At 67.7% G+C, this 447872-nt stretch carries 432 protein-coding genes, 5 tRNA genes, 1 other RNA gene, 2 pseudogenes and 1 riboswitch (2 of these 441 running past the window's edge); of the genes and pseudogenes, 224 read left to right on the top strand and 216 right to left on the bottom strand.

The annotated features are described in order from the left end of the window. The 12 genes from QTI51_RS08685 to QTI51_RS08740 form a co-directional block, all read left to right on the top strand. Positions 1–2038: the 3' portion of a bifunctional acetate--CoA ligase family protein/GNAT family N-acetyltransferase gene (locus QTI51_RS08685; RefSeq protein ID WP_116907686.1), read on the top strand. The gene continues 689 nt to the left of window position 1, outside the view; the window shows 2038 of its 2727 coding nt (coding positions 690–2727); the start codon falls outside the window, past its left edge; it ends in the stop codon at positions 2036–2038. A gap of 72 nt (positions 2039–2110) precedes the next feature. Then, a complete protein-coding gene (locus QTI51_RS08690; protein ID WP_116907685.1) occupies positions 2111–3148 on the top strand; it encodes an Lnb N-terminal periplasmic domain-containing protein in 1038 nt (345 codons plus the stop codon). Continuing rightward, complete coding sequence (locus tag QTI51_RS08695; RefSeq protein ID WP_286515956.1) at positions 3145–5202, top strand: esterase/lipase family protein; 2058 nt, start codon at positions 3145–3147, stop codon at positions 5200–5202. Before QTI51_RS08690 ends, QTI51_RS08695 begins: the two co-directional genes overlap by 4 nt. A gap of 274 nt (positions 5203–5476) precedes the next feature. Continuing rightward, positions 5477–6742, top strand: coding sequence for an MFS transporter (locus QTI51_RS08700; RefSeq protein WP_503011489.1), 1266 nt, complete (start codon positions 5477–5479; stop codon positions 6740–6742). Next, on the top strand, positions 6739–7611 hold the full coding sequence (locus tag QTI51_RS08705) for a dihydroorotate dehydrogenase electron transfer subunit (RefSeq protein WP_116907684.1): 873 nt from the start codon (positions 6739–6741) through the stop codon (positions 7609–7611). Before QTI51_RS08700 ends, QTI51_RS08705 begins: the two co-directional genes overlap by 4 nt. Then, positions 7604–8554: a dihydroorotate dehydrogenase gene (locus tag QTI51_RS08710; RefSeq protein WP_116907683.1), complete on the top strand. Its 951-nt coding sequence runs from the start codon at positions 7604–7606 to the stop codon at positions 8552–8554. Before QTI51_RS08705 ends, QTI51_RS08710 begins: the two co-directional genes overlap by 8 nt. 10 nt (positions 8555–8564) lie before the next feature. After that, the gene (locus tag QTI51_RS08715) at positions 8565–9839 is read left to right on the top strand and encodes a hydantoinase/carbamoylase family amidase (RefSeq protein WP_116907682.1); all 1275 of its coding nucleotides are present in this window, start codon (positions 8565–8567) and stop codon (positions 9837–9839) included. A 1-nt stretch (position 9840) separates the two neighbouring features. Beyond that, entirely contained in the window at positions 9841–10908 is a 1068-nt protein-coding gene (gene pyrC, locus QTI51_RS08720; RefSeq protein WP_286515955.1) for a dihydroorotase, read from the top strand. A 32-nt stretch (positions 10909–10940) separates the two neighbouring features. Next, complete coding sequence (locus QTI51_RS08725; protein ID WP_116907680.1) at positions 10941–11846, top strand: helix-turn-helix domain-containing protein; 906 nt, start codon at positions 10941–10943, stop codon at positions 11844–11846. Then, positions 11843–12562, top strand: coding sequence for an orotate phosphoribosyltransferase (locus tag QTI51_RS08730; protein ID WP_286515954.1), 720 nt, complete (start codon positions 11843–11845; stop codon positions 12560–12562). Before QTI51_RS08725 ends, QTI51_RS08730 begins: the two co-directional genes overlap by 4 nt. A gap of 15 nt (positions 12563–12577) precedes the next feature. After that, complete coding sequence (locus QTI51_RS08735) at positions 12578–12904, top strand: hypothetical protein (protein ID WP_116907678.1); 327 nt, start codon at positions 12578–12580, stop codon at positions 12902–12904. A gap of 163 nt (positions 12905–13067) precedes the next feature. Continuing rightward, positions 13068–14741: an ankyrin repeat domain-containing protein gene (locus QTI51_RS08740; RefSeq protein ID WP_116907677.1), complete on the top strand. Its 1674-nt coding sequence runs from the start codon at positions 13068–13070 to the stop codon at positions 14739–14741. A gap of 136 nt (positions 14742–14877) precedes the next feature. On the opposite strand, the gene QTI51_RS08745 is transcribed toward QTI51_RS08740, so the two are convergent. The 12 genes from QTI51_RS08745 to QTI51_RS08800 form a co-directional block, all read right to left on the bottom strand. Then, entirely contained in the window at positions 14878–15885 is a 1008-nt protein-coding gene (locus QTI51_RS08745) for an LLM class flavin-dependent oxidoreductase (protein ID WP_116907676.1), read from the bottom strand. Next, positions 15882–16850, bottom strand: a complete 969-nt coding sequence (locus QTI51_RS08750) for an ABC transporter substrate-binding protein (RefSeq protein WP_116907675.1) — start codon at positions 16848–16850, stop codon at positions 15882–15884. The genes QTI51_RS08745 and QTI51_RS08750 overlap by 4 nt, the downstream gene beginning before the upstream one ends. 5 nt (positions 16851–16855) lie before the next feature. Continuing rightward, entirely contained in the window at positions 16856–17797 is a 942-nt protein-coding gene (locus tag QTI51_RS08755; RefSeq protein ID WP_116907873.1) for an ABC transporter substrate-binding protein, read from the bottom strand. A gap of 46 nt (positions 17798–17843) precedes the next feature. Further along, entirely contained in the window at positions 17844–19664 is a 1821-nt protein-coding gene (locus QTI51_RS08760; RefSeq protein ID WP_116907674.1) for an amino acid ABC transporter permease/ATP-binding protein, read from the bottom strand. After that, the gene (locus QTI51_RS08765) at positions 19661–20197 is read right to left on the bottom strand and encodes a GNAT family N-acetyltransferase (protein ID WP_116907673.1); all 537 of its coding nucleotides are present in this window, start codon (positions 20195–20197) and stop codon (positions 19661–19663) included. The genes QTI51_RS08760 and QTI51_RS08765 overlap by 4 nt, the downstream gene beginning before the upstream one ends. After that, complete coding sequence (locus QTI51_RS08770; RefSeq protein ID WP_116907672.1) at positions 20197–21558, bottom strand: LLM class flavin-dependent oxidoreductase; 1362 nt, start codon at positions 21556–21558, stop codon at positions 20197–20199. The genes QTI51_RS08765 and QTI51_RS08770 overlap by 1 nt, the downstream gene beginning before the upstream one ends. A gap of 49 nt (positions 21559–21607) precedes the next feature. Then, positions 21608–22615 (bottom strand): LLM class flavin-dependent oxidoreductase, encoded by a 1008-nt coding sequence (locus tag QTI51_RS08775; RefSeq protein ID WP_116907671.1) that lies wholly within the window; start codon positions 22613–22615, stop codon positions 21608–21610. Positions 22616–22959: 344 nt separating this feature from the next. Next, positions 22960–23157 (bottom strand): hypothetical protein, encoded by a 198-nt coding sequence (locus tag QTI51_RS08780; protein ID WP_116907670.1) that lies wholly within the window; start codon positions 23155–23157, stop codon positions 22960–22962. A gap of 137 nt (positions 23158–23294) precedes the next feature. Beyond that, positions 23295–24335 (bottom strand): L-glyceraldehyde 3-phosphate reductase, encoded by a 1041-nt coding sequence (gene mgrA / locus QTI51_RS08785; RefSeq protein WP_116907669.1) that lies wholly within the window; start codon positions 24333–24335, stop codon positions 23295–23297. A gap of 174 nt (positions 24336–24509) precedes the next feature. Next, entirely contained in the window at positions 24510–25505 is a 996-nt protein-coding gene (locus QTI51_RS08790; RefSeq protein ID WP_286515953.1) for an ABC transporter substrate-binding protein, read from the bottom strand. Positions 25506–25548: 43 nt separating this feature from the next. Beyond that, positions 25549–25878, bottom strand: a complete 330-nt coding sequence (locus tag QTI51_RS08795; protein WP_116907667.1) for a 4Fe-4S dicluster domain-containing protein — start codon at positions 25876–25878, stop codon at positions 25549–25551. Then, the gene (locus QTI51_RS08800) at positions 25875–27500 is read right to left on the bottom strand and encodes an FAD-dependent oxidoreductase (RefSeq protein ID WP_116907666.1); all 1626 of its coding nucleotides are present in this window, start codon (positions 27498–27500) and stop codon (positions 25875–25877) included. Before QTI51_RS08800 ends, QTI51_RS08795 begins: the two co-directional genes overlap by 4 nt. A gap of 139 nt (positions 27501–27639) precedes the next feature. Between QTI51_RS08800 and QTI51_RS08805 the strand changes: the two genes are divergently transcribed. After that, positions 27640–28065 carry a GNAT family N-acetyltransferase gene (locus QTI51_RS08805; protein ID WP_286515952.1) on the top strand — a complete coding sequence of 142 codons (426 nt, stop codon included), beginning with the start codon at positions 27640–27642 and terminating at the stop codon, positions 28063–28065. A gap of 30 nt (positions 28066–28095) precedes the next feature. Here the strand turns inward: QTI51_RS08805 and QTI51_RS08810 are convergent, their stop codons facing one another. The 4 genes from QTI51_RS08810 to QTI51_RS08825 all read right to left on the bottom strand — a co-directional run bounded on the left by QTI51_RS08810 (position 28096) and on the right by QTI51_RS08825 (position 33265). Beyond that, positions 28096–29532, bottom strand: a complete 1437-nt coding sequence (locus QTI51_RS08810; protein ID WP_353506508.1) for an MFS transporter — start codon at positions 29530–29532, stop codon at positions 28096–28098. A gap of 211 nt (positions 29533–29743) precedes the next feature. Continuing rightward, positions 29744–31030: a class I SAM-dependent methyltransferase gene (locus QTI51_RS08815; RefSeq protein ID WP_116907663.1), complete on the bottom strand. Its 1287-nt coding sequence runs from the start codon at positions 31028–31030 to the stop codon at positions 29744–29746. 148 nt (positions 31031–31178) lie between these two features. Continuing rightward, on the bottom strand, positions 31179–32141 hold the full coding sequence (locus QTI51_RS08820) for a cation diffusion facilitator family transporter (RefSeq protein WP_116907662.1): 963 nt from the start codon (positions 32139–32141) through the stop codon (positions 31179–31181). Positions 32142–32272: 131 nt separating this feature from the next. Then, complete coding sequence (locus QTI51_RS08825) at positions 32273–33265, bottom strand: AraC family transcriptional regulator (protein WP_116907872.1); 993 nt, start codon at positions 33263–33265, stop codon at positions 32273–32275. A gap of 239 nt (positions 33266–33504) precedes the next feature. Between QTI51_RS08825 and QTI51_RS08830 the strand changes: the two genes are divergently transcribed. Continuing rightward, complete coding sequence (locus QTI51_RS08830; RefSeq protein ID WP_286515951.1) at positions 33505–34557, top strand: aldo/keto reductase; 1053 nt, start codon at positions 33505–33507, stop codon at positions 34555–34557. On the opposite strand, the gene bioD is transcribed toward QTI51_RS08830, so the two are convergent. From bioD to QTI51_RS08860, 6 genes are all read right to left on the bottom strand, one after another. Further along, positions 34540–35322 (bottom strand): dethiobiotin synthase, encoded by a 783-nt coding sequence (gene bioD / locus QTI51_RS08835; protein WP_116907660.1) that lies wholly within the window; start codon positions 35320–35322, stop codon positions 34540–34542. The genes QTI51_RS08830 and bioD overlap by 18 nt on opposite strands. Continuing rightward, positions 35319–36584, bottom strand: a complete 1266-nt coding sequence (gene bioF / locus QTI51_RS08840; protein ID WP_116907659.1) for an 8-amino-7-oxononanoate synthase — start codon at positions 36582–36584, stop codon at positions 35319–35321. Before bioF ends, bioD begins: the two co-directional genes overlap by 4 nt. Next, positions 36568–37983, bottom strand: coding sequence for an adenosylmethionine--8-amino-7-oxononanoate transaminase (bioA, locus tag QTI51_RS08845; protein WP_116907658.1), 1416 nt, complete (start codon positions 37981–37983; stop codon positions 36568–36570). The genes bioF and bioA overlap by 17 nt, the downstream gene beginning before the upstream one ends. A gap of 319 nt (positions 37984–38302) precedes the next feature. Then, positions 38303–39175: an NmrA family NAD(P)-binding protein gene (locus tag QTI51_RS08850; protein ID WP_116907657.1), complete on the bottom strand. Its 873-nt coding sequence runs from the start codon at positions 39173–39175 to the stop codon at positions 38303–38305. A gap of 47 nt (positions 39176–39222) precedes the next feature. Next, entirely contained in the window at positions 39223–39534 is a 312-nt protein-coding gene (locus tag QTI51_RS08855) for a plasmid stabilization protein (protein WP_116907656.1), read from the bottom strand. A 165-nt stretch (positions 39535–39699) separates the two neighbouring features. Further along, complete coding sequence (locus tag QTI51_RS08860) at positions 39700–40593, bottom strand: LysR substrate-binding domain-containing protein (protein ID WP_116907655.1); 894 nt, start codon at positions 40591–40593, stop codon at positions 39700–39702. A gap of 186 nt (positions 40594–40779) precedes the next feature. On the opposite strand from QTI51_RS08860, the gene QTI51_RS08865 reads away from it, so the two are divergent. Genes QTI51_RS08865 through QTI51_RS08890 form a run of 6 tightly spaced genes read left to right on the top strand, consistent with a single transcriptional unit; the run spans position 40780 to position 47980 of the window. Further along, entirely contained in the window at positions 40780–41931 is a 1152-nt protein-coding gene (locus QTI51_RS08865) for a C45 family autoproteolytic acyltransferase/hydrolase (protein ID WP_116907654.1), read from the top strand. An 11-nt stretch (positions 41932–41942) separates the two neighbouring features. Further along, positions 41943–42875 carry an alpha/beta hydrolase family protein gene (locus tag QTI51_RS08870; RefSeq protein WP_286515950.1) on the top strand — a complete coding sequence of 311 codons (933 nt, stop codon included), beginning with the start codon at positions 41943–41945 and terminating at the stop codon, positions 42873–42875. A gap of 51 nt (positions 42876–42926) precedes the next feature. Next, complete coding sequence (locus QTI51_RS08875; protein ID WP_116907653.1) at positions 42927–43871, top strand: ABC transporter permease; 945 nt, start codon at positions 42927–42929, stop codon at positions 43869–43871. Positions 43872–43876: 5 nt separating this feature from the next. After that, on the top strand, positions 43877–44704 hold the full coding sequence (locus tag QTI51_RS08880) for an ABC transporter permease (protein ID WP_116907870.1): 828 nt from the start codon (positions 43877–43879) through the stop codon (positions 44702–44704). Beyond that, positions 44701–46374, top strand: a complete 1674-nt coding sequence (locus tag QTI51_RS08885; RefSeq protein ID WP_116907652.1) for an ABC transporter ATP-binding protein — start codon at positions 44701–44703, stop codon at positions 46372–46374. Before QTI51_RS08880 ends, QTI51_RS08885 begins: the two co-directional genes overlap by 4 nt. 31 nt (positions 46375–46405) lie before the next feature. Next, positions 46406–47980, top strand: coding sequence for an ABC transporter substrate-binding protein (locus QTI51_RS08890; protein ID WP_116907651.1), 1575 nt, complete (start codon positions 46406–46408; stop codon positions 47978–47980). Here QTI51_RS08890 and QTI51_RS08895 read toward each other — a convergent pair. The 7 genes from QTI51_RS08895 to QTI51_RS08925 all read right to left on the bottom strand — a co-directional run bounded on the left by QTI51_RS08895 (position 47961) and on the right by QTI51_RS08925 (position 54977). After that, entirely contained in the window at positions 47961–48710 is a 750-nt protein-coding gene (locus QTI51_RS08895) for a glycosyltransferase family 2 protein (protein ID WP_116907869.1), read from the bottom strand. The genes QTI51_RS08890 and QTI51_RS08895 overlap by 20 nt on opposite strands. Then, on the bottom strand, positions 48707–49360 hold the full coding sequence (locus QTI51_RS08900; RefSeq protein ID WP_116907650.1) for a class I SAM-dependent DNA methyltransferase: 654 nt from the start codon (positions 49358–49360) through the stop codon (positions 48707–48709). Before QTI51_RS08900 ends, QTI51_RS08895 begins: the two co-directional genes overlap by 4 nt. Further along, positions 49357–50115, bottom strand: coding sequence for a PIG-L deacetylase family protein (locus QTI51_RS08905; protein WP_116907649.1), 759 nt, complete (start codon positions 50113–50115; stop codon positions 49357–49359). The genes QTI51_RS08900 and QTI51_RS08905 overlap by 4 nt, the downstream gene beginning before the upstream one ends. Next, positions 50103–51146, bottom strand: coding sequence for an acyl-CoA dehydrogenase family protein (locus QTI51_RS08910; protein ID WP_116907648.1), 1044 nt, complete (start codon positions 51144–51146; stop codon positions 50103–50105). Before QTI51_RS08910 ends, QTI51_RS08905 begins: the two co-directional genes overlap by 13 nt. Positions 51147–51323: 177 nt before the next feature. Beyond that, positions 51324–51926, bottom strand: a complete 603-nt coding sequence (locus QTI51_RS08915; protein ID WP_116907647.1) for a DUF4304 domain-containing protein — start codon at positions 51924–51926, stop codon at positions 51324–51326. After that, positions 51923–52540, bottom strand: a complete 618-nt coding sequence (locus QTI51_RS08920) for an alpha-ketoglutarate-dependent dioxygenase AlkB (protein ID WP_116907646.1) — start codon at positions 52538–52540, stop codon at positions 51923–51925. Before QTI51_RS08920 ends, QTI51_RS08915 begins: the two co-directional genes overlap by 4 nt. Further along, positions 52527–54977 carry an ATP-dependent DNA helicase gene (locus tag QTI51_RS08925; protein WP_286515949.1) on the bottom strand — a complete coding sequence of 817 codons (2451 nt, stop codon included), beginning with the start codon at positions 54975–54977 and terminating at the stop codon, positions 52527–52529. The genes QTI51_RS08920 and QTI51_RS08925 overlap by 14 nt, the downstream gene beginning before the upstream one ends. A gap of 156 nt (positions 54978–55133) precedes the next feature. On the opposite strand from QTI51_RS08925, the gene QTI51_RS08930 reads away from it, so the two are divergent. From QTI51_RS08930 to QTI51_RS08985, 12 genes are all read left to right on the top strand, one after another. After that, positions 55134–58646, top strand: coding sequence for a response regulator (locus QTI51_RS08930; protein ID WP_116907645.1), 3513 nt, complete (start codon positions 55134–55136; stop codon positions 58644–58646). After that, entirely contained in the window at positions 58643–59548 is a 906-nt protein-coding gene (locus QTI51_RS08935) for a CheR family methyltransferase (RefSeq protein WP_286515948.1), read from the top strand. Before QTI51_RS08930 ends, QTI51_RS08935 begins: the two co-directional genes overlap by 4 nt. Then, positions 59545–60144 (top strand): chemotaxis protein CheB, encoded by a 600-nt coding sequence (locus tag QTI51_RS08940; RefSeq protein WP_116907644.1) that lies wholly within the window; start codon positions 59545–59547, stop codon positions 60142–60144. The genes QTI51_RS08935 and QTI51_RS08940 overlap by 4 nt, the downstream gene beginning before the upstream one ends. After that, on the top strand, positions 60141–61412 hold the full coding sequence (locus QTI51_RS08945) for a hybrid sensor histidine kinase/response regulator (protein WP_116907643.1): 1272 nt from the start codon (positions 60141–60143) through the stop codon (positions 61410–61412). Before QTI51_RS08940 ends, QTI51_RS08945 begins: the two co-directional genes overlap by 4 nt. 73 nt (positions 61413–61485) lie before the next feature. Beyond that, the gene (locus QTI51_RS08950; RefSeq protein WP_116907642.1) at positions 61486–61845 is read left to right on the top strand and encodes a response regulator; all 360 of its coding nucleotides are present in this window, start codon (positions 61486–61488) and stop codon (positions 61843–61845) included. A gap of 193 nt (positions 61846–62038) precedes the next feature. Beyond that, a complete protein-coding gene (locus QTI51_RS08955) occupies positions 62039–62773 on the top strand; it encodes a FadR/GntR family transcriptional regulator (protein ID WP_116907641.1) in 735 nt (244 codons plus the stop codon). A 125-nt stretch (positions 62774–62898) separates the two neighbouring features. Beyond that, a complete protein-coding gene (locus tag QTI51_RS08960; RefSeq protein WP_116907640.1) occupies positions 62899–63729 on the top strand; it encodes a substrate-binding periplasmic protein in 831 nt (276 codons plus the stop codon). A 31-nt stretch (positions 63730–63760) separates the two neighbouring features. Then, entirely contained in the window at positions 63761–64426 is a 666-nt protein-coding gene (locus tag QTI51_RS08965; RefSeq protein WP_116907639.1) for an amino acid ABC transporter permease, read from the top strand. Next, positions 64426–65085 carry an amino acid ABC transporter permease gene (locus tag QTI51_RS08970; RefSeq protein WP_116907638.1) on the top strand — a complete coding sequence of 220 codons (660 nt, stop codon included), beginning with the start codon at positions 64426–64428 and terminating at the stop codon, positions 65083–65085. The genes QTI51_RS08965 and QTI51_RS08970 overlap by 1 nt, the downstream gene beginning before the upstream one ends. After that, positions 65085–65852, top strand: a complete 768-nt coding sequence (locus QTI51_RS08975; RefSeq protein WP_116907637.1) for an amino acid ABC transporter ATP-binding protein — start codon at positions 65085–65087, stop codon at positions 65850–65852. The genes QTI51_RS08970 and QTI51_RS08975 overlap by 1 nt, the downstream gene beginning before the upstream one ends. 46 nt (positions 65853–65898) lie before the next feature. Next, positions 65899–67110 (top strand): D-mannonate dehydratase ManD, encoded by a 1212-nt coding sequence (manD, locus tag QTI51_RS08980; protein ID WP_116907636.1) that lies wholly within the window; start codon positions 65899–65901, stop codon positions 67108–67110. 11 nt (positions 67111–67121) lie between these two features. Continuing rightward, on the top strand, positions 67122–68624 hold the full coding sequence (locus tag QTI51_RS08985; RefSeq protein ID WP_116907867.1) for a mannitol dehydrogenase family protein: 1503 nt from the start codon (positions 67122–67124) through the stop codon (positions 68622–68624). A 29-nt stretch (positions 68625–68653) separates the two neighbouring features. Here QTI51_RS08985 and QTI51_RS08990 read toward each other — a convergent pair whose 3' ends face one another. The 5 genes from QTI51_RS08990 to QTI51_RS09010 form a co-directional block, all read right to left on the bottom strand. After that, entirely contained in the window at positions 68654–69004 is a 351-nt protein-coding gene (locus tag QTI51_RS08990) for a hypothetical protein (RefSeq protein WP_286515947.1), read from the bottom strand. Between the two features lie 5 nt (positions 69005–69009). Then, the gene (locus QTI51_RS08995; protein ID WP_116907634.1) at positions 69010–70470 is read right to left on the bottom strand and encodes a DUF1501 domain-containing protein; all 1461 of its coding nucleotides are present in this window, start codon (positions 70468–70470) and stop codon (positions 69010–69012) included. 22 nt (positions 70471–70492) lie between these two features. Beyond that, positions 70493–72310: a DUF1800 domain-containing protein gene (locus tag QTI51_RS09000; protein ID WP_286515946.1), complete on the bottom strand. Its 1818-nt coding sequence runs from the start codon at positions 72308–72310 to the stop codon at positions 70493–70495. Positions 72311–72547: 237 nt separating this feature from the next. Next, entirely contained in the window at positions 72548–72895 is a 348-nt protein-coding gene (locus QTI51_RS09005; RefSeq protein WP_116907632.1) for a hypothetical protein, read from the bottom strand. A 158-nt stretch (positions 72896–73053) separates the two neighbouring features. Next, positions 73054–74001: an adenylate/guanylate cyclase domain-containing protein gene (locus QTI51_RS09010; RefSeq protein ID WP_116907631.1), complete on the bottom strand. Its 948-nt coding sequence runs from the start codon at positions 73999–74001 to the stop codon at positions 73054–73056. A 345-nt stretch (positions 74002–74346) separates the two neighbouring features. Between QTI51_RS09010 and QTI51_RS09015 the strand changes: the two genes are divergently transcribed. Further along, positions 74347–74685: a hypothetical protein gene (locus QTI51_RS09015; RefSeq protein WP_116907630.1), complete on the top strand. Its 339-nt coding sequence runs from the start codon at positions 74347–74349 to the stop codon at positions 74683–74685. A 68-nt stretch (positions 74686–74753) separates the two neighbouring features. Here the strand turns inward: QTI51_RS09015 and QTI51_RS09020 are convergent, their stop codons facing one another. The 8 genes from QTI51_RS09020 to QTI51_RS09055 form a co-directional block, all read right to left on the bottom strand. Continuing rightward, entirely contained in the window at positions 74754–75746 is a 993-nt protein-coding gene (locus QTI51_RS09020) for an LD-carboxypeptidase (protein WP_116907629.1), read from the bottom strand. After that, complete coding sequence (gene tadA, locus QTI51_RS09025) at positions 75743–76870, bottom strand: tRNA adenosine(34) deaminase TadA (RefSeq protein WP_503011490.1); 1128 nt, start codon at positions 76868–76870, stop codon at positions 75743–75745. The genes QTI51_RS09020 and tadA overlap by 4 nt, the downstream gene beginning before the upstream one ends. Next, positions 76860–77099: a hypothetical protein gene (locus tag QTI51_RS09030; RefSeq protein ID WP_116907627.1), complete on the bottom strand. Its 240-nt coding sequence runs from the start codon at positions 77097–77099 to the stop codon at positions 76860–76862. The genes tadA and QTI51_RS09030 overlap by 11 nt, the downstream gene beginning before the upstream one ends. A 1-nt stretch (position 77100) precedes the next feature. After that, entirely contained in the window at positions 77101–77733 is a 633-nt protein-coding gene (locus QTI51_RS09035; RefSeq protein ID WP_116907626.1) for an FMN-binding negative transcriptional regulator, read from the bottom strand. A gap of 47 nt (positions 77734–77780) precedes the next feature. Next, entirely contained in the window at positions 77781–78491 is a 711-nt protein-coding gene (locus QTI51_RS09040) for an ankyrin repeat domain-containing protein (RefSeq protein ID WP_116907625.1), read from the bottom strand. Then, positions 78491–79018 (bottom strand): GlcG/HbpS family heme-binding protein, encoded by a 528-nt coding sequence (locus QTI51_RS09045; RefSeq protein WP_116907624.1) that lies wholly within the window; start codon positions 79016–79018, stop codon positions 78491–78493. Before QTI51_RS09045 ends, QTI51_RS09040 begins: the two co-directional genes overlap by 1 nt. A gap of 154 nt (positions 79019–79172) precedes the next feature. After that, positions 79173–79811 (bottom strand): response regulator transcription factor, encoded by a 639-nt coding sequence (locus QTI51_RS09050; RefSeq protein WP_116907623.1) that lies wholly within the window; start codon positions 79809–79811, stop codon positions 79173–79175. Next, positions 79808–81298 carry a sensor histidine kinase gene (locus tag QTI51_RS09055; RefSeq protein WP_116907622.1) on the bottom strand — a complete coding sequence of 497 codons (1491 nt, stop codon included), beginning with the start codon at positions 81296–81298 and terminating at the stop codon, positions 79808–79810. The genes QTI51_RS09050 and QTI51_RS09055 overlap by 4 nt, the downstream gene beginning before the upstream one ends. A gap of 62 nt (positions 81299–81360) precedes the next feature. On the opposite strand from QTI51_RS09055, the gene QTI51_RS09060 reads away from it, so the two are divergent. After that, positions 81361–82449 carry a DUF72 domain-containing protein gene (locus QTI51_RS09060; protein WP_116907621.1) on the top strand — a complete coding sequence of 363 codons (1089 nt, stop codon included), beginning with the start codon at positions 81361–81363 and terminating at the stop codon, positions 82447–82449. 16 nt (positions 82450–82465) lie between these two features. Here the strand turns inward: QTI51_RS09060 and QTI51_RS09065 are convergent, their stop codons facing one another. The 7 genes from QTI51_RS09065 to QTI51_RS09095 form a co-directional block, all read right to left on the bottom strand. After that, positions 82466–82957: a RidA family protein gene (locus QTI51_RS09065; protein WP_116907620.1), complete on the bottom strand. Its 492-nt coding sequence runs from the start codon at positions 82955–82957 to the stop codon at positions 82466–82468. A gap of 86 nt (positions 82958–83043) precedes the next feature. Beyond that, positions 83044–83364, bottom strand: coding sequence for a non-heme iron oxygenase ferredoxin subunit (locus tag QTI51_RS09070; protein ID WP_093122176.1), 321 nt, complete (start codon positions 83362–83364; stop codon positions 83044–83046). A gap of 35 nt (positions 83365–83399) precedes the next feature. Further along, entirely contained in the window at positions 83400–84383 is a 984-nt protein-coding gene (locus QTI51_RS09075) for a Bug family tripartite tricarboxylate transporter substrate binding protein (protein ID WP_286515945.1), read from the bottom strand. Then, positions 84380–84748: a chorismate mutase gene (locus tag QTI51_RS09080; protein WP_116907618.1), complete on the bottom strand. Its 369-nt coding sequence runs from the start codon at positions 84746–84748 to the stop codon at positions 84380–84382. The genes QTI51_RS09075 and QTI51_RS09080 overlap by 4 nt, the downstream gene beginning before the upstream one ends. Before the next feature lie 11 nt (positions 84749–84759). Further along, complete coding sequence (locus QTI51_RS09085) at positions 84760–85242, bottom strand: aromatic-ring-hydroxylating dioxygenase subunit beta (RefSeq protein WP_116907617.1); 483 nt, start codon at positions 85240–85242, stop codon at positions 84760–84762. Continuing rightward, positions 85239–86501, bottom strand: coding sequence for an aromatic ring-hydroxylating dioxygenase subunit alpha (locus QTI51_RS09090; RefSeq protein ID WP_116907616.1), 1263 nt, complete (start codon positions 86499–86501; stop codon positions 85239–85241). Before QTI51_RS09090 ends, QTI51_RS09085 begins: the two co-directional genes overlap by 4 nt. Positions 86502–86551: 50 nt before the next feature. Further along, entirely contained in the window at positions 86552–87550 is a 999-nt protein-coding gene (locus QTI51_RS09095) for a 2Fe-2S iron-sulfur cluster-binding protein (protein ID WP_116907866.1), read from the bottom strand. Positions 87551–87679: 129 nt separating this feature from the next. Between QTI51_RS09095 and QTI51_RS09100 the strand changes: the two genes are divergently transcribed. Then, on the top strand, positions 87680–88594 hold the full coding sequence (locus tag QTI51_RS09100; RefSeq protein ID WP_116907615.1) for a LysR family transcriptional regulator: 915 nt from the start codon (positions 87680–87682) through the stop codon (positions 88592–88594). A gap of 36 nt (positions 88595–88630) precedes the next feature. On the opposite strand, the gene QTI51_RS09105 is transcribed toward QTI51_RS09100, so the two are convergent. After that, positions 88631–89779: a PepSY-associated TM helix domain-containing protein gene (locus tag QTI51_RS09105; protein ID WP_116907614.1), complete on the bottom strand. Its 1149-nt coding sequence runs from the start codon at positions 89777–89779 to the stop codon at positions 88631–88633. Continuing rightward, positions 89766–91772: a TonB-dependent receptor gene (locus tag QTI51_RS09110; protein ID WP_207786614.1), complete on the bottom strand. Its 2007-nt coding sequence runs from the start codon at positions 91770–91772 to the stop codon at positions 89766–89768. The genes QTI51_RS09105 and QTI51_RS09110 overlap by 14 nt, the downstream gene beginning before the upstream one ends. Positions 91773–91984: 212 nt before the next feature. Between QTI51_RS09110 and QTI51_RS09115 the strand changes: the two genes are divergently transcribed. Then, positions 91985–92884, top strand: coding sequence for a helix-turn-helix transcriptional regulator (locus QTI51_RS09115; protein ID WP_165933346.1), 900 nt, complete (start codon positions 91985–91987; stop codon positions 92882–92884). 39 nt (positions 92885–92923) lie between these two features. Here the strand turns inward: QTI51_RS09115 and QTI51_RS09120 are convergent, their stop codons facing one another. Then, positions 92924–93385 carry a 2'-5' RNA ligase family protein gene (locus QTI51_RS09120; RefSeq protein WP_353506514.1) on the bottom strand — a complete coding sequence of 154 codons (462 nt, stop codon included), beginning with the start codon at positions 93383–93385 and terminating at the stop codon, positions 92924–92926. A gap of 345 nt (positions 93386–93730) precedes the next feature. Here QTI51_RS09120 and QTI51_RS09125 point away from each other — a divergent pair, with 345 nt between their 5' ends. Next, the gene (locus QTI51_RS09125) at positions 93731–94348 is read left to right on the top strand and encodes an outer membrane beta-barrel protein (RefSeq protein WP_286515944.1); all 618 of its coding nucleotides are present in this window, start codon (positions 93731–93733) and stop codon (positions 94346–94348) included. 50 nt (positions 94349–94398) lie between these two features. Here QTI51_RS09125 and QTI51_RS09130 read toward each other — a convergent pair whose 3' ends face one another. Next, positions 94399–94989: a nitroreductase family protein gene (locus QTI51_RS09130; protein WP_286515943.1), complete on the bottom strand. Its 591-nt coding sequence runs from the start codon at positions 94987–94989 to the stop codon at positions 94399–94401. Positions 94990–95348: 359 nt separating this feature from the next. Further along, positions 95349–96224, bottom strand: coding sequence for a LysR family transcriptional regulator (locus QTI51_RS09135; RefSeq protein WP_353506515.1), 876 nt, complete (start codon positions 96222–96224; stop codon positions 95349–95351). A gap of 124 nt (positions 96225–96348) precedes the next feature. Between QTI51_RS09135 and gstA the strand changes: the two genes are divergently transcribed. Next, entirely contained in the window at positions 96349–96954 is a 606-nt protein-coding gene (gene gstA, locus QTI51_RS09140; RefSeq protein ID WP_116907608.1) for a glutathione transferase GstA, read from the top strand. A 165-nt stretch (positions 96955–97119) separates the two neighbouring features. Here gstA and QTI51_RS09145 read toward each other — a convergent pair whose 3' ends face one another. From QTI51_RS09145 to guaB, 5 genes are all read right to left on the bottom strand, one after another. After that, entirely contained in the window at positions 97120–97596 is a 477-nt protein-coding gene (locus QTI51_RS09145; RefSeq protein WP_132748726.1) for a 2'-5' RNA ligase family protein, read from the bottom strand. A gap of 111 nt (positions 97597–97707) precedes the next feature. Further along, complete coding sequence (gene guaA / locus QTI51_RS09150; protein ID WP_286515941.1) at positions 97708–99354, bottom strand: glutamine-hydrolyzing GMP synthase; 1647 nt, start codon at positions 99352–99354, stop codon at positions 97708–97710. A 10-nt stretch (positions 99355–99364) separates the two neighbouring features. Then, a complete protein-coding gene (locus QTI51_RS09155; RefSeq protein WP_165840264.1) occupies positions 99365–99799 on the bottom strand; it encodes a type II toxin-antitoxin system VapC family toxin in 435 nt (144 codons plus the stop codon). Then, the gene (locus tag QTI51_RS09160) at positions 99796–100044 is read right to left on the bottom strand and encodes a type II toxin-antitoxin system Phd/YefM family antitoxin (RefSeq protein ID WP_116907605.1); all 249 of its coding nucleotides are present in this window, start codon (positions 100042–100044) and stop codon (positions 99796–99798) included. Before QTI51_RS09160 ends, QTI51_RS09155 begins: the two co-directional genes overlap by 4 nt. 87 nt (positions 100045–100131) lie before the next feature. Further along, on the bottom strand, positions 100132–101601 hold the full coding sequence (gene guaB, locus QTI51_RS09165; RefSeq protein WP_116907604.1) for an IMP dehydrogenase: 1470 nt from the start codon (positions 101599–101601) through the stop codon (positions 100132–100134). Between the two features lie 138 nt (positions 101602–101739). Here guaB and QTI51_RS09170 point away from each other — a divergent pair, with 138 nt between their 5' ends. Next, complete coding sequence (locus QTI51_RS09170; RefSeq protein WP_116907603.1) at positions 101740–102258, top strand: DUF4124 domain-containing protein; 519 nt, start codon at positions 101740–101742, stop codon at positions 102256–102258. A 15-nt stretch (positions 102259–102273) separates the two neighbouring features. On the opposite strand, the gene QTI51_RS09175 is transcribed toward QTI51_RS09170, so the two are convergent. Together QTI51_RS09175 and QTI51_RS09180 are read right to left on the bottom strand one after the other, a co-directional pair. Then, a complete protein-coding gene (locus QTI51_RS09175; RefSeq protein ID WP_116907602.1) occupies positions 102274–102618 on the bottom strand; it encodes an RnfH family protein in 345 nt (114 codons plus the stop codon). 16 nt (positions 102619–102634) lie between these two features. Continuing rightward, complete coding sequence (locus QTI51_RS09180) at positions 102635–103081, bottom strand: type II toxin-antitoxin system RatA family toxin (RefSeq protein ID WP_116907601.1); 447 nt, start codon at positions 103079–103081, stop codon at positions 102635–102637. Positions 103082–103144: 63 nt separating this feature from the next. Between QTI51_RS09180 and smpB the strand changes: the two genes are divergently transcribed. The 6 genes from smpB (at position 103145) to QTI51_RS09210 (ending at position 107480) form a co-directional block, all read left to right on the top strand. Further along, a complete protein-coding gene (smpB, locus tag QTI51_RS09185; RefSeq protein ID WP_116907600.1) occupies positions 103145–103621 on the top strand; it encodes an SsrA-binding protein SmpB in 477 nt (158 codons plus the stop codon). Between the two features lie 97 nt (positions 103622–103718). Beyond that, complete coding sequence (locus tag QTI51_RS09190; protein ID WP_116907599.1) at positions 103719–104096, top strand: COG4315 family predicted lipoprotein; 378 nt, start codon at positions 103719–103721, stop codon at positions 104094–104096. 32 nt (positions 104097–104128) lie between these two features. Further along, a complete protein-coding gene (locus tag QTI51_RS09195) occupies positions 104129–104644 on the top strand; it encodes an RNA polymerase sigma factor (protein WP_116907598.1) in 516 nt (171 codons plus the stop codon). Positions 104645–104654: 10 nt separating this feature from the next. Next, positions 104655–105473 carry an anti-sigma factor family protein gene (locus QTI51_RS09200; RefSeq protein ID WP_116907597.1) on the top strand — a complete coding sequence of 273 codons (819 nt, stop codon included), beginning with the start codon at positions 104655–104657 and terminating at the stop codon, positions 105471–105473. Positions 105474–105563: 90 nt separating this feature from the next. Further along, positions 105564–105956, top strand: coding sequence for a COG4315 family predicted lipoprotein (locus QTI51_RS09205; RefSeq protein WP_116907596.1), 393 nt, complete (start codon positions 105564–105566; stop codon positions 105954–105956). A 102-nt stretch (positions 105957–106058) separates the two neighbouring features. Beyond that, the gene (locus QTI51_RS09210; protein ID WP_286515940.1) at positions 106059–107480 is read left to right on the top strand and encodes a hypothetical protein; all 1422 of its coding nucleotides are present in this window, start codon (positions 106059–106061) and stop codon (positions 107478–107480) included. A gap of 123 nt (positions 107481–107603) precedes the next feature. Here the strand turns inward: QTI51_RS09210 and typA are convergent, their stop codons facing one another. The 11 genes from typA to QTI51_RS09265 form a co-directional block, all read right to left on the bottom strand. Then, positions 107604–109442 (bottom strand): translational GTPase TypA, encoded by a 1839-nt coding sequence (typA, locus tag QTI51_RS09215; RefSeq protein WP_116907595.1) that lies wholly within the window; start codon positions 109440–109442, stop codon positions 107604–107606. Then, on the bottom strand, positions 109439–110407 hold the full coding sequence (truB, locus tag QTI51_RS09220; protein ID WP_116907594.1) for a tRNA pseudouridine(55) synthase TruB: 969 nt from the start codon (positions 110405–110407) through the stop codon (positions 109439–109441). The genes typA and truB overlap by 4 nt, the downstream gene beginning before the upstream one ends. Before the next feature lie 2 nt (positions 110408–110409). Further along, positions 110410–110781: a 30S ribosome-binding factor RbfA gene (rbfA, locus tag QTI51_RS09225; protein WP_093122236.1), complete on the bottom strand. Its 372-nt coding sequence runs from the start codon at positions 110779–110781 to the stop codon at positions 110410–110412. 21 nt (positions 110782–110802) lie between these two features. Beyond that, a complete protein-coding gene (gene infB / locus QTI51_RS09230; protein WP_116907593.1) occupies positions 110803–113811 on the bottom strand; it encodes a translation initiation factor IF-2 in 3009 nt (1002 codons plus the stop codon). Between the two features lie 24 nt (positions 113812–113835). Beyond that, positions 113836–115329, bottom strand: a complete 1494-nt coding sequence (nusA, locus tag QTI51_RS09235; RefSeq protein ID WP_116907592.1) for a transcription termination factor NusA — start codon at positions 115327–115329, stop codon at positions 113836–113838. Positions 115330–115345: 16 nt separating this feature from the next. Further along, positions 115346–115993 (bottom strand): ribosome maturation factor RimP, encoded by a 648-nt coding sequence (gene rimP, locus QTI51_RS09240; protein WP_116907591.1) that lies wholly within the window; start codon positions 115991–115993, stop codon positions 115346–115348. A 176-nt stretch (positions 115994–116169) separates the two neighbouring features. After that, on the bottom strand, positions 116170–117369 hold the full coding sequence (locus QTI51_RS09245; protein ID WP_116907590.1) for a YbfB/YjiJ family MFS transporter: 1200 nt from the start codon (positions 117367–117369) through the stop codon (positions 116170–116172). A 16-nt stretch (positions 117370–117385) separates the two neighbouring features. Next, positions 117386–119017, bottom strand: coding sequence for an ABC transporter ATP-binding protein (locus QTI51_RS09250; protein WP_116907589.1), 1632 nt, complete (start codon positions 119015–119017; stop codon positions 117386–117388). Continuing rightward, positions 119017–120036: an ABC transporter permease gene (locus QTI51_RS09255; protein ID WP_503011497.1), complete on the bottom strand. Its 1020-nt coding sequence runs from the start codon at positions 120034–120036 to the stop codon at positions 119017–119019. Before QTI51_RS09255 ends, QTI51_RS09250 begins: the two co-directional genes overlap by 1 nt. Before the next feature lie 70 nt (positions 120037–120106). Next, positions 120107–121147: a microcin C ABC transporter permease YejB gene (locus QTI51_RS09260; RefSeq protein ID WP_116907588.1), complete on the bottom strand. Its 1041-nt coding sequence runs from the start codon at positions 121145–121147 to the stop codon at positions 120107–120109. A 39-nt stretch (positions 121148–121186) separates the two neighbouring features. Beyond that, complete coding sequence (locus QTI51_RS09265; RefSeq protein WP_116907587.1) at positions 121187–123007, bottom strand: extracellular solute-binding protein; 1821 nt, start codon at positions 123005–123007, stop codon at positions 121187–121189. 37 nt (positions 123008–123044) lie between these two features. On the opposite strand from QTI51_RS09265, the gene fabI reads away from it, so the two are divergent. Then, positions 123045–123827, top strand: coding sequence for an enoyl-ACP reductase FabI (gene fabI / locus QTI51_RS09270; protein WP_116907586.1), 783 nt, complete (start codon positions 123045–123047; stop codon positions 123825–123827). Positions 123828–123891: 64 nt separating this feature from the next. Continuing rightward, positions 123892–124734, top strand: coding sequence for a DNA ligase (locus tag QTI51_RS09275; RefSeq protein ID WP_116907585.1), 843 nt, complete (start codon positions 123892–123894; stop codon positions 124732–124734). Positions 124735–124759: 25 nt separating this feature from the next. Here QTI51_RS09275 and QTI51_RS09280 read toward each other — a convergent pair whose 3' ends face one another. Continuing rightward, entirely contained in the window at positions 124760–127057 is a 2298-nt protein-coding gene (locus QTI51_RS09280) for an arginine/lysine/ornithine decarboxylase (RefSeq protein ID WP_116907584.1), read from the bottom strand. A 214-nt stretch (positions 127058–127271) separates the two neighbouring features. Between QTI51_RS09280 and QTI51_RS09285 the strand changes: the two genes are divergently transcribed. The 5 genes from QTI51_RS09285 to QTI51_RS09305 all read left to right on the top strand — a co-directional run bounded on the left by QTI51_RS09285 (position 127272) and on the right by QTI51_RS09305 (position 129843). After that, positions 127272–127697 carry an NfeD family protein gene (locus tag QTI51_RS09285; protein WP_116907583.1) on the top strand — a complete coding sequence of 142 codons (426 nt, stop codon included), beginning with the start codon at positions 127272–127274 and terminating at the stop codon, positions 127695–127697. A 33-nt stretch (positions 127698–127730) separates the two neighbouring features. Continuing rightward, positions 127731–128660 (top strand): SPFH domain-containing protein, encoded by a 930-nt coding sequence (locus QTI51_RS09290; protein WP_116907582.1) that lies wholly within the window; start codon positions 127731–127733, stop codon positions 128658–128660. A gap of 25 nt (positions 128661–128685) precedes the next feature. After that, positions 128686–128776 (top strand) — tRNA-Ser (locus QTI51_RS09295). A 221-nt stretch (positions 128777–128997) separates the two neighbouring features. Continuing rightward, positions 128998–129354: a hypothetical protein gene (locus QTI51_RS09300; protein WP_116907581.1), complete on the top strand. Its 357-nt coding sequence runs from the start codon at positions 128998–129000 to the stop codon at positions 129352–129354. A 99-nt stretch (positions 129355–129453) separates the two neighbouring features. Continuing rightward, positions 129454–129843, top strand: a complete 390-nt coding sequence (locus tag QTI51_RS09305) for a response regulator (protein ID WP_116907580.1) — start codon at positions 129454–129456, stop codon at positions 129841–129843. Between the two features lie 94 nt (positions 129844–129937). Here QTI51_RS09305 and QTI51_RS09310 read toward each other — a convergent pair whose 3' ends face one another. The 4 genes from QTI51_RS09310 to QTI51_RS09325 all read right to left on the bottom strand — a co-directional run bounded on the left by QTI51_RS09310 (position 129938) and on the right by QTI51_RS09325 (position 133698). Then, entirely contained in the window at positions 129938–131152 is a 1215-nt protein-coding gene (locus QTI51_RS09310; protein WP_116907579.1) for a branched-chain amino acid ABC transporter substrate-binding protein, read from the bottom strand. A 134-nt stretch (positions 131153–131286) separates the two neighbouring features. Beyond that, positions 131287–131691, bottom strand: a complete 405-nt coding sequence (locus QTI51_RS09315) for a hypothetical protein (protein WP_116907578.1) — start codon at positions 131689–131691, stop codon at positions 131287–131289. A gap of 1 nt (position 131692) precedes the next feature. Continuing rightward, entirely contained in the window at positions 131693–132133 is a 441-nt protein-coding gene (locus QTI51_RS09320) for a DNA polymerase III subunit chi (RefSeq protein ID WP_116907577.1), read from the bottom strand. Further along, positions 132130–133698 (bottom strand): leucyl aminopeptidase, encoded by a 1569-nt coding sequence (locus QTI51_RS09325; protein ID WP_286515939.1) that lies wholly within the window; start codon positions 133696–133698, stop codon positions 132130–132132. The genes QTI51_RS09320 and QTI51_RS09325 overlap by 4 nt, the downstream gene beginning before the upstream one ends. Before the next feature lie 21 nt (positions 133699–133719). Between QTI51_RS09325 and lptF the strand changes: the two genes are divergently transcribed. From lptF to QTI51_RS09355, 6 genes are all read left to right on the top strand, one after another. Then, positions 133720–134841 carry an LPS export ABC transporter permease LptF gene (gene lptF, locus QTI51_RS09330; protein WP_116907576.1) on the top strand — a complete coding sequence of 374 codons (1122 nt, stop codon included), beginning with the start codon at positions 133720–133722 and terminating at the stop codon, positions 134839–134841. After that, entirely contained in the window at positions 134838–135950 is a 1113-nt protein-coding gene (gene lptG / locus QTI51_RS09335) for an LPS export ABC transporter permease LptG (protein ID WP_116907575.1), read from the top strand. Before lptF ends, lptG begins: the two co-directional genes overlap by 4 nt. Beyond that, positions 135947–136330: a sirohydrochlorin chelatase gene (locus QTI51_RS09340; protein WP_116907574.1), complete on the top strand. Its 384-nt coding sequence runs from the start codon at positions 135947–135949 to the stop codon at positions 136328–136330. The genes lptG and QTI51_RS09340 overlap by 4 nt, the downstream gene beginning before the upstream one ends. Before the next feature lie 62 nt (positions 136331–136392). Continuing rightward, positions 136393–137334: a CysB family HTH-type transcriptional regulator gene (locus QTI51_RS09345; protein ID WP_013541245.1), complete on the top strand. Its 942-nt coding sequence runs from the start codon at positions 136393–136395 to the stop codon at positions 137332–137334. Between the two features lie 156 nt (positions 137335–137490). Continuing rightward, on the top strand, positions 137491–138657 hold the full coding sequence (locus QTI51_RS09350; RefSeq protein WP_116907573.1) for a pyridoxal phosphate-dependent aminotransferase: 1167 nt from the start codon (positions 137491–137493) through the stop codon (positions 138655–138657). Positions 138658–138810: 153 nt separating this feature from the next. Then, entirely contained in the window at positions 138811–138969 is a 159-nt protein-coding gene (locus QTI51_RS09355; RefSeq protein WP_093122295.1) for a DUF3309 family protein, read from the top strand. Positions 138970–139049: 80 nt separating this feature from the next. Here QTI51_RS09355 and hrpA read toward each other — a convergent pair whose 3' ends face one another. Beyond that, positions 139050–142832, bottom strand: a complete 3783-nt coding sequence (gene hrpA, locus QTI51_RS09360) for an ATP-dependent RNA helicase HrpA (protein ID WP_286515985.1) — start codon at positions 142830–142832, stop codon at positions 139050–139052. A 364-nt stretch (positions 142833–143196) separates the two neighbouring features. Here hrpA and argA point away from each other — a divergent pair, with 364 nt between their 5' ends. Both argA and QTI51_RS09370 read left to right on the top strand, forming a co-directional pair. Then, positions 143197–144543, top strand: a complete 1347-nt coding sequence (gene argA / locus QTI51_RS09365; protein ID WP_116907571.1) for an amino-acid N-acetyltransferase — start codon at positions 143197–143199, stop codon at positions 144541–144543. Between the two features lie 67 nt (positions 144544–144610). Continuing rightward, positions 144611–145249, top strand: a complete 639-nt coding sequence (locus tag QTI51_RS09370) for a LysE family translocator (RefSeq protein WP_116907570.1) — start codon at positions 144611–144613, stop codon at positions 145247–145249. A 42-nt stretch (positions 145250–145291) separates the two neighbouring features. On the opposite strand, the gene QTI51_RS09375 is transcribed toward QTI51_RS09370, so the two are convergent. After that, the gene (locus QTI51_RS09375) at positions 145292–146299 is read right to left on the bottom strand and encodes a zinc-dependent alcohol dehydrogenase family protein (protein WP_116907569.1); all 1008 of its coding nucleotides are present in this window, start codon (positions 146297–146299) and stop codon (positions 145292–145294) included. Between the two features lie 95 nt (positions 146300–146394). Here QTI51_RS09375 and QTI51_RS09380 point away from each other — a divergent pair, with 95 nt between their 5' ends. The 8 genes from QTI51_RS09380 (at position 146395) to QTI51_RS09415 (ending at position 155470) form a co-directional block, all read left to right on the top strand. Continuing rightward, positions 146395–147285 carry a LysR family transcriptional regulator gene (locus QTI51_RS09380; protein ID WP_286515938.1) on the top strand — a complete coding sequence of 297 codons (891 nt, stop codon included), beginning with the start codon at positions 146395–146397 and terminating at the stop codon, positions 147283–147285. 31 nt (positions 147286–147316) lie between these two features. Continuing rightward, positions 147317–148525, top strand: a complete 1209-nt coding sequence (gene dapC, locus QTI51_RS09385; RefSeq protein WP_116907568.1) for a succinyldiaminopimelate transaminase — start codon at positions 147317–147319, stop codon at positions 148523–148525. A gap of 67 nt (positions 148526–148592) precedes the next feature. Continuing rightward, a complete protein-coding gene (gene dapD, locus QTI51_RS09390; protein ID WP_116907567.1) occupies positions 148593–149426 on the top strand; it encodes a 2,3,4,5-tetrahydropyridine-2,6-dicarboxylate N-succinyltransferase in 834 nt (277 codons plus the stop codon). 64 nt (positions 149427–149490) lie between these two features. Next, the gene (locus tag QTI51_RS09395) at positions 149491–150639 is read left to right on the top strand and encodes a PilT/PilU family type 4a pilus ATPase (RefSeq protein ID WP_116907566.1); all 1149 of its coding nucleotides are present in this window, start codon (positions 149491–149493) and stop codon (positions 150637–150639) included. A 25-nt stretch (positions 150640–150664) separates the two neighbouring features. Continuing rightward, positions 150665–151843, top strand: a complete 1179-nt coding sequence (gene dapE / locus QTI51_RS09400) for a succinyl-diaminopimelate desuccinylase (RefSeq protein WP_116907565.1) — start codon at positions 150665–150667, stop codon at positions 151841–151843. After that, on the top strand, positions 151840–152775 hold the full coding sequence (prmB, locus tag QTI51_RS09405) for a 50S ribosomal protein L3 N(5)-glutamine methyltransferase (protein WP_116907564.1): 936 nt from the start codon (positions 151840–151842) through the stop codon (positions 152773–152775). The genes dapE and prmB overlap by 4 nt, the downstream gene beginning before the upstream one ends. A gap of 148 nt (positions 152776–152923) precedes the next feature. Further along, positions 152924–154948 (top strand): ABC-F family ATP-binding cassette domain-containing protein, encoded by a 2025-nt coding sequence (locus tag QTI51_RS09410; protein WP_116907563.1) that lies wholly within the window; start codon positions 152924–152926, stop codon positions 154946–154948. Positions 154949–154966: 18 nt separating this feature from the next. Further along, positions 154967–155470 carry a hypothetical protein gene (locus tag QTI51_RS09415; protein WP_116907562.1) on the top strand — a complete coding sequence of 168 codons (504 nt, stop codon included), beginning with the start codon at positions 154967–154969 and terminating at the stop codon, positions 155468–155470. 187 nt (positions 155471–155657) lie between these two features. Here QTI51_RS09415 and QTI51_RS09420 read toward each other — a convergent pair whose 3' ends face one another. After that, positions 155658–155897 (bottom strand): helix-turn-helix domain-containing protein, encoded by a 240-nt coding sequence (locus tag QTI51_RS09420; protein ID WP_116907561.1) that lies wholly within the window; start codon positions 155895–155897, stop codon positions 155658–155660. A gap of 92 nt (positions 155898–155989) precedes the next feature. Here QTI51_RS09420 and QTI51_RS09425 point away from each other — a divergent pair, with 92 nt between their 5' ends. Further along, a complete protein-coding gene (locus QTI51_RS09425; RefSeq protein WP_286515937.1) occupies positions 155990–156682 on the top strand; it encodes a helix-turn-helix domain-containing protein in 693 nt (230 codons plus the stop codon). Positions 156683–156880: 198 nt separating this feature from the next. Here QTI51_RS09425 and QTI51_RS09430 read toward each other — a convergent pair whose 3' ends face one another. Further along, positions 156881–157441 carry a fasciclin domain-containing protein gene (locus QTI51_RS09430; RefSeq protein WP_116907559.1) on the bottom strand — a complete coding sequence of 187 codons (561 nt, stop codon included), beginning with the start codon at positions 157439–157441 and terminating at the stop codon, positions 156881–156883. A 353-nt stretch (positions 157442–157794) separates the two neighbouring features. Between QTI51_RS09430 and QTI51_RS09435 the strand changes: the two genes are divergently transcribed. From QTI51_RS09435 to QTI51_RS09445, 3 genes are read left to right on the top strand one after another with little or no spacing between them, the layout of a single operon-like run. Beyond that, entirely contained in the window at positions 157795–159324 is a 1530-nt protein-coding gene (locus QTI51_RS09435; RefSeq protein ID WP_116907558.1) for an efflux transporter outer membrane subunit, read from the top strand. Positions 159325–159378: 54 nt separating this feature from the next. Then, on the top strand, positions 159379–160548 hold the full coding sequence (locus QTI51_RS09440) for an efflux RND transporter periplasmic adaptor subunit (RefSeq protein WP_503011491.1): 1170 nt from the start codon (positions 159379–159381) through the stop codon (positions 160546–160548). Positions 160549–160558: 10 nt separating this feature from the next. Beyond that, on the top strand, positions 160559–163666 hold the full coding sequence (locus QTI51_RS09445) for an efflux RND transporter permease subunit (RefSeq protein ID WP_286515935.1): 3108 nt from the start codon (positions 160559–160561) through the stop codon (positions 163664–163666). Between the two features lie 92 nt (positions 163667–163758). Here the strand turns inward: QTI51_RS09445 and QTI51_RS09450 are convergent, their stop codons facing one another. Continuing rightward, positions 163759–165900 carry a putative bifunctional diguanylate cyclase/phosphodiesterase gene (locus QTI51_RS09450; RefSeq protein WP_353506516.1) on the bottom strand — a complete coding sequence of 714 codons (2142 nt, stop codon included), beginning with the start codon at positions 165898–165900 and terminating at the stop codon, positions 163759–163761. 246 nt (positions 165901–166146) lie between these two features. On the opposite strand from QTI51_RS09450, the gene QTI51_RS09455 reads away from it, so the two are divergent. From QTI51_RS09455 to QTI51_RS09610, 32 genes are all read left to right on the top strand, one after another. Then, entirely contained in the window at positions 166147–167079 is a 933-nt protein-coding gene (locus tag QTI51_RS09455; RefSeq protein ID WP_286515933.1) for a hypothetical protein, read from the top strand. 128 nt (positions 167080–167207) lie between these two features. Further along, complete coding sequence (locus QTI51_RS09460) at positions 167208–168956, top strand: DNA-directed RNA polymerase (RefSeq protein ID WP_286515932.1); 1749 nt, start codon at positions 167208–167210, stop codon at positions 168954–168956. Between the two features lie 575 nt (positions 168957–169531). Beyond that, positions 169532–170152 carry a hypothetical protein gene (locus QTI51_RS09465; protein ID WP_286515931.1) on the top strand — a complete coding sequence of 207 codons (621 nt, stop codon included), beginning with the start codon at positions 169532–169534 and terminating at the stop codon, positions 170150–170152. A gap of 53 nt (positions 170153–170205) precedes the next feature. Beyond that, a complete protein-coding gene (locus tag QTI51_RS09470; protein WP_286515930.1) occupies positions 170206–170454 on the top strand; it encodes a hypothetical protein in 249 nt (82 codons plus the stop codon). Further along, positions 170455–171057 carry an ssDNA-binding protein gene (locus QTI51_RS09475; RefSeq protein WP_286515929.1) on the top strand — a complete coding sequence of 201 codons (603 nt, stop codon included), beginning with the start codon at positions 170455–170457 and terminating at the stop codon, positions 171055–171057. Continuing rightward, the gene (locus QTI51_RS09480) at positions 171038–171430 is read left to right on the top strand and encodes a RusA family crossover junction endodeoxyribonuclease (RefSeq protein ID WP_286515928.1); all 393 of its coding nucleotides are present in this window, start codon (positions 171038–171040) and stop codon (positions 171428–171430) included. The genes QTI51_RS09475 and QTI51_RS09480 overlap by 20 nt, the downstream gene beginning before the upstream one ends. Continuing rightward, positions 171427–171639 carry a hypothetical protein gene (locus tag QTI51_RS09485; protein WP_286515927.1) on the top strand — a complete coding sequence of 71 codons (213 nt, stop codon included), beginning with the start codon at positions 171427–171429 and terminating at the stop codon, positions 171637–171639. Before QTI51_RS09480 ends, QTI51_RS09485 begins: the two co-directional genes overlap by 4 nt. Before the next feature lie 153 nt (positions 171640–171792). Continuing rightward, the gene (locus QTI51_RS09490; RefSeq protein ID WP_286515926.1) at positions 171793–172050 is read left to right on the top strand and encodes a helix-turn-helix domain-containing protein; all 258 of its coding nucleotides are present in this window, start codon (positions 171793–171795) and stop codon (positions 172048–172050) included. A 46-nt stretch (positions 172051–172096) separates the two neighbouring features. After that, positions 172097–172480, top strand: coding sequence for a hypothetical protein (locus QTI51_RS09495; RefSeq protein WP_286515925.1), 384 nt, complete (start codon positions 172097–172099; stop codon positions 172478–172480). A gap of 157 nt (positions 172481–172637) precedes the next feature. Continuing rightward, positions 172638–172799 carry a hypothetical protein gene (locus tag QTI51_RS09500; RefSeq protein WP_286515924.1) on the top strand — a complete coding sequence of 54 codons (162 nt, stop codon included), beginning with the start codon at positions 172638–172640 and terminating at the stop codon, positions 172797–172799. Beyond that, a complete protein-coding gene (locus tag QTI51_RS09505; protein WP_286515923.1) occupies positions 172796–174436 on the top strand; it encodes a DnaB-like helicase C-terminal domain-containing protein in 1641 nt (546 codons plus the stop codon). The genes QTI51_RS09500 and QTI51_RS09505 overlap by 4 nt, the downstream gene beginning before the upstream one ends. Further along, a complete protein-coding gene (locus QTI51_RS09510; protein WP_286515922.1) occupies positions 174414–174740 on the top strand; it encodes a hypothetical protein in 327 nt (108 codons plus the stop codon). The genes QTI51_RS09505 and QTI51_RS09510 overlap by 23 nt, the downstream gene beginning before the upstream one ends. 7 nt (positions 174741–174747) lie before the next feature. Then, positions 174748–175017, top strand: coding sequence for a hypothetical protein (locus QTI51_RS09515; protein ID WP_286515921.1), 270 nt, complete (start codon positions 174748–174750; stop codon positions 175015–175017). Then, entirely contained in the window at positions 175014–176945 is a 1932-nt protein-coding gene (locus QTI51_RS09520; RefSeq protein WP_286515920.1) for a DNA polymerase, read from the top strand. The genes QTI51_RS09515 and QTI51_RS09520 overlap by 4 nt, the downstream gene beginning before the upstream one ends. Continuing rightward, positions 176932–177483 carry a tRNA nucleotidyltransferase/poly(A) polymerase family protein gene (locus QTI51_RS09525; RefSeq protein ID WP_286515919.1) on the top strand — a complete coding sequence of 184 codons (552 nt, stop codon included), beginning with the start codon at positions 176932–176934 and terminating at the stop codon, positions 177481–177483. Before QTI51_RS09520 ends, QTI51_RS09525 begins: the two co-directional genes overlap by 14 nt. A gap of 103 nt (positions 177484–177586) precedes the next feature. Then, positions 177587–178375, top strand: coding sequence for a hypothetical protein (locus tag QTI51_RS09530; RefSeq protein WP_286515918.1), 789 nt, complete (start codon positions 177587–177589; stop codon positions 178373–178375). Further along, positions 178365–178937, top strand: coding sequence for a deoxynucleotide monophosphate kinase family protein (locus QTI51_RS09535; RefSeq protein WP_286515917.1), 573 nt, complete (start codon positions 178365–178367; stop codon positions 178935–178937). Before QTI51_RS09530 ends, QTI51_RS09535 begins: the two co-directional genes overlap by 11 nt. Then, entirely contained in the window at positions 178931–179491 is a 561-nt protein-coding gene (locus tag QTI51_RS09540; protein ID WP_286515916.1) for a hypothetical protein, read from the top strand. Before QTI51_RS09535 ends, QTI51_RS09540 begins: the two co-directional genes overlap by 7 nt. A gap of 109 nt (positions 179492–179600) precedes the next feature. Next, positions 179601–179786 (top strand): hypothetical protein, encoded by a 186-nt coding sequence (locus QTI51_RS09545; RefSeq protein ID WP_286515915.1) that lies wholly within the window; start codon positions 179601–179603, stop codon positions 179784–179786. 335 nt (positions 179787–180121) lie between these two features. Then, entirely contained in the window at positions 180122–180304 is a 183-nt protein-coding gene (locus QTI51_RS09550; RefSeq protein WP_286515914.1) for a hypothetical protein, read from the top strand. Continuing rightward, on the top strand, positions 180301–181827 hold the full coding sequence (locus QTI51_RS09555; RefSeq protein WP_286515913.1) for a portal protein: 1527 nt from the start codon (positions 180301–180303) through the stop codon (positions 181825–181827). Before QTI51_RS09550 ends, QTI51_RS09555 begins: the two co-directional genes overlap by 4 nt. A 110-nt stretch (positions 181828–181937) precedes the next feature. Beyond that, entirely contained in the window at positions 181938–182627 is a 690-nt protein-coding gene (locus QTI51_RS09560; RefSeq protein ID WP_286515912.1) for a capsid assembly protein, read from the top strand. Between the two features lie 100 nt (positions 182628–182727). Then, positions 182728–183717, top strand: coding sequence for a major capsid protein (locus QTI51_RS09565; RefSeq protein ID WP_286515911.1), 990 nt, complete (start codon positions 182728–182730; stop codon positions 183715–183717). Positions 183718–183782: 65 nt separating this feature from the next. Further along, positions 183783–184355, top strand: coding sequence for a phage tail tubular protein A (locus tag QTI51_RS09570; protein ID WP_286515910.1), 573 nt, complete (start codon positions 183783–183785; stop codon positions 184353–184355). Next, the gene (locus tag QTI51_RS09575; protein WP_286515909.1) at positions 184355–186676 is read left to right on the top strand and encodes a phage nozzle protein; all 2322 of its coding nucleotides are present in this window, start codon (positions 184355–184357) and stop codon (positions 186674–186676) included. The genes QTI51_RS09570 and QTI51_RS09575 overlap by 1 nt, the downstream gene beginning before the upstream one ends. Positions 186677–187081: 405 nt before the next feature. Continuing rightward, positions 187082–187675, top strand: a complete 594-nt coding sequence (locus QTI51_RS09580; protein WP_503011492.1) for a virion core protein, T7 gp14 family — start codon at positions 187082–187084, stop codon at positions 187673–187675. Then, the gene (locus tag QTI51_RS09585) at positions 187675–190323 is read left to right on the top strand and encodes a hypothetical protein (RefSeq protein WP_286515907.1); all 2649 of its coding nucleotides are present in this window, start codon (positions 187675–187677) and stop codon (positions 190321–190323) included. The genes QTI51_RS09580 and QTI51_RS09585 overlap by 1 nt, the downstream gene beginning before the upstream one ends. Beyond that, complete coding sequence (locus tag QTI51_RS09590) at positions 190320–191141, top strand: glycoside hydrolase family protein (protein ID WP_286515906.1); 822 nt, start codon at positions 190320–190322, stop codon at positions 191139–191141. Before QTI51_RS09585 ends, QTI51_RS09590 begins: the two co-directional genes overlap by 4 nt. 15 nt (positions 191142–191156) lie before the next feature. Further along, a complete protein-coding gene (locus QTI51_RS09595; RefSeq protein WP_286515905.1) occupies positions 191157–195476 on the top strand; it encodes a hypothetical protein in 4320 nt (1439 codons plus the stop codon). 23 nt (positions 195477–195499) lie between these two features. After that, positions 195500–197590 carry a phage tail fiber domain-containing protein gene (locus tag QTI51_RS09600; RefSeq protein ID WP_286515904.1) on the top strand — a complete coding sequence of 697 codons (2091 nt, stop codon included), beginning with the start codon at positions 195500–195502 and terminating at the stop codon, positions 197588–197590. After that, the gene (locus QTI51_RS09605) at positions 197590–197907 is read left to right on the top strand and encodes a hypothetical protein (protein WP_286547601.1); all 318 of its coding nucleotides are present in this window, start codon (positions 197590–197592) and stop codon (positions 197905–197907) included. Before QTI51_RS09600 ends, QTI51_RS09605 begins: the two co-directional genes overlap by 1 nt. Then, positions 197907–198608, top strand: coding sequence for a hypothetical protein (locus QTI51_RS09610; protein ID WP_286515902.1), 702 nt, complete (start codon positions 197907–197909; stop codon positions 198606–198608). Before QTI51_RS09605 ends, QTI51_RS09610 begins: the two co-directional genes overlap by 1 nt. A 284-nt stretch (positions 198609–198892) precedes the next feature. On the opposite strand, the gene QTI51_RS09615 is transcribed toward QTI51_RS09610, so the two are convergent. After that, a complete protein-coding gene (locus tag QTI51_RS09615; protein WP_286515901.1) occupies positions 198893–199588 on the bottom strand; it encodes a hypothetical protein in 696 nt (231 codons plus the stop codon). Here QTI51_RS09615 and QTI51_RS09620 point away from each other — a divergent pair. From QTI51_RS09620 to terL, 11 genes are all read left to right on the top strand, one after another. After that, positions 199581–200051, top strand: a complete 471-nt coding sequence (locus tag QTI51_RS09620; protein ID WP_286515900.1) for a hypothetical protein — start codon at positions 199581–199583, stop codon at positions 200049–200051. The two genes, QTI51_RS09615 and QTI51_RS09620, sit on opposite strands and share 8 nt — an antisense overlap. An 80-nt stretch (positions 200052–200131) precedes the next feature. Next, positions 200132–200434 (top strand): gp53-like domain-containing protein, encoded by a 303-nt coding sequence (locus tag QTI51_RS09625; protein WP_286515899.1) that lies wholly within the window; start codon positions 200132–200134, stop codon positions 200432–200434. A 1-nt stretch (position 200435) separates the two neighbouring features. After that, entirely contained in the window at positions 200436–200930 is a 495-nt protein-coding gene (locus tag QTI51_RS09630) for a hypothetical protein (RefSeq protein ID WP_286515898.1), read from the top strand. Next, complete coding sequence (locus tag QTI51_RS09635; protein WP_286515897.1) at positions 200927–201388, top strand: gp53-like domain-containing protein; 462 nt, start codon at positions 200927–200929, stop codon at positions 201386–201388. The genes QTI51_RS09630 and QTI51_RS09635 overlap by 4 nt, the downstream gene beginning before the upstream one ends. Position 201389: 1 nt before the next feature. Further along, positions 201390–201839: a hypothetical protein gene (locus QTI51_RS09640; RefSeq protein WP_286547603.1), complete on the top strand. Its 450-nt coding sequence runs from the start codon at positions 201390–201392 to the stop codon at positions 201837–201839. Further along, on the top strand, positions 201832–202104 hold the full coding sequence (locus QTI51_RS09645; RefSeq protein WP_286515895.1) for a hypothetical protein: 273 nt from the start codon (positions 201832–201834) through the stop codon (positions 202102–202104). The genes QTI51_RS09640 and QTI51_RS09645 overlap by 8 nt, the downstream gene beginning before the upstream one ends. Positions 202105–202201: 97 nt before the next feature. Further along, positions 202202–202459: a hypothetical protein gene (locus QTI51_RS09650; RefSeq protein ID WP_286515894.1), complete on the top strand. Its 258-nt coding sequence runs from the start codon at positions 202202–202204 to the stop codon at positions 202457–202459. Continuing rightward, positions 202456–202740 (top strand): phage holin family protein, encoded by a 285-nt coding sequence (locus QTI51_RS09655; RefSeq protein WP_286515893.1) that lies wholly within the window; start codon positions 202456–202458, stop codon positions 202738–202740. Before QTI51_RS09650 ends, QTI51_RS09655 begins: the two co-directional genes overlap by 4 nt. 71 nt (positions 202741–202811) lie before the next feature. Next, entirely contained in the window at positions 202812–203156 is a 345-nt protein-coding gene (locus tag QTI51_RS09660; RefSeq protein WP_286515892.1) for a GNAT family N-acetyltransferase, read from the top strand. Further along, entirely contained in the window at positions 203153–203455 is a 303-nt protein-coding gene (locus QTI51_RS09665; protein WP_286515891.1) for a hypothetical protein, read from the top strand. The genes QTI51_RS09660 and QTI51_RS09665 overlap by 4 nt, the downstream gene beginning before the upstream one ends. 53 nt (positions 203456–203508) lie before the next feature. Next, positions 203509–205350: a phage terminase large subunit gene (gene terL, locus QTI51_RS09670; RefSeq protein WP_286515890.1), complete on the top strand. Its 1842-nt coding sequence runs from the start codon at positions 203509–203511 to the stop codon at positions 205348–205350. 33 nt (positions 205351–205383) lie between these two features. On the opposite strand, the gene QTI51_RS09675 is transcribed toward terL, so the two are convergent. Beyond that, positions 205384–205566 (bottom strand): hypothetical protein, encoded by a 183-nt coding sequence (locus tag QTI51_RS09675; protein ID WP_286515889.1) that lies wholly within the window; start codon positions 205564–205566, stop codon positions 205384–205386. Between the two features lie 1466 nt (positions 205567–207032). Between QTI51_RS09675 and QTI51_RS09680 the strand changes: the two genes are divergently transcribed. The 10 genes and pseudogenes from QTI51_RS09680 to QTI51_RS38930 all read left to right on the top strand — a co-directional run. Next, the gene (locus QTI51_RS09680; RefSeq protein WP_286515888.1) at positions 207033–207782 is read left to right on the top strand and encodes a hypothetical protein; all 750 of its coding nucleotides are present in this window, start codon (positions 207033–207035) and stop codon (positions 207780–207782) included. A 95-nt stretch (positions 207783–207877) separates the two neighbouring features. Next, positions 207878–208087 (top strand): hypothetical protein, encoded by a 210-nt coding sequence (locus QTI51_RS09685; protein ID WP_286515887.1) that lies wholly within the window; start codon positions 207878–207880, stop codon positions 208085–208087. Between the two features lie 307 nt (positions 208088–208394). Then, a complete protein-coding gene (locus QTI51_RS09690; RefSeq protein WP_286515886.1) occupies positions 208395–208577 on the top strand; it encodes a hypothetical protein in 183 nt (60 codons plus the stop codon). 7 nt (positions 208578–208584) lie between these two features. Next, positions 208585–208773: a hypothetical protein gene (locus tag QTI51_RS09695; RefSeq protein WP_286515885.1), complete on the top strand. Its 189-nt coding sequence runs from the start codon at positions 208585–208587 to the stop codon at positions 208771–208773. Between the two features lie 63 nt (positions 208774–208836). Then, on the top strand, positions 208837–209127 hold the full coding sequence (locus tag QTI51_RS09700; protein ID WP_286515884.1) for a hypothetical protein: 291 nt from the start codon (positions 208837–208839) through the stop codon (positions 209125–209127). 375 nt (positions 209128–209502) lie between these two features. After that, the gene (locus QTI51_RS09705) at positions 209503–209901 is read left to right on the top strand and encodes a hypothetical protein (RefSeq protein ID WP_286515883.1); all 399 of its coding nucleotides are present in this window, start codon (positions 209503–209505) and stop codon (positions 209899–209901) included. A 69-nt stretch (positions 209902–209970) separates the two neighbouring features. After that, the gene (locus QTI51_RS09710; RefSeq protein ID WP_286515882.1) at positions 209971–210228 is read left to right on the top strand and encodes a hypothetical protein; all 258 of its coding nucleotides are present in this window, start codon (positions 209971–209973) and stop codon (positions 210226–210228) included. A 67-nt stretch (positions 210229–210295) separates the two neighbouring features. Further along, the gene (locus QTI51_RS09715) at positions 210296–210460 is read left to right on the top strand and encodes a hypothetical protein (protein ID WP_286515881.1); all 165 of its coding nucleotides are present in this window, start codon (positions 210296–210298) and stop codon (positions 210458–210460) included. Between the two features lie 531 nt (positions 210461–210991). Next, positions 210992–211357 (top strand): helix-turn-helix domain-containing protein, encoded by a 366-nt coding sequence (locus QTI51_RS09720; RefSeq protein WP_286547605.1) that lies wholly within the window; start codon positions 210992–210994, stop codon positions 211355–211357. Positions 211358–212164: 807 nt separating this feature from the next. Next, a pseudogene (locus QTI51_RS38930) lies at positions 212165–212686 on the top strand (tyrosine-type recombinase/integrase); the annotation flags it as partial. Positions 212687–212945: 259 nt separating this feature from the next. On the opposite strand, the gene QTI51_RS09730 reads toward QTI51_RS38930, so the two are convergent. The 5 genes from QTI51_RS09730 to tolB form a co-directional block, all read right to left on the bottom strand. Further along, positions 212946–213021, bottom strand: a tRNA-Lys gene (locus QTI51_RS09730). A 51-nt stretch (positions 213022–213072) separates the two neighbouring features. After that, positions 213073–213915: a tRNA threonylcarbamoyladenosine dehydratase gene (locus QTI51_RS09735; RefSeq protein ID WP_116907555.1), complete on the bottom strand. Its 843-nt coding sequence runs from the start codon at positions 213913–213915 to the stop codon at positions 213073–213075. Positions 213916–213934: 19 nt separating this feature from the next. After that, on the bottom strand, positions 213935–214684 hold the full coding sequence (gene ybgF, locus QTI51_RS09740; RefSeq protein ID WP_116907554.1) for a tol-pal system protein YbgF: 750 nt from the start codon (positions 214682–214684) through the stop codon (positions 213935–213937). Further along, a complete protein-coding gene (pal, locus tag QTI51_RS09745; protein WP_116907553.1) occupies positions 214684–215199 on the bottom strand; it encodes a peptidoglycan-associated lipoprotein Pal in 516 nt (171 codons plus the stop codon). The genes ybgF and pal overlap by 1 nt, the downstream gene beginning before the upstream one ends. A 25-nt stretch (positions 215200–215224) precedes the next feature. After that, positions 215225–216541: a Tol-Pal system beta propeller repeat protein TolB gene (tolB, locus tag QTI51_RS09750; protein ID WP_116907552.1), complete on the bottom strand. Its 1317-nt coding sequence runs from the start codon at positions 216539–216541 to the stop codon at positions 215225–215227. A gap of 174 nt (positions 216542–216715) precedes the next feature. On the opposite strand from tolB, the gene msbA reads away from it, so the two are divergent. Next, entirely contained in the window at positions 216716–218500 is a 1785-nt protein-coding gene (msbA, locus tag QTI51_RS09755; RefSeq protein WP_116907551.1) for a lipid A export permease/ATP-binding protein MsbA, read from the top strand. A 2-nt stretch (positions 218501–218502) separates the two neighbouring features. Here the strand turns inward: msbA and rng are convergent, their stop codons facing one another. The 9 genes from rng to QTI51_RS09800 are packed head-to-tail and all read right to left on the bottom strand — an operon-like array spanning position 218503 to position 226190. Next, positions 218503–220029 carry a ribonuclease G gene (gene rng, locus QTI51_RS09760; RefSeq protein ID WP_116907550.1) on the bottom strand — a complete coding sequence of 509 codons (1527 nt, stop codon included), beginning with the start codon at positions 220027–220029 and terminating at the stop codon, positions 218503–218505. 7 nt (positions 220030–220036) lie between these two features. Continuing rightward, positions 220037–220639, bottom strand: a complete 603-nt coding sequence (locus tag QTI51_RS09765; protein ID WP_116907549.1) for a Maf family protein — start codon at positions 220637–220639, stop codon at positions 220037–220039. 3 nt (positions 220640–220642) lie between these two features. Beyond that, positions 220643–221359 carry a phytanoyl-CoA dioxygenase family protein gene (locus QTI51_RS09770; RefSeq protein ID WP_116907548.1) on the bottom strand — a complete coding sequence of 239 codons (717 nt, stop codon included), beginning with the start codon at positions 221357–221359 and terminating at the stop codon, positions 220643–220645. Further along, positions 221356–221823, bottom strand: coding sequence for a 23S rRNA (pseudouridine(1915)-N(3))-methyltransferase RlmH (rlmH, locus tag QTI51_RS09775; RefSeq protein WP_116907547.1), 468 nt, complete (start codon positions 221821–221823; stop codon positions 221356–221358). Before rlmH ends, QTI51_RS09770 begins: the two co-directional genes overlap by 4 nt. After that, on the bottom strand, positions 221820–222569 hold the full coding sequence (gene rsfS, locus QTI51_RS09780; protein WP_116907546.1) for a ribosome silencing factor: 750 nt from the start codon (positions 222567–222569) through the stop codon (positions 221820–221822). The genes rlmH and rsfS overlap by 4 nt, the downstream gene beginning before the upstream one ends. Next, positions 222569–223198: a nicotinate (nicotinamide) nucleotide adenylyltransferase gene (nadD, locus tag QTI51_RS09785; RefSeq protein ID WP_116907545.1), complete on the bottom strand. Its 630-nt coding sequence runs from the start codon at positions 223196–223198 to the stop codon at positions 222569–222571. The genes rsfS and nadD overlap by 1 nt, the downstream gene beginning before the upstream one ends. Next, the gene (hemF, locus tag QTI51_RS09790) at positions 223195–224112 is read right to left on the bottom strand and encodes an oxygen-dependent coproporphyrinogen oxidase (RefSeq protein WP_116907544.1); all 918 of its coding nucleotides are present in this window, start codon (positions 224110–224112) and stop codon (positions 223195–223197) included. Before hemF ends, nadD begins: the two co-directional genes overlap by 4 nt. Then, the gene (gene purD / locus QTI51_RS09795) at positions 224112–225410 is read right to left on the bottom strand and encodes a phosphoribosylamine--glycine ligase (RefSeq protein ID WP_116907543.1); all 1299 of its coding nucleotides are present in this window, start codon (positions 225408–225410) and stop codon (positions 224112–224114) included. Before purD ends, hemF begins: the two co-directional genes overlap by 1 nt. 54 nt (positions 225411–225464) lie before the next feature. Next, complete coding sequence (locus QTI51_RS09800; protein ID WP_116907542.1) at positions 225465–226190, bottom strand: YebC/PmpR family DNA-binding transcriptional regulator; 726 nt, start codon at positions 226188–226190, stop codon at positions 225465–225467. Positions 226191–226307: 117 nt separating this feature from the next. Between QTI51_RS09800 and QTI51_RS09805 the strand changes: the two genes are divergently transcribed. The 4 genes from QTI51_RS09805 to QTI51_RS09820 all read left to right on the top strand — a co-directional run bounded on the left by QTI51_RS09805 (position 226308) and on the right by QTI51_RS09820 (position 229737). Continuing rightward, a complete protein-coding gene (locus QTI51_RS09805; RefSeq protein ID WP_116907541.1) occupies positions 226308–227096 on the top strand; it encodes a class I SAM-dependent methyltransferase in 789 nt (262 codons plus the stop codon). Between the two features lie 65 nt (positions 227097–227161). Beyond that, positions 227162–228142, top strand: a complete 981-nt coding sequence (locus QTI51_RS09810; RefSeq protein ID WP_286515877.1) for a chorismate transformation FkbO/Hyg5 family protein — start codon at positions 227162–227164, stop codon at positions 228140–228142. Between the two features lie 42 nt (positions 228143–228184). Then, positions 228185–228994 (top strand): lysophospholipid acyltransferase family protein, encoded by an 810-nt coding sequence (locus tag QTI51_RS09815; RefSeq protein WP_116907540.1) that lies wholly within the window; start codon positions 228185–228187, stop codon positions 228992–228994. Continuing rightward, positions 228961–229737 (top strand): glycosyltransferase family 2 protein, encoded by a 777-nt coding sequence (locus tag QTI51_RS09820; protein WP_116907539.1) that lies wholly within the window; start codon positions 228961–228963, stop codon positions 229735–229737. The genes QTI51_RS09815 and QTI51_RS09820 overlap by 34 nt, the downstream gene beginning before the upstream one ends. Before the next feature lie 197 nt (positions 229738–229934). Here QTI51_RS09820 and QTI51_RS09825 read toward each other — a convergent pair whose 3' ends face one another. From QTI51_RS09825 to QTI51_RS09875, 11 genes are all read right to left on the bottom strand, one after another. Next, the gene (locus QTI51_RS09825) at positions 229935–231332 is read right to left on the bottom strand and encodes an efflux transporter outer membrane subunit (RefSeq protein WP_116907859.1); all 1398 of its coding nucleotides are present in this window, start codon (positions 231330–231332) and stop codon (positions 229935–229937) included. A 28-nt stretch (positions 231333–231360) separates the two neighbouring features. Next, positions 231361–233361 carry a macrolide ABC transporter ATP-binding protein/permease MacB gene (macB, locus tag QTI51_RS09830; RefSeq protein WP_116907858.1) on the bottom strand — a complete coding sequence of 667 codons (2001 nt, stop codon included), beginning with the start codon at positions 233359–233361 and terminating at the stop codon, positions 231361–231363. Positions 233362–233378: 17 nt separating this feature from the next. After that, a complete protein-coding gene (macA, locus tag QTI51_RS09835; RefSeq protein ID WP_116907538.1) occupies positions 233379–234575 on the bottom strand; it encodes a macrolide transporter subunit MacA in 1197 nt (398 codons plus the stop codon). Between the two features lie 162 nt (positions 234576–234737). Further along, positions 234738–235241, bottom strand: coding sequence for a disulfide bond formation protein B (locus tag QTI51_RS09840; protein ID WP_116907537.1), 504 nt, complete (start codon positions 235239–235241; stop codon positions 234738–234740). After that, positions 235238–236335, bottom strand: coding sequence for a sulfate/molybdate ABC transporter ATP-binding protein (locus tag QTI51_RS09845; protein WP_116907536.1), 1098 nt, complete (start codon positions 236333–236335; stop codon positions 235238–235240). Before QTI51_RS09845 ends, QTI51_RS09840 begins: the two co-directional genes overlap by 4 nt. Before the next feature lie 88 nt (positions 236336–236423). Then, positions 236424–237317 carry a sulfate ABC transporter permease subunit CysW gene (gene cysW, locus QTI51_RS09850; RefSeq protein WP_116907535.1) on the bottom strand — a complete coding sequence of 298 codons (894 nt, stop codon included), beginning with the start codon at positions 237315–237317 and terminating at the stop codon, positions 236424–236426. 1 nt (position 237318) lies between these two features. Then, positions 237319–238206, bottom strand: a complete 888-nt coding sequence (cysT, locus tag QTI51_RS09855) for a sulfate ABC transporter permease subunit CysT (RefSeq protein WP_116907534.1) — start codon at positions 238204–238206, stop codon at positions 237319–237321. After that, complete coding sequence (locus QTI51_RS09860) at positions 238207–239232, bottom strand: sulfate ABC transporter substrate-binding protein (protein ID WP_116907533.1); 1026 nt, start codon at positions 239230–239232, stop codon at positions 238207–238209. Further along, on the bottom strand, positions 239229–239804 hold the full coding sequence (locus tag QTI51_RS09865) for an RBBP9/YdeN family alpha/beta hydrolase (protein ID WP_116907532.1): 576 nt from the start codon (positions 239802–239804) through the stop codon (positions 239229–239231). Before QTI51_RS09865 ends, QTI51_RS09860 begins: the two co-directional genes overlap by 4 nt. A 20-nt stretch (positions 239805–239824) precedes the next feature. Then, the gene (locus QTI51_RS09870; protein ID WP_116907531.1) at positions 239825–240466 is read right to left on the bottom strand and encodes a peroxiredoxin; all 642 of its coding nucleotides are present in this window, start codon (positions 240464–240466) and stop codon (positions 239825–239827) included. Positions 240467–240620: 154 nt separating this feature from the next. Beyond that, entirely contained in the window at positions 240621–241526 is a 906-nt protein-coding gene (locus tag QTI51_RS09875; RefSeq protein WP_116907530.1) for a LysR family transcriptional regulator, read from the bottom strand. A gap of 115 nt (positions 241527–241641) precedes the next feature. Between QTI51_RS09875 and QTI51_RS09880 the strand changes: the two genes are divergently transcribed. Then, complete coding sequence (locus QTI51_RS09880) at positions 241642–242493, top strand: SDR family oxidoreductase (protein WP_286515876.1); 852 nt, start codon at positions 241642–241644, stop codon at positions 242491–242493. Between the two features lie 6 nt (positions 242494–242499). Here the strand turns inward: QTI51_RS09880 and QTI51_RS09885 are convergent, their stop codons facing one another. Beyond that, complete coding sequence (locus QTI51_RS09885; protein ID WP_116907528.1) at positions 242500–243414, bottom strand: LysR family transcriptional regulator; 915 nt, start codon at positions 243412–243414, stop codon at positions 242500–242502. Between the two features lie 131 nt (positions 243415–243545). Here QTI51_RS09885 and QTI51_RS09890 point away from each other — a divergent pair, with 131 nt between their 5' ends. Together QTI51_RS09890 and gnd are read left to right on the top strand one after the other, a co-directional pair. After that, positions 243546–244193 carry an FMN-dependent NADH-azoreductase gene (locus QTI51_RS09890; RefSeq protein ID WP_116907527.1) on the top strand — a complete coding sequence of 216 codons (648 nt, stop codon included), beginning with the start codon at positions 243546–243548 and terminating at the stop codon, positions 244191–244193. 201 nt (positions 244194–244394) lie between these two features. Then, positions 244395–245438: a phosphogluconate dehydrogenase (NAD(+)-dependent, decarboxylating) gene (gene gnd, locus QTI51_RS09895; RefSeq protein WP_116907526.1), complete on the top strand. Its 1044-nt coding sequence runs from the start codon at positions 244395–244397 to the stop codon at positions 245436–245438. A gap of 36 nt (positions 245439–245474) precedes the next feature. Here the strand turns inward: gnd and QTI51_RS09900 are convergent, their stop codons facing one another. The 4 genes from QTI51_RS09900 to QTI51_RS09915 form a co-directional block, all read right to left on the bottom strand. Continuing rightward, on the bottom strand, positions 245475–246029 hold the full coding sequence (locus QTI51_RS09900; protein ID WP_116907525.1) for an NADPH-dependent FMN reductase: 555 nt from the start codon (positions 246027–246029) through the stop codon (positions 245475–245477). A gap of 81 nt (positions 246030–246110) precedes the next feature. Continuing rightward, complete coding sequence (locus tag QTI51_RS09905; protein WP_116907524.1) at positions 246111–246842, bottom strand: amino acid ABC transporter permease; 732 nt, start codon at positions 246840–246842, stop codon at positions 246111–246113. Next, on the bottom strand, positions 246833–247555 hold the full coding sequence (locus tag QTI51_RS09910) for an amino acid ABC transporter permease (protein WP_116907857.1): 723 nt from the start codon (positions 247553–247555) through the stop codon (positions 246833–246835). The genes QTI51_RS09905 and QTI51_RS09910 overlap by 10 nt, the downstream gene beginning before the upstream one ends. Before the next feature lie 70 nt (positions 247556–247625). Next, positions 247626–248459 (bottom strand): ABC transporter substrate-binding protein, encoded by an 834-nt coding sequence (locus QTI51_RS09915; RefSeq protein ID WP_116907523.1) that lies wholly within the window; start codon positions 248457–248459, stop codon positions 247626–247628. A 302-nt stretch (positions 248460–248761) separates the two neighbouring features. On the opposite strand from QTI51_RS09915, the gene QTI51_RS09920 reads away from it, so the two are divergent. The 4 genes from QTI51_RS09920 to yjjJ all read left to right on the top strand — a co-directional run bounded on the left by QTI51_RS09920 (position 248762) and on the right by yjjJ (position 253341). Beyond that, positions 248762–249661, top strand: coding sequence for an aliphatic sulfonate ABC transporter substrate-binding protein (locus QTI51_RS09920; protein ID WP_286515875.1), 900 nt, complete (start codon positions 248762–248764; stop codon positions 249659–249661). Positions 249662–249674: 13 nt separating this feature from the next. Continuing rightward, the gene (gene solA, locus QTI51_RS09925) at positions 249675–250889 is read left to right on the top strand and encodes an N-methyl-L-tryptophan oxidase (RefSeq protein ID WP_207786612.1); all 1215 of its coding nucleotides are present in this window, start codon (positions 249675–249677) and stop codon (positions 250887–250889) included. A 67-nt stretch (positions 250890–250956) separates the two neighbouring features. Next, positions 250957–251889, top strand: coding sequence for a 2-dehydropantoate 2-reductase (gene panE / locus QTI51_RS09930; protein ID WP_116907521.1), 933 nt, complete (start codon positions 250957–250959; stop codon positions 251887–251889). A gap of 126 nt (positions 251890–252015) precedes the next feature. Next, a complete protein-coding gene (yjjJ, locus tag QTI51_RS09935; protein ID WP_116907520.1) occupies positions 252016–253341 on the top strand; it encodes a type II toxin-antitoxin system HipA family toxin YjjJ in 1326 nt (441 codons plus the stop codon). A gap of 27 nt (positions 253342–253368) precedes the next feature. On the opposite strand, the gene QTI51_RS09940 is transcribed toward yjjJ, so the two are convergent. Then, positions 253369–254727: an NAD(P)/FAD-dependent oxidoreductase gene (locus QTI51_RS09940; RefSeq protein ID WP_116907519.1), complete on the bottom strand. Its 1359-nt coding sequence runs from the start codon at positions 254725–254727 to the stop codon at positions 253369–253371. A 254-nt stretch (positions 254728–254981) separates the two neighbouring features. Here QTI51_RS09940 and QTI51_RS09945 point away from each other — a divergent pair, with 254 nt between their 5' ends. Beyond that, positions 254982–255983, top strand: a complete 1002-nt coding sequence (locus QTI51_RS09945; RefSeq protein ID WP_286547606.1) for an alpha/beta hydrolase family protein — start codon at positions 254982–254984, stop codon at positions 255981–255983. A gap of 41 nt (positions 255984–256024) precedes the next feature. Here QTI51_RS09945 and QTI51_RS09950 read toward each other — a convergent pair whose 3' ends face one another. The 16 genes from QTI51_RS09950 to QTI51_RS10025 form a co-directional block, all read right to left on the bottom strand. Beyond that, positions 256025–257956 carry a family 2A encapsulin nanocompartment cargo protein cysteine desulfurase gene (locus QTI51_RS09950; protein ID WP_503011498.1) on the bottom strand — a complete coding sequence of 644 codons (1932 nt, stop codon included), beginning with the start codon at positions 257954–257956 and terminating at the stop codon, positions 256025–256027. A gap of 66 nt (positions 257957–258022) precedes the next feature. Beyond that, the gene (locus QTI51_RS09955) at positions 258023–258955 is read right to left on the bottom strand and encodes a family 2A encapsulin nanocompartment shell protein (RefSeq protein WP_116907517.1); all 933 of its coding nucleotides are present in this window, start codon (positions 258953–258955) and stop codon (positions 258023–258025) included. 61 nt (positions 258956–259016) lie between these two features. Then, positions 259017–259286 carry a helix-turn-helix domain-containing protein gene (locus QTI51_RS09960; RefSeq protein ID WP_093240461.1) on the bottom strand — a complete coding sequence of 90 codons (270 nt, stop codon included), beginning with the start codon at positions 259284–259286 and terminating at the stop codon, positions 259017–259019. Beyond that, positions 259283–260200 (bottom strand): serine O-acetyltransferase EpsC, encoded by a 918-nt coding sequence (epsC, locus tag QTI51_RS09965; RefSeq protein WP_116907516.1) that lies wholly within the window; start codon positions 260198–260200, stop codon positions 259283–259285. The genes QTI51_RS09960 and epsC overlap by 4 nt, the downstream gene beginning before the upstream one ends. Positions 260201–260237: 37 nt before the next feature. Beyond that, positions 260238–260720 carry a rhodanese-like domain-containing protein gene (locus QTI51_RS09970; RefSeq protein ID WP_116907515.1) on the bottom strand — a complete coding sequence of 161 codons (483 nt, stop codon included), beginning with the start codon at positions 260718–260720 and terminating at the stop codon, positions 260238–260240. Between the two features lie 224 nt (positions 260721–260944). Continuing rightward, positions 260945–261160 carry a TOBE domain-containing protein gene (locus QTI51_RS09975; protein WP_007829250.1) on the bottom strand — a complete coding sequence of 72 codons (216 nt, stop codon included), beginning with the start codon at positions 261158–261160 and terminating at the stop codon, positions 260945–260947. Between the two features lie 72 nt (positions 261161–261232). Continuing rightward, positions 261233–261829, bottom strand: coding sequence for a malonic semialdehyde reductase (locus QTI51_RS09980; RefSeq protein ID WP_116907514.1), 597 nt, complete (start codon positions 261827–261829; stop codon positions 261233–261235). 19 nt (positions 261830–261848) lie between these two features. Continuing rightward, positions 261849–263138 (bottom strand): O-acetylhomoserine aminocarboxypropyltransferase/cysteine synthase family protein, encoded by a 1290-nt coding sequence (locus QTI51_RS09985; RefSeq protein WP_116907513.1) that lies wholly within the window; start codon positions 263136–263138, stop codon positions 261849–261851. Positions 263139–263184: 46 nt separating this feature from the next. Then, positions 263185–264039, bottom strand: coding sequence for an ATP-binding cassette domain-containing protein (locus QTI51_RS09990; RefSeq protein WP_116907512.1), 855 nt, complete (start codon positions 264037–264039; stop codon positions 263185–263187). A gap of 4 nt (positions 264040–264043) precedes the next feature. Then, the gene (locus tag QTI51_RS09995) at positions 264044–265036 is read right to left on the bottom strand and encodes an aliphatic sulfonate ABC transporter substrate-binding protein (RefSeq protein ID WP_116907511.1); all 993 of its coding nucleotides are present in this window, start codon (positions 265034–265036) and stop codon (positions 264044–264046) included. Positions 265037–265046: 10 nt separating this feature from the next. Further along, positions 265047–265919, bottom strand: a complete 873-nt coding sequence (ssuC, locus tag QTI51_RS10000; protein ID WP_116907510.1) for an aliphatic sulfonate ABC transporter permease SsuC — start codon at positions 265917–265919, stop codon at positions 265047–265049. 9 nt (positions 265920–265928) lie between these two features. Next, the gene (gene ssuD / locus QTI51_RS10005; protein ID WP_116907509.1) at positions 265929–267098 is read right to left on the bottom strand and encodes an FMNH2-dependent alkanesulfonate monooxygenase; all 1170 of its coding nucleotides are present in this window, start codon (positions 267096–267098) and stop codon (positions 265929–265931) included. Continuing rightward, positions 267098–268054, bottom strand: coding sequence for a sulfonate ABC transporter substrate-binding protein (locus QTI51_RS10010; protein ID WP_116907508.1), 957 nt, complete (start codon positions 268052–268054; stop codon positions 267098–267100). The genes ssuD and QTI51_RS10010 overlap by 1 nt, the downstream gene beginning before the upstream one ends. Positions 268055–268114: 60 nt before the next feature. Next, positions 268115–269194, bottom strand: coding sequence for a sulfonate ABC transporter substrate-binding protein (locus tag QTI51_RS10015; RefSeq protein WP_116907507.1), 1080 nt, complete (start codon positions 269192–269194; stop codon positions 268115–268117). A 129-nt stretch (positions 269195–269323) separates the two neighbouring features. Beyond that, positions 269324–269908, bottom strand: coding sequence for an NADPH-dependent FMN reductase (gene ssuE, locus QTI51_RS10020; RefSeq protein ID WP_116907506.1), 585 nt, complete (start codon positions 269906–269908; stop codon positions 269324–269326). 7 nt (positions 269909–269915) lie between these two features. Continuing rightward, on the bottom strand, positions 269916–270968 hold the full coding sequence (locus tag QTI51_RS10025; protein ID WP_116907505.1) for a sulfate ABC transporter substrate-binding protein: 1053 nt from the start codon (positions 270966–270968) through the stop codon (positions 269916–269918). Positions 270969–271116: 148 nt separating this feature from the next. Between QTI51_RS10025 and QTI51_RS10030 the strand changes: the two genes are divergently transcribed. Together QTI51_RS10030 and mnmC are read left to right on the top strand one after the other, a co-directional pair. Further along, a complete protein-coding gene (locus QTI51_RS10030) occupies positions 271117–271392 on the top strand; it encodes an oxidative damage protection protein (RefSeq protein WP_013541095.1) in 276 nt (91 codons plus the stop codon). Between the two features lie 18 nt (positions 271393–271410). Beyond that, positions 271411–273264, top strand: a complete 1854-nt coding sequence (gene mnmC, locus QTI51_RS10035) for a bifunctional tRNA (5-methylaminomethyl-2-thiouridine)(34)-methyltransferase MnmC2/FAD-dependent 5-carboxymethylaminomethyl-2-thiouridine(34) oxidoreductase MnmC1 (RefSeq protein ID WP_286515981.1) — start codon at positions 271411–271413, stop codon at positions 273262–273264. Positions 273265–273439: 175 nt separating this feature from the next. On the opposite strand, the gene QTI51_RS10040 is transcribed toward mnmC, so the two are convergent. Beyond that, a complete protein-coding gene (locus QTI51_RS10040) occupies positions 273440–273757 on the bottom strand; it encodes an antibiotic biosynthesis monooxygenase family protein (RefSeq protein WP_116907503.1) in 318 nt (105 codons plus the stop codon). 126 nt (positions 273758–273883) lie between these two features. Between QTI51_RS10040 and QTI51_RS10045 the strand changes: the two genes are divergently transcribed. Together QTI51_RS10045 and QTI51_RS10050 are read left to right on the top strand one after the other, a co-directional pair. Next, on the top strand, positions 273884–274792 hold the full coding sequence (locus tag QTI51_RS10045) for a transglutaminase family protein (protein WP_286515874.1): 909 nt from the start codon (positions 273884–273886) through the stop codon (positions 274790–274792). Between the two features lie 250 nt (positions 274793–275042). Then, a complete protein-coding gene (locus QTI51_RS10050; protein ID WP_116907501.1) occupies positions 275043–276590 on the top strand; it encodes an alpha/beta hydrolase family protein in 1548 nt (515 codons plus the stop codon). A 33-nt stretch (positions 276591–276623) separates the two neighbouring features. Here QTI51_RS10050 and QTI51_RS10055 read toward each other — a convergent pair whose 3' ends face one another. Together QTI51_RS10055 and QTI51_RS10060 are read right to left on the bottom strand one after the other, a co-directional pair. Next, a complete protein-coding gene (locus tag QTI51_RS10055) occupies positions 276624–278111 on the bottom strand; it encodes a sensor histidine kinase (protein ID WP_116907500.1) in 1488 nt (495 codons plus the stop codon). Then, complete coding sequence (locus QTI51_RS10060) at positions 278111–278836, bottom strand: response regulator transcription factor (RefSeq protein ID WP_286515873.1); 726 nt, start codon at positions 278834–278836, stop codon at positions 278111–278113. Before QTI51_RS10060 ends, QTI51_RS10055 begins: the two co-directional genes overlap by 1 nt. A 97-nt stretch (positions 278837–278933) precedes the next feature. Here QTI51_RS10060 and QTI51_RS10065 point away from each other — a divergent pair, with 97 nt between their 5' ends. From QTI51_RS10065 to msrA, 4 genes are all read left to right on the top strand, one after another. Then, entirely contained in the window at positions 278934–279620 is a 687-nt protein-coding gene (locus QTI51_RS10065) for a cytochrome b/b6 domain-containing protein (protein ID WP_503011493.1), read from the top strand. Between the two features lie 8 nt (positions 279621–279628). Further along, entirely contained in the window at positions 279629–280420 is a 792-nt protein-coding gene (locus QTI51_RS10070) for a molybdopterin-dependent oxidoreductase (protein ID WP_116907497.1), read from the top strand. A gap of 109 nt (positions 280421–280529) precedes the next feature. Next, entirely contained in the window at positions 280530–280811 is a 282-nt protein-coding gene (locus tag QTI51_RS10075) for a pentapeptide MXKDX repeat protein (RefSeq protein ID WP_116907496.1), read from the top strand. A gap of 95 nt (positions 280812–280906) precedes the next feature. Further along, the gene (gene msrA / locus QTI51_RS10080; protein WP_116907495.1) at positions 280907–281608 is read left to right on the top strand and encodes a peptide-methionine (S)-S-oxide reductase MsrA; all 702 of its coding nucleotides are present in this window, start codon (positions 280907–280909) and stop codon (positions 281606–281608) included. 34 nt (positions 281609–281642) lie between these two features. Here the strand turns inward: msrA and QTI51_RS10085 are convergent, their stop codons facing one another. From QTI51_RS10085 to QTI51_RS10095, 3 genes are read right to left on the bottom strand one after another with little or no spacing between them, the layout of a single operon-like run. Then, on the bottom strand, positions 281643–282941 hold the full coding sequence (locus QTI51_RS10085; RefSeq protein ID WP_116907494.1) for an acetyl-CoA hydrolase/transferase family protein: 1299 nt from the start codon (positions 282939–282941) through the stop codon (positions 281643–281645). A 25-nt stretch (positions 282942–282966) separates the two neighbouring features. Continuing rightward, on the bottom strand, positions 282967–284016 hold the full coding sequence (locus tag QTI51_RS10090) for a class I fructose-bisphosphate aldolase (protein ID WP_116907493.1): 1050 nt from the start codon (positions 284014–284016) through the stop codon (positions 282967–282969). Between the two features lie 54 nt (positions 284017–284070). After that, positions 284071–285243, bottom strand: coding sequence for an NAD(P)/FAD-dependent oxidoreductase (locus QTI51_RS10095; RefSeq protein ID WP_116907492.1), 1173 nt, complete (start codon positions 285241–285243; stop codon positions 284071–284073). 86 nt (positions 285244–285329) lie between these two features. On the opposite strand from QTI51_RS10095, the gene QTI51_RS10100 reads away from it, so the two are divergent. Further along, positions 285330–286223, top strand: coding sequence for a LysR substrate-binding domain-containing protein (locus tag QTI51_RS10100; protein WP_116907491.1), 894 nt, complete (start codon positions 285330–285332; stop codon positions 286221–286223). A 30-nt stretch (positions 286224–286253) separates the two neighbouring features. On the opposite strand, the gene QTI51_RS10105 is transcribed toward QTI51_RS10100, so the two are convergent. Then, positions 286254–287282, bottom strand: coding sequence for an aldo/keto reductase (locus QTI51_RS10105; RefSeq protein ID WP_116907490.1), 1029 nt, complete (start codon positions 287280–287282; stop codon positions 286254–286256). A gap of 135 nt (positions 287283–287417) precedes the next feature. Between QTI51_RS10105 and QTI51_RS10110 the strand changes: the two genes are divergently transcribed. Beyond that, the gene (locus QTI51_RS10110; protein WP_116907489.1) at positions 287418–287873 is read left to right on the top strand and encodes a GNAT family N-acetyltransferase; all 456 of its coding nucleotides are present in this window, start codon (positions 287418–287420) and stop codon (positions 287871–287873) included. Positions 287874–287931: 58 nt separating this feature from the next. Here the strand turns inward: QTI51_RS10110 and QTI51_RS10115 are convergent, their stop codons facing one another. Next, positions 287932–288384 carry a helix-turn-helix domain-containing protein gene (locus QTI51_RS10115; protein WP_116907488.1) on the bottom strand — a complete coding sequence of 151 codons (453 nt, stop codon included), beginning with the start codon at positions 288382–288384 and terminating at the stop codon, positions 287932–287934. 78 nt (positions 288385–288462) lie between these two features. Here QTI51_RS10115 and QTI51_RS10120 point away from each other — a divergent pair, with 78 nt between their 5' ends. Next, entirely contained in the window at positions 288463–289341 is an 879-nt protein-coding gene (locus tag QTI51_RS10120) for a class I SAM-dependent methyltransferase (protein WP_116907854.1), read from the top strand. A 61-nt stretch (positions 289342–289402) separates the two neighbouring features. Here the strand turns inward: QTI51_RS10120 and QTI51_RS10125 are convergent, their stop codons facing one another. Continuing rightward, on the bottom strand, positions 289403–289711 hold the full coding sequence (locus tag QTI51_RS10125; RefSeq protein ID WP_116907853.1) for a hypothetical protein: 309 nt from the start codon (positions 289709–289711) through the stop codon (positions 289403–289405). 377 nt (positions 289712–290088) lie between these two features. On the opposite strand from QTI51_RS10125, the gene QTI51_RS10130 reads away from it, so the two are divergent. The 8 genes from QTI51_RS10130 (at position 290089) to QTI51_RS10165 (ending at position 299654) form a co-directional block, all read left to right on the top strand. Further along, complete coding sequence (locus QTI51_RS10130; protein WP_116907487.1) at positions 290089–291105, top strand: MurR/RpiR family transcriptional regulator; 1017 nt, start codon at positions 290089–290091, stop codon at positions 291103–291105. Further along, positions 291102–292100 (top strand): isoaspartyl peptidase/L-asparaginase family protein, encoded by a 999-nt coding sequence (locus tag QTI51_RS10135; protein ID WP_116907486.1) that lies wholly within the window; start codon positions 291102–291104, stop codon positions 292098–292100. The genes QTI51_RS10130 and QTI51_RS10135 overlap by 4 nt, the downstream gene beginning before the upstream one ends. Positions 292101–292132: 32 nt before the next feature. Beyond that, the gene (locus QTI51_RS10140) at positions 292133–294010 is read left to right on the top strand and encodes a dipeptide ABC transporter ATP-binding protein (RefSeq protein ID WP_116907485.1); all 1878 of its coding nucleotides are present in this window, start codon (positions 292133–292135) and stop codon (positions 294008–294010) included. A gap of 96 nt (positions 294011–294106) precedes the next feature. Beyond that, positions 294107–295660, top strand: coding sequence for a glutathione ABC transporter substrate-binding protein GsiB (gsiB, locus tag QTI51_RS10145; protein ID WP_116907484.1), 1554 nt, complete (start codon positions 294107–294109; stop codon positions 295658–295660). A 92-nt stretch (positions 295661–295752) separates the two neighbouring features. Then, positions 295753–296673, top strand: coding sequence for a glutathione ABC transporter permease GsiC (gene gsiC, locus QTI51_RS10150; RefSeq protein ID WP_093122534.1), 921 nt, complete (start codon positions 295753–295755; stop codon positions 296671–296673). Between the two features lie 10 nt (positions 296674–296683). Further along, positions 296684–297610, top strand: coding sequence for a glutathione ABC transporter permease GsiD (gene gsiD / locus QTI51_RS10155; RefSeq protein ID WP_116907483.1), 927 nt, complete (start codon positions 296684–296686; stop codon positions 297608–297610). A 13-nt stretch (positions 297611–297623) separates the two neighbouring features. Beyond that, positions 297624–298772, top strand: a complete 1149-nt coding sequence (locus QTI51_RS10160; protein ID WP_116907482.1) for a P1 family peptidase — start codon at positions 297624–297626, stop codon at positions 298770–298772. Positions 298773–298829: 57 nt separating this feature from the next. Further along, complete coding sequence (locus QTI51_RS10165; RefSeq protein WP_116907481.1) at positions 298830–299654, top strand: M55 family metallopeptidase; 825 nt, start codon at positions 298830–298832, stop codon at positions 299652–299654. Positions 299655–299703: 49 nt separating this feature from the next. Here the strand turns inward: QTI51_RS10165 and QTI51_RS10170 are convergent, their stop codons facing one another. Continuing rightward, on the bottom strand, positions 299704–301347 hold the full coding sequence (locus QTI51_RS10170; protein ID WP_116907480.1) for a methyl-accepting chemotaxis protein: 1644 nt from the start codon (positions 301345–301347) through the stop codon (positions 299704–299706). A 455-nt stretch (positions 301348–301802) separates the two neighbouring features. Between QTI51_RS10170 and QTI51_RS10175 the strand changes: the two genes are divergently transcribed. From QTI51_RS10175 to QTI51_RS10205, 7 genes are read left to right on the top strand one after another with little or no spacing between them, the layout of a single operon-like run. Then, positions 301803–303581 carry a nitrite/sulfite reductase gene (locus QTI51_RS10175; protein WP_116907479.1) on the top strand — a complete coding sequence of 593 codons (1779 nt, stop codon included), beginning with the start codon at positions 301803–301805 and terminating at the stop codon, positions 303579–303581. Then, complete coding sequence (locus QTI51_RS10180) at positions 303578–303973, top strand: DUF934 domain-containing protein (protein WP_116907478.1); 396 nt, start codon at positions 303578–303580, stop codon at positions 303971–303973. The genes QTI51_RS10175 and QTI51_RS10180 overlap by 4 nt, the downstream gene beginning before the upstream one ends. 21 nt (positions 303974–303994) lie before the next feature. Then, a complete protein-coding gene (locus QTI51_RS10185; RefSeq protein WP_207786610.1) occupies positions 303995–304615 on the top strand; it encodes a phosphoadenosine phosphosulfate reductase domain-containing protein in 621 nt (206 codons plus the stop codon). Between the two features lie 60 nt (positions 304616–304675). Continuing rightward, on the top strand, positions 304676–305629 hold the full coding sequence (gene cysD, locus QTI51_RS10190; protein ID WP_286515871.1) for a sulfate adenylyltransferase subunit CysD: 954 nt from the start codon (positions 304676–304678) through the stop codon (positions 305627–305629). Next, a complete protein-coding gene (locus tag QTI51_RS10195) occupies positions 305629–306984 on the top strand; it encodes a sulfate adenylyltransferase subunit 1 (protein WP_116907475.1) in 1356 nt (451 codons plus the stop codon). The genes cysD and QTI51_RS10195 overlap by 1 nt, the downstream gene beginning before the upstream one ends. Before the next feature lie 43 nt (positions 306985–307027). Beyond that, positions 307028–307357, top strand: a complete 330-nt coding sequence (gene fdxA / locus QTI51_RS10200) for a ferredoxin FdxA (protein WP_116907474.1) — start codon at positions 307028–307030, stop codon at positions 307355–307357. Then, positions 307315–308385, top strand: a complete 1071-nt coding sequence (locus QTI51_RS10205) for an NAD(P)/FAD-dependent oxidoreductase (RefSeq protein WP_116907473.1) — start codon at positions 307315–307317, stop codon at positions 308383–308385. The genes fdxA and QTI51_RS10205 overlap by 43 nt, the downstream gene beginning before the upstream one ends. A 6-nt stretch (positions 308386–308391) precedes the next feature. Here the strand turns inward: QTI51_RS10205 and QTI51_RS10210 are convergent, their stop codons facing one another. After that, positions 308392–309693, bottom strand: a complete 1302-nt coding sequence (locus QTI51_RS10210; RefSeq protein WP_116907472.1) for an aspartate aminotransferase family protein — start codon at positions 309691–309693, stop codon at positions 308392–308394. Positions 309694–309833: 140 nt separating this feature from the next. On the opposite strand from QTI51_RS10210, the gene QTI51_RS10215 reads away from it, so the two are divergent. Continuing rightward, on the top strand, positions 309834–310574 hold the full coding sequence (locus tag QTI51_RS10215; RefSeq protein WP_116907852.1) for a TetR/AcrR family transcriptional regulator: 741 nt from the start codon (positions 309834–309836) through the stop codon (positions 310572–310574). Here QTI51_RS10215 and QTI51_RS10220 read toward each other — a convergent pair. After that, complete coding sequence (locus QTI51_RS10220; protein WP_116907471.1) at positions 310561–311535, bottom strand: LysR family transcriptional regulator; 975 nt, start codon at positions 311533–311535, stop codon at positions 310561–310563. The genes QTI51_RS10215 and QTI51_RS10220 overlap by 14 nt on opposite strands. 84 nt (positions 311536–311619) lie before the next feature. Here QTI51_RS10220 and QTI51_RS10225 point away from each other — a divergent pair, with 84 nt between their 5' ends. From QTI51_RS10225 to QTI51_RS10235, 3 genes are read left to right on the top strand one after another with little or no spacing between them, the layout of a single operon-like run. Continuing rightward, positions 311620–312690, top strand: coding sequence for a Bug family tripartite tricarboxylate transporter substrate binding protein (locus QTI51_RS10225; protein ID WP_116907470.1), 1071 nt, complete (start codon positions 311620–311622; stop codon positions 312688–312690). Further along, positions 312687–313919 (top strand): aromatic ring-hydroxylating dioxygenase subunit alpha, encoded by a 1233-nt coding sequence (locus QTI51_RS10230; protein WP_116907469.1) that lies wholly within the window; start codon positions 312687–312689, stop codon positions 313917–313919. Before QTI51_RS10225 ends, QTI51_RS10230 begins: the two co-directional genes overlap by 4 nt. Then, positions 313916–314908, top strand: coding sequence for a PDR/VanB family oxidoreductase (locus QTI51_RS10235; protein WP_116907468.1), 993 nt, complete (start codon positions 313916–313918; stop codon positions 314906–314908). The genes QTI51_RS10230 and QTI51_RS10235 overlap by 4 nt, the downstream gene beginning before the upstream one ends. Here QTI51_RS10235 and QTI51_RS10240 read toward each other — a convergent pair. Further along, entirely contained in the window at positions 314882–316768 is a 1887-nt protein-coding gene (locus tag QTI51_RS10240; RefSeq protein WP_286515870.1) for an adenylate/guanylate cyclase domain-containing protein, read from the bottom strand. The two genes, QTI51_RS10235 and QTI51_RS10240, sit on opposite strands and share 27 nt — an antisense overlap. A 233-nt stretch (positions 316769–317001) precedes the next feature. Further along, a riboswitch (TPP riboswitch) is annotated at positions 317002–317102 on the top strand. Positions 317103–317190: 88 nt separating this feature from the next. Here QTI51_RS10240 and QTI51_RS10245 point away from each other — a divergent pair. After that, positions 317191–318546 (top strand): purine-cytosine permease family protein, encoded by a 1356-nt coding sequence (locus tag QTI51_RS10245; protein WP_116907466.1) that lies wholly within the window; start codon positions 317191–317193, stop codon positions 318544–318546. On the opposite strand, the gene thiD is transcribed toward QTI51_RS10245, so the two are convergent. Next, positions 318500–319339: a bifunctional hydroxymethylpyrimidine kinase/phosphomethylpyrimidine kinase gene (gene thiD / locus QTI51_RS10250; RefSeq protein ID WP_116907465.1), complete on the bottom strand. Its 840-nt coding sequence runs from the start codon at positions 319337–319339 to the stop codon at positions 318500–318502. The genes QTI51_RS10245 and thiD overlap by 47 nt on opposite strands. Positions 319340–319482: 143 nt before the next feature. Here thiD and QTI51_RS10255 point away from each other — a divergent pair, with 143 nt between their 5' ends. The 7 genes from QTI51_RS10255 (at position 319483) to QTI51_RS10285 (ending at position 325084) form a co-directional block, all read left to right on the top strand. Then, positions 319483–320574 carry an FAD-dependent oxidoreductase gene (locus QTI51_RS10255; protein ID WP_116907464.1) on the top strand — a complete coding sequence of 364 codons (1092 nt, stop codon included), beginning with the start codon at positions 319483–319485 and terminating at the stop codon, positions 320572–320574. Then, on the top strand, positions 320571–320774 hold the full coding sequence (thiS, locus tag QTI51_RS10260) for a sulfur carrier protein ThiS (protein ID WP_116907463.1): 204 nt from the start codon (positions 320571–320573) through the stop codon (positions 320772–320774). The genes QTI51_RS10255 and thiS overlap by 4 nt, the downstream gene beginning before the upstream one ends. A gap of 18 nt (positions 320775–320792) precedes the next feature. Beyond that, complete coding sequence (locus QTI51_RS10265; protein ID WP_503011494.1) at positions 320793–321602, top strand: thiazole synthase; 810 nt, start codon at positions 320793–320795, stop codon at positions 321600–321602. Next, a complete protein-coding gene (locus tag QTI51_RS10270) occupies positions 321599–322546 on the top strand; it encodes a thiamine phosphate synthase (RefSeq protein WP_116907461.1) in 948 nt (315 codons plus the stop codon). Before QTI51_RS10265 ends, QTI51_RS10270 begins: the two co-directional genes overlap by 4 nt. A 5-nt stretch (positions 322547–322551) precedes the next feature. Further along, the gene (locus tag QTI51_RS10275; RefSeq protein ID WP_286515869.1) at positions 322552–324687 is read left to right on the top strand and encodes a TonB-dependent siderophore receptor; all 2136 of its coding nucleotides are present in this window, start codon (positions 322552–322554) and stop codon (positions 324685–324687) included. 83 nt (positions 324688–324770) lie between these two features. Continuing rightward, positions 324771–324846 (top strand) — tRNA-Asn (locus QTI51_RS10280). 162 nt (positions 324847–325008) lie between these two features. Continuing rightward, positions 325009–325084: transfer RNA gene (locus tag QTI51_RS10285), tRNA-Asn, on the top strand. An 80-nt stretch (positions 325085–325164) separates the two neighbouring features. Here the strand turns inward: QTI51_RS10285 and QTI51_RS10290 are convergent. After that, entirely contained in the window at positions 325165–325482 is a 318-nt protein-coding gene (locus tag QTI51_RS10290) for a YnfA family protein (RefSeq protein WP_116907459.1), read from the bottom strand. Positions 325483–325839: 357 nt separating this feature from the next. On the opposite strand from QTI51_RS10290, the gene QTI51_RS10295 reads away from it, so the two are divergent. From QTI51_RS10295 to QTI51_RS10310, 4 genes are all read left to right on the top strand, one after another. Beyond that, a complete protein-coding gene (locus QTI51_RS10295) occupies positions 325840–326241 on the top strand; it encodes a GreA/GreB family elongation factor (protein WP_116907851.1) in 402 nt (133 codons plus the stop codon). Between the two features lie 404 nt (positions 326242–326645). After that, the gene (locus tag QTI51_RS10300; RefSeq protein WP_116907458.1) at positions 326646–327536 is read left to right on the top strand and encodes a CsgG/HfaB family protein; all 891 of its coding nucleotides are present in this window, start codon (positions 326646–326648) and stop codon (positions 327534–327536) included. A 327-nt stretch (positions 327537–327863) separates the two neighbouring features. After that, positions 327864–328592 (top strand): response regulator transcription factor, encoded by a 729-nt coding sequence (locus tag QTI51_RS10305; protein WP_116907850.1) that lies wholly within the window; start codon positions 327864–327866, stop codon positions 328590–328592. 1 nt (position 328593) lies between these two features. After that, entirely contained in the window at positions 328594–330516 is a 1923-nt protein-coding gene (locus tag QTI51_RS10310; protein WP_286515868.1) for a sensor histidine kinase, read from the top strand. A gap of 30 nt (positions 330517–330546) precedes the next feature. Here QTI51_RS10310 and QTI51_RS10315 read toward each other — a convergent pair whose 3' ends face one another. The 5 genes from QTI51_RS10315 to QTI51_RS10335 all read right to left on the bottom strand — a co-directional run bounded on the left by QTI51_RS10315 (position 330547) and on the right by QTI51_RS10335 (position 335447). Then, complete coding sequence (locus QTI51_RS10315; RefSeq protein ID WP_116907456.1) at positions 330547–330849, bottom strand: hypothetical protein; 303 nt, start codon at positions 330847–330849, stop codon at positions 330547–330549. Between the two features lie 31 nt (positions 330850–330880). After that, positions 330881–332365, bottom strand: a complete 1485-nt coding sequence (locus tag QTI51_RS10320; protein WP_116907455.1) for a DegQ family serine endoprotease — start codon at positions 332363–332365, stop codon at positions 330881–330883. Positions 332366–332454: 89 nt separating this feature from the next. Next, positions 332455–333846, bottom strand: a complete 1392-nt coding sequence (locus QTI51_RS10325) for an ATP-binding protein (protein ID WP_116907454.1) — start codon at positions 333844–333846, stop codon at positions 332455–332457. A gap of 109 nt (positions 333847–333955) precedes the next feature. Continuing rightward, on the bottom strand, positions 333956–334615 hold the full coding sequence (locus QTI51_RS10330) for a response regulator (RefSeq protein WP_108134257.1): 660 nt from the start codon (positions 334613–334615) through the stop codon (positions 333956–333958). Positions 334616–334676: 61 nt separating this feature from the next. After that, the gene (locus QTI51_RS10335; protein WP_116907453.1) at positions 334677–335447 is read right to left on the bottom strand and encodes an IclR family transcriptional regulator domain-containing protein; all 771 of its coding nucleotides are present in this window, start codon (positions 335445–335447) and stop codon (positions 334677–334679) included. Between the two features lie 154 nt (positions 335448–335601). On the opposite strand from QTI51_RS10335, the gene pobA reads away from it, so the two are divergent. Then, positions 335602–336783: a 4-hydroxybenzoate 3-monooxygenase gene (gene pobA / locus QTI51_RS10340; protein WP_116907452.1), complete on the top strand. Its 1182-nt coding sequence runs from the start codon at positions 335602–335604 to the stop codon at positions 336781–336783. 17 nt (positions 336784–336800) lie between these two features. Here pobA and QTI51_RS10345 read toward each other — a convergent pair whose 3' ends face one another. From QTI51_RS10345 to QTI51_RS10355, 3 genes are read right to left on the bottom strand one after another with little or no spacing between them, the layout of a single operon-like run. Beyond that, complete coding sequence (locus QTI51_RS10345) at positions 336801–337223, bottom strand: SRPBCC family protein (RefSeq protein ID WP_116907451.1); 423 nt, start codon at positions 337221–337223, stop codon at positions 336801–336803. Between the two features lie 2 nt (positions 337224–337225). Next, positions 337226–338146: an AraC family transcriptional regulator gene (locus QTI51_RS10350; RefSeq protein WP_116907450.1), complete on the bottom strand. Its 921-nt coding sequence runs from the start codon at positions 338144–338146 to the stop codon at positions 337226–337228. A gap of 48 nt (positions 338147–338194) precedes the next feature. After that, positions 338195–340525 carry a xanthine dehydrogenase family protein molybdopterin-binding subunit gene (locus tag QTI51_RS10355; protein WP_116907449.1) on the bottom strand — a complete coding sequence of 777 codons (2331 nt, stop codon included), beginning with the start codon at positions 340523–340525 and terminating at the stop codon, positions 338195–338197. A gap of 247 nt (positions 340526–340772) precedes the next feature. Between QTI51_RS10355 and aat the strand changes: the two genes are divergently transcribed. Genes aat through QTI51_RS10370 form a run of 3 tightly spaced genes read left to right on the top strand, consistent with a single transcriptional unit; the run spans position 340773 to position 343144 of the window. Beyond that, positions 340773–341540 carry a leucyl/phenylalanyl-tRNA--protein transferase gene (aat, locus tag QTI51_RS10360; protein WP_116907448.1) on the top strand — a complete coding sequence of 256 codons (768 nt, stop codon included), beginning with the start codon at positions 340773–340775 and terminating at the stop codon, positions 341538–341540. Continuing rightward, a complete protein-coding gene (locus QTI51_RS10365; protein ID WP_116907447.1) occupies positions 341537–342286 on the top strand; it encodes an arginyltransferase in 750 nt (249 codons plus the stop codon). The genes aat and QTI51_RS10365 overlap by 4 nt, the downstream gene beginning before the upstream one ends. Before the next feature lie 30 nt (positions 342287–342316). Next, positions 342317–343144, top strand: a complete 828-nt coding sequence (locus QTI51_RS10370) for an IclR family transcriptional regulator (RefSeq protein ID WP_116907446.1) — start codon at positions 342317–342319, stop codon at positions 343142–343144. 95 nt (positions 343145–343239) lie between these two features. On the opposite strand, the gene QTI51_RS10375 is transcribed toward QTI51_RS10370, so the two are convergent. Next, positions 343240–344247, bottom strand: a complete 1008-nt coding sequence (locus tag QTI51_RS10375) for a serine hydrolase (RefSeq protein ID WP_286515867.1) — start codon at positions 344245–344247, stop codon at positions 343240–343242. A gap of 28 nt (positions 344248–344275) precedes the next feature. On the opposite strand from QTI51_RS10375, the gene QTI51_RS10380 reads away from it, so the two are divergent. Beyond that, positions 344276–344551, top strand: a complete 276-nt coding sequence (locus QTI51_RS10380; RefSeq protein ID WP_286515866.1) for a hypothetical protein — start codon at positions 344276–344278, stop codon at positions 344549–344551. On the opposite strand, the gene QTI51_RS10385 is transcribed toward QTI51_RS10380, so the two are convergent. The 7 genes from QTI51_RS10385 to QTI51_RS10415 all read right to left on the bottom strand — a co-directional run bounded on the left by QTI51_RS10385 (position 344548) and on the right by QTI51_RS10415 (position 352836). Further along, a complete protein-coding gene (locus QTI51_RS10385; RefSeq protein ID WP_116907444.1) occupies positions 344548–346086 on the bottom strand; it encodes a 2-isopropylmalate synthase in 1539 nt (512 codons plus the stop codon). The genes QTI51_RS10380 and QTI51_RS10385 overlap by 4 nt on opposite strands. A gap of 56 nt (positions 346087–346142) precedes the next feature. Continuing rightward, a complete protein-coding gene (leuA, locus tag QTI51_RS10390) occupies positions 346143–347846 on the bottom strand; it encodes a 2-isopropylmalate synthase (RefSeq protein ID WP_116907443.1) in 1704 nt (567 codons plus the stop codon). 206 nt (positions 347847–348052) lie between these two features. After that, entirely contained in the window at positions 348053–348877 is an 825-nt protein-coding gene (gene pssA / locus QTI51_RS10395; protein WP_116907442.1) for a CDP-diacylglycerol--serine O-phosphatidyltransferase, read from the bottom strand. A 191-nt stretch (positions 348878–349068) separates the two neighbouring features. Beyond that, complete coding sequence (gene ilvC / locus QTI51_RS10400) at positions 349069–350085, bottom strand: ketol-acid reductoisomerase (protein WP_116907441.1); 1017 nt, start codon at positions 350083–350085, stop codon at positions 349069–349071. Positions 350086–350138: 53 nt separating this feature from the next. Further along, on the bottom strand, positions 350139–350402 hold the full coding sequence (locus tag QTI51_RS10405) for a DUF4282 domain-containing protein (RefSeq protein ID WP_116907440.1): 264 nt from the start codon (positions 350400–350402) through the stop codon (positions 350139–350141). 53 nt (positions 350403–350455) lie between these two features. Beyond that, positions 350456–350947 (bottom strand): acetolactate synthase small subunit, encoded by a 492-nt coding sequence (ilvN, locus tag QTI51_RS10410; protein ID WP_116907439.1) that lies wholly within the window; start codon positions 350945–350947, stop codon positions 350456–350458. A 104-nt stretch (positions 350948–351051) separates the two neighbouring features. Next, a complete protein-coding gene (locus QTI51_RS10415) occupies positions 351052–352836 on the bottom strand; it encodes an acetolactate synthase 3 catalytic subunit (protein ID WP_116907438.1) in 1785 nt (594 codons plus the stop codon). A gap of 280 nt (positions 352837–353116) precedes the next feature. On the opposite strand from QTI51_RS10415, the gene QTI51_RS10420 reads away from it, so the two are divergent. The 6 genes from QTI51_RS10420 to QTI51_RS10445 are packed head-to-tail and all read left to right on the top strand — an operon-like array spanning position 353117 to position 356604. Further along, the gene (locus QTI51_RS10420) at positions 353117–353683 is read left to right on the top strand and encodes an RNA polymerase sigma factor (protein WP_116907437.1); all 567 of its coding nucleotides are present in this window, start codon (positions 353117–353119) and stop codon (positions 353681–353683) included. Further along, positions 353680–354105, top strand: a complete 426-nt coding sequence (locus QTI51_RS10425) for a DUF3619 family protein (RefSeq protein WP_116907436.1) — start codon at positions 353680–353682, stop codon at positions 354103–354105. Before QTI51_RS10420 ends, QTI51_RS10425 begins: the two co-directional genes overlap by 4 nt. A 32-nt stretch (positions 354106–354137) precedes the next feature. Then, positions 354138–354986, top strand: coding sequence for a DUF3106 domain-containing protein (locus QTI51_RS10430; protein ID WP_116907435.1), 849 nt, complete (start codon positions 354138–354140; stop codon positions 354984–354986). Positions 354987–354999: 13 nt separating this feature from the next. Continuing rightward, positions 355000–355575 (top strand): RDD family protein, encoded by a 576-nt coding sequence (locus tag QTI51_RS10435; RefSeq protein ID WP_116907434.1) that lies wholly within the window; start codon positions 355000–355002, stop codon positions 355573–355575. After that, positions 355572–355982 (top strand): diacylglycerol kinase, encoded by a 411-nt coding sequence (locus QTI51_RS10440; RefSeq protein ID WP_116907433.1) that lies wholly within the window; start codon positions 355572–355574, stop codon positions 355980–355982. The genes QTI51_RS10435 and QTI51_RS10440 overlap by 4 nt, the downstream gene beginning before the upstream one ends. A gap of 31 nt (positions 355983–356013) precedes the next feature. Further along, positions 356014–356604 carry an LOG family protein gene (locus QTI51_RS10445; protein WP_116907432.1) on the top strand — a complete coding sequence of 197 codons (591 nt, stop codon included), beginning with the start codon at positions 356014–356016 and terminating at the stop codon, positions 356602–356604. Positions 356605–356649: 45 nt separating this feature from the next. Here the strand turns inward: QTI51_RS10445 and QTI51_RS10450 are convergent, their stop codons facing one another. Together QTI51_RS10450 and QTI51_RS10455 are read right to left on the bottom strand one after the other, a co-directional pair. Next, complete coding sequence (locus QTI51_RS10450) at positions 356650–356988, bottom strand: P-II family nitrogen regulator (protein WP_116907431.1); 339 nt, start codon at positions 356986–356988, stop codon at positions 356650–356652. Next, positions 356985–358682: an NAD+ synthase gene (locus QTI51_RS10455; protein WP_286515865.1), complete on the bottom strand. Its 1698-nt coding sequence runs from the start codon at positions 358680–358682 to the stop codon at positions 356985–356987. The genes QTI51_RS10450 and QTI51_RS10455 overlap by 4 nt, the downstream gene beginning before the upstream one ends. A gap of 19 nt (positions 358683–358701) precedes the next feature. Between QTI51_RS10455 and QTI51_RS10460 the strand changes: the two genes are divergently transcribed. Both QTI51_RS10460 and QTI51_RS10465 read left to right on the top strand, forming a co-directional pair. Then, positions 358702–359865 carry a GNAT family N-acetyltransferase gene (locus QTI51_RS10460; RefSeq protein WP_116907429.1) on the top strand — a complete coding sequence of 388 codons (1164 nt, stop codon included), beginning with the start codon at positions 358702–358704 and terminating at the stop codon, positions 359863–359865. A gap of 90 nt (positions 359866–359955) precedes the next feature. After that, positions 359956–360708: a hypothetical protein gene (locus QTI51_RS10465; protein ID WP_116907428.1), complete on the top strand. Its 753-nt coding sequence runs from the start codon at positions 359956–359958 to the stop codon at positions 360706–360708. Between the two features lie 74 nt (positions 360709–360782). On the opposite strand, the gene ppa is transcribed toward QTI51_RS10465, so the two are convergent. Next, positions 360783–361310 (bottom strand): inorganic diphosphatase, encoded by a 528-nt coding sequence (gene ppa, locus QTI51_RS10470; RefSeq protein ID WP_116907427.1) that lies wholly within the window; start codon positions 361308–361310, stop codon positions 360783–360785. Positions 361311–361564: 254 nt separating this feature from the next. On the opposite strand from ppa, the gene QTI51_RS10475 reads away from it, so the two are divergent. The 7 genes from QTI51_RS10475 to QTI51_RS10505 all read left to right on the top strand — a co-directional run bounded on the left by QTI51_RS10475 (position 361565) and on the right by QTI51_RS10505 (position 371724). Continuing rightward, the gene (locus QTI51_RS10475; RefSeq protein WP_116907849.1) at positions 361565–364123 is read left to right on the top strand and encodes a sodium-translocating pyrophosphatase; all 2559 of its coding nucleotides are present in this window, start codon (positions 361565–361567) and stop codon (positions 364121–364123) included. A gap of 61 nt (positions 364124–364184) precedes the next feature. Beyond that, positions 364185–366086: a YhgE/Pip domain-containing protein gene (locus QTI51_RS10480; protein ID WP_286515864.1), complete on the top strand. Its 1902-nt coding sequence runs from the start codon at positions 364185–364187 to the stop codon at positions 366084–366086. Positions 366087–366138: 52 nt separating this feature from the next. Beyond that, positions 366139–366900 carry a MerR family transcriptional regulator gene (locus QTI51_RS10485; protein WP_116907425.1) on the top strand — a complete coding sequence of 254 codons (762 nt, stop codon included), beginning with the start codon at positions 366139–366141 and terminating at the stop codon, positions 366898–366900. Between the two features lie 4 nt (positions 366901–366904). Further along, positions 366905–368362, top strand: a complete 1458-nt coding sequence (locus QTI51_RS10490) for a TolC family protein (RefSeq protein ID WP_286515863.1) — start codon at positions 366905–366907, stop codon at positions 368360–368362. Continuing rightward, entirely contained in the window at positions 368362–369366 is a 1005-nt protein-coding gene (locus QTI51_RS10495; protein WP_116907424.1) for an HlyD family secretion protein, read from the top strand. The genes QTI51_RS10490 and QTI51_RS10495 overlap by 1 nt, the downstream gene beginning before the upstream one ends. 22 nt (positions 369367–369388) lie before the next feature. After that, positions 369389–370573, top strand: a complete 1185-nt coding sequence (locus QTI51_RS10500; RefSeq protein ID WP_116907423.1) for an ABC transporter permease — start codon at positions 369389–369391, stop codon at positions 370571–370573. Continuing rightward, entirely contained in the window at positions 370573–371724 is a 1152-nt protein-coding gene (locus tag QTI51_RS10505) for an ABC transporter permease (protein ID WP_116907847.1), read from the top strand. Before QTI51_RS10500 ends, QTI51_RS10505 begins: the two co-directional genes overlap by 1 nt. On the opposite strand, the gene QTI51_RS10510 is transcribed toward QTI51_RS10505, so the two are convergent. After that, entirely contained in the window at positions 371721–372353 is a 633-nt protein-coding gene (locus QTI51_RS10510) for a TetR/AcrR family transcriptional regulator (protein WP_116907422.1), read from the bottom strand. The two genes, QTI51_RS10505 and QTI51_RS10510, sit on opposite strands and share 4 nt — an antisense overlap. 143 nt (positions 372354–372496) lie before the next feature. Here QTI51_RS10510 and QTI51_RS10515 point away from each other — a divergent pair, with 143 nt between their 5' ends. Then, a complete protein-coding gene (locus tag QTI51_RS10515; protein WP_116907421.1) occupies positions 372497–373348 on the top strand; it encodes a metal-dependent hydrolase in 852 nt (283 codons plus the stop codon). Positions 373349–373358: 10 nt separating this feature from the next. Here QTI51_RS10515 and QTI51_RS10520 read toward each other — a convergent pair whose 3' ends face one another. The 8 genes from QTI51_RS10520 to QTI51_RS10555 all read right to left on the bottom strand — a co-directional run bounded on the left by QTI51_RS10520 (position 373359) and on the right by QTI51_RS10555 (position 381064). After that, positions 373359–373946 carry a hypothetical protein gene (locus QTI51_RS10520; protein ID WP_116907420.1) on the bottom strand — a complete coding sequence of 196 codons (588 nt, stop codon included), beginning with the start codon at positions 373944–373946 and terminating at the stop codon, positions 373359–373361. A 270-nt stretch (positions 373947–374216) separates the two neighbouring features. Continuing rightward, on the bottom strand, positions 374217–374447 hold the full coding sequence (locus QTI51_RS10525; protein WP_116907419.1) for a hypothetical protein: 231 nt from the start codon (positions 374445–374447) through the stop codon (positions 374217–374219). Further along, positions 374434–374805 (bottom strand): hypothetical protein, encoded by a 372-nt coding sequence (locus tag QTI51_RS10530; RefSeq protein ID WP_116907418.1) that lies wholly within the window; start codon positions 374803–374805, stop codon positions 374434–374436. Before QTI51_RS10530 ends, QTI51_RS10525 begins: the two co-directional genes overlap by 14 nt. 17 nt (positions 374806–374822) lie before the next feature. Further along, a complete protein-coding gene (locus tag QTI51_RS10535) occupies positions 374823–375743 on the bottom strand; it encodes a DUF6999 family protein (RefSeq protein WP_116907417.1) in 921 nt (306 codons plus the stop codon). Between the two features lie 51 nt (positions 375744–375794). After that, the gene (locus tag QTI51_RS10540) at positions 375795–377720 is read right to left on the bottom strand and encodes a StlD/DarB family beta-ketosynthase (protein ID WP_116907416.1); all 1926 of its coding nucleotides are present in this window, start codon (positions 377718–377720) and stop codon (positions 375795–375797) included. Positions 377721–377724: 4 nt separating this feature from the next. Further along, entirely contained in the window at positions 377725–378678 is a 954-nt protein-coding gene (locus QTI51_RS10545) for a fatty acid desaturase family protein (RefSeq protein WP_116907415.1), read from the bottom strand. Continuing rightward, positions 378656–379480 (bottom strand): sterol desaturase family protein, encoded by an 825-nt coding sequence (locus QTI51_RS10550; protein WP_116907414.1) that lies wholly within the window; start codon positions 379478–379480, stop codon positions 378656–378658. The genes QTI51_RS10545 and QTI51_RS10550 overlap by 23 nt, the downstream gene beginning before the upstream one ends. Positions 379481–379489: 9 nt before the next feature. Beyond that, positions 379490–381064 (bottom strand): phospholipase D family protein, encoded by a 1575-nt coding sequence (locus tag QTI51_RS10555; RefSeq protein ID WP_116907413.1) that lies wholly within the window; start codon positions 381062–381064, stop codon positions 379490–379492. Between the two features lie 145 nt (positions 381065–381209). Between QTI51_RS10555 and QTI51_RS10560 the strand changes: the two genes are divergently transcribed. Both QTI51_RS10560 and QTI51_RS10565 read left to right on the top strand, forming a co-directional pair. Further along, positions 381210–381782, top strand: coding sequence for a peroxiredoxin (locus QTI51_RS10560; RefSeq protein ID WP_116907412.1), 573 nt, complete (start codon positions 381210–381212; stop codon positions 381780–381782). Between the two features lie 110 nt (positions 381783–381892). Next, entirely contained in the window at positions 381893–383326 is a 1434-nt protein-coding gene (locus QTI51_RS10565) for an aldehyde dehydrogenase family protein (protein WP_116907411.1), read from the top strand. Between the two features lie 114 nt (positions 383327–383440). On the opposite strand, the gene QTI51_RS10570 is transcribed toward QTI51_RS10565, so the two are convergent. Then, positions 383441–384370 carry a ZIP family metal transporter gene (locus QTI51_RS10570; RefSeq protein ID WP_116907410.1) on the bottom strand — a complete coding sequence of 310 codons (930 nt, stop codon included), beginning with the start codon at positions 384368–384370 and terminating at the stop codon, positions 383441–383443. Positions 384371–384381: 11 nt separating this feature from the next. Continuing rightward, positions 384382–385017, bottom strand: coding sequence for a superoxide dismutase (locus tag QTI51_RS10575; RefSeq protein ID WP_116907409.1), 636 nt, complete (start codon positions 385015–385017; stop codon positions 384382–384384). Between the two features lie 194 nt (positions 385018–385211). On the opposite strand from QTI51_RS10575, the gene QTI51_RS10580 reads away from it, so the two are divergent. The 4 genes from QTI51_RS10580 to moeA all read left to right on the top strand — a co-directional run bounded on the left by QTI51_RS10580 (position 385212) and on the right by moeA (position 389227). Beyond that, positions 385212–385937 (top strand): hypothetical protein, encoded by a 726-nt coding sequence (locus QTI51_RS10580; RefSeq protein ID WP_286515862.1) that lies wholly within the window; start codon positions 385212–385214, stop codon positions 385935–385937. A gap of 133 nt (positions 385938–386070) precedes the next feature. Next, positions 386071–387243, top strand: a complete 1173-nt coding sequence (moaA, locus tag QTI51_RS10585) for a GTP 3',8-cyclase MoaA (protein ID WP_116907408.1) — start codon at positions 386071–386073, stop codon at positions 387241–387243. Positions 387244–387257: 14 nt separating this feature from the next. Then, a complete protein-coding gene (gene mobA / locus QTI51_RS10590; protein ID WP_286515861.1) occupies positions 387258–387908 on the top strand; it encodes a molybdenum cofactor guanylyltransferase MobA in 651 nt (216 codons plus the stop codon). Beyond that, positions 387905–389227, top strand: coding sequence for a molybdopterin molybdotransferase MoeA (gene moeA, locus QTI51_RS10595; protein ID WP_116907406.1), 1323 nt, complete (start codon positions 387905–387907; stop codon positions 389225–389227). The genes mobA and moeA overlap by 4 nt, the downstream gene beginning before the upstream one ends. A 10-nt stretch (positions 389228–389237) precedes the next feature. Here moeA and QTI51_RS10600 read toward each other — a convergent pair whose 3' ends face one another. The 13 genes from QTI51_RS10600 to QTI51_RS10660 form a co-directional block, all read right to left on the bottom strand. Then, the gene (locus QTI51_RS10600; protein WP_116907405.1) at positions 389238–389744 is read right to left on the bottom strand and encodes a GAF domain-containing protein; all 507 of its coding nucleotides are present in this window, start codon (positions 389742–389744) and stop codon (positions 389238–389240) included. A gap of 28 nt (positions 389745–389772) precedes the next feature. Then, on the bottom strand, positions 389773–390768 hold the full coding sequence (locus QTI51_RS10605; RefSeq protein WP_116907404.1) for an acetamidase/formamidase family protein: 996 nt from the start codon (positions 390766–390768) through the stop codon (positions 389773–389775). A 20-nt stretch (positions 390769–390788) separates the two neighbouring features. Next, positions 390789–391499: an ABC transporter ATP-binding protein gene (locus tag QTI51_RS10610; RefSeq protein WP_116907403.1), complete on the bottom strand. Its 711-nt coding sequence runs from the start codon at positions 391497–391499 to the stop codon at positions 390789–390791. Further along, a complete protein-coding gene (locus QTI51_RS10615) occupies positions 391489–392214 on the bottom strand; it encodes an ABC transporter ATP-binding protein (RefSeq protein WP_116907402.1) in 726 nt (241 codons plus the stop codon). Before QTI51_RS10615 ends, QTI51_RS10610 begins: the two co-directional genes overlap by 11 nt. Further along, the gene (locus QTI51_RS10620) at positions 392211–393305 is read right to left on the bottom strand and encodes a branched-chain amino acid ABC transporter permease (protein ID WP_116907401.1); all 1095 of its coding nucleotides are present in this window, start codon (positions 393303–393305) and stop codon (positions 392211–392213) included. The genes QTI51_RS10615 and QTI51_RS10620 overlap by 4 nt, the downstream gene beginning before the upstream one ends. Before the next feature lie 19 nt (positions 393306–393324). After that, positions 393325–394191: an ABC transporter permease subunit gene (locus tag QTI51_RS10625; protein WP_116907400.1), complete on the bottom strand. Its 867-nt coding sequence runs from the start codon at positions 394189–394191 to the stop codon at positions 393325–393327. Between the two features lie 47 nt (positions 394192–394238). After that, a complete protein-coding gene (locus QTI51_RS10630) occupies positions 394239–395462 on the bottom strand; it encodes an urea ABC transporter substrate-binding protein (protein ID WP_116907399.1) in 1224 nt (407 codons plus the stop codon). Between the two features lie 59 nt (positions 395463–395521). Beyond that, positions 395522–396922: an amidase gene (locus tag QTI51_RS10635; RefSeq protein WP_116907398.1), complete on the bottom strand. Its 1401-nt coding sequence runs from the start codon at positions 396920–396922 to the stop codon at positions 395522–395524. 200 nt (positions 396923–397122) lie between these two features. Beyond that, the gene (locus QTI51_RS10640; RefSeq protein WP_286515860.1) at positions 397123–398535 is read right to left on the bottom strand and encodes an amidase; all 1413 of its coding nucleotides are present in this window, start codon (positions 398533–398535) and stop codon (positions 397123–397125) included. Then, a complete protein-coding gene (locus tag QTI51_RS10645; protein WP_207786608.1) occupies positions 398532–398756 on the bottom strand; it encodes a hypothetical protein in 225 nt (74 codons plus the stop codon). The genes QTI51_RS10640 and QTI51_RS10645 overlap by 4 nt, the downstream gene beginning before the upstream one ends. A gap of 117 nt (positions 398757–398873) precedes the next feature. Further along, positions 398874–399809: a helix-turn-helix domain-containing protein gene (locus QTI51_RS10650; protein WP_116907395.1), complete on the bottom strand. Its 936-nt coding sequence runs from the start codon at positions 399807–399809 to the stop codon at positions 398874–398876. Between the two features lie 158 nt (positions 399810–399967). Then, the gene (gene rnhA, locus QTI51_RS10655; RefSeq protein WP_116907394.1) at positions 399968–400417 is read right to left on the bottom strand and encodes a ribonuclease HI; all 450 of its coding nucleotides are present in this window, start codon (positions 400415–400417) and stop codon (positions 399968–399970) included. A 34-nt stretch (positions 400418–400451) separates the two neighbouring features. Next, on the bottom strand, positions 400452–401222 hold the full coding sequence (locus QTI51_RS10660; protein WP_286515859.1) for a class I SAM-dependent methyltransferase: 771 nt from the start codon (positions 401220–401222) through the stop codon (positions 400452–400454). Between QTI51_RS10660 and gloB the strand changes: the two genes are divergently transcribed. Next, entirely contained in the window at positions 401221–402057 is an 837-nt protein-coding gene (gene gloB, locus QTI51_RS10665; protein WP_116907392.1) for a hydroxyacylglutathione hydrolase, read from the top strand. The two genes, QTI51_RS10660 and gloB, sit on opposite strands and share 2 nt — an antisense overlap. After that, positions 402054–403652, top strand: coding sequence for a transglycosylase SLT domain-containing protein (locus QTI51_RS10670; RefSeq protein ID WP_116907391.1), 1599 nt, complete (start codon positions 402054–402056; stop codon positions 403650–403652). The genes gloB and QTI51_RS10670 overlap by 4 nt, the downstream gene beginning before the upstream one ends. A 42-nt stretch (positions 403653–403694) precedes the next feature. Here the strand turns inward: QTI51_RS10670 and QTI51_RS10675 are convergent, their stop codons facing one another. From QTI51_RS10675 to dnaX, 8 genes are all read right to left on the bottom strand, one after another. Next, positions 403695–404885 carry a low temperature requirement protein A gene (locus tag QTI51_RS10675; RefSeq protein WP_116907390.1) on the bottom strand — a complete coding sequence of 397 codons (1191 nt, stop codon included), beginning with the start codon at positions 404883–404885 and terminating at the stop codon, positions 403695–403697. Between the two features lie 86 nt (positions 404886–404971). Further along, positions 404972–405817 (bottom strand): ABC transporter permease, encoded by an 846-nt coding sequence (locus QTI51_RS10680; protein WP_116907389.1) that lies wholly within the window; start codon positions 405815–405817, stop codon positions 404972–404974. Beyond that, the gene (locus QTI51_RS10685) at positions 405817–406713 is read right to left on the bottom strand and encodes an ABC transporter ATP-binding protein (RefSeq protein ID WP_116907388.1); all 897 of its coding nucleotides are present in this window, start codon (positions 406711–406713) and stop codon (positions 405817–405819) included. The genes QTI51_RS10680 and QTI51_RS10685 overlap by 1 nt, the downstream gene beginning before the upstream one ends. A 55-nt stretch (positions 406714–406768) precedes the next feature. After that, complete coding sequence (locus QTI51_RS10690) at positions 406769–407806, bottom strand: ABC transporter substrate-binding protein (protein ID WP_116907387.1); 1038 nt, start codon at positions 407804–407806, stop codon at positions 406769–406771. Between the two features lie 185 nt (positions 407807–407991). After that, on the bottom strand, positions 407992–408384 hold the full coding sequence (locus QTI51_RS10695; RefSeq protein WP_116907386.1) for an MAPEG family protein: 393 nt from the start codon (positions 408382–408384) through the stop codon (positions 407992–407994). Positions 408385–408420: 36 nt separating this feature from the next. Continuing rightward, positions 408421–409011 (bottom strand): recombination mediator RecR, encoded by a 591-nt coding sequence (gene recR, locus QTI51_RS10700; RefSeq protein WP_116907385.1) that lies wholly within the window; start codon positions 409009–409011, stop codon positions 408421–408423. Positions 409012–409018: 7 nt separating this feature from the next. Continuing rightward, entirely contained in the window at positions 409019–409351 is a 333-nt protein-coding gene (locus tag QTI51_RS10705) for a YbaB/EbfC family nucleoid-associated protein (protein WP_007836669.1), read from the bottom strand. Positions 409352–409422: 71 nt separating this feature from the next. Further along, a complete protein-coding gene (gene dnaX, locus QTI51_RS10710; RefSeq protein ID WP_116907384.1) occupies positions 409423–411327 on the bottom strand; it encodes a DNA polymerase III subunit gamma/tau in 1905 nt (634 codons plus the stop codon). A 190-nt stretch (positions 411328–411517) separates the two neighbouring features. Here dnaX and ffs point away from each other — a divergent pair. Together ffs and QTI51_RS10720 are read left to right on the top strand one after the other, a co-directional pair. Continuing rightward, positions 411518–411614: signal recognition particle sRNA small type (ffs, locus tag QTI51_RS10715), an RNA gene on the top strand. A gap of 140 nt (positions 411615–411754) precedes the next feature. Then, positions 411755–413119, top strand: coding sequence for a chloride channel protein (locus tag QTI51_RS10720; protein WP_116907383.1), 1365 nt, complete (start codon positions 411755–411757; stop codon positions 413117–413119). 46 nt (positions 413120–413165) lie between these two features. Here the strand turns inward: QTI51_RS10720 and QTI51_RS10725 are convergent, their stop codons facing one another. Genes QTI51_RS10725 through QTI51_RS10735 form a run of 3 tightly spaced genes read right to left on the bottom strand, consistent with a single transcriptional unit; the run spans position 413166 to position 420219 of the window. Beyond that, on the bottom strand, positions 413166–414404 hold the full coding sequence (locus QTI51_RS10725) for a TIGR03862 family flavoprotein (protein WP_116907382.1): 1239 nt from the start codon (positions 414402–414404) through the stop codon (positions 413166–413168). Next, entirely contained in the window at positions 414401–417667 is a 3267-nt protein-coding gene (locus QTI51_RS10730; protein ID WP_116907381.1) for a UvrD-helicase domain-containing protein, read from the bottom strand. Before QTI51_RS10730 ends, QTI51_RS10725 begins: the two co-directional genes overlap by 4 nt. Beyond that, positions 417664–420219: a PD-(D/E)XK nuclease family protein gene (locus QTI51_RS10735; RefSeq protein ID WP_116907380.1), complete on the bottom strand. Its 2556-nt coding sequence runs from the start codon at positions 420217–420219 to the stop codon at positions 417664–417666. Before QTI51_RS10735 ends, QTI51_RS10730 begins: the two co-directional genes overlap by 4 nt. Before the next feature lie 158 nt (positions 420220–420377). Between QTI51_RS10735 and trxA the strand changes: the two genes are divergently transcribed. Both trxA and rho read left to right on the top strand, forming a co-directional pair. Then, the gene (gene trxA, locus QTI51_RS10740; protein ID WP_042578306.1) at positions 420378–420710 is read left to right on the top strand and encodes a thioredoxin TrxA; all 333 of its coding nucleotides are present in this window, start codon (positions 420378–420380) and stop codon (positions 420708–420710) included. A gap of 179 nt (positions 420711–420889) precedes the next feature. After that, positions 420890–422155, top strand: coding sequence for a transcription termination factor Rho (rho, locus tag QTI51_RS10745; RefSeq protein ID WP_013540932.1), 1266 nt, complete (start codon positions 420890–420892; stop codon positions 422153–422155). Positions 422156–422209: 54 nt separating this feature from the next. Here the strand turns inward: rho and QTI51_RS10750 are convergent, their stop codons facing one another. Beyond that, positions 422210–423277 (bottom strand): oxidoreductase, encoded by a 1068-nt coding sequence (locus tag QTI51_RS10750; RefSeq protein ID WP_116907379.1) that lies wholly within the window; start codon positions 423275–423277, stop codon positions 422210–422212. 180 nt (positions 423278–423457) lie between these two features. Here QTI51_RS10750 and QTI51_RS10755 point away from each other — a divergent pair, with 180 nt between their 5' ends. The 3 genes from QTI51_RS10755 to QTI51_RS10765 all read left to right on the top strand — a co-directional run bounded on the left by QTI51_RS10755 (position 423458) and on the right by QTI51_RS10765 (position 426891). Further along, a complete protein-coding gene (locus tag QTI51_RS10755; RefSeq protein ID WP_116907378.1) occupies positions 423458–423727 on the top strand; it encodes a type B 50S ribosomal protein L31 in 270 nt (89 codons plus the stop codon). A gap of 87 nt (positions 423728–423814) precedes the next feature. Further along, entirely contained in the window at positions 423815–425551 is a 1737-nt protein-coding gene (locus tag QTI51_RS10760) for a hypothetical protein (RefSeq protein ID WP_116907377.1), read from the top strand. Beyond that, positions 425548–426891 carry an MATE family efflux transporter gene (locus QTI51_RS10765; protein WP_116907376.1) on the top strand — a complete coding sequence of 448 codons (1344 nt, stop codon included), beginning with the start codon at positions 425548–425550 and terminating at the stop codon, positions 426889–426891. The genes QTI51_RS10760 and QTI51_RS10765 overlap by 4 nt, the downstream gene beginning before the upstream one ends. Positions 426892–426926: 35 nt before the next feature. Here QTI51_RS10765 and phoR read toward each other — a convergent pair whose 3' ends face one another. The 7 genes from phoR to pstS are packed head-to-tail and all read right to left on the bottom strand — an operon-like array spanning position 426927 to position 433582. Further along, positions 426927–428267 (bottom strand): phosphate regulon sensor histidine kinase PhoR, encoded by a 1341-nt coding sequence (phoR, locus tag QTI51_RS10770; RefSeq protein WP_116907375.1) that lies wholly within the window; start codon positions 428265–428267, stop codon positions 426927–426929. Between the two features lie 50 nt (positions 428268–428317). Continuing rightward, positions 428318–429010: a phosphate regulon transcriptional regulator PhoB gene (gene phoB, locus QTI51_RS10775; protein WP_007836652.1), complete on the bottom strand. Its 693-nt coding sequence runs from the start codon at positions 429008–429010 to the stop codon at positions 428318–428320. 28 nt (positions 429011–429038) lie between these two features. Further along, positions 429039–429740 carry a phosphate signaling complex protein PhoU gene (gene phoU, locus QTI51_RS10780; RefSeq protein ID WP_093122816.1) on the bottom strand — a complete coding sequence of 234 codons (702 nt, stop codon included), beginning with the start codon at positions 429738–429740 and terminating at the stop codon, positions 429039–429041. A gap of 10 nt (positions 429741–429750) precedes the next feature. After that, entirely contained in the window at positions 429751–430533 is a 783-nt protein-coding gene (gene pstB / locus QTI51_RS10785; protein ID WP_116907374.1) for a phosphate ABC transporter ATP-binding protein PstB, read from the bottom strand. 20 nt (positions 430534–430553) lie between these two features. After that, entirely contained in the window at positions 430554–431438 is an 885-nt protein-coding gene (pstA, locus tag QTI51_RS10790) for a phosphate ABC transporter permease PstA (protein ID WP_116907373.1), read from the bottom strand. After that, positions 431435–432517 carry a phosphate ABC transporter permease subunit PstC gene (gene pstC / locus QTI51_RS10795; RefSeq protein ID WP_116907372.1) on the bottom strand — a complete coding sequence of 361 codons (1083 nt, stop codon included), beginning with the start codon at positions 432515–432517 and terminating at the stop codon, positions 431435–431437. The genes pstA and pstC overlap by 4 nt, the downstream gene beginning before the upstream one ends. 30 nt (positions 432518–432547) lie before the next feature. Then, entirely contained in the window at positions 432548–433582 is a 1035-nt protein-coding gene (gene pstS / locus QTI51_RS10800) for a phosphate ABC transporter substrate-binding protein PstS (RefSeq protein WP_116907371.1), read from the bottom strand. Positions 433583–433857: 275 nt separating this feature from the next. Between pstS and QTI51_RS10805 the strand changes: the two genes are divergently transcribed. Then, positions 433858–435378, top strand: coding sequence for a Ppx/GppA phosphatase family protein (locus QTI51_RS10805; RefSeq protein WP_116907370.1), 1521 nt, complete (start codon positions 433858–433860; stop codon positions 435376–435378). 28 nt (positions 435379–435406) lie between these two features. On the opposite strand, the gene QTI51_RS10810 is transcribed toward QTI51_RS10805, so the two are convergent. The 3 genes from QTI51_RS10810 to QTI51_RS10820 all read right to left on the bottom strand — a co-directional run bounded on the left by QTI51_RS10810 (position 435407) and on the right by QTI51_RS10820 (position 439168). Next, positions 435407–435868 carry a SixA phosphatase family protein gene (locus tag QTI51_RS10810; protein ID WP_207786607.1) on the bottom strand — a complete coding sequence of 154 codons (462 nt, stop codon included), beginning with the start codon at positions 435866–435868 and terminating at the stop codon, positions 435407–435409. A 19-nt stretch (positions 435869–435887) separates the two neighbouring features. Further along, complete coding sequence (ppk1, locus tag QTI51_RS10815) at positions 435888–438026, bottom strand: polyphosphate kinase 1 (RefSeq protein ID WP_116907368.1); 2139 nt, start codon at positions 438024–438026, stop codon at positions 435888–435890. 191 nt (positions 438027–438217) lie between these two features. Beyond that, positions 438218–439168 (bottom strand): GNAT family N-acetyltransferase, encoded by a 951-nt coding sequence (locus QTI51_RS10820; RefSeq protein ID WP_116907367.1) that lies wholly within the window; start codon positions 439166–439168, stop codon positions 438218–438220. 178 nt (positions 439169–439346) lie between these two features. On the opposite strand from QTI51_RS10820, the gene QTI51_RS10825 reads away from it, so the two are divergent. The 6 genes and pseudogenes from QTI51_RS10825 (at position 439347) to QTI51_RS38940 (ending at position 443417) form a co-directional block, all read left to right on the top strand. After that, positions 439347–441026 (top strand): FAD-dependent oxidoreductase, encoded by a 1680-nt coding sequence (locus tag QTI51_RS10825; protein WP_165840260.1) that lies wholly within the window; start codon positions 439347–439349, stop codon positions 441024–441026. Positions 441027–441132: 106 nt separating this feature from the next. Next, a complete protein-coding gene (locus QTI51_RS10830) occupies positions 441133–441837 on the top strand; it encodes a glutathione binding-like protein (protein WP_116907366.1) in 705 nt (234 codons plus the stop codon). Between the two features lie 35 nt (positions 441838–441872). Continuing rightward, positions 441873–441949 (top strand) — tRNA-Pro (locus QTI51_RS10835). A gap of 229 nt (positions 441950–442178) precedes the next feature. Beyond that, positions 442179–442565 (top strand): Arm DNA-binding domain-containing protein, encoded by a 387-nt coding sequence (locus QTI51_RS38935; protein WP_353506517.1) that lies wholly within the window; start codon positions 442179–442181, stop codon positions 442563–442565. Positions 442566–442577: 12 nt separating this feature from the next. Beyond that, positions 442578–442754, top strand: a pseudogene (locus QTI51_RS39070) (phage integrase central domain-containing protein); the annotation flags it as partial. A 57-nt stretch (positions 442755–442811) separates the two neighbouring features. Then, on the top strand, positions 442812–443417 hold the full coding sequence (locus tag QTI51_RS38940) for a tyrosine-type recombinase/integrase (RefSeq protein WP_503011499.1): 606 nt from the start codon (positions 442812–442814) through the stop codon (positions 443415–443417). A 16-nt stretch (positions 443418–443433) separates the two neighbouring features. Here the strand turns inward: QTI51_RS38940 and QTI51_RS10845 are convergent, their stop codons facing one another. After that, a complete protein-coding gene (locus QTI51_RS10845; RefSeq protein ID WP_132748724.1) occupies positions 443434–443874 on the bottom strand; it encodes a hypothetical protein in 441 nt (146 codons plus the stop codon). Positions 443875–444028: 154 nt separating this feature from the next. Next, on the bottom strand, positions 444029–444499 hold the full coding sequence (locus tag QTI51_RS10850) for a hypothetical protein (protein ID WP_132748721.1): 471 nt from the start codon (positions 444497–444499) through the stop codon (positions 444029–444031). A gap of 190 nt (positions 444500–444689) precedes the next feature. Between QTI51_RS10850 and QTI51_RS10855 the strand changes: the two genes are divergently transcribed. Further along, complete coding sequence (locus tag QTI51_RS10855; RefSeq protein WP_116907363.1) at positions 444690–445370, top strand: Abi-alpha family protein; 681 nt, start codon at positions 444690–444692, stop codon at positions 445368–445370. A 279-nt stretch (positions 445371–445649) separates the two neighbouring features. Here QTI51_RS10855 and QTI51_RS10860 read toward each other — a convergent pair whose 3' ends face one another. From QTI51_RS10860 to QTI51_RS10870, 3 genes are all read right to left on the bottom strand, one after another. After that, entirely contained in the window at positions 445650–446048 is a 399-nt protein-coding gene (locus QTI51_RS10860) for a DUF6258 family protein (protein WP_286515858.1), read from the bottom strand. 8 nt (positions 446049–446056) lie between these two features. After that, entirely contained in the window at positions 446057–447106 is a 1050-nt protein-coding gene (locus tag QTI51_RS10865; RefSeq protein WP_116907361.1) for an RHS repeat-associated core domain-containing protein, read from the bottom strand. A 115-nt stretch (positions 447107–447221) separates the two neighbouring features. Then, on the bottom strand, positions 447222–447872 hold the 3' portion of the coding sequence (locus tag QTI51_RS10870) for a GAF domain-containing protein (RefSeq protein WP_116907360.1). Its footprint extends 81 nt past the window's final position; 651 of the gene's 732 nt are visible here — the last part of the coding sequence; the start codon falls outside the window, past its right edge — the gene reads right to left on this strand; it ends in the stop codon at positions 447222–447224.

The raw sequence follows: 447872 nt of genomic DNA on the forward strand, positions 1-447872 counted from the left end.
GGTGCTCAAGGCCGGGCGCAAGCCCGCGGGCAACGAGGCCGCGCAAACGCACAGCGCGGCCATCGTGGGCAGCGACGACGTGTTCGACTCGGCCCTGCGCCGCGCCGGCGCGGTGCGCGTGCGCTCCTTCGTCGAACTGTTTTCCGCGGCCAAGTGCCTGGCCTCGCGCTACCGCCCGGTCGGCAAGCGGCTGGCCGTGGTCACCAACGGCGGCGGCCCCGGCGTGCTGGCCGCCGACTGGATCAACGAGATCGGGCTCGACCTGGGCAAGCTCTCCGCGCCCGCGCAGAAACTGCTGCTGCCCACCCTGCCCCCGCTGGCCTCGCTCACCGACCTGATGGACCTGTCGGAAGACGCGCTGCCCGCGCACTACCGCGCGGCCATCGACGCGGCCTCGGCCGACAGCCAGGTCGACGGCGTGCTCGCCATCTTCTCGCCCAAGCCCGGCGCCGACGCGGCCGCCACCGCCAAGGCGCTGGCCGACATTCCGCGCCCCATGAACAAGCCGCTGCTGGCCTGCTGGATGGGTGATTCGTCGGTAGGAAAGGCGCGCACGGTGCTGGCCGACGCGACCATTCCGAGCTTTCGCACGCCCGAGGCCGCCGTGGGCGCCTTCGGCAACATCGCGGCCTTCTACCAGAACCAGCAGCTGCTGCAGCAGACGCCGCCGCCGCTGTCGGCGCTGGCCAAGCCCGACATCGAAGGCGCGCGCCTGCTCATCGAAAGCGTGCTGGCCGAGCGGCGCCGCGTGCTGACCGAGATGGAGTCGAAGACGCTGCTGTCGTCGTTCCACATTCCCATCACGCGCACGCTGCTCGCGCGCAGCGCCAACGAGGCCATGATGATCGCCACGCAGCTGGGATTCCCGGTGGCGCTGAAGATCGACTCGCCCGACATCTCGCACAAGTCCGACGTGGAGGGCGTGGCGCTCAACGTGCTCAACGGCACCGGCGCGCGCGACACCTACATCGAGATGATGGAGCGCGTGGCGCGGCTGGCGCCCGACGCGCGCATCAACGGCGTGACCGTGCAGAAGATGGTGCGCGCGCGGCGCGGCCGCGAAATCTACGTGGGCATGGTGACCGACGAGCCCTTCGGCCCGGTCATCGTGTTCGGCGCGGGCGGCACCATGATCGAGCTGCTGAACGATCGCGCCATGGAGCTGCCGCCGCTCAACCAGTTCCTGGCGCGCCGGCTCATCGAACGCTCGCGCGTGGCCGAGACCCTGGGCGAATGGCGCGGCGCCAACGCCGTGGACATGGAGGCGCTCGAAGAGGTGCTGCTGCGCGTGTCGGAAATGGTGTGCGAGCTGCCCGAGCTGCGCGAGATGGACATCAACCCCATCATCGTGGACGAAAACGGCGCCATCTCGGTCGATGCGCGCATCGTGGTGGCGAGCAGCACGCAGGCGGTGGCGGGGAACAGCGGCTACGGAGGCGGATCGGCCAGCGCAGGCAACGGCTACCAGCACCTGGCCATCATGCCGTACCCCGCGCGCTACCGGCGCGAGTGGCCGCTGCCGGGCGCGGGCGGCGGCACGTACATCGTGCGGCCGGTCCATCCGAACGACGCGCAGATGCTGCAGGCGCTGGTGCAGGGCCTGTCGCCGGAGAGCCGGTGGTTTCGCTTTGTGTCGCGCTTCCATGAGTTGCCGCCGTCGATGCTGTCGCGCTTCACCCTCATCGACTACGACCGAGAGATGGCGCTGGTGGCCGTGGTGCTGGAGCGCAGCGTGTCGCCCGACGGCACCGTGCTGGAAAGCGAACGCATCGTGGGCGTGTCGCGCTACATCACCAACCCCGACCAGACCAGCTGCGAGTTCTCGCTGGTGGTGGCCGACGAGTTCAGCGGCAAGGGCATCGGCTCGCGCCTGATGGAAAGCATCATCGACGTGGCGCGCGACAAGGGCCTGGCCGAGATGGACGGCCTGGTGCTGGCCACCAACCCCGACATGCTGAAGCTGGTGCGGCGGCTGGGGTTCACGGTGAAGTCGTTTCCGGAGGACCCGGACTTCAAGCTGGTGGTCTACATGCTGTGACACCCCGGCGCGCGAAAGGCATCGCGGCCGCGACGTAAGCTCTCGGGTCGCCAGCTTCCTGACCTTTTTTTCATGATCCGAACGCTCTTGCGTGTCATTGGCCGCCTTGCGGTGTCGCTCGCCGTGCTGCTGAGCGCCCTCTGGGCCTGCCTCGCGCTCTGGTACCAGCTGCCCGGCCCCGCCGCCGTGAAGATCGGCGCGGGCGTGCTGTGGGCTTTGTTCGCCCTGGCCGCCATCGCCCTGCTGTGGCGCGGCCGCGCCGCCCGCGCGCTTCTTTCTTACGTGGTCGGCTTCGCGCTGCTGCTCGGCTGGTGGGGCACCATCCTGCCGTCGCAGAACCGCACCTGGGCCGACGACGTGGCGCGGCAGGTGACATCACATGTCGAAGGCAGCGTCGTCACCCTGGACAACGTGCGCAACTTCGACTGGCGCAGCGACGCCGACTACACGCCGCGCTGGGAAACGCGCCGCTACGACCTCGACCGGCTGCGCACGGTCGACGTGGCGCTGTCTTACTGGAGCGGCCCGGCCATCGCGCACACGCTGGTGTCCTTCGGCTTCGACGACGGCCGCTTCCTGACGTTTTCCATCGAGATCCGCAAGGAGCGCGGCGAGAGCTTCTCGTCCATCGGCGGGTTCTTCAAGCAGTTCGAAACCAGCCTGGTGGCGGCCGACGAGCACGACATTCTTCGGGTGCGCACCAACGTGCGCGGCGAAGACCTGTACCTGTACCGCGTGCAGTTGCCGCAGGCGCAGATGCGCTCGCTGTTCCTGGCCTACCTGGACGAAGGCGCGTCGCTGGTGCGCGCGCCCAGCTTCTACAACACGCTCACGGCGAACTGCACGACCATCGTCTACGCACTGGCCAGGCACATCGTGCCCGGCCTGCCGATGGACTGGCGGCTGCTGGCCTCGGGCTACCTGCCCGACTACCTCTACGACGTGGGCGGCCTCACGCCGGGCTACAGCCTGGAAGCGTTGCGCGCGGCCGGCCGCATCACCGACCGGGCGATTACCACCGACAAGGCGCCCGCCGTCGACTTCTCGCAGGCCATCCGCCAGGGCATGCCCGGGGTCGCAAGCGTGAAGCCAGCAAAGGCGCTGCCATGACGTGCGTGCGCGGACGCGCGCTGCCCGGCTTGCTGCCCGGTTTGATGCTTGCAGCCGCGCTGCTCACCGGCTGCGCGGGCGTGAAGGTGGGCTCCATCTCCCCGGCCGACTACCTCGCGCAGCGCCGCGGCGACGTGCTCACCACCGGCAAGCTCAGCACCTCCGCGCAGGAGGTGCTGCGCGTGATCGGCTCCGACGCCGATCTGTGCGGCAAGAGCGGCCCCGCCTGCCGCACCGCGCTGGCCGACTCGCCGGGCCTGACCGACGAGCAGCGCCTGTCGGCCCTGTCGGAGGTGTGGCTGCAGGTGGCGCTGGCGGCCGACAAGGGCGGCACCACCGCCGAGCCTTCGTCGCCCGACACCGCCATCGAGGCCTGGCTGGAAACCGCCCGCCACGCCTACGCCTACCTCTTCTTCACCGCCCGCAAGCCGCGCGACCGCGCCTTCGAAGACCGCCAGACGCAGGTGCGCGACTACTACAACTACGCGGTGCAGCAGGCGATCACCGGGCTGTACCGGACGTACCAGCGCGCGGGTGCGGGCTCGGCGCCTCAGGCCCCGACCGAAGGCGCGCCACCGCAAGTTCCTCAGGTTCCCCAGGTCGGCAACTGGCGCATCGGCACCGACGTGACCGCGTTGCGCCTGCCCGCCGATTCGGCCCTGCCCGACGAGCTGATTCCCGCCGCATCGCTCACCTTCTCGGGCCTGCGCAACACCTACCGGCGCGACGGCTTCGGGGCCGAGCTGGTGGCCGCGGCCAGCAAGCGCACATACGACGAATCGCAGCAGCCCTCGGTGCCCTACCGCGAAACACCCTTCCCCGCCGTGACGGCGCTGCTGCTGTTCGACGGCAACAGCCTCGGCGAAATTTTGCGCACGCGTTCGCTGCGCATCGCGGCCTACGACCCGTACCGCACCGCGACCGTGCAGCTGGCCGGGCAAGAGGTGCCGCTGGCCGCCAACTTCACCTCCGGCTACGGCCTGTGGCTCGCGCGCTCGGACTTCGCGCTGCAGGCGCTGCGCAGCCTGTTCGGCAGCGCCGAGGGGCTGACCGAGCCGCGCATCTACCTGATGCAGCCCTACGACCCCGAGCGCCGCACCATCGTCATGCTGCACGGCCTGGCGAGCAGCCCCGAGGCCTGGATCAACGTGGCGAACGAGGTGCTCGGCGACGAAACGCTGCGTCGCCGCTACCAGGTCTGGCAGGTGTACTACCCCACCAACGCACCGCTGCCGCTGAACAACCAGGCCATTCGCCAGGCGCTGGAACAGACGCTGGCGCACTTCGACCCATCGGGCAAGGCCGTTGCGTCCAACAACCTCACGCTGATCGGCCACAGCATGGGCGGCGTGCTGTCGCGGCTGATGGTGTCGTCGTCGGAAGACACGCTGTGGGACGCCCTGCTCAGCAGCTACCCCATGCAGGGCGCGCAGCAACAGCGCATGGAGGCCAAGCTGGCGCCCTACCTGCGCTTCGAGCCGCTGCCGCAGGTGAGCGACGCCATCTTCATTGCCGCGCCGCACCGCGGCACGCCGTTCGCCAACAACCGCGTCTCGCGCTGGGTGGCCAACCTGGTGACGCTGCCGGTGACCATGCTGGGCCAGCTCAACGACATTTCGCGCGAGCTGATCCGCATCGCGCCGGCCCGGCAGGACCTGGGCGCGTTTCGAATTCCCAACAGCATCGACAACCTGAGCGACCGCGACCCGTTCGTGCGGCTGTCGTCGGGGTTGCCGATGAACCCGCGCGTGCGCTTTCATTCGATCATCGGCAACGACACGCCGGGCTTGGCGCAGGCGCTGTCGAGCGACGGCATCGTGCCCTACGAGAGCGCGCACCTCGACGGCGCTGCGTCGGAGCTGGTGATCGCGTCGCCCCACAGCGTGCAGGAGAACCCGCTGGCGATCCTGGAGATACGGCGCATCCTGCGCGAGCAGTTGGCGCCAGTGCCCGCACCTGCACCTGCACCTGCACCTGCACCTGCACCTGCACCTGCACCTGCACCTGCACCTGCATCTGCACCGGCATCTGCACCTTCGCGCGCCGCGCCCTGATCAGAACTGCCATCGTGCCCTGACCGCGCCGTTCGCAGGCGCGGCCCCCACCACCGTGTTGAACATCGCCTGGGCCGCATGGGCCAGGCTCCGCCGTTGCCCGCGCGTGCCACCGGGTTTGCCCCAGTCTCGAAAACTTTACCAGTCTTAAAAAAGATACTAATATCGAAACTTGAACGGAACCCAGGGTTGCGCGACCTCTTCGTCTTCGCGGACCTTCCCAGCCAGTGATCCCGTGCGGCACACACCCCGCGCGCAGCCAGGAGTCGACAACGTGGAAGCAAGAGTGAATTCATCGGCCACGGCCACGGCCGCGGACGCGGACGCCGCCCCCGGCCACGACAAGGTGACCGGCTACGGCTGGAAAGCCCTCGCGGGCTCGGCCGTCGGCTACGCCATGGACGGCTTCGACCTGCTGATCCTCGGCTTCATGCTCACCGCCATTTCGGCCGACCTGCACCTCACGCCGGGCCAGGCCGGCTCGCTCGTCACCTGGACGCTGGTGGGCGCCGTGGCCGGGGGCATCGTGTTCGGCTCGCTGTCCGACCACTACGGCCGCATCCGCGTGCTGACCTGGACCATCGTGATGTTCGCGGTGTTCACCGGCCTGTGCGCCTTTGCGCAGGGCTACTGGGACCTGCTGGCTTACCGCACGCTCGCGGGCATCGGCCTGGGCGGCGAGTTCGGCATCGGCATGGCGCTGGCGGCCGAGGCCTGGCCCGCAAGGCACCGGGCGCGCGTGTCGTCCTATGTGGCGCTGGGCTGGCAGACGGGCGTGCTCGGCGCCGCGCTGCTCACGCCACTGCTGCTGCCGCACATCGGCTGGCGCGGCATGTTCCTGATCGGCGTCATTCCGGCGGTGGTGGCCTGGGTCATCCGCAACAAGCTGCACGAACCCGAGGTCTTCGTGCGCCGCCCGGCGACGAAGGGGCCGAAGACCAAGGCTTTTCGCCTGCTCGTGAAAGACGGCCGTACGGCGCGCACCAGCCTGGGCATCGTGACGCTGTGCGCGGTCCAGAACTTCGGCTACTACGGCATCATGATCTGGATGCCCAGCTTTCTCTCGAACAAGCTGGGCTTCAACCTCACCAAGTCGGCCCTGTGGACCTCGGTGACCATCCTCGGGATGATGGCCGGCATCTTCGTCTTCGGCCAGCTCGCGGACCGCATCGGCCGCAAGCCCAGCTTCCTGCTGTTCCAGGCCGGTGCCGTGGCCATGGTGCTCACCTATTCGCAGCTGTCCGATCCGGTATCGATGCTGTGGGCCGGCGCGCTCATGGGCATGTTCGTCAACGGCATGCTTGGCGGCTACGGCGCGCTGATGTCGGAGGCCTACCCCACCGAGGCACGCGCCACCGCGCAAAACGTGCTGTTCAACATCGGCCGTGGCGTGGGCGGCTTCGGGCCGGTGGTGGTCGGCGCGCTGGCCACGGCGTACTCGTTCCAGGTGGCCATTGCCCTGCTGGCAGCCATCTACGTGCTCGACATGCTCGCCACGCTGTTCCTGATTCCCGAACTCAAGGGCAAGGAGCTCGAATGACCACCGCAGCCGCCCTCCCCACGGCGCACGCCGCCTGCTTCCAGCGCAATGCGCAAGGCGTGGCCTCGCACCGTTGCGAGGTGGTCGAGCACCGCTGGGTGAACGACCGCTACCGCTACCTGCGCCTGTCGGCCAGCGCCGACCTGGCCGGCACCACGCGGCCCGGCCAGTTCTACCAGCTCAAGTGCCCGCCGGCGCAAGACCTGCACCCCTTCCTGCTGCGCCCCATGAGCGTGTACGGCACGGGGCCGGAGGCCGGAACCATCGAGTTTCTCTACAACGTCACAGGCGTGGGCACGCGTGCGCTCGCAAGCCTGGAGGCCGGCAGCCACATGGAAGTCGTCGGCCCGCTGGGCAACACCTTCGCGCTCGAACCCGGTGCCCGGCGCATCCTGGTGGTGGCGCGCGGCGTGGGCCTGGCCACCATGGCGCCGCTGGTGCAGCACGCCGCGCGCCTGGGTGTGCAGGTCAGCGCCGTGATGTCCGCGCGAGCGCCGAAGGACCTGATGCGCGACGAGTTCCTGCGCGGCGTGGACGCCGACGTGCACTGCGTGTACGACAGCGACGGCTCCTCGTCGGTCGAGGCCATGGAGGCACTGGTGCGCCGGCTGCTCGAAAAGGCCCGCCACGACGCGGTCTACACCTGCGGCTCGCACCGCATCCTGATGCTGCTGCAGCGCGTGCTGCAAGACCATCCGCACACCCGCGGCGAGGTTGCCATGGAGCAGCGCATGGCCTGCGGCATGGGCGTGTGCCTCTCGTGCGTGCGGCTGTTCGACCGCGAGGGCGACAAGCAATTTCTTCGCGTGTGCCGCGAAGGCCCGGTGTTTCCCATTCGCGACGTCGTGGGGGAGGTGGAGTTTGGCTGACCTGAATGTCCGTATCGGCGAGCTCGAGCTGCGCAACCCGGTGATGCCGGCCTCGGGCTGCTTCGCCATCGAGTACAGCGAAGCACTCGACCTCGGCCGCCTGGGCGCGCTGGTGGTCAAGAGCGTGTCGCCCGTGAGCCGTGCGGGCAACCCCACGCCGCGGGTGAGCGAGGCGCATGCCGGCATGCTGAACTCGATCGGCATCCCCAGCAAGGGCCTGGCGCACTACCGGCGCGAGGTGCTGCCCGCCTACACCGGCTTCGGGACGCCCGTGGTGGTCTCCATCTCGGCCGATACGGTCGATGAGTTCGCCGACGCCGTGGCCGAGATGTCGCTGCCCGAGGTGGCCGTGATCGAGGCCAACATCTCCTGCCCCAACCTGGAAGCCGACGGCATGGCCTTCGCCATGACGCCGGAGACCACCTACAGGGTGGTGAGCGCCATTCGCCGCAAGACCCGCCACCCGTTCTGGGCCAAGCTCACACCCAATGCCTCGCACATTGCCGCCGTGGCCAAGGCCGCGGAAGAAGCCGGTGCGGACGCATTGGTGATGGGCAATACCGTGCTGGGCATGGCCATCGACGTGCGCACGCGCCAGCCCAAGCTGGGCAACGTGATGGGAGGCCTCTCGGGCCCGGCCATCAAGCCGATTGCCCTGCGCATGGTGCACCAGTGCTACCGCAGCGTGCGCATTCCCATCATTGGCTGCGGCGGCATATGCACCGCCGACGACGCGGTGGAGTTCATGCTGGCCGGCGCGAGCGCGGTGCAGGTGGGCACCGCGTCGTTCCTCGACCCCGGCGTGATGCAAAAGATCATCGACGGGCTGCAGGCCTACTGCGGCGAGATGGACGTGGCGCACGTGCGCGACCTTATCGGCCAGGTGAAGCTCGACCGGCAGCTGTCGGACCGCTGGCTGCGCTTTGCACAGCAGTCGGGCTAGGAACACGGCCATGGACCTGCTGGAACTGCGCCCGCTCGCCGAGAAGCTGTTCGACGACGTGCGCGCCCTGTCCTTCGACGGCGTGGGCGTCACGCGCGAAAGCTACGGGCGCGGCGAATCGGCAACGGCCGAGTACCTGTGCGAATTCGCGCGCGCCGAGGGCCTGGAGGCCGAGCCCGACCGGGCCGCCAATGTCGTATTTCGATTGCCTGGCACCGCGCGAGAAACGTCCGTGGCCTGGACCGGCTCGCACATCGATTCCGTGCCGCAGGGCGGCAACTTCGACGGGCTGGCGGGCGTGGTGGCAGGGCTGCTGTGCCTGGTGGCGCGCCAGCGCAAAGCCGATGCAGGGCACGCACGCGATGCAGCAGGGCTGCCCCTGGAAGTGCTGGCCTTCCGCGGCGAGGAAAGCGCCTGGTTCGGCAAGGCCTACATGGGCTCGGGCGCGCTATTGGGGAAGATCGGCGAGGCCGACCTCGCGCTCACGCAGCGCAGCACCGGCGAGACCCTGGCCGAGTGCATGCGCAAGGCCGGCGCGGATGTCGACGCCATCCGCGCGCAGCAACCGCTCTTCGACAGTTCGCGCGTGAAGGCCTACCTGGAACTGCACATCGAGCAGGGGCCGGTGATGGTTGCGCGCAAGTTGCCGCTGGCGGTGGTGTCGGGCATTCGCGGCAACGTGCGCCACAACCGCATCGTGTGCAACGGCGACGCGCAGCACTCGGGCGTGGTGCCGCGCTGGCTGCGCCACGACGCGATGTTCGCGGTGGCCGACCTGGTCATGCGCATCGACGAGCACTGGCGCGTGCTGCTGGAGCGCGGCACCGACCTGGTGGTGACCACGGGCATCGTGCAGACCGACGCCGCCGAACATTCGATTTCGCGCATTCCCGGCCACGTGAGCTTCAGCCTCGAGGCCCGCAGCAAGAGCACCGACACGCTGGAGGCTTTCTACCAATTGATGCGCGCGGAGTGCACGGCCATCGAGCGCGAGCGCGGCGTGCGCTTTGCATTCGACCGCCGCCTCGAAAGCGCGCCGGCCACGATGAACCAACGCATCTGCGGCGTGCTCTCCCAGGCTTGCGGCACGCTCGACGTGCCGTTCGACGTCATGCCGAGCGGTGCGGGCCATGACGCATCGCTCTTCGCCAACGCGGGCATTCCCAGCGGCATGCTGTTCGTGCGCAACCAGAACGGTTCGCACAACCCGCACGAGGCGATGGACATGGCCGACTTCATGCTCGGCGCGCAGGCGCTGAGCGACGCCTTCGGGCAACTGGACTGACATGCGCCCGCAGACCCTCACGATCCGACGCCCGGACGACTGGCACCTGCACCTGCGCGACGGCGACATGCTGCGCGCCGTGCTCGGCCACAGCACCGCCTCGTTCGCGCGCGCCGTCGTCATGCCCAACCTCCGGCAGCCGGTGACCACCACGGCGCAGGCGCGCGCTTACCGCGAGCGCATCGTCGCTGCCCTGCCAGCCGGCGCGCGCTTCACGCCGCTCATGACGGCGTACCTCTGCGACGGCACACCTGCCGCCGAATTGAAGCGAGGCTTCGAGCAAGGCGTGTTCACCGCCGCCAAGCTCTATCCGGCCGGCGCCACCACCCATTCGGAATTCGGTGTCACCTCCATCGCCAGCGTGGCCCCGGCGCTGGAGGCCATGCAGGCCCTGGGCATGCCGCTGCTGGTGCATGGAGAAAGCACCGATCCGGCCGTCGACATCTTCGACCGCGAGGCCGTGTTCATCGACACCACGCTGCGCCCGCTGCTCGCGGACTTTCCCGCGCTGAAGGTGGTGATGGAGCACATCACCACCGAGCAGGCGGTCGATTTCGTGCAGGCCGACCACAGCGGGCGGCTGGGCGCCACGATCACGCCGCAGCACCTTCTGTTCAACCGCAACGCCCTTTTCACCGGGGGCATCCGGCCGCACTTCCATTGTTTGCCGGTGCTGAAGCGCGAGCGTCATCGGCTGGCGCTGCGCCGCGCCGCGACCTCGGGCGATGCGCGCTTCTTCCTGGGCACCGACTCCGCGCCGCATGTGCGCGCGCTGAAAGAGGCGGCCTGCGGCTGCGCCGGCATCTTCAATGCGCCGACCGCGCTGCAGGGCTATGTCACGGTGTTCGAGGAAGAAGGCGCCCTCGCGCACTTCGAGGCCTTCGCGAGCGAGAACGGCGCGCGCTTCTACGGCCTGCCGCTCAACGAAGGCACGCTCACCCTGTACCGACAGCCGGCGCAGGTGCCCGAAGACATCGCCCTGCCCCACGGCGCGGCCCTGCACCCGTTCCTGGGCGGCAGCACGCTGGCGTGGTCGCTGGGGCAGCCCCATGGACAGGAGTCTCTATAGTGTCTTTTTCGATCTCCGAGCAGGAAAAAGAGATGACAGCAGCACCTCCGGCATTCAGGTCCTCTATCGACTATGCGGCGCTCGGCGACCGCCTGCGGGCCTACCGCATCGGCGCCTCGCTGCTGGCGGAGGACGTGGCCGAACAGCTCGGCATTTCGCGCGCCGTGGTCTATCGCATGGAAAAGGGCGAGATCGTCAAGATCGAAACGCTGGAACGCCTGGCCACCCTGCTGGACACCTCCCTCGCCTCGCTGCTGGGCGTGGAGGTGGAGTACTACGCCACCGCGCTCGGGCTGTTCGAGCGCATGCGCCAGCTCGAAGAGAACTCCGACCGCATCCTGGCGCACTTCGAGCCCATCTCGCTGCTGCTGACCTCCGACGACTACCTGCCGCATCTGCGCGAGATGTTGCTGGAGGCCTCGCCGCGCTCGCCCGGCAAGGGACCCAAGGTCTCGGACATCGACAAGATGCTGGAGATCATGGCCGAGCGCAAGGCCTTCTTCGAGAAGCGCAAGCCGCAGATCGTGAGCCTCATCGGCCTGCGCGAGCTGGAGCGCTTCGTGCACACCGGGCTGGTCGGGCGCGTCGACCTGCCGGCCAAAATCCGCGCCGAGCGCGTGCTGGCCGCGCGCCGCGAAGTGACCCGCATCGCCGACCTGATGGAGAGCGAGCCGTTCCATGTGCAGATCGGCCTGATCGACGACGCCATGCCGGCCTCGACCTTCCAGCTCTTCACGAGCGCCAGGCACGCGGTGCTGGCGGTCAGCCCGTTCCGCCTCGGCGAGCTGCCCAACGTGCGCAACGGCATCGCCACCGTCACGGCCTCGCCCGAAGCGGTGCGCATGCATGAAGAGATGATCGAGCGGCTCTGGAAGAGCGCCTACAAGGGCCGCACCGGCGCGCAGCACCTGCGCAAGCTGCTGGAGCGGATTCAATGACACACGCACACCCCACCGCGGGCACTTCCGCCAGCGCCAGCGCCGGCGCCGGCGCCGACGCCGACGCCATGGCCGTGGCGGCCGGACTGATCGATGCCGGCTGCGTTTCGGTTCGCACCGACGAGCCCTACCGCCTGCCCTCCGGCTGGGCCAGCCCGGTGTACATGGACTGCCGGCGGCTCATTTCCTTTCCGGCGTTGCGGCGCGACCTGGTGGCGCGCGGCATCGCACGGCTCGCGTCGCACGGCTGCACCGAGGGCCTTGCGGGCGTGGCGGGTGGCGAAGCCAGCGGCATCGCGCTGGCCGCGTGGATGGCCGAGGCGCTCGACCTTCCGCTGCAGTACGTGCGAAAGCGCGCGGCAGGCGCCAGCCAGGTCGAGGGCGTGGTGCCGGCCGGCGCCCGCGTGCTGCTGGTCGACGACCTGATGGCCGCGGGCCACTCCAAGCTGCGCTTCTGCCGTGCGCTGGCCGACGCCGGCGCGCAGGTTACCGACCTGTTCGTGGTGTTCGACTACGCCACCTTCCCCACCGCGCAGTTGCTGGCCCCGCTGGGCGTGCGCGTGCATTCGCTCGCCACCTGGCGCGACGTGCTTGCCGTGGCGCAGCAGCGTGGCGACTTCACCCCTGCCGCCCGCGCCGAGTGGGCCGACTTCCTGGCCGCCCCCGCGGCCTGGTCGCAGGCCCACGGCGGACTCGGGCCCACCGCCCATTCATAGAGGAGATCGAGAAAAATGGAATTCATCGACATCGCCCGGCGCTTCGACAGCGCCACCTCGGGCACGGACGCCTTCAAGTCGTTCTACAAGGACGCCTTCGCACTCATGAAGGCCGACCCCGACAACGCCAGCCTGTACTTCGTGGTCGGCATTGCCGCGCAGTCGTATGTGCGCACCTACGAAGACCAGGGCATCAGCGGCGAATTCGCCGACAGCGCCAAGGTCACGCTCGTGGGCTTCAACGCGAAGCTGGTCGAGGCCCTGGCCGCCGCGCCGCAGGAGCGGTTGCGCCTGCTGGGCGAGGTGGCCATCGACTACGAGTGGAACGTGCACAGCTTCTGAACCGGCCCCGCGGAAAAAATGCTGCGCTAACATCCAGCCCGCGGTCGCAAGCCGCGCCCGGGCCCGCGGGAAGGGTTGAACCCACTTGCCTTCACATGACGATCCACAGCCTTTTGTGCAGCCGGATTTGCGGGCCGTCGGCGCCTGATGCACGGAGGTTTTCATGAAGCGCATTCCCGCCCGGCCCGACATCGGCCATCTCAAGAAACAAGCCAAGGACCTGCTCGCGCTCTACCGCGGCAACGACCCCGCGGCCTTCGCCCGCTTTCGCGACGCGCTGCCGGCCGCCGCCGGCAAGACCGACACCACCCTCGCAGCCCTCGGCCTGCGCCTGCACGACGCGCAGTCGTGCGTGGCGCGCGAACACGGCTTTGCCTCGTGGGCCGACCTGCAGGGCTTCGTCGTCGCGCGCCGCGCGCAGGCGGACGACCCGGCCCGCGCGCTGCTGCACTGGCTGCGGCTGGTGTACGCGGGCGACATCTCGGGCGGCAACCACCGCGCGCGGCCCACGGTGGCGGCCCGGCTGCTCGAAGACGGCCCCGCCCTGCCCCTTCCGATGCCCGTGCTCGGCCAGGACCCCTACCTGGCCTGCGCCATTGGCGACGAGGCCGCGCTGCGCCGGGCCACCGCGCAAGACCCGGGCTGGCTGCACCGCGCCGGCGGCCCGCTGAACCTGCCGCCCCTCGTGGCCGTGACGCATTCGAGCCTGCTGCGCCTGCCGGCGTTTCGCGAGCGGCTGCGCGCGTGCGCCAGCTACCTGCTCGCAGCCGGTGCCGACGCCAACCAGTCGGCCGGCAACCGCTGGCCGCCGGCCTCGCTGGCCGCGCCCTCGGACACCGAGCGCCTGTCCGCGCTGTACGGCGCCGCCGGCCAGAACCACGACGTGGAACTCACCGAACTGCTGCTCGGCGCGGGCGCCGACCCGAACGATGGCGAGTCGCTCTATCACTCGCTCGACCAGCCGGCCTGCACCCGCCTGCTGCTGCAGGCCGGCGCGCGCGTCACCGGCTCCAACGCGCTGTACCGCGAGCTCGACCTGGACGACGTGGCCACGCTGCGCCTGCTGCTCGCGCATGGCGGCGACGCGAACGAACCGGCGCGCGGCGCACCCACCTCCGACTGGGGCACGCCGCTGCTGTGGGCCCTGCGCCGCCGCCGCTCGCCGGCCCACATCGAGGCCTTGCTGGCCGCGGGCGCCGACCCGGCCGCCACCACGCCCGACGGCACGCCCACCCACCTCGTGGCCTTGCGCTTCGGCTTGACCGAGGTGGCGCGGCTGCTGCAGGCGGCGGGCGCCGACAGCGCCCCGCTGCCGCCCGATGAAGCCTTCGTCGCCGCCTGCGCCCGCGCGGACGAAGCGGCGGCGCGGCAGGTGCTGTCGCAGCACCCGGGCCTGATCGCCTCGCTGGGCGACACCCGCCTGAAGCTGCTGCCCGAGCTGGCGGCGCAGGGCTGCACCGACGCGGTGAAGACGATGGTCTCGCTCGGCTGGCCGATCGAGGTGCGCGGCGGCGACATCGACGGCTCGGCGCTGAACCAGGCGGTGTTCCGCGGCGATGCGGCGCTCACGCGCTTCCTGGTCGAGCACGGCGCCGACTGGCGCACGCTGCACGGCTACGGCGACGACGCGCGCGGCTCGCTGGCGTGGGCCTCGCTGAACGAGCCCGAGCCCGGTGGCGACTGGCTGGGCTGCGCGCAGGCGCTGGTGGCGCACGGCATGCCCGCCGCGCGGCCAGACCCGCAGACGCCCGACGCCGTGCTGGTCGGCGAAAAGCGCTACTGGTTCTCCGACGAGGTCACCGACTTCCTGCTCGGCGCATCGGCAGCGCAGGGCTGAAACGGGGCAAAAAAAAGCGGGCCACAAGGGCCCGCTGAAGGTCTTCCATCGAACGGCGCCAAGGCGCCTTCCGACTCCGACTCACCTCGAACTCAACCTCCTGCACTCCTTTTTTCCTCTTCCTCTCCTCCTCGGTTCACAGCGCCCGCCAGCCCAGCTCGGGCGCAATGCGGGCGCCAAGGTCGCTCAATATCTGCTCGTAGTCTTCGCCGCTGAAGTTGTAGGGCAGCTCCACGCGCAGCTCTTCCACCTGCGGCAGCACCGGGTCTTGCCGCAGGCGCTCCAGGATCTCGTCGGACGTGCCCACCAAATCGCTCGCGAACAGCGTGCGCCGCTCGCCCTGCGGCGACAGCGTGCGTTCCACGCGGCCGGCCGCGAAGGCGCGGTAGCGCTTGCGGGTGGCGGCGTCGGCGCTGTCCAGCGGCACGATCACGCGGCCCAGCGCCACCCGGCCCTTGTGTTCGCCTCCCTCGCTCGCGCGAAAGCGCTCGACCAGGCCGAGCTGCGCCGCGAGGAAGTCGTCGGTGTTCTCGCCCGACAGCACATTGCCCTGCAGCAGGTTGAAGCCGTTGCGCCCCGCCCACTCGGCCGAGCGCAGCGAGCCGCCGCCGTACCACAGCCGGTTGGCCAGGCCCGGCGCATGCGGCTGCACCTGCGGCCGCACGCGCCCGCCGGCCGACTCGATGAAGGTCTGCGCGTCGCCCAGCAGCGTGGGCGCCAGGTTGGCCTTCAGCCGGCCCACGCGCTTGTGCGTGTAGTCGACGGTGTTCGGTGCCGTGTCGTAGAAGCGGTTGCCCAGCAGCGCGCCGTGCAGCGGCACGCCCGCGCTCAGGCCCACCTGCAGCCGTCCGCGCGCCAGGATGTCGACCGTGGCCAGGTCCTCGGCGAGGCGGAACGGGTTTTCATAGCCCATCTGGATCACGGCCGCACCCAGCTCGATGCGGCGGGTGCGCTGCGTGGCCGCGGCCAGAAAGGTCGCCGCCGACGACACGCCGCGCTCCAGGTGGCGCTGCCGCACCCAGGCGCCGTTGAAGCCCAGCTTCTCGCCGAACTCGAACAGCTTCAGCGCCGCCTCCAGTCCCGCATAAGGATCGGTCTCCGCGAAGTTGCCCGGCGTGAGAAAGGCGAGATGGCGGATGCTCACGGCGCGAACTTCGGCAGGCCGGGTGGGTTGGTCTCCGACTTCGGCAGCGCCTCTTCGGCCAGGCTCCAGCGCGCCAGCGTCTTGGCGTAGCTGCCGTTGCGAATGAGGTTGTTGGTGGCCGTGGTCAGCGCCACGGCCAGGCCGCTGCCCTTGCGCGTGGCAATGGCCACGTCGGACTTCAGCGGCCAGCCCGCGTTCACCGTGCCGACCAGGCGAATCTGCCCGTTCTTCGCGGACTCGTAGGCCTGCGGCGCGTTCGGGTTGAAGTTGGCATCGACCCGTTTGGTGACCACCGCCAGCGTGCGCGTCACATCGTCGTCGTAGTACTGGATCGTGGCGGGCTTCAGCCCGGCTGCGGCGTTCTGCCGGTTCCATTCGAGCAGGATGCGCTCCTGGTTGGTGCCCGCGCCGGTCGTCAGCTTCAGGCCCGCGATGTCTTTGGGCTCCTTGATGCTCTTGATGGGGCTGTCGGCCTTCACGTAGAAGCCGTGCAGGCCCAGCCGGTAGGTGGAAAAGTCGAACTTCTCCTTGCGTTGCTCGGTCACGCCCACGTTCGAGATCACCGCGTCGTACTTGCCCGAGCTCAGGCCCAGCGGCCAGTCGGCCCACGCGATGGGCTGCAGGTCGAGCTTCAGGCCCAGCGCATCGGCGATGAGCAGTGCGTAGTCGGCGTCGAAGCCCACCACCGTCTTCGCATCGGTCGCGTAGGTGGAGATGGGCGGCGCGAACGGCGCCACGGCCACGGTCAGCACGCCCTCCTTCACGAACTTGAAGTTGGGCGGAATCGCGTTGACGGCCTCGGCGTCCTTGCCCGTGCGCAGGCGGCCCTGCTGCTCGGGGCTGAAGTCGAACTTGTCGGCGGCATGCGCCGTGCCTCCAGCAAGGGTGAATGCGGCAAGGCTGGATGCAACAAGGCTGCGCGCGATCCACGCCACGGATGTGTTCTTGATGTTCTTCAAAGTCATGGTCTTCAGTTCTTCGGCAGGCCGGGCGGGTTGGTGCGCGACGCCTGGATGGCTTCGGACTCCAGGCTCCAGCGCGACAGGGTCTTGGCGTAGTTGCCGTTCTTGATCTGCGTGTTCAGCGCCAGCGTCACCGCGTCGGCAATGCCGGAGCCCTTGCGCGAGGTGACGGCAATCTCGGCGTTCAGCGGCCAGCCGCCCGAGAACACGCCCGCCAGCTTCGTCTTGCCGTCGCGCGCCTCGTAGGCCGCGATGGCGTTCGGCCCCACATAGGCGTCGGCCCGGCCCGACTGCAGGGCCAGGCGCTGCACCACGTCGTCGTCGTAGTACTGGATCTCGACCGGCTTCAATCCGGCGGCCAGGTTCTGCTTGTTCCAGCGCAGGATGATCTGCTCCTGGTTGGTGCTGGCCGCCACGATCACCTTCAGCCCCGCGATGTCCTTCGGCTCCTTGATGGCGCCCAGCTTGCTGTCGGACTTCACATACACGCCGATCTGGTCGTTGCGGTAGGTGGAAAAGTCGAACTTCTCCTTTCGCTCTTCCGTCACCGTCACGTTCGACACCACCACGTCGAACTTGCCCGACTGCAGGCCCAGCGGCCAGTCGGCCCAGGTGGTGGACACCAGCTCCAGCTTGCGACCCAGGCTGTCGGCCACCAGCTGCGCGATGTCGGGCGCGTTGCCCACGGGCGTCTTCGTGTCGGTGGCGTAGGCCGCGAACGGCAGGCGGCCCGTGGTCGTGCCGACGACCAGCACGCCCTCCTTCTGGAACTTGAAGTCCCTGGCGAGCGCCACGGCCTCGTCGATCTTCTGCGCGCGCGGGCGGCCGACCTGCTCGGGACTCAGGTCGGGGGCGGCCTGGGCCGATGCCGCCAGCGGGAGCAACGCAGCCACAAGAACGGACCAGAAAGCGAACCAGGAGGCGGACAGGATGTTTCGTCGGTAGGTCATGAAGTGCGATGCAGTGAAGGATGCGTTGAAGGAAAAAAACAAAGCGTCAAAGAACCTTGGCCAGGAACTCGGCCGTGCGCGCATGCACCGGCGCGTTGAACACCTGCTCGGGCGTGCCCGTTTCCAGGATGCGGCCGCGCTCCATGAAGACCACGGTGTCGGCCACCTCGCGGGCAAAGCCGATCTCGTGCGTGACGATGAGCAGCGTGGTGCCCGAGCGCGCCAGCTGCTTGATGACGGCCAGCACCTCGCCCACCAGCTCGGGGTCGAGCGCGGAGGTGGGTTCGTCGAACAGCAGCACCTTGGGCTTGAGCGCCAGCGCGCGCGCGATGGCCACGCGCTGCTGCTGGCCGCCGGAGAGCTGTCGCGGGTAGGCGTGCGTCTTGTCGGCCAGGCCCACGCGCACCAGCAGTTCGTGCGCCAGCGCCTCGGCCTCGGGCCGCGACAGGCCGCGCACCGAAATCGGCGCCTCCACGATGTTCTCCAGCACCGTCAGGTGCGGGAACAGGTTGAAGTTCTGGAACACCATGCCCACGTCGACGCGGCGCTTGAGAATTTCTTTCTCGTGCAGCTCGTAGAGCGTGTCGGCGTCGCGCCGGTAGCCGATGAGCTCGCCGTCGATGGCGATGAAGCCGTCGTCAACCCGCTCCAGGTGGTTGATGGCGCGCAGCAGCGTCGACTTGCCCGAGCCCGACTGCCCGAGCACGACCGTGACGCTGCCCTGCCCCACGGTGAGCGTCACGTCGTCGAGCACCTTCAGCGCGCCGAAGCTCTTGGACACGCCGTGGATGGTGACCTCGCCACCCTGCGTGAGCGGATCGGTCCAGCGCGGCACCTGCACGGGCGCGTCGGCGACCGGTGCGTCGACCTCGAGCGCAGCGACAGGCGCCTTGGAGCGCAGCAGCTTTCGCAAAGCACCGCCGATCCATGAACTCGGCGGATTGCGCAGCGCTCCGCGCGAAAAATGCCGCTCCACATAGTGCTGCACCACCGACAGCACCGTGAGGATGACGAGGTACCACACGGTCGCCACCATCAGCAGCGGAATCACTTCCAGGTTGCGCCGGTAGATGATCTGTATGGTGTAGAACAGCTCGGGCAGCGCCAGGATGTAGAGGTTCGACGTGCCCTTGGCCAGCCCGATGATGTCGTTGAACGCTGTCGGAAGAATGGTGCGCATCGCCTGCGGCAGCACGATGCGAAACGACTGCCGCCCGCGTGACAGGCCCAGCGCCGCGGCCGCTTCCAGCTGCCCCTGTTCCACCGACAGGATGCCCCCGCGCACGATCTCCGAGGCGAACGCCGCCTGGTTCAGCGTGAGGCCCAGCAGCGCCGCCACGAAGGGGCTGATGAGCTGCGTGGTCGGGTACGAGAAGAAGGTGACCTCGGTGCCCGGAATGCCCAGCGACACCGTCTCGTACAGGTAGCCCAGGTTGTTGATGATCAGCAGCAGCACGATCACCGGAATCGACCTGAAGATCCACGTGAACACCCATGCCAGCCTCGAGAGCAGCGGCGAGCGCGACACGCGCGCCAGCGCCAGCCCGGTGCCGAAGAAAAAGCCCAGCACCGCGCCCAGCGCCGTCAGCAGCAGCGTGCGGCCCAGCCCTTCGAGCACCGGCTCGGCGAAGAACCATTGCGCGAACACGCCCCAACCCCAGCGCGGGTTGGTGAGCGTCGAATACAGCACCAGCGCGATGACCGCCACCGCGAACACGGTGCCCACCGTGCGCGCCGGGTAGCGGGCCGGCACGATGCGGAAGTGGGAGTAGTCGCCTTTGTCAGGCGTGGCGCGTTGCGGTTGCTCCAGGCGAACCGGCACGGGGTCGCGCGGCTCGCCGCCGGCGTCGAGCACGGTGGTGTTCATCGCTGCACCGCCTCGGCATGGCGCGGAGCGGCTTCGCTCCGTGCGCGCGGCACCACCAGCTCTTTCTCGAAAGGGAGCTTGCGCGGTGTTTCCGGATCGGCCGCCGGGCCGAACAGCGCGGTGTAGCCATGCCCCAAATACAGCGCCACCGCCTCCGGCTGGCGAAAGCCCGTGGTCAGGCAGATGCGCTCGTAGCCCTGGCGCAGCACCTGCGCCTCGAGCTCCAGCAGCACCTTCTTCGCCAGGCCCTGGCGCCGCAGGGCGTGGTGCGTCCACACGCGCTTCAGCTCGGCGGTGCGCTCGTCGTGGCGCATGAACGCACCGCCGCCCACCGCCACGCCGTCGCGCAGCAGCAGCACGAAGTTGCCGTGCGGCGGCGCGAACAGGTGCGCCGGGTAGCGGTCTATTTCGCGCGGCTCGCCAGGCTCGCGCAGCACATCGCCGTAGCGGGTGGCGTATTCGTGGGCCAAGCCTTCGAGCAGCGGCGCGGCGCGCGGGTCCAGCGGGGTGGTGTAGACGAAGGCCTCGCTCATCACGCGGCCCTCCGCGTCAGGCTGGCTTCGCCTGCAATTGCGGTTGCCGTTGCGGTTCCGGTCGCATAACGGCTGGCCTTGCGCGGCAAGCCGAGGTGGTCGCGCAGCGTGTGGCCCGGCAGCTCGCGGCTGTAGCGCCCGCGGGCCTCCAGCACCGGAATGACAAACTCAATGAAATCGTCCAGCCCCTGCGATAGCACCGGAAAGCCCAGGATGAAGCCGTCGGCCGCGCCCTCGTCCACCCAACGGATGATCTCGTCGGCGATGCGCTCGCCCGTGCCCACGAACTGCGTGCGCGGCGTGGCCACTTCGAGCGCCACCTCGCGCAAGCTCAGGCCCTTGGCCTTCGCGTTGGCCTTGATGCGGTCGGTGGTCGAGCGGAAGCTGTTGCGGCCCAGCTCGCCCAGTTCGGGAAAGGCGTCGTCCAGCGGGTACTGGCCGAAGTCGTGGTGGTCGAAGAAGCGGCCCAGGTAGGCCAGCGCTTCTTCGATGGTGAGCAGTTCGCGAATCAGCTTGTACTTGGCCTCGGCCTCTTCCTCGGTGGCCGCGACCACGGGGCCGATGCCCGGAAAGATCTTCACGTCATCGGCCTGCCGGCCCTGCGCCACCGCGCTGGCCTTCACCTGGCGCAGGAAGCCGCGCGTGTCTTCCAGCGAAGGCGAATGCGTGAACACCGCGTCCGCGTACTTGCCGGCCAGGCCGATGCCCGCGTCCGACGAGCCGGCCTGGAAGATCACCGGCTGCCCCTGCGGCGAGCGCTGGATGTTCAGCGGCCCCGACACCTCGAAGAAGCGCCCCTTGTGGTCCAGCGTGTGCAGCTTGTCGCGCGCGAAGAAGCGGCCGCTGTCGCGGTCGCGCACGAAGGCGTCGTCGTCCCAGCTGTCCCACAGGCCCTGCGTCACGGCCAGGTACTCGTCGGCAATCTCGTAGCGCTGCGCGTGCTCGGGGTGCGTGCGGCTGTAGTTCCTGGCGCTGCCTTCCAGCGGCGTGGTCACCACGTTCCAGCCGGCGCGCCCGCCGCTGATGAGGTCGAGCGAAGCAAACTGCCGCGCCACCGTGAACGGGTCGCTGTACGAGCTCGACACCGTGCCCGCCAGCCCGATCTTCGACGTGACCGCGGCCAGCGCCGACAGAATGGAAATCGGCTCGAAGCGGTTCAGGAAGTGCGGTATCGACTTCTCGTTGATGTAGAGCCCGTCCGCCACGAATGCGAAGGCGATGCCCGCGGCCTCGGCCTTCTGCGCGGTGCGCACGAAAAAGTCGAGGTTCACGCTGGCATCTGCCGGGCCTGCCGGGTGCTTCCACGAATTCATGTGGCTGCCGGCGCCTTGCAGCATGACGCCGAACTTGATGTTGCTCATGGCCAACCTTTCTTCTTGTCTCGTTGTGGGTGCAGGAAAAAAACCGGGTTCAGGCCGGCGCCAGCTCGCGCGCCCTGGCCAGCAGCTCGACCGACGCATGGCGCGCCGCAAAGTCGGCCACCGGGATGTCGATGACGAACTCCTCGATGCCGTGCTGCGCGCTCAACGCATCGAGCGCCGCGCGCACTTCTTCGCCCGTGCCTGCGATGACGTGCGGGCGCCGCTCTTCGGTGCGGAAGTCGCTCACGCCGGCCTGTCGCGCGAACTCGGCCGCGGCCTCCAGGCTGGGCAGGTTCACGGTCTGGCCGGTGGGCAGGTACACGCGAAAGCTGCGCAGCGCGCCGACGCGCTCGGCCGCTTCGTCGTGCGTGTGCGCGGCAAAGGCGAAGAGCGCGAGCCATGGCGCGCGGCCCGTCTCGGCGCGGTAGGCGGCTATCGATTGCGCGAGGTTCACCGGGTCGCCGTTGAAGTGCCCGGCGTACACGAACTGCCAGCCCAGCCGCGCGGCGAGCACCGCGCTTTCAGGGCTGCCGCCCAGCAGCACGCGCTGCGGCAACTGCGGCGGTTGGGGTGTCGCGACCGCGCCCGCCAGTGCGTGGCCCGAGGCGACGCCGTCGTGCAGGAAGGCGTCGAGCTCCGCCAGCCGCACGCCGAAGTCTTCGCTGCGTTTTTTCTCGGGGTCGTGCAGCCATTGCAGCGCCTTGCTCGTGAGCGGAAAGCCGCCGGGCGCCTTGCCGATGCCCAGGTCCACGCGGCCCGGCGCCAGCGCGGCGAGCACGCGAAAGGTCTCGGCCACCTTGAACGGGCTGTAGTGCTGCAGCATGACGCCGCCCGTGCCCACGCGAATGCGCGAGGTCTTCGCGAGCACGTGGGCGGCCAGCACCTCGGGTGCGGAGCCCGCGTAGTTCCTGTTGCCGTGATGCTCCGCGAGCCAGTAGCGGCGGTAGCCGAGACGCTCCGCGCTCTGCGCGAGCGCCACGGTGTGCTGGAACGCCTGCGCGGCGTCGGCGCCTTCGGGGATCAGGCTCTTGTCGAGCAGGGACAGCGAGTAGGACACGGTGTGCGGCGGGACACGCCCTTGAAAGAATTGCTGCGAATTCTCTTGGGCAACGCGCGCACCGGTTGCGCTGAATTCCTCTATCGATATGCGACGTGGAGTGCCGTTGCGAACCTGTTGCGCGGGCCGGCGCGACGGCGCTGCTTCACACAGGCGCGAGTGGGAAAGACTCTCCGTGGTGGGTCGGGGTTGCGTCTTTTGCGCAGGGGACTTCAGGGCGAAGACCCGTTGTCGGCGAGAGGCGAAGGCGGCCGGTTGCGGCCGTTGCGGCTCCACGCTCTTGCATCGATGGCCGGCCGTTCAGCCGTTCAGCCGTTCAGCCGTTCAGCCGACCGTTATCGCGCTCACCAAGAATGCGGCAGCAGGCCGAGCACGGCGGCCGCATGCAGCCGCCGCATCGCGCGCGCAGGCACATGGCCGTGCGGCGCACGCCGTGCCAGGGCGCGTGGCGAACTCGGTGGAATGCGCCAGGCCTTGGCGGTCAGGTCGAGCACATGGCGGGCCTGGGCGGCCGGGGAAACGTAGTGGGTGCGCAGTTGCATGGCAATGAATCGAATGAATGCTTCAACCGATTCTGCTGAGCGGCACCGCCTTTGACAAAGACGGATTCCAAGTTTCCTGATGCGGTTACCGAACGCGGCACCTCACGTGGTATTTCATGAGGCACTCACGTGGTACTTCAAGCGAAATCGGTCGACGGCTTCTCCCACAGGTTCACGCCGCCCTCCACCGCGTACTTGTCGATCTCGGCCAGTTCCTCCGCGCTCAGCGGCGCGTGCGACAGCGCGGCCACGTTGTCGACGATCTGCTCGGGCCGGCTCGCGCCGATGAGCGCCGAGCTCACGCGCGGGTCGCGCAGCGTCCACGTCAGCGCAAGCTGCGCCAGTGTCTGGCCGCGGCGCTGCGCGATCTTGTTGAGCGCGCGGGCGCGCTCAACGTTGGGCTCCGACAAATGCTCCTGCTTCAGCGAGCCGCCGCCGGGCCGGTTGATGCGCGCGTCGTCGGGAATGCCGTTGAGGTACTTGTCGGTCAGCAGGCCCTGCGCCAGCGGCGTGAAGGCGATCACACCCGCGCCCAGCTCGTCGGTGGCGTTCAGCAGGTCTTTTTCGACCCAGCGGTTGAACAGGTTGTAGGCCGGTTGATGGATCAGGAGCGGCACCTTCCACTCGCGCAGCAGCGCGGCGATCTCGCGCGTCTTGCCGGCCGAGTACGACGAGATGCCGATGTACAGCGCCTTGCCCTGCTGCACGGCCTGGGCCAGCGCGGAGGCGGTTTCCTCGAGCGGAGTGTCGGGGTCGAAGCGGTGCGAATAGAAGATGTCGACATAGTCCAGCCCCAGGCGCTGCAGGCTCTGGTCGAGGCTGGCGAGCACGTATTTGCGCGAGCCGCCGCCCTTGCCGTAGGGGCCGGGCCACATGTCCCAGCCGGCCTTGCTGGAGATGATGAGCTCGTCGCGGTAGGCCTTGAAATCTTCGCGCAGCAGGCGGCCGAAGTTGGTCTCGGCGCTGCCGTACGGCGGGCCGTAGTTGTTGGCCAGGTCGAAGTGGTTGATACCCAGGTCGAAGGCCGTGCGCAGCAGCTGGCGCTGCGTGGCGACCGGCGTGGTGTCTCCGAAGTTGTGCCAGAGCCCGAGCGAGATCGCGGGCAGCACGAGCCCGCTGCGCCCGACGCGGCGGTAGGCAATGGCGTCGTAGCGCTTGGAGTCGGCGTGGTAGGTCATGGATGGGTGTGTCTTGTCTTGACGTTGAATGAATGAGAAAGGCCGCACGCCGGGGTGGGCTGAACCGAACCGTGGCGCGGCGAGTTCGAGAATGCCCGCGCCGGCGCGGCCTCGCAAGCATGCCCCCGCCGCAAGCGCGTGCATGCGCGCCGCGCGATGCGAGTTCGCAAAAGTTCAGGCTTCAGGCGCGCGCCATTGCGCCAGCGCGAAGTCGCGGCTCACGAGGTTCTCGGCCAGCAAGAACTTCTTCACCTCGTCGAGCAGCGCCAGTCCCTCGGCCGGGTACGCCGCCTCGGGAAACTGCGACAGCGGGTGCGACACCTTCACCACGTCGAGCGGAAAGCCGCTCACCTCGGCGTGGAAGGCGTAGTAGGCCTCGCTGTCGCGGTGTATTTCCTGCAGCGCGGTGCGGCGCGCGCGCGTCCATGCGGCGGGCACGCCCGGCGCGGCCGCGAGCAGCTTGTTCGACGCCACGATCACCGAGGTGCCGCGCAGCGTCGGGTGCCTGTCGGCCTCGTCGATCACCGGGTAGCCGCGCGAAGCCAGCAGCGGCCCCACGTCGATCTGCGCGGCAAAGGCGGCGATCGAGCCCTGGTCGAGCGCGGCTTCGCCGTCGCGCGGGAACATGTGGATCACCTTGACCGACTTCTGCAGCCCGTGCTCTTTCAGCAGGCCCAGCACGTAGCGGTGCATGTACGAGCCGCGCGCCACGCCGATGGTCTGGCCGTCGAGCGCCTTCACGCTGCGCGCGCCGTTGCGCGGCGTGAGCAGCCATACGTTCATGCCCACGGCATCGAAGCCGATGAGCTGGTTTTCCAGCCCGCGCGATCGCGCCACGATGGCGGGCGTGTCGCCGTAGATGCCCACGTCCAGCGCACCCGCGACAAAGGCCTCGTTCAGGTCGGGCCCGTTCGGAAAGTTGCGCGTCGTCACTTCGGTGAAGCCGAGCGTTGCCAGCTCGCGTTGCAGGTGGCCCTGGCGCAGCGCCCAGCCGGTCGCGTTCGCGGGCTTCTTGCCCGGGCCGATGTAGCCCAGGCGCAGCACCTTGCCGCCGCCTTGGCCGTTGGCCGGACTGCCGTTCTGGGCGAAGGAGAAAGCGGGAACCGCGCTGGCGGCGGCCGCGGCCATGGCGCCGCGCAACAGCCGGCGGCGGCCTGGAAGATCAGACATGGAAAGACCCGAGCAAGAAAAAGAGAAAGGAAGAGGAAAGGGCTCAGTGCGCGCGGCGCAGCAACTCGAAGCTCGCGTCGGCCGAGGCGGTCGACTCGCGCCCCCTGCCCCAGCCGATGGCGCTGCGGTAGCTGCCCATCAGCGCCTCGGCCGCGGCGTCGCGTTCTTCGGCCGTGGCGCCGCGGTCGGCAATGGGGGCGACATACAGCGCGTCTTCGGGGCAATACAGCTCGCACATGAAGCAGGTCTGGCAATCGTCCTGGCGGGCGATGCGCGGCGGCCCGCCCGCCACGGCCTCGAACACGTTGGTCGGGCAGGCGCTCACGCAGATGTTGCAGGCCGTGCAGCGCTCTGCACTGATGACTTCGATCATGCCGACACCTCCTTCACGCCCTGCTGCCGGACCCATACCTCGTCGAGCCCGCCGCTGAGCAGGCGGTGGCGCTGCGCGGGGTCGAGCACGACGTGCTCGCGGCGGCGGTGCATGCCGCGGGTTTCGGTGCGCGCCAAGGCACTGCGGTACATCCAGCGCGAGGTGGCCAGCATGGCCGCGGCCTCGCGTGCGCGCACGGCCTCGGTGGCCGTGGCGGCCGGCGCGCTGGTGCGCAGTCGCGCCCACAGCGCGTCGAGCCGGCCCAGCGAGTCGCGCAGCACGTCGCCTTCGCGGAACCAGTTGCGCTCATACGGGAACACCTCGGCCTGCACCGCGCGAATCACGTCCTGCGCGTCGAAGGGCGTGGCGCCGCGCGTCGACAGCGCCACGCCGCCCGCGCGCAGGGCCGTGCGGCTGGCACGCGCGCACGCATCGCGCCCGAAGGCGGCCGCGCCCGCGCCGGCCCAGAAGCCCGACGACAGCGCCCAGGCCGCGTTGTGGCTGCCGCCGCCGGTGAAGCCGCCGCAGATCAGCTCGCGCGTGGCCGCGTCGCCCGCCGCATAGAGGCCGGGCACCGAGGTGGCGCAGGAATCGTCGACCAGGTGCAGCCCGCCGGTGCCGCGCACCGTGCCTTCGAGCCGCAGCGTGACCGGGAAATGCTGCGTGAACGGGTCGATGCCCTGCCGGTCGAAAGAGACGAAGAAGTTGGGCTGCGCCGTGCGCATCCAGGCGCGGATCTGCGCGTCGGCGCGGTCCAGGCAGGCGAACACCGGCTGCGACTGCAGCGTCTGCGCGATCACGCCGCGCCCCTTCGACGAGCCCGCGCCCTCGATGGCCACGCCGTCGGCCGTGTAGAAGGTCGCCCAGTTGTAGAACAGCGACTTGGTCACCGACGAAAACGCCGGCCCCAGCCCGTAGGCGTTGGAAAACTCCATGCCCGACAGCGCCGCGCCCACTTCGGCGGCCATCAGCTGGCCGTCGCCGGTAAGCACGTTGCAGCCCAGCGCGCGGCTCAGGAAGGCGCAGCCGCCGGTCGCGATGACCACCGCGCCCGCGCGCACCACCCAGGTGTCGCCGCGCTGGCGGTTCACGCCAGTGGCGCCGCACACCGTGCCGTGCTCGTCCACCAGCAGCTCCAGCGCGGGGCTGTGATCGAGAATGCGCGCGCCCGACTCCTTCACCCGCTTGCGCATCAGCCGCATGTATTCGGGGCCCTGCAGCGAGGTGCAGCGCAGCGCGCCCTGGTCGTCGGCGGGAAAGGGGTAGCCCCAGTCTTTGAGCCGCTCGACGTTGTCCCAGGTCTGCGCGAGCACGCGGTCCATCCACGCATGCTCGGCCAGCTGGCCGCCCATGGCGTAGCGGCTGGCCTTGGCTTCTTCGCGCGCCTGGCCTTCGGGCGACACGTGCCACAGGCCGGTGCCCGAAGGCGCCGTGGCGCCCGAGGTGCCGCAGAAGCCCTTGTCGGCTAGCACCACGCGCGCGCCCTGCGCCGCCGCGCTCACCGCCGCCCACGCCCCGGCGGGGCCGCCGCCGATCACCAGCACATCGGCCTGGTGCTGGACCGTTCCGTCGGCGCCCGACAGAACCTGTGCTCCCTGCCCGTTGAAATCTCTCGCGCCCATGGTCGCTTGCCTCGAAATGCAAAGAGAGCGACCGTATCAACGGAGGGCGTGGGGCACAAAGAAGGAAAGTGCGCAAGGTTATGCAACATGCGGGCATGGGCAGAATGCCGCCTCCGAACACGCCCGGCCCCGGACCGCCATGACCATCACCCTCTCGACCCCGACACCCGACCAGCTGCGCTCTGGCGAACTCGGCCGCAAGCTGCGCCACTTCAACTACGCGGCGGTCGGCGAGTACCCCGAGCAGCAGTACATCCGCATCGACGCCCGCGACGAGAACGACCGGCTGCTGGGCGGCATTCGCGGGTTCGTGTTTCTGTACTGGCTGAACGTGGAAGTGCTGTTCGTCGAGGAAGACGCGCGCGGCGCGCGCCTTGGCAGCCGGCTGCTCGCCGAGGCCGAGCGCCAGGCCGTCGCGCTGGGCGCGAAGAACGCCAGGCTCGACACTTTCGAGTGGCAGGCGCGCGGCTTCTACCTGAAGCACGGCTACGAGGAGTACGCGCGCATCGACGACTACGCGCCGGGCTTCTACCTGGCGTACATGAAGAAATCGCTACCAGGCTGAGCAAACCGAACGGGCTGACCGCCTGCAGTTCTACTTCGGCGCCGGCTTCCCCGCCCCGATGGCATGGCTCTCCAGCCCTTCCTTGGGCAGCAGCAACGCCAGCACCACCACGCCCAGGCTTACCACCAGCATCGTCACGAAGGTGAGGTGCAGCGAGCCGCCCAGCGCCAGCCGGATGCCCGCGTCGGTGGCGGCGCTGCCATGCGAGCCCTGCAGCAGCAGGCGCAGCTGGTCGTCGGTGAAGGCCATGGCGCCGTCGCCGCGGGTGAGCCCGAAGTTGAAGACGGCGCCGAAGAAGGTGGCGCCCAGCGCGCTGCCGAGGTTGCGCGAGAACACGTTCGACGCGGTGGCCACGCCGCGCTGCGCCACGTCCACCGCCTCCTGGATGAGGATGAGCGAGGCCAGGCTCATCACGCCCATGCCCAGGCCCATGATGAAGGAGCCCACCGCCGCCAGCGCGGGCGTGCTGTTCGACGACAGCAGCGCGAAAGCCGCCGTGCCCACCGGAATGAGCGCCCCGCCGATCAGCACCATGCGCCACAGGCCCACCCGGTGGAAGGTGCGCGACGTCAGCGTGGCGCCGATGGGCCAGCCCAGCATCACCATGGTGAGCGTGAGCCCGGCCGTGACCGACGAGCGCTGCAGCACCACCTGCACATACATCGGCAGGAAGGTGGTGATGCCGATGAGCACCATGCCGCCCAGCATGGCCGCGCCGTTGACGGTGGCGATGATGCGCGCACCCCACAGCTTGAGCGACACCATCGGGTCGGCGGCGCGGCGCTCCTGCATCACGAACAGCACCAGCGTGACGGCGAAGGCCACGGTCCACAGCGCGGCGCTGCCGGTGTCGCCGATGCCGAAGTCGGTCAGCGCGATCATCAGCGCCGCGATGCCCACGGTGAACAGCACCGCGCCGACGATGTCGATGGACGAGCTGCGCACGGTGGGCGCCTCGTGCAGGTGGCGCCAGAAGAGCGCGGCGGCGGCCAGGCCGATGGGCACGTTCATCCAGAAGATCCAGCCCCACTCCAGCTTCTGCACGATGAGCGCGCCGATCATCGGCCCCACCACCGCCGACACGGCCCACACGCTGGCCAGGTAGCCCTGCACCTTGCCGCGCTCGCGCGCCGGGTACAGGTCGCCCACTATGGTGAGCGACACCGGCTGGATGGCGCCCGCGCCGATGCCCTGGATGAGCCGGAAGCAGATCATGGCCGGCATCGACCACGCGAAGCCCGCGAGCACCGAGCCGATCAGGAAGACCGCGATGCCCACGAACATGATGGGCTTGCGCCCGTACAGGTCGCTGAGCTTGCCGAACACCACCGTCATCGCGGTCTGCGCCAGCAGGAAGGACGCGAAGACCCAGCTGTACAGGTGCAGCCCGCCGAGCTCCGAGGCGATCTGCGGCATCACGGTGGAGACGATGGTCGCTTCGATGGCCACCATGGCCATGGAGGCCATGATCGCGGCGATGACCAGCGGGCGATTCGTTGTTCTGGGTGTCGTGGGAGTGGGTATGGGTGTGGGCGTCATGAGCGGGGGATGCTATCGGGGACACGAGCCCTTGTCCCTGGCTCAAGCTCTCGGGGGGCCAAGCCGTGATGCCGTGTTGCCGTGATGCCGTGACCTCGTCCTGTCGTCATTCCGTCATGAAGCCCCCCGGGCGACCGGCTCAGCTCGCGTTCAGCGCCGAGGTGCCGTCGTAGATGTAGCGCCGCGACCACGGCAGCGTCTTCGCCGCCCTGCCCGCCTTGCGCCCGACGATCTGGTAGATGGCCACGTCGTCGTTCTCGAACGCGTAGGCGCAGCCGGCCAGGTACACGCGCCAGATGCGGAACTTTTCTTCGTCGACCAGCGTGTGCAGCTTCTCGGCGTTGGCCTCGTAGGCGTCGCTCCAGCAGCGCAAGGTCTGCGCGTAGTGGCGGCGCAGGTTTTCCACGTCGAAGGCTTCCAGCCCGCCCTGCTGCATGGCCTGCAGGGCCAGGCTGATGTGCGGCAGCTCGCCGTTGGGGAACACGTAGCGGTCGATGAAGTCGCCGCCGCCGTAGGACACGCCGCCGCCCTCGGGGTCGGACGAGGTGATGCCGTGGTTCATGACCACGCCGTCTTCGGCCAGCAGCTGCTGCACGCGCCTGAAGTACTCGGGCAGGTTCTTGCGCCCCACGTGCTCGAACATGCCCACGCTGGTAATGCGGTCGAACTGGCCGGTCACGTCGCGGTAGTCCTGCAGCCGGATCTCGATGCGGTCCTGCAGGCCGGCGGCGCGCACGCGCTCGGTGGCCAGGTCGAATTGGTTCTGCGACAGCGTCACGCCCACGCAGCGCGCACCGAACTTCTGCGCCGCGCGGATCACCAGCGCGCCCCAGCCGCAGCCGATGTCCAGCAGCGTCTGGCCCGGCTTGAGCTCGATCTTGGTGAGGATGTGGTCGATCTTCTTGAGCTGCGCGGTGCCCAGGTCTTCGTCGCCGTTCTCGAAGTAGGCGCATGAATAGACCATGTTCGCGTCGAGAAAGAGCTGGTAGAACTCGTTCGACACGTCGTAGTGGTACTCGATGGATTTCTTGTCCGACGACTTGGTGTGCGCAAAGTAGCGCGCCATGTTCTGCAGCGCGCCCGAGGGCTTGTCGATGGAGGTCTTGGCCAGCCCGTAGGCGATGTCGATGACGTCGCTGAGCTTGCCCTCGATGTCGATCTTGCTCTTGACGTAGGCCTCGCCGAGGTTGTCGAGCGTGGGCTGCAGCATCAGCGACAGCGCCGCGGGGGTCTTCACGTGCAGCGTGACGGCCGGGGCGAATGCGCCATTGGCCCCATCTGCGCCCTTGCCCCCGTCCGCGCCGGTGGCCCCGCTGAACTCGCCGAAGTCATACGACTTTCCGTCCCACAACGTCAGCCGCGCCGGCAGGTTCGCACGAGCGCGCACACCGGCACTCCATTGCGCCAGCTTGTTTTCCCAAAGCATGCTTACTCCGTATGTTGTCCGTGTTTTCGGGTTCCGCCTCTCGCGAGGCGGGCGTGCTGCAGCGGACAAAACAATAGCGAAAATTTGTAAAACCTGCATGGTCGACTCGACGCAAGAAATCGCCGAAAGTGCTAATGCGCGCGAGCGCCTAGCGGGTCGTCGCGCTGGCAGCCTGGCTTGCCGTCGCGCCGTGCGCCGCCACTTCGGCGGCCGGCGCGTCGCTGGCCTCGATGAACAGCCGCTTGATCATCGGGAAGCGCGCGCGAACCTGCTTCTCGATGGCGGCGATGGCGTCGGCCGCCTCGCCCGTGTCGGTGTCGTCGTGGAAGTTGACGTCCACCACCACCAGCACGTTGTCGGGCCCGACGTACATCGACAGCACATGGCCCACCTCTTCGACGCTGGGTTGCGCCATCGCCATCTCGCGGATGGCGCGCGCGGTTTCGGGGCGGATGCCTTCGCCGATGAGCAGCCCGCGCGCCTGCCGAATCAGCAGCACCGCCACGCCGGCCAGCAGCAGCCCGATGACCACGGAGGCGGCCCCGTCGAGCTCGGGCATGTTCAGCCGGTGGCTGAAGTAGATGCCCAGCCCAGCCACCACCAGCCCCGCCAGCGCGGCCGAGTCTTCGGCCAGCACCGTGTAGGTGGTCGGGTCCTTGCTGCGGTCCAGCGCCTGCCAGAACGGCGTGTCGCCTGCCTGCTTCAAGAACTCGCGCAGCGCGATGACGAAGCTGGTGCCCTCGAACAGCGCGGCCGCGGCCAGCACCACGTAGTTCCACGTGGGGTCGCGCATGGGCTCGGGTTCGCGCATGTGCTGCACGCCCTCGAAGAAAGACACGCCGCCGCCCAGCCCGAAGATGAGCACCGCGACGATCAGGCTCCAGAAGTACAGCTCCTTGCCGTGCCCGAACGGGTGTTCGGCGCTCGGTGGCCGCTTGCTCAGGCGAATGCCCACCAGCAGCAGCACGCCGTTGAAGGTGTCGACCGCCGAGTGGATGCCCTCGGACAGCATGGCGGAGCTGCCCGTGACGCCGGCCACGATGAACTTGGTGATGGCGATGGCGACGTTGGCGCCAATGGCGCCGTAGATCGCGACTTTGGATTCGGCCATGGGCTGTGCGATCTTTGCAATCGTTGCGAAGGGAAACGCCCAGTGTCCCCAGCCGATGGCCGCCCGCCGCCGGACGCCCGCGCGACCCCTTGCAGGACGCGCGCGCACTTCAGAAGGGCTCAGCCTGGCTGCTAGGCCGCTTCCATCGACGCCGCGCCCAGCGCGTCGTTGCCCGCCTCGCCCAGCCAGCGCCGCTTGTCGCGCAGCGGCGGCGCGCCGAACATGCGCCCGTACTCCCGCGCGAACTGCGAGGGGCTTTCGTAGCCCACGCTGTGCGCGGCCGAGGCCACGTCGGCGCCCGTGAGCAGCATCTGGCGGCGCGCCTCCTGCAGGCGCAGCTGCTTCTGGTACTGCAGCGGGCTCATGGCCGTCACCGCCTTGAAGTGGTGGTGGAACGACGACACGCTCATGTGCACCGCGCGCGCCATGTCCTCCACCCGCAGCGACTGCGCGTAGTTCACCCGCAGCGCGCTGATGGCCTTGGTGATGCGCTGCGTGTGGCTGTCTTGCAGCGCGATCTGCCGCAGCCGCGCGCCCTCGCCGTTGACCAGCAGGCGGTACAGGATTTCGCGCTTGATGAGCGGCGCGACGATGGGCACGTCTTCCGGCGTGTCGAGCAGCCGCAGCAGGCGCAGCACCGGCTCCAGCACGGGCATGGCGATGCGGTTGACGTACATGCCGCGCGAGGCGGGCGCGTTGGCCTTGGCGGGCAGCTTCTCGTCGCCGATGAGCTCGCCGATCTCGTCCACGGCCAGCTCCAGCCGCACGCCCAGGTAGGGCTCGTTCTCGCTGGTGACGCACACCTGGCCGCACACCGGCAGGTCGACCGAGGTCACCAGGTAGTGCATGGGGTCGTACACGTAGATGTCGTCGCCCACGATGATGCGCTTGGAGCCCTGCGCGATGAGGCCCAGCGCCGGCGTGGCGAAGGCGTGCTTGGGGCCGTCGGGCTTGCTGATGCAGAACACCTGCAGGCCGGGCACGGCGGTGATGACGGTGCCGTCCTGCCCGCGCGTGATGCGCTCGATGAGCGCCACCAGCTCCTTGCGGGCTTCGTCGAGCTCGGCGTCCAGCGGCATGGGCTGGGCAATGACTGCTGCGATTTCTGGGTTTTCGTCGGACATGTTCATGGCCTTGTCACGATGGTGGGGCAGCCAGGCAGCGGCCACCCCTGGAGGAATGAGCGGTTTGCAGCTTAGCGCCGCTCCCCCGGTTTGGCACGCCGCGCGGCGGAGGTCTGGAGAATTGGGCAAAAGCTTTGCAGGAACGCGCGCGCCGCCCGGCAGCCCGCGGCGGGATACTTTTCAGGCTGCCGGGGCCCAGTTCGCGCTCCGCACGCCATCCAACGCAAAGGAACCTCTCCATGCAATACCGCAAATTCGGCCGCACCGGCCTCCTGGTCTCCGAACTGTGCCTGGGCACCATGACCTTCGGCGGCTCCTCCGGCATCTGGGGCCAGATCGGCAACCTGCAGCAGTCCGAGGCCGAGGGGCTGATCGGCAAGGCGATGGACGCCGGCATCAACTTCATCGACACGGCCGACGTGTACTCCGAGGGCCAGTCGGAGGTCATCACCGGGCAGGCGCTGAAGAACCTGAAGGCCCCGCGCGACAGCTTCGTGCTGGCCACCAAGGTGCTGGGCGAAACCGGCAGCAAGGGCCTGAACTCGGCCGGCGCCTCGCGTTTTCACATCATGGACGGCGTGAAGGCCAGCCTGAAGCGGCTGCAGCTCGACCACATCGACCTGTACCAGATCCATGGCTTCGACCCGCTCACCCCCATCGAGGAAACCGTGCACGCGCTGGACACCCTGGTGCGCCACGGGCACGTGCGCTACGTGGGCGTGTCGAACTGGGCGGCCTGGCAGATCACCAAGGCGCTGGGCATCGCCGAGCGCGACAAGCTGGCGCGCTTCGAGTCGCTGCAGGCTTACTACACCATCGCCGGGCGCGACTTGGAGCGCGAGCTGGCGCCCATGCTGCGCAGCGAGAACGTGGGCCTGATGGTGTGGAGCCCGCTGGCGGGCGGCCTGCTGAGCGGCAAGTTCGGCCGCGACATCGAGGCCGAGAAGGGCAGCCGCCGCGCCAGCTTCGACTTTCCGCCCGTGAACGTGGAGCGCGCCTACGACTGCATCGACGTGATGCGCCAGCTGGCCGACGCGCGCAAGGTGTCGGTGGCGCAGATTGCGCTGGCCTGGCTGCTGCACCAGCCGGTGGTGACCAGCGTGATCATCGGCGCCAAGCGCACCGAGCAGCTCGACGACAACATCGCCGCCACCGCCATCAAGCTGACCGGCGACGAGCTGGCCACGCTCGACAAGGTGAGCGCCCTGCCCGCCGAATACCCTGGCTGGATGCTGGAGCGCCAGGGCGGCGCGCGGGCCAAGCGGCTGGCGGAATCAGGCCAGCGCGGCTGATTGCTGCGGGACGAGGTGGCCAGCGCGCGCCACCTCGTACGCCTCGTACGTCGCGTGCATGGCGTGCGCGGCCGTCGCGCGCAACGCCCGCAGGTCGATGTGCCGGGCCGCCTGCGCGGCGTCGGCCTGCTGCAGGTGCGGCACCACGCCCAGCAGCGGCGCGCCCAGGCGCGCGCGCAGCGTCTGCAGGTTGGCCTGCGGCGCGAGCATCGCGGGATCGACCATGCTGGCCACCCAGCCCGCCAGCACCAGCCCGCGCGCGCGCACGGCCTCGGCCGTCAGCAGCGCATGGTTGAGGCAGCCCAGCCGCAGCCCGACCACCAGCACCACGGGCAGGCCCAGCGCCACGGCCAGGTCGGCGCTGTCGAGGTCGTCGCCGAAGGGCACGCAAAAGCCGCCCACGCCTTCGACCACCACCGCATCGGCGCGCGCCGCCAGTTCGGCGTAAGCCGAGAGCATCGGCTGCAGTGCGATGCGCACGCCCTCTTCCTTCGCGGCCAGGTGCGGCGACATGGGGGCGCGCAGCAGGTACGGGCAACGCAAGGCCAGCGGCGCATCGACGTTGCCGGCGGAGTCGAGCCGCTCCACGTCTTCGTTGCACGATGCCCCATCTGTCCCATCGATGTCGTCCAGCCCTGCCGCCACCGGCTTCATGCCGACCGCGCGCAGACCCGAGCCCGCCAGCAGGTGCAGCATGGCGCTGCTGACCAGCGTCTTGCCGATGCCGGTGTCGGTGCCGGTCACGAACCAGTGGCGGCGCGTCATGCGGCCTCCCGTTCGGCTTGCGACGGACGGGCCGACGGTTCGCCCAGTGACTCGCCCAACGCGTCACCCACGGCTTCGACCAGCCGCGCCACATCGGCCTCCCCGTGGCTCGCCGACAGCGCGATGCGCAGCCGCGCCGTGCCCGCCGGCACGGTCGGCGGGCGGATGGCGCCCACGCGCAGGCCGCGCGCGTCGAGCCGCGCCGCCACGCGCATCGCCCGTGCGTTGTCGCCCAGCACCAGCGGCTGGATGGCCGTCGGCGACGGTGCCAGCCACGCGCTGCCGTCCGCGGGCAGCACCGCCTGCAAGCCCTGCCGCAGCTGCGCGATGCGCGCCTGCAGCCGCGCGCGGCGACGCGCGCCCTCTTCGCCTTCGATCAATGCCAGGCTCGCCAGCAGCGCATGCGCCACCGCCGGCGGCGCGGCCGTGGTGAAGATGTAGGGCCGCGCGCGCTGCACCAGGTAGTCGATCACCGTGCGGTGCGCTGCCACGAAGGCGCCCGACACGCCCGCCGCCTTGCCCAGCGTGCCCACCAGCACCAGCCGCTCGGAGCGCAGGCCCAGCGCCTGCAGCACGCCGCGCCCCGTGGACCCGAGCACGCCGAAGCCGTGCGCGTCGTCGATGACCAGCCACGCGTCGTGCCGCTCGGCCAGCGCGAGCAGCTCGGCCACGGGCGCGAGGTGGCCGTCCATGCTGAAGACCGCGTCGCTCACGATGAGCTTCACCGGCGCATTGCAGGCGGCGAGCTGCGCGTCGAGCGCGGCCACGTCGCAGTGCGCGTAGCGCTCCACGCGCGCCTTGGCCAGCCGCGCGCCGTCGATCAGCGAGGCGTGGTTGAGCGACTCCGAGAAGATCACCGCGTCCGCCCCGCCCAGCGCCGACAGCACGGCCAGGTTGGCCATGTAGCCGGTGCAGAAGAACAGGCTGCGGGCTTCGGGAATGTGGGGCGACATCCAGTCCGCGAGCTTGTCTTCGAGCAACGCGTGCGCCCGCGAATGGCCGAGGATGAGGTGCGAGCCGCCACTGCCCGTGCCGTACAGCGCCGCGCCCTCGGCCCAGGCCTCGGCCAGCGCGGGGTGCGCGGCCAGGCCCAGGTAGTCGTTGCTGCTGAAGCACAGCATGGTGCGCGGCGCGGCGGTGCCGGCCAGCGTCAGCGTCTGCTCGGGGGCGCAGGCGGTTTCCGCGATGTGTCGGCGGCGGCGCAGCGATTGCGCGTCGAGCGCGGCGATCTCGCCCTGCAGGCGGTCAAGCAAGCGCGACATCGCGGGCTCCCTTGTTGTCGCCCGTGGCCATGGCCATGACCGACTTCAGCGTGGCCAGCGTGCCGTCGACCAGCTGGTCGATCTCGCCGTCGCCGATCACATACGGTGGCATCAGGTACACGGTCGCGCCGATGGGCCGCACCAGCAGGCCGTGCGCGCGCGCCGCCAGGTGAAAGCGCTCGGCGAAGCGCGCGCCGGGTTCGCGCACGTCGAAGGCGGTGATCATTCCGCGCTGGCGCAGGTGGTCGACCTGGAGCCCCTGCAGGCCTTCCAGCCCTTCGCGCAGCCGCTGCAGCAGGCGCTGCGCACGGCCGCGGTTGCGCCGCAAGGCGTCTTCGCGCTCGAACAGGTCCAGCGTGGCCAGCGCCGCGCGGCAGGCCAGCGCGTTGCCGGTGTACGAATGCGAATGCAGAAAGCTGCGCGCCGCGTCGTCGTCGACGAAGCCGTCGTAGATGGCGTCGCGCGTCATCACCAGCGCCAGCGGCAGGTAACCGCCGCTGATGCCCTTCGACAGGCACAGAAAGTCGGGCCAGATGCCCGCCTGCTCGCACGCGAAGAAGGTGCCGGTGCGCCCGCAGCCCACGGCGATTTCGTCGGCGATCAGGTGCACGCCGAAGCGGTCGCACAGCGCGCGCACCCGGCGCAGGTAGGCCGGGTCGTGCATGGCCATGCCGGTGGCGCACTGCACCAGCGGCTCGACGATGACGGCGGCGATGCTGTCGTGCTGCTCGGCCAGCAGCGCTTCGAGTTCGTCGGCGGCGCGGTGCGCGACGGCGGCCGCGTCTTCGCCTTCGCCTGCATGGCGCGCATCCGGCGAGGCCACGAGGTGCGCCTGCGCCAGCAGGGGCGCGTACGCGTCGCGGAACACGGGCACGTCGGTCACGTGCAGCGCGCCGAGCGTTTCGCCGTGGTAGCTCTGCTTGAGCGCGACGAAGCGCTGCTTGCCGCCGCGGCCCGCGTTGCGCCATGCGTGGAAGCTCATCTTCAGCGCGATTTCCACGGCCGATGCGCCGTCGGACGCATAGAAGCAATGGCCCAGCGCATGGCCGGTGAGCGCGGACAGCCGCTCGGCCAGTTCCACGGCCGGCGCATGCGTGCAGCCCGCGAGCATCACGTGCGAGAAACGGTCGAGCTGGTCTTTCAGCGCGGCATTGAGCGCCGGGTGCGCGTGGCCGAACAGGTTGACCCACCACGAGCTGGTGGCGTCCAGGTAGCGCCGGCCTTCGGCATCGAACAGCCACACGCCCTCGCCCCGCGCGATGGGCAGGGGCGGCACGGCCTCTAGGCGGATGCTCTGCGTGCAGGGGTGCCAGACGTGGCGCCGGCTGCGTTGCTGCCAGCCGGCGTTCGAGGCGGGCGAAGCATGGGAATCTGGGGAGAAAGCGGTCGTCGAGGGCACCCGTGCAGTCCTTTTTTCAGGGGCAAGGCGCGGGATCGTATCGGCGCATCCGGGGCGCGGCAAACGCCTAAAACCAGGGCGGAATGACGGCTGGTTCGGCGGCGTTCGCCAGTGTTGCGTGCGTGTTCGATGCAAGGTCGCTGAACAAGCCGAGTTCCTCGCTTCAGCCGGCCGTGGCGGGAAAACGCAAGTTGTCTGGCTGGCGCCAGAAACTGGTCACGAATGTCCGGTTGGCACGACTTGGTTGCGCGGTCTGCGGTTTTCAGACACGCGCGGTGGCCGGTTTCAACCCATGCGCCGCGAGCGCGCGACCGACGGTTCAGGCGCTGCTCTTCTTCACCAGCGCCGTGATGTATTCGCGCAGCGACACCACGCCGCGCTCCGGCTGGTCGGGCCGCTCGCAATGGTCCAGCGTGGCGCGCGTCATGGCCGCGTACGACCGGGCCGCCGCATCGGAAAAGCCTTGCGCCTTGAATGCCTGCTCCCACTGCTCGGGCGGCGTCACCTCGACGGCGACCGGCCGTCCCAGCGCCTCGGCGAAGGCCTGCGCCACGTCGGCGGGCATGTAGCGCTGCGGCCCTTCGACAAAGTGCGGCCCCGACGGCGCGGGCGACCCCAGCATCAGCTTCGCGGCGAACTGCCCGAGGTCGTGCGGCGCCACCATCGGCAGGACGAAGTCGGCCGGGTACAGGCTGTGCACCGTGCCGTCTTCGCGCGCGGTTTTCAGCGAGGCGTCCCAGTTGCTCATGTAGTAGGCCGCGCGAATGGCGCTGAACGGCACGGGGCCGGCTTGCAGCGCCTGCTCCATTTCGTAGAGCACGCTCGAATCGCCCACCCCCTGGCCGGAGACATCGGGTTGCGCGCCGTAGGTCGACTCGCCGACGATCTTCTCCAGCTTGCAGCCTTCCAGCGCCGCGACGATGGCATGCAGCGTCTTGCGCTCCTCGGCCACGGTGTCGGTGGACGGCGGCGCTGGCGGGTTGAGCACGAAGACGCGCGTGCCGCCCAGGAACACGCGGTGCAGCGCGGCGGTGTCGAGCACATCGACCACCGCCACGCGCGCGCCCTTGGTCTGCAGTGCCTGCGTCTTGTGCGCGTCGCGGGTGACCACGGTCACGGGCTCGTTGTGCGCGAGCAGCGCCTGCGCCAGAGCCGAGCCGACGTGGCCGGTGGCGCCTAGAACGATGTGCATGAGCTTTCCTCCGCTTCCTCGGTTCAGTTCGGTTCGGTTCGAACGCTTCAGCCGCGCTTCTCTGCGTTGCGCTTGCGCGTGGCCGCGGCCTTCTTCGCGGACGCTGACCGTTCCGCCGCCGTGCGGTTCGCGGCAGCGGCGCCGCCCAGGTGGCCGCCCTTGCGCGCTGGCGCGTGGTTCTCGGCCTTGCCCCGACCGGAGCCGCTCTTCTTGCCGCCGCCGGTCTCGGCATTCACCGTGGCCCAGGCGCGCCTTTCGGCTTCCGCCTTGCCGACGCCGCGCTGTTCGTAGCCCTTCTCGATGTGCTGGGCCTCGCGTTTCTGCTTGTCCGTGTAGGACGACTTGTCGCCTCTTGGCATGGCATGGCTCCTTCGCGTTGTCGCACTGTCACTGTGCGCGTTGAGATGGCTCCATGCTGGGCAAGACGCGTCCGCGTTGGGTAAGAAGACGCACGCGGCGCGCGTCAGCCTTGTCTGGCGTGGCCGGCGAAACCGGCCGTGGCGGCGCTCGTTGGCAAGGGCGGGTCAGCCGCTCTGCTTCATCCGCCGCAGGTGCGCCAGCATTTCCTCGCGCACCACGCCCGTGATGTGGCTGCGCCGCCCACTCTCCAGCATGCCCAGGCGCCGCGCCACCGGCCGGCCCGGCAGCTGCAGCACGCACAGCGCGGGGTCGCTTTCCCAGTCGAAGTTCTTCAGCAGCGGCGCCATGGTGAAGCCCACGTTCTTGCGCACCAGCTCGGCGATGGCCAGCAGCGAATTCAGCTCCAGGAATTCGCGCGGCACCAGCTGCATGCGGCGCAGGTGGCGGTCGATGCGCGCGCCGGTCGGCGTGCGGCGGTCGAAGCGAATGAAGGGGTGCGTGGCGAACAGGTGCGCAATGGAGGTGTCGGGTGACGCGATGCCCGAATTGGCGATGACGGTCAGCGACTCGTCGTAGCACGGCGTCCACAGCAGCCCGGGCACCTCGGGCCACTGCCGCTCGACGACCACGGCCGCGTCGAGCTCGCCGCTCACCACGTCCTGCATCAGCTGCGTCTGCTCGCGCACGCGCAGCTCCACCTCCAGGTTCGGGTGCAGCGACTTCAGCTGCGCCAGCGTGCTCGACAGCAGCCCCATGGCTGAGATGAGCGAGCCGAGCTTGATGGTGCCGGCGATCTGACGCTGGTCCTGCAGGTCGCGCCGCATCGACTCGTACTGCGCCAGCAGCTCCTCCGCGCGCGGCAGCAGCAGGTGGCCGGCGGGGCTCAGCACCATGGTGCGGCCGGTCTTGTCGAACAGGGTCTTGTTCATTTCCCCTTCGAGGGCGCGCATCTGCTGGCCCACGGCCGCCTGCGTGAGCGCGACCTGGTCGGCCGCCGCGGCGAAGGAGCCGCCGCGGGCGGCGGCCACGAAGGTGCGGAGGAAGCGGATGGTGCTCATGGCGGGCGTGCCCGAGGGGCGGCGACGGGTCGCAGACCGACGGAAGGGAAAGTTTTTCTTTATTAATTCTAAATAATTTTTAAATTTATTTTTTCCTGTGCTTCCCAAACAATGCGGGCCATGGTCACTGCCTTAGCGCCTCCAGACGGCAGGCAGATGACAAGACCTCCACCGCCCTCCACTGCCATGACCACCCCTCAGTACTTTCCCCTCGTCGATGTTTCCGGCACGCCCCACGCCCGCGGCGTGCAGCATGGCCGCGCCGTGCCCGAGCGCGTGGCCGGCGGCGTGGCGCTGTACCGCGCCCAGCTCGGCCGCCGCGGCCTGGACGACGCCACCATCCGCCGCCTGGCGCAGTCGATGGTGCCGCTCATCGAGGCGTACGACGCCAGCTACCTCGAGGAGATGCGCGGCATCGCCGAAGGCGCGGGCGTGCCGCTCGAAGACATCGTGATGATCAATTGCCGCACCGAGATGCTCTTCGGCTACGCGGACATGAAGCGCGCAGCCGAACCCGCGGCAGACTCGCCCTCGCCCTCTTCCGAAGACGGCGACTGCACCGGCCTGCTGGTGCTGCCCGCGCGCTCGGCCACCGGCCGGCTCATGCACGCCCACAACTGGGACTGGCGCCAGGAATGCGTGGACACCGGCATCGTGCTGCGCATCCGCAACGCGCTCGGGCCCGACATGCTCACCTTCACCGAGGCCGGCGCGCTGGCGCGCCACGGCTTCAACAGCCACGGCGTGTCGCTCACCGGCAATTCGCTGACCTGCCACGAAGACTTCCAGCACGGTGCCGGCGTGCCGCTGGTGCTGCTGCGCCGCCGCGTGCTGGAGGCCGCCAACCTCGCGCAGGCGATGAAGACCATCTGGGCCTCGAAGCGCTACTGCGCCAACAACATGATCCTGGCGCAGGCCACGGGCAACGACGGCTCGGGCATCAGCCTGGAAACCTCGCCGGGCGAGATCTTCTGGACGCTGCCCGAAAACGACCTGCTGGTGCACGCCAACCACTGGATGTCGCCCTCGGCCGTCATCAAGCTGCGCGACCCCGGCCTGCCGCAGCGCCCCGACAGCATCTACCGCCAGCACCGCGTGGAAAACGCGCTGGGCCGCGTCATCTCGCAACCCGAAGGCCGCATCGACTGGACCCACGTGAAGGCCGCGCTGGCCGACGAGTTCGGCAAGCCCGACGGCGTGCTGCGCACCCCGAAGCCGGCCGACTTCAGCAGCATCTCGGCCACGGTGGCCACCACCCTCATGGACGCGGCCAACCGCGTGATGTGGGTCGCCCGCAAGCCCTACGAGGCCCGCAACTTCCAGGAATACACGCTCTGAGCCGCGCCGCCATGACACAAGCAAACACCCCCGCAGCCACTTCCTCGAACGTTCCCGCAAACGCTTCCAGCGAAGCCACCACCGCGCTGGCCGACCAGCGCGCCCGCGCCATCTACGACCTGGGCCCGAGCACCGTCTACGCCTCGCGCACCGACCCGCGCTTCTCGTACTGCACCTACGTGCCGCACCACATCGGCAAGCCGGGCGCGCGCCCCATGCAGCTGGTGGTGGTCATGCACGGCACGGGCCGCGCCTTCGTCAACTACCGCGAGGCCTTCAGCGGCTTCGCCAAGTGGAACGACTGCATCGTGCTGTGCCCGCTGTTCCCGGCGGGCGTGCGCGGCGACGGCAACCGCGACGGCTTCAAGCACCTGGTGGAAGCCGACATCCACTACGACCGCATCCTGCTGGACATGGTGGCCGAGGTGGCCGAGAAGTTCGGCTGCGACTTCAGCCGCTTCGCCCTCTTCGGCTACTCGGGCGGCGGCCAGTTCGCCAACCGCTTCGCCATGCTGCACCCCGAGCGCCTGTGGGCGGTGTCCATCGGCGCGCCGGGCTCGGTGACGCAGCTCGACCCGACGCAGGGCTGGTGGGTGGGCACCAGGGACTTCGAGGCGCGCTTCGGCAAGCCCATCGACCTGGACGCGCTGCGCCACGTGCCGGTGCAGATGATTGCCGGCAAGGCCGACATCGAGACCTGGGAAATCACCCACCGCGAAGGCGGCAAGTACTACATGCCCGGCGCCAACGACGCGGGCAAGACCCGGCCCGAGCGGCTGGACACGCTGCGCCGCTCCTTCGAGGCGGCGGGCGTGGCGGTGCGCTTCGACCTGCTGGACAACGTGCCGCACAACGGCCTGGCCTGCGTGGGCCGCGTGCAAGACTTCCTGGCCGACGCGCTGTATGCGCTGCGCGAGCCGCGCGCCGTGTCGTCGTCGGCCTGAGCGTCCGGCGCTCCGTTCGCAACCCTTTCGCTTCGACAAGGAAAAAGGCCCATGTTCCGTTTCGCAGCCGCCCGCATCGCGATGGCGATTCCCACACTGCTCATCGTGGCGGTGTCGGTGTTCGTGCTGATACGGCTGATTCCCGGCGACCCGGCCCAGTTGCTGCTGGGCGACCTCGCCACGCCCGCCAGCCTGGCCGACCTGCGCACGCGCCTGGGCCTGGACCGCTCGCTGCCGGCGCAGTTCGGCATCTGGTTCGGCCATGTGCTGCAGGGCGACCTGGGCACCTCCATCAACAGCGGGCAGGACGTGCTCTCGCTGGTGACCGACCGCTTTCTCATCAGCGGTCGCATCGTGCTGCTGGCCGTGGCGCTGGCCGCCATGGTGGCGGTGCCCGCGGGCATGGTCGCCGCGTGGAAGCAGAACCGCGCGCCCGACCTGCTGCTGGTCGGCTCGGCCACGCTGCTGGTGTCCATTCCGACCTTCTGGCTCGGGCTGCTGTTGCTGCTGCTGTTCGGGCTGAAGCTGGGCTGGCTGCCGGTGGTGGGCTACGTGGGCATCGCCGAAGACTGGAAGAACGGCCTGCTGTACCTGGTGCTGCCGGTGCTCACGCTGTTCCTGCACGAGATCGGGGTGCTCATGCGCATGGCGCGCGCCAGCACGCTGGAGGTGCTGCGGCTGGACTACATCACGCATGCGCGCGCCAAGGGCCTGTCGGAGCGCGCGGTGCTCATGCGCCACGCCTTCAAGAACGCCTTCGGCCCGACCTGGACGCTCATCGGCCTGGTGCTGGGCAACCTGCTGGGCGGCATCGCGGTGGTGGAAACGGTGTTCACCATTCCGGGCTTGGGCCGGCTGCTGGTCGACGCGATCTTCGCGCGCGACTACCCGGTGATCCAGGGCTGCCTGCTGTTCGTGGCGGTGATCTACGTGGTGGTGAACCTCGTCATCGACCTTTGCTATCCCTTCTTCGACCCCCGCGTCGCCGTCGAATGAGCACGATGAAACGCAAGAAACGCATTCCCCTGAACGCCCTGGTGGGCATCGTCGTGGTCGCCCTCATCGTGGGCGCCGCGCTGCTGAGCCTGGTGTGGACGCCGCACGACCCGCTGCGCATCAACTTCGGATCGCGCCTGAAGCTGCCCGGCGGCGCCTACCTGCTGGGCACCGACGAGTTCGGCCGCGACGAGCTCTCGCGGCTCATGGCCGGCGCCGCCACCAGCGTGTGGATCGGCGTGCTGACGGTGGGCTTCTCGATCGTGGTGGGCAGCATCGTGGGCGTGCTCACGGGCTTCCTGCGCGGCTGGACCGACCGCATCGTGATGGCCTTCAACAACGCGCTGCTGGCCTTTCCCGGCCTGCTGCTGGCGCTGGGCCTGCTGGCGGTGGTGGGCGCGAACCAGTACGGCATCGTGCTGGCGCTGGGGCTGGCCTACACGCCCTCGGTGACGCGCATCGTGCGCGGCACGGTGCTGTCGCTGCGCGAAAAGGAGTTCATCGAGTCGTCCCGCGTGCTGGGCAACTCCGAGCTGTACACCATGGTGCGCCACGTGCTGCCCAACTGCACCGCGCCGCTCACGGTGCTGGCCACCTCGATGTTCGGCTGGGTGATATTGGCCGAGAGCGCGCTGTCGTTCCTGGGCCTGGGCGTGCCGCCGCCGGCGCCCACCTGGGGCAACATGCTGGCCTCGGCCCGCCCGTTCATGGCGCAGGCCAGCTACCTCTCGATTCTTCCGGGCCTGTGCATCGCGCTGACGCTGCTGGGCATCAACCTGCTGGGCGACGCGGTGCGCGACTGGCTCGACCCGCGCATGAAGGGCGTGCAATGACCACCACCACAACCCACGGCCCGCTGGTCAGCGTGGAAGGCCTGACGCTGGCTGTCGGCCACGGCGGCCGCGAGATCGTGCGCAACGTGTCCTTCGACATCGCGCCGGGCGAGATGGTCGGCATCGTCGGCGAATCGGGCAGCGGCAAGACGCAGGCCGCGCGCGCCCTCATGGGCCTCACGCCGCCGCCGCTGGTGCGCACGGCGGGCCGCATCCTGTTCGAGGGCGAAGACCTGGCGCTGGCCAAGCCGGCGCGGCTGCGCGAGCTGCGCGGCGCGCGCGTGGGCATGGTGTTCCAGGAGCCCATGACCTCGCTGAACCCGTCGATGACCATCGGCAAGCAGCTGGGCGAGGCGCTGGCGCTGCACCGGCGCGACCTGGGCGCGGCCGCGCGCGAGGCGCGCATTCTCGACATGCTGGCGCGCGTGGGCATCCGCGACCCCAAGGGCGCGCTCGCGGCCTGGCCGCACGAGTTCTCGGGCGGCATGCGGCAACGGATGATGCTGGCCTCGGTGATGCTGCTGGAGCCCGCGCTGCTGATCGCCGACGAGCCCACCACCGCGCTCGACGCCGTGGTGCAGCGCGACGTGCTGGAGCTGATGGTCGGCCTCACGCGCGAGCACCGCACGGCCGTGCTCATGATCAGCCACGACCTGCCCATGGTCGCGCGCTTCACCCAGCGCATGGTCGTCATGCGCCACGGCGAGGTGAAGGAAACCGGCCGCACCGACGAGATGCTCGAGCGCCCGAAGCACGACTACACCCGCGAGCTGCTGCAGGCCATGCCGCGCCGCATGCCCGCGCGCCAGGTGCCCGACGAGGCGCCCGTGGTCGAGGTGCGCAACCTGGTGGTCGACTACGCCGGCCACCGCCGCCTGTTCGCCAAGGCCGTGCCCAAGCGCGCGCTGCACGGCATCGACCTGGTGGTGCGCCCGCGCGAGGTGGTGGCGGTGGTGGGCGGCTCGGGCTCGGGCAAGACCACGCTGGGCCGCACCATCGCGGGCCTGATCAAGCCGAGCGAAGGCGACATCCTGTTCCGCGGCCGGCCCATCCTGCGTTCGGACGCGGGCTGGGAAGACTACCGGCTGCAGTGCCAGATGGTGTTCCAGGACCCGTACGCCTCGCTCGATCCGCGCATGACCATCGGCCAGCTGGTGGGCGAAGGCCTGCGGCTGGTGAAGGGCATGTCGTCGCCCGACAAGGCCCGGCGCGTGGCCGAGGTGCTCGACGAGGTGGGCCTGGGCACCGCCTATGCGCCGCGCTACGCGCACGAGCTGTCCGGCGGCCAGCGCCAGCGCGTGGCCATTGCGCGCGCCATCGTGCGCCGCCCCGCTTTCGTGATCGCCGACGAGCCGGTGTCCGCGCTCGATGTGACCGTGCGCGCGCAGGTGCTCGAGCTGTTCGCCGAGCTGCAGAAGCGCCACGGCTTCTCGTGCCTGTTCATCAGCCACGACCTGGGCGTGGTCGAGCAGGTGGCCGACCGCGTGATCGTGATGCAGGACGGCCGCATCGTCGAGCAAGGCCCGCGCGACGCGGTGTTCGACGCGCCGCAGCAGGACTACACGCGCAAGCTGCTGTCCGCCATTCCGGCGCTGGAGCCCACGCCCGCCGGTGGCGTGCGGCTGCGCTGGCGCTTCGGGGCCGAAACGCCGGTGCCGGCCTTCGCCTGATTTCTTTGTCTTTGAACCGCAGGAGTCCCTCATGCCCCGCTTCACCCTTCGCCGCGCCGCCCTCGCCGCCGTTCCCGCGGCCTGCCTGGCCGCATCGGCCGCCTTCGCGCAGACCACCGTCACCGTGGCGCAGCCCGCCGACATCCGCTCCACCAACCCCGGCGTGAACCGCGACAACACCACCGACGGCGTGCTGCTCAACGTGGTCGAGGGGTTGGTCGGCTACCGCGCGGACGGCAGCGTGGGCCCGCTGCTGGCGCAGTCGGTCGATGTGTCGGCCGACGGCCTCACCTACACCTTCAAGCTGCGCAAGGGCGTGAAGTTCCACAACGACGCGCCGCTCACCGCCGCCGACGTGGCCTGGAACTGGAAGCGCTACATGGACCCGAAGACCGACTGGCGCTGCACCAGCGAGTACGACGGGCGCAACGGCCTGAAGGTGGTGGACACCGCCACGCCCGACGACGCCACCTTCGTCATGAAGATCAACAAGCCCTCGGCCGTGTTCCTGGACACGCTCGCGCGCACCGACTGCGGCATGACGGCCATCCTGCACAAGAGCTCGCTGAAGGCCGACGGCAGCTGGGACAAGCCGGTGGGCACCGGCCCCTTCAAGTTCGGCGAATGGAAGCGCGGCGAGTACGTGACGCTCACGGCCTTCAAGGGCTACACCTCGTCGCCCGGCGCCACCAGGTCCGACGGCTACACCGGCCTGAAGGCGCCGCTGGTGGACACGGTCAGGTTCCTGGTGGTGCCCGATGCGGCCACGGCCGCGGCCGGCCTGAAATCGGGCGCGATCGACGCCGGGCAGATCACGTCGAGCGACGCGCAGGAGCTGAAGACCGACCGCAACCTCACGGTGCAGGCGCCGCCCGAGGCCATCAAGAACGTGCTGCTGATCCAGACGCGCGACCCGCTGCTGAAGAACCAGAAGCTGCGCCAGGCCATCGCGGCCTCGCTGGACATCGAGCAGATCGTGGCGGCCGCCTCCGAAGGGCTGGGCGCGGTGAACAACTCGGCCATCCACAAGGGCTCGGCCTTCTACAGCGCCGCGCAGAAGAAGGGCTGGCACTACGACCCGGCGCAGGCCGCCAAGCTGCTGCGCGAGGCCGGCTACAAGGGCGAGAAGATCACCATCCAGACCAACAAGCGCGCCCACGTGCCCAGCTACACGGTGGCCGTGCTGGCGCAGGCCATGATGCAGGCGGTGGGCATCAACGCGCAGATCGAGGTGCTCGAATGGGCCACGCAGCTCGACCGCTACAACAGCGGCAACTACCAGATGAGTTCGTTCAGCTATTCGTCGCGGCTGGACCCGGCGCTGAGCTACGAGCAGTTCTCCGGCCCCAAGGACAAGCAGGCGCGCAAGGTGTGGGAAGACCCGCAGGCGCTGAAGCTCATCGACGACAGCTTCACCGAGGCCGACCCGAAGAAGCGCCAGGTGCTGTTCGACCAGATCCACGCGCAGATGATCCAGCAGGTGCCCATGGTGATGCTGTTCAACGGCATCGACGCCTGGGCGGTGCGCAAGCGCGTGAGCGGCTTTGCGGTGTGGGAAGGCAAGCCCCGCCTGTGGGGCGTGTCGGTCACGGCGACGCGCGGCTGAAGCCCAGCAACGGCATCGGGACCGGCACGGGAACAGGCATCGACAACGGCACCGGCACTACCGGTGCCAGCGCGGCCACCATGGCCAGCAGCGTGTCGCCGAAGCCGCCGCGCGCGCGTGCGTCGGTGCGGGCGCTGGTGGTCACGCGGGGGCCGGCGCTCCAGGCGATGCGCGCGCCGATGGCCGTGAGCGACTCGACCAGCGCCACGTCTTCGCTGCAGGCCAGCGGCGCGAAGCCGCCGGCGCGGCGGTAGGCCTCGGCGGCCACGCCGAGGTTGGCGCCGTGCACATGCCGGTGGCCGTCGGCGTGCGTGTAGCGGCTGTCGAAATGCGCCTGCACGCGCTCGCCTTCCGTGCCGTGCACGCTCCAGTCTTCCACCGCCACGCAGCCGCACACCGCGTCGGCCTGCTCCGCGAGCTGCATCACCAGCCAGTCGGGCGAGACCACGGTGTCGGCGTCGGTGAAGGCGAGCCAGCGCGCGCCGGCCTCGATGCACAGCTCGGCCCCGCGCGCGCGGGCAATGCCCACGTTGCGCGCCGCCAATGACAAGCGCGCCACGCCGTGCGCGAGCACCACGTCTTCCGTGGCGTCGCTGCAGCTGTCGAGCACGACCACCACTTCCACCGCTTCTCCGGCCAGCGCCGGGTGCGCCGCCGCCAGCTGCACGGCGGCCAGCGCGGCGCCGATGCGTTCGCACTCGTTGTGCGCGGGAATGACGACGCCGATCACCGGATGCCCTCCCGCTGCGCCACCGAGCGCGCGTCGCGCGACCACAGCTGCAGCACGAAATCGTCTTCCTCGTGCAGCACGAGGCGTGCGAGCCCCAGCTCGGCGAGGATGCCCTGCACGTCCTTCGTGGCGAGGCTGCGCTGTTCGAAGTCGGGCCGCCAGTCGCAGGCGACCAGCGTGCCGTCGTCGTCCAGCGACAGCGCGCAGCACTCTGCCACGCGCTGCATGTCGCTGCGCGGCAGGAAGTAGCCGACCTCGCTGAGCACGATCAGGTCGAAGCCGCCGGCGTCGTGCGGCCATTCGGACGGCAGCGTGTGGCGCGCGACCTGCACGTTGGGCAGGGCTTCGGTGCGCTGGCGGGCCAGCGCGACGGCCTGCGCGTTGAAGTCACTGGCCAGCAGTTCGTCGCAGCGCTGCGCGAGCGCGAGCGTGAGCTCGCCGATGCCGCAGCCGGGTTCGTAGGCGCGGCGAAAGCGCGGCTGCGGCAAGGCGGCCAGCAGCACGGCGCGCTTGCGGGCCTCGTACCAGCGCTGGCGCGAGGCGTAGGGGTCGTCGCTGGCGGCGTAGAGGGCGTCGAAGTACGGGCGCTGGTCCCGATCCTGGTCCTGCTGGCCCTGATGGCCCTGCGCCTTTTCGGCGGGCCCGCTCACAGGAACACCACTTCGTAAGGCCGCGCCGCGCGCTCGACGGTGGTGGCCCGCAGCACCGGGCCGGAGCCGGTGGACGCATCGCGCCGCAACTGGCTGGTAAAGGCCTGCACGGCGGCGCGCTTGCGGCGCACGGCCTCGGCGCTCAGCGGCAGGCGAAAGGCGTTCTTCCACGGCATGCGGCTGTCGCCGGGGCGGGACCAGTGCCAGCCCCACACCGGCACCTCGACCAGCCGCGCGCCGGCGCTGGCCGCGGCCAGCGCGCAGGCCTCGCCGGTGACCTCGTGGTCGGGGTGGCCGTCTTGCCGCCAGGTGGTAAAGACCACGTCGCCCGGGCGCAGCAGCGACACCAGCTGCGCCGCGAGCAAGGCGCGCATGTCCTTGAGGCCGCCGTCGGGCAGGCCGAGCCGCGCCGGCGCGATGGACAGGCCCAGCCGGCGCAAGGCGCGCAGGCTTTCTCGCGGACGGGCCTGCGCCAGCCGCTCGGCCGACCATTCGGTCGAGCCGCTGTGGCTGGCGGTGCCGTCGGTCACTGCGATCACCTCGACCGGCGTGCCGCTGTCGGCCAGTTGCGCCAGCAGGCCGCCCACCGAGAGCACCTCGTCGTCGGGGTGCGGCGCGACGACCACCGCGCGCGAGCCCTCGGGCACCAGCGCGCGCAGGTCGATGTGCGGCAACTCGGCCAGGCCCGGCCAGCGGTGCCATTCGGCTTCGGTGGTGCCTTCGCCCCGGATGGCGCGGCGCTCTACAGGGTCCATGACGCGGTCTCCTCTTCAGATGTCTGGGTGGCCAGCTGGCCGAGCGCCGCGAGGTCGCGCTCGGCGTGGCTCTGGCGCAGGAACACGGGCAGGTCGGCCATGGCCTGCGCGAACTGCGGGTCGCGGCACAGCGGGCCGGCACCGACCGCGCGGCCGGCGTGCCGCATCACCTCGGTAGCGGCCTGCTCGACGGCCAGGCGCGCGCGCATCGCGACGCGCTGGGCGTTGTCTTGCGGGTGGCGGTCGATCCAGTCGGCGGTTTCGCGCAGCAACGCGGCGGCGCCGCCCAGCGCCACCTCGATGGCGCCCAGGTGCGCGAGCCGGTGCGCGTCGGCCTTCGGGCCCGTGCCCTTGCGCACCTGGCGCGCGATGCCCAGCGCGCCGCCGAACCAGCACGCTGCAATGCCCGCGCCGCCCTGCCAGAAGCCGGGCCGGCGCACGTAGTCGCCGGGCTGGCCGATCTGCATCGCGCGCGCGCCGTCGAAGCTCACGTCGACGCTCGCGCTCGCGGCCATGCCGACGGCATGCCAGCCCTCGCCGGTGACGCACACGCCGGGCTGGGTCATGGACACGGCCGCCAGGCACGGTTCGCCGGCCGTGTTCCAGCCGCTGACCACCGCGTGCGTCACGCTGGCCGCGCCGGAGCACCAGGCTTTGGTGCCGTGCATGCGAAGGGTCAGCCCTGCGCCGTTGCTGTCGTTTTTGCCGTCTGCGTCGGCCGGCCGGAACACCACTTTCGCGTCCGGCGGCTCGGCGCACCACGTGCCCCAGCGCGCGCCAGGCGGCGTCGCCGGTGCGCCACCGAGTTCGGCCAGGATGGCGAGCGCGTCCGTGTGGCCCTCGAAGAGCTTGACCAGCGACAGGTCGTGCGCGGCCACGGCCGCCAGCACCCGCCAGCGCGCGAGCGTGTGGCCCGAGCCCGGTCGCGGCAGCACGTCGATGCCCGCTTCAACGAGGTGGCCCAACGACAGGCCGCGGCCGTGCCGAAGCGCCAGGGGGGTGAGGACATCGGCGGGAACGGGATCGAACATGGCCTGACGTTAGGCAGGCTATGGGGGTGGGCTCGTCGGCAAGCAGCGTCGTGGCTTGTAGGAGCCGAGCCGCCGCGCGGGTTGCCGGAGGCGGTGTCGGCCGATCGTCGCGGCACCCGCCGTGGAACGCTCGCGAAAACGGCCGCAGAACCGGCCGCAGAGCCGGCGCGCGGAAAGCTAGGCGCTCGCCAGCACCTGCGCGAGGTCCGCCTTCAGCGAGGTCGCGCGCTCGGGCGCTCGCGCCAGCCCCGCATCGACCAGCGCCTGCGCCCGCTCGCGGTCGCCCAGGTGCGCGGCAATGCGGGCCAGGTGCAGCGCGGTGCGCGCGTGGATGCCGTTCGGGTCGGTCTCGCGAAGCAGCTGCTCGAAGCTTTGCGGGTAGCTGCCATGCCGGGCAAAGAAGGCGCGGCCCGGGCCGCTCCATTCGCTCACGATGAACTCGACGCTTTCCTCCGCCTCTTCCTTCGACGCGCCATAGGCCCAGCCGAAGGCTTCGCCCGGCGGCGGGTGCATGCGGTCGCGGAACACGCAGTGCGCTTCCTCGATGTCCCGCGGCGCGACCTGCCCGCCGCCCTCGGTCGGCAAAAAGGCCAGGTGCGCGCCGAGGTTCAGGTAGCAAGCCCCTCCTCCTCTCGCGCCGCTGGCCCCCTGCACATTGAACACATGGACCACCGGGCCGTCGATGCGGCGCAGCGTCTGGCCGGTGCCCTCGAAGCCTTCGGCCTTGAGCACGGGGAACAGCTTCTTTTCGAGGAGCCTGAGAAAGGTCGCGCGGTTCATGGGCTGGGTCGTCTCCGGGTACGCAGGGTGATCGAGTATCGCAAGCCCTCCGTCGGCGCGATGGCGTGCTGCCAAGCCCACCGCGCCGGCCCGCGCAGCACGTACACCGAGCGCGGCTCGATCAGGAACTCGAGCGTGGCCGGCCCCGATGCCGCCGCACCCGGCACGTACGGCCTGAACTGCATCACCGCATCGCCGTGCAGCGAGACGCCGACGATGTCCTCGAAGTCCGGCACGTCGCGGTGCCAGCCCAGCGGCGTGCCGGGCCGGTACTCGGCGATGAGCGCGTGCGTGAGGTCTTCGGGCGCGATGCCGGCCCACGCGGCCGCCTTGTCGCGCAGCGGGTGCAGCTCGGCGGGCATCGGCGCGCCCGGCTTGAGGCGGTTGGTGTCGAAGTCGTAGCTGCCGCCAAAGCCGATGCCGCGCCGGCGCGCCGTGTATTCCTTGTAGCGCATCTCCTTCAGCGGCCAGCCCTGCACCAGGCGCAGCAGCCCGGCCTCTTCGTCGCGCGAGAGAAAGCCGTTTTCGTAGCGCAGCCCTTCGATGGCCGCGACCGGCGCCTGGCCGAACAGGTCGGGCTGGCCGGCGTGCTCCAGGCGTCTAGCGGCGCGCATCGCTCACTCCCTTGCCCACTCCTTTGCCCACTCCCTTGCCCACTCCTTTGCCCACTCCTTTGCCCACTCCTTCGCTCGCACCGTTGCCCAGCCCTTCATTCGCGCCATGCTGCCCGGCGCCCGCCAGCTGCACATGCCACCAGCGCGGCAGCAGCTCGCGGATTTCGGCGCGCGCGAAGCGGTCGTCCAGCAGGTGCAGCACGCCGCGGTCTTCCTCGGTGCGAATCACACGGCCCGCCGCCTGCACCACCTTCTGCAAGCCCGGGTAGAGATAGGTGTACTCGTAGCCCTTGCCGAAGCGCGTCTGCATGCGCTCGCGCGTGATCTCGTTCAGCTCGTTGTACTGCGGCAGCCCCAGGCTGGCCACGAAGGCGCCGATGAGCCGGCTGCCCGGCAGGTCGATGCCCTCGCCGAACGCGCCGCCCAGCACCGCGAAGCCGATGCCCTGCCCGCCCTCCTCGAAACGCGCGATGAAGCCGTGGCGGTCGGCCTCGCGCATGCCGCGCGTCTGCGTCCACACGGGCACGCCGGGGTGCCGCAGCGAGAACGCGGCGCAGGCTTTTTCCAGGTAGTCGAAGCTGCTGAAAAAGGCCAGGTAGTTGCCCGGCATGCGCTCGAACTGCGCGCCGATGATGTCCGCCACGTTGCGCAGCGAGCCCGCGCGGTCCCTGAAGCGCGTGGACACGTGCATGGCCACCTCCACGCGCAGCTGCTGCGCGGTGAAGGGCGAGGCCACGTCCAGCAGCACGGTGTTCTCGGGCAGGCCGAGCGCGTCGCGGTAGAACGCGAACGGCGACAAGGTTCCCGAGAAGCAGGTGACCGACGCCGCATCGCCGAAGCGCGCGGCCAGGAAAGGCGCGGGCACCAGGTTGCGCAGGGCCAGCGTGCGCTCCTGCTGGGTGGCGCCCAGCGTGCGCTCGAACACAGAGTGGTCGCCGAAGGCCTCGGCCAGCCGGGCGAAGTGCAGCGCGTCGAAGAAAAACCGCTGCAGCGGGCCCTGCGAGGCATCGGGCGTGGCCGCGAAGTACTCGGCCATGGCGGTGTTGGCGGCCTGCAGGGTGCGCAGGAAGCGCTCGGGGATCTCGTCGCCGGTTTCGTAGTCGGCCTGCTGCGACTGCTGCACCGTGTCCCACTCGCGGAACAGGCGCGCCAGCGGGCCGCGCAGCACCGAAGGCGCCGCGCGGTGCGCCTCTTCGAGCGCGGCGCCTTCGAGCGACGCGGTGTACATGCCGCGCGCGCGCTCCAGCAGGTTGTGCGCCTCGTCGACCAGCACGGCCACGCGCCAGTCGGCGTCGCGCATGGTGGCGTACAGGAAGGCGCTGCTGTCGAAGTAATAGTTGTAGTCGCCCACGATGGCGTCGGCCCAGTGCGTCATTTCCTGCGCGAGGAAATAGGGGCACACCTCGTGCACCAGGGCGATGTCGCGCAGCGCCTGCCGGTCGAGCCAGGCCACCTGCGCGGCCTGCTCGCGCGCGGCGGGCAGGCGGTCGTAGAAGCCGCGCGCCAGCGGGCAGGCGTCGCCGTGGCAGGCGCGGTCGGGGTACTCGCACACCTTCTCGCGCGCCGCGAGCTCCAGCACGCGCAGGCGGCCGGCGCCCTGCCCCTTGTCGAGCACGCGCAGGGCATCGAGCGCCACCGGGCGGCCCGAGGTCTTGGCGGTGAGGAAGAAGACCTTGTCGATCTTCTGCGCCGCGCGCGCCTTCAGCAGCGGAAACAGCGTGGCCAGCGTCTTGCCGATGCCCGTGGGCGCCTGCGTCATGAGGCAGCGCCCGCCCACGCCGGCGCGGTACACGGCCTCGGCCAGTTCGCGCTGGCCGGCGCGAAAGCTGCGGTAGGGGAATTCGAGCTGCGCCAGGGTCTGGTCGAGCGCGGCGCGGTGGCCGGCCTCGCTCGCGGCCCAGGCGCTGTAGCGCGCGCACAGCGCCTCGAAGTGTTCGCGCAGGGCGTCGCGGGTGTGGTGCTCTTCGAGCACGGTTTCGTCGCCGGTGGCCAGGTCGAGGTAGACCAGCGCCACGGTCATGGCGGTGTGGCCGTCCAGCTCGCACAGCATCCAGCCGTAGCTGCGGGCCTGGGCCCAGTGCAGTGCGCGGTGGTTGCCGCGGATGGCGTCGAAGTCGCCGCGGAAGGTCTTGATTTCTTCGACGCGGGCCTCGGCCACCTCGCCCCCCCTGCCCCGGCGCAGCTCGTAGCCGTCGGCCCGGCCGCGCACCCGCAGCGTGCCGCAGGTGGTGTCCAGCGCCACCTCGCTTTCGTAGCCGTCGCCGCGCCGGTGCTGCACCAGCGCGTGGCCGGCCATGCCCTCCTGCGCGCTGGGCGCGGGCACGAAGCGCAGGTCGAGGTCGCCCGCCTTCGCGCCGAAGGCGCACAGCGCCTTGACGGAAACGACGTGCGTCACGGCAACGGGCGCCGCGGGCGGGTTGGAAAAGGCAGTACCCATTGCGGGCCATTTCTGGCGTGGACTGTATGGATTTACAGTATAGCCAGCCCTGCCGAAGGGCAGTACCCCTGTTTCTTGCCCTGTCGGGGCCTTCTCCGACAGGGCGACCGGCGTTTTTCGGCAAAACTTGACAAGTTTTGCTTACAAATGCGTCCGATGAATACACCCACTGCGATCGACCCCGAAGACTTTGAACGCCTGCTGAGCCGCAACATCAAGCTGCCCCTGATCGGCGGCGTCTTCGGCGCCGTGGTGTTCGTCGGGCTGATCCTGTTCCTGCTCAACACCATCGGCTGGGTCGAGCACACCGACCGCGTCACCCGCGCGGCCAGCGAGCTGCAGCGCCAGAGCATCGACATGGAAACCGGCATGCGCGGCTTCCTGATCACCGGCGACGAAAGCTTCCTGGAGCCCTACCAGAGCGCCCTGCCCCGCATGAAGGGCGACACCGCGGCGTTGCGCGCGCTGGTGGCCGACAACCGCCAGCAGGTGGAGCGCGTCGACCGCATCGCGGGCATCCAGGCGACCTGGCAGGAATTTGCCCGCAGCCTCATCGCCGCGCGCCGCGCCGGCGAAGACGCCCAGGCGCAGGTGCGGCTGGGCCGCGGCAAGCGGCTGACCGACGACATGCGCACCGAATTCAACGCGCTCATGGACACCGAGCAAACGCTGCGCTTCCAGCGCAACAACGACGCCAACCGCACCGCGTGGTGGACCGTGGGGCTGTTCCTGCTGTTCACGGTCGGCTTCACCGGGCTGGTGGCGTACTTCGGGCGGCGCCAGCTGATGCGGCTGTCCGACAGCTACGACGTGGTGCTGAAGGAGCAGGCCGCCCATGCCGAACGGCTGGCGCACGAAGCCTGGCTGCGCAGCGCGCAGACCGAGCTGGTGGGCGAACTGGTGGGCGAGCTGAGCGCGCCCGACATGGGCCGCAAGATACTGGCGTTCTTCTCGCGCTACCTGGGCACGGCGGTCGGCGCCATCTATGTGCGCGAGCGGCACGGCCCGCTGCGCCGGGCGGCGAGCTACGGCTTCTCCAGCGCGGCGGAAGCCACGCCGCAGGTGTTCTCCCCCACCGAGAGCCTGATCGGCCAGGCCGCGGCCGAGCGCCGCCGCATGCTGATCGACCCGGTCGACGCCGACTACCTGAAAGTCAACTCCGGCCTGGGCCAGATGTCGCCCAAGGCGGTGCTGCTGCTGCCGGTGACCGACGGCGGCATGGCCAACGGCGTGGTCGAGCTCGGCCTGCCGGGCCCGCTGGACGAACGCGGCAACCAGCTGCTGGACGTGGTGGCCGACGACATCGGCACCTCGCTGGCGGCCGCGCGCTACCGCGAGCAGCTGCAGGACGTGCTGGCCGAAACCCAGCAGCTGAACGAAGAACTGCAGGTGCAGCAGGAAGAACTGCGCACCGCCAACGAAGAGCTCGAGGAGCAGTCGCGCGCCCTGCGCGCCTCGCAGGCCATGCTGGAGAACCAGCAGGCCGAGCTGGAGCAGACCAACAGCCAACTGTCGGAGCGCACCGAGGCACTCGACCAGCGCAACACCGCCCTGCGCCGCGTGCAGCGCGACCTCGAAGACCGCGCCGACGAGCTGCAGCGCGCCAGCCGCTACAAGTCGGAGTTCCTGGCGAACATGTCGCACGAGCTGCGCACGCCGCTGAACAGCGCGCTCATCCTGGCCAAGCTGCTGGGCGACAACCCGCAGGGCAACCTCTCTCCCGAACAGGTGAAGTTCGCGGACTCCATCTACTCGTCGGGCAACGACCTGCTGGTGCTGATCAACGACATCCTGGACATTGCCAAGGTCGAGGCCGGCAAGCTGGAGGTGGTGACCGAAGACATGTCGCTCGCCAAGCTGGCGCAGAGCCTGGAGAGCACCTTCAGCCCGCTGGCGATGCAGAAGAACCTGAGCTTCCGCCTCGAGATCGGGGCCGACGCGCCGGCCACGCTGGTCACCGACCGCCAGCGCGTGGAGCAGATCCTGAAGAACCTGCTGTCGAACGCGCTGAAGTTCACCGACCGCGGCGAAGTGGCCGTGGTGGTTTCGCCGACCGCGGACGGCGGCGCGGCCTTCGCGGTGTCCGACTCGGGCATCGGCATCGACGCCAAGCAGCACGAGCTGATCTTCGAGGCCTTCCGCCAGGCCGACGGCACCACCAGCCGGCGCTACGGCGGCACCGGGCTGGGGCTGTCGATTTCGCGCGACCTCACGCAGCTGCTGGGCGGCACGCTGACGGTGCAGAGCACGCCGGGCCAGGGCAGCACCTTCATCCTGCAGCTGCCGGCGAAGGCGCCGCAGGCTTCGGGGGCGGCTTCGTCTACATCGAACTTTCCTTCGTCATCGAATTCGTTTGCACCGGCCGCGCACTCCGTCGTCTACACGCCCAAGGCCGTGCCCACCGCCCCGCTGGCACCGCAGGCGCCCTCCCCGGTGCCCGCCCCGCAGTTCGCCGACGACCGCACCATTCCGCGCGACCAGGTGCGCCGCGTGCTGGTCATCGAGGACGAACCGCAGTTCGCGCACATCCTCTACGACCTGGCGCACGAGCTGGGCTACCGCTGCCTGGTGGCGCACGGCGCGGCCGACGGCTTCGAGCTGGCCACGCAGTTCCTGCCCGACGCCATCCTGCTGGACATGCGCCTGCCCGACAGCACCGGGCTGGACGTGCTGCAGCGCCTGAAAGATTCGCCGCACACGCGACACATTCCCATCCATGTGGTGTCGGCCGCCGAGAACGCGCAGGGCGCGGCGCTGCAGATGGGCGCCATCGGCTACGCGCTGAAGCCCGCCACCCGCGACGAGCTCATGAAGGTGTTCGGCCGGCTGGAAGAAAAGCTCACGCAGAAGGTGAAGGTGGTGCTGCTGGTGGAAGACGACGAGCTGCAGCGCGAGAGCGTGATCCGCCTCATCGGCGACGACGACATCGAGATCGTGGCGGTGGGCTCCGGCGAAGAGGCGCTGGAGCTGCTGCGCACCCGCGTGTTCGACTGCATGATCACCGACCTGAAGCTGCCCGACATGCAGGGCAGCGAGCTGCTCAAGGCCATGGCGGCGGAAGAGATCGTGTCGTTCCCGCCGGTCATCGTGTACACCGGGCGCAACCTCACGCGCGACGAGGAAACCGAGCTGCAGCGCTATTCGCGCTCCATCATCATCAAGGGCGCGCGTTCGCCCGAGCGGCTGCTCGACGAGGTGACGCTGTTCCTGCACAAGGTGGAGGCCGAGCTGTCGACCGAGCGCCAGGGCATGCTGAAGACGGCGCGCGGGCGCGACCGCATCTTCGAGGGCCGCACCATCCTGCTGGTGGACGACGACGTGCGCAACATCTTCGCGCTGACCAGCGCGCTGGAAGCGCGTGGCGCCATGGTCGAGATCGGCCGCAACGGCCGCGAGGCGCTCGAAAAGCTCGACCAGGTGAGCGACATCGACCTGGTGCTGATGGACGTGATGATGCCGGAGATGGACGGCCTGGAGGCCACGCGCCGCCTGCGCGCCAACCCGCGCTTCGAGAAGATGCCGGTGATCGCCATCACCGCCAAGGCCACCAAGGACGACCGCGAGCAGTGCCTGGCCGCCGGCGCCAACGACTACCTGGCCAAGCCGGTGGACCTGGAGCGCCTGTTCTCGATGCTGCGCGTGTGGATGCCGAAGATGGAGCGCCTATGACACCACCGCCCGTCACCCGACCGCCCCTGCCCGCGCCGATCTCCCCCGTGTCCTCGTCCGGCCTGCCCCCCACGCCGCCGCACCCGCTGAGCGACACCGAGATCGAGCTGCGCCTGCTGATGGAGGCCATCTACCTCAAGTACAGCTACGACTTCCGCAACTACACCGTGGCCTCGCAGAAGCGCCGCGTGCTGCACGCGCTCGACCAGCTCGGGCTGCCCAGCATCTCGGCGCTGCAGGACAAGGTGCTGCGCGACCCCGCGCTGTTCGGGCGGCTGCTGCAGTTCCTGACGATTCCGGTGAGCGAGATGTTCCGCGACCCGTCCTACTTCCTGGCGCTGCGCCAGCACGTGGTGCCCATCCTGCACACCTACCCGTCGGTGAAGGTGTGGGTGGCCGGCTGCAGCACCGGCGAAGAGGTGTTCTCGCTGGCCATCCTGCTGCGCGAAGAAGGCCTGCTCGCGCGCACGCAGATCTACGCCACCGACATCAACCCCGCCTCGCTCGAGAAAGCTCGCCAGGGCATCTTTCCGCTGGAGGCGATTCGCGGCTACACCACCAACTACCAGCGCGCGGGCGGGCGCAGCTCGTTCTCCGACTACTACACCGCCGCCTACGACGCGGCGCGCTTCGACCCCTCGCTGTGCGCCGACGTGATCTTTGCCGACCACAGCCTGGCCACCGACAGCGTGTTCGCGGAAACGCAGCTGGTGTCGTGCCGCAACGTGCTCATCTACTTCAACCGGCAGCTGCAGGACCGCGCGCTCGGGCTGTTCCACGAGTCGCTGTCGCACCGCGGCTTTCTCGGGCTGGGCTCGAAGGAAAGCATCGACTTCTCGGGCTACTCCGACCGCTTCGACACGCATGCGCGCGCTGAGCGCATCTACCGCAAGCTGGCATGAGGAAACGCTTGCGTTCGTCCATCCAGAAGCGCGTGGACGCGGTGGTGCTGGGCGCCTCGGCCGGCGGCATCGACGCGCTGTACACGCTGCTGCACGAGTTGCCCGCCACCTGGCGGCTGCCCATGGCGGTGGTGCTGCACCTGCCCGAGGACCACGAGAGCCACCTGGCGGAGATCTTCGCGCAGCGCCTGCCCATCGCGGTGCGCGAGGCGGCCGACAAGATGCCGCTGGCCGGCGGCAGCCTGTACTTCGCGCCGCCGGGCTACCACCTGTCCATCGAGCGCGAGCGCACCTTTTCGCTCAGCTGCGAACCGCCGGTGCTGTTCTCGCGCCCGTCGATCGACGTGCTGATGGGCTCGGCCGCCGATGCCTACGGCCCCGCGCTCGCGGGCTTCCTGCTGACCGGCGCGAACTACGACGGCGCCGAAGGCCTCCACCGCATTCACCTGGCCGGCGGGCTCACCGCCGTCCAGGAACCGACAGAAGCACAGATTCCCACCATGCCCCAAGCCGCCATCGCGCGCCACGCTCCCGACTACGTGCTCCCCTTGCGCGAACTGCGCGAGCTGCTGCTCCAACTGGAGACCGCCCAATGAACATTGACATCGAAAGCAAGCTGCTGATCGTCGATGACCTGCCGGAAAACCTGCTGGCGCTGGAGGCGCTCATTCGGGCGCCGGGCCGCGTGGTGTACCGCGCGGCCTCCGCCGAGGCGGCGCTGGCGCTGCTGCTGGAGCACGAGTTCGCGCTGGCCATCGTCGACGTGCAGATGCCGGGCATGAACGGCTTCGAGCTGGCCGAGCTGATGCGCGGCACCGAGCGCACGCGCCACATTCCCATCATCTTCGTGAGCGCCGCGGGCCGCGAGCTGAACTACGCCTTCCAGGGCTACGAGAGCGGCGCGGTCGACTTCCTGCACAAGCCGCTGGACCCGCACGCGGTGGTCAGCAAGGTGAACGTGTTCGTCGACCTGTACCGCCACCGCAAGGCGCTGCGCCACGAGATGGAGTCGCTGGCCGCCGCGCACCGCAAGCAGGAAGAACTGGTGCAGCAGCTGCAGCACACGCAGGGCGAGCTGGAGCGCGCGGTGCGCATGCGCGACGACTTCATGTCGATGGTGTCGCACGAGCTGCGCACGCCGCTGAACACGCTGTACCTGGAAGCGCAGCTGCGCCAGCTGCACCTGTCCAAGGGCAACCTCGCGAGCTTTGCGCCCGAGCGGCTGCCCGCCATGATCGAGCGCGACCAGCGGCAGATTCGCAACATGGTGCGCCTCATCGACGACATGCTCGACGTGACGCGCATGCGCCGCGACGCGTTGTCGATACAGACCAAGCCGGTGGACCTGGCCGCGCTGTCGCGCGCAGTGGTCGAGAACCTGCACCAGCAGGCCGAGGCCGCGGGCTCGGTCATCACGCTGCACGCGCCGGCCGAGCTGCGCGGCGTGTGGGACGAGTTCCGCATCGAGCAGGTGCTGACCAACCTGCTGACCAACGCGCTGCGCTATGGCGGCGGCAAGCCGGTGGAGATGGTGGTGCGCCAGACCGACGGAACCGACAAGACCGGCGAAAGCGGCGGCATGGCGCAGGTGGCCGTGCGCGACCAGGGCATCGGCATCGCGCCCGAAGACCAGGGCCGCATCTTCGAGCAGTTCGAGCGCACCGCCGACAGCCACAAGCATGCGGCCGGCCTGGGGCTGGGGCTGTACATCACGCGCAAGATCGTGAGCCTGCACGGCGGGCGCATCGGCGTGCAGAGCGCGCCGGGCGAAGGCTCGCGCTTCGTGGTCGACCTGCCGCTGGACGCGACGGACGCCACCGAAGTGCCAGGCAGCGACAAAGAGAAAGAAGGCACGCAAACGTAGGCATGCTCCTACCGCGGCGCCCGCGCGGCGCCGCGATACTGCTCCATTCGACTTACTTGAAAGAGAGCTCTCCGTGAATGTGCTGATCGTCGACGACAACGAAGCGGCGGCCGACCTGTTGCAGGAACTGCTGACGCTGCAGGACCATACGGCGCGCTGCACCTACACGGCCCGCCAGGCACTGGAAGCAGCGGCCAACGAAAGCTTCGACGCCGCCCTGATCGACCTCACGCTGCCCGACCTGCCCGGCACCGAAGTCGCGCGGCAGCTGCGCGCGAGCACCTCGCCGGGCACGCCGAAATTGCTGGTGGCCATCTCGGGCTTCTCGCAGCAGGACGCCGGTGGCCAGTCGGCCGCGGGCCTGTTCGACCACCACCTGCAAAAGCCGATCGACATCGACAAGCTCGATCGCATCCTGGCCCAGACGCTGTAGCGCAGCGCAGCGCCGCAGGCCTCAGCTGCAACGCGAGGCTGGCGCTTCTTTTCTCCCCCACTTTTCCTTCTGATCGCAGCGACGCGCCAGCCGTCGCGGCGCGAGCCTGCGCGCTTGCGTGTGCTGCCTTGGCCCTACTGGTAAACCAGAAGCCACAAATTGGTGAACCACTTTTAAACTGGCTCACCAAATCATGGCAACGCTCACTGAAACCCCCACCGCTTCCCCTGTCGAGCTGGAATCCGACCGCTCGTACCAGAAGCTCGCGGCCCGCATCGCGGAGCTGATCGCCGGCGGCGAATTCAAGGTGGGCGACCGCCTGCCGTCGGAGCGCGCGCTGGCCGAGCGCTTCAACGTGAGCCGCACGCTGGTGCGCGAGGCCATCATCGTCCTGGAGATCCAGGGCGCGGTCGAGGTGCGCGGCGGCTCGGGCATCTACATCAGCGCGCCGGCCACCGGCACGGCCGCGGCACCCGCCTCCGCCTACACGCTGTCGCCCGGCCCGGGCCCGTTCGAGCTGCTGCGCGCGCGCAGCCTGATCGAGGGCGAGATCGCCTCGGTGGCCGCGGAAAACCGCAAGGACAGCGACATCGACCGCATCTACGCCGCGCTGGCCGCGATGCGCGAGCACATGCAGGACAAGGCGGCCAACGAGGCGGCCGACCGGCTCTTTCACCTGCGCATTGCCGAGTCGACCGGCAACAGCGTGCTGCTGCAGATGGTGACCGGCCTGTGGGACCACACGCGCGCGCCGATCTGGTCGCAGATGGAGGCGCACTTTCACACGCCCGAGCTGCGCCGCGCCTCGCAGGACGACCACCAGCGCGTGTTCAACGCGCTGCTCGAGCGCAACCCCGCCGAGGCCCGCGCCGCGATGCGCGCGCACATCGACCGCGTGATCGCCGAGTTCGCGCAGGCCTGGCGCTGAGCCTTGGGGCGCTGTCGCCACCCCGAGCCCTTTGCGCCCCTGCCGCACCCCGCGCTCCGCCCGCTTTTTTTCCTTGTGTTTTCCCTCCGCCCGATCCGGGTGATACCTAGAACTGGAGACTGAAGATGACGACTACGAAGACCCTGCTCGCCGCCTTGCTGGCCGCGGCGTTCGTCGGCCAGGCCGCCGCGCAGACCGTGCCCCTGCCGGCGCCCGGCACCAGCGCGCGCATCGACGCCATCAAGAAGTCGGGCGTGCTGCGCGCGGCCGTGCTGTCGAACCCGCCGTGGCTGGTCGAGAACACCACCGGTTCGGGCGACGCCTGGGCCGGCCCGGCCTGGCTGCTGGCCAACGAAGTGGCCAGGCAGCTCGGCGTGAAGCTGCAGGCCGTGCCCGTGTCGCACGAGACCAAGGTGCCGGTGCTGGCGTCGAACCAGGCCGACATGACGATCTCGCCGCTGTCGGTCACGCCCGAGCGGCTGAAGGTGGTCGACTTCGTGACGTACTCGCGCACCGCGCTGTGCGTGTTCGGCCGCGCCGACAACCCGAAGGTGGCCAACGCCAAGTCGATCGACGAGTTCAACAACCCGAACATCACGGTGGCCTACTTCACCGGCGGCGGCGAAGAGAACTGGGTGAAGAAGCGCTTCCCCAACGCCAAGCTGCGCGGCGTGTCCACCGCCGGCACCGCGGCGCCGGTGGAAGAAATCATGGCCAAGCGCGCCGACATCACGCCCATCAACCGCGTGCCATGGCAGGCGCTGAACCGCAAGGTGAAGGGCCTGAAGGCGCTGCCCGAAGGCAACAACTGCCAGGACTCCGCCGAGATGGCCACGCCCATCGGCCTGGCCATCGACAAGAACCAGCCCGAGTACCTGAACTGGCTGAAGGCCGTGAACGACCAGATGAAGCCCAAGCTGGACGCGGACGAGGCCCGCATCATCAACGCGATGTGACCTGCGGCCCCGGCCGCAGCCATTCGACTTCATGGATCTCGACTTTTCTCCCCTGCTCGACAGCTGGCAGTACCTGCTCGGCGGGCTGGGCGTCACGCTGCTGCTGTCGGTGCTCACCGCCGTCGGCGCGCTGGTGCTCGGCACCGCGCTGGGCCTGGGCCGCGTCTACGGCGCGGCCTGGCTGCGCATACCCATCGTGTTCTACATCGACACCCAGCGGGCCATTCCGGTGCTGGTGATCCTGGTGTGGTTCTATTTCGCGGTGCCCATCCTCACGGGCATCAGCTTTCATCCGTTCTGGGCCGCTCTGATGGCGCTCACGCTGCACATTGCCGCCTACGTGGCGGAGATCGTGCGCGCGGGCATCGAGTCGATCAGGCCCGGGCAGATCCGCGCGGCGCTGGCACTCGGCATGTCGCGCGTGCAGATCGTGCGCAAGGTGGTGCTGCCGCAGGCGCTGGTGCGCATGCTGCCGGCCTTTGGCTCGGTGCTGTCGATCACCATCAAGGACACGGCCATCGCCACGGTGATTGCCGTGCCCGAGCTCATGAAGCGCGCGGAGACCATCGCGGGCCAGAGCTACCGCCCCATCGAGGTGTTCACGGTGGTGATGGCCATCTACTTCATCATTTTGTTCCCCGGAACACGGCTGATCGATGCGCTGTACAAGCGCGTTGCGCACCTGGGGAGGTCGTGATGAACCTCGACTGGAACATTGTCTGGGTGCACCGCTACGACCTGCTGCACGGCGCCGGGCTGACGGTGCTGCTCACCGTGCTGACCATGCTGGTGGCGGTGCCCGCGGGCATCGTGCTGGCGCTGATGCGGCTGTCGAACAGCAAGGTGCTGGCTGGCGCGAGCCAGGTGTTCGTGGAGTTCTTTCGCAACCTGCCGCTCATTTTGGTCGTGTACTGGGCCTTCTACGTGATGCCGGTGCTGATGCACATCGAGTTCTCGGCCTTCACCACCGGGCTGGTGGCGCTGTGCCTGAACGTGGCGGCCTACAACGCGGAGACCTTTCGCGCGGGCATCAACTCCATTCGCAAGGGCCAGATGGAAGCGGCCATCGCGGTCGGCATGAGCCGCTGGCAGGCCATGCGCAAGGTGGTGATCCCGCAGGCCTGGCGGCGCGTGCTGCCGGTGCTGGCGAGCACCTGGGTGTCGCTGTTCAAGGACACCTCGCTGGTGTCGGTGATCGCGGTGGGCGAGCTGGCGCACGTGGCGCTGCAGATTCGCTCGTCGAGCTTTCGCGTGCTGGAAATGCTCACGGCCATGGCCGTCATCTACTGGCTCATGGGCTACCCGCAGGCCAAGATGGTCGACTGGATACAGAAGAAATTCGAGGTCAAGGAATGATGAACGGCGAACGCAAGTCCGCGGCCCAGGCGCCCGTGGTGGTGTACGACAACGTGCGCAAGCTGTACGGCAGCTTCGTGGCGCTCGACGGCGTGACGGTGCAGGTCAACAAGGGCGAGGTGATGTGCCTCATCGGGCCCTCGGGCTCGGGCAAGTCGACGCTGCTGCGCTGCACGAACGCGCTGGAGGCCATCGACGGCGGGCGCGTGCTGATCGACGGCGTGCCGCTGCCCACCGACGAGCGCGCCGCGCGCAAGGTGCGCCAGCGCATGGGCATGGTGTTCCAGAACTTCGAGCTGTTCCCGCACAAGAACGCGCTGGACAACGTGGCCATGGGCCCCGTCACCGTGCTGGGCATGAGCGAGGCGCAGGCGCGCGAGCGCGCGATGAAGCTGCTCGAGAAGGTGGGCCTGGCCAACAAGGCGCTGAATTTTCCGAGCGGGCTTTCGGGCGGCCAGCAGCAGCGCGTGGCCATCGCGCGCGCGCTGGCCATGGAGCCCGAGGTGATGCTGTTCGACGAGCCCACCTCGGCGCTGGACCCCGAGACCATCGGCGAAGTGCTCAACGTGATGAAGAAGCTGGCCGACGAGGGCATGACCATGGTCGTGGTCACGCACGAGATGGCCTTTGCCAAGAGCGTGGCCGACTGGGTCGTGGTGTTCGACCACGGCAAGGTGGTTGAACAAGGGCCGCCCCGGCAGATCTTCGAGGCGCCCACGGCCGAGCGCACGCGCGACTTCCTGGGCCACCTCGGCTGGCACGGCTGACACAGCCGAGCGCCACGCACCCTCCCCCCACACAACGACACACACCATGAAAATCACCAATGCCCGCGTCATCGTCTGCAGCCCGGGCCGCAACTTCGTCACCCTGAAGATCGAGACCGACGAGGGCCTCACCGGCATCGGCGACGCCACGCTCAACGGGCGCGAGCTGTCGGTGGCCGCGTACCTCACCGAGCACGTCATTCCCTGCCTGATCGGGCGCGACGCGCACCAGATCGAGGACATCTGGCAGTACCTGTACAAGGGCGCCTACTGGCGCCGCGGCCCGGTCACCATGACCGCCATCGCCGCCGTGGACACCGCGCTGTGGGACATCAAGGCCAAGGCCGCCAACATGCCGCTGTACCAGCTGCTGGGCGGCAAGAGCCGCACCGGCGTGATGGTGTACGGCCACGCCAACGGCCGCGACATCGAGCAGACCGTGGACGAGGTGCTGCGCTACAAGGAAGAGGGCTACCTGGCCATTCGCGCGCAAAGCGGCGTGCCGGGCCTGGAGAAGGTGTACGGCGTGGGCCGCGGCACCATGTTCTACGAGCCGGCCGACGCCGACCTGCCGAGCGAGCACGACTGGTCGACCGCCAAGTACCTGGCGCACACGCCCAAGCTGTTCGACGCGGTGCGCAGCGCCGTGGGCCCCGACATCCACCTGCTGCACGACGTGCACCACCGGCTGACGCCCATCGAGGCCGGGCGGCTGGGCAAGTCGCTGGAGCCCTTCAACCTGTTCTGGATGGAAGACGCCACGCCGGCCGAGAACCAGGACGCCTTCAAGCTCATTCGCCAGCACACCACCACGCCGCTGGCCGTGGGCGAGATCTTCAACAGCATCTGGGACTGCAAGGACCTGATCCAGAACCAGCTGATCGACTTCATCCGCACCACCGTCGTCCACGCGGGCGGCATCACGCAGCTGCGCCGCATTGCCGACCTGGCCTCGCTCTACCAGGTGCGCACGGGCTGCCACGGCGCCACCGACCTGTCGCCGGCGTGCATGGGCGCGGCGTTGCACTTCGACCTGTGGGTGCCCAACTTCGGCATCCAGGAGTACATGCGCCACACCGACGAGACCGACGCGGTGTTCCCGCATGCCTACAGCTTCGCCAACGGCATGCTGCACCCGGGCGAGGCGCCGGGCCATGGCGTGGACATCGACGAGAAGCTGGCCGCCAAGTACCCGTACCAGCGCGCCTACCTGCCGGTGAACCGGCTGCAGCACGACGGCACGCTCTGGAACTGGTGAGCGTGCAAGACATGGCGCGCCTTCATCCCGACACCCTCGCCCACCTGCCCGCTGGCGTCGAACGGCCGCGCTACCGGCGCGACGCGCTGCAGGCCGGCATCGTGCACCTGGGCGTGGGCGCCTTCCACCGCGCGCACATCGCGGTGGTCAACGAGGCCGCGCTGCACGCGAGCGGCGACCTGCGCTGGGGCACGGTGGGCGTGTCGCTGCGCGCGGCCGACACGCGCGATGCGCTGCGCCCGCAGGCCGGCCTCTACACCCTCGCACTGCGCGACGCGGCCGACGACGGCAGCCCGCGCGAGGCGCTGCAGGTGGTCGGCAACCTGCTCGACGTGCTGGTCGCGCCCGAAGATCCGCATGCCGTGCTGGCGCGCATCGCGCACCCCGACACGCGCATCGTGAGCCTCACGATCACCGAGAAGGGCTACCACCACGACCCGGCCACCGGCGCGCTGCGGCTGGACGCACCCGACATCCTTCACGACCTGGCCCACCCCGAAGCGCCGCGCACCATGCCCGGCTTCGTCGTGCATGCGCTGGCCCTGCGCCGCGCGCGCGGGCTGGCGCCGCTCACCGTGCTGTCGTGCGACAACCTGCCCGCCAACGGCGACACGACGCGCGGCATCGTGCTGGCGTTCGCGCAGGCGGTGGACGCCGGGTTGCGCGACTGGATCGCCGCGCACTGCACCTTCCCGAATTCGATGGTCGACCGCATCGTGCCGCGCACCACCGACGCCGACCGCACGCGCATCTCGGAGCGCCTGGGCGTGGACGACGCGTGGCCGGTGATCGGCGAACCCTTTCTCGAATGGGTGGTGGAAGACAGCTTTGCCAACGGCCGGCCCGACTGGACCGCGGGCGGCGCGCGCTTCGTCGCGCATGCGCAGCCCTATGAAAAGCTCAAGCTGCGCATGGTGAACGGCGCGCATTCGGCGCTGGCCTACCTGGGCGCGATGGCGGGCTTTCGCACGGTGGACCGCGCCATGGCCGAGCCCGCGCTGCACGCGTTCATCGATGCGCTGATGCGCGAAGAAATCGCGCCCACGCTGCCGGCCATGGAAAGCCTGGACCTGGACGCCTACCGCGCGCGGCTGCTGCAACGCTTTTCGAACCCCGCGCTGCAGCACCAGACGAAGCAGATCGCCATGGACGGTTCGCAGAAGCTGCCGCAGCGTTTGCTAGGCACGGTGCGCGACCGGCTGGCCGCGGGCCGGCCCATCGACCGGCTCGCGCTGGCGGTAGCCGGGTGGATTCACTACCTGCGCGGCGTGGACGAGACCGACGCCACGCACGAGGTACAAGACCCGCTCGCTTCGGCGCTGGCGCAACGTTTGGCGCAAGCCGGTGCGGCTTCTTCCATGCAGGACCGGGTGGCGTTCTTCACCGGCTTCGCGCCGGTGTTCGGGGAGCTGGGGAGCGAGCCGCGTTTCGTGGTGGCTGTGGCGCGCGCGCTCGGCGTGCTCGAAGCCCACGGCGTGCTTGGCGCCCTTGCCGCCAGCGAGCCGAACGCCTGAGCGTTCAGCCTTTCAATGCACAAGCCGGTTCAGCGGCTCCTGCTGCGCCGCGAATAGCTGCGCATGGCCTCGTAGCGGTACACGCGAAAGCCGTCCTTCTGCAGGAAGCTCACCGGCTCCCAGCCGCGCGCCAGCGCTGTGTCGGTGATCTGCGCCATCTGCACGCCCAGGTAGTCCTGCAGGCTGTCGGACACGGCAAGCTCGAACTTGCGCAGCTCGCGGTCCAGCGCCTCGATGGCCGCGATGGCGGCCTCCACGTTGCCGAAGGGGCGCACGTGCGTCACCGGGTTGCTGCGCACCAGGCTGCGCGGTGCCACGGGCTCCGCGCCAAAGTTGACGCTGGCGCCGCCGTCCATGCCGTTCAGGCCGCCGATGCTCATCGATGTCATTCCATGAACCCCATGTTGCGCAGGTAGGTCTGGCCGCTGGGCGCGGTCACGTTGTTGAAGTTCTTCAGGTTGGGCAGGATGCCGTCGAGCTCCGCGTCCGGCACGCCGAACCACCGCGCCAGCGTGGCGGCGTACTGGTCGACCGAGGTGGTCGGCAGCAGCCGGCCCTGGCCCACGTGCCACTGGTCGTCGTCGGCGGCGCTGTTGCCCACGCTCACCGGGGGAGCCGTGCCGTACAGCGCCTTGCCCTGCACCGCGCCGCCGACCACGAAGTGGTGGCTGCCCCAGCCGTGGTCGGACCCGTTGCCGTTGCTCGACAGCGTGCGGCCGAAGTCCGAGGCGGTGAAGGCCGTGACATTTTTCTCGATCTTGAACAGCTCCATCTGCCGCTGGAACGCGGCCATGGCGTCGGACACGCGCTTCATCAGGCCGCCCTGCTTCGTGTCCAGGTCGTCGTGCAGGTCGAAGCCGCCCATCGACACGAAGAACACCTGGCGCTTGACGCCCAGCGAGGCGCGCCCGCGAATCAGGCGCGCGACCATCTTGAGCTGGTTGGCCAGGTAGTCGTTGCCAGAAAAGGTGGCGTTCAGGTCGTCCGCCATGATGGCGCTGGTGATCTTGCCCTCGGCGCTGGTCGCGCGCGCGGTGACCTTGTTGTATTCGTTCTCCAGCGTGTGGCCGCGCGGCTGCTGCGCAAGCTGCTGCATGGCCGCCTTCACCGCCGACGAGCCGTAGACGTTGCCGCTGGCCGTGCTCACGCTGTTGATGCGCACCGCGCCGCCGGTGCCCACCTGGTATTGCTGGGCCTCGTCGCCCGACAGGAACACGGTGTTGCCCGACACCGAGATGCAGGTGAACAGCGATGCGTTCTTCTGCCCCGACAGCACCAGGTCGCCCAGGTTGCCGCCCCAGCCGATGGTGGAGCCCTCGGGCGACGACGACTGCCACACCGATTGCTGGTCGTTGTGCGAGAACAGCTTGGGCGGAACCGGGTAGTCGCGGCGGTTCGTGCCGTTGTACTGGGCGCGCGTGAGCGGCTTGACCAGCGGGCCGACGTTCATCTGCACCGCCATCTTTCCCAGGTCGAACAGCGCGGCCAGTTCGGTCATGGACGGGTTCAGCGCGTACTTGCGCCCGCCCGGCAGCGCCACCGTGGGCTTGAGCTCGGTCTTCGCCAGGTCGGCATCGAACGGCAGCGCGATGGCGCCGCGAATGTCGCGGTACTTGGCGTAGCTGTCGGCGTCGTAGTTGACGAGCGTGTTGGCGTAGTCGTTGCCGCCGTACATGAAGACGCACACCAGCGCCTTGTAGTCGTCGGCGGGCGCGCCCTGCGCGGCGGCTTCGCCCATGGCGGCGAGGTTGAGCGCGAAGGGTGTCGCGGTGCCCGCGATGGCCAGGTGGCCCGCGCGGCGAAGGAAGGCGCGGCGGCTGTGTTCCGCAGGGTTGATCAGGTACATGTGCGTCTTGCTCCCGCGTTCTTTATTTCTGCACGAGGTATTCGGGCGAGCCCATCACCAGCAGCACGCCGGCGCACACCAGGCTCAGCCGGCCGGCGTCGGTGCTCGGGTTGGCCAGCGGCGGCTGCGACAGCGCGCCGGCAATCAGCGCCACCGTGGCGGCCGAGAGCTGGTTGGCCGCCAGCAGCAGGTTCAGCCGGCGCACCAGCGCGGCCGGGTCGCCGGCCAGCGCGCGCTCGTTCACGTAGGTGGCCATCACGTCCTGGTTGTCGAAGCCGTTCGGCAAGATGCGCTGCAGAAAGTTGAGGTAGCCGCCCACGCTGGTCTCGTTGACCAGCTGGAACTCGGGCGCCACCATCTTGTTGCTGGCAATGGCGGTCGCGGGCGGCACGTAGCCGGGTCTGAAGAAGTTGAACACCGAGGGCGAGCGCAGCGGGCTCTGGCCCAGGTACCGGCTGCTGTCCGAGGTATCGCCGATGTTCCAGAGGTCGCCGGTGGAGCGCACGCCGAAAGTGCGGCCCCATTGCACCAACCGCAGCATGGGCTCGCGCAGGTGCCCGAAGTTGGCGTCGGCCAGGCCCGCGGGGCTGCGCGCCTCGTCGTCGAGCAGCACGGCCGCGAACACGCTCTTCATGTCGCCGCGCACGCCCGCGCCGTTGTTGGCGAACACGTCGGACACGCGCTTCAGGTACGCCGGGCTGGGGTTGCTCGTAACCAGCCGCTGGATCAGCTGGCGGCCGATGAAGGGGCCGACGTTCGGGTGGTTGAAGAGCGCGTCGAGCGCCGTCTTCAGTGCCTCGGGGCCGGCCGTGCCGGCGGGCACCGTGGTGCCCAGGAAGCGCGCCTCGAGCATCGAATGGTTGCGCGCGGTGAACGCCATGGGCCGCGTGGTCCACTGGTTGCTCTCGATGGTGTAGCCGGCGCCCTCGGGGCGAAAGGCGTTGAACTCCGCCGTGCGAATGTCGAGGTTGTAGCCGGTGAACACGCGCGCCAGGTTCGACACGTCGCTCTGCACGTAGGTCTCCTGCGGCTGGCCGTCGGCACCTGTCTTGAGCGAGCCGTCTGCATTCAGCTGGTACAGCCCGATGGTCATCAGCTGCATCACCTCGCGCGCATAGTTCTCGTCGGGCTGGCGGCCCGAGTTGTCTTCCTTGCGGTTGTCGCGCGTGTTCAGGTAGAAGCCCATCGCCGGGTTGAGCGTGACGTCTTCCAGCAGCTGGCGAAAGTTGCCCGTGACGCCGCTCACCAGCATGTCCCAGTACTGCGCCATCATGGCCGTGGGCCAGCTCGAGCCGATGTCGGTGGACGAGACCACGAAGATCTCGCTGAACGCCAGCGCCATGCGCTTGCGCACCGGGTCGGCCGAGGTCATGAGCTGGCGCCAGGCCATGGCGTCGACGTCGACCTTGCCGTAGGGCTTGCTGTTGACCCACTCCCACGCGGTGGGCTCGCGCGGCGCGCCGAACTGCTCGGCCAGCCACGGCATGTAGCCCTTGGCGCGCACGTCGGCGATGTCCTTGTCCGACGCGGCGAACTGGGCCTGCAGCAGGAAGCGCGCGGCCTCCTCGTCGGTCTTGGCCTGCGGGTAGTGGTACGGGCCGGTGTCGATCTGCACCGGGTCGACCGCGGCGTCGGGCGCGGCGCCTGCGCCGGGGAGGAACACGCCGCCGGCACTGCCTCCGCCCCCGCCGCCGCCGCCACCACAGGCGGCCAGCGCGGCGGCCATCGAAAAGACGGCCGCGGCCTTCACCGGCTGTGACGCATCGGCCTGCCCTCCCTGCGACGGCCAGGTTGCCTCGATGGCCAGGTCTTCGCCGGCCTCCAACTGTTCTTCCACCATGTACCTCGCTCCTGCGGCGCTCCAACGCCGGTTGGAGCACACAAGGCAAGCCGCATGCCTTCGAGGCGACCCACGGGAAACGCGGACTCCGGTATGCAAAACGGGCCGACGAGCCACACAAATGTGAATTAATGTGACTTTTTCGTCACCTCCTGAAACAAAAATGGCATGCCAGGAGGCATGCCATCGTTTCAGCAATCGCTCAGCCGACGAGGCGGCGCGCGGGTGCTACCGGGTTCAGTCGCGCTCGTCGTCCCAGGCGTTCGGCGGACGGTACGGGTAGCCGGGCCCGTAGTACACGCGGCCGGGCGGCGGCGCATAGACGGGCGCGGGCCGGTAGTACACGGGCGGCGGACGGTAATAGACCGGCGGCGGTGCCTCGTAGTAGATGGGTGCCGGGTACGGGTACACCGGCTGCGGTGTGTAGTAAGGCTGCGGGTAGGCGCCGACGGCCAGGCCGGGCGTGCCGATCTGCACCGACCAGCTTCCGCGTGCGCTGGCCGCGCCGGCGGACAACAGCGCACCGGCCGCGACCGCGCCGATCGCGAGCCATTTGAAAACAGAAGATTGATGTTGGATGTTCACTGAGGCTCCAGGGCCGGGGACGGACATCGTCCGGGTGTGTACGCAACGCCGCAGCGCGGCGCGCGGTGCACCCGAAGGTGCATTTGCTGGTAGCCAAACGTGAGAGCTGAGAGCGTTGGCACGCGCCACCGGCCGCGCCACAGCCCACGCCTTGCAGCTCAGCGCGCGATTTCTCGGCGCGACAGCATCACGTCGCCGCTGGTCGTGTTGAACGCGATGGTCGGCGCGCTGAAGTCGCTCAGCGGCGCGCCCAGGCCGATTTCGCCGCGGCCGTGCAGCACGCACTCTTCGCGGCGCAGCGCAATCTCGGTGCTGGGTCCGCCGTTGCCATGAAAGCGCACCCAGGTGCCGTAGGTGCTGACGTCGATCAGCACGCAACTGCCCTGGCGCAATTCGATGCGCGCATGCAGCCGCGACACGCGCGGGTCGTTCACCACGAACTGCGCGTCGTCGACGCGGCCCAGGTGAATCGGGAGCTGCTCGGTGCGGAACATGGAGCGCACGTCGAGCCACGCCAGCTCGATCTGCCCGAAAGACGAATCGGGCATGCGCGTGGGCGCCAGCGCGGCCGGCACGGTGAGGAACGAGGTCACGTCTTCCTGCCAGTCGATGCGGTGCACCACCGACATTTCGCTGCGCCCGCGGATGTTGATGAGCCCCAGGTCGCGGTGCTGCACCGAGCCTTCGTGGAGCTGGGAGATGACCGCATCGGTCACCCAGATCTGGCCGGGGCCCGCGAGGTCGCTGAGCCGCGAGGCCAGGTTGACGGCGTCGCCGTAGCAGTCGCCCTCGACCTCGACCACTTCGCCGCTGGCCACGCCGATCTGCAACGCCATGCGCAAGGGCACCGGCCACGCGAGCAGGCGCTTCTGGTGATAGCGCTGCAACTCGATAACCGCGTGCGTCGCGGCGGCGCCGCTCGAAAAGATGGCGAACACCCCGTCGCCCAGCGACTTGACCACACGCCCGCCGTGCGCCTGGCACACGCCGCCGATCCATTGCGTCAGCCGCGTGACTGTTTCCGTGGCCCGCGCATTGCCCATGGCCTCGAAGACCCTCGTACTTCCCGTCAAGTCCGCGAAAACGACTGTGGCGTTTACACCCATGTTGTTCTGATTCTCGATTTCTAAGATCGCTGTGTATGAATGTCTGAGGTGCTCACCTTACCCTGCAAACTATTCCCGATGTTTGTGAACATTGCCGCAAAAATGGAACGGCTTGCACCCTATGTTTGTTGACGTTACATGTATACGCGACTCGAAACACCACAGATGCATGCACGGCGCTTTTTTGTATGTAGTACTTTAGAAAACAAAAAGAAATCGCTTCTGAAAACGTGAAGTAAAGCGTGTTGTTTACAAACAAGAAACGTTGTTCCGGATCTTGTGCAATGGTTAACTGACGCTTAAGGTATGGGTCGTCACTGCTTCCAGCAATACGCTTTTTGTCCCATGCTTCTCCGTCGAATTCTTCGTCTGCTGAACGTGCCCGGGTTCGGTTCCCGCCAGGCAGCAGAGAGCCAGTTGGGGCGCATCCGCACTGCGATGCTCTCGGTGCTCCAGAGCCACGGCGGCAATTCGGTGCAGCGCGTGAGCCAGCGCGTGCGCTTTGCGGTCGATGTCGAGGCCCTGTGGTACCTGCGCCAGGACGTGTTGATGGCCATCAGCGCCATCGACGGCGAAACCGCCGCGCGCCGCCAGATGAAAGACATCAACGGCATGTTCAAGGGCGGCCTGCCCGGCTCGATGGGCCCCCGGGCCCACCAGCGCTTCACCAACAACCAGGGCTGAAAAGCCTTCGTTGCCCACAAAGCAGAGCGGCCCTTTCGGGCCGCTTTTTTTGCGCCTTTCAGGGCCGATCAATGCGAGTGATCGTGCCCATGGTGGTCGTGGTGACCGTGGCCGTGAGCATGCGCATGGTCGTCGCCCACCCCGTGCCGGTGTCCCCAGACCAGGAACACGTCGCGCCCCTCGGCCGCCATCGACACCTTGGCGCCCACCGGAAGTAGTACTTTGGTTGGCACATGCCCGAACGGCAAACCGGCCAGCACGGGTACCTTCAACGAGGTACGAAGCCGGTCGATCACGGTGTTGATGCCGAAGCCGCGGTCGTAGCCCGGCACCTTGCGCACGCCGGTGAACTGGCCGAACACGATGGCGCGCTGCCGCGCCAGCACGCCGGCCATCTTCAGCTGGTCGAGCATGCGTTCGATGCGGTACGGGTGTTCGTTGGTGTCCTCGATGAAGAGCACGCCCTTGTCGATCGCCGGAAAGTACGGCGTGCCGAGCAGGCTGGTCAGCACGCACAGGTTGCCGCCCCACAGCACGGCGTCTTGCAGCGGCTTGAACTTCAGCTCGGCATCGCGCGCCGGCATGCGCCAGCCGGTGCCCTCGCCCTGCCCCGTCACGAGGTCGTCGAAGCAGGCTTCCATGATGTCGTCGGGGCCGTCTTCGGCGCCGAAGTCTTCGCCGACCGCGGGGCCCGACCAGGTTGTGGCGCCGGTCTTGGCGAGCAGCGCGTTCTGCAGCGCGGTGAAGTCGCTGCAGCCGACGAACTCGGTGCCCTTGTCGATGGCCTTGGCAAGGGCCTTGTACGGCAGCGCGTCGAGGATGCGCGTGAGGCCGTAGCCGCCGCGTGCGATGAGCGCCACGTCGGCGCCGCTGGCGGCCGCGCGCGAGATCGCGGCGAGCCGCGTGGCGTCGTCGCCCGCGAAGCGCTGGTGCACCGACAGTGCCGCGTCGTCGACTTCGACCTCATGGCCCAGCGCCTTCAGGCGCTTCACGCCGCGCCGGAAGGCGGCCTTGTCGCGAATGGCACTGGAGGGGGAATAGATGTAGATGTGTTTGGTCACGTGGTCGAGTATCCCATTGCGTTGCGCACCTGAAGCGCGAGCGCCTGCGCCTGCAGCGGCGTCGGCCCCGAGGACGACGCAAGGGGCCCGAGCGCGCGCAACGCGGCCTCGTAGCCGCGGTCGGGGAACGGCGCGCGCCATGCGGCCTGCATGCCTTCGTCACCCTCGTCGTTTTCTGGCGCGCGCAGTGTCGCGGTGAAAAGACCGGGCATTGCGGCCTGCAACAGCGCCGCGAGTTCACTGGCCTTTGCGCTGTGCACGAGCACCATCGGCCCCACCTGCATGCTGCTCAGCCATTCGCGCAGCACTTCGCAATGCCAGGCCAGCGTGTGCGGCGTTTCGCGCTTGGGCTTGTCGCTCTTGCCGAAGCCGATCAGGTCGGGCACCAGCGTGCGCAGGCCCGGCTGGCCCACGAGGTGGCGGAAGAAGTAGCCCCACTCGCCGGGGCCGTGGAGGCACAGGCAGGTTGCGACGCCTTCTTCGTCCTTGCCTTCGTCGATGAAGTGCATGCGCCAGCCCTTAAGCGCCGCCAGGTCCTGCGTGTAGTGCGGCGCGAAGGCGTGGTCGTGCAGCCCGGCGAAGCGCTCGGCGGGCGTGCGCAGCGCGTCGTCGCGCAAGGGCTCGGCCTGCGCGCGCGCGGCGCTTCGGCGCTGCTGGAAGAAAGCCTGCAGCACCGACGCGCACTCGTCGGCCAGCACGCCGCCCTGCACCTGCGTGCGGTGGTTCAGCCGGGGCTCGGCGAACAGGTCGAGCACCGACCCGGCCGCGCCGGTCTTCGCATCGGCCGCGCCGTACACCACGCGCGCCAGGCGCGAATGCAGCATGGCACCCGCGCACATCGCGCAGGGCTCCAGCGTGACGAACAGCTCGCAGCCGTCGAGCCGGTAGTTGCCGAGCGCGGCCGCGCCGGCGCGCAAGGCATTGATCTCGGCATGCGCGCTCGGGTCGTGCTGCGCCACGGGCGTGTTGCGGCCGGTAGCGACGATCTGGCCGTTCTTCACCATCACGGCACCGACGGGCACCTCGCCGGCCTCGGCCGCCAGGCGCGCCTCGGCCAGCGCGAGCGACATCCAGTGCGCGTCGGCTTCGGGGCCGGAGCTCGACGGGACCATCTCAGTTGTCATCCGGCATCTGCCGCGTCCTGGCCGCGGCGTCGAGCGCGTCCTTGACCTGTTTTTGAACACGTTGGGCCTGGTCGTGTGCGTTGCTCGCGTTACTTGAAGGGGCCTCGCCCGTCGCCACGCCCGTCACGGCCGGCAACACCGGCGCCGCCACGCTGCCCATCTGCTTCTTCGCGACGAGCCCGACCACCAGCAGGGCCAGCACGAGGCCGATCAGTCCGAGTCCGCGCATCTCAGGCACCCTCCACTGCGGGCATGCCCAGCCGGTCCATCCACCCCGCCAGCGCCTGCTCGTCGGGCGTGCCCGCGCTGTACATCGCGTGCATCGCGGCGTGCGATTCGCGCCGGTGCTGGTTGAGCTTGACCTTGCATTGCAGCGCCGTCACGCGCAGCTCGAAGCCGACGATGCCAGCCAGCATCTTCAGCTGAAACTCCTCGCCCAGCTCGCGCCATTGCTGCGCATAGGCTGGCTCGTGGTCGCCGATGAGTTTCTTCAGCAGCGCGTCCTTGCCCGCGGCGTCTTCGATCAGCCTGACCTCGACGGTGCAGTGCACGGCCAGGTAGTTCCAGGTCGGCACGCGCGCCAGGTCCGGATACACCGAGGGCGACAGGTACGCATGCGGGCCCAGAAAGGCCACGACCGCCCGGGGCCGGGCCTGCAGGTAGCGCCAGTGCGGGTTGGGCTTGGCGCAATGGCCCCACAGCACCAGCGCGTCGCCCTCTTGCGGCTCGGCCACCAGCGGCAGGTGCGAGACATACGGCAGGCCGTCGTCGTCGGTCGAGACAAGGCTGGCGAACGGGTGCGAACGCATCAACTCCAGCGCGATGGCCGGGTCCTTGGCGTTGAACTGCGGGGGCATGTACATGGGGCGGGGTCCTCTTCGGGGAGAGGTCCGATTGTCCCCGAGCCGACCTACCTTGCGCGCGGTGTCTCCAGCAGCTTCACCATGGCGGTGTAGCCGCGCGCCTTCGCCAGTTGCAGCGGCGTGTTGCCCTGCCGGTCGGCAAGCTTCAGGCTCGCGCCCGCATCGACCAGCGCGGCCAGCGTGCGCTGGTGGCGCGGGCCGCCGTCGCCGAGCACGATGGACTCGATCACCGCCGTCCAGTGCAGGTTGTTGACGTGGTCCAGCGGCGCGCCGGCCGCGATGAGCCGGCGCACGACCTCATCGTGCCCGAGGTGCGCGGCGGCGATCAGCGCCGTGCCGTCGTAGCGGCTGGTGGTCTGCCCGGCATTGGCGCCGAGCGACAGAAGAAGAGACAGCGTGGCCGCGTCGTCGGCCACCGAGGCGATGGTGACCGCGTCGTAGCGGTCGTCTTCCAGCAGGTCGAGGTTGGCGCCGGCCTTGGCCAGCAGCTTGATGGCCTCGCGCTGGCGCGCATGCGTGGCGACGTGCAGCGGCGTGCGGCCGCGCGGGTCGCGCGCGTCGAGGTTCGCGCCCGAGGCGACCAGCGCCTTCAGTTTCGGCAGGTCGCCCTGCCATGCGGCCTGGTGCAACCCGTCGTAGGCCAGCACCTCGGCCGCGAGCGGCGGCACCTGGGCGCGCGCGCCGCTCACGGCACCCAGGCCGAGCACGGCCGCGAGCGCGATGACGGACACGCCCGACCCGATACCGCGCGAAAACATCAGAGCAGGCCCTTGACCTTGTCGATGGCCGCGTTGGCGCACTGCTCGTCGAGGTGGCCGCCGGGCGCGCCGCCCACGCCGACCGCGCCGATCACTTCGTTGCCCGACTTCACCGGCACGCCGCCGCCCAGCAGCAGCACGCCCGGCAGATACACCAGGTTGGCGCCGCCCGGGTTCTTCTGCGAGCCTTCCATCATGGCTTGCGTGGGCGCCTTGGACGAGGCCGAGGTCCAGGCCTTGCGCTCGCTCGATGCCAGCGTGTGCGGGCCGGCGTTGTCGGCGCGCTGCACGGCACGCACGGTGCCGGCGCGGTCGACCACGGTGGCCGCCACGTTGTAGCCGTTGGCGGCGCAGGCGGCCACGGCTTCGGCGGCGATCTGGTTGGCCAGCGCGAGCGACATGTTCTTTTCGGTGCGAACGGCGGAGGCGGCCGATGCCGCTGGTGCCGGCGCCTGCGCGTGGGCAACAGAAGCGATGGAAGCGGCGACCAGCACGGCGAGGCTGCCAAGGCGAAGAGTGGTTTGCATTGTTTGTTTTCTCCAGTGGATTCAGGCGGATTCAGGTAGTTGCGCCGGCTGTTTCCGGCGGCTGCGCCACTGTAGAAAACCTGGCCGCCGCGAGCCATTCGTACGGCTACGCGCGGCGCTCCGTAGAACTACGGAGCAGCGAGGCGCGAACGCGTCACGAAGCGCTGTCGACCAGCACCGCGTAGCGCCGTATCAGCTGGGCCAGCGAATCGCAGCCGAGCTTGGCGAACAGGTTGGCGCGGTGCGTTTCCACTGTGCGCGGCGACAGCGCCAGCGTGCGCGCGATCTCCTTGTTGGTGAGCCCCTGCACGATGAAGGCGAGCACCTCGCGCTCGCGCTCCGACAGCTGCGCCACCTGCTCGCGCGCGGCGTTGTCGGCCTGCGAGCGCTCGCGCGTGCGCACGTGCTGGCGCACCGCGTGCTGCAGCGCCTCGAGCAGTTGCTCGTCGTCCACCGGCTTCTCCAGGAACTCGGCCGCGCCGGCCTTGAAGGCGCGCCGGCACATCTCGACCGTGCCGTGGCCGGTCAGCATGATCACGGGCTGGTCCACGCCCTGCGCCACCAGCCGGTCGAGCACGGTGAGCCCGCTGATGCCGGGCATGCGCACGTCCAGCACGATGGCACCCACGCTCGCGCGGTCGAAGCCGTCGATGAAGGCCTGCGGGTCGGCCCAGGCCTGCACGCGCAGCCCGACCGTGCCGATGAGCAGCGACAGGCCGTCGCGCACCGCCTGGTCGTCGTCGATGAGGTGAATCAACGGCGATTGCGGTTGATGTGTGGCGTGGGTGTTCATGGGGCCGGCGCCACCAGCGGCAGCAGCAAGGTGAAGCGCGCGCCGCGCGGCAGGACGTTGGCCGCGCCCAGGCTGCCGCCCATGCCGCTGGCCAGCGTTTCGCTCAGGCTCAGGCCGAGGCCCAGGCCGCCTTCGCGCGTGCTGAAGAAGGGTTCGAACAGGCGCGGCAAGGCCTCGGGCGCAATGCCGCGCCCGTTGTCGGTCACGGTCAGCACGCCTTCCTGGCCATTGCGCCCGACCGACACCACCAGGCGGCGTTCGGCGGCCGGCACCAGGTCGAGCGCCTGCAGCGCGTTCATCAGCAGGTTGTGCACGATCTGCTCCAGCGCCACCGCCTCGGCCTGCACGCGCACCGGCGCCTGCGCGGCGGCGTCGAACTGCGCGGCGACACCGCGCTGCGTGAACTCGGGCGCCAGCAGGTGCATGGCGCTGCGCACCACCTCCTGCAGCACCAGCGGCTTGACGTCGCCGCCCGCCTCGGGCCGCTCGATGACGCGGCGCAAGCGCCCCACCACGCCCGCCGCGCGCCGCGCCTGCTCCACGGCCTGGCCCATGGCGTCGCGGGCGGTGGCCAGGTCGGGCGGCTCGTCGTCGAGCAGGCGGCGGGCCGCCTGCGCGTTGGCCAGCACAGCGGTCAGCGGCTGGTTGAGTTCGTGCGCCAGCCCGGCCGACAGCTCGCCCAGCGCATTGAGCCGCGCGACCTGCCCGAGCCGCAACAGCTCTTCGGCGCGGCGCCGCGCAATGCGTTGCCGTTGCGCCGCCCACAGCCCGGCCAGCAGCGCGGCCATGGCCACCGCCCAGCCGCCGATGCCGCGCCACGGCAATTCGCCCCAGCCCACCTGCCGCTCGGCCACCACGTCGAAGGGCTGGCTCGGCGACGCCAGGGCCTTCGTCAGGCCGAAGCGCCAGCCGTTGGCCGCCGGCACGCCCGGCTGCAGCACCAGCTCCTGCCCGTCGCGCTGCAGGCTCAGGCGCACGGGGCTGCGCTGCGGGTTCATCGGCCAGTCGCGCCAGGGCACGGAGCCGGCCAGGTCGATGTCCAGCGCGTAGCTGAACGGCGCCGCGCCCATCACGAGCACATAGCGGCCGTGGGCCAGGTCGAGCGTGGCGAGGTCGGCGCGGTGCTGCTCGCGCGAGCGTGCCTCCGCCGCGGCCAGCGCCTGGGCGGTGGTGCCCATCTGCGGGGTGTCGGGCCACGCCTCGTCGCGGTCGCGCCGCTGCACCCGCAGGATCGACGAGTACACGGACGGCAGCCGCTGCTCGGGGTGGTCGGCGCCGTTGCTGGGCTCCAGCAAGGCCAGCGTGGCCAGCACGGCGTCGTACTGCACCATCTGCTGGCTCAGCAGGCGGTGGGCGATGCGCACGTCGGTCTCGAAGTCCTGGTGCATCTGCGCGAGCTCGGCGCGCGCGATCCACACCGCGCCCACGGCGGTGAGCACCAGCCATGCCAGCCACCAACCGCCCCGCGTACGCAACCACTGTTTCATGGCGCGGATTGTGCCCGCCACGCCGTGCGTGTTCGATGTTGGCCGAGAATGCCGCCCCAGACATGGCCGAAGTACAGGACTCTCTTTTCCCCGAGCTGCCGCCGCCCGAAGAGGCGCCCGCGGTGGCAACGCTGCCTTTGCCGCCCCCCTCGAAGGCCGACGCCGAAGCGCCCGCAAGAAAGAAGTCGCGCACCGGCACCGTCGAGCCCGCGCCCACCGACCCGGCGCTGGTCGAACTGGCCTCCGCGCTGCCGCCCAACCTGCGCCTGGGCACCTCGTCGTGGAGCTATCCAGGTTGGGCGAACCTGGTGTGGGACGGCGAGTACGCCGAGAGCGTGCTGTCGAAAAACGGCCTGCACGCGCTCGCGAAGCACCCGCTGTTCCGCACCGTGAGCCTGGACCGCAACTTCTACCGCGCCCTGACCGCGAGCCAGTACGCGCGCTACGCGGCCATGGTGCCCGACGACTTCCGCTTCGTGGTGAAGGCGCCCAGCCTGGTCACCGACGCCACCGTGCGCGACGAGAGCGGCCGCGGCATGCAGGCCAACCCGGTGTTCCTGAGCCCGGAAATCGCGCGGCAGGAGTTCGTGCTGCCCGCGCTCGAAGGGCTGGGCCATCGCATCGGCGTGCTGGTGTTCCAGCTGAGCCCGATTCCGGGCCACATCCTGGCCGACCAGCCCGCGCTGCTCGCGCGCATCGCCGAGATGATCGACGCGCTGCCCGGCCTGAAGCAGACCGCGCCCGACGCCGTGATCGCGGTGGAAGTGCGCGACCCGCAGTTGCTGAACCCCGCGTTCGCCGACATGCTGCGCAGCGTGGGCGCCACCTTCTGCATGGGCCTGCACGCGAAGATGCCGCCCATCGAAGACCAGCTGCCCATGCTGCGCGCGCTGTGGCCGGGGCCGCTGGTGTGCCGCTGGAACCTGCACCGGCGCCACGGCCGCTTCGGCTACGAGGACGCCGAAAAACTCTATGGCCCGTTCGACAAGATCGTCGACCCCGATCCGCAAACGCGCGCCGCCCTCGCCAAGGTGATTTCGGGCACCACCCGCGCGGGCCAGAACGCCTTCGTCACCGTGAGCAACAACGCCGAAGGCTGCGCGCCGCTGACCATCGCGCAGCTGGCGCGCGACCTCACGGGAACACGCTGAATCCGGTCCAGCCGGTTCAGCCGATGTTCTGCTTCGCCGCGACCGTCATCTCGACCTCGACGCTCGCGTTCTTCGGCAGCTGATACACGCCGACCGCCGTGCGCACGTGCACGCCGGCTTCGCCGAACACGCGGTGCAACAGGTCGGAGGCGGCATCGGCCACTTCGCTTTGCTGCGTGAAGTCGGCCGTGCACTGCACGAACACGCCCACGCGCAGCACCTTCTCGATGGCGTCGAGCGAGCCGAGCGCGCGGCGCAGCAGCGTGAGGCTGCGCAGCGTGGAAATCTGTGCGCCCTCGCGCGCCTTGTCGAGCGACGTCGCGTCGCCGACGCGGCCGGTCACCACCACCGTGGTGCCCACGCGCGGCACCTGGCCGCTCAGGTACACGGTGCGCCCGTCGCGCACCAACGGCACGTAGTGGCCGCCGGCAATGATGTCGCCGTCGAAGCTGTGGCCCAGTTCGGCGGCAATCTGGTCGGCGATCTGGTCTCGGGTCAGTTGAGTCATGGCGGTTCCGTGAAAAGGGCTGTCATTGTCGCCAGCCCACCCTCGTCGCAACAGATACAGACAACCCCCTTCCAGACCGGAACAGATCAGCCCTCGAACGCCAGGAACACCCGGCCGCCCTCGATCTTCACCGGGTAGCTGCGCAGGTCTTCGGTCAGCGGCGCGCACATGGCCTTGCCGGTGCGCACGTCGAAGCGGCCCTGGTGCAGCGGGCACTCTATTTCGTGCCCTTCCAGGAACCCGTCGCACAGCCGCGCGTGGCCGTGCGTGCAGATGTTGTCGGTGGCGTGGATGCCATCGTCGGTGCCGTAGAGCGCGATGTCGCGCCCCTGCACCTCGATGCCCACCACGTCGTCGGAGGGAACGTCGTCGACCGCCGCGGCGTCGACCCAGGTCATCGTGCTCATCGTTGTGTTTCCTTGTCTTTCTTGTCGCGTGGGCATCAATTGTCGGGCTTGATGCCGGCGCGCTCGATCACCGGCTTCCACCGGCGCAGCTCCTCGGTCATGAACTTGTTCAGCGCCTCGGGCGTGCTGCCCACGGGGTCGAAGTACGCGGTCTGCAGGCGCTTGACGGTCTCGGGCTCTTTCAGCGCGGCGGCAATCTCGCGGCTCATGCGCTGCACGATGTCGTTCGGCGTGCCCTTGGGCGCCATGTAGGCGAACCACGGCACGGCCTGGATGTCGGGCAGGCCCGACTCGCGCAGCGTGGGCAGCTCGGGCAGCAGCGCCGAGCGCTCGGCCGACGTGACCGCCAGCGCCTTCAGCCGCCCCGCCTTGGCCTGCGGCATCACCGTGACCGGCGGCAGGCAGGCGTACTGCACGTCGCCCTGGATGATGGCCGTGACCGCCTGGCCCGACGACGCGTACGGAATGTGCACCGCGAACGAATTTGTCTTGGCCTTGACCAGCTCCACGCCCAGGTGCGAGATGGAGCCGTTGCCGGTGGAGGCGAAGTTGAACTTGCCCGGGTTGCGCTTCATGGCGTCGAGCCAGCCCTTGACCGAATCGACGTTCATCGAGTTCGACACCGCGCACACGTTGGGCGTGGTGGCCGCGAGCGACACCGGCACCAGGTCCTTGAACGGGTCGTACGGCAGGTTCTTGTAGAGGATGGTGTTGTAGACCAGCGGCGCGTTCACCGACAGCAGGAAGGTGTAGCCGTCGGGCTGCGCCTTGGAGACCTGGTCGGTGCCGGTGTTGCCGCCCGCGCCGGGCTTGTTGTCGACGATGAGCGGCTGGCCGATGCGCGCGGCGAGCTTGTCGTTGACGATGCGCGCGAGGATGTCGGGCGACGAGCCGGCCGCGAACGGCACCACGATGCGAATGGGGCGCTGGGGCCAGTCCTGCGCATGGGCCGACATGGCCGTGACGGCCATCGCGACTGCGGAGAACGCAGTGCCGAAGCAAAGGCGAGCGAGGGTCATGCCTTCGCCTCCACCGCGGCCATGCCCAGGTGGTCCTGCTGCTCGCGCGCGATGAAGCCCGCGATGAGCGCGCGGTACGCCGCCTCCACCACTTCGGGGTAGGCGCCCTTCTCTTCGGCCAGCGCCTTCACCTTGTCGATCACCTCCTGCTGGCGCTGCGGCGCCGACACCTGGAAGGCATCGCGCTTGAAGCGCGCCGCGTCTTTCACATAGCGGCCGCGCTCGGCCAACAGCGCGACGATGTCGCGGTCGAGCCGGTCGATGTTCTCGCGCACCTCGGCAAGGTTGGCGCACAGCGGCACGTAGGCCGGGTCGGTGAAACGGCGCAGCGGCGCGCCGTGTGTCTCTGGTTCTTTTTCTGGCATGGCTCTGGTTTTCAGATGGGATAGATGATGGAGTTCGGGATCATTTCGCTGTCGAATATGCACAGGCGCGACGCGAACTTCAGGCCTTCGGGCGTGGGCACGACCTTGTCGATGTAGCGCCCCACGTTGAACACCGTGGAAGGGCCGTCGAGCTTGGTGCGGAACACCGCGTAGTTGGCCTCGCTGTGGATCGCGCCGTCGTCGTCGACACGGTGAACCAGCGGCAGGCCGACCACGTGGCGCTGGTAGTACGGGTCGTGGAACAGCGTCTCCTTGATGCCGTACACGCGGTCTTCCAGCATGCCGCGGCTCTCGAAAGACAGCGTGGCCAGCGGCAGATTGCGCTCGTGGTTCTCGCGCGGCTGCAGGCGGTAGCTGCACTGCGCGATGAAGAAGGCCGGCCACAGCTCCCACTGGCCGGAGTCGACCGCATGGGCGTATTCGGCGTACAGGCGCGACAGCGCGAGGTAGGCGTTGGCGTCGAGCGTGTTCATGCTTCCATCACCTCGCGCCAGTAGCGGTACATGCCGCGAATCAGGGTCTCGGTCACCATGTGGTCGGTGTTCTCGACCTCGCGCCCGCCCAGCTCGGCAAGCGTGCGGTGGTAGGGCTTCTGCTCGAAGCCCTGCTGCGAGAACTCGATGACCTCGCCATCGTCGGCCGACACGAAACCCGCCGGGCCGAACAGGTTGGCCTGGCGCAAGCGGCGCTGCGTCATCTCTTCGGTGTCGTCCTCGAAGCCGAAGTGCGTCCACACGAAATCGAAGGCGTCGTGGCCCACCGGCTGGATGTGGCGCGTCGACACGCTGTTGACCTGCTGCTGCAGGATGAGGCTGGGAAACAGCGTCATCAGCACCGCCGTCGGGCCCTTCCACCAGTCTTCCTGCACGATGTCGAGGAAGCGCGGGTCCTTGAGCTGCATGCTCTCCTTGAAGCTGGACACCTGCGTGACCTGGGCCACCTGCGCCGCCTTGCCGCCGGTGCCGCGGGTGGAAATCATGGCGGCGTGGCGCCCGCGCGCGTCCATCTTCAGCTCCGACTTGTTGTCGGCGCGCCAGAGCCCGAAGGTCACGAACCAGGTGTGCAGCAGGCCCGGGTGGTACGGGTCCTTGATGTTCTCCTGCATCAGCTTCCAGTTGCCCGGAATACGCTGGCGGCTGTACCCCAGGATGGTGAGCTTGCGGCCGTCGAACAGCCGGTCGAAGTAGTGAAGGATGTCGGGGCCGAGAAAGTCTTCGAGCGGCTCGACCTCATGGTCGAACGACGCGAACACCACGCCGCCGCGCGAGGCCACCCTGAGCTTGTTGAGCCCGTGCTCCTCGGTCTTGAAGTCGGCGGGCATGCCGCCGTTGACCTTGCCGTCCTGCTTCACGCCGCGGCGAAACGGCACGCCCTGCAGGTCGCCCTTCAGCGTGTAGTTCCACTGGTGGTAGGGGCAGACGAACTCCTTCTTGTTGCCGTGGCGCTCGCGGCAGAACTGCATGCCGCGGTGCGCGCAGACGTTCTCGAACACGTGGATCTCGCCCTCGGCGTCGCGCGACAGGATGACCGAGCGCTCGCCGATGGCGGTGCGCTTGAAGTCGCCGGGGTTCGGAATCTCGGCCTCCAGGCCGACGTAGCACCAGTGCTTTTCGTAGAAGAAGCGCTGCAGCTCCTTCTTGTGCAGCGCCTCGTCGGTGTAGGCCATGAAGGGAATGCGGCTGCTCTTGTCGCTCTCCCATTCGAGCTCGATGGGGAACACTTGCGTGGTCATCGCGGGTCTCCTTTTCTTGTGAACTGTCGTCTGTCCAGGTGTCTTTGTTTTCAGGTGCCTTGCAGGTAGAAGGCATCGGCATGCGTCTGCTCGGGCGCCAGGCCCCTGCCCCGCACCAGCTGCGTGACGGCCTCGACCATCGGCGGCGAGCCGCACAGGTAGGCGCGCCAGCCGTCGAGCTGGGCGCGCCAGTCGGCGCGAATGGCGTCGGTGATGAGGCCCACGCGCTGCCCGTCCCGGGCCGGGCCGGTAACGACCACCACGTGCACGGCCAGGCCGGGGTGCAGTGCCTGCAGCGCGCGCAACTCCTGCAGGCCGTACACGTCGGCATCGGAGCGCACGCCGAGGTAGACATGCATCGGCTGCGTCATGCCGCCGGCGATGGCGCCGCGCACGATCGACAGGATGGGCGCGAGCCCCGTGCCGCCCGCGGCGCACAGCATCGGCCCGCGGTGCCTGGTGCGCAGATACGCCGTGCCCAGCGGCCCGCTCACGCGCACCGAATCGCCCAGCTTCAGCTGCTCGAAGATGTGCGCCGTCACGCGCCCGCCGGGCACCCTGCGCACATGGAACTCGAGCTCGGCGTCGCGGCTGAGCCCGGCCATCGAATACGGCCGCGCCAGGTCGGGCGCGAACTGCAGCTGCGCGTACTGCCCCGGAGAAAACTCCAGCGGCTTGTTCGGCTTCAGGCGCAGGCGGCGGATGTCGTGCGTGAGCGTGTCGATGCCCGTCACCGTGGCCTTCAGGATGCGCGCCGGATGCACCACGACCTCGTCGGGCTCCGGGATCTCGATGGCGCAGCTCTCGGTCAGCGTGGCCTGGCAGGCCAGCACATAGCGCTCGCCCTGGCCATCGGCGCCGTCCGGGCGGATGGCGTCCTGCCCGCCGTCGAGGACCTGGCCCGACACCACCTTGCAGCGGCAGGTGCCGCAGCGCCCCGACATGCAGCTGTACGACACCGGCACGTGGTGCTCGCGCAGCACTTCGAGCAGGTTCGCGCCGGGGCGAACCTGGAGGGTGCGGGCAAGGGGGTGAATGTGCAGGTCCATCGTGGTGTTCTCTTGCGCCGGTGCGTGGGGCCCGGCTTGTCTCTTGGCGCCGATGATGCGCGGCTGCTGCCGATTGACCAATAGAATTTGGTGAATCCTCTTCATCACTGCGCTGAATAAAGGTGCGCCATGCAACTCAAGGACATCGACCTCAACCTGCTGCTGGTGTTCGACCGCATGCTGGCCGAGAAGCGCGTCTCCGCCGTGGCCGCCTCGCTCGGCCTGTCGCAGCCGGCCATCAGCAACGCGCTGGCGCGGCTGCGCAAGCTGCTGGGCGACGAATTGTTCCTGCGCACCGCGCGCGGCATGGAGCCCACGCCCTTCGCGCTGCAGCTGGCCGAGCCGGTGGCCTACGCCATGGGCGCGCTGCACACCGCGCTCAACCAGCAGGTGGTGTTCGACCCCGCCAGCAGCACGCGCGGCTTCACGCTGGCCATGACCGACATCGGCGAGATCTACTTCACGCCGCGGCTGATGGAGGTGCTGTCTGAAGCCGCGCCGGGCGTGACCATCAGCACCCTGCGCAACAACACCGCCACCAACCTGCGCGAGGAGCTGGAGGCGGGGCACGTCGACATCGCCATCGGCCTGCTGCCGCAGCTGAAGGCGGGCGTGTTCCAGCGCCGGCTTTTCCTGCAGCGCTACGTGTGCATCTTCTCGAAGGAGCACCCGCTGGCGCGCAAGCGCAGCGTGTCGCTGAAGGACTTCAGCGCGGCCGATCACGTGCAGGTGCTGGCCGCCGGCACGGGCCACGGCAAGGCCGACGACGTGATGGCGGCGCAGGGCATCCAGCGGCGCATTCGGCTGCGGGTGCCGCACTTCGTGGCCATCGGCCACATCCTGCGCTCCAGCGGCATGATCGCGACCGTGCCCGAGCGGCTGGCGCAGAGCATCGCCGAGCCCTTCGGGCTGGTGTGGCGCCCTCACCCGGTCGCGCTGCCGCAGATTGCCATCAACCTGTTCTGGCACGCGAAGGTGCACCGCGACCCGGGCAACCAGTGGTTGCGCGGGCTGCTGTTCGACAGCTTTGCGGATGCCGATTGAGGGCCGATAGAAACCCGATAGAGGATCGATGGCGGGCTAAAGCCCCGCGCGCCGCCGGCGCTTGCGCATCGCCAGGCCGGTGAAGAAGAACACCGCCGGCAGCAGCCCCGCCAGCAGCGCCAGCACCTGCCCCGGCACGCCGAGGATGGTGCCGCCGTGCAATGACTCCAGCACGCCCAGCAGGTGCTGCATGCCTTCGCGCTCGCCCTCATGCCGTTCCTTCAGCACACGGCCCGAGAAGGCGTCGATGAACACCTCGACCTTGACGCCCTGCAGCGGCCCGGTGCCTGGCACCAGGTCGACACGGAACACGCCGCCCTCGGTGAACGGCGCCATGATGAGCCGCGTGTGCGCGTTCGGGTGGCGCGCGTCGGCCACCTGCCAGGCACGGCGCAGCGTGAGGCGTGTCGCGGCACCGGTGCCCTCGGCAGGCGCCTCGGAGCGGTAGCCGAAGGCCGGGTCGAGCACGGTCTCGAACTGCAGCGCCAGCCCGCTCGCCAGCAGGATGACCAGCACCAGCGCCGCCACCGCGCCCAGCCGGCGGTGCCAGCGCGCGGGCGGCGAATCGACGATCTGCGACGCCGGCTTGCCGCGCAGCGCCCGCATGCGGTTCGCCAGCGTGACCACGCCCGCCACCAGCAGCAGCAACAGGAACACCGCCGAAACGGCCTGCAGCAGCTTGCCGACCGCACCCAGCGTCAGGCTGGTGTGCAGCGCGTACAGCAGGCCGATCAGGTCCTGCCGCTTGAACGACCAGGCGCCGTAGGCCATGACCGTCACCGCCTCGCCCGTGCCCGGGTGCAGCCGCGCGAGCCAGTAGCGCCGCTCGCTGGGAATCAGCGGGTCGGGCGTGGGCCAGAAGCCGGTGGTGAGCCGGCCGGCGTCGTCGATCTGCGTGATGCCGATGCCGACCGCGCCGGGGTGCTCGCGCTCCAGTGCGTCGGCCATGTCCACCAGCGGCACGCGGCGCCCGGCGGGCACGTCGAGCTCGGGGTTGAGCCATGCGTCCAACGGCCCCGACAACACCAGCAGGCTGCCGCTGAGCCCCTGCACGATGAAGAAGGCGCCGAAGACGTACGCCAGCCACCGGTGTAGCGAGCGCCAGCGGGCGCGCCCACGCGTGGGGCTGCGTGCGGGGCTGCGCGCAGGCTCGGGCGCCGGGCGGATTCGCTCAGAACCTGACATTCACCCGCACGCCGCTCGTTCGCCCCTTGCCCAGCTGGTACACGGTTCCGTACGGACCGGCCGCGAAGCCGTACACCGCGTAGACCTTGTCGGCCGCGTTGTCGACATAGAAGTCGGCCGACAGGTTCTTGTCGACCTGCCACGAGACGCCCACGTCGACCAGCGTGTAGGCCTTCTGGCCGGTGGTGTTGAACTCGTTGAAATAGGTCTTGCCCACGTGCGTGAGGCCGATGCGCGGCACCAGCCGGCGTTCGCCGCCGCCCAGCGGAACGACGTACTCCGCGACCAGGTTGGCCGTGACCGGCGGTGCGTACGGCACCTTGTTGCCGGTGAGGTCGGTGCCGGGGTTGGCCGGGTTGCGGTACTTGCTGAACCAGCTGTCGTTCAGCGCGAGGCCGCCGCGCAGGTAGAGCTGGCGCGTGGCCTGGAACTTCGCGTGGAGGTCGAGCCCCCTGGTCTTCACCGTGCCGACGTTCTGCAGGTACTGCCCCTCGACCGGGCCGACCGAGAGCTGGTAGTCGCCGGTGCGCACCAGGTAGGCCGCCGCGCTCAGCTCCAGCCGGTTGTCGAGCAGGCCGGCCTTGGCGCCCACTTCGAGGTTGCGCGAGTTCTGCGGCTCGTAGGTGAAGCCGATGTTCTGCGGCGTCACGGCGCGGGTGAAGCCGCCCGCCTTGAAGCCGGTGCTGTACAGCGCGTACACGTTCAGCGCGTCGCTCACCCGGTAGTTCAGCCCGAGCTTGGGCGAGGTGGCGTCGAACTTCTTCTCGCCGGCCATCGCGGTGGTGGCGTAGCGGGTGTCGGCCTTGGCGCGCTCCTGCTCGAAGCGCAGGCCCGGCGTGACGTCGAGCCGGTCGGTGGCGTGCCAGGTGAGCTCGCCGTAGGCCGCGTACGAACGAATGCGCTGCTGCGAGCCGAGCGTGGCCGCCGGTACCGCGCGCTGGAAGTCGATGTCCTGAAAGTACAGCCCCGCCACGTAGTCGAAGGCCTGGCCCGGCGCGGGCCTGGAGGCCACGCGGAATTCCTGGCTGAAGGTCTTCTGCGTCTCGGGCGTGTAGCTGCCGAACACGGTGCGGTCGAAGTCGCGGTCCTGGTAGCCGCTGAGCGACGACAGCACCACGGGGCCCAGGTCGTACGACGCGGTGAGCCCGTAGCTGCTGGTCTTGAGCTTGTAGTGCGAAGGCATGGGCAGCGCGCGGCGCGCCGCGAGGTCGGGGCCGAGCACGAAGTACTCCTCGTCGGAGCGAAGCACGTCGCGCGCGGCGGTGAACATCACGTCCAGCGGGCCGCCCGTGGGCGCATAGCGCAGGCGCAGCCGGCCGTTGGCGTCTTCGCTGTCCCCGAGCCGTGCGCGGGTGTCCATGTCCTTCATGTCGCCGCGGTCCTTGCGCGTGCCGATGGCGATGTCGGCATACAGCGCGTTGTCGACCAACGGCGCGTTCAGCAGCAGCTGGCCCGTGCGACCTTGCGAGGTCATGAGGGCGGTGGCGTCCAGGCGCAGCTTGTTGTCAGGCTTGCGCGTGACCACGTTGATGATGCCGCCCACCGCGCCGCGCCCGTACAGCGTGCCTTGCGGTCCGTAGAGCACCTCGACCTGCTCCAGCCCCTGCGGCAGCATCTGCGCGAACAGCGCCTGGTCCTGCGGCAGGCCGTCGACGTACAGCTGCGCCGTGGGGTTGTAGAAATCGACCGACGACTGGCCGCGGATGGTGACGCTGGAATACGCGCGGCTCGAACGCGGGCGAATGTGCACGTCGGGGAACACGCGGTCGATCTGGTCGACGCTCTGCAGGCCGCGCGCGGCCAGGTCGTCGCGCGTGGCGGTGTCGACCAGGCCCGCGATGTCGGCGGCCTTCTGCTCGCGCTTGGTGGCGCTGATGTTCACGGTCGGCAGGGCCGCCGATGCGTCCCCGGCCTGTTGCGCCGATGCGCCCTGCACCATGGCGTTGCCGGCGCACAGCGCCAAGCCTGCCCAGCAACGTGCTGCGGTTTTCATGAATGTCTTGTCCTCTTCCGGGTGTGCTTCAAAGGCGTTGAAGGTAGGAGCTTTAGCAGGACCGAAAAAACACCATCGGGCGCGAAAGAGCAGCATGCGGCAATAGAATGCGAACGATTCTTATCTGGCGACATCGCAGGTCGCCCTCCTCCGCCTTGCGCACGCCCACCCGCCGCCTCGTCATTCCGCAACACGCCCGGCAAAGCAATGCTTTGGTCGGCGCAACCTGGAGCGACGCGCACGAGGCGGTGCGGGTCGGCCTGGTCGACCGCCATGTCGAGCAGGACCTGGTGCTGCCTTCGGCCGGCGTGCCACCGCACCTGTCGCTCGTGCTGCTGCTCGAGGGCAAGGGCCACTTCCTGATGGGCGGGCGCAGCCGGCCGTGCGAGTTCCTGGACGGGCATTGCCTGCTGAGCTGCGGCTGGGAGCCCTTCGACGGCGAAGACTTCATTCCGGCGCACGCGCGTTTCAGGGCCGTGCTGCTGCACTACCCGCTGGCGCTGCGCAAGGTCTTCGGCACCGCCGTGCCGGTCTCGCGTGGCGACTTCGAGGTGCATGCGCCCGCGCACGCCAGGGCCTGGCTCGCGAGGCTGCCGATGGACCCATGGCTGATGCAGTTCGCGCGCACGCTGTCGGAGCGCGGCCTGCCGCAGGAGCCGCTGCCGCTGCTCGAACTCGAGTGCCACGCGCTGCAGGCGCTGCACGGCGTGGCCAGCCGGCTCACGATGGCGGCCGAGGCCGCCTCACCCACCGCGGAAGAAAACGCCGGCGCCGCGTTGACGGGCCGCGACCGCCGCCGATTGCTGGCGGCGCGCAGGCACATCGACAGCCACCCGTCGCAAGCGCTGCGCGTGGCCGACATCGCGCGTGTCGCCGGTCTGAGCGAGACCGCGCTCAAGCAGGGGTTCAGGGCGTTGTTCGATATGAGCGTGTACGCGTACGTGCTGCAAAGCCGCTGCCGCCTTGCGGAAAAGCTGCTGCGCGACACGGCGCTCACCGTGGAGGAAGTGGCGCTGCGCTGCGGCTTCTCCAACACCAGCCACCTGGCGCGGCAGTTCCGGCGCGAGTTCGGAACCACGCCGCTGCAGTACCGGCGACGCGGGGGCCAGTGAGGCGGAGGCTGGTAACGCGGGGGCTAGTGACCCGGCGCGTCAGGCCGCCACGGCTTCGGGCCAGCGGCCCAGCACTTCATGCACGCCCTCGCCCACATGGCTGTCGATCAGCACGAGCGCGCCGGCGGCCCAGCGCACGGGCGCTTCGAGCGCGTGCTTCTCCAGCTTGCGCCGTGCGTAGGCGATGGTCATGTGCGGCGTGAACGCGCGCGCGGGCTTCAGCCCCGCATCGGCCAGCGCCTCGCCCAACCGTTGTCTGTAGGTCCTGAGGGCGGAGACGTTGTCTTCAGCGTCGGCGCACAGCACCAGCGCGCCCTTGGTGTAGCTCATGGCCTTTTCAAAGACCACGTCGAAGGTGGGCGCGGCGACCGAAGCCGCCGCGTTCGAAGCCTGTGCGACCTTGTCGGCCGGCACCTGCACGTAGTCGCCCAGATCGAACAGCGTGACATGCAGGCGGTGCGCCTCGACCAATGTTCCCTTGAGTGCGTGTTGCGAATTCATGCGCTCGCCGAGCGCGGCCACCGTGGCGGCGTCTTGTGTGTGGGGAAGCAGTGCGAGAAAGAGCGAATGCGGCTGCGGTTCCTTGCGCTGCACCTTGTTGCGAGGGCGTGGCAGGGGCCGCTGCGGGGGAGCGATACCGGGGAGAAGAAACTGTTCTGACATCCCTCGATCATCGCCCATGGGCCGCGCGCTTCATGTGTTCTTCAGCATCCGCCAAGCAGGTCTTCAGGCTGGAATTTCAGAATCGTCGCACGCCGGTGAACAGGCCTTGTACGCCTCAAATGGCCCTCGGTTGCCGCTCACCTGCCACATCGATCCCGACGACTCCCAACAGGAAATTTCATCTTGAAGCATTCGCAAGCCAGCACCCTTCTCGCCGCACTTCTGCTCGGCACCTTCGCCATGGGCGCACACGCCGCGGGCCCCGAACAAGAGTCCCCCTTATCCCCCTTCTATGCGGGCGGCGCCATCGGCCGCTCGAGCTTCAGCCTCTCTTCGGGCAACGGCGTTCCCGTGCCCTGGGGCGGCGAAAAGGCCAGCAAGGCCGGCACCGCCTTCAAGCTCTACGGCGGCTATCGGTTCACGCCGAACTTCGGCGTGGAAGCCGGCTACGCGCGCCTCGGCCGCGTGAGCCAGTGGACCTCGGCCTACGGTATTTCGACGCTGCAGAGCGGTTCGGGCCAGGCCGTGTACGCGGCGGCGACGGCGCGGCTGCCGCTGGGCGATGCGTTCGCGGTCAATGGCCGGCTGGGCGTGGCTTATGGGCGCATCTCGGGCGGTGACAACTGGGCGACTGGCAACCAGCGCTTCTCGGGCGGCTCCACCGGGCTCATGGCGGGCTTCGGCGCGGAGTACCGCGTGACGCAGAACCTGGCGATCACCGCCGACTACGACTACTTCGGCAAGCTGTCGAAGCAGGTCAAGGGCGGCATGCTGACGGTGGGCGTGAAGGCGAGCTTCTGACTCCCTGATCCAATGACTCGCTGACCCGGCGCCGCGCCGGGTCGCATCGTTCACTGTGCCGGTGCGAGATCGGCCTGGCCAGTGCGATCAGCCTGGTCCATGCGGGCGGCTTCGCCCGTCCATTCGCGCACGAACCCTTCGGGCGCATGCCGCGCGGGCGCCGGCGTGCGCTCCTTCGGCGTGCCCATGTAGAGAAAGCCCAGCAGCCGCTCGTTGCCCTGCAGGCCCAGCGCCTGCTGCACATGGCGGTCGTAGCTGTTGAGCCCGGTCGCCCAGAAGCCGCCGTAGCCCAGCAGGTGCAGCACATTGAGCATGTTCATGGCCGCGGCGCCCACCGCGAGCACCTGTTCCGATTCAGGCACCTTGTGCGGCGACTGCACGCGCGCGCAGATCGCGACGAGCACCGGCGCGGCCATGGCCTTGCCGCGAAAGCGTTCGCCGTCGTCCAGCGGATCGCGCAGCCGCGCGGCTTCGGCAAAGACCTTGCCCAACGCCACGCGCGCGTCGCCGCGCACGACCACGAAACGCCAGGGCTGCAACTGCCCGTGGTCGGGGGCGCGCAGCGCGGCCTGGAACACCAGGTCGAGGTCTTGCGCGGAGGGGGCCGGCTCGGTCAGCGGCCAGGGGGAATGACGCGCCATCAACAGGTCCAGCGCGTGGCGGGCGCCGGCGTGTTGGGAATCACCGGCGTGGTGGGGGTGAGGCGTAGAGGTGTCCGGGTGCATGTCGGCGTCCTTCGAGAAATTGAAAGGCCGCCCCACGGCAGATGGTGGGCGCTGGAGTTGCTTCAGTGGCGGGCTGGCTCGCAACGAACTGCGAGGTGGCTGGCATCCGGTGCTTCGTGCGTCTCGCAAGCGATAGCGGGGATCGAGGCGATCGAGGGGCGAGAAGCGAAGCCGGTGCACCATCGTTCGACGGGGCGACGAACAGAGGCGGCGATGGTATGCGATGGGGCATGCCCACGCCCCCGGTGCGTGTAAACGGCGCGTGCTGAACGCGATCAGCCCTCGCCTTGCCGCAGCCCCTTCAACAAGGCCTGCACCGCCTCCGACGACGCACCCGCGCGCGAGCACACCAGGCCGAACACACGTTGAATCGGCTCGGCCAGCTGCATCACGCGCAGCCCGCGCCGGTCTTCCGGTAAGGCCGATTCGGGCACCAGCGCCACGCCCATGTCTTCCCGCACCAGCACGCAGGCGCTGACCCAGTCGCGCACCGTGACCCGCACGTCCGACAGGTGGAGGCCCGCCGCCTGCGCCAGGCTCTGCGCATTCACCGCGCAGCCGCCGGTGGCAAGAACGAAGGGCTCCGACACCAGTTCCGCCAGGCTGACCGCACCTTCGCTGGAACGGCGCCCCAGCAGGTGGCTCGCAGGCACCACGCCCACCCACGCGTCGCGCCCCAGCGTCACGGCACGCCGCTGCGGCGCCGGGTTCATCACCACGCCGACATCGACCGTGTCCGCCAGAAGCCACGCTTCGACCTCTTCGTCGGAGCCTTCAAGCGCCACGACCTCGATGCCGGGGTGGCGCCGCTGAAAGGCCCGCACCAGCGGCGGCAGCACGGTCGAGATCACCGACGGAAAACTCGCGAAGCGGATGCGCCCGCTGCTCAAACCCTTGCCCTCGGACGCCAGCAGCCGGATCGCGTCGAAGCTGGACACCATCGCGCGCGCCTGCTCGACCACCCGCTCGCCCAACGCCGTCACGCACAACTGCCGCCGCTCGCGTGCGAACACCTGGATGCCGAGCGCCGACTCCAGCTGCGCAATCGCCTGGCTCGCGCCCGACTGCGTGATGCCCACGTGCTCCGCGGCCCTCGACACATTGCCGAGATCGGCCACAGCGACCAGCAGGCGCCAATGCTGGAGATTCATCATCGAGTTCAGTAGCCGGGCTAATGGCGAAATGTTTGAGGATTAATTTTACGAACGAGGAGTGGATGCACAGACTGGAAGGCATCACAGCTTTCCGCTCCCTCTCTCTCTTTCTTTTTTTCTCATGAAGCTCTACCACGCCCCCTACACCTGCTCGCTGTCGCCGCACATCGTTCTGCGCGAACTCGGCCTGCCCTTCGAACTCGTGAAGATCGACAACAAGACCAAGCGAACCGCCGACGGACGGGACTTTCTGGCGATCAACCCGAAGGGCTACGTCGCCGCACTGGAGCTGGACGACGGCCAGGTGCTGACCGAGGGCCCGGCCATCGTGCAATACCTCGCGGACCTGAAGCCGCAAGCCGGGCTCGCACCGCCCGCCGGCAGCTGGCAGCGCGTGCGGCTGCAGGAGTGGTTGAACTTCATCACCAGCGAGATCCACGCGGGCTCGGCGCCGCTGTTCAACGAGGCGCTCGGCGAAGACGCCAAGGCGATCTTCAGGAACAAGCTGTTCAAGCGGCTCGACGTGCTGGAACGCAGGCTCGGGGCGAATGAATTCCTGATGGGAGATGCCTTCGGCGTGGCCGATGCCTACCTGTTCACGGTGCTGGGGTGGTTCAGGTTTTTTTCGATCGACCTGGGGCGATGGCCTGCGTTGGCGGGTTATGCCAAGCGGGTCGGGGGGCGTGCGGCGGTGAAGGAGGCGTTGCGCGCGGAAGCGGTGCTGTGAGGCGCACGCCGAGGACTCGATGTGATCGGCATGTGACCCCGGAGACATTGCATCGCGCTACGCGTGCGACGAACTTGACAACTTGTCGATGCCATCGTCTCGAGGACGTCTAGCCCCTTAAAGCATTTACGGATGAATTTCACGCCAGTCAAGCTACGCGCAGAGTCACCAGTCGCCGAAATTCATCTGCCGCCCCTGCAGTGGCCAGCAGCCCACAACGACATGCTTGCCGCAGCCAACAAAGCTATCGATCAATAGCAGCTCATGCACACGCCAACAAATCGGCGTGATTGGCTCAGGGAGCAAATGCTGATGGCAATAGAGCAGGCTGACGTGGGGGCTGAATTTCTTTCGGATGTAGCAGCCAACTCCCGCGGCGTTCATTTCCATCCCCACCGCGCGTTGAAATCGGCGCAAGGCTTTAAGCTCCGCCGCTCCGGTCATTGCGAGGCCGCCTGCCCCTCGCAAGCTGCCGATACGGTCAAAACCTACGTCGAACGGCGCCATTTCGACGCTGCCACCGGCGCTCTTCGCCCGGCGCAAAAGCCCTTGTGGCACGTCTTCATGATCTCCTAGCCAGTGCAGCGTGACATGTAGGCGCTCCAGCGCCACACGCCTTCCAGACAGGTTATGTGCATCCATTCGGCGCTGCGTTGCGTCACCGGCCCTCGACCTGGCTTCGAGATCCGGTCGAATCGCAAAGAAAAGCCGATGCAAGTTCGCCACTCAGCAGCCGAGTAAACACCTTGCCTACTATTCCCACTCAATCGTCGCCGGCGGCTTGCTCGACACGTCGTACGTCACGCGGTTGATGCCGCGCACTTCGTTGATGATCCGCCCCGACACCTTCTTCAGCAGCGCATACGGCAGCTCGGCCCAATCGGCGGTCATGAAGTCGCTGGTCTGCACTGCGCGCAGCGCGACCACGTAGTCGTAGGTGCGGCCGTCGCCCATCACGCCCACGCTCTTCACCGGCAGGAACACAGTGAAGGCCTGGCTGGTGAGTTCGTACCAGGTCTTGCCAGACTCGTCGGTGAAGTTGCGCAGCTCTTCGATGAAGATCGCGTCGGCACGGCGCAGCAGGTCGGCGTATTCCTTCTTCACTTCGCCGAGGATGCGCACCCCCAGGCCCGGGCCGGGGAACGGGTGGCGGTACACCATCTCGGGCGGCAGGCCCAGCGCCACGCCCAGTTCGCGCACTTCGTCCTTGAACAGGTCGCGCAGCGGCTCCAGCAGCTTCAGGCCCAGTTGCTCAGGCAGGCCGCCGACGTTGTGGTGGCTCTTGATGGTGACGGCCTTCTTGCTCTTGGCGCCGCCGCTCTCGATGACGTCGGGGTAGATGGTGCCCTGCGCGAGGAAGGTAGCGCCCTTGACGGCCGGTCGGCCGTCAACTCCATTCTTGCCGCCGTCGCCTGCTGCTTTCAGCTTGGCAGCCTCCTGCTTGAACACGGTGACGAACTCGCCGCCGATGATCTTGCGCTTGGCCTCGGGGTCGCTCACGCCGGCGAGCTTGCCCAGGAACAGGTCGCTGGCGTCCACGCGAATCACCTTCGCGTTGAGCTTGCCCTCGAACATCTCCATGACCAGATCGCCTTCGTTCACGCGCAGCAGGCCGTGGTCGACGAACACGCAGGTCAGCTGGTCGCCGATGGCGCGGTGGATCAGCGCGGCAGCCACGCTCGAATCGACACCGCCCGACAGGCCGAGGATGACTTCTTCGTCGCCCACCTGTTCGCGGATCTTCTGCACGGCCTCGGCGATGTGGTCGCGCATGACCCAGTCGGGTTTGGCGCTGCAGATGCCGAGCACAAAGCGCTCGAGCAGCGCCTTGCCCTGCACGGTGTGCGTGACTTCGGGGTGGAACTGCACGCCGTAGTAGCGGCGTGCCTCGTCGGCCATGCCGGCGATGGGGCAGCTGTCGGTGCTCGCCATGAGCTTGAAGCCCGGCGGCAGTTCGGTGACCTTGTCGCCGTGGCTCATCCACACGTTGAGCATGCCGTGGCCTTCGGGCGTGGTGAAGTCGGCGATGTCCTTCAGCAACGCGGTGTGGCCGTGCGCGCGCACGGCGGCAAAACCGAACTCGCGCTTGTGGCCGCCTTCGACCTTGCCGCCGAGCTGGTGGGCCATGGTCTGCATGCCGTAGCAGATGCCGAGCACGGGCACGCCGAGGTCGAACACGGCCTGCGGGCACTTGTCGGTGGTTTCCTCGTACACGCTGGCGTGGCTGCCCGAGAGGATCACGCCCTTCAGGTGGCCGTCGGCGGCGTATTCGCGCACCCATTCGTCGCTGACGTCGCAAGGGTGCACTTCGCTCAGCACATGGGCTTCGCGCACGCGGCGTGCGATGAGTTGCGTGACCTGCGAGCCGAAGTCGAGGATGAGGATCTTGTCGTGTTGCATGGGCGTGGACTCAGAGCGTTGAAATGTCGAACAGCTTCACGCCCGCCTTGGGCGCTGCCTGGATGAGTTGCTCGTCGAAGGTGGCGAGCGGGAGATTGAGCGACTTGGCGAGCCAGAGGTAGCCCGCGTCGTAGAGCGAAACACCGGCGTCGATGGCCACGGCGAGCACGGCCTTGTGCTGCGCGGGCGCGAGCTCGTGCAGTTCCACGCGGTGGCGGATGGCATCGAGCACGCTCCACAGCCCTTCGACCGCGGAAGACGGAATGCGGCCGCTGCGCACGCCGTTGGCCAGGATGTTGGCGCACTCCCATTGCCAGGCGTTGGGCGCCTGCGGCTCGACCTCGTCGCGGCGGATGGCGGCGTAGAGCTTGCGGGTGTGTTCGCTGGACTGATCGGGCAGCAGCCACGCGGCGGTGACCGAGGCGTCCATGACGAAGGCGGTCATGGCTGGCGCCCTTCTTCACGCAGGGCACGCAACGACAGGCCGGGTTGGATGGTGGCGTGCAGCGCGTCGATCTGGCCGAGCTCGCGCTGGATCTGCTCGTCGGTGATGACCGGCTTGCGGCGGACCGGGAGCATGCGCACGACTTCCTTGCCGTGGCGGGTGATGCGAACTTCTTCGCCCTTTTCGACCAGGTCGATCAGGGCGGAGAAGTTGTTCTTGGCTTCAGCGACGCCGATGGATTGCATTTGGGCCAGAAAAATTGAATCTGGCCCAAATTCTAAACCGAGTCTGGCCTGACTTTCAAGGTCTGGCCAGAATGAGCTTGTTCAGCTTTACTCAGCCCGGTAGTTCGGCGCTTCCTTCGTGATCTGCACGTCGTGGACGTGGCTCTCACGGATGCCGGCCGTGGTGATCTCGACGAACTCGGCCTTGTTCTGCATGTCGGCGATGGTCGCGCAACCGCAGTAGCCCATGCTGGCCCGCACGCCACCAGCCATCTGGTAGACGATGGAGACGATCGAGCCCTTGTAGGGCACGCGGCCTTCGATGCCTTCGGGCACCAGCTTGTCGGTGTTGGGGTTGCCGGTGGTCGATTCCTGGAAGTACCGGTCGGCACTGCCCTGCTGCATCGCGCCGATGGAGCCCATGCCGCGGTAGCTCTTATAGCTGCGGCCCTGGTACAGCACGATTTCGCCCGGTGCCTCTTCGGTGCCGGCGAACATGCTGCCCATCATGACGGTGCTGGCACCGGCGGCGATGGCCTTGGCGATGTCGCCCGAATAGCGCACGCCGCCGTCGGAAATCAGCGGGACGCCCGTGCCTTGCAAGGCAGTGGCGACGCTGTCGACTGCCATGATCTGCGGCACGCCCACGCCGGCCACGATACGGGTGGTGCAGATGGAGCCCGGGCCGATGCCGACCTTGACCGCGTCGGCCCCGACGTCGGCCAGCGCGCGCGCGGCGTCGCCGGTGGCGATGTTGCCGCCGATGACGTCGACCTGCGGATAGTTCTTCTTGACCCAGCGCACGCGCTCGATCACGCCGGCGCTGTGGCCGTGCGCGGTGTCGACCACGATGGCATCGACGCCGGCCTTCACCAGCGCTTCGACGCGCTCTTCGGTGCCCTCGCCCACGCCCACCGCCGCGCCCACGCGCAGGCGGCCGCTCGGGTCGCGTGCGGCGTTGGGGAAGCTGGTTTGCTTGGTGATGTCCTTGACGGTGATGAGGCCCTTGAGCTCCCAGTCGCTGTTGATGACCAGCAAGCGCTCGAGCTTGTGCTTGTTCAGCAACGCCTTGGCCTCGGCCAGCGTGGTGCCGTCGGGCACGGTGATGAGCCGGTCGCGCTGCGTCATGATTTCGCTGACGGGCACGTCGTAGCGGTTCTCGAAGCGCAGGTCGCGCCCCGTGACGATGCCGACCACCTTGCCGGCGTCGACCACCGGGAAGCCGGAAATGCCGAGCTGGTCCGACAGCGCCATCACCTGGCGGACCGAGTGCGTCGGGGTGATCACCACGGGGTCGCGCAGAACGCCCGACTCGTAGCGCTTCACCCGAGCCACTTCGGCGGCCTGCTGCTGCGCGGTGAGGTTCTTGTGCACGATCCCGATACCGCCTTCCTGCGCGATGGCGATCGCGAGTCGGGCTTCAGTCACGGTGTCCATGGCCGCAGAGACGAGCGGCAGGTTCAGCGTGATGTTTCGGGAGAATTTGGTGGCGAGGGAAGTGTCCTTGGGCAGGACCTGGGAGAACGCTGGCACCAACAACACATCGTCGAAGGTGAGCGCTTTGCCGAGAAGGCGCATGGGTGAAGCTCCAAAAGACGGATTGTAACGAGGCCCCCGACCTGTTTGCTGGCCCGGGCTTTTTGCGCGCGTTGCAAAACCACCCAATCCAGGTGCCGGCGGATGTTGCAAAAAGTAAGGCGCGGCTAAACTTCGGGGATGAAATTCGTGCACTGGCTGGTACTGGGATGTGTCGTGGCGCTGCCGCTTTCCGCGAGCGCCCAATGGCAATGGCTCGACAAGAACGGCAAGAAGGTCTTCAGCGACCAGGCGCCGCCGCCCGACGTTCCCGAGAAAAACATCCTGCGCCGCGTCGGCCCACCACCGGTCGCGCGCTCGACCGCGAACCCGAACGTCGATGCCGCGCCCGCCGAAGGCGCGGCCGATGCCCCGCCGAAGTCCGCGGCGCCGAAGCCTTCGGGCGTGGACAAGGAACTCGAAGAGAAAACCAAGAAGGCCGAGGCCGACGAAAAGGCCAAGCAGGCCGCCGAAGCCGCCAAGGTCGCGAAAGCCAAGGCCGACAACTGCGCACTCGCCCGCCAGGGCAAGGCCACGGTCGACAGCGGCGTGCGCCTCGCGAAGGTCAATGCGAACGGAGAGCGCGAGATCATGGACGACTCGGCGCGCGCGGCCGAGCAGAAGCGCATTCAGTCGGTCATCGAGAGCGACTGCAAATAACGCGGTCGACGGGGGTCAGTAGCCGGCCGCGCTGCCCTTGCGGCGGTTAGCAAACAGCCCGGTGCCGCGCGCCCCCTGCCGCTGGAAGCGCTCCCGGCGCGCCACCTTCGGGTCTACCTTCAGCGGGCGGCACAGCTCGATGCGGTCGCCTTCTTTCAGCGGCTGGTCCCACTCGACCACCTTGCCCCACACACCGGGCGTCATCGCGTGGCGCCAATCGAGTTCAGGATAAGTCTCGGACAAACCACTGGCCTTCACCGCATCGGCCAAGGTGGTGTCGGGTGCGAGCTGCAGAAGCTGCTCGAACACCTCGCGCGCCGCGGGCGAGCAGCTCAGGGCGACCTCGATGACACGGGTCATGGGTGCTGCGCGTGCATCAGGCGGCGCCGTAGACCTGCTCGGCCCGCTTGACGAAGGCCTCGACCAGGCTGGAAGCGATGGTGTCGAACACCGGCCCCACCAGCGCCTGCAAGGCGAAATTGCTGAAGCCGTAGCTCAGGTGCAGCTCGACGCGGCAGGCGCGCTCGCCTTCCTCACCGACCGGCACGAACTTCCATTTGCCGTCGAGGTTGGAGAACGGCCCGTCGACCAGCTTCAATTGCACCTCGCGCCCCGGCACATGGGTGTTGCGGGTGGTGAAGCTCTTGTGCAGGCCGCCGAACGAGAGACCGACTTCCGCGGTCATGCCGGCCTCGTCCTCCTCGATGACGCGCGACTTGTCGCACCAGGGAAGAAACTGCGGGTACTTGGCCACATCGGTGACCAGCGCGTACATTTCTTCGGCGCTGTACCAGATGAGGACGGACTTGTTGACTGTTTTCATAGAATCGGCACAGCGTGCGCGACGGATTGTATTGAAGCCATGCAGCCCCAACATTCCTGAGTCATGGCCACAAAGAAACAAGATACCTCCTCCCGCATTGCCGACAACAAGAAGGCCGCCTACAACTATTTCTTCGAAGAGCGCTTCGAGGCCGGCCTGGTCCTCGAGGGCTGGGAAGTCAAATCGCTGCGCGAAGGCAAGGTGCAGCTCACCGACGGCTACGTCGTGATCCGCAACGGCGAGTTGTTCGTGGTGGGCCTGCAGATCAACCCGCTGAAAAGCGCGTCCACCCACGTCAGCCCCGACTCGATCCGCACCAAGAAGCTGCTGCTGCACAAGGAAGAAATCCGTCGCCTGGTCGGCAAGGTCGAGCAAAAGGGCTACACGCTGGTTCCGCTCAACCTGCACTGGAAAGCCGGCAAGGTGAAGTGCGACATCGCACTGGCCAAGGGCAAGGCCGAGCACGACAAGCGCGACACCATCAAGGACCGCGAAGGCAAGCGCGAGGTCGAGCGCGCCATGAAGAGCCGCAGCCGCTGAATCTTTTTTCGCGGGCCATGGAATAAACAGTGCACCGCGGGCGTTTGTGCGTATGTCACCGGACGAGCCGGTGCCATCACAACCCAGGAGCCCTTCCATGTCGCTGTCCTTCCGCCCGCTTGCCACCTCCGCCGTCCTGCTGGGCGCCCTGCTCACGCTGCCGGCCTTCGCCCAGCCCAAGCCCGCCGACGGCGCGCTCGTCGGGCCCAACGGCATGACGCTCTACACCTTCGACAAGGACACCGCCGGCAACGGCAAGTCGGCGTGCAACGGCGGCTGCGCCACCAACTGGCCGCCGTTCATGGCCGCCGAGACCGACAAGCCCGCGGGCGACTTCACCCTCGTCACCCGCGACGACGGCAAGAAGCAATGGGCCGCCAAGGGCTGGCCGCTGTACTACTGGGCCAAGGACAGCAAGCCCGGCGACAAGACCGGCGACGGCGTCAACGGCGCCTGGAAGACCGCCAAGCCCTGAGCGTTGCGACCTGCACGAGATTCCTGCCCTCCATGGACGCCCGCCTCCTGGTCGAACACGTCCCCAGCCTGCGCCGCTATGCGCGCGCGCTCACGGGCAATGCCTGGGCGGCCGACGACCTGGTGCAGGACACGCTCGAGCGCGCCTGCAGCAAGTGGCGCCTGTGGGTGGTGGGCAGCGACCTGCGCGCCTGGCTCTTCACGGTGATGCACAACATCTTCGCCAGCCAGGTGCGGCGCACGCCACCGCCGCATGCCGTGGTCTCGCTCGACGACGTGCCGCACGAGATGCAGGGCGGCGTCGACCCGGGCCGCGACCAGGGCACCGGCCTCGACCTGCAGCGCTGCCTTATGCAGCTGCCTGAAGACCAGCGTGCCGTGCTGCTGCTGGTGACGCTGGAAGACCTGTCGTACGCCGAAGTGGCGAAGGTGCTCGGCATTCCCGCGGGCACCGTCATGTCGCGCCTGTCGCGTGCCCGTGTGCGCCTGCAGGAACTGATGGACGGCGCGTCGGCGCCCGTTCGCCCCGGCCTGCGCCGCCTCAAATGAAACCTGCCCCATGAACCGCCCCGCCCCGCCCCCCACCGACGACGAGCTGCACGCCTGGATCGACGGCCAGTTGGCCGCCGAGCGCCATGGCGCGGTCGAGGAAGCCATTGCGCGCGACCCCGCCGTGGCCGCGAAGATCGCGGCGTGGCACACCCAGCGCGACGCCTTGCGCCGGCTGCATGGCGAGCTGCTCGACGAACCCGTTCCCGCGACCCTGATGAGCGCACTGGAGCGCCACCAGCCGCGGCAGGCGCAGCGCGTCTCGTGGATGCGCTGGGGCGGCATGGCGGCCGGTGTGCTGGTCGCGTTCGCGGCCGGCTGGCTCGGCAACGCCCAGTGGTCCGCATCGGGCCGCGGCATGCAACTGGCCAAGGCGCCGGCGGTGCGCGAGTTCGTGCACGACGCGTCCATTGCGCACGTCGTCTATGCGCCGGAAAAAAGGCATCCGGTCGAGGTGGCCGCCTCCGAGCAACAGCACCTGGTGCAGTGGCTCTCCAAGCGCCTCGATCGGCCGCTGAAGGTGCCCGACCTTTCCACGCAGGGCTACACCCTGGTCGGCGGCCGCCTGCTGCCCGGCGAGAGCGGCGCGCGCGCGCAGTTCATGTTCGAAAACACCGCGGGCGAACGCGTCACGCTCTACATCGGCACGCTGGACGCCAACGCCGCCGACGCGGACGCCGCGCGCGAAACCGCCTTTCGCTTCGCTTCCGAAGGCCCCGTGCCCAGCTTCTACTGGGTCGACCAGGGCTTCGGCTATGCGCTCGCCGGCAAGCTGCCGCGTGAACTTCTGCTCAAACTTGCGACGCTGGCCTACCGCGATTTGTCTTGATGAACGCATAAACTGCCGGCTCGCGCATTCATCCCGCCCGGCCCGTCACCGGGCTTGCATTCGCGATTTTTCAACTGAAGGAGAAACTGCATGAAATTGCTCAGCGCCTCGATCCTCGCGGCGGCCCTGCTTGCCGGCTGCGGCAGCATGTCCCCGACCGCCAAAGCGCCCGACACGCCCACCCGCACCGCCGACGGCGTATTGGTCGGCCCGAACGGCATGACGCTGTACACCTTCGCCAAGGACACGGCCGGTGCCGGCACCTCCGCCTGCAACGCCCAGTGCGCCACCAACTGGCCGGCGCTCGGCGTGGCCGAAGCCGCCAAGCCCATCGGCGGCTACACCATCATCATTCGCGAAGACGGCAAGCGCCAATGGGCCTACAAGGGCTGGCCGCTGTACTACTGGTCGAAGGACGCCAAGGCTGGCGACAAGACCGGCGACGGCGTGGCCAACGGTGCATGGAAGGTCGCTCGCCCCTGATTCCCCCAGGGCCCAGCGCAGACAAACGCCGGCAGCTGCCGGCGTTTTTTTGTCCGTTTCGGCCGACGCGGTGCACCGCGGCCTCACGGCAGAATGCCCCGCATGACTTCTGACGCCAACCCGGACGCGTTCCTCGCGCTGCTGACCCAGGGCCTGATCACCGATGCCCAGCACGACGCCGTGCTCGCGCACCCCGAGACACCCCGGCTTCCCCCTCTTCCCGGCCCGGCGCACGCGCTGGCCTGGATGCGCGTGCGGGGCCTGGTCACCGAAGACGAACAGAACGCCGCGCTCGACCGCGTCTACGACGCGGTGCCCGAGAACCCCCATGCGGACGACGCGGACGACCTGATGGAGCTGGCCGAACAAGGCATCACGCACGAGGCGCTCCAGGCGCTGCACGGCGACGGCCTCATCGACACCGTCACGCGCGACGCCGCGTTGCCGGAAGCGCCCATCGTCGGCACCGTGCCGCCCGCACTGCCCGCCACGCTGGCCTGGCTGGTGAGCGAGGAACTGCTCGACAAGAAGGACTTCGACGCCTTGCGCGCGCAGGTCGCCGCCGAGCCGGCCTTTGCCATGGCCGCCGAGCGCCAGCGCATCGTCAACGAGGCGCAGGCGCTGATCGATGCCGACGCCCAGGCAATGAACACCTGGCAATCGCGCTCGCAACGCTCCCGCCGCGTCGGCGCATTGAAATTCATGCTCGCCGTGCTGGTGATCGGTGGTGGCCTCGGCTGGTACTTTCTCTGGCCGAACAGCGTGCCGGCCTGCGACGCCGCCTCCACGCGCAAGACGCTCGACAGCCTCATGGTCCGCGTGGCCATGGACGTGCGCATGCGCACCATCGACCCCGAGAAACGCGCTGAAGTCCGCACGCCGTCCGTCAGCAGCATGCGCGAAATCGGCTACCGCAAGACCGATCGCGTGCGCGGCTGCGCGGCAGTGATGACGCAAGACGGCAGCAGCGACGAAATGGCCTACACCATCGGCCCGGTTTCGCCCGAGAGCGACAAGATGGTCGTACGCGGCGCCGACCTGGCCATCGTGCAGGCTCGCTTCGGCAACCTCGACGCCAGCGGCAAGCCGCGCTACAACGCCGAGCCCATCGGCCGCGCGGCGCTGGAGAAAGCGTTCCGTGCAGGGGCCGCGCCATTGAGTGCATCGGGCGCTTCGGGCGCGCGTTCGGCGGCGTCGCGCCTGCGCCCGAGCAACGACCTGAGCATGATCGAGCGGGACCCGGACCGCTCGCGCGAGATCGCCGAGATCGAGGTCGCCGGGCCCTGCCGTGCGCTGGAGAACGAGGCCGTCCACGCCTGTCCGCTGGTCGTCGAATACAACGACCGGCTGCTGAGCGCCATCGGCGGCGACACCACCACGCTTACGCTGGCCGGGGACTTCAACTTCGTCGAAGACAACGGCAGCTGGCGCGTCAGTGACGATTTTCCGAAGACCTTCACGCGAAGGGTGCTCGAGGCGCGGCTGAAGAGCATGGGCGTGGCCGACGCGGCCATGCCGCAATAGCGCCAAGCACACTGCCCCAAACGAAAAAATCACCCCCGGTTTCAGCTTCTCGAAGAAGCTGCACCGGAAGGTGATTTCTGGACTGCACACCCCCGTCTGAAGCGAGGGCGTATGGCTGGCTTATCAGCCTTGCGAGGTGTCGCGGCCGGCGCGCTTGCGCTCGTGTTCCTTCAGGAAACGCTTGCGCAGGCGAACGCTCTTGGGCGTGATTTCGACCAGCTCGTCGTCTTCGATGAATTCCACGCCGTATTCCAGCGTGAGTTCGATCGGCGGCGTGATCTTGATCGCGTCTTCCTTGCCCGACACGCGGAAGTTGGTCAGCTGCTTCGTGCGCGTGGCATTCACCACCAGGTCGTTGTCGCGGCTGTGGATGCCGACGATCATGCCTTCGTACACCGGGTCGTTGGCGCGCACGAACATGCGGCCGCGGTCGTCCAGCTTGCCCAGGGCGTAGGTGAAGATTTCACCGTCGTCCATGGAGATCAGCACGCCGTTCTTGCGGCTGCCGATGTCGCCCTTGTGCGCTTCGTAGCTGTCGAAGATGTTGCTGATGAGGCCGGAACCGCGCGTCAGGTTCAGGAATTCGTTGGTGAAGCCGATCAGGCCACGCGCCGGAATGCGGTACTCCAGGCGCACGCGGCCGCGGCCGTCCGGTTCCATATTGACCAGTTCGCCCTTGCGCTCGCCCAGTGCCTGCATCACGCCGCCCTGGTGCTGGTCTTCGATGTCGGCCGTCACCAGCTCGATGGGTTCGTGCTTTTCGCCGTTCACGGTGCGGAACACCACGCGCGGCTTCGACACGGCCATTTCGTAGCCTTCGCGACGCATGTTTTCCAGCAGGATGGTCAGGTGCAGTTCGCCGCGACCCATCACTTCGAAGATGCCTTCTTCGTCGGTCTCGTTCACGCGCAGGGCCACGTTGTGCTGCAGTTCCTTCTGCAGGCGGTCCCAGATCTGGCGGCTGGTGACGAACTTGCCTTCGCGGCCGGCCAGCGGGCTGGTGTTCACGCAGAAGTTCATGGTCAGGGTCGGTTCGTCGACCTTGAGCATGGGCAGCGGTGCCGGGTTGGTGGGGTCGGTGACGGTCACGCCGATGCCGATGTCGGCGATGCCGTTGATCAGCACGATTTCACCCGGGCCGGCTTCGGTCGACTGCACGCGGTCCAGGCCCTGGAAAGTCAGCACCTGGTTCACGCGGCCCTTGATGGCCTTGCCGTCCGGGCCTTCCATCACGACCACGTCCGTCATCGGACGCAGCGTGCCCTGGCTGATGCGGCCCACGCCGATGCGACCGACGAAGGTCGAGAAGTCGAGGGCGGAAATCTGCAGTTGCAGCGGTGCGGCCGGGTCGCCCTTCTGCGAAGGCACGTGCTTCAGGATGGTGTTGAACAGGGCCGACATGTCGGGACCCCACTGCTCGCCGGGCGCACCTTCTTCGAGCGACGACCAGCCGTTGATGCCCGAGGCGTACACCACGGGGAAGTCGAGCTGTTCGTCGGTGGCGCCGAGCTTGTCGAACAGGTCGAAGGCGGCGTTCACGACCTTGTCGGGGTTCGCGCCGGGCTTGTCGACCTTGTTCACCACCAGGATGGGCTTCAGGCCGAGGGCCAGCGCCTTCTTGGTCACGAAGCGCGTCTGCGGCATCGGGCCTTCCTGCGCGTCGATCAGCAGCACCACGCCGTCGACCATCGACAGCGCGCGTTCCACTTCACCGCCGAAGTCCGCGTGGCCCGGGGTGTCGACGATGTTGATGTGCGTGCCTTCCCAGGTCACGGCGCAGTTCTTGGCCAGGATGGTGATGCCACGTTCTTTTTCGATGGCGTTGTTGTCCATCACGGTGTCGACGACCTTCTCGTGATCGGCGAAGGTGCCCGACTGGCGCAGCAGCTGGTCGACCATGGTGGTCTTGCCATGGTCCACGTGGGCAATGATGGCGATATTGCGGATTTGCTTGGTACTCATGGTGTCGCTTCGGTCTGTTGTGCGTTCAAAAGAATTTGCTGGATTTCGATGGGGTTCAGCAAGCGCCCCGGGATCAGTTCGCCGGCCGTGACATGGGCCGTGCCCAGGAAGGCCGCGGGCTCGGTGCCGAACACGGCCACCTCGCTCGCGTCGGCCCAGGCGCCACGCCGGCGCAGGCCCGAGAGAAAACGTGCCGCATCTTCCGCGCCCAGCGTGACGCGGCTGTGGCCGTCCACCAGCGCTTCGGCAGGCAAGAGCTGCGCCAAGCGCTCCTCTTCGTCCATGGCCTCCAGGGCCTCGAGCGTGATGCACTGCGCCTCGACGAAACCGCCGGTTGCGGTGCGCCGCAGCGAGGTGAGGTGCGCGCCGCATCCCAGCGCCTCGCCGATGTCCTCGCCGAGCGTGCGAATGTAGGTGCCCTTGCTGACGCTTGCTTCGATCTTGATAGCAAACTGTCCTTCAGGGGCGGCGGTGTCCGCGAGCTTGAGCCGGTGGATCACGACGGCGCGCGGTGCCCGCTCGACCTCGATGCCTTCACGGGCGTATTCGTACAGCGCCTTGCCGTCCTTCTTGAGCGCACTGTGCATCGGCGGCACCTGGCGAATGGGCCCGGTGAACTGCGCCTCGGCGCGCGCCAGGTCTTGCGGCGTGACATGCACCGGTCGCTCGGCAATGACATCGCCCTCGGCATCGCCGGTGGCGGTCTTCACGCCCAGGCGGGCCGTGGCCACGTAGGTCTTGTCCGCGTCCAGGTGCAACTGGCTGAATTTGGTGGCCGCGCCAAAGCACAGCGGCAGGACGCCCGTCGCAAGCGGATCGAGCGTGCCGGTATGGCCCGCTTTTTCAGCGCGCAGCAACCACTTGGCCTTCTGCAAGGCCTGGTTGCTGGAGAGTCCCAGCGGCTTGTCGAGCAACAACACCCCATGCACAGGGCGCCGCTGCACCCTTGTGCGTGGCGCGTTCATGGCTATTCGTCTTTCGAACGCGATGCGACGGCTTGCGCGATGAGCGCGTTCATGTCGGCCGCACGCTCGGTGGTGCGGTCGAACAGAAAGTGCAGCGTGGGCACCGTGTGAATGTGCAGGCGCTTGAACAGGCCGTTGCGCAGGAAGCCCGCGGCCTGGTTCAACGCTTCGGTGGTCTCGTCCACGTCACCCGTGAGCAGGCTGAAGAAGATCTTCGCGTGCGCATAGTCGGGCGTGACCTCGACGGCCTGGATCGTGACCATGCCCACGCGCGGGTCCTTCAACTCGCGCGCGATCAGCTCCGTCAGATCGCGCTGGATCTGGTCGGCAACCTTGAACGCGCGGTTGGGGGCGGCGGCTTTTCTTTTCGGCATGGACTCTCTCGCTTCGAACGCTTACAGCGTCCGGGCGATTTCCTTGATCTCGAAGAATTCGAGCTGATCGCCTTCCTTGATGTCGTTGTAGTTCTTGAGCTTGATACCGCACTCAAAACCTTCGCGGACTTCGCGGACATCGTCCTTCATGCGCTTGATCGAATCGACTTCGCCGGTGTAGATCACCACGTTGTCGCGCAGCAGGCGGAAATGCGCGCTGCGGTTGACCGAGCCGGAAGTGACGTACGAACCCGCCACCGTACCGATCTTCGAGGCCACGAACACCGTGCGGATCTCGGCCGAGCCGATGATCTCTTCGCGGCGTTCCGGAGCCAGCATGCCCGACATCGCAACCTTGATCTCGTCCACAGCGTCGTAAATGATGCTGTAGTAGTTCAGTTGCACGCCGTTGTTCTCGGCCAGCTTGCGCGCACCGGCATCGGCACGCACGTTGAAGCCGATCACGACAGCCTTCGAGGCGATGGCGAGGTTGATGTCGCTTTCGCTGATACCACCCACGCCGGCATACACCACCTGCACCTTCACTTCTTCCGTCGCCAGCTTGAGCAGCGATTGCGCCAGCGCTTCCTGCGAGCCCTGCACGTCGGCCTTGATGATGATGCGCAGCGTCTGCACTTCGCCCGCCGACAGGTCGGTGAACATGTTCTGCAGGTTCGCGGCCTGTTGCTTCGCCAGCTTGGTGTTGCGGAACTTGCCTGCACGGTAGGTGGCGATTTCGCGCGCACGGCGCTCGTCGCTCATCACCATGAATTCGTCGCCCGCTTGCGGCACTTCGGTCAGGCCCTGGATTTCCACCGGAATCGACGGACCCGCCGACTTGGTCGACTTGCCGTCTTCGTCCAGCATGGCGCGCACGCGGCCATAGGTCGAGCCGGCCAGCACCACGTCGCCGGTCTTGAGCGTGCCGGACTGAACCAGCACGGTGGCGACCGGGCCGCGGCCCTTGTCGAGCTGTGCTTCGATGACCAGGCCCTTGGCGGCGGCATCCACCGGCGCCTTGAGTTCCAGCACTTCGGCCTGCAGCAGCACTTGCTCGAGCAGGTCGTCGATGCCCTGGCCGGTCTTGGCCGACACGGGCACGAACGGCACGTCGCCGCCGTACTCTTCAGGCACGACCTCTTCGGCCACCAGTTCCTGCTTCACGCGGTCCAGGTTGGCGTCGGGCTTGTCCACCTTGTTGATGGCAACCACGATCGGCACACCCGCCGCCTTCGCGTGCTTGATGGCTTCCTTGGTCTGGGGCATGACGCCGTCGTCGGCCGCCACCACCAGGATCACGATGTCGGTGGCCTGCGCACCGCGGGCACGCATGGCCGTGAAGGCCTCGTGACCCGGGGTGTCGAGGAACGACACCATGCCGCGTGCGGTTTCCACGTGGTACGCACCAATGTGCTGCGTGATGCCGCCGGCTTCGCCCGCGGCCACCTTGGCGCGGCGGATGTAGTCCAGCAGCGAGGTCTTGCCGTGGTCGACGTGACCCATGACGGTCACGACCGGTGCGCGGGGCAGGGCCTCGGCGGTCTGCGCCGACACGTCGTCGTCGGTGAAAGCTTCCGGGTCGTCCAGCGCGGCAACCACCGCGGTATGGCCCATTTCTTCCACCAGAATCATGGCGGTGTCCTGGTCCAGCGACTGGTTGATGGTCGCCATCTGGCCGAGCTTCATCAGTTGCTTGATGACCTCTTGCGCCTTGACGGCCATCTTGTGCGCGAGCTCGGCCACCGTGATGGTTTCGGGCACGTGCACTTCGAGAATGCGCGCCTCGACCGGTGCGGCCGGTGCGTGCTGCTCGTCGTGACCGCCGCGGTCGTTGCCACGGCGACCGCGCGGGCCTCCGCGCCAGTTGCCGCGACCGACACCACCGCTGGCATCGCCGCGGGTCTTGATTTCCTTCTTTTTGGCGGGATCGCCAGCCCAGCTCGAAGAGAGCTTCGCGGACTTGACTTCCTTGCCTGCACCGGCGGCGCCGGGTGCTGCTGCGGCGCCGGGCGCGGCAGGCGCACCAGGACGCGCGGCGGGCGTGGCCGGCTTGTGCAGCGTGCCCTTGACCGCGGCCTTTTCGGGCTGCGGCTTCTCGGGCGCCTTGTGCGGCACCAGCACGCGGGCCGGCGCATTCATCATGGCGCGGATGGCTTCGGCTTCGGCGAGGGCCTTGCGGCGACGCTCGTCGAGGTCCTTGGCGCGAGCGGCTTCTTCGTCGGCGCGGGCCTTCGATTCGGCGGCGGCCTTGGCCTTCGCGTCTTCCTTGGCTTGCGCGGCGGCGTTCTGCGCGGCGAGCTTGTTGTCGGCGGCTTGCTGTTCAGCAGCGGCGGCGGCAGCTGCCGCTGCAACCGCTGCGGGCGCAGGCGCCGAAGCGGGCTTGCTGTGCGCGTCGCGGTTCGCTGCGTTCACTGCCGCAGCCTCCGCGATGGCGGCGGCCTTCTTCTCGGCGGCGATGCGCACGGCGTCCTGCTGGGCTTGCTGGGCCTGTTCAGCCTGTTCGGCGCGCTCGGCCTTTTCAGCCTGTTCGCGTTCGCGGGCTTCGGTTTCTTCGCGCAGGCGACGCTTCTCGGCCAGTTCTTCTTCCTGGCGACGGATCAGCTCGGCCTGGCGGCGCGCTTCTTCCTCGCGGCGGGCCAGTTCGGCTTCGTCGACCTGGGGCACGGCGGGTGCCGGCGCCGGGGCCTCGGCCACGTGCTGTGCCGATTCCGGCGTGGCCGGGTGACCGTCCTCGCGCTGGATGAAGGTGCGCTTCTTGCGCACCTCGACCTGGATCGTGCGCGCACGGCCGGTGGCATCGGCCTGCTTGATCTCGCTGGTCGACTTCTTGGTCAACGTGATCTTCTTGCGTTCGGGCTCGACGGTGCCGTGGCTGGCCTTGAGGTGGCCGAGCAGGCGCTGCTTGTCAGCCTCGGTGAGCGCGTCGGTGGCGGCCGCTTTGGGCACACCTGCACTCTTGAGCTGGTCAAGCAAGGTTTCGGGAGTCTTCTTGAGCTCGTTCGCGAACTCGGCGACAGTGGTACTGGACATATTGGTTTCGTGCCTCCATGACCGTCACTCTTGGCCGGCGAACCAATGTTCGCGGGCTTTCAAGATGAGGGTTTTGGCGTCATCGGCGCTGTGGCCGGTGATCTCGGTGAGTTCATCGACCGCGAGGTCGGCAAGATCGTCACGGGTGTTCACACCCGCTTCGACCAGCTTGGGAATCAGCTCGGGGTCCAGGCCCTCGAGGTCATGCAGGTCTTGCGACACTTGCGGCTGAGCCTCGACACCCTCTTCCTTGGCGATTTCCATGGTCAACAGCGCATCCTTGGCGCGCGTGCGCAGCTCATTGATGGTGTCTTCGTCGAATGCCTCGATTTCCAGCATTTCGGAGATCGGCACATACGCCACTTCTTCGAGGCTGTTGAAACCCTCGGCGATCAGGATGTCGGCGATTTCCTCGTCGACGTCGAGCTTTTCCATGAACAGCTTGCGACTGGCATCGGTCTCGACGGCCTGCTTCTGCGCCGACTCGTTGGCGTCCATGATGTTGATCTTCCAGCCGGTCAGGTCGGAAGCCAGGCGCACGTTCTGGCCGCCGCGGCCGATGGCGATGGCGAGGTTTTCCTCGTCGACGACCACGTCCATGGCGTGCTTTTCCTCGTCCACCACGATGGAAGACACGTTGGCCGGGGCCAGGGCGCCGATCACGAACTGGGCCGGGTCTTCGCTCCACAGCACGATGTCCACGCGCTCGCCGGCGAGCTCGTTGGTCACCGCGTTGACGCGGGTGCCACGCACGCCGACACAGGTGCCGATCGGGTCGACGCGCTTGTCGTGCGAGAGCACGGCGATCTTGGCGCGCGAGCCGGGGTCGCGGGCGCAGCTCTTGATTTCGAGCAGGCCCTGCTCGATCTCGGGCACTTCCTGGCGGAACAGCTCGATCATGAATTCAGGGGCCGAGCGCGACAGGATGATGGGCGCGCCGCGCAGCGTCAGGTCGACTTCCATGATCATGGCGCGCACGCGGTCGCCATTGCGCAGGTTTTCCTTGGCGATCATTTCGCTGCGGCGCAGGCGACCTTCGACGCGGCCGGCCTCGACGATGATGTCGCCCTTGTCCAGGCGCTTGACGGTGCCCACGAAGATCTTGTCGCCGCGCGACATGAAGTCGTTGAGCAGCATCTCGCGCTCCGCGTCGCGGATCTTCTGCAGGATGACCTGCTTGGCGGCCATGGCGCCGATGCGGCCGATGGGCACCGAGTCCACCGCTTCCTCGATGTACTCGCCGACCTCGATGTCCGACATTTCTTCCTTGGCCTCGAACAGGAGGATTTCCTGGTCGGGCAGCTGCAGGCCTGCTTCATCGGGAACGACGTGCCAGCGGCGGAAGGTTTCGTAGTCACCGCTGTCGCGATCGACCGAGACGCGGATGTCCACGTCGCCCTGGTGGAGCTTCTTGGTGGCCTGCGCCAGTGCGGATTCGACCGCGCCGAAGACCACGTCGCGTTCGACGTTCTTCTCGCGCGAGATCGCATCCACCAACATCAACATTTCGCGATTCATGCCACCACTCCTCTAGTCAGTCCGGAACCTGCGTTCCGTCGTCAATATCCGAAAAACCCGGTTGGGTTTTGGCCTTGCGGCCCTTGAAATCCACAATGGGCGCGAGCCGCGCGTCGCGCAGCTCGTCCAGAACGAAGCCCAGCGCATGCAACGGTGCAGGCGCGCGCTTCTTGCTCACTTTTTGTCCAGGCTTGGATTCGGGCGCATCGCTCCACACGATTTGCCAGCCCGGGGCGCCAGCCGCGCCCTCCACCTGTGCCGCACGCTCCAGCGTGCCGCGAAATTTCTTTCGATTGGCGGACACCTGGCCCGCCGCTGCCGCGCCCATGGGGGCCTTGAGCGTGATGTCGATCACCTCGCCCACGAAACGCTCGAAATCCTGCTCGTTGCGCAACGGACGGTCGATACCGGGCGAGGACACCTCGAGCCGCTTGTAGTCGACACCATCCACTTCCAGCGCGAATTGCAACTGACGCGTCACCTTCTCGCAGTCTTCGACCGTCACGAAGGGTTCCGGCACGCCGGCAGCCACAGCTTCCGATGTGGGGGCCGTCCAGGGCAAATCAATCGTCACGCGCAGCGTTCCACCGGCCGAGCGCTCGATCTCGACCAGGTCATAGCCGAGACCGGCCACGGTTTGTTCCACTATTTGCTGCAATGCCACGTGTTCGAAAGTGCCTTTTAAATACGGTACCTGTGTCACCCGCCCGCCACGGATGCCAGATCTCTGGAATGTTCAGAATGCACAGACCAAAAAAAACGGGCGGTTGGTACCCGCCCGTTTGGTCGTGAGCCTCGAATTATATGCTATTCGTGTAATAAATGAAGGGGCTTGGGTGCTCAATGCGCCATTGCACGGCGAGATTTCGCCCAAACCAATGCAAATAAGACCGCGCCGAGCGCCAATGCGGCCGCAGCGACCAGCAAAGGCAGCTGGAAAGACCCGGTCCGCTGCGCCAGCGGCGCCGCAAACAGCGGCCCGACGATCTGCCCCACCCCGTAAGACGCCGTCGCATAGCCGATCAGCCCCGCCGCCGCGTTGCCGCGCAGCCGCCGCGCATCTCGCATCGCAAAAAGAGTGATGGCGGTGAACGGCATGCCCAGCAGCAGGCTGCCGAGCGCGAAGCCGCCGATGGTCGGCCATGCCACCGACAGCACCACACCCAGCGCCTGCAGCGCATAAGCCCCGGCGAGCAGCAGGCGGTTGTCCCAGTGCATGGGCGCCCTCGCGCCGATCAGCGCGCCCGGGATGATGGCCAGCCCGAACAGCGGCCAGAACAGATCCGGCCACGGCGAACCGGGCAGCGCCTGCCGCGCGATCACGGGCAGGAAGGTCGCGGTGATGATGTAGCCGAACCCCGCCAGCCCGTACAACGCAACCAGCCAGATCGCGTCGCTGCGGTCGGCTGCCGAGGCACCCGGGCGCGCCACGGCCACCGGTGGTGCCGATGCACCGCCGGCCGGCGCCCGCTCCGCGTCGTCAAACACCCGCCAGATCAGCGCGATGAGCACCAGCGCCAGCAGGCCCAGCCCGATCCACCCTGCCTCCGAACCCCAGCGCCCGAGCGCTCCGCCCAGCAGCCCTGTCATCGCAATGCCGATCCCCGGCCCCGTGTAGATGACCCCGGCCAGCGTGGGCGAGTTCGTCTCGGCCAGGCGCCGCAACCCCCAGCCGGACGCGAACACGAACACCCAGGCGCTCATCACGCCGGCCGCCGTGCGCAAGATGCCCCAGCTGGTGAAGCTGTGCAGCAGCCCCATGCCGACCAGCAAGGCCGCCGTCGCCAGCAACCCGCCGCGCACCATGCTCGACGCCTTGATGCCGATGGCCGCGCAGCTGACTGCCCCGACAAAGTAACCAAGGTAATTGAGTGAAGCCAGCAAGCCGCCGGCCGCCAGCTCCAGCTTGCCCTCGTGCAGCATGATGGGCAGCATGGGCGTGAACGCGAAGCGCCCCAGGCCCATGGCCACCGACAGGGTGACCATGCAGGCCAGCGCCGCGCGCCACGCCCCGCGCCGGTCGCGTCCGATTTCCGACATTGCTTGCACTCTCCGTTTATTCCAGCAGCGCGGCGGCCACCAGTTTTTTTGTATAGGGATGCTCGGGCGCGTCGAGCACCCGCTCCACCGCCCCGGTTTCGAGGATGGCCCCGTCCTTCATCACGATGACCTGGTGCGCCATCGCCCGGATCACCTCCACGTCGTGCGTGATCAGCAGGTAGCTCAAGCCTCGCTCGCGCTGCAGCCGCTGCAGCAGCGCCAGCACCTGCTTCTGGATGGTCACGTCGAGCGCGCTGGTGGGCTCGTCGAGCACCAGCAATTGCGGATCGACGATCAGCGCCCGCGCAATCGCCAGCCGCTGGCGCTGGCCGCCCGAGAATTCGTGCGGATAGCGGTCGAGCAGCGACGGAAACTGCGCCTCGCTCAGCCCGACATCGGCCAGCGCCGCGAGCGAGCGCGTCCGGCGCGCCTGCACATCGAGCTGTGGCGCATGCACGCGCAGCCCCTCCCCCACGATCTGCTCGACCGTCATGCGGGGCGACAGCGACGAGAACGGGTCCTGGAACACCACCTGCATCACGCGGCGCAGGCCCAGGTCGGACGCGCGGTCGACCGCCCAGTCCTTGCCCGTGACCTTCAGTGCCCCCTGATGACGCAGGAGCCCCAGCGCCGCCAAGGCGAGCGTCGACTTGCCCGACCCCGACTCCCCGACCACGCCCAGCGTCTCGCCCGGCGCAATGCGGAAATCGGCGCCCTGCACCGCCACGAACTCGCCCTTGCGAAACCAGCCGCCGATGCCCGGCCTGGGCACCGGATAGATCACCCGCAGCGCCTTCGCCTCGAGAACCGGCGCGCCGCCGCTGGCCGCCACCGGCGCCACGTTGCGCTCCGGATGGCTTTCGATCAGCTTGCGCGTGTAGGGGTGCTGCGGCGCCTCGAACACCGTCGCGACCGCGCCGTGCTCGACGATGTGCCCGTTCTCCATGACCGCCACGCGGTCGGCGAAACGGCGCACCAGGTTCAGGTCGTGCGTGATCAGCAGCACCGCCATGCCGTGCTTGCGCTGCAGCTCGGCCAGCAGCTCGAGGATCTGGGCGCGCACGGTCACGTCGAGCGCAGTGGTCGGCTCGTCGGCCAGAAGCAGGCGCGGTTTGCAGGCCAGGGCCATGGCAATCATGGCGCGCTGGCGCTGGCCACCCGAGAGCTGGTGCGGAAACGCCTGCGCGCGCCGCGCCGGCTCCGGAATGCCGGTGTCGGCCAGCAGCTGCACGGCGGCGGCATGCGCGGCGCGGGCCGACAGCCCTTCGTGCAGCTCCAGCACCTCGGCAATCTGGTCGCCCACGGTGTAGAGCGCGTTCAGCGCGGTCATGGGCTCCTGGAAGATCATCGCGATTTCCTTGCCGCGGATGCCGCGCAGCTGCCGCTCCGGCAGCGAAATCAGGTCGCGCACGTCTTGCGCACGCTCGCCGCCGTACAGCTTTGCAACGCCTGCGACATCGGCGTTCTGCACCAGCCGCAGCAGCGACAGCGCGGTCACGGTCTTGCCCGAGCCCGATTCGCCGACCAGCGCCAGCTTTTCGCCAGCGCCGATCTGGAAGTCGATGCCGTGCACCACCTCCTTGTCGCCGAACGCCACGCGCAGGCCCCTCACGTCGATCAGGGGGGGGTTCACCAGGGTGCTGCTCATCACTTGTCCGCCTTGCGTGGGTCGAGCGCATCGCGCAGCGCGTCGCCCATGAAGGTCAGCAGCATCAGCGTGACGACTAGCACGCCGAAGGTGGACAGGGAGATCCACCAGGCGTCGATGTTGGCCTTGCCCTGGCTCAGCAATTCGCCGAGCGACGGCGTGCCCGGCGGCACGCCCAGGCCCAGGAAGTCGAGCGAGGTCAGCGCCAGGATGGCCGCGCTCATGCGAAACGGCAGGAAGGTGACGACCGGCACCATGCTGTTGGGCAGGATGTGGCGCCACATGATCTGCAGGTTGCTCACGCCCAGGGCGCGGGCGGCGCGCACGTAGTCCATCTGGCGGTTGCGCAGGAACTCGGCGCGCACGTAGTCGGCCAGGCCCATCCAGCCGAACAGGCTCAGCAGGATGAGCAGCAACGCCACGCTGGGCGCGAAGATGGCGCTGAAGATGATGAGCAAATACAGCTCTGGCATCGAGCTCCAGATTTCGATGAAGCGCTGGAACGCCAGGTCGATCTTGCCTGCGAAGTAGCCCTGCACCGCCCCCGCCGCCACGCCCAGCACCGTGCCGATGGCCGTGAGCGCCAGGCCGAACAGCACGCTCACGCGAAAGCCGTAGATGAGCTGCGCCAGCAGGTCGCGGCCGCGGTCGTCGGTGCCGAAGAAGTTGTCGCCGGTCGGCGCCGCCGGGCTGGGCGACTTGGCGAAGTAGTTCAGCGTCTTCGGGCCGTAGGGGTTGGGCGCGTAGACAGCCCAGTTGTCGCCCTGCGTGATGCGTTCGCGGATGAACGGGTCGAGGTAGTCGGCCGGCGTCTCGAAGTCGCCGCCGAAGGTCTTCTCGGAATAGTCGCGCAGCACCGGAAAGTAGGTGTGGCCTTCGTAGCGCAGCACCAGCGGCTTGTCGGTGGACAGCACCTCGGCGAACAGGCTCAGCACCACCAGCACGGTGAAGATCACCAGGCTCCAGAAACCGAGCCGGTTGCGCTTGAAGCGCAGCCACGCGCGGCGCCCGGGCGAGATGTGCGCGGCCTTGGCCGCCGGTGCGGCCTGTGCCTCCAGGCCGCTCGCGACGGCGCCGCCGATGACGCCCTCAGTCGAATTTGACACGCGGGTCCACCCATACGTAGCAGAGATCGGAAATCAGCTTGGTCACCAGGCCGATCAGCGTGAAGAGGTAGAGCGTGCCGAGCACCACCGGGTAGTCGCGGCGGATCACGCTCTCGTAGCCCAGCAGGCCCAGCCCGTCGAGCGAGAACAGCGTCTCGATCAGCAGCGAGCCGGCGAAGAAGGCGCCGATGAAGGCCGAAGGCAACCCCGTGATGATCGGGATCAGCGCATTGCGGAACACATGCTTCCACAGCACCTGCCGCTCGCCCAGGCCCTTGGCCCGCGCCGTCAGCACGTACTGCTTGCGGATTTCCTCGAGAAAGGCGTTCTTGGTGAGCATTGCCGTCACGGCGAAGCTGCCGAGCACCATCGCGGTGACGGGCAAGGTGATGTGCCAGAGGTAGTCGACGATGCGCGCGCCCCAGCTCAGTTCGTCCCAGTTGGCCGAGGTGAGCCCGCGCAGCGGAAACCACTGCAGCTGCCCGCCGAACACCACGAGCAGCGCCACGCCGAGCACGAAGCCCGGAATGGCATAGCCGACCAGCACGATCAGCGTGCTGATCAGGTCGAAGCGCGTGCCCGCCCGCACCGCCTTGGCCACCCCCAACGGCACAGCCACGCCGTAGCTGATGAAGAAGGTCCACAAGCCCAGGCTGATGGAGACCGGCAGCTTCTCCAGGATCAGCGTCCACACGTCCTTGTTCTGGAAGAAGCTCTTGCCGAGGTCGAATCGCGCGAACTGGCCGAGCATCTGCAGCAGGCGCTCGTGCGGCGGCTTGTCGAAGCCGTAGAGCGCCTTGATCTGCTCCAGCCGCTTGGGGTCCACGCCCTGGTTGCCACGGTAGCTGCCGCCGCCGGACTCGAAACCGCCCCCGCCACCGCCCCGCCCCGCCGTCTTGGCTTCGGCCAGGTACTGCTCCACCGGGCCGCCAGGCACGAACTGGATCACGAGGAAAGTCACGAGCATCACGCCGAGCAGCGTCGGAATGAAGAGCAGCAGGCGCTTGAGGACATAGGAGAGCACGGCCGGTTTCCTTCTCTTCTATTTCTGTTCTGTTTCTGCCTAGGGGGCGGACTTGCGCGGCGGCTTGGCCCACCACGTGCCCATGACCCAGTCCTCCCCATTGGAATACGGCGGCATGGGCGACTTGAACGCAAGCCGCCAGTCGTCGTACACGATGCGGTGCGAGGTCAGCGTCCACTGGGGAATTAGGTAGTGGCTGTGCATGATCACGCGGTCCAGCGCGCGGCAGGCGGGCATCAGTTCAGCCTTGGTGTCGGCGTCGACGATGTCCTTCAGCAGTGCATCGACCGCGGGCGTGGACACGCCCATGTAGTTGCCCGAACTCTCGGTCTTGGCCGCCTTGCTGCCGAAGATCTCGAGCAGTTGCTGGCCCGGGTTGTTGGTGCCCGGAAAGTTGATGGTCGTGACGTCGAAGTCGAAGCGGTCGAGCCGCTCCTGGTAGAGCGCGAAGTCGACTGTGGCGAAGTTCAGCGTGATGCCGAGCTTCTCGAGATTGCGCATCCACGGCGACACGGTGCGCACGCCGCCTTCCTTGCTGTCGAGATACTCCAGCGTCATGGCCTCGCCCTTGGCGTTGCGCAGGGCGCCGTCGCGGTATTCCCAACCGGCCTCTTTCAGCAGGTCGCGTGCGCGGCGCAGGTTGCTGCGCAGCGAGCGGCCTTCGCCTTCGGTGACGGGCGGCGTGTACATCGGGCCGAAGCTCGCATCGGGGATCTTGCCCCGCCAGGGCTCGAGCAGCGCCTTTTCTTCGGGCGACGGCAGGCCCTGGGCCTCGCAGTCGGTGTTGCCGAACAGGTCCTTCACGCGCGGATAGCCGTTGTAGAACATCTGGCGGTTCATCCACTCGTAGTCGAGCGCCAGGCCCAGCGCCTCGCGCACGCGCGCGTCGCTCAGCTTGCCGCGCCGGCTGTTGAGCACGAAGCTCTGGAAGCCCGAGGGCTTCTTGTGCGCGAACTCGTGCTTGACGAGCTCGCCGGTGTTGAAGCGCTTGCCGTTCACCCGGCGCGCCCAGTCGCCGGCCGAATAAAAGCTCATCATGTCGAACTCCCCGGCCTTCAGCGCCTCGAGACGAGCCGTGTTGTCCTTGTAGATCTTGATGGTGATGCGGTCGAAGTTGTGCGTGCCGCGGTTCACCGGCAGGTCGCGGCCCCAGTAGTTCGCATCGCGCACGTAGGTGATGTCTTTGCCGAAGCGCACCGGACCGATCTTGTAGGCGCCGCTGCCGATCGGAATGTCCATCACCACCTGGTCGAAGGGCTTGGCCTTGCCGTTCTCCATGCCCCATGCGCGGCTGAAGACCGGCAGGCTGCCCACGATCAAGGGCAGCTCGCGGTTGACGGTCTTGAAGCGAAAGCGGATGGTGCGCGCGTCTAGCACGTCGGCACCGTCCACCTCCTGCAGCAGCGTCTTGTAGCCCGGCGAGGTGAAGGGACCGATGAGGGTGTCGTAGCTGTGCTTCACGTCGGCCGCCTCGACCGGGCTGCCGTTGTGGAACTTCGCCTCGGGCCGCAGGCGGAAGGTGACGCTGCGGCGGTCGGGGGCCACGGTGACGTCTTCGGCCAGCAGGCCGTAGCCCGAGGCGGTCTCGTCCATGGAGCCGGTCAGCAGCGTGTCGAACAGCAGGCTGTCGAGGTAGGCCGGCGCCGCGCCCTTGATGGTGAAGGGGTTGTACTTGTCGAAGGTGGACACGCGCAGGTTGCTCACCAGTCGCAGTTCGCCGCCCTTGGGGGCGGCCGGGTCGACGTAGTCGAAGGCTTGGAAGCCGGGGGCGTACTTGAGGTCGTCCCAGAGCGCATATCCATGCGCGGCCCACGCGGGAACCGCACACACCATCAACCACCAGACCCTGAGAAACCGCATGCGAGAATTCTGCCCAAGATTTTCACGAGGCAACTTCATGGGCTTTCTTTCCGGCAAAAAACTGTTGATCACCGGCGTGTTGAGCAATCGCTCCATTGCTTATGGCATTGCCAAGGCCTGTCATGAACAGGGCGCGGAGCTCGCCTTCAGCTATGTCGGCGAGCGATTCAAGGACCGTATCACCGAATATGCCGCAGACTTCGGCTCCAAGCTGATTTTCGATTGCGACGTGAGCGACGACGCGCAGATCGACAAGCTCTTCGCCGACCTCGCGCAGACCTGGCCCAAGCTCGACGGCTTCGTGCACAGCATCGGCTTCGCGCAGCGCGAGTCGATCTCCGGCGACTTCCTCGAAGGGCTGTCGCGCGAGGGCTTCAAGATCGCGCACGACATCAGCGCCTACAGCTTCCCGGCCATGGCCAAGGCGGCCCTGCCCTACCTGAACGACAAATCGGCCCTGCTCACGCTGACCTACCTGGGCGCGGAGCGCGCGCTGCCCAACTACAACACCATGGGCCTGGCCAAGGCCTCGCTCGAAGCGTCGGTGCGCTACACCGCCGCGTCGCTGGGCCCGAAGGGCATGCGCGTGAACGGCATCAGCGCCGGCCCGATCAAGACGCTCGCGGCCAGCGGCATCAAGGGCTTCGGCAAGATGCTCGCGGCCGTGGCCGATGCCTCGCCGATCCGCCGCAACGTGACCATCGAAGAGGTCGGCAATGTCGCCGCGTTCCTGCTGAGCGACCTGGCCAGCGGCGTGACGGCGGAAATCACCTACGTCGACGGCGGCTTCAGCAACGTCGTCGGCGGGATGGCCGAGTAACCGTCCACCAGCCCCTGCGCGCGACCGCCCGCCGGTCGCCGTCAGCTATTTATTTCATAGCATCTTGCTGAACCGACGCTCCCTCCTGCTTGCTGCCTTCGGCGTGATCGCGGCGCCTGCCGCATGGGCGCGCGAGGCCGCGCCGTCGCTGATGCTCGCGGACGTCTACCGCCCGGGCATGTCGCTCGCCGACTACTGGGTCAGCGAGAAATACGACGGCGTGCGCGGCTACTGGGACGGCAAGCAGCTGTGGACACGCGGCGGTGAGCGGGTCGTGGCCCCGGCGTGGTTCACCACGCCGCTGCCCAGGCAGCCGCTCGACGGCGAGCTGTGGGCGGGGCGCGGGCGCTTCTCGCATGCGGTTTCCACCGTGCGCAGCCAGACCCCGAACGATGCCGCCTGGCACGAGATGCGCTTCATGGTGTTCGACCTGCCCGCGCAGGCCGGCGACTTCACGACACGCCTGGCGGCGTTGCGCAAGCTGCTGCCCATCACCGATGCCCCGTGGGCGGTCGCCGTGCCGCAAGAGCGCGCCACCACGCACGAAGACCTGCAGGCGCTGCTGGACAAGACGGTGAAGATGGGCGGCGAAGGCCTGATGCTCCACCGCGGCAGCTCGAGCTACCGGGCCGAGCGCAACAACGACCTGCTGAAGGTCAAGCCCTACGACGACGCCGAGGCCCGCGTGATCGAGCACGTGCCCGGCAAGGGCAAGCACAGCGCCCGGGTCGGCGCGCTGGTGGTCGAGACGGCCGACGGCAAGCGCTTCAAGCTCGGCACCGGGCTCACCGACGCCGAACGCGAGAACCCGCCCGCCATCGGCAGCTGGGTGACCTACCGCTACAACGGCACCACGGCCAAGGGCCTGCCCCGCTTCGCCCGCTTCATGCGGGTGCGCGAGGGCTAGGCCCCCGCTTCTTTCTTCGGTTCGGCTACTTCACTTCACGGACGCAGTCCGCGTAGTAGCGCTTCTTGCCCGTCTCGTCGACGCGCGCCACGAGCCCGTGGATGTCGGTCTCGAAGCCAGGGCACTGCAGGTTGAACTCGCGCGAGAACCGCAGGTAGTCGACGATCTTCTTGTTGAACACTTCGCCCGGAATCAGCAGCGGAATGCCCGGCGGGTACGGCGTGATCAGGCTGGTGGTGATGCGGCCTTCGAGCTCGTCGATTTCCACGCGCTCGGTCTTGCGGTGCGCGATGTGGGCGAAGGCGTCGCTGGGCTTCATGGCCGGCGTGAGGTCGCTCAGGTACATCTCGGTCGTCAGGCGTGCCACGTCGTAGCGCGCGTACAGCTTGTGGATGTGCTGGCACAGGTCGCGCAGGCCGAGCTTCTCGTAGCCCGGGTGCTGCTGGCAGAACTCCGGCAGGATGCGCCACATCGGCTGGTTGCGCGCGTAGTCGTCCTTGAACTGCTGCAGCGCCGTGAGCAGCGTGTTCCATCGGCCCTTGGTGATGCCGATGGTGAACATGATGAAGAAGCTGTACAGGCCGGTCTTCTCCACGATCACGCCGTGCTCGGCCAGGAACTTGGTCACCACGCTGGCTGGAATGCCGGTCTCGGCGAAGTTGCCCTCGAGGTCGAGACCCGGCGTGACGATGGTCGACTTGATCGGGTCGAGCATGTTGAAGCCGTCGGCCAGGTCGCCGAAGCCGTGCCAGTTGCGCGGCGACTTCTTGGTCTTGCGCTTGGCATCCTTCTCGCCCTTCATGATCCAGTCTTCGGCGCGGCCGATGCCTTCGTCGACCAGCTTCTCGGGGCCCCAGACCTTGAACCACCACTCGTCCTTGCCGAACTCTTCTTCCACCTTGCGCATGGCGCGGCGGAAGTCGAGCGCTTCCAGGATGCTTTCTTCCACCAGCGCCGTGCCGCCGGGCGGCTCCATCATGGCGGCGGCCACGTCGCAGCTGGCGATGATCGCGTACTGCGGGCTGGTCGACGAGTGCATCAGGTAGGCCTCGTTGAACAGGTCACGGTCGAGCGCGCGGTTCTGCGAGTCCTGCACCAGCACGTGGCTGGCCTGGCTGATGCCGGCCAGCAGCTTGTGCGTCGACTGGGTGGCGAACACCAGCGAGTCCTTGGGGCGCACGCGGCGCTTGCCCATGGCGTGGTACGCGCCGTAGAACGGGTGGAAGGCGGCGTGCGGCAGCCAGGCTTCGTCGAAATGCAGCGTGTCGACGTAGCCGTCGAGCATGTTCTTGATGGTCTCGGTGTTGTAGATCACGCCGTCGTAGGTCGACTGGGTGAGCGTCATCACGCGCGGCTTGACGGTTTCGGGGTCCACGTGCGCGAGCAAGGGGTTGGCCTTGATCTTGGCCTTGATGGCGCTCTGCTCGAACTCGCTCTGCGGAATCGGGCCGATGATGCCGAAGTGGTTGCGCGTGGGCTTCATGAACACCGGAATCGCGCCGGTCATGATGATCGCGTGCAGGATCGACTTGTGGCAGTTGCGGTCTACCACCACCACATCGTCGGGCGCCACGGTGTGGTGCCACACCATCTTGTTGCTGGTGCTGGTGCCGTTGGTCACGAAGAAGCAATGGTCGGCATTGAAGATGCGCGCCGCATTGCGTTCACTGGCCGCCACCGGGCCGGTGTGGTCGAGCAGCTGGCCCAGCTCTTCCACCGCGTTGCAGACGTCGGCGCGCAGCATGTTCTCGCCGAAGAACTGGTGGAACATGCGGCCCACCGGGCTCTTCAGGAACGCCACGCCGCCCGAGTGGCCCGGGCAGTGCCAGGAGTACGAACCGTCTTCCGCATAGTCGATCAGCGCCCTGAAGAACGGCGGCTGCACGCCTTCGAGATAGCTCTTGGCCTCGCGGATGATGTGGCGCGCCACGAACTCCGGCGTGTCCTCGAACATGTGGATGAAACCATGCAGCTCGCGCAGGATGTCGTTCGGGATGTGGCGCGCGGTCTTGGTCTCCCCGTAGATATAGATGGGCACGTCCGCGTTCTTGCGGCGCACTTCCCCGATGAAGGTGCGCAGGTTCAGCACGGCGGGGTCGAGGTCGGGGCCGACCGTGAATTCCTCGTCGTCGATCGACAGGATGAAGGCGCTGGCGCGGCTTTGCTGCTGCGCGAACTGGCTCAGGTCGCCGTAGCTCGTGACGCCCAGCACCTCGAAGCCCTCGCTTTCGAAGGCCTGCGCGAGCGCGCGAATGCCGAGACCCGAAGTGTTTTCGGAGCGGAAGTCCTCGTCGATGATGACGATGGGAAAGCGAAATTTCATGAGCGGGGCTCCGGACAGCAGGGAGACAAACAGGCAATGAGACGAGGCGCGAAGTGTACGGAATTCGGATGACGGATCCGGTCGGCTTTTCGCAAGACATTCGGGAGCTGTCAGGCAAGCCCTCGCCCCCGGCGCCAGTACCCCTACGCAGGACAAGCGCTTGGGCTTCATGCATCAGAATGGCGCGCATCGAACAACGAGAAGAGGAGTTGACATGGCGAATTCCACCGTCTGGTGGCTGATTGCGGGAGCCGCCATCGTGGTCGAGCTGCTCTCGGGCACCGTCTACCTGCTGCTGCTCGCCGCCGGCTTCGCGGCCGCCGCCATCGCGGCGCACCTGGGCTTCGGCACGGTCACGCAGTTGATCGTGGCGGCGGTGATCGGCGTGGGGGCCGTGCTGGCCTGGTACTCCATCCAGCGCAAGCGCCCTGCCGCCCCGCCGACGGGCACCAACCGCGACGTGAATCTCGACATCGGCGAGAGCGTGCACGTCGACGCCTGGAACCCCGACGGCACGGCCACCGTGCGCTATCGCGGCGCGCAATGGACCGTGATGCTGCCCGCGGGCCGCATCCCGTCGCCCGGCGAACACCGCGTGGTCGAGGTGATCGGCAGCCGCCTCGTGGTCGACAAGGTTTAGTCAGTCCATAGAACTCAGAAAAGGAAGCGCACCATGGAATTTTCGGTCCCTCTCATCATCCTGGTCATCGCGATCATCTTCATCAGCCAGTCGGTCAAGTTCGTGCCGCAGCAGAACGCGTGGGTGCGCGAGCGCCTGGGCAAGTACCACGGCACCATGACGCCCGGCCCCAACTTCCTGATCCCGTTCATCGACCGGGTCGCCTACAAGCACAGCCTGAAGGAAATTCCGCTCGACGTGCCCAGCCAGATCTGCATCACGCGCGACAACACGCAGCTGCAGGTGGACGGCATCCTGTACTTCCAGGTGACCGACCCGATGCGCGCAAGCTACGGCTCGTCGAACTACATCGTGGCGGTGACGCAACTGGCCCAGACCTCGCTGCGCAGCGTGATCGGCAAGCTCGAGCTCGACAAGACCTTCGAGGAGCGCGACGTGATCAACGCGCAGGTGGTCGCCGCGATCGACGAGGCCGCGCTGAACTGGGGCGTGAAGGTGCTGCGCTATGAAATCAAGGACCTGACGCCGCCGAAGGAAATCCTGCTGGCCATGCAGGCGCAGATCACGGCCGAGCGCGGCAAGCGCGCGCTGATCGCGGCCTCTGAAGGCCGCCGCCAGGAGCAGATCAACATCGCCACCGGCGAGCGCGAAGCCTTCATCGCCCGTTCAGAAGGCGAGAAGCAGGCGCAGATCAACAATGCGCAGGGCGAGGCTGCCGCCATCACCGCGGTGGCCACGGCGACCGCGGACGCCATCGAACGCGTGGCGGCAGCCATTCGCCAACCGGGCGGCGAACAGGCCGTGCAGCTCAAGGTGGCCGAGCGCGCCGTGGATGCCTACGGCAAGGTCGCGGCCGATTCCAAGACCACGCTGATCGTGCCGAGCAACATGAGCGAGACCGCGGCGCTCATCGCATCCGCGATGCGCATGGTTCAGGCGGGCAAACCGTCGAATCCGAGCTGATCTCACTGCTATACTCGTGGGCTCAGGAGCGGTGGATGAGCGGTTTAAGTCGCACGCCTGGAAAGCGTGTGAGGGTTAATAGCCCTCCGCGGGTTCGAATCCCGCCTGCTCCGCCAGAGATTGATTGTTCGTAACCGTTCGCGAACATGACGAAAGCACAGGAAGCCCAAGTTGCCACAAGCACTTGGGCTTTTTTGTTGCCTGGCGCCCGGGCCTTCTGTCATCTTGCCGCCCGGTCCAGGCGTTGCTTTGCAGCAACTGGACAACGGCATGCCGGACACTTTCGTCTGGCGTACGATCCAAACGTTTTAGTTTCAAGCCCGCAAAAGGAAGCTCGATGGCCGGACAACCGCAAACCATGCAGCGTGGCACGACACCGCTGGACCGCACCCTGCAAAAGAGCGAACAGGTGGCTGCGGACGTGCAACGGGCCTCCGACAACCTGGCCGTCGTCAGCACGGTGCTCGAGCAGGAATTGCCCGAGGAAGTACAGGTCGGCGAGGTGGCCCAGGCCATCGAACACACGAGCCAGCTCGAACAGAAACTCGCCAAGTCGGCCGAGAAGCTGGCCGAGGTCAATGCCGCGTTGAGCGAGGAAATCGAGAAACGCCTCGAAGCGACCGCCGAACGCGACGAGAGCATTGCAGAGGCCGAAGAACTCAAGGCCCGGATCCGCGCCCAAGGTTCGGATTGACGGTTCGGCGTTGCCACCTCGCTCAGTCCGTATCCTTTCTCCTACGCTGAGACAGCGTCAGGCACGCTACGCTATTGGTTCTCAAAGCGAAACCACGGCATGGCCCTCATCACGTTCCTCGTAGAGGACAACAAGACCATCAGGGACAACCTGGTCCCGGCACTCGAGGACCTCGTCAATGGCCAAGTGGTCGGCTTCGCCGAGACCGAGTCTGACGCGCTCGCCTGGCTCGACACCCACCCCGATGACTGGCAGTTGCTCATCGTCGACCTGTTTCTCAAGGAAGGCTCCGGCCTGGGCGTGCTGGCCGGCTGCAAGACCCGCAAACCGACCCAGCGCGTGGTGGTGCTGAGCAACTACGTCACGGTCGACATCCGCGCACGCTGCGCCGCGCTCGGTGCCGACGCGGTGTTCGACAAGTCGCGCGACCTCGACGCCTTCATCGAGTACTGCAACACCGACCGCCCCTCCGGCCTCGCGCCGCTCTGAACCAGAAGCCGCGCGAAACGCCGGCATTCGCCTGCGCGGCAGGCATGAAAAAAGGGCCCGAAGGCCCTTTTCTCTTTTTGGCTGATGCCGATGATCAGCGAACCACTGCGATCTGCGTGCGCGCGCCACCCTTGTAGGTGTACAGCGTCAGCGCGCCGTTCTTGATGTCGCCCTTTTCGTCGAAGGCGATCGGGCCGGTCACGCCCTTGTATTGCACCTTGCCGACTTCCGGCAGGTACTTTTCGGGGTCGGACGAACCGGCCTTGACCATGGCTTCGGCCAGCACGTTGACCGCGTCGTACACGTACGGTGCATAGATCTGCACGTCCACGCCGTTCTTGGTCTTGAACTTGGCCTTGAAGTCTTCCAGCGGTTGCTTGAAGTCGCCGTCCACGCCGCCGGCTTCAGCGCACACCACCATGTCTTCGCCGATGGCATCGCCGGCGAGCTTCGGCAGTTCGCCGGTGCACAGGCCGTCGCCGCCCATGAACTTGACGTTCAGGCCGAGTTGCTTGACCTGCTTGAGCATCGGGCCGCCGACAGCGTCCATGCCGCCGAAGAACAGCACGTCGGGCTTGGAAGCCTTCAGCTTGGTCAGGATGGCGTTGAAGTCGGTCGACTTGTCGGTCGTGAACTCGTGGCCCACGATGGTGGCACCGGCGGCCTTGGCCGACTTCTCGAACTCTTCGGCAACGCCCTGGCCGTAAGCGGTGCGGTCGTCGATCACGGCAATGTTCTTGCCCTTGAGCGTTTCGACTGCGTACTTGCCCAGCGTGCCGCCGAGTTGCGTGTCGTCAGCCACCACGCGGAACGTGGTCTTGAAGCCTTGACGCGTGTACTTGGGGTTCGTGGCCGAAGGCGAGATCTGCGGAATGCCAGCGTCGCTGTACAGCTTGGAGGCGGGAATGGTGGTGCCCGAGTTCAGGTGGCCGACCACGCCGTTGACCTTCTCGTCGACCAGCTTCTGGGCGACTGCGGTGCCTTGCTTCGGATCGCCGGCGTCGTCTTCTGCAACCAGTTCGAACTTGGCGGTCTTGTCACCGATCTTCAGGCCCTTGGCGTTCAGGTCTTCGATGGCCATCTTGGCGCCCATTTCGTTGTCCTTGCCGAGGTGGGCAATGGGACCGCTGGTGGGTGCGACGTGGCCGATCTTGACGACCAGGGTTTCTCCGGCAGGTGCGGGTGCGGGTGCAGCCGGGGCCGCAGCCGTTGGCGCGGGCGCTGCAGCGGGCGCAGCGGCTTCTTCCTTCTTGCCGCAAGCCACGAGCGTGAGTGCAGCCAGTGCGACCGCAGTCCATTTCAATTGCATGAGAACCTCCAGAACTTGGATAAAGAATAAAAAACCGGTCGTTTGATCCGGGCGCGCAGACCTCGCAAGTTTCGCGCCGCAGACCAGCGGCACCCTCACGCCCTTCCGACCTGCGGCGCAGTTTAGCCGAGGATTTAGGCGCCGGAAGCTGGCGTAGACCCTGTGTTTTCCGAGAGTTCGGCGGCCATTGCCTCGATCACCAAAGCACGCAAAACGGCTTCGATTTCATGGCGCAAACGCGGCACCATTGCATCGAGTTGATGCTGAACGGCAGCTGACACCGTGTCGCTCAAACGCTCTTCCAGCGACAGGTCCACGCGCTGCAGAACGCGGTGCAGAAGCTGCTCTTCGAGGCTGACGATTTCGGCCTGCGACAGCTGCGCGGCCGGGGGCAATGCCATGGCATTCGCCGGGTCCGCGGGGCCGGGTTGAGACACCTGCTCGACCGGCGGTTCAGGGCTTGCAGGCTCCGCCGGAATTTCCAGCACCGTGGTCAGCGTGGGAACGAACCGGGGCGGTGTGCGCAGCGTGCTGGCCATGTCAGGAACTCTTTGCGAAGTCGTGCGGCTGGATGGTGTAGCCGCGGTCGGCGTAGTGGCGCCAGCGCGAGCGGCCGACCTGCCGGTCGTTGGTTTCGTCGCTCACGATGTCGATCATGCGTTCGTAGCGCTCGAAGCCCGCGGGCACTTCGAGTCCGAGGTTCACCAGCATCTCGCGGTGGGGCAACGATGCGGCGTCGGCCCCTTCCACGGACAGCACGACGGGCGAACGCGCGACCACGTGGGCCGGCGCATCGCTGCGGCAGTGCGCCACGAAGTCGACCGGCGACAGTTGCCACAGCGCGGCGTCCACCGCATCGAGCGCGTGTGCGTCGCCCACCACCACCACGCGCAGGCCGCGCGCATTCACGGCCTTGCGAACCAGCCGGCAGGCGTAGTTCAGCTTGTCGGGCGCGTTGTAGTGAAAGCCGATTTCAGTCACTTCGCGGACCGGGCCTTCGGCGTCGAGTTCTTCGGCGCTTTGTCAGTCTTGACGTCGGTGCCTGCCTTGGCGGACCTGGCCTTCGGCGATGCCTCGGCGCTGGCCGCAACAGCCGAGACAGCCGCACTGGCCGCGCGGGTCGTCAGGTACGACACCAGCAGGCCCACCGGCCGGCCGGTCGAGCCCTTGGCCGCCCCGCTCTTCCAGGCGGTGCCCGCGATGTCCAGGTGAGCCCAGGCGAAATCGGCGGCAAAGCGCTGCAGGAACTTGGCGGCGGTGATCGCGCCACCGGCGCGCCCGGCAATGTTGGCCACGTCGGCGAAGTTGCTCTTCAGGCCTTCGGCGTACTCGTCGTCCAGCGGCAGGCGCCACACGCGGTCCTGCGCGGTTTCGCCGGCTGCTTCCAGGGCGCCGGCCAGCGTTTCGTCGCTGGAGAACAAGCCGCTGCGCACGCCGCCGAGCGCCACCACGCAGGCGCCCGTGAGCGTGGCGATGTCGATCACGGCCGCGGGCTCGAAGCGCTTGGCATAGGTCAGAGCGTCGCACAGCACCAGCCGGCCTTCGGCGTCGGTGTTGAGCACTTCGATGGTCTGGCCGCTCATGCTGGTGACCACGTCGCCCGGCTTCACCGAACGACCGTCGTTCATGTTCTCGCACGACGGAATGAGGCCGACCACGTTGATGGCCGGCTGGATGTCGCCGAGCGCACGGAAGGTGCCCAGCACGCTGGCCGCGCCGCACATGTCGAACTTCATTTCGTCCATTTCGGCGGCCGGCTTCAGCGAAACGCCGCCGGTGTCGAAGGTGATGCCCTTGCCGACCAGCACCACGGGCGCCTGGTCCTTCGGCGCGCCCTGGTAGCGCAGCACGATGAAACGCAACGGCTCCGCCGAACCCTGTGCCACGGCGGCGAACGAGCCCATGCCGAGCTTCTCGACTTCCTTCGGGCCCAGCACCTCGCACTTGATGTTCGCCAGCTTGGCCAGGCCCTTGGCGGCCTCGCCCAGCAGCGTGGGGGTCGCATGGTTGGCGGGCCGGTTGCCCCATTCCTTGGCGAACTCGATGCCGTTGACGGTGGCACGCGCGTCGTTGAAGGCGCCTGTCACGCCGGCGGCATCGGCCACGCCCAGCGTTACGTTGCGGATGCTGCGCGGCTCGGCCTTCGACTTGGTGGTGGTGTAGACATAGCTGGCATCGGCCACCGCGGTCACGGCGCAGGCTACGGCGGCGGCATCGGCCGACTGGGCGAACACCACGGCCACGCGCTTGGGCGCGTGGGCCTTGGCGGCGGCGACTGCGGCAGCCACGCCGGTGCGCACCGCGGCGGGCTTGCCGTCGCCGATGGCGGCGAACACCACGCGGGACGCCACGACGTCTTCGGGACGGTACAAGGACAGCAGCTTGCCGGCCTTGTCGGGCAGGTCGCCGGCCTTGCGGGCACTGGCGGCCAGCACCGAAAGCGGGTCCTTGGCGGTGAGGGGGGCGCTGCCGACGAGCACGATCAGGACATCGGATTTCTCGGCTGCAGCCTGGGCGACGGTGAGGGTCTTGAGTTGAAAGTCCATAATCCTTTTTTTCCTCGAACGATGTTATTCCATTCTTCCTTACGCAAGGAGCTGTCCCGCAGCTTCGGAGCAACCCTCGTGGTCCTGGTCACCATCGTGATGACCATGATGCTCATCCGTACCCTCGGGCTTGCCTCCAAGGGCAGTGTGAACCCGCAGGAGGTGTTCCTGGTCATGGCCTACACGGTGCTCGGCTACATGCCGACCATCCTGAGCCTGAGCCTGTTCGTCGCCATCGTCGGCACGCTCTCGCGCATGTACCGCGACAGCGAAATGGTGATCTGGTTTTCCAGTGGCCGCGGGCTCATGGACTTCATCAAGCCCACCTTCCGCTTCGCCTGGCCGGTGCTGATCCTCGTAGCGGTGATGGCGCTGGTGGGCTGGCCCTGGGCCAACTCGCAGACCATCGGCATGCGCCAGCAGTACGAGCAGCGCAGCGACATCGAGCGCGTGGCGCCCGGCGAGTTCCGTGAATCGGCCGGCCGCGTGCGGGTGTTCTTCATCGACAAGGACACGCCGGACAACTCCAAGGCCACCAACGTCTTCATCTGGTCCATCGAGCGCAACCTGCAGATCACCACCTCGGCGCGCAGCGGCAGCATCGAGAACATCGGCAACTCGCGCTACCTGCTGCTCAACAACGGCCAGCGGCTGGAGCAGCCACTGGCCAACACCGGCCTGAAGATCAGCGAATTCAAGACCTACGGCACCCGTGCCGGCGGCAGCGACGCCGCGGTGAACAGCGCCACGCCGCCGCGCGCGCGCACCACCGTGTCGCTGCTGGCCGACCCGAGCAGCCCGAGCCGCGGCGAACTGGCCTGGCGCATCGGCATGCTGCTGACCGCCATCAATTTCGTGCTGCTCGCGCTGAACGTTTCCAGCGCCAACCCGCGCGTCGGGCGCAGCGGCAACCTGTTGCTGGCGCTGTTCGCCTTCGTCGTCTACTACAACATGCTGAACATCGGGCAGAGCTGGATCAGCTCGGGCCGCTTCAGCATGGCCGGCTTCATGGTGACGCTGCACGGCGGCGTGCTGCTGCTCAACCTGGTGTGGCTGAGCGCGCGCCAGAACAACTGGGGCCGCCGCACCCGGCGCAGCCGCGCCGCCGCGGTGCCCACACCCCACATCGAACCCACCACGTGAAAACGATAAGACGCCTGATCTACGCGGAGGTGCTGAAGTCCGTCGCGTTCGTGACGCTCGGCTTCCTGAGCCTCTTCTTCTTCTTCGACTTCGTCGACGAGCTGCAGTCCATCGGCAAGCCCGACAGCCTCAACTACGGCCCCGTGCAGGCGTTGATCTACGTGCTGCTGCTGGTGCCCAGCCACCTGTACGAGTTGCTGCCGATCACCGTGCTCATCGGCGCCATCTTCGTGATGGCGCGGCTCGCGCAAAGCTCGGAATACACCATTCTTCGCACCAGCGGCCTCGGCCCGTGGCGCGCGCTGCGCACCCTGCTGCTGCTGGGCTTAGGCTTCGTCGTGCTGACCTTCGCCATCGGCGACTACGTGGCCCCGGCCTCGGAGCGCACCGGCCAGCTGCTCAAGGCCAAGTACCAGGGCGTGTATTCGCTGGCCGGCAACACCGGCGCCTGGCTGAAGGAAAAGCGCGGCAACGTGTCTTTCGCCGTGAACGTGCTGTCCATCGACCGCAAGGGCGCGCTGAAGAACCCCCGCATCATCGAGTTCGACGACAACGGCTACATCAGCACCCAGCTCACCGCGGGCTCGGCCGTCATCGGCAACGACGGCCACTGGGTCCTGAGCGACGTGGAGCAGCAGAAGTACGACACGCGCAGCTCGTCCGAGCAGGCCCACATCGTCACCAGCCGAATTCCGCAACTGAACTGGCCGACCTCGCTGACCGGCGAGATGGTGTCCGTGGCGCTGCTGCGACCGGACCGCATGAGCACGATCGACCTGTTCGACTACATCCGCCACCTGGACGCCAACGGCCAGACCGCGCAGCGCTACGAGATCGAGTTCTGGCGCAAGGTGTTCTACCCGCTCTCGTGCCTGGTGATGGTGGTGCTCGCCCTGCCCTTCGCCTACCTGCACTTCCGCCAGGCCGGCATCACGACGTACGTGTTCGGCGGCGTGATGATCGGCATCAGCTTCTTCCTGCTGAACAACGTGTTCGGCTACCTGGGCAACCTGAGCAACTGGTCGCCGTGGCTCACGGCGGCGGCGCCGGGGCTCATCTACTCGGTGATGTCGCTCACGGCCTTCAGCTGGCTGGTGTTGCGACGATGACGACCACTTCGGCCAAACAGGCGCGCGGCATCGTGCTGCTCGCGCACGGCTCGCGCGACGAGCGCTGGCGCGAGCCCATCGAAGCCGTCGCGGCCCGCGCCACCGCGCGCGCCCCAGACGCGCTCGTGGTCTGCGCCTACATGGAACTGGCGACACCCGACCTGGCGACCGCAACGGCGGCGCTGATCACAGCCGGCGCCCGCGCGGTGCGTGTGGTTCCGCTCTTCCTCGGCATGGGCAAGCACGCCCGCGAAGACCTGCCGCACCAACTTGAAGCGCTGCGCCAGCGCTGGCCTCACATCGATATTTCGCTCGCCGGCATCGTGGGCGAAGAGCCCGAACTGGTCGACCTGCTGGCCAAAATTGCCATCAAATCCTGAAATGCGGCAATTTCGATAGATTCCGAAGGCATAATGAATTCCGCAATAAGACGGAATTTGATATGAATCTGCATCAGTTCAAGTTTGTTCAGGAAGCCGTGCGGCGCAACCTGAACCTCACCGAGGCGGCCAAGGCCCTCCACACCTCGCAACCCGGGGTGTCCAAGGCCATCATCGAGCTCGAGGAAGAACTGGGCGTCGAGATCTTCGCGCGCCACGGCAAGCGCCTGAAACGCGTGACCGAGCCCGGCCAGCACGTCATTGCGAGCATCGAGCTGATCATGCGCGAGGTGGGCAACCTGAAGCGCATCGGCGAGCAGTTCAGCGCGCAGGACAGCGGCACCCTCTCCATCGCCACCACCCACACCCAGGCGCGCTACGTGCTGCCGGTGCCCGTGGCCAACCTGCGCGAGGCCTACCCCAAGGTCAACGTGAGCCTGCACCAGGGCTCGCCCGACCAGGTGGCGCGCATGGTGATCGATGAAATCGCCGAAATCGGCATCGCCACCGAGTCGCTGGACGGCTACGCCGAACTCGTGACGCTGCCCTGCTACGAGTGGCAGCACGTGCTTGTGCTGCCCAAGGACCATCCGCTGGCGGCCAAGGAGCGCATTTCGCTCGAGGACCTGGCGCTGGAACCCATCATCACGTACCACCCTTCGTTCACCGGCCGCACGCGCATCGACCATGCGTTCGCCCAGAAAAAGCTCACGCCGCGCATCGCGCTCGAAGCCATCGACTCCGACGTGATCAAGACCTACGTGCGCCTCGGCCTGGGCGTGGGCATCGTGGCCGAAATGGCGGTGCGCGACGAGTCGAATGCCGACCTCGTGGTGCGCCCCATGGGCCATGTGTTCGGCCAGAATATCGCGCGGGTCGCGTTCAAGCGCAGTGCCTATCTGCGCAACTTCGTCTTCAAGTTCGCGGAGCTGCTGTCCGACCGCCTCGACCGCAACCTGATCGCCAAGGCCTTGAGCGGCCACCAACAAGACTACGAGCTGTAAACAGGATCACCCCCAGTCTTCGCGCACTTCGTGTCGCTCCGCCAACCCCCTTCCGGGGGCAACACCAGCGGCCCGGCAAAGCCGGTTCCGCGGTGTTCCTGGAAGGGAGACGAGAGGTGGGTTGCGCGCGGCGCAATAAGCAAAATCACGAACATCATGAGCACGTCACCACGCACGCCCGACGTCGGCACCAAGCTGCCCTCCGTCGGCACCACCATCTTCACGGTCATGTCGACCCTGGCCGCCGAGAAGAACGCGGTCAACCTGGGCCAGGGCTTTCCGGATTTCAACTGCGATCCGAAGCTGCTCGAAGACGTGACGGCCGCCATGGCCGCGGGCCACAACCAGTACCCGCCGATGCCGGGCATTCCGGCGCTGCGCGACGCCATCGCCGCGAAGATCTCGGCGCTGTATGGCCATACGTACAGCGCCGCCAGCGAAATCACCGTCACCGCCGGCGCCACGCAGGCCATCATCACGGCCATCCTCGCGGTGGTGCGCCCGGGCGACGAGGTGATCGTGCTGGAGCCCTGCTACGACAGCTACGTGCCCAACATCGAGCTGGCCGGTGGCAGCGTGGTGCGCGTGCCGCTCGTGCCCGGCACCTTCCGCCCCGACTTCGACAAGATCGCCGCCGCGCTCACGCCGCGCACGCGCGCCATCATCATCAACACGCCGCACAACCCGAGCGCCACGGTCTGGACCGAGGCCGAGATGCGCAAGCTCGAAGAGCTGCTGGCGCCCACCGACGTGTTCGTGATCAGCGACGAGGTGTACGAGCACATGGTGTTCGACAGCGCCCGCCACGAAAGCGTGGCGCGCTTCGCGGGCCTGGCCGCGCGCAGCTTCATCGTGAGCAGCTTCGGCAAGACCTACCACGTCACCGGCTGGAAGGTCGGCTTCGTGGCGGCGCCGGCACCGCTGATGGCCGAATTCCGCAAGGTGCACCAGTTCAACGTGTTCACCGTGAACACGCCCATGCAGCATGCCCTGGCGCGCTACATGGCCGAGCCCAAGCCCTACCTGGAGCTGCCGGCCTTCTACCAGCGCAAGCGCGACCTGTTCGCCGCCGGCCTGGCCGAGAAGACGCGCTTCAAGCTGCTGCGCAGCGAGGGCAGCTACTTCCAGTGCGTCGACATCTCGGCGGTGAGCGACCTGTCGGAAGCCGACTTCTGCCTCTGGCTCACGAGCGAGATCGGCGTGGCCGCCATTCCGCTGTCGGCGTTCTACGGCAACGGTTTCGACCAGCGCGTGGTGCGCTTCTGCTTCGCCAAGAAAGACGAGACCTTGCTCGCTGCGCTGGAGCGGCTGGCAAGGCTCTGACGCGCCACGGGTTCAGCGCCGACGGCGCCCGGCCCCGGCAATGACGCGGCGGTAGGACGTTGGCTGACCGCCGAAGGGGCCGCTCTCCGGCGATCCAGGCGACGGGGCGGGAGGAGCATCAACGCTCATCACAACAACTGCCCTGGAGAAACCATGTCGCTCTCGTTCATTCTGCTGATCGTCCTGATCCTGATACTGATCGGCGCGCTGCCGAGCTGGGGTTACAGCCGGTCCTGGGGCTACGGACCCAGCGGCGGCGTCGGCCTGATCGTCGTCATCATCGTCATCCTGGTGCTCATGGGTCGCATATAGGCCCGGCGAGCAGCCCATGAAAAAGCCCGCGAAAGCGGGCTTTTTTTATTTGCGCGCGGCGGCATGAACAGCGCCACTTCTCAGGCCTGCAACTGCCCCCAAGCCTTGTCGAGCCGCTTCACGCTCACCGGCTGCGGCGTGCGCAGCTCCTGCGCGAAGAAGCTCACGCGCAGCTCCTCGAGCAGCCAGCGGAACTCGAGCATGCGGTCGTCCACCACGCCCTTGCGCTCGGCCACCAGGCGCCAGTAGCGCTGGTCCTGCGGCTTCAGCTCGGCCAGCTTGGCGGCGTCGCGCGCCGGGTCTGCGCGCAGCTTGTCCAGCCGCAGCACGATGGCTTTCAGGTAGCGCGCAAAGTGCTGCAGCTGCGTCCACGGCGCATCGGCGATGAAGCGCTTGCCGACCAGGCGCTGCAGCTGCTGCGCGGCGTCCTGCACGGCATCGGGCTGGATCTTGGTGTCCTTGATCTTGCGCGCCGCCGCGGCGTACTCCACCAGGATGGTCGAGGCCAGCCGCGCCACCTCGTTGGCGATCAGCGTGAGGCGCCCACGACCCTCCTCCAGCCGCTTCTTGAAAGCGAACTCGTCGGTGGGCAACGGCTCCTGCAGGAAGGCGCGGTCGATGGCCACGTCGATGATCTGCGTGCGCAGCTCTTCCGACGTGCCCAGCGGCATGAAGGCCACCGACATCTTCTGCAGGTCGGGGATGTTCTTCTCGAGGTACTTGAGCGCGTCTTTCAGCTGCAGCGCGAACAGCCGGCGCAGGCCCGCGCGGTGCTTGGCCGCGGCCACCGCGGGCTCGTCGAACACCTCGATGGTCACGGCGTCGCCCTCGTCGCGCAACGCCGGAAAGCCGATGAGCGACTGCGAGCCGCGGCGCACTTCCATCAGCTCGGGCAGCTCGCCGAAGGTCCACGCCGTGTAGCGCTGGCCCGCGGGCAAGGCGGCCGGCGCGGGCGCGCTGGCGACCTTGGCGGGGGCCTTCGTACCCTCGTCGGATGCGGCGGCCTTCTTCTCTGGCGACGCCTTCACATTCAGCCCCGCCAGCGCCTGGAACGCGCCGCGCGCCTGCGCGCCCAGCTCGGCCTTCAGCGCCCCCAGGTTGCGGCCCATGCCCAGCTGGCGGCCATGCTCGTCGACCACGCGCAGGTTCATGAACAGGTGCGGCGCCAGCATGTCCAGCTTGAAGTCGGCGCGCTTCACGTCGATGCTGGTCATGTCGCGCACGCGCTTGAGCAGCACGTCTGTCAGCGAGCCGGTGCCGAACAGCTCGGGCTCCGACAGCGCCTCGGCAAGCTTGGTCGCCGACTCGGGCAGCGGCACCAGCCGCGAGCGCGGGCGCTGCGGCAGGCTCTTGAGCAACGCCTGGATCTTGTCCTTGAGCATGCCCGTCACCAGCCACTCGCAGCGCTCCTCGCTCACCTGGTTCAGCACGAAGAGCGGCACGCTGACCGTGAGGCCGTCCTTCGCGTCGCCGGGTTCGTGCAGGTAGGTGGCGGCGCAGTCCACGCCGCCCAGGCGCAGCGTGGCCGGGAACGACTGCGTGGTGATGCCCGCCGCCTGGTGGCGCATGAGCTCTTCACGCGTGAGGAACAGCAGGCGCGGCTGCTCCTTCGTGGCCTGGCGGTACCAGTGCTCGAAGGTGATGCCGCTGGCCACGTCGGCGGGCAGCTGCGCGTCGTAGAAGGCGAAGATCAGCTCGTCGTCGACCAGCACGTCCTGCCGGCGCGACTTGTGCTCCAGCCCCTCGACCTCGCGCACCAGCTTGCGGTTGGCCTGCAGGAACGGAAACTTCGTTTCCCACTGCCCGGCGACCAGCGCTTCGCGAATGAAGATCTCTCGCGCCGCCACCGGGTCGACCTTGGTGAAGTCGACGCGCCGCCCGCTGTACACCACCAGGCCGTACAGCGTGGCGCGCTCCAGCGCCGAGACCTGCGCGCCCTTTTTCTCCCAATGCGGGTCGAGCAGCTGCTTCTTCAGCAGGTGGCCGGCAATCTGCTCCAGCCACTGCGGCTCGATGTTGGCCACGCCGCGCCCGAAGAGCCGCGTGGTCTCCACCAGCTCGGCCGCGACGATCCAGCGGCCCGGCTTCTTCTTCAGGTGGGCGCCGGGGTGCTTGTAGAACTTGATGCCGCGCGCGCCCAGGTAGGCCTCGTCGTCTTCCAACTTCCAGCCCACATTGCCCAGCAGGCCGGCCAGCATCGACAGGTGCAGCGGCTCGTAGCCCGCGGGCTCGCTGTTGAGGCGCCACTTGTGCTCGGTGACGACCGTGAGCAGTTGCGAATGAATGTCGCGCCACTCGCGCACGCGGCGGATGTTGATGAAGTTCTGCCGCAGCAATTGCTCGTACTGGCGGTTGCTGAGCTTGTGGGTGTCGCCGTGCCCGCCGCGTGCGTCGGCAATCCACTTCCACAGCCGCAGGTAGCCGCTGAACTCGCTCTTGTCGTCGTCGAACTTCGAATGCGCCTGGTCGGCCTGCTGCTGCGCTTCCATCGGCCGGTCGCGCACGTCCTGCACGCTCAGGGCCGACGCGATGACCAGCACTTCTTCGAGCGCGCCGCGCGAGCGGGCCTCCAGGATCATGCGGCCCACGCGCGGGTCCAGCGGCAGCCGCGACAGCTCGGCGCCGGTCTGCGTGAGCTCGTTGGCGTCGTCGACCGCGCCCAGTTCGTTGAGCAGCTGGTAGCCGTCGGCGATGGCGCGCGGCGACGGCGCCTCCAGGAACGGAAAGCGCGCCACGTCGCCCAGGCGCAGCGACTTCATGCGCAGGATGACGCCCGCGAGCGACGAGCGCAGGATTTCGGGGTCGGTGAAGCGCGGGCGGCCGTCGAAGTCTTTCTCGTCGTACAGCCGGATGCAGATGCCGTTCGCCACGCGCCCGCAGCGCCCGGCGCGCTGGTTGGCCGCGGCCTGGCTGATCGGCTCGACCAGAAGTTGCTCGACCTTGCTGCGGAAGCTGTAGCGCTTGACGCGCGCCGTGCCGGTGTCGATCACGTAGCGGATGCCCGGCACGGTGAGCGAGGTTTCGGCCACGTTGGTCGCCAGCACGATGCGACGGCCGTTGTGGCTTTCGAAGATGCGGTCCTGCTCGGGCCCCGAGAGCCGCGCGAACAGCGGCAGCACCTCGGCGCTGCGAAACAGCGGCTGGTGGCTGACGTGGCGGCGCAGGTGGTCGGCGGCCTCGCGGATCTCGCGCTCGCCGGGCAGGAAGATCAGGATGTCGCCCGCGTTGTGCGGGTCGCGCCACAGCTCGTCGACCGCGTCGGCAATGGCGTCGTTCAGGTCGTGCTCGCGCGACTCCTCGAACGGCCGGTAGCGCTGCTCCACCGGAAAGGTGCGCCCCGACACCATGATGGTCGGCGCCGGCCCCTTGGCCGAGGCGAAGTGCTGCGCGAAGCGGTCGGCGTCGATGGTGGCCGAGGTGACGATCACCTTCAGGTCGGGCCGGCGCGGCAGGATCTCGCGCAGGTAGCCCAGCAGGAAGTCGATGTTGAGCGAGCGCTCGTGGGCCTCGTCGATGATGAGCGTGTCGTAGGCCTTCAGCAGCGGGTCGGTCTGCGTCTCGGCCAGCAGGATGCCGTCGGTCATGAGCTTCACCGAGGCGTCGCGGCTCAGCCGGTCCTGGAAGCGCACCTTGAAGCCGACCACGTCGCCCAGCGGCGTCTTCAGCTCCTCGGCGATGCGCTTGGCCACCGAGCTCGCGGCAATGCGGCGCGGCTGCGTGTGGCCGATGAGGCGGCCCTTGCCCGGTTCGGCGTTCAGCTTGCCGCGGCCCAGCGCGAGCGCGATCTTCGGCAGCTGCGTGGTCTTGCCCGAGCCCGTCTCGCCGCAGACGATCACGACCTGGTGCGCCTGGATGGCGGCCATGATCTCGTCGCGCCGGCCCGAGACGGGAAGCGATTCGGGGAACTCGATGCGCAGCGGGGTCGAGCGTGCCGGAGCGGATGGCACTGATGGCGCCGGGGGTGCGGAAGGGGTCGTGGTCGTCAAGGGAAGGCAGTCTTCGGTCGGGAGCGTCCGGCATGCCGGGCATGCATGAAGGCGAACCGCGGATTATCGGCCCGCGCGGCCGAGCCCGTGTCGGCCCGCACGGCCGAGCCCGTGTCGACCCGCACGGCCGAGCCCGTGCTCTGGACGGGCAAGGCCGAGGTCGTGCGGGCTGCGGCGGCGCGCGTGCGGCAGCAGTGCGAGGTCAGGCAAACGACGCGTCATGAATGCACAATCACGCCCCATGTCCACCGTCTTCAATTTCACCTTCGTGCCGTGGTTCCGCTCGGTCGCGCCCTACATCCACACGCACCGCGGTAAGACTTTCGTGGTCGGCCTCGCGGGCGAGGCGATCGCGGCGGGCAAGCTGCAGAACATCGCGCAAGACCTGGCTTTGATCCAGAGCATGGGCGTGAAGATCGTGCTGGTGCACGGCTTCCGCCCGCAGGTCAACGAGCAGCTCGCGGCCAAGGGCCACGAGGCGCGCTACTCGCACGGCATCCGCATCACCGACGAGGTCGCGCTCGACTCCGCGCAGGAGGCCGCCGGCCAGCTGCGCTACGAGATCGAGGCCGCCTTCAGCCAGGGCCTGCCGAACACGCCGATGGCCGGCTCCACGGTGCGGGTCATTTCGGGCAACTTCATCACCGCGCGCCCCGTGGGCGTGGTCGACGGGGTCGACTTCAAGCATTCGGGCCTGGTGCGCAAGGTCGATTCGGCCGGCATCCGCCGCACGCTGGACTTTGGTGCGATGGTGCTCATGTCGCCCTTCGGCTTCTCGCCCACCGGCGAGGCCTTCAACCTGACGATGGAAGAAGTGGCCACCAGCGTGGCGATCTCGATCCAGGCCGACAAGCTGATCTTCCTGACCGAGATCCCGGGCATCCGCATGGACAGCGAGCTGCCCGAAAGCGAAGACAACCCGATCGATACCGAGCTGCCGCTGGACGCCGCCGAGAAGCTGCTGGCCTCGCTGCCGCCCGCGCAGAAGCCGACGGACACCGCCTTCTACCTGCAGCACTGCGTGAAGGCCTGCAAGGCCGGCGTGGAGCGCAACCACATCCTGCCCTTCGCGCTGGACGGCTCGCTGCTGCTGGAGGTGTACGTGCACGACGGCGTGGGCACCATGGTGATCGACGAGAAGCTCGAAAGCCTGCGCGAAGCGTCGGTGGACGACATCGGCGGCATCCTGCAGCTCATCGAGCCCTTCGAGCGCGACGGCACGCTGGTCAAGCGCGACCGCACCGAGATCGAGCGCGACGTGGGCCACTACACGGTGATCGAGCACGACGGCGTGATCTTCGGCTGCGCGGCGCTCTACCCGTACCCCGAGGCCAAGACCGCCGAGATGGCGGCGCTGACCGTGTCGCCGCTGTCGCAGTCGCAAGGCGACGGCGAACGCATCCTGAAGCGCATCGAGCACCGCGCCAAGTCGATGGGGCTGGAAAGCATCTTCGTGCTCACCACGCGCACCATGCACTGGTTCCTGAAGCGCGGTTTCCAGCAGGTCAACCCCGACTGGCTGCCCGAGGCGCGCAAGCGCAAGTACAACTGGGACCGCAAGAGCCAGGTGCTCGTGAAGAAGATCTGACGCACCTCTGACGCACCTCTGACGCACTTCTGAAGCACTTCTGACGCCCCACGAAGGAGACTGCCCGATGACGCTCGCCACCGCCCTGCTCTTCGCCCTTGTCGCCTTCGCCGCCATCGCCACGCCCGGCCCCACGGTGCTGCTGGCGCTGAGCAACGGCTCGCGCCACGGCGTGCGGCGCGCGCTGCCGGGCATGCTGGGGGCGGTGCTTTCTGACTTCGTGCTGGTCGGCGCGGTGGCCCTCGGCCTGGGCGCGCTGCTGGCGGCGTCGGAGTTCTGGTTTTCGATGCTCAAGTGGGTGGGCGCGGCGTACCTGGCGTGGCTGGGGCTGCGCATGCTGCGCTCCAGGGGCGGACTGCAACTGCCGCTCGCGGACGCCGCCGCCTCGGTCACGGCGCACGAAAGCCGGCGCATCTTCTTCAAGTCCTTCTTTGTGGCGGTGACCAACCCGAAGGGCTACATCTTCTGCTCGGCGCTGCTCCCGCAGTTCATCGACCCGACGGCCGCGCAGGCGCCGCAGTACCTGGTGATTGCGCTGATCTTCGCGGCGCTCGACATGACGGTGATGCTGGCCTATGCCTTCGTCGGCGCCCGGGCGATCCGGCTGCTGACCGTGTCGGCCACGCGCTGGATCGACCGCGCCTGCGGCGGCATGCTGCTGGCGCTGGCCGGCTCGCTGGCGTTCTACCGGCGCAACGCGGCCTGAACCAGCGGGCCTCGGGGGCGGTCCTCGGTCCTCGGTCCTCGTTCAGGCCACGATGTCGATCACGATGCGGCCCTGGGCGTTGCCGGCTTCGATGGCCTCGTGCGCCGAAGTAGCCTGCGCCAGCGTGAAGCGGCGCGCGTCCATCAGCGGCAGCAACCGGCCGGCTTCGGCCAACCGGCTCGCCGCTTCGAGAATTTCGCCGTGGTGCGCTCGGCCGCGGCCCGTGATCATCGGCAGCAGCGTGAACACGCCCGAATAGGTCGCAGCGCGGAACGACAGCGGCGCCAGTTTGTGAGTGCCCCAGCCCAGGCAGCTGACCACATGGCCGCCGTAGCGACGCGCAGCGCTGAAGGAGGCGTCGAGCACCGCGCCGCCCACGGTGTCGTAAACCACGTCGAAGCCTTCGCCGGCGGTGTGCTGCGCGACGTAGTCGTCCACCGAGGCCGTCGTGTAGTCGATCGGGGTTCCGCCCAGGCGGCGGATGGTCTCGGCCTGCGCGGGGCTGCCGGTGGCGAACACCCTGGCGCCCAGCGAATGCGCGAGCTGCACCGCCATGTGCCCGACGCCGCCCGCGCCGCCGTGCACCAGCACCGTCTGGCCGGCCTGCGTCTTCGCGCGGTCCACCAGCCCTTCCCACGCCGTGATGAACACCAGCGGAATGCCCGCGGCCTCGCGCATGCTGAGGTTGTGCGGCTTCAGCGCCAGCAGGTCGGCGTCGACCGCGATGTATTCCGCGAGCGTGCCCTGCAGCCCACCGATGCCGCCGGCCAGGCCGTAGACCTCGTCGCCGCGCCTGAACTTCGTCACGCCCGGGCCGACCGCCTCGACCACGCCGGCCAGGTCCATGCCGAGCACCGAGGGCAGCGGCTGCTGTGCGTGGGCCGCCTGACCGGCGCGGATCTTGGTGTCCAGCGGGTTCACACCGGCGGCGTGGATGCGCACCAGCACCTGGCCCTCGGTGGGTACGGGCCGGGTGAGTTCGGTGATGCGAAAGGGCTGGCCGGCGGCATCGAGCACGGCGGCGCGCATGGTGGGGAGAGACGTTGTCATGGCGGAATTCCTTGGTTGTGGTGAGTCGATGGATCGATTGTTCGATCAACACAACTGCAAGTAAATTGACAGAGATGAAGTCTTATCATTCAAAAATGAATGACAACGCACAGGCTTCCAAACCGCTCGCGCCGATGGAATGGAGCGACATCCGCGTCTTTCTCGCCATTGCCCGCGCCGGCACGCTCATGGCGGCGGCGCGGCAAACCGGCCTGTCGCAACCCACCATGGGCCGCCGGCTGAAGGCGCTGGAGGCCAGCCTGTCGCTCACGCTGTTCCAGAGGACGCCGGACGGCTTCGTGCTCACGGCCGAGGGCGAATCGGTGCTCGGCCACGCGGAGCGCATGGAAGAACAGGCGCTGGCCTTCCAGCGCGAGCTCGCGGGCAGCGGGCAGCAGCTCAAAGGCTCGCTGCGGGTGTCGTCGTCGGACTGGTTCGGCGTGCATGTGCTGTCGCCGGTGCTGGCGGGGTTTCTCAAGCAGCACCCGGGCGTCAGCGTCGAGCTGCTCACCGACGCCCGCCTGCTGAACCTGGCGCGCCGCGAGGCCGACCTGGTGTTTCGCATCCAGCCCTTCGACGAGCCGTACATCCTGCAGCGCAAGCTGATGCACATGCGCTACGCCCTGTATGCCGCTGCAGGCCAGCCGCATCCGGTGGCGGGCGACGGCGAAGGCAGCGCGCTGGTCACGCTCGACAGCGCGTACCGCGACTTTCCCGACATGGCGTGGCTGCGCCGCATGCTGCCCAAGGCCCGCACCGCGTTCGGCAGCAACAACCGCGAGGTGCAGGCGCGCCTGTGCGCCGCCGGCATCGGCCTGGCCGTGCTGCCCGTGGCGCTGGGCGACGCCATGCCGGGGCTGGTGCGCGTGGACCTGGGCGAAGCGCCGCCGGGGCGCGACGTGTGGCTGGGCTACCACCGCGACCTGCGGCGCCTGGCGCGGCTGCGCGCGCTGGTCGAGGCCACCACGCAGGCACTGGCGTCATGAGGGCGCCACCCCGTCGCCGATAATCCCGGGCATGAATCCCTTGCTCTCCAGGTTGCAGCCCTATCCCTTCGAGCGGCTGAAGCAACTGTTCGCGGGCGTCACGCCCAACCCCGAATTCCCCGCCATCAGCCTGGGCATCGGCGAACCCAAGCACGCCACGCCGGCATTCATCAAGGAGGCGCTGAGCGCCAGCCTCGGCGCCCTGGCCGCCTACCCGGCCACCGCCGGGGACCTGAAGCTGCGCACCGCCTTCACCGACTGGCTGCGCACGCGCTACAGCCTGTCGCTCGACCCGTCCACGCAGGTGCTGCCCGTCAATGGCTCACGCGAGGCGCTGTTCTCGCTGGCGCAGACGGTGATCGACCCCACCGTGTCGCCCCCGCCGGTGGTGATTTCGCCCAACCCGTTCTATCAAATCTACGAAGGCGCGGCCCTGCTCTCGGGCGCCGAGCCGTACTACGTGCCGAGCGTGCCCGCGCGCAATTTCGCGGTCGACTGGGACAGCGTGCCCGAGGCCGTGTGGGCCCGCACGCAGCTGGTGTTCGTCTGCTCGCCCGGCAACCCCACGGGCGCGGTAATGGCGCTGGACGAGTGGAAGAAGCTCTTCGCGCTGTCGGACCGCCACGGCTTCGTGATCGCGGCCGACGAGTGCTACAGCGAAATCTATTTCCGCGACGAGCCGCCGCTGAGCGGCCTCGAGGCCTCGGTGCAACTGGGCCGGCCCGACTTCAGGAACCTGATCGCGCTGACCTCGCTGTCCAAGCGCAGCAACGTGCCCGGCCTGCGCAGCGGCTTCGTGGCCGGCGACGCGGCCATCATCAAGAAGTTCCTGCTCTACCGCACCTACCACGGCAGCGCCATGAGCGGCACCGTGGGCGCGGCCAGCATCGCGGCCTGGGGCGACGAGGCCCATGTGGTGGAGAACCGCGCCAAGTACCGCGCCAAGTTCGCGGCGGTCACGCCGCTGCTGGAGCCGGTGCTCGACGTGCGCCTGCCCGACGCCAGTTTCTACCTCTGGGCCGGCGTGCCCGAAGTGTGGGCTGGCGACGACGAGGCCTTCGCCCGCGCGCTCTACGCTCAATACAATGTCACGGTTTTGCCGGGGAGCTATCTGGCGCGCGACACCGACCACAGCGCCAACCCCGGCCGGGGCCGCATCCGCATGGCGCTGGTGGCTGAAACGGCCGAATGCGTCGAGGCGGCCGAGCGCATCGTGCGGTTCGTCAAGGACGGCCGCTGAACCCACGGGCCCACCGGTTGGCCGTCCCGTTTTCCCCTGCACCCATTTTTCACCCGAGACTTTCTCCATGACCCAGCAACTGCAACAAATCATCGACGCCGCGTGGGAAGACCGCGCCAACATCTCGATCTCCGCCGCCCCCGCCGAAGTGCGCGACGCCGTGGAGCACGTGATCACCGAGCTCAACAACGGCAAGCTGCGCGTGGCCACCCGTGAAAGCGTGGGCAAGTGGACGGTGCACCAGTGGATCAAGAAGGCCGTGCTGCTGTCGTTCCGCCTGAAGGACAACGAGCAGATCCAGGCCGGCTCGCTCGGCTTCTACGACAAGGTGCCCACCAAGTTCTCGCACCTGTCGGCCACCGAGCTGAAGGAATCGGGCGTGCGCATCGTGCCGCCGGCCGTGGCCCGCCGCGGCAGCTTCATCGCCAAGGGCGCGATCCTGATGCCCTCTTACGTGAACATCGGCGCCTACGTGGGCGAAGGCACCATGGTCGACACCTGGGCCACCGTGGGTTCGTGCGCGCAGGTCGGCGCAAACGTGCACCTGTCGGGCGGCGTGGGCCTGGGCGGCGTGCTCGAGCCCCTGCAGGCCAACCCGACCATCATCGAGGACAACTGCTTCATCGGCGCGCGCTCCGAAGTGGTCGAAGGCGTGATCGTCGAAGAGAACTCGGTGCTGGGCATGGGCGTTTACCTGGGCCAGAGCACCCCGATCTTCAACCGCGACACCGGCGAAATCTCGTACGGCCGCGTGCCGGCCGGCAGCGTGGTCATCAGCGGCAACCTGCCCAAGAAGACCAAGTCGGGCCAGGACTACAGCAGCTACGCCGCGATCATCGTGAAGACGGTCGACGCGCAAACGCGCTCCAAGACCAGCCTGAACGACCTGCTGCGCGACTGATCGCGCCGCGCTCGGCGCAATCGCTTTTCCCCAGAGAACAACAGCACCCCGAGGAGAGAGACCGATGAACATGATGGAGCGGATTCTTCGCCTGATGGCCGAACGCAAGGCGTCGGACATCTACCTCTCGGCTCACTCCCCGGTGCTGATCCGCATCAACGGCAACTGCGTGCCCATCAACGCGCAGGTGCTGCCGCCCTCGGCACCGCTGGCCCTGCTGGCCGAAGTGGTGCCCGCCGCGCGCATCCAGGAACTGGAAAGCACCGGCGAACTGAACATGGCCGTCGCGCTCGAAGGCGCCGGCAACTACCGCGTGAGCGCCATGCGCCAGCGCGGCAGCTACGCGGTGGTGGTGCGCCACATCAGCGGCACCATTCCGAGCTTTTCCGAACTGAACCTGCCCGACATCCTGAAGACGCTCATCATGGAAAAGCGCGGGCTGATCCTGATGGTGGGCGCCACCGGCGCCGGCAAGACCACCACGCTGGCCTCGATGCTGGACTACCGCAACGAGAACGCCAGCGGCCACATCCTCACGGTCGAAGAGCCGATCGAGTACACCTTCACCAACAAGAAGTCGGTGGTGAACCAGCGCGACGTGGGCAGCGACACCGAATCGATGCACACCGCGCTGAAGAACGCGCTGCGCCAGGCGCCCGACGTGATCCAGATCGGCGAAATTCGCGACCGCGAGACCATGACGGCCGCCATCGCCTACGCGCAGTCGGGCCACCTGTGCGTGGCCACGCTGCACGCCAACAACAGCTACCGCGCGCTCAACCGCATCCTGAGCTTCTATCCGGTCGAGGTGCGCTCCACCCTGCTGGGCGACCTGGGCGGCGCGCTGCGCGCCATCGTGTCGCAGCGCCTGCTGCGCACGCCCGCCGGTGCGCGCGTGCCGGCGCTGGAGGTGCTGCTGAACACCGCGCTGGTGGCCGAGCTGATCGAAAAAGGCGACTTCTCCGCCGTCAAGGAGGCCATGGAGAAGTCGATGGCCGAAGGCTCGCAGACCTTCGAGGAAGACATTGCCCGCCTCGTCATCGACGAGCGCGTGAGCCGCGAAGAAGGCCTGGCCCAGGCCGACTCGCCCACCAACCTCATGTGGCGCCTGCAGAACCGCGCCGCACCCAAGCAGCAAGTCGACGACCGCGCCCTGACGGACCAGGTCGACGAACCCACCTTTACCGACATCACGCTCGACGTGAAGTTCTGAACACCGCCTTTGCGGCTTTTTTTCGATGTCCCGTACCCTCCAGCTCGCCGAACAACTCATCTCGCGCCCCTCCGTCACCCCGGACGACGCGGGCTGCCAACAGATCCTCGGCGAGCGGCTGGCGGCACTGGGCTTCACGCTGGAGACCATCGAGAGCGGCCCGGCCGACTTTCGCGTGACCAACCTGTGGGCGGTGCGCCGCCCCGCGAACGGTGCGGCTGCTACCAGGACGCTCGTGTTCGCCGGTCACACCGACGTGGTGCCCACCGGCCCGGTCGAGCAATGGACCAGTCACCCCTTCACGCCCACGCACCGCGACGGCAAGCTGTACGGCCGCGGCGCCTGCGACATGAAGACCTCGGTGGCGGCCTTCGTGGTGTCCATCGAGGAGTTCTTGCAGGCCGTGCCCGAGCCCCGGCTCACGCTCGCGCTGCTGCTCACCAGCGACGAGGAAGGCCCCGGCGTCGACGGCACCGTGGTGGTGTGCAACGCGCTGGCCGCGCGCGGCGAGGTCATCGACTACTGCATCGTCGGCGAACCCACTGCCGTGGAGCGCTGCGGCGACATGATCAAGAACGGCCGCCGCGGCACCATGAGCGGCAAGCTCACGGTGAAGGGCGTGCAGGGCCACATCGCCTACCCGCACCTGGCGAAGAACCCGGTGCATTCGGTGGCGCCCGCGCTGGCCGAACTGGTGGCGCTGAACACCGCCGGCGGCTGGGACGCGGGCAACGCCTACTTCCAGCCGACCAGCTGGCAGATCAGCAATTTCCATTCGGGCACGGGCGCGAGCAACGTGATTCCGGGCAGCGCGGTGATCGACTTCAACTTCCGCTTCTCGACCGAGTCGACGCCCGAGTCGCTGCAGCAGCGCGTGCACGCCGTGCTCGACGCGCACCAGGTCGACTACACGCTGGCCTGGACCATCGGCGGCCTGCCCTTCCTGACGACGCCCGGCGAGCTGGTCAGCGCGGTGCAGGGCGCCATCCGTGAAGAAACCGGCATCGAGACCGAGCTGTCGACCAGCGGCGGCACCAGCGACGCGCGCTTCATCGCCAAGATCTGCAAGCAGGTGGTGGAGCTCGGCCCGGTGAACGCCAGCATCCACAAGATCGACGAGCACATCGAGGTGGCCGAGATCGAGACGCTGAAGAACATCTACGTGCGCACGCTCAAGCAGCTCGACGCTGCGCTCGCGGCATGAGCACCGTCATCGCACTGATCGAGGCCGGCGCCAAGCGGCTCGAGGACGCCGGCGTGGCCTTCGGCCACGGCACCGCCAATGCCTTCGACGAAGCCGCCTGGCTGGTGCTGTGGCGCCTGAAGCTGGCGCTGGACGACATCGACGCCGTGGCCGACACCCCCGTGTCGCCCGCCGACGCCGCCAAGGTGAGCGCGCTGATCGACGAACGCATCGCCACGCGCAAGCCCGCCGCCTACCTCACGAAGGAGGCCTGGCTGCAGGGTGTTTCGTTCTACGTGGACGAGCGCGCCATCGTGCCGCGCAGCTTCATCGCCGAGCTGATTGCGGACGGCAGCATCGACTACTGGCTCGGCGAGCACACGCAGCGCGTGCTCGACCTGTGCACCGGCAACGGCAGCCTGGCCGTGCTGGCCGCCCTGACCTACCCGGACGTGACCGTGGCCGCGGCCGACCTGTCGACGGAGGCGCTCGAGGTGGCGGCCATCAACGTGACCCGCCACCAGCTGGACGCGCGCGTCACGCTGATCGAATCTGATGGCCTGAAGAACGTGCCCGGCACCTACGACCTGGTGCTGTGCAACCCGCCCTACGTGAACAGCGAGAGCATGGCCGCCCTGCCCGCCGAATACCGCGCCGAGCCCGAACTGGCACTCGCCGGCGGCACCGACGGCATGGATTTCGTGCGCCAGCTGTTCGCCGACGCGCCTGCCCACATGAGCGAGCAGGCCGTGCTGGTGCTTGAAATTGGCAACGAGCGCGATTATTTCGAGGCCGCGTTCCCGCAGCTCGAGGTGGTGTGGCTGGAAACTTCGGCGGGCGAGGACCAGGTCTTGCTCGTGACCCGCGCGGCGTTGAACACATTGAGCGCACCGGGTGCACCGGCCACGTCGCCCACGTTGCCCACGCCGAAGGCCGGCGCCGGCACGCGTTAGCGCCGCCCACCCAAGCCCCCCTGCCGGTTGCCTTGCCGCGGTCTTTGGCCGCGGCTTTCCAGTTTTCCGGGCGATGTCCCCGCGCCTTTGCCCCTTTTCGCCGGGGCCAAAAGTCCGGGCGGGATAATCGCCCCTACGGTTCCTCTTCATGATCACTCTCAAAAACGTCATTCTTCGCCGCAGCGCCAAGAAACTCCTCGACGGCGCCACCGTCAATCTCAACCCGGGCGAAAAGGTCGGCCTCGTGGGGCGCAACGGGGCGGGCAAGTCGTCGCTGTTCGCGCTCTTCAACGGCTCGCTGCACGAGGACGGGGGCGACTTCTACGTGCCCAAGCAATGGCGCATGGCCCAGGTGGCGCAGGACATGCCTGAAACCGACGAATCGGCGACCGAATTCGTGGTTGGTGGCGACACCCGGCTGACCGAGCTGCGCGCCACGCTCGCCTCCATCGAGGCCGCCTACGAAGCCAACCCGGAAGACGCCGACATCGGCATGGAACTGGCGCACGCCTACACCGACCTGGCCGATGCCGGCGAGCACGACGCCGTGCCGCGCGCGCAGGCGCTGATCCTCGGGCTGGGCTTCAAGGCGCACGAGCTCGACGGTGCCGTCAATAGCTTCTCGGGCGGCTGGCGCATGCGCCTGCAGTTGGCCCGCGCGCTGATGTGCCCGAGCGACCTGCTGCTGCTGGACGAACCCACCAACCACTTGGACCTGGACGCGCTCGTCTGGCTCGAGGCCTGGCTGCAGAAGTACGCCGGCACGATGATCGTCATCAGCCACGACCGCGAGTTTCTCGACGCCGTGACCGACGTGACCCTGCACATCGCCAATGCCCAGCTCACGCGCTACGGCGGCAACTACAGCAAGTTCGAGGACATGCGCGCGCTGCAGATGGAGCAGCAGCAGGTCGCGTTCAGCAAGCAGCAGGACAAGATCGCCCACCTGCAGAAGTTCATCGACCGCTTCAAGGCCAAGGCCAGCAAGGCCAAGCAGGCGCAAAGCCGCGTGAAGGCGCTGGAGCGCATGGAGCGGGTCGCGCCGCTGCTGGCCGAGGCCGACTTCACCTTCGAGTTCAAGGAGCCGGGCAACATTCCGAACCCGATGCTGTCGATTGCCAACGCCAGCTTCGGCTACAAGCCCGAAGGCGACGCGGAAGGCGAGGCGCCCAAGACCATCCTGCGCGGCGTGAGCCGCTCGGTGCTGGCGGGCCAGCGCATCGGCATCCTGGGCGCCAACGGCCAGGGCAAGTCGACGCTGGTGAAGACCATCGCGCGCGAAATGGGCGCGCTGGCCGGCGAAGTCACCGAGGGCAAGGGCCTGAACATCGGCTACTTCGCGCAGCAGGAACTCGACGTGCTGCGCCCGCAGGACAACCCGCTCGAGCACATGGTGCGCATGGCGCGCGAACTGGGCAGCGCGGTGAAGGAAGCCACGGGCGAGCAGGCGCTGCGCGGCTACCTGGGCAGCTTCAACTTCAGCGGCGACATGGTCAAGCAGCCCGTGGGCACCATGAGCGGCGGCGAAAAGGCGCGCCTGGTGCTGGCCATGATGGTGTGGCAGCGCCCCAACCTGCTGCTGCTGGACGAGCCCACCAACCATTTGGACCTCGCCACCCGCGAAGCCCTGGCCGTGGCGCTCAACGAGTTCGAAGGCACGCTGATGCTGGTGAGCCACGACCGTGCGCTGCTGCGCTCGGTGTGCGACGAGTTCTGGCTCGTGGGCCGCGGCGTGGTCGCCGACTTCGACGGCGACCTAGACGACTACCAGCGCTACCTGCTCGACGAGGCCAAGCGCATGCGCGAAGAAGCCAAGGTCGCGACGCGCGAAGCCGGCGCGGCCACGGTCGCTGCCGCCGCTGCCGCGGCAGCACCCGCGGCGGCTTCGGCGCCCGCAGCGCCCGCTCCCCAGCAGCGCAAGCAGGACGCCCAGGAGCGCCAGCAGCGCAGCGAGCAGGCCAAGCCGATCAAGCGCGAAATCGCCCAGATCGACGAACGCATGGCCGCCGCCACCATCGAGCGCACCACGCTCGAGGCGCGCATGAGCCAGCCGCTGCCTTCCGCCGAGATTGCCGAAGCCGGCAAGCGGCTGAAGGCCCTGAACGACGAAATCGGCCGCCTCGAAGAGCGCTGGCTGGCCCTGTCGGACCAGCTGGAAACGCTCGCGGCCTGAACCTGAAAAGGGCATTGCATGCCGTCAGCCATCGAACTTGCCGGAGGCGATGAAAAGCTCATTGCCGCGGTGCACCGCAGCCGCCGGCTCATCGGCCGCAAGGCATTGATGGCGGCCGCGGCCAGCGCCGTGCCGCTGCCCGGCATCGACTGGGCGGCCGACGCGGCGCTGCTGTCGCGGCTGGTGCCGCAGATCAGCGCGGAGTTCGGGCTGTCGGTCACCCAGGTCGAAAAGCTCGCGCCGCAGCAGCGCGAGCGCATCCAGAAGGCGGCCACCACGGTGGGCGCCTTGCTGGTGGGCCGGCTCGTGACGCGCGACCTGCTGATTCGCCTGGCCAAGCACGCAGGCGTGCGCCTGACCGCCAAGCAGGCGACCAAGTACGTGCCCATTGCCGGGCAGCTGGTGTCGGCCGCGCTCGGCTATGCGGCCTTGCGCGCGCTGGGCGAGCAGCACATCAAGGATTGCGTGCGCGTCAGCGCCACGCTCGCCCTCGCGCCGCCCGAACCGCACGCGCGCGCCTGAACGCCTCGCGATCGAACAGCACCTGCGCCGCCCAGGCGGCACCGGCCAGTCCGAAGCAGGCCGCTCCGGCTACCGTGGGCCTCGCGGCCAGCAAACCGTAGACCAGCCCGCTGCAAGACAGCAGCGCCAACAGCGCGCACAAGACGCGGTCGAGCCACAGGCCCCGTGAAACGGCGGGGCGCACCCGTCAGTCATTGGGCGATGGAACCCCGAACGCGGGCGCCGGCCGCAGCGCCTGCTCCTTCTGCTCCTTCACCTGCGACTCGTAGGCTGTCAGCAAGGCGACGTAGTGGCGCGACATGACGTCGTTCACCCGTCCCAGGCCGATCTTGCTGACCGTCGGTTGTGGAATTCCAGTTTTCTGCTGGATCTGCTTCTGCGTGAGCCCCATGGCTCTCAACGCCAGTACCAACTCGCGTGGTTTCATGGCCGTCCTCCCTTTTTTTCATATTCTAGAGTCGAATTGGAATATTCTCATGGGCTTAAATCCACGCCATGGAGAGCATAGGAAAACGCGCATTGGCAGCGCGCAAAAACGCCAACATGACGCAGAAGCAGGCCCAGGCCGCCTCGGGCGTCAACCAGTCGAGCATTTCGAAGATCGAGCGTGGCGACACGGTCCGGTCGGCGAACATGCTGGCGCTCGCACGCGCCTACGGGGCCGATCCGCACTGGCTGGACTCGGGCGACGGCCCGCCGCCCTGGGACCCGGCCTACATCGCGCATGCGCGCTACCTGCTCAATGAACCGACGGGCCCGTACCGCGTGTCGCACATACCGCCGGTGAGCCCCGCGTTCAACCCGAACACGCCGGGCACGGTGCCGGTCATCACATGGGAAGACGCGGGCCACTGGGGCGTGCGCCCGGCGTCGCAGCAGAGCAAGCCCGAGCGCTGGATTCCCTGCATCGCGCACCACAGCCTGGACACCTATGCGCTGCGCATGCGAGGCAACAGCATGACCGCCAACAACGGCCAGCTGAAAAGCTACCCGCCGGGCTCCCTGGTGTTCGTCGATACGCGGCTGAAGACACCCGAAGACGGCCAACGCATCATTGCCCGCATCGACGAAACGAGCGAGGTGACCTGCAAGGTGTTCAAGCACGAGGACGGCATGCGCTGGCTGCTGCCGTTGAATCCCCGGCACGACCCGATTCGCGATGCGTTCACCGTGCTGGGCACGGTCATCGGCAAATGGGAAGACGAGGACTGAAAAAGCGAGTGGAAGAGCGGCGCGCCAGCGTCGCAAAAAATCTTCCGCAAATGCCAGGAGGTCAGGTTGCGTGCAGGTTCACAAGCGATATTCAAGTCTCTCCCTGTGGCCTGCAATCCTCTGATCCTCCCTCCTCCAGCAGGTCACCTTCCAGCCCGCCTCGTGCGGGCTGTTTTTTTGGGCGACCCGCCAGGAAGATCACTTGGGCAGCAGCACCTTGTTGACCACGTGGATCACGCCGTTCGACTGGTACACGTTGGGAATCGTCACCGTGGCGGTGCCGCCCTTCTCGTCCGTCAGCGTGATCTTGCCGCCCTTTTCCTTGGCCACCAGCACGCCGCCGGCCACGGTCTTCAGTTCGGCAGAACCCTTGCCGGCCTTGATCTCCTTCTTCAGTTCCTTCGCGTCGAGCTTGCCGGCCACCACGTGGTAGGTCAGCACGCCGGTCAGGGCGTCCTTGCTCTCGGGCTTGAGCAGCGTGTCGACGGTGCCGGCCGGCAGCGCGGCGAAGGCGGCGTTGGTCGGGGCGAACACGGTGAACGGACCCGGGCCCTTCAGCGTGTCGACCAGGCCCGCGGCCTTCACGGCGGCGACCAGCGTGGTGTGGTCCTTGGAGTTGACGGCGTTGTCGATGATGTCCTTGGTCGGCAGCATCGGCGCGCCGCCCACCATGACAGACGCTGCAAGCGCCGAATAAGCGCCGGCGGACAGCGCGACGGCGAGGGAAACGGCGGCGATGCGATTGAATTTGATCTGCATGGAAATGCTCCTGGGTTGAAGGGGCCGCGGCAAGAATTGCCACGGTTGCGATCAATACGGCGCCCCGCGGGGAACAGATTCGGCGGACGTCAAAAGAAAAACCGGCGCGCGTTTGGCGCCCTGCCCGTGCACTTCGCGCCGAGTAATACCAATTTCGTCGCATCGGCCTCGCGGCAAAGGGTGGCGACCGGCGACATTCGGAAACAAGTCACGCATCCGGGCCGTTCCGGGTGTACAAACCCTGCCCCATGCCACATCGAAAAAACCAAGCGTTGGAGGATTCACCCTTTTCGCTGCGCGCGGCGCCCGTGCGCCGACGACCTGGGTGGCCCATTCCTTTGATTCCCGCAGCCATGCAGGGCGCCGTGCTCGGTGCCTCGCTGCTGCTGGGCGGCTGCGCGGTCGGCCCCGATTTCAAGACACCCGATCTGCCGCCCGCCGCCCAGGGCGCCGACTACACGCCGGCTCCCATGCCCGCGCGCACCGCGCAGTCGGACGTGCCGGGCGGCCAGTCGCAGGCGCTGCTGCCGGGCCGTGACATTCCCGCGCAGTGGTGGGACGTGTTCCATTCGGAGCCGCTCGACCAGTTGATTCGCGCCTCGCTCGCGCAGAGCCCCACGCTCGCGTCGGCCCAGGCCGCGCTGCGCCAGGCCGAAGCGACATACGACGCCAAGTCGGGCAACCTGCTGTGGCCGCAGGTCACTGGGCAGCTCGGCGCGCAGCGCGAGCGCGCGTCGGAAGTCAGCACGCAGGTGCCCGGCGGCCAGCTGCTCACGCTGTACAACGCATCGGTCAACGTCAGCTACAACCTCGACGTGTTCGGCGGCTCGCGCAGGCAGCTCGAAGGCGCGCAGGCGGCCATCGAGGCGCAGCGCTACCAAGTGGAGGCGACGTACCTCACGCTCACGTCCAACCTGGTGACCACGGCCATCCGCGAGGCCTCGCTGCGCGCGCAGCTGCAGGCCGCGCTCGAGGTGCTGCAGGCGCAGCGCGACCAGCTCAACGTGATCGAAAAGCAGTTCGACACCGGCGCCATTCCCAAGTCGATCGTGCTGCAGCAGCGCACGCAGGTGGCGCAGACCACGGCCACGCTGCCACCCATCGAGAAGGCGCTGGCGCAAACGCGCCACCAGCTCGCGGTGTTCGCGGGCCGGTTGCCCTCGGAAGCGGGCCTGCCCGAGTTCGACCTGGCCAGCCTCTCGCTGCCTGACAGCCTGCCGCTGTCGCTGCCTTCCGAGCTGGCGCGCCAGCGGCCCGACGTGCGCGCCAGCGAGGCGCAGCTGCACCAGGCCAGCGCGGCGGTCGGCGTGGCCACGGCCAACCTCTACCCGCAGATACAGCTGAGCGCCAGCTACGGCAATGCCGCGCTGCGCGCGCGCGACCTGTTCACCGGCCCGACCACGCTGTGGAACATCGGCGCCGGGCTCACGCAGCCGATCTTCAACGGCGGCGCCCTGCGCGCGCAGCAGCGCGCGGCGGTGGCGGCCTACGACTCGGCCGCGGCGCAGTACCGCAACACCGTGCTGGGCGCCTTCCAGAACGTGGCCGACGCGCTGCGCGCGCTCGAGCTCGATGCCACCGCGCTGCAGACCCAGGCCACGGCCGAGTCGCTGGCCCGGCAGTCGCTGGACCTGTCGACCGCGCAGTTCCGCGCGGGCGCCGTGAGCTACGTGACCTTGCTGACCGCGCAGCAGGCCTGGCTGCAGACCCACACCGCGCTGGTGCAGGCGCAGGCCGCGCGCTATGCCGACACGGCCGCCCTGTTCCAGGCGCTGGGCGGCGGCTGGTGGAACCGCGGCGCGCTGGCCGACGCGGTGATCGCACCGGGCCAGGCCGCAGCGCCACCGTTGCCCTTGCCTGAACAGGCCGCGGCCAAGAACTGAACACCTCCCCAAACTCCAAGAAAAAGACGACCTATGACCCGGAGAATGATCATCATGATCGGCTGCGTCCTGCTGCTGGTCGCCGTGCTCGCGCTCGGCAAGTTCCTGCAGATCCGCGCGCTGATCGCGGCCGTGCCCAAGCCCGGTCCGCAGACCGTGTCCACGGCCGAGGTGCAGAAGATGCAGTGGCAGTCGCAGTTCACCGCCGTGGGCACGCTGAACCCGGTGCGCGGCGCCGACCTGAGCACCGAGGTGGCGGGCCTGGTGCGCAACGTGCACTTCAAGTCGGGGCAGGACGTGAAGGCCGGCGCGCTGCTGGTCGAGCTGAACGCCGACTCCGACATCGCCCTGCTGCACTCGGCCGAAGCGGCGGCCGCGCAGGCCGCCACGGTGCTCAAGCGCGACCAGGCGCAGCTGGCGATCCAGGCCGTGAGCCAGGCGCAGATCGACGCTGACACCAACGACCTGAAGGCCAAGCGCGCGCAGGTCGAGCAGCAGGCCGCGGTGGTGGCCAAGAAGTCGATTCGCGCGCCCTTCGCGGGCCGCCTGGGCATCTCGGGGCTGAACCCGGGGCAGTACGTGAACGCCGGCGACAAGCTGGTCACGCTGCAGACGCTGGACCCGATCTACGTCGACTTTTCCCTGCCGCAGCAGCAGCTCGCGGGGCTGGCGGTGGGCCAGGTGGTGAACCTGTCGGTCGACACCTTCCCGGACCAGACCTTCAGCGGCAAGATCAACGCGATCAGCCCCAAGGTCGATTCGGCCACGCGCAACGTGCAGGTGGAAGCCACCGTGGCCAACCCCAAGCAGGTGCTGCTGCCGGGCATGTTCGCCAACGTGAAGATCGACATCGGCGGCACGCAGGAGCGGCTCACGCTGCCCTCCACAGCCGTGACCTACAACCCGTACGGCTCGACGGTGTACGTGGTGAAGCAGGCCGAGGCGCCCAAGCCGGGCGCGCCAGGTGCAGCCGGTACACCGGGTGCAGCCGGAACGCCCGCGCCCACCACAGACGCCCAGGGCAAGCCGCAGCTCGTGGCCCAGCAGATCTTCGTGGAGACCGGCCCGACGCGCGGCGACCAGATCTCCATCGTCAAGGGCCTGGAAGCCGGCCAGGTGGTGGTCAGCAGCGGCCAGAACAAGCTGAAGAACGGTACGCCGGTCACGGTGGACAACAGCGTCCAGCCGACCAACGACGCGAACCCGAAGCCGCAGGAAAAGTGAGGCCCGCCGCATGAACTTCACCGACATCTTCATCCGCCGGCCCGTGCTGGCGATGGTGGTGAGCCTGCTGATCGTGGTGCTGGGGTTGCGCGCGTTGTCCGGCCTGCCGGTCAACCAGTACCCCAAGACCGAGAACGGCGTGGTCACCATCAGCACCGCCTACTACGGGGCCGACGCGGCCACGGTCGCGGGCTTCATCACGCAGCCGCTGGAGGCGGCCGTGTCGCAGGCGCAGGGCATCGACTACCTGTCGTCGTCCAGCAGCCTGGGCGTGTCGACCATCACGGCCACGCTGCGGCTGAACTACGACTCCAACCGCGCGCTGACCGAGATCAACACCCAGGTGAACTCGGTGCGCAACCAGCTGCCGCCGCAGGCGCAGCAACCGGTGCTCACGGTGGCCACGGGCCAGACCACCGATGCGATGTACATCGGCTTCTACAGCGACACGCTGCCCAACAACAACGTGACCGACTTCCTGGTGCGCGTGGTGCAGCCCAAGCTCAACGCCATTCCGGGCGTGCAGACGGCCGAAATCCTGGGTGCGCGCACCTTCGCGCTGCGGGCCTGGCTCGACGCGCAGAAGATGGCCGCCTACGGCGTGACCGCCACCGACGTGAGCGCCGCGCTGGCCGCCAACAACTACCTGGCGGCGGTGGGCACCAGCAAGGGCCAGATGGTGAGCGTGCCGCTCACGGCCGGCACCTCGCTGCACAGCGTGGACGAGTTCAAGCAGCTGTCGGTCAAGAGCAGCAACGGCGCCATCGTGCGCCTGCAGGACGTGGCCAACGTGACGCTGGGCTCGGAGAACTACGACTTCAACGTGGCCTTCAACGGCGTGCGCTCGGTGTTCATCGGCATCAAGGTCGCGCCGGAGGCCAACATCCTCGACGTGGCCAAGCAGGTGCGCACCGTGTTCCCCGACCTGCAGTCGCAGCTGCCCACGGGGCTGACCGGCAAGATCGTCTACGACTCCACCGACTTCATCAACACGTCCATCAGCGAGGTGATCAAGACGCTGGTCGAGGCGCTGGTGATCGTGACGGTGGTGATCTACCTGTTCCTGGGCAGCTTCCGCGCGGTGGTGGTGCCCGTCATTGCGATGCCGCTGTCGCTCATCGGCACCTTCTTCGTGATGCTGGTGCTGGGCTACTCCATCAATCTGCTCACGCTGCTGGCGCTGGTGCTGGCGATCGGGCTGGTGGTGGACGACGCCATCATCGTGGTGGAGAACGTCGACCGGCACATGCGCGAGGGCAAGTCGCCCATGCAGGCCTCGCTGCTGGCCGCGCGCGAACTGGGCGGGCCGATCCTGGCGATGACGGTGGTGCTGGTGGCGGTGTACGTGCCCATCGGCTTCCAGGGCGGGCTCACCGGTTCGCTGTTCACCGAGTTCGCGTTCACGCTCGCGGGTTCGGTGGTGGTGTCGGGCATCGTCGCGCTCACGCTGTCGCCCATGATGTGCTCGCGCTTCTTCAAGCCCGAGCAGGACAGCGGCAAGTTCGCGACCTTCATCGAGCACACCTTCGAGCGCGTGCACCGGCGCTACCAGCTGATATTGCGCGGCGTGCTGAAGACCTGGCCGGTGATGATCGTGATGGGCGTCATCCTGGTGGCGCTGCTGTTCGTGATGTTCAAGATGTCGAAGTCGGAGCTCGCGCCCGAGGAAGACCAGGGCATCGTGCTGTCGCAGGTGGTGGGCGCCCCCACGGCCACCATCAACCAGATGCAGACCTATGCGGACCAGATCTTCAAGGTGGCGCACGACACGCCCGAGTACGAGCAGCTGTTCCAGCTGACCGGCGTGCCCAGCACCAATGCGGGCATTGCCGGCGTGCTGCTCAAGCCCTGGGACCAGCGCACGCGCAGCGCGCACGACATCCAGACCGACCTGCAGAAGCGCTGGAACGGCATTGCCGGCGCCAAGGTGGTGGCCTTTCAGTTCCCGGCGCTGCCGGGCGCCTCGGGGCTGCCGGTGCAGTTCGTCATCAAGACCACCGAGCCCTTCGAGAACCTGAACACGCTGGCGCAGCAGATCATGGACAAGGCGCGCGCCGACGGAAAGTTCTACTACATCGACGCCGACCTGAAGATCGACCTGCCGCAGGCCACCGTGGTGGTCGACCGCGACAAGATCGCCACGCTGGGCATCACGCAGCAGGACGTGGGCAACGCCATGGGCGCCGCGCTGGGTGGCGGCTACGTCAACTACTTCTCGATCTCGGGGCGCTCGTACAAGGTGATTCCGCAGGTGCAGCAGGTCGACCGGCTCAACCCGTCGGACGTGCTCAACTTCTACATCAAGACCCCGAACGGCGTGGTGCCCGCGAGCACCGTGGCCAGCCTGAAGTACACGGTGCAACCCGAAACAGTGAACCACTTCCAGCAGCTGAACTCCGTGACCATCCAGGGCGTGCCCAGCGGCACGCAGGGCGAGACGCTGGAGTACCTGCGCGGCGTGGTGCAGCAGCTGGCGCCCAGCGGCTACACGGTCGACTACTCGGGCCAGTCGCGGCAGTTCGTGCAGGAGTCGGGCAACTTCGCCATCACCTTCCTGTTCGCGCTGATCATCGTGTTCCTGGCGCTGGCGGCGCAGTTCGAGAGCTTCCGCGACCCGGTGGTCATCCTGGTGTCGGTGCCGCTCGCGCTGTTCGGCGCCATGATCTTCATCTTCTGGGGCTTCGCCTCGATGAACATCTACACGCAGGTGGGGCTGGTGACGCTCATGGGCCTCATCAGCAAGCACGGCATCCTGATCGTGGAAGTGGCCAACCGGCTGCAGAAGCAGGGCCTGAGCAAGCTGGACGCCATCGTGGAGGCGGCGGGCACGCGGCTGCGGCCCATCCTGATGACGACCGCGGCCATGGTGTTCGGCGTGCTGCCGCTGGTCATCGCCTCGGGCGCGGGCGCGGCGGGCCGCAAGGCGATGGGCATCGTGATCTTCAGCGGGCTGTCGATCGGCACGTTGTTCACGCTGTTCGTGGTGCCGGCGATGTACCTGGCCATCGCGGCGCGGCACGAGAAGGAAGAAAGCGAAGAGAGTGAACATGGCGCGCATGGGGGCCATGGCGCCGCACCGGTACCGGCACTGCCGGGAAGCGTGGCGCCGGAAGCCTGAACCCGTACGCACGCACGCTCTGTCGCTCTCTCGTTCTTTCAGCCCCGCAACACCAAGCCCGCTGCCCGCAAGGGAGCGGGCTTTTTCAACGCTCAGTGCTCGCCGCTGGCCTCGCGCCGGGAGAACCACTCGAGCAGGTCGCCCGCCGGCAACGGGCGCGAGAACAAGAAGCCCTGCAGCTCGTCGCAGCCCATGGCCAGCAGGATGTCGCGCTGCGCCTCGTTCTCCACGCCTTCGGCCACCACGCTCAGCCCCAGCGCATGGGCCAGCCGGATGACGGCGTCGACCACGGCGCGGGCGTCTTCCTTGACCTGCAGGTCCTGCACGAAGCTGCGGTCGATCTTCACCTGGCGCGCCGGCAGCTTGCGCAGGTGGCTCAGGCTGGAGTAACCCGTGCCGAAGTCGTCGATCGACAGGAACACACCCACGCGCGCCAGCCCCTCGAAGGTGCGCTGCGTGGCCTTGATGTCTTCCATGGCCACCGACTCGGTGATCTCGCACAGCAGCAGCGCCGCGGGAATGTCGTGCCTGGCCAGCGCCTGCTCCACGCGCGCGACGAAGTCGATCTCGCGCAGCTGCATCACCGACAGGTTCACCGCCACGCACATCCAGGTGCCCTGCGAGCGCCACTGCGCAATCTGCCGGCAGGCTTCGTCCAGTATCCAGTCGCCCAGCCGCACGATCAGCCCGAAGCGCTCGGCCAGCCCGATGAACTCTGTGGGGCCGATGAGCCCGTGCTGCGGATGGTTCCAGCGCACCAGCGCCTCCACGCCGCTCAGCTTGTCGCCCACGCCGTTGATCTTGGGCTGGTAGTACAGCTCGAACTGCTTGAGCTCGACCGCGCGGCGCAGGTCGCTTTGCAGCTGCAGCTGCTTGGCCACGTCGGCGCCCATGTGCGACTCGAACATCACGTAGTTGCCGCCGCCCCCTCGCTTTGCCTCGTACATGGCCGCGTCGGCGTTGGCCACCAGCTTGTCGGGCTCGCCCTGCTCCGGGTGCAGCACGATGCCGATGGAGCACGCGATCTGCAGCTGCTTGCCCAGCACGCTGAAAGGTTCGCTGAGCGCGCGCAGCACGCGGTTGGCGGCCTGCGCGCATTCGGCGCGGTCGTGCACGCCTTCGAGCAGCAGCAGGAACTCGTCGCCGCCGATGCGCGCCACGGTGTCGCTCTCGCGCGTGGTGTTGGCCAGCCGCTCGGCGGCGGCGCGCAAGATCTGGTCGCCGGCCGCGTGGCCAAAGGAATCGTTGATCGGCTTGAAGCCGTCGAGGTCCACGAAAAGCACGGCAATGCGCTCTTCCACCTGCAGCTGGTTGGCGCGCTCCATGCGCAGCAGCGCGTGGCGCAGCCGGTCTTCGAACAGCACCCGGTTGGGCAGGCCGGTGAGCGCATCGGTGAAGGCGCGCTTCTGAAGTTCGCGGTTGGCCTCGGTGAGCTCGACGTTGGCTTCCTCGAGCGAGCGCGACAGGCGCCTGGCCACCTGCTGCAGCCGCGACTCCAGGATGGAGGTGAACAGCGTGCCCAGCAGCAGCAGGCCCGACGCCATCACCACGATGGCGGTGAGCCCCGAGCCGTACAGGTCGCCGGCGCTGCGGCACACCGAATTCAGCGGAAAGTTGGCGGCCGCCATGCCCGTGTAGTGCATGCCGCAGATCGCAATGCCCATCACCACCGCGGCCAGCAGTTGGAAGGCCACGCGGTGGGCGCTGTTCACGCCGCCGAGCTGCTTGAAGATGACCAGCGCCGCCGCCGAGGCGCCCAGGCCGATCAGCAGCGTCAGCACCACCGTGGGCATGTGCCAGACGATGGGCGGCGACATGTCGAGCGCCGCCATGCCGATGTAGTGCATGCCGCAGATGCCGACCGCCATGGCCAGCGAGGCGATGGCGATGCGCCGCAGTCCGTAGTCGGCCTCGCTGGCCACCCACAGCGCGATACCGGAGGCCGTGACGCCGGCCACCCACGAGGTCAGCGTCATCGCGCCCGAGAAGCCCAGCGCGATGGGCAGCGAAAAGCCCAGCATGCCGACGAAGTGCATCGCCCAGATGCCCGTGCCCATCGCGAACGACCCGATGCCCCACCACAGCAGGTGCGGCCTGCCGCTGGCGTGGCGCACGCGGCGCGACAGGTCCAGCGCCACATAGGAGGCGAGCGTGGCCAGCAGCAGCGACGCGGCAACCACCCACAGGTTGTGGTGCGAGGGAAGAAAGGCCGGGAATGTGGGAGAGGTGTTCACTGCGCTAATGACCTGGAGCTCGTGCAACGGATCGCGTGCCAAGCAGGAATTCATCCCAAGAAAAAAGCCAGCTATCGGGTAGACAGCTGGCTTTCGATGTTCCACAAAAAGATTCGTGGTAGGACGTACTGGATTCGAACCAGTGACCAACGGATTAAAAGAAAGCTAGCAAGATTTTAGTGCCTTGATTTGAAAGGAAAAAAGTTGACTCATGCTACAGACCCCACATCGGACTGCGAGTTGGCGATGGACACAGAAGTGGACACAGTGGACACAGGACCTGCCCTGCCCCACGCAGTCGGGCACAACGACCTCGCGGCTCAGCGCGACTGGGAGCATTACCAGCGCAGCCGAGGTATCTGGCGCTACCGCCAGAGCTTGCAGCGAGAAGTTCAACGCGGCGCCCGCAGAGGTTCCATGGTGGACCGGGCTCTCGCTGATCTGGAGCCGGGCCAGCGCATCGCGGACGACGTGATCTTGCCGCTGACCCGCCTGATTGGGGCGGAGCAGGCCAAGGTGCACGAGCGCTACGCTGACCCGTTGAACCGCAACATGGCAGACGACCTCTGGACGCTTCTGGCTCTGCCGGCTGAGGTCCTGGCCGTCACCACGATCCTTTCGGCCCTGTCGCGTACCGAGCCCGCAAGCCTAGGGTCCGCCGCACTAGACCTGGGCAACAAGGTGATGCGCGAAGTCGAACTCCGCATGTGGGCCGCTGCGGAGAAGAAAGCCGCCGCCGACCGCAAGCTGGCTGAAGCAGAGAAGCCTGCCGCTGCCGCGAAGGAAGCCAAGAGAACCTGGGAGGGCAACCTCTACGAACTCATGGTGAAGCGCAACGACAAGGTCGACGAGCGCGTATTTGCAAAGTGGTCGAAGAAGGCTGCCCTGTACGCCAAGGGCGGCTGGGACCACACCACACGGATGCGGGTGGGCACCACCCTGCTAGGGATGCTCATCGAGGTAGACGGTTGGTTTGAGACGGAGCTAATCCGCGACGGCGCCAAGACCAAGTTGATGTTCCAGCTTACCGACGCCGCTCGTGGCTGGGTGGCCCAGCGCCACCACCAGAACGAAATGAGCCGCCCCTTCCTGCTCCCCATGATCTGCGAACCCCGTGACTACGAGTACCTCATTACGACTGAAGACAGCGAAGCTGCGCCTTCTGTCGCCGAGGAGTAGCATGAGTCAATAACGTACAATTCATCCAGAAATATCCACAAGGTGACGACCTAAACGTCGCGCCTTGTGTTTCCGCTCGTCCTGAAGAAGCACGAGTCATGTAGCTGACTATCCGAAAGACCATCCGAATGACCATCACTGGTGGATACCTCTCCCTGAAGACCAAGGCCGTCAAGGCCCCCGAAACTCGCAGCGCCCACACCGGCGCCGTTGACCGCCCCCTGGACGGCGCCTCGCTCGAAGCGCTCAACTGGGTTCAGAAGACTCGCTGGACGCTGAACCGTAGTGTCCTGGGGGTGGTCGAGGAAGTCGTGAAGTCAGGCCTACCGCTCGCCTCGATTCCCTCCGCGCACAACCTACCGCAACTGCCCCGTCTTGAGGACGACGCCTATGAGGCGCTCCGCGCCGACAAGAGCGATGAGGGCAAAAAGAAGCTCAGCGAATACATCAAGCCTCGCGCCGCCATCTACGGGAAGAACAAGCAGATGGAGGGGGAGCGCTTCAAGCTCTACCGGATGTTCGACCTCGCCCAGCAACTGGCGAAGGCTGACACCCTGTGGTTCCCGCACACCTGCGACTTCCGGGGCCGCTTTTACCCAACCGCCCAAGACCTCCACACCCAGGGCGACTCGCTGGTAAAGGGCATGCTGACGTTCAGCGAAACCGAGCGTCTCGGACCCAACGGGCAGTGGTGGCTGTACATCGCGCTTGCCAACGCGTTCGGCCAGGACAAGATCGCGCTCCAGGCTCGCGCCGACTGGACCGAGAACAACCTCGCGTCGATCATTGCCACGGCCAACGACCCCCTCGGCATGCAGGACTTCTGGGCGAACGACGGGGTCGACTCCCCATGGGAAGCCCTGGCCGCGTGCTTCGAAGTCAAGCGCTTGACCGACTTCGTGATGACCAACGGCACCGCGGCAATCCCGAGCTTCGAGTCGTACCTTCCTGTGCGCCTGGACGCTACGTGCTCGGGCATCCAGCACCTCTCCGCGATGATGAAGGACAGCTTGTCAGCCACGTTCGTCAACGTGCTGCCCACCGGCAAACGCGAAGACATCTATGGCTACGTCTGCGCCAAGGCGAAGGACCGCATCGCCAACGACGCGGTGAGTCACCAAGACCCCGCCGTCCGCGCGGTAGCCCTCATGTGGCTCGACAAGATCGAACGCAAGACGGTGAAGCGTGCTGTGATGACGACGCCCTATGGCGTCACCGCGCCCGGCATCAAGAACCAGCTCATCGCTGACGGGTTCTGCGACCACTTCGAGAACGGGGTGGAGCGCTATCGGGCCGCCGAGTACCTGAAAGACGTAGTCATCTCCGCGCTCGACGCGAACATCGGTGCGCCCCGCGCCGCCATGGCGTACTTCCAGCAGGTCGCACAGCATTTGGCGGAGCAAGAGAAGCCCATGATCTGGACGACACCGTCCGGCTTCACGGTGCGTCAGGCATACCGCAAGAGCGACTTCAAGCGTGTGCAGACCCTGCTCGGCGACAAGGTAGTGCGTTTTGGTGTGACCGTGCCAACCGAAGAGCACGGGATCGACCGACGCAAGCAGAAGAGCAGCGCCGCGCCCAACGTGGTGCACAGCTACGACGCGGCGCACCTCGCGCTCACCGCCGTGGCTATGAAGGCCGAGGGCATCCGCGACATGGCCTTCGTGCACGACTCCTTCGGAGCACACGCCGGCAACGTGGACACCCTGTCGTTCCACATCCGCGACCAGTTCGTCCGCATGTACCAAGGCCCAGCTCTGGAGCAATGGCGCGACAGCGTCGTCGCCCACAGCGGGTGCCATGACGTGCCCGCCGTCCCGCCACTTGGCGACCTTGACGTGACCCGCGTCATGGACTCCGAGTTTTTCTTTTCCTGATAACTAGCATGAGTTGCTAACGTCATTGGATGCTGAGAAATATCCACAAGGTGACGACCTTAACGCCAACACCCGAAAGACCAATCGAATGCCACACGACACACCTGAACTCCAGCGAGCAATCGCACACCTCCAGCAAGGCTATAGCCGGCTGCCTCTCACTCTCTGCCAGACCCTGATCGAACAGGGCTTTGACCCAGAGTCGCTCGTCGAAAGGTTCGCGCGATGAACCGGGGCGCACGCCCTGCTCCCCTCGCTGGCGCCGCCTTCGCAACCGCCCTCTACCTCTTGTCCCCTTCTGCCAATGCCTTCGGCGTGGCGGCAGCCCATGTGTCTGTGGCCCCTCACGTGAGCGTGGCCCCGCATGTGGCGGCCCCGGCTCCCCATGTCTCCGTAGCGCCGCACGTCGCGGCTGAGTCGGTACATGCGAGCCCGGTCCACGCCGCCACGCCGAGCACCCCCCGCGCCGTCACTGCGCCCTTCTGGGCCTTCTGGCGCTCAGTCCCTGCTGCCCCCTGCCAACAAACGCCCAAGGGCGCGACCTGCAACTGATTCCAACCCTTCTGACAAACACCATGACCAAGCTGACCTACACCAACGACATGCAACTCATCGACGCATTCAAGAACGGCGCCAAGTTCGTCGTCCGTGAAGTGCCGTCCCCTGTCTCCGCGCCGCGCGACTTCACCGTGACCGCCATCGAGGAAGGCCCGGGCGGCCAGCTCACGGTGCGCTACATGCGCTCCACCGGCCCGACGCAGACCAAGGCGTTCCGCCCAGACGGCACCCACAAGCTGGTGAGCCACCGCACTCTGGTGCAACTGACGGCCGGCAAGACGACCGCGCCCTCCACCAACACCCCGTTCCTCAAGGCGTTCGTCAACGGCGAGCCCGCGTACAACCCGGCGACCCGCGAGGTCGTCGAGTCCGTCGCCTTCAAGAACGGCGCCATCGTCGTGACGTTCGTCGGTGGCCGCACCAGCGACCGCTACGACCACGAGGGCCGTCACCGCTGGCAGCCCAAGCGAAGCCTCGTGCTCGGCCCGCTTCCGCCCGTCAAGGTGAAGAAGACCCTGCGCATCTACCACGACAAGTTCTACGGCGGCTACCTGACTCTCGACGAGAACCAGGTCCTACCGAACAGCACGCGCTTCATCGGCGCGAAGCCTCTCGCAACCGTCGAAGTCGAGGTCTGACCCCCCACTTCGACGAGCGACGCCAGCGGGACCTAGCTCCCCTGGCGGTGCTGATGGCCGACGAGATGACCAACGCGATCACTCGCGTCTGGACTCGCTACGGTCGCAGCCCCTTCAACACCGAAGGAACCCATCTCACCGACCTGCACGGCGCCGCCCTCCTGGCCGCCGCAATGGTCGGCTCCGTCGCCCGTGAGGCCGGTGACTTCCCAGTCACCGCATGGGCCGAGGCCAACCGCCTCGCACAGGACGACAGCTCCCTCATCAATACCTCGCCGGCAGCACCGGCACGAAAGCAGTAAATGGCAGAAGCAAAGAAGAAAGTCAAAGTCGTCCTGAAGGGTGTCACCCCGAAGGGCGTGTTCGTCTGGGCGTGGGTCGACAAGCCGGACAACAGCGAGTACGGCAAGGGCAAATACAAGTGCGCCCAGAAGCTGGAGAAGGGCGTGCCCGAGAACGACGCCTTCGCAAGGAAGCTCCGCGAACTGCACAAGGCCGCTAAGGGCAAGGCCGACACCTGCCCGATCAAGGACGGCGACAAACTGGCCGAAGACAACGAGGAGAAGAACGGCAAGTTCCGTGGCTTCTGGCTGCTCACGGCCAAGTCGAAGAACAAGCCCGAACAGATCGACGCCAAGAAGAATCCGCTGAAGGCCACGGCCAAGAGCGGCGACTTCGGGCGCCTCTCAGTCGCTGCCGCCGAGTTCGACACGGGCGCAAACAAGGGCATCACGCTCTACCTGAATGCGCTGCAGCTACTCGAACGCCGCGCCGCCTCTGCGGTCGACGACTTTGACGACGAAGGCGACGAGTACGGCGAAGACAAGGCGGCAGCCGAAACGCCCGACGGCGACGACAGCGGCGACGACAGTAACGACGGGGACGATGACGGCGACGCCTTCTAACGTCGAGCATGTCCTGACGGTGGTGCCCCAGGTGGCGCCCCGTCCCCGCTTCTCGAAGTGGGGAGCCTATGAGCCGGCCTCGTACACCAAGTACAAAAAAGAACTCAAGGCTCTCCTTCCCCCGAACGACGTCCAGCGACTCGGTGAACTCATCGTCACCGCCGAGTTCGTGTGCAAGCCCATCGCCAAGTCGAAGTTCACGACGCCCCTTGGCGACATCGACAACTTCGCCAAGCCGCTGATGGATGTCCTCACGCAAGCAGGCTGGTACGGCGACGACAGACAGATCGTGCAGACCCACCTGTGCAAGCGCTTCCCCGAGCAGGGCGAGGTGCCGCACATCCGCTTCCACATTCAAGAGATTCCCCAATGATCAAGTTCCTCATCACCGCCATCTCCAAGGCAGAAGCCGTCCTCGAAACGCTCGCCAACCGCGAAACCCTGAAGGCCCAGGCCAAGCTGGTCAAGGCCAGCGCACTCGTGGCCGAAGCGGGCACCCATCGCGCCGCCGCCAATACGGGCCGTCGCGTCGCCAGCGCACTCCGCGATCTGGTCGCGCCCGCGCCCACCGATGTGGCCTGACGGGGCCAAGGGCGTCTTCACGTTCATGTGCTTCGAGCTGACCCACCCCGGCCTATTGGCCCGGGTCGCCCGTGGCTACCTCAAGAAGACGCTGACCCTGCAGTGACCCCCAAGGCCTTCGGGCCTTCCTCTCAACCCTCGAAAGCTGACCACATGACTCCCCAAACCCAAATCGTTCTCAAGCACCTCCGCGCCCAAGGCTCCATCACCAACGTCGAGGCCAACGCAGTGCACGGCATCCGCTCGGTGTCGCGGCGCATCACCGAACTCCGCGAAGAATCGGGCTTCAACATCACGAAGCAGCAGAAGCGCGACCCTAACGGTCAGCGCTATGTGCGGTACGTCCTGGCTCCCGAGCACCGCGTGTGCGACTGCAGCGCCTGCAAGGCCGCAGACAAGGCGGTGGCCTGATGTTCCCTTTCCTGCTGATCCTCCTGATCCTGGTGATCGCACTGTGATGCGCAAGTCCCTGCTCATCCTCGCCGCCGCACTGAGCCTCGTGGCCTGCGGCCAGAACGCTCCCGGTGCACCGGGCGATGCTTCTGCAGCCACTGCTCAATCCTCGGATCACTCCTGGCTCTGGGGTCTGGGCGGCTACATGCTGGGTCGCATGGGCGGCAGCTCGGGCGCCCCGCACTCGGTGGTCAACCAAACCGTAGTGCAGCGTAACTTGATCGTGCAGCGCCCGGCGACCCCCGTGGTCCCTAAGCCCGCGCCCGCCGTCACGCCGAGCTTCAAGCCCACCCCCTCGCCGGCCCCGAGCCGGTCGTTCTCGACCCCGAGCTTCTCGCGCGGGTACAGCAGCCCGAGCTACTCCTTCCGCTCGTCGGGTCGGCGATGAATCCCGTCGTGTCCTGGCTGCTGCTCGTCGCAGTCGCGGCGCGATGCGCCTTCATCTGGGCGGAGTGATCCTCGCGCTTTGGCTGCTGCTCGTGGCGGCCCTCCTTCTCCAATAGCCCCTGTGACTTCGGTCCAGGGGCTTTTTTGTTTCTGGACCCATGAACACCTTTCTCCCCACCACTCTCAAGTCGCGCGGCTACTACGCCACGTCCCGGCCCGATGGCCGCTGGCTGGTCAAAGGTCGCGGCATGCGCCGCGTGTGCACCTTCGAGGAACTGCAGTACCTGCTGAACCCGCCGAAGAAGGCCCGCGCTTCGTGAGCGACGACAGCACGCTCGTATGCAAAGGGCCGTGCCCCGACTGCGGAAGCAGTGACGCCTGTGCCACCTACGACGACGGCCATACCTATTGCTTCTCGTGCGGCAGCTACGGCCACGGCGACGGCGAGCGGACGGCTGTATCCCGTGCACCCTCGGACCTGATCCGGGGCGAATACAAGGACCTGACCAAGCGCGGCATCGACGCCTCGACGTGCAAGCTCTGGGGTTACATGGTCGGCAAGAACCGAGACGGCGAGCCGGTGCAACTGGCGACCTACTGCGACACCATGGGCGAGCCCGTGGCGCAGAAGATGCGGACCAAGGACAAGGAGTTCATGGTCCTCGGCTCGTTGAAGAAGGCCGGCCTATACGGCCAGCACCTTTGGCGCAGCGGCGGCAAGAAGGTCATCATCACCGAGGGTGAGATAGACGCCCTCACCGTCTCGCAGGCCCAGGCCAACCGCTGGCCTGTCGTGTCCGTCCCGAACGGCGCACAGGGCGCGAAGAAGGCGCTGGCCGCGCAACTCGACTGGCTCAAGAGCTTCGAGGAAATCGTCCTCTGGTTTGACAACGACGAGCCGGGCCGCGACGCAGCCGAAGAGTGTGCCCGCATCCTCCCGATGGGCAAGGTCAAGATCATTACGACGCCCGACGGGCTGAAAGATGCGAACGACCTGCTGCGTGAGAAGGGCATGAAGGCCGTCACCGACGCAACGTGGAACGGCAGGGCCTATCGGCCTGACGGCATCGTGACTGGCGAGGACCTCACGGTCGAGCGCCTCAAGCAGAAGACGGCGCCGGGCTGGCAGACGCCGTACCCGAAGCTGAACGAGTTGACCCGAGGCGTCCGCCCCCGCCAGCTTTGGCTGATGGTGGCCGGCACCGGCGTCGGAAAGTCCACGGATGCCCGAGAGTTCGCGTACCACGCACTGACCTGCGCGGACAAGTCCAACCGCCGTAAGGTGGGGATGATGTTCCTCGAAGAGTCGGTCGAGGACACAGCGAAATACCTCGTCGCCCTGGACAACAACGTCCTGGCCGAGGACCTCGAAGACAACCCCGACATCCTCACGGATGCGCAGTGGGCCAAGAGCCACGCGGCGCTCCTGGGCGGCGGCTGCTACCAAGCCTACGACCACTTCGGCGCGACGGATAGCGAAGGCTTGCTGAACAAGGTCGAGTTCATGGCCCTCAACGGCGCCGAGTTGATCTTCCTAGACCACCTGACCATCGCCGCCACCGGCGAGGACAACGAGGGCGTCGACAAGCTGATGGTCGGACTGCGGTCCATCATCGAGCGCACAGGCGTCAGCGTGATCGCAATTGCCCACCTCCGCAAAGCCAAGAGCGGCGACACACCGGCAGAGGAAGGCGGCCAGATCAAACTGGACGACATCAAGGGCAGCGGCTCGATGAAGCAAGTGCCCGACGTGGTGACCGGCAAGGAACGCGATCAGCAGGCGGACGGCCCGGAGAAAGACGAAAGTCTCATTCGATCGCTGAAGGTCCGCCGTGGTGGAAAGACTGGACCCGCTGACCACCTTCGCTACAACACGAAGACCGGTCGACTCAAGCCGTTCGTGAAGGCTACCGAGGCATTCGACAAGGAAGAGAGTGCAGAAGACGACCCGTTCTAACGAGGTCGCCCGACTGCTGCTGAAGTCCTCCAAGTACCGCGCCAAGAAGAACGGCCTGCGGCACACGCTCACGCTTACTGACATCCACGTCCCGACCCATTGCCCCGTCTTGGGGCTGCGCCTGCGCCCGTCCTCCGGTCGCGCAGGGCCCAACTCCCCGTCACTAGATCGCATCAACCCACGTCGCGGATACGTCCCCGGCAACGTGGTGGTCGTCTCGTGGCGGGTCAACGAACTGAAGAAGAACGCAACGCTCGCTGAGATGCGGAACGTCGCGGCCTTCTACACCCAACTGAAAGCCTGACCGGAACATGACAACCGAGAAGATTCAAGCCGAAGCCGTCCTCGTGGACCCGGCGCCCTTCGAGGGCTTTGCGTTCATCGCGAGCCACGCCAACGCAACCGAAGCCATCAAAGCTGCCTTTCTGAAGGCGGCGAAGAACGTGAACGAAGACGGGCGCAACGCCGTCATGGTGCGCGTACTGATTCACGTCGAGCCCAAGGCCCTGAGCCTGGACGATGACACCCCGCTGTCCGGCGGTGTTTGCGACATGACGCCCGGCTGCGAGTCCTGCCAGTGAGTCAGGACCTCGCCGACGACGATCTGGTGTTCGACCTTGAGTCCAACGGCCTGCTGATGGAACTCGACCGTGTGTGGGTCATGTCCATCGGCAACGTCAGGACCGGCGAGGTGCTCACCTACACCGATCACGATCCGCGTTTCCCGTCGCTCGCCGACGGAATCACGCGCCTCTCACAACAAATCAAGCGCAACGAGAAGCGCAAGCGCCGCTGCCTGATCGCCCACAACGGCATCGGCTTCGACGTGAAGGCACTGCGCAAGCTTCGCCTCATCGACATTCCTCTGTGGGCCGTGTACGACACGCTCGTCATGGGGCGCCTGCGCGACCCCGAGCGCCTCGGGGGCCACAAGCTGGAGTCTTACGGCATCGAAATGGGCATCCTTAAGGGTGTCTACGACGGAGGCTGGGACGCGTACAGCGAGGACATGCGTGCCTACTGCGGCCAGGACAGCGTGGTGACCATTGCGCTGTTCGAGAAGCTCAAGGCCACTCTGGCCTGGGGCGAGAGCCTCGACCTCGAACACTGCGTCGCGTACCTCATCGACCTCCAGATGGAGAACGGCTTCCTACTGGACGTTCGCCGAGGGATGGTCGTCGCCGCTGAACTGTACGACGAGCGCCAGCGCTGCGTCGCAGAACTGCAGCAGGTCTTCCCACCGATCTATGTATCGGCTGGCACCAAGACCCCCAAGAGGCTCTGCAACTACAAGGCCACCGCTGACCGCCCGGCTTACTCGGTGGTCGGCCCGTACACGGCCATCAAGCTGCAGGAGTTCAACGCCGGCAGTGAGCACCACGTCGCGATGCGTCTGCGTCGCAAGTACGGTTGGATCGCCCCGACGACCGAGAAGGGCAACCCGAACGTAACCGAGGAAGTGCTTAAGAAGATCGGCGACTACCCTGAGGTCCAGTCACTGCTCAAGTTCGGCAAGGCGGACAAGCGTTATACGCAACTGGCCGGCCCGCCCAAGATCAAGAACGGGCGCAAGTTCGGTGGCGGCTGGCTGCACCACACGGACGACAGCAACCGTGTGCACGGCTTCGTCAACAGCAATGGCGCGGTAACGGGCCGCATGACGCACCGCATGCCGAACAGCGCAAACATCGACAAGGATGCGCGGCTGCGTGCACTGTGGGTTCCCCGCGATGGCTGGGTGCTCATGGGCTGCGACGCCGAAGGCCTGGAGCTACGCGTGCTCGCGCACTATCTGTACCCCTGGGACAAAGGCGAGTTCGCGCGGCAACTGCTGGAAGGCGACAAGACCAAGGGCACCGATGCCCACTCGATCAACCGGAGGAACACCGAACTGTTCAGCCGAGATGGCGCGAAGACCCTGATCTACGGCGCGCTTTACGGCGCAGGCGACGAGAAGGCTGGGCGCATCTGGATCGAGGACTGGCAGTCGAGCGGCAAGCCGCTGTCCGAGTGGCCCCGATGGGCGGTCGAACAGTCGAAGCGCGACCCCAGCCGCTGGCGCGTGCGTCCTGCAAAGGAAATCGGCAAGCGCGTCAAGACCCGCCTCATCGACGGTATCAAGGGCTTCGCCGAACTCAAGAAGAAGATCGCCGAGAAGGCCAAGAGCCAGGGCTACATCCGTGGCCTGGACGGCAGGCGCATCCGCATTCGCCACGCCCACGCCGCGCTGAACTCCCTGCTCCAGGGCGCCGGCGCCATCGTCATGAAGAAGGCCCTGGTCCTGCTGCACGAGGCCATCACGGCCAAGGGCTACGTCCACGGGATCGACTTCGGTTACTGCGCCAACGTCCACGACGAATGGCAGATCGAGTGCCGCACCCAGCACCTTGCCGAGGAGATCGGTGAGATGGGCAAGAGCGCGATCACCCGAGCGGGCGAACTCCTGAAATCACATTGCCGTCTCGACGGCGCATTCGACATTGGAAACAACTGGCATGAAACTCACTGACCTCCAACAGGTCGCGGCTACCGCTGCGTCCATATGGAAGAACAGCGTCATCGGGGGCGGCGCGGTGCGCGATGCGTTCCTCGGTGGCCCGATCAAGGACATCGACCTGTTCGTTGACACCCGCGACCTCAGCAACCCGCTGGGTTTCTCGTGGGACGAGCAGGTCGACATCCTCGCGAAGACGCTGGGCGGCGCGGTGTCTCTGCACGCCTTCGGCACTGCAAGTATCCCTGGTGAACAGCAGAACAATACGTACCACGTCCACTGGTCCGGCCCGGTGGTCGAGGTGTTGCCTGTGTCGCGCGACGTGATCGCCGATGCGGACGACTACGATTTCGGCATCTCGCAAGTTCAGATGACCAAGGATGGCATCCGGCGTCTCCCCGGATTCGACAAGGACCTGCGCGACAACACGATTACTTATCTCGGCGACGAGACGTGGGCTGAAGCAGGCCGCGCCCGGAGCGCATTGCGCCTCAAGCGCATCCTCGCGAAGTACCCCGACCGCACCCCGGTCAACTGCGAGGTGCTGCTGTGATCGACACGATCATTGACTGGTCAATGGCCGTCATGGCGATGGCCCTGGCCGTCCTCTGTGCCGTCGTCTGCGTCGTGATGGTCGCGGGCTGCTTCGTCGGGTGATGCGGGCCCTGCTCGACGGCGACGAGTTCATCTACAAAGCCTGCGTCAGCAAGGTTGAAGAGGTGAACTGGGACACCGGCGAATCCGAGAGCGTCCTCCCGACGCTCCGTCAGGCCAAGCGCAAGCTGGTCGATACCGTGGACTACTGGGTCCGCACCACCGAAGCGGACCAGATGGTCTTCGTGGTGTCGCCACCCGAACGCGGTCTCTTCCGACGTGGGCTGTTCCCCGGCTACAAGTCCGGGCGCAACGAGAAGCCCGAGATATACAGCGAACTCGAAGCCTGGGCCATCGACCGCTGGGACGGCAAGTGGTATCCCGGCCTGGAAGCCGACGACACCATGGGCGTCCTGGCCGGCAAGGGGACCATCATCGTCTCGTCCGACAAGGACATGAAGACGGTCCCAGGCCGTCTGGCGATCCCGAAGTCCGGCAAGTTCATGACGATCACTCAGGATCGCGCGGACCACTGGTGGATGATGCAGACGCTCATGGGCGACTCGACCGACGGCTTCGCCGGCTGCATCGGGTGCGGCCCCAAGGGCGCCGAGGAAGTTCTGCTGAACGGCACGAACATGGCCGAGTGGTGGCCTGAGGTCGAGCGCCGCTTCGAGCTGCCCAAGACCCCGAAGTACCGCGACTTCCCCCAGTCCGCCAAGGACGCGCTCACGCAAGCGCAGCTCTCACGAATCCTCCGACCGAACGAATACGACCCCAAGGGTGGCGGCGTGTTCTATCGAATCGGCAAACACGACATCTCATTCAATGCACACACACTTGCAAGGTAAGTTCCCGCTTATCGGACTGGCTGCCGCTGCGCAAAGCGGCAAGAGCACGGTGGCCGGCATGCTCGTCAAGCGCAGCGGCTACCAAGAAATCAGTTTCGCCGAGCCGATCCGCCAGTTCGTTTGCGATCTGGTCGGCATCAGGCGCGAGGAACTAGAGCCCGTAAAAGAGGACGTCATCGCCTGGGTTGGTAAGTCGCCGCGCCAGATGATGCAGTCCTTGGGCACCCAATGGGGCCGCGAATGCGTCAACCAGAACTTCTGGTGTGACCGTGTCATCGCCGAGGTCACGCGCAACCCGGGCACCCGCTACGTTATCAGCGACGTGCGCTTCGAGAACGAGGCGCGGGCCATCCGCAACGCGGGCGGCGTGATCATCCATCTGTCCCGCCCGGATGGTCGCCGCACCGTGGTCGATCACGCGAGCGAGGCCGGAATAAGGCAGGTTCCGGGTCTCGACTTTCGCATCGTCAACGACGGGACGCTGGACGATCTCGCCCAGAACGTCGCGGCGTGCCAGTACGCGATCTGGAAGAGCCGAGGACTGGAGCACTTCACGTGCTGAGTCTTCTAACCAACCGCTACGTTCTGGGCGCCCTGGGCGTTCTGGGCGTCGTGGTGGCTCTATTGGGCTACCGCAGCCATCTCATCGACATGGGCGCAGCCCAGGAAGCCCAGGCCGCCGCGACCCGTCAGGCGGTCGCTGTCGCTGCCGTGCGTGCGTCCGACGCGGCTGTGACCGCAAGCGTGACCACCGACCTCAACCAAAAACTCATCCGACAACAGGAACGACATGACCGTATTACCGATGACCTGCAGGCCGCGCTGGCTGCTTCCGATCTTCGTGCTTCTCGGCTTGACGCTCGCATTGCCGGGTTGCTCGACCACGCCGCCGGCATTCGTCCGCGAACTGCCGCCGCTTCCAGCGGAACTGGCCCAGCCGCCCGAGCGCCTCAAGGCGATCAAGCGGTCGCTGCCGCTGGCGACGCGTCAATCGCCGACCTCATTGAATCCGTAGACGCCAACTATGAGATTTGCCAACGCAATGCGACGCGCCTGGGAGCGCTGCAAAAGTGGTACTCGGATATTCGGGCGGGGCGAGAAATCGCCAACCCCTGAGAAATATCCACAAAGTGATGCCGGCCCTAACTCTAAGACTCCTAAGACTCTTGAGATAGGGACCGACGGGCTGCCCCCGGGCCTCCCCGGCTCAGAAGAAATTCGGGTTTTGGCGGCTTACCTCACCCACCTGGTTCCCGCCGAGTCCGTGCACAGCCTGATCCAGGCGCGGGACTACACGGCGGCCCACGAACTCACTGGCTACCATGAAGCGATCCTCGCGCTCCGCGACATCGCGGACAACGTGGACGCGGCCAACGGAAAGCAGGTCGCGCAAGAAGGCGGTGGTGCGTGAGTGCCGTCACTTTCTCCGTGCGATGGGCTATCCATTCGCTAGTGGCTGGACTCAGGCTGTACTGGTCCGATGCACGCTCTGTGTTCTGCACAGCGGCGGCAGCATTCGGGGCCTCGTATGGTTCGAGCCTGCTCCTCATGGAGCCACACGGTTCCACCTATGCGTCGCCCCCGCCCTTCGTGGCCGCTGGGTGACCCCGCGATCCCTACGCTTTCTCGCCGCGTCAGCGCGAGCTACTGGCGCCCTCGGCGTCTGGGCTGAACCTCTCCCCGAGCACGTACCCCTGGTGCGTCGTCTTGGGTTCACGGGGGACGGTCCCTTCTACCTCCCCCTCCATGTCCTCCAGTCCCAAGACACCGGCGCCCCCGCCGCCGCCGCAGCCGGACGCTCCGGCAGCCAAGGCGATCTTCGGCGCTGAAGACTCGCCCGTCGAGCAGGCGCAGAAGCGCACCGCGCAGCGCAGGAACCTCACGGCCTCGTACCTGACAGCCCCGACAGGCGTGGGGGTGCAGCTTTGAGACTCGCCGAGCGCTACGTCGAGCTGGCCCCTGACCGCCAGCCGTACCTAGATCGCGCCCGCGCGTGTGCTGCGCTCACCGTCCAGGCGGTGTGCCCGCCCGAGGGCCAGTCGGCCTCGAACATATTGCCGCAGACATACCAGTCCTTCGGCGCCCGTGCCACAGTCAATCTCGCGGCCAAGCTCCTGATGGCTCTCCTGCCGCCGGGGGCTTCCTCGTTCAACCTGAAGGTGCCGGCCAAGGTGCTGCTCAAACAGCAAACTATGGAGCCGCCCCCCGACGTGACTCTCGGCCTCGCCAAGTGCGAGAAGCTAGTCAACGAGAAGATCGAGACTCTCCAGTGGCGTCGCCCGACATACACCACGCTCCTTCACCTGATCGTCGCCGGCAACATGGCCGAGTACATCACGCCCACCGGGCACCTGAAGCAGTACATGCTGGAGCAGTACGTCGCCGTGCGCAACTGGGATGGCAAGGCCATCGAGGTCGTGACTGCCGAGAAGATGAAGGTCCGGGCGCTTCCCACCGACCTCCGTGACAAGACGGACAAGAAGGAAGACGCGGACTGCACGCTCTACACGCGTTTCGAGCTGATCGACGAGAACACCTATTCGGTTCAGCAGGACCTGGACAACGTTGAGGTCACGCCCCTCCAGACCTTCAACGGCCTGATGCCATGCAACGCCCTTGCCTGGGAACTCGTTCCCGGCGAGAACTATGGGCGCTCGCACTGCGAGGCGAACTACGCCGACCTGATGGCGCTCGACGCCACGACGCAGCAACTGCGTGAGGCCGGTGCGTTGGCGTCGCGCAACCTGATCTTTGTTCGGCCCAACGCGGCCGGTGGCAACCTGCGCAAGCGAATCGCCGAGGCCAGAAACGGCGCCGTGCTCTCGGGCAACGGCGGACCCAACGGGGACATCCAGCCCTTCCAGTTCAACAACGGCAGCGCGATGCAGACGATGCAGTCGCAGATTCAGGACATCCAGCGTGGGTTGGCTCAGGCCTTCCTGCTCACAGGTGACCTGCGCCGCGATGCTGAGCGCGTAACCGCCTACGAACTGCAGATGCTGGCGTCGGAAATCGAGCAAGGTCTCGGGGGCGTGTACTCCCTACTGGCGGTCGAGCTGCAGGCATGGCGCCTGAGGAAGCTCATCGCGCAGATGCAGACCCGCGAAGAACTCCCGAAGATCGGCAAGGACTCCGTGTCCATCGAGGTGACCACTGGCCTCGAAGCGCTCGGCAAAGACGCCCAGGTCAACAAGGCCCGCACCCTGTTCGGCCTGTTCAACGAGGTGCCTCAGGCATTCCAAGAGCAAGTCGCACAGCGTATCGACTTCAACAAGATCCTCACGCCCACCGTGGCCGCCGTCGGGTTCCCTGGCGCGGTCAAGGATGACGCAACCGTCGCGGCGGAGCAGGCGCAGCAGCAGCAAGCACAGATGGCGTCTGACGCCGTCAAGGGCGCCGCTGGACCCATTGCCGGCGCCATGGCCCAGAACCAACTTCAACCTCCACAATGAGCGACCCAACCCAAGCCGCACCCAGCGGCGATGCCCAGACTCCCGCAGGCACACAGACAGGCGCAGCAACTCAAGCGCCAGTCCCGGGGAGTCCCGAGCATCGTGAAGCAATGATCGCGGCCTACGACGCCCAGTTCAAAGCTCCGACCCCAGCGGCTACCCAGTCGCAGACGGCGGCCCAGCCGGCACAGGCAGCAGCAGCAGTCGACCCGAACGCCCAGGCGCCCCGGTTGACCGATGTGCCAGCCGACACAGCGAAGCCGACCGATCCCCCGAAGCCCGAAGGCCAGGGTGAGGTCAAGAGCCTTGCGGCCCTCATCGACTCCGGTGATCTCTTCAAGGGTCTCGGTGGCGAGAAGGTTCCCGACGACCTGATCACCGACCTAAAGGCCATGGGTCTTACGGACGCCCAGGTGGCCGGGCTCAACACCCGCATGGCTGCTCTTCTGAAGGCCGAGGCCACCCTCCAAACGCAGAACCTGCAGAAAGCAGCCGGTGGCGCCGACGAGTTCAACAAGCTTGTTGCGTGGGGCCAGAAAAACCTCAGCGCCGAGCAGCGCGAGTTTTACGACGCTCAGCTCAACGGCCCGAATGCGGCTGATGCCATCGCGGTCCTCAAGGCCCGCATGAACGCAGGCGCTGACCCGGCCCTGGTCAATGTGAACGGCAAGGCCGCACCCGCTGTGGCCGGCTTCCGCGACAAGACTGAGATGGTCGCCGCAATGCAAGACCCGCGCTACCAAACGTCCGAGGCGTACCGCGCCGACGTCGCTGCGAAGCTGAAGGCTTCGCGCTTCTAAACCGGGGGCCTCGGCCCTCACCCCATCGCTCTGCCTTTCGCGCCCCTTTCCCCAGGGGCCGGGCGGAGCCGTTCCTCCCCTTTGAAAGAAAGAAGACGCAATGTCTTTTGGTGATAACGGCAATCCCATTGCCTTCGGTACTGGCGCATCCGGCACGGACGACCGCGCCCTCTTCCTCAAGCAGTTCGGCGGCGAAGTGCTCACGGCCCTGACGGCCAACACCCTGACCGCCGGCAAGACGCGCGAGAAGTCCATCGGCGCCGGCAAGAGCTGGCAGTTCCCGCGTACTGGCGTGTCGGTGGCCGAGTACATCACGCGCGGTCAGGAACTCCTGGGCAACGGCTTCCTGACGGACGAAGTGACCATCACGGTCGACGCGCCCCTGACGGCCAGCCATGCCCTGTGGGACCTCGACGTGCTGATGTCGCACTTCGACGTGCGCTCGCCCATCACGACCGAAATGGGCGCTGTCCTGGGCCGCACCATCGACCAGAACGTGTTCCGTTCGGTGGCACTGGCCGCTCGTACGGCAGCCTCCTCGGCCATCCCGGGCTCGGGCGGCACGCTCATCGTGGACGCTGGCCTGACCAACGTCGACGGTACGAGCGGCAAAGCCTGGATGGACGCCATCCGCAAGGCGAAGCGTGCCCTGTACGCGAAGAACATCCCGGTGGGCGCCACGATCTACATGGTCGTGAACTACACCGTGTTCGACGCGATCAAGTACGCGACCGACGGCAACGGCAACTTCATCAACCTGAACAGCATGATCAACCTCGCTGCTGCCGGCCTGGGCTCCGCTGTGACCGAAGCGATCCGCTTCGAAGGCGTAACGATCATGCCGTCGAACCTGCTGCCCACGGCCAACGAGACCGCTGTCACCAGCGTGTACTCGAAGTACCGCGCGGACTACAGCAAGACCACGGGTCTGATGTGGCTGCAGGACGCGACGGCGACCCTGTCGCTGGTGGACGTGACGGTTGAAACCGACCGCGACGTGCGCCGCCAGGAAGACTTCATGGTCGCGAAGGTCGTGAAGGGTCACGGCACGCTCCGCAGCGAATACGCCGTGGAGTTCAAGACCGCCTAAGCGGTTCCCCAAAGAGAGGCTGACTTCATTCGAGGTCGGCCTCTTTTTTCTTCGTCTCTTTCCCAATGCTTTCTCGACTCCAAGCAATCAACCAGATGCTGGTGGCTGTCGGCGAACAGGTCATCCTCGTAGAGGTGGCCGGCGCCGGTGACTTCGCCAATGCCAGCGCCATCCTCGATGCCGAGACCACGAAGGTATTGGCAAAGGGGTGGGACTTCAACACAGACAACAAGGTCACGCTGACACCCGACGCAAGCGGCGTCATCGCCGTGCCCGCCGACGTCTTGTTCGTGGACCCCATCGATCCCCAGGTGAACTACGTGCAGCGCGGTCTCACCCTGTGGGACGCCGACAAGCAGGTCAGCACGTTCACCGCTCCCGTGGACGTCACCATGATCCGCAACTTCCCCTTCGAAGCCTGCCCGTTCAACGTACAGCGCGAGATCGTCGGACGGGCTTCCATGGCCTACCAGCGGGCGTACGTGGGCTCAGCGCAGCTCGACCAATTCGCGAAAGAAGAGCGAGCGGAGGCCGTGGCCGATGCCCGTGACGCCGAGAGCGATTCCGACGACTTCAACATCCTGAACAACGCAGACCTCTACTGGCTGCGTCGGCAGGTGATCCGACGAGGAATCTGATGGACGGACTTCTGCAACCACGCATTGGTGGTCTCTACCATGGCGTGAGCCGGCAGGCGCATCTCCAGCGCTCGCCGAGCCAAATGCAGGAGCTGGACAACTTCCTGCCCTCGGTGGACTACGCCGGCTTCCTTGACCGCCCCGGAACTCAGCTGGTTGGTGCGCTGTCGAGCCTGAACTACGCCGCGACAGGCCACCACTTCTTCCGCACCTCTGACGGCCAGCGCTGGGTTCTTCTGCGGCGCGTCGAGTACGGGACCATTGAGGTGCGAAACGCTGACACCGGCGCCCTGGCGACTCTGACGGTGGGCGCATACGCGACCAACTACATCGCGAACGCTACGGCTTCCTTGCGCTTCCTGACGATCAGCGACACCACGCTGATCCTGAACACCGACGTGGCCGTGACGCCTCAGTTCGTTGCCGCCCCAGCGCTTACAACGGCCTACCTCGTAGTCAAGAAGGTCTCGACAGCAGCCCAGACGTTCTCGGCTACCTGCGCTTCGGGTGTCGCTACTTGGGCGCTCCCGGCGAATTCCAACGTAACCCGCGACTTCGTGGCTCTCGGCTTGGCGAACAACATCGCCGCCAACATGCCCGGCATCTCGTCCTTCCGCGTCGCGGGCAATGTCATCCGAGTGACCGGCTCCGCTGCGCTCATCGCGAGCTTCATGTACTCCAACGACTGGGACGAAACCGCTTCGCTACTTATCAAAGGCAGCGTCTCCGCCATTACCGATCTGCCTCCGCAGTTCGAGGGCGGCGTCCCGATCAAGGTGGACCTGGGCCAGGGCGATACAAAGTCAACCTACTACGTCCAGTACGATCCGGCACGCAATGCCTGGGTTGAGTCGACCTACCTGCCCACACTGAGCGCCACCTCCGGCTCTTGGTATCCCGGCGCCATGCCCATGCGGCTGCACCAGACCACGGCCAACGGCTTCGAGCTGGTGCCTTGCGACTGGGTGGCCCGGAAGGTTGGCGACGACGACAGCAACCCATGGGCAGGCTTCGCCAACCAGCGCATTTCCGCGATGGCGCAATGGAAGGGGCGCCTCTGGTTCGCGTCCAACGACGCGATCTACTCCAGCCAAGCGGACGACCTGTTCAACTTCTGGCGAGAGTCCGCGCGGGAAGTTCTGCCGGCTGACCCTGTGACGCTGCCGATTGAAACGCAGGACGTCGCGAACATCGAATGGCTGATGGGCTTCCGGTCGAAGCTGATGGTCTTGTGCGACAACGCACAGCTTGAGGTGCCCGGCGACAAGGCCGTGACCCCAACCGATGCAGTGATCGGCGTGGCGACGCGCTATCAGCTCGACGGCGACTGCGAACCCGACGTGATCGGCGACGCGCTTTACTACGCCGGCCCGATGGCTGGGCGCTCAGCGCTTTGGGAGTACCAGTACGAGCAGGCCACAGACAACAACACGGCGACCGACTTGGGCAAGCATGTGCCGGGCTACGTGCCCGGTCACGTGCGTCGAATCCGTGGCGCGTCCCAATCGGGGCGCGTGTACCTCTGGGCTGATGGTGACCCCTCGCGCCTGTACATGCAGACCTCGTACTGGAAGGACCAAGAGCGAGCACAGAATGCATGGTCTAAGCTGACCTTCGCGGGCGTGGACTCGATCCTCTCCCACTGGGTCTACGAAGACACGCTGTACATCGCCGGCATCGGTCATAGCCAGCTAGTGCTGCTCCGCGTGAAGATTGAGGCTGGCCTCGGCGAGGACATGGTGGCCGACAAGCGGCTGGACTTCGCCACCCCGGTCCAGGTCTCGTGGAATGTCGCCCGGCAACGCAGTGAGGTCATCTACCCCGCCGGGTACAGCCAAGTGCCCAACCTGATCGTCCTGATCGACGAGGGTGATGGCTGGTATCGCGAGTACTCCCTGACCACGGTCTGGGACGGGCAGCAATGGCTCGGCCACTTCCCGCAGAAGCCCAATAGCACCAGCGGCTTCATCGGCTTGCGCTATGCCCGCACGGCTACGTTCTCACCGTTCTACCCCTCGGTAGACGAGAAGACGACGCCCCTCGGACGGTTACAGGTCAATCGCGTGGTCGTTGACGCCATGGTCTCCTGCGACTTCGTGGCGACCGTCACTCGACCAGACCGCATTCCGATGGTCACAGCGGTTTCGCCGCGCATGGTTGACTCCGTCCCCGTGCCGCAGATCGCCAAAGACGTGAGCTTCAGCGTGCCCTTCAACTCGAAGGGTGACGTGGGCTCTCTGACCCTCACCACGACCAGCACAGGCCCTCTGTGCGTCACCGGCCTAACCCTGGAAGGTCGGTACACCAACGCACGCAAATGATCTTACGAACCCCTACCGCCTCCGATACTCACAACATCGAGACGCACCTGCGACCCGATGACCGACACGAGCTTGCCCTGTCGGGCGGGACCGTACGGGAGGCGGTAGGGCTCTCCGCGATCACCGAGACCGTCTGCACAAACAGCGGCCTCCCTCTCGCCTTGTGGGGCGTCCGCGACTGCGGGGATCACGGCTCCATCTGGATGCTGTGCTCCCATGAAGTCGAGCGCCACCCTATCCAATTTCTTCGCGCCTGCGCACCGCTCGTGACCCGAGCGCATGAGCGTTGGCCGCTTCTTCTCTGCGCCCCTTGGCGCGGCAACGCGCTCCACCTACGGTGGCTGCACTGGCTCGGCTTCGTCCCATTGGTCGGGATGCAGATGCCGGAACTCATCCCCCACTACCATGTGCTTTCCCCTCCTGATCCCCTTGCTGACGCTGGCAGTGTCAGCAGCCGGCGCCTACGCTCAGAAGCAATCAAGTGACAAAGCGGTAATCGCACAGGCCGAGGCCCAGAACGCGAATACCGCTGAGGGTTACCGCGTCGCGCAAGAGCAGTCCCGTGCCGCCGCAGCGCAGGCCTTCGAACAGCAAACGGACCGCGCCCGCAAGGCGACCCAGCAGGTGTCGATGGCTCGTGTGCTTGCCGCACAGGGTGGCCCCTCGCTGGCTGCCAACGCCATCAACATCACCGCCGGTGCGGCGGACGACTTCTCGCGCATTGACGCAGGCCTGACCAACCAGCAAGCCACGGCACGCGACAAGATGGCTGCGCTGCAGACAAACAACCAGTCGCAGCTTGCCGTCGACGAGGCAATGCTCGGCGCCAACCAGACCAAGTTCTTTTCACAGGTCGGCGCCGCCGCCGTGAGCGCTGGCGCTGGCGCGTACAGCAAGTCCCTGGCCGTTGACTCGGCCAAGAATTTCACGTCCGACTACGACCTGTCGAAGTACGGCGTCAACACCAACGGTCGCGCCCCGACCGACAGAGACTGGTAATGGACGGCAACAACCAACGACAACGCTCCTACCGCCCGGACACCCCGGGCACCATGGACATCTCGACGGCAGCCTCGGTGAACACGGCGAGCTACCAAGCCACCGGAGCTCACGTCGAGTCTGCGGCCCCTGCGCTAGACGCCGTGGGCAACGCCCTGAACTCGTTCTTCGGCGCGGCGGCGAACAGCGTCGATCAGGTCGGCAACGCCCTGCACCGCCAGGAGCTGGTCCAGATCGACCGCGAGAACCAGGCCATGGCGAAGCAGGCCGTGGTCGACCAGAAGACTGGGCAGGTTATGAATCCCCAGCTCGCCACCCGGCAGGCCTATGCAGGCGCGTACCAGACCTCGGCGGCGGACACGCACGCCTTCGAGATGACCGAGGGCCTGCGCAAGGCTTTCCGCGACATGCCGCGCGACGGCACGCAGGACCCCGAGGCTGTAGCCACGCAGTTCTTCAAGCAGAACTACCAGAACACTGGCGACAAGGACTACGACTCCCGCGTCCTCTACAGCTACACGAAACAGGCCGAGGCCCTCGTGTCCCAGGGCAATGCCCAGCGTGCCCAGGATCAGGAAGAAACCGCGACGCACACCATCGTGAGCGACGGCATCCGCCAGATTCGCAGCGAGGGCGGGGTCACCCCAGGCCAATTCGCGGACCTCACCGCCCGTGTCCAGACCGTGACGCATGGCGACCTGAAGAAGGCCGATGCGATCATCGGCTCGTTCATGGGCAACGTGGAAAACCAGACGCAAGCGCTGTCCGCTGATAAGGCGCTCACCGACAGCGGATGGGCCGACCGGAACCCCGATCAGTATCTGAAGATCAAGCAGCAGCACCTGTTGCAGGTCAACAAGATCAAGACCGAAGAGGCCATGAACCTTGTTTCGTCCTGGCAGCAAAAGCTCGCAGTGGTCGCAGGGAACCCCCTGGCCCGCCCGAGCGACGTGGCGAATCTCCTTACCGAGGCACGCGCCATCGACACCGTGCACGGCACGGGCACCGAGCCCTTTCGAGCCGCCTGGACGCTGATGGAGCACCTGTCGAAGAAGCAGGCCGGCGCCAACCTGTACTCCGCCGCTGTCAACGGGACCTTCCAAGGGCAGAACGATGGCATCGGGTACGGCGTGCGGGCCGGTGAATCACCCGAAGCGACCACGAAAAAATTCATGGACGCGGGCTTGATCGACGTGGTGACGAACTCTGCCGGAGGGGCGTTCCCGAGCACCCGTGCAACCTTGGGCGCCCGTGGCTACATCGACCCCATGGACAGCGACGGCACCGCCCAGGAAATGGCAGCGTGGGTCGGGGGTGCCTTGCACCGCAAGGCTGCGCCATTCGGTCAGTCGAAATCCTTCACCGACCTGACCACTGGCGCCCTTATGGGCACCGACCTGAACAAGGCCGCCCGCGCGTATCGCTACTTCGAGCAGATCGAGAAGTCCCCCTATGTGGGCCAGGACCAGATCGGGCTGTACTTCGGTGACAACAAGCAGGCACAGGACCGATACAACTACCTGAAGCTCAAGGCTGGCGGAGGCCAGGACATCAACACGGTGCTCCAGGCCGCGAAGGACAACCCCGAGGCCGCCAAGCGGCTCTCCGACGCCGCAAGCGACGGGCGGTGGGACTTCGCCAAGCTCACCGGGCAAGCCTCGGACAAGCGTGCCCAGGCCGAGAAGGATGTACGCGACGCGCTCGGGTCTACGCTCGCGGGGAGCATGGGGCGCGACGGCTGGTTCACCGGCAAGGTGAGTCTGCAGGACAAGGACATGAACCCGCTGCTCGCCCGAGTGGCCGACAACCTTGCGCTCCAGGCTGCTATCAACGGCGGCAAGGCCGACGTGAAAGACGCGGTGAAGACTGTGATGGCCGGCGCCGCTGGCAACTACATCCCGGTACCCGGCATCAATGGCAACTTCGTGGCCGTCCCTGATCCCTTCAACGGTTCGGGCCGGTCCTTCGACCACCCGCTGAACGCGGACCCGAGCCACGTCTACTCCACGGCCAAGGGCTTCCCGCCGATCTTCGCTGGCTTCCAGATGAAGAACGCGCTGGACAAGGTCGAGGACCCCATCAAGAACGCCCGTGCGTCGATGGACAGCATCGCAAAGCGCTTCCCCTACGTGGGCAACGGCGCGGACGACCTGTGGACCGAGAAGCCGGACAGCGGCGGCGCAATGCGTCTGATGCGCAAGGACGGCACTGCGGTGCAGTTCATGCCCGGCCAGGACTACCGCATGGTCTCGGGCGACTCGACGGTCAACAAGCCGCTGGCCCCAGGCTTTGGCGCCCTTTCAGCCGGCGACGTTGACGTGGCTTCGCTGGTCGCGACCAGCCCAGTGACAACCGCCGAGAAGGTCCCGACCGACGAAGCGCAAGCCAAGGCGTGGTTCGCAAAGAACTTGCCCAAGGGCTACATCGCGACCCACGATGGCACTTACGACCCAGTCAGCAGCCAGAACGGCTGGCAGGTCAAGCAGGTGTTCACGGTGGACGGCGACGCGCGGACGAAGGCCGACGCACTCGCCAAGGAACGCGCCGACTTCCAGAGGCGGCAGAGCGAACGCAATGCAGCCACAGCGGCCAACGCGGGCGCTCAGTACCTGCAGCAGCGCTACCACACGAACGAAATCACGAAGTGAACACGCCTGACCCCATCCACGCCAGCGACGTGATGGATCAAGCCCTGGCAGCCCAGATCGACAAGATGACGGCGCAGGGTACGACCCAGACCGACGCGTGGCGCCGCAGTGCCGAGTACCGCCCCGCAGGGGGCTGGGACATGGACTCCATCAACTCCTTCATGCGAGACAACGCAGCAGTGACACAACCTTTCCAAGGCGCCAAGACCGTCTCGGGCAACTGGATCGATCAGACCAAGAGCTATCTCGGGGCCGAAGGCTTCGTGGGCTCGGTCTACAAGGACCCCAAGGGCTACCGGACCATCGGTCGCGGCTGGAACCTGGACGCCCACTCGGACGCTGAGAGCCGGGCCGCGTTTGCGCAGGCCGGCATCAGCGATTACGACGCGATCATCAGTGGCAAGCGCAGCATGACTGTGGCCGAGGGCGACCAACTCCGGGACGTCGCGATCTACGGCTACAACAAGCTGCTCGACCAGCTCATCACCGTGCCGCTCGAAGACTACCAGCGTGCCCCGCTGGTCTCGATGATCTACAACTTCGGCCAGAAGGGCCTGAAGAACACGGGCATCCCCGACGCGATCAATCGCGGCGAGGACCCGCACAAGATCGCCGAGATGATCGCCAACGCTGGCAGCGTCCGAGACAAGGCCATCAAGGGCCTACCCCTGCGCCGCCGCGTCGAAGCCGACGGCTACCTCGGCCTCCTTCTTCGCAACTCGAAACCAACCCAGATCGCAAGTGCAGCGCCCGCTGACACCGGCGCGGCCACGGGCGACATGAGCCTCGGCTTCGTGAACGCCCAAGACCGCAACTGATCCCCCAGGAACCGTATGGACCAACAGCAACTCGCCGCATCCACTGCGGTTCCCCTCTCAAACTCCGTCTCCGCCCAGGAACTCCCTGCGGCCCCAATGCTCACGGCGCCGCCAAGCGCCACCTACAACGTCCACAGCCTCACGGACCCCGCCGCTGCGCACATCCACGACCCGGATGCGCTTGACGTGGCGAAGGCCACATGGACGACCCAGACCATCCTCGGCCAAGGCGTGCTCTCAGCGGCAGTCCATGCGGACGCTGACCCGCACGAGCCGCTCTATGACCCAGCCTTCAACCCCTACGCCTATGCGCAGAAGGCCGGCTACGAAGATCTGAGCACCGAGCTGGCGAACGGCTGGTTCCGCGATGCGCAGACGCAGCAGCAGTTCGACCGGCTGGCTCAGATTGCTCGCTGGAACAAGGACGCCCGCACGACCGTTGAGGCCGGCGAAGGCGGCAGCTTCGCACTCAACATGGTCGCGTCGATGATGGACATCACGCTACTCGCCTCGGGCGGCGCCGCTCTGAACAGCCTCAAGGCCGGCTCACTGCTGGCCCGAGTCGGCAAGGGCGCAGCCATTGGCCTCGCCGACTCCGCCGCGCAAGAGGCCGTCCTGCGCTCCAGTGACGTGACCCGCACGAACGAGGAATCGTTCATGAACATCGGGTCCTCCATAGCTCTCGGAGCAACCGTGGGCGGCATCTTCAAGAGCGTGCACCCGGACTCCCCGCTGAACCCCGGAAACCCCAACAACCCGCTGAAGCCCGAGAACCTCGACAAGGTTGCTTTGAACGAGCACCTGCCCGGCCAGCTCCCCGAGGAAGGCACGCGCGTCACGAACCAGAACGACAGCATCGGCGCGGCCCGGGTCGACCCCGACCGCCCCCGCGTTACTGATGAAGACCTGAAGATCGCCAAGCGTCGCGGCATCACAGGCTGGCTAGCCGACAAGATGTCGTGGGTCGGCTCGACCCCGCTCGCCCGGCTCCAGAACTACTCCGGCCCCGGTAGCGCGGCCATGTTCCGGCTGTACGACACGGGCGGCGTGATGAGCGAGGCAATGGCCCACGGCATCGGCCAGGGTGTCGAAGCCGAGACCCTGCGCACCATCGCGCAGCAGCAGATCGCGCACGCCCAAGGGAGTGTCAAGAGCGCGTTCGACGAGACCAACAAGGCGCTCGGCGCCAGCGGCCTGGGCAATGCAGCAGCTACGGCTGGGCGAGTGCTGACGCTGGGCGCCGTGGACCGGGCACAGGTAACGCAGAAGACCTTCTTCGGGGCGATGGCTGACCGGCTCGCTGGTTTGAAGACCAAGGACTCCGGCGCCACCGACCGCATCCTGGCATCGCTGCAGTCGCAGGGCCACACGCCCGAGCAGGCCCAGACCATCCTGGCTGGGGTCGACAAGGCAGTGGCCCACCAGACGAAGTTCTACAACGACTTCTGGGACCGCGCCGTGAAGATGGGGGCCGCCGATCCGCGCCTGAGCGTGGACGGCGAGTACGGTGGGCCTACCCTGTTCAACAAGAAGGCCATCGACCGGAACCCCATGGCGTTCCAAAGCGTGGTGCTGCAGCAGATTCACAACCGTCCGATGGACGAATGGCTGATCGAGCGCGGTCACATCGAGGACCCGAACGCCCCGCCGCCTGTAAAGGTCGACGGCAGGCCGGCGCCCGAGCCGAAGCCCAAGTCGTGGAAGGAAATCACCGAGGGCAAGGACACCGCCAAGCGCTTGGAGATTCTCCGGGAGTGGACCGGCTCCCAAGAGCTGGACCGCCAGATCGCGCTGGAGCACGCGCACGCCGGTGCCCTAAAGGATCAGGCCGACGCCATGGACCGCGCAAAGGACGTGCTGAGCGACTTCAAGGCCTTCAACAAAGACCTGAAGAAGCTCAACGCCAAGGCCCTGAAGGCCGAAGGCGCAGCCATCGAGTCCGGCATCCATGTGCGCAACCTCGCGTCCACCACGCGGGCCGCAGAGGCCGCCGAGGCCAAGGTGAACGCCATCTTGGCGCGGCACCCGGACCCTGTGGGTCTCGCTGACGACGTGAAGGCGTCGATGGAAGCGAACGGCCACCGACTCGACGCCCACGGCGCCCGCGCCCGGCAGACCGAGGCCAACCTCGGCGACGCCAAGGACGTGGTGGATTTCCTGCGCGGCGAGAAGAACGCCATGGAGGCCCCTCACGGCCCCACAGAGACGGGACAAGCACTGCCCGAGACCTCGCCCCTGGGTTCGAGCCGAAGCACGCTCAATCAGGAGCTGCGCGAAGCCTACGCCGACCTGAAGAAGGCGCGGGCTGAGCACGAGCAAGCGATGGCGGACTTCAACGCCACGGCCAATGAGATGCGCAACAGCGCGGACTGGAAGGCTGCTGTCGAGAAGGACGCCGCTGCGCTCGCTAAGCACGACCCTGAAGGCAAGCTGGCTCCAGGCCTACGCGACCGCCTAACTGGTGACCAGGACCGCCTGGAGGTCCTTAAGGCTCACCTCGACGAGGTACGCGTCGCCCGTGCCCGTGCAATCTCGCTGGCCCGCATGCTCCGCAAGGAGGTCACAGCGGCCAAGCGCGAGGTCGACGGGGCTTCGTGGGAAGTCCGCAAAAAGGCCTGGGCGTTATCCAAGGACGCCAAGCGCTCACCCGCCGCCCAGTACGCCGAGAAGCTGACGAACCACCTCCGGGGTGACGACCGCGCTCCTGGCGGGATGCTGATGGACAACCAGCCCACCTCGGGACGGCTAAAGGAACGCCAGTTCGATTGGACTCCCGACAACTACCGCGCCCTCATGGACGGCCAGTTCGTCGAGACCGACCCCATCCACATGCTGGACCGCTACGGTTCCGACATGGGCGGCACCCTCGCTTTGCACCAAGCCTTCGATGGCCGCGCCAAGGGCGACGTGATGGCCGAGGTGGGCCGGCACTATGACGAGCTGATCGGCGCCGCCAAGAGCGACAAGGAGCGGGCCCGTCTCGCAGCCACGCGCAGGGCCAACCTCGAAGACATCGAGGGCGGATACCGGCGCATCGCGGGTCATCAAGATGCGAAGGACGACAACGGGGTCGTGTGGGCGGCTGAGAAGCTGAAGCACGTCTCACTGCTGCGCTATCAAGGCGGCTTCATCCTGGGAGCCCTGGGCGACCTTGCGACTGCCGGGTTTGCTGCGCCGGGCTCTGTGCTCCGGTCGCTGTCCCTGAAGGGCGCCCGCGACTTCACTGAAATCCTAAAGATGGCGAAGGCCGGGCACGAGGGTGCGCAAGAGCTGGAATGGATCATGGGCTCTATGGAGCACGCGGCCCACATGCAGTTCTCCGAGCGTGCTTTGGGCAACGGTAGCGGTCGCGACACCCTCGGCTTCGGCGATGGGCTGACGCGGACGTTGACCGGCAACATCGACCGGGCGCTGACCGGCGCCAGCGACGCGATCAACAAGGTGACCCTGCTCAAGGGCTATTCGGACATGGTGCGTCGCACCGCTGGCTTTGTGCAGCTCAACAACCTACGCAAGTGGGTCGGTGAGTACGCGGGCCTCGCAGTCGGACGCAAGGCCGACCTCGCGAAGATCGGGATTGGCGAGTGGGAAGCCAAGCAACTCGCCCGCCTATTCGACAAACACGGCGAGACCAGTGAGCGCGGCCTATTCATCCCGAACGCCAGCAAGTGGCTCCAAGAGCCGCATGGCAGCGAGATGGCTGACGTACTCCAGGCCGCCCTGGTCAAGACGCAGAAGCGTGCCAGCTACACCAGTGGCTTCGGTAACGCCCCACTGCTGATGGACAGGTGGTACGGCAAGATGTTCTTGCAGTTCCAGAGCTACGCGTTCCAGTTCGGCAACAACTTCATTCGCGCTGGTCTTCAGCACGGCGCCGTCACCGGTGACCACATGAAGTTCGCTCAGGCCATGGGAATCGCAATGGCTGCGGGGCTGATGACTACGGTGATCCAGTCGTACAAGAAGGACGGCCCGGACGGCGTGAAGAAGCTGTCGGACAACAAGGCGGCCTGGGGCTACCAGATCGTTCAGCGCTCCGGCCTTCTCGGCTGGACGGGCTCCTACGCTGACGCCGGGGTGAAGGTGCTGAACCCGATGCTTCAACAAACGACGGGCATCAGCATCGACAACGGCTCCGGGAAGTTCAGCCAAAACAGCGCCCTCGCAAATGCTGCCGGCCCATGGTTCGGTCAGCTTCAGGACGTGTCCGACATGGTTGGCGCGTCCGCCCGTGGCGACAAAGACGCCCTTCGCCGCAAGGCCCGTGTCCTCGTGCCTCTGTCTCAGCAGACCCGTCTGTTGACCTGGGCGCTCGGGGGCAATCCCAACCAGTAAGGCGACGTAGGTCGCCGTTCTCCATGACGACGATCTACCAACCTTTCGTGAGCTACGAGGGCGACGGCGCAACCACGCGCTTCGTCTTCAACTTCCCGTACCTCTCCCGCTCTGACGTAATGGTCACGCGGGACGAGGCACCGGCCCTCTTCAAGTTTGTCGACGACCACACTCTCGACATCCACACTCTCTTCGGAGAGCCTCTCCCTGACGGCGAGAAGATCAAGATCTTCCGCCAGACTCCTGACCTCGACGCATTCGCCGAGTTCAAAGACGCCTCGCTGATGACGGCGGCGGACCTGAACCGGGCGCGGCTGCAGGTCTTGTACCTCATCCAAGAGCGTAGCGGCGGCATCGCCGGCTCGGTGTCCTCAGTGGTCTCAACGATCACCAACGAAATCGAGACCCTCTCGGGTGCACTGGACTCCCTGAGCTACTCGCAGGGCTTGCTGACCGCCGGCCTGCAGACCATCGGGGCCCTCACCTCGGGGCTCTCCGACGTGCAGGACGCACAGGCAGCCGTCCAGCAGCTCATCAACGACACCATCGCCGGCTTCGATGCCACGACGGGGACACTGACCACGCGCCTCGATCAGGTTGAGAGTAAGCAAAACAACCTGCAGGCAGCGGTCTCTTCGCAGATCGCAACGCTCGTCGGCAACGACATGGCAATGTCTTCGCGCATCGACTCGGTGGTCGCAGAGCTTGACGGTCCTGGCCTGGAAGACCTGACGCACGCCGCAATCATCACCTCGGCCATCGCCGAGGCAAATTCGCATGTGGCCCAGGCTAAGGACATTCTGACGGTAAAGGCCCAGATCAATGACGCGACTGCGTTGATCCAAGTTGAGCGCGATGCTCGCGTGAACGCTGATGGTGCGCTAGCCCAGCAGATCACGGCGTTGCAGACTCAGATCGGCGAGAACATCGCGCAGGTCATCGAAGACATGCAGACGTCCATCGATACCGTGGACGGCAAAGTGACAGGCCTGAGCGCCCAGTACACCCTGAAGGCCGCCGTGCAGCGGGCTGACGGCAAGCCGGTCATGGCTTCGATTGGCCTCGCTGCGACCGACAACGACGACATGTCCGGCTCGGAGATTGTGATGATGGCCAACCGGCTGGTCTTCGCTGACTCCAGCGCCCCCAACGGCGCACTGAAGCCGATGTTCGTTGCCGGCAACGTAGACGGATCTCCAACGTTCGTGATTCCTGCGAACGTCATGGGCGACAAGACCTACCCTGGCCGGCTTCTTGTGGATGGTGCCGTCGAGGCGCGAGCCATCGCCGCAGACGCTGTGACCGCCGACAAGATCAAGGCGGGCTCTGTGACTGTCGAGAAGCTCGACGTCACGGGCGGGACCAACCGCGCGTGGAACTCGGAGTTCATCGAGCAGGCGAACAACCTACCTCGGCAGTGGAACATCGGGGGGAATACGCTGGGTTGGTGTGCGTACGCAATGAACCTGTCCTCGTGGACGGTCGCGGCGGGCAACACCCACTACATCCGACAGTCGGCAACCGACGGTGTGACCGACATCGCGTCGAAGAGCGCCTACATGCTGTCTGACCCGATCCCAGTGACCGGTGGGGAGCGCTACGAATACTCGGCTTACGTGGGCGTGCATCGATGCTCCGCCGACATCAACCTGTATTTGTATGCGTCCGATGGGACGTTCATCACATCCGCACCACTGGTGGCCGGGCAGACCGATGCGCAGGCCGCAGAGAGCTTCCAGGGAGGCGTGCTGCTGACGGGGTACAAGCGCATTGGAGGGTTCATCTTGCCCCCGGCTGGCGCCGCGACCGCGCGGCTCATTCTCCGCAAGTCCTCCCACGCCACCGGCCAGACCGACAGCTACCTGTTCTGGACCAAGCCGTTCGTAGCGCCGTGCAACCCAAACCAGACGCGCTTCAGCCCGTACAACGTCTCGGGTCTTGGCACATACATCACCCCGGCTGGCATCAGCACGCCGAGCATCTCAGCGCTCTCGGCGAACTTTGGGACCTTCGTGACCGGCAACCCCGCTGGCCTCCGCACGGTCATTACCGGATCACAGACGCTGGTCTACGACGAGAACAACCGCCTTCGCGTTCGCATGGGGGTCTGGTAATGCCCGCAGGTTTGCAAGTGTGGGACGCCAACGGCGTTCTCACGTTCGACACGAACTTCCGCGTGGCCCGGCAGCTCGGGGTTGTCCAACCGGGCATCGGGCAATCGGTCTACACAGACGGACGGCTAACCACCGGCATCCCCTGGGCGTTCTACGTTTTCGACGGATCGAACTTCCAGTTCGGCGACTACGACGTCGTGCCTCAGTCCACCGCGCCACGAATTGAATTCTCAGGTTCACAGATGATCGTCACACGTTCCGCACCGCCGCCTTACGGGCAGACCAACACCTGCTCCGTGTACTTTGGAGTCCGCTGATGACAGCAGGCCTTGAAGTCTACGGGGACGATGGGCACGTCCAGATCGACGGCTCGACCCCTCACGTCACGCTGCTTCGCAAGCAGACCATCGTGACCGGCGTGAACAACTACGACACGCACATGAACACGGCCTTGGGGAGCATCACTGTCTACCCCGGTGAAATCCTGGCCTTCCGACCGCAAGGTGGGAACTGGGCCGCAGTGTTGGGCCGCAACGGCAATCAGGTGACGTTCATCTGTACCAACGGGTTCGTCGGCATCGACTGCTGGATCTTTTCCCAACACCAGCCCTCGGGGCTCAACTACGGCCTGCAGGTGTTCGATGGAAACCAGTCCCTGATCTACGACACGGGGCGGCCGATCATGAACATCCTGGGATCGCACGACGGTACTGGCGGTCCGACTTACTGGGCCAACAACAACGTCGCGGTGATCCCGTGGCAGACCTACAGCGCCACCGAGAGATTCATCCAGTACACGAACGTCGGCCCCAACCCCGACTTCATGGCGTTCATCTCGCAAACGATGGGCGTCGTGCAGGTCTCTGGGAACAGCGTGACCACGCAGAACCAGGTCGTGGCGACCAACGCCACCGGCCCCTTCTCCCAGGCCGACATCTTCCCAAGCAACTGGCCGTATTCAGGCAACAACGGGACCGACAACCGCTACATGGTCGTCGGCCTCGACAACATCCCCTAACCCATGGCAACTCTCTGGTATCGAACCGGGACCATCGCGCTGACCAAAGGGTCGAACGTGGTCTCGGGTGCGGGCTCATTGTTCACAACGAACGTGAAGCTCGGCGACATGTTCATCGGACCGCTGATGGACATGTACGAGGTCACCTCGGTGGTCTCTGACGAAAGCCTGCGAATCGACCGCGTGTATGAGGGGGCGAGCTATACCGGCACCAACTGGTGCGTGGCGCCCACCTCCGCTCAGTTGAGATCGCTCGCGAAGGACGTCGCTGGGCTAATCGCGCTCTACCAAGCGGTGCCGCAGAGCGCAGCCGATGCCGCCGCGTCCGCCACCGCCGCCTCAAACAGTGCGGCTGCAGCCCTTGCGTCCAAGAATGCCGCGGCAACGAGCGCAACTGCAGCGGCAACGTCTGCGACCGCAGCGGCGACCTCCGAGACCAACGCGTTGGCGTCCAAGAACGCCGCCGCAACATCGGCGACGAACGCCTCTACAAGCGCCACCAACTCCGCCACGTCGGCCACAAACGCGTCGAACAGCGCGACGGCGGCCAACACCAGCAAGACCGCTGCGGCCACGTCTGCGACAAATGCAGGGACCTCAGAGACCAACGCCCTCGCCTCGAAGAACGCGGCGGCCACGTCGGCGACCAATGCGGCCACCAGTGCCACGGCAGCCGCCACGTCGGCCACAAACGCTGCCAGCAGTGCAACCGCCGCCGACGGCAGCAAAACAGCCGCTGCCACGTCCGCCACGAACTCCGCCAACTCGGCGACCGCCTCCGCTGGATCGGCAACGAATGCGGCGAACTCGGCGAGCGCTGCTGCAGGCTCCGCGACCACTGCGAGCACCAAGGCGAGCGACGCGGGCACCAGTGCAACCAACGCCGCGAACAGCGCTGCAGCGGCTGCGGCCAGCGCAGCGAGCATCAACGGCGGCCCGGTGACCTCGGTGAACTCGAAGACAGGCGTGGTCGTGATCAACGCATCCGACGTCGGCCTGGGCAACGTCGCGAACACCGCGCCGGCCAACCTGCCCATTTCGACCGCGACGCAGACCGCGTTGAACCTGAAAGCTGACTCGTCAACGATGACGACCGCTCTGGCCGCGAAGGCGAACCTTGCGACCTCCGTGCAGATCACCGCAGCGACTGGCGCCGCCACGCTGCCCTCGGGCACCACCGCCCAGCGCCCAGCGGCGACCGCCGGCAACCTCCGCTTCAACAATGAAGCCAAGCGATTCGAAGGGGGCAACGGGACGACCTGGGGATCACTGGGCGGCGCAACGGGCGGCGGCAACGACGACGTGTTCTACGAGAACACCAAGACGATCACAGGTGTGTACGTCGGCACCACCGGAAAGAACGCCTCGTCCACCGGACCACTCACCTTCGCCGAGGGCTCGTCGTACACGATCCCAGACGGCTCAACCTGGACAGTAATTTGACTGCAAGCATCAACGGGACCGGCCTGAGCTACGTGGCCGCGTCACCAGCCACGGGCGCCCGTGACCTAAGCATCGCGACGATGCAGAAGTTCGCGGACGAGTTCCAAGTCGCATTCGGCCAGTCTTCCTGGCAGAAGCTGCCCAGCGGACTCATCGTGCAGTGGGGAACCATCACCAACACGTCGGGCTCAGGCGTCACCGTCACATTCCCAATCGCATTTCCCACTGCCGTCCTTGCCATCAGCCTCGGGACAGATACGACCGGCGCCTACCTTCTGACCTACCAGAACAAGTCCAGGACTGCGTTTGCAGCCCAAGGCTGGGTGTGCACGACCGGCTCGCAAATCGGCGTCGCTGGTAGCTGGATAGCAATCGGATACTGACATGACAGCATCTATTCGTGCAGGTACGGCCAACGACGCCTATCTCGGAGTGAACGGGGTCGACCTCGCCAAACTGGACACGACGAACGGGCTCACCCTGATCACCAAGCCTCTGGCCTTCGCCTCGGGCGGCACGGGAGACACAGGCTCCGCTTGGCTCTCGTTCCAGTCCAACCCCTTCCCGCAGGGCGGCGGGTTCGGGGACGCCACGGGCGTCACGTACTACAAGAAGATGGGGCGAACCGTCTGGTTCTACACGTACCTCCAGATCAACAACGTCGGCTCGGCTTCGGGAAGCTTGTACTTCAACTTGCCCTTCCCGTACGCCAACATCGGCGTGTGCACCGGTCGAGAGAACTACTCAACCGGACGGACGCTCGCCGGAATGATGAGTTCTCCCGGGACGCAGCAGGTTGCCGTCTTCAACTACGACAACTCCATTCCCCTCGGTGTCGCCAAGCTCGCTCTGTCAGGGGTCTACGAGGCAACAGCATGAGCAACGTAATCGTTCGCGCCCACCAAGTGGGCATCAGCGCCACAGCCGCCCAGAACTTCACCCTGCAGACCCCGGCAGTCCCCGACGGCACCATGAAGCTCGCACGCGGGCTGAAAGACGCTACGACGCAGGACATCCTCACTGTGGGCACGGATGGCAAGGTGACGTTCAACCAAGGCATCGTGGGGCTGGAGGGCAACGTCAACGGCAACGGCTGGCAGAAGCTGCCCAGCGGCCTAATCCTCGCGTGGGGCACCAATACCCTGCCGACGGCCAATGTAGCGCTCAGCGTCAACTACGGCATCACCTTCCCTCATGCCGCGATCACCGGTTTCGCCACGGTAATCGGAGGCAACTCTTCGGGCTACACACCGGGCGTCCGCCTGGACAGCAACACCTCCTTCAGCCTGTTCTGCACCGCCGCGTACACGGTTTCGTGGCTCGTCATTGGATACTGAAATGCAAATGTACTTTTCGCCCAGCGTCATGGGCTTTTTCTGCGTCGAGGTCCACGGAGACGCGATGCCTGACGACGTGGTCGCCATCAGCAACGAGCTCTACCAGTCCCTCCAGGGCTGGGCGATCCAAGTGGTCGATGGCCTTCCCGCGCGGCTCCCAGCGCCTCCGGTCGACCCCACACCGGCTCTGGTGGCCGCCGTGCAGACCGCGCTCGATGACGGCGCCCGCTCGCGCAACTACGACGACATCGCCACTGCGATTACCTACCGAGGCGACCCGAACCCCAAGTTCGCCGCCGAGGCTGAAGTGTTCTTCGCATGGCGCAGTGCGGCCTGGACTAAGGCGTACGAAATCCTCGCGGAAGTCCAGACCGGCAACCGCGAATTCCCAACCATTCCCGAGGCCCTGGCGCTCCTGCCAGCCCTTGTTCTCCCGGACTCCAATGGCTAACTACATCCCCGTCTCTGCCGCCGCCGCTGACGGCACCGACTTCACGCTGGCGGCCAACGCCGCCACCACGCTCAGCCTGTCGGCGGCTTCGGCTCTTGTGCCGGGATGCGGCGCACTGATCCAGATCAAGTCGGCGGGCGGCTCCTACCAGACCATCGGTCGGCTCGACCGCGACTACCCAGTGCGCGTGCTCCAGGCCACAGGGACGTTCCGTGTGTCGAAGGGCTCGAACCCGGACCTTCCGTTCGGTGTAGAGCGCGACTGATGCTGCCGACCTTTGTGCCGGTGCTGCGTGATCCGCTAACGCCGGTCACGCGCGACGCGGGCGCCACGCCCGTTGCCCTCCCCACGAACTGATTCCAATGACCACCAAGTACCGCATCATGGCCCACGCAGGCCAAGTCACCGCCATCATCTTTGGCCGCGAGCACTCGAACGCCCACGGCGTCGAAGTGGCTGCCGGCGACGCCGATGACCTCGCCGCAGAAATCGAGGCGCTGTGCCCGACTGGCGTAGGCTCGCCCTGGCCGCCGGTTGGCGCCAAGCCCGCCGAGCTGCCCAAACCGGTCCGCAAGCCCAAGGGCAAGGCAGACGCTGAATCCAACGAGCCCGCTGCGTGACCCCGTTCAACGACATCTGGAAGGCCCTGGCCGTCCTGGCTGGCATCGGCGTCTTCATTGCCATCGGTAAGCTGCTGGTGAGCGATGAGAAGTTCTCCTGGCGCCTCGCAATCGGGCGCTCCATCGTCAGCGCAGGCCTCGCGGTTGCTGCTGGCTCCATCGTTGCCTTCATCCCCGGCGTCTCCATGCTGGGCATCGTGGGCCTCGCCGCAGCCACTGCGGTGCTGGGTGAGCAGTTCCTCGAACGCCTCATCCACGAGAAGGTCACCGGGGGCGCGTGAGCCTCCGGGTCCGCAGGGCTCGGCCAAGTGACGCCGAGACCCTACGGGCTCTTCACACCCTGACGTTCCCCATGGACGAACACGAGGACTACCTCGTGGGCGCGTGGTGGATCGTCTGGGACGGTAAGGAGCCCGTTGCCTTCTGCGGCTACCGCGCCGCCGTCACTGAACCCAATACCGCCTACCTCAGCCGCTGCGGCGTCCTCGCATCCCATCGGGGCCGTGGCATTCAGAAGAAGCTGCTGCAGGTCCGGCTGCGCCGCATCAAGGCGCTGCGCTTCAACAGCGCGATCTCCACGACCTATCTGAACACCGTCAGCGCAAACAACCTGATTCGCGCTGGCTTCCGCCTGTACGACCCCCGCGCCCCCTGGGGCAGCCCGGGGACGTGCTACTGGCGCAAGGAATTTCCATGACCGAACCTGACAACAACGAGCCGGCGATCCGCGCCGCCTTCGAAGCCGCGCTGATCAAGGGCTTGAAGGGCGAGCCGCTGACCAACAAGGACGGCGCCGTCGTGGATGCGAACGGCGAAGTGCTCCTGGGCGCCCCGGACGCCTCCTTCCTCTCCGTAGTCCGCGCGTACCTCAAGGACCTTAAGGGCCCTGACGGCGCACCCAAAGCGCCGCAGACTGGCAAGCCGCGCGATGGCGGCCTGCTCGACAACTACCTGAAGGGGGCGGGCAAAGGCCTGCCCTTCGGTCGCCCGCAGTGAGCCACCCTTGGTGGTGGGACCACGAGGACCCCGTGCTTGCGGACTTCCGCAACATGGCTTACCTCATCTGGGACCACCTAGCTCTCCCTGCGCCCACGCCCGCGCAGTACGAGATCGCCTACTTCCTCCAGCACGGCTGGGCGGGGTACGGCCAGGACAAACGCGGCGACTACTTCCACTGGTTCGGCGATGAGGAAGCCGAGCCTGACCGCACCAACGTCACACGTCTCGCCGAGCCGCACGTCTTCCGCGAGGACGTCCTAGAGGCGTTCCGTGGCATCGGCAAGTCTTACCTAACCTCCGGCTTCGCTCTATGGCGCCTGGAGCGCCGGCCCTACGACGAGAAGATTCTGGTGGTCTCGGCCTCGGGCACGAAGGCCAAGGAGTTCGTCTCGATGACGAAGACGCTCCTTAACACCATGGACCGCTTCGAGCACCTGCGGTCGTACGGCGAGCGCCGGGACACCGCCTATGCGTTCGACGTGGCCGGCGCCAGCATCTCGCAGTCGCCCTCCGTGAAGGCAGCCGGTATCACCGGCCAGATCACAGGTTCCCGGGCCACTCTCATCATCGCGGACGACATCGAGGTCACCGACAACTCGAGAACTGTCGAGGCACGCGAGCGCCTCCTGGCGAAGACCAATGAGTTCTCCGCGATCAAGGTGACTGGTGGGGCCGACGTGATCTGCCTGGGCACCCCCCAGACCGAAGAGTCGATCTACACCAACCTGATCAAGAACCAGGGCTACATGGGCTGGATTCTCCCGGCCCGCTTCCCGACGGCGGACAAGCGAGACAGCTACCGCATCACCCGCGAAGGCGGGCTGGTCCTTGACTGCCTGTGCCCATGGGCTCGCAAGGTCGACCAAGATCCCCTGTTGGCCTGGAAGCCCACGGACCCGGAGCGCTTCAACGAGTTTGAGCTGCTCAACCGCGAGAGCAAGGGCCGGGCGTACTTCGCGCTGCAGTTCCAGCTCGACACGTCGCTGAGCGACGCGGAGCGCTACCCACTCAAGCTGCGCGACCTGATCGTGATCCACCTCGACACGGCAGCGAAGAACCCCAAGGCCCCCAGCGGACTCGTGTGGGGACCGGACTCCCAATCGAAGAACCGCAGGGACGACCTGCCGGTCGCCGGATTCTCAGGTGACCACTGGCTGGGCCCGATGTTCGTGGACCCGGTTTGGGCCACCTACGAGCAAGCGGTGATGTTCGTTGACCCATCGGGTCGCGGCGCCGACGAGACGGCCTGGGCGGTCGTGAAGGTCCTCAACGGCCTCATGTACGTCGTGGAGGTCGACGGGTTCGCTGGCGATCCCGGCGAGGCCATGGTCCGCCTGGCCCTCTGCGCCAAGCGGCACAACGTGGCGGAGATCGTGGTCGAGCCGAATTTCGCAGGCGGTGTTTGGATCAACGCCTTCCAGCCTGTTCTGGCAAAGGCTTGGCCCCCTCTCCCTCCACCACAAGGCAAGCCCGGCGACACCGCAGGCTGCTCAGTGATCGAAAGCGAATGGGCCAAGGGGCAGAAAGAGCAGCGAATCATCGACACGCTGGAGCCCGTCATGACGACGCACCGCTTGATCTTCAATGAGTCTGTGGCCCGCGATGACCAACTCTGCTACCAGCTTACGCACATCAGCCGCGAGCGGGGCTCATTGACGCACGATGACCGCGTTGACGCCTTGGCCGGCGCCGTGTCTCACCTCCAGCGCGTCCTTGCTCAGGACGTGCAGCAGGCGAAGAGCGACATGGAGGAGAGCTGGAAGGAAGAAGAGCTGGAGCGTGTCCTTCGAGCCCATGAGCGCATGGGGCGTGGAGCGCCCCGGGGAACCATCTGGTCGGTCCATGAGGACGAGGACGGCGAGAAGCGCGAGGTCATGCGGGTGAGCTTCTAGGAGCCCCTCGGGAAGCTCCAAGCACCCCTCGGCTCACCTGGGGCCGCTTGGGGGCTCCTGGGGGCCTTTGCGCCCCTTGGGGAGCGCGAAGCCGATCACTGCGATCACGACGAAGACGATGCACGGGATCAGGAAGGGAGAGCTGGGGGAAGCCGGGAATGTCAAGGCGGTCCCGAGCAGTCCCAGGAAGATGAGCAGGTACTTGAGGAAGGTCATTGCTTGCGGGTGTCGAGGGGAGGCTTTGGAGACGCATTCCGCTGCAGTTCCAAAAGCGTGTGTTCGATGACCTCGTCCGGCAAGTCCGTGCCGTCGGGAATCGTGCAGACGACACGAAGGGCTTGGAGATTCGCCACGGCTCTCACGAACGCGGCCTGCACATCGTTCGCGTCCGCCGCTGGATAGCCTTCAGGTGGGCGCAGCGTATTCCTCAGCAGCTCGCAAGAGGCCTCCCAAGACGTGAGGAGCAGCTGACGGGCTTGCGAGGAAGTTAGCGACATCCCGCGATTATCACTCCCGCCAGCGCCTTAAATTTTTTCCCAAAAATCCGTGACCAGTGCTGGCGCACCCCCCGCGCGGCCAAGCGCCCCCATGCCGCCCCTCGCGTTCCTGGCCGATCAGATCGGAGCCGGGGCGGCGGGTGCCACCCTGGGGCCGCTGCGCCCGTGCACAGTGGACACAGCTAGGGGACACAGTGGGTCTCAGCACGCACCGCGCTCCCTCTAGCGGGCAAGGTTGCAACCATCGGATTAGGAATCCTATGGCGGGCGCATCCCTGCGCATCGTTGGGGGTGTGGGCGGGCACGGGCGACAGCGGCGGCCCTGCGGCGCCGGCCCTTCAGTGGCTTTCGTTGGGCATGCGTGCACCTGCGAGCCACTGTTTTTATGCATGTGGCCTGCGGGCCGGCGACTCCCAGCGCCTCCCAGTGACTCACAGCAAGCGATAGGGGGCACTGTGCCCGCTGGGTGCGCCTACGCCCTGCCCTGCGCGGCTCACGGGCCTTGCGGGCCGTCCTATCGCGTCGCCGTGCCATCGCGGTATGCGCGGGGAGCGTGGCGACGCGCCTAAACCCGATTGGAATCGTGGGGAGCGTGGCGAATGTCAGTCTTTTTTCACGTTTTCTTTCAGCACCCTATTGACTCATGCTAGTTTCCTGTGCATCATTCAGTCCGTTGGTTGCAAAGAACGTCCCTCTTCAGGCTGTGCCGGGGGCAAGTAGGGCAACAAACAAGCGGATCGAATAGGGCTTGACAAACGTAAGTAACTCATGCTACATTTCATCCACGGTTGAGAAACCAGACGGACACGGCGAAACAGACAGAGACATGGGATGGATAGGCCCTACTGACTGTTAAACCAAACCCGACAAAGCCCTTGAGGCGGCCATCGAGCCATCGCGCCCTTTAACAATCTATAGATCCGTCTTTTTTTTGGCTTGCATGTAGCATGACTTGCTAACGTGCATAGCCCAATGCTTCGCTTGTCGGGGCATTGGTCTATCAACGCAAAGGAGCCCAAGAAATGAAAAACGAATTCGACGCGAACCAAGCATTGCAACGGCCCGCTATCCCCAAAGGATGGTTGCCCACTGCAGCCGAGTTAGCCCGCGCTGCACAGCGCAAATAGTGACTCAATCGCAAGCCTCGCGGGTCGGGGCTTGCATGGATTCACTCACTCAAGAACCATGAAAGAAAGAAAGCCCACGGGTTACGTGATCTATCGCGGCCCGTCGTTATTAGATGGCTCGCCCATCGTTGCTATTGCGCTGGTGCACAGCACCAATGCAAAGACCGGGGATATGGTGCAAACCTACATCCTTCGGGCTGACGAGAATCCGCTTCAGGCCATGATGGCCGGGCGCGATGCCGCGATCTGTGGCGACTGCAAGCACCGGCCCAGCACTGGCGGCGCGTGCTATGTCAACGTAGGCCAGGGCCCGAATGCCGTCTATAAGGCGCTGGAGCGTGGCAACTACCCGGACGCGACCCCTGAGGCAGTCGGCCTGATGGTCGCAGGACGCATGGTGAGGCTCGGGACGTATGGCGACCCTGCAGCCGTCCCTGTGCACGTTTGGCAATGGCTGGTGGCGCAGGCCGCAGGCCGCACCGGCTACACACACCAATGGCGCAATGAGGCGTTGGCCGGCGAGCACGTGGCGCACCTCATGGACCTTGTCATGGCCTCGTGCGACTCTGAGGCTGAGGCTGACGAAGCGCGGGCCATGGGCTACCGTTACTTTCGAGTCCGCGCCAATGGCGGCGCTGTGGCCCGTGGTGAGTTCATCTGCCCGGCTTCGAATGAGGCAGGCAAGCGCAAAACCTGCTCCACCTGCGGCGCCTGCGACGGCAGCGAGCGCGGCGCCCTCAAGGCCTCTCCCACCATCATCGTGCACGGCGCGAAGGCCCGGCGATTCATCGCTATTGCTGCGGCCTGAAGTAGCACGAGTTGATAACGTACACAGTGTCAGCTACTGCCCATGGTGAGCCGTGGGCAGTGTCAGCCGCTGTGGCTGTTTCTGGAGTTCCACCCATGCTGATTCCCGCATCCCTGCGCAAGCTGCGCATCGTCGTTCCCACCTCGCTGCACGACCTGCAGCACAAGGGCGAGCACTTCTTCCACATGGCCTACCTGGGCTTCACCTACGTGGAGGGCCACGGGTGGCACTGCCGCGCCGCCGGCATGCTGTTCATGTTCGTGTTCGCTGGCGTCTTCGTGGCCCATGGTGAGGTCGCGGAATGAGGCGCCGGGAGCTTGTGAAGGCTGATCGCGCCGTGGTGCGCTTGATCATCATGGCGGGCCTTCTAGCCGGCTTCTTCGTCGGTGAGTCCATGGCTCTGAAGTTGAGCCTTGCGACCAACCTCATTTGGCTCTGGGAACTCTGATGTTCTGCACCGCCTGCTTCTCTCTCATGGCCGGCATCCCGCTCGCCATCGTCCTCTGGTCCGCCCTCACGGGGCGCGACGTCCCCCTTTGACAGCTACAGCTACAGGCCCTTCACGGGGGCCTGTGTCGGTCGCTGTTGACCGGAAACACACAAGGAACCCGAATGTCCCTCTCCCCTAAAGCGCAGGCGCAAGCCGCGTGGGAAGCCGCCGCGCTGGCCGAGCGCTCGCATACGGCGCATGTCAACGAAGTGCATCCCGGTGAATACCTGGAGGCCCAGGAAGCCGCGCTTGTCCACGGAATCGACGTGGCGCACCTGGAGCCCGAATACCTCGTACTCGAATGAGGCACTGATGCAACTGAATCGCACCACCACCGAACAACGCCAGCTCGAAGACCTGTCGCACTCCCTGCATTACCTGAGCGATGACCGCATCGGGCACTTATTAACCACGGCATCGCCTGCCGTTGCCCGCCTGCTCCACGAGGAACGCGAACGCCGGTACGAAGCGCTGCGCGAGACCTGCGACCTCGAAATTTGAAAGCCCTGCCGCGTGCCCTGTGAGGCACGCGAGAGCGCTTTTGCTCTAAACCGGAGGCCCACCATGACCCCTGATATGCACGCGGCCCTTTGTGCCGTTCAAACCGTCGCCCGAGCCAATGGCCGGGACTGGAAGCACGCACTGAGCGTCGCGTGGGCCACTGGGGCCTATTGGCGGCTAAAGGGCATCGTATCGAACAGTGACCCGCTTTGCGGCCTGCTGCAAGGCGTTCGCAATTCGCCGGCCTGGGGCCCGGGGTCACGCTTCTGGGAGACCGTGAAGCTCGATGCCGCCAAGCGTCTGGAATGGCGCGATGAAGTCGACGATATGAGGCACACCCTGATCGATGGATGACACTCTTTTGGGCGTTTGGCCGGGCGCATCAGGCATTCCCGACGTAAGCCTGTGCTCACCGAAACCACTGGATGAACTTACAGTACGATACAGCCTCGCCCCAGCACGGGGCCGCTGGTATCCCGGACTTCCTACGGCGCATCTGCCGACCCGGAGACCTGCGCAAGCGCACAGAAAGTGGCTTGTTGTGACTCTCTCGCACTGATCGCCTCTACGGCATCCACCGGCCTCTAGGCCCACCACGACGAAACGAAAAACCGCAGGCCCTGCCCTGTTGGCTTCGTCACGTCCCTACGACCTTCAACAGCTCGAATGCAAGCCTCTATGCAGGGGTTTGCGTGGGCGCTGTTGCCCTGTCCTGAAAGACGTTGCTCCATGACTGCTCTCGCACTCCAAACCATCAACCACGAACGCGCCGTAGGCGCCATCGCCTCCCCAATCCTGCTGCAGAACGCCGAGAACGCGGTGCGCCGCTCGTCGATCCAGCGCCGCCTGCACGGTCTGCACGGCGAGACCATTGACCGTAGCGACTACCGCAGCCTCTTGACCGCCGCTGCGGCAATCACGGGAACGCTGTGCGCCGTCACCTTCGCCAAGGATGACGGATCGCCCCGCACCATGGTTTGCCAGCCCTGCCCCGAGGCGGACGACACCCGCCGCTACATGACCGTGTGGGACGTTGAGGCCGCCGACTACCGGCGCGTGAACCTCGACGGCATCGTGAAGGTGACCCTCGAAACGAACTGCGTCCCGCGCGGTATCCGCCCCCTCTGAAAGCTTCAAGCACAAGCCTCGCGAGCCGGGGTTTGTCTGGACGCTTTTGTCCTGAACCGGAGAACATCCATGATCGTTTACGAAGCGCATAACGCTGAGGCCACCAAGGCCTTCGGCACGCTCGCTGAGGCGCACGAGTGGTGCAAGTCGACCTGCGAGTCCGTGTTCCGTGGAGGCTGTCGCATCACCCAGGCTGACGTCGCAACCGACAAGGCCAACATCTTGCGCCTGCTCAATGCGGCCGGCGGCACGCACGTGTACACCGGGCGCCAGTGGAAGTTGACCAATCGCGGCGGCCTCACTGAGATTCAAGGGGAGGATGAATGAGCACAGCCGCCGCCTGCCTCTTCATCTACGGCTGCCTGTTCGGCTATCTGCTGGCGAAAGGCGGCCTATGAACAGCACCGAAGCCCTGGCCCTCGCACGACTGGCCGACCCGGAGGTCTCCAAGCTCATTGAAGACACATCGGGCTGGCCCTGCGTCTCCTTCGACCGTTACGCGTCGATGTGTTTGCTTGGCTTTGCAGACCGAGCACTGGACGCCAAGGAGCCCCTTTGAGCCAAAAAGAGCATGAATGGCTACCGCCCTATCAACCTACAAGTTCGAAGGCTGTACAGGCCGCCCAGGGGCCTTCCGTGGTCATCAGGCCACACGAGGTTTTCAACCCGAGCTGGGGCCTTATCCAGGCGCCATGTTCCGGTCAAACAGGCACCCTGATTTGGCGAGGCGACTACAGCGGCGTGGTGCGCTTGGCCGATGACACGACGATCTGGGTGCCCCTCACGCACCTCAATGAGGCCTGAGAAATGTCCACAAAGCAGAGAGCTTGATTGTGTACCTGAGGTGTATAGGTACTAAAGGTCTAAGAGATACATAGGACCTTCCTGAGAGTCTTAGGACTCTCAAGAGCGTCTTGCCCCGGGGCTACTGAATTTGTTGCAGAAGTGTGACAACGGACTGATTTAGTAGACCCAATGTGGTGCGCAGGTAGCACGAATCCACCACTCGCTTTTTAAACTAGCGGGTATCCATTACATTTCAGACGCTAACGTGAACTATGAGCACCTACACAACTTGAAAGGTTGAGAAATGACTGTCCCCGTGTCTAACACCGCCCGAATCATGCGCAAGCGGTTCGGAGCATGGCTGAAGGAGGCTCGCGAGCAAGTGGGCCTGACGCAACTGGACCTTGCTGCACTTCTGGACTACGCCTACCCGACGACGATTTCACAGATCGAACGCGGCGCTGCTGCACTGCCACCCGGCGAACTCCACCGCTGGGCCGAGGCCATCCGCCTCACACCTAAAAAAGTGGCTGAAACCTACCTCTACTACACCGAGCCGTTCCTCTACGCGGCTCTCCACGGCAAAGACCCATATGCTCTCGAAAAACTTCCACGTCCTGAGCCCGTCCTTATGCGACGGTCGTCCCGAACTGGCCCAAAGCCTTCTTGACCACCTGCGCGAGACCGGCGCCACCATCACCGAGGACGCGACCGACGAGTCCAATCCCTGGTTCTCTTGGACGTGGTGTGACAGCGAAGACCTCACCATCACCCTCTGGCCTCACGAGGCCGTCCTGGGGCGCTACAACGTGCCCCGCCTCATCGCAGTCCCTCTCGCTGCGGTGAGCGCCCTGCTCTCCGCCGCCGTAAACATGGCGCCTACTGTGGCGAGCACGGGCTTCCTGAACTAACCCCTAAGGAGCAAACCATGACCGTGTTCAAGCGGCCTGAATCCGCCGTATGGCACTGCAAGTTCTCGCTGCTCGGTGTGCAGGTCCGTGAGTCCACGGGGTGCACCCTGAAGACCGACGCTCTGGCCTGGGAGGTCAAGCGCCGTCAGCAAATCCGTGAGGACGTCGAAGCCGCCCGCCAGGGCCGCTCCCGCATGACGCTGTACGCGCTCGCGGAGTCCTGGCTGAGCGCGAGCGAGCTGACCCACGTCGATCACCGCAACAACATCAGCCGTGTCCGCAAGCTGTTCGGTGACGAGTTCCGCCCGGACGGTCGCGGCGGCTGGCAACTCACCGTCGGCGGGCGCTACGGACTGTCGCGCGAGCTTGCCGTCCAGGACCTGTCTCAGCGCGACCTCGTCGACCTCAAGGCGGCTCGTTTGAAAGAAGGAGTCTCCCCGGCCACAGTGAATCGCGAGATGGCGCTGGTGCAGACGCTGATCGGCTATGCCAAGTCGCTGAACGTGGTCACGCCGAACCCGCCAATCGTGTTCAGCCATGGCCGCAACAAAGCCGCGAGCCTGAAGATGCCCGAGCGCCGGGGCAAGCTGCGCTGGCTGCGCCCCGCCGAGGAAGACAGACTGCTCGCCAGCCTGCGCGAAGAAGCCGACGCACGTGAGCACGACCAGTCGGCTATTGATGCCTACTGCCTCGTTATGTTCCTGCTGGATACCGGCGCCCGGTACAACGAAGTCGCGAAGGTCCGGTGGAACAAGATCGACCTCAAGGCCGGCACCATCAATCTGTACCGAGGCAAGGTGGACAACGAAGGCGTGCTGACCCTGCCGCAGCGCACCTTGCGCATGCTCAAGGACCGCAAAGAGTCGATGGAAGGCCTGGGGTTCGGATACGTGTTCCCGGCCCTTAAAGGCCGCGCATGGAAGCCTGGGGTCGACATGCCACGTGGTCACTCCACTAAGTCGATCCAGAGGCACATCGATGCATGCGGACTCAACGCTGACGAGAGCGAAGACCGCGTCACGCCGCACACCTTCCGCGACACCTTCGCAGCCAAGCTGGTCCAGGCCGGCGTCTCGCTACTCAAGGTGTCCAAACTGCTCGGCCACGCCACGGTTGTGATGACGCAGAAGTACGCGCACCTGTCGCCGGAAGCCACCGGAGCCGAAGCCGCCGCAGTGATCGACCGCCTGCATGCTGAGAAATATCCACAAGGTGACGACCTTAACGCCGGAGCCAGTGGACACAGTTTGGGACACAGTGGCACCGGACACAGTTCGCGACTCGTGCTACATGACCAGATGAAAAAACGCCAAGTGCCTGCGGCAAATGACGATTTTCAGAGTTCGCTGGTAGGACGTACTGGATTCGAACCAGTGACCAACGGATTAAAAGTCCGCTGCTCTACCAACTGAGCTAACGTCCCGGAACCATTTTTATTGCTTCTTGCCGACGTTGAATCCGGCAAAGCCTAAGATTATAGCGCGAGGTTCGAGGCTATTTTGTCGAGAACCCAACCTGCCGCACATTGACCGAAAGTTGCGGTCACGCTGACCACCGATCCGTAGCCGTGGCAGTTGAGCGAACCGTCGCCTTCGATGGCGCACGACGCATCGGGCGGCGCCACGCTTTCGCGGCTGAAGACACAGGTCACGCCGATCTTCTTGCCCTCGCGCGGCGCACCGTGCTCCTTGCGCAGGCGCTGGCGAAGCTGCGCCAGCAGCGGGTCGTGCGTCACGAGCGCGAGGTCGTCGATGTCGACCTTGTGCGCCTGCCGCTTGCCACCCGCCGCTCCCACGGTCACGAACGCCGTTCGCGTTGCCCGTGCCCAGGCCGCCATGGTCAGCTTGGCCTTCACCTGGTCGCAGGCATCGATGACCGCCGTGGCCGGCCCGTTGGCGGCCTGCGCCGCCTCGAGCAATGCCGTCCAGTTGCCGGGCTCGACGAACTCGTCGATGGCGTGCACCTTGCACTCGGGGTTGATCTGCGCGATGCGGTCACGCATGGCATCGACCTTGGCTTGCCCCACGGTGGCCTCCAGCGCGTGGATCTGGCGGTTGATGTTCGACTCCGACACATGGTCGAGATCGATCATCGTCAGCCGCCCCACCCCGCTGCGCGCCAGCGCCTCGACCGCCCACGACCCCACCCCGCCGATACCCACGACCAGCACGTGCGCGTTGCGGATGCGCGCGGCACCCGCCACGCCGTACAGGCGTTCCAGCCCGCCGAAGCGGCGCGCAAAGTCGGGCGCCGCGATGTCCGTGAAGACATCCGCGGCGGCAGGAGGAGTGAGTGCGGCAGCGATGACGGCGCTCAAGCGGAAAGCTCCGCCGGCATCAGCGCAGGCGCGAGAGACGCTCGCGGCCGGCCTGCGCGGCTTCGGACTGCGGGTAGGCCTTGGTCAGGTCTTCCAGCGTGCGGCGCGCGGCGCGCGTGTCCTTCAGCTCGATCTGGCAGTTCGCGATCGACAGCACGGCCTCGGGTGCCTTGGCGTGGTCGGGCGCGAGCGAGAGCATGGAACGGAAGTTCGCGATGGCCTCGTTGTAGTTGCGCGTGGCGTACTGCGCATTGCCGAGCCAGAACAACGCCGAGGCGTTGTAGCCGCTTTGCGGGTAGCGCTTGACGAAGTCGGCGAAGGCGGTTTGCGCCTGGGCGAACTGGCCCGCGCGAAACACGCCGAGCGCGGCTTCGAAGTCGGCCTTTTCCTTCGGGTCGGCGTTGAACTCGCGGCCGTCCACGGACACCTTCGACGGCTCGCTCTGCTTGAGCTTGTCGTCGAGGCTGGTCTGGCGCGACTGCATGTCGCTCAGCGTGCGCGTGAGCTGCTCGTTCTGGCCGGTCATGCGTGCCAGGTCGCCTCGCATCTGCTCGATCTGGTTCTGCAGGTCGAGCAGGCTGCGACGCAGCTGGCCGTTTTCGTCGGTCAGCCGCTGGTCGGTCTGCTGGCGCATGGCCTCGACACGCTGGCGCAGGTCGAGGATGGCCTTGCGGGCTTCGTCATCCTCGAACAGAGCGGCCTGCGACCCCAGGGAGACGCAAAGCAAGGCCGCGGCCAGCGCCGCGCCTCGCAACACGGCGCGGGGCATCACCGGCGGTACGTGATTTCGGCGCGGCGGTTCTGCGCCCAGACTTCTTCACCCGAGCCCGTAGCGGCCGGCTTTTCCTTGCCGAAGCTCACGGCTTCGATCTGGTTGTCGCTCACGCCCAGCAGGGTCAGTGCGCGGCGCACGGCTTCGGAGCGCTTCTGGCCGAGTGCCAGGTTGTACTCGCGGCCGCCGCGTTCGTCGGTGTGACCTTCGATGGAGATGCGGCGTTGCGGGTTGGCCTTCAGGAAACGGGCATGCCCGTCGATGGCCGACTGGAATTCGGGCTTGACGGTGTAGCTGTCGTAGTCGAAGTAGATGACGCGCGCGACATTCACCGGACCTTGCGCGGTGCCCGCGTTCGGATCGATGGTGACGGGCGCCACGGTGCTTGCGCCACCTTGCGAACCACCGGCGCCGGAGCGGTCGGTCACCGGCGTGTCGTTGAGCTTCGTGCCCGACGAGCAACCAGCGATGAGGGCCACGATGGCCAGCGAATAAATAGTGCGTTTCAACATTTCGAACTCCTCAAATAAACCTTAGTCATTGCTTTTGAAACGGACCCCAGTCCGGTTCTCTTATGTCTCCCGCCTGTCCTGCCAGCCGGGCCTTTATTTTTCCATCCAGCGTGGTGGTCATCAGCGCTTCACGGCCTTGCAGCTGCGTGGCGTAGACGATCAACTTGCTGTTCGGTGCAAAACTTGGACTTTCGTCGGCGCTCGTGTCCGTGATGGCATTCACGGTGCCGGTGGCCAACTCCATCACGTGGAGTTTGAAGGCACCGCCCACACGCGAGATGTAGGCCAACCACCGGCCATCGCCGCTGACAGACGGAGAGATGTTGTAGGTGCCGCTGAAGGTCACGCGCGTCGGGTTGCCGCCGCTGGAACTCATCTTGTAGATCTGCGGCGCACCGCCGCGATCGCTCACGAAATAGATGGTGCCGCCGTCGGCCGAGTAGACCGGTTCGGTGTCGATGCTGGAGCTTTGCGTCAGGCGGCGCGGTTCGCCACCGCTGGCCGGAATGGTGAACAGCTGCGAGCCGCCGTCGCGGCTGAGCGTGACCGCCAGCGAGTTGCCATCGGGCGCCCAGGCCGGCGCGCTGTTCGAGCCCTTGAAATTCGCGAGCAGGCGGCGCTGGCCGCTGGCCACGTTGTGCACGTACACGACCGGCTTGCGCGACTCGAAGGACACGTACGCCAGCTGCTGACCGTTGGACGACCAGCAGGGCGAGATGATCGGCTCGGGGCTGGCCAGCGCGGCCTGTGCGTTCTCGCCGTCGGCATCGGCCACCCACAGCGAGTAGCGGCTGCCACCCTTGGTGACGTAGGCGATGCGCGTCGAGAAGATGCCCTTCTCGCCGGTCAGTTTCTCGTAGACGTAGTCGGCGATGCGGTGCGATGCCAGGCGCAGGTCGCCTTGCGGCACCGTGTAGCTCTGCCCCCCGAGGTCTTGCCCCTTCACCACGTCCCACAGGCGAAAGCGCACGTCGAAGCGGCCGTCGGCCAGCTTGCTGACGCTGCCCACCACGAGCGAGTCGGCGGTGCGCTGGCGCCACAGCGACAGGTCGGGGCGCGAGGCCTCGTCCAGTGCCTGGCCCGAAGCGTCGACACCGCGGAACTGGCCGCTGCGTTCCAGGTCGGCCTGGACGATGTCCGAGATCTTCTGGGGCGAGCTTTCCTGTCCCTTGAAAGGAACGAGCGCGATTGGCAACTGCGTGAGCCCGACGCCCGACACCTCGACCCGGAACTGGGCCAGTGCAGGAAGCATGGGAGTGGCAGCAAGGGCCGCAATGAGCGTGCGGCGTGCAAATAGCGATGAAGAAGGAGTTGGAATTGGAGTTGGCAACGGCTTGTTCATGCGGTTCGGAGAGGTTTCCGGCGAAAAAGTTTCTTACCGGCGTGACGGGCCACATGTTACACACTGCCCCGCAGGCGCCGTCACAAAACGTTTATCCGGCGATACGGTCCTACACAAGCCCCTGAATGCACCTAGGGACGGCCGCTGAAAAGGCCCCCCGTAGAATCCGCCGCCATGCAAGCATCCCCCGGCAGCGAGAACGCCCGCCCTCCCCTGATGCGCCGTCTGGCGCGACTCATGACATGGTTCGGCGGCTCCCGCCAGTGGTGGGCCGCGGGCCTGACCGGTGCCCTGCTGGCCGCCATCACCGAACCCCTGATGGCCGCCTTGCTCAAGCCGCTGCTCGACCGCGGCTTCAACCGCGGCCAGCTCGCCCTGTGGATCGTGCCGGCCGCCGTGCTGCTGCTGTTCGCGGTGCGCGGCCTGGCGCAGTTCATCTCTCAATATGCGCTGTCGCGCATTGCCAATGAAGGCATGCAGCGGCTGCGTCGCGTGCTGTTCGAACGGCTGATGGGCGCCGAGCTGGCGCTGTTCACGCGGCAGTCGGCCAGCGCGCTCTCCAACACCGTGGTCTACGAGGTGCAGACTGGCGCCATGCTGCTGGTGCAGGCGCTGCTCGGGCTCACGCGCGACGGCTTCACGCTGATCGCGCTGCTCGCCTACCTCGTCTACCTGAACTGGAAGCTCACGCTCATCGTCGCCTTCCTGGTGCCCAGCATCTCGTGGATCATGAAGGTGTTCTCCAAGCGCCTGTACCGCCTCACGCAGCAGGGCCAGCAGGCCACCGACGAGCTGGCCTACGTGGTCGAGGAAAACGTGCTCGCGCACCGCGTGGTTCGCCTGCACGGCGCCGAAGCCGCGCAGGGCCAGCGCTTCGAGCAGCTGAGCCAGCGCCTCAACCGGCTGGCCGTGAAGTCGACCATCGCGCAGGCCGCCACCACGCCGCTCACGCAGATGATGGCGTCGCTGGCGTTGTCGGTGGTGGTGATGATCGCGCTGTGGCAAAGCGGCGAACAGGGCCTGACCGTGGGTGGCTTCGTCGCGTACATCACGGCCATGCTGATGCTGATCGCGCCGATCCGCCGGCTGGCCGACATGGCGGCCCCCATCACGCGCGGCCTGGCCGCGCTGGAACGCGGGCTGGTGCTGATCGACGAAGTGGCGCCCGAGTCGCAGGGCAGCTTCGCGCTCGCGCACGCCCAAGGCCGCATCGAGCTGCGCAACGTGCAGGTCAACTACCGCGGCGCCGACGAGCAGCGCGCGCTCGACGGCGTCAACCTCACCATCGAGCCCGGCCAGGTCGTGGCCTTCGTCGGCCCATCGGGCTCGGGCAAGACCACGCTGGTCAACCTGCTGCCGCGCTTCGTGCAGCCCAGCGGCGGCCAGGTGCTGCTCGACGGCCACGACACCAGCGAGTGGGAGCTCAAGAGCCTGCGCGCGCAGTTCGCCATGGTGAGCCAGGACGTGGTGATGCTCAACGAGACGCTGGCCGCCAACGTGGCGCTGGGCTCGGAAATCGACCGCGAGCGCGTGCTGCAATGCATTGCCGCCGCCAACCTGAGTTCGCACGTCGCGAGCCTGCCCCAGGGCATCGACACCGTGCTGGGCCACAACGCCACGCAGCTGTCGGGCGGCCAGCGCCAGCGCCTGGCCATTGCGCGCGCGCTGTACAAGAACGCGCCGGTGCTGCTGCTCGACGAGGCCACCTCGGCGCTGGACACCGAGTCCGAGCGGCTGGTGCAGGACGCCCTGCAGCGCCTGATGCAGAACCGCACCACGCTGATCGTCGCCCACCGCCTGTCGACCATCCAGCACGCCGACCGCATCATCGTGATGGAGCAAGGCCGCATCGCGGAGCAAGGCAGCCACGAGCAGCTGATGGCGCTGGACGGGCTCTATGCGCGGCTGCAGACGCTGGCGGTGCGCAGCGCCACGCCGGGGCAGGACCCGACGCTCTAGGGCTACAGCAGCACGATGTCGTACTGTCCCTGCCCGATCGCGGGCTCGGACTGCAGCGAAATCGGCTTCCCGATGAAGTCGCTCAACCCCGCCAGGTGCTGGCTTTCCTCGTCGAGGAACAGCTCGATCACCTGCGGCGACGACACGATGCGGAACTCGCGCGGCGTGAACTGCCGGGCCTCGCGCAAGATCTCGCGCATGACGTCGTAGGCCACGCTGCGCGCGGTCTTCACGATGCCCTGCCCGCTGCAGGCCACGCAGGGCTCGCACAGCATGTGGGCCAGCGATTCGCGGGTGCGCTTGCGCGTCATCTCGACCAGCCCGAGCTGCGAGAAACCGCCCGCCGTGGTCTTCACGCGGTCACGCGCGAGCTGCTTGCGGAACTCGCCCAGCACCTGCTCGCGGTGGTCGTCGCGCGCCATGTCGATGAAGTCGACGATGATGATTCCGCCCAGGTTGCGCAGGCGCAGCTGCCGTGCTATGGCCTGCGCCGCCTCGAGGTTGGTCTTGAAGATGGTGTCGTCGAAATTGCGCGCGCCGACGAAGCCGCCGGTGTTCACGTCGACGGTAGTCAGCGCCTCGGTCTGGTCGACCACGAGGTAGCCGCCCGACTTGAGCTCCACGCGCCGTCCCAGCGCCTTGGCGATTTCCTCGTCGACCGAATACAAGTCGAAGATCGGCCGCTCGCCCTTGTAGTGCTGCAGCTTGCCCGCGGCCTTCGGCATGAATTCGAGACCGAACTTCAGCAGCACCTCGAACTGCTCGCGCGAGTCGATGCGGATGGTCTGCGTGTCTTCGCTGGTCATGTCGCGCAGCACGCGCTGCAGCAGGCTCAAGTCCTGGTGCAGCAGCGACATCGCGGGCATGCGCATGGAGGCGTCGCGAATGCGCGACCAGGTCTTGCGCAGGTAGCCGATGTCTTCGGCCAGCTCGGGGTCGCTGGAGTCTTCGCCGTTGGTGCGCAGGATGAAGCCGCCGGTGTTGGCCGGCACCACGCCGCCGCTGTCGGCCGCCGCCGCGGCCTCGATCAGCGCCAGCATGCGGGTGCGCAGCGACTCGCGCTGGTCCGACGGAATCTTCTGCGACACGCCGATGTGGTTGTCCTGCGGCAGGAACACCAGCAGCCGGCCGGCGATGCTGATCTGCGTGGACAGCCGCGCGCCCTTGGTGCCGATGGGGTCCTTGATGACCTGCACCAGCAGCGACTGGCCTTCGAACACCTGCTTCTCGATCGGCACCATGGGTCCGCCGTTGCGGTGGTCGCGCTCGGGCGCGGGCGCGCTCGGGCGCGAGCCCGGCGTGAACGGCGCGACGATGTCGGCCACGTGCAGGAAGGCGGTGCGCTCCAGGCCGATGTCGATGAAGGCCGACTGCATGCCCGGCAGCACGCGCGACACCTTGCCCAGGTAGATGTTGCCGACCAACCCGCGCTCGAGCGTGCGCTCGACGTGCAGCTCTTGCACCGCGCCGTGCTCGACCAGCGCCACACGGGTCTCCTGCGGGGACCAGTTGATCAGGATGTCTTGCATGGAATTCTTAGGTAGTAAAACCGGCGCCTCGAAGCAGCTCTGCGGTCTCGAACATGGGAAGGCCCATGATGCCCGAATAGGACCCGCTGATGTGCTCGATGAAGGCGGCCGCGGCGCCCTGGATCGCATAGGCCCCGGCCTTGCCCAGCGGCTCGCCGCTGTGCGCGTAGCGCGCGACCTGCGCGTCGGTGATCTTGGCGAAGCGCACGCGCGAGACGCTGAGCGCCGCGAAACGCTGCGCGCCGTGCTGCAGCGCCACCGCGGTCAGCACGCGGTGCGTGGCGCCTGAGAGCAGCAGCAGCATGCGCGCCGCGTCCTGCTCGTCCTCGGGCTTGCCGAGAATGGTGCGGCCCAGCGCCACCGTGGTGTCGGCGCAAAGCACCGGCGCCTTGGCCAGGCCGCGGCGGTGCAGGCGCGCCACGGCGGCGTCGAGCTTGAGCGCGGTCACGCGCTGCACGTAGGTGGCGGGCGCCTCGTTGGGCAGCACGGCTTCGAGCGATTCGGCGTCTTCGCTGGCATCGGCCAGCAGCAGCGCATGGCGAACGCCGAGTTGGCCGAGCAGCTGGGCGCGGCGCGGGCTTTGCGAGGCGAGGTAGATGAAGTCCGGCAAGGTTCAGTTCTCCTGGTGCGGCGGCGGGCTGCCGGCCACTGTGCGGTTCCAGACCAGGCCGTGCGGCAGGCGTTCGGGTCCGAATAGAAAGTGAAGCACGCGCCGCCGCGCAGGCGACCGGGCGCGCGACGATGCGTGCAGCAGCAAGGGGCGCATCAGCAAGGCGTCGCCGCGTGCGGCAGTGCAGATGGTTTCGCCATGCGCGCTGCGCAGGGCCTGCGCCGCGTCAGCGTCCAGGCGCCCCGCGCGATGGCTGCCTGGCACGACGCGCAAGGGACCGGCATCGGCCCCGCAATCGTCGAGGTGCACGCGCACGGCCAGCAGCGATTGCAGCACGTCGACCGGCGGCTGCACATAGGGCTCGCCTTCTTTCAACACGCTCGCCATGCCATTGGCCGACGCGGGAATCGAGGTGTCCTGGTGCAGCGCGACGAGCCAGTTCTTGTCGGCCGTCTTGTCGAACAAGGTGCACTGCACCGCGACCGAAGCCGTGTCGAGCAGGCCCAGGGCGGTCAATCGGGTGTTCAGCCAGGCCGCCATTGCCAGGCATTGCGGATGGGCGAGCAGGTTGCGGCTGCCTGCGGACTGGCCGAGCCAGCGGTCGAGCGATTGCGACGTCTCGTCGAGCAGATCGGGTGGCAACAACGCCGGATGCAACGTCGACAAAAGCGCGTGCCCCTTTTCCTCCAGCCACGCAGCCTGCCCGTCGGCGCCTGTCATTCGCGGTGGTAAGGATGACCCGCGTTGACCGACCATGCCCGGTACAGCTGCTCCACCAGCAGCACCCGCGCCATCGCGTGCGGCAGCGTCAGGTCGGACAGGCGGATGCGCTCGTGCGCCGCGGCCTTGAAGGCCGGGTCGAGGCCGTCGGGGCCGCCGATGACCAGGGCGACGTCGTCACCCTCGCCTTGCCAGGTCTGCAGCCGCGAGGCGAGCGCCTTGGTGGTCAGCGCCGTGCCGCGCTCGTCGAGCGCCACGATGCGCATGCCGCGCGCAATGGCGCCCTCGATGCGTTCACGCTCGGCCGCGTACAGCGTTTCCAGGGTCTTGGAGCCGCGCGGCTCCGTCTTGACGGCGCGCAGCTCGAGCTTGAGCTCGGGCGGGAAGCGCTTGGCGTAGTCGTCCCAGGCGGTCTGCGCCCAATCGGGCATGCGCTGCCCGACGGCGACCACCAGGAGCTTCATGCGCGGCGGGCGGGTGCCTTCTTGGCAGGCGCCTTCTTGGCTGCCGCGGGCCGGGCTGCCGCCGGCTTGGAGGCCGCGGACTTGGCAGCAACCTTCTTGGCGGCGGGCTTGCCCACCACCTTGACGGGCACGCGCGCGGTGGTGCCCGTCTTGCGGGCGGGCGCCTTCCTGGCTGCGGTCTTGGCGGCCGTATTGCCGGCCGTCTTGGAAGTCAGCTTGCGGGCCGGTGCCTTGGCGGCCTTGGCTTCTTGCTCCGCCGCGCGGATGGCGGTCTTGGCGGCGCTCGAGCGGCGCAGCGTCGGTTCCTTGGCGGCGGGCTTCTTCTTGCCCGTGGGCTCGTCGGCCACCGACGAACTGGTCGACGCGGCCGGCTTGGCGGCGCCGAGCTTGGCGCGCACCGGCTTGTCGCCCCAGATCTCTTCCAGGTGGTAGTACTGGCGGATGGCGGGCTGCATGATGTGCGCCACGGCGGCGCCGCAGTCCACGATGATCCACTCGCCGTTTTCCTCGCCCTCGATGCGTGGCTTGCCGAAACCGGCTTCGCGCACCGCGTCACGCACGCTGGCGGCCAGCGCCTTGGTCTGGCGGTTGGAGGTGCCCGACGCCACGATCACGCGCTCGAACAGCGGCGACAGATGTTCTGTGTCGAATACCTGGATGTCCTGCGCCTTGACGTCTTCGAGACCATCGATGATGGCTCGCTGGAGTTTCTGGGTGTCTTTCTTGGCGGCGGCTTCAGTGGTCATCAGGCAGAGCGGTAGAGGTGGTGTTGGTCAATATAGCGTGCAACGGAGGGCGGAACCAGCGAGGAAATGTCCACGCCCAGTGCCGCGCGCCGCCGAACTTCGGTGGCGCTGGTGTCCATGAGTGGCAATTCGAGCGCCTCGAAACGCGCGCCCGCCGGGAGGCCGGGCAGCATTTTCGGATCAAAACGAGCAGTGTCGCCCGTCGATAGTGCGCGATACGCTACAGAAACGATAGCAGTGCGGAGTATATCCTGCCAGCCGTGCCAGCTCGGCAGGGCCGTTGCCTGGTCGGCGCCCATGATCAACACGAGCTGTGCGCCGGGCTGTTCGCGCTGCAGTTCGTGCAGGGTGTCGAGCGTATAGGTGGGGCCGTCGCGCAACACTTCGCGGCTATCGACCACGACGGTGCCCTGGAGCCCGGCGAACGCCAGCCGCGTCATCGCGAGGCGGTCTTCCTTCGGTGTGAGCGTGCGGCTCTTGTGCCAGGCCTGCCCCGTGGGAATGACGTGCAGCTCGGCCAGGTCGAGCTGCGCCAACGCGGCCTCGGCCAACGCCACATGGGCGTTGTGCGGTGGGTCGAACGCACCACCGAAAACACCGATGCGCGCAGCCTTGCCGGAAGCGTTCACAGCCAGTCGCGCCGCACGATGAAGTCGCTGTACAGCGCGGCTTCGGGGCTGCCCGCCTCGGGCTGTTGCTGGTAGGCCCAGCTCGCCAGCGGCGGCATCGACAGCAGGATCGATTCGGTGCGCCCGCCGGACTGCAGCCCGAAGTGCGTGCCGCGGTCCCACACCAGGTTGAACTCGACGTAGCGGCCGCGGCGGTAGAGCTGGAAGTTGCGCTCCCGCTCGGTGTAGGCCATGTCGCGCCGACGTTCAACGAGCGGCAGGTACGCCGGCAGAAAGCCGTCGCCCACCGAGCGCATCAGCGCGAAGCCGTTGTCGAAGCCGCCTTCGGAAAAGTCGTCGAAGAAGATGCCACCCACGCCGCGTTGCTCGTTGCGGTGCTTCAAGAAGAAATACTCGTCGCACCATGTCTTGAAGCGCGGGTACTTGTCTTCTCCGAACGGCGCGAGCGCGTCGCGGCAAGCCGTGTGGAAGTGCACCGCGTCTTCCTCGAAGCCGTAGCAAGGCGTGAGGTCCATGCCGCCGCCGAACCAGCAGACCGGCTCGCCACCGTCGGGCAATGCGGCGAGCATGCGCACGTTCATGTGAACGATGGGCACGTAAGGGTTGCGCGGGTGGAACACCAGCGACACGCCCATCGCCTCGAAGGGCGCGCCCGACAGCTCGGGCCGGTTCTGCGTGGCCGAAGGCGGCAGCCTCGGGCCGCGCACCTGCGAGAAGCCGCACCCCGCGCGCTCGAAGAGTTCGCCGCCTTCGAGGATGCAGGTGAGCCCCTGGCCTTGCAGCGGCTCGCCCGGCGCCTTCTGCCAGGCATCGCGAACGCAGGTGCCGCCATCGGCCTGCTCGACCGCCGCGACGATCGACTGCTGCAGTCCGCGCAGGTAGTCGCCGACAGCGGCCGGGTCGGTGTGCTGCATCAGGCGCTGGGGGTGTTGCGCGCGTGGAGCGCGCGGAATCCGATGTCCTTGCGGTACTGCGCGCCGTCGAAATTGACGCGCGCCGCCACCTCGTACACACGCTGCTGCGCGAGCTTCACGCTGTCGGCCAGCACGGTCACGCAAAGCACGCGGCCGCCGCTGGTCTTGAGCTCGCCGTTTTCCAGCGTGGTGCCGGCATGGAACACCACCGCGTCGGGCGTCTCGGCCGGAATGCCGGTGATGCGGTCGCCCTTGCGCGGCGAGAGCGGGTAGCCATGCGCGGCCATGACCACGCCCAGCGCCACGCGGCGGTCCCACTGCAGCTCGACCTGGTCGAGCGTGCCGTCGGTGGCGTGCCAGAACACCTCGAACAGGTCGGACTTCAGGCGCATCATGATCGGCTGCGTCTCGGGGTCGCCCATGCGGCAGTTGAACTCCAGCGTCTTCGGGTGGCCGGCCGCGTCGATCATCAGGCCGGCGTACAGGAAGCCGGTGTACGGAATGCCGTCCTTCTCCATGCCGCGGATGGTCGGAAGGATGATTTCGCGCATCGCGCGCGCATGCACCTCGGCGGTGACCACCGGCGCGGGCGAATACGCGCCCATGCCGCCGGTGTTGGGGCCTTCGTCGTTGTCGAGCAGGCGCTTGTGGTCCTGGCTGGTGGCCAGGGCGGTCACGTTCTTGCCGTCGCACAGCACGATGAAGCTGGCTTCCTCGCCCTGCAGGAACTCTTCGATGACGACACGCGCACCGCCCTCGTTGTGCGACACGCCGAACTTGTTGTCGACCAGCATGAAGTCGACCGCCTCGTGCGCTTCCTGCGCGGTCATGGCAACCACCACGCCCTTGCCGGCAGCCAGGCCGTCGGCCTTGACGACGATGGGCGCGCCCTTGGCGTCGATGTACGCGTGCGCCGCGGCGGCGTCGGTGAAGGCCTCGTACTCGGCCGTCGGGATCTTGTGGCGCTTCATGAACGCCTTGGAAAACGCCTTGGAGCTCTCGAGCTGCGCGGCCGCCTGCGTCGGGCCGAAGATGCGCAGGCCGTGCGCACGAAACTCGTCCACCACGCCCGCCGCCAGCGGCGCCTCGGGGCCGACCACGGTCAGCGCGATCTTTTCCTTGATGGCCCACTCGCGCAGCGCGGCGGGCTCGGTGATGTCGATGCAGTCGTAGCGCGTGTCGGTGGCGGTGCCGCCGTTGCCGGGCGCCACGTACACGCGGCTCACCCGCGTGGCCTGCGACAGACGCCACGCCAGAGCGTGTTCACGGCCCCCTCCTCCAATTACCAGTACCTTCATTCGCGGGCCTTCATTTCTCTCTGAGATTCAAAACAATCACGGGTGCCGACTCGATCACTCGGACAGCGACGCGTTGTGGAACACGTCCTGCACATCGTCCAGGTCCTCGAGCACGTCGAGCAGCTTCTGCATTCTTGCGGCGTCTTCGCCGGTCACGTCGACGGTGTTTTCCGCGCGCATGGTCACTTCGGCGGCGTCGGGCTTCAGGCCGGCGGCCTCCAGCGCGTTCTTCACGGCCTCGAAGTCGGCCACGGCGGTGATCACCTCGATGGCGCCGTCGTCGTCGGTGACCACGTCTTCGGCGCCCGCTTCCAGCGCCACTTCCATCACCTTGTCTTCGCTGGTGCCCGGCGCGAAGATGATCTGGCCGCAGTGCTTGAACTGGAAGGCCACCGAGCCTTCGGTGCCCATGTTGCCGCCGTGCTTGGAGAAGGCGTGGCGCACTTCGGCCACGGTGCGCACGCGGTTGTCGGTCATGGTGTCGACGATGATCGCCGCGCCGCCGATGCCATACCCTTCGTAACGAATTTCTTCGTAGTTGACGCCTTCGAGGTTGCCCGTGGCCTTGTCGATGTTGCGCTTGATGGTGTCGATCGGCAGGTTCACCGCCTTGGCCTTTTCGACCGCCAGCCGCAGCCGGGGGTTGGAACCCAGGTCAGCGCCGCCGGCGCGGGCGGCCACGGTGATTTCGCGGATGGCGCGGGTCCAGAGCTTGCCGCGCTTCTCGTCCTGGCGGCCCTTCCGGTGCTGAATATTTGCCCACTTGCTGTGTCCGGCCATGGCTTTCTATCTCGCTGTCTTGTGTTTTCAAAGCAAGCGCCGAGTTTACTGTCCGGCGCGCACAACGCCCGGGCGGACCCGGGATTTCGGCTCGGGCCTTTTGGTGATAATCGTTCGATGACGCCATCGCCTTCCGTAGCGCCAGGGAATTCCGAGACCCTGCCGCCCCACGCTCCACTGCCGCTGTACTACAAGACCGAGGCGGAGCACCAGGCGTTCCTGCTGCGCATCTTCGACAGCACCGCCGCCGACTACGACCGCATCGAGAGCGTGCTGGCCTTCGGCACCGGCCCCTCGTACCGCCGCGCGGCGCTGCGCCAGGCCGGCCTGACGCCAGGCGCCCAGGTGCTGGACGTGGGCATCGGCACCGGGCTCGTCGCACGCGAGGCGCTCAAGCTCATCGGCTCCACCGGCCAGCTCGTGGGCGTCGACCCCAGCGCCGGCATGATGAGCCAGGTCAAGCTGCCCGGCGTCGAGCTGCTGCGCGGCGTGGCCGAAAACCTGCCCCGTCCCGACGCCAGCTGCGACTTCGTGAGCATGGGCTACGCCATGCGCCACATCAGCGACGTCGCGGCCGCCTTCAGCGAATTCCACCGCGTGCTGCGTCCCGGCGGGCGCGTGGCGGTGCTGGAAATCACCAAGCCCGAAGGCCGCGTCGCAACGGCGCTGCTCAAGGGCTACATGCGTGCCGTGGTGCCGCTGATTGCCCGCGTGGTCGGGCGCCAGCGCAACACCTCGGAACTGTGGCGCTATTACTGGGACACCATCGAGGCCTGCATTCCGCCCGAGCGGGTGATGCAGGCGCTGGCCGCCGCGGGCTTTCGCGACGTGCAGCGCCATGCCAGCCTCGGCGTGTTTTCCGCCTATACCGCCATCAAACCAGAACCCATCCCAGAGGCCAGGTGACAGTGCGAGCTCAGGACCCCAACTCCTCCCAACTCTCTTCCCATCTGCGCGTCGAGCGCCTTTCGTTGCCGGACAGCCTCGCGCTGGCCACCCACGGCAAGGCGCCCTTCGCGGCCCTGGGCTACGGCACGCCGCACGGCGTGGCCTGGATGCCGACCGTGAACGCCCGCGTGCTGTCCACGCAAGGCGCCATGGCCGACGTGTGGCACGTGAGCGGCCCGCACATCGAGTCGGGCACCACCGGCATCGCGCGCTGGCGCACCGACGGCCACTGGCTGCTGGGCGCCATCGACCTGAACGAAGCGGCCGAGCAGCAGGGCCTGGCCGAGCTGGCGCACCGCGCCTACCGCGACCTGTTCAAGACGCTGGACCAGGCCGGCGCGCCGCACCTGCAGCGCATCTGGAACTACCTGCCGCAGATCAACGCCGACGGCGGCGGGCTGGAGCGCTACCGCCAGTTCAACCTGGGCCGGCAAGAGGCCTTCCTGGAAGCCGGCCGCGCCGCCTTCGAAGGCGCCCCCGCAGCCTGCGCCCTGGGCATTCACCAGGGCTCGCTGTCGATCCGCTTCCTGGCCGGCCAGCAGGCGCCGCTGCCGCTGGAAAATCCGCGCCAGGTCTCGGCCTACCGCTACCCCGAAACCTACGGCCCGCGCTCGCCGACCTTTTCGCGCGCCGCGCTGGCGGACATCGGCGACGGCAACATCGCCCTGTTCATCTCGGGCACGGCGAGCATCGTCGGCCACGAAACCGTGCACCACGGCGACGTGCTGGAGCAAACCCGCGAAACGCTGCGCAACCTGCAGGCGGTGGTCGATGCCGCCAACGCGCGCGGCACGGCGAAGTTCGCCCTGGCCGAGCTCGACTGCGTGGTCTACGTGCGGCACCCGTCGGACACCGAGGCCGTGCGCAGCGTGCTCGAAGACACGCTGGGCGCCGACGCTCCCATGGCGCGCCATGCGGTGTACCTCGAGGCGGACATCTGCCGCGCCGACCTGCTGGTCGAGATCGAGGCCCACACGGTGGCGGCCGGTCAGCTGCGGGCCTGAGCGGTCGTTGTCCGACCGTGTGCAGTCCGATTGCCTGATCCAATGATTCGCGTGCTGCGCTTCATCACGTCGATCCTCACGTCGATTCCGCTCGCGTTGATGCTCTACGCGCTGCTGCTGTTCCTGGGCCTCATCTCCCTGGTGTGGAACGTGGTCGCCATGCTGCTCTACCCCGTGATGCCGGTGGCGCCGGCGCGCGCGCTGGGGCGCACCACCATCGCCTTTGCCTACCGCATGTTCTGGTGGCTGGCCTCGGTGACCGGCATGATGCGCATCGACGCCTCGTGCCTCGACCCGATGCGCAAGGAGCCCGGCGTGATCTTCGTGGCCAACCACCCGACCATGCTCGACGCCCTGCTGCTGGTGGCGCGGCTGCCGCGCAGCGCCTGCATCATGAAGGCCGACCTGATGGGCAACATCTTTCTCGGCGCCGGCGCCCGGCTGGCGCGCTACATCAGCAACAAGTCGGCGCGCACCATGGTGCGACTGGCAGTGAACGACCTGCGCAACGGCGGGCAGCTGGTGGTTTTTCCTGAAGGCACGCGCACCGTGACGCCGCCGCTCAACCCGTTTCGCCCCGGCACCACGCTGATCGCCAAGCTGGCGCAGGCGCCCATCCAGACCGTGTTCATCGACACCGACTCGCCCTACCTCGGCAAGGGCTGGCCGCTGTGGCGCGTGCCGCCGCTGCCCATCGTGTTCACGCTGCGGCTGGGCAAGCGCTTCGCGCCCACGCAGGACAGCGACGTGCTGCAGGCCGACCTGGAACAGTACTTTCGCCAAAACCTCGAACAGCGCGCTACAGACGCGTCTCCCGAATGCCAGACGCCTCGCGCACACACCTTGTCCTGATCCCCAGCTACAACACGGGCGAACGCCTGTTCTCGACCGTTGCCGCCGCGCGCGCGCAATGGAACCCCGTGTGGGTGGTGGTCGACGGCAGCGACGATGGCACCGGCGAGCGGCTGCAGCAACTGGCCGCCGGCGACCCGGGCCTGCGCGTGTGGGTGCTGCCGCAGAACCAGGGCAAGGGCTCGGCCGTGCTGCACGGCCTGCGCGCCGCCAAGGATGCCGGGTTCACGCATGCGCTGACCATGGACTCCGACGGCCAGCACCCGGCTGACCTGATTCCCGAATTCATGAACGCCTCGCTGGCGCGGCCCGAGACCATGGTGCTCGGCCGCCCGGTGTTCGACGCCAGCGCGCCGCTGCTGCGCGTGCGCGGGCGGCGCGTGTCGAACGGATGGACCCAGCTGGAGACCCTGTTCGCCGGCGTCGGCGATTCGCTCTACGGCTTTCGCGTGTACCCGGTGGCCGACCTGATTGCCGTGATGCAGCGCCAGCCGTGGATGCGGCGCTTCGACTTCGACACTGAAGCGGTGGTGCGGCTGGCCTGGCGCGGCGTGAAGCCGGTGAACATCGATGCGCCGGTGAAATACCTGACGGCGGAGGAAGGCGGCGTGTCGCACTTCCGCTATGGGCGAGACAACGTGCTGCTGACGTGGATGCACGCGCGGCTGATGGTGGAGTTCGTGCTGCGGCTGCCGGGGCTGGTGGTTCGCAAGCTGGCGAAGAAGGCGCCGTTTCAGGATTGATTTTTGGGGGTCGGTGCGGACGGCAGTGTGGAAGGTTGAGGCTGCTGCCCTCACCCCAGCCCTCTCCCGCGAGCGGGAGAGGGAGCAATACCGGGGAGTCGGAGAACAGGCGCCGATGCCGCCGCGTTGTCCCCTCTCCCGCTCGCGGGAGAGGGCTAGGGTGAGGGTGGTGCCTCCGGAAAAGCACGCGCCCAAATTCAGCCTGACGCCCCCACAGCCGCCCCACCCAACGCCTTGTAAAGCGTCATCGTCGCATTCAGCTGATTCAACCGATTCAGCGCCAGCGACACCTCCGCCGTGCGCCGCCGGTCCTTCGCATCCAGCACCGGCTGCAACGCCGTCGCCCCCGCGCGGTAGCGCACCTCCGACAAGCGCTCCGCGCGTTGCGCTTCCTGCAGCGCCAGCGCGAGCTTCTCGCTCTCGGCGCGCAACTGCGTGCGTGACGACAGCGCGTTCTCCACCTCCGACAGCGCCGTGTACAACGACTGCCGAAAGCCCACCACCGCCTCCTCGTACTGCGTCTGCGAAACGCCCACGCTCAGCCGCGCGGTGTTCCATTGCAGAAACGGCAAGGCCAGCCCGGCACCGAGCGTCGCCACCGGGTTCTTCAGCAGTTCGCCCAACGCGGTGCTCGAAGTGCCCAGCGACCCGGTGAGGCTCAGCGCCGGATAGAACCCGGTGCGCGTCGCATCGACGTTCGCGAGCGCCGCGCCCAGCCGCTGCTCCGCCGCGCGCAGGTCCGGCCGGCGGCCCAGCAAGCTCGCGGGCACGTCGGCGTCGATCGCGGGCAAGGCGATGTCCGGCAAGCTCGGCGGCTCGACCGCCATCGGCTCCGGTGGCCGGTCGAACAGGATGGCCAGCGCGTTGCGCGCCTCCACGCGCTGCTGCAGCAGCTGCGTGTGTGCCGCCTCCTGCGTGGCCAGGTTCTGGCCGGCCTGCGCCACGTCCAGCCCCGACACCGCGCCCGCCGCGTACTTCACGCGCACCAGCGCAAGGATGCGCCGGCCGTCTTCCATGCCCGCCTCGCTCAACGCGATGCGCTGGTTGAGGTAGCCGGTCTGCCAATAAAGGCCGGCCGTGGTGCCCACCAGCGCGAGCGCCGTGGCCTGGCGGTCGGATTCGGTCGCCTTCAGCGCCCAGTCGGCCGCGCTGCGCTGCGCCGACAGCCGCCCCCACAGGTCGATCTCGTAGTTCAGGCTCAGCAGCGAATTCGATGCCGACCCGGCCACGCCGCCGCGCTTCAGGTCGTAGCTGCGCGAAGTGCTGGCCTGCCCCGCCACCGCCGGCGTGAGGTTCGTGTTCGCCAGCCCCGCCTGCAGCTGCGCGCGTTGCACGCGAATGCCCGCGGCGGCCAGGTCGTTGTTGGTGCGCAGTGCGTCGTCGATGAGCCGGTCGAGCTGCGCGTCGTTGAACGCCGCCCACCAGTTCGCGGAGAGCACCGTTGATGCGCTTCCCTCGCTCCCCGCGCCACCTTGCTGCCAGGCCTGCGGAACGTCGAGCGGACGCTGCACCCGCTGCTCCGGCTGGAACAGCGTGCAGCCGTTCAGCAGCAGCACCGCCGCGGCCACCGTGGAGAGAAGGCGGGAGCTCTTCACGCTGTTCACGTCGATCACCCCGTTCACGCTACTCACGCGCCAGCGCCTCGATCGGGTCCAGCCGCGCCGCATTGCGCGCCGGCAGGTAGCCGAACAGCACGCCGATCAGCGACGCGCACAGAAATGCCGACACCACGGCCCCCAGCGAAAAGATCATTTGCCATTGCTTCACGAACACCGAAAACAGAAAGCTGATGCCATACGACAGCGTCACACCGATCAACCCGCCCACCAGGCACACCAGCACCGCCTCGGTGAGGAACTGCTGCAGCACGTCGCTTTGCCTCGCGCCCACGGCCATGCGAATGCCGATCTCGCGGGTGCGCTCCGTGACCGACACCAGCATGATGTTCATCACCCCGATGCCGCCCACCACCAGCGAGATGACCGCGATGAGCGACAGCAGCAGGGTCAGCGACTGGCTCGTGCGCTCGGCCGTCTTCACGATGCTGTCCATGTTGAAGGTGAAGAAGTCCTTGCCGCCGTGGCGCAGGGTCAGCAGCTTCACGATGCTGTCTTCCGCGGCCTTGGTCGGCTGGTCGTCGCGAATGCGCACGGTGATGTTGTCGAAATGCTGCTGGCCGAAGAGCCGGCTCGCGCCGGTGCTGTACGGCAGCCAGATGTTGAGCGACTTGTTGTCGCCGAACACCGTCTTCTTGTCCTGCGACACGCCGATCACCGTGCAAGGCAGGTTGCCCACCAGGATGATCTTGCCGACCGCCTCGGTGCCCTCGGGGAACAGCTTGCGCCGCGTGTTCTGGTCGATCACCACCACCTGCGACTGGTGGCGCACGTCGCTCGCCGTGAAGGCCGCGCCGCTGGTCATCTGCATGTCGCGCACCCGGAAGAAGGCGTCGCTCACGCCGTTCACGGTGCCGTTGATGTCCACGCTGCGGTAGCGCAGGCGCACGCTGCGCGAGGTGGCGGGCGTCACGCTGTGCACATAGGGCTGCGCCGCGATGGCGTCGAGGTCGGCGGGTATCAGCGTGCGAATGCTCTGCGCCTTGTCGTCGCCGAAGTCGCGGCCCGGGTACACGTCCAGCGTGTTGGTGCCGATGGCCCGGATGTCCGACAGCACGAAGCGCTTGGCGCCCTCCCCGATGGCCACGATGGACACCACCGAGGTGATGCCGATGACGATGCCCAGCATGGTGAGCGCGGTGCGCATGCGGTGCGCCATCATCGAGCGCCAGGCCATGCGGAAGGCCTCCGCGAAGCGGGCCCAGCCGGTGCTAAAGCGCGCGATGCCGAGCTTGGGGCGGGTCATCGCCCCGGGCGCGGCTGCGTCGCTTTGCGAGCCTTGCACGCCTTGTCCGTCCTGCGCGGGCGCGGCCACGGTCGGCACATTGGGCCGGTCGCCCACGATCTCGCCATCGGCGATCTCGATGATGCGTTCGGTGCAGCTCGCCACCTGCATGTCGTGCGTCACGATGATCACCGTGTGGCCCTGCGCATGCAGCTCGCGCAGGATGCCGATCACCTCCTGCCCGCTCTTGCGGTCGAGGGCGCCGGTCGGCTCGTCGGCCAGGATGACCTCGCCGCCGTTCATCAGCGCGCGCGCGATGCTCACGCGCTGCTGCTGGCCGCCCGAGAGCTGGCTGGGCCGGTGCTCGGTGCGGTCGCCCAGGCCCAGGCGCGCGAGCAGCTGCCGCGCGCGCGTGTCGCGGGCCTGCGCGTCGGTGCCGGCGTACACGGCGGGCACCTCGACGTTGCCGGTGGCCGTCAGGTGCTGCATCAGGTGGTAGCGCTGGAAGATGAAGCCGAAGTGCTCGCGCCGCAGCTCGGCCAGCGCGTCGCTGTCGAGCGTGCCCACGTCCTGGCCCGACACGGTGTAGGTGCCGGTGCTCGGCCGGTCGAGGCAGCCGAGGATGTTCATGAGCGTCGACTTGCCCGAGCCCGAGGCCCCCACGATGGCCAGCATTTCGCCGTGGCCGATGTCGAGGTCGACGTCTTTCAGCACCTGCACCTCCTGCTCGCCCGAGGGAAAGCTGCGGCCGATGCCGCGCAGCGCGAGCAGAGGTTGCTTCACGGGCACCGTGGCGTCCGTCACGGGCGCTTGCCCTTCGGCCCGCCGCCATCCCCACCACCGCCACTACCGCTGCCGCCGCCACCGCTGTCATTGCGGTCGCCCACGGCCGACGGGTCGCCCGTGATGACCGTGTCGCCCTCCTTCAGCCCTTCGAGCACCTGCGCCTGGAAGTTGTTGCTGATGCCCACGCGCACCTTGCGCGTGTCCACCGTCTGGTCGGCCTTGAGCACGCGCACGTCCTGGCGGCCTTCCGTGTCGCGCGCGCCCAGCGCGGTGAGCGGCACGGTCAGCGCCTGCTTCGCCTCGCCCAGAAGAATGGCGACCTGCGCCGTCATGTCGACGCGCAGCGTGCGGTCGGGGTTGGGCACGTCGAACAGCGCGTTGAAGAACACGGCGTTGTTGATCTTCTCGGGCGACGGCTGCACCGCGCGCAGCGTGCCGTGGTAGCGCTTGTCGGGGTCGCCCAGGATGGTGAAGTACACCGGCTGCCCGGGCTTGACGCGCACCACGTCGGCCTCGGACACCTGCGCCTTCACCGTCATGGTCGACAGGTCGGCCAGCTTCATCAGCGTGGGCACCTGGAACGCGGCCACCACCGTCTGCCCTTCGAGCGTGCTGATGGACACCACGTCGCCGTCGATGGGCGCGACGATGCGCGTGTACGACAGGTTGGTCTGCGCCGAGGCCACGGCCAGCTTCTGCTGGCGGATCTGCGCCTCCAGCGACACGGCGTCGGCGCGCAGCGCACGCAGCTCGGCGTCGGCGCTTTCCATGTCCTGCCGTGCCGCGGCGTCCTGCGCGAGCATGTCCTGCTGGCGGGTCCAGGTGAGCTGGGCCTGCTTCACGCGAACTTCCTTGGCGAGCTTCTGCGCTTGCAGGTTCTCCAGCTTGGCCTGCTCCTGCGCGAGCGTGTTCTGCGAGATGACGGGGTCGATCTCGGCGAGCCAGTCGCCCTTTTTCACGGTCTGCCCCAACACCACCTTCAGCGACTTGAGCTGGCCGCTGACCTGCGCGCCCACCTCCACCTGCTTGAGCGCCTGCAGCACGCCCGTGGCGAGCACGGCGTTCTCGAGGTCGGTGCGCTGGACCGTGGCGGTGAGGTAGTCGGTCTTCTTGGGCGGGCTGAACCAGAACAGGGACAGCAGACCCAGGGCCACCACGGCGACGAGGCCGTAGACGAGCTTGCGCGAGCGCCGCTTGGGGGTGTTTTGCATGCAGTGAGGATGAAGTGAAACGCCGCTGGCGCGCACGGGGTGCGGCAGCGGCTTTCATCCTAGCGGCGGTTCCTGAAGGTCCCCTAAAGACAGGGGCGGCATCGGGGCATTGCGCCCGATGCCTTGGAGATCAGCGGGGCATCGCCCCCGATGCGCTGAAGCTCAGCGGGCCCGGCGCGAGCGCACCAGCAGCGTGAGCAGCATCAGCGACAGCACCACGAACGCGATGAACGACCAGTTCGCCAGCGTCAGGCCGAACAGCGTCCAGTCGATCTTCGAGCAGTCGCCGCCGCCGCGGAAGATCATCGGCAGCGCGCGCTTCAGCGGAAAGGTCTCGATCATTCCGTATAGGTCGCGCCCGCAGGACACCACCTCCGGCGGGTACCACTGCAACCAGCTCTGCGAGGCGGCCGTGTAGGCACCGCCGATGGCCGCCACCAGCGCCAGCACGCTGCCGGTCACCTGCAGCGCACGGGTGCGGAAGATGGCGGCCAGCCCGGTGAAGAGCGCCACCAGCACCAGCGCATACCGCTGCACGATGCACATGGGGCAAGGCTCGAGCCCGACCACGTGCTGCAGGTAGAGCCCGAAGGCCAGCATGAGAACGCAGGCCAGGCAGATCAGCCCGAGCGCGCGGCGCGGCGCGCCGAAGTACCAATCGATCAAGGAGACACCCAATCTTCTTCTACGAACACCCTGGCCTTGCGTGGGTTGGCGACGACGGTGTCGCCTTCCTTCAAGCCCAGGTCACGGAACTGTTGCGCAGGGAGTTGCGCCTCGATGATGGTTCCGGAGCCCGGATTATCTGGATTCGATTCGGTGGGTTCAAGTTCCAGCCGCGCGGTGGGTCCGACCACGATCGCGCGCGAAAGCGTGGCGACGATGCCCGAGGCGCCCGGCACGTAGCGTGTCACATCGATGTCATGCGGGCGCACGTAGGCGCGCGCCTTGGCGTCGCGCGCGCCGCTGTGCTCGGGCGAGTCCAGGCGCATGCCGTCGAGCTGCACGGCGCCGTTGTCGGCCCGGCCGTGGAACAGGTTCACGTCGCCCAGGAAGCCGTAGACGAAGGGGCTGGCCGGCTGGTCCCACACCTCTTGCGGCGAGCCGACCTGCTCGATCTGCCCCTTGTTGATGACCACCACGCGGTCGGCCACCTCGAGCGCCTCTTCCTGGTCGTGCGTGACGAAGATGGAGGTCACGTGCAGCTCGTCGTGCAGGCGGCGCAGCCAGCGGCGCAGTTCCTTGCGCACCTTGGCGTCGAGCGCGCCGAAGGGCTCGTCCAGCAGCAGCACCTTGGGCTCCACCGCCAGCGCGCGGGCGAGCGCGATGCGCTGGCGCTGGCCGCCCGAGAGTTGCGACGGGTAGCGGTCGGCCAGCCAGTCGAGCTGCACCAGCTTGAGCAGGTCTGTGACCTTGGCCTTGATCTGCGCGTCGCTCGGGCGTTCCTTGCGCGGCTTCACGCGCAGGCCGAAGGCCACGTTCTCGAACACGGTCATGTGGCGGAACAGCGCGTAGTGCTGGAACACGAAGCCCACCTGCCGCTCGCGCACATGCACGTCGGTGGTGTCCTCGCCCGAGAAAAGAATGCTGCCGGCGTCGGCCGTTTCCAGCCCCGCGATGATGCGCAGCAACGTGGTCTTGCCGCAGCCCGAGGGACCGAGCAGCGCGACGAGCTCGCCCGACTCCACGTCGAGGTTCACGTCGCGCAGCGCGCGGAAGTCGCCGAACTGCTTGCTGATGTTGCGGATTTCGATGCTCATGGATCTCTGCCTGTGTGTTCTTCTGGTCACTCCCTCTCCCCTTGGGGAGAGGGTCGGAGTGAGGGTTGTCGCCTCACCCAGGGGCTTTTCAAGCCGCCGTGGGCCGCTCGGGCGGCAGTTCCGCAATGGCCTTCATCTCGCGCTCGTGCCGCCATTCGATGACCGACTTGATCACCAGCGTCACCAGCGCAAGGATGGCCAGCAGCGAGGCCACCGCGAAGGCGGCCACCGACTGGTATTCGTTATAGAGCACTTCCACATGCAGCGGCATGGTGTTGGTCTGGCCGCGAATGTGCCCCGACACCACCGACACCGCGCCGAACTCGCCCATGGCGCGCGCGTTGCACAGGATCACGCCGTACAGCAGGCCCCACTTGATGTTCGGGAGCGTCACGCGCCAGAAGGTCTGCCAGCCGGTCGCGCCCAGCACGATGGCGGCCTGCTCCTCGTCGGTGCCCTGCGCCTGCATCAGCGGAATGAGTTCGCGCGCAATGAAGGGAAAGGTCACGAACACGGTCGCCAGCACGATGCCGGGCACGGCGAAGATGATCTTGATGTCGTGCTCGGCCAGCCAGGGGCCGATCCAGCCCTGCGCACCGAACACCAGCACGTAGATCAGGCCCGCCACCACCGGCGACACCGCGAACGGCAGGTCGATCAGCGTGGTCAGCAAGGCCTTGCCGCGGAACTCGAACTTGGCCACGGCCCAGGCCGCAGCCACGCCGAACACCAGGTTCAGCGGCACCGCGATGGCGGCCGTGATGAGCGTGAGCCGGATGGCGCTCCACGCATCGGGCTCCTTCAGCGCGTCGAGGTACGCCGAGAGGCCCTTGCGCAGCGCCTCCGTGGCCACGGCGGCCAGCGGCAGCACGAGGAACAGGAACATGAACGCGAGCGCGATGCCGATCAGCGTCCAGCGCACCCAGGGTGCTTCGGTGGTGCCGGCCTTGGCGCGGCGAATGGTCTTGGAAGGTGCGCTCATGTCAGGCTCCAGACCTGCGGCGTTGCCATGCCTGCAGGCCGTTGATGACCAGCAGCAGCACGAACGAAATGACCAGCATCACCAGCGCCACGGCGGTGGCACCCGCGTAGTCGTACTGCTCCAGCTTGCCGATGATGATGAGCGGCGTGATCTCCGAGATCATCGGCATGTTGCCGGCAATGAAGATCACCGAGCCGTACTCGCCGATGGCACGCGCGAAGGCCATGGCAAAGCCCGTGAACAGTGCCGGCGCGATGGCCGGGAAGATCACCTTGGTGAAGGTCTGCAGCCGCGTGGCGCCCAGCGAGGTGGCGGCTTCTTCGAGCTCTTTCTCGGTGTCTTCGAGCACCGGCTGCACCGTGCGTACCACGAAGGGCAGCCCGATGAAGATCAGCGCAATCACGATGCCCGCCGGCGTGAACGCCAGCTTGATGCCGTGCGGTTCCAGCAGCTGCCCGATCCAGCCGTTGCCCGCGAGCAGCGCGGTCAGCGAAATGCCGGCCACCGCCGTCGGCAGCGCGAACGGAAGGTCGACCAGCGCATCGACGATGCGCTTGCCCGGAAACTTGTAGCGCACCAGCACCCAGGCCACCAGCAGGCCGAACACGGCGTTGACGAGCGCCGCGATGAGCGAGGCGCCGAAGGTCAACCGGTACGAGGCCATCACGCGTGGCGCGGTCACCGCCACCCAGAACTGGTCCCAGGTCAGCGTGAAGGTGCGAAACACCAGCGCCGACAGCGGGATCAGCACGATCAGGCTGAGGTAAAGAATGGAGAAGCCGAGCGTGATGTGGAAACCGGGCAGCACGCGCTTGGCGCCCCCTGCCCGGTTGGCACGCGAAAAAGGCGCTCCCGCGGACGGGAGCGCCGAAGGAACAGCGCCGCTCATTTACTTCGCGCCGGGCGTGTAGAGCTTGTCGAACTGGCCGCCGTCGTTGAAGTGCACCTTCTGCGCTTCACCCAGGCTGCCGAACAGTTCCTGCACCGTGAACAGCTGCAGCGGCTTGAACGTGGCGGCGTACTTCTTCAGCACGGTCTGCGAGCGCGGGCGCAGCGCATGCTTGGCCGCGATTTCCTGCGCTTCTTCGGAGTACAGCCAGTCGAGGTAGGCCTTGGCCAGCTCGCCGGTGCCCTTCTTGGCGGTCGTGCGCTCGACCACGGCCACCGGGTTCTCGGCCACGATGCTGATCGACGGGTACACCGAGTCGACCTTGCCGGTGCCGAATTCGCGGTCGATGGAGACCACTTCGGATTCGAAGGTGATCAGCGCGTCGCCGATGTTGCGTTGCAGGAAGGCGGTGGTCGCGTCGCGCCCGCCGCGTGCCAGCACCGGCACGTTCTTGAACAGTTTGCCGACGAACTCGGCGGCTTGCGCGTCGGTGCCGCCCTTCTTCTTGATGTAGCCCCAGGCAGCCAGGTAGGCGTAGCGGCCGTTGCCGCCGGTCTTGGGGTTGACGATCACGACCTGCACGCCGGGCTTGACCAGGTCGTCCCAGTCCTTGATGCCCTTGGGGTTGCCGTTGCGCACCAGGAACAGCATGGTCGAGGTGGTGGGCGACGCGTTGTCGGGGAATTTCTTGGGCCAGTCCTTGGCGACCACGCCGGCGTTGGCCAGGAAGTCGATGTCGGTGGACGTGTTCATGGTGACCACGTCGGCGTCGAGGCCGTCGGCCACGGCGCGCGCCTGGGCGCTGGAGCCGCCGTGCGACTGGTCGATCTTGACGTCCTTGCCGGTCGCCTTCTTGTAGTGCGCCACGAAGGCCGCGTTGTAGTCCTTGTAGAACTCGCGGGCCACGTCGTACGAGGCGTTCAGCAGCCCCGTGCCGGACGTACCTTGGGCGAAGGCGGTGCTGCCTGCAAGTGCGGAGGACGCCAGCGCGAGCACGGCGACGAAGGTCTTGATTCTGGAAGTCATGTGATTGCCAAGGTTTCTGAAAAATCACGGCCCGCCGACCAGGCGGCGGGCTCGTCGGTCAACGATTGCAGCAGGGCCAGGCCGAGCGGCCAGTCTCCATGCCCCGAATCGATGTTGATGTGGCCCGCATTCTGCATGCGCACGAACTCGCTGCCCCAGGCGCGCGAATATGCACCCGCCAGGCGAATGGGGCAAAACGGGTCGTTGCTGCTGGCCACCACGATGCTGCGGTACGGCAGCGCGGCATAGGGAACCGGCGCGAAGTCGGACAGCACCGCGCGGCGCTCGGGGTCGGCCGGCGCCACCAGCAGCGCGCCCTGGATGCGTGCCGCCGCGGCGCTCGGCAGGTGCGCCGTGGCAATGCAGCCCAGGCTGTGCGCGGCGATCACCACCGGCCCGGGTGTTTCCATGACCAGCTTGGTCAGCGCCGCCACCCAGGCGTCGCGCTTGGGCGAGGCCCAGTCGTCCTGCACCACCCGCGCCGCGCCCGGAATGCGCGCCTCCCACAGGCTCTGCCAATGGCCGGGCCCGGAGTCGCGCCAACCCGGCACGATGACTACGCGGCTTTGCATGACGACGCTGCCCAGCCCGCTTACTTGTTCGGCTGCGGCGTGATGCGCAGGTAGGGCTTCACGGCCTTGAAGCCCTTGGGGAAGCGCTCGGCCAGCTCGGCCGGGTCCTGGATGCTCGGCACGATGACCACGTCGTCGCCGTCCTTCCAGTTCACGGGCGTGGCCACCTTGTGGCTGTCGGTGAGCTGCAGCGAGTCGATCACGCGAATGATCTCGTCGAAGTTGCGGCCGGTCGACGCGGGGTACGTGATGGTCGTGCGAATGACCTTCTTCGGGTCGATGATGAACACGCTGCGAACGGTGGCCGTGGCCGAGGCGTTCGGGTGGATCAGGTCGTACAGGTCGGCCACCTTGCGGTCGGCGTCCGCGATGATGGGGAAGTTGACCGTGGTGTTCTGGGTCTCGTTGATGTCCGAGATCCATTCCTTGTGCTTGGTGGCCGGGTCCACGCTCAGCGCGATGGGCTTCACGCCGCGCTTGGCGAACTCGCCCGACAGCGCCGCGGTCTTGCCGAGTTCGGTGGTGCACACGGGCGTGAAGTCGGCCGGGTGCGAGAAGAACACGACCCACGAATCGCCGGCCCACTGATAGAAGTCGAGGGGGCCTTCGCTGGAATCCTGGGTGAAATTGGGGGCGGTGTCGCCGAGTCGAAGAGTTGCCATGGTCGCTCCTGGATGGATGGGAGCCTCGGATTGTGCGAACCATCGCTTCAATGCCAAACGAATATCTGCTTGTTTGGATATGACGTTTTTCGCATAAAGGAACCGCCAACGCGCCCGATCGGCAGGCGCCCCGCCTGGCTGGCCAGCCGGCCGATCAACCCGGCAGCGCCGCCATCCGCCGGGCCATGTCGATGAACACCCGCAGCTTCAGTTGCGACTGCGAACGCTCCGGAAAGTACAGGTACAGCCCCGAATCGACCGGAATGTACGGCTGGAGGAAGGTTTCGAGCAAGCCTTGCGCCACCGCCCGGCGCGACTCCTGCGTCGAGACAAAGGCCAGGCCCAGCCCTTCGACCGCGCAATCGACCAGCATCTGCCGGTCGTTCAGCACCAGCCCGCCCTTGGTCTCGACCAGGAAGTCGCGCTTGCCGCGGCGAAAGCTCCAGCGGTGCAGCGCGCCGGAGCCGGCGAAGCGGTAGTGCAAGGCCTCGTGGCGCACCAGGTCTTCCGGTACTTTCGGTCGTTCCCTGCCCTCGAAATAGCGCGGCGCGCCCACCACCGACCACGCGATCTCGGGCGTGAGGCGCACCGCCACCATGTCCTTTTCGACCGCCTCGCCCAGCCGGATGCCAGCGTCGAAGCCCGCGCCGACCAGGTCGACGATGGCCTCGTCGAGCGAAATTTCCAGCGACACCTCGGGGTAGGCCCGGCGAAACGCCGGCACCAGTGCGCCGAGGATGGGCTCGACCGCGCCGTGCGGCGCCGTGATCCGCAAGGTGCCCATGGGCCGGTCGCGAAAGCCGACCAGCGCGGCGAAGGCGTCCGAAATTTCGCTCACGGCCGGCCGAAGGCGCAGGAACACGGCCTGCCCCGCCTCCGTGAGCGCCACGCGGCGGGTGGTGCGCTGGAACAGCATCACGCCCTGGCGCGCTTCCAGCGCGCGAATCGCCTTGCTGACCGCTGTGGGCGTCACGCCCAGCGCCAGCGCCGCGCCGGTGAAGCTGCGGTGCTCGGCCACGGCCAGGAAGACGGCGACGCCGTCGAGGGGGTCGATGATCATGCGGCGGATTATCAACTTCAGGTGCAAGACAGATGCACCACAACGGCATTTTTGTTTTCAATGCCGCGTCCTACGATGGGTTTTTCTTCATCCCAACACCCTCGAAGGACCTCGAATGACGACGAAAAACTGGCTCATCACCGGCACCTCCAGCGGCATCGGCCGCGAACTCACCCAGGCCCTGCTCGCACGCGGCGACCGCGTGACCGCCACCGTGCGCAAGGCCGACGCGCTGGCCGACCTGCAGGCGCAACACGGCGAACGCCTGCGCGTGGCCGTGCTCGACGTGACCGACACCGCGGCCGTGCGCCGCGTGGTCGATGCCGCCTTCGCCGCCATGGGCCGCATCGACGTGGTCGTCAGCAACGCCGGCTACGGCCTGTTCGGCGCGGCCGAGGAAGTGAGCGACGCGCAGATCGACCAGCAGATCGCCACCAACCTCGTCGGCTCGATCCAGCTGATTCGCGCGGCCTTGCCGCACCTGCGCGCCCAGGGCGGAGGGCGCATTCTCCAGGTGTCGTCCGAAGGCGGCCAGCTGGCGTACCCGAACTTCAGCCTGTACCACGCGAGCAAATGGGGCATCGAAGGCTTCGTGGAATCGGTCGCGCAAGAGGTGGCGCCCTTCGGCATCTCCTTCACGCTGGTCGAGCCCGGGCCCACGCGCACGAACTTCGGCGGCGGCCTGGTCAGCCCGGCCCCGATGGCGGTCTACGAAGACACGCCGGCCGGCGCCATCCGCCGCATGCTCGCCAGCGGCGAATTCGAATTGACGGGCGACGCGGCCAAGATGGCGCGGGCCATGGCCGATTCGGTCGAGCAGCATCCCGCGCCGCGTCGGCTGGCGATGGGCAGCAGCACCTATGCGTCGATCGGCAACGCGCTGCGCGAGCGGCTCGCCGTGCTGGAGGCCCACAAGGCCGTGACCTTCGCCACCGACATCGACGCTGACGTCGGCACCGACCGCTGAATGCGGTCAGAACATCCGCAGCTCTTCGTTCTGCAGGTGCTCCACCAGGAAGTCGATCAGCCGCCGCACCGCCGGCACCAGCGCGCGCCGGGCAGGAAACACCATGTGCGCCACCACGGGCGAGGGCCCCCAGCCCGGCAGCACCCGCGTGAGCCGGCCCGACTCCACCTCGGCGCGGCACATGTAGTCGGGCAGCATGGTCGCGCCCACGCCGCCCAGCGCGCCGTACTGCAGGGTGACCAGGTCGTCGGCCACGTAGCGCGGGTTGTGGGCGTGCACGTGGATTTCGCCGTTCGGCCCTTCGAGCCGCCATTCGGTACGCCCCTCGCCGTTGGCCGACATGGCCGCCGTCGGCAGCCGGGCCAGGTCGGCGGGCGACTCGATGGGGCCGTACTGCGCCAGCAGGTCGGGCGTGGCCACCAGCACGCCGCGGCTGGTGCCGAAGGTGCGGGCCACCAGCAACGCGCTGTCCTCGATGACCGGGCGCACCCGCAGCGCGATGTCGATGCCCTCCTCGATCAGGTCGACCGGCCGGTTGATGACGCGCATGTCGATGCGCACCGCCGGGTACAGCGCCATGAACTGCGGCATCAGCTGCGCCAGGCCGCTGTGCGACATGGTCACCGGCACGCTCAGGCGCACCAGCCCGCTGGGCTCGGTCTGCACCTGCGCCACCGCCTCGGCGGCGGCCTGCGCCGCGTCGCGCATGGCGGCGGCGTGGCGCAGGTAGATTTCGCCGGCCGGCGTGAGCGACAGGCGCCGCGTGCTGCGCTGCATCAGCTGCACGCCCAGGCGCTCTTCCAGGTCGGCCACGCGGCGCGACAGGCGCGACTTGGGAATGCCCAGCGCCCGGCTGGCCGCCGCGAAGCCGCCGCGCTCGGCCACTTCGGCAAAGAAAACCATGTCGTTGAGGTCTTGCATGCGCTGATTGTCCCGCAAACAGAACGATGAGTGCGATTTTTGGCTACTTATCGACCACTCGATCCAAAAATAGAATTCTCACATCCGCCGGCCAATTGAGCGCCGACAGCCAATACAGAAAGTGATTGATCATGAAGCTGCTCCACATCGACTCCAGCATCCTCGGTGCCTATTCGACCTCCCGCGTTCTCACGGCCGAGACCGTGGCCGCCTGGAAGGCCGCGCACCCCGACACCACCGTCGAGTACCTCGACCTTGCCGTCGACGCGCCCGCGCATTTCAGCGCCGACGCCCTGGCCATCAAGACCGGCCCGCAGGCCGAGCCCACCGAAGCCCAGCAACGCGAGAACGCGCTGTCTGAAAAGCTGGTGAGCCAGTTCCTGGCCGCCGACGTCGTCGTCATCGGCGCGCCGCTGTACAACTTCTCGATCCCGACGCAGCTGAAGGCCTGGATCGACCGCCTGGGCCAGGTCGGCCGCACCTTCAAGTACACCGAGACCGGCCCCGTGGGCCTGGCCGGCGGCAAGACCGTGATCGTGGCCTCGAGCCGCGGCGGCGTCTACTCCACCAGCGACTGGGGCCAGGGCGCTGAACACCAGGAAAGCTACCTGAAGGTCGTGTTCGGCTTCTTCGGCATCACCGACGTGCGCATCGTGCGTGCCGAGGGCGTGGCGATGGGCGACGAGCCCAAGGCCGCCGCGTTCAGCGCCGCGCGCAACGACATCCTGGTGGCGACGGCCGAAGCCGCGAACCAGAAAAGCGTCGCGCAAGCCGCCTGACGCGTTCGCGTCCTTTGCGCGCTTTGCGCTCCGCGCGCACTGTCGTCGAAACGAGCCGCCCCCTGGGGCGGCTTTTTTTCGTCGATGCGAACCGTGCCGGCTCACCCGTGACATACGAACTTTGCGGCGGCGCCATCGCTCAGACCTGAGGCGCCCCCGATTCCGGGGCCGTCGTTTTCCCACACAGGATCGGAGCTCCAGATGCAAATCGGATTGATCGGACTGGGCCGCATGGGCGCCAGCATGGCGCGGCGGCTCATGAACGCAGGGCACGCATGCGTCGTCCACGACCACGACCCGCAAGGCGTCGACCGCCTCGTGGCGCTCGGCGCGCAAGGCGCGGCCTCGCTGGCGCAAATGACGGCGGCCTTGCCGCAGCCCCGAACAATCTGGCTGATGGTGCCCGCGGCCGCCGTGGACGGCGTGCTGGCGCAGCTCACGCCGCTGCTCTCGGCCGGCGACATCGTGGTCGATGGCGGCAACTCCAGCTACCAGGACGACCTGCGGCGCGCCGCCGCGCTGGACGCCCTGGGCATTCACCACGTCGACGTGGGCACCAGCGGCGGCGTGGCGGGGCTGGAGCGCGGCTACTGCCTCATGGTCGGCGGCGCCACGGCGGCGGTGCAGCATCTCGCGCCCGTGTTCGCGGCGCTGGCGCCGGGCGCGGGCACCGCCGCGCCGACCCCGGGCCGCCGCCCCGGCAGCGGCACCGCCGACCAGGGCTGGCTGCATTGCGGCCCGCACGGCGCGGGCCACTTCGTCAAGATGATCCACAACGGCATCGAGTACGGCGTGATGGCCGCCTACGCGGAGGGCTTCAACATCCTGCGCAACGCCAATGTGGGTAAAACCGCCGGCGTGGTGGACGCCGAGACCACGCCGCTGCGGCGCCCTGAGCTCTACCAGTACGACATGAACCTGCCCGAGATCGCCGAGGTCTGGCGGCGCGGCAGCGTGATCAGCTCGTGGCTGCTTGACCTGAGCGCCGCGGCGCTCGCGGCCGATCCGGAGTTGGCGGGCTTCGAGGGCCGCGTTTCCGATTCCGGCGAAGGCCGCTGGACGGTGCAGGCCGCCGTCGACGAGGGCGTGCCGGCGCCGGTGCTCAGCGCCGCGCTGTATGCGCGCTTCAGCTCGCGCGGCGACGGCGGCTTTGCCGACCGCATGCAGTCCGCCATGCGCCACGAGTTCGGCGGCCACGCCGAGAAGGCGGCCGCGGGCCCGGACGAGGTCAGGCCGAAGCCCTGACCGCGTGCAGGCCCGTGCCCGCGTCCGAACTCGTGTTCAGGCCGAGTGCGTCTTGACCCAGGCCACGTACTTGTCCATCCAGCCCTGCAGGAACTTCTTCGAGCCTTCGTTGCCGATGTGCCCCTTGTCGTCGAACAGGTCGTCCTTGGCCTGCAGGAACACTTCGGGCGCGCCCATGGTCGGCACGTCGAGGTAGGCCAGGATGTTGCGCAGGTGCTGCTGCGCCAGCGCGGTGCCGATGGCCCCCACCGACACGCCCAGCACGCCGGCCGGCTTGCCGCCCCAGGCGCTCTGGCCGTAGGGGCGCGACGCGTGGTCGATGGCGTTCTTCAGCACGCCGGGAATCGAGCGGTTGTATTCGGGCGTGACGAACAGCAGGCCTTGCGCCGCCGCGATCTCGGTCTTCAGGCGCTTCACCGCGGGCGCCTGGTTGCCGTCTTCGTCCTGGTTGTACAGCGGCAGGTCGTCGATGCGCAGGTGCTCGAAAGTGAAGTCCTCGGGCGCGAGGTGCGCCAGCGCGAGGGCCAGCTTCTGGTTGTACGAATCCTTGCGCAGGCTGCCGACGAGAACGGCGATGCGGGTCTGGGCCATGGGTGAAGCTCCTTGAGTGGAAAAGTCCGGGGTGAAACCCTGGATGAAAAGGCCGTGCCGGGGTCTGCACGACCACGGCGATTATGCGAACCGCCCATGACCTTTTCCTGCAAGGTTTTTGCGCATTTTTGTACCTGGCCGCATGCGATGCAGCCACGCGTTCGCCAGCCGGTCGAGCCCGGTGCACAGCAGCCAGTAAAGGGCGCCCACCAGCATGAAGATCTCCGCCGGGTAGACCATGGTGCGCGCGTTCACCTGCGAGGCCACGAACGACAGCTCCCCTACCCCCACGATGTAGGCCAGCGAGCTGTCCTTCACCAGCGTGACCCATTGGTTGACGAACGACGGGAGCATCATGCGCAGCGCCTGCGGCAGCACCAGGAAGCGCAGCGTGCCCCAGCGCGTGAAACCCAGCGACAGCCCCGCGGCCCACTGCCCTTCCCCCACGCCGCGGATGCCCGCATGCACCGCATGCGCCAGGTAGGCGCCGCCCACCAGCGACAGCGCGCACATCACCGACAGCACGCCCGGCACGCTGATGCCGAGCGCGAAGGGCAGCAGAAAGTAGGTCCAGAAGATGAGCATCAGCACCGGAATCGCCCGGAAGAAACCCAGCACCAGCGTGAGCGCCACCTTGAGCCCGCCGCGCGCCGTTGCCAGCCCGATGCCGGCGGCCAGCCCCAGCACCGCCGAGGCCACGGCCGAGCCAGCGCTCAGCAGCACCGTGAGCGCGGCGCCGCCCAGCGGCCCCTGCGGGAATGCGCCCCACAGCAGGTACGGCAGGCTCTCCCAGAGCGTGTGGATCACCGCCATGCGGCCTTTCCGGAAACGGGCCTGTGGCCTTTCGCCTGCCGCCGCGCCGCCCATGCGGCCAGCAACTCGATGGCGCCGATGGTCACGATGTACAGCAGCGTCGCGAAGCCGAAGGCCTGGAAGGTCTTGAAGGTCTCGGCCTCCACCTGCCGCGACGCATACGACAGCTCCACCAGCCCCACCGCCATCGCGAGCGAGGTGTTCTTCACGATGTTCATGTACTGCCCCAGCAGCGGCGGCAAGGCGATGCGCAGGGCCTGCGGCAGCACCACCTGCGCGAGCACCTGGGCCTGCGTGAAGCCCAGCGCCGACGCGGCCAGGGACTGGCCGCTCGGCACGCCGCGAATGCCCGAGCGAATGTCCTCGCCCACATAGGCCGCCGCATACAGCGTGAGCCCGACCAGCGCCGACAGCAGTTCGAACGACAGCACGTGCCCCGCATACAGCCACTCGCGCGCGGCCTCGGGCAGCACGGCGGGCGCGCCGAAGTACCAGAAGAAAAGCTGCACCAGCAGCGGCGTGTTGCGAAACAGCGAGACGTAAGCACCGCTCGCACGCAGCCACGCCGCGTGGCTCGACGAGCGGGCCGCCGCAACGACCACGCCCAGCGCCGTGGCGCTCGCCGACACCAGCAGCGACACCCACAGCGTGGTGAGCCAGCCGTCGAACAGCCAGCCGATGTAGCGAGGCGCGAGCAGCTGCTCGCGCAACAGATCGATCAAGACGGGTAGCCCAGGAAAATCGACGAGGCCAGCAAGGCAAGGAAGGCCGAACCCGGCAGCCTCAGTTCGCCGCCACGCGCTGGTCGCCGATCTTCAGCAGGCGCGGCAGCGGCGCCTGGCTGGCGGGGCCGAACCAGGTGTTGTAGATGGCCAGCGCGCGGCCGTTCTTCTCGCTGTCCACCAGCCAGGTGTTCAGCGCCTCGAGCAGCCGCGTCTCGCCCTTGGGCACCGCGGCGCCCAGGTATTCCTTGGACACGGTGATCGCCGGAATCTCGTACTTCTCCTTGTCGGGAATCGCATTCCATTGCGCCGTGAGCTTCACGCCGTCGTTGGTAATCGCCTGCACATTGCCGTTGCGCAGCGCGGCCAGCGCAAAGGGCGAATCGTCGTACAGCACCACCTTGGCGTCGGGGTAGTTCTTGCGCAGGTTCGACTCCATCGTCGTGCCCTTCTCGGTGCCGATGCGAATGTCCTTGATCTGCGCGGCGTCCTTCAGCACGCCCTTCTTCGCCAGGAACTGCTGGCCCACCAGGAAGTACGGCGTGGTGAAGTCGACCGCCTTGGCGCGCTCGTCGGTGATGGTGAAGCTGGCGAACACCACGTCGACCTTGCCCGATGTCAGCAGCGGCACGCGGTTGGCGGGGTTGGTCGGCACCAGTTCGATCTTCACGCCCAGGCTCTTCGCGAACTCGGTCGCCAGGTCGATGTCGTGGCCCACCTGCTTCTTGCTGGCCGGGTCGATGAAGCCGAAGGGCGGGTTGCCGTCGAACGCGGCCACGCGCAGCACGCCGGCCTTCTTGACGTCGTCGAGCCGGTCGGCCCACGCGGCGGGGCCCAGGGTGAGCGAGCCGATGGCCAGCGCCAGGCTCGTGAGGATGAATGTGCTGCGGGTCATGCCTGCTCTTGAAAAGATGGAAAGCCGCGACTCTAGGCAACGCGCCCGCACGCGCCAACGAAGCAAATTCGGCTTGCATATGCACGGCCGAGTTGGGCATGAGCAAATGACGAAAGCTTCGTGGCGCGGAACGGCAGCGGCCCCTAGAGTCGCGGACTTTTGCCTTCGCCATGCACACCTTTTCGCGCACCTCTCGCTTCTCTCGCTCCTCTCGCTCCTCTGACTCGTCGCCCTCCGCGCCCGCCTCCCTGTCCCGCCGCACGCTCGTCCAGGCCGGCACCGCCGCCGCCATCACCGCGGCAGTGACCCCGCTCTTCGCCCAGGCGCGCACCAAGACGCTTCGCATCGGCTACCAGAAGTTCAACACGCTCAACATCCTCAAGGGCACGGGCCAGCTCGAGAAGGCGCTGGCGCCCGCGGGCGTGAAGGTCGAGTGGGCCGAGTTTCTCGGTGGCAGCCAGCTGTCGGAGGCGCTCGCGGCCGGCGCCATCGACTTCGGCCATGCCTCGGACGGCATCGGCGTGTTCCAGCAGGCCAGCGGCAAGGGCCTGGCGTACCTGGCCGCCGAGAGCCCCTACCCCGGCGGCGTCGGCTTCCTGGTGCCGCGCGACTCGTCGATTCGCAGCGTGCGCGACCTGAAGGGCAAGAAGGTGGTCACCGGGCGCGGCTACAACACGCAGTACGTGCTCATCCGCGCGCTCGAGGCGGCGGGGCTGCGCTACGAAGACATCGAGCCGGTGTACATCCTCACGGCCTCCGACACCATCGCGGCCTACCAGTCGGGCAGCGTCGCGGCCATCGGCCTGTGGGATCCGTTCCTGGCGGCCGCGCAACTGGCCACCGACTCGCGCGTGCTGTTCGACGGCACCGGCCTGAGCGGCAACCGCACCTACCACTTCGCGCAGCCGGGCTTCGCGCGCGCCAACCAGGACGTGCTGCGCACCGTGTTCGCCGAGCTGCGCAAGGCCAACGAATGGGCCCAGGCCAACCCCGCCGAAGTGGTCGCCACGCTGGCGCCGCAGCTCAAGGTCGAGCCCAAGGTGCTGGCGCTGGCCACCGAACGGCGGCAATATGGCGTGGTCGCGCTCACGCCCGCCATCGCACAGGAACAGCAAGGCCTGGCCGACGTGTTCGCGCAACTCAAGCTCATTCCCAAACCCATCGAGGTGAAGGACGCCTTTCTCGACCTGAACCTCGTCTGACGCCCGCTTTCACGTGACCCTGTCCACTCACTACGACGTCATCGTCATCGGCCTCGGCGCCCTCGGCGCCGCCACGCTCTACCAGCTTTCGCGACGCGGCGCGCGCGTGCTGGGCATCGACCAGTTCGCGCCGCCGCACGACCAGGGTTCCTCGCACGGCGACTCGCGCATCACGCGCCTGGCCGTGGGCGAAGGCGACGAGTACGTGCCCTTCGTGCAGCGCTCGCACGCCATCTGGCGCGAGCTGGAGGCGCGCACCGGCAAGCCGCTGATGACCACCACCGGCGGGCTCATCCTCGCGCCCGAAGGCCGGGTGGCCGAGCACCACGGCAAGCCCGACTTCGTGCGCCGCACCATCGCCTGCGCGCAGCGCTTCGGCATTGCGCACGAGGTGCTCGACGCGGCCGCCATTCGCCAGCGGTTTCCGCAGTTCCACCTGCAGGGCGACGAGATCGGCTACTTCGAGCACGAGGCCGGCTTCGTGCGGCCCGAGGACGCCATCGGCGCGCAGCTGGCCGTGGCCCGCGCGTCGGGCGCGCAGACGCGCACCGGCGAAAGGGTGCGGGCGGTGGAAGCTACAGGAAGTGACGACACCGTGCGCGTGCGCACCGACACCGCCAGCTTCACCGCCGACCGCGTGGTGGTCGCGGCCGGCGCGTGGCTGCCCGGGTTCCTCGGCCAGCAGGCGCGCGCGGACTGGCAGGCCGACTTCTCGGTGCACCGCCAGGTGATGCACTGGTTCGACACCGGCAGCGCCGCCGCCGACTTCTCGCCCGGGCGCTTTCCCATCTTCATCTGGATGTTCGGCGACGGGCAGGAAGACTACATGTACGGCTTTCCGTCGTCCGACCCGGCGCAGCCCGCGCTCAAGGTCGCCACCGAGCAGTACGTGGCCACGACCACGCCCGACACCATCGACCGCACCGTCAGCCCCGAGGAAAGCGCCGCCATGTACCGCGACCGCGTGGCCGGGCGCTTTCCGCAGATCGGCGGGCGGGCACTGAAGGCACGCGCCTGCATGTACACCGTGACGCCCGACCGCCGCTTCGTCATCGACGCGCTCGACGGCCTGCCCAACGTGCTCGTCGCCTCGGCCTGCTCGGGCCACGGCTTCAAGCACTCGGCCGGACTGGGCGACGCCATTGCCGACCATGTGCTGGGCCGGCAGGGCACGCTCGACCTGTCGCCCTTTGCCCGCGGCCGGCTGCTGGAGAAATCGCCCGCCTGAAGCGCCGCCGGGCGAACAGGGGCATCATCGCGCTCCGTCTTTTTTCCTGATGCATGAGGCAAGCGCGATGAAATTCCTGGTGGTGGGTGCCGGCGCACTCGGTGGTTATTTTGGTGGCCGTCTGCTGGAGGCGGGGCGCGACGTCACCTTCCTGCTGCGGCCGCGCCGCGCGGCGCAACTCGCGAAGACCGGCCTGGTGGTGCGCAGCCCCTTCGGCGACCTCGAACTCCCCGCGCCGAAGCACGTGCTGGCCGACGGCATCGACGGCCCGTACGACGTGGTCGTGGTCGGCAGCAAGGCCTACGACCTCGACTCGACCATGGACTCGTTCGCGCCCGCCGTCGGGCCGAACACCGTGATCCTCCCGCTGCTCAACGGCATGAAGCACATCGACCGCCTGGCCGAGCGCTTCGGCGCGGAGCGTGTGCTGGGCGGCCTGTGCATGATTTCGGCCACGCTCGACGACGAAGGCCGCGTGCTGCACCTCAACGACATGCACGGCCTGAGCTACGGCGAACGCGCCGGTGGCCGCTCGCCCCGCGTGGAGGCCATCGCGGCCCAGTTCGCGGGCGCGAAGTTCGACGCCACGGCCAGCGACAACATCATGCAGGACATGTGGGAGAAGTGGGTCTTCATCGCCTCGGCGGCGGGCCTCACGAGCCTGATGCGCGCGACCATCGGCGACATCGTGGCCGCCGGCGGGCAGGACGTGGCGCTGTCGATCTTCGACGAGTGCTGCGCCATCGCCACGCACAACGGCTTTGCGCCGCGTGCGCCGGCCGTGCAGCGCGGCCGCGCCATCATGACGACGGCGGGCTCGCCGATGACGGCCTCGATGTACAAGGACATCGTGCGCGGCGCGGCGGTGGAAGCCGACCACATCGTGGGCGACCTGCTCGGGCGCGCGGGCGCGGCGCAGGGTGCGGCGCCTTCGGTGCTGCGCACGGCGTATGTGCATTTGAAGGCCTACGAGGCGCAGCGGGCTCGCACCGCGGGTTGAGCCAGGGGCCCGGAGCGACGCCCGCAGGCCGCCAGAGTCACGCCGAGTATCTATTCACAAATCCATTCAATTTCGTGAATTCTCCAATGAAGAATAGAATTATTTATCTATTCACTTTGGTATTCAATGGCGACCTCCTCCGCCGTGCTGGCGCAAGCCGCGCTGGCCTTCATCGAATCGCAGGGCGCCGCCAGCAGCTCTGACATCCAGGCGCGGCTGGGCGTCAGCCAGCCGACGGTGTCGCGCGCGCTGGCACCGCTGCTGCGCAGCGCCGGCATCCTGAAGGTGGGCGCCGCGCGCTCGCAGATGTACGTCGCCCCCCGGCACGTCGAGCGGGTCGGCATCGAAGTCAGCGTCATCAAGATCGACCAGAGCGGCATTGCCGGGCCCTTCGGCCGCATCGTGCCGCTGCAGGGCGGCCGTTGCTGGATGGACGAGCAGGAAGGCCCGAGCGCACTGCACGACGGGCTGCCCTGGTTCCTGTCCGACATGCGTCCCCAGGGCTTCATCGGCCGCGCCTTCGCACACGGCCACCCCGAACTCGGCCTGCCCGCCAACCCCGAGCACTGGACCGACGACGACGTGCTGCAGGCGCTGGTCCTTTGCGGGGAAGACCTGCCGGGCAACCTGGTGGTCGGGGCCGAGTCGTTTCGCCGCTTCCAGTCCATCGCCTCCAAGCCCTTGCCGCAGGCGACCACTGCCGACTACCCCGCCATGGCGGACAGCGCCATGCAGGGCACCTTGCCGGGCTCGTCGGCCGGCGGCGAACAGCCCAAGTTCTGCACCGTGCGCGACGGGCGGCAAGTGATCGTCAAGTTCTCGCCGGCGGGCAACTCACCAGCGGACAAGCGCTCGCGCGACCTGCTCGTGTGCGAACACCTGGCCCTGCGCACGCTGCAGGAGGCCGGCGTGGCCGCGGCCACCACGCGCGTCTTCATCGAAGCGGGCCGCGTGTTCCTGGAGGTCGAGCGCTTCGACCGCACCGCCAGGGGCCGCATCGGCATGGTTTCGTTGATGGCGTACGACGCGCAGCACATCGGCAAGATCGACAACTGGGCCGCCACCGCCAACCGCATGGCTTCGCGCGGACTGATGCGCGCGGACGACGCACAGCGCCTGCGCTTTTTGGAGGCCTTCGGCCGGCTCATCGGCAACACCGACCGGCACTACGGAAACATTTCGCTGCTGATCGACGACGGCAACTGGCGGCTGTCTCCCGCCTACGACGTGCTGCCGACGCTGTATGCGCCCGTCAACGGCGAATTGCCCGCGCGTGAACTGGCAACCAGCGCCGCGGCGGCCACCGTCGACACACTGGGGGAATGGCCCCACGCGCGCCGGCTGGCCCACGTGTTCTGGCAAGCCGTGGCGGCGGACACCCGCGTCACGGCGCCCTTTCGTGCCATTGCGCGGACGAACGCGCAGTTCACCGACGAAACCGCTGCCGGCTGAGCCGGTGACGGCACCGTCGCTGCAGCACTACTCCGACTTCAGCACCGTCTCCCCCTTCAACATGCCCATGTCCCGCACGTTGAACCGGTGCCGCTTCCAGCCGCGCCAGCTGCGGCGCACGTGCGTGAGCGAGATCACGTAGTACAAGAACTTGAACATCCCCAGCGCGCGCCACATCGGCTTGCCGCTGTAGATGTCGCCGGCCAGCAGCGACATCAGGCCTTCCTTCACGCGGAACGGGTTGCCCGGGTACATGAACATGTCGCGGATGGTCGGGTTGGTCGCGCGGTAGATGAACCACGAGTACTCGCGCGGGCCCTTGCGCGTCATGGCCTCGAAGCCCTTGCGCGCCAGCGCCAGCTCGGCCGGCTGGTCGAGCGCGGTGGCCACCAGCTTGGCGCCGTCGAAGGCGCTGGTCATGGCCAGGTACACGCCCGAGGAAAACATCGGGTCGATGAAGGTGAAGGCGTCGCCCAGCATCAGGTAGCGATCACCCGTGGCGTGCGTGCTGGAGTACGAGAAGTTGCCCGTGGCGTGCACCGCGTCGTCGACCAGCGTGGCGTTCTTCAGGCGCTCCACCAGCACCGGGCACAGCGCGATGGTGTCGTAGAAGAACTCCTTCAGCGGCTTGTCGCGCGTCTTCAGGTAGTACGGCCAGCAGACCGCGCCGATGCTGGTGGTGCCATCGGCCAGCGGAATGAACCAGAACCAGCCGTGCGGAAACCAGCAGATGCTGATGTTGCCTTCCTTCTTGCCCTCGAGCCGCTCGGCGTTCGTGAAGTGACCGAAGAGCGCGGTGCTGTTGTGGTCGGCGTTTTTCTGCTTGCAGCGGAATTTGTTGGCCAGCAAGGTGTCGCGGCCGGTGGCATCGACCACGAAGCGGGCGCGCCAGCTGCGTTTGGCGCCGTCGTCCATCTCGGCCTGCACCGTGGCGCCGTCGGCGTCGAAGGCCACGTCGCGCACCTTGCAGCCCTCGATGGCCTGCGCGCCACGGGTGGCCGCGTTGCGGAACAGGATCTCGTCGAGGTCGGAGCGGCGCACCTGCCAGGCGGAGTCGAGCGTCTTGTCCAGGCCCTCGGCAAATTCCACATAGCTGCGGTGCTCGTGCTCGGGCGAGACGAACTCGATGCCGAACTTGGGCATGCCGATCTTCTCGACCTGGTCGCGCACGCCGAGTTTCTCGAACAGCTCGACATTGCCCGGCAGCAGCGATTCGCCGATGTGAAACCGCGGGTGGTGCGCCTTTTCGAGCAGCACCACCTTGCGGCCCTGCTCGGCCAGCAACGCGGCAATGGTGGAGCCGGCGGGGCCGCCGCCCACGACCATCACGTCGCAGGATTCGGTGGTCGGCGGGGAGGCGGAAGAAGAAGCTTGAGGCAGGGACATGCGGTGGCAAGCGTCAGCGTTGGTGAACAGCCGCGAAGCATAGCTCGCCTGGGGCGGGCAAGGCAAAACCGCAATCGCGGCTAAGCCGCGCAGGCCGGCCGGAGGCAAACTCGGCGCCATGCCCGACCACCGGCCCACGCTGGCGCACAACCTGAATTCGCCGCGCCAGGTTTCGCGGGCCGAACTGCGGACCGACCTGCTGATTCCGATCCGCGCGGCGCATTGATCAACCGACCTCATCGACTTGCACACCCATGGCACGCACTCCCATGCCTCTTCGCTTCATCGCCTTCTGCGCAACGGTCTGCGCGGCCTTGTTCCTCTCCACTGCGCCGGTGCAAGGCGCAGGCTTCAGCTTCATCGAAATGCCGGCCGACGCGGCGGGCCCCGCGTTGCGTGGCGCTGTGTGGTACCCGTGCGATGCGCCCGCCACCCCCGTCGCGCTGGGTCCGGCCATCACGCTGCAGGTCGCCAAGGATTGCCCCATGAGCGGCGGGCCGCGGCCCCTGGTCGTGATCTCGCACGGTGCGGGCGGCGCCTTCATCGGTCACCGCGACACGGCCGCCGCGCTGGCCGACGCGGGCTTCGTGGTCGCAGCCATCAGCCATGCGGGCGACAACTTCCAGGACCTGTCCGCGCATGAAGACCTTTCGGTCTTCGTCTCGCGGCCGATGGACATGAAGCGGCTCATCGACTTCGTGCTCAAGCGCTGGCCCGAGCGCATCGACGCCGACCGCATCGGCTTCTTCGGCTTTTCGCGCGGTGGCTACACGGGCCTGGCGCTGGCGGGCGCCATCCCTCGTTTCCGCATCCGCATGCCATGGTGCGAGGCACAGCCCGACATCCGCATGTGCGCGCAGGTGCGCCGCAACGAACTGCCGCCGCAGCCACCCGTGCACGACGCGCGCATCAAGGCGGCGGTCATCGCCGACCCGCTGAGCTTTTTCAACGCCGAGGGTTTGAAGAACGTGAAGATCCCGATCCTGCTCTGGGCTTCGCAGCAAGGCGGCGACGGCGTGCGGCCTGCCGATGTGGAGGCGGTGCGGCGCGGCCTTTCGCCGGCGACCGACTTCCGGGTGCAGCCCGGCTCCGCGCACTCCGCCTTTCTCGCGCCCTGCTCAGCGGCGATGGCGAAGGACCTGCCCGAGATCTGCAACGACGCACCGGGCTTCGACCGCGTGGCCTTCCACGACACGCTGAATGCCGAGGTGGCCGCCTTCTTCAGGCGGCACCTCGGGCAGTCCGGCAGGCCCTGACTTGGCCTTTGATCGGCCTTTGATTAGCCTCTGATCAGGCTTCAGCCCGCGCGCCGCTGGCCCGCCAGCCGACGCACCACCGTCACCAGCCGGTCGATCTCGTCGAAGGTGTTGTAGAACGCCAGCGACGGCCGCACGGTCGTCTCCACGCCGAAGCGCCGCAGGATGGGTTGCGCGCAGTGGTGTCCCGTGCGCACCGCGATGCCTTCGTCGTTCAGCGCATGGCCCACCTCTTCGGTGGTGTAGCCGTCGAGCACGAAGGACATCACGCTGGCCTTGTCGGCCGCAGTGCCGATCAGCCGCACGCCGGGAATGGCGCCGAGCTGCCGCATGCCGTACACCAGCAGGTCGTGCTCGTAGCGCGCGATGTTCTCGATGCCGACCTTGTTCACGTAGTCGATGGCGGCGCCCAGCCCCACCGCGTCGGCGATGTTGCCGGTGCCCGCCTCGAACTTGTTCGGAATGGGCTGGAACACGGTCTTCTCGAAGGTCACGTCGGCAATCATGTTGCCGCCGCCCTGCCACGGGGGCATGTCTTCGAGCACCTCGCGCTTGCCCCAGACCACGCCGATGCCGGTCGGGCCGAACACCTTGTGGCCGGAGAACACGAAGAAATCGGCGCCGATGTCCTGCACGTCCACCCGCATGTGCGAGACCGACTGCGCCCCGTCGACCAGCGCCTTGGCGCCCGCGCGGTGCGCCAGCGCGACGATTTCCTTCACCGGCACCACGGTGCCCAGCGCGTTCGACACTTGCGTGACGGCGACGATCTTCGTGCGGTCGTTCAGCAGCTTGCGGTACTCGTCGAGCAGCACCTGGCCCGAGTCGTCCACCGGAATCACGCGCAGCTTCGCGCCCTTGGCGGCAGCCAGCTGCTGCCACGGCACGATGTTGGCGTGGTGCTCCAGGTTGGACACGATGATCTCGTCGCCCTCGCCCACGTGCTGGCCGCCCCAGCTCTTGGCCACGAGGTTGATGGCCTCGGTGGTGCCGCGCACGAAGATCACCTCTTCGACCTCGGGCGCGTTGATGAACTTGCGCACCCGCTCTCGCGCGCCCTCGTAGGCGTCGGTGGCGCGCGCGGCCAGTTCGTGCGCTGCGCGGTGGATGTTCGAGTTCTCGTGCGCGTAGAAGTACGCGATGCGGTCGATGACCGATTGCGGCTTGTGCGTGGTGGCAGCGTTGTCGAACCACACGAGCTGCTTGCCGTTCACCCGCTCCTGCAGGATCGGGAAGTCGCGCCGCACGGCGTTGACGTCGAACGGCGGGTGCTGGCCGCCGCCGGCCTGCGGCACGGCGTCGGGGCCGCGCGGGTCTGCCTTGGCCGGGGTGACGAAGCCGTTGGGCAGGCGCACCGCATCGACGAAGTAGAACTGCGCGTCGCGGCCGGCGCGGGCAGAGGGCTGCGAAGGCCGAGACTGTGGCGCCACGGGCGATGCCGGCCGGGCCGGGGGCAATTCAAGACCCGCGAACGGATCGTGAATCGTCACTGCGTCGGTCGCGCCCGCCGAGGGATGCCCGTAGCTGTTGTTCAGGAAGTAGAACGGCGAAGCGCCCGCTTGCGATGTTGAATGCGCGACAGGTGCATTCCCCTGCTGCGGCACGCCCAGCACCGAACTGCCCAGGCGCGGCTCGAAGGCCGGCGCCACCGACAGCACCGTGTCCGGCACGCCGTTGCCCGCCACCGCGTGCGGCAGCAAGGCCGGCGCGCGGTTGGCGAGCGAAGGCAGTTGCGTGGGCGACGCGGGCAGCACGTTGGCGCCCGGAATCTGCCCCTGCGGAATCGGCGTGCCCGGCACGCTCGGCCCGAAGCCGGCGGGGCTCACGAGCGGCGAGCCCGGCGGGGCCACGTTGGCGGGGAACTGCGCGCCCGGCACCAGCCCGCTGGCGACGCCGGGAAGCGAGGTCGGCGGGGTACCCGTCAACGCGCCAGGTGCCGTACCCGGCAGTGCGGCGAACATGGCATTCGCCATGCGCGCGAGCGTGGCCGGATCGAACGGCGCCTCGCCTGGAATCGATGGTGTGCTGCTCACCGCGGCTTACTTGTAGGTGTCGGCGTAGTCGTGGTACTTGCCGATCTCGACGTCGTCGAGCACGGCCAGCGCGTCGGTGGTCAGCACCGCCAGCGAGCAGTACAGCGAGATCAGGTACGACGCGATCGCATGGTTGTTGATGCCCATGAAGCGCACCGACAACCCCGGGCCCTGCTCGCCCGACAGGCCGGGCTGGAAGAGCCCCACCACGCCCTGGCGCTTGTCGCCCACGCGCAGCAGCAGGATCTTGCTCTTGCCGTCGGCCACCGGCACCTTGTTCGACGGAATCAGCGGAATGCCGCGCCAGGTGATGAACTGCGAGCCGAACAGGCTCACGGTGGGCGGCGGCGTGCCGCGGCGCGTGGCTTCGCGGCCGAAGGCGGCAATGGCCAGCGGATGGGTCAGGAAGAAGGCGGGCTCCTTCCACACCTTGGTCAGCAGCTCGTCGAGGTCGTCGGGCGTGGGGGCGCCGGTGAGCGGGAAAATGCGCTGCTCTTCCGTCACCTGCGCCAGCAGGCCGTAGTCGGGGTTGTTGATGAGCTCGCTCTCCTGGTTCTCCTTGATCGTCTCGATCGTCAGGCGCAGCTGTTCCTTGATCTGGTCGTGCGGGCTGCTGTAGAGGTCGGAGATGCGGGTGTGCACGTCGAGCACGGTGCTCACGGCGTTCAGGAAGTGCTCGCGCGGGTTTTCTTCGTAGTCGACGAAGGTGCGCGGCAGCTGGTTTTCTTCTTCGCGCGAGGTGCAGGTGACCTTGATCGACTCGGGGTTCTTGACCTTGTTGACGCGGTAGATGCCCGCTTCCACCGGCACCCACTGCAGCAGGTGCGTCAGCCAGCGCGGGCTGATCGTCTCGAGCTGGGGAACGGTCTTGGTGGCATTGGCTAGCTGGCGTGCGGCGTTGTCGCCAAGGGCGGTGGTACCACCGACTGTTGCGCTCATGGATCAAGGCTCCTGTTGGGAAGAAAGTGGCCGCCAGTGTCCGGCGGCCACGGGTTTTCCCTCAACAGGCTATAGCCGCCAAGTTGATCCGCCGCGCAAGGCGCGATTGCTCCAGCTGCTCGCAGCGCATGAGCAGGCCCACCATGTTGATGCCCAGCGCCGTGGCCAGCTTCTGCGCGGTGACGATCGACGGAATGACCCGCCCGCGCTCGATCTCGCCCACGTAGGAGCGGTTCAGGTCGGAGCGCTCCGCCAGCTCTTCCTGCGACCAGCCCTTGCCTTCGCGCAGCTGGCGCACCGTGACACCGAAGTCTTCGACGAACGCCTTCATGCGCCGCCACCCGCCTTCGGTGCGTTCTGCAGGCTGGCCTGCGTGACGCTGGCACCCGGGGGCACGTCGTCGGTGATCCACACGTTGCCGCCGATGACCGCGCCCTTGCCCAGCGTGACGCGCCCGAGGATGGTGGCGCCCGCGTAGATGACCACGTCGTCCTCCACCACCGGGTGCCGCGGCAAGCCCTTCTGCAGGTTGCCTTCGGTGTCGGTGGGAAAGCGCTTGGCGCCGAGCGTGACGGCCTGGTACAGCCGTACGCGCTTGCCGATGACGGCCGTTTCGCCGATGACGACGCCCGTGCCGTGGTCGATGAAGAAGCCCGCGTCGATCTTCGCGCCGGGGTGGATGTCGATGCCCGTCTGCCCGTGCGCCAGCTCGGCCACGATGCGCGCCAACAGCGGCAGGCCGAGCTTGTAGAGCTCGTGCGCCAGGCGGTGGTGGATCATCGCGAGCACGCCCGGGTAGCACAACAGCACCTCGTCCACGCTGCGCGCGGCGGGGTCGCCCTGGTAGGCGGCGAGCACGTCGCTGTCGAGCAGGCGGCGAAGGCCGGGCAGCGCATTCGCGAACTTGCGAATGGCGTCGGTGGCGATGTCGTCTATTTCGTGGGCCGGTCGCGGCTCGTGGCGCGCGTTGAAGTTCAGCTCCAGCCGGGCCTGCACCAGCAGCGCCTGCAGGGCCGAGTCGAGCGTGTGGCCGACGTAGAAGTCTTCGCTCTCGTGGCGCAGGTCCGGCGGGCCAAGCCGCATGGGAAAGAGCGCGCCTTTCAGCGACTCCACGGTCTGCGAGAGCGCCTCGCGCGACGGAAACTCGCGCGCGCCGGGTTCGCGCGAACGGCGCTGCGAATCGCGCCATTCGTCTCGCACGCCGTGCAGCGCACGAACGATGTCGCTCACTTCGAAATGGGCCATGTAGGTGCTTTCCGTGGAGGGTCGGTGGTTTAGCGGATCAGTCTTGCACCCACGGCAGGCCGTGGAAGCGCCAGCCGTCGGAGCCGCCGCGGTGCTGGCGCTCGTCGATCTCGCCTTCGAAGCCTTCGAGCACGTTGAACACCTGCGTGAAGCCGGCCTTGGCAGCAGCCTCGGCCGCCAGCGCCGAGCGCTTGCCGCTGCGGCACAGCAGCAGCGCCACGGCCTCCTTGCCGCCGTCTTTCGCCAGCCTGGCTTCCAGCTCGCGCACGAAGCGCGGGTTGCGGGTGAGCGCGGTGCCCGTGGCCCAGGCCACGTGCACGCCCTCTGGCACATGGCCGACAAACTTGCGCTCTTCGCCCGAGCGCACGTCGACCAGCACGGCCGCCCCGCTCTTCACGAGCTCCCAGGCGACCGGGGGCGTCACGCCGCCGGCGTAGGGCCACCCTGCTTCGCTGGCGTGGCGGCGGGCCTCTTCGAGGGCGGGCGGCAGGGAGACGACGTCTTCAACTTCCACTGACATGGGCTTTGGCTCCTGTTGTGCGTGGGTGCATGCCATCTTGATTGATGGCGATCGCCACCACTGTAGGAGTACAGGCGTGAAGATCAAACGACTGAAAAGGCGATTCTTTAGAACCAATCCGTATATCGCGCCCTTCTTTGTGCCCTTCGCTGCTTTTCCCGCACCAGACACAAAAAAACCCGGCCGCCGCGAGGCGCCGGGTTGCCGAGGGCCCCGCGGGACGCTCAGAGCTTGGCGATCGACACTTCGGTCGACTTCACCAGCGCGACCACGTCGGAGCCCACCTTCAGTTGCAGCTCGTCGACCGAGCGCGTGGTGATCACCGAGGTGACGATGCCCCAGGCGGTCTCGACATCGACTTCGGAGACGACGTCGCCGCGGATGATTTCGCGGACCTTGCCCTTGAACTGGTTGCGTACGTTGATGGCTTGGATGGACATGATGGGTTCTCTTTCAGGTTGAGGAAATTCGTTGAGGAAAAGCACGAGGCAATGAAATGAAGGGCGCCGCCGTCAGACGATCTCGGCCACTTCGTCGAACGCCAGCCGGGGGCCGCGCTCGAAGGTGCCGGCGTGGTCGGCCACACCCAGGTTGACCAGGAAGTTCGCCTTGTAGCGGCCGTCCGGGAAGAAGGTCTTGTCGACCAGCTCGGCGTTGAAGCCCGACTGCGGGCCCGCGTCCAGCCCCAGCGAGCGCGCCGCCAGGATCAGGTAGGCGCCCTGCAGGCTGCTGTTGCGGAATGCCGTGGCCTGCGCCGCCTCGGCGCTGTTCTCGAAGATGGGCTTGGCGTCGTAGGCCGGGAACTGCGCGGGCAGGTGCTCGTAGAAGCGGGTGTCGTGCGCCACGATCACCGTCACGCCGGCGGCCAGCGTCTGCGCGGCGTTGCCGCCCGAGACGGCCGGCTTCAGCCGGGCCTTGGCTTCTTCGCTGCGCACGAACACGTAGCGTGCCGGCTGCGCGTTGAACGCGGTCGGGCCCCACTTGAGCAGGTCGTACAGCTGGCGGATGAGTTCGTCGCTCACGGGCACGGGCTTGAAGGCGTGCACGGTGCGTGCCTTGCGGAACAGCTGGTCCAGCGCGGCGTCGGGAATGGCTTGCAGTGTGGTCATGGTTTCAGGAAGGCGGTTTTCAGTTCGATGCCGCGGCCAGCGCCTGGTCGAGGTCGGCAATGAGGTCGTCGATGTGCTCGATGCCCACCGACAGGCGCACCGTGTCTTCGGTCACGCCGGCCTTGGCCAGTTCTTCGGGCGACAGCTGGCGGTGCGTGGTCGATGCGGGGTGCGTGGCCAGCGAGCGCACGTCGCCGATGTTCACCAGGCGCGTGAAGAGCTTCAGCGCATCGAGAAACTTCGCCCCGCCCTCGCGGCCGGCACCAATGCCGAAAGTGAGCACGCCGCTGGATCGCCCGCCGAAATATTTCTTCGCCAGCGCGTGGTCGGCGTGGTCTTCGAGCGCGGCGTAGTTGACCCAGTTCACCGACTTGTTGCGCTTCAGGTGCTGCGCCACCGCCAGCGCGTTGCTGCTGATGCGGTCCATGCGCAGCGCGAGCGTCTCGATGCCCTGCAGGATCAGGAACGCGTTGAAGGGCGAGATGGCCGCGCCCGTGTTGCGCAGCGGCACCACGCGCGCACGGCCGATGTAGGCCGCCGGGCCCAGCGCCTCGGTGTAGACCACGCCGTGGTAGCTCGGGTCGGGCTCGTTCAGTCGCTTGAAGCGCTGCTTGTGCTCGGCCCACGGGAACTTGCCCGAATCGACGATGGCCCCGCCGATGCTGGTGCCGTGGCCGCCCAGGTACTTGGTGAGCGAGTGCACCACGATGTCGGCGCCGTGCTCGATGGGCCGGCTCAGGTACGGCGAGGGCACGGTGTTGTCGACGATGAGCGGCACGCCGTGGCGGTGCGCGATCTCGGCGATGGCCGCAATGTCGGTCACGTTGCCCGCGGGATTGCCCAGCGACTCCACGAACACCGCCTTCGTCTTGTCGTCGAACAGCTTCTCAAAGCTGTTCGGGTCGCGGTGGTCGGCAAAGCGCGTGGTGATGCCGAACTGCGGCAGCGTGTGCGCGAACAGGTTGTAGGTGCCGCCGTAGAGCGCGGTGCTGCTGATGATGTTGTCGCCGGCCTCGGCGATGGTCTGGATCGCGTAGGTCACCGCCGCCTGGCCCGAGGCAAGCGCCAGCGCGGCAATGCCGCCTTCGAGCGCGGCCACGCGCTGCTCGAGCACGTCCTGCGTCGGGTTGTTGATGCGGGTGTAGATGTTGCCCGGCACCTTCAGGTCGAACAGGTCCGCGCCGTGCTGCGCGCTGTCGAACGCGTAGGCCACCGTCTGGTAGATGGGGGGCGCCACCGCGCGCGTGGTGGGCTCGGGCGAATAGCCGGCGTGCACCGAGAGGGTTTCGAATTTCCAGTTCTGCGACATGCGACTGCCTTTCAAATGGCCAAACTTGGCAAAGGGATGAAGACGCTCAGATCGCCCAGCGCAGCGCGTGCGCGGGGGTGTTGAGCCAGCTTGCGTCGGTGCTCTCTGGCGCGGTGTCTTCCGGCTTCTGCAGCACCCTGTCGAGGATTCGTTTTTCAATGGCCGCGAAGGCCGGGTCGCCCTGCGAGCGAGGGCGGGCCAGCGCGATGTTCTCGTCGAGCGCGATGCGCCCGTCTTCGATCAGGATCACGCGGTCGGCCAGCGCCACGGCCTCCTGCACGTCGTGCGTCACCAGCAGCGCGGTGAAGCGGTGGCGCTGCCACAGGTTCTCGATGAGGCGGTGCATCTCGATGCGGGTGAGCGCGTCGAGCGCGCCCAGCGGCTCGTCCAGCAGCAGCAGCCGCGGGTGGTGCACCAGCGCGCGCGCCAGGGCCACGCGCTGGCGCTGGCCGCCCGACAGGCGCGCCGGCCATTCGTTCTCGCGGTCGGCCAGGCCCACGTGCGCCAGCACTTCCTTGCCGCGCGCCTTGGCGTCGGCGGGCAGGCCCAGCGTCACGTTGTCGAGCACCCGGCGCCAGGGCAGCAGGCGCGCCTCCTGGAACATGATGCGGGTGTCGTCGTGCAGGCCGTGCACGGCGCGCCCGTCGGTGTAGAGGCCGCCGTCGCTCGGCTCCTCGAGCCCCGCGATGAGCCGCAGCAGCGTGCTCTTGCCGCAGCCGCTGCGCCCGACGATGGCGATGAACTGGCCCGGCTCGATGGTCAGGCGCGTGTTGCGCAGCACCTCGCGCGCGCCGTAGCGTTTGTGCAGGCCGCGGGCCTCCAGGCGGACGCCGCCGGCAATGGCTTGCGGGTGACCTTGGGCCTGGGCCTGGGGTTGGATGTCTTTCAGTGCGGCACTCATGGTTTCAGGCTCCCGGCTTGAACAGCGCCACGTTCAGCGCATCGATTTTTTTCGGCAGCAGCTTCTCGGCGAAGAAGGCATCGGCAATGCGCTGCTGTTCGCCCAGGCCTTCGGGCACTACCGGGCGCACCGCGTAGCTGCGGCGGGCGTTGGCCTGCTCGATGGTGGCGGCGTCCAGCCCCCACACGGGCGCGAGCAGCGCGGCGGCGTCCTTCGGGCTTTGCTTGACCCACTTGCCGGTCTTCTCGAGCTCGGCGTAGACCACGCGCAGCACATCGGGCCGCGCCTTCGCGAACTTGGTGCTCGCCAGGTAGTAGCGCTGGTAAGACGCGATGCCCGCGCCGTCGGCCAGCACGCGCACGTTCGACTGGCGCTGCGCGGCGGCCAGGAACGGGTCCCACACCACCCACGCATCGATGGCGCCCTTCTCGAAGGCCGCGCGGCCGTCGGCGGGCGTGAGGTACGCGGGCGTGATGTCCTTGAACGACAGGCCGGCCTTTTCCAGCGCGGCAATCAGCAGGTAGTGCGCACCGGCCGCCTTGGCGAAGCCGACCTTCTTGCCCTTCAGGTCGGCCACGGTCTTCAGCGGCGAGTCTTCGCGCACCACGATCGCCTGCGCGGCGGGCGACGGCGCCTCCTGCGCGATGAAGGTCAGGTCGGCGCCGGCGGCCTGCGCGAACACGGGCACGGTGTCGGCCACGTCGGCGCTGATGTCGAGGTTGTCCAGGTTCAGCGCCTCCAGCAGCGGCAGGCCGCTGGTGAACTCGTGCCAGCTCACGTTCACGTTGAGCGGCGCGAGCTGCTTTTCGAGCGCGCCCTGCACCTTCAGCACGGCGATCAGCGTGGAAGATTTCTGGTAGCCGATGCGCACGGTCGAAGTGCGCGCCGGGGTGCCCTGCGCAAAGGCCGAAGTGGCCGTGCCGGCTGCGGTGGCGCCGAGCGCGCCCAGCGTGGCGATGGCGGCGCGGCGGGACAGCTTGAAGTCGAAGTTCGTCATGCCCGTGCCCTCACTTCGCCTTCTTCTGGTAACCGGGGTGCCAGCGCAGCCACCATTGCTCCAGGCCGCGCGCGAACAGGTCGGCCAGCTTGCCGAGCAGCGCGTACAGCAGGATGCCCACCAGCACGATGTCGGTCTGCAGGAACTCGCGGGCGTTCATCGTGAGGTAGCCGATGCCGGCCTGCGCCGAGATGGTTTCCGCCACGATCAGGATCACCCACATCAGCCCGAGTGAGAAGCGCAGCCCCACCAGGATGGACGACAGCGCCCCCGGCAGGATCACTTCGCGGTACAGCTGCCAGCGCGTCAGGCCATAGGTGCGGCCCATCTCGATGAGCTGCGGGTCGACGTTGCGAATGCCGTGGAAGGTGTTCAGGTAGATCGGGAAGAACACCGACACCGAGATGAGGAACAGCTTGGCCGACTCGTCGATGCCGAACCACAGGATCACCAGCGGAATGAGCGCCAGCGCCGGAATGTTGCGCACCATCTGGATGGTGGAGTCGAGCAGCGTCTCGGCGAACTTCACCGAGCCCGTGAGCAGGCCCAGCGCCAGCCCGGCGCCGCCGCCGATGGCCAGCCCCGCCAGCGCGCGGCCCGCGCTCACCTTCACGTGCGTCCACAGCTCGCCGGAGGCCGTGAGCGTCCACGCGGCCTTGATGACGTCGATGGGTGCCGGCAGCACGCGCGTGCTGAGCCAGCCCAGCGACGACGCCACCTGCCAGAACACGATGAGCCCGACCGGCACCAGCCACGGCACCAGCCGGTGGGCCACGCCGACGGCGAAGTTGCTGAAGGCGTTGCCGGTGCTCTCGGTGCTCTTGGTGTTTTCCTTAGGCGCGACGGACGTCACGGCCGGCAGTTCCTGCACTTGTTCGGTCATGGGAGCCCTTCAGCTTTGGGAAACGAGGCGCGACGGCGCATCGAGGTTGGCCACCACCTCGCCGAACGGGCCGCTCAGCGAGCCGCCCGCCAGCTGGGTCTTCGCCTTGCGCGACAGCAGCGGGAACACCAGCTCGGCGAAGCGGTAGGCCTCTTCCAGGTGCGGGTAGCCCGACAGGATGAACTTGCCCAGGCCCAGCGCCGCGTACTCCTCGATGCGCGCGGCCACCGTCTTCGGGTCGCCCACCAACGCGGTGCCGGCACCGCCGCGCACCAGGCCCACGCCGGCCCACAGGTTGGGGGAAATCTCCAGGTCGGCGCGCGAGCGCTTGGCGCCGCCTGCGTGCAGCGCGGCCATGCGGCGCTGGCCTTCGGAGTCCATGCGCGCGAACACGGCCTGCGCGCGCACCACGGTCTCGTCGTCCACGCGGCTGATGAGCTCTTCGGCGGCCTTCCAGGCGGCGTCCTCGGTCTCGCGCACGATCACGTGCAGGCGAATGCCGAACTCGACCTTGCGGCCCCGGGCCTCGGCGCGCGCGCGCACGTCGGCGATCTTCTTGGCCACCTCCGCGGGCGGCTCGCCCCAGGTCAGGTAGGCATCGACCTGCTCGGCGGCCAGCTCGTGCGCCGGCGCCGACGAGCCGCCGAACCACACGGGCGGATGCGGCTTCTGCACCGAGGGGTACAGCAGCTTGGCGCCCTTCACGCTCAGGTGCTTGCCCTCGAAGTCGAAGCTCTGGCCCTCATGCCCGCGCGCGATGATCTCGCGCCAGATGCGGATGAACTCGGCCGACTGCTCGTAGCGCGACGCATGGTCGAGGTACACGCCGTCGCCCTCGAGCTCGGCCTGGTCGCCGCCGGTGACCAGGTTCACCAGCAGCCGCCCGCCCGAGAGCCGGTCGAAGGTCGCGGCCATGCGCGCGGCCAGGCTGGGCTGGTGCAGGCCCGGACGCACGGCGACCAGGAACTTGAGCTTCTTGGTGGAGCCGATCAGGCTGGACGCGATCACCCACGGGTCTTCGCACGAGCGGCCGGTGGGAATGAGCACGCCTTCGTAGCCCAGGTGGTCGGCCGCGCCGGCAATCTGCTGCAGGTAGTCGAGGTCGACCGCGCGCGCGCCTTCGCTGGTGCCGAGGTAGCGGCTGTCGCCGTGCGTGGGCAGGAACCAGAAGATCTGCATCACGCCACCCCTGCGCCGGCGGCTTCGAGCACGTTGATCTTCTTGGGGATCAGCTTCAGCTCGAAGAAGGTGTCGGCAATTTTTTGCTGCTCGCCCAGGATGGCCTTGGTGATCGGCGTGGTGCCGTAGGCCGAGCGGTTGACCGACAGCTCGGCCACCGGCTTGGGCAGGCCCCAGAGCGTGGCCAGCTCGCCGGCCAGTTCGCCCTTGTTGGCGGCGCCCCAGACGTCGATCTTGTTGAGCTCCTCGATGGCGATGGCCAGCACGTCGGCGTTCTTCGCCACGTAGTCGAGCGACGAGAAGTAGTACGCGCGGTTGCCCACCACGCCGGTGGCGTCGGCGAGCACGCGGGCGTCCAGCGTCTTTTCCGCGGCGGCCAGGAACGGGTCCCAGATGACCCAGGCGTCGACCGAGCCCTTCTCGAAGGCGGCACGCGCGTCGGCCGGCGGCAGGTAGACCAGGTTCAGGTCGCTGTACGGCAGGCCGTGCTTCTCGAACAGCTTGACGATGAAGTAATGGACGTTCGAGCCCTTGTTGAGCGCGATCTTCTTGCCCTTCAGGTCGGCCACGCTCTTGATGGCGGAGCCTTTGGGCACCAGCACCGCTTCGGACTGCGGGCGCTGCACGGTCGCGCCCACGTAGGCCAGCGGCGCGCCGGCGGCCTGCGCGAAGATGGGTGGCGCTTCGCCCACGTCGCCGAAGTCGATGGAGCCGACGTTCAGCGCCTCCAGCTGCACCGGGCCGGCCGTGAACTCGGTCCACTTCACGCTCACGCCCAGCGGCGCCAGCCGCTTTTCGAGCGTGCCGCGGCCCTTGAGCAGCGTGAGGTAGCCCTTCTGGTTGCCGATGCGGAACTGGCGCGCGGGCGCCTGGGCCAGCGCGGCGAACGACGGCAGTGCAATGGCGGTGGCGGCGCCCTGGATCAGGCGGCGGCGGGGAATGGAAATGCGGGTCATGGTGTGCGGCTCGGAGTGGGAGTCGAAGACTTGGAGGGGGTGGCGACCGGCGGGGCCGGATCAGGGCTGGGCCGCGACCACGGCGTCGCTGACCTTGATTGGCTTGGGAATGAGCTTCAGCGCGTAAAAGGTGTCGGCGATCTTTTGCTGGTCGGCCGCGACGGCCGGCGTGATGGGCTTCACGTTGAACTCGTAGCGGCGCAGTGCTAGCTCGACCACGTCCACCGGCAGGCCCTGCAGCGGCGCGATCAGCTCGGCCGCCTGGCGCAGGTTCTTCTTCAGCCAGATGCCTTGCGCCACCGAATCGGCGAACAGCGCATCGATCACCTTCGGGTTGTTCTTCACGAAGGCGCGCTCGCCCAGGTAGTACTGGTAGTTGTTGACGACGTCGGCGGTGCCGCCCGTGCCGTTCGTGCCACTCGTTCCACTCGTGCCATCGGCCAGCACGCGCGCGCCGGTCGCCTTCTCGGCCGCGGCCTGGAACGGGTCCCAGATCACCCAGGCGTCGACGTTCTTGCTCTCGAAGGCGGCGCGGCCGTCGGCGGGGGCCAGGTACACGGGCTGGATGTCGGAGAGCTTCAGGCCGTTTTTCTCGAGCTGCTTCACGAGCAGGTAGTGCACGTTGCTGCCCTTGTTGAGCGCCACCTTCTTGCCCTTGAGGTCGGCGACCGACTGGATGGGCGAGTCCTTGGTGACCAGGATTGCCTCGGCGCGCGGCGCGGCCGGGTCGAAGCCGAAGTAGACGAACTTCGCACCCGCGGCCTGCGCGAAGATGGGCGGCGCCTCGCCGACGAAGCCGACATCGACCGCACCCACGTTCAGCCCTTCGAGCAACTGCGGCCCGGCCGGAAACTCGACCCACTTCACACCGAAGCCCAGCGGCGCGAGCCGCTTCTCCAGCGAGCCCTGCGCCTTCTGCAGCACGAAGAGGCTGGCTGATTTCTGGTAGCCGATGCGCAGCTCGCCCTGGGCCTTGCCCTGCGCGGGCGCCTGGGCATGGGCCGAGGCGGCTGAAACGAAGCTCACGATCAGCGCGATGGCCGCGACCACGATGGCGCTGACCAGCAGGTCGCGCAAGCCGCGCAGGAAGGAGCGCGGCGGTATGTCGAGCACGGAGTCCTCGGTGGCGACGGGGTTCATGCGTGAATTCCTTGGTCTGAAGAAATTTCGGGCGACAGCTTTCCCGCACCGCGCACAGGCGGTTTTCAGGCAAAGCGGGAGGGAGGAACGGGGGTCTGAAAAAAGCCGGGCTCGCGCGGAGCCCCGGCGTCAGACGCTACATCGCACGCGCGAGAAAGGCACGGATTCGAAACCGTGTGCCGGGGGCAGCTTCAGCCCCTCGGTGGCGAGCACCTCGACGGCCTCGTTGAGGCGCTCGGCCAGGTCGGGATGCACCTGGTAGGCGTTCTCGGGCGTCAGCGTGATCTGCGAATCGCTGGCGTACACGCCCGGCAGGATGTGGCGCGCCGACAGCGACTGCAGCACGGGCCGCAGCGCGTAGTCGAGCGCGAGCATGTGGTGCGGGCTGCCACCGGTGGCCAGCGGCAGCACCGTCTTGCCCTTGAGCGCGTTCTGCGCAAGCAGGTCGAGAAACACCTTCAGCACGCCGCTGTAGGCCGCCTTGTAGACCGGCGTGGCCACCACGATGGCGCGCGCCTCGGTCACCTTGGCGATGGCCGCGACGATGGCCGGATGGTTCCAGTCGGCCAGCAGCAGCGCCTGCGCCGGGAGGTCGCGGATCCAGAGGCGCTCGATGCGCGCATGGCGGCTCGCCAGCCGCTCGCCCACCGCCTCGAGCAAGGCGGTGGAACGCGAGGGCGCGGAGGGGCTGCCGGCAATCAGGAGAACGGACACGGCGTTTTTACTTTTGCTTGGGGGCGTAGATCTGGTCGAAGGAACCGCCGTCGGCGAAGTGCTCCTTGTCGGCCTTGGCCCAGCCGCCGAAGGCGCCGTCGATGGTCACCAGCGTGAGCTTGGGGAACTGCTTGTCGTACTTGGCCTTGGCCGTGTCCGAGGTCGGGCGGTAGAAGTTGCGGCCGGCAATGTCCTGGCCTTCGTCGGAGTACAGGTACTTCAGGTACTCCTCGGCCACGACGCGCGTGCCCTTCTTGTCGACCACCTTGTCGACCACGGCCACGCTGGGCTCGGCCAGGATGGAGATGGAAGGCACCACGATCTCGAACTTCTCGGGGCCGAACTCCTTCAGCGCCAGGAAGGCTTCGTTTTCCCAGGCCAGCAGCACGTCGCCCACGCCGCGTTGCACGAAGGTGATGGTGGAGCCGCGCGCGCCGGTGTCCAGCACGGGCACGTTCTTGAACAGGTTGCCGATGTATTCCTTGGCCTTGGCGTCGCCACCGTACTTGCGCTTGGCGAATTCCCAGGCGGCCAGGTAGTTCCAGCGGGCGCCGCCCGAGGTCTTGGGGTTGGGGGTGATCACCTGCACGCCGGGCTTGACCAGGTCGTCCCAGTCCTTCAGGCCCTTGGGGTTGCCCTTCTTCACCAGGAACACGATGGTCGAGGTGTAGGGCGCGGAGTTGTGCGGCAGGCGCTTTTGCCAGTCGGGCTTGACCAGGCCGCCGTGCGTGACGAGCGCATCGACGTCGCCGCCCAGGGCCAGCGTGGCCACGTCGGCGTCGATGCCGTCGATGATCGAGCGGGCCTGCTTGCCCGAGCCGCCGTGCGACTGCTTGATCGTCACTTCCTGGCCGGTCTTGGCCTTCCAGTACTTGGCGAAGGCCTGGTTGTAGTCCACGTACAGCTCGCGCGTCGGGTCGTAAGACACGTTCAGCAGCGTGACCGGGCCCTTGTTGGCCGCGGCTGCGCCCTGCGCGAACGTCGGCAATGCCGACAGGGCCAAAGCACCGGCCACGCCGGCACCCAGGGAAAGCTTGATAAAGTCGCGGCGAATGCTCATGGTGTCTTGCTCTAAAAAGGCATATCGATGAAGCTGTGTATTCTCAATAAGGCATATAGAAACTGGAACGACCAAGTTTTCAGTTCTAAATAGCTAAATCAACTAAGCACCCGCTTACCCCACTTTTCCCGTTCAAAGGCAATCAGAAATGGCACGCATGGTTCAGTGCATCAAGCTCGGCAAAGAGGCCGAAGGGCTCGACTTCCCGCCCTATCCAGGTGACCTGGGCAAGCGCCTTTGGGAAAACGTGAGCAAGGAGGCCTGGGCCGCCTGGCTCAAGCAGCAGACGATGCTGGTCAATGAAAACCGGCTCAACCTGGCCGACCTGCGCGCCCGCCAGTATCTGGCGCGCCAGATGGAAAAGCACTTCTTCGGCGAAGGCGCCGACGTGGCACAGGGCTACGTGCCCCCGCCTGCCGCCTGAGCGCCCGGCTCGGCCGTGATCGCTGAGCCGGTGACCTGGCGCGCCGACGGCGTGCCCCGCAGCGAACGCTTCGACGACATCTACCACACCGAAACCGGCGCACTCGCGCAGGCACGCCACGTGTTCCTGCGCGGCTGCGGCCTGCCGCAGGCATGGGCCGGACAGCCGCAATGGCTGGTTCTCGAAACCGGCTTCGGGCTGGGACTCAACTTCCTGACCACCTGGCAAGCGTGGCGCTCGGACCCCGGGCGGCCGCGCATGCTGCATTTCGTTTCCGTCGAGGCCCACCCGGTGTCGGCGGCCGACCTGCTGCGCGCCGCCGAGGCCTACGCTGAACTCGCGCCCCTGGCGCGCGACCTGGCCGCGCAATGGCACGGCCTGCTGCCCGGCTTTCACCGGCTGTCGTTCGACGACGGCCGCGTGCTGCTCACCCTGTGCGTCGGCGATGTGCAGCCGATGCTGCGCGCGCAGCGTTTCGAGGCCGACAGCATCTTCCTCGACGGCTTCAGCCCCCAGCAGAACCCGGCGATGTGGTCCGAAGACACACTCAAGGCCGTGTCGCGCTTCGCCCGGCAAGGCACGCGCGTCGCCACCTGGACCATCGCGCGGGCGATTCGCGATGCGCTGACGCAGTTCGGCTTCGCGACAGAGAAAGACCCGGGCCTGCCCCCCAAGCGCGATTGCCTGCGCGGCGTGTTCGCACCCGCCTGGACCGTGCGGCGCCGGGAGCCGGTGCCCCAGCGCATCGAAACGCCCGGCCGCTGCGCGGTGATCGGCGCGGGACTGGCCGGCGCGGCCGTGGCCGCCAGCCTTGCGCGGCGCGGCTGGCAGGTCACGGTGCTGGACGCGGCGGACCGGCCGGCCTCCGGCGCGTCGGGCTTGCCGGTCGGCATGCTCGCGCCGCATGTGTCGCCCGACGACGCCTTGCTGTCGCGCCTTACCCGGGCCGGCATCCGCGCCACCTGGGGCGAGCTGGCGCGGCTGCTGGAAGAAGGCCGCGACTGGCGCGCCAGCGGCGTGCTGGAGCGCCGGCCCGACGGCGACGTGCGCGTGCCCGCAGGCTGGCGCAGCGACGGCCCCAACGAATCGTGGCCCGCGACGCCCGAGCAGCTCGCCGCGGTCGGCCTGCCAGTCGACGCACCCGCGCTCTGGCACCAACGCGCCGCCTGGGTGCGGCCGCCCCGGCTGATCGCCGCTTGGCTGCGGCAGCCGGGCGTCGAGTTTCGTGGCGGTTCCCGGGTCGCGCGGGTGGCGCGGGTGGCGCAAGGTTCAAACGGCTGGCAGCTGTTCGACCCATCGGGCGAATTGCTGGCGGACGCAGACCGCGTGGTCGTCTGCGCCGGGTTCGAATCCGGCGCCTTCGCGGCGAACCTGCCCCTGCAGCCCGTGCGCGGCCAGGTCGCGTGGGGCTCGATGCCCGCCGACGTGAACCTGCCCGCCACGCCCCTCAACGGCGACGGTCATTTGGTCGCCCACGTGCCGCACGACGAAGGCACCCCCATCTGGCTCGCGGGCGCGACCTTCGACCGCGACAGCACCAGCCTGTCCCCCACGCACGAAGATGCGGATGCCAACCGCGAACGCCTGGCGCGGCTGCACCCGGCTGCGGCCTCCGCGCTGGAACAGGCCGAAGCCAACACCTGGGTCGGCATCCGCTGCGCCTCGGGCGACCGCCGCCCGCTGGTCGGTGCCTTAGCCCCGGACGCCACCGACGGCCCGGACAACCCAGGCCTGTGGGTGTGCACCGCCCTGGGCTCCCGCGGCCTCAGCTTCGCGGCCTTGTGCGCCGAACTGCTCGCGGCGCAATGGCACGCGGAGCCCCTCCCCTTGCCGGCCACGTTGGCCAAGGCACTGAGCACGCAGCGGCTCTGAGCGAATCCCCCCGGGCGCAGCCGAAGCGCGCCCCGATCAGCCAACGCCCTGCCCAGCGATCACGTCGATGGGGTGCCTTGCGCAGCGAAATAAAGGAGGAGCCGAAGGCGGGGGACATTCGCGCAGCAAGGCACCCCGTCGGCGTGATCGCAGCCCTGAACTGAAACCCCGTACCTCAGCCCGCCAGCAGGTGGTCGATCCGCGCATCCCCATACGTGCGCACCACCTCGGAAATCACCACCTTGTAGCCATCGAGCCAGTTCGCCTGCGCCGCCTTCGCCTGCTGGTGCACCGGGTGCCGGATCAGCGCCTGCAGGCTTTCCAGCGACTCCCAGTAGTACACGTTCGACACCAGCCCGTTGCCCGTGTTCTCCCACGCCTCTTCCCCGAGATAGCCCGGCAGCGACTTCGCAGCCTCGGCGATGGTCTGGTCCAGGCGATGGAACTCGTCGTCGAACTGCTTTTTGGCGAAGATGAAGGTGGCGGCGTACATAGCGCTCCCGAAAACAGAGGAAAAAAGAAAGCCCGGAATCCGGGCGGGCGCCGATTCTGCGGCATACGCCTGTCATCTCCACTGCAATTCGCCGCAATCCCCCGGTTGCCACGCGAAAACGTGAGAATGGACCGCATGGCCATCCAGTACGACATCCTGCACACCACCGTCTATCGGTACAACACCCCGGTCACCTTCGGCCAGCACCGCGTCATGTTCCGCCCCCGCGACAGCCACGACCTGCGCGTGCTCGCCACCGACCTGCAGGTGAGCCCGCAGGCCTTCACCCGGCTTATTCAAGACCCGCACTCCAACTCCGTGGCGCTGGTGCAGCCCATGGGCGAGGCGACCGAACTGCGCATCGTGTGCTCGTTCACCATCGAGCATGTTCCGGCGCAGCAAGACCAGCTCGCCCTCGACCCCGCGGCCGAATTCCTGCCCTTCGCCTACACCCTGCAGGAGCGGCTCGACCTCGAGCACTACCTGCGCCCGCACCACGACGACGACAGCCAGGGCACGCTCATTCGCTGGGCCCACCAGTTCCTGCACACCGACAAGCCCAACAGCACGCGCGAGGTGCTCACGCGCATGAACGCGCACATCGGCCAGAGCCTGGAGTACAAGGCGCGCGACGAAGAAGGCACGCAGTCGCCCCTGCAGACGCTGGCGCTGGGCAGCGGCAGTTGCCGCGACTACGCCCTGCTGATGATGGAAGCCACGCGCCGCCTCGGCATCGCCACGCGCTTCGTGTCAGGCTACATCTACGACGCCGCGCTCGACAACGCCGCCACCGCGCAGGGCGACTCCATGACCGGCGCCGGCACCACGCACGCCTGGCTGCAGGCCTACCTGCCCGGCGTGGGCTGGCTGGCCTTCGACCCGACCAACAACCTGATGGGCAGCGGCCAGCTCATTCGCGTGGGCGTCTCGCGCGACCCCGCGCAGGCCGCGCCCATCTCGGGCAGCTGGTACGGCGACGCCGAGGCCTACGAAGGGCTCGAAGCCACCGTAGTGGTCACGCGGCGCAAGAACTGATGCGCTGACGCGCCAACCAGGCGCCACCCGCGCTCCTCCTGCAGCCGCCTTCTGCTGCAGCGCCCTGCTCCCCTTCGTGCTGTCGCGCAGGCGATAGCCGTTGCGGGAAATCCCGCAGCGGCACATCTCGCAACACCTCTACGCTGCGCCGCCGGCCCAGTGAAATAGCACGGTCGTTCTGAACGACTGCGGGTGCCTTGCTGCGCCGGTTTTTCTTCCAAGAACTCACAAGAACGGAGAGAGACATCCCATGCATTCCACGCGCCTGACATTCATTGCCCTGGCCGCCGGCCTTCTTGTCGCCTCGTGCGGCGGCGGCAGCGACAACAACGGTTTTGCCTTCACGCCCATCGCCCAGCTGCCGCCGGCCCCGCCCGCGCCGCCGGCGCCTCCGCCGCCCGCCGTGGCCCCTCCGCCCGCACCCGAGGAAACCCGGCTGCAAGACGCCCGCACCTCCTTCGCGCCGGCCGACCCGAGCGCCACCACCTTCACCGCGATGGCGGCGGTGGACGGCGGCGACGCCTTCGACTACGCCGGCACCAGCCGCTGGAGCGGCATGCTCGGCGGCGCGCAATACAAGGTGGAAGTACCGAAGAACTGGAACGGCAGGCTCGTGATGTACGCCCACGGCTATGCCGGCGAAGGCAACCTGCTCGCGGCCAACGCGCCGCCCATTCGCCGCCACCTGCTCCAGCAGGGCTATGCCTGGGCCGCGTCGAGCTACAGCAAGAACTTCTACGACGTGCGCGCGGGCGTGGAAGACACCAACGCGCTGGCGCTGCAGTTCAACGCCATCGCCAAGGCCGGCGGGCGCGAGCTGGCCGCGCCCGACCGCGTCTACATCACCGGCCATTCGATGGGCGGCCACATCACCGCCGCGGCCATCGAGGACGAGGCCTACGCCACCGCCAACCACAAGGTGAAGTACAACGGCGCCGTGCCGATGTGCGGCGTGGTGGGCGACACCGAGCTGTTCGACTACTTCGCCGCCGCGCAGGTGGCGGCGCAGACGCTCGCGGGCCAGGCGACCTACCCGACACCGAAGTGGGCGGACATTGCGATCCAGGTGACGGGAACCTTGTTCAGCAAGTTCGACACGAGCGCCATCACGCCCACGTCGCCGCTGGGCATGCAGTACGCGTCGGTCCTGCAGAACCTGAGCGGCGGCAAGCGCCCTCTGTTCACCCAGGGCCTCACGGTCGGCGCCTCGTTCACCGCCGTGTGGGGCGTGTTCGGCAGCGACGGCACCGTCAACGGCATCCTGAACAAGAGCACGCTGGACACCAACCGCTTCACCTACAAGATCGACGGCGACACCGCCGCCTCCGATGCGCTCAACGCCGCCGCGCAGAAGCTCACGGCCGTGGCCGACGCCAACCGGCTGCGCACCGACGGCCTGCGCTGGATTCCCAAGGCCAATGGCGAGTTCAAGATCCCGGTGGTCACTCTGCACACGCTGGGCGACCTGTACGTGCCCTTCAGCATGGAGCAGGTCTACAACAAGCGCGTGGCCGCCAAGGGCAACAGCCAGTGGCTGGTGCAGCGCGCGATCCGCGGCATCACCCACTGCGACTTCACCATCAAGGAGCAGGAAGAAGCCTTCGACGACATGGTGGCGTGGGAGCAAGGCGGCGCCAAGCCGGCGGGCGACGATGTGGTCACACCAGCCACGGTGGCCAACGACTTGTACGGCTGCACGTTCACGCGCAACGCGACCGGCACGGACGACAGCGCGACCGTGACCGCGGTGCGCAACCAGTTGAAAGCGGGGCCGTTGTCCTGCTCGCCACCGATCTGAACGCGCGCTGAAGCGGCCGCTGCCGGTGCCTCCTCAGGCACCGGCCGCACCGCCCAGCTGAAAGCGAAACACCGCGCCCCGTTCGGGCTGCTGCACCAGGCGAATGTCGCTGCCGTGCAGCTGCAGGATGCGCTTGACGATCACCAGGCCCAAGCCCCCGCTGCTCGCGCTGTCGGTGCGCGAGCCGCTCATGAACACGGGGCGCATGAACAGCGCCTTCTGCAACTCATTCGGAATGCCCGGCCCCGTGTCGCTCACCTGCACCGCGACGCCGGCGTTTTCCGGGCGCAGCTGCACCACGATCTCGCCGCCCGCGGGCGTGTGGCGGATGGCGTTGTCCAGCAGGTTGGTCAGCACGCGCTCGATCATGCCGAGGTCGGCCGACACCACCGGCAGGCCCGGCGCAATGTCGGGCTTCAGGCGCTGGTGGCGCGCCTCGGCTGCGAGCTCGAACTTCTGGAACACGTCCTGCACCAGGTCGGCCAGCGCAAAGTTTTCTTTCTCGGGCTTGACCACGCCGTATTCGAGCCGCGCCAGCTCGAACACCTCCTGCGCGAGCCGCCCGACCTTGCGGCTCTGGCCCAGCGCAATCTCCAGGTAGCGCCGGCGCTCGGCCTCGTCGAGCGTGCCGGACTTGAGCAGCAGCGTTTCCAGGTAGCCGTGCAGCGACGTGAGCGGCGTGCGCAGGTCGTGCGAAATGTTGGCGAACAGCTCGCGGCGCTGCTGGTCTTGCAGCGTCAGCTCGCGCCATTGCTCGGCGATGCGCCGCGTCATCTGCGTGAAGGCCTGGCCCAGCTGCGCGATCTCGTCGCTGCCCTGCGACAGGCGCTCCAGCGTGGGCGCCTCGCTCTCCAGCGAGGCGATGCCTTCGGTCTCGAAGCGCTTCACCGCGGCGGTCAGCTCGCGCAGCGGCCGCGTGATGAGGCGGAACGCGGCCAGCCCGGCCAGCAGGCCGAGCAGCGCCACCAGCCCCATCGACCACAGCGTGGTGCGCAGCACGTTGTCGGCCGCCACGTTGGCCACCAGCGCGTCGTGGTCCTCGCCCTGCAGCACCACGTACACATAGCCCGCGTCGCGATCGCCCATGCGCAGCGGCGCCGCGCTGAACACCTTGCGCGCGTCGGGGCTGCGCGGGTCGTCGCCGGCAATGGGCAGCGGCGCCCCGGCCAGCAGCTTGCGGATGGGGCCCAGCTCGACCTTGTCGCGCTTCAGGTGACCCGGCGGCGCGGCCTGCGCCTCGATGCGGCCGTCCAGCCCCAGCAGGTAGACCTCCACGCTGGGGTTGACCGCCATCAGCTTGTCGAACAGGTCTTTCACCGCAGCCTGGTTCAGGCCGCCGGGCTTCATGAGCTCGGCGTTCTCGGCGATGTGCGCGGCCAGCCCGCTCGACAGCCGCTGGATGACCTCCTGCTCGTGCATGCCGTTGGAGCGCACCTGCAGCCACGCCGAGGCGCCGCAGCACACCAGCAGCAGCGCCGCGAACACCACGGACAGCCGCCGCGACAGGCTGGCCCAGACCATCACGGCGCCTCCTCCCCGCTGGCGGAGGCCGAGAGCTTGTAGCCGCGCCCCCACACCGTGAGGATGCGCCGCGGCTCGGCCGGATCGGCCTCGACCTTGGTGCGCAGCCGGTTGATGTGCGTGTTCACCGTGTGCTCGTAGCCGTCGTGCTGGTAGCCCCAGACCTGGTTGAGCAGGTCGAGCCGCGAGAACACCTTGCCCGGGTTGCGCGCAAAGAAGTACAGCAGGTCGAACTCCCGCGGCGTGAGCTCGATGGGCTTGCCGTCCAGGCGCACCTCGCGCGCCAGCGGCTCGATGTCGAGGTTGCCCAGCGTGAGGCTGCCCGACTCCATGCGCGCGTTGCGCGCCAGCGCGTCGGTGCGCCGCAGCAGCGCCTTCACGCGCGCCACCAGCTCCAGCACCGAGAAGGGCTTGGCCAGGTAGTCGTCCGCGCCCAGCTCCAGCCCCAGGATGCGGTGCACCTCGCTCGAGCGCGCGCTGATGATGATGATGGGCGTGTAGCGCGCCATGGCGCGGGCGCGGCGGCAGATTTCGAGCCCGTCGATGCCGGGCAGCATCAGGTCGAGCACCAGCGCGTCCCAGTTGCCGCGCTCCAGCTCGCGCAGGCCGGCGTGGCCGTCGGCGGCGTGCTCCACCGCGTAGCCCTCGTCGCGCAGGTGCATGCGAAGCAGTCCGGCGATGTGGGCGTCGTCCTCGACGATCAGCACGCGTTTGGCGGTGTCCATGGGGCCGATTGTCCTGCGATACGGCTTGGCGAGTTATCACGATTAATTGAACTTTGCGTGATGAATCGGCCATGGGGTGCGCCCAAGAATCCGCTCCATGAACAGCACAGCCATCGCCCCCCTTGCCGATCCGGCCCGCGCACCGGGTGATCAACCAGTGGATGAACCTCGAGACTCTCGCCCCATCCATCCGCTGTGGATGCGCATCACCCATTGGCTCAACGCGCTGGCCGTGGTGATCCTGGTGACCAGCGGCTGGCGCATCTACGACGCGGCGCCGTTCTTTCCGCTCACCATTCCCACGGTCGTCACGCTCGGCGGCTGGCTCGGCGGTGCGCTGCAGTGGCACTTCGCGGCGATGTGGCTGCTGGTGTTCAACGGCCTGGTGTACCTGGCGATGAACATCGCCAGCGGCCGGCTGGCGCGCAAGTTCTTTCCGCTGACGCCGCGCGGCGTGCTGCACGACGCACTGGCCGCGCTGAAGGGCCAGCTCTCCCACGCCGACCCGCGCCACTACAACAGCGTGCAGAAGCTGGCCTACCTGTTCGTGACGCTCGACCTGGTCGTCATCGTGCTGTCGGGGCTGGTGCTGTGGAAGTCGGTGCAGTTCCCCGTGCTGCGCGACCTGCTGGGCGGCTACGACTTTGCGCGGCGCATCCACTTCTTCGCGATGGCGGCCATCGTGGCCTTCGTTGTCGTGCACCTGGTGATGGTGGCGCTGGTGCCGCGCACCCTGCTGTCCATGCTGCGCGGCCGCGCTCCCCGGCATTCGTCCAACGTCTGACACGCCCCATGAAAATCTTCAAAGCCCCCACGTTGAGCGGCATCGACGGCGACGCCGTGCTGCACGAAGCCCGCTCGCTCATTGCGAAGAAGCTCGACCAGCCTTCGCGCCGCGCCTTCCTGCAGCGCTCGTTCACGCTCGGCGGCCTGTCCTTGCTCACGGGCTGCAGCATCAGCGACAACACCCAGGTGGAAGCCGCGCTCACGAAGATCTCGCGCTTCAACGACAAGGTGCAGGGCCTGATCTTCAGCCCCACGCAGCTGGCGCCGACCTACACCGAGGCCGAAATTACCCGCCCCTTTCCCTTCAACGCCTTCTACGGCGAAGACGAAGTGCGCGAGGTCGACGAAGCCAGCTACAAGCTCGAAGTGACCGGCATGGTCGCCGACAGGCACGCCTGGACGCTGGCCGAGCTGCGCGCCATGCCGCAGCACGACCAGATCACGCGGCACATCTGCGTGGAGGGCTGGAGCGCGATCGGCAAATGGGGCGGCGTGCGCTTTGCCGACTTTCTGCGCCACATCGGCGCCGACACCACCGCCAAGTACGTCGGCTTCAAGTGCGCGGACGACTACTACACCAGCATCGACATGCCCACCGCCCTGCACCCGCAGACGCTGCTCACGCTGACCTACGACGGCCAGCCGCTGCCGCCGAAGTACGGCTTTCCGATGAAGCTGCGGATGCCGACCAAGCTTGGCTACAAGAACCCCAAGCACATCAAGGCGATGTTCGTCACCAACACCTACACAGGTGGCTACTGGGAAGACCAGGGCTACAACTGGTTCGGAGGGAGCTGAGGGGCCGCCACAGCCGCTCGACTGCCGAAGAAAGCGCGAGGCCGAAGTTCAGTTCGCTGTAACCAGGCCGATCTTTGAAACGAAATCCAAACACAACCCAGGACTCCCAATGAACAAGCTCACCGCAACCCTGCTCGCAACCTGCATGGCCTTTGCCGGCGCCTCGGCCTTTGCCGCGGACTCGATGTCGAAGGACAGCATGGCCAAAGACGGCATGGCGAAAGACTCGATGTCCAAGGACGGCATGAAGAAAGACAGCATGGCCAAGGCCTCCATGTCGAAGGACGGCATGAAGAAGGATTCCATGGCCAAGGACGGCATGGCGAAAGACTCCATGTCCAAGGACGCCATGAAGAAAGACAGCATGGGCAAGGACGAGATGAAGAAGTAAGCGTCTCGGCCACGGCATTGACGCCCGGCAGTTTCAGCGTCAATGTCGCGCCAACCCGCTTTTCACTGCCACTCCAAGCAACCGAAGGACCCTTTATGAAATCCATCGCACTCACAGCCAGCACGCTGGCCGCCGCGGCCCTGGTGTGGCACGCGGTGCCCTCGTTCGCCGAGACCGCCCGCCGCGTGCCCGCGCCCACGGCCGACCTGGTGGCGCCCGCCACCGCCAAGACCGAGACCGCCGTGTTCGCCGGCGGCTGTTTCTGGGGCGTGCAGGGCGTGTTCCAGCGCGTGAAGGGCGTGAGCAATGCCGTGTCGGGCTACGCCGGCGGCGACGCCAAGACGGCGCGCTACGACGAAGTGGGCTCCGGCCGCACCGGCCATGCCGAATCGGTGCGCATCACCTACGACCCGCAGCAGGTCAGCTACGGCAAGCTGCTGCAGATCTATTTCTCGGTGGCGCACGACCCCACCGAGCTGAACCGCCAGGGCCCCGACAGCGGCACCCAGTACCGCTCCACCGTGTTCGCCGAGAACGCCGAGCAGGCCCGCATCGCCACCGCCTACATCGCCCAGCTCAACGCCGCCAAGACCTTCGGCAAGCCGCTGGCGACCACCATCGAGACCGCCAAGCCCTTCTTCGCGGCCGAGGACTACCACCAGGACTACCTCACGCTGCACCCGAGCCAGCCGTACATCGCGATCAACGACATGCCGAAGATCGACGACCTGAAGAAGCTGTTTCCCGAGAGCTACAAGGCCACGCCTTCGCTGGTGAAGGCGGCCAAGGCCGGCTGACCGGCGCGGATCGGGCCCAAACCCAGCCCCAGGCTCACAGCAGCTTCAGCCGCCCGGCCTGCTCCGTCAGCTCGGCCCGGAAGGCCGGGTGCGCGATGCCGATCAGCTCGCGCGCCCGCTGCTTGGCCGACTTGCCGCGCAGCTGCGCCACGCCGTACTCGGTCACCACGTAGTTGATGTCGTTCTTGCTCGTGCTCACGTGCGTGCCGGGCGACAGCGAGGGCACGATGCGCGAAATGGTGTCGTCCTTGGCGGTCGAGGGCAGCACGATGAAGGCCTTGCCGCCGCGCGAGCGGTTGGCCGCGCGCACGAAGTCCGACTGCCCGCCCGTGCCCGAGTACGGCGCGTAGCCCAGGCTCTCGGAGCCGCACTGCCCCATCAGGTCGATCTGCATCGTCGCGTTGATGGCAACGAGGTTGTCGTTCAGCCCCGCCAGCGCCGGGTCGTTGGTGAAATTGACCGGGTGCATTTCCAGCGACGGGTTGCGGTCCATGTAGCGGTAGAGCTTGCTGGAGCCCAGCGCGAAGGTGGCAATCGACTTGCCCGGCAGGTAGTTCTTGCGCCGGTTGGTGACCGCGCCGCTTTCCACCAGCGTGAGAATGCCGTCGCCGATCATCTCGGTGTGGATGCCCAGGTCGTGCTTGCCGGTGAGCTGCATCACCACCGCGTCGGGAATGCCGCCGTAGCCGATCTGCAGCGTGGAGCCGTCGTCGATCAGGTCGGCCACGTACTTGCCGATGGCCTCCTGCACCACGCCGATCTTCGGCAGGCCGACCTCCATCACCGGCGCCTCGTTCTCCACCAGCGCCGCCACCTGCGACACGTGCACATGGCAGGCGCCGTACGCAAAGGGCACGTTCGGGTTCACCTCGAGCACCACCGCTCGGGCCTTCGCAACGGCGGCCATGGTGTAGTCCGCGCCCAGGCTCAGCGCGAAGTAGCCGTGCGCGTCCATCGGCGAGGCCATGCTGAAGACCACGTCGGCCGGAATCTGCCCGCGTTCGATCTGCGACGGAATCTCGGAGAAGTAGTTGGGCAGGAAGTCGATCCAGCCCTGCTGCCCGCCCGCGCGCGTGGCGCCGCCGAAGAACAGCGCCACATGGCGCACGTGCTCCACGGTCTCGGGGTCGATGTAGGCGTACTTGCGCATCGCCAGGATCTGCGCGACCTTCACGTCGCGAAAATCGCGCCGCTGCTCCGACAGCGCCGTGAGCAGCGTGGGCGGCTCGCCGACGCCCGTGGGCACGACGATCATGTCGCCGTTGCGCACCTGGCGCACGGCATCGGCGGGAGAAGCGAGCTTCTGGCGGTACAGGTCCTGGGGCGTGGTCATGCGGGGGGCGGTGCCTCTTGCGGGGTTACTTGTCTTGCTGGTCTTGCTTGTCTTGCTGGTCTTGCTTGTCTTGCTTGTAGTCGCCGCGTCGCGCGGCCTGGTTGGCGCGCGTTCGAAGCACCAGCGCCTGCTGCGCGACGGCCACGTTGGCGGCGTCGCCCTTCCAGGCGTCGAGCGCGGGCTGCTGCACCGCGCGCGAGAACGAAAAGGTCAGCGCCCAGGGCATGCGCGCCTTGAACTTCAGGTTCATTTCATTCAGCCGCGCGGACGCCAGCTGCGCCGATTGCCCGCCCGACAGGAAGGCCACGCCGGGCACGGCCGCGGGCACGGTGCGCAGCAGGCAGTTCACCGTGGCCTCGGCCACCGCCGCGACCGTGTCCTGCACCGCGGCCTTCTGGCCCGGCAGCACCATGTTCGGCTTCAGCAGCATGCCTTCGAGCAGCACGCCCTGCGCGCGCAGCTGGACGAAGGTCTGCTGGAGCACCTCTTCGGTGACCTCGGCGCAGCGCGCGAGCGTGTGGTCGCCGTCCATCAGCACTTCGGGCTCGATGATGGGCACGATGCCGGCCTCCTGGCACAGCGCGGCGTAACGCGCCAGCGCATGCGCGTTGACCTCGATGCAGGCGCGGCTGGGCAGGCCCTTGTCGATGGCGATCACGCCGCGCCACTTGGCAAAGCGCGCGCCCATGCCGGCGTATTCGGCCAGCCGCTCGCGCAGGCCGTCCAGGCCTTCGGTCACGGTCTCGCCGGGGTGGCCGGCCAGCGGCTTGGCGCCCATGTCGACCTTGATGCCCGGGATGATGCCCACCGCCTCCAGCGCCTTGGCGAAGGGCTGGCCCGCGTTCGTCTTCTGGCGGATGGTTTCATCGAAAAGAATGGCGCCGCTGATGCTGTCGCCCAGCCCCGGCGCGGTGACGATCAGCTCGCGCCAGTCGCGCCGCGCCGCCTCGGTCTGCGGAATGCCGAGCACCGCGAAACGCTTGTTGCAGGTGGCGTTGCTCTCGTCCATTGCGAGCAAGCCCTTGTCGCCGGCGACCAGCGCGCGGGCGGTGTCTGTGAGTGTCTGTGCGGTCATGGATGGGTGTGCCTTTGGTTGCGGAAAGATCGTACGCCCTCGCCGTGGCCCCGCCTAGATCACGTTCTTCTCGAGCAGCGGCCGGTTCTCCAGGATGCGCGCGAAGGAAAGCGCCGACAGGTCCAGGCTGCGGTAGCCGCCGAAGCGAACCAGCTCCGCCACGCCGCGCCCCGCCGCCGGGCACTGCTGCAAGCCGTGGCCCGAGAACCCGTTGGCGAAGTACAGGTTGTCGCAGGCCGGGTGCAGCCCCAGGATGGCGTTGTGGTCGAACACGTTCATCTCGTAGTAGCCGGCCCAGGCCCCCGTCATGCGGATGGCCTCGAAGGCCGGCACGCGGGCGGCCAGCGCGGGCCAGATGAAGCGCTCGAACACCTCGTGCTCCACCTCCAGCGGCTGGTCGTCCAGGTCGCGCGTGGCGGGCGGCGCGAAGCCGCAGATGAACTTGCGGCCCTCGGGCCGCAGCCAGATGCCCGAGGTGTCGATCACCAAGGGGCAGCCGGGCAACTTGTCGGGGCACGAAAAGCTGAACACGCTGCGGCGGCGGCCATGCACCGGCAGGTCGATGCCCGCCCACGCCGCCACCTTGGCGGCCCACGCGCCCGCCGCGTTGACGACGATGTCGGCCGGCAGCGTGGCGCCGCTGTCGATCTGCACGCCGGTCACCGCCGCGCCGTTGCGCTGCAGCCCGGTCGCATGCGCCTGCACGTAGCGCGTGCCCTGCGACACCGCCTTCTTGCGAAAGGCCTGCAGCAGGCTGTAGCCGTCGTACCAGCCCTCGCCCGACAGCCCGAGCGAGGCCAGCGCCACGCCCTCGGTGGACATCCACGGAAAGCGCGCCTGCAGTTCGTCGGGCGTCATCAGCGCCACGTCCACGGCATGCGCCTTCTGCATCGCATGGTTCTCGCGCAGCACCTCCACGCCCGCGGGCGAGGCCAGGTACAGGTAGCCGGGCTCGACCAGGCCGATGTCGGGCACGTTGTCGCCCACGCGCAAGGTCTGGCCCAGCGTGCGGAAGAACGAAATGCCGTACAGCGACATCTCGATGTTGATGGCCGTGGAAAACTGCTGCCGAATGGAGCTGGCCGACAGCGCCGACGAGGCCTGCGTGTAAGAAAAATCGCGCTCCACCACGGTGACATCGAAGGCTTTTTCCTTCGGGTCGGCGTTCAGGAAATACGCGATGGCCGAGCCGATGGCCCCGCCGCCGATGATCACTACACGACGCATGAAATTCCTTTCTTGCTGCGCACCCCGGACACGCCCACCTTCCCCACCATGGCTCCGCGCGACCCCACGCCCGCAGAATAGCGCCGATGAGAAAAGACATTCCCAACCTCGGCGCGCTGCAGGCCTTCGAGGCCTCGGCGCGGCTGGGGAGCTTCACCCGCGCTGCCACCGAACTGGCGCTCACGCAAAGCGCCGTCGGCCGCCAGGTGGCGATGCTGGAACAGCGCCTGGGCGTGCCGCTGTTCTCGCGCGTGCGCAAGCGCCTGACGCTCACCGACGTGGGCCGCGAGTATGCCGCGCGCATCCGCCGCCACCTCGACCAGATTCGCCGCGACACGCTGGAAATCAGCGCCGGACACGAGATGGGCTTCGTGCTGGAGCTGGCCGTGGTGCCGACCTTCGCCACGCAATGGCTCATACCGCGGCTGCCCGATTTCAGCCGGCTGCACCCGAACATCACGGTGAACCTGTCGGCGCGCTCGCAGCCTTTTTCCTTTCAGGAAAACGCGTACGACGCGGCCATCTATTTCGGCGACCAGTTCTGGCCGAACACGCGTGGCGGCTTGATCTTTGCCGAAGGCGAGATGGTGCCCATCTGCAGCCCCGCCTTCCGCGACGCGCACGGGCCGTGGGACGAGGCCGGGCTGGCGCGCTGCCGCCACGTGCACCTGAGCACGCGCGCCCACGCCTGGCGCGACTGGTATGCGCAGCAGGAATGGGAATACACGGTGCACGCGTCGCGCGGGCCGCGCTACGAACTTTTCACGATGGTGGTGGCCGCCACGGCGGCCGGCATGGGCGTGGGGCTGGCGCCGCGCATCCTGGTGGCGCACGAACTGCGCACCGGCGAGCTGGTGATTCCGCTGGACCGGCACCTGGACGTGCGCCAGGGCTACTACTTCGCGTACCCCGAAGGCCGGCTGGCCTCGGGGGCGCTGGAGCAGTTCAAGCAGTGGGTGCTGGGGCTGACGCCGGCCTGAGCCTGATACCAGCGCCTGGCCTGAAGCCGGTCAGACCGGGTTCGGGTTGCGCTCCAGGAAGCCCTGCTGGTGCCAGTACGGGTAGGTGCGCGGCGTGGCGCTGGCGGCGTCGAGCTCGGCGACCTGCGCGGGCGTCAGGTTCCAGCCCACGGCGCCCAGGTTCTGCCGGAGCTGCGCCTCGTCGCGCGCGCCGACCACCACGCTGGAGACGGTCGGGCGTTGCAGCAGCCAGTTCAGCGCCACCTGCGGCACGGTCTTGCCGACCTCGGCGCCCACTTTTTCAAGGGCATCGACCACGCGGTACAGCAGCTCGTCCGGCACGGGCGGGCCCATGTCGGCGGTCACGTGCAGGCGGCTGTTGGCGGGCAGCGGCTGGCCGCGGCGGATCTTGCCGGTGAGGCGGCCCCAGCCCAGCGGGCTCCACACCACGGCGCCCACGCCCTGGTCTTGCGCAAGCGGCATCAGCTCCCATTCGTAGTCGCGGCCCACCAGCGAGTAGTACGCCTGGTGCGCCACGTAGCGCGAATAACCGTAGCGCTCCGACACGGCCAGCGACTTCATCAGGTGCCAGCCCGAGAAGTTCGACACGCCGATGTAGCGCAGCTTGCCGGCGCGCACGAGGTCGTCGAGCGTGGACACGGTTTCTTCCACCGGCGTGCCGGCGTCGAAGCCGTGCAGCTGGAACAGGTCGATGTAGTCGGTGCCCAGGCGCTGCAGCGCCTGGTCGACGGCGCGCACCAGGTGGTGGCGCGACGAGCCCACTTCGTTGGCGCCCTTGCCGCTGCGGAAGGTGGCCTTGGTGGAGATGAGAAGCTGGTCGCGCGGGCGGCCCTTGATGGCCTCGCCGAGCACCGATTCGGCCGAGCCGGCCGAGTAGATGTCGGCGCTGTCGAACATGTTGACGCCGGCGTCGAGGCAGATGTCGATGAGCTTGCGCGCCTCGGCCACGTCGGTGCTGCCCCATGCGCTGAAAAACTCGCCCTTGCCACCGAAAGTGCCGGTGCCGAAGCTCAACACGGGGACCTTGAGGCCCGATTTGCCCAGATGACGGTATTCCAAAGTGCTACTCCTTCGTGCGTGCGATGCATGACATCGGCAGGCCGACCGGCCCGCCGTCGACGGCCATTGTTGGGCCAAGCATTGAACCCTGCGACCGGGTGGGCTTTGGGCAGATCGGCTAAGTAACATCGACCGATGCACATCGCCCTTGAAAGCCCGAACCAGCCCGACGTGATCGGGCTCATCGACGACCTCGACGCGTACCAGAAGCCGCTGTACCCGCCCGAGAGCCATCACGGCATCGACATTGCGGCGCTGTCGGCGGCGAATGTGCTGTTCGCCGTTGCGCGCGACGAGGAAGGCACGGCGGTCGGGTGCGGGGCGATCGTGGTGGGGGCCGAGTTCGGCGAGCTCAAGCGCATGTTCGTGCGGCCGGGGAATCGGGGGCGAGGCATTGCTGCCGGGGTGCTGGCTTTTCTTGAAGGCCACGCAGCGGCTAAGGGCTGCACGATGTTCATGCTGGAGACGGGGCCCAGCCAGCCTGAGGCGATTTCTTTCTATGCGCGGTCTGGCTATGAGCGGCGCGGGCCATTCGGGGGTTACGGGCCGGATCCGTTCAGTGTGTTCATGGAGAAGGCGGCGGTTCGGTAGCTTCGCGGGCGGTGCGTTCGGGGTGCGTTCGGGGTGCGAGCGCCGGTTTGCGCTCTGCTCAAATTTCGAGATTCTTTGTTCGCGGAGCTTTTCGCTCCTTCTTTTGTTGACCCGCTTTCGCACCCGCCTCCGCCGCCCTCAGGATGCGCCGGAACTTCGGGCACTCCATGTGGCTGGGGGCGGAACACACGGCGGCGTGGCGCAGGCCGTCCCGCATCACGCTCAGGTTGCGGATCGTGCGGTCGAGCTCGTCGGCCTTGGCCGTGAGCATCAGCCGGTCGATGCGCGGCTGGCCATCGGCGCTGAACATGCGCGCGATTTCGTCGAGCGAGAAACCCGCGGTCCGGCCCAGCGCAATCAACGCCAGCCGCTCCAGCACGCCGGCGTCGAACAGGCGCTTCAGGCCGCGCCGGCCGGTCGAGGCGATCAGGCCCTTCTCGTCGTAAAACCGCAATGTGGAGGCCGGCACGCCAGAGCGCTGCGCCACCTCGCTGATATCCAGATGCATCACCCTCTTGACCTCAAGTCGACTTGAGTTCGCATAGTGCGGTTTCCGCCTGCTGAAGGCAAGACCGAAAAGGACACGAACATGACCCACCCGCCGCCCCGCCCTCCTCTGCCCACCCCGCAACCGGTCGATGGCGAGCAGGCCCGGCTCTGGAACGGGCCCTCCGGGCACACCTGGGTCGACATGCAGCCCACGCTCGACCAGCTCTTTCGCCCCTTCGAAGCCTTGCTGGTGGAGGCGGCCGCGGGCGCGCAACGCGTGCTCGACGTGGGCTGCGGCACGGGCGCGACCACGCTCGCCGTCTCGCGTTCGCAAGAGGCCGGGGGCCGCAGCACGGGCATCGACATTTCGCAACCCATGGTCGCCACCGCCCGAGCGCGCGCCGAGCGTGAAGGCGCGGCGATGGCCAGTTTCGTCTGCGCCGACGTGCAGGCCCACGCGTTCGAGCCGGGCGTGTTCGACATGCTGGTCTCGCGCTTCGGCGTGATGTTCTTCGACGACCCGGTGCGCGCGTTGTCGAACCTGCGCCACGCCGCGGCCGACCGCGCGGCGATGAAGTTCATCGCCTGGCGCAGCGCCGCCGACAACCCGTTCATGACGACCGCCGAACGCGCCGCGGCGCCGTTGCTCGACCTGCCCGCGCGCCAGCCCGGCGTGCCGGGGCAGTTCGCGTTCGCCGACAAGGATCGCGTGCGCGGCATCCTGCGGGACAGCGGCTGGCAAGACATCGACATCGCGCCCATCGACGTGCCCTGCACGCTGCCCGAGAAAGACCTGCTGGGCTACCTGAGCCGGCTCGGCCCGGTCGGGTTGAAGCTGCGCGACGCGGACGAGCGCACGCGCGCGAAGGTCATCGATGTGGTTCGCGCGGCGTTCGAGCCGTTCGTGTTCGGGGATGAGGTGCGGCTTGTTGCCGCGTGCTGGTCGATTGGGGCGCGTGCGGGTGGTGGCGCCGCGTGAGCGCTGCGCCCCACGGTCGCGCACTGCGCGGTGCGTTGGCGGCGCGACCGGAGCCGATGACTTATGGGCTCTGCACCGCAGGCTTTGCGTCAAGCGCAGAGCGCATCGACTGGAGCGTCTTGTCGATCGAATCGATCCGGCGTTCGGCTTCCTCGTTGACCACGCGCAGGAGCGCGCTCAGTTCGGTGCGGGTCGGGCTGATCAGCTCCGTATCCCCGATTTCCAGAGGTTCGATGAGCTTGTCGAGGCATGCGTAAGCACGCAGCAACTGGCGCAGATGGTCGGCGTCGTCGCAAGCTTGTAGCGCGAGCGACGCGGGGGTTGGATCGGGGAAAGAAGATGACGCGCACGATTGAGCAGACCTGACCATGAATGGCTCCATAAGGTGTGCAGAGGTGCGACGAGACGCCAATCTCGTGCGCGCCAACCTTGGCGCGCGGCCGGAAGTCTAGCGCTCGGCCGACACCGATCTGCGGAGGTCAACCGCGGCAATTGAGACTTCCGACACGCAAGCCCGGGTTGTCTGAACGGAGCTGTTTGGCCGCGCTCAGCAACAGCCCATCGACTGTCCCTGCTGCAGTTCATCGAGACGCTGCGAAGCAGCACCGAGCCACCCTAGGGAAATCCCTGACCAGCTGGCCCACTCCTTGCAAACCCGATCAAAAATGACAGAAAATTTTCTTGTTTGACTTATATTTGTAAACTGGTTTTCAAAAAACGCACACTTTCGGGCACTCCGCACCCTTCATGAGCACCACCGTCGACACCCCAGGCACCACCGTGGCCCAGCGCATTGCGCAGGCCTTGCCACGGCTGACGCGTTCGCACCGCCAGGTGGCCGACTACGTGCTGGAGCACCCGCTGCAGGTGGCGACGCTGCCCATCGACGAGCTCGCCGCGGCGGTGGGCGTGTCTGTCGCCACGGCCAACCGGTTTGCGCGCGCGCTCGACTTCGACGGCTACGCCACCTTTCGCGCCGAGCTGGTGCGCGGCTTCGAGCCGCTGGTGGCGCCAGTGGAGCGGCTGCGCGGCAACCTGGAGCGCCCGACGACGGTGGCCGAAGTGTTCGCCACGGCGCTCGACGAAAGCCGCCGCAACATCGAAGCCACGCGCCAGACGCTGGACTACGCGGCCTGCGAGGCCGCGGTGGAACGCATCGGCAAGGCGCGCTCCATCTACATCGGCGGCTTCGGCGCCAGCGCCTGGCTGGCGGGGCTGCTGCAGCACGGGCTGGACGGCTCGTGCAACGACGTGCGCATGCTCTCCAGCGTGAGCGGCGTCACCCACGCGGCGCGCACGCTGATGCACGCGGGCCCGCAGGACCTGTTCATCGGCCTGACCTTTCCGCGCTACCTGACCGACACGGTGGCGCTCGCGCAGATTGCGCGCGGCCAGGGCTGCGCGGTGCTGGCGCTGACCGACCGCCCGAGTTCGCCCATCGCGCCGCTGGCCGACGTGGCGCTGTACTGCCAGACCGAAACCAGCTACCGCCCGAACTGCGAGACCAGCGTGCTCGCGCTGATCGAGGCGCTCACCAGCGCCGTCTCGCTGCGCGCGCCGGGCGCGGTGCAGTCCGCCGGCCGCATCCTGCAGGCGGTGCGCCCGTGGCTGCACGGCGCCAACGGGCTGCCGCGCATCAACGGGCTGGACACCAGCGCGCGGCGCCACGAGACGCCCGATGCGCTCGACCCCGCCGACACAGACACGACCGATGCGCACGGCCTGAACAGCGCGCGCAACCGCAAGAAGAAAGCCTCCCGATGACCTCATCCCAAGCGACCCAGGCGCGCCACGTGCCCGTGATCGCCATCCACGGCGGCGCCGGCACCATCAGCGCCGCCACGACCAGCGCCGAGCAGGCGCAGGCCTACCACGACGCGCTGAACCGCATCGTGGCCGCCGCGCAAGCCGTGCTCCTGAAGGGCGCCAGCGCGCTCGACGCCACCTGCCTCGCGGTGGAACTGCTCGAGGAGTGCCCGCTCTTCAACGCCGGCCACGGCGCGGTGTTCACGCACGACGAAACCCATGAACTCGACGCCGCGGTGATGGACGGCGCCACGCTCGCCGCCGGCGCCATTGCCGGCGTGTGCCACATCCGCCGGCCGGTGCGCGCGGCCCGCGCGGTGCTCGAAGACGGCGCCCATGTGCTGCTGGCGGGCGCGGGCGCGGAAGCCTTTGCGCGCGAGCGCGGGCTGGAGATGGTCGAGCCGTCGTTCTTTTCCACCGACGCGCGCCGCCAGCAGCTCTTTCGGGTGCGCGACACGGGCCGCGTGGTGACCGACCACGAAGGCGCGTCGATGGCGGCTGCCTCGGCCACGCCGGTCGCTCCACTGGACGAAGACAAGAAGTTCGGCACCGTCGGCGCGGTCGCGCTCGACATGCACGGCCACCTGGCCGCGGCCACCTCCACCGGTGGCATGACCAACAAGCGCGTCGGCCGCATCGGCGATTCGCCGCTGATCGGCGCGGGCACCTACGCCGACGACCGCACGGCCGCGGTGTCGTGCACGGGCAGCGGCGAAATGTTCATCCGCGTGGCGGCGGCCTACGACATCTGCGCCCGCATGGCCTACGGCGGCGCCACGCTCGAAGCGGCCACGCACGCGGTGGTGCAGCAGTCGCTGCCCGCCATCGGCGGCACCGGCGGGCTGATTGCCATCGACCGGCACGGCAACCTGAGCCTGGCCTTCAACACCGAAGGCATGTACCGCGGCCACGCGCGCGGCACCGACGCGCCGCACACGGCCATCTTCGCCTGACGCCGCGCGTTCCCCTTTTTTCTCGCATTCCCATGTCCACCCCCTCCCATGCCCTGCCGGACGGCCGCGTTCTCGCCGTCGACGACCTCACCGTTCGCTTCTCGACTTCCGAGCGCACCGTGGATGCCGTGAAGAAACTGTCTTTCCACATCGACCATGGCGAAACGCTCGCGGTGGTGGGCGAATCGGGTTCGGGCAAGTCGGTCACTTCGCTGGCGCTGATGCGCTTGGTGGAGCACGGCGGCGGCCGCATCCTCGACGGGCGCATGGCGTTTCGCCGCCGTAACGGCGAGGTGCTCGACCTGGCGCAGGCGCGCGACCAGACGATGCGCGGCATTCGCGGCGCGGACATCGCCATGATCTTCCAGGAGCCGATGACCTCGCTGAACCCCGTGTTCACGGCCGGCGACCAGATCGCCGAGGCCATCAGCATCCACCAGGGCAAGAGCAACGCGGCCGCGCGCGCCGAGGCGCTGCGCATGCTGGAGCTGGTGCGCATTCCTGAAGCGCGCAACGTGCTCGACCGCTTTCCGCACCAGCTCTCGGGCGGCATGCGACAGCGCGTGATGATCGCCATGGCGCTGTCTTGCAAGCCGCAGCTGCTGATTGCCGACGAGCCCACCACGGCGCTGGACGTGACCATCCAGGCGCAAATTCTCCAGCTCATTCGCGAGCTGCAGAAAGAGATGCGCATGGGCGTGCTCTTCATCACGCACGACATGGGCGTGGTGGCCGAGATTGCCGACCGCGTGCTGGTGATGTACCGCGGCGACAAGGTCGAGGCGGGCACGTCGGACGCGGTGTTCGCCGCACCGCAGCACCCCTACACCCGCGCGCTGCTGTCCGCGGTGCCCAAGCTGGGCGCCATGCAGGGCACCGACCTGCCGGCCAAGTTCGAGCTGCTGCGCACCGAAGACGCGGCCAGCGCCGCGCCGGTGGAAGCGGCCACGCCGCAGAGCACGGTGCGCGAAGACGCGGGCCCGATCCTGCGCGTGCGCGACCTGGTCACGCGCTTCGACGTGCGCAGCGGCCTCTTCGGGCGCGTGAAGCGCCGCGTGCATGCGGTGGAAAAGATCAGCTTCGACCTGTACCCCGGCGAAACGCTGGCGCTGGTGGGCGAGTCGGGCTGCGGCAAGTCGACCACCGGCCGCTCGCTGTTGCGCCTGGTCGAGAGCCAGAGCGGCGCCATCGAGTTCGGCGGCCAGAACATTCGCGAGCTGCCCACGCGCGAGCTGCAGGCGCTGCGCCGCAACATCCAGTTCATTTTCCAGGACCCGTTCGCCTCGCTCGATCCGCGCGTGACGGTGGGCTTCTCGATCATGGAGCCGCTGCTCATCCACAACATCGCCAAGGGTGCCGAGGCGCAGCAGCGCGTCGACTGGCTGCTGCAGAAGGTCGGCCTGCCGCCCGAGGTGGCGCAGCGCTATCCGCACGAGTTCTCGGGCGGCCAGCGCCAGCGCATCGCCATCGCGCGCGCCCTGGCGCTGAACCCCAAGGTGGTGGTGGCCGACGAATCGGTCTCGGCGCTGGACGTGTCCATCCAGGCGCAGATCGTCAACCTGATGCTCGACCTGCAACGCGAGCTGGGCGTGGCCTTTTTGTTCATCTCGCACGACATGGCGGTGGTGGAGCGCATCAGCCACCGCGTGGCCGTGATGTACCTGGGCCAGATCGTGGAAATCGGCCCGCGCCGCGCGGTGTTCGAAGACCCGCAGCACGCCTACACGCGCAAGCTGATGGCCGCGGTGCCGGTGGCCGACCCGTCGCGCCGCCACAAGCCGCGCGCGCTGCTCGAGGGCGAGATCCCCAGCCCCATTCGCGCCGTGGGCGACGAGCCCGTGGTGCCGCCGCTGGTGCAGGTGGCGCCCGGCCACTTCGTGGCACGCCACGCCATCGGCGGGGCATTTTGAAGTTCGACGCCATCGGCGGCGCGTTCTGAGTTCGATCCGATTTTTTCAACCGGCAGGCCCCCCTGCTTTTTTCCACGAACCGACTGGAGTTCTTCCATGAAGCAATCTTCTTCCTCCCTGCGATGGGCATCCGCACTGCTGGGCCTGGCCGCGATGGCCGCATCGGGCACGGCGCTGGCCGCCAAAGACGTGGTGCTGTCCATCGGCTACCAGCCGGAAACGCTGGACCCGTACAACACCAACACCACCATCACCACGGCCGTGACCAAGACCTTCTATGAAGGCCTGTTCCAGTTCGACAAGGACCTGAAGGTGCAACCCGTGCTCGCCGAGAGCTACGAAGTGTCGAAGGACGGCCTGGTCTACACCCTGAAGCTGCGCAGCGGCGTGAAGTTCCACGACGGCACCGACTTCAACGCCGAAGCGGTCAAGTTCGTGCTCGAGCGCGTGCTCAACCAGGACAACAAGCTGCTGCGCTACAACCAGTTCAACCGCGTGAGCAAGGTCGAGGCGGTGAACGCCACCACCGTGCGCATCACGCTGAAGGAGCCCTTCGGCCCCTTCATCAACTCGCTGGCGCACGCCTCGGCCGCCATGATCTCGCCCACCGCGCTGAAGAAGTGGGGCAACAAGGACATCGCCTTCCACCCCGTGGGCACGGGCCCGTTCGAATTCGTCGAGTGGAAGCAGACCGACGCGGTCAAGGCCAAGAAGTTCGACGGCTACTGGAAGAAGGGCTTCCCCAAGGTCGACACGGTGTCGTGGAAGCCGGTGCTCGAGAACAACACGCGCGCGGCCATGCTGCAGACCGGCGAAGCCGACTTCGCGTTCCCCATTCCCTACGAGCAGGCCGACCTGCTGAAGAAGAGCGACAAGCTCGAAGTGGTGGCCACGCCTTCGATCATCACGCGCTTCCTGGCATTCAACATGCTGCAGAAGCCCTATGACAACCCGAAGGTGCGCGAAGCCATCGGCTACGCCATCAACAAGGAAGCGCTGGCCAAGGTCGCCTTCGGCGGCTACGCCTTCCCCGCGCAGGGCGTGCTGCCCCAGGGCGTGAAGTACGCCGAGAAGATGGCCCCCATTCCCTACGACGTGAAGAAGGCCAAGGAACTGCTGACGGAAGCCGGCTACCCGAACGGCTTCGAGTCGGTGCTGTGGAGCGCCTACAACAACACGACCAGCCAGAAGACCATCCAGTTCGTGCAGCAGCAGCTCGCGCAAGTGGGCATCAAGCTGCAGGTGCAGGCGCTCGAAGTGGGCCAGCGCACCGAGCAGGTCGATGCATGGCCGGACGCCAAGACGGCCAAGGTGCGCATGTACTACACGGGCTGGTCGTCGTCCACCGGTGAAGCCGACTGGGGCCTGCGCCCGCTGTTCGCCTCGGAAGCCTGGGCGCCCAAGCTGAACAACATGTCGTTCTACAAGAGCGAGGTGGTCGACAACGCACTGGCCAAGGCGCTGGTGACGGTGGACGAAGCCGAGAAGACCGCCCTGTACAAGACCGCGCAGGAACAGATCCGCAAGGACCTGCCGCGCGTGCCGATGGTCACGGAGCAGAACCTGTCGGCGAACTCCAAGCGCCTGTCGGGCGTGTTCGTGATGCCCGACGGCAACATCAACATCGACGCCATCGCGGTGTCGAACTGATAGCACGTTCGCGCGTTTTCTCGTTTCCTGACTGACTGTCGCGACCGGGCGCGGGCAATGCCGCCCGCGCCCGCTCCCGACAACCGTACCCCATGCTGAATTACTTCCTCAAACGACTGTTGGGCCTGATCCCCACGCTGCTCATCGTGGCAGTGCTGGTGTTCCTGTTCGTCCACATGCTTCCCGGCGACCCGGCGCGCCTTGCCGCCGGCCAGGACGCCGACGAGCAGACCGTGGCCATGGTGCGCCAGGAGCTCGGGCTCGACAAGCCGCTGCCTCAGCAGTTCGTGAGCTTCTTCACCCACATGGTGCAGGGCGACTTCGGCACCTCCATTCGCACGCGCCGCCCGGTGTCGGTGGAGATCGGCGAGCGCTTCTTCCCCACAGTGATGCTCACCATCACCAGCATGGTGTGGGCGGTGATTTTCGGGATGGGCATCGGCATTGTTTCGGCGGTGTACCGCAACAAATGGCCCGACCGGCTGGGCATGACGCTCGCGGTCTCGGGCATTTCATTTCCCGCATTTGCACTCGGCATGCTGCTGATGCAGATCTTCTCGGTGCAGCTCGGCTGGCTGCCCACGGTGGGCGCCAGCACGTGGAAGCACTACATCCTGCCCTCGATCACACTGGGCGCGGCCGTGGCGGCCGTGATGGCGCGCTTCACGCGCGCGTCTTTCGTCGAGGTGATCCAGGAAGACTTCGTGCGCACCGCGCGCGCCAAGGGCGTGCACGAATCGCGCGTGGTGTTCAAGCACACGCTGCGCAACGCGCTCATTCCGGTGGTCACGATGATGGGGCTGCAGTTCGGCTTCCTGCTGGGCGGCTCCATTCTTGTGGAGGCGGTGTTCAACTGGCCCGGCCTGGGCCGCCTGCTGGTGGACGCGGTGCAGATGCGCGACTACCCCGTCATCCAGACGCTGGTGCTGCTGTTCTCGCTCGAGTTCATCCTGATCAACCTGGTGGTCGATGTGCTGTACGGCTACATCAACCCCACCATTCGCTACAAGTGAGCACGCCGACATGACGCAAGCTTCCGGCGCGCCTGCCGACATCATTCTTCCGACCTCCCCGGTCGCCACGCTCCAGTCCGCCGGCAAGGTCCGCACGCCCTGGGGCGAGTGCTGGCGCCGCTTCAAGAAGCAGCCCGTGGGCATCGTGGCGGCGCTGTTCGTGCTGCTGCTGGTGTTCATCGCGGTGTTCTCGCCGTGGATCGTGCCCTTCGACCCGGAGAACTTCTTCGACTACGACATGCTCAACAGCGGCCCCTCGGCCACGCACTGGATGGGCGTGGACCCGCTGGGCCGCGACATCTTCAGCCGCATCCTGGCGGGCGCGCGCATCTCGCTGATGGCGGGCTTCCTGTCGGTGCTGGTGGGCGGCTTCATCGGAACGGCCTTCGGGCTGCTGGCAGGCTACTACGAAGGCTGGTGGGACCGCATCGTGATGCGCGTGTCGGACGTGCTGTTCGCCTTTCCCGGCATTTTGCTGGCGCTGGGCGTGGTCGCCATCCTGGGCAGCAGCATGACCAACGTGGTGGTGGCGGTGTCGGTGTTCAGCGTGCCGGCCTTCGCGCGCCTGGTGCGCGGCAACACGCTGGTGCTCAAGCAGCAGACCTACATCGAGGCCGAGCGCAGCATCGGCGCGTCGGACTGGACCATCATCGTGCGGCACATCCTGCCGGGCACCATCTCGTCGATCGTGGTGTATTTCTCGATGCGCGTGGGCACCTCGATCATCACGGCGGCCAGCCTGTCGTTCCTGGGCATGGGGGCGCAGGCGCCCACGCCCGAGTGGGGCGCGATGCTGAGCGAGGCGCGGGCCGACATGGTCACCTCGCCGCACGTGGCGCTGTTCCCCAGCCTGGCCATCTTCTTCACCGTGCTCGCCTTCAACCTGCTGGGCGACGCACTGCGCGACGCGCTCGATCCGAAAATCGACCGCCAGTAATCTTCCTTTCCCCATGTCTTCCAGCAAGCAGCAAGCCACCCTTCCCTTCATCGGCAACCTGCTCCAGGGCGAACGCAACGCCATCACCGACGTGGCCGGCGTCACCGTCGGCCACCGCACGCTGAGCGACGGTGGCGTGCAGACCGGCGTGACGGTGATCCGCCCGCACGCGGGCGACCCGTTTCGCGACAAGGTGCCGGCCGCGGCCGTGGTGCTCAACGGCTTCGGCAAGAGCGTGGGCCTGGTGCAGCTCGAGGAGCTGGGCGTGCTGGAAACGCCCATTGCACTGACCAACACCTTCTCGGTGGGCACGGTGGCCACGGCGCAGATCCGCGATTGCGTGGCGCGCAACCCCGAGACCGGCCGCGCGCTGCCCACGGTGAACCCGCTGGTGTTCGAGTGCAACGACGGCTACCTCAACGACATCCAGCGGCTGGCCGTGACGGAAGCCGACTACCTGCAGGCGCTGCAGGCGGCCGGCGCCGATTTTGCGCAGGGCTCGGTCGGCGCGGGGCGCGGCATGTCGAGCTTCCAGCTGAAGGGCGGCATCGGCAGCGCTTCGCGGCGGGTGTCGTCGCGGCAGGTGTCGTCGCATGGCGGGCCTGCACCTTCGGGTGCGCCCTCCGGTGCACCCTCCAGCGCGTCTTGCGGCGGCTGCCACACGGTCGGCACGCTGGTGTTGGCTAACTACGGGCGCCAGCCGCAGCTGCTGCTGGCCGGCCACGCGGTGGGCGACCGGCTCGCAGCGCTGCAGGCCGCGCGCAAGCTGCCGCCGGAGAAGGAAGCAGACCCCACCGAAAAGGGCTCGATCATCATCGTGGTGGCCACCGACGCCCCGCTGGACGCGCGCCAGCTGCGCCGCCTGGCGCTGCGCGCGGGCGCCGGCCTGGCCCGCACGGGCTCGGTCTTCGGCCACGGCAGCGGCGACATCGTGCTGGCTTTTTCCACCGCCTACACCGTGCCCGACCAGGTCGAGCGGCCGATGCCCGCCGTGGCCATGCTGCACGACGGGCTGCTCGACGGCCTGTTCCAGGCCGCGGCCGACAGCACCGAGCAGGCGATTCTTCATGCGCTGTGGCGCGCCACGCCCGTGACCGGGCGCGACGGCAACCACCGCGCCGCGCTGGCCGAACTGCTGCCGGCGTCTTCACTCTCTTGCTGACCCCTTTCCGTCCTCCTTCCGACCTCTTTACCGACCTCTCCCCGACGAGCAACGCCCATGAAAGTCCTGATCTCCACCGACATCGAAGGCGTCGCCGGCGTCTACCACCCCGAGCAGACGCGCCCCGGCAACCCCGAGTTCGAGCGCGCGCGCCTGCTGATGGCGCAGGAAGCCAACGCCGCCATCGCCGGTGCCTTCGACGCGGGCGCCGTCGAGGTGCTGGTGAACGACTCGCACGGTGGTTTTCGCAACATGCCGCCGGACGTGCTCGACGCGCGTGCCCGCGTGGTGCAGGGCAAGCCGCGCTACCTGAGCATGGTGGCGGGCGTGGAAGAAGGCGTGGACGCGGTCTGCATGGTGGGCTACCACTCGCGCGCGCAGGGCCGCGGCATCCTGGCGCACACCATCAACAGCTTTGCCTTCGCCAGCATTTCGCTGAACGGGCAGGAGCTGGGCGAAGCCGGGCTCTACGGCGCGCTGGCCGGTGAATACGGAGTGCCCGTGGTGATGGGCAGCGGCGACGACGTGTTCATCGCCGAGAACCGCCCGCTGTTTCCGCATGCGACCTTCGTGGAAACCAAGAAGGCCACGGGCTTCGGCAGCGGCGTGTCGCTGTCGCCCGAGCAATCGCGCCGCGCCATCCGCGCCGGGGTGCAGGAGGCGCTGGCCGGCCATGCGAACGCCAAGGTCAAGCCGCTGGTCTTCGCGGGCCCGCAGGCCGTGAGCTTGCGCTGCCAGTCGCCCTCGCTGGCCGACCTGTTCTGCCAGTGGCCGAGCTTCGAGCGCGTCGACGGCATCACGCTGCGCTTTACCGCCCAGACGGTGGAGGCGGCGGTGCGCATGCTGAACTGCTGCTCGGCGATGTCGTCGATGCTGCGCTGAGGCAGCACCGGGACACGGTCGCCGGTTCGCTCCTTGTTGCCTTGCTGCCTTACTGGAAGGCGAGGTCGCGCACACCGGTGCTGCGCGGTGCGCCGGATGCATACATGCCCGACGACGCGTGGCCCAGCGCCGGGGCGCCCTGCCCCTGCTCCAGCTTGAACTGCCCCACGATCTGCGACAGGCTGCCGGCCTGCTCCTGAAGCGACTGCGCGGCGGCCGAGGCTTCTTCCACCAGCGCGGCGTTCTGCTGGGTGGCCTGGTCCATCTGAGTGATGGCCTGGTTGATCTGCTCGATGCCCGAGGTCTGCTCCTGGCTGGCGGCGCTGATCTCGCCCATGATGTCCGTCACGCGCTTCACGCTGCCCACGATTTCTTCCATGGTGCGGCCGGCGTCCGCCACCTGGCGGCTGCCCTCCTCGACCTTCTCGACCGAGTCGCCGATGAGCGTCTTGATTTCCTTGGCCGCCGCGGCCGAGCGCTGGGCCAGGCTGCGCACTTCGGAGGCCACCACGGCAAAGCCGCGTCCCTGGTCGCCCGCGCGGGCGGCTTCCACGGCCGCGTTCAGCGCCAGGATGTTGGTCTGGAAGGCAATGCCGTCGATGACGCTGATGATGTCCACGATCTTCTTGGACGACGCATTGATGGAGCCCATGGTTTCCACCACCTGGAACACCACGCTGCCGCCGCGCACGGCCACTTCCGAGGCCGAGGTGGCCAGCTGGTTGGCCTGGCGGGCGTTGTCGGCGTTCTGCTTCACGGTGGAGGTCAGCTCCTCGATGGAGGCGGCCGTTTCTTCCAGCGAGCTGGCCTGCTCCTCGGTGCGCGAGGACAGGTCCTGGTTGCCGGTGGCGATCTGTGTGCTGGCGGTCGACACGTTCATCACCACCCCATGCACCTGCGAGAGCGAGCCCTGCAGGGCGTTGCGCATCAGGTCGAGCGCGCGCAGCAGGTGGCCGGTCTCGTCGTTGGCGTAGCTGGTTTGCGGCGCGCCGGTGAGGTCCATGTCGGCAATCGACTGGGCGATGGTCTCGGCGCTGCGCAGCGGGCGCACGATGCTGCGCGCCAGCAGCAGGGCCAGCAGCGCGCCGGCCACCAGGCTCACGGCGGAGCACACCACCAGCAGCGTGCTGGTCTGGGCGCGCAGGTCGTTGGCGCGCGCGGCGGCGGCGTCGAGCTGCTCGCGCTGCATGTCCACCACCTGCTGCACGCCGGCGATGTAGTTCACCGAGGTGGGCTGGAACTGGTCGTCGAAGGCGCGGTTGGCGCCGGCCAGGTCGCCCGTGAGCTTGAGCTTGCTCACCTCTTCACGCGAAGCCAGGTAGGCCTTGCGCAGCGTGCCCACCTTTTCGAGCAGCGCCTTCTCCTCGGGCTTGACCAGCTTGCCCTCGATGAATTTCTGCAGCTCGTTGGTGTCCTTGATGGACTTGGCCGTGGCTGGCGCGAAGTAGTCGATCAGGCTGGAATCGCTGCTCTTGGCGATGGCCGCGGCGCGCTGCACGCCCGAGGTGGTGTGGCGCAGCCAGTCGGAGCCGGCGCGCTCGGTCTTCACGTTGTCCTGGATCATCGTGTCGATCTCCTGGCTCAACTGCTGCAGCTTGAAGACCGCTGCCACGCTGGTGGCGAGGAAAAGCGCCAGGATGGCGCCCAGCACGATGGCAAGGCGCTTGCCAATCGAGACGTTGCTCAAGAACATGTTCGGACTCCGGGGCTCAAGGGGGAATGGATTGCTTGCAAGGAAAGGCTGCCGCGCAGGCGACGGCACCGTCGAATCTGAAAAAGCAGCCGGCATGGCCGCTCTCCTTGGCTGGATATCGGCAGGGCGGGTGAAAACTTTAGGCCGCAGCGGAAAACCCGGTGCCTGACCGCCAAGCACCTGGCAAGTGCTCCACAGCCGCAAGCAGCGCGGACTTTGCAAGCTTTCTAGAATTCGCAGTCCGGCAAGCCTTTTCCGGGCCCGCCCGCCTTATCCGGAATAAGCACAAAACCGTCCCGAAACCCGCATGGGGACTGGTGAATAAGCTAATCCGCATAAAGCGCGAACCAAAAAATAGTTTGTTTCCATAAGGCGGGCTTCCAGAATCTCGGCTTCTTGCTGGGGCGCCCCGTTTCACGACCGGCTCCGCACTTCCTCAAGACGACACACGCACGATGTACCAATACACAGAATTCGATCGCCAGTTCGTTCATCAACGAGCCGCCCAATTCCGCGACCAGCTCGAACGCTGGCAAAAGGGCCGCCTCCACGAGGACGAATTCCGCCCGTTGCGGCTGCAAAACGGCTGGTATGTGCAGCGCTACGCGCCCATGCTGCGCGTGGCCGTGCCCTACGGCGAGCTCTCCAGCCGCCAGCTGCGCGTGCTCGCCAGGATCGCCCGCGAGTACGACGAGCCCGAAGCCGAGGTCTACCGCAAGGCCATCGAGACGCAGGGCCTGCTCGGCAGCCAGAAGCTGCCCACGCACTACGCGCACTTCTCGACGCGCCAGAACGTGCAGTTCAACTGGATTCCGCTGGCCAAGTCGGCCGACGTGATGGACCTGCTGGCCTCGGTGGACATGCACGGCATCCAGACCAGCGGCAACTGCATCCGCAACATCACCAGCGACGAGCGCGCCGGCGTGGCCATCGACGAAATCGCCGATCCGCGCCCATACGCGGAAATCATGCGCCAGTGGAGCACGCTGCACCCCGAGTTCGCGTTCCTGCCGCGCAAGTTCAAGATCGCGATCACCGGCGCCACCGAAGACCGCGCGGCCACCGGCTGGCACGACGTGGGCCTGCACATCGTGAAGAACGAGGCCGGAGAAATCGGCTTTCGCGTGCAGGTGGGCGGCGGCATGGGCCGCACGCCCATCGTGGGCACGGTGCTGCGTGAATTCCTGCCGTGGCAGCAGATCATGAATTACCTCGAAGCGGTGATTCGTGTCTACAACCGCTACGGCCGCCGCGACAACATCTACAAAGCGCGCATCAAGATCCTGGTGAAGGCCGAAGGCCAGCGCTACATCGACGACGTGGACGCCGAGTACAAGCAGATCCTGGAGCACGACGGCGCGCCGCACACCATCACGCAGCAGGAGTTCGACCGCGTGGCCGCCTCCTTCGTGCCGCCCACGCTGGCCACCCGCGTGCTGCAGAGCGCCGAGAAGACCGATGCCGAGCTGCGCGCCCACGCCGCCGACGACGTGCAGTTCGCGCGCTGGCTGGCGCGCAACGTGGCGCCGCACAAGAACCCCGCGCTGCGCGCCGTCACGCTGTCGTTCAAGCGCCTGAAGCAGGCGCCCGGCGACGCATCGGCCGACCAGCTCGACACGCTCGCCCAGCTGGCCGACCGCTTCTCCGCCGGCGAAGCCCGCGTGACGCACGACCAGAACGTGGTGCTGCCCTGGGTGCACGCCGAAGACCTGCACGCCCTGTGGCTCGCCGCCCGCGCCGCCGGCTTCGCCAGCGCCAACGTGCACCTGCTGACCGACATGATCGCCTGCCCCGGCGGCGACTTCTGCGCGCTGGCCAATGCGCGCTCCATTCCCATCGCCGAAGCCATCACCGAGCGCTACCAGGACCTGGACGAGCTCGACGACATCGGTGAGATCGACCTGCACATCAGCGGCTGCATCAACTCGTGCGGCCACCACCACAGCGGCCACATCGGCATCCTGGGCGTCGACAAGGACGGCAAGGAGTGGTACCAGGTCACCCTGGGCGGCTCCGACGGTTCGGCGCTCAGTGGCGCCTCGCAGGCCGGCAAGGCCGTGGGCCCTTCGTTCTCGGCGGCCGAAGTGCCGGGCGTGATCGAGGCCGTGCTCACCACGTACCGCGACACCCGTGAAAACGGCGAGAACTTCATCGACACCCTGCGCCGCGTTGGGCCGGACCCGTTCAAGGCCGCGGCCAACGGTGCGCGGTTCAAGGTGGAGGAAGCGGCATGAACAAGACGTTGAACATTCTTGCGGCCGAAGACCACATCGACGACGGCGACCCGAAGGTGCTGCAACTGGCCAACGACGCCGATCCGCTCGCCATCGAGGTGTGCCTGGCGGACATCGAGCGCATCGACCTGAACTTTCCGAAGTTCACCGACGGCCGCGCCTACAGCCAGGCCTTCCTGCTGCGCCGCCGCCTGGGCTTCACCGGCGACATCCGCGCCACCGGCGACGTGCTGATCGACCAGCTGGTGCAGATGGAGCGCACCGGTTTTTCCAGCGCCGTGCTGAAGGAAGGCGTGGACGCCTCCGACGCACAGCGCCAGTTCGACCGCTTCGCCGCCTTCTACCAGGGCGACGCAGTGAAGACCGCGCCGCACTTCGTGGCCGGCAGCTGAACGCGCATGGGAACCCTGGACATGAGCCTCGACCTCGCACGCATCAACACCGAGCTCGGCCGCAACGCCGAGGGCCTGGTGGACTGGGCCATCGGCCTGGGCCAGAGCGCCATCGTCACCACCAACTTTCGCCCGTTCGAGGCCGTGATTCTGCACATGGTCACGCGCGCCCGAAAGGACGTTCCCGTGGTGTGGATGGACAACGGCTACAACACCGAGGCCACCTACCGCTTTGCCGACGAAGTGACGAAGCAGCTCGGCCTGGACCTGCACATCTACCTGCCGCGCCGCTCGCGCGCGCACCGCGAAGCGGTGGAAGGCCCGACGCCGGCGCTGGACGATCCGCGCCACGCCGCCTTCACCGAAGAAGTGAAGCTGGAGCCCTTCGCCCGCGCGCTGCGCGAGACGGCGCCCAAGGTGTGGTTCACCGCGCTGCGGGCCACCGACACGGCCGTGCGCGCGCAGATGGACCCGGTCTCGGTCAACCCCGACGGGCTGATCAAGGTCGCGCCGCTGCTGCACTGGTCTTCCAAGGAGCTGTACGAATACTGCGAGGCACACGGCCTGCCGAACAACTTCGACTATGTGGACCCGACCAAGGGCGAAGACAACCGCGAGTGCGGCCTGCACCTGTCGCACTGAGACCGACGGCTCGCGAACGACCTACTGCCCCCTGAATACTTGCACTCAGCAACCCACCCGATGAACGCCCGTACCGAAACCGAACTGCTGCAGTCGCCCATGCACGCTCCCGCGCACCTGTCCAACACGCACCTGGATGCGCTGGAAGAAGAAACCATCTTCATCCTGCGCGAAGTGGCGGCTGCCTTCGAGCGCCCGACGCTGCTGTTCTCGGGCGGCAAGGACTCGCTGGTGCTACTGAAGTGCGCGGAAAAGGCCTTCGGCGCGGGCCGCATCCCCTACCCGCTGCTGATGATCGACACGGGCCACAACTTTCCTGAAGTGACGGCCTACCGCGACCAGCGCGCGAAGGAGCTGGGCGCCGAACTCATCGTGCGCAACGTGGAAGACTCCATGAAGCGCGGCACCGTGCGCCTGGCCCACCCGGGCGAGTCGCGCAACGCGCACCAGTCGGTCACGCTGCTCGAAGCCATCGAGGAGTTCCGCTTCGACGCGCTCATCGGCGGCGCCCGCCGCGACGAGGAAAAGGCGCGCGCCAAGGAGCGCATCTTTTCGCACCGCGACAGCTTCGGCCAATGGCAGCCCAAGGACCAGCGGCCCGAGCTGTGGACGCTGTTCAACACGCGCCTGGCCCCGGGCGAGCACTTTCGGGTGTTCCCGATCTCGAACTGGACCGAGCTCGACGTGTGGCAGTACATCGAGCGCGAGCACGTGGGCCTGCCGTCGATCTACTACACGCACAAGCGCGAAGTGGTCGAGCGCCGCGGGCTGCTCGTGCCGGTGACCGCGCTGACCCCGCCGCGCGACGGCGAGACGGTGCAGGTGCGCGACGTGCGCTTTCGCACCGTGGGCGACATCACCACCACCTGCCCGGTGGACAGCCTGGCGGCCGACGCCGCCGACGTGGTGCTGGAAACGCTGTCGGTCGACGTCAGCGAGCGCGGCGCCACGCGCATGGACGACATGACTTCGGAAGCTTCGATGGAGAAGCGCAAGAAAGACGGGTATTTCTGATGAGCACGATCACCTCCAACGCCGCTGCCACCTCCGCCGCTAGCGCTTCCGCCGTGCACGGCGACACCGGCACGGCCCTGCGCTTCATCACCTGCGGCTCGGTCGACGACGGCAAGAGCACGCTCATCGGCCGCCTGCTGGTGGACAGCAAGACGGTGCTGCAAGACCAGCTGGCCGGCGTGCAGCGCGGCGGCGAAACCGACCTCGCGCTGCTCACGGACGGCCTCTCGGCCGAGCGCGAGCAGGGCATCACCATCGACGTGGCGTACCGCTACTTCTCGACCGCCAGGCGCAAGTTCATCATCGGCGACGCGCCGGGCCATGAGCAGTACACGCGCAACATGGTCACGGCCGCCTCCGCCGCCGACGCGGCCGTGGTGCTGGTCGATGCCACCAAGCTGGCCTGGGCCGCCGAGGTGGAAGACGGCACCGTCGTCAAGCGCGAGCTGCTGCCGCAAACCCGCCGCCACACGCTGCTGTGCCACCTGCTGCGCGTGCAATCGATCGTGTTCGCGGTGAACAAGCTCGACGCCATCGCCGATGCCGGCCTGGCCTTCGAACGCATCTCGACCGCGCTGAACGCCTTTGCCGAAGCGGCCGGCGTGCAGGTGGCGGCCATCGTCCCGATCTCGGCCCTGAAGGGCTGGAACGTGGCCACGCGCCATGCCGACTGGGTCGGCTACGAAGGCCCCAGCCTGCTCGAACTGCTCGAAGACCTGCCGGTCACCGCGCAGGACGAGGCCGTGCCCTTTGCGTTCCCGGTGCAGTGGGTCGAGAAGTTTTCTTCTTCCGCCGACACCTCGCAGGGCCGCCGCGTGTTCTGGGGCCGCGTGGCCTCGGGCCATGTGGAACCGGGCCAGCGCGTGACCGTGCTGCCGAGCAACCAGACCGCCACCGTGGCCCAGGTGCTGAACCACACGCGCCACCCGCAGGCGGTGCATGCGGGCCACAGCGCCGGCATCGTGCTCGACCGCGAGGTCGACGTGTCGCGCGGCGACTGGCTGCTGGCGCCCGAGGCTTTCGAGCCGGTGCGCGAAATTACCGCCACCGTGGCCTGGCTGGACGACGAGCCGCTGGTCGCGGGCCGCGTGTACTGGGCGCTGCAGGGGCATCGCTGGGTCAAGGCCAAGGTGGCGCGCATCGTCGACCGGGTGAACATCACCACGCTCGAATCGGAGCCGGCCACCCAGCTGGAGGCCAACGCCATCGGCGACGTGGTGCTGGCGCTGCAGCAGCCGCTGGCGGTGCTTCCCTTCACGCAATCGCGTGCATTGGGCTCGCTGGTGCTGGTCGATACGGCCTCCCACAAGACCGCCGCTGCCGTGCTCGTGCAGCCCGCCGCCGCAAAGGCCTAAAATCTCGGGTTTTCCCCGACCACTTTCTGACGTAAAAAGACAAATGACCCACGTCGTCTCCGAAGCCTGCATCCGTTGCAAATACACCGACTGCGTGGACGTTTGCCCCGTCGACTGCTTCCGCGAAGGTCCCAACATGCTGGTGATCGACCCGGACGAATGCATCGACTGCGCGGTCTGCATCCCCGAATGCCCGGTCAACGCGATCTACGCCGAAGAAGACCTGCCGGCCAACCAGATCGCCTTCATCAAGCTCAACGCCGAACTGGCCCTGGCCGACGGCTGGAAGAGCATCACCAAGCGCAAGCCCGCGCTGCCCGACCACGAAGAGTGGAAGGACAAGACCGACAAGATCGGGGAGCTGGTGCGCTGAGCACGGCAACCGCCCCCATCGAAACCGACGCGCTGATCGTCGGTGCCGGCCCCGTGGGGCTGTTCCAGGCCTTTCAGCTGGGCCTGCTCGAAATTTCCTGCCACATCGTCGATGCACTGCCCGCCGCCGGCGGCCAGTGCGTGGCGCTGTATGGCGACAAGCCGATCTACGACATTCCCGGCACGCCCATGACCAGCGGGCGCGCGCTGGCGCAGTCGCTGCTGGAGCAGGTGGCGCCGTTCAAGCCGCAGTTCCACTTCGGCGAACAGGTCGCCACGCTGGAGCGCCAGGCCGACCAGCGGCTGCTGCTGACCACCTCGGCCGGCAAGGCCTTCCTGGCCAAGACCGTGTTCATCGCCGCCGGTGTCGGGGCCTTCGTGCCCAAGCGCATCGTGCTGGACGACATCGCCCGCTTCGAGGGCACCTCGCTTTTCTATCACCCCGAATCGCTGGACCGTTTCGCGGGGCAGACGGTGGTGGTGAACGGCGGCGACGACGTTGCGCTGGAAACGGCCATTGCGCTCACCGCCCTTGCGAAGCAGGTCACCCTGGTGCATCGCCGCGACGGCTTCCAGGCCGCCGAAGCCACGGTCGCCGCCATGCGGGCGCTGGTGGCCGAGGGCAAGCTGGCGTTTCGGGTGGGCCAGCCCAGCGCCTTCGACGGCAAGCAATTGCAGATCACCACGCCCGATGCCACCACGCTCGAGCTGCCGCTGGACGCGCTGGTGGCCTGCCTGGGCATCTCGCCGCGCCTCGGCCCCATCGCCGACTGGGGCCTGGAACTGGAGCGCAAGCAGGTGCCGGTGGACACCGAGAAGTACGAAACCCGCGAGCGCGGCGTGTTCGCGGTGGGCGACATCAACACCTACCCGGGCAAGAAGAAGCTCATCGTCTGCGGCTTCCACGAGGCCACGCTGGCCGCCTGGGGCGCCACGGCCATCGTGTTCCCTGGCAAGGCCGTGCCGCTGCAGTACACGACCACCAGCACGCGGCTGCACGAGCTGCTGGGCGTCACCAGCCAACGCTGAGCCGCGTCAGGCGCGGGGCAACAAGGCCCCGTAGACGTCGATGAAGCCGGCGATGGCGGCGACGAAGCGGTCGATGTCCGCATCGGTCACCGGCAGCGACAGCACCACGAACCCGCGCGGCGAGGCATAGATGCCCTGCGCCAGCAGGTGGAAGAACAGCAGCTGGCGCAGCCGCCCGTCCACCCCGGCCAGGTCTTCCGAACGCACCACGTCGCCTTTCACGAAATGCGCGTTCATCAACGAGCCCAGGCCGGTGAACTGCAGCGCCACGCCCTTCTCTTCGCACAGCGCATTCAGCCGCGCGCGCATCGACTCGCCGCGCGCGGCCAGCGCCCCGGCAGCCTCAGGCGGAAACAGCTGGGTGAGCCCCGCGTAGCCGGCCGCCATCGTCATCACGTTGTTGTTGAAGGTGCCTGAGTGCGCCAAAGGCCCGGTGCGCGGGTCGAACAGCGCCATCACGTCCGCGCGTCCACCGAACGCCCCGAAGGACATGCCGCCGCCGATGTACTTGCCCAGCGTGGTCAGGTCCGAGCGAATGCCCAGCTGGTTGGCCAGCCCGTGCGGCGCCAGGCGCGAGGTCATGACCTCGTCGAACACCAGCAGCGCCCCCACGCGCGTGGCCGATTCGCGCAGCGCCTGCAGGAACTCGGGCCGGCCCGGAATGCAGCCGCTGGCGCCCTGCATCGGCTCGACCAGCACGGCCGCCACCTCGGCGCCGAGGTGGACGATCTGCTCGCGCGCCGCCTGCGCGTCGTTGTAGGGCAGCACCACGAAGTCGAACGGCACGGTCGTCGGCAGCGGCTTGGCGCCGAAGCCCAGCACGCCGCCGTGGTAGCCGCCGGCGAACACCACGATCTTGCGGCGCCCCGTGAAGTGCAGCGCTGCCGTGAGCGCCATCAGGTTGGCCTCGGTGCCCGAGTTGGTGAAGCGCAGTTGCTCGATCTGCGAAAACCGCTCGCAGATGAGCCGGGCCAGCCGGCCTTCGAGCAGGTTGTGGCCCGTGAGGTTGATGCCGCTCTTCATGGCCTCGACGACGGCGTCGCGGATCTCGGGCGCCGAGTGGCCGTAGACGCCGGCCGTGTACTCGGCGATGAAGTCGGCGTAGCGGTGGCCGTCGGCGTCCCACAGCGTGGCGCCCTCCCCCTTGGCGATGGTCAGCGGGAACGGGGCGTAGAACAGCACCGAGCGGCTGTTGGCGCCGGGCATGTAGCGCGCCTGCTCGTCGAACTGGCGGCGGCTGGCCGGGTTGCTGTCGGCGAAGCGCTGGTGGGCTTCGGCCAGGGCCTGGTCGATGGCGGCATGGGTCATGGCAAATGGGCTCCGGGCAAAGTTGATGCAGGCAAGTCGATACAAGCAAGCTCGCACAGTCCATCGATCAACGTTTAAATTGATCGATGCTCAATTAATATTATTTATACAGCCAATTCAGCTGCCGCACAATGCAGCCGATGCCCACCCCCGCCAAGAAGAAAGCCCCGCCCAAGACCGCGGGCCGCCCCGCCGGCGGCGCCGCGCTGACCAAGCAGCGCATCGCCGAAGCCGCGCTCGCGCAGATCGACGAACTCGGCCTCGGCGCCTTCAGCATGCGCGAGCTCGCGGCCCGGCTCGAGGTGTACCCGGCCACGGTGCACTGGCACGTAAGCACGCGCGAGGCGCTGCTGGCCGAGGTGGCCGCCACCGTCATGGCGCAGGTGGCGCCACCCTCCGGGAAGCTGGCGTGGCAGGCGTGGATCGCCGAGCTGTTCCGCCGCTGCCGCGCCGCCGTACGCCAGCACCCGAACGTGGCGCAGCTGCTGGGCGCGCAACTGGTGTCCAACGGCAGCCTGCCGATCGAGCTGGTCGAGGGCGTGCTGGCTGCGTTGACCGAAGCCGGCTTTGAAGGCGAGCCCCTGCTGGAGGCCTACAACTGCGTGATCGCGGCCATGCTGGGCTTCCTGACGATGGAGTTCTCGCCCCTGCCCGCCGACAACACGCAGGCCTGGGCCGAAGAGCTGCGCGAGCGCGTGCACACCATTCGCCCGCTCGACCACCCGGTGCTCACGCGCAACCTGCCGCTGCTGGCCAACAAGGCCTTCATCCTGCGCTGGGACAACGGCAGCACCGTGCCGCTGGACAGCAGCTTCGAGCGCCACGTGCAGATGACCATCGACGGGCTGGAGGCGTTCGCGCGCCGCGTCAGGCCCGGCTGAGGTCCCCCGCGACAGCGGCTGCGTCAGTAGGGGCGCCAGCGCCGATGGCGTCCGCGCCGCGCCCGATGCGCAGCAGCGCGTCCTTCAGCCACAGCACGCCCTGGTCGGAGTTGGCGCGCCGGTTCCAGCACACCACCGAGCGGTAGCCCTGCAGCTCGAACGGCAGCGGGTGCACCGCGAGCACGTCGCGAAAACGGTCGGCCACGCGCAGCGGCATCACCGCCACATGGTCGGTCTGCGCCAGCAGGTCGACGATCTGCCCGAAGCTGGTCATGGCCACGCTCATGGTGCGCGTGTGCCCCAGCCGCGCCAGCACCTGGTCGATGAGATCGTCCAGCGCCGAACTGCCGTAGCCCAGGAACACATGCGGCGCGGCGCAGAAGGCGGCCAGCGTCGCAGCCTGCGCCATCGTCGGGTGGCCGCGCCGCACGGCGACCACGTAGCGGTCTTCGTACAGCAGCGCGGATTCGCAGTCGCTCGGCGGCTGCAGGCGCGGCAGCACGGCAATGTCGAAGTCGCCCTTGCGCAGGCGCTCGGTCAGCGTGAGGAACGAGCTGGTCTCCCAGTAGATGCGCACGCGCGAGCCGCACGCCACCAGCTCGTTGGCGAGCGTGGGCAGCAGCAGGTGGCTGGCGTAGTCCCCACCCGAGATGCGAAAGATGCGCTGCGACGCCGCCGGGTCGAAGCCTTCGCCCGGCTCCAGCATGGCCGACAGGTCGGCCAGCACGCGCTCCACCTGCCCGGCCAGCGCCTGCGCGCGCGCCGTGGGCTCCACGCCGTGCGCGGTGCGGGTGAACAGCGGGTCGTCGAAGGTTTCGCGCAGGCGGTTGAGCGACGCGCTCACCGCCGGCTGGCTCAGGAAGAGCCGCGTGGCCGCGCGCGACACGCTGCGCTCGCGCATCAGGGCATCGAAGGTGCGCAGCATGCCGACGTCGAGGCTGCGGATATCACGTTGGGCCATATCTCATATCCAAAGCTTCGAATTGCCCGTGGGGCGGGCTGTACGTATCGTCGAGCGCACAAGTACAACACGACTGGAGACACGATGAATCGGTTCAGACCCTCGCCGCACGAGGGGGCCATGCGCGACCTCACGCGCAACCTCTCGCCCAACACCTCACCCAGCACCTCGACCAACACCTCGCGCCGCCACGTGCTCGGCATCGTCGGTGCCGGCCTTGCCGCGCTGGCCGCCGGCCCCGCCTTCGCGCAGCCCGCGCACTTCCCGAGCCGCGTGGTGCGCATCGTGCCTTTCGGCTCGCCCGGCGGGCCGATGGACGTCATTGCGCGCATCTACGCCGAGAAGCTCAAGACGCGATGGAACCAGCCGGTGATCGTCGAGGCCAAGCCCGGCGCGAGCGGCACCATTGCCGCCGACACCGTCGCCAAGGCGCAGCCCGACGGCTACACCGTGCTGCTCACGCTGCCGCTCACGCACATCAACAACGTGGTGCTGCAGCCCCGTCTGCCGTACGACCCGGTGAAAGATTTCGAGCCGCTATCGCAACTGGCCACCGGCGGGCCGATGCTGATCGCGCGGGCCTCGGCGCCGTTCTCGAACGTGCGCGAGTTCGTGGCCTACGCCAAGGCGCACCCGGGCGTTTCGTACGGCACCTGGGGCAACGGCTCCAACGCGCACCTGTTCGGCGAACTGCTGGCGCGCCAGGGCGGCATCGACCTGGTGCACGTGCCCTACAAGGCCGAGGCCGCGGCGCACAACGACATGTTCGGCGAAGCGCTGGGCGTGGCCTGGGCCAACCCCGCCACGGCGCGGGCGCTGGCGCAGTCGGGCCGCATCAAGGTGCTGGGCATCACCGGCCGCCAGCGCGTGCGCTCGATGCCCAACGTGCCCACCTTCACCGAGCAGGGCTTTGCGGGCTTCGACCTCGACAGCTGGATCGGGGTGTACGCGCCCGCGAAAACGCCGCAGCCCGTGCTCGACGAATGGTCCACCGCGCTGCGCGAGATCACGAAGATGCCCGACGTCCAGGAGCGCCTGGCGGGCTTCGGCTTCGAGCCCCTGGGCAGCACGCCCGCCGAGTTCCGGGCCAACTACAAGGCCGACTTTCCCCGCGTCGCGGACCTGATCAAGGCCGCAGGAGTCACCCCCGAATGAGCGCCGTCGTACCGCCCCATGCGTCCACCGCCGCCAGCGAATGGCAACCCATCGCCTTCGACACCGGCACCGCCTACGGCCGCAAGCCGCCGAGCCACAAACCCGAGCTGACCGAGGTCGGCGCGGGCACGCCCATGGGCGAGCTGCTGCGCCGCTACTGGCACCCCATCGGCCTGGCCGCCGACGCCACCGACACGCCGCGCCAGGTGCGCGTGCTGGGCGAAGACCTGATCCTGTTCCGCGACAAGGCCGGCCGGCCGGGCCTGGTGCACTGGCGCTGCGCGCACCGCGGCGCTTCGCTCTACTACGGGCGCGTGGAAGAAGAAGGCATCCGCTGCTGCTACCACGGCTGGATGTTCGACGTGCAGGGCCACTGCGTCGACCAGCCGTGCGAGCCCGATGGCGGCGCACGCGGCCGGGGTCGCGTGCGCCAGCCCTGGTACCCGGTGCAGGAGCAGTACGGCCTGGTGTGGGCCTACCTGGGCCCGGCCGAGAAGAAGCCGGTGCTGCCGCGCTACGACTGCCTGGAGACCATGGACGAAGGCGAGACGCTGGAGGCCGACGGCAACAGCATCGGCGGCGGCGGGCCGCAGGTCATTCCGTGCAACTGGCTGCAGCACTACGAGAACGTGGCCGACCCCTTCCACGTGCCGGTGCTGCACGGCAGCTTCAGCGGCACGCAGTTCGTGGCGCTCATGGGCCAGATGCCCGACGTGAGCTTCGAGAGCACCGAGAACGGCGTCACGATCACCTCGCTGCGCAAGCTGGAAGACGGCACCGTCTTCCGCCGCGTCGCCGGCCCCGTGCTGCCCACGCTGCGCGTGGTGCCCAACCCGCGCGTGGCAGCCTACGGGCGGGTGGAATCCATCGGCTGGGTGCTGCCCATCGACGACCACAGCTTTCGCATCTACACCGTGGGCCGGGTGAAGAACCCCGGCGACCTGGCGCGCGTGCGCTCGCGGCTGAACGGCAAGCTGTGGGAAGAACTGAGCGAGGCCGAGCACCGCGCGTTCCCGGGCGACTACGAGGCGCAGGTGAGCCAGGGCGCGATCACCGCCCATTCGGAAGAGCACCTGGCCTCGTCGGACCGCGGCATCGTCATGCTGCGCCGGCTGCTGCAGCGCCAGCTCGATGCGCTGCGCGAAGGCAGCGACCCGGCCGGCGTGAGCTTCGACCCCGCGGCGCCCCCCGTGCACTTCGAGGCCGGCAACTTCCTCGTGCGCGAATGAGCGGGGCAGCCGCCGCAGCCATCGCCGTGCGGGTGGCGCGCAAGACGCACGAGGCCGAAGGCGTGGCGGGCTTTCGGCTGGTGGCGGTCGATGGCGCGCGGCTGCCGGCCTTTGCGCCGGGCGCGCACATCGACGTCGTGCTGCCGGGTGGGCTGGTGCGCCAGTACTCGCTGTGCAACGAGCCGGCACACGAGGCGCAAGACGCTCAAGACACCCACTACGAAATCGGCGTGCTGCGCGACGCGCGCTCGCGCGGCGGCTCGCTCGCGCTTCACGACGCGGTGCACGAGGGCGAGGTGCTGCGCATCAGCGCGCCGCGCAACCACTTTCCGCTCGACGAAAGCGCTACGCACAGCCTGCTGCTGGCCGGCGGCATCGGCGTGACGCCGCTGCTGTCGATGGCACAGCGCCTGGCCGCGCTGCAGGCCGACTTCGCCCTGCACTGCTGCAGCCGCACCGCCGCGCGCGCGCCCTACCGGCGGCGGCTCGAGGCCAGCGCGTTCGCCCACCGCGTGTTCTTCCACCACGACGACGGCCCGGCCGCGCAGCGCATGGACCTGGCCGCGACCATCGGCCAGCCGGCGCGCGGCAGGCACCTGTACGTGTGCGGGCCGCAAGGCTTCCTGGACGCGGTGCGCGCCACCGCACGCGACCTGCATTGGCCCGATGCGCAGGTGCACTTCGAGTACTTCGGCGGCGCGCTGCCGGTAGACGACGCGCAAGGCAGCTTCGAGGTCGAGCTGCGCAGCTCGGGGCGCGTCGTGCGCGTGCCGCAAGCGCTCAGCGTGGTGGAAGCGCTCGCGGCCGAAGGCATCGACATTCCGGTGTCGTGCGCGCAAGGGGTGTGCGGCACCTGCCTCACGCGCGTGCTCGCGGGCGAAGTCGCGCACAACGACCTCTACCTGACCCCGGCCGAGCAGGCGGCCAACGACCAGTTCCTGCCCTGCTGCTCGCGGGCACGGTCAGCGCGACTGGTGCTCGATCTCTAGCAGCTCGTAGAGCACCATGCGCGTCTGGCGGCCGCGCAGCTCGATCATCTCCTCGATGCGGCGCGCGGCCACGCGCCCGCCGAGCGCCGCGAAGGTGGTTTCGGAAATCAGCGTGCGCGTGCCCAGGTCCTTGTTGGCGCCCTCGATGCGGCTCGCCACGTTGATCACGTCGCCCACCGCGGTGTACGAAAGCCGGTCGCTCGAGCCCAGCACGCCCGCGATGACCAGCCCGGTGTGGATGCCGATGCGCGTGCGGAACTCGCGCAGGCCCTGGCTGCGCCAGCTGGCGTTGAGCTGGTTCATTTCAGCATGCAGCTCCAGCGCCGCGACGCAGGCGCGGTACTCCGCGTCTTCCAGGTCGGCCGGCGCGCCCCACAGCACCATGATGCCGTCGCCCATGTACTTGTCGACCACGCCGCCGTGTCGCGCGAAGATGCGCGCGGCCAGGTTGAAGTATTCGGTGAGTTGCTTCACCAGCACGTCGGCATCGAGCGACTCCGAGATGGACGTGAAGCCTTCCACGTCCGTGAACATGGCCGTGATGCGGCGCGGCGCGCCGCTGGGCGCCAGCGCCTGGCCTTCTGCGACAAGCTGCTTGATGATGTCCACCGGCACGAACTTGCTGAAGGCCTTCAGGCTGCGCGCCGACTCGTCCAGCGCCTGGTTGAGGTGCTGTATCTCCAGCACGCGGCTGGCCTCCAGCGGCAGGTTGTCGAGCTCCAGCCGGCCGATGCGCCGCGCCACGCGCGACAGGTTCTCGATGGGCCGCGTGACCAGCTTCGACAGCCGAAGCGAAATGAACAGCGCCACCGCCAGGAACGCGAACGTGAGCAGCAGCGCCCACAGCACCGTGCGCTGCAGGTCGCCCAGCAGCAGGTCTTCGCTCTCCCAGCTCACCAGTTGCCACCTGGTCGACGGAATGTGCGAGGTCTGCACCAGGTAGCGCCGGCCCTGGTGCTCGATGGAAAAGGCCATGTCGTCCACGCCGCCAGCTGTGCCGCCCGCCGTGCCGGCCGCCAGCATGTGGGCATGCAGCGCGCCGAGCACGCCGTCGTCGGTGTCGGGCGACTCCAGCTGGCGCACCACATGGGGCTGGTCGCTGCGCGCGAGCACGTGGTGGTCGGCGCTCAGCAAAGCGCTTTCGCCGTGGCCCAGTTCACCGAACACGCGCACCAGCTTCGACAGGTGGCCGAGCGACACGTTCGCGGCCACCACCATGTGCTGCGTGCGGCCCTCGTCGTCGAGGCGGCCGGCGGGCAATGCATGGCTGATCGCCAGTTCCTGCGCGGCGGCCGAGAGAAAGGGCGCCGTCCATGTCGGGCCCTTGGCCTTCAGGGCGTCCACGAACCAGGTGCGTTGCGTGGGGTCGTAGTCGCTGCGGTAGGCGGCGATGTGGGTGGTGGCAAAACGCTGCCTGGCGTCGCCGCCTTGGGAATCGGGCGAGCGCTTGTATTGCCAGGTCTCGGTGCTGAAGGCCGGGCCGCGCAGCACCTGGCGAAGGGCCGGCGCCGGGTAGCGCATGGCCGAGACCAGGTGGCCGTCGTCGGTGGCCACGTTGAGGCTGTCGAGCTCGGGGGTCTGCTCCAGCAGCGTCCAGAGCATTTCGGCGGTCTGCTCGCCGTATTCCCCGGCCGCATGCAGGCTGGGCGAATCGCCGATGGAGCGCATCACCGCCTCGGTCTTCGCGAGAAACGCGAGCACGTTGTCTTCCACGCGGTCGTGGTTGATCTTGTGCGCGGCCGAGCCCACCTTCGACACCAGCCGCTCGACCGCCCAGTACCCCAGCGCCACCAGCAGCAGCGACTGCACCAGCGCGACGGCGCAGATGATGGTGCCGACGTCGACACGGAAGCGGCGCATGCGGGTGCGTGTGAAATCGTCTGGCATACGGGCCCTGGCTCCTCTTCGCGCGCGGCGTGGCGCGCGCCCTCGTTCTTTTTCTTCCCTCGGGGGATTCTGCTTGCAGTTTGTAAGGAATGGTTCGGCGGGCGCGGCTGGGCGCGGCCGGGTTTGTACGCCCCCGAAATGCCACGCCCGGCGTTGCGGGCTCAGCGCAGCGGATAAACTCCGCCCTGCGCCGAGGTTCACCACGGCGCACTTGCTAGGGGTGCTGGGCTGCTTGCGGTCCGGCTGAGAAAGTCCCTTTGAACCTGATTGAGGTAATCCTCGCGCAGGGAAGCTGGTCCGGTGACCTCTCTCGCTCTCTCGTGTTTTTCCAACGCGTGACGGCCGCGCCACCCGGGCCCCGCCCACCTGCCAAACCTTTGCACTGGAGCAAACGGATGGCATTCGACGACAACCGCAACAACAACGAGGCACTGACACCCCTGCCCGCGTCGCAGCGCGTGTTCGGCTGGCACGACCACGCCTCGCTCTGGTTCAGCCTGGGCGTGGGCCTGCTGGTGATGCAGATCGGCGCGTACCTGGTGCCGGCGGTGGGCACGCGCGACGCGGCCATCGCCATCGTGCTGGGCTCCTGCCTGGGCGCCGGACTGCTGGCCTGGACAGCGCGCCTGGGCTGCGAAAGCGGACTGGCCAGCGCCGGGCTGATGCACGCCACCTACGGCAGCGCCTTCGCGCGGCTGCCGGTGCTTTTGAACATCGTGCAGCTGGTGGGCTGGACCACCTTCGAGCTGGTGGTCATGCGCGAGGGCACGCAGGCCATCGGCCAGTCGGTGTTCGGCGCCGCCATCGCCACCACCTGGGGCGGCGTGCTGACGACGCTGCTGTGGGGCGCGGTGCTGCTGGCGCTGCTCGCGGGCTCGATGGTGAAGCTGGTGCGCCGCTTCGTGAGCCGCTTCGGCCTGCCGCTGGTGGTGCTGTCGCTGCTGTGGCTCAGCTGGCAGTTCGCCACGCGGCTGCAGGCCAAGGGGCTGGACGCCTTCTGGGCACGGCCGGGCGACGGCAGCATGGGCATGTTCGGCGCGCTCGACCTGGTCATCGCCATGCCCGTCTCGTGGCTGCCGCTGGTGGCCGACTACGCGCGGCATGGCAAGCGCAACGCAGCAGGCAAAGGCGGCCTGGGCAGCGCCTTCAGCGGCACGTGGATCGGCTATGCGTTGGCCAACGTGTGGTGCTACGCGCTGGGCGTGATGGTGGTGAGCGTGGCCGAGCCGGGCACGGAGCTGGTCATGGCCCTGCTGTTGGCGCAGGGCGGGCTGGTGGCGCTGGGCCTGATCCTGATCGACGAGCTCGACAACGCGTACGGCGATGTGTACTCGGGCTCGGTGTCCACGCACAGCCTGCTGCCGCGCTGGAGCGTGAAGCGCTGGGGCCTGCTGCTGGCGGCACTGTGCATCGCGCTGGCGCTGGTGCTGCCGATGCACACGCTGGAGCCCTTCCTGCTGATGTTGAGCTCGGTGTTCGTGCCGCTGTACGGCGTGATCATCGGGCGCCTGGGCAGCGGCCGGTCGGTGTCGCTGGCGTCGCCGCGCAAGGTGGACGTGGCGGCGGCGCTGATCTGGATCGCGGGCATCGCCGCCTACCACGCTCTCGCCAAGTGGGCGCCGCAGTTTGGCTCGGCGCTGCCCACGCTGGCCGCGACCTTCGTGCTGGCCTGGCTCAGCCGGCCCAAGCCGGCGGCGACAGTGGCTACAGCGGCAGGCGGCGCGTCGGCACTGGCGCGAAGCCGTGGTTGAGCGGGCCATGGCCGGCACCGACCTGCACGCCCGCACCGGCCGCCATGGCGCCGAGGATGTACGCGCGCGCCTGCGCAACGGCGTCGGGCAGCGTTTCTCCCAGCGCCAGGTGCGCGGCGATGGCCGACGACAGCGTGCAGCCCGTGCCGTGCAGGTTGCGGCTGGCGATGCGCTTCGACGCCAGCCGCTTTCTGTCGCCGCCGGCCTGCAGCAGCACATCGACCACGTCGTCGCCCGGCAGGTGGCCGCCCTTGAGCAGCACGCCCTTCGCGCCGAGCGCCAGCAGTTCGTCGGCCGCGGCGTCGAGCGCGTCGATGCCGTCGATGGCGTGGCCGATCAGCAGGGCCGCTTCGTCGAGGTTGGGCGTGACGACCAGCGCGCGCGGGAACAGTTCGCGCACCAGCACCTGCACCGTGTCGGCGGCAATCAAGCGGTCGCCGCTGGTGGCGACCATGACGGGGTCGAGCACCACGTTCTTCAGCTGGTAGCGGTCGATGGCCCAGGCCACCACCTCGACCACCTCGGGCGCGTGCAGCATGCCGAGCTTGACGGCGTCGACGCCGATGTCTTCGACCACGGCCTGGATCTGTGCCTTGAGGAATTCGGCCGGCACCCCGTGGATGCCCGAGACGCCCAGCGTGTTCTGCGCGGTGAGCGCAGTGATGGCGGTCATGCCGTAGCAGCCGAGGGCCGCGAAGGTCTTGAGGTCGGCCTGGATGCCGGCGCCGCCGCCGCTGTCGGAGCCGGCGATGGAGAGCACGCGTGCGTAGCGCTGGGTGGGTGCTTGGGTCATGTTGAAAATTATCGGCGACTGTTTCTGCTCTCTCGCTCCCTCCCCCGCTGGGGGAGGGTTGGGGTGGGGGCAAGCGGCGTCTCCCTCGGGCGCTCTGCCTGCCCCCATCCCAGCCTTCCCCCAAAGGGGGAAGGAGCAACACCATGACGTTGCCTTTTCAATCGGCCGCCATCCTCGGCGCGGGCCTCATGGGCCGGCTGCTCGCGGTCACGCTCGCGCGAGCGGGCTGCAAGGTCGACCTGTTCGAAGCTGGCAGCCCGCAGGCCGAAGGCGCGGCCGCGCGCGTGGCCGCCGCCATGCTCGCGCCGCTGGCCGAATCGGCGGTGGCGCCCACGTCGGTCGTTCGCATGGGGCAGCACGCGCTGTCGCGCTGGCCCGAGCTGCTCGCGCCGCTGGCGCAGCCCGTGTTCTTCCAGCGCGAAGGCACGCTGGTGCTCTGGCACCGGCAGGACGCCGCCGAAGCCACCCGCCTGGCCCGCGTGCTCGCGACCACCGGCACGCAGGTGCCCGAGCTCGCGCCCATGCAGACGCTCGACGGCCCCGCCATCGCCGCGCTGGAGCCCTCGCTGGGCCAGCGCTTCGCGCAAGGACTCTTCTTGCCGGGTGAAGGCCAGCTTGATAACCGCGCGCTGCTCGCCTCGTTGCTCGCCACGCTGCAAGCCGACCCGCGCGTCACCCTGCACTGGCAGTCGCCGCGCGCCCCGTCGGACTTCGCGCCGGGCACGCCGGGCCAGCCCGACTGGCTGGTCGACTGCCGCGGCCTGGGTGCCAAGCCCCAGTGGAACGCGCTGCGCGGCGTGCGTGGCGAAGTCATTCGCGTGCACGCGCCCGAGGTGAGCCTGAAGCGCCCCACCCGGCTGGTGCACCCGCGCTATCCGCTGTACATCGCGCCCAAGCCCGACGGCCTGTTCGTCATCGGCGCGACCGAGATCGAGTCGGACGACATGTCCAGCGCCAGCGTGCGCTCCACGCTCGAGCTGCTGAGCGCGGCCTACGCCGTGCACAGCGGTTTCGCCGAGGCGCGCATCGTGGAAATCGCGACGCAATGCCGCCCGACGCTGCCCGACAACCTGCCCGCCATTCGCCAGCCGCAGCCGCGCGTGCTGCAGATCAACGGCCTGTACCGCCACGGTTTCATGATCGCGCCCGCCATGCTCGACGTGGCGATGGAGCTGCTCACGCAGGGCCGCTCGTCCCTCGCCCAAGGCTTCGGCATGACGGCCGACCTCACATGACGATGAACATCCTGATCAACGACAAGCCCTACGCGCTGCCCGACAACGCGCTGCTGACCGACGCCCTGGCGGCGCTGGACGCCACGCCGCCTTTCGCGGTGGCGGTGAACCGCGAGTTCGTGCCGCGCTCGGCCTACGCCGCGCGCGCGCTGCAGCCCGACGACCGCATCGAAGTGATCCGCCCCGTGACGGGCGGCTGAATGATGGAGACGACACCCATGACAACGAACGACCCGCTTGTGCTTTACGGCGAGACCTTTCAAAGCCGCCTGCTGCTCGGCACCGCGCGCTACCCCTCGCCCGACCTGCTCGAAGCCGCCGTGAAGCGCGCGAAACCCGCGATGCTGACCGCCTCGCTGCGACGCCAGACGGCCAGCCAGGGTTCGGGCAACAGCGAGCTCGGCAACGGCTTCTGGGAGCTTCTGCACAAGCTCGACGTGCCGGTGCTGCCGAACACCGCCGGCTGCCACAGCGTGCAGGAGGTGGTCGCCACCGCGCAGATGGCGCGCGAGCTGTTCGACACGCCCTGGATCAAGCTCGAGCTCATCGGCGACGACTACACGCTGCAGCCCGACACGCTGAACCTGGTCGATGCCGCCTCGCAGCTGATTCGCGACGGCTTCAAGGTGCTGCCCTATTGCACTGAAGACCTGGTGCTGTGCCAGCGGCTGGTCGACATCGGCTGCCAGGCCGTGATGCCGTGGGCCGCGCCCATCGGCACCGGGCGCGGCCCGATCAACCCCTACGCGCTGCAGGTGCTGCGCGACCGGCTCAAGGTGCCGATGCTCGTCGACGCGGGCCTGGGGCTGCCGTCGCATGCCTGCCAGGTGATGGAGTGGGGCTACGACGGCGTGCTGCTCAACACCGCCGTGGCGCTGGCGCAAGACCCGGTCGCGATGGCCGGCGCCTTCGCCGACGCGGTGCAGGCCGGCCGTGCCGCCCACCGTGCCGGCGCCATGGCCGCGCAGGACGCCGCGCAGCCCAGCACGCCCGTGCTCGGCACGCCCTTCTGGCACCACGCACCATGAGCGCCGCACCCATCCCGCTCGACGCCCGCGAGGTCGTCCAGGCCATCGTCGCGGCGCACGGGCTGCGCTTCGGCGCCTTCACTTCCGCGCCAGTCAGCGCGCCGGTGTTTTCCTCGGACGACCCGGTCTACCGCGGCGCCAAGCGCGCATGCGCCGCGCTCGGCTTCATCGAGATCGACGCCGAATGCCTGGCCCTGGCCTGGCGCGCGCAAACGCAACGCCTGGGCCACTTCGACGCCACGCTGTGGCCCGACGCGCCGGAAGATTTCGGCATGCGGCCGTTCCCACCGGCCGCGCGCGGCGATGCGTTTCCGCCCGGCCCCGAACGTCTCGGCCTCTACGCGGTGCTGCCGGACGCGCAGTGGGTCGGCCGCCTGGCGCGCGCCGGCGTGCCGACGGTGCAGCTGCGCTTCAAGTCCGACGACGCCGCGGCCATCGAGCGCGAAGTGCAAGCCGCCGTCGAGGCGGTGCAAGGCACCGGCGCGCTGCTGTTCATCAACGACCACTGGCGCGTCGCCATCGCGGCGGGCGCCTACGGCATCCACCTCGGGCAGGAAGACCTCGACGCGCTCACGCCCGACGAGCTGGCGCAGTTGCGCGCCAGCGGCCTGCGGCTGGGCGTCAGCACGCACGGCTATGCCGAGATGGTGCGCGCCGACCGGGTGAGCCCGAGCTACATCGCGATGGGTGCGGTGTACCCGACCACGCTCAAGAAGATGGCGACCGCGCCGCAGGGCGTGGCCCGCCTCGGCGCCTATGCGCGCCTGCTGCGCGGCTACCCGCAGGTGGGCATCGGCGGCATCGATGCCGTGCGGCTGCCCGAAGTACTCGCCACCGGCGTCGGCTCCGTCGCCGTGGTGCGCGCGCTGGTCGCGGCCGAAGACCCCGAGGCCACGGCCGCGCAATGGATGGCGGCCCTGCAGGGCGCCGCCGCCGGCAACTGAACACAATGAAGCAAACCAACCTCTCACCCCTGTCGCCGCTTTCGCTCGCCATCGCGGCGACCCTTCTCGCCGCCAGCTGGAGCGCCCAGGCGCAACAAGCCGCGCTGCGCGAAGTCACCGTCAACGACGCCGCCGCCGCGCCGCAGGCCGACATCAGCGGCTTCGGCGACGTGCCGCTGCGCGAGCTGCCGATCTCGGCCACGGTCATCGACAGCAACCAGCTGCGCGCCAGCGGCGCGCGCCGGCTCGCCGACCTCACGCAGTTCGACGCCTCGGTCACCGACGCCTACAACTCCGCCGGCTACTGGGACTACCTGACCGTGCGCGGTTTCGTGCTCGACAACCGCTTCAACTACCGGCGCGAAGGCCTGCCGATCAGCGCGGAAACATCGATTCCGCTGGACAACAAGGAACGCGTGGAAATACTGCGCGGCACCAGCGGCATCCAGGCCGGCACCAGCGCGCCGGGCGGGCTGGTCAACTACGTCGTGAAGCGGCCCACCGAGCAGGACCTGCGCACGGTGCGCATCGAGACCACCAGCCGCGGGAGCGTGCTGGGCGCGCTCGACCTGGGCGGGCGCTTCGGCGAGAACCGTGAGTTCGGCTACCGGCTGAACGTGGCGAGCGAGAACCTGAAGCCGCTCACGCACGACCTGGACGGCAACCGCAACCTGTTCTCGCTGGCGGCCGACTGGCGCATCACGCGCGACTCGGTGCTGGAGTTCGAGGTCGAGCAAAGCCGCAAGACGCAGCCGAGCCAGAACGGCTACAGCCTGCTGGGCAACGTGCTGCCCGCGCCGGTGGACCCGCGCATCAACCTGAACAACCAGCCGTGGTCGCAGCCCTCGGTGTTCAAGGCGCTGACGGGCACCGTGCGCTTCAGCCAGGCACTGAACGCCGACTGGCGCTGGTCCGCGCAACTAGGGCAGCAGCGCCTGAAGAGCGACGACCGGCTGGCCTACGCCTTCGGTTGCGGCGCCGAAGGCAACTACGACCGCTATTGCTCCGACGGCACCTTCGACGTGTACGACTTTCGCAGCGACAACGAGCGCCGCACGCAAACCGCGGGCAGCCTGAACCTGAAGGGCAACGTGACCACGGGCAGCGTGAAGCACGAGCTGGGCTTCGGGCTGCTGCAAAGCCGCGTGCGCAACCGCTTCGAGAACCAGGCCTACAACTACGCGGGCGTCGGCAACATCTGGGGCACGGCCGTGGTGCCGGCCAACCCCGACGCGACCACGCCGCAGACCAACCGCGACGAGCGCTCGACCGAGCTGTCGGTGCAGGACGCAATCCGCTGGAACGATCGCTTCACCACCTGGCTGGGCGTGCGCCACACGCGGCTGGACCGCAGCAGCATCGGCAACGACGGCTCGGAGCCGACCGGCTACAAGCAAGGCGTGACCACGCCATGGCTGGCGGCCAGCTACGCCGTGCAGCCGGGCCTGCTGGCGTATGCGAGCTGGGGCCAGGGCGTGGAGTCGCAAGTCGTGCCGAACCGCGCGGACCAGTACGGCAACGCGGGGCAGGCCTTGCCGGCGCTGCGTTCGCGCCAGTGGGAGCTGGGCCTGAAGGGCGGCACGGATGCATTGAACTGGCAGCTTGCGTACTTCGACATCTCGCGCCCGACGACCAACATCGACCAGTGCGGCGAGTTCTGCGACGTGCGCAACGACGGCCGCGCGGTGCATCGCGGCATCGAAGCGGGCGGGCAATGGAACCAGGGGCCGTGGCGCCTCGGCGGCAGCGTGACGCTGATCGATGCGAAGCGCCGCGACAGCACGGTCAATCCGGCGCTGAACGGCCAGTCGCCGACCAACGTGCCCAAGCAGGTGCTGCGCGCGCAGGCTGCGTACCGCGTCGCGGCGGTGCCCGGCCTCGAGGTGGCGGGACAGCTGTCTTACGAAGGCCGGCGCAACGTGCTGCCCGACGGCTCGGTCACGCTGCCGTCGTGGACGCGCGTCGATGCGGTGCTGCGCTACGACACCAAGCTGCGCGGCGTGAACACGACGTGGACGCTGGCGGTGGACAACCTGTTCGACCGCCGCTACTGGAAGGAGTCGCCCTACCAGTTCAGCCATGTGTATCTGTTTCCGGGTGCGCCGCGCACGCTGCGCCTGGGGCTGACCGTGGCGCTGTAGTCACGTCGGGCGTCGCAAATTTGTCGCGGCGATGTCGCGTGTTCAAGAACGTGCAAAAAATCGCGCTATAATCTAAGGCTTGTTCCTCGATAGCTCAGTTGGTAGAGCGCCGGACTGTTAATCCGTAGGTCCCTGGTTCGAGCCCAGGTCGAGGAGCCAAAACAAACCACCCCGGTGGTTCCTGAATGCCTCGCCACTCTCAAGGTGGCGAGGCATTTTCATTCAAGTGACAGCACACGAAAAAGTGTGTGGCGCAAGAATCAAAAAATCGATGCGTCGATTCAAAATCGGCAAATCCATTGCATATAATTTAAGGCTTGTTCCTCGATAGCTCAGTTGGTAGAGCGCCGGACTGTTAATCCGTAGGTCCCTGGTTCGAGCCCAGGTCGAGGAGCCAAAACAAACCACTTCGGTGGTTCCTGAATGCCTCGCTACTCTCAAGGTAGCGAGGCATTTCCTTTTGTGGCGTCGCACCGGCTACCGCGGCTGGAACGCGATGAGCCCCATGCCGACGAAGCACACCGCCACGCCCACCGCGTCCCACGCCGTAGGCCGCATCCCGTCGACCGCCCAGAGCCACGCAATGGCGACGCCGATGTACACGCCGCCATATGCCGCGTACACGCGTCCCGCCGCGGCGTCGTGCAAGGTCAGCAGCCACGCGAACGCGGCAAGTGCGACAGCCGCGGGCACCAGCAACCAAGCTGAGCGATCCTGCTTCAGCCAGAGATAAGGCAGATAGCAGCCGACGATTTCGGCAAGCGCCGTCGCAACATAGAGAAGAAAAGTCCGCATCGCTCGATTGTGCGGGGCCGCGCAACGCTTACCGGCAAGGCACGTGAGGCCATTGCTTGGCCGCTTCGCACCCACGCACCTACACTGGCTTCGATGTCCCCCTGGTCCACCTCACGCAAGCACCCTGCCCTGTGCGCAACCCTGCCCCTGGCAGCGGTTCGCCGTGCGGGTGCTGCGGGTGTGGCCATCGCGGCGACCACGGAAGTCTTGCGACGCACCCGCGCACTTTCCTGAGCCCGGCGGTCCGCTACCCTTCTTTCTGATGCGCGAACCATTGACCGCCGGGCACCCGCCGCGCGGTCGCGACGCCGTCTTGCTTCTTCATGCAACCGGCGACGCATTCATTTGGAGTGCTTCATGCTTGCAACCATTCACGGGGAGCGCACGCTCACCGAACTCGACGTCGTCCGCCTCGAAAAACTGACCGGCCACGCGCCGCCCGCGGCGCTGGCCGCGTTGCTCGATGCAGCCGACGTGCTGCCATCGCGCGAGGTGCCCGCCGACATCGTCACCATGAACTCGCAGGTCGAGGTCGAAGACCCGGCCACCCGGCAGCGCCAGAAGATCACACTGTGCTACCCCGGCGACGCGCAACCCGGTGCGGGCTTCGTCTCGGTGCTGTCGCCCGTGGGCATCGGGCTGCTCGGCGTGAAAAGCGGCGCGCTCGCGCGCTGGGACATGCCCGGCGGCGCGCAAGGCGAGACGCGCGTGGTCGCGGTGTTGTTCCAGCCCGAGGCCAGCGGCGACTACGCGACTTGACCGTGCACATGTAACGTCCGGCACGCCGCCAGACAGCCGTTTTCCCTCGAGAGCCGGCACCGGCGCGCCCCACTGTTACCTAAATGTTTAAAAACGTTTCCTGAGTAATAATCGCCTCGCTCCGCGCACCGCCCCTCGGGCAACCAGCCTGTTCGACCTTGCGGCCGGAGCGATCGAGGACTCGGGTTGCCACCACCCACGCGTCCCCGATTCGGACCCTGGGCCGTGCCCGCAGGCACATGACTTTCGGCACTGGCATGCCGAACTCTCGGGTCGTATCGTCGCGCGGTCGCCGGCGGCGCGTCGAATCGGGAGGTCGTACAGGCCATGGCAATTCCGGCTTCGGTTTTGACAAGTGACGCCCGCCACGGGCGCCGCATTCTTTTCACTTGACAGACCAGGACATGGCTTTTTCCAAACTTTCTCTCGCAAGCGCACTCGCCGGCCTGCTGGCCCTTTCGGGCTGCCAGACCATGGACATGCAAATGGGCAACCCGTCGGCCAAGACCGTGGCCACGGGCAGTGCCGCCGGCGCCGCCACCTCCGGTGAAAGCAGCCAGCTCGAGCGCTGCGACTCGCCGCTCGGCACGGTGTCGCTCATCGAGAACCAGAGCGCGGGCTGGTACACCGTGCTCACCGGCGAATACAAGCTGCCGCCCACGGCCAACCTGCTGCGCCTGCTGGTGCAGCAGTCGAACTGCTTCGTGGTGGTCGAGCGCGGCGCGGCCGGCATGAACGCCATGACGCGCGAGCGCGCGCTGCAGCAGTCGGGCGAAATGCGCGGCGGCAGCAACTTCGGCCGCGGCCAGATGGTGGCCTCCGACTACGGCCTGTCGCCCGAAATCGTCTTCAGCAACAGCGACGCGGGCGGCCTCGGCGGCGCGCTCGGCGGGCTGGTCGGCGGCGGCCGCGGCCGTGCCATCGCGCAGCTCGGCGCGAGCATGCAGACCAAGGAAGCCAGCGCGCTGCTGACCCTCATCGACAACCGCTCGGGCGTGCAGGTGGCGGCCGCCGAAGGCAGCGCATCGAAAACCGACTTCGCGGGCTTCGCCGGCCTGAGCGGCCTGTCGGCCGCCGGTGGCGTGGGCGGCTACACGCGCACGCCGCAGGGCAAGGTGATTGCCGCGGCCTTCATGGACGCGTTCAACCAGATGGTTCGCTCGCTGCGCAACTACAAGGCGCAAACCGTGCGCGGCCAGGGCCTCGGCGGCGGTGGCCGGCTGGGTGTGGACGGCGGTGCGGCGCCGTCGCAAACCTCGGCCCCGGCGGCCAGCACCAACCGCCGTCGCAAGTAAAAACACAAGCGTCTTCGGTCGCACGACCGGAGGCTTGCCCGTTGCGCACATCGCGCCCGTCCAGGCCACTGGACGGGCGCTTTTGCTTGGGTGCCGCACTGCGCGATTCGCGCGCGCAAAGCAAGCCCACCGAAAGCCGTAGACCGCCTCCCCCGTATATAGGATGGGCAGCGCACCGGTCGACACCTACCCTTTGCGCCTACTTGTCGTCGTTCGCAATTTTGCTGTTCGCACTTTCGCTCTTCGCTCCCTGAGGAATCCCTCCGCCATGCGCCTCGTCTTCACTCCCTGCATGCCCGCATGCAGCCTTGCCGCAGCGGCGAACGCATGACCGCGGACACCCAAGTCGCGCTGGTCGAAGACGACACCGGCATGCGCGAGCGCATCGCGCGCGTGGTCGACGCGGACCCCTCGTTGAGCCTGGCCTACAGCGCCTCCAACGCGGGCGAAATCCTTCACTGGCTGGTCGACAACCCGGTCGACGTGCTGCTGGTGGACCTGGGCCTGCCCGACCGCCCCGGCCTGCAGGTGATCAGCCAGTGCCGCCACATGCAGCCGGCCTGCGCGGTGATGGTGCTGTCGATCTTCGGCGACGAGGCCAACATGGTCCAGGCCTTCGAGGCCGGCGCCAGCGGCTACCTGCTGAAGGACGGCACCGAGGCCGACCTGGCCACCCACATCCGCCACCTGCGCGCGGGCGGCTCGCCCATGTCGCCGGTGATCGCGCGCAAGCTGCTGCGCCGCTGGCAGGCGCACTCGGCGCTCCCCGCATCCGCTTCCCTGCCAGCGACCGCCACCGCATCGGCGTCTGCGGGGTCCCCGCAGCAGGCCGCGACAGGCGCGCGCCCCGCCTCGGCGCCCGAGCGCCTCTCGCCGCGCGAGTTCGAAGTGCTCGACCTGGTCTCTCGTGGTTTCACCTATGTCGAAGTGGGCGTGCAGATGGGAGTCTCCGCATCGACGGTCCAAACCCATATCCGCAATATCTACGGCAAGCTGGATGTGCACAACAAATCGGAAGCCGTTTTCGAGGCACGCAACCTCGGCTGGCTTCCCTAGCGTGAGCGCCGCAGTCCTGCGCAGGCTGCTGCTCGCGGCGCTGTGCGGCCTGTTCACGCTCGGCACCAGTGCAGCGCAGGCAGGCGAAGCCGCCCCCGCAGGCGCCCTGGACGTGAACACGGCCGAAGCCGTGCTCGAGCCCGACGGCCTGCCCGCGCAAACGCGCCGCGTGACGCTGCCGTTTCGCTGGGACCACGAGTTCCCCGGCCTCGGCGGCAAGGCCACCTACCGCATCGACCTGCCCGCGGACATGCCGGGGCACGCAGCCCTGCCGGGCAATGCAGCCATGCCAGCCCACGCACCCGCGGCGCTCCTGATGTCGGGCGTGGGCAACCAGGTGAGCATCGCCTTCAACGACGCGCTGGTGGCCAGCTACGGCACGCTGGGCGACCCGGGCCACGACGCATCGAAGAGCAACCTGCTGGTGCCGCTGGCCGCCGCCCTGCAACGCGACGGACAGGCACAGTCGCTGGTGGTGCGCACCACCGTGCAACGCCAGCGCGGGGCCGGCCTCGCCAGCATCCAGTACGGCACCGAGGCCTCGCTGGCCGCGCTCTATCGCTCGCAGCAGAACTGGCGCAACACCTCGGCCATCGTCTACGCCGTGAGCCTGGTGCTGATGGGCGGCCTGGCCGGCGGGCTGTGGCTGCGCCAGCGCGATGCGCTGTACGGCTGCTTCGCGCTGGCCGCGCTCTCGGGCGTGGCGCGCAACCTCGACCGCGTGTGGCCCGACGTGCCCATTCCCTGGCCGTTGTGGGGTGCGGTGGTGGCGGTCTGCTACGCCTGCCACATCGGGCTGATCGCACGCTTCGTGCTGCTGGTGCTCGACCGCAACCCGCCGTGGCTGGTGCGCGCCATCTACGCGGCGCTGGCGCTGTCGGTCGCGCTGGCCTGCGCCTCCTTCGCGTTCGCGCTGCCGGCGCTGTGGACCGGCGGCCTGGTCATCTTGCAGGCGACCAGCATCGTGTGCCTGCCCTATGTGATCCATGGCGCGCTGGTGGAGCACCGGCGCATCGCCGCGGTGCTGATGGCGGCGGGCACGGGCGCCATCCTGGCCGGCGCGCACGACCTGCTGCTGGTGCGCATGGGCCTCTTCGGCGGCGCGTACTACACGCTCACGGCGCATGCGATGTTCTTCTTCGTGATGATCCTGGCCGGCCTGGTGGTGGAGCGCTACAGCCGCACCGTGGCCGACTACAGCGCGCTCAACGCCAACCTCGCGGCCCGCGTCGCCGAGCGCGAGGAGCAGCTGCGCGGCGCCTTCGAAACCGTGCGCCAGCAGCAGCAGGAGCAGGCCGTGCTGCTGGAGCGCCAGCGCATCATGCGGGAGATCCACGACGGCGTGGGCTCGCAGCTGGTGGGCCTGCTCAACGTGGTGACCCAGCCCGCACCCGACCGCGGCGTGGTCGAGGAACACGTGAAGCTCGCGCTCGACGAGATGCGCATGGCCGTCGATTCGCTGCAGCCCACGCACGACGACCTGCCCACCGTGCTGGCCACGCTGCGCTACCGTCTGCAGCCGCGCCTGGACGCCGCGGGCATCGAGCTGGTGTGGAACGTGGCGGTGATTCCGCAGCTGGCGCCTTTCGCCGCGCAGGCCGCGCTGCAGCTGCAGCGCATCCTGCTGGAGGCCTTTACCAACGTACTGAAGCACGCCGGCGCCACGCGCATCGTGATGCAGGCGGGCTGGCATGGCGAGGTGTCGCCACCGCTGGTGCGCATCGTGCTCACGGACAACGGGCGCGGCCTGCCGGCGGCCCCTGCGGACGGCCGGCCCGCGGGGCATGGCATTGCCAACATGCGCGCGCGCGCCCAGTCCATCGGGGCGCGGCTGTACATCGAGAACACGCAGGAAGCACAGGAAGCGCAGAACACGGGGCGCGGCACGCGCGTGCGCCTCGACTGGCCCTGCGCCCTGCCCTGAGCCTCGAAACGCTCAACCGTCGAACCGGAATCAGCGCAGCGCGAACGCCAGCGTGACCGCGCCCAGCGCCAGCAACCCGAGCCCGGCGATGAACACGCCCTCGCCCCATGCCTCCAGCCGCGCGCCCGCGCGTTGCGTACGCATCGAGATGAACGACAGCAACGCGCTGGCCAGGAAGACCAGCGCGTCGACGGCCAGCAGCCGGTCGATCAGCAAGCGCATGTCGTCGCGCGGCCCCAGGTGGCCGATGGACATCACCGTCATGCACACGCCGATCATGGTGGCCGACGTGGGCAGGATGTGCGCCGACAGGCTCCTGGCGGACTGAGTCATGGGGCGCGCGCCAGGAGCCGTGTGAGCGAACTCAGCCGATGCGCACGGGCACGAAGATCTTGTCTTCGCCGCGCTGGATCAGCAGCGCCACCGACTTGTTGGTGGCCTTGGCCACCACCTCGCGCACCTGCTCCACGCTCTGCGCCGGCGTGCCGTTGATGGCCAGCAGCACATCGCCCGCCTGCACGCCCGCCTGCGCCGAGGGGCCGGCGGCGTCTTCGATGAGCAGGCCGGTGTCTATCGAGGCCTCGCGCTTTTCCTGCGGCTGCAGCGGGCGCAAGGCCAGGCCCAGCTTGCCCTGGCCGGCGGCCGCGTCGGCCTTGGCCACCTGCGCCGGCTTGTCGCTCGCATCGCCGAGCTTGGCCTGCAGCTCCTGCCGCTCGCCCTGGCGCCACACCTCGAGCGTGACCTTCTTGCCCGGCGCCTGCTGGCCGATCACCGCGGGCAGGTCGCCCGAGGACACGATGGGCTGGCCGTCCACGCTACGGATCACGTCGCCCGCCTTCAGGCCGGCCTTGTCGCCAGGGCCGCCCTTCTCGATGTTCGAGACCAGCGCGCCTTCGGGCTTGTCGAGCTTGAACGATTCGGCAAAGGCCTGGTTCACCTCCTGCACCGCCACGCCGAGCCGCGCATGCGTGGCCTTGCCGGTGGCGACGATCTGGTCCTTCACCTGCACTGCCACGTCGATGGGAATGGCGAAAGACAGGCCCTGGTAGCCGCCGCTGCGGCTGTAGATCTGCGAGTTGATGCCCACCACCTCGCCGCGCGTGTTCAGCAGCGGGCCGCCGGAGTTGCCGGGGTTGACGGCCACGTCGGTCTGGATGAAGGGCACGTAGCTGTCGTCGGGCAGCGAACGGCCCTTGGCGCTCACCACGCCGGCCGTAACGGTGTTCTCGAAGCCGAAGGGCGAGCCGATGGCCAGCACCCATTCGCCGACCTTCAGGTCCTTGGTGTTGCCCAGGGCCAGCGTTGGAAGGTTCTTGGCGTCGATCTTCAGCACCGCGATGTCGGTCTTGGCGTCGGCGCCGAGCACCTTCGCGCGGAACTCGCGGCGGTCGGTCAGCTTGACGGTGACTTCCTTCGCGTCCTTCACGACGTGGGCGTTGGTGATGATGATGCCGCTGGGGTCGACGATGAAGCCCGAGCCCTGCGCGCGCACCGGCACGTCGCGCTCCTGCTGCTTGCCGCGCGGGTTCATCTGGCCCTGGAACCGGCGGAAGAACTGGAACATCGGGTCTTCGGGGTCGATGCCCTGCACCTCTGCCGCGGCCTCGTCGTCCGACGCCTTCATGGTGCCGGTGACGCTGATGTTGACCACGGCCGGGCCGTCGCGCGTGGTGATCGTGGAGAAGTCGGGCAGCGTGACCATGGCCGCGGGGGCGCTCACTGCGGCGTTGGTGGTCGGGGCACCCACGGCGCGCGCGCTGGTGTAGGCACCGGCACCGACGGCACCGATCACGCCCGCGCTCGCCAAGGCAATCACCAGGGCGCGGGGCGAAGTCAGACGGGAGATCATTTGTCGGTCCTTTCAATGCGTATCAACGCAAACACGATGAAAGGAATGTCGTCTCCCTGGCTTAAACGCCGCTTAAACCGTGCGGGCGCTCAGTCCGCCGCTTTTGCGCCCCGCGATGAAGATGCCGAAGGCGCGAACACCACGCGCACGCGCAGCCCGCCCAGGCTCGGAGAGGCGTCGAGCGACACGCTCGCGCCGTGCAGGTCGGCAATCGACTTCACGATGGCCAGCCCCAGCCCGCTGCCGGGCGCCTGCGTTTCGCCGGAGCGGTAGAAGCGGTCGAGCACGCGCTCGCGCTCGGCCGGCGGCAGGCCCGAGCCGCTGTCGTCGACGGTGAGCTCCACGGCGCCGTTGCCCTGCGCAGTTGTCGCAGTCGTGGTCGCGGTGATGGCGATGTCCACACGGCCTTCCGGCGGCGTGTACTTCACCGCGTTCTCCAGCAGGTTGCGCAGCAGCATGCGCAGCGCCTCCGACTGCCCGTCGACCACGGCCGCGTCGGCATGCGTGATGCCGATGTCGATGCCACGCGCCTGCGCGGCGGCCACGGCGTCGGACACCGCGAGGCGTGCCACTTCGGAAAGGTCCACCGGCTCCGGCGTGGCACCGGCGGCCATGCTCGCCTCGTGGCGTGCCAGCGCCAGCATCTGTTCCACCAGCCGCGTGGCGCGGTCGATGCCTGCCACCAAGCGGCTCACGGCCAGGTCGCGCGAAGCACCGTCGGGCGCGCGCTGCAGGCCCTGCACCTGAAGCTTCAACGCGGCCAGCGGGGAGCGCAGCTCGTGCGCGGCGTCGGCCACGAAGTGCTTCTGCGCATCGAAGGCGTGGCGCACGCGGTCGAACAGCAGGTTCAGCTCCTGCACCAGCGGGCGCACCTCCTCGGGCAGGCCCTCTTCGCTCACCGGCGACAGGTCGTCGGCCTGGCGCGACGCCACCTGCTTGCGCACGCGCGCCACCGGCGCGAGCGAGCGGCTCACCACCCACCACACGACCAGCATCAGCAGCGGCGCCATCAGCGCCACCGGTGCGATGGTGCGCAAGGCCAGCGTGCCGGCCATGTGCCGGCGCGCGGCCATGTCCTGCGCCACCTGGATGACCAGCCCGCGCGTCTGCATCGAGAACACCCGGTAGGTGGTGCCGCGCGCGTGCACGTCGGCAAAGCCCAGCACCGCGAGCTGCGGCAGCGCGGCCTCTTCCGCCGACTCGAAGATGCGCGTGCCGTCGGCCGTCCACACCTGCACCACGAACTCGAAGTTCTGCTCGCCGGTGCCGATGCCGCCGACCGCCGCGCTGGGCGGCAGGCCCGCGCGCAGCGACAGCGCCATCTGCTGCATGTGGTAGTCGAAGATGTCGTCGGCCTCCGCGAGCACCGTGCGGTAGGCCACCAGCGCCTGCGCCCCCGCGGCCAGCACGATGGCCGCAAGCAGAAACCACAGCAGGCGTGCGCGCAACGAACCCGTCAACGAACCGATGACCCTGCTCATGCACGCCCCCTTCGCGGGACGACACCGAACCGGCTTTGCCGGGCCGTCGGCGTCGCCCCCGGAAGGGGGTTGGCGAAGCGACACGACGTGCGCGAAGCCTGAGGGTGAGTCATAGTTTCGGCACCATGTAGCCGACGCCGCGCACGTTGCGAATGAGCTCGGCCCCGAGCTTCTTGCGCAGGCCGTGCACGTACACCTCGACCGCGTTGCTGCTGATCTCGTCTTTCCAGCTGTAGAGCTTTTCTTCCAGCTGGGCACGCGACAGCACCATGCCGGGCCGTGCCAGCAAGGGCTCCAGCACGGCCCATTCGCGCGCCGACAGCACCACGGGCTGGCCGGCCACGGATACCTCGCGGGTGGCGGGGTTGATGCTGACGCCCATGTGCTCGTACACAGGCTCCGCGCGCCCCGCAGCGCGGCGCAGCAGGGCGCGGATGCGCGCCAGCAGCTCGTCGAGGTCGTAGGGCTTGAGCACGTAGTCGTCGGCGCCGGCGTCCAGGCCTTCGATGCGCTGCTGCACCGAGTCGCGCGCGGTGGCGATCAGCACCGGCATGCGCTGCTTGCGCGCGCGCAGGTTGCGCAGCACTTCGAGGCCGTCGCGGCGCGGCACGCCCAGGTCGAGCATGACCAGGTCGTACTGCTGGGTGCGCAGGGCCGATTCGGCCGCCTCGCCGTCTTTCACCCAATCGACCGCGTACTGCTCGGCACGCAGCAGGTCGAGCACGGCTTCGCCGATCATCACGTCGTCTTCGAGGAGGAGGAGTCGCATGGTTGTGTCCCTTTGCGGAATTCGAGGCGCGGGCCGGGGCGAAAGTTCAGGGGCCGGCGGACTACAGGAGCGAACGCACTTCGCGCGCCGCTTCGAACAGCAGCGGCAGCATGTCGCGCTGCAGCGCCTCTTCCTGGTAGCGGGTGCCCGACAGCACCACGTTCAGCGCGGCCACCGTGTGGCCCTGCATGTCGCGCAGCGGCACCGCCAGCGCCTGCACGCCCAGCTCGTGCTCTTCGCTGGCAAAGCAGTGGTCGTCCTTGCGCGCGCGCGCCACCAGCTGGCGCAGGCCGCGCGCCTGCGTGACGGTCTGCGGCGTGAGCCGCGCCAGGTGCCGGCCCTTGAGCCACTGCGTGAACTGGGTGGGCGGCATGGCCGCCAGCAGCACGCGACCGGTGGACGTGGCATGCGCCGGCAGGCGCGCGCCCAGGTGCAGGCCGTACGCCAGCACGCGCGTCGGCGTGCCGTAGCTGCCGCTGCGCGCCACGATGACCACCTCTTCGCCGTCGAGCACCACGGCCGAGAACGACTCGCCCGTTTGCGCCGCCAGCCGGTTCAGCGTGGGCTGCAGCGCGCGCGGCAGCCGTGAAGAGGCCAGGTAGCTGCCCGAGAAGCGCAGCACCTTGGGCGCCATCCAGAAATAGCTGCCGTCGGTTTCCAGGTAGCCCAGGTGCGCCAGCGTCAGCAGGTGGCGGCGGGCGGCGGCGCGCGTGAGGCCGGCGCGCTCTGCGGCCAGCGTGGCGTTCAGGCGCTGGCGCTCGGTGTCGAAGCTCTCGAGCACGGCCATGCCCTTGGCGATGCCCTCGATGAAGTCGGCTCTGGCAATGGTCATGCGGGCGGGTGCGGTGGCTTGAAACAGGGGGCGGATGGAACTGTTGCGCGATGATCGCGCACGCGTTCGCATGATCGCACACAGCCTCCGCGGCGGCCACCCCGGCGGCGCGCCCGCGCCCTACGCTCCGTGAAACCCTTTCGGAGACACGAACATGCGCACCCAGGTCGCGATCATCGGCGCCGGCCCCGCCGGCCTTCTGCTCGGGCAGCTTCTGCACAAGGCTGGCATCGACAACGTCATCGTCGAACGCCAGAACGGCGACTACGTGCTCGGGCGCATCCGCGCGGGCGTGCTCGAACAGGTCACCATGGACCTGCTGGCGCGCGCCGGAGTAGATGCCCGCGCCAAGGCCGAGGGCTTGCCGCACGAAGGCATCGAGCTGCTGTTCAAGGGTGCGCGCCACCGCATCGACATGCACGGCCTCACGGGCGGCAAGCAGGTGACGGTGTACGGCCAGACCGAGGTCACGCGCGACCTGATGGAAGCGCGCGCCGCCGAAGGCCTCGTCACCATCTACAGCGCCGCGAACGTGAGCCTGCACGACTTCGACTCCGCCAGGCCGCGCGTGCGCTACGAAAAAGACGGGCAGACGCACGAGCTCGAATGCGACTTCATCGCCGGCTGCGACGGCTACCACGGCCTGAGCCGCGCCAGCGTGCCGGCCGACGCCATCCAGACCTACGAGAAGGTCTACCCCTTCGGCTGGCTGGGCGTGCTGGCCGACGTGCCGCCGGTGTCGCATGAACTCATCTACGCCAACACCGAAAGCGGCTTCGCGCTGTGCAGCATGCGCAGCGCCACGCGCTCGCGCTACTACGTGCAGGTGCCCACCGAAGAGCGCGTGGAAAACTGGAGCGACGAGGCCTTCTGGAACGAGCTGCGCGCGCGGCTGGACCCCGAGGCGCGCGAGCGGCTGGTGACCGGTCCGTCGATCGAGAAGAGCATTGCGCCGCTGCGCAGCTTCGTGGCCGAGCCGATGCGCTTCGGCTCGCTGTTCCTGGCGGGCGACGCGGCGCACATCGTGCCGCCGACCGGTGCCAAGGGGCTGAACCTGGCGACTGCCGACGTGGGCTACCTGTCGCGCGCGTTCGAGATCTTCTACGGCGAGAAGTCGGCCTCGGCGCTCGACCGCTATTCGGACCTGTGCCTGCGCCGTGTGTGGAAGGCCGAGCGCTTCTCGTGGTGGTTCACCTCGCTGATGCACCGCTTTCCCGAGACCGGCGCCTTCGGCCAGAAGATCCAGGAGGCCGAGCTCGACTACCTGGTGCATTCGCACGCGGCCTCCACCTCGCTGGCGGAGAACTACGTCGGGCTGCCGCTGGAAGACTTCTAGGCGCGGGACGCCAGACGCTAGACGGCAATGCTGGCGGGGGCGGCGTGCCCCTCCAGCGCGGCCTTCATGGCCGCCCCGCCCTGCGCCATCATCGGCTCGATGTAGGCGACCATGGCGTCGGGCAGCACGTCGGTGATCCAGACGAAACGCGAGCGCCCTTCGCCCTCGTCGAACACCTGTGCCGAGGCGTGGTGGTGGGCGGCCTTGCCGCCGGTCACGGTGTAGGCCAGCCGGCGGTGCGCATCGTCGAGCCCGACCAGGGCCTCGCGCGCGACGAGGCCGTTGGCAAAGGTGAGCACGCGGGCGCCTTCGGCGTCGAGGTGGCACGCCGTGAGAAAACCCGGCGCGAGCCGCGTGTGCACAGCGCCGAAGTCGCGCAGCGCGTCCCACACGTGGGCGGCGTCCGCCTCGACGACGAATTCCTTGTAGATGGTGGCCATGGTCAACCTCGCTTCAAAGTGACGGTGCCCTGCCCGACGGCATGAAAAGGCATGAGCGGGCGGCCATCGTCGCGCAGCGCGGCAATGCGGTCTTGGAAAATCTTGCGCTCGCCCTGCGCGGCCTTGCGGAAGGCGCCCGGCGACACGCCCGCCGCGCGATGAAAGGTGCGCACGAAGTTGCTCAGGTCGGCAAAGCCCACGTCCAGCGCCACCTCGGTCACGGGGCGGTGGCGGTCGTCCACCAGCAGGCGCGCGGCATGGCGCAGCCGCGAACGCACGAGGTACTGGTGCGGCGTGACGCCCAGCACCTGCGAGAACACCCGCAAGAAATGGAAAGCGCTCAGGCCCGTCTCGGCGGCCGCGTGGTCGAGGCCGATGTCGCTCGCCGAATGGGCGTCGATCCACATCGCGGCATCGACCGCGCGGCGCCGGTCGCGCGGCGTGGCGGTGACTGACGCCGGGCGCTTCTTGCGGTCGGCCACCAGGTCGACGAAACGGCTTGCGAACCACATGCCCAGCTCATCGAGCCCGACGTCGCCATGCCCCTCGGCGGCAGCTTGCGCCAGCTCGCCGAGCACCACGAGTTCAGCCAGCGGCGGCACGCCGCCGGTGCGCCAGGTCTTGCGGTCGCCGCCGATCAGATCGACGAAGCCCGGCGACAGGTGAAAGGCCAGGCACTCGTCGCCGCAGACGTGGTTGTCGTGCGTGCACATGTACTCGTCGCCCGCGCAGCCGACGAGCACCGACCCGGCCACCAGCTCATAGGCCCGCCCGCGCGTGCGGTAGCCGAAGCTGCCTTTGCGCACGTACGAGACCGAGTGGCCCTCGTGCAGCTCGGTGAAGGGCCTGGCGTCGGGGCCGGCGTCGCAGCGGTAGCTGGCGATGCGGATCGCGTCGGTCTTCAGTTCCGACAGCACGAGCATGGCCTGTGCCTTTCTGTGCCTTCGTTCAAGCGCCCAGGCGCGCGGACCTCAGTCGACGGTCTGCATCGCCTGCCACACGCGCGCCGGGCTCAGCGGCATGTGCAGGCGCGGTGCGCGCGTGGCCAGGCCGTTGCGCGCGAACGCATCGGCCACCGCGTTCACGATGGCCGGCGTGGCGCCGATGGTGCCGAGCTCGCCCACGCCCTTCACGCCCAGCGGGTTGTTCTTGCACGGGGTCGACTGGTCCATTTCCATGTTGAACATGGTGTCGACGATGTCGGCGCGCGGCGCGGCGTAGTCCATCAGGCTGCCGGTGACGGGCTGGCCCGTTTCGTTGTCGTACACCACCTGCTCGTACAGCGCCTGGCCGATGCCCTGCACCGCGCCGCCCTCGAGCTGGCCGCGCACGATCATCGGGTTGATCACGCGGCCCACGTCGTTCACCGAGCTGTAGGCCACCACGCTGATCTCGCCGGTCGGCGGATCGACCTCGATCTCGCAGATGTGGCAACCGTTGGGCCAGGTGGGGCCGGCCACGGTGCTGGTGGAGTCGACGAAGATCTCGCGGTCGGGCTGCTTGCCGGCCAGCGTGAACAGGTCGAGCTCGAGGTCGGTGCCGGCCACGGTGAACACGCCGCGGCTGTAGGTGATGTCGTCGATGGCGGCCTCGAACTCTTGCGCGGCCAGCTCGCGCGCCTTGTCGATGGTGCGTTCCGCGCCGATGCGCACGGCCGAGCCGCCGGTGAAGAGCGAGCGCGAGCCGGCGCTGCCGAAGCCGTCGCCGCGGTCGGTGTCGCCCAGCACCACGCGCACCTTGTCGATGGGCACGCCGAAGGCATCGACGGCCAGCTGCGCCAGCGAGGTCGAAATGCCCTGCCCCATGGCATTGACGGCGGAAAACACCTCGATCACGCCGTCGGCCTGCACCGAGACGGTGACGCGCTCTTCGAACACGTTGCCGCCCGTCCACTCCAGGAAGGTGGCGATGCCCAGGCCGCGGTGCTTGCCGTTGCGCGACGATTCGGCCGCGCGCGCGTCGAAGCCCTGCCAGTCGGCCAGCGCCAGCGCCTGGTCCATCACCGACTCGAAGTTGCCGGTGTCGTAGGTCTGCGCCATCGGGTTCTTGTACGGCATCTGCTCGGGGCGGATGAAGTTGCGCCGGCGCAGCACGATGCGGTCGATGCCGGTCTGGCGCGCGGCCTCGTCCATCAGCCGCTCGATGGTGAAGATGGCCTCGGGCCGGCCCGCGCCGCGGTAGGCGCCGGTGGGCGCGGTGTTGGTGAGCACCGCCTTGAAGTGGAAGTCGATGGTCTGGATGTCATAGACGCTGGTCTGCACCCAAGGCCCGATGAGCAGCTGGATGGCCACGCCCGTGCCGGTGGCGTAGGCGCCGACGTTGGCCAGCGTCTTGATGCGCAGCGCCAGGATCTTGCCTTCGGCGTCGAGCGCCATTTCGGCGCGCGCCTCGATGTCGCGGCCGTGCGCGCTGGAGAGAAATTCTTCGCTGCGGTCGGCCACCCACTTCACGGGGCGGTCGACCTGCAGCGCGGCGAAGGCCACGGCGATGTCCTCGGGGTAGGCGCCGGTCTTCATGCCGAAGCCGCCGCCCACGTCGCCCACGACCACGCGCACCTTTTCCTTGGGCAGGCCGATGGCCGCGCACACGGAATCGCGAACGCCCGAGGGCATCTGCGTGCTCATGCGGATCGTGAGGCGGCCGGTTTCGGCGTCGCGCGCGGCGAGCACGGAGCGCGGCTCGATGGTCAGGGCGACCACGCGCTGGTTGTTCACGTCGAGGGCCACCACATGGGCGGCCTTGGCGAAGGCGGCGGTGGCGTCGTCGCTGTTGCCGTGGCGCATTTCGGCGGCGACGTTGCCGGTGGCCTCGTCGCACAGCAGGGGTGCGCCTTCGGCGGTGGCACCCGCCAGGTCGACCACCATGGGCAGGTCTTCGTAGTCGACCATGATGGCTTCCGCCGCGTCGCGCGCCTGCTGCACGGTGTCGGCCACCACGGCGGCCACCGCCTCGCCGACGAAGCGGGCGCGCTCGTGCGCCATGGCGTAGCGCGGCGGGCTGGCGCTGTCGCTGCCGTCGGCGCGCTTGAAGCCCGCGGCGCCGGGCATGGCCTTGACGCCCGCCTCGGCCATTTCGGCGCCGGTGATCACGCGCAGCACGCCGGGCATGGCCGCGGCGGTGCTGGTGTCGATCGACAGGATGCGTGCGTGGGGGTAGGCGGAGCGAAGGAAGACGAGGTGCGCCTGCTCGGGCAGCGTGACGTCGTCGGTGTAGCGTCCGGCGCCGGACAGAAGGCTTGCGTCCTCGAGGCGGCGCACCGCCTGGCCGCTGCCGAAGCGGAAGGGATTGGGTTCAGTGGTCAACGTGGTCCTCTTGTGCTGATCCCCGCCCAAAGCAGCCTTGCCTGGCGGATCCGCTGCGGTACTGCGAACGCGAGCTGAGCACTATATGGTTTTCGAAGGGTCTTGTGGGGCTCTCTTGGGCCTCTCTTGGGCCTCTCGTGCCGATGGTCGCACCGCGCCGGCACGGCGTCTGTCGGACAGACCCTGCGCGTACGCAATTTCCCCGACACCGGATTCAAGTCCCGAAGAAGCCGTGTATACCTACGCCATGCGACAACTGCCCTGGCTCGAACCCGGAGACGCCCTTCCCGACCCCGCATCGGCGTGGGGCGTCGCCGACCCCGTGCCCGGCCTGCTCGCGGCCGGCGGCTCGCTCGATGTCGATACTTTGATGCAGGCGTACAGCCACTGCGTGTTTCCGTGGTTCAGCGAAGACCAGCCGATCCTGTGGTGGAGCCCCGACCCGCGCATGGTGCTGCAGGTAGCCGACTTCAGGCTGCACCGCTCGCTTCGCAAGACCTTGCTCCACTTTGCGCAGACCCCGGGCTGCGAAGTGCGCGTCGACCACGACTTCGCGGCCGTCATCGAGGCCTGTTCGCGCTCGCCGCGCGTGGGCCAGTCGGGCACATGGATCGTGCCGGACATGGTTCGGGCCTATACGAATTTGCACCTGGCAGGCCACGCCCACAGCGTCGAGACCTGGATAGACGGCAAGCTGGCGGGCGGTCTCTACTGCGTGGCGCTGGGCCGCGCGGTGTTCGGCGAGTCGATGTTCACGCGCCGCCCGGACGCCTCGAAGATCGCGCTCGCGGCGCTGGTGTCGCTGTGCCGCAAATTCGGCGTGCAAATGATCGATTGCCAGCAGAACACGGCCCACCTCGCCAGCCTCGGCGCGCACGAAATGGCGCGCAAACGCTTCGTTGCCCACGTGGCTTCGGCGCGACAGCAGGAGGGTCCACGCTGGCGTTTCGAGCCCGTATACTGGTCCGAACTCCTGTCCGCGCGACCTCATTCCACTCCCGATGTGACGACGTGACGCACCTCAAGGACCTACCGCTTCACACCCTGCAGTTCTACGCAACGGCGCCCTACCCCTGCAGTTACCTGCCGGATCGCCAGGCCCGCTCGCAGGTGGCCACGCCCAGCCACCTGATTCACAACGACGCGTACTCCGACCTCGTGCTCAGCGGGTTCCGGCGCAGCGGCATGTTCACCTACCGGCCCTACTGCGACGGTTGCCGCGCCTGCATCCCGCTGCGGGTGCTGGCCAACAGCTTCCAGCCCACGCGCAGCCAGCGGCGCGCGCTGAAGCAGCATTCCGAGCTGCAGGCGCGCGTGCTCAAGCTGTGCTTCATGCCCGAGCACTACCAGCTCTACCTGCGCTACCAGAACGGCCGCCACGCGGGCGGTGGCATGGACCACGACAGCATCGACCAGTACACCCAGTTCCTGCTGCAGAGCCGGGTCAACTCGCGGCTGGTCGAGTTTCGCGACACGCTGCCCGACGGCAGCGCCGGCGCGCTGAAGATGGTGTCTATCCTCGACGTGCTGAACGACGGCATTTCCGCGGTCTATACCTTCTACGAGCCCGATACCAGCGCAGGCTACGGCACCTACAGCGTGCTCTGGCAGATCGAGCAGGCGCGCAAGCTGGGGTTGCCGCACGTGTACCTCGGCTACTGGATCGAGCACAGCCCGAAGATGAACTACAAGGCGCGCTTCTCCCCGCACGAAGTGCTGGTCGATGGCCAGTGGCAGGCGCCATCTGATTTCACAAGGTAAAATGGCGCCCGGTCATCACCGCAGAGCGCCATGAGAAAAAACCAATCAGACATTCCCGCCGTTCCCGTGATCCAGGTGATCGAGCGCATGTTCGCGCTGATCGATGTGCTGGCATCCCGTGAAGAAGCCATTTCGCTGAAGGAGATCAGCGAGAAGACCGGGCTTCACCCTTCCACCACCCACCGCATCCTCAACGACCTGGCCGTCGGGCGCTTCGTCGACCGGCCCGAGGCCGGCAGCTACCGGCTGGGCATGCGCCTGCTGGAACTGGGCAACCTGGTGAAGGGCCGGCTCAACGTGCGCGACGCGGCGCTGGGCCCGATGCGCGAACTGCACAAGCTCACGCAGCAGCCGGTCAACCTCAGCATGCGCCAGGGCGATGAAATCGTGTACATCGAGCGCTCCTACAGCGAGCGCTCGGGCATGCAGGTGGTGCGCGCCATTGGCGGGCGCGCTGCCTTGCACCTCACATCCACCGGCAAGCTGTTCCTGGCGGCGGACGATCCGCAGCGCGTGCGCAGCTACGCCACCCGCACCGGCCTGGCCGGCCATACGCGCAACAGCATCACGCAACTGCCGGCGCTGGAGCGCGAATTGTCGAAGGCACGCCAGTACGGCATTGCCCGCGACAACGAAGAACTGGAACTGGGCGTGCGCTGCATGGCCGCGGGCATCTACGACGACCAGGGCAAGCTGGTGGCGGGCCTGTCCATTTCGGCGCCAGCGGACCGGCTGGACGAAGGCTGGCTGCCCAAGCTGCAGGCGACGGCCAACGAGATTTCCGGCGCGCTGGGCTTCAAGGACGGCATGGCGGCAACGCCACTGCCATCGAGCGGCACGCAGCCACCCGCCGCCTGAGCCGGGTCGCACCGCACGCGCGGGCGACTGACCCCTGAAATGCAAACAGGCCCTGAAAAGGGCCTGTTTGCATTGGGGCGCAGCGAGCGCAGGGTTCAGCCGGCCTGGTAAGCCGCGACGTTGCGCGAAGCGGCCGGCATGCCGGCGGCATGCGTGGCTTCGACCCAGCGGCGGACGCGCTCGGCGTCTGCGATGCGGCTGAACTTGCCGGCCGAATCCAGGAACACCATGATCAGCTTGCGGCCGGCCACGCGGGCCTGCAGCACGAGGCACTGGCCGGCTTCGGAGATGTAGCCGGTCTTCTGCACGCCGATTTCCCAATCCGGACTCTTCACGAGGCGGTTGGTGGTGTTGAACTGCAGCGTGCGGTTGCCGACTTCGACCTGGTATTCAGGCGACGTGGACAGCGAGCGCACCGTGGCATCGGCATAGGCTGCGTTGACCAGCAGCGCCAGGTCTTGCGCGCTCGACTGGTTGCGGCTCGACAGGCCCGTGGGCTCCACGTAGCGGGTGTCCTTCATGCCCAGCATCTTGGCCTTGGCGTTCATGATGCTCACGAACGTGGCCAGGCCACCCGGATAGGTGCGGCCCAGCGCATGCGCGGCGCGGTTTTCGCTCGACATCAGCGCCAGGTGCAGCAGTTCGCCGCGCGACAGCGTGGTGCCGACCGTCAGGCGCGAGCTGCTGCGCTTTTCGGTGTCGACGTCGTCCTGGGTGATGGTGATCAGCTCTTCGTTCGGCAGATGGGCCTCGCTGATGAGCAGGCCGGTCATGAGCTTGGTGAGCGACGCAATCGGGAGCACGGCGTGGTCGTTCTTGCTGAACAGCACTTCGTGCGTGTCCTGGTCGATCACCAGTGCAACGCTCGACTTCAGGTCGAGCACGTCTTCGGTGCCATGCAGGCCGGCCATCTGGCCGAAGGACTGGCGCGGCGGGGCTTCGACGCGGACCACCGAGCGGCGCTGCACGGCCACCACGGTCTTGCCGTTCTTCTTGTGGAGCGTGGCAACGACGTTGCGGCCTCCACGAACGACCTTTTCTGCTTTTTCGGGCTTTTCCGCCCGGCCCGCGCGCGCCGTCTTCGAGGAGGCGGTGCGCTTCACTTCGACCGGTACCGGACCTTTCGCCTTCTTGGCGACGGCGGTCTTGGCGGCGGCGGGCTTTTCTTTCTTCGCGGCCTGGGCACCAGGCAGCAAAAACGCCGTGGCGCAGAACGCGACGGCGATGAATTTGAGTGCGGGTAGAAACCGCTGGCTGGAAACTCGGCGGAGACGGGCTTCAGGCATTAATAAATCTCCAGCGGCGACAAACGAGGACCGCAGTGTATCGAAATCAAAAAAGGCACGCAATATCAGTTACTTGCATCCTCTTCTTCAATCGAATAGCAAGGATCGCCTGAAAACCTAACCTTGTGCCGCAACTCTCTCAGCTTGGCTCTGTAACTTATTGAGGGCACTCAAATAAGCCTTTGCCGAAGCCACCACGATGTCGGGGTCTGCCCCGACACCATTCACCACCCGCCCTGCGTTTTGTAACCGGACTGTAACTTCTCCTTGGCTTTCCGTCGAGCCGCTGATGGCATTTACAGAGTAAAGAACCATCTCGGCGCCGCTCTTCACGAGCGACTCGATCGCCTTCAGTGAAGCATCGACCGGGCCATTTCCGTCGGATTCGCCGGTGACTTCCTTGCCCTGCACGGTGAACACGATTTTCGCCTGGGGGCGCTCGCCGGTTTCGCTGTGCTGGGAGAGAGAGACGAAAGCAAACTGCTCACCAACGTTCGACACCTCTTCCGCGCTGACGAGCGCGAGGATGTCTTCGTCAAAAATTTCGGACTTGCGGTCGGCCAGCTCCTTGAAGCGCAGGAAGGCGGCATTGATGTCGCCTTCGCTCGCCATGGACACGCCCAGCTCCTGCAGGCGCTGCTTGAAGGCATTGCGGCCGCTGAGCTTGCCCAGCACGATCTTGTTGGCGGCCCAGCCCACGTCCTCGGCGCGCATGATCTCGTAGGTGTCGCGCGCCTTGAGCACGCCGTCCTGGTGAATGCCGGAGGCGTGCGCGAAGGCGTTGGCGCCCACCACGGCCTTGTTCGGCTGCACCACGAAGCCGGTCGTCTGGCTCACCATGCGGCTCGCGGCCACGATGTGCTGCGTGTCGATGTTCAGGTCGAGGCCGAAATAGTCACGGCGGGTCTTCACCGCCATCACCACTTCTTCGAGCGAGCAGTTGCCCGCGCGCTCGCCCAGGCCGTTGATGGTGCATTCGACCTGGCGCGCGCCGCCGATCTTCACGCCGGCCAGCGAATTGGCCACGGCCATGCCGAGGTCGTTGTGGCAATGCACCGACCAGATCGCCTTGTCGCTGTTCGGAACGCGCTCGCGCAGCATCTTGATGAAGTTGCCGTAGAGCTCAGGAATCGCGTAGCCCACGGTGTCGGGCACGTTGATGGTGGTGGCGCCCTCGTTGATGACGGTCTCGAGCACGCGGCACAGGAAGTCGGGATCGCTGCGGTAGCCGTCTTCAGGGCTGAACTCCACATCGCCGATCTGGTTGCGCGCGAAGCGCACCGCCAGCCGGGCCTGCTCGTGTACCTCGTCGGGCGACATGCGCAGCTTCTTTTCCATGTGCAGCGCGGAGGTCGCGATGAAGGTGTGGATGCGCCCGCGGGCCGCGCCCTTCAGCGCCTCGGCGGCACGCGCGATGTCGCGGTCGTTGGCGCGCGAAAGGCCGCATACCGTCGAGTCCTTGATCACGTTCGCAATGGCCTTCACGGCCTCGAAGTCGCCGTTCGAGCTAGCGGGAAAGCCGGCCTCGATGACGTCGACCTTCAGCCGCTCCAGCAGCTTGGCGATGCGCATCTTTTCGTCGCGCGTCATGGAGGCGCCCGGCGATTGCTCGCCGTCGCGCAAGGTGGTGTCGAAAATAATGAGTTGGTCGGTCATCGTGGATCTCCGTTATTTATTACCACCTTGCGCGTCCGGCTCGGGCCGGCACGGCATCAGGCGACTTCAACCGCCGATTGTGCGCTGCGGGCACCGCGGCCCCGCGCACGCTGCACGCCCGAGACGATCGCCTTCAGCGACGCCGTGATCACGTTGGCGTCGATGCCCACGCCGAACAGCGTCTGGCTTTCGTCAACACGCAGCTCGAGGTAGGCGACCGACTTGGCATCCGCACCGGCGCCGATGGCGTGCTGGTGGTAGTCCATCACGCGCACCGTGTGGCCGGTGGCCTTGCTCAGCGCCTGCGTGAAGGCGTCGATGGGGCCGTTGCCGCGGCCTTCGATGGCGCGCACTTCGCCGTCCCACGGCAGGTCGCCGCGCAGCACCACGGAGGCGTCGGCGCCCTCGCCTTGTTCCTCGATCACGCGGTGCTGCAGCGACTGCGCGGTCTCGATGCCGTATTCGCGCACGAACAGCTGCCAGAGGTCGGCGGCGGTGAGTTCCTTGCCCGCGATGTCCATCACGCCCTGCACGGTCTGCATGAACTCCATCTGCAGGCGGCGCGGCATCTCGAGGCCGTATTCGCTCTCGAGCAGGTAGGCCATGCCGCCCTTGCCCGACTGGCTGTTCACGCGGATCACGGCCTCGTAGCTGCGGCCCACGTCCTTCGGATCGATGGGGAGGTAGGGCATGTCCCAGATGTCGCCTTCCTTGCGCGCGGCGAAGGCCTTCTTGATCGCGTCCTGGTGCGAGCCCGAGAACGAGGTGTAGACGAGGTCGCCCACGTACGGATGGCGCGGGTGCACCGGAATCTGGTTGCAATGCTCGACCGTGGCGCGGATCTCGTCGATGTTCGAGAAGTCGAGCTCGGGCGAGACACCTTGCGTGTACAGGTTGAGCGCCACGTTCACGAGATCGAGGTTGCCGGTGCGCTCGCCGTTGCCGAAGAGACAACCTTCGATGCGCTCGGCGCCGGCCATCAGCGCGAGTTCGCCGGCGGCGGTGCCGGTGCCGCGGTCGTTGTGCGGGTGCACGCACAGCACGATCGAATCGCGGCGCGCGAGGTTGCGGTGCATCCACTCGATCATGTCGGCGAAGATGTTCGGCGTTGAGTGCTCGACCGTGGTGGGCAGGTTGACGATGCACTTGCGCTCAGGCGTCGGCGCCCACACGTCGGTGACCGCGTCGACCACGCGCTTGGAGAACGCCACGTCGGTGCCCGAGAACATTTCGGGCGAGTACTGGAAAGTCCACTTCGTATTCGGCTGCTTCGCGGCGCAGTCGTTGAACATGCGTGCATGGCTGCTGGCGAGCTCGACGATCTGGTCTTCGTTCATGCCGAGCACCACGCGGCGCATCACGGGCGCGACGGCGTTGTAGAGGTGCACGATGGCGCGTGGAGCGCCTTGCAGCGATTCGAAGGTGCGGGTGATGAGGTGGTCGCGCGCTTGCGTCAGCACCTGGATCGTCACGTCGTCGGGAATGCGGTCTTCCTCGATGAGTTTGCGCACGAAGTCGAATTCGACCTGCGACGCCGAAGGAAAGCCGACTTCGATTTCCTTGAAGCCGATGGCCACCAGGGTTTCGAACATGCGCATCTTGCGTGCGATGTCCATGGGCTCGACAAGTGCCTGGTTGCCGTCACGCAGGTCCGTCGACAGCCAGATGGGCGCCTTGGTCAGCACGGCATCGGGCCAGGTGCGGTCCTTGAGGCCGATCGGGGCGAATGCGCGGTATTTGCTTTGAGGTTGCTTGAGCATGTCGATTTCTCTGAGTGGTTGGAATTCAACCAGCAACCCCAAAAACAAACGGCCCGTTGCTGGTGCGAACGGGCCGTGGTGAGGGATTTGCGCGTGCGCTACCGTCTCCGCCCGTGAGGGAGGGCTAGTAGGGCCAGCAGCGAAATCTTGGTCATGAGGGTTGCGAATGTAGCACAGCCTTCGCGGGCCTGTGAAGGCCCCGCGTGTCAGTTGTGCAACCCCCGCTCGTCGGGCTCTTCGGTCGAGGTGCTGATCACGCTCACCGGCTGGCCCTTGGCCTTGCGCCAGCCGTACACCACGTAGCCGCTCAGGCCGTAGATGACGAACAGCCCGAACAGCACGGTCGGCGGATGGATGTTGATGACCGCGATGCCCAGCGCGATCAGCACGATCGCGGCGAAGGGCACGCTCTTCTTCATCTGGATGTCCTTGAAGCTGTAGAACGGCGCGTTGGTGACCATCGTGAGGCCCGCGTACAGCGTGAAGGCGAAGGTGACCCAGGTGATCTGCGTCCACGAGAGATACAGCACCTCGCCGCCGCGCTTGCCCCATTCGTCCACGAGCCAGATGAAACCGGCCACCAGTGCGGCGGCGGCGGGCGATGGCAGGCCCTGGAACCAGCGCTTGTCGACCACGCCCGTGTTCACGTTGAAGCGCGCGAGCCGCAGTGCGGCGCACGCGCAGTACACGAAGGCTGCGATCCAGCCCCAGCGCCCCAGGCCCTTGAGCGACCACTCGTACGCGATGAGCGCCGGCGCGGCGCCGAACGACACCATGTCGGACAGCGAATCCATCTGCTCGCCGAACGCGCTCTGGGTGTTGGTCATGCGCGCGACGCGCCCGTCGAGGCTGTCCAGGATCATCGCGGCGAACACGCCGAGCGCCGCGAGGTCGAAGCGCGCGTTCATGGCCATCACGACCGAATAGAAACCACCGAACAACGCAGCGAGCGTGAACAGGTTCGGCAGGATGTAGATGCCTTTGCGGCGTTTGCGCGGTTGCACCTCGTTGGGAACCGTATCGTCATGCATTGAAATTGCCTCCGTCCCTCATGGGCACTGCGCGGTCAGCTATCCAATCGATAGCATCTAGGTCTGTGGGTCGCATGGCTTGCAGTGTAGTTCAGGGGGCCTTGCGGGCACCCTTCAAACAAAAGGGCCACCGCGAGGGTGGCCCTTGGAAAAAGGCGCCCTGCGGGCGCCTTTTGCCTTCGACTCGAAGATCAGTTACGGGTCTGGTCGACCAGCTTGTTCTTCTTGATCCAGGGCATCATCGCGCGCAGCTTTTCGCCCACGACTTCGATCTGGTGCTCTGCATTCAGGCGACGGCGGCTGATGAGCGCCGGCTGGCCGGCAGCGGCTTCGAGCACGAAGCTCTTGGCGTATTCGCCGGTCTGGATGTCCTTGAGCACCTGCTTCATGACCTTCTTCGTCTCTTCGGTCACGATGCGCGGGCCCGTGACGTACTCGCCGTATTCGGCGTTGTTCGAGATCGAGTAGTTCATGTTGGCGATGCCGCCTTCATAGATCAGGTCGACGATCAGCTTGAGTTCGTGCAGGCATTCGAAGTACGCCATTTCGGGCGCGTAGCCGGCTTCCACCAGCGTTTCGAAACCGGCCTTGATCAGCTCGACCGTGCCGCCGCACAGAACCGCTTGTTCGCCGAACAGGTCGGTTTCAGTTTCTTCGCGGAAGTTGGTCTCGATGATGCCGGCCTTGCCGCCGCCGTTGGCGGTGGCGTAGCTCAGCGCGAGGTCACGCGCCTTGCCGGTCTTGTCCTGGTGCACGGCCACGAGGTGGGGCACGCCGCCGCCTTGGGTGTACGTGCTGCGCACGGTGTGGCCCGGGGCCTTGGGAGCGACCATCCACACGTCGAGGTCGGCGCGCGGCTGCACGAAGCCGTAGTGCACGTTGAAGCCGTGCGCGAAGACGAGCGATGCGCCTTCCTTGATGTGCGGGGCTACGTCGTTCTTGTAGACGTTGGCGATCTGCTCGTCGGGCAGCAGGATCATGACCACGTCGGCCGACTTCACGGCGTCGGCCACTTCGGCGACCTGCAGGCCGGCCTTGCCGACCTTGTCCCACGAAGCACCGCCCTTGCGCAGGCCGACCACGACCTTGACGCCGCTGTCGTTCAGGTTCTGCGCGTGCGCATGGCCTTGCGACCCATAACCGATGATTGCAACCGTCTTGCCCTTGATGAGGCTGAGGTCGGCGTCCTTGTCGTAGTAAACCTTCATGATGCGTCTTTCCTATTTAGTCTCGATGCACCCCGGCTCGGGGGTGCGTTCACTCACAATTGGCCGGAAGAATTCCGGTCCTTCATTTGCTGATTGATGGACACGAGGTTGTCGTGAATGCGGAACAGCAGGATCAGCAATTCGCTATAGACGCGAACCATGATCGCGCCGAACACAAGAATGCCGATGGCAGCCAGGATGCGGCCCTGGAACAATGACACGACGGTCATCACGAGCACACCCAGCAGTCCGAGGAAATACAGTATCCGGATGATGATGGGGGTCACCATCTTGTCGAAGCCCAGCAAGTCTTGCATTCACCTTCTCCTCATGTGTTGATAAACGATGAAACTGAGGGGATCTGCACCCCCTACACGCGCAGGATGCGCTCGCCGCGCCCGATGCCGCTGGCACCGGTGCGGACAGTCTCGAGGATAGCGCTACGCTCGATCGCTTCCAGGAAAGCGTCGTTCTTGCCGTGGTCGCCGGTGAGTTCGATGGTGTAGCTCTTGTCGGTCACGTCGATGATGCGGCCGCGGAAGATCTCCGCCATGCGCATCATTTCCTCGCGCTCCTTGCCGACCGCGCGCACCTTCACCATCATGAGCTCGCGCTCGGTGTAGGCACCCTCGGTCAGGTCGACGACCTTCACCACTTCGATGAGCCGGTTCAGGTGCTTGGTGATCTGCTCGATCACGTCGTCCGAACCGTTCGTGACGATGGTCATGCGCGAGAGGCTCGGGTCCTCCGTGGGCGCCACCGTCAGCGACTCGATGTTGTAGCCGCGGGCCGAGAACAGGCCCACCACGCGGGAAAGAGCACCCGGCTCGTTTTCCAGCAGCACTGCAATGATGTGTTTCATGTTTGCGTGACTCCTCTTTTCGCCGCCCTCCCCCGCGCACGGTAATGCGCGGGCTCGGCGGGCAATAGATTCGTCAGTGAAGAGTTAAGCGAATGCGCCGCAGATCAGAGATCTTCGGAGCCCAACAGCATTTCGGTGATGCCCATGCCGGCCTTCACCATCGGGAACACGTTCTCGGTCGGGTCAGTGCGGAAGTCCATGAACACCGTGCGGTCCTTGAGCTTGCGTGCTTCGCGCAGCGCGGGCTCCACGTCTTGTGGACGCTCGATCAGCATGCCCACGTGGCCGTAGGCCTCGGCGAGCTTCACGAAGTTGGGCAGCGCGTCCATGTAGCTGTGGCTGTAGCGGCCGGAGTATTCGATCTCCTGCCACTGGCGCACCATGCCCAGGTAGCGGTTGTTGAGGGAGCAGATCTTGATCGGCGTGTTGTATTGCAGGCAGGTGGAGAGTTCCTGGATGCACATCTGCACCGAGCCTTCGCCGGTGATGGTGAACACTTCCGAATCGGGCTTCGCGAGCTTGATGCCCATGGCGTAGGGAATGCCCACGCCCATGGTGCCCAGGCCGCCCGAGTTGATCCAGCGGCGCGGCTCGTCGAAGCGGTAGTACTGGGCCGCCCACATCTGGTGCTGGCCCACGTCCGACGTGATGTACGCGTCGGCGTCCTTGGTCATGTTCCAGAGCGTTTCGACCACGTACTGCGGCTTGATCACGTCCGTGTTGCCGCGGTCGTACTTGAGGCAGTCGCGCGAGCGCCAGGCCTCGATGGTCTTCCACCAGTCGGCCAGCGCGCCGGCGTCGGGCTTGGCCGAGCTTTCGCGGATCATCGAGATGAGCTCGGTGAGCACGTCCTTCACGTCGCCGACGATCGGAATGTCGACCTTCACGCGCTTGGAGATGCTCGACGGGTCGATGTCGACGTGGATGATCTTGCGTTCGTTCTGCGCGAAATGCTTGGGGTTGCCGATGACACGGTCGTCGAAGCGCGCCCCCACGGCCAGCAGCACGTCGCAGTTCTGCATCGCGTTGTTGGCTTCGATGGTGCCGTGCATGCCCAGCATGCCCAGGAACTTGCGGTCGCTCGCCGGATAGGCGCCCAGGCCCATCAGCGTGTTGGTGACCGGGTAACCCAGCATGTCCACCAGCGTGCGCAGTTCGTTGCAGGCGTTGCCCAGCAACACGCCGCCGCCGGTGTAGATGTAGGGGCGCTTGGCTGCCAGCAGCAGTTGCAGCGCCTTGCGGATCTGGCCGCCGTGGCCCTTGCGCACCGGGTTGTACGAGCGCATCTCGACCTTGTCGGGATAGCCGGCATAGGGCGTCTTCTTGAAGGAGACGTCCTTGGGCACGTCCACCACCACGGGGCCGGGACGGCCGCTGCGTGCGATGTGGAAGGCCTTTTTCATCGTCATGGCCAGATCCTTGGGATCCTTGACGAGGAAGTTGTGCTTGACGATGGGGCGGGTGATGCCGACCGTGTCGCATTCCTGGAAGGCGTCGAGACCGATGGCCGCCGTGGGGACCTGGCCCGAGATGATCACCATCGGGATCGAGTCCATGTACGCCGTCGCGATGCCGGTGACCGCGTTGGTCAGGCCGGGACCGGAAGTGACCAGTGCCACGCCGACTTCGCCGGTGGCACGCGCATAGCCGTCGGCCGCATGAACCGCTGCCTGCTCGTGGCGAACCAGCACGTGCTGGATGGTGTCTTGCTTGTAGAACGCGTCGTAGATGTACAGAACCGCGCCGCCTGGGTAGCCCCAGATGTACTGGACGCCTTCGGCCTGCAGTGCCTTGACCAGCACCTCGGCACCCATGAGTTCTTGCGTTGCGTTGCCTGCGCCTGAAGACGCGGCCGCCGCGGAAGCGATTTCCGCCTTGGAGATTTCCATGATCAACCTTTGTTTATTTCGGGAACGAAATACCTTGGGTGCCCCTTGCCAACCCTTGTGAGGTCGCGCCAGGACTTGAGGCCATGGCCATGGGCAGACTGATGTTCCGCCGGACCTAGACCCGTTTGCCTTTTGACTTGCAGCGCGGATTATGGCATTTCCGGGCGTTCAGATTCGCTTCAGCTGGCTTGTAAAGCGACAAAGGCATAATTCGCGGCGATAAACCTACGCGATCGCTAGACCCCCTTCCCACGCGGCGCCCCCCTGCGCCCCTTCTCGCTTGGCCACTGAACAAGAACTCTCCGACTTCCTGAAAAGCGTCGAACGACGCGCTTTCAAGCGCTCGGTCTATCACGTGCGGGACGAAGAAGCGGCACTCGACATCGTGCAGGACAGCATGATGAAGCTGGCGCAGCACTACGGCGACAAGCCCGCGGAAGAGCTGCCGATGCTGTTCCAGCGCATCCTGTCGAACTGCACGCTCGATTGGTTCCGCCGCCAGAAGACCCGCCGCGCGCTTTTCTCCAACCTCAGCGATTTCGATTCGGTCGACGACGACGGAGATTTCGACCTGCTGGAGAACTTCGTTTCGCCGACCGACTCTAGGGAATCGGAGAGCGCCGAAGACACGACCCGCCGCGCCCAGGTCTTCCACGAGATCGAAGAGCAGATCGCAGCTTTGCCGGGCCGTCAACGCGAGGCTTTCCTGATGCGTTACTGGGAGGAAATGGACGTCGCAGAGACGGCCGCCGCAATGGGCTGCTCCGAAGGCAGCGTCAAAACCCATTGCTCGCGAGCCGTTCACGCTCTGAGCAAGGCGCTCAAGGCCAAGGGAATATCGCTATGAACACGAAGGTTTCGATCACATCATCCACCGCCGCCGAAGACGACTTCGGCCAGCGCGTGACCGCCCGCCTGTCGGCCGGCAACCGCGAGTTGCCGCACGACATCGGTGAGCGACTGCGCGTGGCGCGCGCCCAGGCCGTGGCCGCGCGCAAGCTGGCCCCGCAGCTGCGAACCGCGCCCGTGGTGGTGCAGGCTGGCCACACGGCCACGCTCGGCGGCAGCTGGTGGACGCGCATCGGTTCGGTGGTGCCCCTGATTGCACTCGTGGCCGGTCTCATCACCATCAGCGTGATGCAGGATGACGACCGTGCCAGCGAACTGGCCGAGGTCGACTCCGCCCTGCTGACCGGCGACCTGCCCCCTGCCGCCTACACGGACCCCGGTTTCGCCCAATTCCTGAAGGCCGACAGCGCCTCCGACTGAATCTTTACCGCCTGAAATCCTTCACCGACCGAATGCGACGCCGTTCCACCTCCAGCGCGAACACTCCCCGCCCGACGCGCCCGCTCCAGGCGGGCGCCGTCGTTTGGGCGAGCGCGCTAGCAGTCGCCGCCTTCGGCCTGACGCTCGCCAGCGCCCAACCGCAAACGCAATCTCACGCCGAAACAGGCAAGTTCACTGGCGGCTCTGCGGCAAGCGCGTCCGCGCCGGGCAGCAGCCCCAAAGCCGTTTCGACGACCAAGCCGCTCTGGAGCGAGCTCACCGCCGAGCAACAACAGGCACTGAAGCCCCTGAGCGTCCACTGGAACACCCTGAACGTCGGCCAGAAGAAGAAGTGGCTGGCCCTGTCGCGCAACTTTTCCAGCATGTCGGCCGACGACCAGGGCACGCTGCACAGCCGAATGATCGAATGGGCCGCGCTGAGCAACCAGCAACGCACGCAGGCCCGCCTGAACTTCGCCGAGGTCAAGCGCATTCCCGCCGACGAGCGCAAGGCCAAGTGGGAGCAATACCAGGCCTTGAGCGAGGAAGAAAAGCGCAAGCTCGCCGAGCGCGCCCCGGCCAAGCCACGCGGCGCCGCCGTGCCCGTGCGGCCCGTTTCGGCGCAGAAGCTCGTGCCCGTGCCGGCCGTCACGCCCGGTGGGCAGCACACACCCCGCATCCTGCTGGCACCGCCAGCGCCGCTGGCCGCACCGGCCGCGGTCATGGTGGCTTCGCCGCCCGAGCGCACCACGGCCCCCGGCGCCACGCCAGCCGTCTCCATCGTGCCTGCCGCGCCTGCGCCGTCCAACGTGACGTCGCCGCCGGTTCCGGCCGAAGCGCAGGTGCCCGCGCCGGCCGACGCGCCCTCCTCGTCTCCCTGACCCCAAGGTTCCGATGGTTTCCAGCTCTCCCGAGGCCTCGGGGCCCGATCAGCCTGCCTCGCCCGTCGCAACTGCAACCACCGCTCCTGTTTCGATAGCCCCTGTCGCCCCCGGCATCTGGCGTCGCATGGCTTGCTGGCTCTACGAGGGCATGCTGCTGTTCGCCGTGGTGTTCGTCTCGGGCTGGCTGTTCAGCACGCTGGGCCAGATGCGCGACGCCATGGACGAGCGGCGCCACCTTTTCCAGGCTTTTCTTTTCGTGGTTTTCGGCGTGTACTTCGTCTGGTTCTGGACCAAGGGCCAGACCCTTGCCATGAAAACCTGGAACATCCGCATCGTCGACCTGCACGGCCGCCCCGTGACCCAGCGCCGCGCGCTGGCGCGCTACCTGCTGAGCTGGATCTGGTTCCTGCCGCCGCTGGCCGCCATGGCCCCCTTCAAGCTGTCGGGCGGCGAATCGACCGTGCTGATCTTCGGCTGGGTCGCGGTCTGGGCCTTGCTTGCACGTTTTCACCCCGAGCGCCAGTTCTGGCACGACGCCTGGGCCGGTACGCGGCTCATCACCTCCCAACCGATGAGTCGCCGATGAGTGCCTTGCCCAAGAAACTGCCCGATCCCGCCGTCAACCCGCAGAAAGCGCGCAAGGGCTTCGAACGCGTCTTCCATGCCACGCTGATCTCGCTGCAGGGCCTGCGCGCGGGCTGGAGCGAGCCTGCGTTCAGGCAGGAAGCGATCCTGTCGATCGTCATGATCCCGGTGTCGTTCTGGCTGGGCCGCAGCTGGGTCGAGGTGGCGCTGCTCGCGGGCAGCGCCATCCTGGTGATGATCGTGGAGCTCCTCAACACGGCCGTCGAGGCCGCCATCGACCGCATCGGCCCCGAGTGGCACGACCTCTCCAAGCGCGCCAAGGACATGGGCAGCGCCGCGGTGCTGCTGTCGCTCACGCTGTGCGGGGGCATCTGGCTGACCGCGCTGTGGCAACGCTTCCTGTCATGAGAAGGCATGCCGCCTGCGGCATGATGGCGGCATGAATCCTGAATTTTCGATCTGTGTGTATTGCGGCTCGCGCCCCGGCGAGCGCCCCGAGTTTTCCCAGGCCGCGCAAGCGGTCGGCCAATGGATCGGCCAGCACCGCGGCCAGCTGGTCTACGGCGGCGGGCGCACCGGCCTGATGGGCACGGTGGCCGAAGCCACCCGCGCGGCCGGCGGCCGCGTCGTCGGCATCATTCCCAAGGCCCTGGTCGACAAGGAACTGGCCAACCCGCTGTGCGACGAACTGCACGTGGTCGACACCATGCACGAGCGCAAGGCCATGATGGGCGAGCGCGCCGACGCCTTCGTGGCCCTGCCGGGCGGCATCGGCACCTTCGAGGAACTGTTCGAGATCTGGACCTGGCGCCAGCTCGGCTACCACGACAAGCCGACCGGCATCCTGAACACCGCCGGCTACTACGACGGCCTTCTGGGCTTCCTGGCGCACAGCGTGCGCGAGGGCTTCATGGGCGATTGGCAGATGAAGCTGATTCGCACCGGCACGGAGCCGACCGAATTGCTCGGCGCGTTGCGCGCCGAAGTGCCCCTGCATCCACGGGAAGACAGGCTGTCGGAAAACCTCTGACGCTGCCTTCGAAAAAAAGCCCCCGTCGCCGGGGGCTTTTTTGTTTCAGACCGCGTTTTCGTTCTCTTCGCCGGTGCGGATGCGCACGATGCGGTCCACGCTGGTGACGAAGATCTTGCCGTCGCCGATCTTTCCGGTGCGTGCGGAACTGACGATGGCTTCGATGCAGCGCTCCACATCGGCCTCGTTCACGACCACCTCGACCTTCATCTTGGGCAGGAAGTCGACCACGTATTCGGCGCCGCGGTACAGCTCGGTGTGCCCCTTCTGTCGGCCGAAGCCCTTGACCTCGGTGACGGTCAGGCCGGTGACGCCCACTTCGGCCAAGGCCTCGCGCACGTCCTCAAGCTTGAAGGGTTTGACGATGGCGGTGATCTGCTTCATGGTTTTTGTGCTCCGGCGGTTTCGTTGAATTTGCTGGTGATAGGGTAACGCCAATCCTTGCCGAAGCTTCGATGGGTGACCCGGATGCCTACCGGCGCCTGGCGCCGCTTGTATTCGTTGATCCTGATGAGCCGCGCGACCCGCTCGACCACCGCGCGGTCGTAACCCGCCGCGATGATCTCGTCGATGCCCTCGTCGTCCTGCATGTAGCGTGCCAGGATTCCGTCAAGGATGTCGTAGGGCGGCAGGCTGTCCTGGTCGGTCTGGTCGGGCCGAAGCTCGGCGCTGGGGGGCCGGGTGATGATGCGCTCGGGGATGGGTTGCGAACCCGTGCCGTACGGGTCGTGGGCGTTGCGCCAGCGGGCCAGCGCGAACACCGTGGTCTTCAGCAGGTCCTTGATGACCGCGAAGCCGCCCGCCATGTCGCCGTACAGCGTGCAGTAGCCGGTGGCCATTTCGCTCTTGTTGCCCGTGGTGAGCACGATGGCGCCGAACTTGTTCGACAGCGCCATCAGCAGCGTGCCGCGGATGCGGGCCTGGATGTTTTCCTCCGCCGTGTCCTCGGGCCGGCCCTTGAATTCCCCAGCCAAAGCGCCCTTGAACGACTCGAAGGTGTCCTTGATGGAAATCTCGTCGTAGCGCACGCCCAGCCGGGCGGCCATGTCGCGCGCGTCGATCCAGCTGATGTCCGCGGTGTAGGGCGACGGCATCATCACCGCGCGCACCTTGTCCTTGCCCAGTGCATCGACCGCGATGGCAAGCACCAATGCGGAGTCGATGCCGCCTGAAAGCCCCAGGATGGCGCCCGGAAAACCGTTCTTGCCGATGTAGTCGCGCACGCCCAGCACCAGCGCGTCCCACAGCTGGGCCTCGGCGTCGCGCGGGGCGGCGATGTCGGTGGGCGCCGCCACGAACCCGACAATGCCCTGCCCCGTGCGCTCCAGCTGCGCGAACAGCAGCCGCTCCCGGAAGCTCTCGGCCTGCATGGCGACGGCGCCATCGGCCTGCAGCGCGAAGGAGGCGCCGTCGAACACCACCTCGTCCTGCCCGCCGACCAGGTGCGCATAGACCAGCGGCAGCCCCGCGGCCCGCGCCCGCTCGGCCATGCGCGCGACGCGCTCGCCCTCCTTGCCGACGTGGTACGGCGAGGCATTGATCACCGCCAGCACCTCGGCGCCGCTTTCGCGGGCCAGCTCGGCCGGCTGGTCGAACCAGGCGTCCTCGCAGATCAGCAGCCCGACCGAGACACCGCCCGCATCGAACACGCAGGTGCCCTGCCCCGGCGTGAAGTAGCGGCGCTCGTCGAACACCTGGTAGTTGGGCAGCTCGCGCTTGGCGTAGGTCTCGAGGATGCGGCCCTCCTTGATCACGCTGGCCGCGTTGTGGCGCAGCTGCACCGCCACGGAGCGGCTGCGCAGGCTGCCGCCGGTCGGATGCCCCACCACCACGACCATGTCTTTGAGGTCGGCCAAAGCGGCGGCAATGCCTTTCACGGCATCATCACAGGCTTCGGTGAAGGCGGGACGGAGGAACAGGTCCTCCGCCGCGTAGCCGGCAATCGAGAGTTCGGGCGTCAACAGCAGGCGCGCGCCCTGGGCATGGGCCTGGCGCGCGGCGTCGACGATCTTCTTCGCGTTGCCGACGAGGTCGCCCACCACAAAATTGAGTTGCGCGATGGCGAGCTTGAGCGTCATACAGAAGGAAGAAAAAGGCTTGAACGATTATGTCATTCGGGTTCTGTCGTCGCCGTCGGACGTGAGCGCGCAAGCCTGGAACGCGCTGCTCGCGGCGCAGGCCGAGCCCTCGCCTTTCATGCGCCACGAATACCTCGTGGCACTGAACGACAGCCGCAGCGCCACGCCCGAAAGCGGCTGGATGCCGCAGTTCGTCACGCTGTGGCAAGGCGACGAGTTGCACGCGGCGTGCCCGTTCTACATCAAGGACCATTCGTACGGCGAGTACGTGTTCGACTGGGCCTGGGCCAACGCCTACGAGCAGCACGGCCTGGCTTACTACCCCAAGGCCGTGGTCGCGGTGCCGTTCACGCCCGTGCCCGGCACGCGCCTGCTGGCGCGCGACGCGGCCAGCCGCACGCTGCTGGTGCAGGGCCTGGTGGCGCTGTGCAAGCAGGAAGAGCTGTCGTCGCTGCACCTGCTGTTCGGCGCCGAGGCCGACATTGCCGCCTGCACCGAGGCCGGGCTCATGCTGCGCAACACGGTGCAGTTCCACTGGACGAACGCGGGCTACGCCCACTTCGACGCCTTTCTCGCCAGCCTGTCGCACGACAAGCGCAAGAAGATCCGCCAGGAGCGCCGCAAGGTGGCCGACGCGGGCGTGAGCTTTCGGTGGTCGCGCGGAGCCGACATTTCAAAGGCCGACTGGGACTTCTTCTACCGCTGCTACGAGCGCACCTACCGCGAGCACGGCAACCCGCCCTACCTCACGCGCGACTTCTTCCGGCGCATGGCCGCCACGATGCCCGAGGCCTGGCTACTGTTCGTAGCCGAGCGCGACGGCAAGCCGATGGCCGCCAGCCTGATCGCCCTGTCGACCGAACCCGACGCGCCACTGGTGGCCTATGGTCGCTACTGGGGCGCGCTGGAGCGGGTCGACTGCCTGCACTTCGAGGCCTGCTACTACCAGCCGCTGGCCTGGTGCATCGAGCACGGTGCCGCCCGTTTCGAAGGCGGTGCCCAGGGCGAGCACAAGATGGCGCGCGCCCTGATGCCGGTGAAGACCACCAGCGCCCACTGGCTCGCCCACCCGTCGTTCGCCGACGCGGTCGAGCGCTTCCTGGAGCGCGAGGGCCAGGGCGTCGAGAACTACATGGACCACCTGGGCGAGCGCAGCCCGTTCAAGTCCGCCGGACCGTCCTGACGGTTTCGACCGCCCTTTTCCCTTCTGTACCGTGCCATTCGGGGCTGCTATAAACGCGCCCGAATCCATAACAACACAGAGGGAAAACGAATGCCGTTCATCGGACTGGGGCTGCACGTCCTCATCGCGCTGTTCTTCGCCGTGCATGCCATGCGGCATGGCAAGCAGATGTACTGGCTGATCATTCTTTTCAGCTTTCCGCTGCTCGGCAGCGTCGTGTACTTCGTGGTCGAGTACCTGCCCGCCTCGCGCATGCAGCGCACCGCCGGCAAGGTGGCCAGCGCGGCCATCGGCTTCATCGACCCCGAGCGCGAATACCGCGCCGCCGCCGACGCCTACGACCTCGCGCCCACCGCCCAGAACAAGCTGCGCCTGGCCAAGGCCGCGCTCGACCGGGGCCAGGCCGCCGATGCCGTGGGCCACTACCGCGATGCATTGAAGGGCCCGCTCGCGTCCGACCCCGAACTGCAGTTCGGCCTCTCCAGCGCCCTGCTCGCCGCGGGCGGCCCCGCCGCGGGCCGCGAAGCCCTGCAGGCGCTGCAGGCCCTGCGTGCATCGCGCGACGACTACCGCCGCGACGAGGTCGCCGTGCTCACGGCCCGCGCGCTCGCCGCCGACGGCCGGCAACAGGAGGCACGCGAAGCCTTCGACAACGCGCTGAGCCGATACAACACGGTCGAGGCCCGCGCCCGCTACATCGCGTGGCTGGCAGAACAAGGGGATGCCACGGGCGCGAAACGCCAGTGGGACGAGCTCCAGCAGGCGGCACGCCACTGGAACTCGCACGCGCGATCGGTCAATCGCGAGTGGATGCGGCTGGCCTCGGACGCGGTCCGGGCCTGAGCCGCAGGTCCGGGGGACATTGGCATCGGCTTTGCGCGCAATGCCCCCGGACGCTGCCTCACGGCAGCAACAAATTACTTCTGGTACGCGGCGATGCCGTCCAGGATTTCCTTCTTGGCCGACTCGATGCCTTCCCAGCCCAGCACCTTGACCCACTTGCCGGCTTCCAGGTCCTTGTAGTGCTCGAAGAAGTGGCTGATGGCCTTCAGGCGCATCGGGTTCACGTCGTCCACCGACTTCCAGTGGCTGTAGATCGGCAGCACCTTGTCGGTTGGCACTGCCAGCACCTTGCCGTCCACGCCGGCTTCGTCTTCCATCATCAGGATGCCCAGGGGGCGGCACGGCACCACCACGCCCGGCAGCAGCGGGTACGGCGCGATCACCAGCACGTCGACCGGGTCGCCGTCGCCCGACAGGGTCTGCGGCACGTAGCCGTAGTTGGCCGGGTAGTACATGGCCGTCGTCATGAAACGGTCGACGAAGATCGCGCCCGATTCCTTGTCGACTTCGTACTTGATCGGGTCGGCGTTCATCGGGATTTCGATCACGACGTTGAAGGCATCGGGGACATTCTTGCCGGGGGAAACTTTGTCGAAGGACATGACGTTTTTCGAGTAGTTGAAAAGTATGAGAAGGATGGGGACAAACCCGGAGTTTACTTTCCGTGTCACCGGACGGTCGCACGCGAGCGCGTTTTTGCCTGTAAATTGCAACCGTTGGCCAATCGGCTCCGCACCACCGGTGCAGTGAGCTTCGAGGAAGCAACGCGGCGGAAAACATGTCCCGTACGCGTTGCACGCAGGGTCCATGGTGTCCGTCTCCACAAGTCTTAAACGAACGAATGGAGAAGCAAAGCATGATCGGCAACACCCCCTTGATACTGGCCATCGTCTGCGGCCTCGTGGCCGTGGCCTACGGTTTCTGGGCCCGAAGTTGGATCCTGGCGAAAGACCCCGGCAACGCCCGCATGCAGGAGATTGCGGCGGCCATCCAGGCCGGTGCCTCCGCCTACCTCGCCAAGCAGTACAGCACCATCGCCATCGTGGGCGTGGTGCTGGCCATCCTCATCGCGATCTTTCTCGACCTGACCACAGCCGTCGGCTTCGTGGTGGGCGCGGTGCTGTCGGGCGCCTGCGGCTTCATCGGCATGAACGTGTCGGTGCGCGCCAACGTGCGCACCGCGCAGGCGGCCACGCACGGCATCGGCCCGGCGCTGGACGTCGCCTTTCGCGGCGGCGCCATCACCGGCATGCTGGTGGTGGGCCTGGGCCTCCTGGGCGTGTCGATCTTCTACTGGTTCCTGGCCAGCGCCGGCGTGCCGGCGGGCCAGAGCCTGGCGGGGCTGCTCAACCCGCTGATCGGCTTTGCCTTCGGCTCCTCGCTCATCTCGATCTTCGCGCGGCTCGGCGGCGGCATCTTCACCAAGGGCGCCGACGTCGGTGCCGACCTGGTGGGCAAAGTCGAGGCCGGCATTCCTGAAGACGACCCGCGCAACCCCGCCGTCATTGCCGACAACGTGGGCGACAACGTGGGCGACTGCGCCGGCATGGCCGCCGACCTGTTCGAGACCTACGCCGTGACGCTCATCGCCACCATGGTGCTGGGCGCGCTCATGGTCACCGCCGCGCCCACCAACGCGGTGCTGTACCCGCTGGCGCTGGGCGGCGTGTCGATCATCGCGTCGATCATCGGCTGCTTCTTCGTGAAGGCGTCGCCGGGCATGGTCAACGTGATGCCTGCGCTCTACAAGGGGCTGGCGGTGGCGGGCGTTCTGTCGCTCATCGCGTTCTGGTTCGTCACGAGCTGGTTGATTCCCGACAACGCCATCGCGCCCAGCGGGAGCCAGCTGAAGCTGTTCGGCGCCTGCTTCGTGGGCCTGGCGCTGACGGCCGCGCTGGTGTGGATCACCGAGTACTACACCGGCACGCAGTACAAGCCCGTGCAGCACATCGCGCAGGCCTCCACCACCGGCCACGGCACCAACATCATCGCGGGCCTGGGCGTGTCGATGCGCTCCACCGCGTGGCCGGTGATCTTCGTGTGCATCGCCATCCTGGCGTCGTATTCGCTGGCCGGGCTGTTCGGCATCGCGGTGGCCGCCACGTCGATGCTGAGCATGGCCGGCATCGTGGTCGCGCTGGACGCCTACGGCCCCATCACCGACAACGCCGGCGGCATCGCCGAAATGAGCGACCTGCCCGCCAGCGTGCGTGCCGTGACCGACCCGCTGGACGCGGTCGGCAACACCACCAAGGCCGTGACCAAGGGCTACGCCATCGGCTCGGCCGGACTGGCCTCGCTGGTGCTCTTTGCCGACTACACCCACAAGCTGGAGAGCTTCGGGCTGGCCATCAGCTTCAACCTGAGCGACCCGATGGTGATCGTGGGGCTGTTCATCGGCGGGCTCATTCCCTACCTGTTCGGCGCCATGGCCATGGAGGCCGTGGGCCGAGCGGCCGGCGCGGTGGTGGAAGAAGTGCGCCGCCAGTTCCGCGAGATTCCCGGGATCATGGAAGGCACCGGCAAGCCCGAGTACGGCAAGGCCGTGGGCATGCTGACCGGCGCGGCCATCAAGGAAATGATGATCCCGTCGCTGCTGCCCGTGCTGGTGCCCATCGTGGTGGGGCTGGTGCTGGGGCCGAAGGCGCTGGGCGGGCTGCTGATGGGCACCATCGTCACCGGCCTGTTCGTGGCCATCTCGATGTGCACCGGCGGCGGCGCGTGGGACAACGCCAAGAAGTACATCGAGGACGGCCACTTCGGCGGCAAGGGCAGCGAGACGCACAAGGCCGCCGTCACCGGCGACACGGTGGGCGACCCCTACAAGGACACCGCCGGCCCGGCCGTGAACCCGCTGATCAAGATCATCAACATCGTGGCGCTGCTCATCGTGCCGCTGGTGGTGAAGTTCCACGCCGGCGATGCGGCGGCGGCCGCGCCGACGAAGATCGAGACACCGCCTGCTGCCATGGCGCCCGCGGCCATGGCACCTGCTGCACCTGCTGTGCCTGCTGCTCCTGCTGCGCCTGCCACGTCATCCACGCCCGCGGCCGTTGTCGCCGCGGGGGCCGTGTCCGCGGTGGAAGCGGCGGCAGTGAAGGTCGAGAACGGCGTCGTCAAGTTCTACTTCGCCAGCGCCAGCTCCGAAGTGGCGCCCAACGCCAAGGAGGCGCTGGCCGACGTCATCAAGGCCGTGCAAAGCGGCAGCACCGTGCTGGTGAGCGGCTACCACGACGCCAGCGGCGACCCGGCCAAGAACGCCGAGCTGGCCAAGCAGCGCGCCATGGCCGTGAGCGATGCGTTGAAGGCGGCCGGCGCGCCCGAAGACAAGATCGAGCTGGCCAAGCCCGAGCAGTCGCAGGCCGACGGCCCGCCGTCGGAGGCACGCCGGGTCGAGGTCAAGGTCAAGCCCTGACCCGCGAGGGCGGGCCTGTCGCCAGGGCGCTTCGAATACATCCGCCCGAACACCCCCGCCCATGCGATACCTCCACGCCCTCTTCGCCGGCACCTGGGCCATCGCACGGGCCGAACTGGCGATCGTGCGGCGCTTTCCGCGCATCCTGCTGGCCGTGGTGGCGGTGGGCGTGGTGCCGGCCATCTATGCGCTGATCTACCTCACGAGCGTGTGGGACCCGGCGGGCCACACCGCCGACCTGCCGGCCGCCATCGTGAACCAGGACCGGGGCGTGACCTACATGGCGCACTCGGTGAACGTGGGCGAAGAGCTCACGCGCACCCTGCCCGAAAAGCGCGCCTTCGGCTTTCGCACCATGACCGACCCCGAGGCCGCGCGCGCCGAGGTGCGGCGCGGCACGCTCGCCTTCGCCCTGCTGATTCCGGCCGACTTCAGCGCTAATGCCGTGCCCGGCACGCAGCGCGGCGCGGGCCAGCTGGTGGTCTACACCTCGGAGGGCAACAACTACAGCTCGGCCGGCCTGGCCCGGCGCTTCGCGGGCGAGCTGGGCCACCAGGTGAACGAGATGCTCAACGAGCAGCGCTGGGGCCTGGTGCTGAACGCCGCCGCCGGCTCGCAGCAGCGGCTGGAGCAGCTCAAGCAGGCGCTGCTGCAACTGCGCGACGGCAGCCAGGCGCTGGCCAACGGCGCCATCCAGTACAGCGCCGCGGCGCAGCAGGTGGGGCGCGGCTTCAAGCAGGTGAACGGCGGCATCCGCACCATCCAGTCGAAGCTGCCGGCCGATGCCGACCTGCACGCCCTGAAGTCCGGCGCGCAGCAGTTGAGCGCGGGTCAGCGCGAGCTGGGCAGCGGGCTCGCGCAGATCGGCGACGGGCTCGACCAGCTGGGCACCGGTGCCGGCCAGCTGGGCGACGGCGCGCGAAAGATGCAGAAGGAGTCCGCCGACATTCCCTTCGTCGGCGACCGGCTCGCCCGGGGCGCCGGTGAACTGGCCGCTGGCGCCGACAAGCTGCGCGGCGGCATCGGACAGGCCCAGTCCGCCATGACCCAGGCCGAGGACGGCAACAGGAAGCTGGTGACCGGCGCCACGGCCCTCGAAGGCGGCGTCGGCAAGCTCACCGACGGCATGGGCGCGCTGTCCGCAGGCATCCGCACCATGGCCGGCAAGCTGCCCGAAGACCGCAAGCTCGACGAGTTCGTGCAGGGCGGCACGCAGCTGTCGCAAGGGGCGCAGCGCCTGCTGACCGGCGTGCGCACCATCGAGGCCGCCCTGCCCGCCTCCATCACCCGCATCGAGGGCAGCGCCTCGGGCCTGGCGGATTCGGTGGAGCCCAAGGTCGAGGTGGTGGCGCCGGTGGCCAACAACGGCAGCGCCTTCGTGCCCAACATGGTGTCGGTGGCGCTGTGGATCGGCGCGGTGATGGCCGGCTACCTGTTCAACATGCGCATCGTGCTGACCGACCACACGCACTACCCCAAGCTGGCGAAGACGCTGGGCAAGATCACCATGCCCGCGCTCATCGTGCTGCTGCAGGTGGCGCTGGTGCTGGCCACGCTGCTGGGCGTGCTGCAGGTGCAGGCGCCGCGCGTGGGGGCGCTGGCGCTCACCATGGTGCTGGCGTCGCTGGTGTTCCTGGTGGTGCTCTTCGCCATCCTGCATGTGTTCGGCGACTTCGGCCGCATCCTGACGGTGCTGCTGCTCACGCTGCAGCTGTCGGCCGGTGGCGGCGTGCTGCCGGTGGAGCTGTCGGCGGGCTTCTTTCGCGACGTGCACAGCTGGCTGCCCTTCAGCTGGGTGGTGCAGGCCTTTCGCGCGGTGATGTTCGGCGCCTTCGACAACGGATGGGCGCATGCCTGCGGCGTGGTGCTGCTGTCGGGCGCGGTGGCCGTGGGGCTGATGGCGCTGTTCGGCAAGTGGAAGGAAGTGCTGCCGGCCGACTACAAGCCGACCATCCAGGTCTGAGGGCCGGGGCTTGGTCGATGTGACATTCACGATGTAACATTCGGCCCGTCACATGAACACCGTCACCGTCACACCTGCAACCAAGGCCGCTACGGCAGCCACGGCCGCCACGACCGCCACGCAAGACCTCTCCATCGAGCGGCTGGCGGCCAGCACGGGCGTCACGGTGCGCAACATCCGCGCGTACACCACGGCCGGCCTGCTGCCGCCGCCGTTGCTGCGCGGCCGCCTGGGCCTGTACGGCGACGAGCACGCGCAGCGCCTGGCGCTGATCCGCGAACTGCGCGACCAGGGCTTCGGCATCGAGGCCATCCGCCGCATCTTCACGCGGGCGCCGGCTTCTTCGTGGCCCGACCTGGTGGCGGTGGCGCGCTCGGTGTCGGGCAGCCTGTTCGCCGAAGAGACCCCGGTGGTCGTGTCGGCCAAGGCGCTCGCCGCCAAGTGGAAGGGCCAGATGACGCCCGCCCTCCTCGCGCGCGCCACCAAGGCCGGCCTGATGCGCGAGCTGCCCGACGGCAAGGTGCAGATGCTGAGCCCCGCGCTCGGCCAGGTGGCCGAACAGCTCGCCGCGCTCGGCCTGCCGCTGGACCAGGTCATCGGCATGCAGGAAACCATGGCGCGCACGCTGCGCACGGTGGCGCGCCACTGGCTGCGCACGCTGGCCGACAGCCTGCTGAGCGGCGACGCCCTCGATGCCGAGCGCCTGGCGCAGCTGCTCGAAAAGGCGCGCCCGCTCGCCACCGGCGCGGTGCAGGCCGCGTTCCCCGTGATCCTGCAGCAGGAGCTCGACGCCCTGCTGCGCAAGGCAGCCTGAAACGATGCAACGACCTCGCCACGCCCTCCTTCCTTCGCTGCTCCTGCTGCCGGCCCTGCTTGGCATCGGCGCGCCGGGCTTTGCACAGACCCAAGCGCAAACGCAAGTGCAGATGCAGCCCCGCACCGATCCCCTCTCCCTGAGCTTCGACGCAGCCCGCGCCCGCATGGTCGACCGCTCCGACAAGCTCGCCGCCGCGCGCGCGGCGGTCGAGGCCAAAGAGCTGCAGGGCGAAGGCGTGAAGGGCCTGGGCGGGCCGGTGGTCAGCATCTCGGGCCTCGCCTATGCGTACAACGCCAACCTGAACCTCGACCTCGATCCGCTCAACCAGAAGCTGGGGCAGATCGGCTCGGCGCTGCCTTCGTCGATCCAGAACGTCATCTCTCGCGTGCCGATTCCGCAACTGCCCAACAGCTACACGCTGAACCGGCACGACACCGGCACCAACACCTCGATCTCGGCCGTATGGCCGCTCTACGTGGGCGGCGCGACCGACGCGGTGCGCGGCTTTGTTTCGGCGCAAACGCGCGAGGCCCAGGCCGACGCCGAGCAGGCCGGCCACGAGGTCGACACGCTGCTGGTGCAGCGCTACTTCGGCGCGCAACTCGCGCAGCGCGCGGCCACGCTGCGCGGGCAGGCCGAGCGCACCATCGCCCAGCACGACGCGGCGGCGCAGAAGATGCTCGCGGCCGGTGTCATCTCGCGCGTCGAGCGGCTGCAGGCCAGCGCGGCCTACGAAGAGGCGCGCCGCAATGCACGCAAGGCCGAAGATGACGCGGCACTCGCCGCCGTTGCGCTCGCGCGCACGGTGCGCGCCGACGGCAGCGTGGCGCCGCAGACGCCGCTCTTCGTCATCAGCACGCCGGTGGAGCCGCTGGGCTACTTCATCGATTCGGCGCTCACGCGCCATCCCGGCCTCGGCAAGGTCGCGGCCAAGAAGTCGCAGGCCGAGCAGTTGCACGAAGGCGAAGAGGCGCTGCGCCGGCCGCAGGTCATCGCCTTCGGCACGCGCGAGCTCAAGAGCGGCAACGCCGACTGGGTGGCCGGCATCGGCGTGCGCTGGACGCTGTACGACTCGGTCGACCGCAGCGCGCTGTCGGCCTCCTCGCTCAAGCAGATCGAGCAGGCCGAGCGCACCGATGCGCAGGCGCGCAGCGACATCTCGCTGCTGGTCGAGCGCAACTGGCGCGCGCTGGAAAACGCGCGGCGCCAGTACATGGAGATGAAGGCCTCGGTCGAGCTGGCGCAGGAGGTGGTCAGGCTGCGCGTGTCGGGGCTGCGCGAAGGCACGAGCACCACGCTCGACCTGATCGACGCCGAGACCAACCAGGCCAAGGTGCTGACCGAACGCGCCCAGGCCGCCAACGACTACGTGCAGGCGCTGGCCCAGTTGCTCGAGAGCGCGGGCATTTCCGACAGGTTTTCCGACTACATCGCACGTGCCGACGTGAAGGTGAATTGATGATGAGTGCCAAGACCCGACAACTGATCGCGATTTTTGCCGGCCTGCTCGTGCTGGCGCTGCTGGCGTGGGGCTTCTGGCGCGCGTCGCAGCCCGCGCCCGAGGTGTTCCAGGGCCAGATGGAAGCACGCGAGACCGACGTGGCCGGCAAGGTGACTGCGCGCGTGGCCGAGGTGCTGGTGAAGGAAGGCGACCGCATCCAGGCTGGCGCGGTGCTGGTTCGCATGGACAGCCCCGAGGTGCGCGCCAAGCTCGCGCAGGCCACCGCCGCCGAACAGGCCGCGCAAGCCGTGGCAGACAAGGCGCAGAACGGTGCACGTCCGCAAGAGGTCGAGATGGCGCGCATGCAGTGGCAGCGCGCGGAAACCGCCGCGCAGCTCGCGCAGACCTCGTTCCGCCGCGTCGACGGGCTGGCGCGCGAAGGCCTGGTGGCCGACCAGAAGCGCGACGAGGCCGAAGCCAACTGGAAGGCCTCGCGCGACGCCGCCATCGCGGCCAAGGCGCAGTACGACATGGCGCGCAGCGGCGCCCGCCCCGAAGACAGGGCCGCCGCCAGCGCGCAGGCCCGGCAGGTGGCCGGCGTGGTGGCCGAAGCCGAGGCCGCCAAGGCCGAGACCGAGCTGCGCAGCCCCGTCGGCGGCGAGGTGGCCAAGGTGCTGGCCAAGGTGGGCGAGCTGTCGCCGCAGGGCGTGGCGGTGGTCACCGTGGTCGACCTGAACGACCAGTGGGTGGTGCTGAACGTGCGCGAAGACCGGCTCTCGCGCTTCGCGGTCGGCAGCGAGTTCGACGCGAGGCTGCCGGCGCTGGCCAACCGCGACGAGAAGCCCGAGGGCCGGCCGCGCGCGCGCTTCAAGGTCTACTACAGCGCCGCCCTGCCCGACTTCGCCACCTGGCGCGCCACGCGCGGCGGTGCCGGCTTCGACGTGCGCACCTTCGAGGTCCGCGCGCGGCCGCTGCAGCCCATCGAGGGTGCGCGCCCCGGCATGAGCGTGCTGGTGAACTGAGCCCGCAAGGCCTGCTCGCACCATGAGCCTCCGCGGCTTTTCCGCAGCCAGCGCACGGCGCGAATTCGCGCTGCTGCGCACGCGCCCCTGGGACCTGGCGATGGTCTCGTGGGTGCCGCTGCTCGCGGTGCTGCTGATCTGGTGGATCTTCTCGGCCGGCCTGCCCGAGCGCCTGCCGATCGGGGTGCTCGACCAAGACCATTCCTCGCTGTCGCGCCAGCTGGTGCGCTTTCTGGACGCCACGCCCGGCCTGCGCGTGGTGCAGGAGTTCAGCGACGCAGGCGAGATGGCGCGCGCGCTCACCAGCGGCGCGGTCGACGCCGCGGTTCAACTGCCGCGCGAGCTGAGCCGGGACGTGAAGCAGGGCCGCGTCGGCCAGGTCGTGCTGCTGCACAACGCGCAGCTGGGCACGCATTCGAGCCTCATACAGCGCGACGTGCGCACGGCCGTGGCCACGGTGTCGGGTGGCGTCGAGCTCGCGGTGCGCAACAAGCGCGGCGAGTCGATGCGCGCGGCGCGCGTCAGCATGGAACCCATCAAGGCGAGCATGGTCGCGCTGTTCAACACCTCGACCGACTACGAGCAGTTCCTGGGCGCCGCGCTGATTCCGGCGGTGCTGCACATCCTGGCGATGACCGCCGGCGCATGGGCGGTGGGCCGCGAGCTGCGCGACCGCAGCATCGGCGCGTGGCTGGGCGCCGCGCCGCGCTGGCACGAGGCACTGGCCGCGCTGGCGGGCAAGCTGGCGCTGCCGTTCGCGAGCCTGTCTGCGGTGGCCGTCGCGGCCATGCTGTGGATCACGGCCGGGCGTGGCTGGCACCCGGTCGGCTCGCTCGGCTGGACGCTGATTGCGCTGGTGGTGTTCATCGCGCTGTCGATCGCGCTCGGCGCGTTCGTGTCGGGCCTCACGCGCTCGCTGCGCACCGCGCTGTCGGCCACGGGCTTCATCACGGCGCCGGCGTTCGCGTTCGGCGGGGTGGGCTTTCCGCTGGTGGCCATGCCTTTCTTCGCGCAGCTGTGGGCCACCCTGCTGCCCTACACCCACTACATCCGCGTGCAGATGGAGCAGTTGCAGATGGGCGCGCCGGTGGCGTATTCGGTGGCGACGCCGCTGTGGATGGTGCTGGGCACCGCCGTGCTGCTGGCCGCGACGGCGGCGGCATTGGTGCGCGCCGCCAGGGCACCCGACAGCTGGGGCGCGCGCTGATGACCGACGAACGCCTCCACCTCGGCGCCGCATGGCGCGACACCGCGCTGGCGGTGCTGCGCGACAAGGGCGTGCTGCTGATCATGCTGCTCGCGCCCATCATCTACGGCTTCTTCTATCCGTGGCCCTACGGCACGCAGGCAGTCACGCGCGTGCCGGTGGCGGTGGTCGACCAGGACCGCAGTTCGCTGTCGCGGCAGGTCGCGCGCTTTGCCATGGCCAACCCGCGGCTGGACGTGCGCATGGTCACCGCCGACGTGCACGAGGCGCAGCAGGCGCTGTGGCGCGGCGAGATCGAAGGCTACGCGCTGCTGCCGGCCGACCTGAAGCGCGACGTGCTGCGCGGCACTTCGGCGGTGGTCACCATCGAGGGCAATGGGGCCTACGCGCTGCTGAACAAGGCAGTGCTCTACGGCTTTTCGGAGGCCGTGGGCACGGTGTCGGCGGGTGTGGAGATTCGCAAGCTGCAGGCCGGCGGCCAGAGCGCGGTGCAGGCGGCGCGCAGCCGCAGCCCGCTGAACACGCAACTGGTCGCGCTCTTCAACCCGACCGAGGGCTACGGCAGCTACGTGGTGCCGGCGGTGGCGCTGCTCATCCTGCAGCAGACGCTGCTGATGGGCGCCGCCATGCTCGCGGGCACCTGGGCCGAGGCCGGACGGCTGCGCGCGGCGATGGGGGCGTGGCTGGGGCGGCTGGGCGCGCTCTCGGGGTTCGGCCTCTTGAGCGGGCTTTTCTATTTCGGCTGGGTGTTCTTCCTGCAGGACTATCCGCGCGGCGGCAACCCGTGGGGGGCACTGGTGCTGCTGGCGTTCTACGTGCCGGCGATCTGCACGGTCGGGCTGCTGCTGGGCTGCTGGTTCCGCGACCGCGAGCGGGCGCTGCAGGTGCTGCTGTTCACCGCCTTGCCGATGGCGTTTCTGTCAGGGTTCTCCTGGCCCGTGGAGGCGCTGCCGGGGCCGCTGCAGGCCCTGCGCTGGCTCTTTCCGAGCACGTCGGGCATCCAGGCCTCGCTGCGGCTCAACCAGATGGGCGCGCCGCTGCACGACGTGCTGCCCTACCTCGGCGTGCTGCTGGCGTTGACGCTCGCCGGGCTGCTGACGCTCTGGGCGGCAGCCAGGCCGCGCCGCACCATCGAAACAACGCGCGTCTAGCGCCGGCTTTCCGCCGCCACCGCGCGCACCAGCCGCGTGGCGGGCGCGACCAGCTCGCGCAGGTCGCCGGCACGGTCCTGCTCGATGGCCTGCAGCACCAGCTCGTTGATGCCGCCCACCACGGTCATCGCCATTTCGCTGGTCAGGTGGACCGCGGGGCCCTGCCCTTCGCCGCCGCTGCTGTTGATGGCGACCTGGATGAAGTTGGCGATCTCGTCGTTCACCCGGCGCCGCACCACGAGGCCCGGCATGCCCAGGCCCAGAATCTCGACGAACAGCGTGCGCAGCAGCACCGGGTCTTGCGCAAGGTAGTCGAAGTAGGCGGTCATGGCCTGCTCGACCTGCGCGTGCCAGGGCTGAACCGGGTCGAAGGCCTCGCTCACCGCCTGCAGGGCGAGGCGGCTGGCGGTCTCGTAGAGCGCGATCAGGCACTCGGTCTTGGTGCTGAAGTGTTCGTAAAAGGTGCGGCGCGACACGGCGGCCTCGCGCACGATGTCGGCAATGGTGGTCTCGGCGTAGCCCTTGGCGGCCACGGCGTGCGCCATGCCCTGCAGCAGGCGCGAGTAGTGCTCGCTGCCGGGGCCGTCGGCGGATTTCGAAGGCGCTGGTTTGTCGATGGTTTCGCTCATTAACCGCACATTTTCCTACGTCTCGGTACTTGACAGTACCAATTCACAATTGCAACATGGAGGCAGCCGGTACGAGGTTGTACCAACCCGAGTCGTACCGATCTTTCTCCGCCGCATCCGCGCACTTTTCGAGGCCTGATTTCATGACCGAACTCGTTGTCCGCCGCCTGCTCATCGACCTGCAATCGCCCTTCGCCCGCAACTGGTGTGGCGGCGACGCATTTTCGAGCGCGTTCTTCAATGCCCTGTCGATGAGCTTCCCCTTCGGCGAGCAGTTCTTCATCGACGCCGTGCGCGACGCAGTCGCCACGCTGCCGCTCGAGGCGCAAGACAAGCACCGTGCCGAGGTGCGCGGCTTCATCGGACAGGAGGCGACGCACCGGCGCATTCATTCGCTCTTCAACAACCACCTGGCCAGCCAGGGCCTGGTGGACGGCTGGACCGAGCGCGCCAGCAAGCGCATGACGCTGATGGAAAACGCCGATCCGCGCCATGCGCTGGCGGTTACCGCGGCCACCGAGCACTTCACGGCGATGTTCGCCGAGTGGCTGCTGGCGCATCCGCAGATCCTCGATGGCGCCGAGCCCCGGCTACGCACCATGTGGCTGTGGCACAGCGCGGAAGAGCTGGAGCACAAGAGCGTGGCCTTCGACATCTACAAGGCCGCGGGCGGCTCCGACGAATGGCGCAAGCGCTGGTTCCGCCGCGTGACCCTGATGTTTCTCGGCGACCTGATGCGCCAGACCGTCGACAACCTGCGCCACGAGAAGCAACTGTGGAAATGGTCGACCTGGAAGAGCGCCGCGCGCATCCTGCTGAGCCGCGACGGCCTGCTGCGCGGCAACGTCGCCGGCTGGCGCAGCTACCTGCGCGCCGACTTTCATCCGGCGCAGCAGGACAGCACGCTGTCGGAACGCTGGCTGGTGGACAACCGGGCGCAGTACACGCCGGTGGGCGCGGCGGCGGAACCCAGCGCCGCGGCTTCGGCGGCGTAGTGCCCGCTGCTCAGTAGAAGCTGGCGCGGTGCGGCGCACCCTTGGCCGCTGGCTGAGGTTCGGGGCGCAGCGACAGGTCGTGCAGCGTGTCGAAGTCGGACGGGGCGTCCGGCACGCGCATGACCACTTCCAGCTCGTGCATCGACGCAACCCAGCGGCCGGCCGGCGATTCGGCCGGCTCGTCGTTGGCGAACACGCCGTCACGGATGTAGAAGACCTCGCCTTCCGGACGCTCGGCGTGCAGCTCGAGCAGGCGGGCAATCGAGAAGTTGTACGTCACCAGCTTCTCGCGCGTCTTGCGGTCCTTGCCACCGCAATTGAACGAGCCTTCGGCGGCGATCACGATGCAGGAACCGTCCACGCCCCCGTCCGCCTCGATCTCGTTGCCTGAGCGCCAAATGGCGTTGGGCACGCGCACGCGGACCTTGTCGATGACCAGGTCGCGTTGCTTGTTGAGGCTGCCCAGTGGCGGCACCAGCGAGCGCAGCTGGCGCAGGCGCTCGGCAAAGTTGTCGTCCATCAGGAATTCGACATGGTGCGTGGCGCTGCCGGACGAGCGCTTGACCACCTGCATGATGACCGGACGCGGTTTAGCCATGGCTGAACCCCTTTGCAAGCGTTGAAATCCATGTCCCGCACGGGGCGTCGATGACGTGGCTGCAATTCATTGGGAATCGACTACAAATTAGAACTTTGGAGTAAATGCAATTTCGTGCATCATTTGTTTCTAACTGTATAGCTATTGCAGCCGCTGTGGAAGCCAATCCGTGACTTTATGCACACGGATATGTCGCCAAAACGTCTCCCGAACGTGCTAGCAGGTTACCCCGTCAGTGGCGGGGTTCCAACACCTGCCGCGGACCTGCGCCTACTCGAGCGATTCGTCGAGGGCCTTGCACGAAGGCGCGCACACGGTCTGGGACTTGCCCAGCACCTGGCGGGTGCGCAGCTGCGAGCGCACGCGGTGCTTGCCGCACATGAAGCACGACATGGTCGCGCCGCTGAACGACGCGGAGGCACGGAACGGGGAGCCCGGTGCCTTGGTCTTGTAGCGCAGCCCGTCCGCCACCACTGCCGTCTTCACTTCACCCTTCGCCATGCGTCTTGTCCTTGCTGGTCGGTTCGGCACGGCGCATGGCGCGTGCAATGGCTTCGCGGGCGCTGAATTCAGCGGCCAGCGAAGCGTCGAGCGCCGAGCGGCAAAGCCCGGCGTGCTGGTAATTGAGGTTTTCGTACACCTCGGCCGCGGCCGGATAGGCATCGAGCAGGCGGCCGAGTTCGGCCCCCTGTTCGACATCTTCGAACTCGTGCACCAGATGCTCGACGACAGAGCGGTACTGCTCGGCGCCGACGGGCACTGGGCTGTGCTCGAGTTTTTCCAGCAGTTGAGCCAGTACATGGGTCACTGCCAGATCGGTCTTGGGAGACGGATTATCGGTGGTGTTCATGAGTTCCATCTGGGGGCAGCATACGCCTATGCAAGTGGCTGCTCGTAGAGGGTCGTTTCCGGCGCGCCCGCCTGCTGCGCGTTCTGGGCCGCCTGCATGCGCTGGAGCAGGCTGTGCAGCATTTCTGTCGAGAGCCCGTGAATCACCAGCCGGTGCCCCGCCCGAAGGGTCGACAGCGGCACCAGCGGGTGCTTGTTGTTGACCAGAATCAGGTGCTCCGGCGCGTTCAGGATCGTCGCCGTGTAGATGCCGATGGTTTCGTCCAGTTGCAAGGAGTTGGCGGCCCGCCAGAAATCGTTGTCCGTGAGCATGAGCTGGTACAGCGGCGTGAACAGTTCGATGGCGCTTTGCAGGTCGAGGAAGTTGAGCCTGCCCTGCGGCATATCTTCCAGCCGCAGCCCCGGCTCCTTGATCATCGAGAAGTCGACGTTCTCGGCCTTGCACAGCGCCAGCCCCTTGTCGCGCAAAGCCGTGTTCAGCCGGATCACGAAATTGAACAGGTTCAGGTCGTGCTTCAAGAACATCTCGTCCTTCAGCGCGTCGATGTCGGCCGGCTCCAGCGGGTGGGTGCCCACCGGCGCCGGCGAGTTGCGCCCGATGAAGGCCAGCACCTGCGAGCCCAGGTGAAAGTGCCGCAGGATGAGCCAGTTGGCCTCGGGCGACACGAAACGCTTGAGCCCCCACGCCAGGAAGCGGTGCAGCAGCATCGAGTGCGACCAGTTGCGCGGCACGAACACCTTCACGACCTGGATCACGATGATCGTCAGCCGCGCCAGCGGCCGCAGGAAAGGAAGCAGGTACTGCCGCGAACCCGAGCTCGAATCGGCCAGCCACGCCGCCTTCACGTTGTCGGGCAGCGGCGTGCTCTGGTCGAGGTACAGCGCGAGCCAGGGGCTGGGGTCGCGCTCGTCGTGCGCCTGGGTCAGGAAATCAGGTGTTCGGTCCATGGGGCGTTCATTCGGGCTTGGGTTCTGGCTTGAACTGGGTCATGCGTTCTGTCATGCGTTCGGCATGCGTTCCGTGATGTGCTGGAACTGCATCAGGTACAGCGCCGCGGTGTGTCGCGCGGTGTCGGCAATCTGGCGGGCGGCGCGCGCCTGCCCTTCCACGGCCATCACCATTTCCACCGCCGTGAGCCAGCGGCCCAGGTGGTGCTCGTCGTTGTGGCCGTGGTACTCCAGGAAGCGGAAGGCGTCCGGCGGCAGCTTCAGGCTCGCCTTCAGCAGCGGCAGCAGCGCCGGCACGATGCGCTGGCCCGTTCCTTCGATGATGTAGATCGCGCCCAGCAGGCCGATGGGGTCGCGCGTGGCCGCCAGCCCGTGCAGGTACGCGTTGAGCGCCTCGCCGCCCGGGTTGCGGCGCAGGTCCTCGATGCGCTCGACGGTGCCGCCCGCCTGGCGGTAGTCGCTGAACAGGATGTTGAAGTCGTTCTGCTCCTCGCCCGCGTGCATGCCGATCAGCGAGGCCAGCACCTGGTACGGCTCGCTCAGAGAGGCCGCGCCTTCGCGCATCCACAGGCTGCCTTCGCGCACCTGCGGCACCCACTGTTCCATCCAGTTCAGGTAGTCGGGCACGGCGAAGCGGCGCTCGCGAATCTGCCGGACCAGCGGCGTGCGCCACACGCGCGAGCGGTAGTCGTGCCAGATGGCGGCCAGCTCGGTCAGCAAGGCGCCCAGGCCCTCGGGCGCGGCGGCCGGGTCGTGCGGGGGCGCGATGACGACATCGTCGTCGGCCACCGATGCCGCGCGCGGCGCCACGGCCACGGGTGCGGCCTTTACCGAGTCCACGGCCTCCACTTCAAGAAGCATGTACGCCGCCATGAAGCGCCCTGACTCCGGCACGTAGCAGAAGATCTGCTCGCCCGGCTTCAGCGTCCTGGTGTGCAGGAACTCCGCCAGCATCACCAGGATCGACGCCGCCCCGGTGTTGCCGCGCCACGCCAGGTTGCTCCACCAGCGCTCGCGCGGAATCGCCAGGTCGGCCTTGGCCATCAGGTCTTCGACCACCGGAATGAATTTTTCCGACGAGTAGTGGCACAGGAAGTGATCGACCCGCTTCGGATCGACCCAGCCGTCGCGCACCAGCCCCGCGTACTCGTGGATGCCGATGTCGAACAGGTGCGGCAGCAGCCGGATGTCCTGCCGCAGCGACAACGCGCCCGCCGCCTCGGCCTCGGCCCAGGAGCCGAAGTCGAGATGGCCACGCGCACGATCCTCGGTCAGCCCTAATTGCATGCACACCGGGTAGTCGCCCGAGAACGCGCGCTGGTGCACCCACTTCAGCTTCAGGCGCAGCCCCGGCGCGCCGGCCAGCGCGAGTGAACCCTCAGAGCCGTCGGACAGCAGCAAGGCGCCCGCGCCGTCCGACAGCATCCAGCGCAGGAAGTGCGAGTCGAAGTCGGTCTCGTAGCCGCGGGCCGCGAAACGCGATCGCTTGAACAGCCGCGACGGCATCTCGCTGGCCACCGCCATCGCGCTGCGGTGCGCGCCCAACTCGATGCCCTGCGCCGCCGTCTGTATCGCCGACACGCCCGCCGCGCAGATGCCGTGCACCGAGTGCGTTTCCATCGGCTGCGCAGCGAGCTCGCCCTGGATCATGTTGGCGAAGCCGGGCATCAGCGTGTCGCCGCCCGAGGAGCCGCTGGCCAGCAGCGACACGCGCGACAGCGGCGCCCCGCCCCGGCGCAGGCAATCGCGGATGGCGCCCGCGGCCAGTTGCGCGTTGGTGTGCTGCGTGACGCCTTCCGTGTCGATGGCGTAGTGCCGCGTGAGGATGCCGTTCTCGGCCAGGATGCGCCGCTTGATGCGCTCCGACATGCGGTTCAGCGGCGCGATGTACGCGTCCATGCGGTCGTTGGGAACGGGCTCGCCGGGCATGAAGTAGCCGGCGCTTTCGAGGTAGACGCGATTGAATGAAACGGGCATGGGTTCAGCAGGAAGGTGAATCGGGAGGCATCAGCGGGCGGCTGCGAAAACGCGGCCACACGGACCCCAGCACGAACACGCGCACCATGTACGGAACCAGCCCGCCCTCGTTGAGCACGGGCGCCACCTGCGCGCGGTAGCGCGTACGGTGCAGGTGCGTGAGCTCGGACCAATGGGCATGCGGGTTCTCGTGGTGTGCGGTGTGCAGGCCGATGTTGAACAGCAAGGGGTTCACCAGCCCCTCGAAATTGCGGGCGTAGTTCAGCTGGCTACCGCGGGTATCGCCGGGCGCCTCTTCGTGCGAGCTGCCGGGGCCCTTGCGGCCGTCGGCATGCGCGTGCTGCAGGTAGTTGGTCGCAAGCAGCCAGTGCAGTCCATGCAGCTGCGGCACGATCACGAAGAGCAATGCCTTGCGCCAGTCGAGCGCCAGCAACACCGCCCAGCTGGCCAGCCACAGCGCGTACTGCGCCATGCAGTAGCGCCAGGCGCCGCGCCGGTGCAGCCTGAGCCGCGCGAGCCATGCGACGAATACCGGCACCAGCACCCACACCGCCTGGAACGGGTGCAGCAGGTAGCCCCACGCGTGGTTGGTGTCGCCGCCGAAGCGGTAGGTGCGCGCCACGTCCTTCGGTCCGTGGCGGTGGCGATGGTGGTTGGCCACGTGCGCGGGCCAGAAGACGAAGGTCGGGTGGCCCTGCAGCAGCGTGATCCAGAAGTCCGTGAAGCGGTTCATGCGCCGGCCGCGCCACATGCGCAGGTGCACGTGGTTGTGATGGATCACGCCGATGCCGAGCGTGAGGAACAGCATCAGCACGTACAGCAGCGCATCGAAGCCGTGCACCCATTGCCACGCCGCCAGCGCCGGCAGGGCCACGAGGTAGGCCAGGCTCTGCCAGTCCCGCCCGTTGCGCAGCCTCGCCAAGCGATGGCGCGCGTCAGGGGGTGGTCGCGGCGCCATGCTTCTCGGGGGCGTTCTTTTGAGCGTTCTTTTGAGCGTTGTCGCGAGCGTTCTTGTGGAAGGCCTGGAACAGCGGCTCGGCCGCATCGGCCGCGATGCGGGTGCGAAACAGCCGGTCCATGAACGTGAACTGAAAACCGTAGTTGCCGTTGTGCACGGCATGGTGCAGGTGGTGCCGCCGGCTGGCCGCGAACCAGTGGCTGTACGACACGCCCGTGAAGAAGTCGTAGTTGGAGTGCCCCACGCAGTTGAAGAACAGGCTGAACACCGGCACCGCCGCCAGCGACCAGAAGCTGAAGTCGTGCAGCACCATCGGCAGCAGGATCACGTTGCCCAGCATCAGCGCCTCGAGGGGATGAAAGCTGTACGTGGCCCACGGCGTGGTCACGAAGGAGCGATGGTGCGGCCCGTGAAAACGCCGCAGCCAGCGCATGTGCAGCAGCCGGTGGTTGAGCCAGAAATGCACGTCGTTCCACAGCGCCAGCACGGCGATTTCGAGCACGACCTGCCGCCACCCCGCGTCACCGTCCAGCCGCGCCCAGCCCAGCTGCAGCAAGCCCCACGGCACCACCATGCCCAGCCCGAAGATCAGCACCGACACGCCCGACTGGCCCAGCTCGCGCCGCAGCTGCCCCGGCTGCAACGCGCGCGGATCGAGCACGCGCCCGATGCCCAGCGCCGGCAGCACGCGCTTCGTCAGCAGCCACGTAAGGCCGCCGAACGCCGCGTAGATGCCGCCAAAAAAAAGTACGCCCCACAGCATGACCTGCAGGGCGGACAACGAGGTAAAGGTCTGCGCCATCCCCCGAGGCTACAACAGCATCTCGGGAACGATGGGTGCGATGAGCATGTTGTAGAAGCGCTGGAAGAAACCCGCCTCGGGCTCCGCGGTGAGGATCACCTCTTTCTCGCCGTCGTTGGTCAGCCACTGCAGCGTGCCGGTGCCCTTGGCGAGCCGCAGGCGGTAGGAGTTCTGCAGCTTGCTGATGTTGATGATGCGCAGCATCTCGCGCGCCAGCTGCGGGCTGTCGACCACCAGCCCCATTTCCGTGTTCTGGCTGGCCGAGCGCGGGTCGAGGTTCATCGAGCCGATGAAGATGCGCGTCTTGTCGATGGCCGCCGTCTTGGCGTGCAGCCGCCCCAGCGACTTGCCGAACATGCCGAAGCGCTCGCCCTTGCTGGTGCGCTGCGGGCTCAGTTCGTACAGGTCGGCGCCGCTGGCCAGCAGCCGCTCGCGGTAGCGCGCATAGCCGGTGTGCACCAGCGGCTCGTCGTTGGCGGCCAGCGAGTTGGTCAGCAGCGTGAGCTTGACGTTGCGCTTTCTCAACTCCTCGAAGGCGGCCATGCCGCGCTCGCCGGGCACCAGGTAGGGCGAGGTCATGTCGACCTCGGTCTTGGCGTCGAGCATCAGGGCCCACACCTTCATCGTCACGCTGGTGGAAATGGCTTCGTCGGCCGTCATGGTCGCCGGCTTGGTGGGCGGGTCGGCAATGGCGCGGGCCTCGCCCCACAGCAGGCCCATGCGGCCGGCGTCGAGTTCTTCGGCGATGGGGCCGTAGCCCAGGATGTCCGAAGGCGGCAGCACGATCTTCGGCGGCGGCGCGGCCATGCCGACCCAGCTGTCGAAGTCGGCGGTGCCGGGCTTGTGGCCGCCCTCGCCCGTCACGATGTCGGCAATGGGCCAGGCCTGCACGCTGTTCCAGTAGGCGTCGAAGATCTGCTCCAGCTGCGGCACCACCTTGCCGACCACCAGCGCGTCCATGTCGATGAAGTTCTGCGCCTCGCTCAGCACGAAGTACTCGTCGGCGATGTTGCGCCCGCCCACCACCGCCATCACCCCATCGGCGATGAACAGCTTGTTGTGCATGCGGTGGTTGAGCCGCACGATGTCGAACGGCGACGCCGCGAAGCGCGACAGGAAGCCGTTGCGCCCGCAGCAGAACGGGTTGAACAGGCGCACGTCGACGTTCGGCGTCTCGGACAGCGCCAGCAGCAGCTGCTGGCTCTTCACGGTGTACAGGTCGTCCACCAGCACGCGCACCTTCACGCCGCGCGCGGCCGCCTCGCGCAGGGTGCGCAGCAGCAGCCGGCCCACGGCGTCGTTCTCGAGCTGGTAGTACTGCACCACCAGCGAGCGCTGCGCGCGCTGGGCGAGCTGGATGCGCGCGTCGAGCGAGTACACGCCCAGCGGCATCAGCCGGAAGCCCGAGTGCTCGTCGGGCGGCGTGGAGGCCGCGGCAATCTTCGCCAGCGTGGTGCCGGGGTCGGCCGAGGCGGCGAACTCGGCGGGCCGCTCGCGCGTGGGCGGCAGCGAGCTGCAGGCGGCCAGCGCCGCCATCAGGAAGCCCGCGAGCGCGATGCGCAGGAAGGAGAGCGAGGCGTTCATGACGATGAGTGGTCCAGGTGATTCAGTTGGTTCTTGCGGGTCGGCCATTGCTTCAGGTACGTCCGCCGGCCGGCGGCGGTTTCAGAAGCCCTTGCGCGGGGTGGCCGGGCCTAGAATTCCCGCCACACCGCACCGGAGTTACATCATGGCCCGTCCGACCCCCTCGCGCATCGCCCTGATGACTGTTTTTGCAGCCCTCTCGGCCATGCCCTTCGTTTCCCGCCCCGCCTGGGCCGCGCTGGACATCGGCGACCCCGTGCCCCGCTTCACCGCCGATGCCGCGCTGGGCGGCAAGACCTTCCGCTACTCGCTGAACGACGCGCTCGCCAAGGGCCCGGTGGTGGTCTATTTCTTTCCGGCCGCCGACTCGGCCGACTGCTCCATCGAGGCCCACGCCTTCGCCGAGGCCATCGACAAGTTCGCCGCGCTGGGCGCCACCGTGATCGGCGTGTCGGCGGACGACATCGGCACGCTGTCGAAGTTCTCGGTCAAGTCGTGCCAGAGCCGGTTCCCGGTGGCGTCCGACGAGGCCAAGAGCGTCATCCAGGGCTTCGATGCCCTGATGCAGACCCGGCCCGACTTCGCCAACCGGCTGTCCTACGTGGTCGCGCCCGACGGCAAGGTGGCTTATTACTACCAGAACCTGAACCCGGACAAGCACGTGGAGCGCACGTTGAACGCGCTGCGGGCGCTGCCCAAGGCCGCGGCGGCCAAGTAAAAGGAAAGACAAAAGGAAAGACAAAAGGAAAGACGAAGGGCAGGCCCGGGCCCAGGGCCAGCCGCTTCGGCGGCCACGGATTCGGCGCGCTTCGCGCAAAATCCTGCCCCATGCAGCTCAACTACATCGCCAACGCGGACGTTCCGTCCTCCTCCGGCCGCACCCTGCCGGTCATCGATCCCTCCGACGGCCAGGCCTTCGACGAAATCCAGCGCAGCAACGCCGCCGACATCGACTCCGCCGTGCGCGCCGCGCGCGACTGCTTCGAGGGCGTGTGGCACAAGGTGAGCGCCGCCGACCGCGGCCGCCTGCTCTACAAGCTCTCGCAGAAGATCGCCGAGCACGTCGACGAGCTCGCGCTCATCGAGCAGCGCGACTGCGGCAAGCCCGTGAAGCAGGCCCGCGCCGACGCGGTGGCGCTGGTGCGCTACTTCGAGTTCTACGCCGGCGCCTGCGACAAGCTGCACGGCGAGACCATTCCCTACCAGGACGGCTACAGCGTGTTCACCTGGCGCGAGCCGCACGGCGTCACCGGCCACATCATTCCCTGGAACTACCCGATGCAGATCTTCGGGCGCAGCGTGGGCGGCGCCCTGGCGGCGGGCAACGTGTGCGTGGTGAAGCCGGCCGAAGACGCCTGCCTGTCGCTCATTCGCGTGGCGCAGCTGGCGGCCGAAGTCGGTTTTCCGGCCGGCGCGCTGAACATCGTGACCGGCTACGGCCACGAGGTGGGCGACGCGCTGGCGCGGCATGAAGGCATCGACCACATCAGCTTCACCGGCAGCCCGAAGATCGGCACGCTCATCCAGCAGGTGGCGGCCGAGCGGCACTGCCCGGTCACGCTGGAGCTGGGCGGCAAGAGCCCGCAGATCGTCTTTGCCGATGCCGACCTGAACGCCGTCATTCCGGTGGTCATCAATGCGATCGTGCAGAACGCCGGCCAGACCTGCTCGGCCGGCTCGCGCGTGCTGATCCAGCGCGACATCTACGAGCCGCTGCTCGAGCGCCTGGGCCACGCCTTCGAGGCCCTGCGCGTAGGCCCCGCGGCCATGGACCTCGACGTGGGCCCGCTGATTCGCCAGACGCAGCAGCAGCGCGTGTGGGACTTTTTGAGCGACGCCCAGCACGCCGGCATTCCGATGGTGGCGCAGGGCGTGGTGGTCGAAGAGGCGCCCGAGACCGGCTTCTACCAGGCCCCCACCCTGCTGCGCGACGTGCCCGTGGGCCATCGGCTGGCGCAGGAAGAAGTGTTCGGCCCGGTGCTGGCGGCCATGTCGTTCACCGACGAAGACGAAGCCGTGGCGCTGGCCAATGCCACGCAGTTCGGCCTGGTCGCAGGCGTGTGGACGCAGGACGGTTCGCGTCAGTTCCGCATGGCCAAACGCGTGCGCAGCGGCCAGGTGTTCATCAACAACTACGGCGCGGGCGGCGGTGTGGAACTGCCGTTCGGCGGCGTGAAGTCCTCGGGCTACGGCCGCGAGAAGGGCTTCGAGGCGCTGTACGGATTCACCACGCTCAAGACCGTCGCGGTCAAGCACGGCTAGGACCTGGCGCTCCCCCAGGCTGCGCGCACTTCGTGTCGCTTCGCCAACCCCCTCGCCGGGGGCGACACCTGCGGCCCGGCAAAGCCGGTTCCGCGGTGTCCCGCGAAGGGACACCTACCCCAGCGCCGTGTCCAACAGCATCATCAGCACGAAGCCGATCATCAGCCCGCTGGTGGCAAAGGCTTCGTGCCCCTTGCGGTGCGATTCGGGAATGATCTCGTGGCTGATCACGAACAGCATCGCGCCCGCCGCGAAGCCCAGGCCCCAGGGCAGCAGCAAGGCCGAATGGCCCACCACGGCCGCGCCCAGCACCGCGCCCAGCGGCTCCACCAGGCCCGAGGCCATGCCGATCAGCACCGCGAAGACGCGGCTGTAGCCCGCGGCCAGCAGCGCCACGGCAACCACCAGCCCCTCGGGCACGTCCTGGATGGCGATGCCGGTGGCCAACGCGTCGGCGCGCAGCCCGTTGTTGGCCGCGTAGCCCACGCCGATCGCCAGCCCTTCAGGCACGTTGTGCAGCGCGATGGCGAACACGAAGAGCCAGGTTCGGCGCAACTGCCTGGCCGTCTGCCCTTCGCGGCCCTTGATGAAGTGCTCGTGCGGCAGCACGCGGTCCATCAGCATCAGCACGGCGCCGCCCAGCAGGATGGCCGAGCCGATCACGCCGCCCGCGGCCCAGTTGCCGCCGCCGAACACGCCCACGTTCCTGGCCGCCTCCAGCCCCGGAATGATCAGGGAGAAGGCACTGGCCGCCAGCATCACGCCGGCGCCGAAGCCGAACAGCGTGTCCTGCAGCCGGTCGGGCAGCTTCTGCGAGAACAGCACCGGCAGCGTGCCCAGCGCGGTGGCCAGCGCCGCGACCGAGCCGCCGACCAGCGCACTCCACACCAGCGGATCGGCGCGCACGAACTGCCAGAACTGCGAGGCCGCCACCAGCACGCCGGCCGCCACGATGGCCAGGCCGATCCATTCGCGCGCCGGACGCGCCGGGCGCGGCGGCTTGCGTTGCGCTCCGGGCACGGTGGCCTGCAGGGGGTCGTTCATGCGCGTGCTCCTCAGGCGCCGGTGGCAGCGGCGTGGCGCCGGGCCACCTCGGCCCAGTTCACCACGTTGTAGAAGGCTGCGATGTACTCGGGGCGGCGGTTCTGGTACTTCAGGTAGTAGGCGTGCTCCCACACGTCCAGCCCCAGGATGGGCGTGTTGCCCGAGCCGATGCCGCGCATCAGCGGGCTGTCCTGGTTGCCGCTGCTTTCCACGGCCAGCTTGCCGCCCGCGCCCACCGACAGCCAGGCCCAGCCGCTGCCGAAGCGCGTGAGCGCGGCCTTGGTGAAGGCCTCCTTGAAGGCGTCGAGGCCGCCCAGGTCGGCGTCGATGGCCTGGGCCAGCGCACCCGTGGGCGCGCCGCCCCCGCCCTCGCCGACCGGCGCCATCACGCGCCAGAACAGGCTGTGGTTGGCGTGGCCGCCGCCGTTGTTGCGCACCGGCGCGCGCAGCGCCTCGGGCAGTTGCTCGACGCCGGCGATGAGCTCCTCGACCGGCACTTCCGCATGCGGCGTGTCTTTCAGCGCCGCATTCAGGTTGTTCACATAGGTCTGGTGGTGCTTGCCATGGTGGATTTCCATCGTCTGCGCGTCGATGTGCGGTTCGAGCGCATCGAAGGCATAGGGCAAGGCTGGCAGGGTGTACGGCACGGTCGAAAGCTCCTAGGTTGGAAGAGCCCTTTGCGTTGTCGACGGTGCTTGCGTACTCAGGCAGCCAAATGATAGGAATTCTCATTGGCTACGTCAAGACATCGGCGACGCGTTGATTCAAACCGGCCAATACAAGAAGCTTTTGGCAACGATCGATACACTGGCTGCGGTACGTTTTTCGGGAGATTCCAACGATGAAATCCACGCGCTTCCTTCCGCTGTCACTGTCCCGTTCGCTGGCCGTTGCCCTGCCCTTTGCCGTGCTGCTGGCCACCGGCGCGGCCGGTGCCCAGACCGCCAACCCGCCCGCGGGCGACTACATCTTCGAGCGCGGCAGCGGCGCCCTGCGCGTCAAGGCCGATGGCCATTTCGACATCACCACCATCGGCGCCAACGCCCACACCTGCGCGCTCGACGGCACCATCGTGCGCGGCAAGGCCAAGATCGACGACACGGCCTGCGTGGTGAGCTTCGCGGTCAGTGCCGACAAGGTGCAGGTCAGCACCAACGGCGTCGACCAGTGCCGCGAAAGCTGCGGCGCGCGCGCCACCTTCGAAGGCACCTACACCCGCCCCACCCCGGGCTGCACCGACAAGGCCGTGGCCGGCGCGCGCAAAAGCTTCAAGCGCCAGTACGACGCCAAGGACTACGCCGCCGCCCGCACCACCCTGACCCCGGTGCTTGCCGACTGCGCCCCGACGCTCGACTGGATCACCACGGGCTGGATCCGCAACGACCTCGCGCTGGCGCAGCTGCGTGCCGGCGACCGCGCCGCCTGCCTGCAGACCCTGCAGCCGCTGGCCGAGGACGCCGCGCTGAGCGACGACGGCATCAAGGAAAACTACCCGCCCGCCGACGCCGAGATCTACCTGCCCGTGGTGCGCGCCACCCGCACCAACCTCAAGCTCTGCCGCAGCTGACGGCGGGGTCAGCCACGGCTGAAGACGGGCGATGCCATAGCTGAAGGCGGATGCTGCCGCGGGTATGTGCCAGTAGCCTGCGCCGAACGGGCCCATGGTCGATGGCGCAAAATCGGGCCTCCCCCCTGAAGCCATGAAGAACAGCAGCAGCACCGTCATTCCGATTTCCGCCGTCGGCCACGCGCGTCCCGCCGTGGCCGTGCCGGACATCGCCGTGCCGGCCACCGGCGCGCTGCACGACCGCCTGGGCCGGCCCCTGACCGACCTGCGCATCAGCGTGACCGACCGCTGCAACTTCCGCTGCAGCTACTGCATGCCGAAGGACGTGTTCGACAAGGACTACCAGTACCTGCCGCACAAGGCGCTGCTGAGCTTCGAGGAAATGACGCGGCTGGCCCGCCTGTTCGCCGGCCACGGCGTGCGCAAGATCCGGCTCACCGGCGGCGAGCCGCTGCTGCGCAAGAACATCGAGGGGCTGATCGCGCAGCTCGCCGACATCCGCACGCCCGGCGGCGAGCCGCTGGCGCTCACGCTCACCACCAACGGATCGCTGCTGCAGCGCAAGGCCACCGCGCTGAAGGCCGCCGGCCTGCAGCGCGTGACCGTGAGCCTCGACAGCCTGGACGACGCCGTGTTCCGCCACATGAACGACGTCGACTTTCCGGTGGCCGACGTGCTGGCCGGCATCGACGCGGCGCTGGCCGCGGGCCTGGGGCCCATCAAGGTCAACATGGTGGTCAAGCGCGGCACCAACGAGCAGGAAATACTGCCGATGGCGCGCTACTTCCGCGCGCACCACGGCGGCAAGGTGGTGCTGCGCTTCATCGAGTACATGGACGTGGGCGCCACCAACGGCTGGCGCATGGACGAGGTGCTGCCTTCGGCCGACGTCGTCGCGCGCATCCACGCCGAATTTCCGCTGGTGCCGCTGGAGGCGTCCACGCCCGGCGAAACCGCGCAGCGCTGGGCGTATGCGGACGGTGGTGGCGAAATCGGCGTGATCAGCAGCGTGACCCAGGCCTTCTGCCACGACTGCAGCCGCGCGCGCCTGTCCACCGAAGGCAAGCTGTACCTGTGCCTGTTCGCCACCGCCGGCCACGACCTGCGCCCGCTGCTGCGCGGCACGGCGAGCGACGACGACATTTCCTCGGCCATCGGCCACATCTGGCAGGGCCGCGCCGACCGCTATTCCGAACTGCGGGCCCTGCGCGGCCCCGAAGGCGACCACGGCCCCGGTGCGGGCAATGCGGGCGACGCTGGCGACAAGCCGCCCCGCCGCGTCGAGATGAGCTACATCGGCGGATGACGCCGGCGCCCGCCATGCCTGCGCACGCCATCGCGCCTGCCGACATCACGGGTTTGCTGCTGGCCGGCGGGCGCGGCGCGCGCATGGGCGGCGTCGACAAGGGCCTGCAGCCCTTCCACGGCGAGCCGCTGGCGCTGCATGCCATTCGCCGCCTGCGCCCGCAGGTGGGCACACTGATGGTCAACGCCAACCGCAACCGCGCCGCCTACGAGGCCTTCGGCGCGCCGGTGTGGCCCGACAGCCTGGCCGACTTCCCCGGCCCGCTCGCCGGCTTCCTGAGCGGGCTCGAACACTGCGCCACGCCCTGGCTGCTGACCGTGCCCTGCGACACGCCGCTGTTCCCGCTCGACCTGGCAGCCCGGCTCGCCGAAGCCGCAGCGAGTTCCGGCGCGGAGATCGCCATGGTCACCGCGCCGGAAACCGCCGAGGCCGAGGCCGGTGCCGATGCCGCACCCGTGCTGCGCCCCCAGCCCGTCTTCTGCTTGCTGCGCACCGATCTGCACGACAGCCTGCGCCGCTACACCGAGGCCGGCGGCCGCAAGGTGCAGGCCTGGGCCGCGCAGCACCGCACCGTGCGCGTGCCCTTCGACCGCCCCGGCGACGCGCCGCAGGCCTTCTTCAACGCCAACACCCTGACCGAGCTGCACGCGCTCGAGAACCGATGAGCCGCATCGCAGACATCGCCACCGCCCTGCCGGGCTACGACGCCGCTGACCTGAGCGTGGAGGCCGTGCACGCCTTCCTGCGCCAACTGACGGCGCAGGCTGTCGTGGCGCAGCAGGAGAGCGTGACGCTGTTCGACGCGCTGGGCCGCGTGCTGGCCGAGGACATCGTCTCGCCCATCAGCGTGCCGCCGCACGACAACTCCGCCATGGACGGCTACGCCTTCGACGGCGCCTTGCTCAGGCCCGACGCGCCCAGCGACGCATCGATCACGCTGCGCGTGGCGGGCACGGCGCTGGCCGGCGCGGCATGGCGCGGCGCGCTGGGCGCCGGCGACGCGGTGCGCATCATGACGGGCGCCATGATGCCGGCCGGGCTGGACACCGTGATCCCGCAGGAGTTCTGCAACGTCGAGGGCGACCGCGTGCGCTTTCCGGCGCACGTGCTGCGCCGCGGCGACAACCGCCGCTTCGCCGGCGAAGACCTCATGCAGGGCCAGCCCGCGCTGCGCAAGGGCGAGCGACTGTCGCCCGCGGCGCTGGGCATGGTCGCGAGCCTGGGCCTGCCCGGCGTGAACGCGCTGCGCCGGCTGCGGGTGGCGTACTTCTCGACCGGCGACGAAATCCTGAGCCTGGGCGAGGCCCCGCGCGAAGGCGCGGTGTACGACAGCAACCGCTACACCGTGTTCGGCCTGCTCACCCGCCTGGGCTGCGAGGTGATCGACCTCGGCCTGGTGCGCGACGACCCCGCCACCCTGGCCGCCACGCTGCAACGCGCCGCGCGCGAAGCCGACGCCATCGTCACCAGCGGCGGCGTCAGCGCAGGCGCGGCGGACCACACGCGCGACGTGATGCAGCAGCTGGGCGACATGGCCTTCTGGCGCGTCGCGATGCGCCCGGGGCGGCCGCTGGCCGTGGGGCTCATCCCTCGTGCCATCCCGCATGAACCCGCGCCGCAGCCGGCGCTGCTGTTCGGCCTGCCCGGCAACCCGGTGGCCGTGATGGTGACCTTTCTGGCCTTCGTGCGGCCAGCGCTGCTGCGCATGATGGGTTGCCACGAAACGGCCTGCGCCCCGCCGCCCTTGCTGCGCGCGCGCAGCACCGGCCCCATCCGCAAGAAGCCGGGCCGCACCGAGTACCAGCGCGGCTTCGTCAAGCCAGTGGCCGGCACGTTGCCGGAAGTGACCGTGGCCGCCAACCAGGGCTCAGGCGTCCTGAGCTCAATGGTCGAGGCCAACGGCCTGGTGGTGCTGCACCACGCGCAAGGCAGCGTCGCGCCGGGCGACGAGGTCGATGTGATGGTGTTCGACGGGGCGATCTGAGCCGGGCCGGCTAGCCTCGCGACCCCTCGTCGTGGGCCTGCTCATCGAGTGCCCGCTCCTCCAGCCGGGTGACCACCTGCTGCGCCAGGAAGCGCAGCTGCTCGAGCGCCTCGGGGCTGATCTCGCGTGGCCGGGTGTCGATCACGCAGACCGTGCCCAGCGCCTCGCCGTTGCGCATCACCAGCGGCGCGCCCGCGTAGAAGCGGATGCTGGGGTCGCCCGTGACCAGCGGGTTGGCCTTGAAGCGCTCGTCGGCCAGCGCGTCGTTGACCACCATCACCTGGTCCGGCACCTGAATGGCATGCGCGCAGAACGCATGCTCCCGGGGCGTTTGCGCCGCATTCAGGCCCACGCGCGACTTGAACCACTGCCGCCGCTCGTCGATCAGCGAAATGAGCGCGATCGGCGTGCCGCACATCTGGGCCGCCAGGCGGGTGATTTCGTCGTAGGCAGCCTCTTCGCTCGTGTCGAGGATGGCCACTCGGCGCAGTTCCGCCAGTCGGGTGATTTCGGTCATGCGGCGATTATCAGGCCCTCGAAAGTATTCAGGGCACCAGGTACGTCTTCGAGATGCCCGCGCCCACCGTGTATTTCGGGTCCACGAAGTTGCCCAGCCGCACCTTGCCGCACTGGCTCAGCATCATGTAGGCGTCCCAGCGGTCGTAGCCGTACTCGGCCTCCATCCACAGCACCAGCTCCTTGTAGGCGATGCGGGTCGCGTCTTCCAGCGGGCGGGCGCTGCCGATGGCCATGATCATCCCGGCCGTTTCCAGCCGCGGCCATTCCAGCGTCCAGCCCTTGACGAGGTCGACGCGAATGGTCGTCAGGCTCGGGTACTCCACCGCCGTGCCGCACACCTCGCCGTCGCCCTGGCAGGCGTGCGCGTCGCCGATGAACAGCCGCGCGCCCGGGGTGCGCACCGGCAGGTAGGTGATGCTGCCGGGGCCCATGTCGGGCAGGTCCATGTTGCCGCCGTGCTGGTCGGGCGTGAGGCTGTTGATGGAGTCGATCTCGGGCGAGCAGCTCAGCGTGCCGATGTGCGGCCTGTAGGGCAGCGTGACGCGCTTGCTCCAGTACACGCCTTCCTCGTCCACGTCGATCTTGCGGGTGATCTCGGGCAGCGAGTCGCCCAGCAGCGCGGTGAAGGCGGTGCCGCTCAGGGCGCCGAACTGCGGAATCATGCAGCAGGTGCCGCGCGGATTGGGGCCGCGCGGCGCCATCGACTCGATGTGCACCGCCAGCGTGTCGCCGGGCTCGGCGCCCTCGACCATGATCGGCCCGTTCTGCGGGTTCACGAAGGGCATGGTCAGCACCTTCGAGGGCAGGTCTTGCTCGGTCTTGACCTTGCCGTCGAAGGCGTCGCGTGTTTCCACCACGATGCGGTCGCCGGGCTTCACCGTCATCACCGGCTGCGAGTAAGGGCCGATGGTGAAGTGGAAGGTGCCCTGCTTCGCCTCGGTGAGTTCGTGCGTGACGATGCTGCGTTCGCGGCCGATGCCGCGCGTGTGCATGATCGATTGGTCGAGCCAGCTCGTGGTCATGGTGGTGTGCCCTTGCGTTGTCAGATCATCAGGTGGTTGCGCACGGTCTGCGCGTTCATGTGGCCCGGCTCGATGAGGCCCACCACGCGGCCCTTCTCCATCACGTAGGCGCGCTCGCCCACGTCCAGGATGGTGTCCAGGTTCTGCTCGACGAACAAAATCGTCGTGCCCAGGTCGCGCCGGATGGCGCGCAGCACGTCGCAGATCAGTTGCACGATGGAAGGCTGTATGCCTTCGGACGGCTCGTCGAGCAGCATCAGCCCCGGGTTGCCCACCAGCGCGCGGCCAATGGCCAGCTGCTGCTGCTCGCCGCCCGACATGGTGCCGGCCAGCTGGTTGCGCCGCTCGGCCAGCCGCGGAAAGTACTGGTACACCAGGTCGGGCAGCTTCTTGCCCTGCGGCCCGCCGACCAGCTCGCCCACCATCAGGTTCTCGGCCACGGTCATGCGCGCGAACACCTCGCGGCCCTGCGGCACGTAGCCGATGCCCAGCCGCGCGCGGGCGTCGCTCGACAGCGCAGACACCTCCTGCCCGCGCAGGTGCACGCTGCCGCCGCGCGTGCGCAGCAGGCCGATCAGGCAGCGCATGGTGGTGGTCTTGCCCACGCCGTTGCGCCCGATGAGGCTCACGATTTCGCCCTTGCGCACCGTGAGGTCCACGCCCTGCAGGATGGGCGTGGCGCCGTAGCTGGCGCGCAGGCCTTTCACGTCGAGCACGACTTCAGTGTTCATTGGTCTTCCCCAGGTAGATCTCGGCCACGCGCGGGTCGGCGATCACCTCGCCGATGGAGCCCTCGGCAAACACCTTGCCGAAGTGCAGCACCGTCACGCGCTGCGCGATCTGGCGGATGAAGGCCATGTCGTGCTCCACCACCAGCACCGTCATGCCCTCGGCGTTGAGCTTCTGGATGAGCTCGCCGGTCTTGAAGGTTTCCTCGGGCGACAGCCCCGCGGTGGGCTCGTCCATCAGCAGCAGCACGGGCTTGAGCGCCAGCGCCATCCCTATCTCCAGCCACTGCTGCTGGCCGTGGGCCAGCTCGCCCGCGGGCTTGGTCGCGTCCGCCGCAAGGTCGAGCAGCTCCAGCAGCCGGTCTTCCTCGCGCGTGAGTTCGGCGCGGCCCGCCACGTGGTGCTGCAGCGCGATGTGGATGTTCTGCCGCACCGGCAGTTCCTTGAACACGCTGGGCGCCTGCATCTTGATGCTCATGCCCTGCTGCACGCGCTGGAACGGGCGCTTGCGCGTCACGTCCGCGCCCTGGAAGGCGATGTGGCCCGAGGTGGCCTCGTGCGTGCCCACGATGAGCTTGAACAGCGTGCTCTTGCCCGCGCCGTTGGGCCCGATGAGGCAATGGATTTCGCCCTGCGTCACCGACAGGTCGACATCGGACACGGCCGCGTGGCCGCCGAAGTGCTTGGTCAGCGAGCGGGTTTGCAGCAGCGTGGTCATGCGCGCACCTCCTGCCCTTCGGCCACGGCCTGCACGGCGCGCTCTTTCACGGCACCGCCGCCGCGCCGCGCGAACACGCGCCGCACCGCCTGCACCACGCCGATGACGAAGCCCTGCGGCGCCACCATCACCGTGCACAGCAGCATCGCGCCCATCAGCAGCAACGCCGCCTGCTGGCTGTACACCGTGATCGTCTGGAACGCCCACAGCACCAGGAACGAGCCGACCAGCGTGGCCGTGATGTCCCCGCGCCCCGAGAACGCCACCCACACGATGGGCATGGCCGCCGCCGGCAGCCCGATGCTCGCGGGCGTGATGAACTGGCCCCACGAGGTGTAGAGCACACCGCTCAGACCCGCCAGCGCCGAGCCGACGACGAAGGTGGCCAGCTGGTACTTGCGCACGTCGTAGCCCAGCAGCTCGGCGCGTTGCGGGTCTTCGCGCACCGCGACGATCACGTTGCCGAAGCGCGAGTTCAGCAGCATGCGCAGGCCGATGTACACCACCACGATCAGCCCCACCACCAGGTAGTAGAGCGGTATGCCGTCGAAGTACAGCGTTTCGCCGCCCGGCAACGGGAGGTTCAGCGGCGCCATGTCCTTCATGCCGTTGAAGCCGTTGAGCCGCGCGCTGCCGATGTGCCATTCGGGCCCTGCCGTCTGCCCCAGGAAGAAGGCAAGCACCAGCGTGGCCGACAGCGTGACGATGCCGAAGAACACGCCGCCCACGCGCCCCCAGATCATGAAGTAGCCCAGCACCGCCGCGGCCAGCGCCGAGAGCAGCAAGGCCACCAGCAGCGCGAGAAAGGTGGTGCCCGCCTCGCCGCCCAGGTTGATGGCCAGCACGCCGTAGCCGTAGCCCGCGATGCCGAAGAACAGCGTCTGCCCGAAAGACAGCATGCCGCCGTAGCCCCACACCAGGCACAGGCCCATGGCCATGAACACCCAGGTCAGCAGGTAGGCCATGTTGCCCACGTCGTAGGCGTCGGCCACCAGCGGGTACAGCAGCACCGCGGCGAGCACCGCCAGGAAGGGAAGCCAGAAGACGCGCGTGCTGCCCAGCGTCTGCGGTCCGTTGATGAGTTGGAACATGAAGAATGACTCCGTCGGTTCAGCGTGTCTTGCGGGCCAGCCAGCCCGAGACGCCTTCGGGCAGGATGCGGATGACCACGATCACCGCGAGCAGCATGCCGATCTGCCCCACGATCTGCCCGCCCCAGCCGTTCAGCCCGGTGCGGATCACGGCCAGCAGAATGCCCGCCGGCGCCGTGCCCAGCAGCACGTTGGCGCCGCCCACCACCACCGTGACGAAGCTCTCGACCAGAAAGGCCGCGCCCATGGTCGGTATCAGCGTCATGGTGGGCGCATAGAGCGCGCCGCACAGCCCGGCCAGCGCCGCGCCGATGCCGAAGCTCAGCGCATACACCCGCCCCACGCGCACGCCTGTGGCCTGCGCGATGGACGCGTTCTGCATCGTGGCCCGCGCATGCACCCCGAAGCGGGTGCGCATGAACACGAAGTAGATGCCGCCCAGCACCGCCACGGCGGCCGCGAACAGCACCATGCGGTACACCGAGAAGGTGTAGCCGCCCACCACGAAGCTGCCCTCGGGCGTGCCGATGCCCGTGACCGACGAGCCCACTGTCAGCAGCATGCCCTGCGTGACGATCAGGCTCAGGCCCCAGGTGGCGAGCAGCGAATCGAGCGGGCGCTTGTACAGCTTGCGCACCAGGCTCCACTCCAGCAGCACGCCGATGAGCCCGGCGGCCAGCGTGCCGCACAGTTGCGCGAGCGGCAGCGGAAAGCCCGCATGCACCAGGCCCACCGTCACGTAGGCCCCGCACATGATGAACTCGCCGTGCGCCATGTTGATCACGCCCATCATCCCGAAGACGATCGCCAGGCCGGCGGCCGACAGGATGAGGAACGCGAACACGTCCGCGAACTGATAGAAGAACGAAAAGATTTCGGCGAACACCGCAAGGTCCTCTCAAGTGCGCAGGGGAAAGACGCGGGGGGTGTGCGTCAGGACTTCTTCGGCAGGTCCGACGGCGTGTACTGCTTCTTGTCGTTGTTCTTGGTGAGGTCGCAGCCGATCTTGCCGAGCCAGTAGGGCTGGATGGTCCCGTAGTCCTTCAGCACGTTCACCTTGTGCTTCTCGTCCACGGCAATCAGGCGCATCTGGTGCGAGGCGTGCTGGCTCTTGGGGTCGATGCAGACCTTGCCCTCGCCCGCGTCGATGCAGGCCTCGCCCGCGGCGATCACCTTGCGCAGGTCGGCCAGCTTGGTCGACTTGGCCTTCTCGACCATGGTCTTGTACATGTACAGCGTGTTGTAGGCGTTGTAGCCCATGTCGTTGATGTACGGCTCGTTGGGGAACTTGGCGTGCCAGCGCTTCTTGAAGTCGGTGGCGGCGGGCGAGTCGATTTCCTCGAACCAGTTGGCCGTGGCGTGCATGCGGTTGAGCGCCGGCGGCGCGAAGCGCTTGTGCTCGAAGCCCAGCATCACCTTCACCGACGAGCCCATCGGCAGGTTCAGCTTGGCGGCGGCGGCCTGCTCGAAGAACGAGTCCTGCGCGGCGCCCACGTTGAGCATCAGCAGCCAGTCGGGCTTGGCCTTCTGGATGTTCTGGATGGTCTGCGCGAACTGCGACACGCCCAGCGGAATGAACTCTTCGCCCACCACGGTGCCGCCGATGTCCTTCAGGATCGAGCGGTTCCACTCGGCGCTGATCTGGCCGAAGTTGTAGTCGGCCGCCACCACGTAGACCTTCTTGCCGAACTTCTCGACCATGTACGGAATGAGCGTGGAAAACTGCTGCTCGGGCACCGCGCCCATGCTGATCATGTTGGCGTCGCACACGCCGCCTTCGTACTGGTTGGTATAGAAGTACGGCGTTTGCGTGCGGTCGACTATCGGGCGCACCGCCTCGCGCGAGGCCGAGGTGATGCCGCCGATGAGCACGTCGACCTTGTCCTTGCTCAGCAGGCGGCGCGTGAACTCCTGGTAGCGGGCGTTGTCGCCCTGCGGGTCGAGGTGAATCAGCTCGATCTGCCGGCCCATGATGCCGCCGGCCTTGTTGATTTCTTCCACGGCCAGCAGCGAGCCGTTGAGCTTGGGCTTGCCCATGAAGGCGAGGTCGCCCGAGACGTCTTCCATCAGGCCGACCTTCAGCGGGTCGGCGGCCCATGCGGAGGTGGCGAGCGCCACCGTGCAACCCAGGGAGACAAGCGCGTGACGTAGTTTCATGGTGATGTGCTTTCGAGGGATGTGATGAAGAAACGAAATGGGTTCGGAGCGGGAACGCTTCAGACCGCCGGGTGCTTGCGGTGCCAGTCGGTCGCCTGCTGGAAGGCGGCGCCCGCGCGCACCAGCAGCGCCTCGTCGAAGTGGCGCGCCACGAACTGGAAGGCCACCGGCATGCCCGCGGGCGTGAAGCCGCCGGGCAGCGTGATGGTCGGGCTGCCGGTCATGTCGAAGGGGCAGGTGTAGCGCAGCATCGCGGCCATCAGATCGGCGTCGACGCCCATCTGCGCCATGCGCTCCGTGGTGGGCGACGCGATGCCCGTGGCCGGAATCAGCAGCAGGTCGATGTCCTGGAACATCGCCCTCACCTTGCCGCTGAAATCATGGCGGCGCAGCACGATCTTCTGGTAGTCGACACCGCGCTGCGCCAGGCCCAGCTCGACCAGCCCGGCCACGGCGGGGCCGTACATGTCCTTGCGCGAGGGGTAGGTTTCTTCGTGCACCACGGCGGCTTCCATGCCGCACAGCGGGAACCAGTCTTCGATGGCCTGCGTGGGGTCTGGAAAGCGCACTTCGCGCACCTCGCCGCCCAGCGACTTCACGGCGGCCACGGCCGCGTCGAACACGGCGCGGGTCGGCGCGTCGACGCCTTCGGTGGCCCAGCGCGTGTCGATGCCCACGCGCAGCCCGGCCAGTCCCTTCGCCATGTCGGCGAGGTAGTCGGGCACGGGCAGCAGGCTGGCGGTCGGGTCCTTCGCGTCGGCGCCGGCAATGGCGCCCAGCATCGCGCCCGCGTCGGCCGCGCTGCGCGTCATGGGGCCGATGTGGTCGAGCGTGGCCGCCAGCTCGAAGGCGCCGTAGCGGCTCACGCGGCCCCAGGTCGGCTTCAGCCCCGTGAGGCCGTTGGCGGCCGAGGGAAAGCGGATGGAGCCGCCGGTGTCGGTGCCCAGCGAGCCGTAGCACAGCCCCGCCGCCGTGGCCACGCCCGAGCCGCTGGACGACACGCCAGGCCAGTGCGCCGCGTTCCACGGGTTGACCGGCGGCGACACCGAGGGGTGGTGATCTGCGTACGCGCTCTCGGTGAGCTGCAGCTTGCCGAGAATGACCGCGCCCGCCTCGCGCAGCTTGCGCACCACGGTGCCGTCTTCGGTGGGCACGAAGTCCTTGTAGAGCGTCATGCCGGCTGCGGTGGGGACGCCCTGCGTCCAGCACAGGTCCTTCACGCCCACGGGCACGCCCTGCAGGGGGCCGCGCAGCTCGCCCTTGGCAATCTCGGCATCGGCGCGCGCGGCTTCGGCCAGCGCCGAATCGTTCATGGTGCGCACGTAGCTCTTCAGCGCGCCGTCGAGCTTGTCGATGCGCGCGAACTGCGCCTTCGTCACTTCGACCGACGACAGTTCGCGGGACTGGATGAGGCGGCCGACTTCAAGAAGCTCGAGGTAGTGCAGATCGTTGTTCGACATGGCGGGAGGACTCCGTTCGTTGTGTCAGTTGGGTCAGTTGGGTCGGTGGTGTCGGGAACAGGCTCTGGGAGCGCTTTGGAAGCACGTTCGAAGCACATCGAGAACAGGTACCGAAGTTATCGGCCGGCGGCGGCGGGCGCTTTGCTGGCAGCGCCATTGCGATGTGCTGGTTCGGTCAGCCGCTGGTTTTCAGCCCAGGGTCAACCCAGCCGGGGCGCGCGCAGGTGGAAGGCGCTCGCAAGCTGGAAGGCATGCCCGGCGCGCAGCAGCGTGGCCTCGGCAAAGGGCCGGCCGATGAGCTGCATGCCGATGGGCAACCCATCGGGGTCGAAGCCGCAGGGCACGTTCAGCGACGGCAGGCCCGTGAGGCTGGCCACTCCGGTGAACTGCATGATGGCCGAAAGCATGTCCTCGGGCTGGCCCGGCACGATTTCCACCGTGGTCTCGCCCAGCCGCGTGGCCACGAACGGCAGCGAGGGGCAAACGAACACGTCCACGTGGCGGAATGCCTCCAGGAATTCGCTGCGCAGCAAGGCGCGGTAGCGCTGGGCCTGCAGGTAGTGCGTGGCCAGCAGCAGCTCGCCGGCCTCGAGCAGCGTGCGCACGTCGTCGCCGTAGTCCTGCGGACGCTCGCGCAAGGTGCGCTGGTGGTAGGTGCTGGGCTCGGCCGACTCGATGGTGAGCTGCGCCGAGATGTTGCCGTGGATGTTGCGGATGTCGACATCGACCAGCTGCGCGCCCAGGTCGACGAAGGTGGCCAGCGCCTCTTTCACCGCGTCGTGCACGGGCGCCTGCAGGTGCTCGAAGAAATAGCCGGGCACCACGCCGATGCGCAGGTGCTTGCAGCCGTCGGCCAGGTCTTTCAGGTAGTCGTCGGTGGTGCGCTGTGCGCTGCCCGCGTCGTTGGCGTCGAAGCCGGCGATGGCGCCGAACATGAGCGCGCAGTCTTCCACCGTGCGCGTCATGGGGCCCACGGTGTCCATGCTCCAGGCGAGCGGCACCACGCCGTGGTTGCTCACGCGGCCGTAGGTCGGGCGCAGGCCGACGATGCCGTTGACCGCCGACGGCAGGCGAATGGAGCCGCCGGTGTCCGTGCCGATGGCACCGAAGCACAGGCGCGCCGCCACCGCCACGGCCGAGCCGCCGCTGGAGCCGGCGGGAAAGCGCGTCGGGTCCCAGGGGTTGCGCACCGCGCCGTAGTGCGGGTTGGCCGAGGTGCCGCCCCACGCGAACTCGTGCATGTTGGTCTTGCCGATGAACACCGCGCCCGCCTGCCGCAGCCGCGTGGCGACGGTGGCGTCGGACGCGGGGAGCCAGTCGGCCAGCACCTTGCTGCCCGCGGTGGTGCGGGTGCCGCGCACGGCGACGTTGTCTTTCAGCGCAATCGGAATGCCCTGCAGCGGGCCGAGTTCGTGGCCCGCGCCCGAGAGCAGTTCGGCGGCCCGCGCGACCTGCATCGCCTGTTCCTCGAACACGGTGATGAAGGACTTCAGCACGCCGTCGTGCTGTCGGATGCGCGCGAGCGAGGCTTCGACCAGCTCGACCGGCGACAGCTTGCGCTCCCGCACCAGCCGCGCCGCCTGCGAGAGCGTGAGTTCGAGCACGTCGCTCATTCGCCGCCCTCCGGCGCTTCGTGAGCTTGCGTGAACACGGTCACCGGCATGAGCGCCTGGTGCGCGGCCTCGCTCATCTTGCGGCTCAGCTCGTTGGCCGCCGGAATCCAGGCGGACAGGATCGCCTCGACGGCCGCGAGGCGTTCAGGGCTCAGGTCGAGTGCGGCGCAGCGGGCCAGCGCTGTGACATCGACGTGCCCTGCGGGCGGTGGGGTTTGCATCGTCGTCTCCATGCGTGAAGTGTTGGCTTCACGATAGGGAGCGACGGCAGCAAGGGCTTGGCTGCCAGCGCCAATGCAATGGACTGGAACCGCCAGCCCGGCAACGACCGTGTGGGCTCAGTGCCGGCGCAGCAGCGTCTGCGGCGTCACGCCGTAGGCCTTCTTGAAGACGCGGCAGAAGTGCGACATGTCGCTGAAGCCGTGCTGGAACGCCGCCTGCGTCACCTGCCGCACGCGCCCTTCCATCAGCGCGCGGTGGCTGGCCTCGAGCCGCTGCTTCCAGAGCCACTGGATCGGCGTGGTGCCCTGCTCGGCGAACACGCGCGCCAGGGTACGGGCCGAGACGTTCTGCGCGCGGGCGATCTGCTCGACGTCGAGCTCGCAGTCGTCCAGGTGCGCGGCGATGTAGTCGCGCGTTTTCTGGAACAGCGCGCTGTGGCCGGAGCGCGCTGCGTCGGTGCCCGCGGCCTGCACCTGCAGCACGGTGGAGAGCATGTCGAGCAGCGAGCTGGCCAGGCTGGCCTGCATGCCGTCGAGCCCCGACAGCTCGAGCACCGCGGCCTCGCGGATCATGGTGCCCAGCAGCCGCGCCACCGGGTGGCCCTCGGCCAGGTGCATGGCCGTGAGGTGGTGCGCCTCGGGCACGCGGCACAGCAGCTGCATGCGCGGAATGCGCACCAGCAGCGCCGACTCGGGCGCGAGGTCGAAGGTGAAGGGGCGCGCCGCGTCGTACAGCACGATGTCGCCGTTGCGCTGCACCACGCTGCGGCCCGACTGCGACAGCACGCCCTGGCCCGAAACCATCAGCCCCAGCATGAAGTCTTCGTTGGGGCCGCTGCGCAGGCACTGGGCATCGCGCTCCCACAGGCAGCGCGGGGACGACATTTCGGCGAGCGTGAGGCTGCCCAGCGAGCGCACCTGGAAGCGCGCATTGAAATGGGCGCGGTCGGGCACCAGGCTCTTTGCGGGAATGAAGTGCCTGCAGACCACGTCGCTCCAGTAGTCGAAGCGCTGGCTGGGGTCGACCGCGTCGGTGGTGTAGTCGAGGTTCATGCTGCGAGGGAGTGAGTGGCCGCGAGGCGGTAACTGGCCGGTGGCGCCCCGGTTGCTGCCGACGGCGCCACGCTCAACCCACTCTAGCAACAACCATGCCCTTTGCGCAGGGGCCCGACCCTGAGACGGATGCGCGGCGGGAGCGCATCGCAGAGGGATCAGATGCGCCCCAGCGCCTTGTCCACGCCCTTGTTGGCCAGCATGTCGGCGCGCTCGTTGCCGGGGTCGCCCGAGTGGCCCTTCACCCAGCGCCACTCGATCTGGTGGCCACCCTCGGCCACCAGCTTGTCCAGCCGCTGCCAGAGCTCGACGTTCTTCACGGGCTGCTTGCTGGCGGTCATCCAGCCCTTGGCCTTCCAGCCGCGGATCCACTCGGTGATGCCCTTGCGCACGTACTGGCTGTCGAGGTACAGCAGCACCTTGCACGGCCGCTTGAGCGCGGCCAGGCCTTCGATGACGGCGGTGAGCTCCATGCGGTTGTTGGTGGTGTTGAGTTCACCGCCGAACAGGTCCTTCTCGGTGGCGCCGGACTTCAGCCACGCGCCCCAGCCCCCGGGGCCCGGGTTGCCCTTGCATGCACCGTCGGTGTAGATCACGACTTCGTTCAAACTGATTTTTCCTTGTTCATTCGTTCGTTCATTTTCAATTCTTGCCAGCGTCCTGCCGGTGCACCTTGCCCGCGATGGGCACGGGCGCCGTGGCGCGCGCACCGGCACGCCGCCAGTCGGCGCTCAGCAGGCGCATGCCGCGCACGCGCTTCACCGCCACCAGGAAGTAGGCGGCACCGAAGATCGGCCACCAGCGCTCGCCCGCGGCGTCCATCCAGCGCGCGCGCTCCAGCCAGGCCTCGCTGCGCACGGCCGGCCGGTAGATGCCGAAACGGCCCGACTCGACCTCGAAGCTCAACAGCCGCAGCCAGTCGCGCATGCGCCAGTAGCCGATGAACTCCCCGCCCTCGGGCAGGTAGAGATCGCCGACGCCCAGCTTGCGGTAGAGGTGCGCGCGGCGCTGCCGCATGCCCCACAGGCTGGCCGGGTTGAGCCCGCAGATCACCACGCGGCCCTCGGGCACCAGCACCCGCTCGACCTCGCGCAGCGTGGCATGCGGGTCGGGGCTGAGCTCCAGCGCGTGCGGCAGCACCACCAGGTCGAGGCTGTTGGCCGCGAAGGGCAGCGCCGCGAAGTCGGTCAGCAGCGTAGCCTTGCCGCGGCGGGCCGGGTCGTCGAGCGCCAGCCAGCGGTGCGGCATGCGGTTGGTGCGCAGGGCATCGACCTCGGCCGCGCCCAGCTGCAATGCGTGGTAGCCGAACACGTCGGCCACCGCCTGGTCGAACTGGGCCTGCTCCCAAGCCAGCAGGTAGCGCCCCGGGGGGGTCGCGAACCAATCATGCAAACCTATAATTTGACCGCTCATGACCCTTGTTCCGCTGCCCGCCTTCGCCGACAACTACATCTGGATGCTGCACGACGGGTCCCACGCCATCGTGGTGGATCCGGGCGATGCCCAACCGGTGTTCGACGCGCTGGCGCGCCACAAGCTGCAGCTCGCCGCGATTCTAGTCACGCACCACCACGCCGATCACACGGGCGGCGTGCCCGCCTTGCACGCGGCCACCGGCGCGCCGGTGTGGGGCCCCGCGACCGAACGCATCCCCGAGCCCTTCACCCCAATGGCGCAGGGCGACGTGGCCGAGATGCCCGGCGTGTTCGAGCTTGCCGGGGGCCTGCGCTTCCAGGTGATCGACGTGCCGGGCCACACGGCCGGGCACATCGCGTACTTCCTGCCGGCGCTGCCCTCTTTGCATGCCCTTCCAGATTCACCAACGGCGCCCTCCCAGGCGCCGTTGCTCTTCTGCGGCGACACGCTGTTCTCCGGCGGCTGCGGCCGGCTGTTCGAGGGCACGCCCGCGCAGATGCTCCATTCGCTGGACGCGCTGGCCGCGCTGCCCGGCGACACGCAGGTGTGCTGCGCCCATGAATACACACTTTCTAACCTGCGTTTCGCCCTCGCCGTGGAACCGGGCAACACCGAACTGAGTCACTACAACGCGCACTGCGAAAGCCTGCGCGCGCAAGGGCGGCCCACGCTGCCCTCGCACCTGGCCACCGAACGCCAGATCAACCCCTTTCTTCGCAGCCGCGAAGCCACTGTCCTTAGAGCGGTGCGTGCCCACGCCGAGCTGGCTGCCGACGCAGCCGAAGCCGACGTGTTCGCCGCACTGCGCCAATGGAAAAACGACTTCCGATGAAATTCTTTGCTGCCACCTGCCTCGCAGGTTCACTGGTGCTTGCGGGCTGCGCGGGCACGAACAACGGCTCCGCACCCTCCTCTTCTTCCAACCCCTCCGCCGGCGGCACCGGCAGCGCGGCACCGGTCTATCCCCGCAGCGCGCTTTCTCCCCTGGCCAACGGCCAGGCGCAATCGCAGAGCGTGGTCACGCTGGCGCCGCCGGTGGACATGTGGGACCGCATCCGCCGCGGCTTCAAGATGCCCAACCTCGACAGCGACCTGGTGCGCGACCGCGAGCAGTGGTACGCCAGCCGGCCCGACTACATCCAGCGCATGACCGCGCGCTCGGACAAGTACATCTTCCACATCGTCGAGGAGCTCGAGCGCCGCAACATGCCCACCGAGCTGGCGCTGCTGCCCTACATCGAGAGCGCCTTCAACCCGCAGGCCGTGTCCAGCGCGCGTGCGGCGGGCATGTGGCAGTTCATGCCGGCCACCGGCACCGACTTCGACCTGAAGCAGAACATCTTCCGCGACGACCGCCGCGACGTGGTGGCCTCCACCCGCGCCGCGCTCGACTACCTGCAGAAGCTCTACGGCATGTTCGGCGACTGGCAGCTCGCCCTGGCCGCCTACAACTGGGGCGAAGGCAGCGTGAGCCGCGCCATCGCCAAGAACCAGCGCCTGGGCCTGCCCACCACCTACAGCGACCTCACCATGCCGGCCGAAACGCGCATGTACGTGCCCAAGCTGCAGGCCGTGAAGAACATCGTGGCGAACCCGCAGGCGTTCAACGCCGAGCTGCCGGTGATTGCCAACCACCCGTACTTCCAGACCGTGACGCTCACGCGCGACCTCGACGTGGAGCTGGCGGCCAAGCTGGCCGACGTGCGGCTGGACGACTTTCGCGCGCTGAACCCCGCCGGCCACAAGCCGGTGCTGCTCGCCGCGGGCACCCCGCAAATCCTGCTGCCGTGGGACAACGCGGCCGTGTTCCAGCGCAACTTCGACGCCTACACCCAGGGCCAGTACGCCAGCTGGACGGCCTGGGTGGTGCCCACCACCATGACCGTGGCCGACGCGGCCCAGCGCTCGGGCATGAGCGAGGCCGACCTGCGCGCGCTGAACAGCGTGCCGCCGCGCATGCTCATCAAGGCCGGCTCCACGCTCATCGTGCCGCGCGGCGCGCGCGTGAAGGAAGACGTGGCCGCCGTGGTGGCCGACGAGGGCCACCTGAGCTTCCAGCCCGAGATCGTCACGCGCCGCACCACGGTGAAGGCCGGCCGCGCGGACAACGTGGCCAGCATCGCGCGGCGCTACAACCTCAAGCCGGCGGCCGTGGCCGAGTGGAACGACGTGCAGCAGAACCATGCGTTCAAGCGCGGCTACAGCGTGGTGGTGTACCTGCCGATCCGCGCGAGCGTGGCCGCGCGCGTGGGCACCGGCGTGCGCCCGGTCGTGCACACGATGGCGGCCGCCCCGGCGCGCCGCGGCAGCGCACCCGTGAAGGCGGCGGCGCCACGCGGCGCCAACGTGGCCAAGGTGCCCGCGAGCAGCAAGCAGCAGGTCGTGCGCGAGAAGCGCGGCGGCACGCCGGCTAAAAAGAAGCGCTAAAAAAGAAGCGCCGAGGCACCGGGCGCCGACACCCCTGCGGTGTCAGTGCGCCTGCGCGGCCAGCGCCCTGCGCCGAACCACCGCTTCGAGCGCGGCCACGGCGATCATGATGAGCGTGGTCAGCGTGCCCACCGCCATCACCGTCAGGTGCGACACGAACACCACGTACACCGCCAGCACGGCCAGCAGCCCCAGCCCGTACAGGTGCGACTGCGGCGTGAAGCCGCGCACCACGCGCTTGAACAGCGCATTGCCGAACAGGTAGAGCGCCGGCCCGCCGATGAGCGCGCCCAGGTACTTGAGCTCGGCGTGATGCCCGCCCTCGCCGATGGTCAGCTCGTCGGCCACGGCGCACACGATGATGCCGGCCACCAGGATGACGTGCGTGTAGTGGAACTTGGCGCCGATGCCGCCCGGGTCGCTCGAATGCTCGATGACATGCGATGCCTCCTTGGCGCTGGTGTCGAAGTACATCCACCACATCGCCAGGCTGCCCGCGAAACCGACCAGCAGCGCGAACAGGTCTGCGGCATGCCACTCGGCGTGGTGCCCGAAGGCGATGCCGGTGGCCAGCACCGACTCGCCCAGCGCGACGATCACGAACAGCTGGCAGCGCTCGGCGAGGTGGCCGCCGTCCACGGTCCAGTCGCTGGTCGACGAGCGCCCCAGGCCCGGAAAGCGCAGCCCGATCATCGGCGCGATGTACTCGCACAGCACGCCGCCGAACCACAGCGCGAGCCGCAGCGACCCGTCGGCGAAACCGCCCGCGATCCAGAACGCGCCGGCCACGCAGTTCCACGCCAGCAGGCGCCGAAAGTTGGGCGTGAGCGGGTCGTTGGGGCCGATGGCAATCAGCATGCACAAGGTGCGCCCCGCCTGGATGCCCACGAAGCACAGCGCAAACACCAGCCCGCGCTCGCCGAAGGCGCCGGGCAGCGCCGAGGCCATCACCATGGCCAGCAGCATGATCGCGAACAGCACGCCGCGGATGCGCAGCGTGCCGGGGTTGAACCAGTTGGTGGTCCAGGCCGTGTACTGCCAGCCTAGCCATACCGCGAACCACATCACCAGCGTCTGCAGCGCGCCCAGCAGCGTGAGGTGGTCCAGAAGATAGTGCGAGAGCTGCGTGACCGAGAACGCGTAGACCAGGTCGAAGAACAGCTCCTCGTTCGACACCCTGGCCGCCTGGTCGCGCGAACGCAAGGTCGTGGCCCGCTTGTGGTCCTGGCTCATTGTTTACCCCTGTGGATTCGTTGCGGCGCTCTGGTCGCCGCGCGGGATCATCGCACGCAAGCGCCGGGCCACGGCGGCCGGGCGCGCTACAGCTTCTCTGTCTCGCCGGTGCGGGGTTGCCACTTCATGAGGCGCTTCTCGACCAGCCCCACGATGCCGTCGAGCACCAGCGCGAAGGCCGTGAGCACCACGATGCCGGCGAACACGGTGTTCACGTCGAAGGTGCCCTCGGCCTGGAGAATGAGGTAGCCCACGCCGCGCGCCGACCCCAGGTACTCGCCCACCACCGCCCCCACGAAGGCCAGCCCCACCGAGGTGTGCAGGCTGGAGAACACCCAGCTGGTGGCGCTCGGCAGGTACACGGTGCGCAGCAGCTGGCGCTGGTTGGCGCCCAGCATCTTCGCGTTGGCCAGCACCACCGGGCTGACCTCGCGCACGCCCTGGTACACGTTGAAGAACACGATGAAGAACACCAGCGTGACCGCCAGCGCCACTTTGCTCCAGATGCCCAGGCCGAACCACAGCGCGAAGATGGGCGCCAGGATCACGCGCGGCATCGAGTTGGCGGCCTTGATGTAGGGGTCGAGGATGAGGCTGGCCGTGGGCGCCAGCGCCAGCCACAGCCCGCAGGCCAGTCCCATCACCGTGCCGATGCCGAAGGCCAGCACCGTTTCCAGCAGCGTGGTGCCCAGGTGCAGGTAGATGTCGGCGTTGCCCTTCAGCCCTTCGGGAAAGAGCGCGTTGGCCGGCACCTCGAACGGCAGGAACCAGCTCCAGATGCGCCCCGCCACCTGGATGGGTTCGCCGAGGAAGAAGGCGAACTGCTGGTTGCGCGAAGCCACGTGCCACGCCACCAGAATGACCACCAGCAACGCCAGTTGCCAGAAGCGCGCGTTGCGCTCGTTCAGACCCAAGCGGCCAGGGCGGCTCATCACGCGGCCTTCCGGAGTTGCTGCGCGTAGCCCTTGAGCACCTCGTCGCGCAGCACCTCCCAGATCTGCGTGTGCAGCTCGACGAAGCGCGGCTGCGTGCGCACCTCGGCCACGTCGCGCGGGCGCGCCAGGTCGATGGCGAACTCGCCAATGGGGTGCGTGGCCGGCCCGGCCGACAGCACCACCACGCGGTCGCTCATGGCAATGGCCTCGTCGAGGTCGTGCGTGATGAAAAGCACGGCCTTGCGACCTTGTGAGCCCCCGGGCGCTGCGCGCTCGCTCCCCGAGGGGGTAGGCTCCGCCCTTGGGGCGGCCCGGCGGCCTTCGCTCGGCGCGCTCCAGAGTTCGAGCACCTCGTTTTCCATCAGCTGGCGCGTCTGGATGTCGAGTGCGCTGAAGGGCTCGTCCATGAGGATGATGTCGGGGTCGAGCACCAGCGTCTGCGCCAACGCCACGCGCTTGCGCATGCCGCCCGAGAGCTGGTGCGGGTAGCGGTCGCCGAAGCCCGAGAGCCCCACGCGCGAGAGCCACGCCTGGGCCAGCGCGCGCGCATCGGCATCGGGCACGCCGCGGTACTGCAGGCCCACCATCACGTTGTCGATGGCGCTGCGCCACGGCATCAGTGCCTCGGTCTGAAACATGTAGCCCGCGCGCGCATTCACGCCGTCGAGCGTCTTGCCGAACACCTTCACGCTGCCCGACGAAGGCGCCAGCAGGCCAGCGCCCACGTTCAGCAAGGTCGACTTGCCGCAGCCCGTGGGCCCCACCACCGAGACGAACTCGCCCGCCTTGATGCGCAGCGTGGTGTCGGCCACCGCCGTGTAGCGCTGGCCGGGGTCGTCCTTCGAGTGGAAGGTGCAGCTGATGTCCAGGAGTTCGAGAGCGTGGTCGTGCATCGTCGCGGGAGGAAGAAAAAACCCGGCCAAGGCCGGGTCGCGGGGACGTTCGGAATCAGGCTTTGAACCTGTCTTTCGCGCGCCTAGCAAAATCGTTGGTGTAGGTCTTGGCGAGGTCGATCTTGTCGGCCTTCACGCTGGTGTCGAAGCTGGCAATGGCGGTGAGCGCGGTCTTGGGGCCGTCGGCCGGCACCAGGCCGTCGGTGGCGATCGATTCGCGCACCTTGTCGAAAGACGCCAGGTACAGCGCGCGGTCGCCGAGCAGGTAGGTCTCGGGCACCGTCTTGATGATGTCGCCGGGCCCAGCCGTCTGCAGCCATTTCAGGCCGTGCACGATGGCATTGGCCAGCGCCTGGCAGGTGTTGGGGTTCTTCTGGATGAAATCGGCCGAGGCGTACAGGCAGGCCGCGGGCATCGTGCCGCCGAACACCTGCTGCGTGCCCTTGAGGGTGCGCGTGTCGCTGATGATCTTCACGTCGCCCTTCTGCTCTAGCATGGTCATCACCGGGTCGGTGTTGCTGATGGCGTCGATCTGCCCTGAGCGCAGCGCAGTGAGCGCGCCCGCGGCCACGCCCACGCCGATGAAGCTCACGTCGCTGGCCTTCAACCCGCCGCGCGAGAGCACCAGGTTGGCGACCATGTTGGTCGACGAGCCCGGTGCCGAGACGCCGATCTTCTTGCCCTTCAGGTCCTGGATGCCGGTATAGCCGGCCATGTTCTTGGTCGACACGCCCACGGCGATCTGCGGTGCGCGGCCCTGCAGCACGAAGGCCTGGAAGATCTGGTTCTTGGCCTGCAGGTTGATGGTGTGCTCGTACGCGCCCGAGCACACGTCGGCCGAGCCACCCACCACCGCCTGCAGGGCGCGCGCGCCGCCGGCGAAGTCGGAAATCTCGACGTCGAGCCCTTCGGCCTTGAAGTAGCCGAGCTGCTCCGAAATGGTGAGCGGCAGGTAGTAGAACGCCGCCTTGCCGCCGACCGCGATGGAGATCCTGGTCTTCTCCAGCTTCGCCTGCTGCGCAAAGACACGCGGCAACGCGATGGTTGCGGCGGCGATGGCGGAGGCTGAAATGAGGGCGCGGCGATGGAGCATGAACGGTGCCTGTAACGTGGCCTGTAACGGGGCCTTTGACGTGGCCTGAAGCTGTGCCTGTGGGCTCTGTGATTCCTGTGGACTGAATCGAGCTTAGGGGCCGCACCACGCCACGGCATCGGGGTCATCCCGTGCGGGTTTTCACGTAAGCATGAAGGCCTCGCCGCGAAGCCTTCGCCCCGGCGTCAGCGCGCCAGGAAAAGTATCGCGATGTTCACCAGGAATGCGAGTGCCCAGACCGCGCTGCGCGCGCTGCCGACACCCTTGATGTACAGCGCGATGTAGATCGCGCGCAGCACCACGTAGGCCACAGCCAGCATGTCGAGGCGCGACTGCGCCGCGCCAAGCTGGTGCGCGATGAGGACCGCGCCGATGAAGAAAGGCAGGCCTTCGAAACTGTTCGCTTGCGCACTGTTGGCGCGTGCGCGCCAGCCGCTCTGCCTGGCGGCCCAGTCGCGCGGATGCTGGTTGTCGCGCGGGCCGAAGCTGCCCGCCTTGGCGATCCACGCCGAGAGGTACGGCAGGCCGCAGGCGACGAACACGCACCAGTAGGCGACGGTGAGCAATGAGAAGGTCATGGGGTGCAGTTGGCTTGGTCGTGGCCCGGCCGCGGCCTACCTGCGGTCGACCAGCGCGTGCGCGATGGTGCCGAGGTCGACGTACTCGAGCTCGCTGCCCGCGGGCACGCCGCGCGCGAGCCGCGTCACGGTGAGGCCGTGCTGCTTGAGCGCCTCGCCGATCACGTGCGCGGTGGCTTCGCCCTCGGCGGTGAAATTGGTGGCCAGGATCACCTCGCTGACCGTGCCGTCGCGTGCGCGGTCGAACAGCTTCTGCAGGCCGATGTCGTTGGGCCCGATGCCGTCGAGCGGGCTGAGCTTGCCCATGAGCACGAAGTAGTAGCCGCGGAAGGCGCCCGTGCGCTCCAGCGCGGCCTGGTCGGCCGGCGTCTCGACCACGCAGAGCTTGGTGCCGTCGCGCCGCGAGTCCATGCAGACATTGCAGATGGGCGCTTCGGTGAAGGTGTTGCAGAGCTGGCAATGCCGCACGTTGCCCGCGGCCTGCTGCAATGCGCGCGCGAGCAGCTGCGCGCCGTCGCGGTCGTGCTGCAGCAGGTGGAATGCCATGCGCGAGGCCGACTTGACGCCGACGCCCGGCAGGCGGCGCAGCGCATCGACCAGGGCGTCGAGCGAACTCGCGTCTGCCATGCAGCGCTTAGAACGGGAGCTTCATGCCGGGCGGCAGGCCGGGCATGCCGGCCGTGAGCTTGCCCATCTTCTGCTCGCTGGTTTCCTCGGCCTTGCGCACGGCGGCGTTGAAGGCGGCGGCCACGAGGTCTTCGAGCATGTCCTTGTCGTCGGCCAGCAGGCTGGGGTCGATGGTGATGCGCTTGACGTCGTGCTTGCAGGTCATGACGACCTTGACGAGGCCGGCGCCGGACTCGCCTTCGACCTCGATGTGCGCCAGTTCTTCCTGGGCCTTCTTGAGGTTGTCCTGCATTGCCTGCGCCTGCTTCATGAGGCCGGCGAGTTGTCCTTTGTTGAACATCGTGTGGTCCTGATCGGTTGAGATGGGTTGAAAAACGGGGGAAGGATAAGAGAGGCTGGAGCGACCTGCGCTCAGACCGGCTTCAGCGTGCCGGGAACGATCTTCGCATCGAAGTCGCGCATCAGCGCCTGCACTTCGGGGTCGCTCAGGATGGCGTCCTCGGCCACGCGCTGGCGCTCTTCGGCCGCGTGCTTGTTGCGCCGCGCGGGGCTGTCGACCACGCTGCCGATCTCGATGGACAGCTTGACGTCGTGGCCGATGTTGTTCAGCGCCGCCGTCAGCTTTTCGCGGCTGGAGGGCTGGTTGAGCGTTTCGCGCTCGATGCGCAGCATCCACTGGTCGGTGTCGCGCCCCACCAGCTGCGACTGCAGCGCGAGTTCGCGCGCCAGCGCCGCGATGGCTTCGGACGCGACCAGCTGCGTGACCGTGGCGTACCAGAAGTCGCCGTCTTCGCTGGGGGGAATGGGAACGAAAGGCGCGCGCTGCCCCTGGGCATGAGGCTCGTCACGCGCGCCCGGCGGCGGTTGCACGCGAATCGGGACGCCGACGACCTTGGCGGAGGTACTGTCCGTGGGGGTCGGGCGGGGGTCGGCGTGGCGTGGCTCGTCGACGACTGCGAGGCGTTGGCCGGCGGGGGCCTGGTTGAGGGGAGGCGTCGGTGCGGAGGGCGCAGCGGATGCGATGGGTGCGACCGGCGCGGCAGGTGCAACGGGTGCGGGAGCGACTGCTGCAGGGGCCTGCACAGGCGGCTTCGGCGTTACGGCCACCGGCGCTGGTGCGGGAGCGGCCACCGGCGCTCGCGGCGCAGCGGCCGCAGCTTCATTCAGAGTTTTTTTTTCCGTGGAGGCCGTCGCAGCAGCCGCGTTGGAGGGTTTGAAGGCCAGCAGCCGCAGCAGCACCATGGTCAGCGCCGCGTACTCGTCGGGCGCCAGGCCCAGCTCGCCGCGGCCGTGCAGGCAGAGGCTGTAGAGCAATTGCGTTTCGTCGGCCGGCATCAGCGTGGCGAGCCGGGCCGTGTCGGCCGCGTCGGGGTCGGTGGCCGAATCGGCCGACTCCGCCCGCGAGGGCACGGCCTGCAGCACGGCCATGGCCTGCAGCACCGCCGTCATTTCTTCCAGCGTGGAGGCTGCAGACATGCCGTCGACGCGCAGCGCCTCCGAGGTCTCGACCACCGTCTTGCCGTCGCCCTGCGCCAGCGCCTCGATCAGCTTGAACACATGGCCGCGGTCGACGCTGCCGAGCATCTGGCGCACACCCGTTTCGAGCAGCTCGCCGTTGCCGAAGGCGATGGCTTGGTCGGTGAGCGACAACGCATCGCGCATCGAGCCGCGCGCCGCGCGCGCCAGCAGGCGCAGCGCCTGCTGCTCGGCCGGCACCTGTTCGGTCTGCAGCACGCTGGTGAGGTGTTCGAGCACCGTCTCGGGCGCCATCGGCCGCAGGTTGAACTGCAGGCAGCGCGACAGCACCGTGACCGGCACCTTCTGCGGATCGGTGGTGGCCAGCACGAACTTGAGGTACTCGGGCGGCTCCTCGAGCGTCTTGAGCATCGCGTTGAACGCGGTGTTCGTGAGCATGTGCACTTCGTCGATCATGAAGACTTTGAAGCGCCCTTGCACCGGCTTGTAGACGGCTTGCTCGAGCAGCGACTGGACCTCGTCCACGCCGCGGTTGGAGGCCGCGTCGAGCTCGGTGTAGTCCACGAAGCGGCCCGAGTCGATGTCGCGGCAGGCCTGGCAGACACCGCAGGGCGTGGCGGTGATGCCGCCCTGCCCGTCCGGCCCCTGGCAATTGAGCGACTTGGCCAGGATGCGCGACACGGTGGTCTTGCCCACGCCCCGCGTGCCGGTGAACAGGTAGGCGTGATGCAGGCGCTGCGTGGTCAACGCGTTCTCGAGCGCCTGCACCACGTGCCCCTGGCCGACCATCTCGGCGAAGGTTTTCGGGCGGAACTTGCGGGCGAGCACGAGATAGGACATTGCGGGCATTCTAAAAGGCACGGGACACCCTTCCGGCCCGCGCGGCAACAAACGCAAACCCTTTCCTTTTTCGTTTTTTTCTTTTCCTTGCAGACGATGCGCGACCGTCCTGCGCGCTTGTCCCGCCTCGGCGCAGGGGGTTGGCCCGGCGCGACGGAATGGCCGAAGTCTCGTGGTTAGAATGCAGGCTGACGGGCCTCCCTGCATGGTGAAGTGGCCAACCGGGTCAGGTGGGGAACCAAGCAGCCCTAACTGCGTAGTCAGTGCCAGGGGTAAGGCTCGTCAACCTAACATCAGAAAAGCCGCAAGTTCCCTGCAACTTGCGCGCCTCCAGGGGCTCGCAAAGCCCCTCCTCTCCAGTCTCCATCGAACCCGCCATGAACTTCAAGGCGGCATCGCTCCGGTGCCTGCGTAAACTGGCCGCGGTATGAACCGAGAGCCGGATTTCCTCGAACACCTGCGCGCCGAGCTGCGCGGCGGCCGCGTCTGGCTCGACCGCGCCATCGTGCTCGGCTACGCCATCGCGGCCGGCATTTTCGTTGTCGGCTTCACTTACGCCAGCGACTGGGTCTTCGGCCAGTTCCATCGTTTCTACCGTGCCTGGCCCTGGGCCGTGCTGCTGACGACGCCGCTGATCACAGCCGGCATCGTCTGGGCGACGCTGCGCTTCTTTCCTGGCGCGGGCGGTTCGGGCATTCCGCAGATCAAGGCGGCGCTGCACCCCGAGCTGCCCGAAGAACGGCGTTTCATGTTCGCCTCGCTGCGGCTCACGCTCGCCAAGATCGGGCTGGGCGCGGCCGGTTTCGCGGCCGGCCTGTCGATCGGGCGCGAAGGCCCTTCGGTGCAGGTGGCGGCCGGCGTGATGCAGCACGCGAGGCGCTGGCTCTCGCCCGGCACCACCATCGACGCGCGTGCGCTGCTGGTGGCCGGCGGGGCCGCTGGCATCGCGGCCGCGTTCAATGCGCCGCTGGCGGGCGTGGTCTTCGCCATCGAGGAACTGTCGGGCCGGCTGGAGGCGCGTTCCAGCGGCCTGATCATCACAGCCATCGTGCTGGCCGGCCTGGTGGCGGTGTCGGCCTTCGGCAATGCCAGCTATTTCGGCGTGATCCGCGTACCCCGGCTGGGCTGGGACGCCCTGGGCCCCGGCCTGCTGGTCACGCTGCTGAGCGGCGCGGCCGGCGGCCTGTTCGCGCGGCTGCTGATCGCCTCGCTGACCGGCACGCCCGGGCGCTTCAACCGCTGGCGGGCGCGGTTTCCGGTGCGCTTCGCGGCCGTCGGCGGGCTGGCGGTAGCGGTCATCGGCCTGGTAACGGGCGGCGTCACCTTCGGCGCGGGCTCCGAGGCGGTCAAGCAGATGCTGCAGGGGCACGACGAACTCACGCCGCTGTACACCTTGCTGAAGTTCGTCGCCACATGGCTCACGGCCTGGTGCGGGGTGCCGGGCGGCATTTTCGCGCCTTCGCTGTCGATCGGCGCGGGCATCGGCGACCTCGTCGCCCGGCTGGCCAGCAGCGACCTGGGGCCGGCGCTCATCGCGATGGGCATGGCCGGCTTCCTGGCGGCCGTGACCCAGGCGCCGCTGACCGCCTTCATCATCGTGATGGAGATGGTCGACGGCCATTCGATGGTGCTGAGCCTGATGGCCGCCGCCATGCTGGCCAGCCTGGTCTCCCGGATGATCAGCCGCCCGCTGTACGACACGCTGGCCGAGCACATGGTGGGACGCGCCATCTCGTCCACGGTGCCCACGGCGCATCAAGATTCAGGCTCGGCGCGTCCTTCTTCGCCGTAGGCGACGGTTTCAGCGGATCAACGACCCGCGCGAAAGCGCCTAAACGTCAAAGTCCCAGTTGCTGCATGGCACCGCGCGCCGCCGCGGCACCGCTGGCCATCGACGCCGTGAGCAGGTAGCCGCCGGTCGGCGCTTCCCAATCCAGCATTTCTCCCGCCACGAACACGCCCGGCAGCGCGTTGGCCATGAGCCGGGCATCGAGCGCGTCGAAACGCACGCCGCCGGCCGTGCTGATGGCTTCGTCGACCGGCCGCGTGGCGACCAGCTTCAGCGGCACGGCCTTGATCGTGGCGGCCAGCTGCGCGGCGTCCTGCATCGCCTCGCGGCCCAGGGCTTCGTGCAGGACGCCGGCCTTGATGCCTTCGAGCCCGAGCCGGCTCTTCAGGTGGCTGCTCAAGGAACGGGCACCGCGCGGATGCGTCACCGCGGCCAGCACCTGTTCGGCGCTGCGGTCGGGCAGGAGGTCGAGCAGCAGCGTGGCGCTGCCGTTCGCGGCGATCTCGTCGCGCAGCAGCGCCGACGCGGCATAGATCAGGCTGCCTTCGATGCCCGTCGCCGTGGCCACGAACTCGCCCTTGCGCGCAAAGTGCCGGCCCTGGCTGTCGGTGAACAAAACGGCGACCGACTTGAAAGGTTGCCCGGCGAAGCGGCTGGAGAAATGCTCGCTCCAGCCCGCGCCGTCGAAGCCTGAATTGGCGGCCAGCAGCGGCGCCACGTCCACGCCCTGGGCTTGCAGCCAGGGCGCCCAGGCGCCATCGGAGCCCAGCCGCGCCCAGCTCGCGCCGCCCAGCGCCAGCACCACGGCATCGGCCTTGGCCATGACCTCGCCAGCCGGCGTCGCGAAGCGCAGCGCGCCCAGGTCCAGCGTGCCGTCGCCCTGCCAGCGATGACGCATGTGAAATTGCACCCCGGCCGCGCGCAGCCGCTGCAGCCAGGCACGCAGCAGCGGCGCGGCCTTCATGTCGGTCGGAAACACACGCCCCGAGGTGCCAACGAAGGTTTCCACGCCCAGGCCGGCGGCCCAGTCGCGCACCTGCTGCGGGCCCAGCTGCGCGAGCATCGGCTCCAGCTGGGCGCGCCGCTCGCCGAAGCGGCTCATGAACACATCGAAGGGCTCGGAGTGCGTGAGGTTCAACCCGCCGCGCCCGGCCAGCAGGAACTTGCGGCCCACCGAGGGCATCGCGTCGTACACATGCACCTGCGCGCCGGAGGCGCCCAGTACTTCGGCCGCCATGAGGCCGGCGGGTCCGCCGCCGATCACGGCAACGGTAGGGGAAACAGTCATTCAAGATTTACCAGTTCGCCCTGCCCGGTCAGGAACGCGACGCGCACCGTGGCACCGGGGTAGGCATGTTGCACTGCGGCGCGGTAGCGCTGCATCTGTGCGATCAGCGCGGCATCCCGTTCGGGGCGCGCCGCGGATTTGTAGTCGAGGATCCACCAGGCGCCGCCGTCGCGCTCGCGCACCAGGCGGTCGATGCGCAGGGTTTCTCCTTCATGCACCAGCGTGACTTCGTTGCCATGCCAGTCGACCCTGCGATCGTCCCACACCCAGGCGCCCTCGCCCGCGCGGATGCGCTGGGCCAGCGCCGCGGCACCGCGTGCCTGCTGGGCGTCGAGCATGAACTCGCGGGCCGCGGCGCGCACGTGCGCCGCCGGCAGCGCCTCGCCGGGCACGGCCCATTCGAGCAGCCGGTGCATGGCCTGGCCGAAGGCCGCGGCGCGCGCATCGACGGTGGTGTCGACGGCTTTCTTCGCAGTCGCCGCTGGCGCATCGGACACGGCCACGGGCGCCGCGGGCATCTGCTTCATCGTGAACGTGGCGGCGCCGGCTTCCGTCGGCAATGCGACCAACGGCTCGTCGGCCTCGGTGGGTTCGCACAGCGGCTCCAGCCGCGCCCACCAGCTGCCTTCGTTCGCGCGCGCGGGCCGCACCGACGACAGCACCAGTCGCTCGCGCGCCCGGGTGGTCGCCACATAGAGGCCGTTGAGTTCCTCGCGGTGCCGCGCGCGCTGCTCTTCCTCGAGCAGCGAGGCCGCGCAGGCCGGCGGCGTCTTCTCGCTCGCGAGGAACACGAAGCGCGTGGGCGCGCTGTCACTGCCCTTCCATTCGACCAGCACACCCATGGTCTGGGCGCGCGGCGGCGGGGCGTCGCAGTCGAGCATCAGCACGGTGTTGGCTTCGAGGCCCTTGGCGCCGTGCACGGTCAGCAGCTGCACCGCGTCGGGCGCGGCCACGTTCGGCGCGCGCACGCCGCCGGCACGCAGCGCGCGCACCAGCGCGTAGGGCGTGACGAAGCGCGCCCCGTCGATGTCGAGCGACGCCGTCAGCACGCCGCGCAGGTTGGCCAGCGCGCCCTGGCGCATCGTGGCGGGCACCGCCGCGCCGAACCTGGCGAGCAGGTCGCCGTCGTGAAAGATGGCGTCGAGCGCATCGTGCGGCGGCAGCGTCATCAGCCAGCGTTGCCACTTCTTCAGCTTGACGCCTGCTTCGATGAGCACCGGCGGCAGGCTCTCGTCTTTCTGCACCAACGCGAACCAGCTGACCATGCCGCGCTCACGCTGGCGCAACGCCAGCTGCACGAGCGCCTCGTCGTCGATGCCGAACACGGGCGACTTGAGCGCGCGCGCCAGCGACAGGTCGTGCGCGGGAGAGACCAGCGCGTCGATCAGCGCGACCACGTCCTGCACCTCGGGCGCGTCGTACAGCTCGTTCTTCTCGGGCTGCTGCACGGGAATGTGGCGCTGGCGCAGCGCGTCCTGCATGGCGGAGAGCCGGCTGCGGCGGCGCGCCAGCACCATGATCTGCCGCGGCGGCGTGCCGTCGGCGATGCGTTGCGCGACCCATTGCGCGGCCTGCTCGCATTCTTTCTGCAGCAGTTGCTCCTCGGGCAGCACGCGCGGCGTGACCAGGCTGTCGCGCCAGTGCAGCATGCCGTCGTCGGCCGGTGCGGCGGCGCTGTCGCCGAGTGCGTCGCGCTCGATGGCCGGCAGCCTGAGCAGCTCGCCCTCGTCGCCGCGCTCGGTGGTGTGGGCGCGGTACCCGTCGAACTCGCCGGCGTCCTGCGCGGCCAGCATGGCCGTGTTGACCAGCCCGACCACGCCGCGTGCGTTGCGGTGCGTGTGGTCGCAGTTCAGCAGCTCGCCGCCCAGGCCTTCACGCACGAACTTCTTCGCGGCGATGAACACCTGCGGCTCAGCCCGCCGGAAGCGGTAGATGCTCTGCTTCGGGTCGCCCACGATGAACACGCGCGGCGCGCTGCTGCCCGCGCCCACGTAGGCGCTGAGCCAGCCGTAGAGCGCCTGCCACTGCAGCGGGTTGGTGTCCTGGAACTCGTCGATCAGCAGGTGCGCGATGCGTGCGTCCAGCCGCTCCTGCACCCAGCCCGACAGCGCCGACTGGCCCAGCAGCAGCTGCGCGGCCTGCTCGACGTCGTTCATGTCGACCCAGCCGTGGGCGCGCTTGACGTCTGCGAAGGCGGCGATCAGCAAGCGCGTGAGGCGCGTCATGCGCTGCTGGTAAAGCCAGGCGGCGTGCTGCGCCTGCGCGCCGCACAGCACCTGCAGCTCGGCCTCGGCCTCCTGGGCGGCCGGGAACTTCTGCAGGTTCTTGTTGAGCCGGTCTTCGGTCGCGACGAAGAAGCTCTTGCGCAACAGCGCAAGCGCGGCCGGCAGCGATTCGGCCGCGGGCTCGCCCGTGCCGAACACGTCGATGATGGCTTCGGCGGCCTTCTGCGGCGTCTTGTTCGACTCGCGCCCGAGCGCGGCGGCGCGGTCCAGCCAGCGGCGGCGCACCGGCTCGCCGCGCAGCGCGTCGGTCGGCTCTTGCAGCCCTTCGAGCGAAGGATAGAACGCGCTGAAGTGCTGCACGGCGTTTTCAGCGTCCGCCAGCGAGAACTCCACGCGCTTGGACAGCGCCTCGCCCAGGGCCTTGGCGGTCTGCGAGCGGCCGTGCGTGGCGACTACGGCGTAGTAGTCGGCCAGCGCGCCGCTGTCGGCGGTCACGGCTTCGAAGAACGGGCGCCACGTGTGGCCGCGCGCTTCGGCATCGTCTTCGAGCAGTTCGTAGTTCGAAGGCAGGCCCAGTTCACGGAGCACCGCGAGCGGCGCGTTGCGCAGCAGGCCCGCGAACCAGGCGTGGAAGGTGCGGAACTGCACGGGCCTGCCGCCTTCCAGCAAGCGCCGGTAGAGGCCCTTCAGGCGCGGCACCGCGGCGGCGGCGGCAGCCGGTTCGACACCGCGAATCACCAGCTCGCGCACCAGTTCTTCGGGCGTGCGCTCCGCGAAATCTTCGAGCCACTGGTCGAGCCGCTCGCGCATTTCGCCAGCCGCCTTCTTGGTGAAGGTGATGGCCAGGATCTCGTGCGGCTCGCAGGCGGAATCGCCCTCCTCCAGCAAGGCACGCAGGATGCGCGACACCAGCATCCAGGTCTTGCCCGCGCCGGCGCAGGCCTCGACGGCCACCGAGCGGCGCGGATCGCAGGCGACGGTGTAGAAGGCCTCGCGCGCGACGTGGCGGCCGTTGTGTTCATAGGCGGCGCCGTTCATTTCGAGAGTTCCCAGAAGTCCTTGCGGCACAGGCCGCGTGCCGCGCAGTAGTCGCACACGGCGCCCTCGCCCAGCGGGGGCAAGGCCGTGCCCTGCGCGATGCGCGAGAAGTCTTCGATGATGCCGGCCACCAGCGCGTCGCGCGCCTCGACCACGGCGGGCTGCTCGACGGTCTGCGTGCCGGAAGACTTCTCGCCCACGTTCACGTAGGCCGCGCGCAAGGTGTCGTCGGCCACCAGCGCGGCGTAGAACGCGAGCTGCGTGTCTTCGGTCGGGTCCTTGACGCGCTCCTTGGTCACCGACGACGACTCGGTCTTGTAGTCGATGACGAAGGCCTGCCCGTCGGGCATGCGGTCGATGCGGTCGAGCCGGCCGATCAGCCGCAGGTTGCCCAGCGCCTGCTCCTTCCAGGGTTCGGCCTCGACGAAGACGGCGCCGTTCGCCTCGTGGCCCGTGAGCCAGCCGAGGTAGCCGTCGCGCACCGCGGGCCATGCCGCGGCGAAGGGAAGGAACTCGGCGTCGGACAGCGCCATCTCGCGCGTGGCGCGCTGCGCGGCGGCCTCGATGAGCGCGAGGCGCTCTTGCGCGCCTTGGGTCGGCGTTTCGATCAGCGCCTCGTGGAAGTGGCCCAGCACGGCGTGCAGCCAGTTGCCGAAGTCGCGCTTGTCCACCTCGGCATCGAGCTCGTCGGCGCTGCGCAGGCCGAGCTGGCGCAGCGCGAAGAAGCGATACGGGCAGCGGCGCAGGTCTTCGTACACGCTGGTGGAGATGTTCTCCAGCGGCAGCAACGCGCCCGAAGGTTGCGGGCAGGCGGTCGGCTGCACGGGCACCTCGCGCGGCAGGCGCGGGTCGGCGGAAGGGGTCAGGAGGTGGTCGAGCCGCAGCGCCTGCACCAGCGGGCTCGGGCTGACCGGCTCGCCGGTGACGTCGGACTCGCGCCACAGCAGCTCGCAGCACGGGTTGCGCAAGGCCGCGGCCCAGGCGGCGCGCTGCGCGGCCTCGAGCACTTCCCGCAGAGGCAGGCCGAGCTCCATGCGCTGCGCCGCGCTCCAGTTGCCCGGCGGCTCGGGCGATGCGGGCAGGCGCCGGTCGTCGCACCCCGGAATGACCACGGCGCCGAACGCGCGGCCCAGCAGCTGGTACAGGGGCAGCACGACCACGCGCGGCGCCTGGTCGCCGGCGGGCGGCACGAAGCTGGCGTCTTCGAGCACGTCGCGGGCCCAGGCGGTGAACTCGGCCAGCGTGTGGCGGCCGCCGGGAAATTCTTCGTCGTCGCCGTGCGCGCCGGCATCGAGCCACAGCGCGCCGATGACCTTGCCGCCAGCAAAGTCGTCCACCAGCAGCTGCCAGTGGCCGCCCGCCTCGAGCAGTTCACGCAATGCCTGCAGCCATTCGGCCAGCGGACGCGCGCGCGCCATGGGCATGCGGCGCGCCTCGACGGCATCGGTGAAGGGCAGCAGCGCGACGTCCTGCGCCTTCTCGCTGCGCGCCACCAGCGAACACCAGGCCGACCAGTCGCGCAGGCCTTCGCGGCGCAACCGCGCCTCGAGCGTTTGCACGGTGGGGGCGTCGCCGTCGGCGCTGCCCTTGAGCCATTCGAGCACCTGGTCGCTGCCGGCGTCGTGTGCGCACGCCCGCAATGCGCTCATGAGCGTGGCGGCGGCGCGCGTGGTCGAGAGCTTCCAGCCGGTCTCGTCGTGCGTGACGACGCCTTGCGCGGCCAACTGGGCGTTGATGCGGCGGGTGAGCGCGCGATCGGTGGCAATCAGCGCGACGGGGGCGCGGTCTTCGGCCAGGTGGCGCAGCACGCAGGCGGCGGCGAGCTGGGCTTCGTCCTCAGGGTCGAGCGCCTCGTGGAACGCCGCGGGTTGCACAGGGGCGGCTGCCGGCACGAGCGAGAAACGCAGCGCGTCGTCACCCCACAGCGCGCACAGCGACTGGGTGAGCGGATCGGTCTGGAAGCCTTCGAGCACGATCAATGCATCGACCTGCGCACGCGTCGAGTCGCGCAGCAGCACGTCGGTGGCGTAGCCCGAGGTGGAGACCCACGCGACCGCGATGCGGATCAGCGCGCTTTCGGTGCGGAACCACTCCGACTCGCTGCCCGCCTCGGCCACGCCCGCCGCACGCTGCGCCCAGGCGCCGACGCGTTCCTCGGGCGTCACGGCCGCGGCCAGCGGTGCCAGTTGGTAGGCCAGCTCGACCACGCGGCCGGCCAGGGCGAAGCGTTCTGCGGCGAAGCCGGACTGCGAAAGCAGCGCCTGCGCGGTGACCAGGTCGCGCGCCATGTCATGTGCGATGTCGTAGCCGGTGGCCACGAAGCCGCCCGCGCTGCGCGCCCAGTTGTGCGTGGTCTCGAAGCGCGGCACGAAGCCGGGACTGCCGCAACGCGCCCACATGGCGCGGGCCACGCCCATCAATTGCGCGTAGGGCACCAGCACCACGGTGCGCGCGGCGTGCAGCCGGCGCTCGGCGAGCGTGCGGACGATGCGCGCGACGACGCCGTCGGCGGGGTCGCACCACAGGGCCTGGACGGGGTGGCCTTCGTTCATGTTCTATAGAGGGAATTCGGGAGCGTGGGGACGTGATGCGCAAGGGCTTTGGCTATCGGCGCCATAGCGTCCCGCACGGCACGCCACCCCTTGGTTTCTGTCACAATGACCAGCACTTTAGCTGCACCGAAACTCTCTGCGCACCAAGGACACATCACATGGCCAGCGAACTCATCAAACACATCTCCGATTCCTCTTTCGAGGCCGACGTGCTCAAGTCCAGCCAGCCCGTGCTGGTCGACTACTGGGCCGAATGGTGCGGCCCCTGCAAGATGATCGCCCCGATCCTCGACGAAGTGTCGGCCACCTACGAAGGCAAGCTGCAGATCGCCAAGCTGAACGTGGACGAGAACCGCGACATCCCCGCCAAGTTCGGCATCCGCGGCATCCCCACGCTGATGCTCTTCAAGGACGGCCAGCTGGCCGCCACCAAGGTCGGCGCCATGAGCAAGGCGCAACTCACGGCCTTCATCGACCAGCAACTCGCCTGAGCGATTTCAACCGGCCAGCGCGCAATGCGTTGGCCGGCGCGTTTTTCCTGTCATAATCTCCCACAGATCACCGGCCCTTTCAGGCAACCGGTTCGAGTTCCCCGGTTAGTGAAGCACTTCTCGCTTCACATTCAACCTCCCCCCGTTTTCCGTTCGATTACCCCGCGAGGGGTCATTCCATGCACTTAAACGAACTCAAGGCACTCCACGTGTCTGAAGTCCTCAAGCAAGCTGAAGCGCTTGAGATCGAAAACGTCGGCCGCATGCGCAAGCAGGAGCTGATGTTCGCGATCATCAAGAAGCGCGCCAAGGCGGGCGAGCAGGTCTTCGCAGACGGCGTGCTCGAAATCCTGCCGGACGGCTTCGGCTTCCTGCGCAGCCCCGACACCAGCTTCACGGCCAGCACGGACGACATCTACATCTCGCCCAGCCAGGTGCGCCGCTTCAACCTGCACACCGGCGACATGATCGAAGGCGAAGTGCGCACGCCCAAGGACGGCGAACGCTACTTCGCGCTGACCAAGCTCGACAAGGTCAACGACGGTCCGCCCGAGCAGAACAAGCACAAGGTGATGTTCGAAAACCTGACGCCCCTGTTCCCCAAGGAACAGATGAAGCTGGAACGCGACGGCGTCAAGGGCGAAGAGAACATCACGGGCCGCATCATCGACATCATCGCCCCCATCGGCAAAGGCCAGCGTGCCCTGCTGGTGGCGCCGCCCAAGAGCGGCAAGACGGTGATGATGCAGCACATCGCCCACGCCATCAGCGCCAACTACCCCGACGTGCACATGATGGTGCTGCTCGTGGACGAGCGCCCTGAAGAAGTGACCGAAATGCAGCGCACGGTGAAGGGCGAGGTCATTGCCTCGACCTTCGACGAGCCCGCAGCGCGCCACGTGCACGTCGCCGAAATGGTGATCGAGCGCGCCAAGCGCCTGGTCGAACTCAAGAAGGACGTGGTGATCCTGCTCGACTCGATCACCCGCCTGGCCCGCGCCTACAACAACGTCGTGCCCTCGTCGGGCAAGGTGCTGACCGGCGGTGTCGACTCCAACGCCCTGCAACGCCCCAAGCGCTTCCTGGGCGCCGCGCGCAACGTGGAAGAAGGCGGCTCGCTGACCATCATCGGCACCGCGCTGATCGACACCGGCAGCCGCATGGACGAAGTGATCTTCGAAGAGTTCAAGGGCACCGGCAACTCTGAAATCCACCTCGACCGCCGCCTGTACGAAAAGCGCGTGTTCCCGTCGATCCAGCTCAACCGCAGCGGCACGCGCCGCGAAGAGCTGCTGCTGGCGCCCGAGATCCTGCAGAAGACCCGCATCCTGCGCCAGCTCATGTACAACATGGACGAGATCGAGTCGATGGAGCTGATGCTCAAGAACATGAAGGCGACCAAGACCAATGTCGAGTTCTTCGACATGATGCGTCGCGGCGGCTGAGCACCACGCTCTTCCGCAAAAGCGCGTCGGCCCTCACGGGTCGACGCGCTTTTTTCATGGGCGCTCGATGCGGATGGCGCGGCCTTCCGCGGCACTCTGGCGGCCGATGTCGAGCAGTTCCATGAGCGCAACGGCCTGCTCGGACGGAACAGGGTTGGGCCCGACGCCCAGGATCGCATCGCGCACCGCGGCGTAGTAATCGACATAGTTGCCCGCGCGCGTGGGCACGGGGCGTCTACTTGTCACGCCGTCGGTGCCGATCAGCGTGAGTTCGCCGTCCAGCGGATCGGCACCCCAACCTTCGGCCGGCGGCCGCTGCCCGTCGCGCAGCGCGTCTTCCTGCGTATCGACACCGTGCTTGACGTAGCTCCCCCGCGTGCCATGGACGATGTAGCGTGGCGCGGCATGCGCGGCCAGCGTCGTCGAATGCAGCACCACGCGCAAAGGCGCATGCGGGCCGCTTTCGTAACGCAGCACCGCATGAAAATAGTCCTCGACCACCGCGCCATCGCGCAAGACGGCGGTGTCGAGCTGGAGCGTGTCGGGCCGGCCGAACAGTTGCACGGCTTGGTCGACCAGATGCGCCCCCAGGTCCACCCAGAGTCCCGAACCCGGCACCGCCTGCTCGCGCCAGCGCACCTTCACCTCGGGCCGGAAGCGGTCGAAATGCGATTCCAGGTATACGACGCGGCCCAGTTCGCCACTGGCCAGCAGGTCTTTCAAGGTCAGGAAATCGGCGTCGAATCGACGGTTCTGGTAGACCGACAGCAATCGATTGTTGCGCGAAGCCAACAGCTCAAGCTCCAGCGCCTGCGCGACATCGAGCGTGAACGGCTTGTCGACCACCACGTGCTTGCCGGCCTCCAGCGCCGCCTTGGCGACGGGATGGTGCTGCTCGTTCGGCGTCGCGACCACGACCAGGTCGATGTCCGCCCGCGCGACCAGCGCCACCACGTCGGGCACCACCGCCACGCCGGGCCAGTCCGCATGAACCTTGTGCGGCTGCGAACTGGCCACCGCCGCCAACGCGAGCCCGGGCACGGCGGACAGCACCGGCGCATGGAAGGTCTGGCCGGCAAAGCCATAGCCGACGAGGCCGGCGCGCAGGGGTCTGGAGGTCATGGAAGGGGCCGGTTTGCTCTGAAAAGGGGCAGTATGCGATAATCATGGGCTCCGCGAAAAGTGCGGCTGGGCAGCGTCGCCCGGCTCCCCAGGCTTCCCTGGGGCGGCTTGCCAGATCTGGCAAGCCGGTGGCTCTCGCATCGACCGCGCATTGATTCCAACAGCGCAAAAGGAAAGACCATGGCAAAAGAAGGCATCCACCCCAATTACCGCGACATCCTGTTCGTCGACATGTCGAACGGCTTCAAGTTCGTGACCCGTTCGTGCGCGAACACCAAGGAAATGGGCAAGACCGATGACGGTCGCGAGCTGCCCCTGTTCAAGTTGGACACCACCAGCGAATCGCACCCGTTCTACACCGGCACGCAAAAGTCGGTCGACAACATGGGCGGTCGCGTCGAGAAGTTCCGCAACCGCTTCGGCAAGACCACCGGCGCTGCTTCGAAGTAAGACACGCGCCTTGGCGTCGAGGGCAGCCCGGTTTACCGCGCTGCCCTTTTTCATTTTGAATCCCCCGCAACCTCTGCCTCCCGCCTTTTGAACCAGCCCACTCCCGCGATCGTTGCCCAGAGCGCCGTGCGCCGCCTGCCGCGCATCGCGTTGCTCCTGCTGTGCGCGGCCTACCTGCTGCCGGGCCTTGTCGGCCGGGGTCCGTGGAAAAGCGCCGACATCACCGCCTTCGGCTACATGGCCGAACTGGCCCGCAGCACCGAAGGCATCGCGCGCTGGTTCGACCCCATGCTGCTGGGCCTGCGTCCCGAAACGCCCGCGCTGGTTCCCTACTGGATCGGCGCCCTGGCCATCAAGATCGCCCCGTCGTGGCTGAACCCCGACCTGGCGGTGCGCATCGTGTTCGCGTTCCTGCTGTGGGGCACGTTCACCGCCACCTGGTACGCCGTTTATTACCTCGCCCGCACCGCGCGCGCCCAGCCCGTGGCGTTCGCCTTCGGCGGCGAGGCGCGCCCGACCGATTACGCACGCGCCATCGCCGATGGCGGCCTGCTCGCGCTGATCGCCTGCCTGGGCCTGGCCCAGCTCGGCCATGAAACCACGCCGGCGCTGGCGCAGCTGTTCTTCGCCTCGCACCTGTTCTACGGCGTGGCCGCCCTTCCTTATCGCCGCGCCGGCCCGGTCACGGCGCTGGTGGTCGGCACCCTGGGCATCACGCTGAGCGGCGCGCCCACGGTCGGCCTTGCGCTGGCCATCGGCAGCGCGCTGTACATCGCCTACGAGCGCCGGCTCGACGCCCGCTCGCGCAACGACGCACTCGGCACCGACGACAACGGCCCGGGCTACACGCGCGGCGCCTTGCTCACGATGGTCGGCGTCACCGTGCTGGCGGTGGTGCTGGTGTTCGGCCTGAAGCTGGAGCAATGGAAGATCACCATGACCGGCGGCTCGGTGCTCGGCGACGTACGCAGCCAGGCCAAGCTGCTGCTGTGGTTCACCTGGCCGGTGTGGCCGCTGGCCCTGTGGACGCTGTGGCGCTGGCGGCGCCAGCTCACGGCGCGCCATGTGGCGCTGCCCTTCTGGTTCGCGCTGGTGCCGCTGGCCGCCACCTGGAGCACCGACTTCTCAGATCGCTCGCTGCTGCTCGCCCTGCCCGCCTTCGCCACGCTCGCGGCCTTTGCGCTGCCCACCTTCCGGCGCAGCGCGGCGGCGCTGATCGACTGGTTCAACGTGCTGTTCTTCAGCGGCCTGGCCGTGCTGGGCTGGGTCTACTGGATCGCCATGCAGACCGGCGTGCCGCCCAAGCCGGCCGCCAGCGTGGCGCGTCTGGTGCCGGGCTTCGTGCCCGAGCTGTCGCCCATAGCCGTCGTGCTGGCGGTGGCCGCGACCATCGCGTGGTGCTGGCTGGTGCGCTGGCGCACGGGCCGCCACCGCGCCGCGCTGTGGAAGACGCTGGTGCTGCCGGCCGGCGGCACCGCGCTGTGCTGGATGCTGCTCATGACGCTGTGGCTGCCGCCCATCGACTACGCGCGCAGCTATGTGCCGCAGGTCAACGCGGTGGTCGATCGTGTCGGCAAGAACGGCTGCGTGGCCGAGCTCGCCCTGAGCCGCGCGCACATCGCCGCGCTGCGCCACCACGGCCAGCTCGACGTGAAGCCGCTGCTGCTCGACAACACCTGCCCCTGGCTGTTGGCCAGCCCCGAGACCATCGAGCGGCTGCACACCATCATCCCGTTCGACCAATGGCGCTTCGCGGGCACGCTGCGCCGCCCCAGCAGCGCCGCCGACGACCTCCTGCTCTACCAGAAGATCACGCCGCAGTGAGTGGCGAACGCAGCCTGATCGCGCGGCACGCCGGCACGGTGCTGGTCGGCCAGCTCGCCGTGATGGCCTTCGGCGTGACCGACACCATCATCGCGGGCCGCTATTCGGAGCACGCGCTGGCCGCGCTGTCGGTGGGTGCGGCCGTGTTCATCAGCGTCTACGTGTCGCTGATGGGCGTGCTGCAGGCGCTGCTGCCGGTCTGGGCCGAGCTCCATGGCGCCGGCCGCGGCAGCGAGGTAGGCCGCTCGGTGCGCCAGTCGCTGTACCTGGCCGGCATTGCGATCGTGATCGGCATGGCGGTGCTGCTGTCGCCCGGCGCGGTGCTGCAGTGGACGCAGGTGCCGCCCGAGATGCGCGCCGAGGTCGAGGCCTACCTCATCGTGCTGGCCTTCGGGCTGGCGCCCGCCCTGCTGTTCCGGCTTTTCAGCACGCTCAACCAGAGCCTGGGCAAGCCGCAGCTCGTGACCTGGCTGCAGCTGGGCTCGCTGCTCGTGAAGCTGCCGCTGTCGGTGTGGTTCACCTTCGGCGGCGCGGGCCTGCCGGCCATGGGGCTGGTCGGCTGCGGCTGGGCCACGCTGTGCGTCAACTGGGCGATGCTGCTGTGCGCCGTCTGGCTGCTGCGCAGCAGCCCGCTGTACACCGGCTACCGGCTGTGGCAACGCCCCGAGCCGCCCGACTGGCACACCATTCGCCACTTCGCGCGTTTGGGCGTGCCCGCGGGCCTGGCGGTGCTGGTGGAGGTGACCTCGTTCACGCTGATGGCGCTGTTCATCGCCCGCCTGGGCACCGCGGCGGCCGCCGCGCACCAGATCGCCGCCAACCTGATGGCGGTGGCGTACATGGTGCCGCTGTCGCTGTCGATCGCGACCAGCGCGCGCGTGAGCTTCTGGCTCGGCGCAGGCGACGTGGCCAAGGCCCGGCATGTGTGCCGGCTGGGCTTCGAGCTGACGGTGATGTGCGCGCTGCTCTTCGCCACGGCCATGGTCACGCTGCGCTCGCAGCTTGCCAACGTGTATTCCGATAACCCCGCCGTGGTCGCGCTGGCCGCGGCGCTGCTGTTGCCCGTGGCGGCCTTTCACCTGTCGGACGCCATGCAGACGCTGTGCGTGTTCGTGCTGCGCTGCTACCGCGTCACGCTGGCGCCGCTGCTCATCTACTGCACGATGCTCTGGGGCCTCGGCCTTGGCGGCAGCTACCTGCTGGCATACCGCGGCCTGGGGCCCTGGGCGGCCATGCAGTCGCCGCTGGCGTTCTGGATCATGAGCGCGGGGGCGCTGGCGCTGACGGCGACCATGTTCATCGCGCTGCTGCGCCACACGATGGCGAAGCGAACGGCTTGAAGCAGGCGGCCTGAACGAAGCCGGGCGCGCCGCGTCTACTTGACCAGCACGCGTGCTTCCCGCACGCGCGTCGCGGGGAACACCAGCGCAAAGCGCGAGCCCTTGCCCACCGCGCTTTCGATGCGCAGCTCCGCGCCATGGCGCTGCGCAATGTGCTTCACGATCGCCAGGCCCAGGCCGGTGCCGCCGGTTTCGCGCGAGCGGCTGCGGTCGATGCGGTAGAAGCGCTCCGTCAGCCGCGGGATGTGTTCCGCGGCAATGCCCGGGCCCGTGTCCTTCACCGCGTATTCGCCGCGCCCGTCGGGCAGCACGCGCCAGCTCACGGCCACCTCGCCGCCGCCCGGCGTGTAGCGGATGGCGTTGCTCAGCAGGTTCGACATGGCGCTTTGCAGCTCGGTCGGCGCGCCCGACACCTCGGACTCCGCATCGATGGTGAAAGACAGGCGGTGCCCCAGCGGCGCCAGCCGCCCCGACAGGCCGCGCCCCTCGTCCTCGCAATGCGCGAGCAGCGCGCGAATGCGGATCCACTGGTTGCCCGAAGGCGCCGCGCTGCCTTCCAGCCGCGACAGCGTCAGCAGGTCGTTCACCAGCGTTTCCATGCGGTGCGACTGCTGGCCCATCAGCGCCAGGTAGCGCGTGCGCTCGTCCGCATCCAATGGCAGGTTCTGCAGCGTCTCGACGAAACCCGCCAGCACCGTCAGCGGCGTGCGGATTTCATGCGACACGTTCGCCACGAAGTCGCGCCGCATCGCCTCGGCCTGTTCCAGCGCGGTGATGTCGCGCGTGAGCAGCATGCGGCGGTTGCCCGCGTAGGGGTGCACCTGCACCGACAGCCGCACCGCGTGGCCGCGCTGGTGGGCATGGTGCCCGATGCCGGGCGCGTCGATGACCACGTCGCGGCTGTAGTTCCAGGAGGCGAGGTAGGCCACGAAGGCCGGGTCGCGCACCAGGTTGGCCAGGTGCTGCGCCAGGTCGCGTTCGGCGTCGATGCCGAACTGCGCGGCCGCCGTCTGGTTGCACCACTCGATGCGGCCGTGCTCGTCGAGCAGCACCACGCCGTTGGGCGAGGCCTGGATGGCGGCCAGGAATTCCTGCAGCCGGTCTTCGGCCTGGCGGGTCTGCTGCTCGCGTTCGCGCAGCAGCTTGCGAATGCGCTCCGACAGCTCACCCCACACGCCCGGCGCGCGCGTCGGCAGGCCGGCTGCGTCGTTGCGCAGCACCTGCAGCAGGCGCTCGGCGCGCCAGGCGTCGAGCGCCAGCCACACCACCGCGCCCAGCCACGCGCCCATCCAGCCGAACTTCCAGCCGAAAGCAGCGACAGCGCCCGCCGCTATTGCGAGGGACGCTATTAAAAAAGTAGCAATGCGAAAAGGCATGGCGGGCGATTATCCGCGCCCGCCAGCGAACGACGCCGGGGCGACGGCGCTCAGACCGTGACTTGGGCCGTCAGGCGATAGCCCGCGCCGCGCACGGTTTCCACCATGGGAGCGGCCGCGCCCAGCGACTCGCGCAGGCGCTTGACGTGCACGTCGACCGTGCGTTCCTCGATGTACACGTGGTCGCCCCACACCTTGTCGAGCAGTTGCGCCCGGCTGTGCACGCGCTCGGCGTGCTGCATCAGGTAGGCCAGCAGCTTGAACTCGGTCGGGCCGACCTTCAGCGCGCCGCCCTGCCAGGTCACGCGGTGGGTGGAGGTGTCGAGCGCGAGCTCGCCGATTTCCACGCGCTCGGTGACCACTTCAGGGGCCCGGCGGCGCAGCACCGCACGGATGCGGGCCAGCATTTCCTGGGTGGAAAAGGGCTTGGTGATGTAGTCGTCGGCGCCAGCGTCCAGCCCGGCCACCTTGTCGGGCTCGTCGCCGCGCGCGGTCAGCATCAGGATCGGAATGGCCTTGGTGCGCGGGTCCTTGCGCCACTGGCGCGCGAGCTGCAGGCCGCTCTGGCCGGGCAGCATCCAGTCGAGCAGGATCAGGTCCGGCAAGAACGCATCGATCTCGCGCTGGGCCGCGGCACCGTCTTCCGACCAGATCGGCTCGAAGCCGTTGTGGCGCAGGTTGACGGCGATCAGCTCGGCGATCGAGGACTCGTCTTCGACGATCAGGACTCTGGGTTTCTTCATGCTTTTTTGGGGAGTCTTGCCGCCGGGGTCACTGCAGCGCGGACTCGATTTCCTGCATCGAAGTGTGCCGCACATCGGCGCCCTTGACGATGTAGATGATGAACTCGGCGATGTTCTTCGCGTGGTCGCCGATGCGTTCGATCGCCTTGGCCAGGAACAGCAGGTCCAGGCTGGCGGAGATGGTGCGCGGGTCTTCCATCATGTAGGTGACCAGCTTGCGCACGAAGCCGTCGAACTCCTTGTCGATCAGGTCGTCGTCCTTCAGGATCGACAGCGCGGCCGCGGTGTCCAGGCGCGCGAAGGCGTCCAGCGCCGTGCGCAGCAGGCCCGAGGCCAGGTCGGCCGCGATGCGCAGCTCGGTGGTGGGCAGCTGGCGCGCCGAGCCGCTCTCGATGATCGACTTGACCATGCGCGCGATCTTGTTGGCCTCGTCGCCCACGCGCTCGAGGTTGGCCGTGGTCTTGCTGATGGCGATCAGCAGGCGCAGGTCGCGCGCGGTCGGCTGGCGGCGCGCGATGATGGACGACAGCTCGCGGTCGATGTCGATTTCCATCGCGTTCACGCGGTGCTCGGTTTCCATCACGCGGTCGGCCGCGTCGGCGTCGAACTGCAGCAGCGCGTACACGGCCTGGTGAATCTGCGACTCGACCATGCCGCCGAGTTCCATCACGCGCGACGACACGCCGTTGAGTTCGCTGTCGAACTGGCTGGACAAGTGTTTTTCAGTCATGGTTGTCTCCTTAGCCGAAACGGCCGGTGATGTAGTCCTCGGTCTCCTTGCGCTGCGGCTTGAAGAACATCTGTTCCGTGGCGCCGAACTCGATCAGGTCGCCCAGGTACATGTAGGCGGTGTAGTCGCTGCAGCGGGCGGCCTGCTGCATGTTATGCGTCACGATGACCACCGTGTACTCGTTCTTCAGCTCGGCGATCAGCTCTTCGATCTTCGCGGTGGAAATCGGGTCCAGCGCCGAGCAGGGTTCGTCCAGCAGGAGCACTTCGGGCTTGATCGCGATGCCGCGCGCAATGCACAGGCGCTGCTGCTGGCCGCCGGAAAGGCCCGAGCCGCTTTGCTGCAGCTTGTCGCGCACTTCGGTCCACAGGGCGGCCTTCTTCAGGGCCCATTCGACGCGGTCGTCCATGTCGCTGGAGGAGAGGTTCTCGAACAGCTTCACGCCGAAGGCGATGTTGTCGTAGATCGACATCGGGAACGGCGTGGGCTTCTGGAACACCATGCCGACCTTGGCGCGGATGAGCGCCACGTCCTGCTTGGAGGTCAGCAGGTTCTCGCCGTCCAGCGCGATCGTGCCTTCGGCACGCTGCTCGGGGTACAGCTCGAACATGCGGTTGAAGGTGCGCAGCAGGGTCGACTTGCCGCAGCCCGACGGACCGATGAAGGCCGTGACCTTGTTCTCGGGAATCTCGAGGTTGATGCCCTTGAGCGCGTGGAACTTGCCGTAGTAGAAGTTCAGGTCCTTGACCGAGATCTTCGAGCGCGACGGTTGTTGTGCGACGGTGTTTGGCATGTTGGCGTCTTCTTTGTTGTTCAGAGTTTGGTGCGCGTCAGCACACGCGCCAGGATGTTGAGGGCAAGCACGGCCACGGTGATCAGGAACACGCCGGCCCATGCCAGCTGTTGCCAGTTCTCGTACGGGCTCATTGCAAACTTGAAGATCGTGACCGGCAGGCTGGCCATCGGCTGGCTGATGTCGGCGGTCCAGAACTGGTTGTTCAGCGCGGTGAACAGCAGCGGCGCGGTTTCACCCGCGATGCGCGCCACGGCCAGCAGAATGCCCGTGACCACACCGGCGCGCGCGGCACGCAGCGTGATGCTCAGGATGACTTTCCACTTCGGCGTGCCCAGTGCGTAGGCCGCTTCGCGCAGGCCCGGCGGCACCAGCTGCAGCATGTTCTCGGTGGTGCGGATGACCACCGGAATCACGATCAGCGCGAGCGCCAGCGCACCGGCCAGGCCCGAGAAGGTCTTGAAGTAGGCCACCACCACGGCGTAGACGAACAGGCCGATCACGATCGACGGCGCCGACAGCAGGATGTCGTTGACGAAGCGCGTCACCGAGGCGAGCCAGCCCTTGGGGTTGTACTCGGCCAGGTAGATGCCGGCCATGATGCCGATGGGCGTGCCCACGAAGGTGGCCAGCATCACCATCACGAACGAGCCGAAGATGGCGTTGGCGATGCCACCCACCTCGTTCGGCGGCGGCGTCATTTCGGTGAAGGTGGCCAGTGCCAGCCCGCCGATGCCCTGGCGCAGCGTTTCCCACAGGATCCACACCAGCCAGAACACGCCGAAGGCCATCGCGGCGAGCGACAGCGTGAGCGCGATCTTGTTGACACGGTTGCGCGAGGCGAAACGCGCCTGGCGCGTTTCGGCCAGCGTCTTGGCATTCATCAGGTTTTGCGCGGTGCTCACGACTTGGTTCCTTCGCTCTTCTTCATCTGTGCCAGCAGCATCTTCGAGAGCGACAGCACGACGAAGGTGATGAAGAACAGCACGAGGCCGAGGTACATCAGCGCGGCCTGGTGCAGGCCGGCGCCGGCTTCGGCGAATTCGTTGGCCAGTGCCGAGGTGATGCTGTTGGCAGCCTCGAACACCGACAGCGAGTTGAGCTGGTTCATGTTGCCGATCACGAACGTGACCGCCATCGTTTCACCCAGCGCCCGGCCCAGGCCGAGCATGATGCCGCCGACGACGCCGGCCTTGGTGTAGGGAAGCACGACCTTGGAGACGACCTCCCAGGTGGTGGAACCCAGCCCGTAGGCCGACTCCTTCAGCAGCGGCGGGGTCACTTCGAACACGTCGCGCATCACCGAGGCGATGAACGGAATGATCATGATCGCCAGGATGATGCCGGCCGACAGAATGCCGATGCCCACGGGCGGGCCGGAGACCAGCGCGCCCAGGTACGGGATGCCGCCGAGCAGCTTCTGCAGAGGCTGTTGCACCCAGGTCGACAGGATGGGGCCGAACACCAGCAGGCCCCACATGCCGTACACGATGGAGGGCACGGCGGCCAGCAGTTCAATGGCGGTACCCAACGGGCGCTTGAGCCAGTTGGGCGAAAGTTCGGTCAGGAACAGCGCGATGCCGAAGCTCACGGGCACGGCGATCACCAGCGCGATGAACGAGGTGGCCAGCGTGCCGTAGATCATCACGAGGCCGCCGTACTCTTCCTTCACCGGGTCCCACGTGCTGTTGGTGAGAAAGCCGAGGCCGTACTTCGAGATGGCGGGCCAGGCGCCGATGACCAGCGACAGCAGGATGCCGATGAGCATCGCGAGCGTCAGCAGCGCGGCGCCCTTGGCGGCCCAGCCGAACAGGCGGTCGGCCATCGGGCCGGAGCGGGGGGCCTTCACGGGCGGTGGAGGGGCGGTGGCGCGACCGCGCTCGGCCGCGAGGTCGAGGGAGGTGGCTGCGGCGGGAAAGGTGGATGACACAGGTCGCTCCGGCAAAGACGAAAGCGGCGCGTCCTTGAGCGAGGAATTGCTCATGGGCGCGCCGGTCTGGACTGATGGTTGGATTTACTTGAACGCGACGGCCTTGCCCGACGCGTCCTTCACATCGCCCCATGCCTTGGCAATGGTGGCCTTCACGGCGTCAGGCATCGGCACGTAGTCGAGGTCGTCGGCCGTCTTGTCGCCGCTCTTGTAGGCCCAGTCGAAGAACTTCAGCACGGTGGTGGCGTTGGCGGGCTTGTCCTGCACCTTCTGCAGCAGGATGAAGGTCGCGCCGGTGATGGGCCATGCGCCCTTGTCGGCCTGGTTGGTCAGCACCTGGTAGAAGCTCTTGTTCCAGTCGGCGCCGGCGGCAGCGGCCTTGAAGGCGGTGTCGTCGGGCGAGACGAAGTTGCCGGCGGCGTTCTGCAGCTGGGCGTAGGTCATCTTGTTCTGCTTGACGTAGGCGTACTCGACGTAGCCGATCGAGTTGGGCAGGCGGTTCACGAAAGCGGCGACGCCTTCGTTACCCTTGCCACCCGCGCCGGTGGGCCAGTTCACGGCCGTGCCTTCGCCGACCTTGCTCTTCCACTCGGCGTTGACCTTGCTCAGGTAGTTGGTGAACAGGAAGCTGGTGCCCGAACCGTCGGCGCGGCGAACCGGGGCGATGGCGGCGTCAGGCAGGGCCAGCGAACCGTTCAGCGCCTTGATGGCGGGGTCGTTCCACTTGGTGATCTTGCCCAGGTAGATGTCGCCCAGCACCTGGCCGTTGAGCTTCAGCTCGCCGGGCTTGATGCCGGTGATGTTGACCACGGGAATCACGCCGCCGATGACGGTGGGGAACTGCATCAGGCCCTTGGCTTGCAGTTCTTCGTCCTTCAGGGGAGCGTCGGAAGCGCCGAAGTCGACGGTCTTGGCTTCGATCTGCTTCAGGCCGGCGCCCGAACCGACCGACTGGTAGTTGATCTTGACGCCGGTGGCCTTGTTGAAGTCGGAAGCCCACTTGGCGTACAGCGGTGCCGGGAAGCTGGCGCCGGCGCCGGTCACGTCTTGCGCGAAGGCGGGAATGGTGAACATCGCGGCCAGCAGGCCAGCGGTTGCAAATTTGAACGTCGTTTTCATGAAGCTTCCTTTAGAAGTAAGAAGTAGTCCCTTTGGGGGCTTGGCACGGACTCTAAAAAGCTTGTGTGACATCGCTGTGACACCCCTCTGTCGAGGGAAAATGCCTCGATTCGCCTCGGGGTTCATATGACGCTGTCACAGAACCGTCATGCACCGCGCCTAGCCTTGCCACCCTTGCCGCTGCGTGCAATCTCGAGGTGCGGGAAGGCGGCGCGCCCCGCCACGGCGCTACGATCCATAACAAAGACATCCCCCGCCTTCTTCACCGGAACCACATGCAAAACGGCACCCGCCTCGCGGCAGTCGACCTGGGCTCGAACAGCTTCAGGCTCGAAATCGGACAGGTCGACCATGGCCAGATCCACCGCACCGAATACCTCAAGGAAACGGTGCGCCAGGGCAACGGCCTGGACAGCGCACGCAACCTGACCACCGAGGCCATGCAGCGCGGCTGGGACGCACTGGCCCGTTTCGGCGAACGCCTGGCCGGCTTCAAGCGCGCGCAGGTGCGCGCCGTGGCCACGCAAACGCTGCGCGAAGCGCGCAACCGCGAAGAATTTCTGTTGCGCGCACGCACCATCCTGGGTTTCGGCATCGACGTGATCCCCGGGCGCGAGGAAGCCCGCCTGATCTACCAGGGTGTGTCGCACATGCTGCCGCACACCGACGCCTCCGACAGCGAGCGCCGGCTGGTGGTCGACATCGGCGGGCGCTCCACTGAAATGATCATCGGCCACGCGCTGGTGGCCGAACGCATGGAGTCTTACCGCGTGGGCAGCGTCGCCTGGTCGATGAAGCATTTCGGCGAAGGCCTGTTCACCCCCGCCGCCTTCCGCGCCGCCGAGGTGGCCGCCAAGGCCGTGCTCGACGACGCACTGGCAACCTACACGCGCGACCAGTGGGACGTGGCGTACGGCGCCTCGGGCACCATCGGCGCGGTCGGCGACGTGCTGGCCGCCTCCGGCGCCGAGCCCGGGCTGGTCACCCGCGAAGGGCTCGACTGGCTGCTCGACCGCCTGCTGAGGGCCGGCAGCGTCGACAAGCTGCGCATCGACGGCATGCGCGACGACCGCAAGGCCGTCATCGGCGGCGGCGTGAGCGTGCTGCGCGCGGTGTTCGACCTGCTAGGCATCGAGGAAATGAAGGTCGCCCAGGGCGCGCTGCGCCATGGCGTGCTCTACGAATTGCTGGAACGCGACGACAGCGTGGCCGACATGCGCACCGCCACGGTAGCGCGGCTGGCCAACCGCTTCACGGTCGACGCGGCACAGGCCAAGCGCGTGGGCGACACGGCCGCGGCGCTGTTCGTGCAGCTTTCGCCGGCCGCGCGCGGCGGCAGCACCGCCAGCCGCGCGGGCCGGGCCCTGCGCAAGCTGGGCTGGGCGGCGCAGCTGCATGAAATTGGCACGCAGATTTCACACAGCGACTATCACAAGCACGGCGCCTACATTCTCGACAACACCGACGCCCCGGGCTTCGCGGTCAACGAGATGCATGCGCTGGGCCAGCTGGTGCTGGGCCAGCGCGGCAAGCTGCGCAAGCTGGAAGTGGCGCTGGACGACGAAACCTTCGTGATGCAGCTGCTCGCGCTGCGGCTCTCGATCATCCTGTGCCACGCGCGCCGCGACCCCGATCCGCAGGCGCTGCACCTCGCGGCGCTGGGCGCGCGGGCCTTCACCATCGTGTGCGCGCCGGACTGGGCGGACGCCTATCCGCAGTCGGCGCACCTGCTGCGCGAAGAAGTGCTGGCCTGGCAGAAGACCAGCAGCTGGCGCGTGGAGCTCAACGGCTGCTGAGCCGGCGAGAGAACCAGCGCAGCTCGTTCTAGAGCAGCTCGGGCGACTGCACCGTCACCACGACGGTCTGCACGTCGCCGTCGCGCTCGCGCGTGCGAATCCACCACAGCGCGCCCTTGCGCACCGGGCAGCTGTCCTGCTTCAGGCCCAGCAGCAGCGAAATCGCCTGCCCCACCGAGGGCTGGTGGCCGATCAACAACACCACCGACTTGCCGTTGGGCCAGCCGGCCGCGCCCAGCAGGGTCTCGGCCGTGGTCTCGGGCGACAGTTCAGGGCGCACCTTGTATTTACGCCCGAGCGCCAGCGCCGTCTGCTCGCAGCGCCGCGCCGGGCTGCAGATGATGCGGGTGCCGTCGGGCAGTTGGCGGTCGAGCCAGCTGGCCATGCGCTTGGCCTGCTTCTCGCCGCGTGCGGTGAGCGAGCGTTGCATGTCGTCGCAACCCTCGGTCCAGTCCTCGGCTTCGGCATGGCGCCAGAAGATCAAGTCCATGGTCATCGTCTTTCGGTCGTCAGTTGCTGGATGCATCTCTGAGATGCCCTCTGGATGCGTAGCGGTTCATGAGCGCAGCCTGCGCGCCGTGGGCCTCGATGGCGCGCGAGGCGCCCTCTTCGCCCGGGTGCGTGTCGTGGTCGATGCGTGTGTAGATGCCGTCCGCGCCCAGGTCCCAGGCGTCGCGCCCGTCGTGCAGGTACGCGACCAGGCATTCGTCGATCAGCCGCTGGCGCAGGCCCGGGTCGGTCACGGGCCAGGCGAGCTCGATGCGCCGCATCATGTTGCGGTTCATCCAGTCGGCGCTCGACAGGTACAGCGATTCGTCTTCGCCGCTGCGGAAATAGAACACCCGCGAATGCTCCAGGAAGCGCCCGATCACCGAGCGCACGCGGATGTTGTCGGTCAGCCCTGGCACCTGCGCCGGCAGCGTGCACGCGCCGCGCACGATCAGGTCGATCTTCACGCCCTGCTGCCCTGCGCGAATCAGCGCGCCGATGATTTCCTCGTCGGTCAGCGCGTTCATCTTGGCGACGATGCGCGTCGGCTGGCCGGCCGCGGCGGCTACGCCCAGCGCATCGATCTGCGCCACGATGTTCTTGTGCAGGTCGAAGGGCGCGAGCCACATGCGGTTGAGCTTGGGCAGCCGGCTCTGGCTGGCCAGGTGGACGAACACGGCCTCCATGTCGGCCGTGAGCAGCGGGTCGGCCGTGAGGTGGCTGATGTCGGTGTAGAGCCTGGCGGTGCGCGGGTTGTAGTTGCCGGTGGACAGGTGGCCGTAGCGGCGCATCTGCTTGCCTTCGCGGCGCGTCACCAGCAGCATCTTGGCGTGCGTCTTCAGGCCGACCACGCCGTACACCACCTGCGCGCCGATCGACTCGAGCATCTCCGCCCAGTTGATGTTGGCCTCTTCGTCGAAGCGCGCCTTCAGCTCCACCACCACCGTGACTTCCTTGCCCCGGCGCACGGCCTCGCGCAGCAGGTCCATCAGCTCCGAGTCGGCGCCGGTGCGGTAAATGGTCTGCTTGATGGCCAGCACCTGCGGGTCGAGCACGGCTTCGCGCAGGAACGCCAGCACGCCCTCGAAGCTCTCGAAGGGCTGGTGGATGAGCACGTCGCCGCGCTGCAGCCGCTCGAAGAACGACTGCGAAGGCGACAGCGTGACCGGGTACGACGCCGGGTACGGCGGAAAGCGCAGCTGCGGCTCGTCGAGCAGGTCGGCCAGCTGCGTGAGCCGGGCCAGGTTCACCGGGCCGTGCACGCGGTACAGCGCCTCGGGCGGCAGGTTGAACTGCGCCAGCAAGAAGCTCGCGAGCGACTCGGCGCAGCTCGCCGACACCTCCAGCCGCACGGCCTGGCCGTAGTGGCGGTGCTGCAGGCCCTGGCGCAACGCGGTGCGCAGGTTTTTCACGTCTTCCTCGTCCACCGCGAGGTCGGAATGCCGCGTCACGCGGAACTGCGAGAAGTCGCCCACCTCGCGGCCCACGAACATGCTGGCCAGGTGCGCGCGCACCACGCTCGACAGCGCCACGAACAGCGTCTTGCCGTCGGACACCTTCGCGGGCATGCGGATCAGGCGCGGCAGCACGCGCGGCACCTTCACGATCTGGATGGGGTTCTCGCGCCCGAAGGCGTCCTTGCCGCCCAGGCGCACGATGAAGTTCAGCGACTTGTTGGCCACCTGCGGAAACGGGTGCGCGGGGTCGAGCCCCACGGGAATCAGCAGCGGGCGCACCTCGCGCTCAAAATACTCGCTGACCCACTTGCGCTGCGCCGGGTTGCGCTCGCCGTGCGAAATGATGTGGATGCCGTGCGTGGCAAAGGTCGGCATCAGCTCGTCGTTGTACAGCGCGTACTGGCGCGCCACGAGCGTGTGGGCCGCCTCGGCCAGGCGCTCGAACGACTCGACCGTGTACGTGCCCTTGTGGTCGCCGGCGCTGCCTGCGATCAGGTGCGGCGCGGCGCGGACTTCGAAGAACTCGTCGAGGTTCGACGACACGATGCACAGGTAGCGCAGCCGCTCGATCAGCGGCACCTCGCGCCGGTGCGCCCAGTCGAGCACCCGTTCATTGAACGAGAGGATGCTGTGGTCGCGGTCGAGCAATGTGAACGTGGGCGCCGCGACGGCGAGCGACCGGTCTGCGGGGGCGGATGGCATGGGCACTGATTCTGGAGCAAGGGGCACGGGAGCACACGTAAGCGGAAATATGACAGTGTCGACGTCGTTTGTGACGTTCTCATGACATTCGCGTGACGCTCCTGAACCCCCTGTCGCAATGACCTTGTGGGGCTCCATCATGCCCGGAGGGTGGGCGGACGGCCCGTTGCCAGACGGGACGGCCGCGGGCTTCATGCGCCCAGGAAGTGCTTGCGGTAGCGCGCCGGCAGGTCGTCGATGCGCATCAGCATCGGCAGGTCGGCGGCGTTGAAGTCAGGGTCCCAGGCCGGAGCGCCCAGCACCTTCGCGCCCAGGCGCAGGTAGCCCTTGATGAGCGCCGGCGGCTCCACGTCGAGCGTGCTGTCCAGCCGCTCGACCGGCAGCGGCAGGCGCGGCTGCACCTGGTATTGGATGGGGGCCATGTGCTTGGCCGACACCTGGCGCCAGATGCTGGCGGCCGCGTCGCCGTTGGTCACGCCGTTGTGTGACATCGGGATGCTGGCGCAGCCGATCATCGTGTCCAGTTTGTTGCGGTGCATGAAACCGGCCAGCGCCCCCCACAGCGCGAGAATCACGCCGCCCTGGCGGTGCTCGGCATGCACGCAGCTGCGGCCCAGCTCGACCATGCGCTCGCGCAGGTCGCGCAGGCGGGTCAGGTCGAACTCGGTGTCGCTGTAGGTGCTGCCCACGCGGCGGGCCTGCGCCGGCGTGAGCACGCGGTAGGTGCCGATGACCTGCTGGGTCAGCTCGTCGCGCACCAGCAGGTGTTCGCAGAAATCGTCGAACAGGTCGATGTCGTGGCCGGCCAGCGGCGAGGACACGCGGGCGCCCATTTCGCCGACGAACACGTCGTAGCGCAGGCGCTGGGCGGCGCGCACGTCGTCCAGGTGGCGGGCCCAGCCCACCGTGATGCCTTGCCTGGGCTCGATGGCCGGCGGCAGGATGACGGCCGGCGCCTGGGGCACCGGCGTGCTGACCACGGCGGCCGCATTGGCAGAAACAACGGCGGAGACGGCAGCCGAAACAGCGGCCGACACGCCAGCCGACATATGGGTTGCAACGCCGGCAACGGGAGCGGGCCACAAGGCCGCGCGCAGCCCGATCTGCGAAAGCGGAAACGTCGGGTTGGGCAGTTCTTTCATGGGGAACCCTTTCTGCCGAGGGAGTCTGCGCACCTGGAATGAAGCGTGCATGTCAGTGAGATTGCAGGTGCATGACGGTGTTACAGGCCGTGCCGGGCGCAACCGACTCCGAGCGACGCGCGCTTTGCACGCACTTCGTCGTCTAATGCGCAAGATTCGCGACATGGAGCTTTCACGCATGGCAACCGACGCAAACGGCACCGACAGCAGCCGCATCCACCAGACCTTTCCCGTCCTGAGCGACACCGAGATCGCGCGCATTGCGCGCTTCGGCAGCGTGCAGCAGTTTGCGCGCGGCACCCGCCTGTTCACGGCCGGCGAGACCGGGCCCGGCATGTTCGTGTTGCTGAAAGGCGTCGTGAGCGTCACGCAGCGCGACGGCCTGGGCCACGTGGTGCCCGTGGTGCGGCAGGGGCCCGGCGAGTTCCTGGCCGAAGTCGGCCAGCTCAGCGGCCGCCCTGCCCTGGTCGACGGCCACGCCGACGAAGACGTGGAGGCGCTGCTCGTCTCGCCCGCGCAACTGCGCGCGCTGCTGGTGGCCGAAGCCGACCTGGGCGAGCGCATCACGCGCGCGCTGATCTTGCGGCGCGTGGCGCTGATCGAGTCCGGCGCCAGCGGGCCGGTGCTGATCGGCCAGCCGCAGTCGCCCGACATGGCGCGGCTGGAAAACTTCTTGCGCCGCAACGGCTACCCCTACCACCTGGTCGACGCCAACGAAGACCCCGACGCCGCCGCCCTGCTCTCGCAGTACGGCGCCGGCGACCTGCTGGCCGTGTGCCCCGACGGCTCGGTGCTGGTGAACCCGAGCGACGACGGCCTGGCGCGCTGCCTCGGCATGGTCGACACCGCGGCGCGCGACGAGCTGTTCGACGTGGCCGTGGTCGGCGCCGGGCCGGCCGGCCTGGCAACCGCCGTGTATGCCGCCTCGGAAGGCCTGCGCGTCATCGTGCTCGACTGCCGCGCCTTCGGCGGCCAGGCCGGCGCCAGCGCGCGCATCGAGAACTACCTGGGCTTTCCGACCGGCATCTCCGGGCAGGCGCTGGCCGGCCGCGCCTTCGTGCAGGCGCAGAAGTTCGGCGTCGAGATGCTCATACCGGCCAAGGTGCTGTCGCTGGACTGCTCGCGCGAGAACGCGCTCGAATGCCTGCGCATTGCGCTGGCCGACGGCCGCACCATCAATGCACGCACCGTCGTCATTGCCAGCGGCGCGCGTTACCGGCGCCCCGAGGTGCCGCGCCTGGCCGAGTTCGAGGGCCGCGGCATCTGGTACTGGGCCTCGGCCATCGAGGCGAAGATCTGCGCGCAGCAAGAGGTGGCGCTGGTCGGCGGCGGCAACTCGGCGGGCCAGGCCGCGGTGTTCCTGTCGCGCCATGCGGCCAAGGTGAACGTGCTGGTGCGCGGCCCCTCGCTGGCGGCCAGCATGTCGCGCTACCTCATCGATCGCATCGAGGCCACGCCCAACATCGAGCTGCACCCGCACACCGAACTCGTGCGCCTGAACGGCGGTGCCGACACGGGCCTGACGGGCGCGACCTGGCGCTGTCACACGAGCGGCGCCGAACATGACTGCCCGGCGCACAACATCTTTCTGTTCGTGGGCGCGGAGCCCGAGACCTCATGGCTCGAAGGCTGCGGCGTGTCGGTCGACAAGCACGGCTTCGTGCTGACCGGCGACGCCGCGAGCCGCGGCTTTCCGTCGCGGCCGGCCACCACGCTCGAGTCCAGCGTGTCGGGTGTGTTCGCGGTGGGCGACGTGCGCTCGGGCTCGGTCAAGCGCGTGGGCGGCGCCATCGGCGAAGGCGCGGCGGCGGTGGCGCTGATTCACCAGCATTTGTCGCAGGCTTCGGCGGTGGCTTGACGGCCCCTGCGCAGACGCGTGCCGCAGCGAATGCCCGCCGCGACACGCGTTTGAGATCGCACGTATATGCTGCCGGCTCGCCACCCCATCCACCGGAGCACGAGACATGTCCGCATCGCCCATCGAGGTCTATTCCTGGCCGACACCGAACGGCCACAAGATTCACATCATGTTGGAGGAGTGCGGCCTGCCGTACCACGCGCACCCCGTGAACATCGGCAAGGGCGACCAGTTCGCGCCCGAGTTCCTGCAGATCAGCCCCAACAACAAGATCCCGGCCATCACCGACCCCGACGGTCCGGAAGGCAAGCCGATCTCGCTGTTCGAGTCGGGCGCCATCCTCGTGTACCTGGCAGGCAAGACCGGCAAGCTGCTGCCCACCGGCGACCGCGAGCGCTACGACGTGCTGCAGTGGCTCATGTTCCAGATGGGCGGCGTCGGGCCCATGCTGGGGCAGGCGCATCACTTCCGCCTGTACGCGCCCGAGAAGATCGCGTACGCCATCGAGCGCTACAGCAACGAGGCCAAGCGCATCTACGGCGTGATCGACAAGCAGCTGTCGAAGAACAGGTTCATCGCCGGCAAGAGCTATTCCATTGCCGACATCGCCATCTTCCCGTGGCTGCGCAGCTGGGAAAACCAGGGCATCACCCTCACCGACTACCCGCACCTGAAGGACTGGTTCGACGGCATTGCCGCGCGCCCCGCGGTGCAGCGCGGCGTGAAAGTGCTGGCCGACCTGCGCCAGCCGCTCACCGGCGACGAGGAGCGGGAAACTCTTTTTGGCAGGACGCAGTACGAGAAGCGTTGAAGCGATGTTATTCCGGGCTAGAATAGAAGGCTTGTCGGGGTGTAGCGCAGCCTGGTAGCGCATCTGGTTTGGGACCAGAGGGTCGAAGGTTCGAATCCTTTCGCCCCGACCATCAGTATTGTCAGAGGCCGGTAACTAGTGATAGTTACCGGCCTTTTTCATTGGGGGATTTGCCTCAAGGCTGACATGGATCGGCAGCGAGCGACATTGACTGACGCGTTTTCCCGGGGGTACAACCGGGGGTACAGAGAGGCGTTTTGAAGGAAAGGCGGGGCCTGTACCCCCTTTTCCCTCTGACAACGCTCTCACACGCACCCCCACCACCCGGACGCTGTACCCCAATGTTGACCGATGCCCAATGCCGCAATGCCGTCTGCCCACCGCAGCGCAAGCAAGCCAGGTTCAGCGATGCCGGAGGCCTCTATCTACAAGTCAGCCCGGCCGGCTCGCGCCGCTGGTTTTGGAAGTACCGCACCGGCGGCGTCGAGAAGCAGCTCGCCTTGGGCAGCTACCCCGAAGTCAGCCTGACCGCGGCGCGCAAGGCCCGCGATGTCGCGAAGATCGAGAAGTCCGACGGCCGCGATCCGGTGCAGGCCCGCAAGCTTGCGAAGCTGAAGGCAACCGCCGTTGCATCCGACACATTCAAGCCGACGGCATTGGAATGGTTCGCCAAGCATGAGTCACGGTGGAGCAGTCACTACGCCATCCGCGAGAAGCGGAACCTTTAAAAGGACCTCTTCCCCTACTTCGGAACACGACGCGTCAGCGAGATTGAGCCCATCGAGCTGCTGGCGGCCCTGCGCCGCGTTGAAGAGCGAGGCGCCATCGACGTGGCCCACCGTGTTCTCATGACGGCCCGCGCGGTGTGGCGCTACTCGGTGGCCACCGCCCGTGCGCCGCGAGACATCACCGCAGACCTCAAGGGCGCCCTCACCCCGCACCAGAAGAAGCACTTCGCGGCCATCACTGAGCCGGTGAGGCTGGGGCAGCTCGTGCGCGTGATCCGGGGATACCAAGGCGGCCCCATCGTGCGCGCGGCACTGCAGCTCGCGCCCATGCTTTTCCAGCACCCCAACGAACTGCGCGGCGCCGCATGGTCAGAGATCGACTTGGACGCGGCCATGTGGACCGTACCGGCCGCGCGCATGAAACGCCGAAAGGCCGGCAAGGAGAACGGCGACCCGCACCTAGTGCCGCTGCCGACGCAAGCCGTCGAGATCCTGCGCAAGCTGCACCCGCTCACCGGCCACGGCGTCATGGTCTTCCCCGGTGAACGAAGCCACGAGCGGCCCATCAGCGACAACACCCTACGGGCCGCGCTGATCACGCTCGGCTACGGCCCCACCGTGCAGACGGTGCACGGCTTCCGGGCGACTGCCCGCACCCTTCTGGCGGAAACGCTTGAGGTTGACCCCCTGTTGATCGAGGCCCAGCTGGCCCACGCGGTCAAGGACGCCAACGGCCGGGCCTACAACCGCACCCAGTACCTGAAGCAGCGCGCCGCGATGATGCAGCAGTGGGCAGACTACCTCGACAAGCTGGCCGCGGGCGCCGAGATCATTCCGCTAAAAGTCGCTTGACAGCGTCATCAGGCCATCAGCCCCGGGCAACATACGCCGTTTGAAGCACGGCGGTTAGCAGTCCGGCAGCATGCTGGGGCACGTTGATATACAGGTCAGTGCCGGCAGTGTGTTTGATGCCTGTACGTCCGGTCTCCGCATCAAATTCGACTGAATCAACCTTGGAGATTTGTAGCGGGTCGAAGTCATCAAGCCTGTAAAAAGTAATGACGCCGAGCAGGTCAATATGCGGCTGGACCGACAGGACAGCTCTAACAGTCAAATCAAGGTATCTCACCTCGAAAGAGCGCCTGTTTTCAGTAAGCCCACTCACTTGCCATTTGAAATACGGGTTCGTTTCGCCGACCGCCTGAAGGCGGTCTCGGAAAGTAGAAAAGCCGAGCAAGATCGCTTCAAAACGCTCACTGATATCGGTGAAGAATTGAGCAGTAGCTCGAGTGTCGAGTGGTGATTCCATGTGTCCTCCAGGGGGTTCAGCTTCATCATATTGCGCTAATGCTGGAGCCAGGCTGGGGTTGGCTCAAAACTGAGCCATTTCACGGTGGATGACTTTTCAACCGTCCTGACCTTGTGGCGATCTTGGGGTGCCAGGAAAACTAGAGGCGACCGTCTCAGATCTCTGACGAGACGGTCGCGCAGATTGAAGGATTGATCAATTCGTCAATTTCACGCGCGCGGCGACCACCACCCAGATTCCAGCATCCATGCGGTGCGCCGCCCGATTCGGGACGTTTCGAGCACCACCCCCGATGCTTCCGCCAGTGGTGGATGTCGATTTTCTCGACCTCGGATGTTGCTAGCGCTCGCCGCGTGCGCACCGGCGATTCATACTGCGCCACCAACCCCAGGAGGTCTACACGCTCAAGATTGGCGGCGATCACACGCAGGCCGGCAGCGGCCGAGTCGTGCAATACACGGTCGAGTACGACCTCGACGGCAACACAGGGCACTGGCACGGGAACATCCTGCTGCGCGGCGGCAAGCGGCACACGCTGGCCGGCGGCGTACTGGCCAACGTGACGCGGAACACCATCGGCCAGGCCGTCGTGGCAGCGCGGGATGCGGAGATCGATGGCCTTCACCTGGAAACCCTGAACCGCGCCCACGGCACCTAGCCCGACAGGCACTAACCTCGGCACTAACCAGCGCGGCGCTAACCTGGCTTTGGTGCGTACCGTGCTGCGTACCGGCGCCTTGCGTACCGTTCTAGGGACACTCGGCGCTATGGCATCCTCGCCCAACTGGCGGTCACCCAACGCTGCAAGGCTAAGCATGGACGAAGAGGCAAAGGCGGTCGAAGAGATCGCCAAGACAACAGGCAAGGCAATTGACGCAGCCCGCGACGCTGGCGGCTTTATCGCAAAGTTCATTGCTGGGCCTCTCGAGCAAGGCATGGGAATTTTCGAGGACCGGCTTCGATATACCCGCTGGGAGCGCCAGCATCGCCTGATGCTGCGAGCCGAAGAGTTTTTGCGCCGGTCGGGCTTGAGCAGCCCCACTCGTGCGGTTCCTTTAAAGCTGGCGCTTCCGCTAATACAGGGAGCATCGCTCGAAGACGACGACATGCTGCAGGACCGTTGGGCGGCATTACTCGTCAACGCCGGAAATGCCGACTTCCCGTTCGAAATCCGCCGCGCATACGCTTCGATTCTTGAGCAGCTCACTTCGCTGGATGTTGCGGTCATGGACGCGATCTATGCGCTTCCGTTCGCGGAGTGCCAGCACGACGGCGTGCTGACTGCTCTTCTTCCAAGCACCGCTTCGATGGCGCCAAAAGGTCAGAATGAGGTCCTAGAACCTTCGAGCCATGTTTTAATTTCGCTGGCCGACCTCACCAGAGTTGGGTGCATTCGGCCGTCCTCTACATGGGGCGGGGGCGAGTCTTTTTCGAGGGTACTTCCGACGGTTTCCGCAAGGGCTTTCGTCGATGCTTGCCACACACCTGGCCCGTAGCATGGTGCCGCCGAGTGTCGCGCGCATGGCAAGCCGAGCCCCGCGTTAAATCGCTCTCTTTGGAGTGATTTAGACGGCGCCGACCTCCGAGCCTTCAAGACCAAGACCCGCAGTCACGGATCATCGGCAGCGGCAATCTGCTGGCATCGTTGATCCGGTGAGCACCATCCGTTCCTGACGGGGCTGCTCGGACCGTTGATTGCTCGGCAGCTGTTCGGACGGTGAAGAACACGGCCCAGCGTGGAAGCTGAGCGTGCAGCGCGCGCTTCGCAGTGCACTTTAATTCCGGATGCGAGAACCCTTGGAATCTTCCAATGCGGCGGTCCGAGCAAGAATGCAAAGCTGAATCTCTTTTTCATCGCCTTGCTTGTCAACAGATCCGGCGTTGATAACGAACTTGTTCATACCTGACTGCATGAAGTCTTCATAGATGGAAGCCCACTCAATCCAGTCGTTTGGTATACAGCCTGGAGGGGTAAACGTCACGCTCTCGACATCCTCGAAAACTAAAAATCCATCCACCAAATCCTCTGCCGTGTAGTTTTCCCACTTTTCGGAGCGCACGCGCGAAATGCAGTCAATCTGAATTTTTAACTCACGATTGCGACCGTCCATCACAATGGACTTGCATGCCCGGTCGCCCAAGTAGACAGAGCGCATGAATTTTTCAAGCTTCATGTATTTCCTTAGTTAATTGGCCAATGAGCATCTGAACTGGTGAATGGCACAATATTTCCAGTGGGACTGAGGGATGGCCCCTGACCGGACATTCCTGATCCTGTCCCCATCGCGTGCCCGTGGCCATTGGGAGTGGGGTTATTCGCGTGACCGACCGGATTCAACCGCATGTAATTCGAGCCATTGGGATATAGGGTATGGGTATCCACCCCGCCTGGCCCTCGAGGTACCGTTCGCCCTCCGACTGGCTCGACCATTACGTTGCCGCGTTGATCACCTATGAGTCTGCCTGGCTGCACACCATCCCTCGGGCAAGTCTGATTTCGTTCATATCCACGGAGCAAGGATCCAAGAATATTAACGTCCGCTCGCGAATATCCACTGCCTGATCCTCTGGATGGTCTTACCACGTCATAGGTAAATGATGGGTCGTATCGACGAATCTGCGAAAGAAGACCGCTGACCTGCCCCGCCGCAACCGACTCTCCGTAAGACACCGACAGCGGGCCGACCGCTGCTCGAGGAGGTCTTGCCTGCAATCCGTCTTCATCCAGGTAGTTGAGCGGGTCTGCGTTCACATAGCCAAATCGATTCCAGCCCCCGTCAAGGCCAATAGGGTCGCTCTGTGTATACCGTCCAAGGGTCGGAATGTAGGTCCTGTACCCGTTATAGAACAGTCCCGACTCTTCATCAGAGTACTGCCCTGGGTATCGCAGATTGAACTTCACGTCCGCGATGTTGGTGGTGCCCGGGTTTGGCGTCACCTCCAGATTCGCAAACCGGTTCTTCGCGAGCGTCGGCTTGTCTTCACCGAACGCGCTGTAGCTCCACTGCCAGACCGGTTGCCCACTCGCATTGCTGAGCTTGCGCGGCGTGTTCAAGTGATCGCTGTGTACTGCGAACGTCGCACCGTTAATCACCGCTGCGATCGGCATCGGCCCGTTGGCCGTCGGCAGGTAGATGTACTGCGCCTGGCCCGCGCTGTTCTGCCCGCCGCTGCCCACCTCCCCATCATTCAAGCGCTTTCGCCCCAAAGAAATCGTAATGCGGACAGTCATTCAAGTGGCTGTCCGCATTTTCGTTTCCGCTTCTGAATTCTTGCTGGGGCCCGGCCAACATCCCAGCCGCTTAGAAGCTCAGGCCGTCATTCCGAGACGGCCCTCCATCCCGAGACTACGAAGCAGCGCCCGAATCAGACGGGTACGGCGGAACATGGCCACCCAGCGCCAGGAAGCTGGCGACGCTGAGCATCAACTCGATGTCCACCTGAGCGACGTCGCGCGGAACCAGGTCGTAATGGCACAGCGTGCCAAGAATGTTGCCGAAGCTGTCCATGACGGGAACGCCGCAGTAGCTCAACACCTGTTCGCGCGCGGGATGCGAGCCCAGCCGAGCGTCGACCAATGCATTCGGCGTCATGAACGGCTGCCCGCTTTCGCGCACGTAGCAGCAGTACGTTGCGGTGTCGGGCACTTCGGTGGCCGTGAGGACTTCGGGATTTTCACGGTCGTAGTGCACGACCGCATTGGCTTTGCCGTTCTCGAAGCGCCAGATGCCGATGAAGCGGTAGTCGGTGCGCTTGAGCAGAAGCGCAAGGCCGTCGCGCACGCTGTCACTTCTGACCTTCACGGCAAAGTTGGCGAACGCACGGCTTTTTTCGGGATCCATCGATTGCTTCAGGCTGTACCGGCGGGCGCCAGTCTCGTAGACGATTTTGTCATGGTGCCCTGGCTTGGCCACGTAGGAGCATCTCTCGCGGTCTTCTGAATGTTGGAGACGCGAGACGGCCTGTACCGACGCGGCGTTGAACCGGCAGGCGTCGTC

It is taken from the genome of Variovorax sp. J22G73 (genome assembly GCF_030317035.1).
Taxonomy (GTDB): domain Bacteria; phylum Pseudomonadota; class Gammaproteobacteria; order Burkholderiales; family Burkholderiaceae_C; genus Variovorax.

Excerpts from the sequence above, each read along its gene's own strand:
- QTI51_RS10350 (WP_116907450.1), bottom strand. The coding sequence starts at position 338,146 with ATGCTCGTGCTGTCGGAACTGAAGACCGACGCGATCCGCATCGCCAGC.
- QTI51_RS10725 (WP_116907382.1), bottom strand. The coding sequence starts at position 414,404 with ATGACTGTTTCCCCTACCGTTGCCGTGATCGGCGGCGGACCCGCCGGC.
- QTI51_RS09995 (WP_116907511.1), bottom strand. The coding sequence starts at position 265,036 with ATGACGAACTTCGACTTCAAGCTGTCCCGCCGCGCCGCCATCGCCACG.
- QTI51_RS09985 (WP_116907513.1), bottom strand. The coding sequence starts at position 263,138 with ATGTCGCAGAACTGGAAATTCGAAACCCTCTCGGTGCACGCCGGCTAT.
- hrpA (WP_286515985.1), bottom strand. The coding sequence starts at position 142,832 with ATGGCCGCCATCCAGGCGCACCAGGTCGTGATCGTCTGCGGCGAGACG.
- QTI51_RS10220 (WP_116907471.1), bottom strand. The coding sequence starts at position 311,535 with ATGGCCCAACGTGATATCCGCAGCCTCGACGTCGGCATGCTGCGCACC.
- QTI51_RS10810 (WP_207786607.1), bottom strand. The coding sequence starts at position 435,868 with ATGGACTTGATCTTCTGGCGCCATGCCGAAGCCGAGGACTGGACCGAG.
- QTI51_RS08965 (WP_116907639.1), top strand. The coding sequence starts at position 63,761 with ATGGATCTCGACTTTTCTCCCCTGCTCGACAGCTGGCAGTACCTGCTC.
- QTI51_RS09310 (WP_116907579.1), bottom strand. The coding sequence starts at position 131,152 with ATGCAATTGAAATGGACTGCGGTCGCACTGGCTGCACTCACGCTCGTG.
- QTI51_RS10645 (WP_207786608.1), bottom strand. The coding sequence starts at position 398,756 with ATGCAAACCCCACCGCCCGCAGGGCACGTCGATGTCACAGCGCTGGCC.
- QTI51_RS09680 (WP_286515888.1), top strand. The coding sequence starts at position 207,033 with ATGAAAGAAAGAAAGCCCACGGGTTACGTGATCTATCGCGGCCCGTCG.
- QTI51_RS10290 (WP_116907459.1), bottom strand. The coding sequence starts at position 325,482 with ATGCGGACTTTTCTTCTCTATGTTGCGACGGCGCTTGCCGAAATCGTC.
- QTI51_RS09585 (WP_286515907.1), top strand. The coding sequence starts at position 187,675 with ATGGACGGCAACAACCAACGACAACGCTCCTACCGCCCGGACACCCCG.
- QTI51_RS09065 (WP_116907620.1), bottom strand. The coding sequence starts at position 82,957 with ATGACTCAACTGACCCGAGACCAGATCGCCGACCAGATTGCCGCCGAA.
- QTI51_RS09155 (WP_165840264.1), bottom strand. The coding sequence starts at position 99,799 with ATGACCGCCTTCGTCATGGACGCCTCGGTCACCGCCGCGTGGCTGCTG.
- QTI51_RS08935 (WP_286515948.1), top strand. The coding sequence starts at position 58,643 with ATGACACCACCGCCCGTCACCCGACCGCCCCTGCCCGCGCCGATCTCC.
- QTI51_RS09465 (WP_286515931.1), top strand. The coding sequence starts at position 169,532 with ATGACCAAGCTGACCTACACCAACGACATGCAACTCATCGACGCATTC.
- QTI51_RS08760 (WP_116907674.1), bottom strand. The coding sequence starts at position 19,664 with ATGAACACCACCGTGCTCGACGCCGGCGGCGAGCCGCGCGACCCCGTG.
- QTI51_RS09815 (WP_116907540.1), top strand. The coding sequence starts at position 228,185 with ATGATTCGCGTGCTGCGCTTCATCACGTCGATCCTCACGTCGATTCCG.
- QTI51_RS09435 (WP_116907558.1), top strand. The coding sequence starts at position 157,795 with ATGCAGGGCGCCGTGCTCGGTGCCTCGCTGCTGCTGGGCGGCTGCGCG.
- QTI51_RS10385 (WP_116907444.1), bottom strand. The coding sequence starts at position 346,086 with ATGACCGACCAACTCATTATTTTCGACACCACCTTGCGCGACGGCGAG.
- mgrA (WP_116907669.1), bottom strand. The coding sequence starts at position 24,335 with ATGACCTACCACGCCGACTCCAAGCGCTACGACGCCATTGCCTACCGC.
- QTI51_RS09685 (WP_286515887.1), top strand. The coding sequence starts at position 207,878 with ATGCTGATTCCCGCATCCCTGCGCAAGCTGCGCATCGTCGTTCCCACC.
- QTI51_RS08825 (WP_116907872.1), bottom strand. The coding sequence starts at position 33,265 with ATGTCCGACGAAAACCCAGAAATCGCAGCAGTCATTGCCCAGCCCATG.
- guaA (WP_286515941.1), bottom strand. The coding sequence starts at position 99,354 with ATGCAACACGACAAGATCCTCATCCTCGACTTCGGCTCGCAGGTCACG.
- smpB (WP_116907600.1), top strand. The coding sequence starts at position 103,145 with ATGGCCACAAAGAAACAAGATACCTCCTCCCGCATTGCCGACAACAAG.
- QTI51_RS10735 (WP_116907380.1), bottom strand. The coding sequence starts at position 420,219 with ATGAACGAAGGCCACCCCGTCCAGGCCCTGTGGTGCGACCCCGCCGAC.
- QTI51_RS09905 (WP_116907524.1), bottom strand. The coding sequence starts at position 246,842 with ATGGCGGTGATCCACACGCTCTGGGAGAGCCTGCCGTACCTGCTGTGG.
- QTI51_RS10210 (WP_116907472.1), bottom strand. The coding sequence starts at position 309,693 with ATGACCCATGCCGCCATCGACCAGGCCCTGGCCGAAGCCCACCAGCGC.
- QTI51_RS09515 (WP_286515921.1), top strand. The coding sequence starts at position 174,748 with ATGACAACCGAGAAGATTCAAGCCGAAGCCGTCCTCGTGGACCCGGCG.
- QTI51_RS09900 (WP_116907525.1), bottom strand. The coding sequence starts at position 246,029 with ATGGCCCAGACCCGCATCGCCGTTCTCGTCGGCAGCCTGCGCAAGGAT.
- QTI51_RS09145 (WP_132748726.1), bottom strand. The coding sequence starts at position 97,596 with ATGGATGCACATAACCTGTCTGGAAGGCGTGTGGCGCTGGAGCGCCTA.
- QTI51_RS09010 (WP_116907631.1), bottom strand. The coding sequence starts at position 74,001 with ATGGGTGTAAACGCCACAGTCGTTTTCGCGGACTTGACGGGAAGTACG.
- QTI51_RS09890 (WP_116907527.1), top strand. The coding sequence starts at position 243,546 with ATGAAGCTGCTCCACATCGACTCCAGCATCCTCGGTGCCTATTCGACC.
- lptF (WP_116907576.1), top strand. The coding sequence starts at position 133,720 with ATGTTATTCCATTCTTCCTTACGCAAGGAGCTGTCCCGCAGCTTCGGA.
- cysW (WP_116907535.1), bottom strand. The coding sequence starts at position 237,317 with ATGAGCGCACCTTCCAAGACCATTCGCCGCGCCAAGGCCGGCACCACC.
- QTI51_RS09325 (WP_286515939.1), bottom strand. The coding sequence starts at position 133,698 with ATGGACTTTCAACTCAAGACCCTCACCGTCGCCCAGGCTGCAGCCGAG.
- QTI51_RS09630 (WP_286515898.1), top strand. The coding sequence starts at position 200,436 with ATGACAGCATCTATTCGTGCAGGTACGGCCAACGACGCCTATCTCGGA.
- QTI51_RS10690 (WP_116907387.1), bottom strand. The coding sequence starts at position 407,806 with ATGCTCCATCGCCGCGCCCTCATTTCAGCCTCCGCCATCGCCGCCGCA.
- QTI51_RS08955 (WP_116907641.1), top strand. The coding sequence starts at position 62,039 with ATGGCAACGCTCACTGAAACCCCCACCGCTTCCCCTGTCGAGCTGGAA.
- QTI51_RS08990 (WP_286515947.1), bottom strand. The coding sequence starts at position 69,004 with ATGAGCATCGGCGGCCTGAACGGCATGGACGGCGGCGCCAGCGTCAAC.
- QTI51_RS08705 (WP_116907684.1), top strand. The coding sequence starts at position 6,739 with ATGACCACCGCAGCCGCCCTCCCCACGGCGCACGCCGCCTGCTTCCAG.
- QTI51_RS10685 (WP_116907388.1), bottom strand. The coding sequence starts at position 406,713 with ATGCACGACCACGCTCTCGAACTCCTGGACATCAGCTGCACCTTCCAC.
- phoU (WP_093122816.1), bottom strand. The coding sequence starts at position 429,740 with ATGACTGAAAAACACTTGTCCAGCCAGTTCGACAGCGAACTCAACGGC.
- QTI51_RS09375 (WP_116907569.1), bottom strand. The coding sequence starts at position 146,299 with ATGACAACGTCTCTCCCCACCATGCGCGCCGCCGTGCTCGATGCCGCC.
- QTI51_RS09915 (WP_116907523.1), bottom strand. The coding sequence starts at position 248,459 with ATGACCCGCAGCACATTCATCCTCACGAGCCTGGCGCTGGCCATCGGC.
- QTI51_RS10165 (WP_116907481.1), top strand. The coding sequence starts at position 298,830 with ATGAAAGTCCTGATCTCCACCGACATCGAAGGCGTCGCCGGCGTCTAC.
- aat (WP_116907448.1), top strand. The coding sequence starts at position 340,773 with ATGCGACAACTGCCCTGGCTCGAACCCGGAGACGCCCTTCCCGACCCC.
- QTI51_RS10140 (WP_116907485.1), top strand. The coding sequence starts at position 292,133 with ATGTCCACCCCCTCCCATGCCCTGCCGGACGGCCGCGTTCTCGCCGTC.
- pal (WP_116907553.1), bottom strand. The coding sequence starts at position 215,199 with ATGTTGAAACGCACTATTTATTCGCTGGCCATCGTGGCCCTCATCGCT.
- QTI51_RS10705 (WP_007836669.1), bottom strand. The coding sequence starts at position 409,351 with ATGTTCAACAAAGGACAACTCGCCGGCCTCATGAAGCAGGCGCAGGCA.
- QTI51_RS08690 (WP_116907685.1), top strand. The coding sequence starts at position 2,111 with ATGATCCGAACGCTCTTGCGTGTCATTGGCCGCCTTGCGGTGTCGCTC.
- QTI51_RS10480 (WP_286515864.1), top strand. The coding sequence starts at position 364,185 with ATGCGATACCTCCACGCCCTCTTCGCCGGCACCTGGGCCATCGCACGG.
- QTI51_RS10305 (WP_116907850.1), top strand. The coding sequence starts at position 327,864 with ATGACCGCGGACACCCAAGTCGCGCTGGTCGAAGACGACACCGGCATG.
- QTI51_RS10425 (WP_116907436.1), top strand. The coding sequence starts at position 353,680 with ATGAACACGAAGGTTTCGATCACATCATCCACCGCCGCCGAAGACGAC.
- QTI51_RS10485 (WP_116907425.1), top strand. The coding sequence starts at position 366,139 with ATGAACACCGTCACCGTCACACCTGCAACCAAGGCCGCTACGGCAGCC.
- QTI51_RS10415 (WP_116907438.1), bottom strand. The coding sequence starts at position 352,836 with ATGGAAATCTCCAAGGCGGAAATCGCTTCCGCGGCGGCCGCGTCTTCA.
- QTI51_RS09715 (WP_286515881.1), top strand. The coding sequence starts at position 210,296 with ATGAACAGCACCGAAGCCCTGGCCCTCGCACGACTGGCCGACCCGGAG.
- QTI51_RS10695 (WP_116907386.1), bottom strand. The coding sequence starts at position 408,384 with ATGACCTTCTCATTGCTCACCGTCGCCTACTGGTGCGTGTTCGTCGCC.
- QTI51_RS10325 (WP_116907454.1), bottom strand. The coding sequence starts at position 333,846 with ATGAGCAGGGTCATCGGTTCGTTGACGGGTTCGTTGCGCGCACGCCTG.
- QTI51_RS10565 (WP_116907411.1), top strand. The coding sequence starts at position 381,893 with ATGCAGCTCAACTACATCGCCAACGCGGACGTTCCGTCCTCCTCCGGC.
- QTI51_RS08765 (WP_116907673.1), bottom strand. The coding sequence starts at position 20,197 with ATGAGCGAGGCCTTCGTCTACACCACCCCGCTGGACCCGCGCGCCGCG.
- QTI51_RS10615 (WP_116907402.1), bottom strand. The coding sequence starts at position 392,214 with ATGACCACGCTGCTGCAAACCCGCTCGCTGACCAAGCACTTCGGCGGC.
- ppa (WP_116907427.1), bottom strand. The coding sequence starts at position 361,310 with ATGTCCTTCGACAAAGTTTCCCCCGGCAAGAATGTCCCCGATGCCTTC.
- QTI51_RS09370 (WP_116907570.1), top strand. The coding sequence starts at position 144,611 with ATGACGCTCGCCACCGCCCTGCTCTTCGCCCTTGTCGCCTTCGCCGCC.
- QTI51_RS08905 (WP_116907649.1), bottom strand. The coding sequence starts at position 50,115 with ATGGACCCTGTAGAGCGCCGCGCCATCCGGGGCGAAGGCACCACCGAA.
- QTI51_RS09605 (WP_286547601.1), top strand. The coding sequence starts at position 197,590 with ATGCCCGCAGGTTTGCAAGTGTGGGACGCCAACGGCGTTCTCACGTTC.
- QTI51_RS09190 (WP_116907599.1), top strand. The coding sequence starts at position 103,719 with ATGTCGCTGTCCTTCCGCCCGCTTGCCACCTCCGCCGTCCTGCTGGGC.
- QTI51_RS10755 (WP_116907378.1), top strand. The coding sequence starts at position 423,458 with ATGGCAAAAGAAGGCATCCACCCCAATTACCGCGACATCCTGTTCGTC.
- QTI51_RS09265 (WP_116907587.1), bottom strand. The coding sequence starts at position 123,007 with ATGCGGTTTCTCAGGGTCTGGTGGTTGATGGTGTGTGCGGTTCCCGCG.
- QTI51_RS10620 (WP_116907401.1), bottom strand. The coding sequence starts at position 393,305 with ATGTTCCAACTCATCAACGGACCGCAGACGCTGGGCAGCACGCGCGTC.
- QTI51_RS10235 (WP_116907468.1), top strand. The coding sequence starts at position 313,916 with ATGAGCGGGGCAGCCGCCGCAGCCATCGCCGTGCGGGTGGCGCGCAAG.
- QTI51_RS10315 (WP_116907456.1), bottom strand. The coding sequence starts at position 330,849 with ATGACTCAGTCCGCCAGGAGCCTGTCGGCGCACATCCTGCCCACGTCG.
- QTI51_RS10025 (WP_116907505.1), bottom strand. The coding sequence starts at position 270,968 with ATGAGCATTCGCCGCGACTTTATCAAGCTTTCCCTGGGTGCCGGCGTG.
- QTI51_RS08975 (WP_116907637.1), top strand. The coding sequence starts at position 65,085 with ATGAACGGCGAACGCAAGTCCGCGGCCCAGGCGCCCGTGGTGGTGTAC.
- dapD (WP_116907567.1), top strand. The coding sequence starts at position 148,593 with ATGACCCAGCAACTGCAACAAATCATCGACGCCGCGTGGGAAGACCGC.
- terL (WP_286515890.1), top strand. The coding sequence starts at position 203,509 with ATGGCTTACCTCATCTGGGACCACCTAGCTCTCCCTGCGCCCACGCCC.
- QTI51_RS10100 (WP_116907491.1), top strand. The coding sequence starts at position 285,330 with ATGAGAAAAGACATTCCCAACCTCGGCGCGCTGCAGGCCTTCGAGGCC.
- QTI51_RS10530 (WP_116907418.1), bottom strand. The coding sequence starts at position 374,805 with ATGGAACTCATGAACACCACCGATAATCCGTCTCCCAAGACCGATCTG.
- QTI51_RS10630 (WP_116907399.1), bottom strand. The coding sequence starts at position 395,462 with ATGAAACTACGTCACGCGCTTGTCTCCCTGGGTTGCACGGTGGCGCTC.
- QTI51_RS09340 (WP_116907574.1), top strand. The coding sequence starts at position 135,947 with ATGACGACCACTTCGGCCAAACAGGCGCGCGGCATCGTGCTGCTCGCG.
- QTI51_RS09610 (WP_286515902.1), top strand. The coding sequence starts at position 197,907 with ATGACAGCAGGCCTTGAAGTCTACGGGGACGATGGGCACGTCCAGATC.
- QTI51_RS08885 (WP_116907652.1), top strand. The coding sequence starts at position 44,701 with ATGACCACCACCACAACCCACGGCCCGCTGGTCAGCGTGGAAGGCCTG.
- QTI51_RS09035 (WP_116907626.1), bottom strand. The coding sequence starts at position 77,733 with ATGTACATGCCCCCGCAGTTCAACGCCAAGGACCCGGCCATCGCGCTG.
- QTI51_RS09695 (WP_286515885.1), top strand. The coding sequence starts at position 208,585 with ATGCAACTGAATCGCACCACCACCGAACAACGCCAGCTCGAAGACCTG.
- QTI51_RS09055 (WP_116907622.1), bottom strand. The coding sequence starts at position 81,298 with ATGAAACAGTGGTTGCGTACGCGGGGCGGTTGGTGGCTGGCATGGCTG.
- bioF (WP_116907659.1), bottom strand. The coding sequence starts at position 36,584 with ATGTCGCGCTTGCTTGACCGCCTGCAGGGCGAGATCGCCGCGCTCGAC.
- QTI51_RS09470 (WP_286515930.1), top strand. The coding sequence starts at position 170,206 with ATGGCCGACGAGATGACCAACGCGATCACTCGCGTCTGGACTCGCTAC.
- bioD (WP_116907660.1), bottom strand. The coding sequence starts at position 35,322 with ATGACGCGCCGCCACTGGTTCGTGACCGGCACCGACACCGGCATCGGC.
- QTI51_RS10475 (WP_116907849.1), top strand. The coding sequence starts at position 361,565 with ATGATCGGCAACACCCCCTTGATACTGGCCATCGTCTGCGGCCTCGTG.
- QTI51_RS09880 (WP_286515876.1), top strand. The coding sequence starts at position 241,642 with ATGACGACGAAAAACTGGCTCATCACCGGCACCTCCAGCGGCATCGGC.
- QTI51_RS09395 (WP_116907566.1), top strand. The coding sequence starts at position 149,491 with ATGAACATGATGGAGCGGATTCTTCGCCTGATGGCCGAACGCAAGGCG.
- QTI51_RS08820 (WP_116907662.1), bottom strand. The coding sequence starts at position 32,141 with ATGGCCGAATCCAAAGTCGCGATCTACGGCGCCATTGGCGCCAACGTC.
- QTI51_RS09565 (WP_286515911.1), top strand. The coding sequence starts at position 182,728 with ATGTCTTTTGGTGATAACGGCAATCCCATTGCCTTCGGTACTGGCGCA.
- QTI51_RS10540 (WP_116907416.1), bottom strand. The coding sequence starts at position 377,720 with ATGCCCGTTTCATTCAATCGCGTCTACCTCGAAAGCGCCGGCTACTTC.
- QTI51_RS10505 (WP_116907847.1), top strand. The coding sequence starts at position 370,573 with ATGACCGACGAACGCCTCCACCTCGGCGCCGCATGGCGCGACACCGCG.
- QTI51_RS10230 (WP_116907469.1), top strand. The coding sequence starts at position 312,687 with ATGAGCGCCGTCGTACCGCCCCATGCGTCCACCGCCGCCAGCGAATGG.
- QTI51_RS09700 (WP_286515884.1), top strand. The coding sequence starts at position 208,837 with ATGACCCCTGATATGCACGCGGCCCTTTGTGCCGTTCAAACCGTCGCC.
- QTI51_RS10560 (WP_116907412.1), top strand. The coding sequence starts at position 381,210 with ATGGCCCGTCCGACCCCCTCGCGCATCGCCCTGATGACTGTTTTTGCA.
- QTI51_RS08815 (WP_116907663.1), bottom strand. The coding sequence starts at position 31,030 with ATGCTTTGGGAAAACAAGCTGGCGCAATGGAGTGCCGGTGTGCGCGCT.
- phoR (WP_116907375.1), bottom strand. The coding sequence starts at position 428,267 with ATGCCTTTTCGCATTGCTACTTTTTTAATAGCGTCCCTCGCAATAGCG.
- QTI51_RS09660 (WP_286515892.1), top strand. The coding sequence starts at position 202,812 with ATGGACGAACACGAGGACTACCTCGTGGGCGCGTGGTGGATCGTCTGG.
- QTI51_RS09350 (WP_116907573.1), top strand. The coding sequence starts at position 137,491 with ATGAGCACGTCACCACGCACGCCCGACGTCGGCACCAAGCTGCCCTCC.
- QTI51_RS09600 (WP_286515904.1), top strand. The coding sequence starts at position 195,500 with ATGACGACGATCTACCAACCTTTCGTGAGCTACGAGGGCGACGGCGCA.
- infB (WP_116907593.1), bottom strand. The coding sequence starts at position 113,811 with ATGTCCAGTACCACTGTCGCCGAGTTCGCGAACGAGCTCAAGAAGACT.
- QTI51_RS09500 (WP_286515924.1), top strand. The coding sequence starts at position 172,638 with ATGAACACCTTTCTCCCCACCACTCTCAAGTCGCGCGGCTACTACGCC.
- QTI51_RS10370 (WP_116907446.1), top strand. The coding sequence starts at position 342,317 with ATGAGAAAAAACCAATCAGACATTCCCGCCGTTCCCGTGATCCAGGTG.
- hemF (WP_116907544.1), bottom strand. The coding sequence starts at position 224,112 with ATGCAGCACACCGACCCGGCCGCTGTCGGCGACTACCTGCGCGGACTG.
- QTI51_RS10300 (WP_116907458.1), top strand. The coding sequence starts at position 326,646 with ATGGCTTTTTCCAAACTTTCTCTCGCAAGCGCACTCGCCGGCCTGCTG.
- QTI51_RS09675 (WP_286515889.1), bottom strand. The coding sequence starts at position 205,566 with ATGACCTTCCTCAAGTACCTGCTCATCTTCCTGGGACTGCTCGGGACC.
- QTI51_RS09720 (WP_286547605.1), top strand. The coding sequence starts at position 210,992 with ATGACTGTCCCCGTGTCTAACACCGCCCGAATCATGCGCAAGCGGTTC.
- QTI51_RS09175 (WP_116907602.1), bottom strand. The coding sequence starts at position 102,618 with ATGACCCGTGTCATCGAGGTCGCCCTGAGCTGCTCGCCCGCGGCGCGC.
- QTI51_RS09110 (WP_207786614.1), bottom strand. The coding sequence starts at position 91,772 with ATGAAAACCGCAGCACGTTGCTGGGCAGGCTTGGCGCTGTGCGCCGGC.
- QTI51_RS09980 (WP_116907514.1), bottom strand. The coding sequence starts at position 261,829 with ATGACCACACTGCAAGCCATTCCCGACGCCGCGCTGGACCAGCTGTTC.
- QTI51_RS09345 (WP_013541245.1), top strand. The coding sequence starts at position 136,393 with ATGAATCTGCATCAGTTCAAGTTTGTTCAGGAAGCCGTGCGGCGCAAC.
- QTI51_RS10820 (WP_116907367.1), bottom strand. The coding sequence starts at position 439,168 with ATGAAAGAACTGCCCAACCCGACGTTTCCGCTTTCGCAGATCGGGCTG.
- QTI51_RS09075 (WP_286515945.1), bottom strand. The coding sequence starts at position 84,383 with ATGACCCTCGCTCGCCTTTGCTTCGGCACTGCGTTCTCCGCAGTCGCG.
- QTI51_RS10270 (WP_116907461.1), top strand. The coding sequence starts at position 321,599 with ATGAGCGCCGCACCCATCCCGCTCGACGCCCGCGAGGTCGTCCAGGCC.
- QTI51_RS10095 (WP_116907492.1), bottom strand. The coding sequence starts at position 285,243 with ATGCGTCGTGTAGTGATCATCGGCGGCGGGGCCATCGGCTCGGCCATC.
- QTI51_RS10330 (WP_108134257.1), bottom strand. The coding sequence starts at position 334,615 with ATGCGACTCCTCCTCCTCGAAGACGACGTGATGATCGGCGAAGCCGTG.
- QTI51_RS09805 (WP_116907541.1), top strand. The coding sequence starts at position 226,308 with ATGACGCCATCGCCTTCCGTAGCGCCAGGGAATTCCGAGACCCTGCCG.
- pobA (WP_116907452.1), top strand. The coding sequence starts at position 335,602 with ATGCGCACCCAGGTCGCGATCATCGGCGCCGGCCCCGCCGGCCTTCTG.
- QTI51_RS10550 (WP_116907414.1), bottom strand. The coding sequence starts at position 379,480 with ATGGCGCAGACCTTTACCTCGTTGTCCGCCCTGCAGGTCATGCTGTGG.
- QTI51_RS08940 (WP_116907644.1), top strand. The coding sequence starts at position 59,545 with ATGAGGAAACGCTTGCGTTCGTCCATCCAGAAGCGCGTGGACGCGGTG.
- QTI51_RS09940 (WP_116907519.1), bottom strand. The coding sequence starts at position 254,727 with ATGTCCCTGCCTCAAGCTTCTTCTTCCGCCTCCCCGCCGACCACCGAA.
- QTI51_RS09305 (WP_116907580.1), top strand. The coding sequence starts at position 129,454 with ATGGCCCTCATCACGTTCCTCGTAGAGGACAACAAGACCATCAGGGAC.
- QTI51_RS09050 (WP_116907623.1), bottom strand. The coding sequence starts at position 79,811 with ATGAACACCCACGCCACACATCAACCGCAATCGCCGTTGATTCACCTC.
- QTI51_RS10600 (WP_116907405.1), bottom strand. The coding sequence starts at position 389,744 with ATGACCGAAATCACCCGACTGGCGGAACTGCGCCGAGTGGCCATCCTC.
- trxA (WP_042578306.1), top strand. The coding sequence starts at position 420,378 with ATGGCCAGCGAACTCATCAAACACATCTCCGATTCCTCTTTCGAGGCC.
- QTI51_RS10170 (WP_116907480.1), bottom strand. The coding sequence starts at position 301,347 with ATGTTCTTGAGCAACGTCTCGATTGGCAAGCGCCTTGCCATCGTGCTG.
- QTI51_RS10610 (WP_116907403.1), bottom strand. The coding sequence starts at position 391,499 with ATGAACACTGAAGTCGTGCTCGACGTGAAAGGCCTGCGCGCCAGCTAC.
- gnd (WP_116907526.1), top strand. The coding sequence starts at position 244,395 with ATGCAAATCGGATTGATCGGACTGGGCCGCATGGGCGCCAGCATGGCG.
- QTI51_RS08750 (WP_116907675.1), bottom strand. The coding sequence starts at position 16,850 with ATGACTTTGAAGAACATCAAGAACACATCCGTGGCGTGGATCGCGCGC.
- QTI51_RS10555 (WP_116907413.1), bottom strand. The coding sequence starts at position 381,064 with ATGAACGCCTCGCTCTCCTTCCTGCGCATCGCGCTCGCGGGCTTCCTG.
- QTI51_RS09445 (WP_286515935.1), top strand. The coding sequence starts at position 160,559 with ATGAACTTCACCGACATCTTCATCCGCCGGCCCGTGCTGGCGATGGTG.
- QTI51_RS10455 (WP_286515865.1), bottom strand. The coding sequence starts at position 358,682 with ATGACGCTCAAGCTCGCCATCGCGCAACTCAATTTTGTGGTGGGCGAC.
- QTI51_RS09415 (WP_116907562.1), top strand. The coding sequence starts at position 154,967 with ATGCCGTCAGCCATCGAACTTGCCGGAGGCGATGAAAAGCTCATTGCC.
- QTI51_RS10805 (WP_116907370.1), top strand. The coding sequence starts at position 433,858 with ATGCAAAACGGCACCCGCCTCGCGGCAGTCGACCTGGGCTCGAACAGC.
- QTI51_RS10335 (WP_116907453.1), bottom strand. The coding sequence starts at position 335,447 with ATGACCATTGCCAGAGCCGACTTCATCGAGGGCATCGCCAAGGGCATG.
- mobA (WP_286515861.1), top strand. The coding sequence starts at position 387,258 with ATGCCTGCGCACGCCATCGCGCCTGCCGACATCACGGGTTTGCTGCTG.
- macA (WP_116907538.1), bottom strand. The coding sequence starts at position 234,575 with ATGCAAAACACCCCCAAGCGGCGCTCGCGCAAGCTCGTCTACGGCCTC.
- QTI51_RS09000 (WP_286515946.1), bottom strand. The coding sequence starts at position 72,310 with ATGGTGGAAGAACAGTTGGAGGCCGGCGAAGACCTGGCCATCGAGGCA.
- typA (WP_116907595.1), bottom strand. The coding sequence starts at position 109,442 with ATGAGTACCAAGCAAATCCGCAATATCGCCATCATTGCCCACGTGGAC.
- manD (WP_116907636.1), top strand. The coding sequence starts at position 65,899 with ATGAAAATCACCAATGCCCGCGTCATCGTCTGCAGCCCGGGCCGCAAC.
- QTI51_RS09960 (WP_093240461.1), bottom strand. The coding sequence starts at position 259,286 with ATGAAGGCGTTCGTCGAAGACTTCGGTGTCACGGTGCGCCAGCTGCGC.
- epsC (WP_116907516.1), bottom strand. The coding sequence starts at position 260,200 with ATGGCCCATTTCGAAGTGAGCGACATCGTTCGTGCGCTGCACGGCGTG.
- QTI51_RS10865 (WP_116907361.1), bottom strand. The coding sequence starts at position 447,106 with ATGACTGTCCGCATTACGATTTCTTTGGGGCGAAAGCGCTTGAATGAT.
- QTI51_RS08715 (WP_116907682.1), top strand. The coding sequence starts at position 8,565 with ATGGACCTGCTGGAACTGCGCCCGCTCGCCGAGAAGCTGTTCGACGAC.
- ilvN (WP_116907439.1), bottom strand. The coding sequence starts at position 350,947 with ATGAAACACATCATTGCAGTGCTGCTGGAAAACGAGCCGGGTGCTCTT.
- QTI51_RS09495 (WP_286515925.1), top strand. The coding sequence starts at position 172,097 with ATGCGCAAGTCCCTGCTCATCCTCGCCGCCGCACTGAGCCTCGTGGCC.
- QTI51_RS09280 (WP_116907584.1), bottom strand. The coding sequence starts at position 127,057 with ATGAAATTTCGCTTTCCCATCGTCATCATCGACGAGGACTTCCGCTCC.
- QTI51_RS09205 (WP_116907596.1), top strand. The coding sequence starts at position 105,564 with ATGAAATTGCTCAGCGCCTCGATCCTCGCGGCGGCCCTGCTTGCCGGC.
- rbfA (WP_093122236.1), bottom strand. The coding sequence starts at position 110,781 with ATGCCGAAAAGAAAAGCCGCCGCCCCCAACCGCGCGTTCAAGGTTGCC.
- QTI51_RS08695 (WP_286515956.1), top strand. The coding sequence starts at position 3,145 with ATGACGTGCGTGCGCGGACGCGCGCTGCCCGGCTTGCTGCCCGGTTTG.
- QTI51_RS08755 (WP_116907873.1), bottom strand. The coding sequence starts at position 17,797 with ATGACCTACCGACGAAACATCCTGTCCGCCTCCTGGTTCGCTTTCTGG.
- pyrC (WP_286515955.1), top strand. The coding sequence starts at position 9,841 with ATGCGCCCGCAGACCCTCACGATCCGACGCCCGGACGACTGGCACCTG.
- QTI51_RS09460 (WP_286515932.1), top strand. The coding sequence starts at position 167,208 with ATGACCATCACTGGTGGATACCTCTCCCTGAAGACCAAGGCCGTCAAG.
- purD (WP_116907543.1), bottom strand. The coding sequence starts at position 225,410 with ATGAAGGTACTGGTAATTGGAGGAGGGGGCCGTGAACACGCTCTGGCG.
- QTI51_RS09095 (WP_116907866.1), bottom strand. The coding sequence starts at position 87,550 with ATGGACCTGCACATTCACCCCCTTGCCCGCACCCTCCAGGTTCGCCCC.
- QTI51_RS09650 (WP_286515894.1), top strand. The coding sequence starts at position 202,202 with ATGACCACCAAGTACCGCATCATGGCCCACGCAGGCCAAGTCACCGCC.
- QTI51_RS10495 (WP_116907424.1), top strand. The coding sequence starts at position 368,362 with ATGATGAGTGCCAAGACCCGACAACTGATCGCGATTTTTGCCGGCCTG.
- QTI51_RS09770 (WP_116907548.1), bottom strand. The coding sequence starts at position 221,359 with ATGACAGGCGCCGACGGGCAGGCTGCGTGGCTGGAGGAAAAGGGGCAC.
- QTI51_RS08960 (WP_116907640.1), top strand. The coding sequence starts at position 62,899 with ATGACGACTACGAAGACCCTGCTCGCCGCCTTGCTGGCCGCGGCGTTC.
- QTI51_RS10050 (WP_116907501.1), top strand. The coding sequence starts at position 275,043 with ATGCATTCCACGCGCCTGACATTCATTGCCCTGGCCGCCGGCCTTCTT.
- QTI51_RS10075 (WP_116907496.1), top strand. The coding sequence starts at position 280,530 with ATGAACAAGCTCACCGCAACCCTGCTCGCAACCTGCATGGCCTTTGCC.
- QTI51_RS10670 (WP_116907391.1), top strand. The coding sequence starts at position 402,054 with ATGAAATTCTTTGCTGCCACCTGCCTCGCAGGTTCACTGGTGCTTGCG.
- QTI51_RS10435 (WP_116907434.1), top strand. The coding sequence starts at position 355,000 with ATGGTTTCCAGCTCTCCCGAGGCCTCGGGGCCCGATCAGCCTGCCTCG.
- QTI51_RS10845 (WP_132748724.1), bottom strand. The coding sequence starts at position 443,874 with ATGGAATCACCACTCGACACTCGAGCTACTGCTCAATTCTTCACCGAT.
- QTI51_RS09290 (WP_116907582.1), top strand. The coding sequence starts at position 127,731 with ATGGAATTTTCGGTCCCTCTCATCATCCTGGTCATCGCGATCATCTTC.
- QTI51_RS10135 (WP_116907486.1), top strand. The coding sequence starts at position 291,102 with ATGACCTCATCCCAAGCGACCCAGGCGCGCCACGTGCCCGTGATCGCC.
- QTI51_RS09820 (WP_116907539.1), top strand. The coding sequence starts at position 228,961 with ATGCCAGACGCCTCGCGCACACACCTTGTCCTGATCCCCAGCTACAAC.
- QTI51_RS09635 (WP_286515897.1), top strand. The coding sequence starts at position 200,927 with ATGAGCAACGTAATCGTTCGCGCCCACCAAGTGGGCATCAGCGCCACA.
- QTI51_RS09580 (WP_503011492.1), top strand. The coding sequence starts at position 187,082 with ATGTGCTTTCCCCTCCTGATCCCCTTGCTGACGCTGGCAGTGTCAGCA.
- QTI51_RS09030 (WP_116907627.1), bottom strand. The coding sequence starts at position 77,099 with ATGCGCGGACTCGGACTGATCGGCCTCGTGCTGGCCCTGCTGGTGGTC.
- QTI51_RS09080 (WP_116907618.1), bottom strand. The coding sequence starts at position 84,748 with ATGCCAGAAAAAGAACCAGAGACACACGGCGCGCCGCTGCGCCGTTTC.
- QTI51_RS08870 (WP_286515950.1), top strand. The coding sequence starts at position 41,943 with ATGACACAAGCAAACACCCCCGCAGCCACTTCCTCGAACGTTCCCGCA.
- truB (WP_116907594.1), bottom strand. The coding sequence starts at position 110,407 with ATGAACGCGCCACGCACAAGGGTGCAGCGGCGCCCTGTGCATGGGGTG.
- QTI51_RS10730 (WP_116907381.1), bottom strand. The coding sequence starts at position 417,667 with ATGAACGGCGCCGCCTATGAACACAACGGCCGCCACGTCGCGCGCGAG.
- moaA (WP_116907408.1), top strand. The coding sequence starts at position 386,071 with ATGAAGAACAGCAGCAGCACCGTCATTCCGATTTCCGCCGTCGGCCAC.
- QTI51_RS09990 (WP_116907512.1), bottom strand. The coding sequence starts at position 264,039 with ATGAGTGCCGCACTGAAAGACATCCAACCCCAGGCCCAGGCCCAAGGT.
- QTI51_RS10225 (WP_116907470.1), top strand. The coding sequence starts at position 311,620 with ATGAATCGGTTCAGACCCTCGCCGCACGAGGGGGCCATGCGCGACCTC.
- QTI51_RS08925 (WP_286515949.1), bottom strand. The coding sequence starts at position 54,977 with ATGGGTACTGCCTTTTCCAACCCGCCCGCGGCGCCCGTTGCCGTGACG.
- tolB (WP_116907552.1), bottom strand. The coding sequence starts at position 216,541 with ATGAACAAGCCGTTGCCAACTCCAATTCCAACTCCTTCTTCATCGCTA.
- gstA (WP_116907608.1), top strand. The coding sequence starts at position 96,349 with ATGAAGCTCTACCACGCCCCCTACACCTGCTCGCTGTCGCCGCACATC.
- QTI51_RS10060 (WP_286515873.1), bottom strand. The coding sequence starts at position 278,836 with ATGGACACCGCCAAACGCGTGCTGATCGTCGAGGACGACGCCCACATC.
- QTI51_RS10125 (WP_116907853.1), bottom strand. The coding sequence starts at position 289,711 with ATGGTCAGGTCTGCTCAATCGTGCGCGTCATCTTCTTTCCCCGATCCA.
- QTI51_RS10450 (WP_116907431.1), bottom strand. The coding sequence starts at position 356,988 with ATGAAGCAGATCACCGCCATCGTCAAACCCTTCAAGCTTGAGGACGTG.
- ppk1 (WP_116907368.1), bottom strand. The coding sequence starts at position 438,026 with ATGCCATCCGCCCCCGCAGACCGGTCGCTCGCCGTCGCGGCGCCCACG.
- QTI51_RS10465 (WP_116907428.1), top strand. The coding sequence starts at position 359,956 with ATGCCGTTCATCGGACTGGGGCTGCACGTCCTCATCGCGCTGTTCTTC.
- QTI51_RS09945 (WP_286547606.1), top strand. The coding sequence starts at position 254,982 with ATGGCACGCACTCCCATGCCTCTTCGCTTCATCGCCTTCTGCGCAACG.
- moeA (WP_116907406.1), top strand. The coding sequence starts at position 387,905 with ATGAGCCGCATCGCAGACATCGCCACCGCCCTGCCGGGCTACGACGCC.
- cysT (WP_116907534.1), bottom strand. The coding sequence starts at position 238,206 with ATGAGCGGCGCTGTTCCTTCGGCGCTCCCGTCCGCGGGAGCGCCTTTT.
- fabI (WP_116907586.1), top strand. The coding sequence starts at position 123,045 with ATGGGCTTTCTTTCCGGCAAAAAACTGTTGATCACCGGCGTGTTGAGC.
- QTI51_RS09480 (WP_286515928.1), top strand. The coding sequence starts at position 171,038 with ATGACGGCGACGCCTTCTAACGTCGAGCATGTCCTGACGGTGGTGCCC.
- QTI51_RS08780 (WP_116907670.1), bottom strand. The coding sequence starts at position 23,157 with ATGCAACTGCGCACCCACTACGTTTCCCCGGCCGCCCAGGCCCGCCAT.
- QTI51_RS08915 (WP_116907647.1), bottom strand. The coding sequence starts at position 51,926 with ATGAACCGCGCGACCTTTCTCAGGCTCCTCGAAAAGAAGCTGTTCCCC.
- QTI51_RS09970 (WP_116907515.1), bottom strand. The coding sequence starts at position 260,720 with ATGTCAGTGGAAGTTGAAGACGTCGTCTCCCTGCCGCCCGCCCTCGAA.
- QTI51_RS10320 (WP_116907455.1), bottom strand. The coding sequence starts at position 332,365 with ATGATCTCCCGTCTGACTTCGCCCCGCGCCCTGGTGATTGCCTTGGCG.
- QTI51_RS10680 (WP_116907389.1), bottom strand. The coding sequence starts at position 405,817 with ATGAGCCGCCCTGGCCGCTTGGGTCTGAACGAGCGCAACGCGCGCTTC.
- dnaX (WP_116907384.1), bottom strand. The coding sequence starts at position 411,327 with ATGTCCTATCTCGTGCTCGCCCGCAAGTTCCGCCCGAAAACCTTCGCC.
- QTI51_RS08985 (WP_116907867.1), top strand. The coding sequence starts at position 67,122 with ATGGCGCGCCTTCATCCCGACACCCTCGCCCACCTGCCCGCTGGCGTC.
- QTI51_RS09530 (WP_286515918.1), top strand. The coding sequence starts at position 177,587 with ATGCGGGCCCTGCTCGACGGCGACGAGTTCATCTACAAAGCCTGCGTC.
- gsiD (WP_116907483.1), top strand. The coding sequence starts at position 296,684 with ATGACGCAAGCTTCCGGCGCGCCTGCCGACATCATTCTTCCGACCTCC.
- QTI51_RS10535 (WP_116907417.1), bottom strand. The coding sequence starts at position 375,743 with ATGGACCGAACACCTGATTTCCTGACCCAGGCGCACGACGAGCGCGAC.
- QTI51_RS09800 (WP_116907542.1), bottom strand. The coding sequence starts at position 226,190 with ATGGCCGGACACAGCAAGTGGGCAAATATTCAGCACCGGAAGGGCCGC.
- QTI51_RS10635 (WP_116907398.1), bottom strand. The coding sequence starts at position 396,922 with ATGTCGAACAACGATCTGCACTACCTCGAGCTTCTTGAAGTCGGCCGC.
- QTI51_RS09440 (WP_503011491.1), top strand. The coding sequence starts at position 159,379 with ATGATCGGCTGCGTCCTGCTGCTGGTCGCCGTGCTCGCGCTCGGCAAG.
- rsfS (WP_116907546.1), bottom strand. The coding sequence starts at position 222,569 with ATGACCACTGAAGCCGCCGCCAAGAAAGACACCCAGAAACTCCAGCGA.
- QTI51_RS09410 (WP_116907563.1), top strand. The coding sequence starts at position 152,924 with ATGATCACTCTCAAAAACGTCATTCTTCGCCGCAGCGCCAAGAAACTC.
- QTI51_RS09090 (WP_116907616.1), bottom strand. The coding sequence starts at position 86,501 with ATGACCACGCAAGTGTTCCCCATCGAGCTCGAATGGGAGAGCGACAAG.
- QTI51_RS10490 (WP_286515863.1), top strand. The coding sequence starts at position 366,905 with ATGCAACGACCTCGCCACGCCCTCCTTCCTTCGCTGCTCCTGCTGCCG.
- QTI51_RS08995 (WP_116907634.1), bottom strand. The coding sequence starts at position 70,470 with ATGTACCTGATCAACCCTGCGGAACACAGCCGCCGCGCCTTCCTTCGC.
- QTI51_RS10180 (WP_116907478.1), top strand. The coding sequence starts at position 303,578 with ATGAACAAGACGTTGAACATTCTTGCGGCCGAAGACCACATCGACGAC.
- QTI51_RS09475 (WP_286515929.1), top strand. The coding sequence starts at position 170,455 with ATGGCAGAAGCAAAGAAGAAAGTCAAAGTCGTCCTGAAGGGTGTCACC.
- QTI51_RS09210 (WP_286515940.1), top strand. The coding sequence starts at position 106,059 with ATGACTTCTGACGCCAACCCGGACGCGTTCCTCGCGCTGCTGACCCAG.
- QTI51_RS08875 (WP_116907653.1), top strand. The coding sequence starts at position 42,927 with ATGTTCCGTTTCGCAGCCGCCCGCATCGCGATGGCGATTCCCACACTG.
- QTI51_RS08970 (WP_116907638.1), top strand. The coding sequence starts at position 64,426 with ATGAACCTCGACTGGAACATTGTCTGGGTGCACCGCTACGACCTGCTG.
- QTI51_RS10750 (WP_116907379.1), bottom strand. The coding sequence starts at position 423,277 with ATGACCTCCAGACCCCTGCGCGCCGGCCTCGTCGGCTATGGCTTTGCC.
- QTI51_RS10660 (WP_286515859.1), bottom strand. The coding sequence starts at position 401,222 with ATGAGCGGTCAAATTATAGGTTTGCATGATTGGTTCGCGACCCCCCCG.
- QTI51_RS08735 (WP_116907678.1), top strand. The coding sequence starts at position 12,578 with ATGGAATTCATCGACATCGCCCGGCGCTTCGACAGCGCCACCTCGGGC.
- QTI51_RS09870 (WP_116907531.1), bottom strand. The coding sequence starts at position 240,466 with ATGGCAACTCTTCGACTCGGCGACACCGCCCCCAATTTCACCCAGGAT.
- QTI51_RS08850 (WP_116907657.1), bottom strand. The coding sequence starts at position 39,175 with ATGCACATCGTTCTAGGCGCCACCGGCCACGTCGGCTCGGCTCTGGCG.
- QTI51_RS10860 (WP_286515858.1), bottom strand. The coding sequence starts at position 446,048 with ATGAAGCTTGAAAAATTCATGCGCTCTGTCTACTTGGGCGACCGGGCA.
- QTI51_RS09645 (WP_286515895.1), top strand. The coding sequence starts at position 201,832 with ATGGCTAACTACATCCCCGTCTCTGCCGCCGCCGCTGACGGCACCGAC.
- QTI51_RS08860 (WP_116907655.1), bottom strand. The coding sequence starts at position 40,593 with ATGAGCACCATCCGCTTCCTCCGCACCTTCGTGGCCGCCGCCCGCGGC.
- QTI51_RS10605 (WP_116907404.1), bottom strand. The coding sequence starts at position 390,768 with ATGACCACGAGCTGGCTCGACCAATCGATCATGCACACGCGCGGCATC.
- QTI51_RS09045 (WP_116907624.1), bottom strand. The coding sequence starts at position 79,018 with ATGCAAACCACTCTTCGCCTTGGCAGCCTCGCCGTGCTGGTCGCCGCT.
- QTI51_RS08800 (WP_116907666.1), bottom strand. The coding sequence starts at position 27,500 with ATGGGCGCGAGAGATTTCAACGGGCAGGGAGCACAGGTTCTGTCGGGC.
- gsiB (WP_116907484.1), top strand. The coding sequence starts at position 294,107 with ATGAAGCAATCTTCTTCCTCCCTGCGATGGGCATCCGCACTGCTGGGC.
- QTI51_RS09665 (WP_286515891.1), top strand. The coding sequence starts at position 203,153 with ATGACCGAACCTGACAACAACGAGCCGGCGATCCGCGCCGCCTTCGAA.
- QTI51_RS09550 (WP_286515914.1), top strand. The coding sequence starts at position 180,122 with ATGTCCTCCAGTCCCAAGACACCGGCGCCCCCGCCGCCGCCGCAGCCG.
- QTI51_RS08865 (WP_116907654.1), top strand. The coding sequence starts at position 40,780 with ATGACCACCCCTCAGTACTTTCCCCTCGTCGATGTTTCCGGCACGCCC.
- cysD (WP_286515871.1), top strand. The coding sequence starts at position 304,676 with ATGAACGCCCGTACCGAAACCGAACTGCTGCAGTCGCCCATGCACGCT.
- panE (WP_116907521.1), top strand. The coding sequence starts at position 250,957 with ATGAAATTCCTGGTGGTGGGTGCCGGCGCACTCGGTGGTTATTTTGGT.
- QTI51_RS38935 (WP_353506517.1), top strand. The coding sequence starts at position 442,179 with ATGTTGACCGATGCCCAATGCCGCAATGCCGTCTGCCCACCGCAGCGC.
- QTI51_RS09570 (WP_286515910.1), top strand. The coding sequence starts at position 183,783 with ATGCTTTCTCGACTCCAAGCAATCAACCAGATGCTGGTGGCTGTCGGC.
- QTI51_RS10570 (WP_116907410.1), bottom strand. The coding sequence starts at position 384,370 with ATGAACGACCCCCTGCAGGCCACCGTGCCCGGAGCGCAACGCAAGCCG.
- QTI51_RS09955 (WP_116907517.1), bottom strand. The coding sequence starts at position 258,955 with ATGAGCGCAACAGTCGGTGGTACCACCGCCCTTGGCGACAACGCCGCA.
- QTI51_RS08880 (WP_116907870.1), top strand. The coding sequence starts at position 43,877 with ATGAAACGCAAGAAACGCATTCCCCTGAACGCCCTGGTGGGCATCGTC.
- QTI51_RS09105 (WP_116907614.1), bottom strand. The coding sequence starts at position 89,779 with ATGTCAGGTTCTGAGCGAATCCGCCCGGCGCCCGAGCCTGCGCGCAGC.
- QTI51_RS10520 (WP_116907420.1), bottom strand. The coding sequence starts at position 373,946 with ATGGCTAAACCGCGTCCGGTCATCATGCAGGTGGTCAAGCGCTCGTCC.
- QTI51_RS10675 (WP_116907390.1), bottom strand. The coding sequence starts at position 404,885 with ATGAGCCAGGACCACAAGCGGGCCACGACCTTGCGTTCGCGCGACCAG.
- QTI51_RS10240 (WP_286515870.1), bottom strand. The coding sequence starts at position 316,768 with ATGCGCCGCTTCCGTGTCGACGTCGGCACCATCATCTGCGCCGTCGCG.
- tadA (WP_503011490.1), bottom strand. The coding sequence starts at position 76,870 with ATGACAACTGAGATGGTCCCGTCGAGCTCCGGCCCCGAAGCCGACGCG.
- QTI51_RS08810 (WP_353506508.1), bottom strand. The coding sequence starts at position 29,532 with ATGGCCTCCATGGCCATGGTGGCCATCGAAGCGACCATCGTCTCCACC.
- QTI51_RS10265 (WP_503011494.1), top strand. The coding sequence starts at position 320,793 with ATGACAACGAACGACCCGCTTGTGCTTTACGGCGAGACCTTTCAAAGC.
- QTI51_RS09455 (WP_286515933.1), top strand. The coding sequence starts at position 166,147 with ATGGACACAGAAGTGGACACAGTGGACACAGGACCTGCCCTGCCCCAC.
- QTI51_RS10120 (WP_116907854.1), top strand. The coding sequence starts at position 288,463 with ATGACCCACCCGCCGCCCCGCCCTCCTCTGCCCACCCCGCAACCGGTC.
- QTI51_RS09120 (WP_353506514.1), bottom strand. The coding sequence starts at position 93,385 with ATGAATTCGCAACACGCACTCAAGGGAACATTGGTCGAGGCGCACCGC.
- QTI51_RS08830 (WP_286515951.1), top strand. The coding sequence starts at position 33,505 with ATGCAATACCGCAAATTCGGCCGCACCGGCCTCCTGGTCTCCGAACTG.
- QTI51_RS09860 (WP_116907533.1), bottom strand. The coding sequence starts at position 239,232 with ATGACTTCCAGAATCAAGACCTTCGTCGCCGTGCTCGCGCTGGCGTCC.
- QTI51_RS09380 (WP_286515938.1), top strand. The coding sequence starts at position 146,395 with ATGAATGACAACGCACAGGCTTCCAAACCGCTCGCGCCGATGGAATGG.
- QTI51_RS10825 (WP_165840260.1), top strand. The coding sequence starts at position 439,347 with ATGGCAACCGACGCAAACGGCACCGACAGCAGCCGCATCCACCAGACC.
- yjjJ (WP_116907520.1), top strand. The coding sequence starts at position 252,016 with ATGGCGACCTCCTCCGCCGTGCTGGCGCAAGCCGCGCTGGCCTTCATC.
- QTI51_RS09085 (WP_116907617.1), bottom strand. The coding sequence starts at position 85,242 with ATGAACACGCTCGACGCCAACGCCTACCTCGCGCTGTCGCGCCTGTAC.
- thiD (WP_116907465.1), bottom strand. The coding sequence starts at position 319,339 with ATGACCCAAGCACCCACCCAGCGCTACGCACGCGTGCTCTCCATCGCC.
- QTI51_RS08770 (WP_116907672.1), bottom strand. The coding sequence starts at position 21,558 with ATGAGCAACATCAAGTTCGGCGTCATGCTGCAAGGCGCCGGCAGCCAC.
- QTI51_RS09355 (WP_093122295.1), top strand. The coding sequence starts at position 138,811 with ATGTCGCTCTCGTTCATTCTGCTGATCGTCCTGATCCTGATACTGATC.
- QTI51_RS08725 (WP_116907680.1), top strand. The coding sequence starts at position 10,941 with ATGACAGCAGCACCTCCGGCATTCAGGTCCTCTATCGACTATGCGGCG.
- QTI51_RS10430 (WP_116907435.1), top strand. The coding sequence starts at position 354,138 with ATGCGACGCCGTTCCACCTCCAGCGCGAACACTCCCCGCCCGACGCGC.
- QTI51_RS10085 (WP_116907494.1), bottom strand. The coding sequence starts at position 282,941 with ATGACCACGCCCCAGGACCTGTACCGCCAGAAGCTCGCTTCTCCCGCC.
- QTI51_RS09490 (WP_286515926.1), top strand. The coding sequence starts at position 171,793 with ATGACTCCCCAAACCCAAATCGTTCTCAAGCACCTCCGCGCCCAAGGC.
- dapE (WP_116907565.1), top strand. The coding sequence starts at position 150,665 with ATGTCCCGTACCCTCCAGCTCGCCGAACAACTCATCTCGCGCCCCTCC.
- QTI51_RS09525 (WP_286515919.1), top strand. The coding sequence starts at position 176,932 with ATGAAACTCACTGACCTCCAACAGGTCGCGGCTACCGCTGCGTCCATA.
- guaB (WP_116907604.1), bottom strand. The coding sequence starts at position 101,601 with ATGCGCCTTCTCGGCAAAGCGCTCACCTTCGACGATGTGTTGTTGGTG.
- QTI51_RS10510 (WP_116907422.1), bottom strand. The coding sequence starts at position 372,353 with ATGAGCGAAACCATCGACAAACCAGCGCCTTCGAAATCCGCCGACGGC.
- QTI51_RS10445 (WP_116907432.1), top strand. The coding sequence starts at position 356,014 with ATGAATCCTGAATTTTCGATCTGTGTGTATTGCGGCTCGCGCCCCGGC.
- msbA (WP_116907551.1), top strand. The coding sequence starts at position 216,716 with ATGCAAGCATCCCCCGGCAGCGAGAACGCCCGCCCTCCCCTGATGCGC.
- QTI51_RS10515 (WP_116907421.1), top strand. The coding sequence starts at position 372,497 with ATGACCGAACTCGTTGTCCGCCGCCTGCTCATCGACCTGCAATCGCCC.
- gsiC (WP_093122534.1), top strand. The coding sequence starts at position 295,753 with ATGCTGAATTACTTCCTCAAACGACTGTTGGGCCTGATCCCCACGCTG.
- QTI51_RS10640 (WP_286515860.1), bottom strand. The coding sequence starts at position 398,535 with ATGAGCGACGTGCTCGAACTCACGCTCTCGCAGGCGGCGCGGCTGGTG.
- QTI51_RS09575 (WP_286515909.1), top strand. The coding sequence starts at position 184,355 with ATGGACGGACTTCTGCAACCACGCATTGGTGGTCTCTACCATGGCGTG.
- QTI51_RS10275 (WP_286515869.1), top strand. The coding sequence starts at position 322,552 with ATGAAGCAAACCAACCTCTCACCCCTGTCGCCGCTTTCGCTCGCCATC.
- QTI51_RS09060 (WP_116907621.1), top strand. The coding sequence starts at position 81,361 with ATGGCCGAAGTACAGGACTCTCTTTTCCCCGAGCTGCCGCCGCCCGAA.
- prmB (WP_116907564.1), top strand. The coding sequence starts at position 151,840 with ATGAGCACCGTCATCGCACTGATCGAGGCCGGCGCCAAGCGGCTCGAG.
- QTI51_RS08890 (WP_116907651.1), top strand. The coding sequence starts at position 46,406 with ATGCCCCGCTTCACCCTTCGCCGCGCCGCCCTCGCCGCCGTTCCCGCG.
- pstS (WP_116907371.1), bottom strand. The coding sequence starts at position 433,582 with ATGAAAACGACGTTCAAATTTGCAACCGCTGGCCTGCTGGCCGCGATG.
- QTI51_RS10175 (WP_116907479.1), top strand. The coding sequence starts at position 301,803 with ATGTACCAATACACAGAATTCGATCGCCAGTTCGTTCATCAACGAGCC.
- QTI51_RS09040 (WP_116907625.1), bottom strand. The coding sequence starts at position 78,491 with ATGTTTTCGCGCGGTATCGGGTCGGGCGTGTCCGTCATCGCGCTCGCG.
- QTI51_RS09285 (WP_116907583.1), top strand. The coding sequence starts at position 127,272 with ATGGCGAATTCCACCGTCTGGTGGCTGATTGCGGGAGCCGCCATCGTG.
- gloB (WP_116907392.1), top strand. The coding sequence starts at position 401,221 with ATGACCCTTGTTCCGCTGCCCGCCTTCGCCGACAACTACATCTGGATG.
- QTI51_RS10015 (WP_116907507.1), bottom strand. The coding sequence starts at position 269,194 with ATGAACCCCGTCGCCACCGAGGACTCCGTGCTCGACATACCGCCGCGC.
- QTI51_RS09180 (WP_116907601.1), bottom strand. The coding sequence starts at position 103,081 with ATGAAAACAGTCAACAAGTCCGTCCTCATCTGGTACAGCGCCGAAGAA.
- QTI51_RS10030 (WP_013541095.1), top strand. The coding sequence starts at position 271,117 with ATGGCACGCATGGTTCAGTGCATCAAGCTCGGCAAAGAGGCCGAAGGG.
- QTI51_RS10580 (WP_286515862.1), top strand. The coding sequence starts at position 385,212 with ATGAAATCCACGCGCTTCCTTCCGCTGTCACTGTCCCGTTCGCTGGCC.
- QTI51_RS10295 (WP_116907851.1), top strand. The coding sequence starts at position 325,840 with ATGCTTGCAACCATTCACGGGGAGCGCACGCTCACCGAACTCGACGTC.
- QTI51_RS10215 (WP_116907852.1), top strand. The coding sequence starts at position 309,834 with ATGCCCACCCCCGCCAAGAAGAAAGCCCCGCCCAAGACCGCGGGCCGC.
- ybgF (WP_116907554.1), bottom strand. The coding sequence starts at position 214,684 with ATGCCCCGCGCCGTGTTGCGAGGCGCGGCGCTGGCCGCGGCCTTGCTT.
- QTI51_RS09195 (WP_116907598.1), top strand. The coding sequence starts at position 104,129 with ATGGACGCCCGCCTCCTGGTCGAACACGTCCCCAGCCTGCGCCGCTAT.
- rho (WP_013540932.1), top strand. The coding sequence starts at position 420,890 with ATGCACTTAAACGAACTCAAGGCACTCCACGTGTCTGAAGTCCTCAAG.
- QTI51_RS09100 (WP_116907615.1), top strand. The coding sequence starts at position 87,680 with ATGCAACTCAAGGACATCGACCTCAACCTGCTGCTGGTGTTCGACCGC.
- QTI51_RS09130 (WP_286515943.1), bottom strand. The coding sequence starts at position 94,989 with ATGGCGCGTCATTCCCCCTGGCCGCTGACCGAGCCGGCCCCCTCCGCG.
- QTI51_RS09430 (WP_116907559.1), bottom strand. The coding sequence starts at position 157,441 with ATGCAGATCAAATTCAATCGCATCGCCGCCGTTTCCCTCGCCGTCGCG.
- QTI51_RS09950 (WP_503011498.1), bottom strand. The coding sequence starts at position 257,956 with ATGGCGAATGCCATGTTCGCCGCACTGCCGGGTACGGCACCTGGCGCG.
- QTI51_RS09640 (WP_286547603.1), top strand. The coding sequence starts at position 201,390 with ATGCAAATGTACTTTTCGCCCAGCGTCATGGGCTTTTTCTGCGTCGAG.
- nusA (WP_116907592.1), bottom strand. The coding sequence starts at position 115,329 with ATGAATCGCGAAATGTTGATGTTGGTGGATGCGATCTCGCGCGAGAAG.
- QTI51_RS10830 (WP_116907366.1), top strand. The coding sequence starts at position 441,133 with ATGTCCGCATCGCCCATCGAGGTCTATTCCTGGCCGACACCGAACGGC.
- QTI51_RS10545 (WP_116907415.1), bottom strand. The coding sequence starts at position 378,678 with ATGGCGCCGCGACCACCCCCTGACGCGCGCCATCGCTTGGCGAGGCTG.
- QTI51_RS10720 (WP_116907383.1), top strand. The coding sequence starts at position 411,755 with ATGAACCGAGAGCCGGATTTCCTCGAACACCTGCGCGCCGAGCTGCGC.
- QTI51_RS10440 (WP_116907433.1), top strand. The coding sequence starts at position 355,572 with ATGAGTGCCTTGCCCAAGAAACTGCCCGATCCCGCCGTCAACCCGCAG.
- argA (WP_116907571.1), top strand. The coding sequence starts at position 143,197 with ATGTCCACCGTCTTCAATTTCACCTTCGTGCCGTGGTTCCGCTCGGTC.
- QTI51_RS08805 (WP_286515952.1), top strand. The coding sequence starts at position 27,640 with ATGACCATCACCCTCTCGACCCCGACACCCGACCAGCTGCGCTCTGGC.
- QTI51_RS09865 (WP_116907532.1), bottom strand. The coding sequence starts at position 239,804 with ATGCAAAGCCGCGTAGTCATCGTGCCGGGTTGGCGCGACTCCGGGCCC.
- msrA (WP_116907495.1), top strand. The coding sequence starts at position 280,907 with ATGAAATCCATCGCACTCACAGCCAGCACGCTGGCCGCCGCGGCCCTG.
- QTI51_RS08930 (WP_116907645.1), top strand. The coding sequence starts at position 55,134 with ATGAATACACCCACTGCGATCGACCCCGAAGACTTTGAACGCCTGCTG.
- QTI51_RS09845 (WP_116907536.1), bottom strand. The coding sequence starts at position 236,335 with ATGAGCATCGAAATCCGCAACATCAGCAAGCAGTTCGGCGACTTCCGC.
- QTI51_RS10010 (WP_116907508.1), bottom strand. The coding sequence starts at position 268,054 with ATGACCCGCATTTCCATTCCCCGCCGCCGCCTGATCCAGGGCGCCGCC.
- QTI51_RS08730 (WP_286515954.1), top strand. The coding sequence starts at position 11,843 with ATGACACACGCACACCCCACCGCGGGCACTTCCGCCAGCGCCAGCGCC.
- QTI51_RS09560 (WP_286515912.1), top strand. The coding sequence starts at position 181,938 with ATGATCGCGGCCTACGACGCCCAGTTCAAAGCTCCGACCCCAGCGGCT.
- pstC (WP_116907372.1), bottom strand. The coding sequence starts at position 432,517 with ATGAGCAATTCCTCGCTCAAGGACGCGCCGCTTTCGTCTTTGCCGGAG.
- ssuC (WP_116907510.1), bottom strand. The coding sequence starts at position 265,919 with ATGACCGAACAAGTGCAGGAACTGCCGGCCGTGACGTCCGTCGCGCCT.
- QTI51_RS09975 (WP_007829250.1), bottom strand. The coding sequence starts at position 261,160 with ATGTCCATCCAAGCCATCAACGTACGCAACCAGTTCAAGGGCAAGGTC.
- QTI51_RS09710 (WP_286515882.1), top strand. The coding sequence starts at position 209,971 with ATGATCGTTTACGAAGCGCATAACGCTGAGGCCACCAAGGCCTTCGGC.
- rng (WP_116907550.1), bottom strand. The coding sequence starts at position 220,029 with ATGCAAGACATCCTGATCAACTGGTCCCCGCAGGAGACCCGTGTGGCG.
- fdxA (WP_116907474.1), top strand. The coding sequence starts at position 307,028 with ATGACCCACGTCGTCTCCGAAGCCTGCATCCGTTGCAAATACACCGAC.
- QTI51_RS10195 (WP_116907475.1), top strand. The coding sequence starts at position 305,629 with ATGAGCACGATCACCTCCAACGCCGCTGCCACCTCCGCCGCTAGCGCT.
- QTI51_RS09160 (WP_116907605.1), bottom strand. The coding sequence starts at position 100,044 with ATGCAATCCATCGGCGTCGCTGAAGCCAAGAACAACTTCTCCGCCCTG.
- QTI51_RS10040 (WP_116907503.1), bottom strand. The coding sequence starts at position 273,757 with ATGTACGCCGCCACCTTCATCTTCGCCAAAAAGCAGTTCGACGACGAG.
- QTI51_RS09015 (WP_116907630.1), top strand. The coding sequence starts at position 74,347 with ATGCTTCTCCGTCGAATTCTTCGTCTGCTGAACGTGCCCGGGTTCGGT.
- ilvC (WP_116907441.1), bottom strand. The coding sequence starts at position 350,085 with ATGAAGGTTTACTACGACAAGGACGCCGACCTCAGCCTCATCAAGGGC.
- QTI51_RS10650 (WP_116907395.1), bottom strand. The coding sequence starts at position 399,809 with ATGAACCTCGACTACACCACCGACGCGGTCGACCCCAGCCAGCGCTTC.
- QTI51_RS10405 (WP_116907440.1), bottom strand. The coding sequence starts at position 350,402 with ATGCAAGACTTGCTGGGCTTCGACAAGATGGTGACCCCCATCATCATC.
- QTI51_RS10245 (WP_116907466.1), top strand. The coding sequence starts at position 317,191 with ATGGCATTCGACGACAACCGCAACAACAACGAGGCACTGACACCCCTG.
- QTI51_RS10525 (WP_116907419.1), bottom strand. The coding sequence starts at position 374,447 with ATGGCGAAGGGTGAAGTGAAGACGGCAGTGGTGGCGGACGGGCTGCGC.
- pssA (WP_116907442.1), bottom strand. The coding sequence starts at position 348,877 with ATGCATGACGATACGGTTCCCAACGAGGTGCAACCGCGCAAACGCCGC.
- QTI51_RS09245 (WP_116907590.1), bottom strand. The coding sequence starts at position 117,369 with ATGTCGGAAATCGGACGCGACCGGCGCGGGGCGTGGCGCGCGGCGCTG.
- QTI51_RS08855 (WP_116907656.1), bottom strand. The coding sequence starts at position 39,534 with ATGCCAAGAGGCGACAAGTCGTCCTACACGGACAAGCAGAAACGCGAG.
- QTI51_RS10110 (WP_116907489.1), top strand. The coding sequence starts at position 287,418 with ATGCACATCGCCCTTGAAAGCCCGAACCAGCCCGACGTGATCGGGCTC.
- QTI51_RS10255 (WP_116907464.1), top strand. The coding sequence starts at position 319,483 with ATGACGTTGCCTTTTCAATCGGCCGCCATCCTCGGCGCGGGCCTCATG.
- QTI51_RS08790 (WP_286515953.1), bottom strand. The coding sequence starts at position 25,505 with ATGTCTGATCTTCCAGGCCGCCGCCGGCTGTTGCGCGGCGCCATGGCC.
- QTI51_RS09705 (WP_286515883.1), top strand. The coding sequence starts at position 209,503 with ATGACTGCTCTCGCACTCCAAACCATCAACCACGAACGCGCCGTAGGC.
- QTI51_RS08740 (WP_116907677.1), top strand. The coding sequence starts at position 13,068 with ATGAAGCGCATTCCCGCCCGGCCCGACATCGGCCATCTCAAGAAACAA.
- phoB (WP_007836652.1), bottom strand. The coding sequence starts at position 429,010 with ATGAAGAAACCCAGAGTCCTGATCGTCGAAGACGAGTCCTCGATCGCC.
- thiS (WP_116907463.1), top strand. The coding sequence starts at position 320,571 with ATGACGATGAACATCCTGATCAACGACAAGCCCTACGCGCTGCCCGAC.
- QTI51_RS10070 (WP_116907497.1), top strand. The coding sequence starts at position 279,629 with ATGAAAATCTTCAAAGCCCCCACGTTGAGCGGCATCGACGGCGACGCC.
- QTI51_RS09135 (WP_353506515.1), bottom strand. The coding sequence starts at position 96,224 with ATGAATCTCCAGCATTGGCGCCTGCTGGTCGCTGTGGCCGATCTCGGC.
- QTI51_RS09250 (WP_116907589.1), bottom strand. The coding sequence starts at position 119,017 with ATGAGCAGCACCCTGGTGAACCCCCCCCTGATCGACGTGAGGGGCCTG.
- QTI51_RS10090 (WP_116907493.1), bottom strand. The coding sequence starts at position 284,016 with ATGACCGCACAGACACTCACAGACACCGCCCGCGCGCTGGTCGCCGGC.
- QTI51_RS09315 (WP_116907578.1), bottom strand. The coding sequence starts at position 131,691 with ATGGCCAGCACGCTGCGCACACCGCCCCGGTTCGTTCCCACGCTGACC.
- leuA (WP_116907443.1), bottom strand. The coding sequence starts at position 347,846 with ATGCTCAAGCAACCTCAAAGCAAATACCGCGCATTCGCCCCGATCGGC.
- QTI51_RS09200 (WP_116907597.1), top strand. The coding sequence starts at position 104,655 with ATGAACCGCCCCGCCCCGCCCCCCACCGACGACGAGCTGCACGCCTGG.
- QTI51_RS10160 (WP_116907482.1), top strand. The coding sequence starts at position 297,624 with ATGTCTTCCAGCAAGCAGCAAGCCACCCTTCCCTTCATCGGCAACCTG.
- QTI51_RS10185 (WP_207786610.1), top strand. The coding sequence starts at position 303,995 with ATGAGCCTCGACCTCGCACGCATCAACACCGAGCTCGGCCGCAACGCC.
- ssuD (WP_116907509.1), bottom strand. The coding sequence starts at position 267,098 with ATGCAGATCTTCTGGTTCCTGCCCACGCACGGCGACAGCCGCTACCTC.
- QTI51_RS09485 (WP_286515927.1), top strand. The coding sequence starts at position 171,427 with ATGATCAAGTTCCTCATCACCGCCATCTCCAAGGCAGAAGCCGTCCTC.
- QTI51_RS10065 (WP_503011493.1), top strand. The coding sequence starts at position 278,934 with ATGAACAGCACAGCCATCGCCCCCCTTGCCGATCCGGCCCGCGCACCG.
- QTI51_RS09070 (WP_093122176.1), bottom strand. The coding sequence starts at position 83,364 with ATGAGCACGATGACCTGGGTCGACGCCGCGGCGGTCGACGACGTTCCC.
- QTI51_RS08795 (WP_116907667.1), bottom strand. The coding sequence starts at position 25,878 with ATGATCGAAGTCATCAGTGCAGAGCGCTGCACGGCCTGCAACATCTGC.
- QTI51_RS09170 (WP_116907603.1), top strand. The coding sequence starts at position 101,740 with ATGAAATTCGTGCACTGGCTGGTACTGGGATGTGTCGTGGCGCTGCCG.
- QTI51_RS09885 (WP_116907528.1), bottom strand. The coding sequence starts at position 243,414 with ATGCAAGACCTCAACGACATGGTTTTCTTTGCCGAAGTGGCCGAGCGC.
- QTI51_RS08945 (WP_116907643.1), top strand. The coding sequence starts at position 60,141 with ATGAACATTGACATCGAAAGCAAGCTGCTGATCGTCGATGACCTGCCG.
- rlmH (WP_116907547.1), bottom strand. The coding sequence starts at position 221,823 with ATGAAGCTCCTGGTGGTCGCCGTCGGGCAGCGCATGCCCGATTGGGCG.
- QTI51_RS09625 (WP_286515899.1), top strand. The coding sequence starts at position 200,132 with ATGCAGAAGTTCGCGGACGAGTTCCAAGTCGCATTCGGCCAGTCTTCC.
- dapC (WP_116907568.1), top strand. The coding sequence starts at position 147,317 with ATGAATCCCTTGCTCTCCAGGTTGCAGCCCTATCCCTTCGAGCGGCTG.
- recR (WP_116907385.1), bottom strand. The coding sequence starts at position 409,011 with ATGGCAGACGCGAGTTCGCTCGACGCCCTGGTCGATGCGCTGCGCCGC.
- QTI51_RS10345 (WP_116907451.1), bottom strand. The coding sequence starts at position 337,223 with ATGGCCACCATCTACAAGGAATTCGTCGTCGAGGCGGACGCCGCCCAC.
- QTI51_RS09420 (WP_116907561.1), bottom strand. The coding sequence starts at position 155,897 with ATGAAACCACGCGAGTTGGTACTGGCGTTGAGAGCCATGGGGCTCACG.
- QTI51_RS08910 (WP_116907648.1), bottom strand. The coding sequence starts at position 51,146 with ATGTTCGATCCCGTTCCCGCCGATGTCCTCACCCCCCTGGCGCTTCGG.
- QTI51_RS08920 (WP_116907646.1), bottom strand. The coding sequence starts at position 52,540 with ATGCGCGCCGCTAGACGCCTGGAGCACGCCGGCCAGCCCGACCTGTTC.
- pstB (WP_116907374.1), bottom strand. The coding sequence starts at position 430,533 with ATGCCAAACACCGTCGCACAACAACCGTCGCGCTCGAAGATCTCGGTC.
- QTI51_RS10055 (WP_116907500.1), bottom strand. The coding sequence starts at position 278,111 with ATGGTCTGGGCCAGCCTGTCGCGGCGGCTGTCCGTGGTGTTCGCGGCG.
- QTI51_RS10855 (WP_116907363.1), top strand. The coding sequence starts at position 444,690 with ATGGACGAAGAGGCAAAGGCGGTCGAAGAGATCGCCAAGACAACAGGC.
- QTI51_RS10130 (WP_116907487.1), top strand. The coding sequence starts at position 290,089 with ATGAGCACCACCGTCGACACCCCAGGCACCACCGTGGCCCAGCGCATT.
- QTI51_RS10500 (WP_116907423.1), top strand. The coding sequence starts at position 369,389 with ATGAGCCTCCGCGGCTTTTCCGCAGCCAGCGCACGGCGCGAATTCGCG.
- QTI51_RS09875 (WP_116907530.1), bottom strand. The coding sequence starts at position 241,526 with ATGATCATCGACCCCCTCGACGGCGTCGCCGTCTTCCTGGCCGTGGCC.
- QTI51_RS09690 (WP_286515886.1), top strand. The coding sequence starts at position 208,395 with ATGTCCCTCTCCCCTAAAGCGCAGGCGCAAGCCGCGTGGGAAGCCGCC.
- QTI51_RS09300 (WP_116907581.1), top strand. The coding sequence starts at position 128,998 with ATGGCCGGACAACCGCAAACCATGCAGCGTGGCACGACACCGCTGGAC.
- QTI51_RS09595 (WP_286515905.1), top strand. The coding sequence starts at position 191,157 with ATGGACCAACAGCAACTCGCCGCATCCACTGCGGTTCCCCTCTCAAAC.
- QTI51_RS10045 (WP_286515874.1), top strand. The coding sequence starts at position 273,884 with ATGGACCGCATGGCCATCCAGTACGACATCCTGCACACCACCGTCTAT.